This is a genomic window from Brenneria goodwinii (assembly GCF_002291445.1).
In the GTDB taxonomy this organism is placed as follows: domain Bacteria; phylum Pseudomonadota; class Gammaproteobacteria; order Enterobacterales; family Enterobacteriaceae; genus Brenneria; species Brenneria goodwinii.
Map to the genome: position 1 here is coordinate 4,606,307 of NZ_CP014137.1, position 461,373 is coordinate 5,067,679.

The following is a 461,373-nucleotide window of genomic DNA, read 5'->3' on the forward strand; positions in this document are numbered from 1 at the left end:
GAACTGGGTGAAAAAGCAGGGTATGACATGGCGCTTTCCTCAGCGTTCTTTGATGGCGACAAAGCGGTTAAAGACATTCATCAGCAGCGACGTTGTGCAACTGATAATCAGGTAAACCACCATCATAATGGCGATCACCTCCAGCGCCTGACCGCTCTGATTCATCAGGGTATTGCTGATATTCGCCAATTCGGGGTAGCCAACCACCACCGCAATCGAGCTGTTTTTGGACAGACTGATAAACTGGCTGGTCAGCGGCGGAACGATCACCCGCATCGCCTGGGGAATAATGATGTGGCGCATCATCTGCCTGGGAGACAACGACAGTGAGCGGGCGGCTTCCAACTGCCCCTTGGGGATTGACTGGATGCCGGCCCGGACAATTTCAGCAATAAAGGCGGAAGAGTAGAGCGCAATTCCCAGCAGCAGGGAGGTGAATTCCGGGCTGATGGTAAATCCGCCGCGGAAGTTGAATCCGCTCAGTTCCGGCCGGTTAAGATGGTGAGGCGCGCCGGACAGCCACCAGGTCAGCAGCGGCAGGCCGGTAATCAGGGCCAGCGTGATGCGCCCGACCGGAAGGATACGGCCATGATGCTCACGCAGACGGCGGCTGGCCAGTTTGAGCCCTGCGCTGATAATCAGCGCGGCTAACAGCGCGACGGCGCACCACTGCCAGCCGGGATGGGACGTCGGCAGCGCAAAAGAGAGACCGCGATTGGTCAGAAATCCCAAACCGCCGAGTTCGATCGCCGCGCGCGGGCTGGGCAGGTTACGGATCACCACCGACCAGAAAATCACTTGCAAAATCACCGGAATATTACGCATCAGCTCCACGTAGACGCCGGCGACGCGCGCCAGCAGCCAGTTTTTCGACACCCTGGCGATGCCGACGGAAAACCCCAGTACGGTAGCTAAAATAATTCCCCAGAACGAGACATACAGCGTGTTGAGCAGCCCGACCGCCAAGGCGCGGGCATAGCTGTCGCGCGCTGTGTAACCGATAAGTTTTTCGCCGATTTCAAACCCGGCGGCATGGTGCAGGAAGCCGAAGCCGGTCGCGATGTTCTGCGAACGCAGATTCTCCACCACGTTGGTATATAGCCAGTGGCTGAATAAAATAAGCAATACGCCAAATAAAACCTGATAAAACCATGCCCGAAATGATTTACTGCCAATGACGGCGAATATCTTTTTATACACAAAAAACTTTTCCACAGAGAAAGGAAAAGTTGGCGGCGCGGTTATTTTTTGTTGATGCTTCATCATCGAGTTTTCTTTTATTTCAGGCAACAACCTGTCCTCTTAATAACGTTTTTTTCAGGCGCCATGGCCGCTTGATGCTATTTTTATCCAGAAGACGTTGGATATAGCGTCAGGGCGCAATACGAATAGCCGATATTCGTTTACGCCCTGATAAACGGGATTATTGAATAGGCAAACCGTACAGCAGGCCGCCTTTCGTCCACAGGTTGTTCAAATCGCGCTCCAGCGGCGCTGAGGTATCCGGGCCGAAGTGGCGGTTATAGATGTCGGCATAATTACCCACCTGTTTAACAATGTTATATGCCCACTTATTATCCAGCCCCAGCTTTTGACCGTAATCGCCGGTCACGCCCAGCAGCGCCTGTACTTCGGGATCGTTGTCGCTTAGCTTGCCGTCCACATTTTTCTGATTGATATCCATCTCTTCGGCATTGAATGTGGCGTATACCACCCATTTAACAATGTCGTACCACTGATCGTCACCTTGACGCACGGCCATCGCCAGCGGCTCTTTCGAGTAGATGCCCGGTAAAATAGTGTGGTCGTCGGCATTTTCCGCATCATGAATACGCACCCCCGGCAGCGCCACTTTATCGCGGGCGATCACATCGCAGCGGCCGGACAGATAGGCGGCGACGTATTCTTTATTGTTTTCGATCACCACCGGCGTGTAATGCAGCTTCCGCGCCGCGAAAATTTGCGCCACGTTGTGTTCGGTACTGCTGCCGGGCGTGATGCATATCGTTGCGCCGTCCAGATCCTCGATTTTTTTCACGCCGGAATCCGTACGCACCATAAAGCCGGTGCCGGTATAGAAGGTTGGCGGCGCGAAGTTAAGCCCCAGCGAGGTATCGCGGGATAATGACGCGGTGATATTACGCGACAGGACGTCCACTTCGCCGGACTGAATCGCCGGGAAGCGTTGCGCGGTGGACAGCGCGGAAAAACGGACTTTGCCGGCATCGCCAAAGATGGCGGCCGCCAGCGCGCGGCAGTAGTCGACATCCAGGCCGGACCACTGTCCTTTACTGTCTATGGCGGAAAAACCATGACGGGCAGGGTGCACGCCGCAGATCAGCTCCCCTCTGGCCTTGATTTTTTTCAGCGTGTCACCATTGCCGGAAACCGCGGCGTCCGCGTGGGCCGGCAACAGAGTATTCCCCAGAGTTAGCAGCATAACAGTTGCAAAAACGAAAGTTTTCTTCAGCATCGAAAATCCTTATAACGAGAGTGTTTTCACTTAACTTGCTGTAATTATTAGTAATATTGTTTACTGTGTTCTTTTGTATACCAATACTCTCAACACCCCGGTTAAATGGCAAATAGCAAATTTCACTATAGAAAGAAAAATAATGGATATAGAAATAAACGGGAGTGCATTTTTCGGTTAAATACCCTTAATTAAATAAGGGCTTTGTTTTTTGCTATTGTTTTTTACCGGTCGCCATAGTTATCTCCTCCGTTAATTTCAGCTAATCGGAGCAGAGCGTCGATGAATATTAAAAGACAATATTTTTGGTTAACCGGCGGGTTTAACCCTCTTTTCCTTTTCGCTATAGATTTTTGCCTGATTACAGATATCCCTGGATGCCCTGCCAGATTAACTGTGAACAGAGAATCATCATCGTCAGGCGAAACGCCGTACGGAATAGTTTTTCCGGCAGATTATCCAACAGTCGGGCGCCGAGCCAGGTACCCAGTACGCCGCTGGCGATCATGGCGCCCAGCATCGGCAGCCAACTGGCGTAAGCAAAACCCATCAGGCCGAAGGCGAGAATTTTCAGGCCGTGTTGCAGCACCATACAGGTGGCATGGGTGGCGATCAGCGGCTGTTTGCTCAGCCCTTGCGAACTGATCAGGCCGGCTACCAGCGGCCCGGTCGCGCCGACGATCATCGTGCCGATGCTGGCCACCGCCCCGCCGAGAATAAACAACAGGCGGTTCACCTTTTTGGCCGGCGGGCGTGTATGAAATACCGACCACAGGATAAACAGCGCCAGGGCGATTTTGGCAATGCCGTCCGGTATCCAGACCGCAACCGGCGCGCCGAGCGCAATGCCCGCCACACTGCCGATGAAAAACCACAGGACCAACGGCCAGGCGATATACAGTCGCTGGATCAGCGTCCGGCTCAGGTTTGAACCGAATTGTACGATGCCGTGTACCGGCAACAGGCTGCTAACCGGCATGCCCAATCCCATAATGGCGAGCAGCGTCACGCCGCCGCCCAGCCCCAAGGCGGCGGTCAGGGCGGAGGTGAGAAAACTGCAAAATACCAGCACACCGGCAAACAGCGGCGAGATTTCCGGCGGGATAAGGTTGGGCATATGTACCATCTCATGATAACGCGATAAACGACACCATCGTCTTCTTGCCGGCTCGGCGAAGACGATGCCGTAATGACCGGTCAGGCCGGTATGCTGGTGTTAGCGGAAATCATCCTGAAGCAAGCGCTGATACAACGCCTGGGCCGCCTCACGCGTCATTGTCTGACCGGCGCAATCGAGGAATTTCTGTTCAATCAGATTGTCCGGCAACGGAATGGCCGCGCTTGAGCCCATCGCCCCCGCAACGTGACGGCTAAAGCGCTGTCCGTCCTGAGCGATCAGCGTGACCTGTGCGCTGTGGGTCGTTTCTTCATCATGACAGCTCAGTTCTACTTTCTCCATCAGGGCATTGGTGAGCGGATCGCTGAACGCCGCGTCATCAATAAAGTCATCCAGCGTTAGCTGACCGTTTACCCAGGCGCGGGCAATACAGTAATGCAGGCTGAATTTCCCGGCCAGCGGGGTTTCCGGCTGCGGTATGTTGATGTGCGGGAAACGGATCGGGTGAACGGCGATCTGAATACGCGCGATCTGTTCGGCGGGCAGCGCGGTCTGTTCACGCAGAGCCAGCAGCCCGTCCAACGGCGATAAGATCGCATAGCAGCAGGGGAAATACTTAAAGCTGTTGCCTTTGACCTTATCAAGAATATGCGATGGCGCATCCCAGCTTTCCGTCAGCGGGGTGGCGTCGTAGTTTTCCGGCCCGCGGTTATAAACGTTGAAATAACCGTGGTTATGCTCAAAGGCGGTAGACCCGGCGCTGTATCCCTGTCGGGCCAACAGAACCGCCATCACCGCGCTACGATTGGCGTGTCCGACCGCCAGGGATTTGGTCTGGCTGCCAAAGTTGGATTTGATGCCGGAGGCCAACGATGCGCTAATCGACAGCGCGGTGGCCGTTTGTTCTTCGCTAAGACCGAGCAGCACGGCGCTGGCGGCGACGGCCGCAAAAATGCCGACGGACGTGGTCGGATGCCAGCCGTGGCGGTATTGAAACGGGCTGACCGTTTTTCCCATTCGTACCGCGGTTTCATAACCGGCCAGATAGGCGCGTAATATCTCCGATCCGCTGGATTGCTGCTCATCCGCCAGCGCCAGCAGCGCCGGCAGCACCACGACCGAGATATGCCCGTGCAGCCAGGAGTTGGAATCGTCAAAATCCAGCAAATGCGCGGAGGCGCCATTCAGTAAGGCGGCATCCAGCGCATTGAGATGCAAATCCGTGCCGAACACCCGGCTTTTCCCTGGCGCCGCCGAGGGAAGGATAACCGCCCGCAGTTTTTCCGCGCCGTCCTGAACTCCGCCCGCCAGCGTCACGCCCAGCGTATCGATAATGGCGGTTCTGGCGTGCGCCAGGGCATCGGCGGGAAAGGTCTGGCGGGAAAACGCCAACAGATTATGAGCAAACTGGCGGGCAATGGTCATGAAATGGGGATCCTGTACAAATATCGCAATAAAGTCCGGTTGTTAGCGTTCGGCCGGGACTCGAGGGTTAAGTTCGTTGGCGTTATACGCGCCCGGCTAGCATTTCGCTGATGACGGACAACGATCCCGGCCGTTCAAAATTGATCGCGGCCTGATACAGCCTGTCGCTGTTGGCGGCGCCCAATACCGGTACGGTCAGCGTATCGAACTTGGCGCGCAGTTCCTCATCAGTGAGCGGGTTTTGCGCATGACCGCGATAGACCCGCGTTTCGCCGTGCAATTGTTCACCGTCTTCCAGCCAGATGTCGATAAAGGCGGAGCTGGCCGACTGGCCGTCAACCGCTTCCACTTCCAACCGCGGCAGCAACTGGCGGGGGCGCGGATCGTCGACGGTTTGCTGGGTGAAGTCGGTATCGGCCAGTTGGTAGCCGCTCAGCGCAAGGGTAATGCAGTGGGGAATGCTGAACTTGCTTTCCAGCGGCGTCTTCGGGTTGGCGATACCGGCGTTGACCATGCCCATCGGATGCACTTTGGCGTGAATCCGTTTGATTTTGCGGCCGTTAAGCTGCGGATAGAGGCCGCGAGCCGTTTCTATCGAGGCGTGTGTCCCGCGACAGCTGGCGTAGAGCTTGTAGCCGTTGGTCAGCAGTTCCCAACTCTGGCCGAAATCCAACGGCGGAATTTCCGCACTGCCGTCCTGAATGAATATTTTCACCCAGCCATCCGTTTCATAGAAATGATGCGCGGCGACAAAGCCTTCGGCGGCGAGTTCGGCGGCCATAATGCCGTCCATCGCCGCTTTACCGGCATGAAATGGTTTTCCATGCGTGCCGGAGGATTTCTGTAGCCCGCCCATCATGGTGGCCGCCGCGCCAAGCGCATTGGCGATTTGTTGCGGATTCAATTGCAGGATTGATGCGGCGACCGCGGCGGCGCCCGCCCGTCCGACGACCGAAGTGGGGTGGAATCCCCGCCGTTGCAGATTGCGCCCGACGCCGGGAACCCAACCGCCGCCCAGTTTCGCCATGACTTCAAAGCCGGTGATAAACGCGATCAGCGTAGTCCGTTCGCTGGCGCTATACGCCTGCGCCATGGCCAGCGCGGCAGACCAGCAAGGGCCGCTCGGGTGTCCGGCGCCGGCCGGATGGGTATCGTCGTAATCGGCGGCATGCGACATGGTGGCGTTGACCAGCGCGGCCAGTGCCGGCGTGGTTTTGCCCCCGAGAAAAATTTGCGCATCGCCCTGCGAATTCCAACGTTTGACGACCTGCCGTACCGCCTGTACGGCATCATCATTGACGGCGCCCAACGCCACGCCCAGATAATCAATCAACGCGCGTTTTGCTTCATGCAGAACGACGTCGGGAATAGCGATTCGGGGAGCCTGGCTGATAAACTGGCTAAGTTGTTCTCCGCGTGAGAGCACGGGGGTCGTGGTCATCGAAATGACTCCTTAAGCAAAAACGCTGTGGCGCTAATGATGAAAAGGGCGCTGAGGGCAGAGCGAAAGCGCGTTCTTCAATGTCTGCATTCAATTGTATACCGTGATATAAAAAGAGAATAACAACAGAGCCAGCCGCCGCAAAGATGCTTTTTAGCTAAGCAAAGAACAAAATAAGCAATGCGAGATATTGCCAATGGTGTAGCGTCGGGCAAACTTGAAATGTTTTCAACTCGTTGCTACTTGCCCATCCGGTGAACGGATCGAGCGGGCTTATAATGAGGTTTTTCGGCCCACGCGTTGTGCGCCCATTTTAATGACTAAATCACAAAATGACGGATTATGAATCTAAAACTGACCGACCGAGAAACGGCCTTATCGCCTTTTGAGACCCTGATAGCCGCAATTGAAAACGGCGAGCTACTGCCGGGGGAACGTTTGCAGGAAGCCCGGCTGGCGAAGCAGTTCGGTCTGAGCCGTACGCCGATTCGTGAAGCATTGCATCGTTTGGAAACGCTGGGATTGGTTGAACCCGGCCCGCAGCGTGGTTTGATGATTGCCCAGCTTAGCTATGAGCGGCTGCGTCAGTTATTTGCGGTACGTGAAGGGTTGGAACGGCTGGCTATCGATCTTGCCGTGACCTCGGCGTCTGAGGAAGAGATTGGTTTATTGCAGGACATGGTTAACGCCGAACGGCAAATCAGCGACAGTAAACGGCTGCACGACCATAATCGATTGTTCCATCGTCAGATTTATCGTTCAACTCACAATCCCTACCTGAATGAAATGCTGGATAACCTGCGCATTCACCTGTCGCTGTTGCGCGGCACCACCTATGAACTGCCGGAACGGGTCGAGGAAGCGAAAAAAGAACACCAGTTGATCGTTGAGGCATTGGCGCGGCGCGATCGTGAAGCGGCGCAGGAAGTCGCCTGCCAGCATATCAGAAATGGTTACCGTGCTCGTCTCAGCATTTTGAGCCAGCGGGATTTTTAAATTGTCGGTATCCGGCGACAGGAGCGATGCCGCATGTCTCTATGCGGAGACACTTAACTGATTGATTGATAATGAGTAAGGTCGGCGAGGGGTAATCTGTCTCTGAATGACGACGCTTTTTATGCGCGACCAGGGGATTTGCGTTCCCGGGCGGTCGATGCATATGGGTGCTTATATAATAAAAATTATTTTTACTATCATTGGGTTATGAGCTAAATGCGGAACGCGTAAAATTTTAGTGGGCATCTTGGCATAATTTGTGCTTAAATCTACGCGTAGATGCTCATTCCACCTTCTATGCTCGCTTCGGCTTCATAATCCTGGGAATGACGCAGAGCCAATTTGCGGTGCCTATAGTCCAATTCCAGATGAAGGCGTTACCTCCATCGGACTTTCCGGACATAACGTTGAGTGAGGCACCATGCCGTTGTCTTACAGACCTGATTTTTTTCAACGCTTACCGTTATCGGTAAGCGTTTTTTTTTGGCTTGAGATCGCCGATCAGGCGTCTTGTTTCGGTGATTCTGCCGGGGATTGCAGCGTGAGCATCAGCCCTTCCTGGCGCATTTTTGCCGCTTCATCGGGTAGACGAAGGCGGTCAAGGGCATCAGCGCGCCAGGCGTAGTCATAAGCGTCCGGGCGCTGATCCAGCGCGGCGCGGAAAGCATCGCTGGCTTGCTGCCATTCGCCATGCTTCATCAATAGCTGGCCCAGCGTGCTGTTCAGCAACGGCGTCGCGCCCTGTTGTTTGATCAACTGGTGCAACACTTTTTCCAACTGATCGGGGTTGCCGGACTTAAGGCGCGGCATTAGCAGAATCAGGCGTTCGTCATATTGCCGCTTGAGCCCGTCCAGAATGATTTTCTGGGCGGTGTCGTGGTCGTCGCACTCAACAAGATGCTCCACCATGGCTACCTGCAGGGGAACTTCGTGGCGGACTTTACGGCTCTGGCTATTCCACCACTGCTTCAACCCTTCACTGCCGCCGTCCGCCATCGCCTGATTCATCAGGCCGATATAAGCCTGCTGCTGTAGCGCCTGCAACTGTGCGTCATCGTGCACATTCGTTTTGCGCATCGCGGGGAGAATATCCAGCAACGCGCTGTAGGCATTGGTGCGCAGAAAAGCCTGCTCCGCAAGACGCAAGACTTCCGGATGGCGCGGAGCGACTTCCAACAGGCGCTCAACGCCATGACGGGCGGCATGATCTTCATGGCGGGCCAATTGAATGCGTACCCGGGTGATATCGACCGGTAGTTGATCGGTATCGGCGATTTCCGCGGCGCGTTCCAGATATTGTTTGGTGCGGAAATCATCGCCGCGCTGCTGCGCCGCTTCCGCCGCCAGCAGATAGTTAACCACCGGCTGCTCGGCATGATCGGCATTGCGGGTCATCAATTTCTCCACTTGCCGATAATCGCCTTCCGCCAGTTTGAGCAGCGCCGCCTTGGTCTGTTTTCTCGCCCGGCTGCGTTTGCGGCCCAGGAACCAGCCGCGGGTGCGGGCGCCGGTACGGAAAATCCGGCGAATGATCCATTCAATGACCAACAGCGCCAGGAACAGCAACACCAGAATGATGACCAAACCGGTTACGCTGGTTTCAATATTGTAGTTGTCCGTTTGAATCAGAACGTATCCCTGATGACCGGCTACCATCGGACCGAACACCACACCCGCGATCAGGATGAGAAACAGCAGCAGAATTCTCAGCATGTTCAGTCCTCCTGTTGAATCGCTGGCGTCTGCGCCAGTAGGTTGCGTACTCGCGTCTGCATCAGTTTTTCCAGTAACGGCTGGCTTTGCAGTTTAGCCGGCACATCCATTGATATGGACTGCTGGCTCAGCTCATCCAGCCGGTCCAGAAAGGCTTGGGTGTTTGGATCGCTGGTATCAAAGTAAGCCCTGACCCAGGTGGAGACCGTTTCCAGAGACTGTTTATACGTTTCGTTCTGATGACGCGGGATGGCCTGAGCCGCCACCAACAGACGCGAACGGATATTTTCACGCAGATAGATATCCTGATTCGGCGCCAGCAGCGGTTCCGCGGCGCTATCGCGACGGCGAATGGTGATGAATTCAGCCATAAAGTTATGCCAGCTCTTGCTGAGATTCTGCCGCCATTCGCTGAGAGACGCCGAAAGTTCGCTGCTGTTCTCATCCATTGGGGCTTCATCGGTGTTGTTGTCGGCAAGGCGCAGGTTATCCACCTGATCGGTCAACTGGTTAACTTTAAGGATGATGCCATCGAAGTCGATCTGGCTGACGCCGGCCAGCGCGCTGATATCGCCGGTGAGCGCCCGACGGACCTCAATCACGCTGGGATCGTTCATTTCCGCCAGGCTGGCGTCCGCGCTTTTCAGCAATGCGCCCGCCGTGGTGACGTCTTTATCGCTCCATAACTTCCGTCCGGCCATTTTCACCAGAAAATCCGCCTGTGATAACAGCCAGGTGTTGGTATCGTGCTCAGTCAGAGAAGCCAGTTTTTTCTGCATGTCATCAGATCGGAGGGTCAAGGCGTCAAGGCGCTGCTCCGCGGCATCCAGCGCTTTGTCGTGCTGCTGCTGCGCATCCCGCCACTGCTGCTGTTCCTGTTGGTATTGTTGTTGCAGCGTGCTTAGCTGAGACCCCAGGCGCTGAATGGCGGCGGCATCCTGTTGATCTTGTAGGTGCGTGTAATAATAAAGTCCGCCGCTAAGCGCCAGCGCAATAACGATAGCGATCGCCCCCAGTAATACGCCACTTTGTTTGCTCGGTTGCGATTTGGGCTCCTGCTGCTGATGCGCGGGCTCAACCCGTTCTGCAACCTCTTCAGATGGGGTCGTGGGGGTATTGTGTTCCGTCATAATGGTACATCCCATGATCAGGTTTATTGTAGTGCGCGCATGAGCGCATCGTTGTCGGCATTATCGGCTACCCGAATATTACGCCAGCCGAGTTGGCGAGCCTGGATAGCCAGTCGTTCGCTCACCACAATCAACTGACATCCCAGTAACCAGGAAGCCCGATAGTAATCGGGCACTAAAGTATAGATCCGTTGTAACATTTCTCCGCTGGTGATCACCAGCTTGTCTATGCCGGCCTGCTGCCAGTGGCGGCTTTGTTCCAATCCGTCATAATGAACGGGGCTGCGTTGGTAACATTCACAGTAACTCACTTTCGCTCCGCGTTCTGTGAGCGTGTTACCCAGTAATTCTCTGCCGCCGTTACCCCGTAATAATAGTGCGTGTTTACCATTAACATACTGTAATTCTGGTAATTGCAGTAAATTTTCGCTGGTTTCCCGCTCGGAAGGGTAGGCAACAGGCCGTGCGCTGACTTTATGCAGCGCCAGGGCGGTTGTGCGGCCGATGGCATAATAGCTTAGGGTTTGCGGCCAACCGGCGCCGCGCCGGGTTAACCGCGGATCCGCATAGTCAATCGCATGCTGCGAGAGCGCAAAAAGCAGATCGCCGGGGCGCAAGGCCGCCAGCATCGAGGGCAATTGCGCCAGTTCGCCGCCCGGCGAAAACTCAATCAGCGGGCTGTGGTAAGCGCTGTAGCCCAGCTTGCGTAAGCGGGCCACCAGTTGCTCTCCCGCCGGGGACGGACGGGTAACCAGAATTGTCATGATGAGGGAATGTCCTGATAGACCGCCTGAAGAATTTCTCTGGCGCCTTTTGCCAATAGTTCTTCCGCCAGCGTAATACCAATTTGTTCCGCATCCGAGGCGAAGCCTCTACGTTCTCCGGTGATGATTTTACTGCCGTCGGGCGAACCCACCAGCGCACGCAGCCACAGCGTCTCGCCTTCCAGCTCGGCGTAGCTGCCGATGGGAACCTGGCATCCGCCTTCAAGGCGCAGGTTCATCGCCCGTTCGGCCAGTACGCGCGCCGTGGTATCGGCATGGTTCAGCGGTGCGAGAAGCTGGCGGGTGCGTTTATCGTCTAGCCGGCATTCAATGCCAATCGCGCCTTGTCCTACCGCGGGTAACGAGGTCTCCGGGCTGAGCGGACTGCGGATCCGCGCTTCCAGCTTCAGCCGTTTCAACCCTGCCGCCGCCAGAATAATCGCGTCATATTCGCCGCTGTCGAGCTTCGCCAACCGGGTTCCCACATTACCGCGTAAATCGCGGATGATGAGGTCGGGGCGCCGGGCTCGCAGCTGGCATTGACGGCGCAGGCTGGACGTGCCGACGCAAGCGCCCGCCGGCAGTTGCTCAAGATTGGCATAGTGATTGGAGACAAAGGCGTCACGCGGATCGTCTCGTTCGCAAATGGTTGCGAGGCCGAGGCCGTCAGGAAATTCGGCGGGAACATCTTTCATTGAATGCACGGCGATATCCGCACGGTTTTCAAGCAGCGCTAATTCTAATTCTTTGACAAACAGTCCCTTGCCGCCGACTTTGGCTAACGGGGTATCCAGGATAATATCGCCACGGGTCACCATCGGCACCAGTTCTACCTGAAGCCCCGGATGGTAGGCGCTCAACCGCTGCTGAACATATTGTGCTTGCCACAAAGCAAGGGGGCTCTGTCGAGTGGCAATTCTAATAATATTGTCTAACATGCTTGATACCGTTTTTATCATTTTCTTACGCCATCGTATCATTGATGGTGCGCCAGTGTCAGGTTACGGGCATCGGCGTCTGTCTTTCAATGCAAGAAGAAAATGAGGGTGAAAAAAGGCATGTGACAGGCTGAGCATATCAGGCGATAATTAAAGCTGTAATGAAAGCAAGGAGGTGAAGTCCGACTTTCTTTACTTTCTTTACGCCTAATCAGCAAGGTGTTAAATTGATCACGTTTCCAGCAATATCTTGCCCAATTATCTTCTAAATATTACATCTGGCAAGTTGGAGATAGGGTTTCTTTTCTAAACACTGGGATAATCAGGCGAAACGTCTTGTACTTCTATATCGAGACTTTGAAGCAAAGACTGGATGCGATCAACCAACTGCGTGTCGATCGCGCTCTGGCAGCAATGAAGCCTGCTTTTCAGCAGGTCTACAGTCTTGTGCCGATCTTATTACATTACCATCACCCACTAATGCCGGGCTATGTCGAGGGTAAGGTTCCTCACGGCATTTGCTTCTACGCGCCTGATGAAAAGCAACAGCAGTATCTGGACAAAATCGAACTGAGGTGGGGACCGTTTACCGATTCGCACGATCAAGGCGAATTGCCGATTACCGGCGTCTACTCCATGGGCAGCACGTCGTCCATCGGGCAAAGTTGTACTTCCGATCTGGATATCTGGGTTTGCCATCAATCCTGGCTGGATAATGAAGAGCGCCAGCGGTTGCAGAAAAAATGCACCCTGCTGGAGGAGTGGGCGGCCGCGCAGGGCGTGGATATCAGTTTCTTCCTGATGGATGAAAACCGCTTCCGCCACAATGAAAGCGGCAGTCTGGGCGGCGAAGACTGCGGATCGACCCAACATATTCTTTTACTGGATGAATTCTACCGTACGGCTGTGCGCATGGCGGGCAAACGTATTCTGTGGAACATGGTGCCGGTGGAAGAAGAACCGAATTACGATGAGTATGTCCTGTCGCTGTATGCGCAAGGCGCGTTGGCGCCGAATGAGTGGCTGGATCTGGGCGGGCTGAGTACGCTTTCCGCGGAAGAGTATTTCGGCGCCAGCCTGTGGCAGCTTTATAAAAGCATCGACTCCCCTTACAAAGCCGTATTGAAAACGCTGCTGCTGGAGGCGTATTCCTGGGAGTATCCCAATACGCATCTGTTGTCCATGGATATCAAAACGCGGCTGCATAAAGGCGAGATCGTCTCTTTCGGTCTGGATCCTTACTGCATGATGCTGGAGCGGGTGACGGATTATCTGACGCAGATAAACGATCCGACCCGCCTGGATCTGGTGCGCCGATGTTTCTATTTAAAAGTCTGTGAAAAACTCTCAAGGGAGCATGCCTGTGTCGGCTGGCGGCGTCAGATTCTGCAACAGTTGGTGCAGGAGTGGGGCTGGAGCGACGATCATCTGGCGATGCTGGATAACCGGGCAAACTGGAAAATAGAACGGGTGCGCGAAGCGCATAACGAACTGCTGGATGCGATGATGCAAACTTATCGTAACCTGATTCGTTTCGCCCGCCGTAATAACCTGAGCGTAAGCGCCAGTCCGCAGGATATCGGCGTATTGACCCGTAAACTGTATGCCGCATTTGAAGCGCTGCCGGGTAAAGTGACGCTGCTCAATCCGCAGATTTCGCCCGACTTGTCGGAGCCGAATTTAACCTTTATTTATGTCCCGCCGGGACGCGCCAACCGTTCCGGCTGGTATCTGTACAATCAGGCGCCGTCGATGGACGCCATCATCAGCCATCAGCCGCTGGAATATAACCGCTATCTGAACAAGCTGGTGGCCTGGGCCTACTTTAATGGCCTGCTGACGCCGAAAACGCGGCTGCACATTAAAGGCAGCGAGTTGTGTGACATTACCCGCCTGCAGGCGCTGGTGTCCGATGTTTCAAGTCATTTCCCGCTGCGCCTGCCTGCGCCGACGCCGAAGGCGTTGTATAGCCCGTGTGAAATCCGCCATTTAGCCATTATCGTCAACCTGGAACACGATCCAACCGCGGTCTTCCGTAATCAGGTGGTGCACTTTGATTTCCGGCAGATGGATGTTTTCAGCTTTGGCCAACAGCAGCAGTGCCTGGTCGGCAGCATTGACCTGCTGTACCGCAATTCGTGGAATGAAGTGCGTACGCTGCATTTCAGCGGCGAGCAGGCGGTGTTGGAAGCGCTGAAAACGATACTGGGTAAGATGCATCAGGATGCGGCGTTGCCGGAATCGCTGGAAGTGTTCTGCTACAGCCAGCATTTACGCGGGCTGATTCGTACCCGTGTGCAGCAACTGGTCTCTGAATGCATTGAGTTGCGCTTAACCAGCACGCGTCAGGAGCCGGGGCGCTTCAAAGCGGTGAAAGTCGCGGGGCAAACCTGGGGACTGTTCTTCGAACGGCTCAGCGTCTCGGTGCAGAAATTGGAAAATGCCGTTGAATTCTATGGCGCGATTTCCAACAATAAACTGCAAGGGGTGCCGGTGCAGATTGAGTCCAGCCATGTGCATTTGCCCGCAGTGGTCGATGGCGTCGCCAGCGAGGGCATCATTCAGTTCTTCTTTGAAGATTTAGCTGAAAATCAAGGGTTTAATATTTACATCCTGGATGAGTCCAATCGGGTTGAGGTTTACCACCACTGCGAGGGCAGCAAAGAGGAACTGGTGCGTGACGTGAGCCGTTTCTACTCATCATCCCACGATCGCTTTACCTATGGCTCTAGCTTTATCAACTTCAATCTGCCGCAATTTTATCAGATTGTGCAACTGGATGGCCGAACCCAGGTGATTTCGTTCCGCAGCACCGCGCTTTCCCATCTTTGTATTACCCCCGTCATCGACGATAAAGCCAAGGGCATGCAACAGCGGTTGCAAATACTCTGATGGTTTGATGTTAGGGAAGCAGAGGAATGCGTTCCGGATCCTTCGATCCTTGAACGAGCGACTGAGTTTCAGATAACCTGCTTTTTCAATGCCCACATAAAGGGACTTACTCTTGGATATTCAGCAACGCGGCAACCTGATACTACTGGCTTTGGGGCAAGGATTGACCGGCAGTATCATTTCGCTGATGACGTTATCCTCCACGCTGGTCGGCATTCAGATGGCGCCGATTCCGCTGTTGACTACCCTGCCGATTACCGCCACCGTCTGCGGCGCAACGCTGATGAGCTATTCCGTCTCTTCGCTGATGGCTAAATACGGCAGAAAAAAAGCCTTTATCATCGGCACAATGCAGGGCGTTGCCGGCGCGCTGCTGGCGGCGTTGGCAATTGCGCTGGGTCATTTCCCCCTGTTTGTCTTTTCGACATTCGTGCTGGGCATGTCCTGCGCCTTCAACCAATATTACCGTTTTGCCGCGGCTGAAGTTTTCAGCGATAACCAGCAGAAGAACAGTGCGATTTCCTGGGTGATCAGCGGCGGGATCCTGGGCGGGTTTCTCGGTCCCTTTGCGGGCAGCCAATCTTCCAATCTCTGGCCGTCGTATCCGTTCCTCGGCAGTTTTCTGGTGGCGGCGCTGATCTGTATCGTGACGGCGTTACTGTTGCTGGGGTTAAAGCTGCCGGAAACCATCGCGGCGGCCAGGAGCGAAAAAGGCGATGAGCCGCTGTCCGCTATTTTGAAAAGCCGGGCGTTTATCCTCGGCACGACCAGTTGTACCGTCGGTTTTGTCGTGATGACGCTGTTGATGAATTCCGCGCCGCTGGCCATGCATCAGCATCATTTTTCCGTCAGCCATAGCGCGACGGTGTTGCAATGGCACTTTGTCGCCATGTATGCGCCTGCGCTGTTACTGGTGTTTCTGGCAAAAAGATTGAGCGCCGGCGCGGTGGTGACGACGGGGATTATCTGTAACCTGATCGGCATCGCGCTGGCGATGAGCGGCCTGACGTTTTGGCACTTCCTCTCCTCGCTCACCCTGTTCGGCATTGGCTGGGCCTTCATGTTCAACGGCGGGACATTTATGCTGAATGCGTTTTCCCATTCGGCGCATAAGGCCAGACTGCAGGGGATTAACTCGCTGGTTATCAGCCTGCCCAACGCGCTGGCGTCGCTTTCGGCGGGAAGCATGATGGCATTCGCCAGCGGCTGGCCGCTGGTGAACACGCTGAGCGTCGTGATTTTACTGGCGGCGATGTCGATGCTGATACTCGCCAAGCGCCGATAAGGTCCGGCGTTACGGCGGCGCCTAGCTGAAGCGGACCGCTTCCCCTGCCTGCGTTGAGCAGGCTTCGGACAGTAATGCCATGAAATCTTTTCCGCTGCGATCGCACACCCAGCGCGCATCCTGAAAATTAAAATGATAACCGCCGGCTTTGGTCGCCAGCCAGATCTGGTGCAGCGGCTCCTGGCGGTTAATGACGATTTTACTCGCGTTTTCAAAGGTCAGCGTCATAACGCCGCCGTTGGTTTCATAATCGATATCGGCATCGCCTGCAAATTTATCCAGGGTTTCTTCCAGTTGGAGCATCAATTCGTCGGCTAATTGATGGAACTCGCTATCGTTCATTTTCGATTCCTATTGATTTTCATGATCCACCTGCGATTATAGAGAGCATGCATGCATGAATTACAGGTCTTAATGTTATGAAAAAGATATTGCGCCGGTTTTTTCTGGCGTTATCGGTGTTGACGCTGTTCGGCTGCGGCCTCAAAGGGCCGCTTTATTTTCCGCCAGAGGGTAAGTCGGTTGCGCCAACCGCTCAGCAGCAGGATGCGGATCCCGCCCGGCAACAGCCGTCCGCGCAGCAGTAACTGGCGATGGTGTATCTATCTATCATAATTTTATAACAGGTCACGATAGTGTTTTACCGCGTCCGGTTAAGCCAGCGGAGTCAGGATAATGCAGTTCGCTAAAATGCACGGATTAGGCAACGATTTCATGGTTGTTGATGCCGTCACGCAGAATGTTTACTTTTCACCCGAACTGATCCGCCGCTTGTCGGATCGGCACTGTGGCGTCGGATTTGATCAACTTCTGGTCGTTGAGCCGCCGTACGATCCCGAGCTGGATTTTCATTACCGCATTTTCAATGCCGACGGCAGCGAAGTGGCTCAGTGCGGAAACGGCGCGCGTTGTTTTGCCCGTTTTGTCCGCCTGAAAGGGTTAACCAGCAAACGCGATATTGCGGTCAGCACGCAGACGGGAAGGATGATTCTCAGCGTCACCGACGATGATTTGGTGCGGGTGAATATGGGAGAGCCCAATTTTGATCCGCAGCAGGTTCCTTTTCGTGCCATAAAGGCGGAAAAAACCTACATCATGCGGGTGGAAGAACACACCGTATTGTGCGGCGTGGTATCGATGGGCAATCCTCACTGTGTTATACAGGTGGAGGATGTAACCACCGCCAATGTCGAAATATTAGGGCCGTTGTTGGAAAGCCATGAGCGTTTCCCTGAACGCGCCAATATCGGTTTTATGCAAATCATCGACCGCAATAGCATTAATCTGCGGGTGTATGAACGTGGCGCCGGCGAAACCCAGGCCTGCGGCAGCGGGGCTTGTGCGGCGGTGGCTATAGGAATTCAACAGGATCTGCTGTCTTCACCGGTCAAGGTATCGTTGCCGGGCGGGGATTTGGCGATCCAGTGGGATGGGCCGGGACATCCGTTATTTATGACGGGGCCCGCAACGCATGTTTACGATGGATTTATTCATTTATGAAGAATGTCGAGGAGCAGGCAGAGCGCCAGATCGCACTCAGTGACGACATGGTTTTGCAGTTCCTGCAACAGAATCCTGATTTTTTTATCCGCAATGCCCGGCAAATCGAGCAGATGCGTATACCGCACCCCGTTAGGGGAACGGTATCGCTGGTGGAATGGCAATTGGCGCGTCAGCGGAACCATATCACCCAGCTTGAGGAAGAGATCACGCTGTTGATGGAACAGGCGGGCGTTAACGAGTCGCTGTTTAATCGCCTGTTGAGCCTGCAGGCCGAGCTGGCCGGTGCGGATAGCCTGATGGATATGCTGGACCGGCTGCAACGCTGGGCGCGTAAGCTGGGGCTGTCGGGGGCATCGGTTCGTCTGTTCAGTGATAAATGGCGTATTGGCGCGCCTTCCGGCTTTACGCATTTATCTCTGAATCGATCGGCGTTTGAGTCGTTTCGTATTCAGCGCCTTGGTCAAGCCAGCCACTATCTGGGCAGCCTGAATGGCCCCGAGCTATTGCTGCTGTTGCCGCAGGCTAAACAGGTGGGGTCGGTCGCCTTATCCATGATTGGCGAAGATCACGATCTGGGGCTGCTTATCTTCACCAGCCGCGACAGTCACCACTATCAGGATGGTATGGGAACCTTGCTGTTGCAACAACTGGCGACGGCCATGCTTCCTGCCATGCTGGAGCGCTGGGTTGAGCGGGTATGAGCCAATCCGCTTCGCCGCTACAGCCGCAGGTCGATGCGTTCCTGCGCTATCTGAAGGTTGAGCGCCAACTGAGTCCGTTGACGCAAACCAGCTATGCCCGTCAGCTTACGGCGGTGATCGCCATTGTTTCGTCAGCGGGCGTGGATGGCTGGCGCAGCCTGGATGCGGCTGGCGTACGCGCCGTGGTGTCCCGCAGCAAACGGGATGGTCTGCACGCTTCCAGCCTGGCGCTGCGGTTGTCCGCCTTGCGGAGTTTCCTCGATTGGATGGTCTCGCGCGGCGAACTGGGCGCAAATCCCGCCAAGGGGGTATCGACGCCGCGAGTGGGCCGTCATCTGCCGAAAAATATGGATGTGGATGAGATAGACCGTCTTTTGGATATCGATCTCGACGATCCGCTGGCGGTGCGCGATCGCGCCATGCTGGAAGTCATGTATGGCGCGGGTTTGCGTTTGGCGGAACTGGTGGGCATGGACTGCCGGCATGTCGATCTGGCCAGCGGTGAAGTCTGGGTGATGGGGAAAGGCAGCAAAGAGCGCAGACTGCCGATGGGGAAAACCGCGGTTGCCTGGCTTGAGCGCTGGCTGGCGTTGCGTGAACTGTTCGGTCCGCAGGATGACGCCATTTTTATTTCCAATCAGGGCCGGCGGATTTCCATGCGCAATGTGCAGAAACGTTTTGCGCAGTGGGGCGTGAAGCAAGGGATCAACAGCCATGTTCACCCGCATAAGCTGCGCCACTCTTTCGCCACGCATATGCTGGAATCCAGCGGGGATTTACGCGCGGTGCAAGAGTTACTCGGCCATGCCAACCTGTCCACGACGCAGATATATACTCACCTGGATTTTCAACATTTAGCTTCCGTGTATGACGCCGCGCATCCACGTGCAAAACGGGGAAAAAACTGATGCATTTTTACCGGCCGCTAGGCCATATCGGCGCTATCACTTTCGATTTGGACGACACGCTATACGATAACTCCGATGTGATCCGGCGAACCAAACGGGAGTCGATTCGCTTTTTGCAGCAGTATCACTCTGGCCTGAAGGATTTTCAGGAAGAGGATCTACAACGCCTGCGTGATGAACTGCGGGTGCGGGAACCTGAAATCTATCATGATGTGACCGAATGGCGGCGCCGTGCGGTTGAACAAGCGATGCTTGACATTGGTCTGAATGCCGATGAGGCGATGCGGGGATCAATGGCGGCGATGGAAAACGTAGCCTATTGGCGCAGTCAGATCACCATATCGGAAGAGACGCATCATACCCTGGCGGCGTTGGCCGAACAGGTGCCGCTGGCGGCGATCACCAATGGCAATGCCGATCCGAGTCAATTCGGTCTGGATCGCTACTTTGCCTTCGTTTTACGCGCCGGCCCGGACGGCCGCTCAAAGCCCTTTGACGATATGTATCACCTGGCGGCGGAAAAATTCAATCTGCCCTTGAACCAGATTCTGCACGTGGGGGACGATCTCACGACCGACGTGGCCGGCGCGATTCGCTGCGGGATGCCGGCCTGCTGGATCAACCTGCGGGAAGGCGACCTCATGCATATCAATGACGCCCGGTTGCTGCCTCATATCGAAATTTCCCGATTGGCATCGCTGACAACGTTGTTATAATCACCTGTATATATACCCAATATACCCTTCATCTTTCAAGTTGCAGGTGCGTTGGCTACGTTTGTTCACCCGAATCAGTTACCTGAGTAAGCTCATCGGGATTCATGCACTTGCCGCCTTCCTGCAACCCGAAATCTATTGGGTATAGATTTCCCGGAAGCCGGCGCTCCCGGCGTTTTTTCAGGATGCGGGCGACCCAGAGCCGCCGACGTACCCGCAAGCTGAAAGATAATGGGTTTTGTCTGTGTCAATAATCAGTGGTGACCGTTCTTCTTCGCGACGATACGGTTTCCCGCCAACGGATACCGTACTATGGACGTTTCTGCTCTACTTGATGGCCTCAACGACAAACAACGTGATGCGGTAGCCGCGCCGCGGGGCAATTTATTGGTGCTGGCGGGCGCGGGCAGCGGCAAGACGCGGGTGCTGGTGCATCGTATCGCCTGGCTGTTGTCCGTCGAAAATTGTTCCCCCTATTCCATTATGGCGGTGACGTTTACCAACAAGGCCGCGGCGGAAATGCGTCACCGTATCGAACACCTGATCGGCACCAGCCAGGGCGGCATGTGGATTGGCACCTTTCATGGTTTGGCGCATCGTCTGTTGCGGGCTCATCATCTGGATGCCGGTTTGCCGCAGGATTTCCAGATCTTGGACAGCGAAGATCAGCTGCGTTTGCTTAAGCGCTTGATTCGAGCGCTGAATCTGGACGAGAAACAGTGGCCGCCGCGTCAGGCCATGTGGTATATCAACGGTAAGAAAGATGAGGGGTTACGCCCTCAGCATATTGAAAGTTATGGTAATCCGATAGAACAAACCTGGCAGCGGGTTTATCAGGCCTATCAGGAAGCCTGCGATCGCGCCGGGCTGGTGGATTTTGCCGAGTTACTGCTGCGGGCCCACGAACTGTGGCTGAATAAGCCGCATATCCTGAATCATTACCGTGAGCGTTTTACCAATATTCTGGTGGATGAATTTCAGGATACCAACCGTATTCAATACGCCTGGATCCGCATGCTGGCGGGCGATAGCGCCAATGTGATGATCGTGGGTGATGACGACCAGTCCATTTACGGCTGGCGCGGCGCGCAGGTGGAAAACATTCAGCTGTTTCTCCAGGATTTCGCCGGCGCACAGACCATTCGGCTGGAGCAAAATTACCGTTCAACCAGCAATATCCTGAATGCGGCTAACGCCCTGATTGCGCATAACGGCGGGCGTTTAGGCAAGAATTTATGGACGGACGGCGTAGAGGGCGAGCCGATTTCGCTCTATTGCGCGTTTAACGAACTGGATGAAGCGCGCTTTGTGGTCAACCGGATTAAAGTCTGGCAGGAAAACGGCGGCGCGCTGAGCGATAACGCGATTTTGTACCGCAGCAACGCCCAGTCGCGCGTGCTGGAAGAAGCTTTGTTGCAGCAGAGTATGCCGTACCGTATTTATGGCGGAATGCGCTTCTTCGAGCGGCAGGAAATCAAAGACGCGTTGGCTTACCTGCGTTTGATTGCCAACCGCAATGATGATGCGGCGTTTGAGCGCGTGGTGAATACGCCGACGCGCGGCATCGGCGACAGAACGCTGGATGTGGTGCGTCAGACCTCGCGCGATCGGCAGTTAACGCTCTGGCAGTCGACGCGTGCGCTGTTGCAGGAGAAAGTGCTGGCGGGCAGGGCGGCATCCGCGCTGCAGCGTTTCGTTGAACTGGTCGACGCGCTGGCTGATGAAACCGCCGAGCTGCCGCTGCATGTGCAAACCGACCGGGTGATCAAAGATTCCGGCCTGTGGGGGATGTACGAACAGGAGAAAGGCGAAAAAGGGCAGGCGCGGGTGGAAAACCTTGAGGAACTGGTTACCGCCACGCGGCAGTATAGCTATCAGGATGAAGATCAGGATCTGATGCCGTTGCAGGCATTTTTATCGCATGCGGCGCTGGAAGCGGGAGAAGGGCAGGCGGATGCCCATCAGGATTCAGTGCAGTTGATGACGCTGCACTCGGCGAAGGGACTGGAGTTCCCGCAGGTATTTATCGTCGGGATGGAGGAGGGCATGTTCCCCAGCCAGATGTCGCTTGACGAAGGCGGCCGGCTGGAGGAGGAGCGGCGTCTGGCCTATGTGGGCGTGACGCGAGCCATGCAGAAACTGATCCTGACGTACGCGGAGTCCCGGCGTTTATACGGCAAAGAAGCGTATCACCGTCCGTCCCGTTTTGTCGGCGAACTGCCGGCGGAATGCGTCGAGGAAGTGCGGCTGCGGGCCAGCGTGTCCCGCCCGGTCAACCATCAGCGCCTCGGCACGCCGGTAAGTGAAAACGACAGCGGCTACCGTCTGGGGCAGCGGGTGCGGCATGACAAATTCGGCGAAGGCACCATCGTCAACCTGGAAGGCAGCGGCGATCACTGCCGGATTCAGGTGGCATTTCAGGGGCAGGGCATTAAGTGGCTGGTGGCGGCTTATGCCCGGCTGGAGACGGTATGATGTTCGATCGTACGGTAAATAACCGGTAAACGGTCTGGGTGTGGCAGCCGGTCTGTATAGTGTCGGGATGAAATAGAAAAAGTAAAAGGGAGTAACGCCATGACATTGAAGCAGATTGTGGATGCATTGCGGGAAAAGAAATGGGTGGATTTAACGCACTCGATAGCGGGAGAGATCCCGGTTTTCAGCGCATTTGAAGGCGTAAAGCGCAAGACGTTGTTCAGCGTCGAACAGCATGGGTTTTATGCCGAGGAAGTGACCTTTACGACGCCTACCGGAACGCACATCGATTCTCCAGGGCACTTTGTTGCCGGCAAACGCTATCTGGATCGCATCGACAATAAAGAACTGTTGTTGCCGCTGCTGGTGATCCATAAGCAGGATGCGGTAGCGCGCGATCCCGATTACCGCCTGACGGTGGATGATATTTTGCAGTTTGAAGCGCAATGGGGAACGATCCCGGCGGGCTGTTTTGTCGCCTTTGCCAGCGGCTGGAGCCAAAGATGGCCGGACGCCGCCGCTTTTGCCAATCTGGATGAACAGGGCGACAGTCATACGCCGGGATGGTCCATCGAGGCGTTAAAATTTCTGTTTGAAACGCGCGGCGTCAGCGCAATCGGGCATGAAACGTTGGATACCGATGCCGCCGTGGACTTTCGCCGTCACAACGCGCTGATCGGAGAATACTATGTTCTGGATCAGAACGCGTATCAGGTCGAAGTGCTGAATAATCTCGACCGGGTTCCGCCCACCGGCGCCTATATTCACGTCATGTACCCGAACTTTGCCGGTACGGCGAGTTTCCCGGTGCGCGCCATCGCCTATCTGCCGGACGACGCCTGACGGCAGGGCGGGCGTCTGGCAAAAGAGGCGCTTTTGCAAAGACAGCTTGTCACTTATGCCATGTCCGACTGGAAGTTGTTTGAATAGTAAGATAAATTATGCGGGCTGATTATAATCAATGGACTGTAATATAATGGGATTTCCGGTGTTAAACGTTTTATCTCTTACTGCGGGGATTATTATTGGTTTTGCATTGGCTGAACTCGTAAGTCGATGCAAGGGCATAACGTACCGTTTTGGCGTGATATATTCCTTTGTGTTTTTTGTTATATCGATTATATTTTCATTTTTTATATTTTTATTTCTTGACTCGGCTTTATCATCGCCCTATAGATATATGCCATTAAATTATATACCATTAGCCAGTGCATTGTTTTATGGTTTAGTTGTTCTGATGATCGCTGTTTTTTATTCACTAATAAAAAGAAGCACAGCGAAAAAAACCTTTATCCGCTGTGCGCTTTGTTTATATATTCCGGCTTTTTTTATTGTCTTGGCAATCTAATCCCAATCGAGCCGGTATCTGCCGGATTGTTTGAGCCACAAGACATCGGATAGAATAACAAAATCGCCGCCTTTGTTATTTTTATCCCGATAGTGTTGAAAATCAGAGTTGTGAATTTGCGCGATTTTATTTCCTGTTAGTTTGTAATAATATATTTTTACCGAGTCGTTAAATGTAGATATATATGCTAACGCGGTTTTGGCCCGAGTGAGAATACCATCCTGTGTCCAGGTTCCCAAGTATTGGTCCTGTCCCGTTTCGTTTATGAAGTCAAACGTATCCTTTGCATAAACCCCTGCGTACTTGACATCTAAATATACCTTATTATCAATGTCCCGGAATGCTGTTCCGAATATACCCATTTTGAGATTAAAACCTCCAAGAGACCCAAAGATATCATCTAATGTATCGAACAACCGGGTGGAGGATGCTCCTACAGGAATAAAATTATTCTGATAATACTGCTCCATCTCTCGAGCGGAAACCACCGGTCTGCCGATAATATTATAACGGCCGAAAGTATATGCTCCACGGCCATCCCACCCCAGCGCTTTCAGGCGTTTCACTACCTGTCTTAAGCCAGCCGGAGAATAAGCCCGCGTGGTTATCAGCTCATCGAATTTTTCTTTCACCCGAGGATAGTTTAATACCCATGACATTTTTATCGTTTCTTCATCGCAATGTTCGCTGGGAATATACAGCGCTTTCGGCATATCACGCCCGGATTTCCAACTTTCCGGCATTGCCCAGGCTGGGGAGCTAAACCAGCGATCCAACAGTTTTGCCGAGCGCTTCCATCCCATCTTACGCATGGCGGCTGGAATTTCCGTTACCTGCAACGGAGTCACTTCAACGCTGGAGGATGCATTACGTTCTTTCAGTTTGGTTTTTGCTTCGCTAACAATAAATTGAGCATTTTTATCCAGGATCCCTAACGACGCATTCCTGTTTGCTGATGACAGTCCCATAATAAAGCCTTAAATTTTCGGTTTAGGTGCGGATATAGCAATTTGAACTTTTTTAGCGGAAACGGTAACGGCCTTTTGTGAAGCGTAGTTAGCGGTCGTTGTTACATCACAAGCAATCTCAACCCCCTCTTCCAGCAGTGTGTAAGCGATGTTTTCTTGGGCGTTGTTCTTTATAAAGAATGAATGAGTATAATGACCGTCCTCTCTGTTGCCGGCTATTGGGTCTGTTATCTGTTGCTGTGATTGTCTTACCTTTCCGGCTGATTCATCCTCATCAACCACGCTCCATTCATGATTATTCTGCGTATGAATTGCGATGGCGCCGCAAGAGGTTTTATGTCCCTGAAGCACTCTGGCTCTGCCATCGATTAGAAAACTCCTGTCCCCTTCAATGAATATTGACCAGCACTTACACTGCGGGCACCAGAACTTATGACCTATCGTGACGGCATATTTCCCCATGACGACAAAGCTGGGTTCACCTTCCATTAGCGTGCCGCCGTGGGTTGTCGTATCGCCTGTGGTTATGCAAGCTCGTAACATAACTTTCTCCATTTTTAATTATGTTATTGATTTAAATTGTGATTTTTTAATGACTATCCCTGTAGACAAAACCACTTGATTACAAGGGGATTGTGGCTGGGGCGCAGTTATTTTGTTCAATTTCGCGCTTTTGTCTATAGCTGAGCGTCTAACATGAATTAACGGAATCATTGGCTTAAATGGCGTGGACATCTCACGCCGGAAGCAACCGATTTATATCGTTATCTAACGTCCGGAGAAGGCACATCAGCCGCGGTTTTAAAGTTGACAGCCTTTTTCATCTCGGCGTAACATGCGCGCATCATTATTCCCGGAGGACTTACGCCTTGGACATACCCAGTCGATGTTGGCTCAATAACCTGACCATTAGGTACAACTTCTAAGGCTATCTTCTTCGTTGCTGATAGCCTTAGTGGTTGTCAGCGATCTCTTCATCATGTCGCTGAGAGTCAGATCCGTCGAACGGACTGAAACCTGCCGGTGACGTTTTCACCCTTGTTTCTGTGCTTCAATCGCGTTGTCCATCTTCTCTAATTACGACTAAAAAGGAAGCATGGCCTATGCTGAGCGCATTTAAACTGGACAACTGCCGTTTATCTCGTCTAGAGCTGGAAGATTCCGATGATCTCACTTCATCTGTCTGGGTCGATTTAATCGAGCCGGAAGACGACGAGCGTGAGAAAGTACAGACGGAATTGGGACAAAGCCTGGCGACCCGGCCGGAACTGGAAGATATTGAGGCGTCCGCGCGTTTCTTTGAGGATGAAGACGGGCTACATATTCACTCCTTCTTCTTTTTTGAAGATGCCGAAGATCATGCCGGCAATGCCACCGTGGCTTTTACTATTCGTGACGGCCGTCTATACACGCTGCGTGAACGCGAGCTGCCGGCGTTTCGTCTCTACCGGATGCGTGCGCGCAATCAGACGTTGATTGATGGCAATGCTTATGAACTGCTGCTCGATTTATTTGAAACCAAAATAGAGCAGTTGGCGGATGAAATTGAAAACATTTACAGCGATCTGGAATCGCTGAGCCGCATTATCATGGAAGGACGTCAGGGAGACGAGTACGATGACGCGCTTTCCACGCTGGCTGAATTAGAGGATATCGGCTGGAAAGTGCGCCTGTGTCTGATGGATACCCAGCGGGCATTGAATTTTCTGGTGCGTAGGGCGCGCTTGCCGTCCGGTCAGTTGGAGCAGGCTCGCGAGATCCTGCGCGATATCGAATCACTGCTGCCGCACAACGAATCGTTGTTTCAGAAGGTGAACTTCCTGATGCAGGCGGCGATGGGCTTTATCAATATCGAACAGAGCCGCATCATCAAGATCTTCTCGGTGGTCTCCGTGGTGTTCCTGCCGCCGACGCTGGTGGCGTCCAGTTACGGGATGAACTTTTCGTTTATGCCGGAGCTGAAGTGGTCATTCGGGTATCCGGCGGCGATTGTGCTGATGATACTGGCTGGTCTGGCCCCCTACCTCTATTTCAAACGCAAAAACTGGCTCTGAAACGCATCGCGCTGCCGGGTTTGCGGCGCGCGATGAATGTTTTCTCTTCGGTGATTAATTTCCATGTTAATTATTTGAATAATCTGTTTAGAATGACGGCAGTCGTCATATTGCTGAAACAGGTTGTGTGCATGCGAAAGATTTCACCCTCGATGCAGTGGGGGATTCTGTTATCGGTCTCGCTGGTGTTGGGGGTTTTGCTGCAGGTTTATCACGTTCCTGCCGCGTTGTTGCTTGGCCCCATGCTGGTTGGCGTTGCGATGGGACTGAACGGCGCAACCATTCGTCTTCCCCGCGTCTGTTTTCTTGGCAGCACCTCGGTGCTGGGCTGCCTGGTGGCGCAAAGCCTTTCCCTCTCGATTCTGAGTCCGTTACTGAATAACTGGCTACTGGTTCTGTTTATCCTGCTGATGCCCCTCGCCGCCAGCGGCGTGTCCGGCTGGCTTCTGGTGAAGTTCAGCGAACTGCCCGGTCCGACAGGCACCTGGGGCGCTTCTCCCGGCGGTGCGGCGGCGATGGTGGCCATGTCGGGGGAGTTCGGCGCGGATGTTCGGCTGGTGGCGTTTATGCAGTATTTGCGCGTGCTGATGGTCACGGCGGCGGCCGCTTTTGTGGCGCGTATCAGTCTGGGAGATGCCGCCGCGGAAAACAACGCCATGCTGGTGTGGTTTCCTTCGCTGGACTGGCGCTTCCCCGCCACGCTGTGCGTCGCGTTTGGCTGCGCATGGGTGGGGAGACGGCTGCGCATTCCTTCCGGCGCCATGCTGGGGCCGATGATTGTCGGCGCGGTGCTGCATTCGACCGGAACGTTGACGCTACAGACTCCGGAATGGCTGTTGGCGCTGGCGTATGCGTTTATTGGCTGGAGCGTCGGTTTGTCTTTTACCCGGCCGATCTTTCTGCTGGCGATACGCACCCTGCCGCAGATGATGGCGTCGATTATCGGGCTGATGCTGTTGTGCGGCGCGATGGCGCTGATGGTTACCCGGCTTCTGCCGGTCGATCTGCTGACGGCCTATTTGGCAACCAGCCCCGGCGGGCTGGATTCCATCGCCATTATTGCCGCAGGCAGCAACGTCGACATCGCGTTCGTTATCGCGTTACAGACGATGAGGTTGTTCGCGACCCTGATTGTGAGCCCGGTGCTGTCGCGTTTTATCTCCCGGCATGCTAGTAATCCTGAGGCGCCATCGTCACTTTGATTCGCCGCTGTTTACGCTGGTGATAAAGCGCATCCAGAATAAACAGCGCCAGCGCGCTCCAGATAAAGCCAAAGGTAATCAGTTTGTCGTCACTAAAGGTTTCGCCGTAGAAGATAACGGCCAGCAGGAACATCATGGTTGGGCCGAGGTACTGGAAAAAACCTAACGTGGACAGCCGCAGACGCATGGCGGCGGCGGTGAAAAACAGCAGTGGCACGGTGGTGATAATCCCCGCGGACATCAACAGCAAATTCAATGACCAGCGGTTTTCAGTCAAATGGCTCGTTGGCGTATCGGTAATGAAAAACAGATACGCAATCGCTACCGGCAGCAGCCACAGCGTTTCAACCAACATACCGATCTGGCCGTCAATGCCGATTTTCTTTCGCAGCAGGCCGTATAAGGCGAAGCTGAATGCCAGCCCCAGTGCGATGACGGGCAGTGAGCCGAAGGTCCAGAGTTGAACCAGAACGCCGGCAACGGCCAGTAGCACCGCCAGCCACTGCAGGCGGCGGAAACGTTCACCCAAAAACAACATGCCCAGCATCACGTTCACCAAGGGGTTAATGAAGTAGCCCAGGCTGGCTTCCAGCATATGATGGTTATTGACCGCCCAGATATACAGCAACCAATTGCCGCCGATTAATACGCCGGTGAACGCGAGCAGCAGCAGGCGTTTGACATTTTTGCAGGCACAGCGGACCTCACGCCATTTCCGGCTGACCGTCAGCAGGATCAGCATGAAGAAAAACGACCAGATAATCCGGTGCGTCAATATTTCATCGGCGGGAACATGTTCAAGTAGCTTAAAGTAAACCGGTGCGATACCCCAGATGAAGTAAGCACCCAGAGCGAAAAATATCCCCTTGCGGGTTTGCTGCGCATCCATTGGTGACTCGATAAAAACGGTGGGGAAATAGGGAAATCTACCACAAACGGGGGGCATTTTCATTCTTACCATTAGCAGACAATATAAGTCGCCGTGGCGCTGATACAGAAAAGACCGAGAAACGGCGGAACGTTGATTCAAATACCGCCGAACTGTGTAAAATGACCCCTTTGGGTTTCATGTGAGTCACTTAATAAATCTGATTTACCCGCCGATGGTGGATTTGAGGCGCTCGGGTTTTAACTGATGAGCATGACGGGAGCTACTTGGCCGGATAATTATCACGCTCGCTCAGGAGAGAAAGTGAATGCGTAAAATAGTAGGCATGTCGGTTATGCTGCTGGCGATACATGCTCAAGCGGAAGAGGCGAAGATAGAGCCGGTGCATGATAAACCCGCGGTGCGGGGGAGTATTATCGCCAGCCTGTTGCAAAAGCACGATAGTCCGTTTGTTCTCTATCCCTATGAAAGCAACTATCTGCTGTACACCTATACCAGCAATATCAACAAAACAGCGATACAGAGTTATAACTGGGCGAACGATGCGCGCAAGGATGAGGTGAATTTCCAGCTTAGCCTGGGCTTCCCGCTCTGGCGCGGTATTTTCGGCGACAGTTCTCTGCTGGGGGCGTCCTACACTCAGCGCTCCTGGTGGCAGATGTCCAATAAGAGCCAGTCTTCACCGTTTCGTGAAACGGACTATGAGCCGCAGATTTTCCTCGGCTGGGCAACGGATTATTCGCTGGCCGGCTGGACGCTGCGGGATGTTGAAGTCGGCTTAAACCATCAGTCAAACGGGCGCTCCGAACCGACATCGCGCAGTTGGAACCGCGCCTATGCCCGCCTGATGGCGCAGAACGGCAACTGGCAGGTGGATCTGAAACCATGGATTCGCTTCTCCGACAGCCGGGACGATAACCCGGATATCACCAAATATATGGGACATTACCGCCTGCGCGTCGGCTATGTCTGGGGAGACAGCGTATTCAGCGCGGAAGGGCGCTACAACTGGAACAGCGGTTACGGCGGCGGCGAACTTGGCTGGAGCTATCCGCTGACGGACCATGTGCGTTTTTATACCAAGGTATTCAGCGGTTACGGCGAGTCGCTGATTGACTACAATCACCGCCAGACCCGCTTCGGCGTGGGGGTGACGTTGAATGATATGTTCTGATTATCCGCCTGCGGCCAGCGACAACTCGTTGCGGATATGGGGAATATTCACAGGTAAACTTGCAGTTTTATCGGGCGGCGCTGAAAATAGCGTCTGTTTGAGTTCATCAGATTGGGGAAGGCGTGTCTACGGCGGAAGTTTTAAATAAGGAAGCGCTGGCGGTTCAGATCCTGCGGGAGACGTTCGGCTATCAGCAATTCCGTCCGGGTCAGCAGGAAATCATCAATGCGACCCTCAGCGGGCAGGATTGTCTGGTGGTTATGCCGACCGGCGGCGGCAAATCGTTGTGCTACCAAATCCCCGCGCTGGTGATGGATGGCCTGACGCTGGTGGTTTCCCCGCTTATTTCACTGATGAAAGATCAGGTCGACCAGCTACAGGCGTATGGCGTGTCGGCGGCCTGTCTCAATTCGACCCAAACCCGCGAACAGCAGTTTGAGGTGATGGCCGGTTGCCGCTCCGGGCAGATCAAACTGCTGTATATCGCCCCGGAACGCCTGACTACCGATAGCTTCCTCGATCACCTGATGCACTGGCGGCCTTCGCTGATCGCCGTGGATGAAGCGCACTGTATTTCTCAGTGGGGGCACGATTTCCGTCCCGAATACCGGGCGTTGGGGCAGGTGAAACGCCATTTCCCCGGCCTGCCTGTCATCGCATTGACCGCCACCGCGGATGAAACCACGCGGCGGGATATCGTTCGTCTGCTCGATCTTCCCTCTCCGCTGATACAGGTCAGCAGTTTTGACCGCCCGAATATCCGCTATACGCTGGTGGAAAAATTCAAACCGCTCGATCAGCTGTGGATGTTCGTGCAGGGGCAGCGCGGCAAAAGCGGCATTATTTACTGCAACAGCCGGGCCAAGGTGGAGGATATCAGCGCCCGCCTGCAAAGCCGCGGACTGAGCGTGGCGGCATACCATGCCGGGCTGGACAATGAGCGCCGGGCGCAGGTTCAGGAAGCCTTCCAGCGCGATGATCTGCAAGTGGTGGTGGCGACCGTGGCATTCGGCATGGGCATTAACAAACCCAACGTCCGCTTTGTGGTGCATTTTGATATTCCGCGCAATATTGAATCCTACTATCAGGAAACCGGGCGCGCCGGACGCGATGGCCTGGCGGCGGAAGCGGCGCTGTTTTACGACCCGGCCGATATGGCCTGGCTGCGGCGTTGTCTGGAAGAAAAACCGGCCGGACAGCAGTTGGAAATTGAACGCCATAAGCTGAATGCGATGGGCGCTTTTGCCGAGGCGCAAACCTGCCGGCGTCTGGTATTGCTCAACTATTTTGGCGAAGGTCGTCAGCAGCCGTGCGGCAACTGCGATATCTGCCTCGATCCCCCCAAACGCTATGACGGGCTGGTGGACGCGCAAAAGGCGCTCTCTTGCGTTTATCGGGTAGGGCAGCGCTTTGGCATGAGTTACATCGTCGAGGTGCTGCGCGGAGCCAATAACCAGCGTATCCGTGAGTACGGTCACGACAAGCTGCCGGTTTACGGCATCGGTCGGGATAAGTCCCAGGAGCATTGGGTCAGCGTGTTGCGCCAGCTGATTCATCTGGGATTGCTGAGTCAGAATATCGCCCAGCATTCCGCGTTGCAGCTTACCGAATCGGCCCGCCCGGTGCTGCGTGGCGAAGTCCCGTTGCAGCTTGCGGTACCGCGGGTGATAAACCTGAAGCCGCGCGCCAGCCAAAAAACCTACGGTGGAAACTACGATCGCAAGCTATTCGCTAAGCTGCGCAAGTTGCGCAAATCCATCGCCGATGAAGCCAATATCCCGCCCTATGTGGTGTTCAGCGACGCGACGTTGCTGGAGATGGCCGAACTGATGCCGATTACCGCCGCCGAACTGTTGAATATCAACGGCGTCGGACAGCGCAAACTTGAGCGTTTCGGCTCGCCTTTTATGACCATGATCCGCGATCATGTCGATAATGACGACGACTGATGTTCGTTAGCTAGGCTTTTCTCGCGGTCGCCAACAGCGCGCCGATCAGTATAAACAGCGAACCAAAAATCCGATTGAGAATTCGCACCTGCCGCGCGCCCTTCAGCCAGCCGGAAATCCGTTTGGCCAACGTGGCGTAACCAATCATCACAATAATATCGACGACGATGGTGGTCGCCCCCAAAACCAGATACTGCGCGGCCTGTGGTTGATGGGGAATGATGAACTGCGGAAACAGCGCGGCCAGAAACACAATGCTTTTCGGGTTGGTCAGATTAACCAGAACGGCGCGTTTCAGGAGCTTACGCCGCGGCATGGTGCTGGCCAGCGCATTCATATCCAACGAGCCTGCCGAACGCCACTGCTGGATCCCCAGCCAAATCAGGTACGCCGCACCCAACCATTTCAATATGTCGAAAAACATAATGGATTGCGACAGCAGTGCGCCAAGCCCGATACCCACCAGGACGATGTGTGCGGCCAGACCGATCTGTAAACCGGTGATTGAGGCAATGGTGCCGCGATAGTCGTGGCTGATACCGGTGCTCATGGTATTGATAGCGCCTGAACCTGGAGAAAGACTGAGAATAAATGTTGTCAGTAAATAGGTTAACCACCAGTCGAAGGTCACTGCCGAATGCTCCTAGATTGCTTTTTTATAACCGGCGTCCTGGCCGCTATTTTTCGCGCCGTTGCCAGCGTTGTTGAAAATCGCTCCTGGCGATTTTTTATGACACAATACTCTGATAGCTTTATTTGTGCTATAGCTCACAAAGCCATTCCGATAACTTTACTGGCCTGCACCGGAGTTGTGTGATGATTCAGTATCCCGATAGTCTGCTAACGCGAGAAGTGCAGTTCGCTGCCTTTGCGACCGGGAAACTACTGGATTTTTGGCGCCAGCGTGAGGAAGCGGAGTTTATCGGCGTCGATGACGTGCCGATCCGTTTTGTCCGTTTCACCTCTCCCCGGCACGATAAACTGGTTGTCGTGTTTCCCGGCCGTATTGAAAGTTACGTAAAGTACGGCGAAGTCGCCTACGATCTCTTTCATAATGGCTATGACGTGCTGATGATGGATCATCGTGGGCAGGGACGTTCCGGACGGCTGCTTGAAGACCGGCATCGTGGTCATGTATTGCGCTTTAGCGACTACGTGGACGATGTCGAATTGTTATGGCGGCAGCAAATCAGCCACTTAGCCTATACTCGGCGATTTGCCCTGGCGCACTCTATGGGGGGCGCCATTCTGGCTCATTTTCTGGCTCGTCAGCCGGCGGCGTTTGACGCCGCCGCGCTGTGCGCGCCAATGTGCGGTATTCATTTACCCATGCCATATTGGCTGGCCCGGCGGATTGTCGATTGGGCGGAACGCCGTCCCTCGGTGCGTGACTATTATGCGATCGGCACCGGGCAATGGCGGGCGCTGCCTTATCTGGTCAACGTGCTGACCCACAGCCGCGAACGCTATCGGCGTAGCGTCAGAGCCTATGCCGATGAGCCGGAAATACGCGTTGGCGGGCCAACCTACCATTGGGTTCGCGAAGCCATGCTGGTGGGAAAACAACTGCTGACGCTGGCTGCCGATATCACGACGCCGATATTGCTGTTGCAGGCGGAAGAGGATCGTGTGGTGGACAACCGCAGCCAGGATGCGTTTTGTCAGGCTCTGGCGCAGAGCGGCCACCCATGCGTGGGCGGGACGCCGCGGATTATTAAAGGCGCCCGGCATGAAATTCTGTTTGAGAAAGATACGATTCGCGCCGAGGCGTTCGGACTGATTCTGGCTCATTTTGCCAACCATACCCAATAGCTTTTGAGATGCGGAAGGCGGCAGCTTGAAAGATGAAGGGGATTTAAATTCTGCGGCGAGTGCCGCTACAACATCACCAGAGGTTAGAACTCACCGTTATGTACCATGTTGTCGCTTCAGATTTAGATGGCACGTTATTGTCGCCCGACCATACCTTGTCCCCATACGCGAAAGAGACGCTTCGGTTATTGACAGAAAAAGGCATCCATTTTGTGTTTGCCACCGGGCGGCACTACATGGATGTGGCGCAAATCCGTGATGGCCTTGGCATCAGCGCATTTATGATCACCTCCAACGGCGCCCGGGTGCATAACACGCAGGGCGAGCTGATTTTCAGTCATAATCTGGATCCGGACATCGCCCGCGATCTTTACGGCGTGGTACACCACAATCCGGATATGTTGACGCATGTTTACCGCGATGATGATTGGTTTATGAACCGTCAGCGGCCGGAAGAAGAGCGTTTTTTTAAAGAGTCGATATTTAAGTACAAGCTGTTCGAACCGGCCCTGCTGGAAACCGACGGCGTCAGCAAAATCTTCTTTACCTGCGATTCCCACGAACAGCTATTGCCGTTGGAAGAGGCGATCAACGCGCGCTGGGGCGATCGCGTCAACGTGAGCTTCTCGACGCTGAACTGCCTGGAAGTGATGGCCGGCGGGGTATCCAAAGGGCATGCGTTGGAGCAGGTGGCGAAAATTATCGGCTTCTCGCTGAAAGAGTGTATCGCCTTCGGCGACGGGATGAACGACTACGAAATGCTGTCGATGGCCGGCAAAGGCTGCATCATGCAAAACGCGCATCAGCGTTTAAAAGATTTACTGCCGGAACTGGAAGTGATCGGTTCCAACGCGGAAAGCGCGGTGCCGAACTATCTGCGGGATTTGTTTCTGAGATAACGTTTTTCTCTGTTGGGAGAAAGGCGGCGTCGACAGGACGCCGCCGGAGGGATGCCCACAAGGTGGGATTAAGCCTGTCTGGCTAACGCTTCCTTATGCTTTTTCTCACTGATCATGACGATAATTAGCAGAATCACCGACAGGATGCTGCCGCCGATCATCACCATAAAGCCACCGTCCCAGCCGAAGAAGTCCACGGTGTAACCAACGATGGCGCTAGCGGCGACGGAACCGCCGAGATAACCGAACAGACCGGTGAACCCGGCCGCCGTGCCTGCGGCTTTCTTCGGCGCCAGCTCCAGCGCATGCAGGCCGATCAGCATCACCGGTCCGTAGATCAGAAAGCCGATGGTGATCATGCACGCCATATCCACATGCGGATTGCCCACCGGGTTCAGCCAGTACACGACGGTGGCGATGGTGACCAGGGTCATAAAGAATACCCCGGTGGCGCCGCGGTTGCCTTTGAACACCTTGTCGGACATCCAGCCGCACAGCAGCGTGCCGGGGATGCCGGCATATTCGTAGAGGAAATAGGCCCAGGAGGATTTGTCCAGCGCGAAATGTTTTACCTCTTTCAGATAGGTCGGAGACCAGTCAAGAATGCCGTAGCGCAGCAGGTAAACAAATACGTTGGCGATGGCGATGTACCACAGCAGCCGGTTGGGGAAAACGTACTGCATAAAGATTTGCTTCGCGGTCAGCTCCTCTTCGGCTTTCTCATCATAATCAACCGGATAGTCGTTTTTATACTCTTCAATCGGGGGTAAGCCGCAGGACTGCGGCGTATCCCGCATTAGGGCAAAGGCGATCAGCGCGACCAGGATGGCGGCAAACGCCGGCATGTACAGAGCGGCTTTCCAGTCGTTAAACCAGGCCATCCCCAGCAGGAACAGTAGCGGTGGAATACCGCCGCCGACGTTATGCGCGCAGTTCCAGATGGAAACGATGCCGCCGCGTTCCTTTTTCGACCACCAGTGCACCATGGTGCGTCCGCACGGCGGCCAACCCATGCCCTGAAACCAGCCGCACAGGAACAGCAGCACGAACATAATCGCAATGCTGGAGGTGGCCCAGGGCACGAACCCCATAAACAGCATGACCGCAGATGCCAGTATCAGGCCCGCGGGTAGGAACACGCGCGGATTGGAACGGTCGGAGACCGAACCCATGATAAATTTGGAAAAGCCGTAGGCGATCGAAATGCCGGATAGCGCGAAACCGAGATCGCCGCGCGAGAATCCTTGTTCGATCAAGAATGGCATCGCTAGGGCGAAATTTTTGCGCACCAGATAGTAAGCGGCATAGCCAAAGAAGATGCCCATGAAAATTTGCCAACGCAGGCGACGATACAGTGGATCGACTTGATCCGTCGGGATGCGGGACTGGTGTGTGGCGGGTTTAAAAATACTCAGCATTTTTGCCTCCGGTACGTCCGAAAACGATAATTTTTTGTTCTATAACGAACATGAAATTAGCCAATAACGCACTTTTTATCTGTGAGTTACTGCTCAAATGTTACATTTTTATGAAAATGTAACATTTGAGTGTTTTTTATGCGCGGGGTAAGTAACGGAGTTGATGCCGTTGTACCAGTGAATCGAGTGATGACCATCACACTTATTGCTTTTAATCGCCATTTTATTTTCGTTTTATGTTCGATTTTGTTCCTTATCAAACATTGTCCTTGTATTTTGTGTACCAATAGCAATATGTAACGAAGCGCGTGAAGCGAGGACATGATGCAAAAGACGGGGGCATACCGGGAAACCGATGTCATTGTGATTGGCGGGGGCGCGACAGGGGCCGGAACGGTGCGGGATTGCGCCCTACGGGGGCTGCGCTGTCTGTTGCTCGAACGCTATGATATCGCGACCGGGGCTACCGGACGTAATCATGGCCTGCTGCACAGCGGATCGCGTTATGCGGTGACCGATGGCGAATCCGCGCGCGAATGTATTGAGGAAAACCAGATTCTGCGGCGTATCGCCCGTCACTGCGTCGAACCTACCGATGGTCTGTTTATTACCCTGCCGGAAGACGATCTCGCCTACCAGACCCGGTTTATTGCGGCCTGCCAGCAGGCGGGGATCAATGCCCAGGCGATTGATCCGCAAGAAGCCCTGCGGCTTGAACCGGCCGCTAATCCAACGCTTATCGGCGCGGTTCGGGTGCCTGACGGTACGGTCGATCCTTTTCGTCTGACCGCCGCCAATATGATCGATGCCGAAGAGCATGGCGCCGAAGTGCTGACCTACCATGAAACCATCGGTCTGATCCGTCAGGGCGATCGTATTACCGGCGTGCGCGTTTTCGACCATAAAAACGGCGTCGAAAGCGAAATCTATGCGCAGGTGGTGGTTAATGCCGCCGGGATCTGGGGGCAGCATATCGCCGAATATGCCGATCTGCGCGTGCGGATGTTTCCGGCGAAAGGCGCGCTACTGATTTTGGGGCACCGCATCAATAACATGGTGATTAACCGCTGCCGCAAACCGGCGGATGCCGACATTCTGGTGCCGGGCGATACCATCTCGTTGATTGGCACCACCTCAACCCATATCGATTACGACCAGATCGATAATATGGTGGTCACGCCCGCCGAAGTGGAAACGCTGATGCGGGAAGGCGCCAAACTGGCGCCGCAGCTTGCGACCACACGCATTCTTCGCGCCTATGCCGGCGTCCGGCCGCTGGTGGCCAGCGACAGCGACCCCAGCGGGCGCAGCGTCAGCCGCGGTATCGTGTTGCTTGACCACGCCAGCCGCGACGGTCTGGAGGGATTTATCACCATCACCGGCGGTAAATTGATGACGTACCGGCTGATGGCCGAATGGACAACGGATAAAATTTGCGAAAAGTTGGGGCATCACGTCGCGTGCTCCACAGCCGAGCGGCCATTGCCCGGCTCGGAGCCAGGTAACGCGCGCTCGGCGTCCAATCCGTCCGCTCTCGCCGGGAACTCGGCTAAACCACAACCCTCGTCCTCTTCTTCTTTATCCGCGCCGCTGCGCGGATCGGCCATTTATCGTCACGGCGAACGCGCCGGGCGCTTGCTGTCCGGCGAGCGCCTGAGCGGCAGCCTGGTCTGTGAATGCGAGGCGGTCACCGCGGGCGAAGTGCGTTACGCGGTGGAATCGCTGCAGGTTAATAACCTGATTGATTTACGCCGGCGTACCCGCGTTGGGATGGGAACCTGTCAGGGCGAGCTATGCGCCTGCCGGGCCTCGGGGTTGCTGTGCCGCTTTGGGCAGTCGACGCCGCGGCAGTCCATTACCCAGTTGAGCCAGTTTCTGAACGAACGCTGGAAAGGTATTCGTCCTGTCGCCTGGGGGAATACCCTGCGCGAAAGCGAGTTTACCAGTTGGGTCTATCAGGGGTTGTGTGGTTTGACCGCCAGCGACAGTGAGGAGGAAAACCATGCGCTATGACGTAGTCATTATCGGCGGCGGATTGGCAGGATTAACCTGCGCTATCCGGCTATCCGAACAGGGGAAACGTTGCGCCATCGTCAGTTCCGGGCAAAGCGCTTTGCATTTCTCCTCGGGAGCATTGGATTTGCTGGCCGCGTTGCCGGATGGTCAGCCGGTCAATCAGCCGCTAAACGCGCTGGATGAGCTCGCCCGTCAGGCGCCCCATCATCCCTATTCGCGGATGGGGGCTGAACGCGCCGCCGCGCTGTTGCCGGAGGTCCAGGCGTTGCTGGTTCGCTGTTCGATAATGATGCTGGGCGATTATCGGCAAAACCATCTGCGGATGACGCCGCTGGGTAAGTTTCGTCCTTGCTGGCTTAGCCCGTCGGATAGCGTGACTCAGGGATTACCCGATACCCAACGCTGGGAGAATCCGCTGGTCGCCGGTATTGAAGGCTTTCTTGATTTTCAATCCCGTATTGTGGCCGGAATGCTTCAGGCTCAGGGAATCGCCGCCCGCAGCGATGATTTAAAGCTGCCGGTGCTGGATCGGCTGCGCGGCAATCCCAGCGAGTTCCGGGCGGTGAATATTTCCCGGGTGCTCGATCGGCCGGAAAACCGGGCGGCGCTGGCCGAAGAGCTGACGGTATTGGCCAGCGGCAACGATGCGGTGATCATGCCCGCCTGTTTGGGCGTGGATGAGCCTTCCGCATTGGCTGAACTGAGCGAACTGGCGGGTAAACCGGTACAACTGCTGCCAACGTTACCGCCTTCCGTTCCGGGGCTGCGTTTACATCAGGCATTATTACGCCGCTTTCGCCAATTGGGGGGGATTGTCATGCCGGGGGATCGGGTGGAACGCGCGATGCTGGAAGCGCGGGAGACCGCCCTCTATACCCGTAATCATCATGATATTCCGCTGCGGGCCGGACACGTGGTGCTGGCCAGCGGCAGTTTCTTTAGTAATGGTCTGTCGGCGCAGTTCGACAGAGTCATTGAACCCGTCTTCGGACTGGACGTTCGCTTTGAAGCGCACCGGGAGGCATGGAGTCGGCAGGATGTGTTCGCCGCGCAACCTTATATGCAATTCGGGGTGATAACCGATGAAAATCTGCATCCCGCCATCGATGGCAAAACGGTGGATAACCTGTATGCCATCGGCGCGGTACTGGAAGGGTTCGATCCCATTACACAAGGGTGTGGCGCCGGAGTATCCATGCTTAGCGCACTGTATGCCGCCGATCTGATACTGAAGGAGAGCAACAAATGAGCTTGCTTACCGATAACAGTTTCGAAAATTGTATCAAATGTACGGTGTGCACCACTTATTGCCCGGTATCCCGGGTTAATCCGCTCTATCCGGGGCCGAAACAAGCCGGGCCGGACGGCGAGCGTCTGCGGCGTAAAGATCCCGCGTTATATGATGAAGCGCTCAAGTACTGCACCAACTGTAAACGTTGCGAAGTGGCCTGCCCGTCGGACGTCAAAATCGGCGATATCATCCAACGCGCGAAAGCCAGCTACAGCACTCACAAGCCCTCGCTGCGCGATGCCATTCTGAGTCATACCGATCTGATGGGATCCGTTTCCACGCCGTTTGCTCCGCTGGTGAATGCGGCTACCGGTTTGAAACCGGTGCGCCAGCTATTGGATAAAGCCTTAAACATCGACCATCGGCGTCAATTGCCGAAATATTCTTTCGGCACGTTTCGCCGCTGGTATCGCCAGCAGGCGGAGACGCAGCAACGTTATGCCGAGCAGATCGCCTACTTCCATGGTTGCTATGTTAACTACAACCATCCTCAACTGGGGAAAGACCTGATCCGGGTATTTAACGCGCTGAACGTGGGCGTTCAGCTGTTAACCAGGGAGAAGTGCTGTGGCGTGCCGTTGATTGCCAATGGCTTTCACGATCAGGCAAGGAAGCAAGCACGGATAAATATTACATCGCTGGATGAAGCGATCAACAGCAAGGCCATACCGGTAGTGGCGACATCGTCCAGCTGCGCTTTCACGTTGCGCGATGAATATCCGCACTTGCTGGGGATTGATACGCGCCATGTCCGCGATGGCATTGAACTGGCGACCCGCCAGCTATACCGCCTGCTGGAAGAAGAGGGGCGTGAGTTGCCATTGCGCTCGCTGCCGCTGCGGGTGGCATATCATACGCCTTGTCACCTGGAAAAAATGGGGTGGACCGCTTACACGCTGGCGCTGTTGCAGCGCATTCCCGGTATTGAACTCATTGTGCTGGATTCCCAATGTTGCGGGATCGCCGGCACCTATGGCTTCAAAAAAGAAAATTACGCGACCTCCCAGGGCATTGGCGCACCGTTGTTTCGCCAGATTGAGGAGAGCGGCGCGGATGTGGTGATCACCGATTGTGAAACCTGCAAGTGGCAAATTGAAATGTCCACCAGCAAGCCGTGTGAACACCCGATCACGCTACTGGCCAGGGCATTGGTTCAACGCGAGCACACGAACAGCGATGGTTAACGCCGCCTGCGACGGCCCGAAGGGAGAAGGGCAGGGAAGCCATCATAAAAAAACGCTTTACAAACGAGAATGATAATGATTATTATTGCATTGCTTTCCGGGAGGACCGGCACTATCGGTTTTATCGTGAAGGCACGACATTGCTCACATTGCTTCCAGTATTTATTTTAGCCAGCTCGGGTGCTGGCTTTTTTTTTATGACGAGTTACCCCTGTCCGACGCAATCTGCGTTAAAAAACGCGCCCGGCGATTTTTATACCGCGTACCGTTGCCAAAACGCAGAGCCTGCATATGCCCTACGTGCATTTTTTGTTAGACTTCCGCTCAATATTTTCTGGCGTTCTCCGTGGATGATGAAGAAAAAAAGACCGGTTCTCCAAGATGTTGCCGATCGGGTTGGCATTACCAAAATGACGGTGAGCCGTTATTTGCGTAATCCGACTCAGGTTTCGGCTGCATTGCAGGAAAAGATAGCCATCGCGCTTGATGAATTAGGCTACATCCCCAATCAGGCTCCCAACATGCTTGCCAGCGCCACCAGCCGGGCGATCGGCGTTTTGCTGCCATCGTTAACCAACCAGGTATTTGCGGAAGTGCTGCGCGGGATTGAACGGGTTACCGATGCTCAGGGTTATCAAACCATGCTGGCCCACTATGGGTATCATCCCGAGAAAGAGGAGCAACGGCTGACGTCGCTGCTGGCCTATAACATTGACGGTCTGATTCTGGCCGATCGTTTGCATACGGATCGCACCCGGCAGATGATTGATGTCGCGGGCATTCCGGTGGTGGAACTGATGGACTCGGTTTCTCCCTGTCTGGATATGGCGGTCGGGTTCGATAACGTTGAGGCGGCGCGGCAGATGACCCGGCATATGATTGCGCTGGGGTATCGTCATGTTGTGTATCTGGGCGCGCGCCAGGACGAACGCACCATCATGAAATGCCGCGGTTATGAACAGGCCATGCGGGATCACGGGTTGGAGAGCCATAGCGTGATGAGCAATCACGCCTCTTCCTATTCACTGGGGGGAGAATTATTGCGCCAGGCGCAGGCGGAGTACCCGTGTGTCGACAGCATTTTCTGCACCAATGACGATCTGGCCGTCGGCGCTATGTTCGAGTGTCAGCGTCAGGAGCTGCGCGTGCCGCAGGATATGGGCGTCGTCGGCTTTCATGGTCACGACATCGGTCAGGCGATGGTGCCGAAACTGGCCAGCGTACTTACCCCCCGCGAACGCATGGGACAGATTGGCGCGGAACGCCTGCTGCAGCGATTACGAGGCGAACGCGTCGCGCCAGCGATGGTCGATGTGGGCTTCACCCTGCTGGACGGCGGCAGCATCTAGCTGAACCGCCAGGCCTCGGCTGCGGCGGTAACTTCATGCGGATGTGCCGCCATGCCGCTCTGGCCGGTGGCTGCGCAACGCCGCAACGCAGCGGTTAACCACGTCCTCCATGCTGCCGTCGATGTCGATCGTCAGCACATCAGGCTCATGGCTGTCCGGTTCTTCCAGCGCATCAAACTGGCTTTTTAACAGCTCGGTCGGCATAAAATGTCCCGCCCGGGCTTTATGCCGCGCCAGAATGAGATCAAAGCTACCTTTCAGGTAGAGAAAGGTCATCCCTTCATTGTCGCGGCGTAAATCGTCGCGATAGCGTTTCTTTAGTGCCGAACAGACGATGATGCCGGTTTCATTTTTGTGGTACAGGCTGTAGGCGGCATCGTTCAGACGCTCCAGCCAGGGGGCGCGGTCTTCATCGTTCAGCGGCGTGCCGCTAGCCATTTTCCGGATATTGGCGCGGGGATGCAGATCGTCGCCGTCAATGAATTTTGCCTCAATCGTCCGGGCAAGCTCGGCGCCGACCGATGATTTTCCACTACCTGACACGCCCATAAGAATAATGCTCTGACCCGGCATAAGTTGATCCCCATCCCAAAATGTAAATTAAGTGCTGCCTACTGGTTTCCTATCCTAGCATGTTACCGGTATCATGATACCGGTAACATCAAGAGATGTGACAAAAATCACAAAGGATTTCATGCAATAACCAACGTTCTTGTCTTTGTCGTTGCCAGCCTGAATGACTGGGATGGCATAAAGAAAGAATAAAAATCCCTACACTCCAGCCTGAATCGGCACGGGGTTGAATAATTAGACGATTGGAGAAACAGATTATGCCATTAGTGATTGTCGCTGTTGGCGTCGCAATACTGCTATTATTGATGATTCGTTTTAAGTTGAATGGTTTCATCTCATTGATTTTAGTGGCGTTAGCCGTCGGAATTATGCAGGGAATGCCGGTAGACAAAGTGATTGCCTCCATCAAAAACGGGGTGGGCGGCACGCTGGGAAGTCTGGCATTGATCATGGGGTTTGGCGCGATGTTGGGCAAGCTGCTGGCCGATTGCGGCGGCGCGCAACGCATAGCCACAACTCTGATCGATAAATTTGGCAAAAAACATATTCAATGGGCGATTGTGCTGACCGGTTTTACCGTGGGGTTTGCACTGTTCTATGAGGTCGGTTTCGTATTGCTGCTGCCGCTGGTGTTCAGCATTGTCGCCTCTGCGCGGATTCCGCTGTTGTACGCCGGCGTGCCGATGGCGGCGGCGCTGTCCGTCACGCACGGTTTTTTGCCGCCGCATCCGGGGCCGACGGCGATCGCCGCCATTTTCCAGGCGGACATGGGGCTAACGCTGCTGTACGGAACGTTGCTGGCGATCCCTACGGTAATTCTGGCCGGCCCGGTTTATGCGCGTTTCCTGAAAGGCATCGATAAGCCGGTTCCCGAAGGGCTTTATAATCCGAAACAGTTTTCCGATGAAGAGATGCCGAGCTTTGGCGTCAGCGTTGCTACAGCGCTGGTTCCCGTCATTTTAATGGCGCTGCGCGCGGTGGCCGAAATGGTGTTGCCAAAGGGGCACGCCTTATTGCCTTACGCCGAATTCTTCGGCGATCCGGTGATGGCGACGTTGATCTCCGTGCTGATTGCGATTTTTACGTTTGGTCTGAATCGCGGTCGTTCGATGGATGAAGTCATGGCGACCATCACGGACTCGATTAAAATCATTGCCATGATGCTGTTGATTTTGGGCGGCGGCGGCGCGTTTAAACAGGTATTGGTGGACAGCGGCGTAGACAAATACATCGCCGCCATGATGGAAGGCAGTTCCATTTCCCCCATTTTACTGGCCTGGCTGATTGCCGCCACGCTGCGCATCGCGCTGGGATCGGCGACGGTCGCCGCGATCACCGCCGGCGGGATCGCCGCGCCGCTGATCGCATCCACCGGCGCCAGCCCCGAACTGATGGTGATTGCCGTTGGGTCCGGCAGCGTGATTTTCTCTCACGTGAACGACCCCGGCTTCTGGCTGTTCAAAGAGTATTTCAATCTGACGATTATGGAAACCATCAAGTCCTGGTCGGCGCTGGAGACGATTATCTCCGTCTGCGGACTGGTCGGGTGCCTGCTGTTGGCGATGGTTGTGTGACGAAGCGTTATCAGGCGGAGTTTTCCTCCGCCTGCGTTTGCAGACAAACCTGTCTGTGAAGTCGAAATATCCGCGGCGATCACGGGGGTGAGGACTCCCCCCGTGTTTCCCCTACCAAAACGCGTGCGTTTTTGAACGCCGCTGGCGGGGCGAATGGTAAATCGCCTGAGACGGCGTTTATTTACCGTGTTACAGCTTCATATACGCCCGTATGCCATCCAGGAACATCTGCGTTGATAGCATCACCAGAATTAATCCCATCAGCTTTTCCAGCGCACTAACGCCTTTCTCACCCAGCAAACGTAAAAACAGGTTCGACATTAGCAGGATCACGAAAGAGATCGACCAGGCGATAAATAGCGCTAACGTCAGGTGGGGCAGTTGGTCGGGATATTGATGGGAAAGCAGCATCAGCGCCGCCAGAATCGACGGACCGGCAACCAGTGGGATCGCCATCGGCACCAGAAAGGGTTCTTCTCCAGCCGGTAAACCGCTTTTGTGGCCTTCCTGCGAGGGGAAGATCATGCGGATGGCGATCAGGAACAATATGATTCCGCCGGAAATCGATACCGTTTCGGTGCGCAGGTTCAGAAAGGCCAGGATCCGCTCGCCGGCGAAGAGGAAAATCAGCATCAAACCCAGCGCGATAAGCATTTCACGGATGAGTACGACGCGTCGGCGTTTAGGATCCAGATGTTTCAGCACCGACATGAAAATAGGCAGATTGCCGAGTGGATCCATAATTAACAGCAACAGCACGGTTGCTGAGATCATTTCTGTCATTTTAGTATTTTGCTCCTGAACGCCAATGTGGTACGTCATCCTGCATAAAAACAGATGATATTAGAATGACTGCTGAAAAACGTCGCGCTATCGAATAAATTCACTTGCGACTTTGCGTACATTTTGTATGGTTAAAGTCGTTATACCCTTCATATTTCAGGTTGCAGGCGTGTTGGCTGCGTTCATTTACTCGAATTGTCTGGTTGTAGCCAGTTTATCGGAGTTCGTTCGCCTGCCGCTGTATTGGGTATACTCTTAATATGTTTACTATCAATTACTACACTAAGAGCCTATCCCAGTAGGCGTTATTGGCGCAGGCAGTTTGGACACGGACAGCGCGCAGAAACCGGAGCGTACACGTAGTACGTGAGGATTTCGAGCACTGCCCAGGGCCAAAATGGCAAGTGAAATAGCCCTAATGGGATAGTCTCTAAGACTGCATCCAGGATTCTTTTTGTTACCCCCAAGGTAGGACAGTTACCATGAAAAATGTTGGTTTTATTGGCTGGCGCGGTATGGTCGGTTCGGTTCTCATGCAACGCATGGTCGAAGAACGCGACTTCGACGCGATCCGCCCGGTATTCTTTTCCACTTCTCAGCACGGTGAACCGGCGCCAACGTTGGGAGGTCAGCAAGGCGTGTTGCAGGACGCTTACGATCTGGATGCGTTGCGTGCGCTGGATATCATTATCACCTGTCAGGGCGGCGATTATACCAATGAAATTTATCCAAAGCTGCGCGAAAGCGGCTGGCAGGGGTATTGGATTGACGCCGCCTCCTCTCTGCGCATGAAGGATGACGCCATTATTATTCTTGATCCGGTTAACCATGAAGTGATCAGGAAGGGGCTGGATAACGGCATTAAAACCTTTGTCGGCGGCAACTGCACCGTCAGCCTGATGCTGATGTCGCTGGGCGGCCTGTTCGCCAACGATCTGGTGGATTGGGTTTCGGTCTCCACTTATCAGGCGGCTTCCGGCGGCGGCGCACGTCATATGCGCGAGCTTCTGGTGCAAATGGGTATGTTGAATGGTGAAGTTGCGAAAGAGCTTCAGGATCCCGCTTCAGCCATTCTGGATATCGAACGTAAAGTTACCGCGCTGACCCGCAGCGGCACGCTGCCGACCGATAACTTCGGCGTGCCTTTGGCGGGCAGCCTGATCCCGTGGATCGACAAGCAGTTGGATAACGGCCAAAGCCGCGAAGAGTGGAAAGGTCAGGCGGAAACCAACAAGATCCTCAACACCGGCAGCGTGATCCCGGTTGACGGTCTGTGCGTTCGCGTCGGCGCGCTGCGTTGTCATAGCCAGGCTTTCACCATCAAACTGAAAAAAGATGTGGCGCTGCCGGAAATTGAACAGATGCTGGCGACCCATAACGACTGGGTGAAAGTGGTGCCGAACGATCGCGACGTGACGATGCGTGAGCTGACGCCGGCAGCGGTGACCGGTACGCTGTCTACCCCGGTTGGCCGTTTGCGTAAACTGAATATGGGGCCGGAATATCTGTCCGCGTTTACGGTTGGCGATCAGCTGCTGTGGGGCGCTGCTGAACCGTTGCGCCGTATGCTGCGTATTCTGCTGTAATCCTTCTCCCGATCTGACGTAGCGCCTCAGGCGTTGCGTCAGGTTATTCTTCCGCGTGATTGCGCCGGCCGAATGTCTTCGATTTCCGCTAAATTGATATTGTACGTATGCATCACGCCGTCTGCCTTTTATAATGCCGGCAAACTTCCCCTCCATTCTCTTTCCCTACGAGGCTGACGGTGCAAAGACTGACGATTTCAATGGACGATCAACTGGCGCAGAACTTTGATGAACTGATGCGGCGTAAAGGCTATGCCAATCGTTCAGAAGCGTTCCGCGATATGCTGCGTCGCGAACTGGGCGAAATGACGCTGGAGACGGATAAAAATGGCGTCTGCGTGGCGGTGTTGAGCTACGTCTACGATCATCATGAGCGTCAGCTTTCCAGTCGGCTTGCCGATATGCAGCACGAACATCACGATTTAACGGTTTCCACCATGCATACGCATCTGAGCCATGAGGAGTGCGTGGAAACGATTATTTTGCGCGGCGCCACGTCGCAGGTTGAGCGTTTTGCCGAGTCGGTGATGGCGCAGACCGGCGTGCGCCACGGGCGATTGAATCTTATTCCGCTGTAATGTCTTCAAGGCCGGCATCGGCGGGTACTTTCCGCCTCCCGGTCTGTGGGTAAAACCCAAGGTTGCTTGCAGGCGTAAGTTACGTTAGATCAAAAAAGTATGATTTTTTTTGTAAAGTTCATACTCCACGGTTAAATCATTCCCTCCTATCTGATATAAATCGGGCATAGAAAAAACGCCGCCCTGCGACGGCGACAAAGGTGGTGGGCGGAAAGCCCGTCAGCGAAAAGAATTGTTTTCCTGTTCAGTACCGGTGCGTTGGTGAGGTACACGCCCGGTCTGAGCGCTTTTACAGGATCAACCCGCGTGAGCCAACTCCTTGTCGAAAATGAAAGCCGTGAGCTATTGGATGATGTGCAGTGCTACTGGACGTCCCGCGCCGCCAGCTACAGTAAACTGAACGCCGCCGAACTGGCCAACGCCAAACGCGACGCCTGGCTGCAAAAAATCAACGAATACGCGCCGCGCAAACCGGTATTAAAGGTACTGGATATTGGCAGCGGGCCGGGATTTTTTGCCGTTATGATGGCGCTGGCCGGGCATCAGGTGACGGCGGTCGATATTACGCAGGCGATGCTGGATCAGGCGCGCGCTAATGCGGCGCGCTACGGCGCTGAGGTGAACTTCGTGTCATCAGACGTTCATACGCTGCCGTTTGCCGACGCGCGTTTTGATCTGATTGTGACGCGTAATGTGACCTGGAATCTGGACGATCCGCAGCGCGCCTATGAAGAGTGGCATCGGGTGCTGGCGCCGGGGGGCCGGTTGATTAATTTCGACGCCAACTGGTATCTGCAACTGTTCGATGAGCAAAGCCGTCTTGGCTATCTGGCGGATCGGGCCAACGCCCGCTATCTGGGACTGGACGATCACTACGTCAATACCGATACCGTCGCGATGGAAAACATCGCCCGCCAGCTGCCGCTCAGCCGTGAGCGCCGTCCGCAGTGGGATACGCAGGCGTTGCTGCGATGCGGCTATCGCAAAATCATGCTGGATACGCGCGTTGGCGATGAACTGTGGGATGAGACGGAAAAGGTGAATTACGCCTCGACGCCGATGTTTTTGATCTGTGCGGAAAAGTAGCCGCGGGGGCGCAATGAGGCCGATGCGAGCCATGCTGCTGCGAATTGCCGCGCTGGCATTACTGATGGTGGGGAGCCTGCCCACAGGCGCGGCGGAAAACACGCTTGACTATGCCAGCGTCAATGATATCCAGGACATTAACCCGCATCTTTATCGCGGTGAGATGGCCGCGCAGAATATGGTGTTTGAGCCGCTGGTGATGAATAGCGAACAGGGCATGCGGCCGTGGCTGGCGCAAAGCTGGGAGATCTCGCCGGACGGTAAGCGCTATACCTTTCACCTGCGTCACGGCGTGACCTTCAGCGACGGCGAAAGGTTTGATGCCCAGGCGGTAAAACAGAACATCGAGGCGGTGTTGGCGAATTATCAGCGCCATGCCTGGCTTGAACTGGTTCGGCAGATCGATAGCGTCAAGGTCGTGGATGATTATACCGTCGCGCTGTATCTGAAAAATCCCTATTACCCTACGCTGGTGGAGCTTGGATTAACCCGGCCTTTCCGTTTTATCTCCCCGAAAGATTTTATTAACGGTGAAACCAAGAACGGCGTCAGCGCTTATGCCGGAACCGGGCCGTGGCTGCTGGCGGAGTATGTACAAAATCAGTATGCCGTATTTAACGCCAATCCCCGCTACTGGGGAACGCCGCCAAGGCTTCATCGGGTGGTGTGGAGAGTCATTCCCGATCGTCAAAGCATGCTGCTGGCGTTGGAGAAAGGCGACATTCAGCTGATTTTCGGCGCGGATGGCGACATGCTGGACGGCGACAGTTTTATGGCGTTGCAGGCGGGCGGCAAGTTTCATACCGCCATCAGCGAGCCGGTGGCGTCACGGGCGTTGGTGTTGAACAGCGCCCGACCGATTACCGCCGATCGTCAGGTACGGCTCGCCTTACAGTATGCGGTGGATAAGCAGGCGATTGCCCAAGGCGTGATGGCGGGCAGCGAAAGCGTGGCGGATACGCTGCTGGCGCGTAACGTTCCCTATGCCGATATCGCTGATTTGCCGATTTATCGCTATGACATGGCCACAGCCAATGCCTTGTTAGACGAGGCCGGATGGCGGCTCCCCGCAGGCCGCGCAATCCGTGAGAAGCAGGGCAGGCCGCTGCGGTTGGTGTTCTCTTACAACGCCAATAACGCGGGAGAAAAGCAAATCGCCGAAGTGATACAAAGCAATTTCCGACAGGTGGGGGTGGACGTCACGCTGATTGGCGAAGAAAAACAGGCTTACCTGGACAGGCAGAAATCCGGTGATTTTGACCTGCAATACTCTTTGTCCTGGGGCAAACCTTACGATCCGCAGTCGTATGTTTCTTCGTTTCGTATTCCCGCGCATGCTGATTACCAGGGGCAAAAGGGGTTACCGGGCAAAGCCGAACTGGATGCGCTGATTGGCCGGGTGTTGATTACCCCGGATGACGAGCAGCGCCGGCAACTGTACCGCCAGATATTTATGACGCTGGCGCAGGAAGCGGTTTATATCCCGTTGACCTATTCCCGCACCAAAGCCGTGTTCAGCGCTCATCTGCAAGGCGTGACGTTTAATCCTTCCCAGTATGAGATCCCGTTTGAAAAGATGTACTGGCGTTAATGAACGGATGAAGCGCTATCTCTTCCGCCGCTTGCTGCTGATGATCCCGCTGATCCTGGCGATATCCTGGATCGCCTTTGCGTTGATCCAGCTTTCTCCTTCCGATCCCGCCGAAGTTGCGCTGCGCGTTAACATGATTGTGCCGACGGATGAGGCCATAGCGGCAATGCGCCATGAGTTGGGGCTGGACCGGTCGTTCTGGCAGCAATACCTTTCCTGGTTGCTGCGCTGCCTGCATCTGGATTTCGGCACCTCGTTCGTTACCCGAACCAGCGTGCGGCAGGCGCTCATGATCGCCTTGCCCGCCACGCTATGGCTGGCCGCCGGCGCTCTGGGCATCATCCTGCTGTTTTCGCTGTCGTTGGCCATGCTGTGCGTAGCAACCCAGGGGCGCTGGCAGGATAAACTTGTGCGTACGTTGCTGTTCCTGCTTACCGCGATGCCCAATTACTGGTTGGGCCTGCTGCTGATCTGGCTGCTGTCGGTCAAACTGAATTGGTTGCCTATCGGGGGGATTCAGGAGCCGGGCGCGGCGATCCTGCCCGCATTGACGCTGGCGCTGGGCTATATCGGCACCTATGTTCGTCTGCTGCGCAACAACATGCTGGGGCAGCTTAACCAGCCTTACGTCGAATATGCCCAGGCGCGTGGATTGAGCGCCCGGCGCATCCTCTGGCGGCATGTGTTGATTAACGCCCTCTATTCGCCTCTGGTGGCGCTAGGCATGAGTATTCCCAGGCTGATTGCCGGTACGCTGGTTATCGAAAACGTTTTTTCCTGGCCCGGTTTGGGGCGGCTATGCGTGACGGCGATTTTTAACCGCGATTACCCGGTCATTCAGGCTTATGTCCTGTTGATGGCGCTGCTGTTCGTCGTGATGAATTTCATCATTGATTTACTGCAAATGTGGCTGGATCCCCGTTTGCGGCGCGGTATCGCCGGATGATGCGGCGTCTCTGGCCGCGGCTGAAACAGGACAAGCTGGCGCTGGCGTGTCTGTGTTTTCTGGCGTTGCTGCTGCTGGCCGGTTTACTGGCGCCCTGGATTGCGCCGCACGATCCGCTGCTGGTGTCGTGGCGCGATAAATATCATGACATCAGCCTGGATTATCCGCTGGGCGCCGACCATCTGGGGCGATGTGTTCTGTCCCGCCTGTTGTTCGGCATTCGCACCACGGTGTGGGTATCGCTACTGGCGATGGCGGTCACGCTGACGTTCGGGATGCTGATCGGTATGCTGGCGGGTTACTTTCGCGGGCGTGTTGATGCCGTATTGATGCGCTTGTCTGACGTGATGCTGTCTTTCCCCGGCGAAGTGATGATTTTTGCGCTGGTGGGGATCCTGGGGCCGGGGCTGGGCAATATCATACTGGCGGTGCTGTTGGTGAAATGGGCCTGGTATGCCCGGATGATCCGCGGCATCGTACTGCAATATAGCGACCAGCACTACATTCATTACGCCAGACTGATCGGCGGAAGGCCGCGTTACATCATCCTGCGGCACCTGCTGCCGGTAACGGCGGCTGAAATGACGGTGCTGGCGACCACCGACAGCGGCGCGGTGATCCTGCTGCTATCGGCATTGTCTTTTATCGGACTCGGCGTTCAGCCGCCCACCCCGGAATGGGGCGCGATGCTGGGTGAGGCGAAGAACGTGATGATGATACATCCGGAGCAGATGTTGCCCGCCGGAGCGGCCATCGTGCTGACGGTAGCGGCGTTTAACTATCTGGGCGATTTTCTGCGCGATGTGTTGGATATGCAAGGAGCCACTGGAGATTGAGTCGTCGTTAGGCTCTCTGCTGTTATTCTTATATTGCTTTTAGTTCGTTGATGAAATCAGGCTTGTTTTTCAGAATATTCAACACTTTTAGCGCCGTGCCGGTCGGCTGGCGCCGGTGTTGCTCCCATGCCTGAACAAGGGAAGGCGAAACTCCTAGCGCTGAAGCAAAATCATCTTGTTTCAATCCTGATAATGCTCGAATCGCTTTCACATCAGGCATTTCATAGCGAGTGATACGCGCCGCCGTTGCTTTACCCTCGCTGATTGCTACGGCTTCGTTTACCGACGTCATTAGGTCATTGAAAAAATCACTCATAAAGAACCCCTTTTTAAATGTTCTATTGCTGACCTGAGCATGTTTTTTTCTGCTCCGGTTAATGTGTCTTTCTGCCCTTTTTGATACACAGTGAAGAGCCATATACGGCCCTTGGGCGATTGATAATAGTAGATGACGCGAACCCCACCGCGTTTACCACAATTGCTGCTTTCAGGTGAGAAACGGATCTTTCTGCATCCGCCAGTTCCAACAATGACTCCTCCCAACTCTGGGTCGGTAACTAACAATTTTTGTAGCTCTGTATACTCATCTTCACTAAGAAGTCTTTCACGTTGCTTGCTGAAAAAGTCAGTTTCAATGAACTCAGCATATTTCATTACGGCATCCTTTCCATGTTTGTGTGGAAAATTTACTCTTACATGGTAAGGGTGTCAATGCATGTAAACCGTTAGCGGTAAATCCATCAGGCCGCTTTTTCAATATCCGATAGCGTTTTACGTGGTGAAATAAACGGTACGCGGACTTCCACCCGGGTGAATTCGTCGGCTTGGCAGACCACGGTGACGCCGAAGCTCTTACCGTAACGGGCCTTGATGCGCCGGTCCACCAGATTCATGCCCAGACCATCTCCGCCGGTGGGGGGCTGATACATTCCGGCGTTGTCTTCTACCGTCAGCTCCAGCGTATTGGCATGCAAACGTCCGCTGATATGAATATGGCCGATCTCAAGCATCTGCGAAATTCCGTGCTTGATGGCATTCTCCACGATCGGCTGCAGGGAAAACGCCGGTAGCCGCGCTTCCAGCAGTTCGTCCGGCAGCGTGATATCCACCGTCAGGTGATCGGCGAAACGCGCCTTTTCAATCTCCAGATAGGCGTTAACGTGTTCCAACTCATCGCTGAGCGTCACCTCATCATTGCTGCGCTTCAGGTTTTTACGGAAAAAGGTCGATAGCGATAGCACCAACTGGCGGGCGTGATTGGGATCGCGGCGTATTACGGCGGATAACGTATTCAGCGCATTGAATAGGAAATGCGGGTTAACCTGGGCATGCAATAGTTTGATTTCCGACTGCACCAGTAGCTGTTTCTGCCGTTCGAAGCGTCCGGCCAGAATCTGGGCCGACAGCAGGTGGGCTATCCCTTCTCCCAGCGTACGGTTGATGCTGGAAAACAGTTTGTTCTTGGGTTCGTACAGTTTGATGGTGCCGATGACGCGCTGTTCTTCGCCGCGTAGCGGGATCACCAGCGTCGAACCCAGTTTACAGTTGGACGAGATGGAGCAAGTGTAGGGCACTTCATTGCCATCGGCGTAAACCACCTGGTTGTTATCAATCGCCCGATGGGTATGGCAGGAAGTGATGGGGGAATCTACGGTATGGTGGTCGTCGCCCAGGCCGATAAACGCCAGCAATTTTTCCCGGTCGGTAATCGCCACGGCGCCAACCCCCAGTTCTTCGTACAGGATACGGGCGACACGCATGCTGTTCTGCTGGTTGAAACCCTGCCGCAACGTACCTTCGGCGCGGGCGGCGATCTTCAGCGCCTTGGCGGAAAACGCCGAGGTGTACTTTTCAAAAATGGCTCGCCTGTCGAGCAGAATACGCATAAACATGGCCGCCCCCACGCTGTTGGTGATCATCATCGGCAGGGCAATGTCGCGCACCAGCGCCACCGCGTTATCAAACGGTCGGGCAACCAGCAGGATAATGGCCATTTGCAGAATTTCCGCCGCCAGCGCGGTTAAACCGACCACCAGCGGTTGAAACAGCAGATCGATACGGTTACGCCGGGTCAGATAGCGGTGCAGCAATCCGCCCAGCAGGCCTTCGGTGATGGTGGAAAGCATACAGGCCAGCGCCGTCATCCCACCCATCGAATAACGATGCAGTCCGCCGGTCAGCCCGACCAGAAAACCGACGGAAGGCCCGCCCAGCATACCGCCCAATACGGCGCCGGTGGCGCGGGTGTTGGCGATGGAATCATCAATATGCAGGCCGAAATAGGTGCCCATGATGCAGAACATGGAAAAAACCAGATAACACACCAGCTTATGGGGCAAGCGGATCGTAACCTGCATCAACGGAATGAATAACGGCGTTTTACTTAACAGATAAGCGATCACCAGATAAACGCACATCTGTTGCAGTAAAGAAAGAATCAAATCGACCTGGTTGATCATAAGAAAATATGCCTTGCTGCCCGAACGGGATAGTGTAGCGCGTTATCTGGCGGAGGAACATCGCCCGAGTCCGGGAAAGAAGCCGGCGCGGCGTAGCGGCGTCCATTGTTTTACCATCAGGCGTTACAGTTTTACCGTCAGGCGTCACGGGTGATTATTTATTTCCGCGGCGTGTCATGTTCCGCCATTGCCGCCCTTCGGCTACTAAGATTATTTAAAGTAGAGAACAAGATTATTCTTCATTGCGCATTATCTATTATCGTAACATTCCTCCGCTATTTATTAAGAGGCCATATTCTGGTGCAGTGGTGTGCTTTTTTAGTGCATTTGAATAAATGGCTTTATAAATAAAAAAATAATTCTATTGTTTTTATTTTTATATGATAAAAAATTTTTATGGTTAGTTGTTTTTGATTTTTTAATTTTATATAAATAGATTTAAAAACAGTATATTACGTTATTTTTTTGAGTTTTATTAAGTGCTGGCACAGTATTTGCTCACCTATTTATGTCTCGGTTAATACAGCGTGTTTTCGGCTATTTAATTATTTAGGGTGAGTTATGAAAATAATATTCAATCGTAGGTTGTCTATTTCGCTATTTACTATTTTCATTATGGCTGTATCGCCATTTTTACGGGCCGAATCTTCCGATACATTGCGTTTCGGCACCGCGCTGGGATATGCCCCGTTTGAATATCGCGGCAGCGACGGCGAAATGACCGGTTTTGAAATCGATTTAGGCAACGCTATTTGCGACTACCTGAAAAAACGCTGTCAGTGGGTGGAAACCGAAATATCCACCATGATCCCGGCATTAAAAGCGCGCAAGTTTGACGCCATTCTGGCCTCTATCGGCGTAACGGAAGCCAGAAAAAAACAGTTGCTGTTTACCGACAAGGTGCATGGCGGCAGAACGCGCATGATCACCAGGGAAAACAGCGGGCTGCTGCCTGACGGACAGTCGCTGGCCGGGAAGCGCATCGGCGTGGAGCAGGGGGCTAGCGTCGAAAACTTCGCCAAAAAGCGTTGGGCGCCGCTCGGCGTGACGGTGGTTTCCTATGGCAATCAGGATCTGGCTTATAACGACCTGATCGCAGGCCGCCTGGACGGCATGCTGACCGGCGAAGTGCAAGGCCAGCTCGGTTTTCTCAGTTCGGAAAAGGGCAGAGGCTTTGCCTTCGCCGGCGAACAGATTCAGGATCCGCTGCTTGGCACCGGCGTCAGCGCCATCGGCGTGGATAAGGATAACGCCGCGCTCGCCGCCGAGATCAATCGCGCATTGGCGGCGCTGCGCGCGGATGGGACTTACCAGAAGATCGCCGCCGAATATTTCCCGCCGTCCATTGATATCTACCAATAAGACGCAAAGGGGAACCGCTCATGTTTATTCCGCAGGGATACGCCCACATGCTGCTTGACGGCATTATGGTGACGGTGCGGCTCTCGCTGGGGGCGCTGGTGTTGGCGATGTTGCTCGGGCTGATTATGGCGCTGGCCAAACTTTCCGGCAGCCGGCCGCTGAACGCGGTCGCCGCACTGTACACCACCGTCATTCGCGGTATTCCCGATCTGGCGTTGATGCTGCTGGTGTTTTACAGCCTGCAAATGTGGCTCAACCAGATAACCGATTTCCTGGGATGGCGGCAGATCGATATTGAACCGTTCAGCGCCGGTATCGTGACGCTGGGTTTCATTTACGGCGCCTATTTTACCGAGACATTCCGCGGTGCCTTTATGGCGGTGCCGGCCGGGCAGATGGAGGCGGGGCGCGCATTCGGCCTGAGCGGCTGGCAATGCTTCCGCCAGATTCTCTTTCCGCAAATGATGCGCTTCGCTTTGCCGGGTCTCAGCAACAACTGGTTGATCATGGTGAAGGCCACCGCGTTGGTGTCGATCATCGGGCTTTCCGATGTGACAAAAGCCGCGCAGAACGCCGGTAAAGGATCGGGACAGCTGTTTTTCTATCTGGTTCTGGCGGCACTGTTTTATCTGCTGGTGACGACCGTATCCAGCGTTGTGCTGTATTGGCTGGGCAAACGCTACAACATCGGCGTACGTGAGGCGGAACTGTGATTGAAATACTGAAAGAATATGGCATGGCCTATCTCTGGCATGACGGCTACCACTATTCCGGTCTGCTGGTTACCTGTTGGCTGCTGTTGCTGTCCCTGCTGATGGGATTTGTTCTGTCGCTGCCGCTGGCCGTGGCGCGCGCGTCGCAGGTGCGCTGGCTGTCGCGCGCGGTATGGTGCTTCACCTATGTTTTTCGCGGCACGCCGCTCTATATCCAACTGCTGATTATCTACACCGGTATCTACAGTCTGGAGTTCGTACGGGCGCAGCCGATGCTGGACGCGTTTTTCCGCAACGGCTTTTATTGCGCCGTGCTGGCGCTTGGACTGAACACCACCGCGTTCACCACCGAGGTGTTCGCCGGCGCGATTAAAGGCATCGCTCACGGCGAGGTTGAAGCGGCGCGCGCCTATGGCCTGCATCGTTTTACCCTTTACCGCAAGATCATCCTTCCCGCCGCGCTGCGGCGAGCGCTGCCTTATTACAGCAATGAAGTGATCCTGATGCTGCACGCCACGTCCATTGCGTTTACCGCCACCGTGGCGGATTTACTCAAGGTCGCCGGCGATGTCAACGCGGAAACCTATATGTCTTTTCAGGCTTACGGCATCGCCGCGGCGATCTATCTGGTCACCACCTGCGTGCTTATCGCCCTGTTCCGTCAGGGAGAGAAACGCTGGCTGGCTTTTATTCGCCCCCGCGGTCAGTGAGGAGGATGCAATGGAAAAACTGGTTATTGATAATTTCACCAAAAGCTATGGCGACAATCAGGTGCTGCGTGGCGTATCGCTACGTGCGCGCGCCGGTGACGTGGTCAGCCTGATCGGCGCCAGCGGTTCGGGCAAGAGCACGTTTCTGCGCTGCATCAACTTTCTGGAACATCCCGACGACGGGGCGTTTTTCTTCGATGGCCGGCTGGTGCCGATGGTCAGGGACAACAAAGGCGGCATGCGTATCGCCGATGACCGCATGTTGCAACGTATCCGTACCCGGCTGTGCATGGTGTTCCAGCACTTTAATTTGTGGAGCCATCTTACCGCGCTGGAAAACATCATGCTGGCGCCCACCAGCGTACTGGGGTTGAGCAAGAGCGAGGCGCGCGAACGGGCGCAGCACTATCTCGATAAGGTCGGCCTGCCGCCGCAGGTGGCGCAACAGTATCCGGCCCATATCTCCGGCGGACAACAACAGCGCGTAGCCATTGCCCGGGCGCTGGCGATGGATCCCGATGTGATGCTGTTTGACGAGCCGACGTCGGCGCTGGATCCGGAACTGGTGGGCGAGGTGCTGAAGGTGATGCAGGTGCTGGCGGATGAGGGCCGCACCATGATCGTGGTCACGCATGAAATGGGATTCGCGCGTCATGTCTCCAGCCAGGTGCTGTTCCTCCATCAAGGGGTGATAGAGGAGCAGGGGGGGCCCGATGAGGTGTTGGGCAATCCGCAAAGCGGTCGGCTGCGCGGTTTTCTTAGCGGCAACCTGAAATGACGATCTCCGCGCTTTAGCGCCGTTCCACCTTCTGTGAAAAAACGTTTATGGAGACGGTTTATCCGCCTCCACGGGCCGCGCTGTGCGGTGTTTACCCTGTCCGACCATGCGGGCCGGACGTTGGTTGATGAGGATATTATGAATAGCGAAAAACTGGCATACCTGCGCGAAAGATTCGGCGACCATATCGAAGACGGCAAAATTTACCATCCGGATTTCGCCAAAGCGGCCAAAGTGCCCGCCGCCAGCCGGGCCGAAGGCCACAGTAAGTGGCCCATCGCCGAACCGGCAACCTTGCTCAATCTCGCCTATGACGCCGGCGCTTACGGCAATCGCTTCGCCGGGCTAGACGTGGCGCTGATCGGCGTGCCGATGGATCTCGGCGCCGGCGACCGTCCCGGCTGCCGCTTCGGGCCTCAGGCGGTACGATCCGTCAGCCGCGTCGGCCCTTACGATCGGGTGCTCAACGTTTCTCCCGCCGGCGATCTGCGGGTGAAAGACGTGGGCGACGTGGCGTTTACCAATAGCCGCAGCCTGGAACAGTGCCATGCGGATATCGAAGCCTACTATTCGCGCGTCATGGACTCGGGCGTGATACCGCTGACGGTGGGCGGCGATCATTCCATCACCTATTCCATTCTGCGCGCGCTTGGCAAGGATCGTCCGCTGGCCTGCGTGCATTTCGACGCCCACTGCGATACCTCCGGCGCTTACGGCACCAAATACCACCACGGCGCGCCGTTCCGTCAGGCGGTGCTGGACGGCGTGCTGGATGCGGAGAAATGCGTGCAAATCGGTATCCGCGGCGGCGGCACCTATCACGGCGAGTTCTCTCACGAATCCGGTATGACGGTGATTTACGCCGAAGACATTGTGGAGCGCGGCGTGGAGTATGCGATTGGCAAAATTCGCGAGGTGGTGGGCGATAGCGAGGTGTATATCTCGTTCGACATCGATTCGGTGGATCCGGGGTTTGCGCCCGGCACCGGCACGCCGGAGGTGGGCGGACTGACGCCGCGCGAAGTGCTGAGCATGTTGCGGTCTATGGCTGGAATGAAGGTGGTCGGCGGCGACGTGGTGGAAGTCGCGCCGCAGTATGACGCCTCCTCCAATACGGCGCAAATCACCGCGCAGGTGCTGTTTATGCAACTGTGTCTGGTGGCGTTGGCGCGCCAGCAATAATAAACCGTTGCGCGTCCGGCGGTGCGCCGGGCGCGTTCCTCACTGAGCTACCGTTAATGACAGGCTAACTATGCTACCCGTGACCGCCCGGGCCAGACGCGCCGGGAAACGTTTCCTTTTGTTGGATAATATGTTGCTGGAACTCGGTTTCTCCGCCGTGTTTCCGCTGTTGTCGGTTCATTTCGTCGAGCAGTTGGGCTGGCCGGCGATTATCGTGGGCGTGGCGCTGGCTATCTGGCAGTTCATTCAGTCCGGCACCGGCATTCTCGGCGGCGCCATCGCCGACCGTTTGGGGGCCAAGCCGATGATGGTGACCGGCATGCTGCTGCGCGCTGCGGGATTCGGCGTGATGGCTTTCGCCGATGCCGGATGGATATTGATGCTGGCCTGCGCGCTGGCGGCGTTCGGCGGCATGCTGTTTTCCCCCTGCCGCTCCGCGCTGGTGATCAAACTGGTTCGCCCGGCTGAGCGGGGCCGCTTCTATTCCATTCTGATGGTGGAGGACAGCGCGTTCCGGGTGATCGGCGCGCTGCTCGGCAGTTGGCTGCTGATGCATTACGACTTTCGCCATGTTTGTCTGGCCGGCATGCTGTTCTTTGTTCTGGCCGCTGGCTGGAACCTGTGGAAACTGCCCGCTTACAAGCTGTCCAGCGTGCGTGCCCCGGTGCTGTCCGGGATGGCGCGGGCGTTCAGGGATCGGAATTTCCGCCGCTACGTGCTGACGCTAACCGGTTACTATACCCTCAACGTGCAGGTGATGTTGATGCTGCCCGTCGCGATACTGTCCGTCGCCCACACGCCGGCGGCCGTCGGCTGGATGTATTCCGTGGACGCCGTAATGGCGGTGCTGTTGCTCTATCCGCTGGCGCGCTGGAGCGAACGCCACTTCCGGCTGGAACAGCGGCTGATCATCGGGCTGGCTATTATGACCCTCAGCCTGCTGTTCGTCGGCTTTACCCATACGCTGCTGCCGCTGTTTATGCTGGTGATCACCTTCTATTTTGGATCGCTGATCGCCGAACCGGCGCGGGAAACCCTCAGCGCCGAACTGTCCGACTACCGCGCCCGCGGTAGTTATATGGGGTTCAGCCGCATGGGCGCGGCGGTGGGCGGCGCTATCGGCTACAGCGGCGGCGGTTGGCTGTATGATTTAGGCGCGGCGCAAGACACGCCTGCGCTGCCGTGGCTGATCCTCGGCGTTATCGGTTTCGTCACCCTATTGGCGCTCTACGTTCAGTTTCGCCGCCGCCCAACGCGGCGTATCGCCAGGGTACAAAGTTTGTAACCGGGAATCGCTTACGGGAGTTAGGCGGCGGACTAAACTTGCGGCTCTTCGCCGAACAGGTCGATAAAATGCGCCAGCCGCGGTGAAAAGACGGCGCTGTGGCGGTAAAGCAGCCAGGTGCGATTATCCAGCGGCTGGCCGCTCGCGTCGTGCAATAGCTGCGAGTGTAGTTCAGGGGGAAAATCCAGGTAGTCCGCCAGCAGGGCGAACCCCAGTCCGTGCTTGACCAGCTCCAGGCAAATCTCGATTTTGTCCACCGTCATCACAATGTGCGGCGGCTGGCTGAAGAGCGAGTTCCACCAGTGGTCGATCGTATCGCCGACATAGGGATAGGGCATGCTGGAGATGCGGATCTGCGGCAGGGTCGGTAAATCGGCCAGCGCCAGCGGCTGGCGGTTGATCGCATAATAGTGGTGGCGGTCGACCACGCGCTTACTCTCTTTCCAGTGAGTTTCTTCCCGCACCAGCGCCAGATGGATTTCGCCGCTCTGTAACTGTGCGAAGATATCCTGCGACAGGCCCGTCACCAGCCGTAGCTCAACATCGGGATAACGGTCGTGGTAGCGCCGCATCAGCGCGGGCAGGCGATAGGCTGCGTAGTTGCTGTAAGCGCCGATGCGGATCTCGCCGCGTAGGCGTTCGTCCGCCAGCAGCAGCGCTTCTTTCATTTGCTGGTAGTCATTCAGTATCCGATCGGCGTAATAGACGATCTGCTCTCCCTGCGGCGTAAACGTCAGCACTTTGCCCGACATGTCGAACAACTGTACGTTGAGCTTGCGTTCAATTTGCCGCAGACGGTAGCTTAGCGCCGGCTGCGAGGTGTGCAACTGTTGGGCGGCGCGGGTAATGTTTTTCAACTCGTACACCGTGCGGATAATCAGCCAGTCTTTATCATCCATAGGCCGCCGCGCCGGGGATCAATGCCATGCGAAACGGGTGCGCCGTCATACCGTCAACATGCCTTCTGTTTCGAGGAAACGGATGATGGCTTGCAGCCCATCGCCGGTCTTCAGGTTGGTAAACGTCCAGGGGCGTTGCGGACGCATTCGGTTGGTGTCGCGCTCCATCACCTCCAGCGACGCGCCGACGTAAGGCGCCAGATCGGTTTTGTTGATCACCAGAAAATCCGATCGGGTAATGCCCGGTCCGCCTTTGCGGGGGATTTTCTCGCCTTCGGCCACGTCGATCACGTAAATGGTCAAATCGGCCAGTTCCGGGCTGAAGGTGGCGCTCAGGTTATCGCCGCCGCTCTCAACGAAAACAATGTCCAGATTGCCGAAGCGGCGCGCCAGATCCTCGACCGCCGCCAGATTCATTGAGGCGTCCTCACGGATGGCGGTATGCGGGCAGCCGCCGGTTTCCACGCCGATGATGCGTTCCGGCGCCAGCGCGCCGGCTTCGGTTAAAATACGCTGGTCTTCTTTGGTGTAGATATCGTTGGTCACCACCGCCAGCTGCCAGGTGTCGCGCATGGCTTTGCATAAGGCTTCCAACAGCGCGGTTTTCCCCGAACCTACCGGGCCGCCGACGCCGACGCGCAGCGGTTGTTTGTAATCTGACATAGCGCCTCTCAGGAACGAAAAAGTCTGGTGTATTGTGTTTCATGGCAGGCGGAGGCGATCGCCGCCAGCGGCAGCCCCGCGCCTATCTCGTCATCGTTAAGCGTCAGCGCGGCCGGCAGCAGCTGCGTCAACTGCGCGCCCAGCTCCAGCAACAGGTTCTGCGCGGACTGTTGGCCGAACGGCACCAGCTTCACGCCGGCCATGACCGCGCCTTCCAGCCAACTGTAGCCGTAGGCCAGCGCCAGTTCCGGCAGCGGAATCGCCCAGCGCGGCCCCAGCCACGCCATGCCGCACAGTTGGCTGTCCGCCAACGCATCGCGCCAGTCGGCGTCGAGTTCTGCGGTGAATCCCCAGCCGGCGAGAATGCGTATAAACGCCTGGCCGCGCTGACGTTCTTCCGCCCGCAGCTCGCTGGTTTCGCGCCCGGCCAGCAGCAGGTCGCGCCACTGGCGCAGCGCGGACGCGTCATGCCGTTCGCAGGCATGATACAGGCGCTGTAATAGCGGCCAGTCAAAGTGCGCCAGCGTATGCGTCATTTGCTGGCGCTGCCAGCGGCGAAAGCCGTCTTCGTCACGCACCCAGCCGGCTTCCACCGCCCACTCCAGCCCTTGCGAATAGGTGAATCCCCCGACCGGCAGCGTGGCGCTCGCCAGTTGCAGCAGGCGCGGCAGGCGTAAGGCTGAGGGAGTCAAATCTTCCGCGCCGCAACGGATGTCGTCGTCGCGAATAAGTCGTGCTCCTTCATGCGCCATACTTTTAATGATGCGTATGGTGATGATGGCCGTGCGCGTGCGGCGCGGCGTGATAAGCCCCGCTTTCCGGTTCGAACGGCGCCATGACGACGCGAACCTGAAGCCCCAACTGGCGCACCATGTCGTCAAGCACATGGTCGTGATGATAGCGCACCAGTCCCTTTGCTATCTGCAACGGAACGTGCCGGTTGCCGAGGTGATAACACGCCTTGGCGAGCAGCAGCGGATCGGCGCATTCCGCCTGCGAGACCTGCTCTTGGGCGGCGATGATGCGCACAATTTCTTGCCCCGCGTCGTCGCCGAGCAGGTCGCCGCCGCGAATCAACTGACCGCGATCCAGCATCAGCCCCGCTTCCCGGCCGTCGTCCAGTGTGATTCTGGCGCGGCTTTTCAGCCGGGTCGCCAGATCCAGCGTGGCGGTGGCGGTCACCGACTCGGCCTGGTTCAGACGTTGTGTGAGTAGTTTCATCAACCTTCCTTAAAACAGAAAATAGCGCTGCGCCAGCGGCAGCTCGGTCGCAGGTTCGCAGGTCAGCCGTTCGCCATTGGCGCTGACCTCATAGGTTTGCGAATCGACCTGAATATCCGGCAGCGCGTCGTTGTGCACCATGTCGCTTTTCCGCACCGTGCGGCACTGGCGCGCCACGCCGATCAGGCTTTGCAGTCCTAATGCGCCGGCGACGTCGCGTTCGGCCGCCGCCTGGGAAAGAAACGTCATGCGTGTCTGATGACGCGCCGCGCCCAGCGCGCCGAACATCGGACGATAGTGCACCGGCTGCGGCGTGGGAATGGAGGCGTTGATGTCCCCCATCGGCGCGCTGGCGATCAGGCCGCCTTTGACGATCAACGCCGGCTTCACGCCGAAGAACGCCGGCGACCACAACACCAGATCCGCCAGTTTCCCTGCTTCGACCGAACCGACCTCGTGCGCGATGCCGTGGGTGATGGCCGGATTGATGGTGTACTTGGCGATGTAGCGCTTGACGCGAAAGTTGTCGTGGCGTTCACTGTCTTCCGGCAGCGTGCCGCGCTGCATCTTCATCTTGTGCGCCACCTGCCAGGTGCGCAGCACCACTTCGCCCACCCGGCCCATGGCCTGGGAATCGGACGAGGTCATGGAGAACGCGCCGATATCATGCAGGATGTCTTCGGCGGCGATGGTTTCCCGGCGAATACGCGACTCGGCGAACGCGATATCTTCCGGAATATTGGGATCGAGATGGTGGCAGACCATCAGCATGTCGAGGTGCTCATCCACGGTGTTGACGGTGTACGGCAGCGTGGGGTTGGTGGAGGACGGCAGTACGTTCGGGCGGGCGCAGGCGGTGATGATGTCCGGCGCATGGCCGCCGCCGGCGCCTTCGGTATGGAAGGTGTGGATCGCGCGGTCGCCGATGGCGCGCAGCGTATCTTCAACAAAACCGGCTTCGTTCAGCGTATCGGTGTGAATGGCGACCTGCACGTCCATCTCCTCCGCCACGCTCAGGCAGCAGTCGATCGCCGCCGGCGTCGATCCCCAGTCCTCATGCAGTTTTAAGCCGATAACGCCCGCCGCCACCTGTTCGCGCAGCGCGCCGGGGCTTGAGGTGTTGCCCTTGCCCAACAGGCCGATGTTGACGGGCAGCGCGTCGGCCGCCTGCAACATGCGCGCAATGTGCCAGGGACCGGGGGTGCAGGTGGTGGCGTTGGTGCCGGTCGCCGGACCGGTGCCGCCGCCGATCATGGTGGTCACTCCGGAAGTCAGCGCTTCCTCCGCCTGCTGCGGGCAGATGAAATGAATATGCGAATCAATGCCGCCCGCGGTAACGATCTTGCCTTCCGCCGCAATGATTTCCGTCGCCGCGCCGATGGGGATATCCACGCCGGGCTGAATGTCCGGGTTGCCCGCTTTGCCGATGGCCCGTATGCGGCCGTCTTTGACGCCGATATCCGCTTTTACGATGCCCCAATGGTCGATAATCAGCGCGTTGGTCAGCACCAGATCCATCGCTTCGTCCGCCAGCATCTGGCCTTGTCCCATGCCGTCGCGGATCACCTTGCCGCCGCCGAACTTCACCTCTTCGCCGTAGACGGTGAGATCCTGTTCCACTTCCACCCACAGCGCCGTATCGGCGAGCCGTACCCGATCGCCGGTTGTGGGACCGAATATATCGGCGTATGCCTGACGAGAAATGCTAGTCATCGTTTTGTCCATCCAGTTTGCCCATCACCTCTCCGCGCAGGCCAAATACCCGGCGCCGGCCGGCCAGTGCCACCAGCGCGACCTCCCGCGCCTGACCCGGTTCGAAACGCACGGCGGTGCCGGCCGCGATATCCAGCCGATAGCCGCGCGTGAGGGGGCGATCGAATACCAACGCGGGATTGACCTCATAAAAATGGTAGTGCGAGCCGATCTGGATCGGCCGGTCGCCGTGATTTTCCACCACGACGCTGATGCGCTCGCGCTCCGTATTCAACGCAATGCGGCCGTCGGCGACCTGTATTTCACCTGGGATCATGCGCGGCCTCACTCAATCGGATTGTGTACGGTGACGAGCTTGGTGCCGTCCGGAAAGGTGGCCTCCACCTGCACGTCGGTAATCAGATCGGCGATACCGTCCATCACCTGATCGCGCCTGAGGATATGCCTACCGAACTCCATCAGTTCGGCCACGCTTTTTCCATCGCGAGCGCCTTCCATAATGGCCGCGCCGATCAGCGCCACCGCTTCGGGATAATTGAGGCGCAGGCCGCGCGCCAGGCGGCGTTCGGCCACCAAGCCCGCGGTAAAAAGCAACATCTTGTCTTTTTCTCTGGGGGTGAGTTCCAAAATCGTCTCCTTTTCACGTAGACCATATTCTCGGCGGCAGCGGCGGCAACCCGACGACGGCGCTGCGCAGGCCGAACCAGAGCGCTTGCTGGAGTGATTGCATCTGCCGGTTGTCGCCGGCCAATATTCTGACGATCAGCAATCCGTCCAGCAGCGTGGCGCCGGCGGGCGCGGCGCTGGAAGCCAGCAGCTCACGCGCTTTTTCCAGCGTTTCCGGCCCGGCGGGCGTTATCAGCATGGTGCCGGTCAGCGCGTAACCGGCGATACAGTCGAGATCGCCGTCGAGGATCCACAACGTTTCATGCAGCGTCGGCACGCCGTTGCGCAGCACGCGCAGCCGTGTCTTCAACTCGCCGCTGGAAAAGCGTTCCCGCATCACCGGGCGGCCGAGACAGAAGGTTTCCCAGGCGATGAGCCGGGCATTTTCTTCAAGGTAAAAGCAGGTATCCACCCGCGCTCTGGCATCGGGAAAGACAATCGTGTCCTGCGGCAACCATTCAAGGCAACTGCCGGACGCCAGATGAAACCTTTGTTGCAGGTGCGAGGTTTCGCCCGCGCTGCGATAAAACTTGGTGGCGCCCGGCGTCGTGATCAGCGCCCGCGCATCCTGCTCCAGACGGATTTCCGTACTGAGCCGGTCGCCGCCCACCACGCCGCCCGGAGGGTGCAGCAGGTACACATGGCAGGTTTCCCCCTCGGGATAGAACGGCCGCTGAATCAGCAGCGGCCCGGTATGGCGGCGCTCGGCGACGACGGTGCGTCCCGGCTGGCGGCGTAATCCGAGGTAAAGCGACGCGCGCCAACCCGCCGAGGTTTCATCCGCCGTAACCGTATCGCCGTTGTCGCTGCTAACCATATAAATGCGCCTAACTTATTGTGAATACGTCATATCGACGTCTTCTCTTCTTCACCTTGCCGCCGTCTTTCTTTGTGACATGGCAAGAGAAACGATAAATAATATTTTTTTGTTATGTCAGCGGCGGAACATTGCGGCGTCCGTTCAATGTGTCGCGCCATGTATCCCCATAAACTGCCGGATGCGCTGTAGCGCCGGGTCTTGCCCGCCGGCGCGGATCGCAGCCGGAGACGCGTCCGCCTGAATGTCGCCGTCTTCCATCAGCACCACCCGATTGGAAATCGCCAGCGCGAAATCCATCTCATGGGTGACGATCAGCATGGTCATCCCCTCCCGTGCCAGAGAGCCAATCACCTTCAGCACGTCGCCCACCAGTTCCGGGTCGAGCGCCGATGTGGGCTCATCGAACAGCATGATGTCCGGCGACAACGCCAGGGCGCGGGCGATCGCCACACGCTGCTGCTGCCCGCCCGATAGCTGATGCGGGTATTTTTCCGCATGGGCCAGCAGCCCGACTTTATCCAGCAGGTAAAGCGCCTGCGCGCGCCGCGTGGTGGCGGCGTCTGGCTGACCGTGGTAACGCGGCGCCAGCATCACGTTTTGCAGAATGCTGTAGTGGGGAAACAGGTTGAAGTTCTGAAATACCATGCCGATGCGTCGGATGCCTTGCCGCGCGGCGTCGTTCTCCCTTGGGCCGCCCGCGACGATAAACGTTTCGCCGAACAGGATGATTTCGCCCCGATCGAGACTTTCCAGTCCGTTGACGGTGCGGATCAGCGAGGTTTTGCCTGACCCCGATGGGCCGATGATGCTGATCGCTTCACCGGGCGCGACCGTCAGATTGATGCCTTTAAGCACCTGATGCCGGCCGTAAGCCTTATGAATATTTCTCATCAGCAGCGCGTTAGGTTCGCCGGGACGCGCCGTCGGCTGACGGAATACCGGCGCGCTAGCCTGCCGCCGTAGTTCGGCCAATTCGCTTTCCTCCAGCGTGCCCGGCGTGCGGGTCTGAATGTTCACCCGCCGCTCCAGCCGCTGAAACAGCAGAGTGAACAGGGAGACAATCAGGATGTAGTACACCGCCACTGCGGCCAGCGTCTCCATCACCAGAAAATTTTCCGCGTACAGGCGTTGGCCGGTCATCAGCAGTTCCGGCAGGGAGATGACCGATACCAGCGAGGTTTGTTTGACGATGGTGACGAACTCGTTGACCAGCGCCGGAAGTGAAATTCGCAGCGCCTGCGGGATCACCACCAGCCGTTGTACGCCCAGGAAGCGGATGCCGAGCGCATGTCCGGCCTCATGTTGTCCTTTCGCCACGGAGATCAAACCGCCGCGGTGAATTTCGGACATGTAGGCGGTTTCCACCAGCACGGTGGCGACCAGCCCGGCGAAAAACGCGTTGCCGAGCACCACGCCGGTCGCCGGCAACATCTGCGGCAGGTTGTAGACGAATACTACCAGCACCAGCAGCGGCACGCTGCGAAACAGCCAGATATAAGCCTGACATGCGCCGCGCAGCCAAAAGGGACCGGACTGGCGGGCGCTGGCGACGATAAAGCCCAATATCAGGCTGATAAGCCAGGACAGAATGCTCAGCTCTACCACGGTGACGCTGGCTTGCCAGAACGCCCGCATGGAAAACAGAGAAAAAAAGTAGGTCCAGTCGAAAATCATGGCGGTAGTACAACTCCCTGAGAGTATGAAATCTGATGTCGTGCGTTAACGCGCGGCGGTGTCGGTGATGCCGTAAGGCCGGTATTTTTCCAGCAGGGCGGCATATTCGCCGTTGTCGCGGATCGTTTGCAGCGCGGTTTTCAACGCGTTCAATAACGCCTGATTGCCTTTTTTCACATAGATGCCAAGCGTCTGCGGATAGATGATCTGAGGCGAGGCTATCGTCGCCCGTCCGCGGCTGCGCTCGGCGAACATACGCGCGGCGCCCGCCATCTCAACCTGCGCCTGAATATGACCCGCCAGCAGCGCCTGTAATGTCTCCGGCGCGGTGGGGTATTCTTTGACGATAATGGGCTGTTTGCCGTAGGGCAGGCAGTAATCGGCGGAGAGTTGCCGTAGCTGTTTCACCCAAACGGAGCCCTGCTGCAAGCCGACGGTCAGGCCGCACAACGCTTTTTCATGTTCCGGCATTACCTTGGCGTCCTTGCGCGCCAGAATGTAGGCGCCGGTATCGGCGTAGGGAATGGCGTCCGCCTGCGCGGTGCGATCGGCGGTGACATACAGGGCGGATATCACCGCGTCGTGTTTGGCGGCGTTAAGCCCGAGGATCAGGCCGGAAAATTGCGTATCGGCGAGCGTCAACCGGGCGTTGAGGTGTTTACTGAGCAAGGCAGCAAGCTCGGCGTCAAAACCGACGACCTGCCCGTTCTGCCAGGATTCGAACGGCGGGTAGGCGACTTCGATGCCGACCTTGAACACGCCCGGCGCCAGGGTGGGAGCGACGGATGCGGCATGGGATGATGACAGTGCGCTTGCGCCCATCGTCAGTGAAAGCAGAACGGCTAAGCGCAGGCGGCGCGGAATAATGGATGACTTCATGGCGGTGCTCCCGTAAGTGTAAAATGTATGTCGATGTTTGACGCCGCCCCTATTCACAGCTCACGCCGGTCGGCCAGCGTAAAGCGTAAGGGCCGTGAACGGCCGGAGGCTCTGGAAATGCGCGCAGTAATGCCAGGTAGAGCAGTGTCGCCAGGCCGAGCGTAACCGGCAGGCTGACGTCGATACCGCCGGCTAGGTCGCCAAATGGGCCGACGAACTGCCCCGGAATGTTGACCAGGCTCAGCCCCGCTCCCGCGCTGGGGATCCAGGCGCCGAGTCCGCGCCAGTTCCAGCCATGGTGAAACCAGTAGCGGCCGCCGCGCTGGCCGCGTGTGAAAACTTGCAGGTCATCCGCATGGTAGAAACCCCGGCGCACAATCAGCCCGATGATCATGATCACTATCCATGGTGAGGTACAGGTGACGATCAGCACCGCGAAAGTGGAAACACTTTGCACCAGATTAAAGGCAAAGCGGCCGATGAAGATGAAAGTGATTGCGGCTACGCCGATGAGGAGCGTCGCCTGGGCGCGGCTGAGCAGGCGCGGGAATATGCTCGACATGTCGAGACCGGTGCCGTAGAGGGCGGTGGTGCCGGTGGACATGCCGCCAATGATGGCGATCAGGCATACCGGCAGGAAGAACCAGATCGGAGAGACGGCCAACAGTCCGCCGACGTAGTTGTTATCCGCCACGTACTGCGGCGCATGGGTCGCCACCACCGATGCCGTGCACAACCCAAATACGAACGGGATCAGCGTGGCCAACTGCGCGGCGAACACCGCCGTCATGATGCGGATCTTGGCGGTATGCCGCGGGATGTAGCGCGACCAGTCTCCCAGAAAGGCGCCGAATGAGATTGGGTTGCTCATGGTCAGCAGTATCGCGCCGATAAATGCGGCCCAGAATCCCGGTTCGCCCAACGCCAGGCTGCCGCTAAACCCGGGATCGAACGTGCCGCTAAAGGCGAATACGCCAAGCAGGAACATTAGGCTGGAGGCGAAGACGGCGATTTTGTTGACCCACAGCATGAAGCGAAAACCGTAGATGCACACGATCAGGACGAGCATGGCGAACATCCCGTAGGCCAGGCCCAGCGTGACGTCATTTTCCGCAACGCCCAGCAGGCGGTGGGCACCGCCGATAAGGGCGTCGCCCGAGCTCCAGACAGATAGGGAGAAAAACGCCACGGCGGTCAGCAGTGACAGGAAGGAACCTACAATACGGCCGTGGACGCCAAAATGTGCGCCGGAGGACACCGCGTTGTTGGTGCCGTTGAGCGCGCCGAAGATGCCCATCGGCGCCAGGATCAGCGCGCCAGTGACGACGCCGATGATTATAGCCAGGAAGCCTGCCTGGAAAGAGAGGCCGAAGAGAATAGGGAAACTGCCCAGCACCGAAGTGGCGAAAGTATTGGCGCCGCCAAACGTGAGACGGAAAAGATCCAGCGGCGAGGCATCGCGCCGATCGTCAGGTATCTGTTCGATGCCGAAGGTTTCGATGGTCATAGGAGAATGTGACATAATCGCCTCTGATAGCGTCAAGGTCCGCGCCGTATCGCGTGACGGACGGCTGATTTCAGGTACGGTCCGGCAAGTGCTCGTGGCAGGCTAGCCGGCCACGAGCACCTCTGCCTCCGCGCTCATCGTTGCGCCACTCCCGGCAGCACACACAGCATTTCATACAGCAGGTTGGCGCCCATTTGGGCGGTCATGCCGCTAATATCGTAGGGCGGCGAAACCTCCACCAGATCGCAGCCCACCAGATTAAGTCCCCGGCAGCCGCGCACAATCTCCAGCCCCTGCACCGAGGTCAGCCCGCCCACTTCAGGCGTGCCGGTGCCGGGCGCCCAGGCCGGATCGAGGCTATCGATATCGTAAGAAAGGTATACCGGGCCGTCGCCCATCCGGGCGCGTACTTCCTCCATCAACGGCGTCAGGCTGCGGTGCCAACACTGTTCGGCCGGGATCAGGCGAAATCCCTGATCGACGCCCCACTGGAAATCTTCGCTGGTGTAACCCTGGGCCCGCTGACCGATTTGCACCACGCGCCGGCAGTCCAGCAGTCCTTCTTCCACCGCCCGGCGGAACGTGGTGCCGTGGGCGATCTTTTCGCCGAACATCTCATCGTTGGTATCCGTATGCGCATCCACGTGGATCAGGCCGACCGGGCCGTGCTTCTTCGTTAACGCGCGCAGGATCGGCAGCGTGATGGTATGATCGCCGCCCAGCGTCAGCGGGATCAGCGGCCAGTCGTTGAGCGCGGTGTAGTAGTCTTCGATGATGTCCACCGATTTCAGCAGGCTGTAGGTGTTGATCGGCACATCGCCCAGATCGCCCACTTGCAGGGAGTCGAACGGCGCGGCGCCGGTCGCCATGTTGTAGGGGCGGATCATCACTGACTCACTGCGGATATGGCGCGGTCCGTAGCGGGTTCCGGCGCGCTGGGAGGCGCCTATATCCAGCGGAATGCCGATAAAGGCGGCATCCAGACCCTGCGGGCCGTCGCTGTAAGGCAGACGCATCATCGTGGCGCGTCCGGCGAAACGCGGCATTTCGTTGCCGCCCTGAGGTTGCGGATACTGTTTTTCCATTATCACTGTTTCCCACGTCGACTACGGCCGGATATGTGCCGGCCACGGATTAGTGGGAAAATAGTGCGGTAGACGATGGGCGGGAAAAAATAGCAGAATACAAAAAATCAGTTCAGTAATTTGAAAACTAACCGTCTCTCTTCCTTGCGGAAACAGTGTGATGTCCATTGGAAAACTGCCTAATCTGCGCTTGCTGCATATTTTCGCCACCGTGGCGAAACACCAGGGCTATGCCCGCGCCCAGCAGGAACTTAACTTGACGATTTCCGCCATCAGCAACTACATGAGCGAATTGGAAGAGAAGCTGGGATTCGTACTCTGCCGGCGCGGTCGGGGTGGTTTCGCGCTGACCCCAAAAGGGGAGGCGTTTTTGCAGCAGACGCTGTATCTAATGAACAATCTGGAAAATTTTGATCGCTATACCGCGACGCTACAGGGAGAACAGGGCGGGGTTTTGCGCCTTGGCGTGCTTGACGCCACGGTCACCGATCCGGTGCTCTCCATCGCCGACGCCATCGGCCGTTTCAGCGACCGGTTTCCTTTGGTGCACATCAACCTGCAAATCAAAAGCCCGCACGCGCTGCTGCAAGGCATTCTGGATAACGAACTGGATGTGGCGGTGGGCAATTTCCCGCTACAGGGCAACAGCGTGATCGCTCATCCGCTGTACCGAGAACAGCATTGGCTGTATTGCAGCGATCAACACGAGCTGTTCGACGTGGCGCATCCAAAAGCGGCGCATGTCGCCCAGATGCGAATGGTAACGCGCAGCTACTGGAGCTCGTCGGATTTGGGCAAGCGGGGCTTCAAGCAGAGCACCGCCACCGTGGAAAGTATGGAGGCGCAGCTGCTGTTGATCCTGTCGGGAAAATATATCGGCTATTTGCCCGAGCATTACGCGCTGCCCTGGGTGCAGAGGCGGCGGCTGCGCGCGCTGCTGCCCACCGACTATGGCTATCAGGCGCCGTTTTCGCTGATCTTCCGCCGCGGGCGCAGCAAAGAAGTATTGATTCGTGCGATACGCGACCTGCTGCGTTCGTCCTCCAAGGCGCAGCGCACCCGGCTATGATGATGAAAAGGAGGCTGGCGGCCGGTGTGTTTGATCGACAAAACCAAAGGTTTTTCAGACTGCTGACAAAGCCCCTAAATATACCTCTGTCATCCTTCACGGCCCCAGCGCGGTCATTCCCGCAGTAGTAGGCGGGAATCTCCTGCTGAAACCGTAAACAGCCATTGGCTGATTCCCGCCTACGCGGGAATGACGGGTTTGGGAAGGTTTGTCATCAACCTCCAAAACCAAAGGTTTTTCTGTCATGCTTATGCCGTTCGCGGCATGGCGTGCGTCAAAGCTGAATCGTTATTTTCGCGTTTCCGGCGACGCGGTGATGGTGAGTCGAACACTCTCCTTAATATGGTTTTTCAGGCCGATAATGTTCGTAATGCCTTAATTAATCGGTGATATTTAAATTTATTCTTAAATAGAATTTTCTCTCTCCGTATCATGCGTATTTTAATCAATGTGTGCTAAAACCTCCCTTGTATAACTTATTTGTATAATAGAAATACAAAATTTCGGTGCCGCCTCAGATATTTTCCGCTTAATTGTCTACGCTAAATAGGTGAATGCTGTTAAATGAATTATTTTGCACTGTAAATTATTTTTTTATGTAGTTATTTATTAGCGAGCATTTACAATTAATTGTTTTTATTGGTTTTGTTATGGGTTTCGATAAGCGGAAAATATAAGCGCATCACTATAGGTTGTTTATATAACATATTTATTTAATTCAAATGGTTAATCAGAGGATGAATACCATGCTGGAGTTTTCTGATGCGATTAATTCACTTATTTCCGGGCATTATGCTGACCCATTTTCTCTATTGGGCATGCACAAAACCTCACATGGAATCGAGGTGCGGGCATTATTACCTGATGCTCAGGCGGCGTGGGTGATAGAGGCCCATAACGGCCGTAAAGTGGCGCAATTGTCGCGTTATGATGAGCGCGGTTTTTTTTGCGCCGTGTTGCCGCGAAGAAAAAATTTGTTTCATTATCAGTTGGCTGTGACCTGGCAACAGGAAACCTATCTGATTGAGGATCCTTATCGGTTCGGCCCGCTGTTACAGGATCTGGATATCTGGCTATTGGCGGAAGGGACGCATTTACGCCCTTATGAGCGCCTGGGCGCGCATTTGGAAACGCTGGACGGCGTGGCCGGCACCCGCTTTTCCGTCTGGGCGCCGAATGCGCAGCGGGTTTCCGTCGTCGGCCAGTTCAATTTCTGGGACGGACGCCGCCACCCTATGCGTTTACGCAAAGAAAACGGTATCTGGGAGCTGTTTCTGCCCGCCGTAACGCAGGGCGAGTTATATAAATATGAGATGATCGACAGCCACGGCAACGTCCGCCTGAAAGCCGATCCTTACGCTTTCGAAGCGCAGATGCGTCCGGATACCGCTTCGCTGATTACCCCCCTGCCGGAGAAAGTGCCGCTTAATGAAGCGCGTCGTCAGGCTAACGCATTACAGGCGCCGATTTCCATTTATGAAGTTCATCTCGGCTCCTGGCGTAGACATACGGATAACAATTTCTGGCTCAGCTATCAGGAACTGGCGGAACAGCTTATCGCCTATATCAAGGAGATGGGGTTCACGCATATTGAGCTGATGCCCATCAATGAACACCCGTTTGACGGCAGTTGGGGCTATCAGCCGCTCGGTCTGTATGCGCCGACGCGCCGTTTCGGCACGCCGCAGGATTTCAGAAAATTTATCGACGCCTTTCATGAGGCGGGCATCAACGTCCTGCTGGACTGGGTGCCGGGGCATTTCCCCGGCGATGAGTATGGCCTGGCGCAGTTTGACGGCACGGCGCTGTATGAATATGCCGACCCGCGCGAAGGTTATCATCAGGACTGGAATACCCTGATCTACAACTATGGCCGTCATGAAGTCCGCAACTATTTGGCGGGAAATGCCCTGTTCTGGATGGAGCACTACGGTATCGACGGGCTGCGGGTGGATGCCGTCGCCTCGATGATTTACCGCGACTACAGCCGCAGGGAAGGCCAGTGGGTGCCGAATCACTATGGCGGCAGAGAGAATCTCGAAGCGATCGCTTTCCTGCGCTACACCAACCAGATGCTCGGCCATGCCGCCCCGGCCGCCATTACCGTGGCGGAAGAGTCGACCGACTATCCCGGCGTGACCCTTCCCCCGGACTGCAATGGGCTGGGATTCCATTACAAATGGAACATGGGCTGGATGCACGACACCCTGACCTATATGCAGCACGATCCGGTGCACCGCAAATACCACCATGATTTGCTGACGTTCGGCATGCTGTACGCCTACAGCGAAAACTTCGTCCTGCCGCTTTCTCACGATGAAGTGGTGCACGGCAAGCGCTCTCTGCTGGATCGGATGCCCGGCGACGCCTGGCAGAAATTCGCCAATCTGCGGGCTTACTACGGTTTTATGTGGGCCTATCCCGGTAAGAAATTGCTGTTTATGGGATGCGAATTCGCCCAGGGGCGCGAATGGAATTACGACGCCAGTCTGGATTGGCACCTGCTGGACGAGCCGGAAGGCTGGCATCGCGGCGTGCAACATCTGGTGCGCGATCTCAACCACTGCTATCGCCGGCAGCCGCCGCTCTACCAATTGGATTTCCAGCCGCAGGGATTCGAATGGCTGGTGGTGGATGACCGGGAAAACTCGGTGTTTGCTTTTGTGCGGCGCGATGAGCAGGGCAATGAAGTGCTGGTGGTCAGTAACTTTACCCCGGTTCCGCGTTATGGCTATCGCATCGGCATTAATCAGCCCGGCCGCTGGCGGGAAATCATCAACACCGACTCCCATTACTACCACGGCGGCAATTTGGGCAATGAAGGCCCGGTTCACAGCGAAGATATCGGTAGTCATCAGCGGCCGCAGTCGCTGGTGCTGACCATTCCTCCATTGGCGACGTTGTATTTGGCGAGGGAGGCATGAATGACGGTATTGCAGGCGGGCGGCCCGGCGCCGCTGGGGGCGAGCTTTGATGGCGAAGGCGTTAATTTCGCGCTGTTTTCGGCACAGGCGCAGCGGGTGGAACTCTGTCTGTTCGATGAGCGCCAGCAGGAGCAGCGGCTGGAATTAACCGCGCGCAGCGGCGATATCTGGCACGGCTATCTGCCCGGCGCCAGGCCGGGATTACGCTATGGCTTCCGCGTGGACGGCCCTTTTGAACCCGCGCAAGGCTTGCGCTTTAACCCGAATAAGCTGCTGCTGGATCCCTGCGCCCGCCAGTTGGACGGCTGGATCGTGGATGACGCCAGTCTGCAAGGCGGCGTCGAACAACGTGATGAGCGCGACAGCGCGGCGGTGATGGCCAAATGCGTCGTCACCGCCGAGGATTACGATTGGCAAGACGATCGCTATCCGCAAATTCCCTGGCATCAGACCGTGATTTATGAGGCCCACGTGCGCGGGTTGACCCAGCTTCACCCCGATATCCCGGCTGCGATGCGCGGCAGCTACGCGGCGCTGGGGCATCCGGTGATGATCGATTATTTGCAGCGCCTGGGGATTACCGCGCTGGAGCTGCTGCCCGTGCAGCAACACGCCGACGAACCCCGGCTTCAGCAGATGGGGCTGCGCAACTACTGGGGCTATAACGTGCTGCTGCCGTTTGCGGTGGATAACGGTCTGGCCTCCGGCGAGGATGCGCTGAACGAATTCCGGGATGCGGTAAAAGCGCTGCATCAGGCCGGTATTGAAGTCATTCTGGACGTGGTGTTTAACCACAGCGCCGAGCTGGATGTAGAAGGGCCGACGCTCTCTCTGCGCGGTATCGATAACCGCAGCTATTACTGGCTGGGCGAACAGGGCGAATACCACAACTGGACGGGCTGCGGCAACACGCTGCGCCTTGATCATCCGACGACGATCGATTGGGTGATCGGCTGCCTGCGCTTTTGGCGCGAAGTCTGCCACGTCGACGGTTTCCGTTTTGATCTGGCGACGGTGCTGGGGCGCACGCCGGATTTTAACCCGTCGGCGCCATTACTGATGGCGATGAAAAACGATCGGCTGCTTCAGGGATGCAAATTGATTGCCGAACCTTGGGATCTGGGCGCCGGCGGCTATCGACTGGGACAATTCCCGGCGCCGTTCGCCGAGTGGAGCGACCGCTATCGCGACGATATGCGCCGCTTCTGGCTGCACGGCGATATCCCGCTTGGCGTTTTCGCCCGCCGTTTCGCCGCCTCCAGCGACATCTTCCAGCATCACGATCGCCTGCCTTACGCCTCCGTCAACAAACTGACCGCCCATGACGGCTTCACCCTGCGCGATCTGGTGAGCTTTAACCATAAGCACAATCAGGCCAACGGTGAAAACAACCGCGACGGCGCCGACAACAATTACAGCCATAACCACGGCACGGAAGGGCTGGATGCCGATGAGGAGACGCAACGGCGCCGCCGCGCCAGCCAGCGGGCGCTGCTGACGACGCTGCTGCTCTCGCAGGGTACGCCCATGCTGCTGGCGGGAGACGAACACGGGCACAGTCAGCAGGGCAATAACAATGCCTATTGCCAGGATAACGAATTGACCTGGCTGCACTGGGATGAGGCCGATCGCGAGTTGGCGGCGTTTACCGCCGGGTTAATTCACCTGCGCCGCAGGATACCGGCGTTGCAGCAGGAAGGATGGTGGCGGGAGGACGACAGCGCCGTGCAATGGTTGGATAGAACCGGGCAGCCTTTGACGCCGCAGCAATGGGAACAGGGAGAACATCAGTTACAAGTTTTGTTTTCCGAGGGTTGGCTATTGTTGATTAACGCCAGCCCGCAGGCCGGGGATTTTAACCTGCCGTCAGGACAGTGGAAGGTTTCGCCGCCCTTCAATGAAGAAGATGACCGGATCGGCGATGGGGTATGGCAAGGGAATGCACAGGCTGTCTGTATCCTTACAAAATAAATAAGAAGGAGTGAGTCATGGTGAGTAATGACAAAAACGATCCCCTGATGTTGGCAAGACAATTGCCGTTGAAATCTGTGGCGTTAATTCTGGCGGGGGGCCGGGGAACCCGACTGAAAGATTTGACGGCGTTGCGGGCCAAGCCCGCCGTTCATTTCGGCGGTAAATTCCGCATTATCGATTTCGCCCTGTCCAACTGTCTCAATTCCGGTATCCGGCGCATCGGGGTGATTACCCAGTATCAGTCGCATACGCTGGTGCAGCATATTCAGCGCGGCTGGTCTTTCCTGAATGTGGAAATGAACGAGTTTATCGATCTGCTGCCCGCGCAGCAGCGAAATTCGACCGAACACTGGTATCGCGGCACCGCCGATGCGGTCTGTCAGAACCTGGATATCATTCGCCGCTACCGGGCTGAATACGTGGTGATACTGGCCGGCGATCATATCTACAAGATGGATTACTCGCGCATGCTGATCGACCACGTCGAGAAAGGGGCGGAGTGCACCGTGGCCTGCCTGCCGGTACCGCTAAAAGAGGCCAGCGCTTTTGGCGTGATGAGCGTCGATAAGCAGCACCGGGTCCTCGACTTCGCGGAAAAACCGGCGCAGCCGATAGCGATGCCGGATAACCCGGATATGGCGCTGGCGAGCATGGGAATCTACGTTTTTAACGCGGACTACCTGTACCGCTTGTTGGAAGAAGATGTCTGCTTGACGGAGTCCAACCATGATTTCGGCCAGGATTTGATCCCCAAAATCGTCGCGCAGCGTTCCGCCTGGGCGCATCCCTTTACGCTGTCCTGCGTCACGTCGGGCGATAGCGACCGCCCTTACTGGCGGGATGTCGGCACGCTGGAAGCCTATTGGCAGGCGAATCTTGATCTGGCGTCCGTGACGCCGGAACTGGATATGTATGACCGTACCTGGCCGATTCGCTCAGCGATTGAGTCACTGCCGCCGGCCAAATTCGTGCAGGACCATTCCGGCAGCCACGGCATGACCATGAACTCGCTGGTTTCCGGCGGCAGCATTATTTCCGGTTCGGTGGTGACCAACTCGGTGTTGTTTCCCCGCGTGCGGGTTAATTCGTTTTGCAATATCGATTCAACGGTGCTGTTGCCGGACGTCACCGTCGGGCGATCCTGCCGTTTACGCCGCTGCGTCATCGACCGCGCCTGCCAACTCCCGGACGGCACGATCATCGGCGAGAACGCGGAAGAGGACAGCCGCCGGTTTTATCGATCGGAAGAAGGGATCGTGTTGGTGACGAGGGCCATGCTGGAAACGAGGTAATCGGAAAATCAGACTGGCGACACCCGGTTGTCATCCTCGCCGTGGTCTTGGGAATACGACCACCGCCATCCTCGCGGGAATGGCGGGTAACAAGAGGTAATGACGTTGGAACAATACAGGAGTGAGAATGCAGGTATTACATGTTTGTTCAGAGTTGTTTCCGTTATTGAAAACCGGGGGGTTGGCGGATGTTACCGGGGCGTTGCCCGCAGCGCAGATTCAGGCCGGAATGGATGTTCGGGTCATGTTGCCTGCGTTTCCCGATCTGAAAAAAGGCATTACCACGCAGGTCGTGCGTGAGCTGGACACTTTCGCCGGGCATGTCACCCTGTTGTACGGCCATTTTAACGGCGTCGGTATTTATCTGATTGACGCGCCGACGCTGTACCAGCGCGCGGGCAGTCCTTATCACAACCCCGGACTGTACGCCTATGCGGACAACTATCTGCGCTTTGCGCTGCTGGGCTGGATGGGCTGTGAATTGGCCTGCGGACTAGACCCTTTCTGGCGGCCGGATATCGTGCATGCCCATGACTGGCATGCCGGATTGACGTGCGCCTATCTGGCCGCACGCGGCCGACCGGCAAAATCCGTATTTACCGTCCATAATTTAGCCTATCAGGGGTTGTTCGACGCCCGGCATATGGCCGAGCTGCAACTGCCGCCCGATTTCTTCCAGATCTATGGGGTGGAGTTTCACGGACAGATTTCCTACCTCAAAGCGGGGCTGTATTACGCCGATCATGCCACGACGGTCAGTCCGACCTATGCGCATGAGATCACGCTGCCGGCATACGGTTATGGTATGGAGGGGCTATTAAAAAGCCTTGAAGAGGAAGGGCGTTTATCCGGCATTCTCAACGGCGTTGATGACGCCATCTGGAATCCGGCGCACGATCCCTTACTCACCAGCCACTACAACCGGGATGTGCTGGCGAACAAGGCGGAGAACAAGCGGCATCTGCAAACGGCGATGGGGCTCAAGGTGAATGACAAGGTGCCGGTGTTCGCCATCGTCAGCCGTCTTACCAGCCAGAAGGGACTGGATGTCGCGCTGAGCGCGGTGCCTGATTTGCTGGATCAGGGCGGGCAACTGGTGGTGCTGGGCGCGGGAGACGCGCAATTGCAGGAAGGATTTCTGGCCGCCGCGGCAAAGTATCACGGTCAGGTCGGGGTGCAGATTGGCTATCACGAGGCATTCTCCCACCGCATTATCGGCGGTGCGGATATCATTATGGTGCCCAGTCGGTTTGAACCCTGTGGGTTAACGCAGCTCTACGGGCTGAAATATGGAACCTTACCGCTGGTGCGCCGCACCGGCGGACTGGCGGACACGGTCGCAGATTGCTCGCTGGAAAATCTGGCGGACGGTCTGGCGAGTGGTTTTGTGTTTAACGATTGCAACGTTGGATCGCTATCCCGGGCCATTCGCCGTGTCTTTGTCCTGTGGGCCCGCCCGACGCTCTGGCGTTATGTGCAGCGTCAGGCGATGGCTATGGATTTCAGTTGGCAGGTCGCCGCACAGGCTTATCGTGCGCTGTATCAACGCTTGTCGTAACACTCACTGGGGAATGAATGCTATGAACACGCCGTTTACCTATATGTCGCCTACGCTCAGTGTGGAAGCGCTGAAACACTCCATTGCCTACAAGCTGATGTTCGCCGTGGGTAAAGACCCGGCGATCGCCACTCAGCATGACTGGCTGAACGCCACGCTGCTGGCGGTGCGTGATCGCATGGTCGAACGCTGGCTGCGCTCTAACCGGGCGCAGCTATCGCAGGATGTGCGTCAAGTTTATTACCTGTCCATGGAGTTCCTGTTGGGGCGTACGCTGTCGAATGCGTTGCTGGCGATGGGGCTGTATGACGATTTGAACGCGGCGCTGGACGGCATGGGGCTGGAGCTTGACGATCTCCTCCAGGAGGAGAACGACCCTGGTCTGGGCAACGGCGGCCTGGGGCGGCTGGCGGCCTGTTTCCTGGATTCGTTGGCCACCATGGCGCTGCCGGGGCGCGGCTATGGCATCCGCTATGAATACGGTATGTTTAAGCAAAATATCGTCAACGGGCAGCAGGCCGAATCGCCGGATTACTGGCTGGAGTACGGCAACGCGTGGGAGTTCCCTCGCCACAGCACGCGTTATAAAGTGCGCTTTGGCGGGCGTATCCAGCAGGAAGGCGCCAAAGTCCGCTGGCTGGAAACCGAAGAGGTTATCGCCTGCGCCTATGATCAGATCATTCCCGGCTTTGATACGGACGCGACGAACACCCTGCGGCTGTGGAGCGCGCAGGCCAGTAATGAAATCAATCTGGGCAAGTTTAATCAGGGCGACTATTTCGCCGCGGTTGAAGATAAAAACCATTCGGAAAACGTATCCAGGGTACTTTATCCGGATGATTCAACCTATTCGGGGCGCGAGCTGCGCCTGCGGCAAGAGTATTTTCTGGTCTCCGCCACGGTGCAGGACATCCTTAACCGCCACTGGCTGATGCATAAAACCTATGACAATCTGGCGGAAAAGTTTGCCATCCACCTGAATGATACCCACCCGGTACTGGCGATCCCCGAACTGATGCGCCTGCTGATTGATGAGCATAAGTTCAAGTGGCAGGCTGCCTGGGATATCGTCACGAAAGTGTTTTCCTACACCAACCACACGCTGATGCAGGAGGCGCTGGAAACCTGGCCGGTGGATATGCTGGGTAAGATCCTGCCGCGTCACTTGCAGCTGATCTTCGAGATTAACGAACACTTTCTGGCGTTTGTACAGAAGCAGTTCCCCGGCGACAACGATCTGCTGGCGCGGGTTTCCATTATTGAGGAGACCAACGGACGCCGGGTTCGTATGGCCTGGCTGGCGGTGGTGGCCAGCCATAAGGTAAACGGGGTGTCGGAGCTGCATTCAGACCTGATGGTGCAGTCGCTGTTTGCCGACTTCGCCAGCCTGTTCCCCAACCGCTTCTGCAATAAGACCAATGGCGTCACGCCCAGACGCTGGCTGGCGCTGGCGAATCGCCCGCTTGCCGGCGTGCTGGACGATGCCATCGGGCAGACCTGGCGTACCGATCTGAGCCAGCTTGGCGAACTGAAGCCGCATATTGACTATCCGGCGTTCGTGCAGCGGATCCGTCAGGCCAAACTGAAAAACAAAGAGTGTCTGGCCGACTATATCGCGGAGAATCTGAATATCGTCGTCAATCCCAACGCGCTGTTTGACGTGCAAATCAAACGTATTCACGAATACAAACGCCAGTTGTTGAATGTATTGCACATCATCACGCGCTATAACCGTATCAAAGACGATCCCTCGCTTGAATGCGTGCCGCGGGTGGCGATCTTCGCGGGGAAAGCCGCATCGGCCTACTACATGGCCAAACATATTATCAACCTGATCAATGACGTGGCGAAGGTGATCAACAACGATCCCGCCGTCAACGATCGGTTGAAAGTGGTATTTATTCCGAACTATGGCGTCAGCCTGGCGCAGCTTATTATTCCGGCGGCGGACCTTTCCGAACAGATCTCGCTGGCGGGAACGGAAGCCTCAGGCACCAGCAACATGAAATTTGCGCTGAACGGCGCGTTGACCATCGGGACGTTGGACGGCGCGAATGTTGAAATGCTGGAGTATATCGGCGACGAAAACATGTTTATCTTCGGCAACACCGCCGATCAGGTGGAAGCGCTGCGTAAAAACGGTTACAACCCGCGTGAATATTACGATAAGGATGACGAATTGCACCGGGTGCTCACGCAAATCGCGACCGGCGTTTTCAGCCCGGATGACAGCAGACGCTACAGCGATTTGTTTGATTCGCTGGTGAATTTTGGCGATTACTACCAATTGCTGGCTGACTACCGCAGCTATGTCGACACGCAGGACCGGGTGGATGACTTGTTCCGCAACGAGGACGAATGGACGCGCTGCGCCGCGCATAACATCGCCAGTATGGGTTACTTCTCTTCCGACCGGACCATCAGCGAGTATGCGCAGGAAATCTGGAATATAAAACCAATAAGACTTTGATATTTATTGTTTTAACAACAGCGCCGCAGCAAGGCAATCTGGCTGCGGCGCTTTTCGCTAGCGGCGGGAAAGTGGAATAATAATGGCTTTCAGGCTGCCCCTGCCGGCCGCCGCTTAATCACACGCTTCCAATTCACATACGGCGTTAAGCCGGTATTTCACCCCCGCAGTGATGCCATTTTCGCCCTCGTAAACCACCAGAAAGCGTGTGCGGACGCCGTCGTGATAGCTCAATGCGGCGCAGCCGCCTTTACCCAGCACCAGCATGTTAACGCGGCCTGACGAGGTCACCACGGAATTTTCACCCGTTACCGTGATTGACACGTTGTCGCCTGTATTGGCGATACGGCCCCCCTGCGCGCAAAGGCCGATCTTGCACATATCCCCTGCGTTGGCGATTTTCATTGATTCGCCCACGCCGCTGATATAGCTGCGCATACCGCTGTTGGCGATATGAGCGCCGCGGCCCGCCGCGCTGATTTTGGCGGAGTTTCCGCTGTTGCTGATGCGCGCCCGGCCGCCCAAGCTGCCGATGCGGCAGTGCTGGCCGGCATTGCTGATCTTGGCGGCAAAGCCGGAACTGACCAGTTGGCAGGCGTAGCCGATGCTGGCGATGCCGCTGTTTTCGCCGCTATTGCCGATAAAGTTATAGGTGCCGGACAGGGCGATTTTACTTTGCAGGCCGACGCAGCCGATATCCAGCGCATGGTCGCCGGTGGCCAACTGCGCCTCATAAGGTTCCGGCGTATGTTTTACCGCGCGATCGCGGGGCGTGACCTGGATGACCCCGGCGTTACCGGCGGTCAGGTGGTCGATCATCGCCTGCGTGGCGCGGGTTTCCTGCTGGATGAATTGTGATGAAGCGAAGCCCAGCGAGTAGCCGTACTCCGCCAGGCTTTCCAGCCATTCGGCATACCCGTCGCGCATCAGGGCATGATGAATCTCTTGATACTCGCCGCCCTGCGGGAAACGGCGCAGGAACCAGCGATAAATCTGCGGGCTGACCTGTAATGCATGTAACTGCTGCCTGGTAATTTTGTTCATTCTCGCCTGCTGCCCCGCGTTGCTTAATTTTGCGCCTTAGTGGCGATGGTAACCATCAATCATGCAGCGGAATGTCTGGGCCGGAGTCCGCCCGGTGGTACACAGATAGATATGTCCGCAGAGGAAGAACAGGCTCATTACGGCCAATATCAGATGCAGCGGCAATAGCCAGGCTTTGATCAGCACGAAATCGGCCGGGATCCACAGCGGATTACATAAGAGCACCCCTGTCGCCAGCAGCGCGGGCAGCAGCGCATACATCACGCCGAAATAGGCCGCCTGTTGTAATGGATTAAATTTAGCGCGCGGCGTGGCCGGGAACGGGTGATCTTCCCCTTTGATAATGCCGTATAGGTAAAAACGAACCTGCAGAAAGGCCCGCTGTCCCCAGCTTTTACGGTCAATGAGGTAATGATGGCCGTTGCCGCCGAACGCATTGATCAGGACAAAGGCGGCCCAACTGATTAACAACAGGTATCCGCACAGCTTATGCAGCGCCACCAGCATCACGGTATCGTCGACCGAGCCAATGGCAAAATGATTCAGCAACCCGCTGACCAGCAGCAGAATAAACAGCGTCGCGTTGCTCCAGTGCCATAAGCGGATAGCCCGTGAATACAGATACACTTTTTCTTCATGCGCCTGGGCGCGCGGCGGCGCGAGTTTATAACGCAATAGCCCATGCAGCGTTAATACGCCCAGCATGCCGGCAAACAACACTCCTGCCAGAATAAGCCATACCGGCCAAAAGTCTGGCGTATAGATATAAACATATTGATAAAGCTGCGCCTGGAACAGCTCGGCATTCGGCATAATATTCATATAGTCACCTTTTCGATATCGTGCGGACCGGGGCGGCGATAAATCCGCGGCTTACCGACATCGGGCAGTTGGTATTGGTAATATTCATGCGTTTTCAGCCAGGTCTGAACCGGTTCGCTCTCCTCGGGCCCGAAAATAAGCGCATCCTGCGGACAGGCGCTGACGCAGATGGGCGGAAAACCTTTTTGCAGCCGCGATTCCAGACAAAAATCGCATTTATCGGCCACGCGGGTGGTCGGATTGAGGTAGCGCACCTGGTAGGGGCAGGCCGATATACAGTAGCTGCAGCCGATGCATTTCGCCTTATCCACCCGGACAATGCCGTTGCTGTCGTCCCGGTAAGATGAACCGGTCGGGCATACGTCGATGCAGGGCGCATCTTCACACTGTTGGCAGGAATGGCGGAAAAAGTGATAGGTGTTGCCCTCTTCGGGGGGCGTCATCGCAATATGCGCGATGCTCATTCTCGCCGCCCCGACCGGGACTTTGTTCACTTTGTGGCAGGCCACGGTGCAAATATTGCAACCGTTGCAGCGTACTTCATCATGGATCATGGCGTAGCGCACGGGTTTGTTTTTATCCGTTGCGCCGAAAACGGAGAAGAGTGGTGCGCTAAAAAACATCACCGACCCCATGCCGAGGACAAATTTGCGGCGTGAGCATGTCATCTGCCTTGCCTCCCAGAAAATGAGTCGTTCAAAGTCGGTTTCATCCACGGCGTCAACGCGCGCTTTTCCATCCGCGCTTTCGTGGGGCGGGTCGCCGCGGCGCGATGCGGGTTTTCTTGTCGTCGTTTGTCGAGGGGCGAAAGGTTAAGGATTTTCATACTGTTCAACCTCTATCCACTCACAGAGCCCCTTCGCCTTGCCGTAGCTCATGAAATGCTCGCTGAACAAATAGGGCTCGCCGTTAGAGGCCGCGATGATGCGGATATCCTGAAATTCATCGGACTGTTCGAAAAAGCGCAGCGCGCCGTCAATCTTCTCCTGATCGAAAGAGTAGGGCGGAAAACTCAGCATTTGCACCTTGTAGGGCCGTGGATAGGTTTGGCACTCGAAACGCACGGTGTCTGCAATGGTTTTACAGACGTTCTGCTCATGCGTGAAAACCAGAATCCGGGCATAGTTATGGCTCATGCTGCGGTCGGAGTAGTAATACCGCTCTTCGCCGTTGTTGATGGAGAGAATATCCGCGCAGGCCTCGCTGGCGTTGATCTGCTCAAACAGCTGGCCGACGCTCTGGGCGTCCAGAGAATAGGGCGCTTCCTGAAAACACCTTATGTCGACCAGTTCACCCGCCGCCGAACGCTGGCGGATATCGTCCGCCACGGCTAAAAACGGCGCTTTCTGTTCGGCGGCATTGTCTGCTTCGCCGCCGTCATCCACGACCCGATCCGGGTGGGACAACGGCAGCAGCAGCCGTCTTTTGCTTAGGTCCGGCGGGGAATCATGGCGCTCTTCCCGCTCGTCCGGTTCTGATGTCATTGGGGGTGTCGTATTCATCATCAATTTCGCTATGCCGGGAGCAAATTCCGTGAAGCCAGATCGTCGGCAACGTCCTCCATATCCAGCCGGATTAACGTCTCCCTGGTGGGACAGCCCAGATCGGGATCCCAACCCATCGCCGTATAGAACATGGTCAGGGATTTTTGCATGTCCTCACGATCCATCTTGTCCGTCCCTTCGTTAAACACTTCGATATCCGGATCCTTATCGAATACCCACGAACAGATTTCGTCGTGTTCGTGACGCATATCTTTGGTATTCATCAATTTCACGGTGTAGGCCCGGTGCAGCGTGAAGATGCGTTCGGCGGCCAGATCCAGGCTCTCCTCGGTGGTGGCTTCGCCGGTCACCGCCGCGAAGAATTTGGCTTCCAGCGCCAGATCGCCGCGATAGTTACGGCTCTTCAGCGGGGAAACGGTCATCGGCCAGACCCAGTTGCATAGCGTCACGGCGTCGTGCAGACAGCATTTGAGGATCGTCCATTTGGTGTATTTGATTTTGTACGGATTAATGGGGGTATAGTTTTTGGTTTCGTCATAGGCGTCCGGCGAGCCGAACAGTTCGGCGGCGACCTCTTTTTGCAGTTTTAACGGCAGTCCGCTGCCGATGTAGTTAATGTGGGTGTGGGTCATGGCGTCGCGGTTGAACATGCAGTTAACGAGCGAGCCGACCTGGGCCGACGCCTCGTTGGCATGGTGAACCGGAAAGCCCATCGGCGACCACAGTTTGTTTTTGACGTCGGCCCAGTACGCCTCGCCCAGATCCCATCTTTGCGCCAACAGAAAAGAGCCGTCCGCCAGATGGCTGATTTCGCCTTGCCGGTGCGCCAGACGCAGGTAGAGATCCTTAATAAACGCCGGGTCGCCCGCTTCCAGCAGATGCCAGGGGATATCGGCGTATTCATCCGCAGGCAGTACGCGTTTGAAGACGTCATGCGAATAGCAGTAAACAAAATCGCGCTGTAGCTGGGCGTAGTTGCACCACAGCCCCATATCGTCAAACACGTTTAATGCGACGAAATTGGCAATGACCCTGCCATCTCCTTTTTCCTCAAAGTCTTTGGGGCCGTGCGGAAACATCGAGCTATGCGCGGTCTGGGCGACGCAGGTGTTGCCGCCGGTGGTCGGCACGCCGTACTCGCTGGCCTGCGGCACTTTCAACTGCGCCGAACAGCGGATCGGACACGAGTGGCAGCCGCCCATTTTTACGGTGTACTTTTCCGCGGCCGGCCCCAGATCGAAGACCGACTTCATGGTACGGAACCCGACGGTATTCTGGTCGCCGGGCGGGATGTCGCCGGTTTCAATCGGACCGCCCTCCGCGGCTTTCCAGTACAACCCTTTGCGGGCCGTCCAGCGCGATCGCGGGGCTGAATATTCGGCCCAGGCCTGCGGAGTGCTCGGTACCACGTGGTTATTGTTCGCGCCGATAAGCTGGGTCATCATGTAATCGTTCAGGGTTTTAAGCGTTTCCCGATTCGCGACGTTGACGCCCCTGGTGCCGATGACGGAAATGGCCTTCAGGTTTTTGGCGCCGAGTACGGCGCCGGTGCCCGCGCCGCCGCTATGATTACGGCTATTCAGAATGCCGGACAGCGGCACCAGATTCTCGCCTGCCGGACCGATGGCGGCGACGCAGGCTTCCACATTGGTGGTGCGGCAGATTTCTTCGGTGGTGGCGCGGGTGCCTTTTCCCCACAGGAAGGCGGCGTTTTCAATACTGACTTGGTCATCCTGAATGTTAATCCACACCGGCGCCGGCGCTTTCCCTTCAATAATAATGGCGTCGTAACCGGCGTATTTCATATAGGCGGCGAAAAATCCGCCCATGTGCGCGTCGACAACTAAATTGCCGCGGGTAAACGTCGATAACGTGGTGATATTAACGCGGGAACTACAGGGCGCGCCGGAGCCGGTTAACGGCCCGACGGCAAAGATGACTTTATTGGCCTCGTCAAAAGGTTTGGTTCCTGGCGCGACTTCGTCGTACATGATTTTATAACCAAATCCCATTCCACCAATAAATTTTTTATATTTGCTGGAATCTTCTTTGGTAATGGCGCCAGAGCTCAAGTTGATGCGTAATATATTACCTGTCCAACCGTTGATCATAATTTATTTTCCTGAGTGTGAAGCACCGCCATGGATAGAAATAAATCTGGAGATTCAGACCGTAATCTCCTTCCAGTCGATGATACTCAATGCACCTGTCGGGCAAGCGGTGACGCATTCGCCACATAAATTGCACTTGCCGGATTTTTTAATCTGCGGATTTACCGTCGCCATCATCCACGGGCAGGCGGTGGTACAGGCGGAACAGCCAATACAGCGCTTGTCGTCCACCGTAATACAGCCTTGTTCTTCGTTATAGGCGATGACTTTTATCGGGCAGACTTTCATACATTCGGGATCTTTACATTGCCGACAGGTATCGGTGGTAAAATTAAGATCGCCATACAGCCCGCCCCCGGAGCCAATGCCGCTATCGCCGTAATAAAAGTGACGATGGATTTTCACCCGTGAGAAGAAGGATCCGACGCTGCCGTCGTTATAGGTGGTACAGGCGATTTCGCAGCGGTGGCAGCCGGTGCATCGGGCTCTTTTGGTCACCAGTACGCCCTTCGGCGTGGTGGTCAGCCCGACATTGCCGTTGTTAATATCTTCCTGTCTGCATCCCAATAGGGAGAGCAGTGCCGGTGCGATAGTGATTCCCGCCAGACCTTTGCCTGAAATACGCAGGAATTCGAGCCTTGTTAACCCCAGATCCAGTAAAGGATGTTCAACCTGATTAGGCATTTAATTTTTGTCCCCCGCATATCTCAATATCCCTTTTATCTTTCAAGCCGCAGGCGTACCGCTTTTCAGCCTATTGAAAGCGATTGGGAGTAAATGAGCGTGAAATAAATCCATTGCAAATTTCAAAGAAAAATTTGGCGGAAAGTAAAATAATAATCTTAATAAATTCGTTATATAATAAAGTAAATAACGGGTGATGTTTCTCTGTTAATTCCGCCACAACGCTTTATCAATTTGCGACTGATTTAATGTTTCTCGGCGCATATAATGGCCTGAAATACTTCAGAAATGGCGACTTTATTTCATAACAGGTCACGGTTTTTATTGTAGGCCATTTTTACGCACGCCATTTAGCCATAATCATAATGTGGTTATTATATTTTTTATTCTGTGATTAATGTCTTATAAACCGGCTGTTCTGCATATTTTTATAGTTATTGATTCTTATTCTTATTTGATAATTCAGAATCTATTAATGATTAGCTTTTATTAAGAGTAAATAAGATGATTTCTCGTTAAGAGCGAAATAAACAGTGAATAGTTTAATGGCGATTATTCGTTTATTATTTTGTGAATAATTAATATATCAGTAACAAATGTATCATTCCGGCGCTATTGCGTGTGCAATTATTTGATTCGCATCATAATAGGGAAAATAAGAGAATGAATTAAAAATGATGTGGCTACGCTTGTGGCTGTGAAAGGGGATTTAACGCGCGATTTTTTAACCTTACGAGTGGCGGCTGGCGTGATGTAATGCTTACAACGGTGCGGAGCGTTTGGCAAAGTGCAAACGCTCCGCGAGGGAAATTAACTGACTTCGGCTACCTGATGGTGGTATGTATCCAGCCACGCGCTGATGCGCTGCCGCTGCGCCTCAGTTAACCACATCCCCAATTTCGTGCGCCGCCAAATGACGTCGTCCAATGTGACGGCCCACTCTTTCTCGACCAGATAGCGAAGTTCGGCTTCATACAGATCGTGACCGAAATGTTCGCCCAGATCGCTGAGTCCTTGGACATTCGCCAGAATCAGCTCGCTGTGTGATCCGTATGTCCGGCTATAGCGCCGCGCCAGCGCTTCCGGCAGATTGAAACGGCGGCGCAGGGCGGCGGCATAGTCATCGCGCGTGCCGGAGATATCCCCGCCGGGCAGCACGGCGTCTTTGGTCCAGGCCTTGCCTGCCTGAGGGTAGTATTTTTCCAGCTTATCCAGCGCATGTTCCGCCAGTTTGCGATAGGTGGTCAGTTTGCCCCCGAACACGGATAACAGCGGAGCCTGACCCTGTTCATCGTCCACCGACAGCGTGTAATCGCGGGTAATGGCCTGCGGCGAATCGGATTCATCGTCGCACAGCGGCCGCACCCCGGAATAGGTCCAGACGATGTCATCTCGGGTGAGCGGTTGTTTAAAGTGATCGTTATAAACGTCCAACAGGTAGTCAATCTCGCCATCGTCGATTTTCACGCTATGCGGATCGCCGTGATATTCCACATCGGTGGTGCCGATGATCGAAAACTCATCCTGCCAGGGGATCACAAACACAATGCGATGATCTTTATTTTGCAGAATATATGCCTGAGGCTGATCGTGCACCTTGGGCACCACAATATGGCTGCCTTTGATCAGGCGGATCCCATAAGGCGATTTCAGTTTTAAGCCATCATCAAAGAACTGTCTTACCCACGGACCGGTTGCGTTCACCAGGCCTTTGGCGCGCCAGGTGAGCGTTTCGCCGCTGCGTTCGTCGACGGCCTCAACCACCCACAGACCTTGTTCGCGCCGGGCGCTGACAACCTTGGTGCGGGTGCGCACTTCCCCACCGCGCTTGATGACTTCCTGTGCATTCAACACCACCAAACGCGCATCGTCTACCCAGCAGTCCGAATACTCAAAACCTTGAGTCAGCTCTGGTTTTAATACCGATCCGGCACCGAATTTCACGCTTTTACTGGCGGGCAGGCTGACGCGTTTCCCAATGTGGTCATACATGAACAAGCCGATACGAATCATCCATGCCGGACGCAGGTGCGGCTGATGCGGTAAACGAAAACGCATGGGGAAAATGATATGGGGCGCCATTTTCAGCAGCGTTTCACGTTCGGATAGCGCTTCGCTGACCAGGCGGAACTCGTAATGTTCCAGATAGCGTAAGCCGCCATGGATCAATTTAGAACTGGCGGAGGAGGTGGCGCAGGCCAGATCCTGCGCTTCCAGCAGCAGAACGGATAATCCTCGACCGGCTGCATCCGCGGCGATACCTGCACCGTTAATGCCGCCACCGATCACAATCAGATCTTTGGTTTCCACGTTTTCCCTCCACCGTTAAATAAAATAGAAAAATGTTCGTTTTCGCGCATTATAATAATCGCAAACAAACAAGTTAGCCAACGATTAACCAAATAAAAACATTTATGCGTGATGAAAGTAACATTTTGCTGATAGTTGTCACATTAAATGGAGGGGTATTGCTGCGGCGCCAGAGGGGATGTTAAGCACTCAGAGGGGGATTGCGTGCGCGGTAGACTCCGCTCGAAATATCAGAATGTTCGACACACCCGACACAGAGGACGTTCGTCTATGCCGGGCGTGGCGCTATACTTGGCTACGCGTTACCGCTGCCCGTAATACGCATTGGGACCATGCTTGCGGCTGAAGTGCTTGTTCATCAGATAACCGTCGATCGAATGCAGGCGCGGATTAATCGAACGGGCAATCCATGCCATTTTGGCCACCTCTTCCATCACTACCGCGTTGTGGACCGCTTCGTCGGCATCTTTTCCCCAGCAGAACGGCCCGTGCTGATAGACGATGATCCCCGGGGTGTGCAGCGGATTGCCGTCGCCGAGCGTTTCAGCAATCACGACGCCGGTATTTTTTTCATATTCCGTGTCCACTTCCTGCGCAGTTAGCGGCCGGGTACAGGGAATATCGCCATAAAAGTAGTCGGCGTGGGTAGTGCCCAGCGCCGGGATCGCCAGTCCGGCCTGCGCCCAGGCGGTCGCATGGGTGGAATGGGTATGAACGATCCCGCCTATTTGCGGATAGCGGCGATACAGCTCCAGATGGGTGGCGGTATCGGAAGAGGGGCGGTAGCCGCCTTCCACCACCGCTCCCCGCATATCCACCACCACCATATCGTCCGGCTGCATGATTTCGTAAGCCACTCCGCTGGGCTTGATAACGATGACCTGGCGCTGCCGGTCGATGGCGCTGACGTTGCCCCAGGTATAAGTCACCAGACCGTGGCGCGGCAATGCCATATTCGCATCAAAGACCTGTTGTTTTAGCTGCTGTATCATACGGCTTCCTCCACCAGCAAACCGGCCTGGGCCATCTGTTGCTTAACCCAGTCGCGCGCGGCGGCGATCTCTTTGAGCGGATCGGGCGACGTTTCACTCCACATTTCGATCAGGTAAGGGCCGCAGTAGCCGCTTTCCCTAAGGGTGGTAAAACAGCGCGCGAAATCGACTACGCCGGTGCCGAACGGCACATTCTTGAAGACGCCGGGGCGCGTATCTTTAACATGCACCGCCACGATATGGCCTTTCCCGGCTTTCAACTCCATTTGCACGTCGTTATCCCAGGCGGAAAGATTGCCGATATCCGGGTAAAGCTGGAACCACGGATTATTGAGGTAGTTGGCATAGCCCAATGCTTTACTGATGGAGTTCATTAACGGGTAGTCCATGATTTCCATCGCCAGCGTGACCTGCGCTCGGCTGGCCATTTCCACGGCCAGTTGCAGACCGTGGCGAAAACGTTCCCGGGTCAGATCGTTCGCTTTCTGGTAGTAGACGTCGTAGCCGGCGAGTTGAATAACGCGGATGCCGACATCCTGAGCAAGACGGATCGCCTTGAACATGATTTCCAGTCCCTGATTGCGCGTTTCGTCATTTTCCGAGCCTAATGGGAAGCGCCGGTGGGCGCTCAGGCACATAGACGGAACCCGGACGCCGCTGACGGAAATCGCGTTCACCAGCTCCAGGCGTTGCTCACGGCTCCAGTCAAGACGCGCCAGTCGGCCATCGCTTTCGTCTACTGACATTTCCACAAAGTCAAAACCCAGCTCTTTCGCCAGTTGCAAACGCGCCAGCCAGCTTTCGCCCGGCGGCAGCGCTTTTTCATAAATACCGAGCGGAACGGTTTTCGTGAGCATGAGATCACCTTATCCCCAGAGCTGGGCGATGCTGTGTTTGAATTGGCGCGCCGCCGCTACCGGATCCGCGGCATCGCGAATACTGCGGCCGGCGATAAACACATGAATAGGAATGCCTTTGAATAAAGGCAAATCCGCCAACGCCAATCCACCCGTTACGGTCACTTTGAAACCCATATCCGCCAGACGTTTAATGGCGATAATGTCGGCCTCGCTCCAGGCGATTCCGGCGGCCTGCGCATCCCGGCTACGGTGATAGACCACCTGCTGGATGCCGATATCACGCCAGGCCTGTGCTTGCTCCCAGGTCCAGAAGCCAGTCAATTCAATTTGAACATCGCCGTTGAATTCGCGCGCGACCGCCAGTGCGCCGGCGGCGGTGTTGATATCCGCGCAGCAAATGACGGTGACCCAGTCCGCATTGGCTTCAAAGCACATGCGCGACAGAATTTTTCCGGCGTCGGCGATTTTTGCATCCGCCAGCACAATCTTGTGCGGATAAAGGGATTTCAGATCGCGCACGGCGCGAACCCCTTCGCCGACACACAGAATGGTGCCGACTTCAATAATATCCACCTCTTCGGCAATCAATCGGGTGGTCTGATAGGCATCGGCCAGCGTCTGGTTATCCAGCGCAACCTGCAACATCGGTAAATGAGACATCGATAAACTCCTCAATCAGCATGCCGCCGCAGCGGTCTGGTCAATCAGATTCAATACATCCTGCTCGGTGCGGCAGGCGCGCAGGCGGTCAAAATTGGCTTCATCCTCAAACAGATTGACGATTTGCATGATGCCCACTTCCTGATGGGTGTTGGCATCAACGGCCGCCATGGTGATCAGTATGTCCACCGGGTCGTTGTCTTCATGATTGAAGATCAGCGGCGTTTTCAACGTCACCAGAGCAAAGCCGGTTTTTTTGACCCCTTCCTCCGGGCGGCCATGCGGCATGGCGAGTCCGGGCGCGATAACGAAATAAGGGCCGAATTGTTTTACGCCGTCCAGAATGGCCTGGTAGTAGCGTGGCTCGACGACATCGGCCGCGACCAGCAGATCCACGCCGATTTTCACCGCGTCCTGCCAGGTACTGGCTTCGGCCTGTAACCGGATGGACCGATTTTCCGCCAGTGAATCACGTAGTTTCATCATCGCTCCCTATTGCTTTAAGTCCGCCGGAAAATGCGCTTTGATGACGTCCAGCAGTTTTGGGCCGAAGTCGGCCGCGGAAAGCATATTGCGTACGCCGACGACATATTTATTGCCGCTGACGGTGATCTCATCGGCAACGTGAGTAGAGGCAATGATGATGTCCGCGCCGCTCAGCTCAGCCTTGTATTCACCGACCGCACAGCTATTCAGGCTATGATTGATTCCCTGCTCGGTCAGAAATTGGCCGACTTTCATTTTCATGATCATGGAGCTGCCTTGTCCGCAGCCGCATACCGCCAGAATTCGTACTGTCATGATGGTTTCTCCAGAATCAGTTCACATGAGTTTCAGTGAGTTTCTTTTCCGCATCTTCTTCAGCGCGCAATGTGCGGCTGGCAAAGACCATGTAAATCAATGCAACGACGATGACGACGCTCATAAACCACAGACCGAATGTCAGTCCCTGCATTAACGGCGGCGCCAGAATCGACCAGTCCGCCATCCCCATCCAGGCGCTCAGCCCGGTCAGTTTCACCGCCCAGACGCAGCCGAAGATTTCGATCATGCCCATGACCAGACAAATCTTCGTCGCCGCGCGCCAGCCGCCAAAGTGGTTGGCGAATACGCCGATGGTGGCGTTAGAGAAGAACATGGGAATGAAGCCGGGAATGATCATGATGGGAGAGCCGATACCGATCAGGATGCCGATGGCGATCAGCTGACCGATGGTGCCCCACATGAATCCCCAGACCACGGCATTGGGGGCAAAGCTATAGATAGCCGCGCAATCGATAGCCAATACCGCTCCGGGGATCAATCGCTGGGATATGCCGTTAAAGGCTTCGGAAAGTTCGGCAACGAACATCCGCACGCCCTGTACGATGATGAAAATGGCGACGGCAAACTGAAAACCGGTTTGCAGGATATAAATACTCCAGTGGGTTTTCCCCGCCATCTGTTGCAAGGTGTCGAGCCCGAAAGAGAGCAGAATCGTGCCGAAGAATACCGTCATGACTATCGCGGTGGAGACAATGTTGTCATGGAAGATATTCAACCAGCCCGGAAGTTTCAGGTTTTCCACGCTCTCTTCTTTTTTCCCTAGATAAGGCGCGAGTTTATAGGCAATCCAGGAGGCAAACTGCTGCTGGTGTCCGATGGAGAAACCGCAGCCGTCCGTTACCGCCTGCGTCGGTTTGTACATCATGTTCGCGGTGATGCCCCAGTACAGGGAAACCAGCACGGCGCTACAGATGATGGTGGTCCACATCGGGTAGCCGAGAATATAGAAGAACACGGCGAGCAGCCCGGCCTGCTGGAACATGATGTGGCCGGTAAGCATGATGGTGCGGATGCCGGTGATCCGGCGCAGCAGGACATAAACAATATTCAGCGCCAGCGCCAGCAGTACCGCATAGCCGACCCAGCTATAGGCATCGCCCATCCGTTCGATGGTCGCCATCATCGAGGCGTAGGTATCTGAGATGGCGCCGTCGATGCCGTAAACTTCAGACATTTTAGCGACGACGGGTTTGAAGGTGCTGGTCAGAATTCCGGAACCGGCCTGCAATAACATAAAACCGATGATCGTTTTGATGGTGCCTTTAATGATAACGGTGGCGCTTTTACGCAGCAGTAAATAACCGAGAAGCGTCACAATCCCCAGCAGCAGCGGGGCGTTGGTCATTACCTGATTAAAGAAGATCGTAAAAATACTATAGAGGGTTTCCATAAGCACTCCGTTCGGCCTTTGCTCATCCTGCTGCGCGCCGCTTTCGAACCAGGCTGGCGCGGTCAGGTATTTTTTGTAGGGCTGACTCACTGTATCAATCAACAATAATCATGAAAAGACATTTTTTGATTATTTTTGAGAGAGCTCGCAATTCTCTTTTTCTGCTCGCCAATACTTTTTTATTATAAATTTTAAATTTATTTTTATTGTTAATATTTATATAGTTATTGTTTTTGTTGGCATGATTTCAACTATGGCGGATAAGATGTTATTGCCTGACTCGTGAGTCGGTTTGTGCGTTTTGACGATTGTCAGCATGGTGAAATGGTGATATTTTCTCGCAATAAAATCATAAGTTGTCATTTAATGATTTTTTATTTGAGTATTTGATAACGCACCAACATGCCGATAACGAGGTTCACACTATGAGTAAAATCGAAAGCATTACCCGCGAATCATGGATTCTGAATACCTTCCCGGAGTGGGGGACCTGGCTGAATGAAGAAATAGAACAGGAACAGGTCGCACCGGGTTCATTCGCCATGTGGTGGCTGGGCTGTACCGGTATCTGGTTAAAATCGGAGGAAGGGGCGAATATCTGCGTGGATTTCTGGTGCGGGACTGGCAAGCAGAGTCACGCCAATCCGCTGATGAAATCCGGCCATCAGATGCAACGCATGGCGGGCGTGAAAAAATTGCAGCCTAATCTGCGCACCACGCCGTTTGTCCTCGATCCCTTCGCCATTCGTCAAATTGACGCCGTGCTGGCGACGCACGACCATAATGACCATATTGATGTGAATGTGGCTGCGGCCGTGCTGAAAAACTGCGACGGCAATGTGCCTTTCATCGGCCCGGAAAGCTGCGTGAATCTATGGATCGGCTGGGGCGTGCCGCGTGAACGCTGCATTGTGGTGAAGCCCGGAGACGTTATTACCATCAAGGATGTTGAAATCCATGCGCTGGATGCGTTTGATCGTACCGCATTGATTACGCTGCCCGTGGAGGAAAAGGCCGCGGGCGTCTTGCCGGACGGTATGGATAAACGGGCGGTGAACTATTTGTTCAAAACGCCGGGCGGCAACCTCTATCACAGCGGTGATTCGCATTACTCCAACTATTACGCCAAGCATGGCAATGAACACCAGATTGATGTGGCGTTGGGCTCCTATGGCGAGAATCCGCGCGGCATCACCGATAAAATGACCAGCGCCGATATATTGCGCATGGCCGAGGCATTGAACGCCAAAGTGGTCATCCCTTTCCACCATGATATCTGGTCGAATTTTCAAGCCGATCCGCAGGAAATTCGCGTGCTGTGGGAGATGAAAAAAGATCGGCTGCAATATGGCTTTAAGCCGTTTATCTGGCAGGTCGGCGGCAAGTTCACCTGGCCGCAGGATAAAGACAGACTGGAATATCACTATCCGCGCGGGTTTGAAGACTGTTTCACCACGGAGCCGGATTTACCGTTCAAATCTTTCCTGTAAACCCCTCGGGCGGGACGCTATTCCGCCGTTCAGCGATGAGCGGCCCGCCCCTGTTCTTCGAGCCTGAACGGGCCGCGAATCTTACCGGTTGTTTCCGCCTTTCCTCATATGTTGACGATATTCCGTGCGTACTTTTGATAAGTTATGATTCAAATTATCGGAAGTGCTCATTATAATCGGTACTCATCAACCATTTAGCGGGGTAAGCATGACTGAATCTCAGCGCCATAATGCCATCATCGATTTTCTGCAACGACAAGGGCAGCTCACGGTTGCCGATCTGATCAAGCACTTTGATGTCTCTCCAGCCACAGCAAGACGCGATATCAACAAGCTTGATGAATCAGGTAAGTTGCGGAAAGTTCGCAATGGCGCTGAAGCGGTGAATGTGCCGCGGCCTGCCTGGACGCCGCTCAATATTTATCAGGCGCAGAATCTGGATGAGAAAATGCGTATCGCCAAAGCGGCGGCGCAACTGTGTCGCCCAGGAGAGAGCGTGGTGATCAACTGTGGGTCGACGGCCTTTTTACTGGGGCAGGAGATTTGCGGTAAGGACGTGCAGGTGATAACCAACTACCTGCCATTGGCGAATTACCTGATTGAACAGGAACACGACAGCGTCGTCATCATGGGGGGGCAGTACAATAAAAGTCAGTCCATCACGCTGGCCCCGCAGGAAGGGGATGCCAGCCTTTATGCCGGGCACTGGATGTTTACCAGCGGCAAGGGGCTGACGGTGGAAGGGCTGTATAAAACCGATATGCTGACCGCGATGGCGGAGCAAAAGATGCTTAACTACGTCGGTAAGCTGGCCGTGGTGGTGGACAGCAGCAAAATCGGCGAACGTGCCGGGATGCTGTTCAGCCGGGTGGAGCAGATTGACGTCGTTATTACCGGCAAACAGGCGAACGCACAGATTATCGCGCAACTGCGCGCGCAGGGCGTGGAAGTGATATTGGTGTGATAGCGGTTTTTCGCGATAGCCCTGTAATTTGTCCTGTTTATTCTGCGGCCTGCCAGGTTACAATAATGCCCCTTATTATTAACGTGGATTTAACTTTCTAATGGAACAATTTGCAGCGATTGACATTGAAAAGGCGTATTCCCGCTGGCAGCAGGGAGAGGTTATCGTCGATATCCGCGATCCGCAGAGCTTCGCCAGCGCTCATGTCCCCGGCGCGCGACACCTGACCAACGAAACCCTGGCTGATTTTGTTCGTGAGGCCGACCTTGCGTCGCCGGTGATGGTCATTTGCTATCACGGCATCAGCAGCCGCAGCGCGGCGCAGTATCTGATCAGTCTGGGGTTTGAGGTGGTTTTCAGCATTGACGGCGGTTTTGAAGCCTGGCAAAACCGCTATCCGCAGGATGTCAGCCGTAGCAACGGAACGTGATGCGCGCCTCGTTATTCACTGCTGTCGATCGCCTTTCCTGAGCGTTTCATTTTTCACGACGCATTCTTTGTATTTAACCCGGCGCTTCATGGGTTATTATCTACCGTTTCAATCATATTACCGTCGGGGGCGCCCCGCATTCGACACTATCCGGTATACCGCCATGATTCGAGTTATCGCTCTATCCAACCTGCGTCTTGCCCAGGCGTTTGTTGATTACATGCATACGCAGCACGTCAGTCTGGAATTGCGCGTGACGGGCCAGGACGCTGAACTGTGGCTGGCTGATGAAGCGCAATTGGCGCAAGTACAGCAGGCGTTGGAGATATTTCTGCAAGATCCGCTCAATCCTCGCTATCAGGCGGCGAGCTGGTCAGCGGGATCGACCAATGCCGGCATCCAATACAAATCTTTTTCTTATCTGCAAACGTTGCAGCAGCGCGCCGGGCCGTTGACGCTATTGGTGATCGCGGCCGCCGTCGTGGTTTTTCTGCTGATGCAGATTTGGGGTTATGAGCCGGTGATGGTGTGGTTGTCTTATCCTGATGCCGGACAGCAACTACAGCTATGGCGCTGGTTTAGTCATGCTTTGTTGCATTTCTCCATCTTACATATCCTGTTTAATCTGATGTGGTGGTGGTATCTGGGAGGGGCGGTCGAGAAAGTGCTGGGCACCCGCAAGTTGTTAACGATCACCCTGATCTCCTCGTTGGCGAGCGGCTGGGCGCAATCCTGGTTTAGCGGTATCTACTTCGGCGGGCTGTCCGGCGTGGTGTATGCGCTGATGGGATATGTCTGGCTGCGGGGGGAAAGAGAGCCTGACGGCCGTTTATTTATGCCGCGCGGTATGATGGTTTTTGCGTTGCTGTGGCTGATAGTCGGATATTTCGATATTTTAGGCATGTCGATAGCCAACGCCGCACATGTGGCAGGATTGGTCATCGGGTTATTGATGGCCTTTTGGGATACCTATAATAAAACCGTCCGCCGGTAGATGCGGAATGCTTAGGGGATGAACGTGAAGCAAATACAACGCCATGAGGCCATCATTGAACTGGTGCGCAGTCAGGGGTACGTCAGTACCGAAGAGCTGGTCGAGCACTTTGCGGTGAGTCCGCAAACGATCCGCCGCGATCTGAATGACTTGGCCGTACAGAATAAGATCCACCGTCACCATGGCGGCGCGGCGTTGCCTTCAAGTTCGGTTAATACCGCCTATACTGACCGTAAGATGATGTTGTCTGAAGAGAAGGCGCGGATCGCCCGTCAGGTCGCCAGTCAGATCCCGGATGGCGCGACGCTGTTTATTGATATCGGCACCACGCCGGAAGCGGTGGCCCATGCGCTGATGCAGCACAAAAATCTGCGGGTGGTGACCAATAACCTGAATGTGGCGACGTTGCTGACGGCCAAGGAGGATTTTCGCTTAATCCTTGCCGGCGGCGAAGTGCGTAGTCGGGACGGCGGCATTATGGGAGAGGCCACTCTGGACTTTATCTCTCAGTTTCGTCTGGATTTCGGTATTTTGGGCATCAGCGGCATTGACATGGATGGCTCATTGCTGGAGTTTGACTACCATGAAGTACGCACCAAACGGGCAATCATTGAAAACTCCCGTTGCGTCATGTTAGTGACGGATCACTCTAAATTCGGTCGCAACGCCATGGTGAATCTGGGCAACATGGATTTGATCGACTATCTTTTCACCGATCAACTACCGCCACCCAGCGTACTGAAAATCATTGAACAATATAAGGTGCAGTTGGAGTTGTGCTGATCCAGATGTGCCTTTTCCGTGGCGGACTATAGGGGAGAGGCACCATGTCGCAGTTTGCGTTTAACCCATCACAGTTTGCGGCCGCATTACTTCGCCAACAGCAGTATCAGCGTGTTTCCTCCTTGAATCAGATGACGCCGGCACAACGCTGGCGTGCCGTCAGCGTCGCGCTGGCCGAACAACTGGCCGCCCAATCCGCTTTTCCCGCGCCGCCGGATGACAGGCGCGATCGGCCGGCGCTGCGTCATGTCAATTATCTGTCGATGGAGTTTCTGCCTGGTCGTCTGACGGGCAATAATCTGTTGAATCTAGGGTGGTATGACGCCGTCGCCGAGGTGCTGGCGCAGCAGCAGATTAACCTGAGCGATGTGCTGGAGCAGGAAACCGATCCCGGTTTAGGCAATGGCGGCCTGGGGCGGCTGGCCGCTTGTTTTCTGGATTCGATGGCGACGGTCGGGCAACCGGCAATCGGCTATGGTCTTAACTATCAGTACGGCCTATTTCGCCAGCACTTTGCCCAGGGGCGGCAGCAGGAAACGCCTGATGACTGGAACCGCGATAGCTATCCGTGGTTTTTCCCGCGTCCGGAACTGGCGGTGGATGTCGGTTTCGGCGGCAGCCTGCAGCGGCAGGATGATGGCGGCGAGCGCTGGCAGCCGGATTTTTACTTGCGCGGCGAAGCCTGCGATTTACCGGTTATGGGGTATCGCAACGGCCTCACCCAGCCGCTGCGCCTTTGGCAGGCCACCCACCGCCATCCGTTTGATCTGACGCTATTCAATGCGGGGCGCTATCTTCAGGCCGAACAGGCCGGCATTGCGGCCGCCAGCCTGACCAAAGTGCTGTATCCGAACGATAATCACGCGGCGGGCAGGCGGCTGCGGCTGATGCAGCAATATTTCCAGTGCGCCTGTTCGGTGGCCGACATTCTGCGCCGGCATCAACAGGCGGGGCGGAAGCTGACCGATTTGCCCGATTATGAAGTCATTCAACTGAATGACACCCACCCGACGCTGGCGATCCCGGAGCTGATGCGGCTGCTGCTGGACGAGCACCATATGAACTGGGACGACGCCTGGTCGATAACCGGGCGCACTTTCGCCTATACCAACCATACGCTGATGCCGGAAGCGCTGGAGCGCTGGGACGAACGACTGTTCGGCCGCTTGTTGCCGCGCCATCTTGCCATCATTAAGCAAATTGATGCGCGATTTCGCGTTCAGGTGGAACAGCGATGGCCCGGCGATCGCCGGATATGGGCGAAACTGGCGGTTCGTCATCGGCGGCAAATTCGCATGGCCAACCTGTGCGTGGTGAGCTGTTTTGCGGTAAACGGCGTGGCGGCGCTGCATTCCGAACTGGTGGTGAAAGATCTGTTCCCCGAATATCAACAGCTGTGGCCGGACAAATTTCATAACGTGACGAACGGTATTACGCCGCGCCGCTGGTTGAAACAGTGTAACCCGGCGCTGTCCGCATTGATCGATGAGACATTAGGGACGGCGTGGGTAAACGACTTACCCGTCCTAAAAGGGTTGGAGCCTTATGCGGATGACGTCGGCTTCCGTGAACGTTACCGGCGGATAAAGCATGATAATAAGATGCGGCTGGCGGCTCGCCTGCAACAACATTATGGGCTGACTCTCGATCCGCTGGCGCTGTTTGATGTGCAGATTAAACGGCTGCACGAATATAAGCGCCAGCATCTGAATCTGCTGCATATCCTTTCGCTTTACCGGCAATTGCGCGATAACCCGCATCTGGATATAGTGCCGCGCGTCTTTCTGTTTGGGGCGAAGGCGGCGCCAGGCTATGTGCTGGCGAAAAACATCATTTATGCCATTAACCAGGTAGCGGAAAAGATTAACCGGGATCGCCGTTGCAGCGAACGCCTTAAGGTGGTGTTTCTACCCGATTACCGTGTGTCGCTGGCCGAACTGATGATCCCGGCCGCGGATGTCTCCGAGCAAATCTCCACGGCAGGCAAAGAGGCTTCCGGTACTGGAAATATGAAGCTGGCTCTGAATGGGGCGCTGACGGTGGGAACGCTGGACGGCGCCAATGTCGAGATGGCTCAACAGGTCGGCGCGGAGAATCTGTTCATTTTCGGTCATACGGTTGAACAGATCAACGTGCTGCAGGCGCAGGGCTATGACCCGTTTGACTATATCGCCGAGAGCCCGTTGCTCGGTGATATTTTGGCTGAGCTGGGCAGTGGCGCCTTCAGTCAGGGAGATAAACAGGCATTTGCTCCCTTGCTGAACAGTTTGCTGGAAGAGAAAGATCCCTATCTACTCATGGCTGATTTTGCCCCTTATTGTCAGGTGCAGCAGCGTGTGGATGCGAAATATCGTGAACAGGAGGAATGGACTCGCCGTTGTGTACTCAATACCGCCAGAATGGGAATGTTCAGCTCGGATCGGGCGATTAATGATTACCAGAAACGTATTTGGCAAGCGCGCTGTTAAGGAAAAGCAAGATGGCATTCAAGGCGGATAACCCGGCAATTCAATCAATGGGTATTGCGGAAACATATACGGATGCTTATGGCAATGAACATATTGTTGATGCATCGATCCGGGACAGGCTGCTGGCGATGATGGATATCTCCGGGAGTGGCGATACGCCATTGCCTCCGGTAAAAGTTTTTCTTCAGGGACGGGATGCCGTCATCAAGTTGGCCGGCAGCGGAGAATTCCACTGGACGTTGACGTATGAAAATGGCGGACAGGTTCAAGGGAAGGCGACCGGTGGCGCGAATCTGACGCTCCCTGCCGAGCTCCCTTTGGGATATCACCACATTACCTTGGAGCAAGGCGATCTAAGCTGGAATTGCCGAGTCGCGATAGCCCCTCATCGCTGTTACGAACCTGAAGCCCTGACCCAGGGCAAACGCTGGTGGGGCGTTAACGTGCAGCTTTACACCCTGCGTTCGCAGAACAACTGGGGCGTGGGCGATTTTGGCGACCTGCGCCAACTGGTGGAGCAGATTGCCCGGCGCGGAGGGGCATTTGTCGGTCTGAATCCGCTTCACTCCCTGTACCCGGCGGTGCCTGGCGCGGCAAGCCCATACAGCCCGTCTTCCCGCCACTGGCTGAACATTATCTATATCGACGTCAATCGGGTGGATGATTTTCAGCAAAGCCCGGAGGCGCAGCTCTGGTGGCGGCGGGAGGACACGCAACGCACCGTATCGGAACTGCGTGCGGAACGTTGGGTGGATTACGAGCAGGTGACCGCGCTCAAGCTAAGCGCACTACGATTGGCTTTCCGCTATTTTAATACCCGTAGCTCGCTGGATCCGCGGGTCAACGCTTTTCGCCAGTTTGTGGCGAACGGCGGACAGAGTTTGCAACTGCAGGCAACGTTCGACGCGTTACAGGCTTATCTGAAGCATCAGGGCGAAAAGTATGCGAACTGGCTACAGTGGCCGCTCCGCTATCGTGATATTCACGGCAAGAGCGTTAAATCGTTCAGTCATGAACGTGCCGATGAGATCCGGTTTTATTGCTGGCTGCAATGGCTGGCGTATGAACAACTGGCGGAATGTTTTGCCCACGCTAAGCAGCTTGGCCTGCCTATCGGCCTGTATCGCGATCTGGCGGTGGGCGTAGCCCAGGGCGGCGCGGAAACCTGGGATGAACAGCAGCTTTATTGTCTGGATGCCTCCATCGGCGCGCCGCCCGACCCGCTGGGGCCGCAGGGACAGAACTGGCAGTTATCCCCCATGAATCCCAGAGTGATGCAGCTGCGCGGCTATCAGCCATTTATTGATGTGCTGCGCAACAACATGGCGAGCTGTGGCGCGCTGCGTATCGATCATGTCATGGCATTAATGCGTTTATGGTGGATACCCAAAGCGGAACCCGCGGGTAACGGAGCCTATGTGCATTATCCGCTGGACGACCTGTTAGCGATATTGGCGCTCGAAAGCCAGCGGCATCGCTGTCTGGTGATCGGCGAAGATTTGGGGACGGTGCCGCCGCAGATCGTCAGCAAGCTGCATGATTTCGGCATTTATTCTTATAAGGTGTTGTTCTTTGAACAAGACGAGCAACATTGCTTTCGCCCGCCGGACAAATACCTGCGCCAGGCGATGGCGACCATTACGACGCACGATCTCCCCACGCTGCGTGGTTACTGGCAGGCGGTGGATTTATCGCTGGGCCGGGATTTGGGGTTGTATCCGGATGCCGGGTTATTACAACAACAAATGCAATTACGCGAAAAATCGAAGCAAGGTTTGCTGAACGCATTGCATCAGCAAGGACTTTTGCCGCAAAGGGTAGGGCGCAATTCATCGTTGACGACGATGGGCATGCCGCTTAATCGTGGCGTTCATCGTTATATGGCGGATAGCGCCAGCGCATTGGTGGGGTTTCAATTGGAAGACTGGCTGGATATGTTCGCTCCGGTGAATGTCCCAGGCACCGACCGGGAATACCCGAATTGGCGGCGAAAACTCAGCCGTACGCTGGAGTCGCTATTTACCGATCGTTATCTTGAGCGTTTGATTCGCGACATTGATTTACGGCGTGGCGCACCCGGCAAGTGACGGGGATGAGCCTGATGATTTTGCCGCAATCAGTCAGGCGAAGCTCCGCTATCACGCCGCATGAACCTTGGTGAACATGTTGCCCCGCATCTTATATTATTGAACGCCACGCGTTGCGCCCGTGGCGTATGACGAAATAGGCGCCGGGTTGCTATTGCTCATGCGGAATAAAGATTATTCGAACCGATAGCCGGTGTGAAAATGAAATGAAAATTTACGTTTGATTACATGCGTTAAATGGCACTTCATTTTCATAAAGCCTATGTTTTACCTGACAAAGAATAGTGGGGTAATAATCATGACATATCATTGCTGTCCGAAATGCAGCCGACTGGTTGCGCTTACGCAATCAACCTGCCCACACTGCTCAGCCGATCTGAGGTATAAAAGAACCAATTTTACCAACGAGTGTATAAAGTTTACCGCTTATATTCTACTGGCGTTATCTTTGGTGATGATAAAGGATGATCATCGTTTTTTCTCGTCTGATTCATTATTTATTGCGATTGTTTCACTTGCTTCTTTGCTTGTTATTACTATTTTAAATGTAAAAGAAAAACGTCATGAAAATAGAAGGTAAAATAAAAAATATACAATATCGATATTATCGGGTTTCACATGCGATGCGTCTGACTATGGCATTTCTCTGTTGTCTGCTTATTTTTTCAAAAATCAAGACGATAGAAGATGTGTCATGGATTTTTATCACCCTGGTGGTGATAATGGGGCCGATGTCTTATAAAGGCAGCGTTTATCCCAGAGCCGTTCAGCGCTTTATGGGAACGCTGATAGGAATTTTTTTTAGTATCGTATCTTTTTATCTCGGGAAGTATAGCCCGGCTTTAGCCATTTTACCTATTGCCATGGGAATATTCACTTGCGGTTACCTGGTGCTGAGTAAAATACCTTATGCCGCGATCCTTATCGGGATTTCGCTTTCGGTGGTGGTTACCGCTTCGGAAGGTAATATGGATATCGCCATATGGCGAATATCCGATATATTTATCGGTTGTCTTATCGCGGTTCTGTTTTCTAGTATTTTACCGCATAAAGCCAACATCCACTGGGATATCGAGCTCTTCAAACTCATATCCAATTTACATCTTCTATATGCAGCCAATCTGTCACGGAATATTTTTACCAAACTTGACCTGCGTCAGTTAAATACGAAAAATAAGAAAATCATTGCGGAGATTATTAAATTATCAGGCCCTGCTCAGAAGGAGACGAAACATCCTAGAACGACCTATCTTAGTATTCAGGAATGCATTCAGGATTTAACCTCCTATCTGGCATTAATCGAAATGGCGTATTGGGAATGTGAAATCAGCCATAAGATAATTAATGAATCTTCGCTATCTGCGCAAATAAACAATGCCATACAGTACCGGTTTGTCATGCTGGAGTCTTTCATTCGTGACAATATCCGAGACGTGGATGGAATAAAAAAATTTCATTATCGTGAATTTAAAAAAGATGTCATGTGTGAGCTGAAAAAAATCGTGGATAGCCAATCAAATAATGAGGGGCAACAGGATCTGGCGGTGGAAAATCAGATATATGGCTACTTTTATTTAGGCATGAAGATTATCGATCGGCTGGATACGCTGATTGAACTGCTGTATGCCATGAAAGAAGTGCGTGAACATAAACATTTTCATTTGATACCGCATAAGAGTTAATCCCGGCAAGGGAAGATATTTCTTATCTACGCGGCATCCAAGCGGGTTCTGCCGGAACAGCCTCTTACCCCAGTCACTTACTTGAGTAAGCGTCTGGGGTGACGACGGTCTTCCCGCAGCGTAAAACCTATCGGGACAACGTACGCATCAGTAGTAGGAGTGTTCGCCGCGCTGGTGCTCGGTAAGATCTCTTACGCCTTTCAGCTCAGGGAATTTTTCCATTAATTCTTTCTCAATCCCTTCCTTCAGCGTGTAGTCGACCATTGAACAGCCGTTACAGCCGCCGCCGAATTGCAGAATCGCCAGACCGTCATCGGTAATTTCCATCAGCGTGACGCGGCCGCCGTGACCCGCCAACTGCGGGTTGATTTGCGATTGCAACACGTATTCCACGCGTTCGATTAACGGCGCGTCGTCAGCGACCTTACGCATCTTGGCGTTGGGCGCTTTCAGCGTCAGTTGGGAACCCAACTGATCGGTAACGAAATCGATTTCCGCGTCTTCCAGATACGGCGCGCTGAGTTCGTCTACATAAGCCGAAATTTTTTCAAATTTCAGTTCCGTGTCGCTGGCTTCCACAGCATCCGGAGGACAATAGGACACGCCGCATTCCGCGTTGGGTGTGCCGGGATTGATGACAAAAACACGGATTTGCGTACCTTCTTCCTGTTTTGCCAGCAATTTCACAAAGTGTTCCTGAGCAGCGTCGGTAATACGGATCATAATGTTAAGCTCAATGTTGATCATACTTATCGATTATAATACGCCCATCCTCCCGCCAACTACAAGGTTCGGCATACACACCATACCTGAACGCCCGCCGCTCCCCGATCCAGTAATATCCGGCTGACCTCAGCCGCCGTGCTGCCGGTGGTTACCACATCGTCCAGCAACGCCACCTGTTTTCCTGTCAATATCGCCTCACAGGCGAACGCGCCCTGTAGATTTTTACGCCGGGCATTGGCGCTGAGCCGTTGTTGAATCCGGGTTTGGCGCAGGCGGCTAAGCGCCCGCGGATCATATTCGCAGGATAGCCAATGCGCCAAAGGCCTGGCTAACAATTCAGTCTGATTAAAGCCGCGCGACCAGTGGCGCCGCTTGTGTAAAGGCACGGTCACCAGTTGATCCGGCCGCGGCAGCGGGCACGGCGTCAGTAATGCGCGTTCACGATAGCTCGTCAGCCAGCGAATCAGGATCTGCCGGGCCAGGACGGGCGCCAGCTCCGTTTTACCGTGAAATTTAAACAGCTTCACCAGGGTATTAAGCGGCGGAACATAGTCACTGACGAACGTCATTGAATGCCATGGCGGCGGATTTTGCAGACAGCGGCCGCATTGCCTGGATGGATCGCTCGTTGGTAAGCCGCAGCGCGGACAACATAAAGGAAGCGGCGGTAAATGGCGCTGACAGAAGGCGCAAATCCCGTGCCGGCTGTGATAAAGCGGCTGGCGGCATAGCCAGCAGTGGGCGCTGATGGTTAACATAGGTTCTTCCCTGAAATAATTTTCCCTAAGGCAGGATGATAATTGATGAAATCGCTGTATTGGCAGACTGAAGGTACGGGAACGACGGAACTTGTGTTGCTGCATGGCTGGGGACTGAATGCGCAGGTATGGCATTGCATTTCGCCGCGGCTCGCCGCGCATTTTCGTCTGCATCTGGTGGATTTGCCCGGCTATGGCAGAAGTCAGGGATTCGGCGCGATGTCGCTGGAAGAGATGGCGGCGACGGTGCTGGCTCAGGCGCCCGAACGCGCCATCTGGTTAGGCTGGTCGCTGGGCGGGCTGGTCGCCGGTCAGGCCGCGTTAAGCGCGCCGCAGCGGGTAAGCGGACTGATTACCGTCGCCTCTTCACCCTGTTTTAGCGCCCGCGAGGGGTGGCCCGGCATCAAGCCGGAGGTGTTACACGGATTCCAGCAGCAGCTCAGCGAGGATTTTCAGCGCACCGTCGAACGTTTTCTGGCGCTGCAAACATTAGGCACGGAAAGCGCGCGGCAGGATGCCCGGCTGCTGAAGCGCGTCGTGTTGGAGCAGGCGATGCCCCCGGTCGAGGTGCTGAATGGCGGGCTGGAGATCTTGCGTCGGGCGGATTTGCGTCAACCGTCGACCTCATTGACGTTGCCTTTGCTGCGGATGTACGGCGCGCTGGATGGACTGGTGCCGCGTAAAGTGGCCGGGATATTGGATCGGCTGTGGCCCGACTCATCTTCGGTTATTATCCCGAAAGCCGCGCATGCGCCCTTTATTTCCCATCCTGATGTGGTCGTTGAGCAGATTCTGGCGTTTAGCCAGCGGCCGGCGGTGGCGGGTTGAGTTGTGTGCAAACGGCTTAAACAATATCAGCATTCATCAAACTGTAAAAAAAGGTAACTACGTTATGTTCTGCTAATTCTGCAACCCAAGGACATAACGATGAAAGCTCGTTGGTTACTGCCTTTACTGTTTGCTTCCGCTTTACCGGGAATGCTTCAGGCACAAGCCATTTACCCAATTGACCGCGCGACAATGCTGGCGGGTGGGAAATTCGATTTTAAGGTTGAGTTTGACGAAGTATTAAAACCGCAAGATGTGCGTATCCTGATCAACGGAAAGGATTATCAACAGGTATTCGGCAAATCGGCCACCTTTGTGGAACGTGAAGACGGCGAAAACGTCTCCGCCGTTTGGGTACGGGATGTAAACCTGCCGGAAGCAGGGAAATATGTTGTCGCGGCGCAGGCTAAGGGAAAATCCTCAGAGGTCACGTGGGACGTTTATCAGACATCTGATACGCGTAAAGCCAAGAACGTGATCCTGTTTATTGGCGACGGCCTGTCGGTTGCGCACCGTACCGGCGCCCGTATCCTGTCCAAAGGGATTACCGAAGGGAAAGCCGACGGCCGCCTGGCGATTGACGACCTGCAATACATGGCGTTTGGCGGCACCTCCAGTACCGATTCCATCGCGGCTGACAGCGCCAATACCATGAGCGCTTACATGACCGGCCATAAATCCGGGGTCAACGCGCTGGGCGTTTACGTCAGCCGCACTAAAAACTCGCTGGAACATCCGAAACAGGAAACGCTGGGCGAATTGATTACCCGCTCGACCAACATGTCCGTCGGCGTGGTCAGCGATGCCGAGCTTGAAGACGCCACGCCGGCCGCCGTGGTGTCCCACACTCGGCGCCGCGCTGATAAAGCGGAAATCGTCGATATGTTTTACAACGTAAAACCCAGCGTAATTCTGGGTGGCGGTTCGGCATATTTTCTGCCGAAAAGTACGCCTGGATCCAAACGTAAAGACGAAAATAACTATGTTGAAAAATTCCAGCAGGATGGCTATACGCTGGTGACCGACGCGGATGCGTTGAAGAAGAACGCCTCCCAGGCCACGAAACTGCTGGGGCTGTTCCATACCGGCAACATGGATGGCGTGCTGGATCGCCGTTTCCTGAAGAACGACGTGACCAAAAAATTCCCCAACCAGCCGGATCTGACCGAAATGACCCAGGCGGCGTTGGATGTGCTGTCTAAAAACAAGGACGGTTTTTTCCTGATGGTGGAATCCGCGCTGATCGATAAAGCCTCGCATCCGCTGGACTGGGAACGTGCGTTCTATAACACCATCATGCTGGATCAGTCGGTGGCGATCGCGCAGAAGTTTGTTGAGAAAAATCCGGATACGTTGATCATCGTGACGGGTGACCATACGCATGGCATTTCCATTATCGGTACGGTGGACGACAATAAACCCGGTACTGAAATGCGCGAGAAAGTGGGCGTTTATGAAGATGCCGGCTATCCGAACTATCAAGATGCCAACAAGGACGGTTACCCGGATGACGTGAATGTCTCCAAACGTCTGGCGGTCTTCTTCAATAACTATCCTGACTATTACGAAACTTTCCGTCCGAAACTGGATGGCACCTTTGTGCCGGCAATCAAGAACGAGAAAGATGAGTATGTTGCCAATAAAGCCTACGAAAAAGTACCGGGCGCCGTGTTCCGTGAAGGTATTTTGCCGCGTTCTGTCGATACCGGGGTTCATGCGGTAGACGATATGGTCATTCAGGCCAGCGGTCCGGGAGCCGAACGTATTCGTGGTTATATGGAAAATACCGAACTGTTCCAGGTTATTGTGGATGCTCTGGCGATAAAACCGCAGGGTAATAACTAATTGAGCAGTAGCAGTATGATTGAGTTCAATGGCAATCTGGCGGGGGAAACCCCGCCAGCGTTTGATGCTACGCATGACTCCCTCCCAGCCTCTCCCTGCGCAGGGGGAGAGGCCGCTTCGCTCCCTAGGGGATGGCTGGGGTGGGGTAAGAGCCAGACGGTTTGTTATCAAACGGAAGTGGGCAAAATCCCGCTATTTATCTGGCTGAAAGTCATATCGCTGATCGTGTTGCTGGCGCTGTCGGCGCGAGCAACAGCGGCGGCGCCCGAACTCTCTTTCGACAATCTCTATTCGTCCTATGGCGTATTGGGGCTGGAATTCTCCGATGAGGTTAAAACGTTATCCGGGCAGCGGGTAAGGATGCGCGGTTTTATGGCGCCGCCGCTGAAAGCCGAGTCGCAATTCTTCGTGTTAACCAAAATGCCGATGGCATTATGTCCTTTCTGTTCTTCCGACGCCGACTGGCCGGAAGACATCGTCGTAATCTATCTGGCCAAACGGCAAACCTTCGTCCAGAACAACACCATGATTGAGGTGGAAGGTGTGCTGGAGTATGGCTCATGGACCGATCCGGAAACCGGTTTTGTCAGCCTGCTGCGGATGCGTGAAGCGACATTCGACACCTTGTAGGAGAAACCATGGCTGAGTTACTGATTCAGGGACTCAATGTCACTTTCCCTGATACCTCGGATGCCGTGCTGGATATTCCGGCGCTGCATATTGCCGCCGGCTCGCTGGTCGCGGTAATGGGGCCCTCCGGTTCCGGGAAAACCACGCTGGTGAATGCCATTACCGGCATGGATAACAGCGGTACGGGCAGCGTGTTCTGGGCGCAACAGGACATCCGGCAACTCAATGAAGCCGAACGCGATCGTTGGCGGGCCAGACATGTGGGGCTGGTAATGCAGGATTTCCATCTATTTCCCGGTATGAACGCGTTGGAAAATGTCTTGTTGCCCACGCATTTTCATTACTGGCGAATCCCAAGCGAACTAAAGAAGCGCGCCGCAGATTTGCTGTCGCAGGTTGGATTATCAACCGGTAGTCGTCCGGTTGAAGTGCTATCGCGCGGTGAGAAACAACGGGTGGCCGTTGCCAGGGCGTTATTGAGTTCGCCGGAAATTATTGTAGCGGATGAGCCGACGGCCAGCCTGGATGCGCACAGCGGCGAGCAAATCGCCGACCTGCTGGCAACGCTGGCGCGCGCGAATAACGCCACGCTGGTCGCCATCACCCACGATAAACGTCTGGCATCGCAGATGACGCGTTGTCTGCAATTGGAAAAGGGGCGGCTAGTGGCGGATAGCGATCGACAGGAGACGGAATCATGATCCCATGGCGTTTGATTTGGGTGGACTGGCGCCGTTTATGGCCCGGCGTGCTAGTCGTGGTGTTGCTGATTGCAATGGCCACGGCGTTGAGTATCTCCGTTAGCTTACAAGAGAGGGCGCTGCGTATGGGCAGCGCCAAGGCGGCGGAGCGTTTTGATCTGGTTATTGGCGCGCCGGGAAGCGAAACGCAACTGGTGTTATCGTCGGTTTTTCTGCAACCTTCGGCCTTGACGCTGATCCCCGCGCAGGTACTTGACGATCTGGCGAAAAATCCGCTGGTTGCCTGGGCGGCGCCGGTAGCGTTTGGTGATTTTTATCAGGGGATGCCGATTGTTGGCACCACGGAGCCGCTGGTGACGGATAACGGAAAACGCCAACTGGCGGCCGGGCGGGTATTCAAGCAGAATTTTGACGCGGTGGTGGGGGCGAATACCGGCCTGTCGCTGGGTGATACCTTTAGTCCCGTGCATGGGCAAATCGGCACGGAGGGCGCGCATGCGCATGAAGGGGTAAGTTATACCGTGGTGGGAATTTTGCCCGCGGATGGCAGCGCATGGGATAAGGCGATTCTGGTGCCGGTGAATGCGGTCTGGCTGGTTCATGGCATTCATCCGCATGAGAGCGAAGACGAGCATGATGGCCATGCCGACGAGCATCATGAGGACGGAGACGGGCACCATGACCATGCCGACGAGCATCATGAGGCCGAAGACGAACACCATGACGACGATGGCGACGACGCGCATCATGAAGACGGCGCGGAACACGCGGATGAGCACGGGCATCCGGCGGGCGTGCCGGCCATTGTGGTGAAGCCCAAGACCATTGCCGGAGCTTATCAACTGCGTTCATTATACCGCAGCAACACGACGCTGGCGGTGTTCCCCGGCGAAGTCTTGGTGAAACTCTACTCCATTCTGGGGGATATCCGGGAACTGCTGGTTTACATCTCGCTGGGCACTCAGGCTTTGGTTGGCGTCGCGGTGGCGATGGTGGCGGTTATCCATCTGAAACAGCGGCAGCGGCAGATTGGCGCCCTGCGCGCATTCGGCGCGCCGCGTTATGGTATTTTCGCGCTTATCTGGTGCGGGCTGATGTCGCTGGTCAGCGTCGGCGTACTATTGGGGGTAGGCGTCGGTTACGCCGCCGCGCGCGCTATTGCCGTGGTGATGAGCGAGAAAAGCGGTTTTGTGCTGCCTATTACGCTGGAGCGGGAGGACGTGACGTTTGTCCTGATTCTGTTATTGGTTGCCGCCGCGGTACTGACGCTTCCTGCCATGCTGGCCTACCGTCAGTCGCCGGCGACGGCGCTGCGGGGGGAATGACGGCGGTCGTACGCGGTTGGCGGGAGACTTTTTCTTCGTACGGTATTAACGGGCTGATATCACATCAATACTTTCAGCCCGTGTTTCTGTACCACCGACAGCAGTTTCAGCGATAGCCCGCTAGGGCGTTTTACCCCAGTTTCCCATTTCTGGACCGTCGAAACACTGGTATTCAGATAGCGAGCGAAAACCGGTTGACTCACATTTAGTTTTTCACGTAATGCTTTGATCTCCAGCGGCTTTAGATCATTAACACTACAGATGCAGGCTTCATCAAAATTACGCATGGTTTCCTGTGGGATCGCGCCAACGCTGAATAATCCGGAAGCCGCACTATGGATTGCTTCAAATGCAGGACTTTTGAATTTACTTTTTGTGGTCATAGCCAATCTCCACTAGTTCTTTACGCATGATCAGCTCTGTAATCTTTTCATCTGAAAGGCTGGAATAATGTTTTGCCAATTCTCGGAAGCTCGCTAATTCGCGATCGGCAATGTTTGCCATGTCCTGTTTGGCGTAGAGGAAAGTATAGAACCAATGTTCCCTGCCTTTAGCCAATATGATGGCGCGATCGCGATTCCGGTTAAGGCGTTTTTTATAGACTCCGCCGCCAAGGTCGCTTGCTTTTCCTTGCACGATGGCTTCAATAGCCTGGCATAGCTCGCTATCTTTGATTGAATGAGATTTAGCTGCTTTAGTAAACCATTTGGTTTTGAATACGCGCATTAGGCAGACATCCTGTTACCCTTAACTATAGCACTTGGTGCTACATTACCTTTTTTCTACTCCAGATCCAATCTGTTTGAATATCTGCCAAAGGTTTTGCCATCGCAATAATCACCGCAATGAGTTTGATGACAAACCTTCCCAAACCCGTCATTCCCGCCTACTACTGCGGGAATGACAGCGCTGGGGCCGTGAAGGATGGCAGGGGTATATTAGGGGCTTTGTCATCAGTCTGAATCTTTTATCAAAGATTGATCTATGCCTGAACTCCTGAAATAGTCAGCCCGAGACTAGGCTAATGCCGCAGCGTGCACGGCGTAAATCCTGACCGCCATGCACGCTGCGATACAGATTCAGCGCTTTTTGAACGCCGCGGCCAGCGCGTCGCTCATGGCGCTGTTGCCCGCCGCCGGGGAACTGGCCGGACGGGGGCGGGACTTGCCTGCCGGACGATTGGCCGGCGCGTTGCCCTCGCGAGCGCCGCCGCGGCGCGTGGCGGTGTCGCCCGGTTGTTCGTCCAGCCGCATGGTCAGCGCAATGCGCTTACGTTGCAGGTCGACCTCCATCACTTTCACCTTCACGATATCCCCGGCTTTCACCACCTTGTGCGGATCGTCGACAAAGCGATCGGCCAGCGAAGAGATATGCACCAGTCCGTCCTGATGGACGCCGATATCGACAAAGGCGCCGAAGTTGGTGACGTTGGTTACCGCGCCTTCCAGGATCATGCCCGGCACCAGATCGTTCAGCGTTTCCACGCCGTCGGCGAAGCTGGCGGTTTTGAACTCCGGCCGCGGATCGCGTCCTGGTTTCTCCAGCTCTTTGATAATGTCGGTCACCGTCGGAACGCCAAAGCGCTCATCGGTAAAGTCCGCGGCTTTCAGGTTACGCAGTGCGCCGGGGTTGCCCATCAATTCCTGTAGCGCCTGCTCCGTGGCGGCCAAAATACGTTCTACCACCGGATAGGCTTCCGGGTGAACGGTAGAGGCATCCAGCGGGTTATCCCCGTGGTTGATGCGCAGAAAACCGGCGCACTGTTCAAAGGCTTTCGGCCCTAGCCGGCTGACTTTCAGCAACTGTTCCCGGCTGCGGAAACGGCCGTTTTCGTCGCGCCAGGACACAATATTCTGTGCCATCATCCGCGTTAAGCCCGCCACGCGGGTCAGCAGCGCAACCGATGCCGTATTCAGATCGACGCCGACGGCGTTCACGCAGTCTTCCACCACCGCGTCCAGTTTTTTCGCCAGCAGGCTCTGGCTGACGTCATGCTGATACTGACCGACGCCGATGGATTTCGGGTCGATTTTCACTAGCTCGGCCAACGGATCCTGCAGGCGGCGGGCGATGGAAACCGCGCCACGCAGGGAAACGTCCAGATCGGGAAATTCCTGCGCAGCCAGTTCCGACGCCGAATACACCGACGCGCCGGCTTCGCTGACGATCACCTTCTGCGCTTTAACGTCGGGGAACTGTTTTTGCGTGTCCAGGAAGAAACGTTCGGTTTCGCGCGACGCGGTGCCGTTGCCGATCGCCACCAGTTCAACCTGATGTTTGATGCACAAGGCGGCCACGATGGCCGCCGCTTTGGCCGCCTGGCCGGTATGGGGATAAATCGTGTCGGTGGCGACCAGCTTTCCGGTGGCGTCTACCACCGCCACTTTCACCCCGGTGCGTAAGCCCGGATCCAGCCCCATGGTGGCGCGCATGCCGGCCGGGGCCGCCATCAGCAGATCGTGCATATTACGGGCGAACACGTTGATCGCCTCGTCTTCCGCTTTTTCACGCACGCTGCCCATCAGCTCGGTTTCAAGGTGCAGCAGGATTTTAATGCGCCAGGTCCAGTTGATGACCGCCCGCCGCCAACCGTCCGCCGCCGCATTACCCAGGCGCAGATTCAGGTGGTCGATAATAATTTGCTCGCAGTGGCTTTCACGCGGCGCTTCTTCAAATTGCGGATCGGCATTCAGCGACAGTTGCAATACCCCTTCGTTGCGGCCGCGAAACATGGCCAGCGCACGGTGGGAGGGCACCTGGGAAATGGGTTCATGGTGGTCGAAATAGTCGCGGAATTTGGCGCCTTCATCCTCTTTGCCTTCCACCACGCGGGCAACCAGGTGCGCATTTTTCCACAGATATTGACGAACTTTTGCCAGCAGCGTGGCGTCTTCGGCAAAACGCTCCATCAGAATATAACGCGCGCCATCCAGCGCGGCCTTCACATCCGCCACGCCGTTGTCGGCATTGACGTAAGTCTGCGCCGCCTGTTCCGGCTCCTGGCCGGGATCCTGCCATAGACTGTCCGCCAGCGGTTCCAGTCCCGCTTCAATCGCAATTTGCCCGCGGGTACGGCGTTTGGGCTTGTAAGGCAGGTAGAGATCTTCCAACTCGGTTTTGCTCAGCGTGCCGTTAATGGCCTTGGCGAGCGGCTCGGTCAGTTTTCCCTGTTCGTCGATAGATTTCAGAATTGTCTGGCGCCGATCTTCCAGTTCACGCAGGTAACTCAGGCGGGTTTCCAACTGACGCAGTTGGGTGTCGTCCAGCCCGCCGGTTACTTCTTTACGGTAACGTGCGATAAAAGGGACGGTGTTTCCTTCGTCCAGCAAGCGGATAGCGGCGTCCACCTGCTCCGTTCTGGCCTGCAATTCGCTGGCGATAATCTGGCTTAATGAATCATTCATAGGTCTGATATCGATGGTCATCAATTAATGGATTAAACAACTGGATGACAGTTATACGGATTGACGGCGGAAAATACCAGCCGTACCCGCTTGAGAAAAAGGGGGATAGCGTTCCCACAAGGAGGCCCTCTTGTGGTAGCTTCAAAGACTCGGCGCTTCAAATTGGCGGCGGGTAGGGTAAATTTTATACCCAATAGATTTCGAGTTGCGGGAAGGCGGCAACCGAGTGAATCCCCAGGAGCTTACTGAAGTAAGTGACTGGGGTGAATGAGGGCAGCCAACGCACCTGCAACTTGAAAGATGACGGGTATATCTGAATCAATATTACGTAAGATTATTATAACCACGCATCCTTTTTAGCGTATTAAATAAACAGTAGAGTTGTTCAACGACAGGGTATGACGGTTGCCGCCCCTGGCGAAAGATAACAACCACGATGACTTATTCGGTCAGGAGAGATAGCAATGACAGTAAGAAAGTCCACCCTGATAATAGACGGGCAGGAAGATGTCACGCTGGATATTCGTTCGGGGGTGATGGGGAAAAATGGCGTGGATATCCGTCCGTTAGGCGAACAAGGGTTATGCAGCTACGATCCCGGATTTGCCAATACGGCCGGGTGTGAATCGGCCATTACCTACATTGACGCGGCCAACAGCGTGTTGCTGCACCGAGGCTTTCCTGTCGAACAACTGGCGGATAAATGTGATTTCACCGAAGTCTGTTTTATCCTTCTGTATGGCAACGCGCCTTCGCAGGAAGAGTACGCCAAATTCGCCAATACCATTACCCGCCATACCCTGGTCCACGAGCAGATTAGCCGGATGTTCAGCGGTTTTCGCCGCGATGCCCATCCGATGGCGCTGATGTGCGGGGTCGTTGGGGCTTTGGCCTCGTTCTACCATGATGTGCTGGATATTGATAACGCGGAACACCGTGAGCTGGCGGCGGTCCGGCTGCTGTCGAAAATGCCGACGCTGGCGGCGATGAGCTACAAATACTCTGTCGAACAGCCTGCCGTTTATCCGCGCAATTCGCTTTCCTATACCGGCAATTTCCTGCATATGCTGTTTTCCATTCCGGCGGAAAAATATGAAGTGAATCCGGTGCTGGAAAGCGCGATGAACCAAATCCTGATTTTGCATGCCGACCACGGCCAGTGTCCGTCCACCATGGCGGTCCGCGCTTCCGGCTCATCCGGCGCCAATCCGTTCGCCTGCATCGCCGCGGGGCTGGCCTCAATGTGGGGGCCGTTGCATGGCGGCGCGAACGAAGCCTGTATGCGCATGCTGGAAGAGATCAAAACGGTGGATCGTATTCCCGAATTTGTGCGCCAGGCAAAAGATCGGCGCAATTCGCTGCGGCTGATGGGATTCGGCAACTCTGTCTATCACCATTTTGATCCGCGCGCCGCCATTCTGCGTAAAACCTGTTATGACGTACTCAGTGAACTGGGGATGGAAGACAGCCTGCTGCAGGTTGCTATCGAACTGGAACATATCGCCATCACCGATCCTTACTTCCTGGAAAATAAACTGTATCCCAGCGCCGATTTTTACACCGCGGTCATTCTCAAAGCGATGGGGCTGCCGTCATCCATGTTTACCGTGATTTCCGCCGTTGGCCGTACGGTGGGATGGATCGCCCACTGGAATGAAATGCATGATCAAGAGCTAAAAATTTATCGCCCGACTCAGATTTATACCGGCCAGCCGCGCCGCGATTATGTTTCCCGGTTGGATAAATAACGCAGGCGCGTAATTGATGTCCTGACTCGTTGAGTTATGCGCTGTACCGGGCGCCGCCGAGCGGCGCCGCTACGGCGTTAACGCAGCCAGTTGGTTTTTGCCAACTCAATCACTTCATCGCCGCGTCCGTTGATAATGGCGCGCAGCATGTAAAGACTAAAGCCTTTTGCCTGATCCAGTTTGATTTGCGGCGGCATCGCCAGCTCCGAGGTGGCGGTGATGACGTCGAGCAAAACCGGGCCGTCGTAGGCAAACGCCTCTTCCAGCGCGGCGTTTAGCTCAGAGGCTTTCTCCACGCGAATGCCCTTGACGCCGCAGGCGCTGGCAATAGCGGCAAAGTTGGGATTTTCCAATTCGGTGCCGTCCGTCAGGTAACCGCCGGCTTTCATTTCCATGGCGACGAATCCCAGCACGCTATTATTAAAGACGACGATTTTTACCGGCAGCTTGAGCTGGGCGATAGACAGAAAATCGCCCATCAGCATACTGAACCCGCCGTCGCCGCTCATCGAAATGACCTGGCGTTGACGATCGATCGCTTGCGCGCCCAGCGCCTGCGGCATCGCATTGGCCATCGAGCCGTGGCTGAATGAGCCGATCAGGCGGCGTTGGCCGTTCATTTTCAGATAGCGTGCGGCCCATACGGTCGGCGTACCCACGTCACAGGTGAAGATGGCGTCCTCACTGGCATAGTGGCTGATCTGCTGCGCCAGATACTGCGGGTGGATTGCCTGCTTATCATTGGCCGTTGCCAGAGCGTCGAGCTCTTTACGCGCATCGGTGTAGTGTTCCAACGCTTTGTCGAGAAAATCGCGCTTGGTTTTCACCGTTAAGCGCGGCAGCAGCGCGGTCAGCGTGGATTTAATATCGCCAATCAGCGCCATGTCGACATGGCAGTGCGAACCGAGGCTGCCGGGATTGATATCGATTTGAATGATGGTGGCGTCGGCGGGGTAGAACGCGCGGTAAGGGAATTGCGTGCCCAGCAGCACCAGCGTATCGGCGCTCATCATCGCATGGTAGCCGGATGAGAAGCCGATCAGACCGGTCATGCCGACGCTGTACGGGTTGTCATATTCGATATGTTCTTTGCCGCGCAGCGCGTGTACCACCGGCGCCTTCAGCGCGGCGGCCAATTGCACTACTTCATCATGCGCGCCGGCACAGCCGCTACCGCACATCAGCGTGATATTTTTGGCCTCGTTCAACAGGTCGGCCAGTTTGCCCATTTCGCTTTCGTTTGGCTGGACGATGGGGAGCTGCGGCGGATACCAGTCTGATGTCGCCTCTTCCGGCGCGGGTTTTAGCGCCACATCGCCCGGCAATACCACGACGGAAACGCCGCGATTGAGGATCGCTTTGCGCATCGCGATGCCCAACACCTGCGGCAGCTGCTCAGGATTGGAAACCAGCTCGCAGTAGTGGCTGCATTCACGAAATAGCTCCTGCGGGTGGGTTTCCTGGAAATAGTTGCTGCCGATTTCACTGGAAGGAATATGCGCCGCGATAGCAAGGACCGGCACGTGGTTGCGGTGACAATCAAACAGACCGTTAATCAAATGCAGGTTGCCGGGGCCGCATGAACCGGCGCAAACCGCCAATTCGCCGCTAATCTGCGCTTCGGCGCCGGCGGCGAATGCGGCCACCTCTTCATGACGTGTCGGCATCCATTCGATGGTGCCCATACGATTCAGACTATCGCTCAACCCATTCAGTGAATCCCCGGTTACGCCCCAAATGCGTTTTACGCCGGCGCTTTCCAACGTTTTGGCTACTAAAGCGGCAACGGATTGTTTCATACTCTTTCGCTCCTTTCAGATGAATGACCATTTTCCCGATTGCGAATCACTACACTGAAAAAAGCATACACGCATTACGCTAAATGAGACGGGTAAACGCGCGGTAAAATTTGTGAACCGATGTTGTTATGGCGTCTTATTATCCGCCGTGATGGCGTTTCCAGACTGGAGAAATAATTCAGATAAGGGGAATACGACGGGATACCGCGCGGTCAGTGCATGGTCATGCCGCCGGTGACGTTCAGCGCCTGTCCGGTCATATATGAGGAGAGCGGGCTGGCGAGAAAGGCCACCACATTCGCCACATCCTGTGGCTGCGCCGTGCGGCCGAGGGGAATTTGCGCGCAATCTTCCGCCAGAATATCTTCGGCCGTTAGCCCTCTTAATGTTGCGCCTTCAATGCGTTCGCGCCATTTCAAGGCGGTTCGATCCCTGGCGCTGCTGGCCGGGCGCACAGCCGATATCACCGATAACGACGCGCGCGCCGGCCCGCAGGAACGTATCGCTAATCGCCAGGCCGATACCCTGCAGACCGCCGGTGACAATGGCGGTTTTACCGCTGAAATCCAGCTGCAACATGGCGGTCAGGTCCGGAACGGATCGTCGCTGATGCCGGCTTCAAGCACCACTCTGGCGTACTCTTTGGCGGAAAACAGCGAGTGGTCGCGGTAGTTACCGCATTCCAGCGGCGAAACGGCGGGAACGCTATCGGCGGTCAGCACCTTTTCCAGCACGCGGGTCAGCGCGGCGGCGACGTCGCTAGGATGGCGCTCGTTCCATAGAATCAGGTAAAAACCGGTGCGGCACCCCATCGGAGAGACATCGATAATTCCCGGCAGCTCATCGCGCAGCCAGGTTGCCAGCAGATGTTCCAGCGTATGCAGCGCCGCGGTCGGTAAGGCGTTCTGGTTCGGTTGCAGCAGGCGCAGATCATATTTTTGCACGATGCTGCCGCGATCGTTGGTTTCCGTGCCGGCCAGGCGCACATAGGGCGCTTTGACTTTGGTGTGGTCCAACTTAAAACTTTCTACTTCAGCCATGATGATAGTCCCAGTTAATGGAAATAGGCGGCATCGGGCTTTTCGTGAAGGAAACCGATGCCGGTTAACGTTCGGTCCGTCGGCTATTCACGGCGAATCCGGCGGGCAATATGGTTTCCCAATGATTGCAGCAGTTGCACCAGCGCGATCAGCACCAGCGCGGTGGTGACGGTGGCAAAGGTATCGAAGCGCTGATAGCCGTAGGTGATCGCCAGATCGCCAATTCCGCCGCCGCCCACGGTGCCGGCCATCGCCGTCGCGCCAATCAGGCCGATGGTCGCGGTGGTCAGCGCTAAAATCAGCGACGACAGCGCCTCCGGCAGCATGAAGTGCCAAATGGTCTGTAATGGCGTGGCGCCCATCGCTTTGGCCGCTTCGATGATGCCTTCATCGACCTCCAGCAGCGAGTTTTCCACCAGGCGGGAGATATACGGGGCGATAAAGATAATCAGCGGCACGATGGCCCCCGGCGTGCCTATCGTGGTGTTCACAATCAGCCGGGTTAACGGCAGGATGGTGATCAACAGGATAATGAACGGCAGCGAACGAATGATGTTCACCAACGGGTTCAATACGCTGTACAGCAGCGGGCTTTGCAGCAGACCGCCGGGACGGGTGACCACCAGCAGAATGCCGAGCGGGACGCCGAACAGCGAGCCGAGCGCCAGAGAGACGCTAACCATGATCAGCGTATCGTGTAGGGCCAGGAGGAATTGATCGGCGGTTATCGCGGTTTCAAACATGACTCTGCTCCTGAATAATCACGCCGGCGGCGGCCAGATAAGCCATGGCCTGCGCGATCTGCGCGTCGTCGCCGTTTAACAGCACCATCATGAAGCCGAGGGTGGTGTCCTGAACTTCGGACATGCTGGCAAACAGGATGGTGATCTCCACCGCGTACTTTTTGATCGCGTTACAGATCACCGGCTGGCCGGCCGATAGCCCGACAAACTCAAGACGCAGCAGTCTGCCGCTTTCTTCATGCAGGGTTTGCGCCAGGCTGTCGGGCAGGCGATCCTGAATGACCGTGCGCACAAAATTGACCGTGGCGGGGTGGGCGGGGCGGCCGAATACGTCAATCACCGCGCCTTGCTCAATCACCCGGCCTTTTTCCATGACCGCCACTTTATTGCAGATCTTTTGGATGACCGACATTTCATGGGTGATCAGCACCACCGTAATGTTGTATTCGCGGTTAATGCGTTTTAATAGCAGCAGTATCTGGGCGGTCGTCTGCGGATCGAGCGCGGAAGTCGCTTCATCACATAACAGGATGGACGGGTTCATCGCCAGCGCGCGGGCAATGCCGACGCGCTGTTTCTGACCGCCGGATAGCTCATTCGGATAGCTGCGGGCGCGATCGCCCAGACCGACATAATCCAGCAGTTCGGCAACCCGCTGGCGGATATATGCCTTACTCTTACCTGCCAGCACCAGCGGCATCGCCACGTTCTGATATACGGTTTTTGATCTCAGTAAACTAAAATGCTGAAAGATCATGCCGATATCCCTTTTCAGGGCGCTTAATTGACGCTGGCGCAGGGTGTTCAATGACACGCCGTTGATGCTAACCTCGCCCGTCGTCGGCGTTTCCAACGCATTGATCATGCGCAGCAAGGTGCTTTTCCCCGCGCCGCTATAGCCGATAATGCCAAATATATCGCCTTTCTCTATGCGTAAATGAATATCCTGTAACGCGTCAACGGCGATACCTTTACGCTGAAAGATTTTACTCACATTTTTCAGCTCAATCATTATTTTTACTCATAGACTTCTGCTACGGATGTTATTTCAAATAGTCAGGCAATAAGTAACCTTCATACTGTTGATGCGTTTGAATATATTGTTTGAATTCCGCGGAGTGATAACCGGCAATAATATCTTTGGCGAACGGCGCGTCTTTATTTTTTTCTGCGACAGTCACCACATTAATAAAACCCTGCTGTGGATTTTCGAGCTTCAGCGCGGAGTTAAGTTTGATTCCGCTTGATACCGCGAAGTTTCCTTGAATCGCGCCATAATCAACATCGGGCAATGCCCGCACCTGTTGGGCGTTATCCATTTCTTTCAAGACGATTTTATAGGGGTTTTCAGTGATATTTTTCTGTGAAAAAGTGGCCGGTTCGGCATTATCCGCAATTTTTATCCAGCCTAAATCCTGTAGCAACAGCGCCGCCCGATATTCATTGGACGGCTGGTTGGGAACCGAAATAACGGTGCCGGACGCCGGTTTACCCGCCTGCTGATGTTTCTGGGAATAGAGCCCCATCGGCGGCGTAGGCACCTGGACGATGCCGACATTATTAATCCCCAGCCGCTCGTTGACCGATGCCAGATAGACCGGGTGCTGCATGATATTGGCGTCGATATCGCCCGTATTGACCGCATGATTGACCTGGATGCCATCGCTGAAATCCAGGTATTCGATTTTATATCCTTTCTGTTGCAAATAAGGCGCCACCCCCTCGGCAAACTGCTCTTTATAAGGGCCGGGGTTGAAGCCCAGCTTCAGCGTTTTTCCGTCGTCCTCCGCCCCTTGGGCGGCAAATGTACTGATTAACGCTACGGCAGAAAAAAATAATGTGGGAATGCGCCATCTCATTTTTAATGTCCTTGTCTATCCGTCATACATCAAGCTGCAAGTGCGTTGGTTTTATTACTCGGCCATCCCTGAGTCTTGCCTCTTTGGCGCTGTCGCAAGCGGCGTTCGAAACGACAACGTGTTGTCTCGCAACTCGAATTATTTAGGTTGTAAAACAATAAGAAATTATTTTATCGGCGGTGATGATTAGCCTGATAATGACTGTTTCGGTGATTCAAACATGCTGGAATTTAATTGCAAACAATGAATTTGATGTTTGCTTATCTGCTTTTTTGCTAATGTGAACGACGAATGGCGCATTAATAATTATGCTGTGATAGTCATTTGTGTTAATAAAATCTTGCTCGCGTAGAGATGAATATAATCATTTATCATGTTATATGGTTTTTATTTATAATTGAGGCGATTCTTTTTCGACATTATCAGTTGCATAGTACCGATATTCATTATGAATCTGCGAAGGATAATTCATGCCTCGGTTCGTACCCGCCCGACGTGTCAGTCAACTGACGGAAAATTTATTCAGCCAGTTAGAGAATCAGGCTCGTGCGATGGCGAGTGAGGCGCGGCCGTTGATCGATCTGTCCAAAGGCAGCCCGGATGGATTGCCGCCCGCGGAAGTGAGCGAACGGCTGCACGCGGCCATCGGCGAACCGGTCAATCATGCCTACCCGCCTTTTCTCGGCAAACGCAGCACCCGTTTGGCGGTAGCGAATTTTTACCTGCGTGAATACGGCGTCGAACTGGATCCCGATACGGAGGTGTGCCTGTTTCAGGGATCGCATATCGGCATCACCGGGATCCCGCAGGCGATAGTGAACCCCGGTGAAACCATTATAACCACCGACCCTTGTTATCCGATGTACCGCTCGGCCGCAACTCTGGCGCAGGCCCGGCTTTATACTATCGCGGTCGATGAGCGGCGCGGGTTCCTGCCGGATTATCGTCAGGTTCCAGAGGATATTGCCCGTCAGGCGGCGTTATTGCTGCTTAACTACCCGAATAACCCGACGGGCGCCGTGGCTTCACGGCCGTTTTTCGAGCAGACGCTGACATTCGCCCGCCGTCATCAGCTTGCCGTTCTGCATGATTTTGCCTATGCCGAGCTTGGCCGAGAGCCAGGCGAGCGGCCGTTAAGCCTGTTGCAGATACCGGGCGCGAAAGAGTATGCGGTGGAGACATACACGTTATCAAAAACCTTTAACATGGCGGGTTGGCGTTTGGGTTTCGCGGTGGGGAATGCGTCGATTATTCAGGCGTTTAATAAGCTGCACACCAATAGTTACAGTACGATTTTCGGCGCGATCCAGGATGCGGCGGAAACGGCATTGGCGCTGCCAAGAGAACAAATTGACGAGATAAGCGCGGTTTACCATCAGCGCCGTCGGGTACTGACCGGGCATTTACAACGAATTGGCTGGCCGACGCCTGCGGCGCAGGGCACGTTCTTTGTCTGGCTGCCGGTGCCTGACGGCTATGATTCGCTGACGTTTGCTAATCTGCTGCTGGAGCGGGCGCAGGTGCTGGTGGCGCCTGGCGAAGGGTTTGGCCCCGCCGGTCGGGGATTTATCCGGCTGAGCCTCACCAGTCATCAGGAACGGTTAACCGAAGCCGTGGCGAGGTTCGGTCAGCTTGCTCTGTTTTAATCTTTCTCCGCGGTATCGGCCTCGTCATTGGCTTGAATAAACGGCGCGATGTAACGCTGATAGCGGGAGGGTTTCAACTGCTGAAGGTCGACTAATACCAGCCCGTCGATGCAATTGTTGAAGTCCGGATCGATGCCGAAATCAACGAACTGTACGCCGCCATGTTCACCGTTGTGTTCACAGAGTTCCGAATATTGCTTGTAAAGCGTGGGGATGCCGCATCCCATATTGCTGAGCATACTTTTCAGGCGGGTTAAATCCTGCTGGTAATCGGTGCCTTCAAACTGTTGCAGTACATCGGGCAGCGAAGCGGGATACGGGCGTCGGGAGTGAGCCAACGGCTGGCTGGGGGCGAAATGCAGCCGGTAAAACGCAATCAGTAAATCCCGCGCGGTCGGCGGCAATGTGCCGGACAGGGACACCGGCCCAAACAGATAGCGGTACTGTGGATAACGGGCCAGATACGCGCCGATACCCAGCCAGAGATAATCCAGCCCGCGCTTACCCCAATATTTGGGTTGGATGAAACTGCGCCCAAGTTCGATGCCAGACGCCAGTATCGGGTTCATCTCTTCGCCGTAATGGAACAGGCTGTGGCTGTACAGGCCATTCTTCCCTTTTTCGGCGATTTGCCGGGCCGTAGGAATAAAACGATAGGCGCCGACGATTTCCAGTTCGCTCTCATCCCACAGAATAAGATGCAGGTAGTCGTCATCGTAGCTATCCAGATCGCGCCGTTGGCCCGATCCTTCGCCTACGGCGCGAAAGGCGATTTCCCGCAGCCGCCCCAGCTCGCGCAGCAGCGGCGAATAATCTTCCGTTCCGCGGCGGTACAGATACACATTTTTACCGTCGGGAGTGGTTCCCAGAGTTTCGCAATCGGCCAGCGCGCGCTTTAACAGAACGCGATCTTCAGCCAGCGCGATCGGTTTCTCACTGACGAAACAGCCGGATTTCCCCTGTCCCAACCGGTAAACATGGCGACGGAAGCGGGCCGCCAGATCGTTGGTCTGCTGATTGCCCTGGCTCCAACTGGCATAGGGAATACGCGCGCCGATGCGGATTTTGAGTTTATGTCCTTGCTGATGAAACATTTCCCTGACCAACAGCAGCGTCGATAGCGGACGGTAAATAAGGGAGGAAAGATAAAACAAGGCGCTGTTGCGTCCGCTGATATGTATGGGAACTATCGGCGCGCGGGCTTTCCCGGCCATACGGATAAAACCGCTGTGCCAGTGGCCGTCGCGGATCCCTTGCAGGCTGATTCGGGAAACCTCGCCGGCCGGGAAGACGATAATGGCGCCGTCGCTATCCAGATGCTGTTGTATCGCGGTAATCTGCTGGCGTTTGGTGCGGTTATTGAAGTTATCAACGGCAAAGAACAGGTTCTTTAGCGGTTCGACGTAGGAAAGCAGCTGGCTGGCGACGATACGCACATCGGGCCTGACGCTGGCGACCGCTCTGACTAGCGCCAGGCCGTCGAGCGAGCCGATCGGGTGATTCGCCACCAGCACCACGGGGCCCTGACTGGGAATATTTTCTAAATCACCCTCGACCATCTCACAGTTGAAGTGAAAGTGATCGAGGATCTGCTCAACCAGATCCAACCCTTTCAGATAAGGGTAGCGTTGCGAAAATTGCTGGATTTGGTTCTCGAATAACAGAGCCCGTAATAAGGTCCGTTGCCAGGAAGGCGTGTGGCGATCAGGTGCAATGTCTTGAAGAATGGCATCTAAGCTAAACATAAAGAGTTCTCCGTTGCCCACCGTTGCCAAAAGTAAGGGATGGAGGTGACACATTTATGTCAGTGTAGAAATAATATCCAAATTGTTCCACTCGGTATCAAAAGGTAAATTTTGGCGAGTGGAATGATAAAATGGGCGACGTCAGCGCAGCGCCATGTCTAAACCGGCTGCTTATTCCCCTTCGTATCGGGTATAGACGATAGAATTGACCAACCACCGCCTGGCGCCGTCCGGCGTGTTGACGGTGAACTCCTCATCGACCTCTTTTTTCAGCAACGCGCGCGCCATCGGCGAATCAATAGAGATGTAGTCTTTTGATTCGCCATAGATCTCATCCGGGCCGACGATGCGAAAGCGTTTTACCTGACCTTCCTCATTTTCAATTTCGACCCAGGCGCCAAAGAAGACTTTTCCCTCCTGCTGAGGGGCGTAATCGACGATCTGCAACTCGGTCAGGCACTTTCTCAAGTAGCGCACTCGCCGGTCAATCTGGCGCAGTAAACGTTTGTTGTAAGTGTAATCGGCGTTTTCCGAGCGATCCCCCAGACTGGCCGCCCACGACACAATTTTGGTTATCTCCGGACGTTTCACGTTCCAGAGATGGTCATGTTCCGCTTTGAGCTTGTTGTATCCCTCCCGGGTGATCAGGTTCGTTTTCACTCGTTTTCAATCTCATGCTATCGGGGAAATTGACTAGCATTATATCAAGTCTTGCTGATGCGGTGCGCCTGGTTTCAGGTCGAGGACGCCGGTAACGGTGAAACAGCCTTTTCGGCCCGAGATCCGATGACAACGCCGCCGTCCGGCGAGCGCTCGTATAACGATTATCGCCGCGCCTGCCCTTGCCGGAACAGGAACGGCAGCAGGTGGAAACGATCATGCGGCAGGCGCTGGCGCGGCGTCCCGCCCTGCCGGAAGTGGGGCTGTAACGCGGAAGAAGAGGAAACGTCCGGCGCTTCGCAATTTATTGGGTATCTCATAGGGAGACATTGTCATGACGGCTAATAGAGAAGAAACACCCGTAAATGAACACATTTCACCATCATCCTATCGGCCTTTTCACGGGCTGATGCCGGAAACGGGGGAATGGAGTGAGAAGAGAATGGCGATCGCCCATGCCTGGGCGTTACCCGAGCCGGAGCTGGTTCCCAAGCTGTTGGCGAGGGCCAGGGTGCCGGACGAGGTGAATAAGGGCGTGCACGATCTGGCCTATTCGCTGTCATCCGCGTTGCGGGGAAATAAGGGATCCGCAGATCGCGCCTCGCTGGTGCAGAATCTGTTGCAGGAATATTCGCTATCGTCACAGGAAGGCATCGCGCTGATGTGCCTGGCCGAAGCGCTATTGCGCATACCGGATGCCGATACGCGCGACCTGTTGATCCGCGATAAGCTCGTCGGGCGCGACTGGAAACGGCACCTTGGCGGCAGCCGATCGCTGCTGGTCAACGCGGCGACCTGGGGGTTGTTGATTACCGGGTCGCTGGTGCGGCCCGGCGATCGGGGTAAGGTCGCATATGGCATGAAAAAAATCATAAAAACCGGTTCGGCGCCGTTGATCAGAAAGGCGATGACCGTCGCGATGCATATTATGAGCGAACATTTCGTCACCGGCGAAAAGATCACGCAGGCGCTGGAGCAGGCGGAAAAAATAGAAGCGCAGGGATTCACCTATACCTACGATATGCTGGGCGAGGCGGCGTTGACCGGCGGCGATGCGGAAAATTACATCGCAAGATGCCAGAGCGCCCTGCACGCCATCGGGCGTCATGCCAAGGGAAAGGGCATCTATGCGGGGGCGGAGTTTTCGCTCAAGCTGTCGGCGCTGCACCCGCGCTATAGCCTTCATCAATATGATCGGGTGCTGAATGAGGTCTATCCGGCGCTGAAATCTCTGGTGCTGCTGGCGCATTCCTATGATGTCGCCATCACGATCGACGCCGAAGAAACGGAGCGCCTGGATATTTCGCTGGATTTGCTGGCCAGACTGTGCGGCGAGCCCGAACTGGCGTCGTGGAACGGCATCGGTTTCGTGGTGCAGGCGTATCAGAAACGCTGTTCCTATGTCATCGACTATCTGACGGATCTCGCCAAGAAGCATCAACGCCGGCTGCGCGTGCGCCTGGTGAAGGGCGCGTATTGGGACAGCGAAATAAAACGCGCCCAGATAGCCGGTCATAGCGACTATCCCGTTTTCACCCGCAAGGTCTACACCGATATCTCCTACCTGGCCTGCGCCAGAGCGCTACTCGCCGAACCCGAATATATTTATCCGCAGTTCGCCACGCACAACGCCCGCACGCTGGCCGCCGTATATCACCTGGCCGGCTCCCGCTACGTCGCGGATCAGTATGAATTCCAGTGTCTGCATGGCATGGGGGTTCCTCTTTATCAGCACGTTGTCGGGAAAGATAAACTGGATCGCCCCTGCCGCATCTATGCTCCGGTGGGAACGCACGAAACGCTGCTGCCCTACCTGGTGCGGCGCTTGCTCGAAAACGGTTCCAACAGCTCTTTCGTCAACCAAATCGCCGATCCGGCGATCTCCATCGAGAGCCTGATCGCGGATCCGGTGGCGGAGGTGGAGGCGCTGGGCGTAACAGAGCACGGCATCGGTTCGTCCCATCCCGGGATCCCGTTGCCCGGCAACATCTATGGCGATGGCAGAAAAAATTCAGCCGGGCTGAACCTGTACAACGAAGATTGTCTGCGCGAACTGTCCGCCGTTTTGCCGGACAGCTCGCGTGAGCCGGTCGCCGCCGCGCCCATCATCGCCGGCGAGGCCGATCCCGCCGCGCCCAGAGCGGTCGTCAATCCGGCGGAACCTAGGGATATCGTCGGTTACGTGCATGAAGCCGCGGACGGCGATATCGCGCTGTCGCTCGCGGCGGCCGAAAAGGCCGCCGGCCGCTGGGCGGCGGAGTCGCCTTCCCGGCGCGCGGACATACTCCTGCGCGCGGCGGCGCTGCTGGAACAGAACATGGCGCCGCTTATCGGCGTGCTTGTCCGCGAGGCGGGCAAGACGTTCAATAACGCCGTCGCGGAAGTGCGCGAAGCGGTCGATTTCCTGAATTATTACGCGGTGCAGGTGAAAACGACCTTCGACAACGCCACCCATGTCCCTCTTGGTACGGTGGTGTGCATCAGTCCCTGGAATTTTCCGCTGGCTATTTTCACCGGGCAGATCGCGGCCGCGCTGGCCGCGGGCAACACGGTCATCGCCAAACCGGCGGAACAGACGCCGTTAGTCGCCGGCCTGGCGGTGAAGCTGCTGCTTGAGGCCGGGATCCCGCATGATGTGTTGCAGATGCTGCCCGGTCTGGGGGAAACCGTCGGGCAAACGCTGGTTGCCGACGCGCGCGTGAAAGGCGTCATGTTTACGGGCTCCACCGCGGTTGCGTCGATCATCCAGCGAAAGATTGCCGACAGGCTCGACGCCGCCGGCCGTCCGGTGCCGCTGATCGCCGAAACGGGCGGGATCAACGCCATGATTGTCGATTCTTCCGCCCTGCCGGAACAGGTCATCATTGATTGCATCAATTCGGCCTTCGACAGCGCGGGCCAGCGCTGTTCCGCCTTGCGGCTGCTTTGCGTGCAGCAGGATATCGCCGATACGCTGCTGGAAGCCCTGCGCGGAGCGATGATCGAATACCGGCTGGGCAACCCGGAACATCTGTCCACCGATATCGGACCGGTGATCGACGCCGAGGCGAAAGACGGCATCGATGCGCATATCAGGCGCATGACGGATAAAGGACTCAAGGTCTACCAGGCCGCTTACGGCGAGCCGCAAGCCCGCGACGGCTATTTTGTCACGCCCGCCCTGATCGAACTGAATGATATCAGGGAACTCGACCGGGAAGTGTTCGGACCGGTGCTCCATGTCCTGCGCTATGAGAGCGGTGAGCTCCCCGCGCTGATTGAGCGGATCAACGACCTTGGCTATGGGCTGACTTTCGGCATTCATTCGCGCATCGACCACACCGTCCGCCAGGTCACGGAGAGCGTTGAAGCGGGCAATTTGTATGTCAACCGGAACATGGTGGGCGCGGTGGTCGGCGTACAGCCTTTCGGCGGCGAGGGATTGTCCGGCACCGGGCCCAAGGCGGGCGGGCCGCTTTATCTTTACCGCCTGCTGGCGGAACGGCCCGCCGATGCGCCGTGGCGGGGGCTGCGCTACACGGCCGCGGCCGAGCCGGAAGCGCTGCCGGATCGCGCCGGTTTGCTGGCCGCGCACGAAGCCCTGTCGGCGTGGGCGGCGCAACGTCATCCCGATATTCACACGCTTTGCCTGCGTTTTCGGGCCGACAGCGCAAGCGCCACGCTCTGTTATCTGCCGGGGCCGACCGGGGAAGAGAATACCTACCGGCTGCTGCCCCGCGAAAGGGTGCTGGCCCTGGCGGAGGATCCACAGGATCTTTTGGTGCAGTTGGCGGCGATCGCCAGCGTCGGTTGCCGGGTTCTGTGGCCGGATGCGCCGCAATATCTTGAGGCATACCAGCAGTTGCCCGAAACCGTCCGACGGTGTGTGGACATCGCCCCGCGGGATTCGCTGATGACGCAACGCCTGGATGCGGTCATCCATCATGGCGATACGGATGCGCTGCGCGCCCTTTGCCAGCAAGTTGCCGAGCGGCAAGGGGCCATCGTCTCCGTACAGGGCTTCGCCCGCGGAGAAACCGATATCCGGCTGGAGCGTTTGCTGCTCGAACGTTCCCTGAGCGTTAATACGGCGGCGGCGGGAGGAAATACCCATTTAATGACCATCTAACGCGGCGTCAAACGGCGAGGTCGGTAGATGCGACAAGGTCTTCCGACCGAAAAAATCATCGTATCGATGATAATTCCATTCACCCCACCGGCATTGATTTCCCTGTGCGGCAATGCCATTTTCCCCTTGTTTTTCCAATCTATGCGGCTGCTCACGCTCTTTATATTTGCAAGTTGCAAATATGTTGTGTATTGGCTTTCCTGAATTATTGGATTTATGGCAAGGTCGCTATAATTAAACCAAGGAAATAGTTGATTACACGTGTTTTAATATGCTTTGTAACAATTTTGCCTAGAATGTATACCAGAAACGGCTGTCAGTAATTCGTATGTTTCTGAACAATAGCGGCATCGGCGGCTATTACGCCTTTGGAGAAAGAGAATGCAAGAAAACTATAAAATTCTGGTTGTAGATGACGATATGCGTTTGCGCGCGCTGTTGGAGCGTTATCTGACCGAGCAGGGTTTTCAGGTACGTAGCGTTGCCAATGCTGAACAGATGGATCGTTTATTGACCCGCGAGTCATTTCACCTGATGGTGTTGGATCTGATGCTGCCGGGTGAAGACGGTCTGTCTATTTGCCGTCGTTTGCGCAGCCAAAGCAATCCCATGCCCATCATCATGGTGACGGCGAAAGGGGAGGAGGTTGATCGTATCGTCGGCCTGGAAATCGGCGCTGATGATTACATTCCCAAACCGTTTAACCCACGCGAGCTGCTGGCCCGCATTCGCGCGGTGCTGCGCCGTCAGGCCAATGAGTTGCCGGGCGCGCCTTCGCAGGAAGAGGCGATTATTGCGTTTGGCAAATTCAAACTGAATCTGGGAACGCGTGAAATGTTCCGTGATGACGAACCGATGCCGTTAACCAGCGGCGAGTTCGCCGTTCTTAAAGCGCTGGTCAGCCATCCGCGTGAACCGCTGTCGCGCGACAAACTGATGAATCTGGCGCGCGGCCGCGAATACAGCGCAATGGAGCGCTCCATTGACGTGCAGATTTCTCGTTTGCGCCGCATGGTGGAAGAAGATCCGGCGCATCCGCGCTATATCCAAACGGTTTGGGGCCTGGGTTACGTCTTTGTGCCGGACGGCAGTAAAGCATGAGGCGATGGCGCTTTTCTCCGCGCAGCTCATTTGCCCGGACGCTGTTACTGATTGTCACGCTGTTGTTTGTCAGCCTGGTTACCACCTATCTGGTGGTGCTTAATTTCGCCATCCTACCGAGTTTGCAGCAGTTTAATAAGGTGCTGGCTTACGAAGTAAGAATGCTGATGACCGACAGTCTGCAATTGGAGGACGGCTCCACGCTTGAGGTGCCGCCGGCGTTTCGGCGTGAGATTTACCGTGAGTTGGGTATTTCGTTATATACCAATGCCGCGGCGGAGGAGAGTGGCCTGCGCTGGGCCCAGCATTATAAGTTTTTGAGCCAGCAGATGGCGCAACAATTGGGAGGACCGACCGACGTCCGGGTTGAAGTCAGTAAAAATACCCCGGTCGTGTGGTTGAAAACCTGGCTGTCGCCGGATATCTGGGTGCGGGTGCCGTTAACCGAAATTCATCAGGGTGATTTCTCACCGCTTTTCCGTTACACGTTGGCGATTATGCTATTGGTGATTGGCGGCGCGTGGCTGTTTATCCGGGTACAGAACCGTCCGCTGGTTGAGCTGGAACATGCCGCCTTGCAGGTCGGGAAGGGCATTATTCCGCCGCCGTTGCGAGAGTACGGCGCCTCGGAGGTGCGCTCGGTTACCCGGGCCTTTAATCAGATGGCGTCCGGCGTGAAGCTGCTGGCTGACGATCGCACCCTGCTGATGGCGGGGGTCAGTCATGATCTGCGTACCCCGTTGACGCGTATTCGTCTGGCGACGGAAATGATGAACAAGAAAGACGACTATCTGGCGGAATCGATCAATAAAGACATTGAAGAGTGCAATGCCATTATTGAGCAGTTCATCGACTATTTGCGTACCGGCCAGGAGATGCAGACGGAAGTGGCCGACCTCAATGCCATTATGGGCGAGGTGGTGGCCGACGAAAGCGGTTATGAGCGCCAGATAGACAGTGAGTTTTGCGATGGTGAACTGCCGGTCCGCGTCAGTCCGTTATCGATTAAACGCGCTGCGCTGAATCTGGTGGTGAACGCGACCCGTTACGGTAACGGATGGATAAAGGTCAGCACCGGACGGGAAGAGCAGCGCGCCTGGTTTCAGGTCGAGGATGATGGCCCGGGGATTGACCCCGCGCAGCTCAAACATCTTTTCCAGCCTTTTGTACGGGGCGACAGCGCGCGCAGCACCAGCGGCACCGGCTTAGGGCTGGCGATTGTGCAGCGAATCGTCGATGCCCATAACGGCGTGCTTGATGTCGGCACCAGCGATAGCGGCGGGCTGTGCGTGCGGGCCTATTTGCCTTTGCTGCCCGAACTTGCTGATCCACACGGTAGTTCAGCGAAAGCATAGAATAAAAAAAGGCGCGGGAGCCGCGCCTTTATTGTGACTAACGTGAAATTACAGTTTCGGTCCCGCCTTAACTAAGGCTGCTCCTGCGGGCGCATCGGTGTATTTATCAAAGTTAGTGATAAACCGCCGGGCCAAATCCTCCGCTTTCTCCTGCCATTGCGCTTGATCGGCGTAAGTATCGCGCGGATCGAGGATTTCGGGATCAACGCCTGGCAATGACCTGGGGATCGCCAGATCGAAGATCGGCAACGTCTGCATTTCCGCATCATCGATGCTGCCATTCAGAATGGCATCGATAATCCCGCGCGTATCCTTGATCGAGATACGTTTCCCGGTTCCGTTCCAGCCGGTATTGACCAGGTAAGCCTGGGCGCCGGCCGCTTTCATCCGTTTCACCAGCACTTCCGCGTATTGCGTCGGATGCAGCGTCAGGAAGGCGGCGCCGAAGCAAGCGGAAAACGTTGGCGTAGGCTCGGTCACGCCGCGTTCCGTTCCCGCCAGTTTGGCGGTGAAGCCAGACAGGAAATGGTACTGCGTTTGATCGGATGTCAAACGCGAAACCGGAGGTAATACGCCAAAAGCATCCGCCGTCAGGAAAATGACTTTTGTCGCATGTCCGGCCTTGGAGACGGGTTTGACAATGTTCTGGATGTGATAGATCGGATAGGAAACGCGGGTATTCTCGGTTTTTGAACCGTCATTGAAGTCAACGCTGCCGTCAGCCAGCACCATGACGTTTTCCAGCAGCGCATCGCGCTTGATCGCGCCGTAGATGTCCGGTTCCGCTTCTTTGGACAGCTTAATGGTTTTAGCGTAGCAGCCGCCTTCAAAGTTGAAAACGCCGTCGTCATCCCAACCGTGCTCATCATCACCAATCAACTGGCGTTTGGGGTCGGTGGACAGGGTGGTTTTGCCCGTACCGGACAGGCCGAAGAATACGGCAACATCGCCTTGTTCGCCCACGTTGGCCGAACAGTGCATGGAGGCGATGCCTTTCAGCGGCAGCAGGTAGTTCATGATGGAGAACATCCCTTTTTTCATTTCGCCGCCGTACCAGGTGCCGCCAATCAGTTGAATACGCTCCGTCAGATTGAAGGCGACGAAGTTTTCAGAATTCAACCCCTGTTCCCGCCATTGCGGATTGGTGCACTTGGCGCCGTTCATGACGATGAAATCAGGTTCGAACCCCTGTAGTTCCTCATCGCTTGGACGAATAAACATGTTTTTCACAAAGTGCGCCTGCCAGGCGACTTCAGTAATAAATCGGACTTTCAGCCGGCTGTCCGGGTTGGCGCCACAGAACGCGTCAACGATAAACAGGCGTTTACTGGACAGTTGACGGGTGACGAGCTGCTTGAGATGCGTCCAGATTTCCTGACTCAAGGGATGGTTGTCATTCGTCCCTTTCCCCTGATCCGACCACCATACGCTATCGCGGGTGACGTCATCGCGAACGATGTATTTATCTTTTGGGGAACGTCCGGTAAAAATGCCGGTATCGACGGCTACCGCACCCAGCTGGGTTTCTGTGCCGCGTTCATAACCTTGTAGAGTTGGGTCGATTTCTTCTTTAAAAAGTAAATCGTAGCTGGGATTGTAGGCAATATCGCGGACATCTTGGATTCCATAAGCCGCAAGAGCCTTTGGTGTTATACCTTTGATCTGCATGTTGCTACTCCTCAATTGTTAGTCCCTTTATCTTTCGAGTTGCAACAATGCTGGTTTCCCTTGGTCCCCTCAGCTACTTCGGTGGTTAAGCATTTGAGGATTCTTTCAGTTGCCGTCTGACTGCAGCTTGAAATCTATCGGGCTTATAGTTGTGCTGATTATATTGTAGAACGGCGAGTTTATTTTAATCGCGATGGCAATCATAAAATTAAATAAATTAATTAAGAACTTTGCTTATTCAATATGTTGGGCGGCTTAACAGAATAAAATTCTATGATATTAATAAGGAAATAAGCGGGTACGCGACCGTACCCGCGGCAGGATTAATGCAGTAAATGCTTTGGTGACTGCTGTTTGAACGCCTGAACATCTTCGGCGTTGAACACATAGTGATTTCCGCAATAATCACAATGCATATCGATTTCGCCATCTTCTTCCAGCATTTCGGTCACTTCACTTTCGGAAAGCGTCATTAATGCTTCCGCGCAACGGGCGCGCGAGCAATGGCACTGGAAGACGACCGCCTGCGGTTCGTATACCGTTACCTCTTCCTGATGATAAAGCCGATAGAGGACGTCGTTAGCCGCAAGCGTAAACAGCTCATCGGTTTTGACCGTAGCCGTGAGCTGCGCCAGGTGATCGAAATCATCGTGTCCGGCATTTTGCGCCGGCAACACCTGTAACAACATGCCCGCGGCGGCCATCCGCCCTTCATGCCGACCGGTACGGATAAATAGTCGGGTCGGGAGCTGTTCGGATTGCAGGAAATAGTTTTCCAGGCAATCGGCAAGGGTATCGCCTTCTAATCCGACGACGCCCTGATACCGTTCGCCTTCCGTCGGCGTAATGGTAATGACCAGATAACCGTTGCCGACCATATCCTTGAGCGAACTATCCTGCGCGATTTCACCCTGCAGGCGGGCTACGCCGCGCATCTGTTGCTGATGGTTGCCGTTGATGACGGCCAGCTTCAACGGTCCGTCGCCCTGAAGCTGAACGGTTATATCGCCGCTGAATTTTAACGTGGCCGTTAACAGGCTGGTGGCAACCAGCATTTCTCCCAGCAGATTTTGTACCGGCTCCGGATAGTCATGATTCGCCAGAATATGCTGGAAGGTATCGCTGACTGTCACCAACTCGCCACGGACGGCATAATTTTCGAACAGATAACGATGTAGTTGGTCATGAGTGGACATAATATTCTCTCGCTGTGGTGACAGTTATTGATTCCCCGCATTTTCCAGTCGCCGGCTATCGGTTTCCCGCAACTTAAATCTATGGGGTTTATTCCCGATCGCTGTATTTAAATTTCATCAGATCCCGTCGTTCTTTCTTATCAGGACGGCGATCCGGGTGCGGCATGGTCAGCGCATTCATTTTTCGCGCCAGCGCCAGCTTTTCCCGTTTTCCGATACTCTCGGCTGTTTCCTGATACAGCGCCTGTGCTTCCGTCGCCGTTCTACGTTGCCCGCTGATGGCGCGGACGATGACGGTACGTTCGTCGTTCCCCTGACGCAGCTTGATTTCGGCGTTCAGTTCAACCAGTTTGCTGGGCTTACTGCGTTGGCCGTTATAGTGAACCTTGCCGCCATCAACCATTTCGCGGGCAATGGCCCGGGTTTTATAGAAGCGGGCGGCCCAAAGCCACTTGTCCAGACGGACGGTATCGTCAGAATTCTCGCTTGCCTTCATCATGACCTCTTCTGATTAACTGAGATTTACCGAGCGATGCAATGACGGTAACAGCCCAAGATAATCATTCATTGACGGATGCTGCTGGAATGATTTTTCCTGCTGGCTGGAGTCAGGGTTACTGACGCCCAGACAGTAACGGATACCAAAGGTCTTGGCGGCGTCCAGAATCGGCTCGCTGTCATCGACAAACAGCGTCCTGGCCGGATCGAAATCGGTTTGCCGTTGCACGGCCCGCCATAACCGCTGATTTTCTTTCGGATATCCATAAGTATGGGTGGAAAGTAATAAATCAAGGTGTTTGTCTAAGCCGGTATGTTCAATTTTAACCGCCAGGCTGTGCGGATGCGCATTAGTCAGCAGAATCGTGCGCTTACCGCTGTCGCGCAGGGCATGCAGAAATGGCTCGGTATCTTCCCGCAGGCGGGCGCGAGGGCCGATATCCGTGGTCATCTGATAGATGTCCAACCCCAGCTTTTCACTCCAGTAATCGAAGCAGTACCAGTTCATCGTATGCTGCACCGCCTGATACTCTGCGGCAATGAGCCGTTGAGCCTGCCCGAGGCTGATACCGCGTTTGTCGCTGAGTGACTGCGGCACAAGCTGTAACCAGAAGTAGCTATCAAAAGCCAAATCGAGCAGCGTGCCATCCATATCCAATATAACGGTATCAATGTCGTGCCAGTTAATTTGGGGGCTCATAAATACTCCAGATACAGAATGATGCCAGATACCGAGGCTTGTTTGATAAGGGGAAACATACCCATCCGCACTTCGGGTTGCCGGGGAGATCGCCCCGAGACTAAAGTCTGATGAGTATAAATACGGCAGTTTCGTCAGAATAGCATAACAGCGCGTGCTGCACGATGGTCAGGACAGTTGCGTACGGCCGTCTACCAGCGATGGCGTGGCGCCAAAGCGAGAAGCGTAATACTGCTGAATATTGGCCATCCGCTGTTTGCTCTTGACTATCCTCATGCCCAACAGCGCGGCATTGACCAGCAATATTATGGAAAAGAGCAACAGCAGCAGGCAACTGCCGAGGTAACGCCACAGCGTGATAACATCCGGTTCGCTATGCAGGCTGATATGCTGAGTACCGTTGGCATCGATGCTGAGGTCTGTGATGACGCCCGACGCGCTGAACGGCGTGTGCAATAACATAGCCGATAACCGCTGAAGTTCTTTCCACTGATCGGCGGCGTGGTACTCATTCAGCGGTACAAGCGGTAACGGATGGCTGACAAACTGGCGTCCTTCATCGCTGCGGATTAAAAAACCGCCCGGGGGAGGGCTATTGAGTGAATCGGCCGCGTGGTTGACTTCCTGTTGAAAGAAAAAGTCGGTGGCGCTGTTGACGAGTGACTCCAGCGTCTCTGCGCTTACCGGACGCAGCAACACATTCATTTCTTTAAATGAACCCGAACGCGCCTGCTTTACCAGCGTATCCCAGTTCTTTGCATTGCCCAGATTGACCAATGCATTTTTCAGGCGGAAGCAATCTCTCTCTTGTTCGCACAGATCCTGTGTTTTCAGCACGATGTCGGAAAAGTCATTCAACAGAATCATGCCTGATTTCTGAATAGCCGAGGCAAGCTGGGTGTTAACCCGGCCTTCGACATCGGGTTGCGGGTGTAACTGCGTGTTTACGGTTTTCAGCAATGCCGACGTTTTTTCAATGATCTCGGATTCCGGCAACGGTAACGATGCGGCTTTATTCCAGTAAATCGCCGAGCAGTCAAAAGGCGTAAAGGCATAAGGGGGGGAATTGGTCGACGAAATGTGAATATCCGTCGGAACATAGCACATGCCCGCTCCCCGGACTTTCAGCGCATCGCCGATTTTGAGCGGTATTTTTTCCAACTCATCAACCTGGTTGACCTGAATATTTTGCGCGCCATGCAACCAGGCCATGCTGAGTTTTAATGGCAGCTCAAGGGGAACATAGGTCAATAAGAGTATGAGGCTGAGGAGTGCGCCGACGGACAACACCAGATTTTTGCCCCATCGTTGCAACGGGAAATTTTTTACTTCGTCATGCAGCGACAAATATCTCCCCTGCCGAACAACCTGATGATCAAGGTAAATATCAACATTCGTTTTTTTCCCTAAATCAAATGTGATGTAAGGATGCCAGTAAGGGGGGTAAATCAGATCGATATTACCGAGCGAGACGCTGCCGAACTGCCCTTGATTTGATTCGCCGAAAAGGCCAAGCGCTTGCGGCGTGCCGATAAGCGAGTGAACGTCCTGTAGTTCCTGTTTTGAAGGGGCGCGGAAAAGCCGCCACAGGCTCCAGGCGGCAAGAAGCACGGCTGAGCCGGTGAGCCAGGGCAGCAGCGCTATCGGGCTGTTAAGGCTGACGAATAGCAGCAAAAATGACAGGCACAGCACGCTGGCTTCTTTAATCCCCTTCGCGTGATGTATGGCATGCTCTTCCTTCGTTTCCTTACGAATGTTGGCCAGCTCGGCGTGTTCATTCTCTTCATGACGAATGGACGCGTTTGGCATTGGATAGTCGGGAACCATCACCATCTGACGGCTATCGCCGTCGTCGTTGAGGCATTCGACTAACGAGTGGCCGTTCAGGGAAATCACCAACGGGATAGAACGGGTTTTAATCAATTCAACGGTGTTGTTCTCAGTAATATACTGTTCCCAGCAGGGCGGCAGGTGAATTTCCTGCGTATCGATATAGTATCGCCACTTATTCTGCGCGTCAGTGCTTAGGCCATAACGCGTGATGGTATGGGTGATCGGATATACCCGATCGCTTTGCAATGTGCGGGGAAGTTTGGGCTGGGTATTGGGTATGTCAAGCGGCGTTGGCTGCTGACTATGCTCATGTTCCTGAGCAAGATAATGTTCAACAGCCACGCGTTCTTCAGGGGTCAGTTGACGAAGTAAGGCAGGTTCCACCGGTAAAGGAGCGACGAATGACAAGCGCTGACGTTTTCGGTAGACAATGAAACCTCCGATAACGAGCAGACAGGCAAGCAATATAGCCAATAGGGTAAATATTGTGCTCATGTCATTTCCATCCCAAAGTGACGTACTCCCTGTTTGCATCGGATTTTAACAAATATGTCCAATCGATGATAACCTGCATAGTTTTGCTTTATTAAATTAATAACTAAAAAATAACAGAAATTATCTACGTAAGGGGATGATGGTAACAATCAGACAGGGCGTCTAAAATGAGGAAAATCCGATTTTGGGGGCGAGTTATTGACTTTTAATTTTTCATTTTAATAGTTCATACTATTAATGTGTATTTAATGTTATAAGCAAGTAAATTAATAATTGTGATGGTTGCAGCAAAGGTTGCTGTTAACGCACAATGTGAGCAACAGCAAAAATCTAGCAAGATCAAAAAAGAGTATTAACGATCGCTTTTCATTCAGCGGCACCCCGCTATCTATGGTGACGGTAGAGACAATCATCATTCAGGTTGGGCTGAGTTGTCGTTCTGGTCGTAATTTCTCTATGAGGCCACCATGAGTCATAACCTGCAAAAACCCAAAATTCTCAAGGTAGAAACCGTCGCGCGTTCGCGTTTGTTCAATGTTGAATCCATCGATCTGGAATTTAGTAACGGCGCTCGCCGGGTATATGAACGAATGCGCCCAAGCGGACGGGAAGCGGTGATGATTGTGCCGATTATTGATGATGAACTGGTGCTGATCCGTGAGTACGCTGTCGGTATTGAGCAATATGAGCTTGGATTTCCCAAAGGATTAATCGATCCCGGCGAAACGGTATTTGAGGCGGCTAACCGGGAACTGATGGAAGAGGCGGGATTTGGCGCGGAACAGATGGATTTGTTAGCGACGTTGACGATGGCGCCGTCCTATTTCTCCAGCCAGATGAATATCGTCGTCGCGCGCGGGCTGTATCCGCAGAGTCGTGAAGGCGATGAGCCGGAACCGCTGCCGAAAGTGCGCTGGCCGCTAAAAGATATGATGTCGCTGCTGCAGGAACCCGATTTTCGGGAGGCGCGCAATGTCAGCGCGTTGTTTTTAACCCAAGACTGGTTGCGCCGTGAGTGAAAGGTATTTGCCGCCGATGTCGGCGTTTAAAAATAGCAAAGGCGCAGAATCTGCGCCTTTGACGTATGGAAGCCCCCGATCAGAATAACTCTTCGCTTTGTCCGTTATCCATCAATGTCGTGCCGACTTCATGCACTTCATATTCCGTCGGCTGTGTTCCTTCAATGAAATATTCGGAACGGCTGTTGCCCCCGCCGTTAGACAGCTTGCCGCTGCTGCGATCGATGGTCACGCTGACAATACCGGGCGGCGGCGTCAGCGGTTGTTCAGGGACGCCTTCCAGCGCGGCCTTCATAAACTCATCCCAGGCCGGCTGAGCGCTTTTGGCGCCGCCTTCGTAGCCTGAGATCTGATCTTTGATCACGCCGGACGCGCTGCTGGTGCCCAGGTCGCGGCGATGGTCGTCGAAGCCGATCCACACAGAGGTCACCAGATTCGGGCCATAGCCCGAGAACCAGGCATCCTTGGAACTGTTGGTGGTGCCGGTTTTGCCGCCGATATCATGGCGCTTCAGATCTTTACCTGCGCGCCAGCCCGTGCCCATCCAGCCGGGTTCGCCAAATATATTGCTATTCAGCGCATCCTTAATCAGGAAGGCCAGCGGAGTGTTAATAACGTGCGGCGCATAAGGCTGAGCCGTGTTTTGCTGGGCGAGCGGCGGCGTAACCGGCTCCAGCTCAGGCTGGGGCAATGTCCCCTGCACCGGATTTTCTCGTGATGTCGCGACATTTTCCAAGCTGTCCGCGGACAGCACGGTGTCACGCCGTGTTTCGCCATACACCAGCGGTAAATTGCAGGTGTCGCACACCACTTTAGGCATGGCGGTAAAGACGGCGTCGCCCGATTCTTTCTCTATTTTGGTAATGAGATAGGGATCGACCAGATAACCCCCATTGGCCATTACCGCATAGCCGCGCACCACCTGCAACGGGGTGAAAGACGCCGCTCCCAGCGCCAGTGACTCCGTCGGAACAATATTTTGTTTCGGGAAGCCGAAACGCTGCAGGTACTCTGCGGCGTAATCCACGCCCATCGCCCGCATGGCGCGGACCATCACCACGTTTTTAGATTGACCCAATCCTTGACGCAAACGGATCGGGCCGTCGTAAGTCGCGGGGGAGTTTTTGGGACGCCAGTCTGAGCCGGCGCCTGGATCCCAGCGGGTAATCGGCACATCATTGAGAATAGTGGCGAGCGTCAGACCTTTATCCATCGCGGCAGTATAGAGGAACGGCTTGATGTTGGAACCAAGCTGACGCAACGCTTGGGTTGCGCGATTAAACTTGCTTTGGTTGAAATCGAATCCACCGACCAGCGCTTCAATTGCGCCATTGGTTGGATTGAGAGAGACCAGCGCCGAATTGACGTCCGGCACCTGGGCAAGCCACCAGTCGTTGTCCACTTTCCGCACCCACACCTGCTGGCCGGTCTGAACCACGTCAATCACCCGCTTGGGCGTTGGGCCTTGTTGCGTATCGGAACGATAAGGGCGCGCCCAGCGCATGCCGGCCATCGGCAATGCAATGTTGCTGCCGTCGGCCATCATCGCAATGGCTTTATCGCTATCGGTATCGGTAATCACCGCCGGGAACAGCGGACCGTAAACCGGCAGTTTTTTCAGTTCGGCGACGATCCTGGTGCGATCCCAGGCACTTTCGCCGACTTTCCACCACACCGCGGTTGGGCCGCGGTAGCCGTGACGCATGTCATAAGCGAGAACGTTGTTACGCAAGGCATCCTGCGCGGCTAACTGTAATTTTCTGGTGATGGTGGTGTAGACCTTGTAACCATCGTTATAAGCGTCATCGCCATAACGCTTGATCATTTCCTGACGCACCATCTCCGCCACATAAGGGGCGGAAAATGCTATCTGAGGTGCGTGATAGTCGGCTTCCAGCTTCTCACTGCGCGCCTGATCGTATTGAGCCTGAGAAATGTAGTTCTCATCCCTCATTCGTGCCAGAACCACATTACGCCGGGCGATCGCACGATCGTATGAGTAGAGCGGGTTGAAGGTGGAGGGCGCTTTCGGTAAACCGGCGATCATGGCCATTTCGCCCAGCGTCAGCTGGTCGACCGGACGGCCGAAATAGACATGCGCAGCCGCGCCGACGCCATAAGCCCGGTAACCGAGATAAATTTTATTCAGATACAGCTCAAGAATTTCATCTTTGGTCAACAACTGCTCAATACGGATAGCCAGGAAAACTTCCTTGATTTTACGAATCAGGGTGCGTTCCGGGCTAAGGAAAAAGTTTCTGGCAAGCTGTTGCGTAATGGTGCTGGCCCCCTGGGAAGCATGACCGGAGGTTAACGCAATCGACGCGGCGCGGATAATCCCGATCGGATCGACGCCGTGGTGCTCATAGAAACGGCTGTCTTCAGTCGCAATGAACGCCTGCACCATCACAGGAGGAATTTGATCCAGTTTCAACGGGATACGCCGATGTTCGCCGAATTGGGCGATCAGCTCGCCATCGGCGCTGAATACCTGCATAGGCGTCTGCAGCCGGATGTCTTTCAGCGTGGCGACATCGGGTAACTGAGGTTCGATATAGCGGTATAAACCATATATCGAAGCGGCTCCCAGCAGGATGCAAGTCACTGCAAGGATGAATAGATACTTTACGAACTTCACCTGGGATTTTCCATTCAGTAGCGTTTGGACGGTTTATAAACAATCGGCGCTAGTATAAAGGTAAGCCAGCACTGTGGATACGTTCTTTTAATTGATATGGAATCGGGTTGAACATGGCTTATCACATCTGGCGGGTTGGGTTAGATATACAAAACGGGTTTATGCGCGCACTGGCGGTTCAACGCCGTCGCTATGGCTGGCAGCTTCGCAACTGGTGGCAGTTCCCGCTACCAGACGACACGTTACGCGCGGGTAGTCTACACCATACTGAGGCGCTTTGTGAGGCCTTACTGAAATGGCGCAGATTATTACCCCACAATATTTCGCTGCGGGTGGGGTTTCCCGCGCAGTTGGTATGGCAACAGCGGTTACCGATGCCGGACAGCCGACTGCAAGGGCCGGAGCGCAATGATTATATCGAGGCGATGGCCGCCCGTAAGCTGCCGATAAGCAGTCATTCATTGGCGATGGACTACCGAGAGGCTCCCTATGAACCAGGCACGTTATTGGTTACGGCGGCCCGGCGGCATGAGCTGGATAGTTGGCTTGACTGTCTGCGTCGTGCGGATTTACACCCTGATGCGGTTGAGGTTTCAACCAGCGCAATCCGTTGTATGGCGAAATCAGCGGGGCTTAAACATGATTATCCCTTCCTGCATCGGCTGGCGGACGGCTGGTTATGGATATCCCCGCTGAACCATGCTTTTCAGTGCGGTGTGATCCATTCTGACGAACTGACCGCCGAAGAGGCGCTTTTATCGTTGGTAAATGCTCGCTGTCAGAAAACTTCTTATGATACGGCCTATTACAGCAGCACCTTACCCACGTTAGCCAATCAGATACCCGGCGCATTCATCCCGTGGTCGCCGCTTGCGGCGTTCGACCAGATGCAGCCTCCGTTACCCGATTTTCCCCCGGCATTTGTGATCGCCGGCGGTCTGGCTTTGCGCCCTGGAGATGCCGAACATGCTGTTGGTTAATCTTTTACCCTGGCGTAAACGGCGATTACGCCGCCGGGCGCGTCGCTGGCTGACGCTATTGCTGCTGCAACTGGCGCTGGCCGCTCTGGTGCTCGCGGGTTATTACATCATCCTGCATCAGCAGCGCCTGGTGTTGCAACGTGAACTGGGCGATATATCTGAGCGGCAGCGGCAATGGACGCAGCAATATCAGCAAACTCGCCGGATGTGGAACCAACTGCGGGATTATCAGGCGCAGCATGACGCCGATGCCGCCGCGCTTCGCCATAATCAGCGCTATCTGAATCTGCTGGATCGGATGGCGGCAATGCTGCCCCGGCGTCTCTGGCTGACGGAGATCGCCGATCGTGGGCAGCACCTGTTAATTTCCGGCTTGAGTGAAAACTATGCCGATATCGTGGCCTTTAATCGCTCGCTGGTGCGCCACCCTGAACTGGCGCGGGTACAGGTGCTTGAGGCTCTGAGGCAGCAGAAAGATCGCGCGCTGTTGAGTTTTTCGCTTCAGGCGGACTGGATATTCACGGATTCGGCCGGGGGCGAACAGGCTGGTGATTAACGCGATACTGAACTGGTCCGGATGGGCAAGTAAACCATTGTGGGCGCTGGCGGCGGCGCAAGCCATGTTGGTTGGCGGTTTTTCACTATTCGGCATAGCGATGGTTTTGCAAACGGAACAGCAGCAAATGGTTCAGATTAAGCAGCGGATAGATCAGCAACTCGCCGCGATACAACACCTTCAGCAACAGCTAAAAGCGCTGCCATCCTTTGCCACGCTAAAGACGCAATTGTCTGAACGGAAAGCGGACAATCCGCCATTCCATGCGGACATGCCGTCGCTGTTGGTCACCGCGCCGTTATCGCAATCCGGCGCATCGCTGCTTTCCTGGCAACCCGAGCGTCATCACAACGGCAGCGATGCCTGGTTACTGACCTTTAGCGCCGACTATCAGGCAACGTTGCATGTCCTGCGTAAATTTATCGCGCTGCCGCATGTGTTGCGGATTGAGCAACTGGCTATGAAATCGGTGGATGGTGTTTTGCACATTAATTTGCGGTTGGTGAAACCGGCGGCGAAACGGAGAAGCGACGTTGAATAGCCCAGTTGCAGCGTCTCTCATCCTGTTTTTCAGCCTGTTGTCCGGCATCACGCCGGCAGAAGCGGCAATGATGAGCCGGGATCCTTTTCAGCCCGTATCTGCGGCCCACTGTTCCCGGAACCGCATTATGCAGCACGGGCGATTAAAAGGCGTCATCGGTTCCGGTAAGGCATGGATAGGGTGGCTGGCGCAATCGGAGACACGATGGCAACGGTTAACGCCGGGCGCGCTGATCCAGCCGGAAAATTGGCGGGTTAGTCGGCTGGATAAGTCCGGCGCGACATTAGCGGCGGTTGATGAGACCGAGCGCTGTGACGGCGTACCCGCGGAGGTTGCCTTGCCATCGCCTTTCATTAATAACGGCGTCGCGCAATAGAACATTTTTCTCAGAACAAGGGATGTTATGACGATGAGATCGGTTAAGAAGATGCTGCTCTTGATGGTGTTGTTCGCTGGCGGCGTATCGGCGCAGGCGGGGAGCGAGGCGCCGGTATCAATGGCATTTGAGGATTCCCCCATACAGCGAATATTGCAGGCTCTGGCGGATCATCAGCAGTTAAATATGGTGGTGGCGCCGGGAGTTGAAGGAACGATCAGCCTGCGCTTGACGGAAGTGCCCTGGCGGCAGGCTTTGGATATCGTTTTGCATATGGGACAGCTTGCGGTAGAGCGCAACGGCAATGTTCTGCTGGTTTACCCCGCTTCCCACCTTGAAGAACGACAGCGTCAGAAAGAAGAACGCCTTGCTCTGCAGTCGCAGAAGCAGCCGTTGCAGAATCTTTCGGTTTCGCTGCAATACGCCGATGCTGCCGAGGTAGCCGCCAGCGTGCAGGCCCAGCGCGGCGCGCTGCTTACCGAACGGGGGAGCGTCACCGTGGATAAAAGAACCAATACGTTACTGATCCGCGATACGGCGGCAGCGCTGGAGCCGTTGAAATCGTGGGTGAGCGAGTTCGATTTGCCGCTATCGCAAATACAGCTTGCGGCGCATATTGTGACTATCAGCAGTGGAAATTTACAGGCGCTGGGTGTCAATTGGGGGTTGGGTTCCGGCGCAGAGGCGAATAAAGCCCTGCGATTGAATAATTTTAATATCAGCCTGCCGGTAGAATCGCCGGCGATCAACGCAGGTTTTCATCTGGCGCGGCTTAATGGACGTCTGCTTGAGCTGGAGCTGTTGGCGTTAGAGCAGGAAAACCAGGTGGAAATCATCGCCAGTCCGCGTTTGCTTACGGCTCATCAGCAAACCGCCAGTATCAAACAGGGTACGGAAATCCCCTATCAGGTTTCCAGCGGGGCCAGTGGGTCGACGTCCATTGAGTTCAAGGAAGCGGTATTGGGGATGGAGGTGACGCCGAGCATTCTGCGGGCCGGGCGGATTACGCTAAGCCTGAAAATCAGTCAAAACATGCCGGGGCAGACGATAAAGCAGAGCGATAACGGCGAGGCGCTGGCAATCGATAAGCAGGAGATACAAACCCAAGTCACGGTTGCGGACGGCGAAACCATCGTTCTGGGCGGCATATTTCAGCAACAGAAACAACGTAGCGACGGTCAGGTTCCGGCGTTAGGCAATATTCCCGTACTCGGTCATTTGTTTAAAAACAGTACACGACAGGATTCCCGGCGAGAATTGGTTATTTTTATTACGCCGACCCTGATTCCATTCGGGTAAACGGTAAAAAGTAGCAGAATTTTCATGAAGTCGGCACAATATTTTAATTGATTCGTGCCTTCTAAGTTTGACGCTGCGACAGATTTAGCTTACAAGGGTTAGCGAATTGAGCACAGAAGTGTTGTTCCACCGAAAATGTCGATAAAATATACGTTATATCCAACGTAATTGATGTTGCAATCAGGCGGCAAACAAAGCAATCCCCGGCGATACGTCTGGCGTGAGAGCGTGAAGCCAATATGGATGCAACTTGAATGATGACGGTATATTCCTCACCTGTGGGGCATGTGACATTTTATTCGGTTGCCAAACTACCCTGAGTATTGAGATAATTTTTTGTCTGATTCTCGCACTATCGCTCATGAGGTTTCAGTTTAGGTCCCGTCGCTGGGTTGATTGGCGGGGCGGGTTATCATTAACGAATTGTCTTAGTAATACCAAAAAACATGGCAGAGAAACGCAATATCTTTCTGGTTGGGCCTATGGGTGCCGGCAAAAGCACTATTGGCCGTCAGTTAGCTCAGCAACTCAATATGGAGTTTTTCGACTCCGATCAAGAAATTGAGCGACGCACCGGGGCTGATGTGGGCTGGGTATTCGATTTGGAAGGCGAAGAAGGCTTCCGCGATCGTGAAGAGAAAATCATCAATGAATTGACGGAAAAGCAAGGCATCGTACTGGCGACAGGCGGTGGTTCGGTCAAATCACGTGAAACACGCAATCGTCTTTCGGCGCGTGGGGTAGTCGTTTATCTGGAAACGACGATTGAGAAACAACTTGCCCGCACGCAGCGCGATAAGAAACGTCCTCTACTTCAGGTTGAAACACCGCCGCGTGAAGTTCTGGAGGAGCTGGCGAGAGAGCGGAATCCGCTATACGAGGAGATCGCCGACGTCACCATCCGCACCGACGAACAAAGCGCCAAGGTAGTTGCTAACCAGATTATCAATATGCTGGAAAGTAACTGAAAGTAATACATCATCTGCATCACGCAGGTTTTGAATAGGTTATGAAACGAGCATGGAAAGAATTACCGTAACATTAGCCGAACGAAGTTATCCTATTACGATAGCCGCCGGATTGTTTAATGATTCGGCTTCTTTTATGCCGTTAAAAGCCGGGGATCAGGCCATGCTGGTGACTAACCAGACCTTGGCCCCCCTCTATCTTGAACATGTTCGCCGCGTGCTTGAACAAAGCGGCGTGCATGTCGATCAGGTCGTTTTGCCGGATGGCGAAAAATATAAATCCCTGACCGTATTGGATCAGGTCTTTACCGCATTGCTGACCAAGCCACATGGCCGCGATACGACGATTGTCGCTTTAGGCGGCGGCGTGATTGGCGATTTAGCCGGTTTTGCCGCCGCAAGTTATCAACGTGGCGTGCGTTTTATCCAGGTGCCGACGACGCTGCTGGCGCAGGTCGATTCTTCCGTTGGCGGTAAAACCGCCGTGAATCATCCGCTGGGTAAAAACATGATCGGCGCTTTCTATCAACCGGCATCGGTTGTGATTGACCTGGATTGTCTGAAAACATTGCCTGCGCGGGAGCTATCGTCCGGGCTGGCGGAAGTGATTAAGTACGGCATCATTCTGGATCGCGATTTCTTCCACTGGTTGGAAGCGCATATCGAAGCGGTACGCGCATTGGATCATGACGCACTGGCCTACTGTATTCGCCGTTGCTGTGAATTAAAAGCCGCGGTGGTTGCCGCCGATGAACGCGAAAGCGGCATGCGCGCGTTGCTTAACCTCGGACATACCTATGGCCATGCCATCGAGGCGGAAATGGGATACGGCAATTGGTTGCACGGCGAAGCGGTTGCCGCAGGCATGGTGATGGCCGCGCACGCCGCCCGGCGTCTTGGATTATTCCCCGCCGAGGACATTACTCGCGTCACGTCCCTATTAGTTCGCGCAGGACTGCCCGTTAACGGACCGGCGCAAATGTCGCCGGAATCGTATCTTCCCCACATGATGCGTGATAAGAAAGTGTTGGCCGGCGAATTACGCCTTGTGTTGCCAACGGGCATTGGTCATTCTGAAATTCGTGGCGGCATAGCGCACGATCTTGTTCTGGCGTCAATAACCGATTGTCTTGCTTAAGCGCTTTTCTTATTCGTTAACAACAAATGTGTTAACGACAGATAAGTGCTTATGGTTTATGGTTAATAAAATATAATGCATGATGACTTGATAATTCGCTCCGGGGATGAGGTTGCGGATTTTAGCCTTTCAGTTGGGGGGTTTTAAATGGATGAGTTTAAGCCGGAAGATGAGCTGAAGCCTGATACTAGCGATCGTCGACCAACACGTCAGCAAAAAAGAAGCAGCAGTTTTTCCGTACCGAAAATCACACTTTCCAGACAGCACCTGATGATAGGTATCGGGGTGCTGGTATTGGTGTTGCTGATTATTGGTATTGGTTCCGCTTTGCAGGCGCCTTCTCATCCGCAGACTTCCCAGCCTCAGAGTCAAACCGGTGGCGAAAAGAGTATCGATCTCTCTGCATCATCTGCCCCCACGACGCAGGGAGCAGAAACGTCGGCCCCTGTTGAGTCTTCCCCAACCGCGCCCGGACAGCAGCCGCAAACGCTGAGCGCGCCGCCTATCGCCGGTACGCCGACGGAGGCGCCGGTTCAACCGCCGGTAAGCGGTCAGCAACGTATTGAGTTGCCTGGTAATATCACCGATGCGCTTTCGCAGCAGCAGGGGCGTGTTAACGAATTTTCTCAAGGCGCGATGGGAAGCGGCGCGTCAACCCTGCCGACGGCTCCGGCCACGGTGGCGCCAACGACTAAAACACCCGCGCATGCGCCGGCGGCAAAACCTTCTCACAGCAACGGCAGTAATTCGGCGCGTACGTCGAATACATCGTCGTCGGTGTCGAGTACGCAGCCCGCCGCGGCGAGTAAATCCGCCGCCGCGTCTTCCGGTTCGGGTAGCTCCATTCAAAATGCGCCAGCGAGTCACTTTACCCTGCAGCTAAGCAGCGCTTCCCGTCCGGATACGCTGAGGGCTTATGCAAAACAACATAATCTGGCCCATTCATGGGTTTATGAAACTAAACGTGACGGAAAATCCTGGTATGTCTTAGTGAATGGAGTCTATGCTTCTTCTGCAGAAGCAAGGCAGGCGATAACAACGCTACCTGCTGATGTGCAAGCGAAAAAACCTTGGGTTAAGCCGATCCGTCAGGTGAAGCAGGACTTGAATAAGTAACACCAATTTTAGCCCTGATGTGCTGTCTGACACAGAGTACAATCCGCGGCTCTGAAAAGTATGAGTAACTAACGACGGCATGAAAAAAAACCGCGCTTTTTTAAAATGGGCTGGTGGTAAATATCCGCTGGTGGAAGAAATTCGTCGCTATTTACCCGCAGGGGATTGCCTGATAGAGCCATTTGTTGGCGCGGGTTCTGTATTTCTGAACACAGAGTACGACAACTATATATTGGCCGATATTAATAGCGATCTCATTAATCTCTATAACATCGTCAAGTCAAACGCCGACGATTTTATTCGCGACTCCCGCAAGCTTTTTACTGATGAAGTGAATACGTCAGAGACGTTTTATTTGCTGCGTGAAGAGTTTAATCTTTGTACTGACGCCTACCGGCGTGCGGTTCTATTTCTTTATCTAAACCGGCATTGTTATAACGGTCTGTGCCGCTACAACATGCGCGGCGAATTTAATGTGCCGTTCGGGCGTTATAAAAAGCCTTATTTCCCGGAAGAAGAAATTCGCTGGTTTGCCTTTAAGGCCAGGAGCGCGACTTTTGTTTGCGAGCATTACCACCAGACGCTGATTAAGGCTGAACCCGGTTCGGTTGTTTATTGCGATCCTCCCTATGCGCCATTGTCAGCGACCGCCAACTTTACGGCGTACCATACTAATAATTTTAATACCGTTGACCAGCAGAATCTGGCGCGATTGGCTCATCGTTTGTCGGTTGAAAATCAGATCCCCGTACTGATTTCCAACCACGACACGGTGCTGACCCGTGAGTGGTATCAGGATGCATCGCTTTATGTCGTCAAAGCGCGCCGGACGATTAGCCGTAATATTCTGGGACGCAGTAAGGTAAATGAGCTTTTAGCGTTGTATTGTTGATCGTGGTTATATGAATCAGCTCGCAACCGGTTGTAAGCTGAAACAGTATGGCAACAAGATAAACATGACTGACTGGAAGTTGGCGTGGCTTGGCGACTTTCAGTTTAAAAACCATCGCTGAACGGGATGATGAATTAACGGCCATCCCAAGCAGCAGGATTCAGACTTGATCGTTTGGAGAAGCGAATGAAACCGTTTTTAATCGCCCCGTCTATTCTGTCGGCTGACTTTGCCCGGCTTGGTGAAGATACCGCTAACGCACTGTCGGCGGGCGCCGACGTGGTTCATTTTGATGTAATGGATAACCACTATGTGCCAAATCTGACCATTGGCCCGCTGGTGCTGAAATCTTTGCGGGATTACGGCATCACGGCGCCGATTGATGTTCATCTGATGGTTAAGCCCGTTGACCGCATCATTCCTGACTTTGCGCAGGCGGGCGCCAGTTTCATTACGTTTCATCCCGAAGCCTCGGAGCATGTCGATCGCTCCCTGCAACTGATTAAAGATCACGGCTGCAAGGCCGGCCTGGTTTTCAATCCCGCCACCCCGCTTAGCTATCTTGATTACGTCATGGATAAGCTGGATATTATTTTGCTGATGTCGGTCAACCCCGGCTTTGGCGGGCAGTCGTTTCTTCCGTCGACGCTGGATAAACTGCGGCAGGTGCGCAAGCTGATTGACGACAGCGGCTATGATATCCGTCTTGAAGTGGATGGCGGCGTTAAGGTTGATAATATCGGCGCTATCGCTGCGGCGGGCGCCGATATGTTTGTGGCGGGCTCTGCGATTTTCAGCCAGCCGGACTATCGGGCGGTTATCGATAGGATGCGCGGAGAATTGGCGAAGGCGACGAATGAATAACAGCGCGCTTATAAAAACCATGCCCATCCGGGGAGTGGCGTTTGACCTGGATGGCACCTTGATTAACAGCGCGCCTGGTTTGGCCGCCGCGATAGATTTAGCGTTACGGGCGCAGTCTCTTCCCGCCGCGGGCGAAGAGCGGGTCGCCACCTGGATTGGCAACGGCGCCGATGTACTGGTTGAACGCGCGCTGCGCTGGGCCGGCGTGGAACCGACGCCGCAGCGCATCCGGGATACACGCGAGACGTTCGATCGCTATTATGAGCAAACCGTGGATAACGGCAGTACGCTGTATCCACAGGTTAAAGAGACGCTGGCGCATCTGGCCGGGCAGGGATTGCCGATGGCGATCGTGACCAATAAGCCGACGCCGTTTGTCGCGCCTTTGCTGGCGTCGCTGGGAATTGACGCGTACTTTTCCCTTATTATCGGCGGTGATGACGTCATCGCCAAAAAGCCGCATCCGGCGCCCCTGTATCTGGTATTGGGGAAATTAGGATTGCGCGCGGGTGAATTACTTTTCGTCGGTGATTCCCGTAATGATATTCAAGCATCCCAGGCCGCCGGTTGTCCTTGCGTCGGTATGACCTACGGATATAACTATGGTGAAGCGATCGAGTTGAGTCATCCGGATATTACGCTGGATCGTTTTGCCGATTTGTTGCCCATCGTTGGGCCGTCATCTTCAAAAAATCAGGAAGCGTTAGTATGAGCAAGCCCATTGTATTTAGCGGTGCACAACCGTCTGGTGAACTGACTATTGGTAACTACATGGGTGCGTTACGCCAGTGGGTCAATATGCAGGATGACTATGATTGCATCTACTGTATCGTTGATCTGCACGCCATTACGGTGCGCCAGGATGCCCAACAACTGAGAAAAGCGACGCTGGATACGTTGGCGCTCTATCTGGCCTGCGGTATCGATCCGCAGAAAAGCACCATCTTCGTTCAGTCGCATGTTCCTGAACATACCCAGTTGAGCTGGGTTCTGAACTGCTACACCTATTTCGGCGAACTGAGCCGCATGACGCAGTTTAAAGATAAGTCTTCGCGTTATGCCGAAAATATCAATGCCGGCCTGTTTGATTATCCGGTGCTGATGGCGGCCGATATTCTGCTATATCAGACGACTCAGGTTCCGGTGGGAGAAGATCAGAAACAGCATCTGGAACTCAGCCGTGATATCGCTCAGCGCTTTAATACGCTTTACGGTGATGTTTTCAAAGTGCCCGAACCGTTTATTCCAAAGTCCGGCGCCCGGGTGATGTCTTTGCTGGAGCCGACCAAAAAGATGTCCAAATCGGACGATAACCGCAATAACGTGATTGGTCTGCTGGAAGATCCCAAATCGGTGGTGAAGAAGATCAAACGCGCGGTGACGGATTCGGACGAGCCGCCGGTCGTTCGTTATGATGTGGTGAATAAAGCCGGGGTTTCCAATCTGCTGGATATTCTGTCCGCCGTTACGGGCAAAACCATTGCCGAACTGGAACAGGAATTCAGCGGCCAGATGTATGGCCATCTGAAAGGCGCGGTGGCCGATGCGGTTTCCGGCATGCTCACCGATTTGCAGGCGCGTTATCACCATTTCCGCAATGATGAGGCTCTTTTGCAGCAGATCATGCGTGAAGGGGCGGAAAAAGCCAGCGCGCGCGCGCAGCAAACGTTAAAGAAAGTCTATGAAGCGGTTGGATTTGTCGGCCGTCCTTAACCGGTAAAGCCTAAGACTAAAAAGGGCTGGAGATATTCTCCGGCCCTTTTGCTTTTATCCCATCACTGCGGCAGCGGTGGGGAGACATCGTCCGGAATCGGGTTTTCAAACGGCGTTTGCGCTAATTGAGCCTGGAGATCCGCTTTTGCCTGCTTGATCAGGTCCGGCGTCATAAACAGATCTATCGCCAGCGAGGCCATCGCTTTGGCGGCATATTCCATTCCCTTATGCGCCGCCGGCGCTTTACCCTGCGCGACCAACTGCCATGAGTGCGCCGGCGTACCAATCGCGTAAGTCGCGCAGCGGACCTGTACGGTCGGAACCACCCAGCTTACGGTCCCTACATCTGTTGAGCCGATAAAGGCGGGATCGGGACTGTAGAGCGGATAAACCTCCTCATGCAGCGCTTGACCCGGCTGAGGTTTCAGCCCAAACCGCGCGTAAGAGCTGGTAATGTCCTCCGCGGTCATCGCCGCCTGGAATTTTGCCGCGAACTGGCGATCCTGTTCATCAAACTCAATCGGCCCCAGCGTCAGCAAGTGTTCGTGCATCCGATGTTCCAAAGGAGAATTGCCGAGCAGGTTGGCGTCTCCGCTGAGCACTTCATAGCGGACTTCGGTTTCCGTCATCAGCGCGGCGCCTTCAGCGATCTTCTTCACCCGGCTCACTAAATTGTGTAGTTCCGGCAACTGCCGGGCACGTACAAGGTAGCGAACGGTTGCATTGGCCTGCACCACATTGGGCGCGTGACCGCCGCTATCGGTAACGGCGTAGTGCACGCGGGCGGAGGAGGGCATATGCTCGCGCATATAGTTAACGCCGACGTTCATTAATTCCACCGCGTCCAGCGCGCTGCGGCCCAGATGCGGGCTGCTGGCCGCATGGGAAGCGCGGCCCTTGAAGTAGAAATTCAGTTCGTTGCAGGCCAGGGATACCGGACTATTCACTCCGGTAAACGCAGCCGGATGCCAGCAGATGGCGATGTCCACATCGTCAAACACGCCGGCTTTGACCATGAAGCCTTTGGATGAGCCGCCTTCTTCCGCGGGACAGCCGTAGAAACGAACGGTACCGGACAGCGCATGCTTTTGCAGGTAATCTTTAACGGCGGTGGCCGCCTGTAATGACGCGCTGCCGAGCAGGTTGTGTCCGCAGCCGTGTCCGTTGCCGCCATTTTCCAACGGTCGGGGTTCGGCGACATTCGCCTCCTGGCTCAAGCCCGGCAGGGCGTCATACTCGCCAAGAAAAGCGATAACCGGCGAACCTGAACCGAATTCGCCCAGTAGGGCGGTAGGCATGCCGGCAATGCCGGTTGTCAAACGAAACCCTTCCGCTTTCAGCACGGCTTCATGCTGGGCGGAAGATCGATATTCCTCATAGTTCAGCTCCGGCGTATCCCAGATGGCGTCGCTGAGCGTGCAGAACTGTTGCCGTTTCGCCGCGATCAATCCGCAGATTTCCTCAACGGCGCTACGGTCGATCGACGGCAATGTCTCTTCATTTTGTGTCAAATTCATTTAATTGGACTCTTTTATCGCATGGTAAGAAAACGGATACGCATCGTCTGAGAAACTCAGAGCGGCGCGGTATCCATACCAAACCATTTCTCGCTCAGGGTTTTCAGCGTGCCGTCGTTTTTGGCTTTCTCGATAGCGGCATTAAACATGGCTTTTAATTCCGGGTCGGATTTCCGCAGGCCAACCGAGGAACCGCTGCCCAGGATGCCGCCAACAAACTGCGGCCCCGGCAATACGAGGTTTTCGTTGCCCGGTTTTTTGGTTACGCCGGTCAGGTAGGCCGGGGATGCGATAACCAGATCCACGCGCCCGGCTTTTAGATCGAGGTCGTGTTCTTGCGTGGTTTTATACTCGCGTACGGTCATCACGCCTTTGAGATATTTATCCAGGAAGGTGCTGGCGATCGAAGCGGACTGAACGCCGATGGTTTTGCCTTTCAGCAGCGGCTTCAGTTTTTCGATTTCCGCGATGGTTTCCGCTTCATTTTCTGGTTTAAGCGAAAAACGTTTGCCCATATCAGGCATTTCTTTCGCCAGTGGGCTGGATTTCAACATCGCGAAGGTCTGTCCGCTCTGGCTATACGGCTGGCTGAAGTCGATGACCTCACGGCGTTTGTCGGTGGCGGACATCCCGGAGATGATGGCGTCGAACTTTCCGGCGTTCAGCGCTGGAATCGAACTGGTAAATGGCTGCACCATCATTTCGCACTTCACCTGCATGTTGTCGCACAGGACTTTGTACAGATCGATTTCGAAACCATCCAGCGTGCCATCCGGCTTGGTAAAGTTGTACGGATAAAAAGCGCCTTCGGTGGCGAGCCGCACCGTCGTCCATTTTTTCTCTTCCGCAGAAGCGTTGAACGACGCGACCAGCGTGCTTGCCAGGCACAGTGAACAGGCGATCATTTTTAATTTTGATTTCATCATAAAGGTCTTCTCCCGGTGTAAATATCTTTAATAATTAGTGTGATACGTTACCAACTGGCGATGAACTGCCGAAAGCGGGCCGACTGGCTGGCGGTGAACACCTGCTCCGGCGTGCCTTGTTCTTCAATCTCGCCTTGATGTAGAAAGACCACGCGGTTAGAGACTTCGCGGGCGAAATCCATCTCGTGGGTGACGACCAGCATGGTCATGCCTTCATCCGCAAGGGTACGCATAACGCGTAAAACTTCCCCGACCAGTTCCGGATCGAGCGCGGATGTCGGTTCGTCAAACAGCATGACTTTCGGCGTCATGGCCAATGCGCGGGCAATCGCCGCCCGCTGTTGCTGACCGCCGGAAAGGTGGGCGGGGTAGTAATGTTGCTTATCGGCCAGTCCCACCTTTTCCAGCAGGTGTCCGGCCTGTTCCAGGCATTCCGCATGGGGGCGTTTCAATACATGAACCGGTGCTTCAATCACGTTTTCCAGCACGGTTTTATGCGACCACAGATTAAAGTTCTGGAATACCATGCCGAGCTGCGAGCGTATGCGCTCGATCTGCTTGGGGTTGGACGGGCGGCTTTGTCCCTTGCGGTTGGTTTGCAACTCAATCGTTTCCCCGGCAACGACGATTTCGCCCTGGTCGGGAAGTTCCAACATATTGATACAACGCAGCAGGGTGGATTTTCCCGAGCCGGATGAGCCAAGAATGGAAACCACTTCCCCCTGGCTGGCATCAAAAGAGATCCCCTTCAATACTTCCAGAGAGCCGAAGCTTTTGTGAATGTTACGCAGGCTGATCGCTGGTGTGGTCATTGGAGGTCTCCCAGTTTCTTGATTTTTTTTGCCGTCGATTGTGCGGCGGGCGCACGCTGATAAGGCGTGACGGCGTATTCCGCCCACATCAGCAGACGTGTCAGAATCAGGTTGATAAATAAATAGATTGCGCCGGCAATCAGGAACACTTCGAGCGCCCGGTAAGTTTCGGAGATGATGCGCGCGGCGATACCGGTAATTTCCATTAGCGTAATAATGGAGGCCAATGAAGTGGATTTGATCATGGAGATCATCTCATTACCGTAAGCGGGCAGCGCCTGCCGAATGGCGAGCGGAAAAATGATACGCCTGAAAATCATTATCGAAGGCATGCCGCAGGCGCGGGCGGCTTCTGCCTGCCCGGCAGGAACCGACTGCAATCCGCCGCGAATGATTTCACTGGCGTAGGCGCCGGTACACAGGCTGAGCGACAGCAAGGCGCACCAATAGGGTTCGCGCAATAGCGGCCAGAACACGCTTTCCCGGATCCACGCGAACTGGCCCAGCCCGTAATAGATAAGGAACAACTGCACCAGCAGCGGCGTACCGCGGAAAAACAGGACATAGACGCGAGCAACGCCGCGTAACACGGGATTGCCGCCAATCTGCATTAACGCCAGACCGAGCGCCAGAAAGAACCCAATAAATACGGAGCCGATCGACAATTGCAGAGTTAAAGGAATACCGGGAATAATTTCCAGAAACGTTTCATAAATAAAAGGAAAATCCATCAGCGTTTCACACCCCGGGAATAATGAGCTTCTGTCCGGCGCATGATCCAGCCGGAACAGATGGAGATAAGCAGATACAGCATTGCCGCCGCCATAAAGAAGTCAAACGGTTTGCCCGTCGACCCCGCGCCGGTCTGCGACTGGGTCAGTAATTCGGCGACGCCGGTGACCGACACCAGAGCCGACGCCTTCAGCACCAGTTGCCAGACATTGCCCAGCGCCGGGATCGCATGACGCAACAGCAGCGGCATGATGATGCGCTTCAGACGCAGCATGGTTGACATCCCGCAGGCTTTGGCGGCTTCAATTTCACCTTTGGATACGGCATAAAACGCGCCGCGATACACTTCTGTCTGCTGTGCGCCGGAGGAAACGCCGACGGCGATGACCCCGGCGACAAAACCGGGAAGCCCCAGAAATTCATTACTGCCGAATAATCTGGCAAGCATGGTTAATGCCGAGCTGCCGCCGAAATAAAGTAAGTAGATGATTAGCAGATCAGGCACGCCACGGATGATGGTGGTATAGCCGTCGGCAAGATAACGTACCGGACGATTACCGCAAATTTTTGCCCAGGCGCCGAGCGTACCGATTAGTGCGCCAATCAGGAATCCACCGCATGACAGTGCGAGCGTCATTCCCGTACCCATTAATAATAATTTCCCCCAGCCATTTTCACCAAAACTGATGAGTTGCCAGAAAGTCACTTCTTCCACAGATAGCTCCCAACTATTTTATTGTTCCGTGATCAATCGAGGTTGTGATCAGAACGTTTTTTGTGATCAGAGGACCGCACACCCTGTTCGGGAACGACGATGTAGACAGGTAATTTTTCAGATCCACGCAGCACGATACGCATGAACCGCGATAAGCCGGTTTTTAGCCGGGTATTACTCTGTTGTTCTGTAAAAATACTTAGGAGACAAAGCAACATTCGGGCCACTTTTCCGCTGTCCTGTTATTGCTTATCTATTCATATATTTTGCTTATTAATTAATATGAATTTAATTAAAAAGTGGCAGATACGGTGCAAAATAGGGGCAACAATGGCAGGTGTTGAGGCAGGTTTTGACTGTGATGGTGCATTGTATGCACTGTTGTGGTGCTGTGTGTTATTTTGGTGCGCTCGTATCGGCGGCCACCGTCCGGCAGCGGTGTTCAGATGGTGGCCTGATAACAAAATGTTCGGCGGTTATTCTGACCGTTGGGTAAACCAGTTCAGTTTTTCTCTCAGGCCGACAACGTTGCCGACAATGATTAAACTCGGACTGACGGCCTGTTTTGCCAACTCCCCAAGCTGTGAAAGCTGCCCGGTGAATACCCGCTGCGCCGTGGAGGTGCCGTTTTCGATCAGCGCCACCGGCACCGTCTCAGGGAGCTTCTGCTCTATCAGTTTGCGCTGAATATAATCAGCCTGCTGGAGCCCCATGTAGAACACCAGCGTTTGTTTTTCGGCCGCCAGGCTGGCCCAATCAAGTTCGGTGTCATGTTGGACATGCCCGGTGATCAGTCTTACGCCCTGAGAGTAATTACGGTGCGTTAACGGAATACCGCTATAGGCGGCGCAGCCGGAAGCGGCGGTAATTCCCGGCACCACGGAAAAAGAGATCCCGGCTTGCTGCAGATGCTCCAGCTCTTCGCCGCCGCGGCCGAATATGAAAGGATCGCCGCCTTTCAGCCGTACAACTCGTTTCCCCGCCAGTGCTTTTTCCTGCAAGAGCTGATTAATCTGTTCCTGGGGGATGCAATGATGACCGGATTGCTTACCGACAAAAATACGCTCGGCATCACGCCTGATCAGATTCAACACTTCTGCCGAAACCAGGCGATCGTAAACCACGATATCGGCCTGTTGCAGTTTCTGTAAGCCTTTCAGCGTTAATAACCCGGCATCGCCAGGACCGGCGCCTACCAGCACCACTTCCCCTCTGTCATCCAGCGGTTCGGAGAAAAGTCGCTCGGTAAGCTGCTGTGCGCTGGCGGCGTCGTTATTCGCCAGCGATTGGGCCAGACGATCGTGGATAAACAGCTTTTCCCAGAAACGCCGGCGGGTATCCGCTTTTCTGAAACGGTTTTGTACGCGTTGACGCAGTTCTCCGGCAAGGCTCGCCAGCTTGCCAAGATGCTGCGGCAGGATGCTTTCCAATTTTTCACGCAGTATACGCGCCAGCACGGGCGCGGTTCCCCCGGACGACACGGCAACCATCAGCGGGGAACGATCGATAATGGAAGGCATAATGAAACTTGCGCTCTGGACGTCGTCTACGGTGTTGCAGAAAATCTGTTGTTGACTGGCGTAGTCGTAAACCTGTTTGTTGGTTTCACGATCGTCGGTGGCGGCAATCACCAGCCATACGCCGGTCAATAGCCCGGAATCAAAGGCGCCCTGTACCAGCGTCGCCCGCTTTTCCTGTTGCCAGCGCATGAACTTTTCACTAAAGCTGATGGCATTCACCGTAAGAATGGCGCCGGCATCCAATAACAGCTTGGCCTTACGTTCGGCGACCTCTCCCCCGCCTACCAATAAACAAGGTTTATCGCGTAACTGACAGAATATTGGCAGGTAATCCATGTGGTGCCTCTTGCTGAATGTGGGTGAATAAAACCGGCTGCCGCCAGGACGGAATTCGGGGGAGCAATGCTGATGGCGACGTCTTATTTTTTAGCTGCGGCGCTGCTGTCAGCGACGGATAAGACTTGGTTGCCGTTGCCATCCGCGGCCTGAACGGCATCATCCGCAACGGATGGAATTTCATCTTTCGGGCCGCGACCATCATATAGGCGAAAATGCTGCTTTTTCAATGGGCTGGTAACGAATAATTACTTAACCTTTGCGCCTGTGCCACGAAATGACCGCCTACGCGGGAATGACGGGTTTGGGAAGGTTTGTCATCAACCTCATTTAATTCGATGAGTTATCCGTACTAAAGGTAAGTTTTTACACTTCTCTAGTGATAATGCTCACAAGGTTGTGGGCAATTGCCTAATTATCCACATCATAATTTCTTTATATGAAAGAAATTGCCTAATGACTAAACCGGCGACAGTCTTAATAATTAAAAATAAAACAGCATTTTTTTTTAATTAATACGTGATTTCTTTTTTGTGATGCCGATCTCTCTGTAAGAAGCCATAGATAGAAATATTTGCTTTTTCACTTATACAGATCTTATCGACATAAAAATGGTTCCCCTCAATACGTGCGTTTTTTCACTGAAATTATGGTCAATGAGTCGTGTTAAATATCAAGGCAGGTAACAACGTGAAAATAGAATCAATTGATGTCACCGTCTTTACGTATCCTACGCACCGGGTTTCCGACAGTGCGGGACATTCACATCCGGGAGCGGAAAACCAGGCCAAAATGGCGATGCTGACGATAAGCGCCGATGACGGCCATAAAGGCTATGCCTTTGCGCCGCCGGAAGTCATTCGTCCCCATATTATCAATGCCTTTTTCCGTAAGGTTCTGATCGGGCAAAACCCGTTCGATCGCGAGCGCCTTTGGCAGGATCTGGTGCACTGGCAACGCGGCAGCGCCAACCAGTTGACCGACCGTGCGTTGTCAATCGCCGAATCGGCTCTGTGGGATTTGCTGGGCCGCACGCTCGATCTGCCGGTGTATAAGCTGCTGGGCGGGTTCCGTGACAAAGTGCCGGCTTACGGCAGCACCATGTGCGGCGACGAACTGCCCGGCGGTTTATCCACCCCGGAAGAGTACGCGCAGTTCGCTGAAAAGCTGGTTCAGCGCGGTTATAAAGCCATCAAGCTGCATACCTGGATGCCGCCGGTTTCTTTCGCCCCCAGCCCGAAAATGGACGTAAAAGCCTGTGCCGCCGTGCGCGAAGCCGTTGGGCCGGATATTTGTCTGATGCTGGATGGCTACCACTGGTATAGCCGCAGCGACGCCCTGTACATCGGCCGCGAGCTACAGAAGCTGGGCTTCACCTGGTTTGAAGAGCCGATGGAAGAGCAGAGCATGGCTTCTTACAGCTGGCTGACCAAGAGCCTGGATATTGATGTCATCGGGCCGGAAAGTCTGTCCGGTAAGTACTTCAGCCGGGCCGACTGGGTGAAGGAAGGAGCGTGCGATATTTTACGGGCCGGCGTTCAGGGCGTCGGCGGCATTGCGCCGTGTCTGAAGGTGGCCCATCTGGCGGAGGCCTTTGGCATGGACTGTGAAGTTCATGGCAATGGCGCGCCGAATCTGGCCGTGGTGGGGGCGATAAACAACTGCCGCTGGTATGAACGCGGATTGTTGCACCCTTTCCTGGATTATGACCAACCCGCCGCTTATCTAAACGCCATTGTGGATCCGATGGATGATCAGGGATTTGTGCATCTGCCGCAGCGTCCTGGATTGGGGGAAGACATTAATTTTGATTGGATTGAGGAGCATACCTTAAGTGATGCATAACCTTTGTTTTCTGTAAGAGAACATCATTAAAAAATAAAAAGTTGTCGTCTTCCATATTTCCACACCTGGAGAAAATGATGAAAGTACGAGCAATACTTCGAACCCTACTGTTAAGTTTACTCTGTATCGCTGCAACACCCGCCTTATTGTCCGCCAAGACGCCCGACGATCAACTGATCGTCGGGATGAATATGAATAACATGCTATCGCTCGATCCGGCAGCCATGACGGGTAACGAAGTGGTCGGCATCGTGGTGAACCTCTATGATTCGCTGGTGGAGCTCGATCCTGACAATCTGAATAATGTTTTACCTGCTTTGGCAAAAAGCTGGAGCGTGAGCGATGACGGCAAAGTCATTACTTTCAACCTGCTGGATAACGCTAAATTCCATTCCGGCCACCCGGTAACGGCAGACGATTTTGTCTGGTCGATGAGCCGGTTGTTGCACCTGAACATGGCTCAGGCCACCACCTGGAAATCTTACGGTTTTACCGCAGACAACGTGGAGAAAATGATCCGCGCCAAAGATGCGCATACGGTGGAAATCGAACTCCCTAAACCGAATGACCCCAAATTGATCATTTACTCGCTGGCAACCTTGGGCAGCGGCTCGGTGCTGGATCGTCAGACGATTATGCAGCATGAGAAGAACGGCGACTGGGGCAATGGCTGGCTGACGACCAATGAAGCGGGTTCCGGCCCTTTTAAGCTGGACGTATGGCAGGCGAAAGATGTATTGCGCATAAGCCGTGTTGATGGTTATTGGCGCGGCGATGCAAAAATGAAACGCGTTATCTTCCGCCATATGACCGAATCACAGGCGCTGCGCCTGATGATTGAAAAAGGCGATATCGATGTGGCGACCGGCATGTCGGTGCCCGATATCAATGCGCTGAGACAGAATAAGGACGTCGTCGTCAAAGAAGTGACCAAAGGCACGCTGTATTACGTAGCGATGAGCCTGAAGAATACGTATTTCGCCAATCCGAAAGTACGCGAAGCGGTGCGGTATCTGATCGACTATGACGGCGTCAACAAAACCGTCATGACCGGCTACGGCTTCTATCATCAGCGTCCTATTCAGAAAGGGATGGACGCAACGTTGCCGGATCCGGGCTATAAGCTGGACGTGGCGCGGGCTAAGTCGTTACTGGCGGAAGCCGGGTATCCGAACGGGTTTGAAACCACGCTGCGCGTTCTGTCGGATCAGCCTTTCCTGAATCTTGCCACTTCGGTGCAGTCAACGTTGGCGCAGGGCGGCATCAAGGCGCGAATTATCTCCGGCACCGGCAACCAGGTGTACGGCGCGATGCGCGATCGTAACTTCGATATGCTGGTTGGCCGCGGCGGCGGCGGGGTGGATCCTCACCCGCATTCCAGCCTGCGTTCGGTGGTCTACAACCCCGATAACAGCGATGCCGCTAAATTGACGAATTTCCAAGGCTGGCGCACCTCTTTCTACGATAAGCAACTGAACGAGATGATCGATCAGGCGTTGCTGGAGAAAGATCCGCAGAAACAGAAGCAGATGTATATCGACGTGCAGAACCGCTATGAGGCGCTGTATCCGGCCATCATTCCGGTTTCTCAGATGATCGATTCCGTCGTGTTGCGTGGGGACGTAGCGGACTATGTGCCGCATCCGTCATCGACGACGCATCTGCGCGAGGTCTATAAGCAGCGTTAGTTAGCCTCAACGGATTCTTTCGATGAGTAGTTGGTGATGAACCGGTTCGGTTCGGCCGGTTCATTATCCTGACTTGCAACGCCAGAGTGACATTACCGCGTTAGTGGCGATTTTGTTTCACCATTAATCGGGATATCAGGAGAAAGAACATGGTTTTCTCTGATTGGATCAAGCCAGGCGGATTACTGCGTCGGTTGGCAAAGCGCTTATTTCAGGTCATCGTCACGCTGTTCGGATTATTGATCCTGACATTTGTGATTGGCCGCGTGATGCCTATCGACCCCGTCCTGGCGATTGTCGGACAAGATGCCGACCAAAGTACCTATCAGCAGGTTTATCAACAGTTAGGTTTGGATAAGCCGCTGTATGTGCAATTCTTTATCTATTTTAATTCACTGTTACACGGCGATCTGGGCAATGCTTTGCTGACCGGTCGTCCGGTAGTCGACGACATTATCCGTGTCTTTCCCGCCACCATAGAACTCGCCACGATGGCGATTATCGTCGGCGCCGGCCTAGGCGTGCCGCTGGGCGTGCTGGCGGCGGCAAGACGGGGAAAAGTCGCGGATTATATTGTCCGTTTCATCAGTCTGGCCGGCTATTCCACGCCGATATTCTGGGTGGGGATGATGGGGCTGCTGGTTTTCTACGCCTGGCTTAACTGGGTGGGGGGCGCCGGACGGGTGGACATGGCCTATGACGGGCTGGTGGAAAACCGTACCGGGTTGCTGTTGCTTGACGCCATGCTGGAGGGCAATTGGGAGGTATTCCGCAGCGCGCTCAATCACCTGCTGCTGCCCGCCACCATTCTTGGTTTCCATTCTTTGGCTTATATCAGCCGTATGACGCGCAGCTTCATGCTGGCGCAACTCTCGCAGGAATACATCATCACCGCCCGGGTAAAAGGACTGACGGAATTCCGTGTGGTGTGGGCGCACGCGTTTCGTAACATCCTGGTGCAGTTGCTGACGGTTGTCGCGCTGGCTTATGGCTCCCTGCTGGAAGGGGCGGTGTTGATCGAAACCGTATTTTCCTGGCCGGGGTTCGGCTCCTATCTTACCGGCAGCCTGCTGCTGGGCGATATGAATGCGGTTATGGGCTGTGTCTTGCTGGTGGGGCTGATTTTCGTCACCCTTAATCTGCTGGCGGACATGCTGTATCAAATCTTTGACCCGAGGACCAACGCATGAGTATTTCCTCTGGACCGGTACTCAGTGCGCTACCGGAAAAGCGTGACGGCCGCCTGAAGTTACGCTGCTTACGCATATTGGGATTTTTATCGCTGATGATGCGCAATCCGCTGACCGCCATCGGCAGCGCCATCGTGCTGATGTTGATGCTGGTGGCGCTATTTGCGCCGTGGATAGCGACCCACGATCCGCTGGCGCAGGATCTGTCCAACGCGCTACAGGCGCCGGGCGCGGCGCATTGGTTCGGCACCGATGAGTTCGGGCGGGATGTTTTCAGCCGTCTGGTTTATGGCTCCCGCATCACGTTGTATATCGTGGCGCTGGTGTCGGTCACCGTCGGGCCTATCGGCCTGTTATTAGGCGTTGTCGCCGGTTATTACGGCGGCATCGTTGATACGGTGCTGATGCGGATTACCGATATCTTCATCTCTTTCCCCAGTCTGGTGCTGGCGTTGGCTTTCGTCGCCGCGCTGGGGCCGGGGCTGGAGCACGTGGTGATTGCCATTACCTTGACTGCCTGGCCGCCCGTCGCCCGTCTGGCGCGGGCGGAAACGCTGTCGCTGCGCCATGCGGATTTTGTCTCCGCGGTGAAATTACAGGGCGCTTCCTCTATCCGTATCCTGCTGCATCATATCGTCCCGCTGTGCCTGCCGTCGGTGATCATCCGTATCACCATGAATATGGCGGGCATCATTCTGACCGCCGCGGGGCTGGGCTTCCTGGGACTGGGCGCGCAGCCGCCCGATCCTGAGTGGGGCACCATGATCTCCGCTGGTCGCCGCTACATGATGGAGTGCTGGTGGTTAGTGACTATTCCGGGGCTGGCGATTCTGATAAACAGCCTGGCGTTCAATTTTCTTGGAGACGGCCTACGTGACATCCTCGATCCCAGAACTGAATAACATGTCCCCTCGCGCTTCGGCGGCGGGCAACCTGCTGGATGTTGAAAATCTGCGGGTAAGTTTCGTCAACGGCGGCGTGGTGACCGATGCCGTACGCGGCGTTTCCTTTTCGCTGGGGTGTGAAAAGCTGGCGATCGTCGGCGAATCCGGCTCCGGCAAATCCACCGTTGGGCGCGCCTTGTTGCGGTTGCACCCGCGCAGTGCGCGGATTACCGCCGATCGGCTGCGCTTTGGCGATACCGACCTGCTTAACGCGGATGAAGCGCGGATGCGCCAGATTCGCGGCAAGCGGATTTCCATGATTATGCAGGATCCCAAATATTCATTGAATCCGGTGGTGTGCGTCGGCGACCAAATTGCCGAGGCCTATCTCGCGCATCACAAGGTTTCACGCAACGACGCCAAAGAAAAAGTGATGGCAATGCTGGATGTGGTGCGCATTCGCCAGCCGCAACGCGTGTACGGACTGTATCCGCATGAAATTTCGGGCGGGCAGGGGCAGCGCATTATGATCGCCATGATGTTGATTACCGAACCTGAAGTGGTGATTGCCGATGAACCGACCTCCGCGCTGGACGTTTCCGTGCGTTTGCAGGTGCTGGCGATGCTTGACGATCTGGTTGGAGAACGCGGTCTTGGGCTGATTTTTATCAGCCATGACATCAATCTGGTGCGCAGTTTCTGCGATCGGGTACTGGTGATGTATGCCGGTCGGGTGGTGGAGTCGATTGCCGCGGCCGATCTTGATAACGCGCAGCATCCCTATACCCGCGGGTTACTGAATTCATTGCCGGATATCGACCATCCGCGTCCGCGCCTGCCGGTAATGAACCGCGATCCTGCCTGGATTAACGAGTAAGGAGTTTTTATGGCGACCGAAACCATTCATCTGAGCCAGCCCTCGAACTTGAGCAGGCCCATGATTGAAGTGAATGACCTTAATCTGTCTTTTGGGCAGGGAAGTGCGCAGAATCAGGTGCTGTATGACGTTAATCTTACCGTCGGCGATGGCGAGATTTTCGGTCTGGTTGGGGAGTCCGGCTCCGGGAAGACCACCGTACTGAAATGTCTGGCCGGGTTATTTAATCACTGGCAGGGCAGCTTGCTGATTGATGGGCAGCAACTGGCGCACCGCATCGATCAAGCTCGTTGCCGCCGGGTGCAAATGGTCTTTCAGGATCCCTACGGTTCGCTGCACCCGCGTCATACGGTGGAAACCATCCTTGAAGAGCCGTTACTGATTCACCGTTTCACCCATCGGGATGACCGTATTGACGCGTTGCTGGAGAAAGTGGGGTTAGGGGCATCGTTCCGCCGCCGCTATCCCCATCAGTTGTCCGGAGGGCAGCGCCAGCGTGTTGCCATTGCCCGCGCATTGATTCTGGAGCCGCGGGTGCTGCTGCTGGATGAGCCGACTTCGGCGCTGGATGTCTCGGTGCAGGCGGAAATCCTCAATCTGTTGGTTGAGCTGCAGCAGCAGGAGAAATTAACCTATCTGCTGGTAACCCACGATCTGGGCGTGATTTCTCATCTGTGTCATAAAGTGGCGGTGATGCAGTATGGCCGGATATTGGAAACGCTGGATATCAGTGATTTAACCCGCGATACGCCGAAGAATGCCTATACTGCCATGTTGGTGGATGCCAGCCGCCAGTATAGCCGCGATCTGGCGGTGCGCTCGGAACGCATGGGATAACGTGATAACGTTTCGTGCGTAAATCGGCGACAAAACGAAGAGGACTGGCTGTAACGTCAGTCCTTTTCGCATCATAAGATAAGGTAAGAACCTGGCTTGCATTTAACAATTGGTTAAAATAAGTAATCTGTACGTAAAAAAAGGTAAATGGGTAGCGTTAAGGAGTGTGGATATTTACAATCACTACGCTTTCTGTAAGCGGTTTCTTCAAAAAGGAATTCTCATGCTCAAACGTACTCTGGTTGCTGCGGCGGCCTTTATTTCACTTACGGCTTTTTCTCCGGCGTTCGCCGCCAACGGCGTAACGCATGTTTTGCTGACGACGTCGGCAGGAAACATTGAACTGGCATTAGATAATCAAAAAGCGCCGGTATCGGTGAGGAATTTTGTCGAGTACGTTAATAACGGTTTTTATAACGGGACGACGTTTCATCGAGTGATCCCCGGCTTTATGATCCAGGGCGGCGGTTTTACCGCTGATATGAAACAGAAAGCGACTAACCCGGCGATCGCCAACGAGGCGGATAACGGGTTGCGCAATCTGCGCGGCACCATTTCGATGGCGCGTACGGCGGAAAAAGACAGCGCGACCAGCCAGTTTTTCATTAACGTCGCCGACAATGCGTTTCTCGATCATGGTCAGCGCGATTTTGGCTACGCGGTGTTTGGTAAAGTGGTCAAAGGGATGGAAGTGGCGGACAAAATCGCCCAGGTTCAGACTGAAAACGTCGGCCCTTATCAGAATGTGCCAACCAAACCGATCGTGATCCAGTCAGCGAAAGTCCTGCCCTGAGGCGTATTTTCGGGCGGTGGTTTATTTCCAGCCAATAAATCTGAGCGGGTTCGAAGAATTCGCTCAGGCTAATGGCAATGCGTTATTTGTTTTATTAATTATCCGTTTTTAAACCATTATATTATTGCCGACAAATATATCGGATAAAAAAAAGCGTGAGATAAGTCTCACGCTTTTTTGTTGTAGGGTCATGCTAATACGCCGGTTTAACGGGTACCGTAGACGACTATTGTTTTACCATGTGCGGAAATCAGGTTCTGATCTTCTAACATTTTAAGTATCCGCCCCACGGTTTCACGTGAACAGCCAACAATTTGGCCAATTTCCTGACGTGTGATTTTTATTTGCATGCCGTCAGGGTGGGTCATGGCATCTGGTTGTTTCGCCAGGTTTAGCAATGTCTGAGCGATACGCCCCGTGACATCAAGGAAAGCCAGATTACCGACTTTCTCTGACGTTACCTGCAGTCTGCTGGCCATCTGAGCAGACAGGCGCATCAGAATATCAGGGTTCACCTGGATCAGTTGTCTGAATTTTTTATAAGAAATTTCAGCAACTTCACAAGCCGTTTTCGCCCGAACCCAGGCGCTGCGTTCCTGACCTTCCTCAAACAAGCCGAGTTCGCCGATAAAATCCCCTTGATTCAGATAAGAGAGAATCATTTCCTTGCCTTCTTCATCTTTGATCAGCACTGCGACAGAGCCTTTCACGATGTAGTAAAGCGTTTCTGCTTTTTCACCTTGGTGAATAAGCGTACTCTTCGATGGATACTTGTGGATGTGGCAATGAGAAAGGAACCATTCGAGAGTCGGGTCTGTTTGCGGTTTGCCGAGAACCATTCGATATCATCCTCTGTTGTCAGTCACTGCGCAAATCACAGGGCTCAGAGTTCCCTGTACGGCGTATTTACTGTTAAAAGTTCAAATTCAGTGTAGGCAGAACGACGTCAGGGAATATACTGAAAACCTTTATCTGGCGACGTCATCATCTCCCCGGCATCTGAGTTTGTCCAGAATAAGGCAGATTCTGTTCTTGTTTTTAACACACCTTGAGGGACGTGTCTTGTATTGTCTCATTTCAGCATGATAAAGCTCTGGTTATAAGATAATTTTGTACAGTAACGATATAAATATTCAAAAATTTTTTAGCGGAGGCAGCATGCAGGCTCGAGTGAAGTGGGTTGAAGGCTTAACATTCCTTTGCGAATCAGCTTCAGGACATCAGGTTTTAATGGATGGAAATTCAGGGGATAAATCCCCCAGTCCGATGGAAATGGTTTTGATGTCGGTTGGCGGATGCAGCGCGATCGATGTGGTATCCATACTGCAGAAAGGGCGTAATGACGTTGCCGACTGTGAGGTTAAGCTGACGTCGGAGCGGAGAACGGAGTCGCCTCGTCTGTTTACCCATATCAACCTGCATTTTATCGTAACGGGCAAAGGGTTGACTGATAAAGCCGTAGAGCGTGCGGTCGCGTTATCTGCGGAGCGGTATTGTTCAGTGGCGTTGATGCTGGGTAAAGCGATCGAAGTGACTCACAGTCACGAAGTGATTGATATCTCGTAAATAGGGTACGCGCTTTTTTAAACATGACAGGTCACAAGAACGTGACCTGTCATGTTTGTAAACTCCCCCCGCGAATATCGGCATCCGCGACTGACGCCGGTGCGCGATCATGAGGCGTTTTCTATGGCTTTTCGTATTTTGCGCATGCGGGATGCTTCAATTGACATGCTGTAGCTCAAATCTTCGCGGTGAACGCGAAAAGCCTGTACGCGTTCCGACAGCGTTTCATGCGGGCTTTCTCGATTAGTGCTGACGTTTCTATCGCTGAGATCGGGCTGCGCATCAAGCACCTCGTTGATAATGGCGCGCGAATGCGAATGTTTGAAGAAAATAGCGGGAAGTATCTCTTTCCCTTCAATGTATTCCAGGCCGGTCATGCTGTGATAGCTTGTCGCCGACGTGCCCAGCCTCGGTTCGTTATTTTTTAGATTATCGTGCAGGTCATCAAAGAAGCTGTCTTTCTGGTAGGCATTCAACGCGAAGTTCAAACTGAATATGACGCAATCCTGCGTGGATTTTTGCGCTTCGGTTTGGATCACCGCGAATTTAACGTCGTCATCGGATTGCCTCTGTATACCCCGGTGAAGAGAATAATAACCCGGCATGGAGTGAAAACGCTCATCATCGATGGGACGAAACGCAACGCTGGGCTCCAGCGCGATTAAGGTTTTCTGACCGTCGTCGTGCGTTCTGATATCAATGGCGAAATGGTGACGAGAATTAGGCGCCGCTTTTAATATGGCCCGCCATGCAGAGGTATCGGTGTCCCTAAGTTCGTCTAAAAAGTCCTCCTGTGAGGAAAAATATTTCAAATTGAGGCTGGAAAAGCGATCGTTGTAGGTATTTACCAACGTTCTGATATTTCCAATATCAAGATTGGTGATTTCAACCGTTGTTTGGCCTGAACTGGCCTGCTCCAATGTTTTCCTGGCGTAATGCGCCAGTTCGGGGTTGGAATATGAGAGGGACGCCATATTCAACGCATTGGATAACGCTCTGGCCTTTTCTGCCGCCCGTTCAGGGAGAGAATCAAAATCCGGCGGGTTGCTTGCCGCATAAGAGGACGACCGTTCGGGCGAAGGCGGTCTGTAATAATCGTCTTGATTATAGGGATTAAAACCATAATTGTAGGGCGGTAAACCGCCGCTTGGTTTAGATGCGTTAACACCCATGAGAAACTCCTTTTAAAAGCGATAGGTAAATTAAAAGGATGGGTGGTCATATCATCGAATGAGTTCCCTGCGCAATGGATAAAATTAGGCGGAGCGGTTCGAACGGTTAACTGCGTCTGAGTCGGTGCCGATTTGACGGTGTCGGTTTCAGCTGTTGATTTCCCGCCCTTCCAACAGTCGTTGCACCAGCGGCGCCATAATTAACTCCATCGCCAGTCCCATTTTTCCGCCGGGCACAACTAATGTGTTGATATGGGAAATAAACGATCCTTGCAGCATCGCCAGCAGATAAGGGTAATCAATATTATCCAGCCCCTGAAAATGGATCACCACGAAACTCTCATCCAACGATGGGATAGCCTTGGCCGCAAACGGGTTGGAGGTATCAACCGTCGGCACGCGCTGAAAGTTAATATGGGTCCGGGAGAACTGCGGCGTAATGTAAGAGATGTAATCCTCCATGGAGCGCACCACCGAGTCCATTACCGCTTCACGCGAGTGGCCGCGTTCGTTCACGTCACGAATCAGTTTTTGAATCCATTCCAGATTGACGATCGGCACCACGCCCACCAGCAAGTCGACATGCTGCGCCACATTATGACCATCGGTGACGACGCCGCCGTGCAGCCCCTCATAAAACAGTACGTCAGTCGGTTCCGGCATCGGCTCCCACGGCGTAAACGTACCGGGAACCTGATCGTAGGGAATGGCTTCATCATAGGTATGAAGATATTTACGGGTCTTACCGCGCCCGTGCCGGCCATATTCGAGGAAGGATTGCTCCAGCAGGCTAAAGTCATTGGCTTCCGGACCGAAGTAGCTGATGTGGCGGCCAAGATCCCGCGCCTTACGAATTTCCATATCCATTTCCGGCCGGGTATAACGGTGGAAACTGTCACCTTCAAGCTGGGCGGCCTGCATTTTTAACTGCTGAAAAATCTTGCGAAACGCCAGGCTGGTTGTTGTGGTTCCCGCCCCGCTGGAGCCGGTAACTGCAATAATCGGATGCTTATGCGACATAAGACGATTTACTCCGTAATAATGGCGTTTGCTCTTCTGCCTGCCTGCCTGGCGCTTAGCGCTGGTGATATTCGCCGGCGTTAAACTGGCTGCGCGGCATCATGTTGATCGTTTCATGCAATTCAGACCATACCAGAACGACGTCGCCTGATTCCAGTTGCCGGCGCACATCGGCAACCTTCTGTGGCAGCGTGCGTTCTTGCTCGCCATAATCCGTTCCTTCCCGCAGTACGAAAGATTCAATGAGATTTTCCAGTGTTTCAGGTTCGAGTTGTTGCCAGGGAATGATCACAATGTTTGTCCAGAAATTGAGTGAGCCAGGCCGGAATACGCTTTTCAAGCCACATTTCCGGTTTTAATAACGACCCGACGACAAAGCCGACATGCCCGCCATAGTCGGTCAGTTGATATTCAATATTAGCGGGTAACCGGGATACGTCCGGGATGACGTCTTTAGTCATAAACGGATCGTCTCTGGATTGTATAATCAGCAACGGCTTGCGGATGCCGGGCAGCAACGGCAAGGCGCTACAGCGACGGTAATAATCCGCCGCATCGGTAAAGCCGTGGAGACGGGCGGTGATGACGTCATCAAACTCGCGCAGCCGCCTGATCTTTTTGAGCGCGGTAAGCGCAATGGGCAGGCTTCCCGGATAAGCGGCGAGTTTACGGGCGGCGCTTTGTTTGAGCGAATGCAGCAAATAGTACTGGTACAGGCGGGAGAACCCGTGCTCTATTCGCCGGCAGCAGGGATCGAGCATCAACGGCGCGGAGACAATGACCGCCGCCGACAGCGGACAGGCGTCGCCCTGCCGTCCTAACAGGCACGCCAGCATATTGCCGCCCAGCGAGATGCCGATCGCCGCCGTGGGAACGTCTCCGAACGTCTCTTTCAGCCAGTGCAGCAGATAACCGGCGTCTTCGGTTTCACCCGAGTGGTAAATGCGCTTCATCCTGTTGGGTTTGCCGCTGCATCCGCGAAAATGCATCAATACCGCCAGCCAGCCGTGTTGCCGGCAGGCATATAACAGGCCATGCGCATAGGGGCTGTGAAAGTTGCCTTCCAGGCCGTGGAACAGTACGACGCGCGGTTTGTTCCGCGCCGGTTCCGGGTTTTCGCTCCAGGCTAAATCAACAAAATCGCCGTCCGGCAATTCGAGCCGCTGCCAGAACGGTTCGAATTGCGCACGTCGCCGCACCAGCCGGGGGAGCAGCGTTTGCAGGTGAGGATTACGGGCGCCGACGAGCGGGCGAAAAACGTCGTACATAGTGTGAATAAAAATATTGTTGTCCGGTCTTGTGCGATCAATATCACACTGTTAGCTTCGGTACTGTCGTTTAACAATCAACTTATTACCAACTATACCGCAAAAATGTTTTAGGGTGAGGGGCGCCCGTTACATGGAATTGAGTTTGTTTCTATCGATGTTGGGTTTTCTCTGGGTGGCCGCGATTACGCCGGGTCCGAACAATATGTTACTGACGACATCCGGGGCCAACTTTGGTTTTTCCCGTTCTCTGTGGCTGATGTTGGGCATCATATTTGGCATGCAGAGTATTTTACTGCTGGTGGCGTTCGGCGTCGGCGGGCTAATCCTGATCTACCCATCGTTGCATTTCGCACTCAAGGTGCTTGGCAGTTTGTATCTGCTTTGGCTGGCGTGGAAAATCGCTACCGCCGCCTATGAAAAACTGGAAATACTGGACGCGCCGCCGCAGCCTATCCGGTTTTATCAGGGATGGCTGCTGCAATTCCTTAATCCCAAGGCCTGGTTGATGGGCTTGGGGGCGGTGGCCAGCTTCAGTCTGCCGGGCAGGGAATATCACCATTCGGTGGTGGCGATAAGTATCGGCATCGTACTGGTGAATCTGGTCGCCGGCGTGGTATGGCTGGGGTTCGGTACGTTGATCGGCCGTCTGTTGCGCAGCAAAAAAGCCTGGATTATTTTCAATGTCTCGATGGGGATACTGACGGCGGCCTGTGTATTGCTGATTTGGCACTAAAACTCAGGCACAGGCCGATAATCCGCATATCGGCCTGTCGCTAAAGAAACGTCAGGATGAGAGTTGCTGGTTCATTTGCTCCAACTGTTCCTGCGCATCAAGCCATGCCATTTCGGTTTCTTCCAAATCCGTCTTCACCTTTATCTGCTGTTGCAGACAGTCGGTAAGTTCGGCCTTGCGGCTGACGTCATAAAGCCCGGTGTCCGCCAGTTTGGCCTCAATGGCTTCCAGCTCCGCGCCCAATTTTTCCATCTGCTGTTCAAGCCGGGCGATTTGCTTACGCAGGGGCTGCGTCTGGGCTCTCAATTCGGCCTCTCGCCGCTTCTGCTCTTTTCTGGCCTGGGCGCTATTGGCGGCGTTCTCTTTGGGGGCGTCGTCGTCGCCGCCGTCCTGACGCTGCCTCTCCATCAGCCATTGCTGGTAATCTTCCAGATCGCCATCAAAAGGCTCCACCTTTCGGTCATGGACCAGATAGAGATCGTCGGTGGTGGAGCGGATCAGATGCCGGTCGTGCGATACCACTACCAGTGCGCCTTCAAAATCGATCAGCGCTTCCGTCAGCGCCTGCCGCATATCCAGATCCAGGTGGTTGGTGGGCTCATCCAGCAGCAGCAGGTTTGGCCGCTGCCAGACAATAAGCGCCAGCACCAGCCGGGCTTTTTCCCCTCCGGAGAAGCGTTCGGTGATTTCCGTCACCTTGTCGCCTTGAAAACCGAAGCCGCCGAGATAATCGCGCAACTGCTGTTCGGTTTCCCGCTCCGCCAAACGCACCATATGTTGCAATGGCGATTCATCGGCGCGCAGAAACTCCAACTGGTGCTGGGCGAAATAACCCAGTTTCACGCCCTTGGACAGACCGATTTCGCCGTGAATGGGCGCCAGCGTGCCCGCCAGAAGTTTGATCAGCGTCGATTTCCCTGCGCCATTGTGGCCCAGCAGCCCGATGCGTGAACCGGGGACCAGATTCAGCTTGATCGACTCCAGGATCAGTTTGTCGCCGTAACCGGCGCTGACTTTCTCCATTCTCAGCAGGGGATTAGGCAGCGACTCCGGGGCGCGGAAACTGAAGCGAAACGGGTTGTCCACATGGGCGGGAGCAATCATTTCCATGCGCTCCAGCATTTTTATCCGGCTTTGCGCCTGCTTGGCTTTGGTCGCCTTGGCGCGGAAACGGTCGATATAGTGCTGCAGATGCGCGACGCGCTCCTGCTGATGCTCGTATAGCGACTGCTGCTGCGCCAGCCGCGTGGCTCGCTGCTGTTCGAAAGAGGTGTAGTTGCCGGTGTATTCGTTAAGCGTCTGTTGCTCTATGTGCAATATTTTGTTAACGATGGGATCGAGGAAGTCACGGTCGTGCGAAATCAACACCAGCGTGCCCGGATAACTTTTCAGCCACTTTTCCAGCCAGATAACCGCATCCAAATCAAGGTGGTTGGTGGGTTCATCCAGCAATAGCAGATCGGAACGGCAGATTAGCGCCTGCGCCAGGTTGAGACGCATGCGCCAACCGCCGGAGAAGGCGCTGACAGGCTGTTGCAACTGCGATTGAGAAAAACCGAGTCCGTTAAGTAAACTGGCGGCTCTGGCCTGAATCGTCCAGGCTTGAATGGCATCCAGCTTGTCGTGAAGCGTGGCAATGGCGTGGCCGTCGTTATTTTCGTTGGCGCGTTGCAGCTCGGCCTCAAGCTGGCGGAATTCCCGATCGCCGTCGATAACATAGTCAATGGCCGGCACATCCAGAGCCGGCGTTTCCTGGTTGACCCAGGCCAGCGCCCAGCCCTGAGGAAAAGTGGCGCTACCGCCGTCGGCGCTGATTTCACCTTTTAGTAATGCTAACAGGGTAGATTTACCACAGCCGTTCTTACCCACTAAACCGACCTTCTGGCCCGGATTAATGGTCGCCGTTGCATTGTCCAGCAGAACGCGTACACCACGTCGAATTTGCAGCGAGGAGAAAACAATCATAAAGCGCCGTATGTTCAGAGTATGTTAAATTATTGACTTGATATCAGGACCATCGTGTCCTGTTTTTTAGTCGTTGCGCTGCATGGTAGCGGAAAATGACCACCATGACGACGCTTTGGAGGGGAATGATGTCGCAGCCACCCAAGATTCTGCTGCTGTATGCCCATCCGGAATCACAAGACTCGGTGGCGAACCGGGTTTTACTGCAACCGGCGCAACAGCTGGATAATGTCACGGTGCATGATCTGTATGCGCATTATCCTGATTTTTTTATCGATATTTATCATGAACAACAGCTGTTGCGCGAGCATCAGGTAATCGTGTTCCAGCATCCGCTTTATACCTACAGTTGCCCCGCTTTATTAAAGGAGTGGCTTGACCGAGTCTTATCTCGCGGTTTCGCCAACGGCGTCGGCGGTAACGCGCTGGCGGGAAAACATTGGCGCTCGGTGATTACTACCGGTGAACCGGAGGAAGCCTATCGGATTGGCGGTAAGCGCCACTATCCGATGGACGATTTTCTGCGTCCGTTTGAGATGACCGCCTCACTGTGCCGTATGCGCTGGATCAAACCCATGATTGTTTACTGGGCGCGCCGTCTGCCGCCCGATGTGTTGTCCAGTCATGCGCTGGCCTATGCCCAATGGCTGGCGTCTCCTTTTTCCCCCGAGGAGCGCTGATATGGAAAGTTCTACGCTGCTTACCGCCGGCGTTCTGTTTTTGTTTGTGGCGGTCGTCGCCGTACCGATTGCGGCGCGCCTGGGTATCGGCGCGGTATTGGGTTATCTGATCGCCGGGATCGCCATCGGCCCCTGGGGATTAGGGTTTATCCGCGACGTTGACGCGATTCTGCATTTTTCCGAGCTCGGCGTGGTTTTTCTGATGTTTATCATCGGGTTGGAGCTGAATCCGAAAAAACTGTGGACGCTACGGCGCTCTATTTTTGGCGTCGGCGCCGCGCAGGTCGGGGTGAGCACGCTGGTACTGGGCGGCGTGCTTTATCTGACGGATTTCTCCTGGCAGTCCGCGCTGATAGGCGGGCTGGGGCTGGCGATGTCGTCGACGGCGATGGCGTTGCAGCTGATGCGTGAAAAAGGGATGAATCGCAACGAGTCCGGGCAACTGGGATTTTCCGTCCTGTTGTTTCAGGATTTGGCGGTGATACCGGCGCTGGCCCTGATCCCGATTCTGGCGGGCGTCCAGGGCGAGATTGATGACTGGAACCAAGTGGCGCTCAAGGTCGCGGCATTCGCCGGTATGTTGATCGGCGGTCGTTATCTGGTGCGTCCGCTGTTTCGTTTTATCGCCGCCTCCGGCGTGCGTGAAGTGTTTACCGCGGCGGCGCTGTTGTTGGTGCTGGGTTCGGCGCTGTTTATGGAAGCGTTAGGTTTTTCGATGGCGCTGGGCACCTTTATTGCCGGTGTGCTGTTAGCTGAAAGCGAATATCGCCATGAGCTGGAGATCGCCATTGAGCCGTTTAAGGGGCTGCTGCTGGGATTGTTCTTTATTTCCGTCGGCATGGCGCTCAACCTCGGCATTCTCTATGTTCATATCGTGAAAGTGCTGATCGCCGTACTGATACTGGTGGCGGTAAAAGGTACGGTGCTTTATGTCCTGGCCCGCATTAACCGCATGCGCCGATCGGAACGCTTACAGTTTGCCGGCGTATTGAGCCAGGGCGGTGAGTTTGCGTTTGTGCTGTTTTCAGCCGCCTCGACGTACAACGTCCTGCAAGGCGACCAACTGCCGCTGCTGTTGGTGACGGTGACGCTCTCGATGATGACGACCCCGCTATTAATGCAGCTCATCGATCGTATTCTGACTCGCCGCTATAACACGGTGGACGTGCCCGACGAGAAACCTTACGTTGCCGATGATGAACCGCAGGTGATTGTGGTGGGATTCGGACGTTTCGGGCAGGTGATCGGCCGCTTGCTGATGGCCAATGAAATGCGTATTACGGTGCTGGAGCGCGATATCAGCGTCGTTAGTTTGATGCGCAGTTATGGTTATAAAGTATACTATGGTGATGCGACCGAGTTGGAGCTATTGCGTTCGGCGGGAGCGGAAAAGGCGCAGTCGATCGTCATCACCTGCAATACGCCGGAAGATACGATGGCGATAGTACATTTGTGCCAGCAGCATTTCCCTCATCTGGAACTCCTGGCCCGGGCGCGTGGCCGTGTTGAAGCGCATGAGCTCTTGCAGGCGGGGGTTAAACATTTTTCCCGTGAAACGTTTTCCAGTTCGTTGGAGTTGGGCCGCAAAGCGCTGATGTCGTTGGGGATGCATCCTCATCAGGCCTATCGCGCCCAGCAGCATTTTCGCCGTTTGGATATGCGGATGTTGCGAGAACTGATGCCGCAGTTACAAAACGATGTGGCGCAAATATCCCGGGTGAAGGAAGCGCGCCGCGAACTGGAAGACATCTTTCAGCAGGAAATGCAGCATGAGCGCCGCCGCTTGGATGACTGGGAAGAGTTTGAATAATGCCTAAACTGAAATGTAAGTCGGGACAATATGCGTAAACGCTTTATTGCCGGGGCGATCTGCCCTCAATGTCAGACGCAGGATACGCTGGCCGTCGGGCGTGAAAATCAGACGGAAACGGTCGTCTGCGTAAAGTGCGGCTATCAACAAAGCCGTTCGGATGAACCCGACATGATTGCCGGGCGTCCTGCGGATGAAATTATCGGCATTTTTCACCCGGAGTAGACTGGTGACTTCTTCATGCCCGCTGAACGCGGCATTAAAAAACGTTCCGGACGTTTTTTTATTCCGGGCGGTACATGGGGATTTTTTTCAGCTACAATTTGCGCCAGTTTGATTTCCAACGGTAGGAGATATCATGAAAGTAGCAAAAGATCTGGTGGTCAGTCTGGCCTATCAGGTACGAACAGAAGACGGTGTATTGGTTGATGAGTCTCCGGTGAGTGCGCCGTTGGACTATCTGCATGGCCATGGCTCGCTGATTTCCGGCCTGGAAAACGCATTGGAAGGCCGTACCGTGGGCGACCATTTTGACGTTAATATCGCGTCTAACGATGCTTATGGCAATTATGACGAAAACCTGGTTCAGCGCGTGCCCAAAGATGTATTCATGGGCGTAGACGAACTTCAGGTCGGCATGCGTTTCCTGGCGGAAACCGATCAGGGACAGGTGCCGGTTGAAATTACCGAAGTTGAAGACGATCACGTTGTGGTTGATGGCAACCATATGCTGGCTGGCCAGAACCTGAGCTTCAATGTTGAGGTTGTTGCGATCCGTGAAGCGACGGAAGAAGAGCTGGCTCATGGTCATGTTCACGGTGAACACGGCCATGAACATGGCGACGGCTGTTGCGGCGGTCATGACCACGACCATGAACATGGTCAAGGCGGTTGTGGCGGTAACGGCGGATGCGGGTGCCACTAATCCGTCCGGCCTGAGGGCCGACCGACATCGTTTTGGGGTAAATGGTTCGTTGGTTTACCCGGCATATCACATCAGGGCAGAGCGACGCTGTGCCCTGATGTTTTTTATGGCGGGCGTCCTTGCCCGCCCGTCGCAAGCGATGTTGAAAAACGCTCCCGCCATTTTTTTATGCCTGCATACCTTTCGGTCAGTCGACATTAATAGTGCGGCGGCGGCGTTTCTTCGGACTGCGGGGCGACTAATGAGGTTTGCTGGGTACGCAATCTTTCCGTCAACAGACGCATTTGCTCGCGCAGCCGGCCGATTTCCCGCTCGTGTTGGATAATCGTCTGATTCAGCTCTTCAATCGTCAATTCCTGAAAGGCCTGTCGGCTTTCCAGCAGTTCGAGCCGTTCTTCAAATAAAGACGGTGACATAGGTTTTCCTCTTACTTCCCATTTCCCCGAGAGTTTGTCAGAAAGAGGAAACTTCTGGTAGTAAAAACGGTCGGAATAGGGCGCAATAGGCAATCTGAAGATCCTTGCCCGCTCTTGGGCGATTCAAGAGTGATGTTAAAAACGTTCCAGACGTTTTTTATCAAAGGATTGTCGCGTGTGTCGTTGTGTTGTCTTCGTGCGCGCAGTTATAGTAGTTGCGAATTTATTTTTAATGATGGCTGGAGCGTGTTGCTCCAGATGCTGGAGAAATGGATGAAATCACTGTTTAAGGTAACGCTGTTAGCAACGTCAATGGCTCTGACGCTGAATGCCGGCCAGGCGCTGGCAGCGGAAACGGCGCAGGCGTCTGATACGGCGACGACAGCCAAATTCAAGAATGATGAGCAGGCTGCGGCTTATGCGTTAGGCGCATCTTTGGGGCGTTACATGGATAACTCCCTTAAAGAGCAGGAAAAACTGGGTATCAAGTTGGATAAAGATCAACTGATTGCCGGTGTTCAGGATGCGTTTGCCGATAAGAGCAAGCTGAGCGACGAAGAAATTGAAAAAACATTGCAAGGTTTCGAAGGTCGCGTAAAAGCGGCGGCTGAAGCCAAAATGAAGCAGGATGCGCAAGAGAATGCGGATAAAGGCACCAAGTATCGTGATGCGTTCGCTAAAGAAAAAGGCGTGAAGAAAACCGAATCCGGTCTGCTGTATCAGGTTGAGAAAGAAGGCAACGGCAGTGCGCCGAAAGACAGCGATACGGTTGTCGTTAACTACAAAGGCACGCTGGTTGACGGTAACGAGTTTGATAACTCCTACAAACGCGGCGAGCCGCTGTCTTTCCGTCTTGACGGTGTGATCCCTGGCTGGACGGAAGGGTTAAAACACGTTAAGAAGGGCGGCAAAATTAAACTGGTCATTCCACCGACCCTGGCATACGGCGAAACCGGTGTCCCCGGTATCCCGGCCAACTCTACGCTGGTGTTTGACGTTGAGCTGCTGGATATCAAATCCGAAGCCGATGTGAAAGCGGCCGATGATGCGAAGGCTGAAAAACCTGCCGCAGAAGAGAAAAGCGCGCAGTAATCCGTTACTCGGTTCGAAAATTGATAAACCGCAGGCTATGTCTGCGGTTTTTTTATCTGTTCAATAAAGGTGAGTAAGTTCAACGTATGGAAACGAAACTGTTAATTTCAAGGACGCGCGAGTGGACATTTGCTAGACTGTGTTCCCTGTCAAGACAACAAATAGATGACGTAGAGGATGGTGTTTACCATGTCTAATTCGCTTGTGTCTGGCGAATCTTACGACCTTGATTTGCTGGATGAACGCCCGTTTAGCCAAACGGATTATGAGATCCTGAAATCGTATGAAGCGGTGGTTGACGGCCTGGCCATGTTGATTGGCGAGCACTGTGAAATCGTGCTGCATTCTCTTGACGATCTGAAATGTTCCGCCGTACGGATTGCCAATGGAGAACATACGGGCAGGAAAATCGGCTCGCCGATTACCGACCTCGCATTGCGCATGTTGCATGACATGGCCGGAGAAGACAGTAGCGTGTCGAAGGCTTATTTCACCCGCGCTAAAAGCGGCATGTTGATGAAGTCGGTCACGATAGCCATTCGCAACCGCGAACAGCGAGTAATTGGCTTACTCTGCATCAATATGAATCTGGATGTGCCTTTTTCTCAGATTGTACAAACGTTTCTTCCTCCTGAGACGCATGAAGTCGCGCCTTCTGTGAACTTTGCTTCGTCGGTTGACGATCTCGTCGCGCAAACGCTGGAATTTTCCATTGAGGAAGTCAATGCGGACCGGAATGTCTCTAACAATGCGAAAAACCGGCAAATTGTTCTGAGTCTGTATGAGAAGGGTATTTTTGATATTAAAGATGCGATTAATCAGGTCGCCGAGCGTTTGAATATCTCCAAACATACGGTGTATCTCTATATTCGCCAGTTTAAAAGCGGCGATTTCAGCGGGCACGAACGCTGATGTTGCATTATTGTCTGCTGGTTACCGGCCCGGCTTATGGTACACAGCAAGCGAGCAGCGCTTTGCAATTTGCTCAAGCCGTACTGGATGAAGGGCATCGGTTGGAAAGCGTTTTCTTCTACCGTGAAGGCGTGCTGAATGCCAATCAGCTCACCGCGCCGGCGAATGATGAATTTGATCTGGTACGGGCTTGGCAGAGTTTGGGACAGGAACATCATGTGATGTTGAATGTCTGCGTCGCCGCCGCGTTGCGCCGCGGCGTTACCGATCGGCAACAGGCTGAGCAGTTGAATCTGGGGGCGGCGAATTTGCAGGATGGCTTTACCTTAAGCGGTCTTGGCGAACTGGCGCAATCCGTTCTGACCTGCGATCGGGTTATCCAGTTTTAATACGATTTCAAGGCAGAGTCATGAAGCATGTCGCTTTTGTTTTTACCCACTCGCCTCACGGCAGCGCGTCCGGCCGGGAAGGATTGGATGCACTCCTTGCGATGTCCGCGCTGACGGAAGATATCGGCGTCTTCTTTATCGGCGATGGCGTATTACAGCTACTGCCGGGGCAGCAGCCGGAAAAGATTTTGATGCGTAATTACATTGCGACATTTGGCGTGCTGCCGCTGTATGACATCAAGCATTGCTATGTGTGCGAGGCGTCTCTTCAGCAACGGGGGATTGCTTTGGATACCGATTGGGTTCTGGACGTTGAGCTCCTTTCCCCTGAAGTATTAAGGCATCGGCTGGCGGATTACCGCTCGGTTCTCTCATTTTAGCGTTAGCGCGAGTGTTTCTATCTATGTTGCATACTCTTTCCCGTTCCCCTTATCACAGCGACATTGATGCGCTGTTGCGGTGTTTGGGGCCAGACGACGCCGTGGTGCTATTGCAGGACGGCGTTATCGCCGCGCTGGCCGATACCGATATGGCGAACCGCCTGCTCAACGCCGCGGTCCTTCTGTATGTTTTGAAAAATGATGCGGACGCCAGAGGGCTGACTGCACAAATTTCAGACAATATTCCATTGATTGACTATAATCAGTTTGTTCAATTGACGGTTCAATACCCTAAACAGCTGGCTTGGTAACGCTGAATTTTTGTATATTTCTTGACTCCTTTCTCAGCCAGCCCTAAAATTCTGCGTCCTCATACTTTGCCCTGCGCAAGTACGAGACGATTTATTACGTGTTTACGAAGCAAAAACCAGGAGCTTTTTTAATGGCAACAATTAACCAGCTGGTACGCAAACCACGCGCCCTGAAGGTTGCTAAAAGCAACGTTCCGGCGCTGGAAGCATGCCCGCAGAAACGTGGTGTATGTACTCGTGTATATACCACCACTCCGAAAAAACCGAACTCCGCACTGCGTAAAGTCTGCCGTGTTCGTTTAACCAACGGTTTTGAAGTTACCTCCTACATCGGTGGTGAAGGTCATAACCTGCAGGAACACTCAGTGATCCTGATCCGTGGCGGTCGTGTTAAAGACCTGCCGGGTGTTCGTTACCACACCGTTCGTGGTGCGCTGGACTGCTCCGGTGTTAAAGACCGTAAGCAATCCCGTTCCAAGTACGGCGTGAAGAAGCCAAAGGCTTAATGGTTCTCCGTTAAGTAAGGCCAAACGTTTTAACTTAAATGTCAAACTAAACTCGTAGAGTTTTGGACAATCCTGAATTAACAACGGAGTATTTCCATGCCACGTCGTCGCGTCATTGGTCAACGTAAAATCCTGCCGGATCCTAAGTTCGGATCAGAGCTGTTGGCCAAATTTGTAAATATCCTGATGGTAGATGGTAAAAAATCTACCGCCGAAGCAATCGTCTATACCGCGCTGGAGACCCTGGCTCAGCGTTCTGGTAAAGACCACCTGGAAGCTTTTGAAGTAGCTCTGGACAACGTTCGCCCGACTGTCGAAGTTAAGTCGCGTCGCGTTGGTGGGTCTACTTACCAGGTGCCAGTAGAAGTCCGTCCGGTTCGCCGCAATGCCCTGGCAATGCGTTGGATCGTTGAAGCTGCTCGTAAACGCGGTGATAAATCCATGGCTCTGCGCCTGGCGAACGAACTTTCTGATGCAGCAGAAAACAAAGGTACTGCTGTTAAGAAACGTGAAGACGTTCACCGTATGGCTGAAGCCAACAAGGCGTTCGCTCACTACCGTTGGTAATCCCTTCGCTGTAGTTATGCTAAACCAGGCGGGCGCTTCAAAAGCCAACCCGCTTGGGTTACTGATTGAACGCCCTAGGATATAGAGGAAACAAATGGCTCGTACAACACCAATTGCACGCTACCGCAATATCGGTATCAGTGCACACATCGACGCCGGTAAAACCACCACGACTGAACGTATTCTGTTCTACACGGGTGTGAACCATAAAATCGGTGAAGTTCATGATGGCGCAGCTACCATGGACTGGATGGCGCAGGAGCAGGAACGTGGGATCACCATTACTTCTGCTGCGACGACTGCTTTCTGGTCAGGTATGGCCAAGCAGTATGAACCCCATCGTATCAACATCATCGACACCCCGGGACACGTTGACTTCACGATTGAAGTAGAACGTTCCATGCGTGTACTCGACGGTGCAGTAATGGTTTACTGTGCGGTCGGTGGTGTTCAGCCGCAGTCTGAGACCGTATGGCGTCAGGCGAATAAATATAAAGTGCCGCGCATTGCGTTCGTTAACAAAATGGACCGTATGGGCGCGAACTTCCTGAAAGTGGTCGGTCAGATTAAAACCCGTTTGGGTGCGAATCCGGTACCGCTTCAGCTGGCTATTGGCGCTGAAGAACATTTCACCGGCGTTGTCGACCTGGTGAAAATGAAAGCGATCAACTGGAATGAAGCCGATCAGGGCATCACCTTCACCTATGAAGAGATTCCGGCTGATATGCAGGATCTGGCCCAGGAATGGCACCAGAATCTGGTTGAGTCCGCAGCTGAAGCGTCTGAAGAGCTGATGGATAAATACCTGGGCGGTGAAGAACTGACCGAAGAAGAAATCAAAAAAGCATTGCGTCATCGTGTTCTGAACAACGAAATCATCCTGGTTACCTGTGGTTCCGCGTTCAAGAACAAAGGCGTGCAGGCAATGCTGGATGCGGTTATCGAGTATTTGCCGGCTCCGACCGATGTACCTGCTATCAAGGGCATCCTGGACGACGGTAAAGATACGCCGGCCGAGCGTCATTCTGACGATAAAGAACCGTTTTCTGCGTTGGCATTCAAAATCGCTACCGACCCGTTTGTGGGTAACCTGACGTTCTTCCGCGTGTACTCTGGGGTGGTTAACTCCGGTGATACCGTACTGAACTCGGTGAAAACTCAACGTGAACGTTTCGGCCGTATCGTTCAGATGCACGCTAACAAACGTGAAGAGATCAAAGAAGTTCGCGCGGGCGATATTGCTGCGGCAATCGGCCTGAAAGATGTGACCACTGGCGATACGCTGTGTGATCCGGATCATGCGATTATTCTGGAACGTATGGAATTCCCTGAACCGGTTATTTCCATCGCGGTAGAACCGAAAACCAAAGCTGACCAGGAAAAAATGGGTCTGGCTCTGGGCCGTCTGGCGAAAGAAGACCCGTCTTTCCGCGTATGGACTGACGAAGAATCTAACCAGACCATCATCGCCGGTATGGGCGAACTGCACCTGGAAATCATCGTTGACCGTATGCGTCGTGAGTTCAACGTAGAAGCCAACATCGGTAAACCGCAGGTTGCTTACCGTGAAACCATCCGCGATACCGTTAAGGATGTGGAAGGGAAACACGCGAAACAGTCTGGTGGTCGCGGTCAGTACGGTCATGTCGTTATCGATATGTACCCGCTGGAGCCGGGCGGTGTGGGTTACGAATTCGTCAACGAAATCAAGGGTGGTGTGATTCCTGGCGAATACATTCCAGCCGTTGACAAAGGTATTCAGGAACAGCTGAAATCAGGTCCGATGGCTGGTTATCCGGTTGTAGACTTGGGCGTCCGCTTACATTTTGGTTCTTACCACGATGTCGACTCCTCTGAATTGGCGTTTAAATTGGCAGCGTCTATCGCGTTTAAAGAAGCATTTAAACGCGCTAAGCCGGTTCTGCTGGAACCCGTCATGAAAGTTGAAGTTGAAACGCCTGAAGACTATATGGGTGACGTAATCGGTGACTTGAACCGTCGCCGCGGTATCATTGAAGGTATGGAAGATACCGCTACCGGCAAGACTATTCGTGCCCAGGTACCGTTATCCGAAATGTTTGGGTATGCTACCGATCTGCGTTCGCAGACTCAGGGTCGTGCTTCTTACTCCATGGAGTTCCTGAAGTACTCTGAAGCGCCGAACAACGTGGCTCAGGCCGTTATTGAGGCCCGTGGTAAATAATCCGGGTTTTAAAACATTGAACCGTGCTCTCTCCATAGGGAGAGAGCATTAGAGTAAGGAATATCGCCGTGTCTAAAGAAAAATTTGAACGTACAAAACCCCACCTCAACGTCGGTACTATCGGCCACGTTGACCATGGTAAAACAACGCTGACTGCAGCGATCACTACCGTTCTGGCTAAAACCTACGGCGGTGCTGCCCGTGCATTCGATCAGATCGATAACGCACCGGAAGAAAAAGCGCGTGGTATCACCATCAACACCTCTCACGTTGAATACGATACCCCGACCCGTCACTACGCACACGTTGACTGCCCGGGACACGCCGACTATGTGAAAAACATGATCACCGGTGCTGCGCAGATGGACGGCGCGATCCTGGTTGTTGCCGCGACTGACGGCCCGATGCCGCAGACTCGTGAGCACATCCTGCTGGGTCGTCAGGTTGGCGTTCCTTACATCATCGTGTTCCTGAACAAATGCGACATGGTTGATGATGAAGAACTGCTGGAACTGGTTGAGATGGAAGTGCGTGAACTGCTGTCTCAGTACGAATTCCCGGGTGATGATACTCCTATCATTCGTGGTTCCGCGCTGAAAGCGCTGGAAGGCGAACCCGAGTGGGAAGCAAAAATCATCGAACTGGCTGAAGCCCTGGATACTTACATCCCGGAACCAGAACGTGCCATCGACAAGCCGTTCCTGCTGCCGATCGAAGACGTATTCTCCATCTCTGGTCGTGGTACGGTTGTTACCGGTCGTGTAGAGCGCGGTATCATCAAGGTTGGTGAAGAAGTTGAAATCGTTGGTATCAAAGCCACCACGAAAACAACTTGTACCGGCGTTGAAATGTTCCGCAAACTGCTGGACGAAGGCCGTGCGGGCGAGAACGTGGGCGTACTGCTGCGCGGTACCAAACGTGATGACGTTGAACGTGGTCAGGTACTGGCTAAACCAGGCTCCATCAAGCCGCATACTCAGTTTGAATCTGAAGTGTATATCCTGAGCAAAGATGAAGGCGGCCGTCATACTCCGTTCTTCAAAGGCTACCGTCCGCAGTTCTACTTCCGTACGACTGACGTAACCGGAACCATCGAACTGCCGGAAGGCGTGGAAATGGTAATGCCGGGCGACAACGTGAAGATGGTTGTTACTCTGATTGCGCCAATCGCAATGGATGACGGCCTGCGTTTCGCTATCCGTGAAGGCGGCCGTACCGTTGGCGCGGGCGTTGTTGCTAAAGTTATCGCTTAATCGCTGATTGACGAAAGCATGAAAAAGGCACTGCGGTGCCTTTTTTTACGCCTGTAGTTATTAATGTGAATTGAAATAAAAATAATTCCTATTTACAATGAGGCATTGATTGAAAAATCGCTGGGAGCGGTTTTAAACATCGCCCGCGGCGGCCCTGAGAGTTATTGGCCAGCTAGCCGGCACAAAAATGAGTTGCTTTGGTATGTATGTTTGTTTGTGTAATGCCGTTTCTGATAAAGCGATCCGCAAGGTAGTTCGTCAGTATCAGCCTCAGTCTATGCAGCAACTGCGTAAGTTAGTTCCGATTGGAACGGATTGCGGCAAATGCATTCGACATGCGAGGGATATATTTGAAGAAGAACGAGCACAACTTATTGATATGTATGAAGTAGCATAAAATGTAAGGTCTTTTTTTTGACTCCCTGTTTACCGGTTCTACACTTTAAGAACTGGAGCGGAGGAGCGTGTCATGAAAGGCGATAAAAAAGTCATTACGTATTTGAATAAGCTATTGGGTAATGAGTTAGTAGCAATCAATCAGTATTTCCTACATGCCCGGATGTTTAAAAACTGGGGATTAACCCGTCTCAACGACCACGAGTATCATGAGTCTATTGACGAAATGAAGCACGCGGATCGTTACATTGAACGCATTTTATTTCTCGAAGGTATTCCAAATCTGCAAGATTTGGGGAAACTTAACATCGGCGAAGATGTTGAAGAGATCTTTCGTTCCGACCTTCAACTCGAGCTGGATGGCGCCAAAGACTTACGTGAAGCCATTGCTTACTCGGATTCTGTACATGATTACGTCAGTAGAGACCTGATGATAGAAATCCTGACAGATGAAGAAGGCCATATCGATTGGCTGGAAACCGAGCTGGATCTGATATCCCGTCTTGGCATACAAAACTATCTGCAGAGTCAGCTTAAAGAACAATAAATTGCGCTTTAAATCATGACTTATATCTATTACGGCCGGGCATATTGTCGCCCGGCCGCCACATTAATCATTTCATCCTTCTTGTTGCTTCTTGCGTCAATTTGCGTATAATGCGCGGGCTTACCAAAACTAAGGTGAGTCTGATTGCTTATTGAATCAGAGGGCTAAGTTCATTAATTAGCCAAAACAATACTCCCGATATGGGGGTTATGTACTAACGATTACACTCCCCCATCAATCGAAATGGGTGTGAGGAGTAATCATTTACGTTTATAAAATAATTGGAGCTCTGGTCTCATGCAGAACCAAAGAATCCGTATCCGCCTGAAAGCGTTTGATCATCGTCTGATCGATCAATCAACCGCGGAAATCGTCGAGACTGCTAAGCGCACTGGTGCGCAAGTCCGTGGTCCGATCCCGCTGCCGACCCGCAAAGAGCGCTTTACCGTTCTGATTTCTCCGCACGTCAATAAAGATGCGCGCGATCAGTACGAGATTCGCACTCACAAGCGTCTGGTTGACATCGTTGAGCCAACCGAGAAAACCGTTGATGCTCTGATGCGTCTGGATCTGGCTGCCGGTGTAGACGTGCAGATCAGCCTGGGTTAATCAGGTCATTGAGCGATTGAGAGGTTGAAACAATGATTGGTTTAGTCGGTAAAAAAGTGGGCATGACCCGTATCTTCACTGAAGATGGCGTATCTATCCCTGTAACCGTTATCGAAATTGAAGCAAACCGCGTCACTCAGGTTAAAGACCTGGCTAACGACGGTTACCGCGCTGTACAGGTAACAACCGGTGCTAAAAAAGCAAGCCGCGTTACCAAACCAGAAGCGGGCCACTTTGCTAAAGCCGGCGTAGAAGCTGGCCGTACTTTGCGTGAATTCCGTCTTTCTGAAAGCGAAGAGTTCACTGTAGGTCAGAGCATTAGTGTTGAAATTTTCGCAGACGTTAAAAAAGTAGACGTTACTGGTACATCTAAAGGTAAAGGGTTTGCCGGCACGGTTAAGCGCTGGAACTTCCGTACCCAGGATGCTACCCACGGTAACTCCTTGTCTCACCGCGTTCCGGGTTCTATCGGTCAGAACCAGACTCCGGGCAAAGTGTTCAAAGGCAAGAAAATGGCAGGCCAACTGGGCAACGAGCGTGTAACCGTTCAAAGCCTGGACGTAGTGCGTGTTGACGCTGAGCGCAACCTGCTGCTGGTTAAGGGTGCTGTTCCGGGTGCAACCGGCGGCGACCTGATCGTTAAACCAGCTGTGAAGGCGTGAGGAGATAGCAATGGAATTAGTATTGAAAGACGCGCAAAGCGCGCTGACTGTTTCCGAAACTACCTTCGGTCGTGATTTCAACGAAGCGCTGGTACACCAGGTTGTTGTTGCTTATGCAGCAGGTGCCCGTCAAGGTACTCGCGCTCAGAAGACCCGTGCTGAAGTAACTGGTTCCGGTAAAAAACCATGGCGTCAGAAAGGTACCGGCCGTGCGCGTTCAGGTTCTATCAAGAGCCCGATCTGGCGTTCCGGTGGCGTAACCTTCGCTGCCAAGCCTCAGGATCACAGTCAGAAAGTTAACAAAAAGATGTACCGCGGCGCGCTGAAAAGCATTTTGTCCGAACTGGTACGTCAAGATCGTCTGATCGTTGTCGAGAAGTTCTCTGTAGAAGCGCCGAAAACCAAGCTGCTGGCACAGAAACTGAAAGACATGGCGCTGGAAGACGTACTGATCATCACCGGTGAACTGGATGAAAATCTGTTCCTGGCGGCGCGTAACCTGTACAAGGTTGATGTGCGTGATGTAGCCGGTATCGATCCAGTTAGCTTGATCGCCTTCGACAAAGTCGTCATGACTGCTGAAGCTGTTAAGCAAGTTGAGGAGATGCTCGCATGATCCGTGAAGAACGTCTGCTGAAAGTTTTGCGCGCGCCGCACGTTTCTGAAAAAGCGTCTACAGCGATGGAAAAGAACAACACCATCGTACTCAAAGTTGCTAAAGACGCGACAAAAGCAGAAATCAAAGCCGCCGTGCAGAAACTGTTTGAAGTCGAAGTTAATGATGTTCGCACCCTGGTAGTTAAAGGAAAAGTGAAACGTCATGGACAGCGTATCGGTCGTCGTAGCGACTGGAAAAAAGCTTACGTCACCCTGAAAGAAGGCCAGAATCTGGACTTCATCGGCGGCGCAGAGTAAGTCGGAGGAGTAAAGAACAATGGCAATTGTTAAATGTAAACCGACATCTCCGGGTCGTCGCCACGTTGTTAAAGTGGTTAACCCTGAGCTGCACAAGGGCAAACCTTATGCCCCGTTGCTGGAAAAAAACAGCAAATCCGGTGGCCGTAACAACAATGGCCGCATCACTACCCGTCACATCGGTGGTGGTCATAAACAGCAATATCGTCTGGTTGACTTTAAACGCAACAAAGATGGTATTCCTGCTGTTGTTGAGCGTCTGGAGTATGATCCGAACCGTTCCGCGAATATCGCGCTGGTTCTGTACAAAGACGGCGAACGCCGTTATATCCTGGCGCCGAAGGGCCTTAAAGCAGGTGACCAGATTCAATCTGGCGTTGATGCTGCAATCAAAGCAGGTAACACCTTGCCGATGCGTAACATCCCGGTCGGTTCAACGGTTCACAACGTAGAACTGAAACCAGGCAAAGGCGGCCAGCTGGCTCGCTCTGCCGGTGCTTACGTTCAGATCGTTGCACGTGATGGCGCTTACGTTACCCTGCGTCTGCGTTCTGGCGAAATGCGTAAAGTCGAATCTGACTGCCGCGCTACGCTGGGCGAAGTCGGTAATGCGGAGCACATGCTGCGCGTTCTGGGTAAAGCAGGTGCTGCTCGCTGGCGTGGTGTTCGTCCTACCGTTCGCGGTACGGCGATGAACCCGGTAGACCACCCGCACGGTGGTGGTGAAGGTCGTAACTTTGGTAAGCACCCGGTTTCTCCGTGGGGCGTACAGACCAAAGGTAAGAAGACCCGCAGCAACAAGCGTACTGATAAGTTTATCGTACGTCGCCGTACTAAATAATTTTAGAGGATAAACCATGCCACGTTCTCTCAAGAAAGGTCCATTTATTGACCTGCACTTGCTGAAGAAGGTAGAGAAAGCGGTGGAAAGCGGAGACAAGAAGCCTTTGCGCACTTGGTCCCGTCGTTCAACGATCTTTCCAAACATGATCGGTTTGACCATCGCTGTCCATAATGGTCGTCAGCACGTTCCGGTGTTTGTTTCCGATGAAATGGTCGGTCACAAACTGGGTGAATTCGCGCCGACTCGTACTTATCGCGGCCACGCGGCTGATAAAAAAGCCAAGAAGAAATAAGGTAGGAGGAAGAGATGGAAACTATCGCTAAACATCGCCATGCTCGTTCTTCTGCCCAGAAGGTTCGCCTGGTGGCTGACCTGATTCGCGGTAAGAAAGTGTCGCAAGCTCTGGATATTCTGACCTACACCAACAAGAAAGCTGCTGGTCTGGTTAAAAAAGTACTGGAGTCTGCCATTGCTAACGCAGAGCACAACGATGGCGCTGACATTGATGATCTGAAAGTTGCGAAAATCTTCGTCGACGAAGGCCCGAGCATGAAGCGCATTATGCCGCGTGCTAAAGGTCGTGCGGATCGCATCCTGAAGCGTACCAGCCACATTACTGTGGTTGTGTCCGATCGCTGAGACTCTGGAGACTAGCAATGGGTCAGAAAGTACATCCTAATGGTATTCGACTGGGTATTGTCAAACCTTGGAACTCTACCTGGTATGCGAATACCAAAGAATTCGCTGACAACCTGGACAGCGACTTTAAAGTTCGTAAATACCTGACGAAGGAACTGGAAAAAGCTTCCGTTTCTCGTATCGTTATCGAACGTCCGGCAAAAAGCATCCGTGTGACCATTCACACCGCTCGCCCGGGTATCGTTATCGGTAAAAAAGGTGAAGATGTTGAAAAACTGCGTAAAGCCGTAGCGGAAATCGCTGGCGTGCCGGCGCAGATCAACATCGCCGAAGTCCGTAAACCTGAGTTAGACGCTAAACTGGTTGCTGACAGCATCACTTCTCAGCTGGAACGTCGTGTTATGTTCCGTCGTGCGATGAAGCGTGCCGTACAGAACGCCATGCGTCTGGGCGCTAAAGGGATCAAAGTTGAAGTAAGCGGCCGTCTTGGCGGCGCTGAAATCGCGCGTACCGAATGGTACCGTGAAGGTCGCGTTCCGTTGCACACGCTGCGTGCGGATATCGACTACAACACCTCCGAAGCGCACACTACTTATGGTGTTATCGGTGTGAAAGTGTGGATCTTCAAAGGTGAGATCCTGGGTGGTATGGCTGCCGTTGAACAACCGGAAAAACCGGCTGCTCAACCTAAAAAGCAGCAGCGTAAAGGCCGCAAGTAAGGAGAGTCGCTGATGTTACAACCAAAGCGTACAAAATTCCGTAAGATGCACAAGGGCCGCAACCGTGGTCTGGCTGCAGGTACGGATGTTAGCTTCGGCACTTTCGGTCTGAAAGCTGTTGGCCGTGGTCGCCTGACCGCTCGTCAAATCGAAGCTGCACGTCGTGCCATGACTCGTGCCGTTAAGCGTCAAGGTAAGATCTGGATCCGTGTATTCCCGGACAAACCGATCACTGAAAAGCCGCTTGAAGTACGTATGGGTAAAGGTAAAGGTAACGTAGAGTATTGGGTTGCCTTGATTCAGCCAGGTAAAGTCCTGTACGAAATGGACGGTGTGCCGGAAGAGTTAGCCCGTGAGGCATTCCAACTGGCAGCAGCGAAACTGCCGATCAAAACCACCTTTGTAACTAAGACGGTGATGTAATGAAAGCACAAGAGCTGCGTGAAAAGAGTGTTGAAGAGCTGAATACCGAGCTGCTCGAACTGCTGCGCGAACAATTCAATCTGCGCATGCAGGCGGCAAGTGGCCAGCTGCAACAAACTCACCTGTTGAAACAAGTGCGTCGTAATGTTGCACGTGTTAAGACTTTACTGACTGAGAAGGCGGGTGCGTAATGACCGATAAAATCCGTACTCTGCAAGGCCGCGTCGTAAGCGACAAAATGGAGAAATCCATGGTTGTTGCCATCGAACGTTTCGTGAAACACCCTCTTTACGGTAAGTTCATCAAACGTACGACTAAGCTGCACGTACATGACGAGAACAACGAATGCGGTATCGGTGACGTGGTTGAAATCCGCGAATGCCGTCCGCTGTCCAAAACTAAGTCTTGGACGCTTGTTCGCGTTGTAGAGAAAGCGATTCTGTAATACAGTAGCGCTCTTCTCGTTATGATAAACGGCTCAGTAATTGGGCCGTTTATTTTTTCTACCCATATTCAGGAAGCGGTGTTATAATGCTGCGCCCTTAATTATGGGGCATTTAAATGGCCTATCATGGGTCCTAAAGTAGTAGTTGACATTAGCGGAGCACTAACATGATCCAAGAACAGACTATGCTGAATGTGGCCGACAACTCCGGTGCACGTCGCGTAATGTGTATCAAGGTTCTAGGTGGCTCGCACCGTCGCTACGCAGGCGTCGGCGATATCATCAAAATTACCATCAAGGAAGCAATTCCTCGCGGTAAGGTGAAGAAAGGCGATGTGCTGAAGGCGGTTGTGGTGCGCACCAAGAAGGGTGTTCGTCGCCCAGACGGTTCTGTCATTCGCTTCGATGGAAATGCTTGCGTTATTTTAAACAATAACAGCGAACAGCCTATCGGTACGCGTATTTTTGGGCCGGTAACTCGTGAACTGCGTAATGAGAAGTTCATGAAAATTATCTCTCTGGCACCAGAAGTACTCTAAGGAGCGAATCATGGCAGCGAAAATCCGTCGTGATGACGAAGTTATCGTGCTGACCGGCAAAGATAAAGGTAAGCGCGGTAAAGTGAAAAATGTCCTGTCTGCTAGTAAGGTCATTGTTGAAGGTATCAACCTGGTTAAAAAACATCAGAAGCCGGTTCCGGCCCTGAACCAACCGGGTGGCATCGTTGAAAAAGAAGCTGCAATTCAAGTTTCCAACGTTGCAATCTTCAATGCGGCAACTGGTAAGGCTGACCGTGTAGGCTTTAGATTCGAAGACGGCAAAAAAGTCCGTTTCTTTAAATCTAATAGCGAAACTATCAAGTAATTTGGAGTAGTACGATGGCGAAACTGCATGATTACTACAAAGACGAAGTAGTTAAAAAACTCATGACCGAGTTTAACTACAATTCTGTCATGCAAGTCCCTCGGGTCGAGAAGATCACCCTGAATATGGGTGTTGGTGAAGCGATCGCTGACAAGAAACTGCTGGATAACGCAGCAGCTGACTTGGCGGCAATCTCAGGTCAAAAACCTTTGATCACCAAAGCACGCAAATCTGTTGCAGGCTTCAAAATCCGTCAGGGCTATCCGATCGGCTGTAAAGTGACTCTGCGTGGCGAACGCATGTGGGAGTTCCTTGAGCGACTGATTTCCATTGCTGTACCGCGTATCCGTGACTTCCGTGGCCTGTCCGCCAAGTCATTTGACGGCCGTGGTAACTACAGCATGGGTGTGCGTGAGCAGATCATCTTCCCGGAAATCGACTATGACAAGGTCGATCGCGTTCGTGGTTTGGATATTACCATTACCACCACTGCGAAATCCGATGATGAAGGCCGTGCGCTGTTGGCCGCCTTTAACTTCCCATTCCGCAAGTAAGGTAGGGTTACTAATGGCTAAGCAATCCATGAAAGCACGCGAAGCTGTTCGCGTGAAACTGGCTGATAAATACCGCGCTAAACGCGAGGAATTGAAAGCTATTATCTCTGGTGTGAACTCTTCCGACGAAGAACGTTGGGATGCAGTTCTTAAGCTGCAGACTCTGCCGCGTGATTCCAGCCCGTCTCGTCAGCGTAACCGCTGCCGTCAAACTGGTCGTCCGCATGCTTTCCTGCGGAAGTTCGGGTTGAGCCGTATCAAGGTCCGTGAAGCCGCTATGCGCGGTGAAATTCCGGGTCTGAAAAAGGCTAGCTGGTAATTGTCACCAATTGAATCACGGGAGTAAAGACAGATGAGCATGCAAGATCCGATCGCGGATATGCTGACCCGTATCCGTAACGGTCAATCCGCGAACAAAGTTGCGGTCACCATGCCTTCTTCCAAGCTGAAAGTGGCAATCGCCAAAGTGCTGAAGGAAGAGGGTTACATTGAAGATTTTAAAATCGAAGGCGACGCCAAGCCTGTTCTGGAGTTAGAACTTAAATATTTCCAGGGCAAGGCAGTGGTAGAAAGCATTCAGCGAGTAAGCCGTCCAGGTCTGCGCATCTATAAAAGAAAAGATGAGCTGCCAAAAGTTATGGCCGGTTTGGGTATCGCGGTTGTTTCTACCTCTAAAGGTGTTATGACTGATCGTGCAGCTCGCCAGGCAGGTCTTGGTGGCGAGATTATCTGCTACGTAGCTTAATCGGGAGGAAAGAATGTCTCGTGTTGCAAAAGCACCCGTCGTCATTCCTGCCGGCGTAGAGGTAAAACTCAACGGTCAGGTTATTTCGATTAAGGGTAAAAACGGCGAGCTGAGTCGTAAGATCCATGATGCTGTTGAAGTTAAACAAGCTGACAACGCTCTGACTTTCGCCCCGCGCGAAGGTTCTGTTGGCGGTTGGGCCCAAGCGGGTACCACTCGTGCTCTGTTAAACTCAATGGTTATCGGTGTTACCGAAGGCTTCACTAAGAAGCTGCAACTGGTCGGTGTTGGTTATCGTGCTGCCGTAAAAGGCAATGTACTGAACCTGTCTCTTGGGTTCTCTCATCCGATTGACCACGCACTGCCGGCAGGTATTACTGCAGAGTGTCCTAGCCAAACTGAAATCGTGCTGAAAGGCGCTGATAAACAGGTTATTGGTCAGGTTGCTGCGGAATTACGCGCCTACCGTCGTCCTGAGCCTTACAAAGGCAAGGGTGTCCGTTACGCCGACGAAGTCGTGCGTACCAAAGAGGCTAAGAAGAAGTAAGGTAACACTATGGATAAGAAAGCAGCTCGTATCCGTCGTGCGACCCGCGCACGCCGCAAACTCCAGGAACTGGGTGCGACGCGTCTGGTGGTACATCGTACCCCGCGCCATATTTATGCGCAGGTCATCGCACCGAACGGTTCTGAAGTCCTGGTAGCCGCTTCTACTGTAGAAAAAGCTATCGCTGAACAACTGAAGTATACCGGTAACAAAGATGCAGCTACCGCAGTAGGTAAAGCTATTGCTGAACGCGCATTGGAAAAAGGCATCAAAGACGTTGCTTTTGACCGTTCCGGTTTCCAATATCATGGTCGAGTCCAGGCACTGGCAGATGCTGCCCGTGAAGCTGGCCTTCAGTTCTAAGGTAGAGGTGTAAGATGGCTCACATCGAGAAACAAGCTGGCGAACTGCAGGAAAAGCTGATCGCGGTAAATCGCGTATCTAAAACCGTTAAAGGTGGCCGTATTTTCAGCTTCACCGCACTGACTGTAGTGGGTGATGGCAACGGTCGCGTTGGTTTTGGTTACGGTAAAGCACGCGAAGTTCCGGCAGCGATCCAGAAAGCGATGGAAAAAGCCCGTCGCAATATGATGAATGTCGCGCTGAACAACGGCACCCTGCAGCACCCGGTTAAAGGTGCTCACACGGGTTCTCGTGTGTTCATGCAGCCGGCTTCCGAAGGTACCGGTATTATTGCCGGCGGTGCAATGCGCGCCGTTTTGGAAGTCGCAGGGGTACACAACGTATTGGCTAAAGCCTATGGTTCCACTAACCCGATTAACGTGGTTCGTGCAACGATTGATGGCCTGGCCAACATGAAGTCCCCGGAAATGGTCGCTGCCAAGCGTGGTAAATCCGTTGAAGAAATTCTGGGGTAATTAACCATGGCAAAGACTATTAAAATAACTCAAACCCGTAGTGCAATCGGTCGTCTGCCGAAACATAAGGCAACGCTGCTTGGCCTGGGTCTGCGTCGTATTGGTCATACTGTTGAACGTGAGGATACTCCTGCGGTTCGCGGTATGGTCAACGCGGTTTCCTATATGGTTAAAGTGGAGGAGTAACAGATGCGTTTGAATACTCTGTCTCCGGCCGAAGGCGCCAAACATGCTCCGAAGCGTGTAGGTCGTGGTATCGGTTCCGGCCTGGGTAAAACCGGCGGACGCGGCGTCAAGGGCCAGAACTCTCGTTCTGGCGGTGGCGTGCGTCGCGGTTTTGAAGGCGGTCAGATGCCTTTATACCGTCGCCTGCCGAAATTCGGTTTTACTTCTCGCAAAGCAATGGTTACGGCAGAGATTCGTCTGTCTGACCTGGCTAAAGTGGAAGGCGACATCGTTGACCTGAATACACTGAAAGCAGCTAATGTTATTGGCGTTCAGATCGAATTTGCGAAAGTGATTCTGTCTGGTGAGGTTGCTCGTCCGGTAACGATTCGTGGTCTGCGTGTCACTAAAGGTGCTCGTGCTGCTATCGAAGCTGCTGGCGGTAAAATTGAGGAATAAGTAGCAGATGGCCAAACAACCAGGATTAGATTTTCAAAGTGCTAAAGGCGGAGTTGGTGAACTGAAGCGCAGACTATTGTTTGTTATCGGTGCGCTGATTGTTTTCCGTATTGGCTCTTTTATTCCGATTCCTGGTATTGATGCCACTGTGCTTGCCAAATTGCTTGAGCAACAGCGAGGCACCATCATTGAAATGTTCAACATGTTCTCTGGTGGTGCACTCAGCCGTGCTTCTATCTTTGCTCTGGGTATTATGCCGTATATTTCGGCATCAATTATTATCCAGCTGTTAACGGTGGTTCATCCAGCGTTGGCAGAAATAAAGAAAGAAGGGGAGGCTGGCCGTCGCAAGATTAGCCAGTACACCCGTTACGGTACTCTGGTATTGGCCATATTCCAGTCGATCGGTATTGCTACCGGTTTGCCGAATATGCCTGGGATGCAAGGCTTGGTGTTAAATCCAGGCTTTGCTTTCTACTTTACCGCTGTTGTGAGTCTGGTTACCGGGACGATGTTCCTGATGTGGCTGGGCGAACAGATTACAGAACGGGGTATCGGCAACGGTATCTCAATCATAATCTTTGCTGGTATTGTTGCGGGATTGCCGCCGGCCATTGGCCATACCATCGAGCAAGCGCGGCAAGGCGACCTGCACTTCCTCCTGTTGCTGTTGGTTGCAGTTTTAGTGTTTGCAGTAACCTTCTTCGTTGTTTTCATTGAGCGTGGTCAGCGTCGTATCGTCGTCAACTATGCCAAGCGTCAACAAGGTCGTCGTGTTTATGCAGCACAGAGTACGCATTTGCCGTTGAAAGTGAATATGGCGGGGGTTATCCCGGCTATTTTTGCTTCCAGCATTATTCTGTTCCCGGCTACGATTGCATCCTGGTTCGGGGGCGGTACCGGTTGGAACTGGCTGACTACAATTTCGATGTATTTGCAGCCTGGACAGCCGCTTTATGTGTTACTCTATGCGACTGCAATCATCTTCTTCTGTTTCTTCTACACTGCGTTGGTTTTCAACCCTCGTGAAACAGCAGATAACCTGAAGAAGTCCGGTGCATTCGTGCCAGGAATTCGTCCGGGAGAGCAAACGGCAAAATATATCGATAAAGTAATGACCCGCCTTACCTTGGTAGGTGCGATGTATATTACTTTCATCTGCCTGATCCCGGAGTTCATGCGTGATGCAATGAAAGTGCCCTTCTATTTCGGCGGCACGTCATTATTGATCGTTGTTGTGGTCATCATGGACTTTATGGCTCAAGTGCAAACTCTGATGATGTCGAGTCAATACGAGTCTGCATTGAAGAAAGCAAACCTGAAAGGCTATAACCGTTAATCGGGTGAGCTTGAGAAGTTACGGAGAGTAAAAATGAAAGTTCGTGCTTCCGTCAAGAAATTATGTCGTAACTGTAAGATTGTTAAGCGTAACGGTGTCGTTCGTGTGATCTGCAGTGCCGAACCGAAGCATAAACAGCGTCAAGGCTGATTATCTCGCATATTTTTCTTGCAAAGTTGGGTTGAGCTGGCTAGATTAGCCAGCCAATCTTTTGTCTGTAACTGCAATACTATTTGAGTATCCTGAAAACGGGCTTTTCAGAATGGTATTGCTGTATAAAATTGTAGGAGTGCATAGTGGCCCGTATAGCAGGCATTAACATTCCTGATCATAAACATACCGTTATCGCGTTAACGTCGATCTATGGTATCGGTAAAACTCGTTCGCAGTCTATTTGCGCTGCTACGGGCATTGCCGAAAATGTTAAGATCAGTGAGCTGTCTGAAGAGCAAATCGATAAGCTGCGTGACGAAGTTGCCAAGTTTGTTGTCGAAGGCGATCTGCGTCGTGAAGTTACCCTGAGCATCAAACGTCTTATGGACCTTGGTACTTATCGTGGTTTGCGTCATCGTCGTGGTCTGCCGGTTCGCGGTCAGCGTACCAAGACTAACGCCCGTACCCGTAAGGGTCCGCGCAAACCGATCAAGAAATAATCGGGGTGATTGAATAATGGCAAAGGCACCTATTCGTGCACGTAAGCGTGTAAGAAAGCAAGTCTCTGACGGTGTGGCTCATATCCATGCTTCTTTCAACAACACCATCGTAACTATTACCGATCGTCAGGGTAATGCGCTGGGTTGGGCAACTGCCGGTGGTTCCGGTTTCCGTGGTTCTCGTAAATCCACTCCGTTCGCCGCTCAAGTAGCAGCAGAGCGCTGTGCTGAAGCAGTGAAAGAGTACGGTATCAAGAACCTGGAAGTTATGGTTAAAGGACCTGGTCCGGGCCGTGAGTCTACTATCCGCGCGTTGAACGCGGCTGGTTTCCGCATCACTAATATTACTGATGTGACTCCGATCCCTCATAACGGTTGTCGTCCGCCGAAAAAGCGTCGCGTTTAACGCCGCTTTTAGGATTGTTGGAGAAAGAAAATGGCAAGATATTTGGGTCCTAAGCTCAAGCTGAGCCGTCGTGAAGGCACCGACCTGTTTCTGAAGTCTGGTGTTCGTGCGATCGATTCCAAGTGTAAGATTGAACAAGCTCCTGGTCAGCATGGTGCGCGTAAACCGCGTCTGTCTGACTATGGTGTACAGTTGCGTGAAAAGCAAAAAGTTCGCCGTATGTACGGTGTGCTGGAACGCCAGTTCCGTAACTATTATAAAGAAGCAGCCCGTCTGAAAGGCAACACAGGTGCGAACCTGCTGCAATTGCTGGAAGGCCGTCTGGATAACGTTGTTTATCGTATGGGATTTGGCGCCACTCGTGCAGAAGCACGTCAGCTGGTTAGCCATAAAGCCATCATGGTAAACGGTCGCGTTGTTAACATCGCTTCTTATCAGGTATCCCCGAATGACGTAGTCAGCATCCGTGAGAAAGCGAAAAAGCAATCTCGTGTTAAGGCCGCTCTGGAGCTGGCTGAACAGCGTGAAAAGCCAACTTGGCTGGAAGTTGATGCTGCCAAGATGGAAGGTGTGTTCAAACGTATTCCTGAACGGACCGATCTGTCTGCGGACATTAATGAACACCTGATCGTCGAGCTTTACTCCAAGTAAAGCTTAGTACCAAAGAGAGGACACAATGCAGGGTTCTGTGACAGAGTTTCTAAAACCGCGCCTGGTTGATATCGAGCAAGTGAGTTCGACGCACGCCAAGGTGACCCTTGAGCCGTTAGAGCGGGGCTTCGGCCATACTCTTGGCAACGCACTGCGCCGTATTCTGCTTTCATCCATGCCAGGTTGCGCGGTGACCGAGGTTGAGATTGATGGTGTACTGCATGAGTACAGCACCAAAGAAGGCGTACAGGAAGATATCCTGGAAATCCTGCTCAACCTGAAAGGGCTGGCGGTGAGAGTTCAAGGCAAAGATGAAGTTATTCTTACCCTGAATAAATCTGGCATTGGCCCTGTGACTGCAGCCGACATCGTCCATGACGGTGATGTCGAAATCGTCAAGCCACAGCACTTGATCTGCCATCTGACCGATGAAAACGCGGCTATCAGCATGCGTATTAAAGTTCAGCGTGGCCGTGGTTATGTGCCGGCATCTGCCCGTATTCATACGGAAGAAGATGAGCGCCCGATTGGTCGCCTGTTAGTCGATGCTTGCTACAGCCCTGTAGAGCGTATTGCCTACAATGTTGAAGCAGCTCGCGTAGAACAGCGTACTGATTTGGACAAGCTGGTCATCGAAATGGAAACCAATGGCACAATCGATCCTGAAGAGGCGATTCGTCGTGCGGCAACCATTCTGGCTGAACAACTTGAAGCTTTTGTTGACCTGCGTGATGTACGTCAACCAGAAGTTAAAGAAGAAAAACCAGAGTTCGATCCGATCTTGCTGCGCCCTGTTGACGATCTGGAATTGACTGTCCGCTCTGCTAACTGCCTCAAGGCAGAAGCTATCCACTACATCGGTGATCTGGTACAGCGTACCGAGGTTGAGCTGTTGAAAACGCCTAACCTTGGTAAAAAATCTCTTACTGAGATTAAAGATGTGCTGGCTTCACGTGGTTTGTCTCTGGGCATGCGTCTGGAAAACTGGCCACCGGCAAGCATCGCTGATGAGTAACCAGATCACAGGTTAAGGTTTTACTGAGAAGGATAAGGTCATGCGCCATCGTAAGAGTGGTCGTCAACTGAACCGTAACAGCAGCCATCGTCAGGCTATGTTCCGTAACATGGCTGGTTCTTTGGTTCGTCATGAGATTATCAAGACGACCTTGCCAAAAGCAAAAGAGCTGCGTCGTGTTGTTGAACCGCTGATTACTCTTGCCAAGACCGACAGCGTTGCTAATCGTCGTCTGGCATTCGCCCGTACTCGTGATAACGAGATCGTGGCAAAACTGTTTAATGAACTTGGCCCGCGTTTCGCGAGCCGTGCCGGTGGTTACACTCGTATTCTGAAGTGTGGCTTCCGTGCTGGCGACAATGCGCCGATGGCATACATCGAGCTCGTTGATCGCTCAGCTTCTCAGACAGAAGAAGTTGCAACTGCAGAGTAATCTGCAAGCGCATAAAAAAACCGGGGAAACCCGGTTTTTTTATGTCTGAAATACGGCTAACCTTGATGAGAGTGACACTACTTCAGAGGTTATTATGTGGTTAATTGATGAATTAGTTGAACGCCATATTGCGCAAGCTCGGGAAGAGGGGGCTTTTGATAACCTCCCCGGGACTGGTCGGCCATTAGTGTTGGACGATGATAGCGCTGTACCACCGGAATTGAGAACCGCTTATCGATTATTAAAGAATGCTGGTTGTCTCCCGATGGAGTTGGAAGAGCGTAAAGAGGCATTAAAATTAGCCGATCTTCTGGAAAATATCTCCCGGCAGTCTCCTGAGTATGAATCTGTTTCCCGCCGGTTTCGTATGATCGAGTTAAGCTTGCAACAACGCGGTATCAATACTGATTTTTTGCACAGTGAATATGCTGGTTGTTTAAAAAAAACGTTTGGAGCGCAAGATTAACGTCACATATCGCCTATATTATCGGGGCGTTATCCCCTATACTCTCCCCGCTTTATTTTACTATTCTGATAATGAGAGGTAAGTATGACTGTATATCGTCATAAACGAGGCAAAATTCAGGACAATGCCATCGAAGCGTTGTTATCTGACCCGCTATTTCGCCAACGAGTGGAAGTAAACAGTAAGGGAAAAGGAAGCTATCGTAGAAAAGACAAACATGTAAAGAAGGGAAACTGGGAGGCCAGTGGCAAGCAATCAATTGATTTTTTACCACTGGCCTTTTGATTTTCTGGGGTTCTCTGATTTCGAGATGTATTACGATGGTTTCAAAAACACTGTTGATGAATCTATCGTAATTATAATGCGAATTGTTGCTTATTTTTTCAACAGGTCACGTATTTCAGTTAATAATTTCTCTTCTGCGCTGGGTTTTGGCGGCGCTGCTGGCGCATCTTCCTGTTTACGGCGTAATTTATTCATCAATTTGATTGCCATGAAAATAGCGAACGCGACAATGATGAAATCAAAAATATTCTGAATGAAAACCCCGTAATGCATTACGACCGCAGGCACATCCCCCTGAGCAGCACGTAATACCAGGCTGAATTGTTTAAAGTCTACCCCGCCAATTAGCAGCCCTAACGGGGGCATGATGATATCCGATACCAATGAAGAAACGATTTTCCCGAAAGCCGCGCCAATAATAACCCCGACCGCCAGATCGACTACGTTTCCGCGCATGGCAAATTCACGGAATTCTTTGATAATACTCATAACCACTCCCCTTGATAAAAAGATAGATTAATTTTAACAAATAGTTCTATATTTGCCATATTCTCATATGAGGTTTAATAAATTACCTATCTTGATTACAGGAAAAATGGACTTGGCTGGAATAACCGTTCTACATCAGGTACGAATTTCTTGTCTGTTAAGAACATTATTATGTGGTCGCCTTGTTCAATACGAGTATTATCATTGGCAATAATGACGTCATCCCCACGGACAATCGCGCCGATGGTTGTTCCTGGCGGCAGTTTTATATCTTCAATCATACGTCCGACGACTTTTGATGTCCCTTCATCGCCATGAGCGATGGCCTCAATCGCTTCAGCGACCCCTCTGCGTAGCGACGATACGCTGACAATATCCGCTTTACGCACGTGGCTTAGCAATGCGGAAATGGTTGCTTGCTGCGGTGAGATAGCAACGTCAATTACGCTTCCTTGTACTAAATCTACATAGGCCCGGCGTTGGATAAGCACCATGACTTTTTTGGCCCCCATCCGTTTAGCCAGCATGGCGGACATAATGTTGGCTTCATCGTCGTTGGTGATGGCGATAAACACATCCATTTGCTCAATATGCTCTTCTGCCAGCAGCTCCTGATCCGAAGCATCACCATGAAAAACGATGGTATCCTGCAATAATTCCGCCAGTTCGGCGGCTCTTTCCGCATTATGTTCTATCAGTTTAATGCTGTAGCCTTTTTCTAACCGCTGGGCCAGTCCGGCGCCTACGTTTCCGCCGCCAACGATCATGATCCGCTTATAAGGGTTCTCCAGACGTTGCAGTTCACTCATTACGGCGCGGATATTCTGTGAGGCAGCCACAAAAAACACTTCATCGCCGGCTTCAATGACTGTCGAGCCTTGGGGACGAATAGGGCGATCCTGGCGGAAAATAGCGGCGACGCGGGTTTCTATATGTGGCATATGTTCGCGAATAGATGACAACGCATTTCCGACCAATGGGCCGCCATAATAAGCATTGACGGCGGCAATACTCACTTTGCCCTGAGCAAAATTAACAACCTGAAGCGCGCCAGGGTATTCAATCAGCTTGTAAATATTATCGATCACCAGTTGTTCCGGAGAGATCAAATAGTCAATGGGAACGGCTTCCGGTAGAAATAACTGATCGGCTTCGCGCATATATGCAGACGATCTGATACGCGCAATACGGTTGGGTGTATTGAAAAGCGAATAGGCTATTTGGCATGCGACCATGTTAGTTTCATCGGAGTTGGTTACCGCCACTAACATGTCCGCGTCTTCTGCTCCAGCCTCATGTAGGACTCGTGGATGGGAGGCGTAACCCGTGACCACACGGAGATCAAATTTATCCTGAAGCTGACGCAAACGAGCCGTATCGGTATCAACGACGGTGATGTCGTTATTTTCACCCGCCAGATTTTCCGCCAGCGTACCGCCAACCTGACCAGCACCGAGAATAATAATCTTCATAGTTAATTTGCCGTATGTGTTATTGCCTTATGGCCCTAGACAATACTGGGTTTAATGTTCGGTTTTTACCAGCCTTGCATAGAAGAAACCATCACCGTCTTCCGGGCTGGGAAATTTTTGTATCCCAGGTCTTTCCTGGCTACCGGTACCAGTTAATCGGGCATCGGAATGACGCATTAAAAAGTGGTGTATTTGCTGGTGATTTTCTTCCGGCAAGATCGAACAGGTTGCATAAACCAACGTACCGCCAGTTTTCAGGTGCGGCCAGATCGCATCAAGAATATCTTTTTGCAGTAAAGCGAGTTCGTCGATATCGCTATCGCGGCGCAGCCATTTAATGTCTGGATGGCGCCGTACGACGCCTGTGGCGGAACACGGTGCGTCCAACAGAATACGATCAAACATTTTATCGCCACACCAGTTTTCCGGTTGACGGCCGTCCCCTTGCTTTAGCTCGGCATCCAACTGTAGACGCTGTAAATTTTCCCTGACTCTACCCAGTCTTTCATCATCAATATCGACGGCCAGTACCTGAGCTTTGGGGGCGGCTTCAAGGATATGGGTTGTTTTACCGCCAGGCGCCGCGCATAGATCGAGAATTTGCTCGCCGTTCTGGGGAGATAACCAATGGATGCAGCCTTGGGCTGAGGCGTCCTGTACCGTTACCCACCCTTGCGAGAAGCCGGGCAGTAGATTAACCGCGCAGGGAACAGATAACCGGATGGCGTCTGGGTAGTCGGGATGCGATACGGCTTCGATATCTTCTTGTTTTAGCAGGGATAGATATTCATCACGGCTGTGGTGCAACCGGTTAACCCGCAGCCACATCGGCGGCCGCTGGTTATTGGCTTCAATAATATTTTCCCAGTTTTCAGGGTAGGCATTTTTAATGCGTGCCAGTAACCAGCTTGGGTGCAGATAGCGTGCCGGCGTGTTCGCCGCACGTTGCAACAGTTCATCCTGCTGGCGTTGAAACTGGCGTAAAACGCCGTTAATCAACCCCTTAAGCTGAGGGCGTTTCAAGGCGACGGCCCCTTCTACTGTTTCCGCTAATGCAGCATGTGGCGGGATACGGGTATACAGCAACTGGTATATGCCAACCATAATGAGGTAGTGCAAAGTGCGCTGTTTACCCGTTAATGGTTTTGCCATTAATTGCTGAATGCACCACTCTAACTGCGGTAATACACGTAGTACGCCAAAGCACAACTCCTGTAATAGCGCGCGATCCTTGTCAGTGATATCTCGCTGATAAGTAGGTAATAAAGTGCTGAGCGACTGTCCGTGATCCAATACTTGCCCTACCACTTTAGCGGTAATACTGCGAAGGTTATATGAGCTTTTCATTAGTTAGCGACTACGTGATAGATAGGGTATACCGGCGAAAATCGCCGGCATGAAAACATCGTTTAGGCCAGAACATTACCAGAAATAAACCACTCACGCCGGGAGTTAAGTAAATCCTGCGCCGTCATGACTTTTTTACCGGCTGGTTGTAGTTCAAGAATAGTTAATACGCCGTCAGAGGTGGCGACCTGAATACCATTTTTGTCGGCATGTATGATGGTGCCGGGCAGCGCGTGATGAACCGTTGCGCTAACCTCGCATTTCCATACTTTAATCGGTTGTTCATCAATGACAAAGTAGCTGACCGGCCACGGATTGAAAGCACGCACGCAGCGCTCAAGCTGCGCGGCTGGAAGCTGCCAGTTGAGACGGGCTTCTTCTTTGCTGAGCTTTTCTGCGTAGGTGGCCTGGGCCTCATCCTGAGGTTCTGCCGTTATTTGACCATCGGTAAGCCGTTCTAGCGTTTCCAATAACCCTTGGGGGCCCAATTCAGCCAGTTTGGCGTATAACGTTGCACTGGTATCCTGTAGCAGGATCGGACACTCGAGCTTATGCAACATCGCACCGGTATCAAGGCCGGCGTCCATCTGCATGATGGTCACGCCGGTACTCCGATCGCCTGCCCACAGGGCGCGTTGGATAGGTGCGGCTCCCCGCCAGCGAGGCAGCAGCGAGCCATGCACATTAAGACAGCCGAGACGCGGCATATCCAGGACGGCCTGCGGTAAAATCAGCCCATAGGCGACAACCACCATCACGTCGGCATGGAGTGCTTTAACCATCTCTTGGCCTTCAGCTTGGCGCAGCGACTTGGGTTGATACACCGGAATTCCATGCTGTTCCGCCAGCACTTTTACCGGACTGGCGGTTAACTTTTTTCCACGCCCTGCCGGACGATCCGGCTGGGTGAATACGCCGACAATCTGATGTTGGGATGATAGCAACGCGTCAAGATGACGCGCCGCAAAATCAGGCGTTCCAGCAAAGATGATACGTAAAGAATCAGACACGTTGTTTCCTGTCGGGAAGAGAAATGATTAACCTCGGCTGTTCTGTTTCGCCAGTTTTTCCAGCTTCTGACGGATCCTCTGGCGCTTAAGCGGGGAGAGATAATCGATAAACAGTTTCCCAACCAGGTGATCCATTTCATGCTGAATACAAATGGCCAACAGGCCATCCGTTTCCAGTTCAAAGGTATTTCCTTCCCGATCCAGCGCCCGCACTTTTACACGCTCGGCACGTGGAACTAGCGCTCTTGTTTCTGGGATCGATAGACAACCTTCTTCTATGCCAGTATCGCCATCCTTCTCAAGCAGTTCGGGATTGATCAATACCAGTCTCTCATCCCGAGATTCTGAAACATCAATAACGATAATACGTTGATGTATATCCACCTGTGTGGCGGCCAGGCCAATGCCTTCCTCTTCATACATGGTATCGAACATATCATCGACGATACGCTGAATGTCTGCATTGACTTCTTTTACGGGCCGCGCCGTTATGCGAAGCCGCTCGTCTGGAAAATGTAATACCTGCAAAACTGACATATATATTTAGATCTGTATCCGAGTGATGAGAGAGTAATAGTGCTTATTCTAGACATTTCCCGCACTGATTGACAGCATCTGCAATCATATTGACGGTAGATCAGAACGCGACGGAATAAGGGATGCTCAATGTTATCAACGGAAGTTTGGCTGCGCTTAATGGGGGTAAAGCAGTTGGGGGCCAGGCGGGCCGGGAAAATAGCCAAGGAACTTATTGCCGCGCGCGGCTATGACAAGGATCTCTTGATTTCTAGCGGTATGACTGAGGCTCAGGCGGAACAGTTCCAGCGGTGTGACGGGAAGATGTTGGAAGAAACCCAGCGTTGGCTGTCGCAGCCTGGTCATCATATGGTGAGCTGTATAGATGAGCGATACCCACTTTTACTCAGTAATATCAGCGCGTTTCCACTTTTGTTGTTTGTCGCGGGCGAGCTTTCCCTGCTTGCACAGCCGCAAATCGCTATTGTCGGCAGCCGCAATAATAGTCCGTATGGTGAGCAATGGGGGCAATTCTTTGCACAGGAGCTGGCGGTCAGCGATCTTGTCGTCACGAGCGGGCTGGCTGTCGGAATTGACGGCATCGCGCATCGCGCCGCACTGAATGCCGGGGGAAAGACGATTGCGGTATTGGGCAGCGGATTGGCGCATATCTATCCCCGACGTCATCAACACCTCGCTGCGCGCATCCTTGAACAGGGGGGAGCATTGGTTTCCGAATTTCCTATAGCGACGTTGCCGTTACCTACGCATTTCCCAAGACGAAACCGTATTATTAGCGGGCTGAGTCTAGGGGTTCTAGTCATCGAGGCATCTATTCGCAGCGGATCGCTGGTGACGGCGCGCTACGCATTGGAACAAGGTCGGGAGGTGTTCGCCTTACCGGGGCCGATTGGCAACCCGATGACGGAAGGAACACATTGGTTAATTCAGCAGGGAGCTTATCTTGTCGCCCATCCCAAAGATGTTGTCGAACAGTTAATAAGTGAGCTTCAATGGCTATCAACTGGGACAGATAGAATTATTTCTGCTGTAGAAGATGATGTTGAATTGCCATTTGCCGATGTGTTGGCTAACGTAGGAGATGAGGTTACACCTGTTGACGTTGTCGCTGAACGTGCCGGCCAACCTGTGCCAGAGATAGTGAGTAAACTATTGGAGCTGGAGTTAGCAGGATGGATCGCAGCAGTACCCGGCGGCTATGTCCGATTAAGGAGGGCAGGCCATGTTCGACGTACTCATGTACTTGTTTGAAACTTATATCCACAATGAAACGGAAATGCGTGTCGATCAGGATACGTTGACTGATGACCTCACCCGTGCTGGATTTCATCGTAATGATATCTACAGCGCGTTGAGTTGGCTGGAAAAATTGGCTGACATACAGGAGGGGCAAAATACACCGCTCAACCTGGCCCATGATCCATTAGCAATCCGTATTTACACGCAGGATGAAGAACAGCGTCTGGATGCCGACTGCCGTGGTTTTTTATTATTTCTCGAACAGATCCAGGTATTGAATCTGGAAACGCGTGAAATGGTGATTGATCGGGTAATGGCGCTTGAAACGCAAGAGTTTGATCTGGAAGATCTTAAATGGGTCATTCTCATGGTGCTTTTTAATGTTCCCGGGTGTGAAAACGCGTATCAGCAAATGGAGGAACTCCTGTTTGAGGAAAATGACGGTTATGTGCAATAGCCCGGAATGTAGTAGGTAAGGGATGGCTAAGACCGTACTTTTTGCTGACAAGAAACAAGAGGTTTGCCCTGAATGTGGGTCTGTGCTGGTTATCCGATCCGGACGGCACGGGCCTTTTCTTGGTTGTTCCCGTTATCCGGAATGTGAGTTCATTCGCCCGCTGAAGGCTCAGGCTGACGGGCATGTGGTTAAGGTGCTTGATGGACAGCTGTGTCCGCGTTGCCAATCAACGTTAGTGCTAAGGCAAGGGCGCTATGGCATGTTCATTGGGTGTGGAAACTATCCTGAATGTAATCATACGGAGGTGATTGATCGGCCGGATGAAACGGCGCTGCGTTGTCCGCAATGCCATAAAGGAACGCTGTTGCAGCGTAAATCACGCTACGGAAAAGTATTTCATGCCTGCGATCGTTATCCCGAATGTCAGTTTACGCTTAATAATAAACCGGTCGCCGGGGAGTGTCCTCACTGCCACTATCCCTTACTTATCGAGAAGAAAACGGCAAAAGGCCTTAAGCTCTTTTGTGCCAGTAAATTATGTGGAAAGCCAGTGATGGCTGAAGTTGATAATAATGAATGATATTGCAGGTGATTTACCGACTTCTATCATGCAGGCATTGCTAAACGAAGAGGTCATTGCCTACCCCACCGAGGCTGTTTTTGGTTTGGGATGCGACCCAGACAGCGAACTCGCGGTTAAACGTCTGTTAGTTCTGAAGCAACGCCCATGGCAAAAAGGATTGATTCTGATTGCGGCTGATTATCAGCAATTGAAGCCTTATATTGATGATAGCCTGCTGTCTGACGAGCAAAAGGAAGTGATGTTTTCTCGTTGGCCCGGACCTGTTACCTGGGTGATCCCAGCCAGGAACACAACACCAAAGTGGCTGACGGGAAAATTTAATTCGCTGGCGGTGCGGGTCAGTGCGCATCCATTGGTGAAAAAGTTGTGCATCGGCTATGGCAAGCCTCTGGTTTCAACCAGCGCTAATTTGAGCGGACAGCCGCCTTGTCGTTCTGAGCAGGAAATCTATCAGCAGTTTGGTGATGATTTTCCCGTTTTGCGAGGGAAAGTGGGGGGAAGGGTTAATCCTTCCGAAATTAGAGATGTTTTAACCGGTGAGCTATTGCGTCAGGGTTGATGTAAAGATTGGAGAGTAGGGTGTCTGAGATAAAGTCGTTTGCTGTTTTTGGTAACCCAATCGCGCATAGCAAGTCACCGCGTATACATGAGTTATTTGCCGCTCAGACAGGTATTGAACTGACCTATAGACGTCTTTTAGCGCCGTTGGATCGCTTTGAAGAAATGCTACAAGGCTACTTTCAGGAGGGCGCCCATGGAGCGAATATCACCGTTCCATTTAAAGAACGAGCCTTCGCAAAGGCCGATGAACTGAGTGAAGGGGCATCGCTTGCCGGGGCGGTTAACACGTTAAAGAAACTGCATGACGGACGTTTGTTTGGTGATAACACCGATGGTGTTGGTTTACTCAGTGATTTGCAGCGCCTGAATTTTATCAAACCACAAGATCGCATTTTATTGGTCGGTGCGGGGGGCGCGGCACGAGGTGTAATTCAACCGCTGCTGTCTTATGGTTGCTCGATTGTTGTGACCAACAGAACGTTTGCTAAAGCAGAAGGCTTAGCCAAACTATTCAGCGTTGTTGGCAATATTCATGCCGTTGCGTTGGATGATCTGCGTGAACAACATTTCGATCTGATTATTAATGCGACATCATCGAGTCTTCATGGCGATATTCCTCAACTACCGGCTTCATTGATTTCTTCGCAAACATGCTGTTATGACATGTTTTATTTGTCCGAATTGACGCCGTTTCTGGCCTGGTGCGTACAGCATGGCGCAATTCGTTATGCTGATGGTCTGGGGATGCTGGTGGGGCAAGCCGCGCATTCTTTCCAGCTCTGGAATGGCGTCATGCCGGATGTCGTTCCGGTTATCGAGCAGCTTAAACGGGAGTTGGCTCAATGAATCAGGCGATTCAGTTTCCGGATCGTGAAAGTTGGAATGACGATCTTAAAGCCATCTGTTTTCCTGTCCTGGTCAATGGATTGCAACAGATGTGCTGTATCAGCGCGGAGCAGGTAATGCGACGCTATGGCGGCGGCGACCCGGAACAATGGCTATCGTTGTTCCGGCTGCATCGGTGGGATCTGGAGGACGAGTTTGAGAAGATGGTGCGGGATGAGGAATATGATAGCCAAGGCTACTTCTCGTTATCCTAAAGGATATAGTCGTTTTTCCAGCGAACGTAGTTAGCTGCCGAATACTCTAGCCCTTCAATCTCTTCCTGACTTAATGGGCGGATCTTTTTAGCCGGACTGCCAAGATACAGATAACCGCTTTCCAGGTGTTTCCTTGGCGGAACGAGACTACCGGCGCCGATCATTACGTCATCCTCAATGACCGCGCCATCAAGAATGATAGAACCCATCCCGACCAGCACGCGATTACCTATCGTGCAACCATGTAACATCGCTTTATGCCCAACCGTAACATCTTCCCCGATGATTAACGGATTACCCTCAGGATTCTTTTCTGAACCGTGTGTAATATGCAGAACGGAACCATCCTGAATGTTGCTCCTTGCGCCGATGTGAATATCGTTCACATCACCGCGGATCGCCACAAGAGGCCAAATGCTGACGTCGTTGCCGAGGGTTACCTTGCCGATGACTACGCTCGACGCATCAATCATGACGTTCTCGCCAATGATTGGGAACATACCTCTATAGCCGCGAACGTTTCCTGAATCCATCACCAACCCCTTATTGACCGCATCATGTGTGAATGAATAGATAAAGTATCGATAGATATGGGGTTACGGCAACCTGAAAATAGGCTCGATCGACTAAGATCTCAACGAAAGGGTTGAAAATTACGCGAACGGAAAAAAAGATCGAAAAAGTGGTTGTGCAAAGTGACGGGATCCCTATAATGCGCCTCCATCGACACGGCGCTGTGAATTCACAACCGGGTCGGTAAAAAAGAGAACAACCTGTTTGAAATAAACATTGACTCTTAAAGAGGAAAGCGTAATATACGCCACCTCGCGCGGCGGCTCAGGCCACAGTGCACTGCTCTTTAACAATTTAATCAGACAATCTGTGTGGGCACTCACAAGACCGTATCGGCAACGATATAAAAAAGTCTTGAAGAGTGACTAGCAGTAAATTCATTACGAATAAACAGTTACTAATTCTTTGAGCACAGCTATTAACTTAGCGAATCAAACAAATCTTAAATTGAAGAGTTTGATCATGGCTCAGATTGAACGCTGGCGGCAGGCCTAACACATGCAAGTCGAGCGGCAGCGGGAAGAAGCTTGCTTCTTTGCCGGCGAGCGGCGGACGGGTGAGTAAAGTCTGGGGATCTGCCCGATGGAGGGGGATAACTACTGGAAACGGTAGCTAATACCGCATAACGTCGCAAGACCAAAGTGGGGGACCTTAGGGCCTCACACCATCGGATGAACCCAGATGGGATTAGCTAGTAGGCGGGGTAAGGGCCCACCTAGGCGACGATCCCTAGCTGGTCTGAGAGGATGACCAGCCACACTGGAACTGAGACACGGTCCAGACTCCTACGGGAGGCAGCAGTGGGGAATATTGCACAATGGGGGAAACCCTGATGCAGCCATGCCGCGTGTATGAAGAAGGCCTTCGGGTTGTAAAGTACTTTCAGCGGGGAGGAAGGGGATAGGGTTAATAACCTTGTTCATTGACGTTACCCGCAGAAGAAGCACCGGCTAACTCCGTGCCAGCAGCCGCGGTAATACGGAGGGTGCAAGCGTTAATCGGAATGACTGGGCGTAAAGCGCACGCAGGCGGTCTGTTAAGTTGGATGTGAAATCCCCGGGCTTAACCTGGGAACTGCATTCAAGACTGGCAGGCTAGAGTCTCGTAGAGGGGGGTAGAATTCCAGGTGTAGCGGTGAAATGCGTAGAGATCTGGAGGAATACCGGTGGCGAAGGCGGCCCCCTGGACGAAGACTGACGCTCAGGTGCGAAAGCGTGGGGAGCAAACAGGATTAGATACCCTGGTAGTCCACGCCGTAAACGATGTCGACTTGGAGGCTGTGGTCTTGAACCGTGGCTTCCGGAGCTAACGCGTTAAGTCGACCGCCTGGGGAGTACGGCCGCAAGGTTAAAACTCAAATGAATTGACGGGGGCCCGCACAAGCGGTGGAGCATGTGGTTTAATTCGATGCAACGCGAAGAACCTTACCTACTCTTGACATCCAGAGAAGTTTGCAGAGATGCGAATGTGCCTTCGGGAGCTCTGAGACAGGTGCTGCATGGCTGTCGTCAGCTCGTGTTGTGAAATGTTGGGTTAAGTCCCGCAACGAGCGCAACCCTTATCCTTTGTTGCCAGCGATTCGGTCGGGAACTCAAAGGAGACTGCCGGTGATAAACCGGAGGAAGGTGGGGATGACGTCAAGTCATCATGGCCCTTACGAGTAGGGCTACACACGTGCTACAATGGCGCATACAAAGAGAAGCGACCTCGCGAGAGTAAGCGGACCTCATAAAGTGCGTCGTAGTCCGGATTGGAGTCTGCAACTCGACTCCATGAAGTCGGAATCGCTAGTAATCGTAGATCAGAATGCTACGGTGAATACGTTCCCGGGCCTTGTACACACCGCCCGTCACACCATGGGAGTGGGTTGCAAAAGAAGTAGGTAGCTTAACCTTCGGGGGGGCGCTTACCACTTTGTGATTCATGACTGGGGTGAAGTCGTAACAAGGTAACCGTAGGGGAACCTGCGGTTGGATCACCTCCTTACCAAAAGCCTGATGTAGGTAATGTGCAGTGTCCACAACAGATTGTCTGATGAAAATAACGAGCAGAAATACCTTAATAGGCTTGTAGCTCAGGTGGTTAGAGCGCACCCCTGATAAGGGTGAGGTCGGTGGTTCAAGTCCACTCAGGCCTACCAAATTCTTTCCCATGCTGCGTTGTGAAATGACTCGCATACTAGAGTATGCTTCGCCATTCCACGCCTTGCCTGGAAACGAATTAACTCTTCTATGAGTGGTACTAAAGGTAGCTGTAAGTGTCAGTAATGGGGCTATAGCTCAGCTGGGAGAGCGCCTGCTTTGCACGCAGGAGGTCTGCGGTTCGATCCCGCATAGCTCCACCATACAAAGACTTCAGAGCGTATTGGTAACAGTATGCTGTGAAGTATTATGCTCTTTAACAATCTGGAACAAGCTGAAATTTGAAACGATGCGGCTAAACATATCTCTCCGTGTAGTACTGAGATGTGATTTGGCTGTATCAGAGTCTCTCAAATAATCGCAGCGCAAGATGTCAAAAGACACCTTCGGGTTGTGAGGTTAAGCGACTAAGCGTACACGGTGGATGCCTAGGCAGTCAGAGGCGATGAAGGGCGTGCTAATCTGCGAAAAGCGTCGGTAAGGTGATATGAACCGTTACAACCGACGATACCCGAATGGGGAAACCCAGTGTGTTTCGACACATTATCATCACATGAATACATAGTGTGATGAGGCGAACCGGGGGAACTGAAACATCTCAGTACCCCGAGGAAAAGAAATCAACCGAGATTCCCCCAGTAGCGGCGAGCGAACGGGGAGGAGCCCAGAGTCTGCATCAGCTTGTGTGTCAGTGGAAGCGTCTGGAAAGTCGCACGACAGAGGGTGATAGTCCCGTACACGAAGACGCACAGGTTGTGAGCTCGATGAGTAGGGCGGGACACGTGTTATCCTGTCTGAATATGGGGGGACCATCCTCCAAGGCTAAATACTCCTGACTGACCGATAGTGAACCAGTACCGTGAGGGAAAGGCGAAAAGAACCCCGGCGAGGGGAGTGAAACAGAACCTGAAACCGTGTACGTACAAGCAGTGGGAGCCCCACCACCAAAGCGTTTCGCTTTGCGTGGTGTACAAAATGCGTAACGACATCACTGATGGCGGTTAACGTTGCGAAGCAACGTTCAACACACCAATCAAGCAGTGGAGCGTTTTGGGGTGGGGTGACTGCGTACCTTTTGTATAATGGGTCAGCGACTTATATTCTGTAGCAAGGTTAACCGCATAGGGGAGCCGCAGGGAAACCGAGTCTTAACTGGGCGTTGAGTTGCAGGGTATAGACCCGAAACCCGGTGATCTAGCCATGGGCAGGTTGAAGGTTGGGTAACACTAACTGGAGGACCGAACCGACTAATGTTGAAAAATTAGCGGATGACCTGTGGCTGGGGGTGAAAGGCCAATCAAACCGGGAGATAGCTGGTTCTCCCCGAAAGCTATTTAGGTAGCGCCTCGTGAATTCATCTCCGGGGGTAGAGCACTGTTTCGACTAGGGGGTCATCCCGACTTACCAACTCGATGCAAACTGCGAATACCGGAGAATGTTATCACGGGAGACACACGGCGGGTGCTAACGTCCGTCGTGAAGAGGGAAACAACCCAGACCGCCAGCTAAGGTCCCAAAGTCATGGTTAAGTGGGAAACGAGGTGGGAAGGCCCAGACAGCCAGGATGTTGGCTTAGAAGCAGCCATCATTTAAAGAAAGCGTAATAGCTCACTGGTCGAGTCGGCCCGCGCGGAAGATGTAACGGGGCTAAACCATGCACCGAAGCTGCGGCAGCGAACGTATCACCCAAGCCAATTTGGCGATGTCGAATGACGATTGATGGCGCGAAGCGACATCAATGCGTTTTACAAAGTCGAGTTGACTTAGGGATACGTTCGTTGGGTAGGGGAGCGTTCTGTAAGCCGTCGAAGGTGACCTGTGAGGGTTGCTGGAGGTATCAGAAGTGCGAATGCTGACATAAGTAACGATAATGCGGGTGAAAAACCCGCACGCCGGAAGACCAAGGGTTCCTGTCCAACGTTAATCGGGGCAGGGTGAGTCGACCCCTAAGGCGAGGCCGAAAGGCGTAGTCGATGGGAAACGGGTTAATATTCCCGTACTGGTTGTTACTGCGAAGGGGGGACGGAGAAAGCTAGGTTGGCCGGGCGACGGTAGTCCCGGTTTAAGCGTGCAGGTGGGTGTTTTTGGTAAATCCGGAACACCGTCAACACTGAGGCGTGATGACGAGTCACTACGGTGATGAAGTAACCGATGCTACGCTTCCAGGAAAAGCCTCTAAGCACCAGGTAACAATCAATCGTACCCCAAACCGACACAGGTGGTCAGGTAGAGAATACTCAGGCGCTTGAGAGAACTCGGGTGAAGGAACTAGGCAAAATGGTGCCGTAACTTCGGGAGAAGGCACGCTGGATTTGGTGAAGTCCCTTGCGGACGGAGCTGAGACCAGTCGCAGATACCAGCTGGCTGCAACTGTTTAATAAAAACACAGCACTGTGCAAACACGAAAGTGGACGTATACGGTGTGACGCCTGCCCGGTGCCGGAAGGTTAATTGATGGGGTAAGCAGCAATGCGAAGCTCTTGATCGAAGCCCCGGTAAACGGCGGCCGTAACTATAACGGTCCTAAGGTAGCGAAATTCCTTGTCGGGTAAGTTCCGACCTGCACGAATGGCGTAATGATGGCCAGGCTGTCTCCACCCGAGACTCAGTGAAATTGAACTCGCTGTGAAGATGCAGTGTACCCGCGGCAAGACGGAAAGACCCCGTGAACCTTTACTATAGCTTGACACTGAACCTTGAGCCTTGATGTGTAGGATAGGTGGGAGGCTTCGAAGCGTGGACGCCAGTCTGCGTGGAGCCGACCTTGAAATACCACCCTTTAATGTTTGATGTTCTAACGTGGGCCCCTGAGCGGGGTTGCGGACAGTGTCTGGTGGGTAGTTTGACTGGGGCGGTCTCCTCCCAAAGAGTAACGGAGGAGCACGAAGGTTAGCTAATCCTGGTCGGACATCAGGAGGTTAGTGCAAAGGCATAAGCTAGCTTGACTGCGAGAGTGACGGCTCGAGCAGGTGCGAAAGCAGGTCTTAGTGATCCGGTGGTTCTGAATGGAAGGGCCATCGCTCAACGGATAAAAGGTACTCCGGGGATAACAGGCTGATACCGCCCAAGAGTTCATATCGACGGCGGTGTTTGGCACCTCGATGTCGGCTCATCACATCCTGGGGCTGAAGTAGGTCCCAAGGGTATGGCTGTTCGCCATTTAAAGTGGTACGCGAGCTGGGTTTAGAACGTCGTGAGACAGTTCGGTCCCTATCTGCCGTGGGCGTTGGAAGATTGAGAGGGGTTGCTCCTAGTACGAGAGGACCGGAGTGAACGCACCACTGGTGTACGGGTTGTGATGCCAATTGCATTGCCCGGTAGCTACGTGCGGAAGAGATAACCGCTGAAAGCATCTAAGCGGGAAACTTGCCTCGAGATGAGTCTTCCCTGGGCACTTGATGCCCCTGAAGGGCCGTTGAAGACGACGACGTGGATAGGCTGGGTGTGTAAGTGCAGCGATGCATTGAGCTAACCAGTACTAATGACCCGAGAGGCTTAACCTTACAACACCGAAGGTGTTTTAGAGACGACGAAGATATTTTAGCTTGTTCAAAGATTGGTTCTGATGGTTGCAGAGAAAACTGCGACGGTTGGGATAAAACAGAATTTGCCTGGCGGCGATAGCGCGGTGGTCCCACCTGACCCCATGCCGAACTCAGAAGTGAAACGCCGAAGCGCCGATGGTAGTGTGGGGTCTCCCCATGTGAGAGTAGGGAACTGCCAGGCATCAAACACGTAAAGAAGCCTCATGCGCAAGCATGGGGCTTTTTTGCGTTTCGGGAATTTATCAATTTATTGATATTGGGTGCGAATACGGGCGCGCATATTTCATCTTTTTTATAAAAAATTATTTAAATCAGTCGATTAGGGAAGTAAATGACGATCCTGTATATTCAGATCCGCAAAAATAAAATGGTTGTTCGTAATCCTGAAATGCATCAGGAGGTAAGCGATGCCAGCCAAGTTTTCAGTAATTCTCGTCTACTGGTTGCCGATTTCTTTCGCGCGCAAAAGGTTCTTTATGATTTAACCCGAAAGTTTGTCAAACGGAGCTGGTTCAAATTTGGTCGGGATATTCTGATTATTCATGCACTCGAAATGAATGAAGGCGGGCTATCTCCGGTAGAAGAGCGAGTCCTGCAGGAAATCACGGTTGCCAGTTCACCGAAAGCTCATTTGATAGTGATCGATGGTCCACGAGTATTGACCGATTCGGAAGTTATTGAGCAAGCAAAGGAAAAAGGATAATCCATGTGAGCATTATTGTTGTTCACCGTGAAACATTTTCACCTTCGGCCGTGAACGCTCGACATTTATGTTAAAAATCGCTATCTTCAGGCATCTAGAAGTCTAAACGTATAAACGTATGCATTGAGGATATAAGGTTATGCCAATCCGGGTTCCTGATGAGTTACCGGCCGTAAGTTTTCTGCGTAATGAGAACGTTTTTGTGATGACGTCCTCTCGTGCTAAAACGCAGGAAATTCGCCCTTTGAAAGTGCTGGTACTGAACCTGATGCCGAAGAAGATCGAAACTGAAAACCAGTTTCTGAGATTGCTATCAAACTCTCCGTTACAGATCGATATTCAGTTACTGCGTATTGATAGCCGTGAGTCGAAAAATACCCCGGCCGAACATCTGAATAATTTCTACTGTAACTTTGATGACGTTCAGGATGAGAATTTCGATGGATTGATCGTCACCGGCGCGCCGCTGGGTCTGGTTGATTTTTGCGACGTGGCCTACTGGCCGCAGATCGCCAGAGTGATTGAATGGGCAAAAGAGCATGTGACCTCCACGCTCTTTGTGTGTTGGGCCGTACAAGCGGCGCTCAACATTCTGTATGGCATTCCGAAGATGACTCGTACGGAGAAGTTATCCGGGGTCTATGCACACCATACGTTACAACCGCACGCGTTACTGACCCGGGGATTTGATGAGACATTTTTAGCGCCGCATTCCCGCTATGCGGATTTCCCTGCCGATGTCATTCGCAACCATACCGACTTAGATATTCTTGCCGAGTCAGAGCAGGCTGGGGCCTATCTGTTTGCCAGCCGGGATAAGCGTTTGGCTTTTGTTACCGGTCATCCTGAATACGATGCATTAACGCTGGCGAATGAATATTTCCGCGATCGTGAGAGTGGGCTTAACCCGACGCTTCCGGTGAACTATTTTCCTGATAACAACCCGGAAATCGCGCCTAAAGCAACCTGGCGCAGCCACGGGCATTTATTGTTTGTTAACTGGCTTAATTACTATGTTTATCAGATTACACCTTATGATTTGCGTCGTATGAACCCTACATTGGACTAAACCACACTTTCTTTCACCATCGCGGCACGGCTCAACCCGCCAGAAAAAGTCTCATGCGACGCCACGTCAGCGGGTGAGTAACTTATGTTAGGATAGGTTCTTGCATTGGTGAGAAATTCATCGCTGGTATGAGGTATTTGTGATTAATCGGGTAGACGAGTTGCGCCGTCAGTTAGCGCAACGCATTATGGTATTGGATGGTGGGATGGGAACCATGATCCAGAGCTATCACTTGCAGGAAGCAGACTATCGTGGCGCGCGTTTTGCTGACTGGCCAAGCGATGTGAAAGGCAATAACGACCTTCTTGTGCTGACCAAACCCCAGGTCATTACCGCTATCCATGATGCTTATTTGGAAGCCGGGGCCGATATCCTCGAAACCAACACCTTCAACTCCACCGTGATCGCGATGGCTGATTATGGGATGGAATCGTTGTCGGCGGAGATTAATACCGCCGCGGCGAGACTGGCTCGCACCAGCGCGGATAAATGGACGGCGATGACGCCGGATAAGCCGCGTTTTGTTGCCGGCGTACTCGGCCCGACCAACCGGACCGCCTCTATTTCTCCGGATGTTAACGATCCCGCATTTCGCAATATCACCTTCGACCAACTGGTTGCCGCTTACCGGGAGTCCACCCGCGCGTTAATCGAGGGTGGTGTCGATCTAATCATGATCGAAACCATCTTTGATACCTTAAACGCCAAAGCCGCCGTCTTTGCGGTTGAAAGCGAATTTGAAGCGTTGGGCGTTGAATTACCGGTGATGATTTCCGGTACGATCACCGATGCGTCCGGCCGTACGCTGTCGGGGCAGACCACGGAAGCGTTCTACAACTCATTACGCCATGCCCGTCCATTATCGTTTGGCCTGAACTGTGCGCTGGGTCCGGACGATCTGCGGCAGTACGTGGCCGAGCTTTCCCGTATCGCCGAGTGTTACATATCGGCACATCCGAACGCGGGGCTGCCGAACGCCTTTGGCGAGTACGATCTGGATGCCGATGACATGGCGCTCCACATTGGCGAATGGGCGCGCGCCGGCTTTCTGAATATCGTGGGGGGATGCTGCGGCTCGACGCCGGCGCATATCGCCGCCGTTGCCGAAGTGGTTAAAGGCGTGGCGCCGCGGAAATTGCCGGCGATCCCGGTGGCCTGCCGTCTGTCCGGTCTGGAGCCGCTGAATATTGATGCCGACACGCTGTTTGTTAACGTCGGGGAGCGCACCAACGTTACCGGATCGGCCCGTTTCAAGCGTCTGATAAAAGAAGAAAAATTTAATGAAGCGCTGGATGTGGCCCGCCAGCAGGTAGAAAGCGGCGCGCAGATCATCGATATCAACATGGATGAAGGGATGCTGGATGCGCAGGCGGTAATGGCGCGTTTTCTGAATCTGATTGCCGGTGAGCCTGATATTGCCCGTGTCCCGATCATGATCGACTCTTCGAAATGGGAGGTGATCGAGCAAGGGCTGAAATGTATTCAGGGCAAGGGGATCGTTAACTCCATTTCCATGAAGGAAGGAGTTGAGGCCTTTATACATCATGCCAAGCTGGTTCGACGTTATGGCGCCGCGATGGTGGTGATGGCGTTTGATGAAGTCGGGCAGGCGGATACCCGCGCCCGTAAGATTGATATCTGCCGCCGTGCTTATCACATCCTGACGGAAGAAGTCGGATTCCCGCCCGAAGATATTATTTTTGACCCGAATATTTTTGCCGTTGCGACCGGGATTGAAGAACACAACAACTATGCGGTCGATTTTATTGAAGCCTGTGCGGACATTAAACAGCAGCTTCCCCATGCGATGATCTCCGGCGGCGTCTCTAACGTTTCATTCTCTTTTCGCGGCAACGATATGGTGCGTGAAGCGATCCATGCCGTCTTCCTTTACCATGCTATTCGTAACGGGATGGATATGGGGATCGTTAACGCCGGCCAGTTGGCGATCTACGACGATCTTCCCGCCGAACTGCGCGACGCGGTTGAAGATGTGATCCTCAACCGTCGCGATGACGCCACCGAACGCATGCTGGATCTGGCGGAAAAATACCGCGGCAGCAAGTCAGATGATGAGAGTCATAAGCCGCAGGCCGAATGGCGTTCCTGGCCGGTGAAGAAGCGGCTGGAATATTCGCTGGTGAAAGGCATCACCGAGTTTATCGAACAGGATACCGAGGAAGCGCGTCAGGAGTCGGAGCGGCCGATCGAAGTCATTGAAGGGCCGCTGATGGACGGCATGAATGTGGTCGGCGACCTATTTGGGGCGGGGAAAATGTTTCTGCCGCAGGTGGTGAAATCGGCCCGCGTGATGAAGCAGGCCGTTGCCTATCTTGAACCCTATATTGAAGCCAGCAAGGCCAAAGGCGAAACCGCCGGCAAGATCCTGCTGGCGACGGTGAAGGGGGATGTTCACGATATCGGTAAAAATATCGTCGGCGTGGTGTTGCAGTGTAATAACTACGAAATCATCGATCTGGGGGTAATGGTGCCGATGGATCGGATCCTGAAAACCGCCCGCGAAGAGAAAGTGGATATTATCGGTTTGTCTGGCCTGATCACGCCCTCCCTTGATGAAATGGTCAATGTGGCCAAAGAGATGGAGCGCCAGGGATTCACTCTGCCGTTAATGATTGGCGGCGCGACGACGTCGAAAGCGCATACCGCCGTGAAGATTGAGCAGAACTACAGCGGCCCAACCGTCTATGTACAGAATGCCTCCCGTACGGTGGGCGTGGTTTCTTCGTTGTTGTCCGCGAGCCAGCGCGATGGTTTTGTGGCTCGCATCCGCAAAGAGTATGAAACGGTGCGTATCCAGCATGGCCGCAAGAAGCCCAGAACGGCGCCTATTGCGTTGCAAGCCGCCCGTGATAACGGCGTCCCGTTGGATTGGGAAAACTATACGCCGCCGGTGGCGCATCGCTTAGGCGTACAGGAGGTCACTGCCGGCATTGATACCCTGCGTAACTACATCGATTGGACGCCATTTTTTATGACCTGGTCGCTGGCGGGCAAATATCCGCGCATTCTGGAAGACGACGTAGTGGGGGAAGAGGCGAAACGACTGTTTGCCGATGCCAACGCTATGCTGGATGATTTGTCGGCGCGCGGCGCGCTTCATCCCCGAGGCGTGGTCGGGTTATTCCCTGCCAACCGGGTTGGGGATGATGTGGAAGTTTATACCGATGAACGGCGGGATGAGGTGCGGTTGGTTAGCCATCATCTGCGTCAGCAAACCGAAAAAGCGGATTTCCCGAACTATTGCCTGGCCGATTTCGTCGCGCCCAAGTCCAGCGGCAAGCCAGACTACATTGGCGCGTTCGCCGTCACCGGCGGGCTGGAGGAAGACGCGCTGGCCGAACAGTGGGACGCGCGGCATGATGATTACAATAAAATCATGGTGAAAGCCTTGTCGGACCGGTTAGCTGAAGCCTTTGCCGAGTATCTGCACGAACGGGTGCGTAAAGTTTACTGGGGCTATGCGGCACATGAGAATCTCAGCAACGACGAGTTGATTCGTGAAAACTATCAGGGGATTCGCCCGGCGCCGGGATACCCGGCATGCCCGGATCACACTGAGAAGGCGGAAATTTGGCAGTTGCTGGATGTGGAAACGCATGTCGGTATGAAACTGACGGACTCTTATGCCATGTGGCCGGGGGCGTCGGTATCCGGCTGGTATTTCAGCCATCCGGACAGTAAGTATTTCGCCGTCGCGCAGATCCAGCGCGATCAGATAGAGGATTATGCCAAGCGTAAAGGCTTACCCGTCACCGAGGTTGAGCGCTGGCTGGCGCCGAATCTGGGTTATGATGCGGAAGATGTCTGATAATCCGCTTTCAAAGTCCCTTGTCGCTCATGTATTTATCAGTACTGGGGATGTTTCGCGCGTGGCGCGCGATAAGCATTGATCTTTCTCTGTGATATTGCGCCACGCCCGATACAGGGTGAAGTTTTCAGCCCGTTCAAACACGGCTGAGACCATACGCAGTGCCATGCTGAGAATAGTTATCAATATTATTGATGCTTGCCGGATCGGGTGATATGGTGAGCCTGGTAATAATTATTTCGATTCTCTTTCCCCAGCGATGGCTGGCCTGATCCCGGATCCTGAGCATGGTCAACTGCGTATCTTCCACGATGGTAAAGCGCCATTTTTCGATAGAGGATTTTTTTGATTTTGGCGAGCGCTATGGCATCCGCTACCACTTCCCCGCGCTGCCCTCAGGCGGTCTACGTCATCAAGAAAAGCGTATCGTTATACAGGGCAACGTCGAAGAGCTGGTGCTGCCTTGCGGTATCTGCCTGACGAACTCCAACGTGCAGGTTTTGCAGCCCTATGAGTCGACCTCGCTGCAATGTTCGCCGATGTATACGCTGGTGGTGTTGGAGGGCTGCGTGGCGATCCGCCTTGACGGCCGGGAGTTTGTCATACGTTCGGGGATGGCTTTCAGCACCAGGCTGGGCGAGCATCTGGTGATGAAAGCCAGTCATCCGGCCGATCGTCATCTCAAGACCTTAACGCTGGGGGTTAATCCCGCCAGTTTTCAGCCGCAGCCAATGATGGCCTCTTTACTGCATGAATGGGAAAACGCGCAGACTCCCGCTTTTGTGTGGCAGGTTCCCGGCTATTTGTTATCTGGTTTGCAACACGCGCTGGACCACACCGTTGCCGACGTACCGCGTCAGTTCATGTTGGAAGGGGTGATGCTGCAACTGCTGGGTTACGGTCTGTTGACCGAAGCGCGATCGCAGGGAAAAAGTTATCTACCCGCGCCGGGCGAACGCTGTCGTCTGGAGAACATCCGTCAACTGCTGCAACAGCAGCCGGAAAATGAGTACACCTTGCATGCGTTGGCGCAATTGGCGGCGATGAGTCCCAGCAGCCTGAGAAGCAAATTCCGGCAAGCCTACGGGCACTCGGTGTTCGATTATCTGCGCGACTGCCGCCTGGCGCTGGCCCGCCGCTATCTTGAACGGGGATATAGCGTGCAGCAGTCAGCCTGGATGTCCGGTTATCAACATGCCTCCAACTTTGCTACCGCCTTCCGGCGGCGCTACGGCATTGCGCCAAGCGACGTGCGTATTCTCCCCTGAACGGATTGCTTGCATCTCCCCATCGTCGCCGTGAGGGGATTCACCTTCATCATTTCCCAATAGTTCCTGCCTGCGCGCGCTTTTGTCATTGCGCATACATAAGTTGTCACTGTGCATAGCTATTGCTTCGCTCAAAACGGTAATAATTCTTATTTACAGATAATATTGGGCGGAGAGTATCATGTTCAGAAAAACGCGGCTGGCGGTGTTGGTGGGGTGTATTGCGGGAGGCGTGAGCGTATCGGCGTTGGCCGAGGGCGAAACCGCCTCTTCCTCCACGCAGGAAGATACGCTGGTTATTACCTCGCAAACGCAAAGCGGCGCCACCAAGCTGGAGACGCCGGATATAGAAACGCCGCAGGCCGTTTCCATCATCACGCGCGATCAGATTCAGCAGCAGGGAGCCACCAGCGTGCGTCAGGCCGTCAGCTATACGCCCGGCGTGTTCAGCAACCAGATCGGCGCCTCCAACCGTTTTGATTATATGGTGCTGCGCGGTTTTTCCGACGGCAGCCTGGATAACGTCTATCTGGACGGTTTGAAAATGATGGGGGATACCAACTCCCATAGCTCTTTAGTGATCGATCCCTGGTTTCTCGATCGCATTGAAGTGGTGCGAGGCCCGGCATCCGTGCTGTATGGCCGCGCTTCGCCCGGCGGTATTGTGGCGCTGAGCTCACGTCAGCCCTCTTTCGAACGCAGCGGTCAGATTAAACTGTTCGCCGGAAATAATGCGCAGCGCGGCGCGGCGTTTGACGTGACCGGTCCGCTGGATGACGATGACCGTTTTGCTTTCCGTCTTGGCGGTATCGTGCGCAAAGCGGATACCCAGTTCGGCCCGCTGAAAGAGGAGCGTTATGCTATAGCGCCCAGCCTGACATGGCGTATTTCCGATCGGACCCGGCTGGAATTGATGGCCTATCTGCACCGCGATCCGGAAGGCGGCAGCCATTCTGGTTTGCCCTATGAGGGCACCGTGGTGCCGCACAACGGCCGTAAAATCTCCAATAATTTCTATGAAGGCGAAGAGAATTACGAGAAGTACGATCGTAAACAAAACATGGTCGGGTATAACTTCGAACATGCTTTTGACAATGGCTGGTCGGTACGCCAGAAACTGCGTTATCTGAAGAGTAAAGTCCGGCTGGATCAGGTCTATGCCTATGGCTGGAGCAGCGGCGATTCGCTTTATCGTTACTATTCCGGCTCGCGGGAAGCGCTTTCGGCGCTGACGTTGGATAACCAGCTCGACGGCAGCTTTGATACCGGCCCGGTCAACCACCGTCTGCTGGCGGGGATCGATTACCAGCAACGCCATAATGATGTGGACTGGCCGTCGGGCGCATTCCCGGATATTGACGCCTTTAACCCGGTTTATGGCGCGTTGCCGACCATCATGTATCCCTCAACGCTTGAGAAGCACAAGCTGCAACAAACCGGCATCTACGTTCAGGATCAAATGAGCTGGGAACGTTGGCGTTTCACGCTGGGCGGTCGCCACGATCGGGTGAAGGTGACCAATATCGATAAGAGCACGAGTAACCGTAGCGAGTTGGATAAGGATAATTTTAGCTCCCGAGCGGCATTGCTCTATCTGTTTGACTCCGGCTTTGCGCCTTACGTGAGTTATTCCACCGCATTCACGCCAACCAGTTTTGTCGGCGAAGACGGCAACGTGCTGGAGCCAATGAAGGGCAGACAGTGGGAGGCCGGGCTGAAATATCAGCCGGAAGATTCGCAAAACCAGTACAGCATGTCGGTATTCCGCATTAATCAGAAGAATGTCGCCACGAAAGTACAGCCGACCGATCCCTACCGCTCAGTGGGGGAAATCGAGTCCGAAGGCGTGGAACTGGAAGCCGTCACACATCTAACGGAAAATTTGCGCTTGCAGGCGGCCTACACCTATACGGATATCCGCTATAAGAAGAGTAGCCCGGAAGAACAGGGAAAACGCGCCGTTTACGCGCCGCGTAATCAGGCCAGCGCCTGGGCCAGCTATGATGTGAGTCGCGGCCCGCTGGATGGTTTGACGCTGGGAGCCGGCGTACGCTATGTGAACGGCGTGACCAGCGATCGCGCCAATACGCATACGCTGCCATCCTATACGCTGGTGGATATGGCGATCGGCTACGATTTGTCGAAGATCGGCTTGAAGGGACTGAGTGCGCAACTGAACGTGAACAACCTGACCGACAAACGCTATGTCGCCGCCTGTAACTCGCTGGAGTTCTGCTATTTCGGCGCTGAACGCAGCGTGGTAGGCAGCGTGTCCTACTCTTTCTAATCTATACTTTTGCCGCACTAAAACGAAACAGGCCGGGATATGCCCCGGCCTGATCGGATTTTCTTTTCAGCTAACAATCAGTACAGGCCAATCACTTTCCACCACATCAAACCCGCCGTCATAAAGATGGCCTGATTCAACAGGCTGACGATAAAGCCGGTTCGCCACCATACGGCGGTCGGCACATATCCAGCGCCGAATAGAATCGGTCCGCGGGCATGCGTGTATTGCGTCAGCGAGCAGTACAGACTGCTGGTGAAGGCCAGCATAAAGGCCATCGGCACGGCCGGAATATTCAGGTTGATCCCTACGCCAAGGAATACGGCGAACAGGGCCGCGATTTGCGCATTGCCGCTGGCGAAGAAGTAGTGGGTGTAGAAATAGGCGGCATTAAGCAACAGCAGCACCAGAACCCAACTGGTGCCCTGCATCATGTGGCCGACGCTGTTGCCGATCACATCGCCGAACCAGGTGGTAAAGCCCAGTGTTTTCAACTGATTCGCCATCATCAACAAGGCGGCGAACCAGATCAGCGTATCCCATGCGCCTTTTTCGCTTTTGATATCGTCCCAGCGTAATACGCCGCTCAACAGCAGGAATGACAGGCCGACAAAGGATGCGGTAGTGGCGTCAACGCCCAGGCTATCGCCAAAGATCCACAGTACCAACAACAGCACCACGGTAAAGGCCATCATCCATTCGCCGCGGGCCATCGGCCCCATTTTCTTTAACTCTTCGACGGCCAGTTTAGGCGCGTCCGGCGTACGGCGAATTTCTGGTTTGGTCAGCCAGTAAACAAGTAACGGAACAAGAATCAAGGAGATGAGGCAAGGAACCACCGCCGCCAGGAACCAGCTTCCCCAGGTGATGTTGACGCCGGCGTTGGCCGCCAGTTTTATCGCCAGCAGGTTGCCGGTATAAGCGGTCATAAACATGGACGCGGTAATGTCGTTGACGTTACCGATACAGGTAATGAGAAACGTACCGATTTTACTGCGTGATGCATCATCCGGTCTTGAGTCGAAACTGCGTGAAAGCGAGTCGGCGATCGGGTAAATGATGCCGCCGCAGCGTGCGGTATTGCTTGGCATGGCGGGGGAGAGCACCAAATCGGCGAATGCCAGGCCGTAAGCCAGCCCAAGCGTGCGCTTCCCCAACAGACGGATCATCTGTAATGCGATGCGGCGGCCGAGCCCGGTCTTGATAAAGCCGCGGGCAATCATAAACGCAACGACGATCAGCCAGATCAGCGAACTGTTAAGCTCGCTGAGCGCGGTTTGTATTGCGCCGCTGGCGGTTTTGTCGCCGGCGGCATAGGTCAGGGCGAAGATGGTGATGCTGATGATACCAATCGCCCCGATGGGCAGTACGTTGGCCACAATACAAATAATGGTGGCGACGAAAATAACAGCCGAATGCCAGGCTGCGAGACTAAGACCTTCTGGTGGCGAGAGTTGCCAGAAAATGCTGGCGATAATCAGAATAATTATTAACGGGAGCCAGTTCAGGCCGTATGACGTTTTGGTCTTCATTCCCCTTTCCTTACTACATATCTGAAGAATTATTTAGCCTATGGTTCACAGCATATATAGGACTCTAAGAGGATATTCCTATACCGAATAGGAGTGAGAGAAAACAGTGCGATTATTGATTTAGATACGTTTTTAGAAATATTATTAGTTAAGTAACTATTCGTTGCGCTGAATCATTTCAGCTCCCTTTGCTATGCCTGAAACCCTTATATTTTAGACGGGAAATAGAGGGAAGTATGGATGCGTAATGAATAATTGGTCTTATCTTTTTTAAAGTAAAACCAACTTTATTGTCACATTTCTTTGCTTGGGGGGATGGAAATTTTTGCCGGTCGGATGTTAACCGGCGCATAGTTTCACTGGCGTGTTTACAGCGCGCGCAGAGGAAATACGGCGACAAATATTTGTCGCCGTATTGGGATGATAAGACGAAAAGGAAGCGTTATTTCAGGTAAAAGACCTCTTTCAGCGTCTGGCTTATCGGGCTGTTATCCGGATTACTCGGCATAAGATCGCGCATTGATTTCCACCAGCGCTGGCAAACCTCGGTTTGGGAGACGGCTTCCCAGCGCGCTTCCGACTCGATATCGACGGTGGCAAAAAGCAGATGGCGTTCAGCGTCGAGATAAATGGCATAGTGATGAGCGCCGTGCTGTTTAAGAACGGCTTCCAGCTCCGGCCAAATCGGCGAATGACGACGTTGGTATTCCTCGTGGGCGTCGGGATTCACCTGCATGACAAAGGCTTTGCGGATCATAATGCCTCCAGGTACAGCGCGCGCACCTCTTCACGCGAGGCGACGCGCGGGTTACATGGGGCGCACGGATCGGCCAGCGCTTTGTCCAGCCAGCCTTCAATATCGCTGGTTTTGATGCCCAATTGGCTGAAGCCGGAGGGGATCCCCACGCGGGCCGAGAGCGCGCGGATCGCCTCAATGGCCTGCTCTTCGCTCATTCCCTGCGTATTCGCCCCCAGCGCCTTGCCCCATTTGTTCCCTGTAATCTGTTTCACCATATCGCCAATGGCGCCCGCGCCGTGAAAACTTATTTTGGGTAGTGTCAACATAAAACTCATCAATATCTCCTTAAACGTATTAATGCAGAGCCTGCGATGCGCAACACCGCCGGCGTATTCCGCGTTTGCGCCGCATCAGCCGGTACGTGAAGATGGACAAAGAAATTACGGCGAGCGGCATCAGACCTTCGTTCCCCAGGCGCGGTGGTAATCCGTCGTCTGGGGGACATTCCGCTACCGCCTGGTGAACGGCGAATGATGTTGGAGAGTCAACGGCGCGGCTGATTAAAGCTCCAAGGCGCTGGCGAGCGGCGTAACGCCGAAACGCTTACCAAGCGCAATCAGTTCATCCCGGCTGATAGTCTGTTTCATGCCGCCCATGGAAATCACTTTCACCAGTACCTCGGCGGATTTCTCGGCGGTATCGATCAGGCCGAATGTCTCATCAAGCGTCGGTCCGCTGCCGAATACGCCATGGAATGGCCACAGTACCAGTGAATGCCTGGACATCTGGTTAGCGGTCGCCGTGCCGATTTCGTCGGTGCCCGGCACCATCCACGGCAGAATGCCCACGCCGTCCGGGAACACCACCAGGCACTCGGTGCTGCCTTCCCATAGCTTGCGGGTGATAATGTCGGAGTCGTTTTCCAGTACGTAGGTCAGGGCGATCAGGTTGGTCGCGTGGCAATGCATGATCACGTGATCTTTACCGCCGGTCGCTTTCATGCGCACGCTGTGCGACTGGAAGTGTGACGCCAGTTCAGACGTCGGCACCGCATCGTTCTCCAGTCCCCATAAAATGTGGTAGCCGGTTCCATTGCCGTCTACCCGCACCACGCCAAGATTACCGGCGGGATCAAGCTGTACGTTGCGGAAGAATTTGCCGGAGCCGGTAACGATAAACGGCGTGTCGGCCAAATCCGGCATCGGCTGGCTTAACGCGATGTAACGCGGCTGTTGATGAAAATCCGCCTGATAGGGGGCGATATCGTCCGCGCTTAGACGCAGGGTAATGTTGCCGCCGTTGCGCTCATCCCAGCCTTTCAGCCAGGCGTCCGATGTTGCTTTAATCATGCCTTCTACAAACCAGGCGTTGAGGATGTTCTGCATAGTCTCAGTTTCCTTGTGGCATTAACCGCGTTGACTCAGGATGTCTTTTTCATAGCGACGTACGTCGTTCAGCCATTGGGCGTCGGCCGGCGCATCATGCTGGTGGCAATACATTTCCCACACCGCCTGCCACGGCAGCGATTTTTGTTCTTCGAGCAGCGCCAAACGGGCGGTGTAATCGCCCTCCAGCTCCAGTTGACGGAGTTGCGCCGTCGGCTCCAACAGCGCGCGCAGCAGGGCTTTCTTCATATTCCGGGTGCCGATGACCCAGGCGGCGATACGGTTGATGGAGGCATCAAAAAAGTCGAGGCCGATATGCACGCGATCGAAAAGATCGTGACGAATAATCTCGCTGGCGATGGCCTGGGTTTCATCATCCAGCAGTACCACATGGTCGCTGTCCCAGCGAACGGGGCGGCTGACGTGCAGCAGCAGACGCGGTACGTACAATATGGCGCTGGAAATTTTGTCGGAGATCACTTCCGTCGGGTGGAAATGGCCGGCATCCAGGCACAGTGCGGTCTGGCGGCTGGCGGCATAACCAAGGTAAAACTCGTTGGAGCCGACGGTGTAGCTTTCGGCGCCGATGCCGAACAGTTTGCTCTCTACCGCGTCGATGTGGTGCGCCGGGTTAAGTTTCTCGGCAATAATGTCGTCCAGTGAGGCAAGCAGACGCTGGCGCGGGGCAAGGCGATCTATGGTGATATCTTTCATGCCGTCCGGGATCCAGATGTTCATCACCGACGGCGTGCCGAGCTGCTCGCCGAAATAGGCGGAGACTTTGCGGCTGGCCTGGCAGTGCTCAATCCAGAACCGGCGGATTTCATCATTGGCGTGCGACAGCGTAAAGCCGTCGGCGCTCAGCGGGTGGGAGAAACATGTCGGATTAAAATCCAGCCCCATTTTGTTGTCTTTGGCCCATTCCACCCAGTTTTTAAAGTGTTCGGGTTTGATTTCGTTGCGCGCGACGGGCCTATCGGATTCCAGATAGATCGCATGCAGGTTCAACCGTTTTGGGCCGGGGATTAGGCTTAGCGCCCGGTCGAGATCGGCGCGGAGCTCGGTCGCGTTGCGCGCTTTGCCTGGGTAGTTGCCGGTGGCTTGGATGCCGCCGCTCAGGTCACCTTCCGGATTTTCAAATCCGGCGACGTCATCGCCCTGCCAGCAGTGCATCGACACCGGCAGACGATCGAGCTGGCGCATCGCCTCCTCGGCATCGACGCCGACGGCGGCAAAACGTATTTTCGCCAGTTCCCAGGCTTGATTGATATGAGTGATCATGCACAACGCTCCTTACTTGTTTGACGGTTTTGCTGAAACTGCGCGACAACACGGGCAATTTCACTCTCGGTATGGGGGGAAAAGTGGTGGAGTTCGCTATTTTTGGTTATCAGCGCGCGCAACGCGTCGACATTGGCGACTTCACCCAACGCCATCAACTGACAGCCGATGTTGCCCAGCGTGGAGGCTTCAATCGGTCCGCTAATCACCGGAATACCGCAGGCATCGGCACACAGTTGATTGAGAAAATGGTTCTGGCTGCCGCCGCCGACAATGTGCAGCGCGGTAAACGGTTTATGGCGAAGTTCAGCCAGTTCATTGAGCACGCTGGCATACGACAGCGCCAGGCTGTCAAAAATACAGCGAGCCAGTTCGCAGTCGGTTTCGGGGATTGGCTGGCGGCTTTCGCGGCACGCGGCCTGGATCTCCCGGCTCATGTTTTCCGGGTTGATAAAACGATCGTCATTGGGGTTGATCGCCGAACGGCAAACGGGGATCAGCCGGGCGCGCTGGATCAGATCGTCAAGATCGGATACCGCCATCTCTTTGGCGATCCGTTGCAGCAGCCACATCCCCATAATGTTCTTCAACACCCGATAGCGGCCTTCCGCACCGCCTTCGTTGGTTATGTTGGCGGCCAGCGCCTTGGCGCTGGTGTACGGGGTCCGGCTTTCAAAGCCGATCAGCGACCAGGTGCCGGATGAGAGATAGGCCGCATCATCGCCCGCCAGCGGGGCGGCAATCACCGCGCTGGCGGTATCGTGCGAGGCGACGGAGATCACCGGGATCTTATCGCCCGCGCGATTTACCCAATGGCCGATAACGTTGCCGGGCGGCGTAGGGGCGCCAAACCAGCGTGATGGAATCCCCGCCCAGCCGAGCAGGCGCTCGTCCCAAGCGTCGGTGTGGATATTCACCATTTGAGTGGTGGTGGCGTTGGTGTACTCCCAATTCAGCGCGCCAGTGAGGCGGAAAGCGAAATAATCCGGGATGAGCAGCGCATGGGCCGCCTGTTCACGCCATCCCGGTTGTTGCTCTGCCAGGGCGCGGAATTGATAAAGCGTATTGAACGGCAGAAACTGAATACCGCTACGGCGATAAATCTCATCGCGGCCAATTTCCTGCTGCGCGCGATCCATCACGCCATCGGTACGGTTGTCGCGGTAGGAGATCGGCAAACCGACGCGGTTTCCGTCGCGATCGATCAGCACATAATCGACACCCCAGGTGTCGATGCCGATGCTGTCAATGGAGGGATATTCGTCGCAGGCTTTCTGCAATCCGCAGCGGATTTCATTTTCCAGCTCGTCCACCTGCCAGGCGACATGACCGTCAACCGATTCCAGACAGTTGGCGAAGCGGTGGATTTCCCGCAATACCAGATTGTTACGTTTGCTGTCGTAACAGGCGAGCATGACGCGTCCGCTGGACGCGCCCAGGTCAACGGCGACACAATGTCGCGAGGATATATTGGGTCGTGGGGCCTCATTGGGGCGGAAGGGCATAATGGGTATCCTGATATCAATCACTGCCCATCAGTCTAAAAATATCCTTCTGCGCCGGCCTTCATGTTACTGACATTTCCTCTGCGTGGTTGGCAAAGGGACAAAGGTGAACGTGAGTAACCTCACAAAAAGTGACTTCATGTGGCGCATCTCCACCTGTGACGGCTACCGCATTTCCGAGTAATTTCCGGCCATTCTTGAAAATCGAACCGAGTTTGCGTGTTTTGACGTCGAAAATTTAAGGTACGGATGAGAATCGTTATCTACTATCTCACCATACGTTACGGTGGTGTTGGAGGTGATAATGACCGTTTTACGCAGCGTTGATTTTTTCCCTTCCGGCAACGCATCGGTGGCGATTGAGCCGCGGTTGCCGCAGCCGGAATTTCCTGAGCACCATCATGACTTCTACGAAATCGTGATTGTCGAACATGGTACGGGAACTCATGTCTTTAACGGCCAGCCTTATACGCTGAGCGGCGGCTCGATCTGCTTCGTGCGCGATTATGACCGGCATCTGTTTGAGCACACTGAAAATCTTTGTCTGACCAATGTGCTGTACCGCGCGCCGGACGCGTTCTGTTTCCTGGCCGGCCTGGATAAATTGCTGCCGCAGGAACAGGATGGCAATTATCCGTCCCACTGGCGGGTTAACCAGAACACGTTGCAGCAGATAAAACGGTTTATCGATCGGCTGGAAGCGCTGGGGGATGATGCCGGCACCCATGCTATCGCCGAGCGCGAAATTCTGTTTATGCAGTTGCTGGTGCTGTTGAGTAAAAGCAGCTTTGGCGACGCCGTCCATGACGACAATGGGCGTCTGAATCACCTGATCGCCTGGCTGGACGATCACTTTACCGAGACGGTTTGCTGGGAACAGCTCGCCAGCCAGTTCAACCTATCGCTGCGCACGTTACACCGGCAGCTCAAACAGCAGACCGGCCTTACGCCTCAACGTTATCTCAATCGGCTGAGGTTGATGAAAGCGCGCCATTTGCTGCGGCATAGCGATGAGAATGTTACCGATATCGCGTTCCAGTGTGGTTTTGGCGACAGTAATCATTTTTCCACTTTGTTCAAGCGTGAGTTTTCCCACTCACCACAGGCGATGCGTCTGGGCATGACGGCCAACTGACGGTAAGAATGCGAAAGGGGTCACCGTTTTTTACGGCAAAAAAGCGGATAATGATTGATGGCCTTTTGTGGGGTAATTGCCGTGACCGCTCAATTGATCCTGAAAAAAGATGACTTCTTTGCATCCGCCTCCCAGCCGGTGGCGGTGGCGGATCGCTATCCGCAAAACGTCTTTGCTGAACATACGCACGAATTTTGCGAATTGGTGTTGGTGTGGCACGGCAACGGTCTGCATGTGCTCAATGACCGGCCTTATCGGATCACCTGTGGAGATCTGTTTTATATCCGGGCGGAAGATCGTCACAGCTACGAATCGGTTAACAATTTGACCCTGCATAACATCATCTATTGCCCTGAGCGGCTGCAGTTGAATGTCGACTGGCGGGAGTTACTGCAACCTAAACTGCCGCAGGGCAGCGATCCCCGCTGGCGGCTGAGTAGTCATGGCATGGCGCAGGCACGCCAGGTGATTGGTCAGATTGAGCATGAAAGCCTAAAGCACGATCGGTTGTCCCGCTACTTTTTGGAAAGCCTGTTCCTGAATCTCACCATTACGTTGTGTCGTCACCGTTACCAACCCGTGAATGCCGACCGCCTGGCGGAAGGGGAAAAGATCGACCTGTTGATGGCGGAGCTGGGGAATAGTTTCGATAGTCCATTTAACTTTCAAGCCTTCTGCCATCAGCATCAGGTGGCAGAACGCCCGTTACGCCAGCTATTCCGCGAGCAAACCGGGATGACGATCGGCCAGTATTTGCGTCAGTTGCGAATTTGTCAGGCTAAATACCTGTTGCGTCATAATGACATGTTAATCAGCGAGATAGCCGTACATTGCGGCTTCGAGGACAGTAACTATTTCTCGGTGGTATTTACCAAGGAGACGGGGATGACGCCGCGGCTGTGGCGCCAGCAATGTGGCGTTCGATCCGCTGAGAAGGAAAAAGCGTTCTCGCGTACCGAATAGTTTTCCGCAGGGGAAATGTTGTTGCCGATATCAGACGCGGCGCCTGATATCGGCATGAGGAAACGTTATTCAAACAAGCTGCGGTGCAGCGTTTGTACTACACGTTCGGCGTCGCCGCCGGGAACCAGGAAGCACAGGTTGTTGCTGCTGGCGCCATAGCAAATCAAGCGGATACTAAACGGCTCCAGTACGCCGAAGACCTCTTTGCCCACCCCGCAGGCCTGAGAAAGTTTGTTGCCGATTAACGCCACCAGCGACAGATTCTCTTCCACTTCGACCCGGCACAGCGAAGACAGTTCGGTCAACAGCGCGCTGGACAGCAGGCTGCCGCCGGTTGAGGTTGAGCCTGTGGTATCCAGCGTCAATGCCACATTCACTTCTGAGGTGGTGATCAAATCCACCGAGATGTTATGACGGGCCAGAATGCTGAACACCTCGGCCAGGAAACCGCGCGCATGCAACATATTGAGGCTGTGCAGCGTGAGCAGCGTCTGTTTGCGGCGCAGCGCCAGCGCGCGGAATAACGGCGGGTTTTCCGTTTTGTTGCACACCAGCGTACCGCCCGCGGCGGGATCTTTACTGGAGCCGACAAACACAGGAATAGCGCTGCGCACCGCAGGCAGCAGCGTCGCCGGATGCAGCACTTTCGCGCCGAAGGTCGCCATTTCGGCCGCTTCTTCAAACATAATCTGATCGATGCGCTTGGCCGCCGGCACCACGCGCGGATCGGTGGTATAGATACCAGGAACATCGGTCCAGATATCAATACGGGCGGCATTCAGGGCTTCACCCAGCAATGCGGCGGTATAATCGCTGCCGCCGCGTCCCAGGGTGGTGGTCCGGCCTTTGGCTTCACTGCCGATAAACCCTTGTGTAATGATTAATCCTTTATCCAAACGCGGCTGCAACTGACTGCGAGTCAGTTCCCCCAATGCCGCGCAATCGGGTTCCGCGCGCCCGAAATGGTCGTTGGTGCGCATGACTTTACGGACGTCAAACCATTCGGCAATCACGTCACGCTGGCGCAGGACTTCAACAAACAGCAGCGTCGACATCAGTTCGCCATGACTGACCAATTCATCCGTCAACGCGTTTGAGGTCGCCAGGGCAGCCGCTTCAGACAACGTCGTAACATTCTCAAGCATGCGGTCGATTTCATCGCGGATCACCGCAGGTTCCGCCAGCCGATCGATGATGGCATATTGGATTTTACGAATCTGATCCAGAAGATGAAGACGTTGTTCCTGACTCTGGCCTTCTGCCAGAGCAACCAACAAATTGGTGACGCCGGCAGAGGCGGACAGCACCACAACCCGGACATCGGGGTTGGACAACACAACATCCGCGCTGTGGTTCATGGCGTCAAAATCAGCAACACTGGTGCCGCCGAATTTGGCGATAATAGTAGGGTTGGCTTGTTCGGACATTTAAAAAAACCTCGTGCAGGGGGCTATTGTTTTCATTTTAACAACAGCGGTTATTAATCAGCCTTGGCACAAGGAAAGAGCGGTAAACAGGGAGCAGGCGTAGAAAGCAAAACTACGATACACCCAGAAGCGCTCCACCTTGCTGAACGCCCTTCTGGGCGAACCGGGTGACAACCCAGGGGATTCAGCCCCTGCGGTCGATGAAGTGAACGCCGTATTTTCATTTCATCTCGGCATCGCTCCCCCTCGGATATCATCTGCGGACTACGGATCCTCCGATATCTTACCTGGGCGACGCGCCTCTTCTGGCTTGCGCGCTGGAAGCGCAAGTACGTCGTTACAAATAGCGGGTTCTCCCGCGGCTGTCAATAAACAAACGCCGCAGATGTGCATTTATCAAGAAAAGGGATCTCAATTGGCGATTTACGGGATACAATCGAATAAGCGATTTTTGATTTTATTCTCGGAGAGAAGATCATTGTTATGAAAAATATCAATCCAAGCCAAACCGCCGCATGGCAAGCATTACAACAGCATTTTGACGTGATGAAAGATGTGCAGATCAAAGACTTATTTGCTCAGGATAGTCAGCGTTTTGAGCATTTTTCCGCCACTTTCGGCGATCAGATGCTGCTGGATTACTCTAAAAACCGCATTACGGCGGAAACCTTGGAGAAACTTCAGGCGTTGGCGCGGGAAACCGATCTGGCCGGCGCGATTAAATCTATGTTTGCCGGCGAAAAAATTAACCGGACCGAAGGCCGTGCGGTACTGCACGTCGCACTGCGTAACCGCAGCAACACGCCGATTCTGGTTGATGGCAAAGACGTGATGCCAGAGGTGAACGCCGTTCTGGAAAAAATGAAGAAATTCAGCGAACGCGTCATCGGCGGCGAATGGAAAGGCTATACCGGCAAGGCGATTACCGACGTGGTTAACATCGGTATCGGCGGCTCCGATCTGGGCCCGTATATGGTGACTGAAGCGCTGAAACCGTATAAAAATCATCTGAATATGCATTTCGTCTCCAACGTTGACGGCACGCATATCGCTGAAACGCTGAAGCCGCTTAATCCTGAAACCACGCTGTTCCTGGTGGCGTCCAAAACCTTTACCACGCAGGAAACCATGACCAATGCGCACAGCGCGCGTGACTGGTTCTTGAAAACCGCGCAAGACGAAAAACATGTGGCGAAACACTTTGCCGCACTGTCTACCAATGCCAAAGCCGTCGGCGATTTTGGCATTGATACCGACAACATGTTTGAGTTCTGGGACTGGGTCGGCGGACGTTATTCCCTGTGGTCGGCGATTGGTTTGTCCATCATCCTTTCCCTGGGATTTGAGAATTTTGAACAGCTGCTCAGCGGCGCTCATGCCATGGACAAACACTTCGCCTCCACCCCTGCGGAGCAAAACCTGCCGGTGCTGCTGGCATTAATCGGTATCTGGTACAACAATTTTTTCGGCGCCGAAACGGAAGCCATTCTGCCGTACGACCAATATATGCATCGTTTCGCCGCCTATTTCCAACAGGGGAATATGGAGTCCAACGGTAAATATGTCGATCGCAACGGCAATCCGGTTGATTATCAAACCGGCCCGATTATCTGGGGCGAGCCGGGAACGAACGGCCAGCATGCGTTTTATCAACTGATCCATCAGGGCACCAAACTGGTTCCCTGCGATTTCATCGCGCCGGCGATAAGCCACAATCCGTTAAGCGATCATCACAGCAAACTGCTGTCTAACTTCTTCGCGCAGACGGAAGCGCTGGCGTTCGGCAAGAGCCGCGACGTGGTGGAAGCCGAGTTTGCCGCCGCCGGTAAAACGGCGAAAGAGGTTGAACACGTTGCGCCGTTCAAAGTCTTTGAAGGCAACCGTCCGACCAACTCTATTCTGCTGCGTGAGATCACGCCGTACAGCCTGGGCTTGTTGATCGCGCTATACGAACACAAAATCTTTACCCAGGGCGCCATCCTGAACATCTTCACGTTTGACCAGTGGGGGGTGGAATTGGGTAAACAGTTGGCGAACCGTATTTTGCCAGAGCTGCAAGATGCAAAAGAAGTCAGCAGCCATGACAGTTCGACCAACGGCCTGATTAACCGTTTCAAACAATGGCGCGCTTAAGTCGTCAATAGCGAAAAAGGCGGGAATTACCCGCCTTTTTCATGTTGCGCCGTCGTACGACAATCAAAGATTAATCGGTATTTCCACACTCAGCCCGGCGCCAAGATCGTCGCTGCTGCTGTTATTGCTATCGGTGTACCACACGCTGGTATCAAACTTCACCTTTGACTGGAAGTCATAACCCCAGCCCAACTCGACGCCCTTCAGCGTATCGGACTGCGGGAAGGCTTTATTGATACTCTGATCGTTCGGATTCACCCTGGCGTAAGTGACGCGGGTGCTCCAGCGTTGTCCGTCATCCAGCGCCAGTTCCACCTTCCCGGAGAGTATCCGGCCATCGCCTCCCATGGCGTGCCCTAATGGATAACCCTGCTGGTAGTAACCGTCTTTATAGATATGGTGAGCGTAGATATAGTTTAAGCGGGAATCATTTGCACGAGTGGTTGCGCCTTCAACGTACCAGTTGATGGTGGAGGTTCCCCATTCAGGATGGCCTTCCAGACCGAGAAGATACGTGTTTTGAGACGGCAGCATGCCTGCTTCATCCTCACCGACCAATTGGCCGTACACGCTGACGGGCAGGCCGGTTAACCGCTGTAGTTTCAGCTTAAAGTCAAAGCCCGCCAACTGGTTGCCTGGTTCGTTTTCGCTACCGGTATTATCTTTCCCAGCGACGCCGTCCCAGAACGATCCCCATGACTGAGGCCGGCCCTCTCCGCCCCACATCATAATGCGCGAGGCGCCGAGTTCAATGAAATCGGTCGGCATGAGCGTCAGTCGTCCACCGATCAGCTTGGTTTCAGGCACGGCGTAGTATTGTTCAAGCTGACCGGCGGAAAGCTGATACTGCCAGCGGCCTATCCAGGAAAGCCACGGTGTTTCAAAGGGCGATTGATCGGCTCGCTGTAGTATAAAACCGGTGACCGGACGCGCGGCATCCGAACGGATTAAACTGCCATCATAGCCCGGCCCCCACCATTGGGCGACTTTGCCGAATGACAGCCATTGATTGAAAATTTTAACCGCGCCGTAGGAGCCGTCCATATTCCAGCGGGATTGATCCTTAATGCGTTGGTCGCCTTCGACGGTGCCTTTAAGGTTGACATCCCAGAACTCATCACTGGCTCCAGCGGCGACGGAAAGGGCATGATCTCTGGCGTGGGTGCCGCCAAAGCCCTGCGGTAGCCCCGGTTTGTCGGTCGAGGTATAGCCAGTAATGCGAACATTGGCTTTCAGGTTGTTGATACGCTGCTCAACCCGGCTAATCACATTCTTTTCCGTATTGGTAACGGGTTTCGCCTTTGCAAGAACGGTGGTTATTTCTTCCTGGCTGAGCGGCCAGGTGGAGAGGCTAACGTTAATTACGCCGCGATCTGAAAGCCATGCCAGATCGTTACGAAGGGTATTATCTGTGGTAATTAAGCCAGAGGCCTGGCTGACCGATACGCATAGAAACATGCAGCCGGCCGTCAGTAATATTTTTTTTGTGCACATATTATCGATGTCCTTAAATGGCAAGACGTTGGCCTGCTATTTCTCGTTTTATTAAAGAATTAAACGAAATCGTGTGTTCCGTTGTTTAATTCGACAGATTGGCCATGGAGAGTGTGTATAACAGGCAGGAACAGCTATAGCTTATGTAAAACTGCGCTTTTAATCCGGTTATTAATATGCGCCTTACTTGATTTATAGCCTTTTCAGACAAGACCTAACCTTGCGCCTGGGTGGGAACCTAAGACTCGGCAATATTTTTTCATTTACTATCAGTTCATTGAACGATGAATCATCTTCGTTGGCTTTTAAGGTATAAAATGTGATAGTGGCATTTATAACAATGGGTGTAGTCAGAAATCTTGCATCGCAGGACGATGAATCCCGGCGTATTTTGTATTTTAATATCATGGAGGGGAAAATGAGGACCCGCATATTACTCGGTCTTTCTGCTGCCGTGTTACTGGCAGGATGCAGTACAGCCAATCAGCTAAGCTCCGCAGGGCAAGCGGTGACGTTTACGGATACGAAGCCGGGCAACGAATGCCAATTGATCGGCCAGGTCAGCGGCAGCCAGCAAAACTGGTTATCCGGCAATAATAATGACGGCAGTTCGATGCGTGGCGCAGCGAATGATTTACGCAATAAAGCGGCGGCCATGGGTGGGAATACCATCTATGGCGCGACCAGCCCGAGCTCAACCTTATTGTCGAATTTTGTTCCATTGGACAGCAAGATGGTCGGCACCGTTTATAAATGCCCGTAGGACAATATAGCCGCGGCACGACGGCCCGGTGAATGTTCGCCGGGTTTGGTTTTATCTGCCTACTGGCTTTGCTTCAGCCCTAAATCCAACGGTGTTTTACTGGCTTCACCGCCAATTTCCCGCGCCAGACGGGGAACCAGATAGCCAGATACTTTCGTCAGTAGCGTTTTGACCAGCGTGCGCGCTTCCTCATCACCGACCAGAAAATGCGCGGCGCCCTGAACTTTATCCAGTACGTGGAGATAGTAGGGGAGAATGCCGGCATCAAACAGGGCGTTACTTAACTCTGCCAGCGTATCCGCGTTGTCATTAACGCCGCGCAACAGGACGCTTTGGTTCAGCAGTGTGACGCCCGCATGGCGTAAACGAACCATACTTTGTGTTAAATCAGGATCGATTTCCTGCGCATGGTTAATATGTGTGACCAGCAACACCTGAAGCGATGTTTGTGACAGGCGTTGGCACAACGCTTCAGTGATGCGTGCCGGAATGACCACCGGTAAACGGCTGTGGATGCGCAGGCGTTTCAGGTGAGGAATTTTTTCCAGTTCGGTTATCAGCCAGTCAAGCTCATGGTCTTTTGCCATCAACGGATCGCCGCCGGAAAAAATGATTTCATCCAGTTCGGCATGTTGCCGTATGTACTCCAGCGCCTGACGCCAGTTTGATTTATTTCCCTGATTTTCCTGATAGGGAAAATGTCTGCGGAAACAATAGCGGCAGTTAACCGCACAGGCGCCTTTGATCAGCAGCAGCGCTCGATTGTGGTACTTGTGGAGCAATCCCGGCACCACGCTATGCTGTTCATCCAATGGGTCGTGAGTGAATCCCGGCGCGGCAATGAACTCTTCGCGTGCGGTTAAAACCTGTAATAGAAGCGGATCCCGCGCATTTCCCTTTTGCATGCGGGCAGCAAACGCGCGTGGTACGCGCAGGGGGAAAAGTCTACGGGCATCAGACCCTTGCCGAAGCTCGGCATGGTGATTCAGCGCCAGAAGTTGCAGTAATTCGTCAGGATCGGTAATTACGTCCGCAAGTTGCTGCAACCAATCTTCTCTGGAAGGTATATTTAGGGTTACAATGTGTGCCATTTTTTGGCTTAGTACCAGTATCAATTTATAGAGGGCCTTTATGGCGACTTATTTTAGCAACGATTTCCGTTCCGGTCTTAAAATCATGTTAGACGGCGAGCCTTACGCTATCGAATCGAGCGAGTTCGTTAAACCGGGTAAAGGCCAGGCTTTCGCTCGTGTGAAAATGCGTCGTTTACTGACCGGTAAACTGATTGAAAAAACCTTCAAATCCACCGATTCCGCCGAAGGCGCTGATGTTGTGGATATGAACCTGACATATTTGTACAACGACGGCGAGTTCTGGCATTTCATGAACAATGAAACGTTCGAACAATTAGCCGCGGATGAAAAAGCGGTTGGCGACAATGCTAAATGGCTGCTCGATCAGGCCGAGTGCATTGTAACGCTGTGGAACGGTCAGCCTATCGCCGTAACGCCACCGAACTTTGTGGAACTGGAAATTGTCGATACCGATCCGGGCCTGAAAGGCGACACTGCCGGTACGGGCGGTAAACCTGCGACGCTGACCACCGGCGCAGTGGTTAAAGTGCCGTTGTTCGTGCAGATCGGCGAAGTGATTAAAGTCGATACCCGTTCAGGTGAATACGTATCTCGCGTTAAATAATCCGCTTTTTGAAAAAAGCCGCCGCCATTTCTGGCGGTTTTTTTTCGCCTGAATCCGCCGAAACGCCATTAATCTAAAAAATCCGCTAACGCCGCTAATTTTGACTATGCTTAAAGGGATCGCTTTGCCGATCGCTAAAACGTTTATTCTTCATTAAGAAGGAATTGATGATGTTAAAGAAAAGCCTGGTTGCTATTTTCTCTGTATTAATCTTATCCGCCGTCGTTGGATGTAACACAACGCGCGGCATTGGGCAGGATGTTGAATCCGGTGGGAAGGCGATACAGCGTAGCGCACAGTAAGCTCAACTCATCATTAACATATGTCTCTGACGTTAAATGGGAAAAGCCGTAATATGAAAACAGTCGTTCTCTTTCCGTTTTCCTATTACGAGAATAATGCTGGTTGAAAAAGGCTTTTCCCATCCATTTGCGCCATTATATTCCGGTAAATCTAATTAAGGCTTGAGAGAAAGAGAGAACAGGCATGAGATAATAAATCCTCATATAGCCCCCGGCAGGTATGGACTTTCTCCACCGGCTAAGTAAATACAACAACGCGCCATAGGCGATGCCAAATAAAGGCATGTATAGCGTGAATGTTTTAAATTGGAATAGATATCCATACAGTATCCAGCAAAAAAATAGCGCTATAATTGCTCTTTTCGATGAGGCGGGGAAATTTTCCCTGCCATGGCGCTATATATTGCCGCCACGATAATAAAGCTCATCCATGAGAATGACTCGTTCACGTAACAAAACCCATATTGCGTATAAGATACGTCTCTGAATTATTTCTGTGAGACTGCAGGTGACACAATTAAAAACGGCCTGCACAGGGCAGACCGTTAATTGCAGAGCAATCAGTTTACAGCGTGACCACGCCAATAATGGTGACGACGCTCAAGATAGCCGCCAGACCATAGAAAACCCATTTCCCGGCGGGAATGTGAATTTTCACATCGTGCATAGAGTGGTGAATACGGTGTAAGCCGCACCAGATGGGCAGAATAATCATCAGCAGCAGGAATACACGGCCGATAAAACTCTGGCTGAACGCGATGATGCGTTCATAGCTCAGCGCTTCCGGGAACAGGCCGAGTGGCAGCAGAATACCGACCAACAAGATGATAACCGGAGAGAAAATGGCGCTCCACATACCACCTGCGCCGAATAATCCCCAGAAAGGCGGTTCATCGGAACGTTTTGGCATTTGATTAATCACGTTATTCCTCCTGATCAGAATAGTAAGGCGATAGCCAGAATGACCAGCGTTACTACAATGGTGACTACCCAAAGCCCTTTAACAATCGGCTCTGGCCCCATTTTTTCGTCTTTCACCACGATGTTGGAGGCTTTCGGCGCCAGGTCAAACCAGGTTTTGGTTTGCAGCACCGCGGCCAGCAAGGCGATGATATTGATGAGCAGCACCAGTGGATTCTGTAGGAAGCCAACAAAGTGCGCCCAGCTTTCCGGACCATTCTTCAGAGAGAATACACCGCACATCAGTACGATGCTGAACCAGACAGCAGGCACGGCCGTACCTTCACGCAGCATATAAAAGCGGTAAAAACCCAGCTTTTTCCACCAGGATGGCGACATGTCGCGGACATACGCTTTACGTTTGGATGTCATTATTGTCCCTCCCTTATTGTGGTTTCAGCATAGCGATCATGAAGTCCTTCGCACTTTCAACCTTGCCTTGCTGAATAGCGGCGGCAGGATCGACATGCTTCGGACAAACCTCTGAGCAGTAACCTACAAACGTACAGCTCCACACCCCGTTGCTGCCGTTAAGCTGCGGCATACGCTCTTTCTTACCGTGATCGCGGTTATCCAGATTGTAACGGTGCGCCAGCGTGATCGCGGCCGGACCGATGAACTCAGGGTTCAGGCCGAACTGCGGACAAGCGGCATAGCAAAGACCGCAGTTGATGCAGCCGGAGAACTGGTGGTATTTCGCCATTTGAGCCGGCGTTTGTTTGTTCGTGCCATCCGCAGGTTTACGATCGTTACCGATGATATAAGGTTTGATGGCTTCCAGGCTCTCAATGAAGTGGGTCATGTCAACGACAAGATCGCGTTCGATTGGGAAATTACCCAGTGCTTCAATCTTCAATCCGTTCGGATAATCGCGCAGGAACGTTTTGCAGGCTAGCTTGGGGACGTTGTTCACCATCATGCCGCATGAGCCGCAAATTGCCATACGGCAGGACCAGCGGTAAGAGAGATCGGCAGCCAGGTTATCTTTGATATAACCCAACGCATCCAGTAAGGAAGTCTGCTTATTGTATGGAACGTCAAACGTCTCAAAATGCGGCGCGCTGTCCTGTTCAGGGTTATAGCGCATGACTTCCATTTTTAGGGTTTGCATTTCATCAGCCATTCGCCTGCTCCTTCTTGCTTTTATCCTGATCGTCCCCTTCGGCGCCATAGACACGTTTAGCTGGGGGCAGTTTGGTGATTTTCACATCGCTGTAATCCAGACGTGGGCCACCTTCAGGGTTATAAAAAGCCAGCGTATGCTTCAGGTAATTAACGTCGTCACGCTCGGTGCATCCTTCATCCAGACGTTGGTGAGCACCGCGGGATTCTTTACGGTTGATGGCCGAATGCGCCATACATTCCGCAACATCCAGGCTGTGGCCCAATTCGATGGTGTAGAGCAGATCGGTATTGAACACGCTGGAATGGTCGGTGATTTTTACCCGTTTGAAGCGCTCTTTCAGCTCGGTGATTTTATCAACGGTTTTTTGCATCAGGTCCGTGGTACGGTAAATACCGCAGCCTTCTTCCATTGATAAGCCCAGCTCATCGCGGATTTTCGACCAGTTTTCAGTCCCTTCTTGTTTCATCAGACCATGCAGGCTCTGTTCGATATCCCGGGTTTGCGCATCCAGCGCGCTGCCGTTGGCCGGCGCCGCTTCCTGGGAACGTTGAACGGCATGTTCACCCGCGATACGACCAAATACCACCAACTCAGCCAGAGAGTTGGAACCCAGACGGTTAGCGCCATGCAGACCGACGGACGAACATTCGCCGACCGCAAACAGACCTTTGATGCGGGTTTCGCAGGTTTGGTTGGTTTCGATACCGCCCATGGTGTAGTGCGCAGTAGGGCGAATCGGGATCGGCTCTTTAACCGGGTCGACGCCAACATAGGCTTTTGCCAGTTCGCAGATGAACGGCAGACGTTCTTTAAGCTTTTTCTCGCCGAGGTGGCGCAGATCGAGGTAGACCACATCGCCCAGCGGGGTGGAAATGGTGCGGCCGGCACGCCATTCATGCCAGAAAGCCTGCGAGACTTTGTCGCGCGGACCCAGCTCCATATATTTATTCTTGGGCTGACCCAGCGGGGTTTCCGGTCCCATACCGTAGTCCTGCAGATAACGGTAGCCATCCTTGTTGACCATGATGCCGCCTTCGCCACGGCAACCTTCGGTCATCAGGATACCGGAACCCGGCAGGCCGGTTGGGTGATACTGTACGAATTCCATATCGCGCAACGGCACGCCGTGGCGGAACGCCATGGCCATACCGTCGCCGGTAACAATGCCGCCGTTGGTGTTATAACGGTAGACGCGACCGGCGCCGCCAGTGGCGATAATCACCGCATTCGCCCGGATCTGCACCAGTTCGCCTTCCATCATATTGATGGCGACGACACCGCGGGCATGACCGTCATCGACCAGAACATCCAGAACAAAATGTTCGTCAAAACGTTGGATTTGTGGGTATTTGAGGGAAGTCTGGAACAGAGTGTGCAGCATATGGAAGCCGGTTTTATCAGCAGCAAACCAGGTCCGTTCTATTTTCATTCCGCCGAAACGGCGAACGTTAACAGAACCATCTGGCTTACGGCTCCACGGGCAGCCCCATTGTTCCAACTGGATCATTTCTTCAGGACAGTGATGAACGAAGTTATCAACAACATCTTGTTCACACAGCCAGTCGCCACCGGAAACGGTGTCGTTGAAATGGTAATCAAAGCTATCGTGGTCCTGAGTTACCGCTGCTGATCCGCCTTCTGCCGCCACGGTGTGGCTACGCATTGGGTAGACTTTCGAGATCAGCGCAATTTTCAGTTGGGGATTTGCTTCAGCAGCAGCAATTGCCGCTCGTAAGCCAGCGCCCCCGGCCCCGATAATGGCCAAATCGGCATTAAAGGTTTGCACTGCATTCCTCCAGTTACTTAAGTTAATTAAGTTAAAATAATAAAATAACGCCTATTTATCTCAGCCTTTATATATCTGCTTAATTATTAGCGTATTAAGCCACATAAAAAATGATTTATGGACATATTAAGAAATAGATAAACCTCTATTTTTTGTGTGGAAATGATTATACCGAATTAGATTCATATGAAATTTGATGTGATCCAGCATTTTGCAGTTTTTTCATGGTGTACTGGAATAACTTATAAAAACGTGATCGAAAGGCTTATTTTCATGGAAATAATGATTTTATTTCTTTAATAACTCTTTTACACGCGATATAAGAAAATCTTTCACTGAATATAAATTATGCTAATCCTCTAAACAAGCCAACATTCCGCCCTGTTGACAATTGATCACGGGACTATCCTGGCCGCTGCCCACTGAGCCGCCGCGCGCGGCGTCAAAAAACGTTCCAGCCGTTTTTTTATCCTGTAAATTTTTTTTGATGCGGGTAGACTGCACCACTCGTTTGATTTTGGAGTCGTAACCATGAGCGAAACGGCAAGCTGGGAACCCAGCGCCTCTGTCGCTACTTTGTTAAAGCGCGCGTCGATAGTCTCCGCTATCCGGCGTTTTTTCACCGATCGCGGGGTACTGGAGGTTGAAACGCCCGCGATGAGCCGGGCTACGGTAACGGACGTCTATATGTGCCCGTTTCAGACCCGCTTTGTCGGGCCGGGGGCTTCGGATGGGATGACGCTGTATCTGATGACCAGCCCGGAATACCACATGAAACGCCTGCTGGCCGCGGGCAGCGGTCCTATTTTTCAGCTATGCCGCAGCTTCCGCAATGAAGAATCCGGCCGATACCATAACCCGGAATTTACCATGCTGGAATGGTATCGCCCGCACTATGATATGTATCGCCTGATGAATGAAGTCGATGATTTATTGCAGCAGGTGCTGGAGTGTGAAAGCGCGGAAATGCTCTCGTATCAGCAGGCTTTCTTACGTCATCTGGACACCGATCCTCTCACGGCGGATAGAGCCCAACTGCGTGAAGTTGCCGAGAAGCTAGGCCTGGGCGACATCGCCCACCGTGAAGAAGACCGCGATGCATTAGTACAGATGCTGTTTACTTTTGGCGTCGAGCCGAATATCGGCGGCGATAAGCCGGCGTTTGTTTACCATTTCCCGGCGACGCAGGCTTCACTGGCTGAAATCAGTACCGAGGACCATCGGGTCGCCGAGCGCTTTGAAGTCTATTTCAAAGGCATCGAACTGGCGAATGGCTTCCGTGAATTAACCGATAGCGATGAGCAGCGTCAGCGTTTTGAACAGGACAACCGCAAGCGCGCCGCCCTGGGACTGACTCAGCAACCTATCGATGAGAATCTGCTGGCCGCGTTAACGCATGGATTGCCAGAGTGTTCAGGGGTGGCATTGGGCGTCGATCGCCTGATTATGCTGGCGCTGGGCGCGGAAAAACTGAGCGACGTGATCGCTTTCTCCGTTGAACGTTCCTGACGTGACGTCTCCCCGCATTAAGTAGGGTGCGATGGCGACGCACCCTTCTCATATCTATACGCCGCCGGAGGTTCGGTTGCTGGCCGACGACAGCGTTCTTCCCTTACGCGATAGGCTTTCCATCCGCACCTGGAACGGGGGATACGGCATAATCAAATTGTGTTTACGGTAATTTTCCAGAATCAATTGATGAAGCTCGTGGCGTAACGGCATGCGGTGTCCCATTTCCGCCGCGAAGATACGCAGTTCAAAAATTTGCACGCCCTGCTGCAAATCGACCAGAAAGGCTTCTGGCGCGGGGTTATCCAGGATCAGCGAACAGCGGCTGACCGCATCCATGAGCAAATCCGTGACCTCTTTGCTGTCGGCATCCGCGGGGGCCGGTATGGTTAACACCACGCGCGTTACCGAGTCGGATAGCGACCAGTTGATAAACTGCTCGGTAATAAAGGCTTTATTCGGCACGATGATCTCTTTGCGGTCCCAGTCGGATATGGTGGTCGCCCGGGTATTAATGCGCATGATGCTGCCGGTGAGATCGCGGATAGTCACGGTATCGCCGATACGAATCGGTTTTTCGAACAGAATTATCAGCCCGGAAATAAAGTTGGCAAAAATTTCCTGTAAGCCGAAGCCCAGCCCGACACCCAACGCGGCAACCAGCCACTGCAGTTTGGACCACTCAATGCCGATGAGCGAGAATCCCATCATGCAGCCAATCAACATCAAAATATATTTGCTGATGGTGGTGATGGCGTAACCGCTGCCAGGGGAGAGATCCAAATGCTGCAACAGCGCCAGTTCAAGCAACGCGGGCAGGTTGCGCACCAGTTGCGCGGTAATGACGAAAATAAGCACGGCAATCAGGACGGAGCCCAGCGTAATGGATTGAACGCTCTCCACGCCTCTTACCGTATTGGTCACATCCCACAGGCTGATGTTTTCCATGAAAGCAAACGCGGAATGAATTTCGGACCACAGCACAATCACCGAAACCAACGCGATCAGCGTCAGTATTGAACGGACCAACTGCAATGATTTGGCGCTGATGGCGTCCAGATCCACGACCGGTTCTTCAACCGCTTCCAAGCTGCTTTCATAAGATGTGGCGGATGGCGAGTCATCCTCTCCACGGGCGCGTTGCGCCAGAATTTCAGAACGACGATGTTTGGCGCGATCGAAAGCGATGCGCCTGCGCTGAATGAGCATCCAGCGGCGAATAATATAATAAATCACCAACAGGAAGAACCAGATGGCAACCGAGGTTTCCAGACGCACCAGCAAGGCCTTGGCCGTCGCCAGATAGCCAATACAGGACGCCAGCGCGGCGATCATCGGGACGCAAATCAAGATATTCCACATCGCCCGGTTAACCGGGTTTTCCCCCGAACCTTCTTTATCCAGATAAAGCGGAATACCCGACCGTTTCAACCCGGTGGTGACCAGACTCAGCGCCATGCAAAGTAAGATGAAACACAGGCGTCCCAGCGAACTGGAGAACTCACGATCGTTCAGTTTATCAAAGGTGATCAGGGCCATAATTAACGGCACGATAAAGGCGATCGACAGGCGATAATAGCGCATGGCGCGGGCCACCCGTTCAGGCGACCAACGGAAGTGGGCGATAAACAGCCCCTGCGGATGAGAGAATGATGCGCTGATCATCACCACCCACATTAATGGCACGGTGGCGGTTACGCTGTCGCCGATAGCCACGGCCATCGGATAAGGCCAGGCATTTTGCAACCCATAACCCCAGGCGGCCCAGAGCACCGGTAGCGGCAGGGCGGCCAGAATTGACCAGAATACGGTGCGCAACGTCAGCATAAAATGGTCGAGCGTCACTTTACCCACCCGGCTGCTGGCGCGCTCCAGAAACGCATGGTAATGACGACGGGAACTGATACTGAACCCTACCAGCAGCAGCGCGCCCAGCAGCGGGATCACGGTTTCGCGGCTGGTGACCATCATCACCATGGCGCTGCCGAGTTGGGTCAGGGTATCCAGCGACAGCAAGCGGGTGAGATCCTGCACCAGCTTCAGCGGGTAGGAAAACGTAATCGGGTCAACATCGGCAACCCAGAAAAGATAACGGTGCGCCGCTTCCCGGGTGTCGTTTAACGCATCTTCCAACTGACTGTTGGCGACCTTGAGTTTGGTTAATTCGAGAATTTGCGTATCACAGCCGGAAATCAACGACGTCAGCAGATTACGCTGGGTGCGCAACTGATCGTTCAGGATGCGTTGCTGGGTGCCGGTTAGCGGCGTGCCGTCGTCCTGTTTTGCCTGGTCAACGTCGTGGGGCTTGTTAATCAAATCCTCAAAATGCAGACGTTGTACGCGCAGTTGCGCCATGTCGCTGTCCAGCTTTTGCGGTTTGGGCATTTCCGGCAGACGGGCGATCTGGGCGCGTAACGTTTCCCCCAACACTGGCGACACGCCGAGCCACTGAGCCTGTTCGCGGATAGTGCTCAGCGCCTGGCGCACCTGGAGAGTCTGCGTCGTAGCCTGACGCTGCTGAGACGCGATCAGATCCATACGCTGGGCCTGCTGGTTCAGGGAAACAGACAATTCACGGTTGATTTTCAATTGCTCGCTGATGACGGAAGGCAACTCACCGCTTTGCTCTACCAGCAGTTCCGTTTTCTCAAGCGCCTGCTCGGCTTCTCTTTGGCGCAGATTATTGATTTTGCTTCGAAAATTCTGTAGCTGGATGTCCAGGTTATCGTGACGCTTTTTATACAGCTCGGCGCGTAAACGGGATAACTCCTGACGGCTGCTGGCGGATAATTGCGCCAGTTCCAGCTCATCAACCCGGCTCTTACGCAGCGCCGCTTCCGCCTGCAAGGCAGTGAGTTGGGCCTGGCCCAGCGGAGAGGAGGGCGTACCCATCAGCTGAATGCGGCGTTCTATATCGCTGAGCGAGCGGCTGGCTTCGGTTTGCTGTTGAGGCAACTGCCCCAGCGAATCGCCGACCTCCCGCAATCGATCCTGTTCTTGCTGGAGTTGGCGGGCCTGCTCCAGAAGCTGGCTGCTGATCTGCAAGGTTTGCTGCTCAAGATCGTTAACGGACTGGTTTTCCGCAATGGTTGACGGTTTCTCGTCTTCCGCCGTTATCTGCCGGCGCAGTTCCTGTATGAGCTTGGGAAAATCATCAATGACGCGCTGGTATTGCGCCGCACGCTCAAGGGATTCATTACGCTCCTGCAGAGCATTCAGCGCGAGCTGAAGTTCTTCGACAATCGAAGCCTGATCGGCGGCGCCTTTGTTCGCTTCTGCTAGCTGCAATTGCTGGCGTAACTGTGCCTCATTGGGCAGCGGAGCGGCCAATGAGGCGGTTGATAACAGACATCCCAGCAGAAAAATCGCAATCAGACGCACGCTTGTCCTACCTTTAACTTAACTTGCAATAATAATCAGGATGAGTGACGGCGCGGAGGGTTTTCAACCCGGATTGTCCGTCGCGCCGACATCGACCGCTTTGATCTCTGCCGGTTGAGGCTGTCCGGAAGTATCGTTAGCCGCGCTCTGCTGTGGCGCCTCGTCCGCTTGCTCTTCATCCAGCGACTCGGCGAAAGGTTCACCCATACGAGTAACGCCAAGGCAATTAAGGTTGTCGGTAAATCTAACCTGATCCGCGGAGAACAGGTTGATCACGGTGGATCCCAGCTTAAAGCGTCCCATCTCCTGGCCTTTCGTCAGCGCAATCGCGCCTTCCTCTTCGGCGTGAGGGTAGGTCCAGCGTTTAATAATGCCTTCCCGCGGCGGCGTGACGATCCCCGCCCAGACGGTCTCGATACTCCCGACAATGGTCGCGCCAACCAAAATCTGCGCCAGCGGGCCGAATGCGGTATCGAACAGGCAAATCACGCGCTCGTTGCGGGCGAAAAGATTCGGTACGTTTGCCGCCGTCAGCAGGTTCACGGAGAATAAATCCCCCGGAACATAAATCATTTCCCGTAGCACGCCGTCGCACGGCATATGGACGCGGTGATAATCGCGCGGCGATAAATAGGTGGTGGCGAACATGCCGCCGCGGAACAGCTCCGCCATGACATAGTTTCCCGCCAGCAGCGCCTCCAGGGAGTAATGATGGTTTTTAGCCTGAAGCAGTTTGCCGTCGGTGATGGCGCCAAACTGCGATAATACGCCGTCGGCAGGCAGCGCCAGACGATTTGCGTGAGAGTCGATAGGGCGGGCGTCGGATCGCAGCGGTCGAACAAAAAATTCGTTGAAGGTGCGGTAAGCGGCGGTATCAGGCTGCTGCGCTTCCTGCATATTGACCTTGTAATAACGAACAAACAGATCGATGACCAGCTTGGTGAGTTTACCTGCCGGTTTATCGGCTCCCCAGCCAGCCAAGCGGGTCAGCCAGATTTTGGGAAGCCAATACTGTAGTTTGATTTTGATATTATCCAACACAGTGAGCCTCTTGGGTTAATGGTGCGCCATTGAATAAAAAATTCCCGGGAGAAAAATCGTCAGGAGCGATGTTAAACGCCGCCTGCGACGATTCGTAAAGGCGTCGGATAGGGCCGCCCGCCATACAAGGGTGCGCATTGTAGCGATGGATAAGATAAATGTCAGTTATCCGTATCGGAAAAGGTTTTACGCGTTTTTACCTGAGCCATGCTTTCCAGTATCCGGTGATAGTTATCAAAACGCGCTTCGGCAATCTCGCCACGCTCAACCGCCGCGCGGATGGCGCAGCCCGGATCGTTGTCATGACTACAGTCCCGGAATTTACAACTGCCCATATATTCACGGAATTCAACAAAGCCGCGGGTAACCTGTTCCGGCTCCAGATGCCAGAGCCCGAATTCGCGAACTCCCGGCGAATCAATCACATCGCCGCCATGAGGGAAATGATAAAGCCGGGCGGCCGTGGTGGTATGTTGCCCCAGCCCTGAATTGTCCGAGACCTCATTGACCAGGATGCCTTCGTCCCCCAGCGCCAACAGCGCATTGAGCAGGCTGGATTTACCCACCCCTGATTGCCCGGCAAAGATACTGATGCGTCCGGTCAGCGCCTGTTCCAGTTCGGCGATACCCTGCTGCGTATGGCTTGAGACCATAATCACCGGATAGTTGAGCGCGCGGTAGATATTCATCAGGCCATCAACAAACTGACGGGCTTCTTCATCCAGTAGATCGATTTTGTTAAGGACGATCAGCGGTTCAACCTCCAGTGTTTCGCAGGCAACCAAATAGCGATCGATAATATTAAGTGATAGTTCAGGGAGGATGGCCGAAACAATGACGATCTGATCGATATTGGCGGCGATCGTTTTCACTCCGTCATAAAAGTCAGGACGAGTCAGCACCGAATGGCGCGGGTGGACCGCTTCAACGATGCCGCTGATACCCGCCAGGGCTTCGTTGCCGGCCCGCCAGACAACGCGGTCGCCGGTAACCAGAGACTTAATGGTGCGGCGAATGTTACAGCGATGCAGGGCGCCATCGGCGGATTCCACATCTGCGTGCATGCCAAACCTGCTGATAATAATGCCCTCTTGGGCGTCGCCCAGTTGGCTATCCTCCCATTCGACTTTACTTTTTTTATCCGCATGCTTGAGACGACGCTGATGATTGGCGCTAACCCGACGTTGTTGACCTTTTGACAGTTTCTTTTTGCTCACTGAACCTCACTTGACCGCATGATGATCGCTCATGGCGACTGGAGCGACTATAATACACCCTATTTGATTTTAATTAACTGATGCCCACCAGTCGGGTATTCGGGTTGACGCGTGATTGGCGTTAACAGTCAGGTAATCGCACAATGCTAAACAGGGATACCCACGATGGTAGACGAAAATAACCTAATCTGGATCGATCTTGAAATGACGGGATTGGATCCTGAACGGGACCGTATTATTGAAATTGCCACACTTGTAACCGATGCCAATTTAAATGTATTGGCCGAAGGGCCGGTTTTGGCGGTCCATCAACCGGATAGCCAACTGGCATTGATGGATGAATGGAATGTTCGTACCCACGGCGCCAGCGGATTGATTGACCGGGTGAAAGCCAGCAAGATTGATGAACGCGCGGCGGAGCTGGAAACTTTAGCGTTCCTGAAAGAGTGGGTGCCTGCCGGCAAGTCGCCTATTTGCGGCAACAGCATCGGCCAGGATCGCCGTTTTCTGTTCCGCTATATGCCGGAACTGGAAGCCTACTTCCATTACCGTTATCTGGATGTTAGTACGCTGAAAGAATTGGCGCGTCGCTGGAAGCCGGAGATTCTGGCTGGTTTTAAAAAACAGGGCACGCACCAGGCCATGGATGATATCCGTGAATCGCTGGCGGAGCTGGCTTATTACCGCGAGCACTTTATCCAGCTTTAGACCTAACGGGCTGAAGGCGATGTGTTAACGGAAAGGGAAAACCGCACAGCATTCTTCAGGCCGTGATTGCGCGTTTTACCGCCGTATTGCTCTTTTTATCGGCAGTCGAACATTTTTTCATTTTGAGGGGCTTGCGGTCGAAAGGATTTCTCGTATAATGCGCACCCCGTACCGATGCAGAATTTTGTATTTGCGCGGTCATCAATCCCGAGCGGGAATAGCTCAGTTGGTAGAGCACGACCTTGCCAAGGTCGGGGTCGCGAGTTCGAGTCTCGTTTCCCGCTCCAATTCTTGTTCTATAGACAGCCACCAACGTCTGTAGCTCTCTGATTCAACAGGGTAATCGCTCTGTTGAGCATCCAGCGAAATCCACTGAAATCCACCGTCAACCACGCCGAAGTAGTACACAAATTAGTACACGAAAATTGGGTGCGTTATCGATGCGGATTGTTTGCTGAGTCGCTTCCCTGTGCGCGGTACACCTCTCTTCAGCACTGAAGGAGGCATACCCTATGGCGTTAACCGATGCCGTCGCCCGGCAGGCCCGCACCACCGGCAAAGCCTATACCCTGAACGATAGCGATGGGCTGTCACTGTTCGTGACCGGTAAAGGCGCGAAGAAATGGCACTTCCGCTTTTCGTTGCAGGGTAAACAGCAGCGAATCTCGCTTGGTTCTTATCCCGCCTTCTCCCTGAAACAGGCGCGCCAGCAGCGCGACGAATTGCGTGCGCAGTTGGCTGCGGGTAACGATCCGCGCAGCTATCGCCAGCAATCCAAAGCCGCGGCGCAGAATACCTTTGACGCGGTATTCCGCCAGTGGCGCGACTTCAAGGCGCTGAGTCTGGAGAGCGGACGACAAAGCACGCTGTCGCAGATCGATCGCATCTTCGCTAAAGACGTGCTGCCGTCGCTGGGTGGTCTGCCGATTTTCGATGTAGAGCCGTCGCATATTCTGGAAGTGCTGCGCCGGATTGAGCGGCGGAGGGCATTTACCACCGCTGAGAAAGTAAGAACGTGGCTGAATCAGCTATTCCGCTATGCCAAAGTGGAAAAAGGCGTGCGCTACAATCCGGCCAGCGATCTGGATATTGTGGCCGCGCCCCGACCGCCGGTGACGCATAATCCCTTCTTGCGCATGGATGAGTTACCGTCTTTTTTGCGCAAGCTGCGCGACTACCACGGGCAGGAGACAACCCAACAGGGCTTACGCCTGCTGTTGTTGACCGGCGTGCGTACCGGCGAGTTGCGCCTTGCCGAACCTGACCAGTTCGATCTCAAACGCGGGCTGTGGATTATTCCGCCCGCATCGGTCAAACAGTTGCAGGTCAGGATGCGCCGGGAAGGTAACAGCGTTCCGGCTTATGTGGTGCCGCTGCCGCGACAGGCCATCGACATAGTGAAAGCGCTTTTAACGTTGCAGAAGCGACGACCTGCGCAAGGCTACCTGCTTCCCAACTGCAACAACCTGCAAAAGCGCATCAGCGAAAATACGCTTAACAGCGCGCTGAAACGTATGGGTTATGCAGACCGACTAACCGGTCACGGCATCCGGGCGACGATCTCGACGGCGCTTAACGAACCCGGCTACCCGAAAGAGTGGATCGAGGTGCAGCTATCCCATGCCGATCCTAATAAGATCCGGGCGGCCTATAACCATGCGGTTTACGTTGAGCAGCGGCGGATGATGATGCAGGAATGGGCCGACAGGTTGGATCGGTGGGAGGGTGGGGAAGCAGTGATGAAAACCGCTGTGCCGCGAGGTATCGGTGCGCTCGGTATCGCGGCAAGCAGCTGGATGCAGCTTGTGGAAGGCTCGCCGTTGTTACGTGAAATTATTTTGCGCTAAGCGGCTTATGTTTCGCCGGGATCTTGCCAATGATGCTGATGGGATCGATCGAGAGCAAACGGGCAAGGTGGACAAATTCGACGATGTCTAACCGGCGCTCTCCGTTTTCGACCTTGGCGATAAACGACTGAGGGCGATCCAGCGCCTGAGCCAGACTTTCCTGCGTGACCCCTTTCGCTATGCGCGCCTCGCGTAGCGCCTTGATAACGCGTTGATATTCATCGGAGTAAATGGAAGCCATCTGATCAATTCCGCTAGAAAGACCGGATTGACTATCAATGACGGATTGATTTATCCCAAAATAGGATTAACAGCATCGGCGGTTGGTCAGGGCTTATGTCTACTTAACTGTTTTTTATTCATTATTTTCTCTAAAACTGTGGCGGTATCGATGGATAGCAGGTGTGCGATACAGGCAAATTCCACAACATCCAGCCGGCGCTCACCACTTTCGACTTTGGCGATAAACGACTGCGGTCGGCCTAACGATTCGGCCAGACTTTGCTGGCTGATGCCTTTCCTGATTCTGGCTTCCCGAAGCGTTTTTATAACGCTTTGATATTCTTCTGAATAAATTGACGCCATTTCGTTAACCTTGACTGATATCCCAAAATCGAATATCAGTCATTTCACTAATTATCCCAAAACAGGATAATTAATGAAATTCGTTATGGAGAGGAGTTAGAGAGATGAATAAAAATGACTGGCATCCTGCTGATATCATTGCATCTTTGAGAAAGCAGGGAACAACTCTGGCTGCGGTTTCCAGAGAGGCGGGACTGGCCTCGTCCACGCTGGCGAATGCGTTGACGCGACACTGGCCGAAGGGTGAGCGCTTAATTGCTGATGCACTGAAAAAACAGCCGGAAGAGATCTGGCCTTCACGCTATCAGGATATCGGGCGCGGGCAGGGCGGAGAAGGGGAGAGGGATTGAAAACCCACCCGGTGAAAATTTACAAAATTTTTTTCATCCTGTTAGTGGATTTAGACGCTCCTTACTGGATTTCTATGGAATAGAAATCCAGTAAGGAGCCAACAAGCGTAGCGCGTTAGCCGCTTGATATACGGATTTTGGCGAGTAGATTGTCAGTGTCACATCGCTGCTGCACGCAGCACGCCACGTTGCCACGACCTTCAAGGCAACGCGCAGGCCCAGCCTGTGTGGTCGACGCCCAACCCGCCTCGCTACCGGTTTACGGGTGATCGCTGCGGCGATGGTAGCTACCTTATCCCAACGCCTTAGGGCTGCATCCTGTTTGTTCTGCCTTTCGCATACACATTGATGCGTACAACAACCTTTATAGCTGGCGCAACCGTCTGCGGCCTTTTACTGCCTCAGCGAATGCATCCATGAGGCAGCGGCGTCACTTCATACGGCGGAAAGCCGTTGCAAGTGACGCCGCGAACAATCTCTGCGCCAGCCCTCGCGCCATAGCGCTTTCCGGCGCGACCTGTCATCTGACGCACATTTTCTGCGTCAATTTTCATCGACCCACTTATCAGAGGAGGACTGAACCGATATCTGAGGCAGGCTTTCAGCCTGAGGGGATTACCCTGCTGATGCAGGCGGCTGCACCGAGTGCATAACCGATATCCCCGCCATACCTCAACCGCTGCCGCTCCGGCGCGCAGGTATTGTTCAGTGCGGCACGGTAACGGTAAATCCGTGTCGTAAATCGCCGTGCGCCGGAGAACAGAGGTTATCGATGATGGGGGGGATAGCATATGTCACGACTAAGCCGGGAAATGCAGACTCTGGCCCGACAGGCTGGCGGCAGCCATAAGACGGTACATGACCGACTAAAAATTGCAGAGCGGCTTGCCAGTCATCTGCTGTCTTTGAATATTTAGATCCGTGCGGTGCAGCATCTGAAAGCGAAACACATCGAATGTTATGTCGCTGAGCGACTAGAACAGGGAATTACTCTGCGAACGCTGCATAACGAGATGGCCGCAGTGCGAGTGATGCTGCGGACTGCCGAGCGGAACAAGCTGGCGGATGGGGAACGGCTGAGCAACAAGGCTCTAGGTCTGGGCGGCGCCAGTAGGGACGGCACGCGGAAAGCTATCACGCCGGAACGCTATCAGGCGGTGCTGGCAATCCTGCAACAGAAAGACGCTGGGCTGGCACTAACGCTACAACTGGCGAGAATGATGGGCCTACGTTCGCAGGAAGCGGTGCAGTGTTCGCAGTCGCTCAAGACATGGGCCACGGCGCTGGAGCGAGGCAACGAACACCTGACGGTGATATTCGGTACCAAAGGCGGACGACCCCGGCAAACGCGAGTTCTGGATCGGGAAGCGTTAACGCAGACAGTGAATCGGGCGCTGGTAGTTGCCGCTATTCATAACGGTCAGCTGATTGATAAACCGGATCTGAAAAGCGCCATCAATCGCTGGCGCTCACAAACGGCTCTGGCCGGACTAAAGGGGCAATATTCCCCGCACAGCTTGCGTTACGCATGGGCGCAGGATGCGATGCATTATTACCGGCAGCAGGGTTTCAGCAATCGGGAAGCCAGTGCGCTGGTATCGATGGATTTAGGGCATGGGGATGGGCGAGGGCGGTATGTGGGGCGAGTTTATGGTAAAGAGGTATAAGATTCTATCTCAATTTAGGTTGGCATATACGTTTGTGTTGTTGCCAGTTGGGGCTATAAATAGCTGCGAGTAATAATGCTACGCTACACCTGTCATTTTATGGCATATGACAGTTGCGTTAGAGCAACATTTGATAAGTTTGATGCCGCGCCATTTTACAGTGATAATCTCCTAATTTATTGTTTTTTAAGTATTAGATAAAAGTTGAATACTATTTGGTACAACTATTTATATAATGGATATGTGTAGGTGAGATGCTTAGATTAAATATTTTATCTTTAATTTTTATACTATCGATTTTCAATCGATTAATATATATTATTATAATCTGTTTTTGGCCGTAAATAAAATTCTTAAATATAAGTGAAGATAAATTATCATTTGTATTTTTCTAGGAGTGGACAGTGACTGAGGAAGAACTACTAAAAATCGTTATTGGAGTGGTATCTGCTTTCGCTGGTTGGATACTAGCACAGCTTACTAATAGTTTTAAATCCTTATCTCAAAGGAGGAAGGTACGGAGGCTTCTACTTGAGGAGCTTTCCGATATAGATAAGGAACTTGATAGACTTATTTTATTTTATACCCGCAATTTACAAATGTACGGTGCTCAATGTATTGGTAATAAATCGGCAGCAGGTTTATCGAATCCAATTTTTAAGTGCTACTATAAAGATGCTTTATTATCTCTTAATCAGAATCAGCGTATTTCTTATCAGATGATTCACTCTCTTGTTGATATGATAAATGTTGGAATATATGAATTGTGTGAATTATCATCAAATGCATACACTCAATATATTAATGGAGCCAATGAAAAAGAGATAAATAAGTTAAGTGATACTTGGGGAAAGAAAGTTAAAGCAGAATTTCTTAATTGTGCCGCCCTTAAATGGCAAGTTCGGTTTCATTTAATTCGTAAGGATAATCCCGCTTTGTCACTGTATACAGAGGATCATAGAGATTACCTACGCTATTTGAAAAGTGCTCAAGATAAAGCCAAGGAATATATCACCAATGGCAAAACTATAGATCCTTGTAAATTTGATGAGATTTATGACCCCATGTCCTTCTCGAATAATGCTGATCATAAATGATAATACTCTATTTGTAACGTAGTTCATTATATTAAACATTAATAATTTAATTGATGCGCAATGAGTTATATTACCTTCAAATCGCGTGCAACGACGAAGAGCTTATCAGGCGGCTATTTGATAGTGAAAAGCTCTAACGACTTGCCCCACACGCTTTCTAAGGGTATCGCGGTATTATGCGAAGTTATTTAAGTAATTTAATGAAAAATACTCGCCTTGCCAACTTCCCCAACCTAGTACACAATATAGCCAGTCAACCAACAAGGTGTACCAAAAACCTTCGTTGAATCAGCCGATTGAGCGAGAAATGACTATCTCGTTTCCCGCTCCAATTTCTTTTCTATAGATGTCCAATGATGTCTGTAGGTCTATGAAAAAAGAGCGAAAAGCTCTTTTTTTGTTTCCAAAGCAATCCATTGAAAACCACCCACGGCCAGCCTTTTTAAGGCCAGAATTGAGGCCAAAAAAACAGGGTGGCAACGCGTTGCGGATTGTTGCTGGGATCAAATAAAGGCAATGACAAGTATAGAGCCTGAGTCTCAACCTGGAGTTCTTGTCATGGCACTTTCCGATTTGATTATCCGGCAGTCTAAAGCCAACGGTAAAACCTTTCATCTTCCTGATTGCGATGGCCTCGGTCTGGTTGTTTCGCCGGTGGGCGGTAAGTCATGGCATTTCCGCTATTACTGGCTGGGTAAACAGAAGCGCCTCTCTCTGGGACGTTATCCTGCAATCGGCTTACGCAAAGCGCGCGCATTACGTGATGACGCTCGCGAGCTGTTGGCTAAAGGCATCAACCCCTGCACTGTTCGCAAACAAAAGCGGCAGGCCGCGCGTCTGGCCGCCGGACACAGCTTCAAAGCCGTCTATTCCCTTTGGCTTGACCACCGCAGACTCGAACTCAGAGAAGGGCGGCAAAGTACCCTGTCGCAAATCCAGCGTATTTTTTCTAAAGATGTGCTGCCCATTCTGGGCGAGCGTTCGATCTTTGAGATCCGTCGCTCTGACCTGCTGGAGATGATTGCCCGTATTGAACGGCGCAAGGCGCTGACCATCGCGGAAAAAGTGCGTACGTGGTTTAACCAGCTGTTTCGCTTTGCGCTGGTGAAAATCGAAGGGCTGGAAACTAACCCGGCGTCGGATCTGGACGTGGTGGCGGCCCCTAAGCCACCCGTCAGGCATAATCCCTATCTCGCTATCCACGAGCTGCCGTCATTACTCCGGAAGCTGAGCAACTACGCAGGCGATATGCAAACGCAGCTTGGCATCCGGTTGTTGCTATTGACCGGGGTTCGCACCGGAGAACTGCGGCTGGCAACGCCGGATCAGTTCGATCTGACGCGTGAGCTATGGATCATTCCGCCGGAGAATATAAAGCAGTTGCAGAATGCTATGCGCAGGCACGGCAAGCGTGCTCAGGCTATTCCGCCATACGTTGTGCTGTTACCCGCTCAGGCGCTCGACATTGTGCATCATCTGCTGGCGCAGATGAAACCGGCTCAAAAATATTTGCTGACCCATCGTAGCGATTTAAATAAACGCATCAGCGAAAATACGCTTAATGGCGCGCTGCGCCGTATGGGGTATGCGGAACAACTAACCGGCCACGGTATTCGCGCCACCATCTCGACGGCGCTCAACGAAATCGGCTATCCCAAAATGTGGATTGAGGCGCAGCTTTCCCACGCCGACCCCAACAAAGTCAGCGCGGCCTACAATCATGCGCAGTATGCGGAACAGCGGCGGCGCATGATGCAGGAGTGGGCGGATAGGCTTGATCGCTGGGCGGCGAATGGAGCCGGTGAGGTTAATTATGGCGTTGCAAAAATCAGCGTACTTGAAAACACGCTGAAAGCGATGGCTGACGGTCGAATGCTGCCCGACGAGGGCATACTGTTTTTACGTGAGTTTATTTTGCAATGAGCGGGTTATCCCTTTGTCCACTGAACGACTTCACCGTCATATAGTTTCAGGATGATGTCTGCAAAGTCGTCGTCAAGGGTATAAAAATAGCTTTCGGGGACGTTAAGAACGCGGGCAAAGGCGCACATCGTCTCAAATGTCGGGCGATGTGTGCCGCTTTCATACTGGGAGACACGCGACCGCGCGGTGGCTTCTTCAATCCCAGCGAGTACCCCCAATTTTTCCTGCGTCATTTGGGCACGCAGGCGGGCAGCTTTAAGGCGAGCAGGTAACATAGTGACACCATCAATAATCAATATTGACGTCATGTTTAGCATTGCTTTACAGGCGAGTTGCTTAGAGTCCCTGAACAGAGTCGGCTTGAGATAAGAGAAAGATCAGAGGGAATGCGCTTTATATTGGCGATAAAGGTCGAGCAGCATGGCCGCAAATTTATCATCAAGGGTGTAGAAATAACCCTCCGGCACATGTAGCACCTTCGCAAAGGCGCACATCATTTCGAATGTCGGGCGATGTATCCCATTTTCATACTGCGAGACGCGTGACCGCGCGGTTTCCTCTTCAATACCTGCCAGCGTACCCAGTTTTTCCTGAGTAAGATGCGCGTTTAACCGTGCGGATTTAAGACGTCCGGGAAGCATGATCAACACCCTAGATAAGCTATTGACTTAGTGTTTAGCATTACTTAACATTGTAGTTGTTTAGAGATACTGAACATGGCGGATAAAATCATGGGGGAGAGGGTAATGGATGGTAATGACTGGCATCCGGCGGATATTATCGCTGGTTTGAGAAAACGTGGCACAACGCTGGCGGCGATCTCCAGAGAGGCGGGATTAGCGTCATCTACATTGGCAAATGCGCTGACGCGACACTGGCCGAAGGGCGAGCGCTTAATTGCCGAAGCGTTGAACAAACGGCCGGAAGAGATCTGGCCTTCCCGCTATCAGGGCATCAGCCGTGGTCAGGATTGGGAAGGGGAGCAGGATTGAAAACTTGAAGGGGCTTGAAGGCTGTTTATGACGTCGTCTGCTGGCAGCCGCGACTGGGATACCGTGAAATAGGGCAGAGTGCCTTTTCCCTTTTTCTGGCAGGTCCGTTGCCCCTTAATATCTATTCCCTTCGGCCATTTCCTGCCTTTTTGATCCAGAAGACCCTTTTTATCGTCCAAGATAGAGCGACACGATCTGTAATCTTTCATGCCCCAGTTCCCGACTAATGATTTGCCGCGCTTCACGGTCGATGGTTTGTTGTTCCTGCGTCAGGTGGTTATAGCCGGGGCCACTGGCGGCGGGTGCCAGCCAGCCGGTCAGGATTTCATAGCGCATCTGGGCGTAACGATGGCGTAAACCGTGCATGCCGCTGAGTCCGGCGTTTTTGCACTGACCGTCATACAGATGCCGCTGCTGGATATAGGTTTTCTGCGCCGGGATTAGCGAACCGGCTCCCGCCAGCGCGTGGGCTTCATCCAGCACGGCCCGTTGTTCTGGTGTGGTGATGGGGACGGTACGTGCTTTACCGCCTTTGGTCCATGTGCCTTTCAATGCGATATGGTCGCCCCGGTCGGCATAGCGGGGCTGGAACAGCAGGCACTCTTTTCGGCGTAGCCCAAAGGCAGCCTGCAAACGCAAGCTCATTTTTACCTGCGGATCGCGGATACGGTCGAGCCGATCGTTCAGCGTTTGGGCTTTATTCTGATTGGTGACATGGCGCCGTTTGGGAATGCCCAACTGGTCGTTGTCGGCGGGCAGCAGGCCCGGTTTGCCAATCTTCTCCGCCCACCAGCGCAGATGCGCCAGCCGGTTCTTTAGTGTGCCGGCGGACAAATCCTCTGATTGCCAGCGCGTCAGCAGGGTGTTGATATGCTTACCTTTAAGCGAAGTAGCGCGCATCTGGCGGAAACCGGATTCGCGCAACTGGCGGGCAATCAGCGTCAGAGACCGTTTCTGTCTGCCTGCGTGGTATGGCTACCGTCCCGGTTGCGTCGGCAAAGCTGGTTCAGCGTCCATGTCAGGTCATCCAAATCAGCCTCCTCTTTGTCGGTCTTTTTGCTACAGTTAATTCGCTTGTTCTGAGAGGAAATCGGGTTAGTGTAATTGCCAACTCGCCGCATTCACTGCGACAAGATCCCCGAAGGGCTGGGGCCAGACGCTCAGAACGTCTGTTGCCTCAGATTGAGGCATCCGACTTGTTTCCTGCTGGAAAGCCGGGCGGAGGGTATTGCCTGAAAAACGTGATAAAACCTCCTTTGTTGCAGATGGATGAAAAGAAAATGCGGGCCTGCGGCCGCTACGGATAAGAGACATTGATTAAATTGGGCCAGTAATACCCTGAGAGAAAAAAGGCTCAACCCGATTAAGGGGCGACGCTGGGAATGAGCCGGAAGCGTCTGGATGGCTCCATCCTGATCGGACAGACACTCGCAGGAGCCAATGCCTTTGGGATGGCCGGATGGGTACGGCCAGCGCAGCATATACGCTGTGCCATGTTTCCGGTGTTCAGACCCGCCGGAAGGTTGTTGCTGGGGCAGTATGCCGGAGCATCGTCACGCAGGCAGCAATGAATAGGGCGTTGATTGTTACTGAGTTGCATCAAGCCGTCACTGCGGTGGCAGTGACGGCTTGATGTTGGCGCAGATCGAATAAATGCTAAATGCAGGGGGGGACCGAGTTATCTGCTAACGTCGAGGGTGACGAAAGAACCGTAAGCATTGGATGTGAATCGGGCTTTGAGCATGATGTTCTTCTCAGATAGGCATAATTAGCATGTCAGAGATCGCTAAAAGTGAATGGTCCTGATTATTGGGATACTTACATACTGGCTCCCCCTGTCAGAATGCACTATGACTCCCCGTGGCATTTTCCGACGCCACAACGCCGCATACCAGTTTCGCTTTCATCCTTTCCGACATCGACCAACTCACCACCCGGATAGTTGTCGCCCTGAATTGAAAAAAGGTCTAGTTGTGTATGCTCTTCAGAAATGGACTACCCCAGAGACCGAGAATATTCTACTAAGAGGGAATAGGTGTACAGATATATGGGGTCAACACCACAGGATCACAGACGGCAGCCCCGTTCTGACGATACCACCTATTGTCCCGAATAAACATGGCGGTGGCTGACCTGCCGACGTATGGTTATCGCCGTGTGTGGGCGCTGCTGCGACAGGGAGATCATTGACTGGGCAGCGAGCACCGGAGGCTATGACAAAGAAACGGTGCAGGATGTCATGTTAGGTGCGGTGGAAAAACGCTTCGGAAGGCAGTTGCCAACAGAGTCGCTGGAATGGCTGACGGATAACGGTTCAGCCTACAGGGCTCATGAAACGCGGGTGTTCGCCCGGTTGCTGGGACTGGAGCCTTGCACGACAGCAGTGAGAAGCCCGGAAAGCAACGGCATAGCAGAAAGCTTCGTGAAGACGATAAAACGGGACTACATCAGCATCATGCCGAAACCGGACAGCGGTGATGAATCTGGCGGTGGCGTTCAGTCATTACAACGAACATCATCCGCATAGTGCACTGGGCTATCGCTCACCACGGGAATATATACGCAGGAAGTTATCGCAACCGTAAGAGAGCAAAAACGTCTGGATATATAGGGTCAAATCCACTGATGATTTTGGCGTAACACCTGTCAATCTACTAATATTAAAACCAGCTGTAACTTTAAGGAATTGCGCACGCACGCTTACTTATATTTCGATAAAACGATGTTTTTTATTGTAGCGATCTTACACTTTTATTTTGGTGATACATATAACTATATGAATAAATCGTCCGTCTTACTTCTTCTTTTGATTTTGCGCCTTGTTTCCTTCATCTGTTTGTTTCTCAATAAGTTTCGGCAATACAACACCATCTATCTCAATAAAAGCTAACGGAGACGGTCTAAACAATACCTTGCGTACACGTCGAAATAAGCTGTAAGTGATTTTGTTAATTTTCATGTAGTCCTCCATTAATTTGGTTTAATCATTAACAAATTCGCTGCGTGATGGTGAACTGACGACAGGCAACCAACTAAAAATCTTTATTTTCTAACTTGTATAAATATTAATAAAAATAAAAAAATTTCAAGCACAATAAATGCGTGTTGATATAACTATCTGTATTTAAAGGTAATGTTTTACTTATGTTACGACTATTTGATGATTTGCATTACAAAATACAATGGATGATGTAGCTAATATTGTTATTTTAAATTTACTCACATTCATTGTGACTAAATATCGATTGATATATTTAGTCTTATCCTTACTATACTATAGGAGATGGTCGATGTAGGTTTTCTTGCAATTACTTAATTTAATAGTGAGATTTTTATAAACTTTTGATTTTATCAAATTATTTATTGAGAGAGAATAAGCATGAATGTGGCCATCCAAATAATTGAGAGAGGCATTAATTTTGCTGCAAAAGCGGGATGGCCTTCTGAAATATTAAATTTTGGCACAAAAAGCTGTCATTTGAAGGTGTCAGATCGTCATATAGTACTCCAATTAGACAAGCCGGCTGATGAAGTGCCTCAAACTGAAGATGTACATATTTTATACTTGCCGCCTTCATGGAGGATTGCTTTTGAGTTTTTTCAATCAACATTGGCGTGTGTATCCGGCCATGCAACAATTCTGGCCCCCGTCGGCGGGTATAAGTCGCTACTGGAAATCGGTGCAATAGATGCAGTCGTTTTATCTCCGAGTAAAACATTTGATAGCAGTAACTGGACATTTTCTTTCGCATCGATTGGGCACACGCGATGCTGGATCATCAATCTTATTGCTCAATGCCCGACCATCCTTGATGAGAGAACTATGCTCAATACATTGGCCTCATCTGATCGACTAGTAATCCCCGCTAAGTGGTTAGGAATCCGAGATACAGCGACACTTTGTGAATTTGCACGCGATATGGGATGGGCAGATGCGTCCTATCCCTATGTCGTGGTACTAAATGAAACATTTTGCAGAAATAACAGTAATTCACAAGTCAATGTATGGTTGGCTGTTACTGATGCCGTAGTTTCTATGCAACTCGCGGAGCAGATCGGAGCCATAGTTTCTCCCACACTGCCACAGTCTCAGCGGTTTATACAACTCAACCAGGCTCTAAATTCAGGCTTACGAGGTCGATTATGAGAACAGACTTAATCAGCTCGTCTCCCTCATTGAGGATTGCTTTGGTAGGATTAGGAACAATCGGAAAAAGGTTAGTGGATGTTGTATCTCATATACCCGAATTTTCAGTGTCTGGTATCGCTGTTAGAAGTATATCGCCAGCGCTATCCCCGATGGTAGAGTCCGGAATCCCTATCTATTCGAGTACAAATGATTGTATATTTCCGGCTCAAATCCCCTGCGCTGGCAAATTAAGCGATCTACTTGAGAAAAGTGATTTTGTTCTTGACTGTACCTCAAGAGGAAATGGTGCCAAGCTCCAACAATGGTATGAACACGCAAATGTTAGAGTTATTTATCAAGGAGGAGAGTCCTCATCTTTAGCATCAGTTAACTACTGTTCAGGTATTGGCTTTAAAGAAGCTATATCCGCTCCATCTGTACGAGTCATGAGTTGCAATTCAACCGGTTTAATCCGAATAGCTCAAGCTCTAGATCGCTTAGGTACTGTAGAAACAATTAGAGCTGTATTAACTAGATCTGCTACTGACCCTGATAAGTATATGAAAGGGCAACCTAACGCCATAATATCCACATTTGGTGAATCACACCATGGCCAAGATATCAGAGTTATTTGGCCGAATTTAAATATCATTACACTCGCTTCCTATGCTCCTGTAAACTGTGGACACCTTGTCACTCTTTTCGCTAAATTTAGTGAGCCGATATCTTTAGATATAGCCATATCTACGCTTGAAAAAATGCCAAGAGTACGAGTCATTGATGGTTCTGGTTCACTCTTGGAATTACGTCGCATCAATAAATCCTCAACACGCTGTGATTGCAGCGATGTTGTGATCTGGCGCAAAGGCATCCATATTATTGGAAACGAAGTTCTTTTATCTGCTGGCATTCATATGGAGTCGATAGTTATCCCTGAAACTCTTGATGTTCTCTTTGCGATGAGCGGTCTCGAAAAAAAAATTGACCAAGCTAGGCATCGAACCGATCTGGCAATTTCTAACTATCTGTGATTATAGGAGTAACTATGCTTATTGCGTTAAGCGGACAATATAACTCCAGTTTGCAAACTAGACTTTCCGAAAAATTTTCGACAATAGATATTTCTACTGCTTTGGACACAAAATATGCCTCAGAAGTATCATTACTTGTAACACGTGGTGCATTGCATGTTGATCGAAATCTTTTGCAGAAACTGCCTAATCTAAAAAAAATAATTAAAGCAGGAGCTGGACTTGATACTATCGATCTTTCCGCGGCAAAAAAACGTGGCATCGAGGTAGTGGCAACTGGTGGTTCTACAGAAAGTGTTGCAGAGCTGGCTTTGGCGTTACTCTTTTCATGCCTACGCAATATCCCCATACTTAATGACGCTGTGCGCAGGGGAGATTGGGGACTGAAAAATGATTACATTGCGAGTTCTTTAGACTCGCGACGCATTGGAATTATTGGATTTGGGCGAATCGGTCAGGCCTTTTCAATAATGGTTCGTTCTCTTAACGCACCTGTTTTTGCCTGGGATCACTCCATTCAAAAAGAATCAAAAATTAATATTATGAGTAAGTTCAATATATCACCATGCACATCTTTAATTGAGCTTCTTCAGAAGTGCAATGTAATCTCTGTCCATTTACCATTGGGGAAAACAACCCGTTCACTAATTGGACTTAAGGAATTTTCTTCAATGCAACATGGAACCATTCTAATAAACACAGCGCGGGCTGCCATTGTAGAAAAGGATGCCCTGATTAATGCGCTTAGTAATGGTACATTGGATTCGGCAGGGTTGGATGTTCATTACAATGAGGGTGGAGAAGCCGAAAATGAATCCCTATTTTCTTTAAAAAATGTGGTGCTCACCCCACATGTTGGGGCTCAAAGCTATCAGTCACAGCAGGCTATCGCAGAAAGGATTTTGTCAGAAGTTACTAAATTCGCATCAATATATCCATATCCTTGTAACAAAAAATCATAGAAATAAAATCGAAAACATTCATTATTGAACAGATTTTTTTACTATTAAGGAGATTATCGTTATGACCCAATCCATTCGTCCACTTATTGCCGGAAACTGGAAAATGAATGGACTGAAATCTTCGTTAGAAGAATTACAAAATATTGTTGAAGCCTTTCCTGAAGTAGATAATATCGAATCATTAATTTGTTTACCGGCCACCCTGATTTCGCTCGCATCAGAGATTACAAGAGACACCCCAATACAAATAGGAGCACAGGATTGCGCGATCGAAAAATTTGGTGCTCATACCGGCGATATCTCTGCCGAAATGCTTAAAGATGCAGGAGCCAGCTACGTTATAGTGGGCCATTCAGAACGAAGAATAGACCACGGTGAGGCTAATAGCTTGATACATGCTAAAGCCAAAGCTGCCTGGCGAGGAGGATTAATCCCTATTATCTGCATTGGGGAAACACTCGCGGAGAGCAAAAAAGGAAGCACATTTGAAGTTCTTGCAAACCAAATTGAACAATCATTACCATCTGAAGCATCACCACTAAATACCGTAATTGCTTATGAACCGATTTGGGCTATTGGTACCGGAACAATACCAAAAGAGCAGGATGTTGCTATCATCCATTCATATATCCGTAGCTGCTTATCAGAAAAACTTGGTACAAAAGCGAACCAATTACGTATCATCTATGGTGGTTCAGTAACTCCGCTTAATGTTGTGAAATTTCTTAACACGACGAATGTTAATGGGGGGCTTGTAGGCCGAGCAGCCATGAAATCCGAAGATTATTTAGCTCTTTTAAATAATGCATTAAGCTAAGTTTAACTCCTTGTGAGAGATAATTATGAGGATGTTTGAAATATGAGTCTGCAAATAACAATGATTGTTCTGCTTGCAGCAATACTTAATGCTAGTTGGAATGCATTAGTCAAAGTTAGTGGTGATAAAATTGCCGTTATGGCAGTAATAACTCTATTGGGAAGTCTTTTTTCTACTTTTGTTTTACCATTTGTCCAGCTTCCAGCCCCTGACAGTTGGCCTCTCCTTACTCTTGCTATATTACTCCATACAACTTACCATTTTTGTTTACCGATAGCTTATAATTATGGTGATTTTGGGCAGGTTTATCCTATAGCACGCGGAGTCGCTCCGCTACTAGTGACTATCGGTTCCGTATTATTTGCTGGAGAAATACTTAATGGAGCACATCTTATAGGGGTTGTCGCATTAGCTTTCGGTATTATCATTCTTACATGGGCAAAAAAAAACGGTCAGGCCCAAAACCCTCGCTCCTTATTGTTCGCAATCGGAACTGGTATTTTCATTGCTTCCTACACGCTTGTCGATGGTATAGGTGCACGGCAATCAGGTTCAGCGCTAGGTTTCGCGGTCTGTTTGACAATAGGTAATGGTTTGCTTACCTTCCTTATTGCATTAATTGTAAAATACAAAGAAATTGTATTGGTGCTTCGTTCAAATTTTAAGTCTTCTTCAGTTGCGGGGGTGATGCAGGTCGGCGCTTATTGGATTGTTATTTGGGCAATGACACAAGCACCTCTAAGCATTGTATCCGCTTTACGTGAAACAAGCGTACTTTTTGCCGTTATTATTTCAACGTTTATTTTAAAAGAAGGCTTTGGTTTACTGCGTTTTATTTCTGCGGCATTAATCGTTTTTGGTATTTTTCTTAACATACGCTAGCCGTAGTGATTAACATTTAATCTTTTGTACAGTTTGTTTGCTTTTGATTTCATTATTATATTAACGCTGTCATAAGTAGATAGAGAGGTTTACATGAATCTTTTCGATCTCACTGGTCGTGTTGCGGTAGTAACTGGTGGAAACGGTGGCATCGGTCTTGGTATTGCCTTGGGTCTAGCCCAATCGGGAGCCACTGTTGTCATCGCTGGGCGCCAAAAGGATAAAAATAATAAAGCAGTCGCGATTCTTGCAAAAAACGGTGGAAATGCAATAGCAATTCAACTGGATATTAGCAATGAAAGAGCGTGTGAAATTATGTTCGAAACAATTGCTAATAAACTTGGTCATATTGATATTGTTGTTAACAATGCTGGTATTACCATACGTAAACCCCCCGAGACGTATACCCTTGAAGAATGGTACCAGGTTATAGATATTAATCTTACCGGTGCATTTCTATGTTCCAAACTCGCCTATCCGCACATGCTAAAATCTGGAGGGGGTAAAATTATTAATATTGGCTCAATGCTATCGATTTTCGGCATGCCACTTAGTGTTCCATATGGCGCTAGCAAAGGTGGAATTGTACAAATGGGCCGCTCGCTTGCAACGGCTTGGGCAAAAGACAACATACAAGTAAATTCAATTCTCCCTGGCTGGATAGAAACCGATATGGCAAAATCGTCGCGCGTTCAGGTAAAGGGATTGCATGAACACGTGCTTGATAGAACACCTGCTCATCGTTGGGGCATGCCGAGTGATTTGGCTGGTGCAGCAGTTTTTTTGGCAAGCAAGGCATCCGATTTTATTACAGGCACAGTTATTCCTGTCGATGGTGGGTACTCAATCAGTGGCTAAACAGTCAATCTCAAATAGCTGTTCCGAATAGAATATTACTGGAAACCAATCCCTTCCATATTCTGTATTCTGATAAATAGACAAACAAATAATAATTACTAATTTAAATAATCAGAGCCTGTTCATTGAGGAATGCAAATATTAATTGGGTAGGTGTTTATCGATGAAATATCCCAATTCTTTGTATGACATTTATTTTCTAAATAAAATACTTGATGATAGTTTCGTATCCGGGGATGCAACTTTAACTGAGTACTCTATAAATAGCACTATCCCGAAATAAAGTCATATATAGCGGATTTTAATTTTTTTTAAATTTTATCAATTATTGAATATTCTCGACAGGTAACATTGACATTCCAATAAACACGGTCACTTTAATTTATAAGAGTTACTAATGCCAATGCTATTTATATTATTTTGAATGGTTAACCTGTAAACTATAAATTTCCCCTGCATCTACAAATAATTACGTTTTTATTTTTTAATCCACTTTGGCCTGTAGAGTTTTAAGAACATACAACGTTCTAATTAATCGTTTGATCTATATATCTTTAATAAAGATATTTAAATTTAATATGTTTTCATTACAGTTTGGTTAAATGTTTATGACAAGACTACACATAGAAGAGGAATAAACATCATGATCAGAAAAGATATTATCCTGGAAGATACGACATTGCGTGATGGTGAACAAGCACCAGGTGTCGCCTTTTCAAAAGAAACTAAGCTGAAGATATTCAATAAGCTCCTGGACACAGGTGTGAAATGGATCGAACCTGGAATCGCTGCTATGGGGGGTGAAGAACTTGATACGCTTTGCGCCATACTTGAACGAAAGGATGAGGCCATTTTAGTAGGTTGGAATCGTGGAATACGTGGGGATATTGCAACGTCAATCGATCTTGGCTTTGAGGCTGTTCACATTGGATTACCTACTTCTGACATTCACCTGAAAAAAAGCGTAGGCAAGGATCGTAAATGGCTTATTCAAAAAGCTTCTGACCTTGTGAAATACGCTAAAGATCGAGGGGTATATGTCTCAATCAGCGCTGAAGATATTGGTCGTACCGATATCCCTTTCCTCCAGGAATATGCATCTGCTATTACCGAGGCAGGAGCAGATCGTTTAAGGCTGTCAGATACGATTGGCATCCTCTCTCCTGAAGAATATAGCCGACGTGTTGAAGCTGTGGGGAGGGTCTCCCAGATTGATCTTCAATGTCATTGCCATAATGATTTCGGATTAGCCGTTGCGAATACTATTGCTGGGTTGAAAGCGGGAGCTAAATATTTCCATGTCTGCGTGAATGCCATGGGCGAACGCGCTGGCATGCCTGATCTTGCACAGACATCGTTAGCTCTCAAACATCTGTATGGCCGGGATTTGAAACTCAAAACTGATAACTTGAAAGAACTTGCCGAGATCGTGGCTGAAGCGAGCCATCAACCTCTCCCCGCATGGCAGCCTATTGTGGGGGACAACGTTTTTGCCCATGAGTCTGGCATTCATGTTAACGGGATGCTGAAAGATACAGTCACCTTCGAGCCATTTGCTCCTGAAGAAGTTGGTAATATCCGTAAGTACGTAATTGGTAAACACTCCGGACGAGCGACATTGCGGAGCGTATTGGAGAACTTTGGCTACGCAATCGATGAAGACATGCTAGTTAAATGTCTCTCAGAGGTGAGAGCGAAAGCAATTTCTCAAGGAAAAGCGCTCACTCCTGGGCAGCTATGCGAGCTCTATAACACCCTGGCGCCGGCATCGGAGGTCACAAAATGACCCAGCCAACCCTTGCAGAACAGATAATAGCGGCACATGCTGGTTGTGATCGCGTCAATGAAGGCGAGTTAGTGACGGCCCAGGTGGATAGAGTCTACCTCCAGGACGGCAACTCGCCGACAATCCGAACTCTTTTCACAAAGTATGGTTTTGACGATGTCTTTGATCCGAGTCGCGTAGGGATCTTTTTTGACCATTCCGTGATCGCACCTGACAAACATATCGCAGCCAGACTACGGGAAGCTGAAAAGCTGGCTACACGACTGGGAGTAAGAGTTTTTCGTCCTGGCGAAGGAATCAGTCATGTGGTTGCTTTAGAAATAGGTTGGTATGAACCAGGTTCTATCGTTATTGGCTCAGACTCACACACTTGTACCGGCGGAGCCGCCCAATGCTTATCTCTCGGAATGGGGGCTTCCGATTGTGCTGCAGCTATGGTGACAGGGCAAACTTGGTTACGCGTTCCCGGAACAATTTGGGTTAACGTCAAAGGTCGTCCAGCGTCAGTGACCCGAGCCAGGGATGTTGTTCTTTATGTACTGGCAATAAATGGACAACATCCATTTTTATACAAGTCGGTAGAGTGGATAGGTTCATGGCTGGATGATTTAACGCTGGATTCTTGCGCATCCATCGCCAATCTGGCTGTCGAAATGGGCGCTAAATGCGCGTTTCTTCCACCGGGAAAAGGTCGGCCTGAGGGGATGAAACCAATATGTATGCCAGATGCAGAAGACCCTCGCGTCATTAGCATCGACATCAATGGTTTGCCGCCAATGATATCAAAACCCAACTCGCCCATGAATACGGTTCCGTTAGACCAATGTAAAGGCCTAAAGATCAACTATGTCTTTATTGGAACCTGCACAAATGGGCGTTTGGAAGATATTGCTGAAGCTGCTGCAGTTTTGAATGGAGCCAAAGTCCATCCAAACGTACAGTGTCTCGTAACTCCCGGCTCTCGCAAGGTTTACATAGAAGCAATGGAACGCGGCTATATCGAAAAACTTATGCGTGCTGGAGCGATCATCTCTCCTCCGGGTTGTAGCGCTTGTCTAGGCACACAAGGGAGTATTCCTGCCTTGTATCCTGAGATTTAGTTACCATGGTGACGAATAAATTTGGCGCAGTGTATGCGGCCTGACCCTGCCCGGGGTTTAAAGCCCGTACCTGAGCAACCGGCGCTACACTGAGCCGCTCATCTGAAACCCGAACAGTTGTCCGTATGTCATAACGTATTTGCAAGGATGGGTAATTATGAGTTTGCCGAATCCAATTTGTGTGGGAATCGATGTTTCCAAAGCCTCTCTCGATGTCGCTGCCAACAAAGAAGACATTGAACAATTCACCACCAGTAATGATGTTGATGGCTTTGACGCAATCTTTGCCAGATTGAAAGAGCACTCTGTTGCTTTAGTCCTGATGGAAGCCACCGGAGGACTGGAAGCAGCCATTGCCTGTTCTCTTCAAGACAAAGGTCTTGATGTGGTTGTCATCAATCCCAGACAGGCTCGCGACTTTGCCCGTGCAATGGGCTATCTGGCCAAGACTGACCGTATTGATGCCAAGGCGCTAGCCCAAATGGCTGAAGTGATTCACCGTCATCCGGAACGGAAGCGTTTTATTCGCGCCATCCCAGATGCAAAGCGTCAGGAGCTTATCGCTATGGTAGTGCGCAGACGCCAGTTGATTACGATGCTTGTCGCTGAGCGTAACCGCCTGCCTCTGTCGCACCCGCAGAGCAGAGAGAGTATCAATATCATCGTCAGAGCACTGAAAGATGAGTTAGCGCGCATTGACAAAGATATGGACAGACACATCCGGGAACACTTTAAAGAACTCGCCGACAAACTCTGCACTATTCAAGGGGTAGGCCTGATGACTGTCGCAGCCCTGCTGGCGGAGGTTCCCGAACTTGGGAAACTTTCACGGCGTAAAATCAGCGCGCTTGTCGGCGTGGCACCAGTTAACCGTGACTCTGGAACTCTACGAGGCCGACGAACCATCTTTGGTGGACGGGCCGGGGTTCGCACAGCTTTGTATATGGCTGCACTTGTAGCGACCTGCTTCAACCCGGTGATAAAGGCCTTTTACATGCGTCTGCTTGCAGCAGGAAAAGCTAAAAAAGTGGCACTGGTTGCCTGTATGCGCAAGCTGCTGACTATCCTGAACGCGATGCTCAGAAAGAACGAAGAATGGGATGAGTCGTATCATCACGTTGCTCCATAATTTTTACGTTCAAGACAGTTGCTCAGGTGACCGGGTACTTTCTACCATGAATCGTAATTTCCTTGGTCGCATGGGAAACGCAGAAGCCGAGATTTATTTGGCTTCCCCTTTGGTGGCCGCTCATACAGCCATCCGGGGGGAATTGCCCTTGTCGGAGGAGCTATCGATATGAATGAATATCACAAGCTGTGTGTACGGACCATGTCTCGCATTATTTCAACCGATGACATTATTCCGGGGCGTTATAAACATATGTATACGGACACAGATGAACTAGCAAAGCACGTTTTCGAGAATATATTCCCTGGACTTGCAGATACATTTGCGCCTGGTGATGTCATTTGCAGCACCGATACCTTCGGGATAGGAAGTTCTAGGGAACAGGCTGTCAGTTCTCTTATTTCAGCGGGTATTCATACGGTGATTGCTCCTAGATTCGGCAGAATATTCTTCCGAAATGCATGGAATTTGGGGCTGGTAGCTATTGAAATTGCGCGTCTTCCCATTACAGAAGGCGATCAAATCAGCATTGACCTTGACTCTGGTGAATTGCGCGGCGACTTCGGATTAACACGCTTTGCACCTCCCCCGAACAGGATGCTCGAAATGGTGAAGCAAGGCGGGCTGCTAGCCATGATTTCGAGGCAACTTGCGTCGCAAAGTTCCCTTAATGAAGGAGGAACCCCCCAATGAGTATAACTAATCGAATTCTTCCCGAAACGCGGCGTGGACGGCTGTATGACCTGTTAGCATCAGGCAAATTAGTCCGCGCTATTGAAGCTCATAGTGGTCTCTCCGCTCTCGTATGCAGCGAAACGATATCTGGCCGAGAATCAGAGGGATCACAATTCGACGCTCTCTGGCTATCAAGCCTAACAAGTTCAGCAGTGAGGGGATTGCCAGACATGGAGCTGTATGCATTAGAACGCCGGATCGAGCTCATCGACGAAATTCTACACGTAACCTCAAATCCACTGATCGTCGACGGTGACACCGGCGGAGAGGCAACCGCATTCGAGTATATGTGTACACGCCTTGAAGACATGGGAGTAAGTGCAGTAGTCATTGAAGACAAACAACATCCTAAGCGAAATAGTTTGTCATTGGAATCCGCACATGCCCTTGAAGACCCTACGATCTTCGGACGGAAAATCAGACGCGGCAGGGATGTTCTGCTGTCGGGCAATTTTATGATCTTTGCTCGCTTGGAAAGTTTGATAGCAGGAGAAAGTGTGAGTGATGCTCTAACCAGAGCTGAAATATATCTGGAGAACGGTGCCCATGGCGTGATGATTCACTCCAAAGATCCCTCTCCAGAGACCATCTTTGAATTTCTTGCCCGATTCAGATCCGCTGGTCACATGCAACCAGTCATTTGTGTACCCACTACCTACAATGGCGTTCATGCTCATGAACTGCAGAGCCGCGGAGCAAACATTGTTATACATGCCAATCATATGCTTCGTGCTGCACATTTCGCCATGCAGCGGGTGTGCCAGGCGATTCTCGATAACGACCGGTCTATGGAGGTTGATAGCCTCATAACACCGGTCAAGGATATCTTCCACAGCGTGGGATATGATGCAGCCCTTAAGCGTGACTTGAAACCAGAGCCGGATGAATAATCAGGGGGAATAACTATGGATATTCTTTTTCTCAGAGGGGATGGGATAGGACCAGAAATTTCTTCTGCGGCGCTATCAATATTAGAACGTGTTAACACTGAAGAAAATCTTCGACTTAATATCGAATCTCGCGATGCAGGCCTGTCAACTTTGCAACGACTAGGAAAAACGCTCCCGCTGGAAGTTTCTGAAGCTGCGGGAAAAGCTGATGGAATAGTTCTTGCTCCACTCTCTACGTTCCAATATCCCCCAAGGGAAAAAGGGGGTATCAATATTTCAGCAGAGTTTCGAACTGTTCTCAATCTCTATGCGAATATTCGCCCCTGTCGATTGCGTAGATCTTATGAAAATAAATCTGCAATCGACCTGATAATTGTACGCGAGAACACGGAAGGTTTTTATGCTTGCAGAACCATGTATGCAGGAACTGGCGAATTCATGCCTGATCCGTCGACCGCGTTTGCGCTACGGAAAGTCAGTGCTCAAGCTTCTCGCAAAATCGCAGTTGAAGCGTTCCAGTTAGCATCCGCACGCAACAGGGAACTCACGGTCGTACACAAAGCCAACGTTCTTAAGCTATCTGATGGCTTATTCCTGGATATTGTCCGTGAAACGGCAAAGGATTTCCCGAAGGTAAAAGTTACGGAACTATTAGTAGATGCTGTTGCTGCGCTTTTAGTCCGAGATCCATCGAAATTTGACGTATTACTGATGACCAACATGTTTGGCGATATATTGTCTAATGAGGCGGCAGAATTAGCTGGGGGCTTAGGCATGGCTCCATCGCTAAATATAGGAGTAGAGAGAGCAATGGCACAAGCGGCCCACGGTTCCGCACCAGATTTAGCTGGGCGTAATATAGCAAATCCATCAGGACTAATCCTTTCAGTTGCCATGTTGCTTGAATGGCTGTCAGTTCGTTCTAAGCGTGATGATCTTCATCGAGCGGCAACTGGTATGGTACATGCTGTTGATAAAACATTGGGTAATCCAGCAAATTGTACAGCAGACCAGGGAGGTCAATTAAATACATTTGAGTTTGCCGGAGCTGTGATTCAAAACTATCTGGCCGAATAATGCAAACAATGCCCTTTTGCCGAGTGTATTGAATTTTCTGAACTTTTTCTGTTTGCATAAGGAGTAGAGATATAGTTTGGAACAGTTTGTTACCTTTGAAAGGTATGTTTTTTTCTTAGTCAGGATTGCTGCAAAAATCTTTCCCAAAGTATGACATTACGATACAAACTCACCCGCTGCTTGCTGAAGCCAATTGCAAAATAAAGATGCATTGCGATTTTTTCGTTGACGACGTAGGGCAACGTATGTCTGGTCGCTTTCAATAAAACCGAATGGTGCGACGAGTCTACCCATTGCAATATCGTCAGAAACCAGTGGCCAGGGCGCAATGCATACTCCCAGTCCTGCAACAGCAGCCTCCAACATAAAATAGAAATGCTCGTATTCCATGGTACCTTGAGCATCCAGGCTCACCCCTGAACGCTCGCTCCAGTCTGCCCACGCGCTCAGTCTGGTGAAGGTATGTAACAGGACAGGGTTCGGTGTTTCTCCAATGCCTAAATTTATTGAGGGTGCATGAACCGGACCAAATTTTTCAGGAAATAACGGAATCACGTCCGCATCTTCAGGCCAGGGTTCCTTCCCAACGCGTATAGCAACATCGAAATTATCGCGTAAAAAATCCACTGGCGAATCAGAAGTACTTAAGCGGACATCAACCGTAGGATGATCAGTCCTGAAGCGATGAAGGCGCGGTATCAGCCATCGCATCGTCAACGTACCAAGGCAAGAAATATCCAAAGCCCCTTCTGCATTATCTGCATTTTTGGCGACTGAGCGCACCGCCCTGTCCATCTGGTCGAAAGCCGTTGTTAGTTCAGGCAAAAGCCTGCGCCCGGATTCAGTTAATTTTGGTGCGTTTTTACTCCCTTCAAAAAGACGAACGCCTAAAACCGATTCCAGATGTTGAATATGGCGACTTATCGCACTATGTGTTACATGCAGTTCTTCTGCAGCAAGTTTCATAAGGCCAAGACGGCCGGCCGCCTCAAAAGCACGGAGAGCATTTAACGAATGAAGACGTCGATACATTGTGATTTCCCTCACCGATGTGTTTCGAATGTCTTATTTCTAATATTCAAAGGCCGCGGCCACAAAACAACCCATTAATTTTAATTAAGTAAATTTCAAAACCACTGCAATCTATATTGCTATTGGACTATGAAAGCTTAATTTAACCCTGACAAAGCTGCTCGATAACATATATCCAGTAACAGCCACAGGTTAATGCGACCTTAACCTGAGTGAATTAATTTTACTATTTTGTTAAATATATAAATTTTTAACTATGCGACACTTATCACAAAACCATTCAAATTGATGTATAATTTTTCTTAATGAAACTGTCGCACTGAAGGCTTCTGCCGGCGTTTCAGTCACCTATACCAGCCGCTGCGCAAGACGCACAGTACCCGGGCCAGGCTTTTCACTGGGAGCTCCTCCTGATGCTGTTGCATAAAACCGTACTTCACCTCAGGCGTTTCGCGAAGTACGTGGCCGCCTTTTGGAGGATAGCCAGCTCCTCATCCCGCCCGGCGAGCTGACGTTTAAAACGGACATTTTCCGCGGCCAGTTGCTGCTCACGCTCAGAAGCGGAGCCCTGCTGACGTTGTTTACTGCGCCAGGCGTAGAGTTGAGAGTCATCCAGGCTGAGCTCACGGGGGGCTTTAGCCACGCCGATACGCTCAGCCAGCGGCAGCGCCTGCTGGCGAAACTCCAGGATATATTGATTACGGGATGTCTTCTTCACAGATTTTGCTTGCGTCATGGTTCACCCTGTTAACGATTTCACTCGCTTAACAGCGTGTCCACTATTCGTGGGTAGGATCACTTGATACCTGGCTGAAAGCGTTGCACAAAAAAAGTGAAAGGCAAGATCGCAGTCGCCATTGAACTTAAAAAAAGCCCAGTGGTTTTCGCGCTACAAAAATACCCGTTTATCACTGTTTTTCCTGTTCATGCGTTATCGCTTGCCCGCTACAGGCAGACCTTCTGGCCTAGTGGGACAAAAGACGACCCGCAGGATGCAGAACTGGCGCTGGAACTGATGTTACGTTATCCCAAAAAGATCAAAGTCATTGAACCCGACAATGCGGATATTAGATTACTTCAACAGCTAGTTGAACAGCGTCGACAACTGATTGAAGACAAAAGTCGTTTTGTGAACAGGCTAATCAACACTCTCAAACAATATTATCCTCAACTTCTGGAGTGGTTCTCACACCGGGGTAGCTTACTGTTGTGTGAACTGATTATAAGATGGCCCAGTCTGCAACAACTGAAACGCGCCAGGCGCGACACTATTCGCAACTTTCTTAATGCCAAGGTGGCCGCGCAACAGTCCTTACCGAGCAACGTGTTGCGAGTATCGATAATGCGATCCCGTTGACCACAGACCCGAGTGTTATAGGGGCTAATGCTTTGATGGCAACAGCACTGGCGACACAAATTAAAGTCGTGAGTGAAATCATCAAAACCTATGACGAACGAATCGAAACGCTGTTTGATACATTGCCAGATGCAGGGCTGTTTAAATCACTTCCGGGCATGGGGCCGTGTATGGGCCCACGTATGCTTGCTGCACTTGGCGATAACCGTGACCGTTTTAATAGCGCAGAAGAAATTCAAAACTACGCAGGTATAGCACAGGTAACAGAACGAAGTGGCCAGAAATCCTGGGTTCACTGGCGATGGCAATGCGCTAAGTTCGTCAGGCAGACCTTTGTTGAATGGGCTTCCAAGACGGTTAACTCATCATACTGTGCCAAACTGTATTATCAGAGCCTCAGAGAGAAGGGTAAATCTCACCAGTCTGCGATCCGGGCACTGGCGTTCAAATGGATCCGGATAATTTATAGCTGCTGGAAGAACAGAACCTGTTACGACGAAGCAAAATATTTACTGGCTCTCAAAGAACGAAGTTCACCCTTACTGAAGCCATAAAAAGCTTGTTGAATGACTCAGGGCGTGAAGCGGACATAAAATGCCAGTAAGTAAACTAAAACATTGTGGAGGTTATATTTATTTAGGTCGGAAGTTCCTTTTATTCTCAATTTTATGTTCTTTTACATTTTTATTCTCAAGTTTATGTTTGATATAATAATCTATCGGTATTATTGCAGTTTTTTTGTTTATATCTACTGCTAATACAAATGAATGGTTCAGTCCACCACTACCGGCGCTATCACTGTTATCCGCATCATCGCCACTTTTTTTACATTTTGTAAACAGTTCTGTGTATTCATTTAATTCATCAGCTGACATGCCATCCGAAAAAATCTCGCACGGATTTAATTTGATTTCGTTATGAATATCGAAATACTTCCTGATATTTATTGTTAATTTTTTCGCAATCTTGTCATACTCACCTCCAATAGCATAATGATATTTAAAACCTTCTTTGTCGACTAATGAAGATTTAGCCGCCTCGTATCCCTCCTTTCCATTTTTGTATTTAACGTATTCAGAAGAGAATTTTGACAGAGTCCTTTTAAATTCAATTATAAAAAAATGACTGTTATTACCAACTATCGCATCGCCAACTGACTCAGCGTTTCCATCGAAAGGTGCCAACAAATCCAACCCAAAATCGTCTTTTGCAGCTAAAACAAAATTATATTCAACTGTTTTTTCCCACCATTCTACTTCCGATGATTTATTTACTATGTAATAACCTCTATTAAGAAAAAATTGACATTATGTACACTACTTAATTAATGACTTGTTTGAAAGCTATATTCTTTCATCCCATTGTCTTTATGTGCACGAGTGGAAACTCATGCAACACCCACTCTTGGCACTAAACTGACGGTCAGATATAATTAGCCTCAGAATAACAATATGTAAGATTAAGTATGAGCCAGCACACCACTTAATGTTAACACCAAGCGATTTTGTCGTACTTTAATTACCACGCCTAAGCCGCCATCAAATGCCAAAATCTTCTCGAAACCGATCAATCTGATGCATCCGCTCATGCAGGATCGTCACGATACCGATGTCACCGTTTGATAGTCTGCGCCAGTAGACAACATGTCGCTCGTAGCGAAAGAAGAAACCTTCTACCCCAAATTCGGCGGGCACTGGCCGTGAAACGACCTCGTGGGTTTCTATCCTGGTAAATGCCTGAAACATGCCGGTAATGTAGCTATCCGCTTGCTCTGTACCCCATCGCTCGCGCGTGTAGCGGTAGATCTCGTCAAGGCGATAAGAGGCGGCCTCCTGTATGCGGACATTAGCCATAGGGTCAGGCCTTGTTGCGTGCGATGATATCTGCGGCGGTCAGGGAGACGTATGAAGATTCTGGTGCAGCAAAGGCATTAGTCAGTTCGGCCTTGAGTCGTGCGAATGCTTCCGCCTCTACCCGCTCTTTGTCCCGGCGGATCAGATCCCGGATGTACTCGCTGACGTTGTCGTAAGCGCCGTTTTCGCCTACGTTGGCGGCCACGAAGTCGCTCAGCGGCCCTTTGAGGCGAACGGTCATTGTCGTGGTTCGGGACATGGTGTGTACCTCATTGATGAATCACGTATTGAATATAAGCAAAAAATAATACAAAAACAACGTAGGACCATAAGTTATGAGGTGTAAATTATATGAATAAAAACTCATATTTTCATATGGTTATGAAACATTGGTGTATTGTGTTTGGCGAGGAGATAATATTAATCGGGAAGGGCGATTGAGCTTTGATGGCTGCCTAAAGGCGCTGTTAACTCGTTAACTTGACCAGTCCCCAAAACAAGGCTAATTTCAAGGCCTAACTGATACTGACTGTATCGAATTAGCGTTAATCAACTAAGACTTGGCGACTCAGCGCTTATCTCGTTTCCCGCTCCAATTTCTTCTCTATAGATGTCCACTGATGTCTGTAGGTCTATGATTCAACAAGGTAATCGCTCTGTTGCGCATCCGGCGAAATCCACTGAAAACCACCGTCAACCACGCCGAAGTAGTACACAAATTAGTACACGAAAATCGGGTGCGTTACGGATGCGGATTGTTTGCTGAGTCGCTTCCCTGTGCGCGGTACACCTCTCTTCAACCTTGAAGGAGGCATACCCTATGGCGTTAACCGATGCCGTCGCCCGGCAGGCCCGCACCACCGGCAAAGCCTATACCCTGAAACCGGCTTCGCGCAGCTGGTGGGCCATCAGCGTCAGCGACCGTTTTCTGTCTGCCTGCGTGGTATGGCTGCCGTCCCGGTTGCATCGGCAAAACTGGTTCAGCGTTCATGTCAGGTCATCCATAATCAGCCTTCTCTTTGTCGCTTTTTGGCTACAGTAAATTCACTTGTTCTGAGAGGAAATCGGGTTAGTGTCGTTGCCAGCTCGCCGCGTGGCTTGACCCCCAGAAGGCCACCTGTTTGTTTTCCGAACCAACGGCGTAGGCCGGGGCAAGGCAATAAGGGGCCTTCTGATATGTCGATAAAAATGTATTTCATCGACATCTCGGGAGTTGACGCATTGCCCGGCTATGGGCGAGGGGCTGCCTCCCCGGCACTGGCGGACGATGCCGGCGGATCGTCTCCGGTTCCGTTTGGCGTCGCTTTGTCGTCCGTTATAGCCGCGGCGATTCGACGTACGCCTTCTGTCACCCCGCGATCCAACAGACTCATCATCTCGGTGGTGGCCTGGGGCGCGACCTGTAACACCCCCCGCAGCGTGTGATAGGTATTCTCTAACGGGCGCAGGTAGCTGTCCACGCCGGTCGCACGCGGAAGCTGAGTCCGGTGCTGGGCCGCGATGTTGAACGCCGCGTTGGCAAGGCGATCCCCCGGTTCGATTTTCCCTTTGCGCGCCTTAATTTCCGTAGAAACGGCTTGATTGCTGTAAATGGAGGAAAGATAGGTAATTGGCGAGCTCATTCCGAGCAAAGCGTTTGTGGCACGTTGCCCGCTGCTGAGTGATGTCGAACTATTGGTTTTAGGCGTCAGGTCACCTAGGAGCGACCCCTGCACCGCCGACGCCATTTTGCTGTAGAAATTGCTGCGCACTCTATCTTGCCTGATGTCCAGGTTCTGCTTGATCTTGTCGCCGATGCTCGTCTGGGGTGTTTTCTGCGGCTCGAAGATGGCGAATTTACGTCCCTGAGGATCGGTGTAAGACGTATGAAGTTGCACTACTGATTTGATCGCGCCTGCCGCACCGGAACCCAGAGCGCCGAATCCTGAGAGAATATGCGGCGTCTTAAGATCCGCGACGCCGGCATCGTTAAGGCTTTGACGCAGCACCTGAACAGCGCTACGCGGGATAAAGGCCATCGAATCCCCTAATGCCAAAACGGTATCGCTGCGTAATTGTTTGTTGCTTACCCGTAAACGTTCCCGATCCGCCTGGGTCGCTTCCTCCGTCAGAGTGCGTGCCGATTTTTTCACCACCTCGCCGTACTTGCCTACCGCTGAGCGCAGGGGTTTGGGGACGATGGTATCGGCCTTGACGGGTTTAAGTCCAGGAACCCCCAACGCCTGTAGACCGTTTTCCAGAATCGGTTTCATCAGTCCGCCGATGGCTTCGTGGGCGAACCCGGTGACGCTGCCGGCCATCGCTGCTCTCCCCAGATAACCTAGCGCGTCGTTTCGGGTAATCTGGGTGCTAGCGGCGACGTTCATCCAGGATCGCGCTTCCCCCAGATGCAGGAATGTCTGAACGCCCTGAACGATAGCCGACCCCATAATGACCTTACCTTTTTCAGTCGCTTCCAGCGGTTTGGACAAGCGCTCCTGAACATCTTCCAGATTGAGGTGAGCTTGTATAGTCGCGAGGTGCTTAACCTTGGAATGCCCCTGATAGTCAATCTTTACGCCTTGCAGGAACGCCAGAGTCTGCTCATGAGCTTTCATTTCCGTTTGAATGGTCTTAATACGGTCATCCGAAGGCGCCGTCTCGGTAAGCTCATGTTCAAGCAGCGCCAGATTGGCCTTAACCTTGTTCTGGCTTGTTTCAAGTGCGTCGGGAACGCTCTTGAGCGCTTCTCGCGCCGCTGACGCCAGAGCCGTCTGGCTGCGGCGGACATCGGCGCGATCCATCTGGCTAAGGTTCTGTTCGCGCAACGCGGTATCGTGCAGTAGATGAGCATGTTCCAGGTAGTCGCCCAACTTTCCTGCATATTCAGCGAAAATCTGGGCGGTTTCCCGCACATCCGGGGGAGAATGCGGTTCACTGCGTGCCGCAATTTCGTTAAGCCGGTCGGCAACGCTGGGATCGGTCAGCCGCGGCGGCGGCGATATTCCCGGCAGATAAGCAGCCACATCATCGAAGCGTGCACCGGGGTTGGCTTCCAGCATCCCCCCTAGTAGGCGGGGAAGCGCGCCGTCAATCCGGGGCATGTCTGCGCTGCCGCGCTCCATCAGATCCAGCCGGTAATTATCAAAGAGTTCCTGATGGCGCTCCGGCAATTTCAATGGCTGATGTTGCGGCGCGTTGAAGGACGCAGCGCGTTCAAGCTGCTTGCTCAGCAGCGGAGGATTACTGGATAGTCGGATACTGACCGTTGATGTCGACGCAATGTCGGACGCTTTTGGCCGAGCGGGGAAGTCACCCAGGGTGAGCGGATGAGGCTGTATATCATTAATACGCATGTCATTGCTCCTCTCGTTAGGATTGACCATGCGTGGTGGCGATGGGCGCAAGGGCGGAACCTGTGGCGATGGACTCGCGCCATTGGTGAGCGAAGGCGGCGCAGGCGGAAAGCACGGACAACAGCGTGGCTGCGGAGGCTTGCCCAAGGCTGGCGGCGCCCATGAGCAGAATGTTTTCGGTCTTGGGATTGCGGGCCAACACCGCGCCGTAAGGCGCGTTGAAAAGGTGAAAATTCATGTCTAGCAGCGCGATGGACTGCTGTGCCGAATACTCATCGTGCAGTGGACCCAGATCGGCGTGGATCGCTATGTGGCCTGGCTCTGGCTGCGCGACATAAGGTAAGGAAAAATCGATACCATCGATCTCGAAATGGGGTCGTTCGTACAACACGCCGCAGCGGGGAATCTCTGCAAGGTCGCAGAAATCATCTATCAAGGCCCGATAGGCTTCCAGACTCATCTTTATATCTTCCTGTAATGCATGCTAAGGAAACCGTCATACTGCAAGTTGCAGCAAGGCGGCGGTGCGAATTGTTTAGGGCGTAGATACTGAAACCCTTGGTTCACGATCAAAAGAGAAGACCTGAAAGGGCCAAGCGTTTATCTTTCGCCGATCATTGTGTCGTTGTGAAACAAAAGTGAGTTCCATTAATAATAAAAATTATTTGTGACAACGCCTTCTTCGCGGCAGCATATCGGTAAAGGGATAAAGTGAGTTCGCGCACGCCAGCGTCCGGTTGGTGAAGCCACCCAGTTCGGCAAGTTAGTTATGGTTTTTTTATTTTGTTGTTATTGGTTGATGAATGTCGCTAATGGCTTGTCGATCAAATAGAAAATAATAGCGAGGACCATTAAATGGTTTAATGCGGTATTATTTGTGTCGGTATTATATTTGGTAAAATAATTTAGAATTATTGTTACATTGCCAATTGCAGTGTGTTGACTTCCCTCGCTTATCGCCTTCTTGCCGTTTGAAATATATTGGATGAGGTACATTGACTAGCAAAATATCTTTAAGGAAATTACTAATCACAACAATAATTTTGGCTGAAATTATATTTCATAAAATGAACTCCGCTCTATTTCGGCTTCAGTGAGCCATGCTCTAAATAAAGGCAAACCGTGAAATAAGGACCGTCGTCAGAATCCCACTTCAACGCTGACCGCTTTCACGGCCAATGGCATCAGAGATAAAAAAGGGAAAATAAGGTAACGACATATCATAAGTCATCCGTTGACTAACCAGATCAGGCGCCAAGACATGCTTCACAGCGATGCAGCAATGCCGCCGTTGTCTATGTTCGCTGATGGATTGGGTGCTTAAAAAATGTGGCGCGCCAGTGGCAGCATTGTCAGCGCTTGAAGCTCTTCTGCGGTGACGGTCGGCGAGTGGGTAAGAAAAGCTTGAATAAAGGCTGACTCATACAGACCGCGCTAATCTGCTGTGGGCTCCACTTCCAGTCCAGCCCCATCTCAACGTAAAACACGGTGTCCGGGTAGAGGAACCGCTTCGCCGCCGCCAGTCGTCGGGCATCACTCATCTGCTGCTTCCTTTAGAACTTTTTTCGATAATATTTTTGAAACCCCGGTTTTACAAACTTAGATTAGCAACCTAATGATTTTGGATTTTTACTAGGATCTTTTAACCCATTTCTTACTGATATCAAACTAAATTTATTAGTGGCGATGTTTTTCCTGCTTTCCTTAAGTAAAAATTTTTTTTGCTTCGCCTTGCATCTCGCCTTGTTTGTGCTAAAAAAAATAGATAGACAACATAAATACTTACCAATACTCCACAGCTATGAATTATTGGTAAAGTAAAAAATTAAAAGTAAAAAATAATAAGAATTCCCTATAAATATATATAGGGAGTGATTTAACAGTCCACTGTTGAATCTTATTCAATACTTATTTGGCCCCTCTAAAGAAAGACACTTGTCATTCGCCAGGAAGATGTTTTTCGAGAATGATTTCTGCTGATGTATTTTCATGATGGATTAATTGTGGTTCACAGTTAATCCATTGTGTGGGCTGTTTTTTGCCAAAAATATATCATATCCGCATTAAATCATCCTCTTCCATCGTTCAAGTATTTATCAATACTCAACTGGGAGTGAAAGTTAAATGAATAATCTCTCTATTACCGCGAAGGAAAGCGGTGTTACCTCTGTGGTTAATGCTTCTTCTGGGGAACTTTATTTATCTTCTCCTTCCATTGTGAAATTGCAGGCTAGTCGGCAAGACATTGCTTCAATGACTCGCTCTGGCAATGATTTGATCGTGTCATTGCACTCTGGTGAAAAAGTCGTTTTAAAAAACTTTTATAACGCCGGAGAGCAAGGAATCAGCGAATTAGTGTTGGAAGAAAGTGATGGTACTCTCTGGTGGATAAAAAACCCCGCAAATCAACCGCAGTTTGAATCTATTTTCAGTATCGATGAGATTATGGGCGGAGCCGAAAGCGTGGAATCTGCTGCCGGCGGCTGGCCGTACGGGCTGGTCGGACTGGCAGGTGCTGCCGGAGTGGGAGGTATTATCGCTATAGCGTCTGACGACGGCAAGAACGATGACAACAGACTAGCAATCCGTACACCCGACGCACCGACGACCAGAATTAGTGAAGACGGCACCACTATTAGTGGTGAAGCGCAGCCGGGTCACGCCATTAAAGTGACGCTGCCGGATGGTTCCACTCTTGAAACCGTAGCCGATACGGACGGTTCTTGGGAAATCAAGCTTGATGAACCGCTGGCCAACGGCGAAGCCGTAACGGTGACTGTTACGGATGCAGCGGGAAATGTGTCTGCGCCGGTGACGGCGACCGCCCCGGATCTCACTTCCCCGGTAGCGCCAGCCGATTTGCAGGTAGCGGAAGATGGGACTTTTGTCAGCGGCAGCGCGGAAGCGGGCAGTACCGTCACCATCACTGATACCGCTGGCAACGTATTAGGCAGCGTAACTGTGGGTGAAGATGGCAGTTTTAACGTGCCGCTGTCGCCCGCGTTAACCAACGGCGAAGCCGTAACGGTGACTGTTACGGATGCGGCGGGGAATGTGTCTGCACCGGTGACGGCGACCGCCCCGGATCTATCGATACCGGATACCACCGCGCCGGACGCGCCGGTGGCGGCTATCAGTGAGGACGGGCTGACGGTGAGCGGCACCGCCGAGCCGGGCAGTACGGTCACCGTCACCCTGCCGGATAGTACTACCCTGACAACCACCGCGGATGCGTTTGGCGTGTACAGCACCGAGCTATCGTCTGCATTGACCAACGGAGAAGCCGTGACGGTGACCGCCACGGATGCGGCGGGGAATGTGTCGGCGCCGACCACGGCGACGGCACCGGATCTGACCGCACCATCAGCCCCAGCCGATTTGCAGGTAGCCGCAGATGGGACTTCTGTCAGCGGCAGCGCGGAGGCGGGGAGTACCGTCACCATTACCGATGCTGACGGCAATGTACTAGGCAGCGTGACTGTGGGTGAGGATGGCAGTTTTAGCGTACCGCTGTCGCCCGCATTGACCAACGGCGAAGCTGTGACGATCAGCGCGACGGATGCAGCGGGAAATGTGTCTGCGCCGGTGACGGTCACCGCGCCGGATACGTCGATACCGGATACCACCGCGCCGGATGCGCCGGTTGCGACTGTTAGTGAGGATGGGCTGACGGTGAGCGGCACCGCCGAGCCGGGCAGCACGGTCACCGTCACCCTGCCGGATAGTACTACCCTGACAACCACCGCGGATGCGTTTGGCGTGTACAGCATCGAGCTATCGTCTGCATTGACCAACGGCGAGGCTGTGACGGTGACTGCCACGGATGCGGCGGGGAATGTGTCGGCGCCGACCATGGCGACGGCCCCGGATCTGACCGCGCCGTCAGCCCCAGCCGATTTGCAGGTAGCGGAAGATGGCACATCGGTAAGCGGAACCGCGGAAGCGGGCAGTACTGTCACCATTACCGATCCTGCTGGCAACGTATTAGGCAGCGTGACCGTTGGTGACGATGGCAGCTTTAGCGTGCCGCTGTCGCCCGCGTTAACCAACGGTGAAGAAATTAGCGCGGTAGCCAGCGACGCCGCGGGTAATAACTCCGCGCCGGTCTCTGTCGCGGCCCCGGATCTGACCGCGCCAGCAGCGCCAGCCGATCTGTTGGTGGCGGAAGACGGCGCATCGGTAAGCGGCAGTGCGGAAGCGGGGAGTACCGTCACCCTTACCGATGCTGACGGCAATGTATTAGGCAGTGTGACTGCCGGTGAAGACGGCAGCTTTAGCATACCGTTGTCGCCTGCGCTGACCAACGGCGAAGCTGTGACGATCAGCGCGACGGATGCAGCGGGAAATGTGTCTGCGCCGGTGACGGTCACGGCACCGGATACGTCGATACCGGATACCACCGCGCCGGACGCGCCGGTGGCAGCTATCAGTGAGGACGGGCTGACAGTCAGCGGCACCGCTGAGCCAGGCAGCATGGTCACCATTACCCTGCCGGACGGCACCATCCTGACAGCTACGACGGATGCCTTTGGCGTGTACAGCACCGAGCTATCGCCCGCATTGACCAACGGTGAAGCCGTAACGGTCACCGCCACAGACGCGGCGGGGAATGTATCGGCGCCGACCACGGCGACCGCACCGGATCTGACCGCCCCGACAGCCCCAGCCGACCTGCTGATAGCCGCAGATGGGACTTCTGTCAGCGGTAGCGCAGAAGCGGGCAGTACCGTCACCCTTACTGATGCTGACGGCAACGTATTAGGCAGCGTCACTGCCGGTGAGGACGGCAGCTTTAGCGTGCCGCTGTCGCCCGCGTTGACCAACGGCGAGGAAATTAACGTAGTAGCCAGCGACGCGGCGGGTAATGCCTCCGCGCCGGTCTCTGTCGCGGCCCCGGATCTGACCGCCCCACCAGCGCCAGCCGATCTGCTAATAGCCGCAGATGGGATTTCTGTCAGCGGCACGACTGAGCCGAGCAGCACGGTCACTATTACCGATGCTGACGGCAACGTATTAGGCAGCGTGACCGTGGGTGAGGACGGCAGCTTTAGCATACCGTTGTCGCCTGTGCTGACCAATGGTGAAGAAATTAGCGCGGTAGCCAGCGACGCGGCGGGTAATGCCTCCGCGCCGGTCTCTGTGGTGGCACCGGATAGCACGGCGCCGGACGCCCCGGTTGCGGCTATCAGTGACGATGGCACGACAGTGAACGGAACTGCGGAAGCGGGCAGCATCGTCACCCTTACCGATGCTGACGGCAACGTATTAGGCAGCGTCACTGTCGGTGAGGACGGCAGTTTTAGCGTGCCGCTGTCGCCTGCACTGATCAACGGTGAAACCCTCACCGCCATTGCTACTGATGCCGCCGATAATGCCTCCACGCCGGTCTCTGTGGCGGCACCGGATAGCACGGCGCCGGACGCCCCGGTTGCGGCTATCAGTGACGGTGGCACGACAGTGAACGGGACGGCGGAAGCGGGCAGCCTCGTGACGGTAACACTGCCGGATAATAGTACGCAGACCACGACAGCCGCGGCCAATGGCACCTGGAGTATTACGCTTCCGGAGGCGTTAACCGCTGGAGAACAGCTGACGGCGACCGCTACGGACGAAGCGGGGAATGTGTCTGCACCGGTGACGGTCACGGCGCCGGATACGTCGATACCGGATACCACCGCGCCGGACGCGCCGGTGGCAGCTATCAGTGAGGACGGGCTGACAGTCAGCGGCACCGCTGAGCCAGGCAGCATGGTCACCATTACCCTGCCGGACGGCACCATCCTGACAGCTACGACGGATGCCTTTGGCGTGTACAGCACCGAGCTATCGCCCGCATTGACCAACGGTGAAGCCGTAACGGTCACCGCCACAGACGCGGCGGGGAATGTATCGGCGCCGACCACGGCGACCGCACCGGATCTGACCGCCCCGACAGCCCCAGCCGACCTGCTGATAGCCGCAGATGGGACTTCTGTCAGCGGTAGCGCAGAAGCGGGCAGTACCGTCACCCTTACTGATGCTGACGGCAACGTATTAGGCAGCGTCACTGCCGGTGAGGACGGCAGCTTTAGCGTGCCGCTGTCGCCCGCGTTGACCAACGGCGAGGAAATTAACGTAGTAGCCAGCGACGCGGCGGGTAATGCCTCCGCGCCGGTCTCTGTCGCGGCCCCGGATCTCACTGCCCCGGCGGCTCCAGCCGATCTGCTAATAGCCGCAGATGGGATTTCTGTCAGCGGCACGACTGAGCCGAGCAGCACGGTCACTATTACCGATGCTGACGGCAACGTATTAGGCAGCGTGACCGTGGGTGAGGACGGCAGCTTTAGCATACCGTTGTCGCCTGTGCTGACCAATGGTGAAGAAATTAGCGCGGTAGCCAGCGACGCGGCGGGTAATGCCTCCGCGCCGGTCTCTGTGGTGGCACCGGATAGCACGGCGCCGGACGCCCCGGTTGCGGCTATCAGTGACGATGGCACGACAGTGAACGGAACTGCGGAAGCGGGCAGCATCGTCACCCTTACCGATGCTGACGGCAACGTATTAGGCAGCGTCACTGTCGGTGAGGACGGCAGTTTTAGCGTGCCGCTGTCGCCTGCACTGATCAACGGTGAAACCCTCACCGCCATTGCTACTGATGCCGCCGATAATGCCTCCACGCCGGTCTCTGTGGCGGCACCGGATAGCACGGCGCCGGACGCCCCGGTTGCGGCTATCAGTGACGGTGGCACGACAGTGAACGGGACGGCGGAAGCGGGCAGCCTCGTGACGGTAACACTGCCGGATAATAGTACGCAGACCACGACAGCCGCGGCCAATGGCACCTGGAGTATTACGCTTCCGGAGGCGTTAACCGCTGGAGAACAGCTGACGGCGACCGCTACGGACGAAGCGGGGAATGTGTCTGCACCGGTGACGGTCACGGCGCCGGATACGTCGATACCGGATACCACCGCGCCGGACGCGCCGGTGGCAGCTATCAGTGAGGATGGGCTGACGGTGAGCGGCACCGCCGAGCCGGGCAGCACGGTCACCGTCACCCTGCCGGATAGTACTACCCTGACAACCACCGCGGATGCGTTTGGCGTGTACAGCATCGAGCTATCGTCTGCATTGACCAACGGCGAGGCTGTGACGGTGACTGCCACGGATGCGGCGGGGAATGTATCGGCGCCGACCACGGCGACGGCACCGGATCTGACCGCGCCGTCAGCCCCAGCCGATTTGCAGGTAGCGGAAGATGGCACATCGGTAAGCGGAACCGCGGAAGCGGGGAGTACCGTCACCCTTACCGATGCTGACGGCAACGTATTAGGCAGCGTGACTGCCGGTGAAGACGGCAGCTTCAACGTGCCGCTGTCGCCTGCGTTGACCAACGGTGAGGAAATTAGCGCGGTAGCCAGCGATGCAGCGGGTAATAACTCTGCGCCGGTCTCTGTGGCGGCCCCGGATCTCACTGCCCCGGCGGCTCCAGCCGACCTGCAGATAGCCGCAGACGGGACTTCTGTCAGCGGCAGCGCAGAAGCAGGCAGTACCGTCACTATTACCGATGCTGACGGCAATGTATTAGGCAGTGTCACTGCCGGTGAAGACGGTAGCTTCAACGTGCAGCTGTCGCCCGCATTGACCAATGGTGAGGAAATTAGCGCGGTAACCAGCGACGCCGCGGGTAATAACTCCGCGCCGGTCTCTGTCGCAGCACCGGATCTGACCGCCCCGACTGCCCCAGCTGATCTGTTAGTAGCCGAAGACGGCACATCGGTAAGCGGCAGTGCGGAAGCGGGGAGTACCGTCACTATTACCGATGCTGACGGCAATGTATTAGGCAGTGTCACTGCCGGTGAGGACGGCAGCTTTAGCGTACCGCTGTCACCCTCGTTGACCAACGGTGAGGAAGTTAGCGCGGTAGCCAGCGACGTCGCCGGTAATGCCTCCGCGCCGGTCTCTGTCGCGGCACCGGATCTGACCGCCCCGACAGCCCCAGCCGATCTGTTGGTAGCCGAAGACGGCACATCGGTAAGCGGCAGCGCGGAAGCAGGGAGTACCGTCACCATTACCGATGCTGACGGCAATGTACTAGGCAGCGTGACTGTGGGTGAGGACGGCAGCTTTAGCGTGCCGCTGTCGCCCGCGTTAACCAACGGTGAGGAAATTAGCGCGGTAGCCAGCGACACCGCAGGCAATAACTCCGCGCCGGTCTCTGTCGCGGCCCCGGATAGCACTCCCCCGGACGCCCCGGTTGCGGCTATCAGTGACGATGGCACGACAGTGAACGGGACGGCGGAAGCGGGGAGCCTCATCACGGTGACGTTGCCGGATAACAGTACGCAGACCACAACGGCCGCGGCCAATGGCGCCTGGAGTATCACACTGCCGGAGGCGTTAACCGCCGGAGAACAGTTGACGGCGACCGCCACGGACGAAGCGGGGAATGTGTCTGCGCCGGTGACGGTCACGGCACCGGATACGTCGATACCGGATACCACCGCGCCGGACGCGCCGGTGGCGGTTATCAGTGAGGACGGACTAACGATGAGCGGCACCGCTGAACCGGGCAGTACGGTTACCGTCACGCTGCCGGGCAGCTTTACCCTGACAGATATCGCGGATGACGTTGGCGGTTATAGCGTTGGACTGCCGGTGGCGCTGACCAACGGAGAAGCCGTAACGGTGACTGCCACGGATGCTGCGGGGAATGTGTCTGCGCCGACCACCGCGATCGCACTTGATACCACTGCGCCATCCGCGCCCGCCCAGTTGCTGGTGGCGGAAGATGGTTCGTCCGTCAGCGGTACTGCGGAAGCGGGCGGCACGGTCACCATTACCGATGCCGCAGGCAATGTGCTGGGCAGTGTAACGGCGGATAACGATGGTCACTTCACCGTACCGTTGTCACCGGCTCTGACTAACGGTGAACAAATTAGCGCGGTAGCCAGCGACGCCGCGGGTAATAACTCCGCGCCGGTCTCTGTGGCGGCACCGGATCTGACCGCCCCGGCGGCTCCGGCCGACCTGCTGATAGCCGCAGATGGGACTTCTGTCAGCGGCAGCGCAGAAGCGGGCAGTACCGTCACCCTTACCGATGCTGACGGCAACGTATTAGGCAGCGTAACCGTGGGTGACGATGGCAACTTTAGCGTGCCGCTCACGCCTGCGCTGACCAACGGCGAGGAAATTAGCGCGGTAGCCAGCGACACCGCCGGTAATGCCTCCGCGCCGGTCTCTGTCGCAGCCCCGGATCTGACCGCGCCGTCAGCCCCAGCCGACCTGCTGGTAGCCGAAGATGGCGCATCGGTAAGCGGCAGTGCAGAAGCGGGCAGTACCGTCACCCTTACTGATGCTGACGGCAACGTATTAGGCAGCGTCACTGCCGGTGAAGACGGCAGCTTTAGCGTGCCGCTGTCGCCTGCACTGATCAACGGTGAAACCCTCACCGCCATTGCTACTGATACCGCCGATAATGCCTCTACGCCAGTCACCGTCGCGGCGCCAGATAACACGCCCCCGGACGCCCCGGTTGCGGCTATCAGTGACGATGGCACGACAGTGAACGGGACGGCGGAAGCGGGCAGCCTCGTGACGGTAACGCTGCCGGATAACAGTACGCAGACCACGACAGCCGCGGCCAATGGCACCTGGAGTATTACGCTGCCGGAGGCGTTAACCGCCGGAGAGCAGTTGACGGCGACCGCTACGGATGGAGCGGGGAATGTGTCTGCACCGGTGACGGTCACGGCGCCGGATACGTCGATACCGGATACCACCGCGCCGGACGCGCCGGTGGCAGCTATCAGTGAGGATGGGCTGACGGTGAGCGGCACCGCCGAGCCGGGCAGCACGGTCACCGTCACCCTGCCGGATAGTACTACCCTGACAACCACCGCGGATGCGTTTGGCGTGTACAGCATCGAGCTATCGTCTGCATTGACCAACGGCGAGGCTGTGACGGTGACTGCCACGGATGCGGCGGGGAATGTATCGGCGCCGACCACGGCGACCGCCCCGGATCTGACCGCGCCGTCAGCCCCAGCCGATTTGCAGGTAGCGGAAGATGGCACATCGGTAAGCGGAACCGCGGAAGCGGGGAGTACCGTCACCCTTACCGATGCTGACGGCAACGTATTAGGCAGCGTGACTGCCGGTGAAGATGGCAGCTTCAACGTGCCACTCACGCCTGCGCTGACCAACGGCGAGGAAATTAGCGCGGTAGCCAGCGACGCGGCGGGTAATGCCTCCGCGCCGGTCTCTGTCGCGGCACCGGATCTCACCGCCCCGGATGCGCCGGTGGCGGCTATCAGTGACGATGGCATGACAGTGAGCGGCACCGCGGAGGCGGGCAGTCTCGTCACGGTAACGTTGCCGGATAACAGTACGCAGACCACAACAGCCGCGGCCAATGGCACCTGGAGTATTACGCTGCCGGAGGCGTTAACCGCCGGAGAACAGTTGACGGCGACCGCCACGGACGAAGCGGGGAATGTGTCTGCGCCGGTGACGGTCACGGCACCGGATACGTCGATACCGGATACCACCGCGCCGGACGCGCCGGTGGCGGCTATCAGTGAGGACGGACTGACTGTCAGCGGCACGGCTGAGCCAGGCAGTGCGGTTACCGTCACTTTGCCGAACAATGCCACCCTGACAATCACTGCGGATGCGTTTGGCGTATATAGCATTGGGCTGCCGGTGGCGTTGACCAACGGTGAAGCCGTAACGGTGACTGCCGCGGATGCGGCGGGGAATGTGTCGGCGCCGACCATGGCGACCGCCCCGGATCTGACCGCCCCGACAGCTCCAGCCGACCTGCAGATAGCCGCAGACGGGACTTCTGTCAGCGGCAGCGCGGAAGCAGGCAGTACCGTCACCATTACCGATGCTGACGGCAATGTATTAGGCAGTGTCACTGCCGGTGAAGACGGTAGCTTCAACGTGCCGCTGTCGCCCGCATTGACCAATGGTGAGGAAATTAGCGCGGTAACCAGCGACGCCGCGGGTAATAACTCCGCGCCGGTCTCTGTGGCGGCACCGGATCTGACCGCCCCGGCGGCTCCGGCCGACCTGCTGATAGCCGCAGATGGGACTTCTGTCAGCGGCAGCGCAGAAGCGGGGAGTACCGTCACCATCACTGATGCTGACGGCAATGTATTGGGCAGCGTGACCGTGGGTGAGGACGGCAACTTTAGCGTGCCGCTGTCGCCCGCGTTAACCAACGGTGAGGAAGTTAGCGCGGTAGCCAGCGACGTCGCCGGTAATGCCTCCGCGCCGGTCTCTGTGGCGGCACCGGATAGCACGGCGCCGGACGCCCCGGTTGCGGCTATCAGTGACGATGGCACGACAGTGAACGGAACTGCGGAAGCGGGCAGCATCGTCACCCTTACCGATGCTGACGGCAACGTATTAGGCAGCGTCACTGTCGGTGAGGACGGCAGTTTTAGCGTGCCGCTGTCGCCTGCACTGATCAACGGTGAAACCCTCACCGCCATTGCTACTGATGCCGCCGATAATGCCTCCGCGCCAGTCTCTGTCGCAGCACCGGATCTGACCGCCCCGACTGCCCCAGCTGATCTGTTAGTAGCCGAAGACGGCACATCGGTAAGCGGCAGTGCGGAAGCGGGGAGTACCGTCACTATTACCGATGCTGACGGCAATGTATTAGGCAGTGTCACTGCCGGTGAGGACGGCAGCTTTAGCGTACCGCTGTCACCCTCGTTGACCAACGGTGAGGAAGTTAGCGCGGTAGCCAGCGACGTCGCCGGTAATGCCTCCGCGCCGGTCTCTGTCGCGGCACCGGATCTGACCGCCCCGACAGCCCCAGCCGATCTGTTGGTAGCCGAAGACGGCACATCGGTAAGCGGCAGCGCGGAAGCAGGGAGTACCGTCACCATTACCGATGCTGACGGCAATGTATTAGGCAGCGTGACCGTGGGTGAGGACGGCAGCTTTAGCGTGCCGCTGTTGCCCGCATTGACTAACGGTGAGGAAGTTAGCGCGGTAGCCAGCGACGCGGCGGGTAATGCCTCCGCGCCGGTCTCTGTCGCGGCCCCGGATAGCACGCCCCCGGACGCCCCGGTTGCGGCTATCAGTGAGGATGGGCTGACAGTGAGCGGCACCGCGGAGGCGGGCAGTCTCGTGACGGTAACGCTACCGGATAACAGTACGCAGACCACAACGGCCGCGGCCAATGGCACCTGGAGTATTACGCTGCCGGAGGCGTTAACCGCCGGAGAACAGTTGACGGCGACCGCCACGGACGAAGCGGGGAATGTGTCGGCGCCGGTGACGGTAACGGCACCGGATACGTCGATACCGGATACCACCGCGCCGGACGCGCCGGTTGCGGCTATCAGTGAGGACGGACTAACGGTGAGCGGCACCGCTGAGCCGGGCAGTACGGTTACCGTCACGCTGCCGGATAGTACTACCCTGACAACCACCGCGGATGCGTTTGGCGTGTACAGCATCGAGCTATCGTCTGCATTGACCAACGGTGAGGAAATTAGCGCGGTAGCCAGCGACGCGACGGGTAATACCTCCGCGCCGGTCTCTGTCGCAGCACCGGATAGCACGGCGCCGGACGCACCGGTTGCGACTATCAGTGACGATGGCACGACAGTGAACGGGACGGCGGAAGCGGGCAGCCTCGTGACGGTAACGCTGCCGGATAATAGTACGCAGACCACGACAGCCGCGGCCAATGGCACCTGGAGTATCACACTGCCGGAGGCGTTAACCGCCGGAGAACAGTTGACGGCGACCGCTACGGACGAAGCGGGGAATGTGTCTGCACCGGTGACGGTCACGGCGCCGGATACGTCGATACCGGATACCTCCGCGCCGGACGCGCCGGTGGCGGTTATCAGTGAGGACGGACTAACGGTGAGCGGCACCGCTGAACCGGGCAGTACGGTTACCGTCACGCTGCCGGACAGCACGGCTCTGACAGCCACCGCGGATGCGTTTGGCGTGTACAGCATCGAGCTATCGTCTGCATTGACCAACGGCGAGGCTGTGACGGTGACGGCCACGGATGCGGCGGGGAATGTATCGGCGCCGACCACGGCGACGGCACCGGATCTGACCGCGCCGTCAGCCCCAGCCGATTTGCAGGTAGCCGAAGACGGCACATCGGTAAGCGGCAGTGCGGAAGCGGGCAGCATCGTCACCATCACTGATGCTGATGGCAATGTATTAGGCAGCATCACTGTCGGTGAAGACGGCAGCTTCAACGTGCCGCTGTCGCCTGCGTTGACCAACGGTGAGGAAATTAGCGCGGTAGTCAGCGACGCCGCGGGTAATGCCTCCGCGCCAGTCTCTGTCGCAGCACCGGATCTGACCGCCCCGACTGCCCCAGCCGATCTGTTAGTAGCCGAAGACGGCACATCGGTAAGCGGCAGTGCGGAAGCGGGGAGTACCGTCACTATTACCGATGCTGACGGCAATGTATTAGGCAGCGTGACCGTGGGTGAGGACGGCAGCTTTAGCGTGCCGCTGTTGCCCGCGTTGACTAACGGTGAGGAAGTTAGCGCGGTAGCCAGCGACGCGGCGGGTAATGCCTCCGCGCCGGTCTCTGTCGCGGCCCCGGATACCACGGCGCCGGATGCCCCGGTTGCGGCTATCAGTGACGATGGCACGACAGTGAACGGGACGGCGGAAGCGGGGAGCCTCATCACGGTGACGTTGCCGGATAACAGTACGCAGACCACAACAGCCGCGGCCAATGGCACCTGGAGTGTCACGTTGCCGGTGGCGCTGACCAACGGTGAAGCCGTAACGGTGACCGCCGCGGATGCGGCGGAGAATGTGTCGGCGCCGACCATGGCGACCGCCCCAGATCTGACGGCTCCAGCGGCTCCGGCCGATTTGCAGGTAGCCGCAGATGGGACTTCTGTCAGCGGAACCGCGGAAGCGGACAGTACCGTCACTATCACCGATGCTGACGGCAATGTATTAGGCAGCGTCACTGTCGGTGAAGACGGCAGCTTCAACGTGCCGCTCACGCCTGCGCTGACCAACGGCGAGGAAGTTAGCGCGGTAGCCAGCGACGCGGCGGGTAATGCCTCCGCGCCGGTCTCTGTCGCGGCACCGGATAGCACGGCGCCGGACGCCCCGGTTGCGGCTATCAGTGACGATGGCACGACAGTGAACGGGACGGCGGAAGCGGGGAGCCTCGTCACGGTAACGCTACCGGACAACAGTACGCAGACCACAATAGCCGCGGCCAATGGCACCTGGAGTATTACGCTGCCGGAGGCGTTAACCGCTGGAGAACAGCTGACGGCGACCGCTACGGACGAAGCGGGGAATGTGTCGGCGCCGGTGACGGTAACGGCACCGGATACGTCGATACCCGATACCACGGCCCCGGACGCGCCGGTGGCGGCTATCAGTGAGGACGGACTGACTGTCAGCGGCACGGCCGAACCGGGCAGTGCGGTTACCGTCACTTTGCCGAACAATGCCACCCTGACAATCACTGCGGATGCGTTTGGCGTATATAGCATTGGGCTGCCGGTGGCGTTGACCAACGGTGAAGCCGTAACGGTGACTGCCGCGGATGCGGCGGGGAATGTGTCGGCGCCGACCATGGCGACCGCCCCGGATCTGACCGCCCCGACAGCTCCAGCCGACCTGCAGATAGCCGCAGACGGGACTTCTGTCAGCGGCAGCGCGGAAGCAGGCAGTACCGTCACCATTACCGATGCTGACGGCAATGTATTAGGCAGTGTCACTGCCGGTGAAGACGGTAGCTTCAACGTGCCGCTGTCGCCCGCATTGACCAATGGTGAGGAAATTAGCGCGGTAACCAGCGACGCCGCGGGTAATAACTCCGCGCCGGTCTCTGTGGCGGCACCGGATCTGACCGCCCCGGCGGCTCCGGCCGACCTGCTGATAGCCGCAGATGGGACTTCTGTCAGCGGCAGCGCAGAAGCGGGGAGTACCGTCACCATCACTGATGCTGACGGCAATGTATTGGGCAGCGTGACCGTGGGTGAGGACGGCAACTTTAGCGTGCCGCTGTCGCCCGCGTTAACCAACGGTGAGGAAGTTAGCGCGGTAGCCAGCGACGTCGCCGGTAATGCCTCCGCGCCGGTCTCTGTGGCGGCACCGGATAGCACGGCGCCGGACGCCCCGGTTGCGGCTATCAGTGACGATGGCACGACAGTGAACGGAACTGCGGAAGCGGGCAGCATCGTCACCCTTACCGATGCTGACGGCAACGTATTAGGCAGCGTCACTGTCGGTGAGGACGGCAGTTTTAGCGTGCCGCTGTCGCCTGCACTGATCAACGGTGAAACCCTCACCGCCATTGCTACTGATGCCGCCGATAATGCCTCCGCGCCAGTCTCTGTCGCAGCACCGGATCTGACCGCCCCGACTGCCCCAGCTGATCTGTTAGTAGCCGAAGACGGCACATCGGTAAGCGGCAGTGCGGAAGCGGGGAGTACCGTCACTATTACCGATGCTGACGGCAATGTATTAGGCAGCGTCACTGCCGGTGAGGACGGCAGCTTTAGCGTACCGCTGTCACCCTCGTTGACCAACGGTGAGGAAGTTAGCGCGGTAGCCAGCGACGTCGCCGGTAATGCCTCCGCGCCGGTCTCTGTCGCGGCACCGGATCTGACCGCCCCGACAGCCCCAGCCGATCTGTTGGTAGCCGAAGACGGCACATCGGTAAGCGGCAGCGCGGAAGCAGGGAGTACCGTCACCATTACCGATGCTGACGGCAATGTATTAGGCAGCGTGACCGTGGGTGAGGACGGCAGCTTTAGCGTGCCGCTGTTGCCCGCATTGACTAACGGTGAGGAAGTTAGCGCGGTAGCCAGCGACGCGGCGGGTAATGCCTCCGCGCCGGTCTCTGTCGCGGCCCCGGATAGCACGCCCCCGGACGCCCCGGTTGCGGCTATCAGTGAGGATGGGCTGACAGTGAGCGGCACCGCGGAGGCGGGCAGTCTCGTGACGGTAACGCTACCGGATAACAGTACGCAGACCACAACGGCCGCGGCCAATGGCACCTGGAGTATTACGCTGCCGGAGGCGTTAACCGCCGGAGAACAGTTGACGGCGACCGCCACGGACGAAGCGGGGAATGTGTCGGCGCCGGTGACGGTAACGGCACCGGATACGTCGATACCGGATACCACCGCGCCGGACGCGCCGGTGGCGGTTATCAGTGAGGACGGACTAACGGTGAGCGGCACCGCTGAACCGGGCAGTACGGTTACCGTCACGCTGCCGGGCAGCTTTACCCTGACAGATATCGCGGATGACGTTGGCGGTTATAGCGTTGGACTGCCGGTGGCGCTGACCAACGGAGAAGCCGTAACGGTGACTGCCACGGATGCGGCGGGGAATGTGTCTGCGCCGACCACCGCGATCGCACTTGATACCACTGCGCCATCCGCGCCCGCCCAGTTGCTGGTGGCGGAAGATGGTTCGTCCGTCAGCGGTACTGCGGAAGCGGGCGGCACGGTCACCATTACCGATGCCGCAGGCAATGTGCTGGGCAGTGTAACGGCGGATAACGATGGTCACTTCACCGTACCGTTGTCACCGGCTCTGACTAACGGTGAACAAATTAGCGCGGTAGCCAGCGATGCGGCGGGTAATGCCTCTGCAGCAGGCACTGTCAGCGCGCCTGACACCACTGCACCGGACGCGCCGACCGCTACTATCAGCGACGATGGCGGCAGTATTAGCGGTGTGGCTGAAGGCGGTAGTACCGTTACCATCACCCTGACGGATGGCACGGTTCTGACGACCACGGCGGATGCGGAAGGCAACTACAGCTACACTTTCCCGCATGCGCATGCCAACGGGGAAACGGTGACGGTGACGGCCACGGATGCGGCGGGGAATGTCTCGGCGGTGACGAATGCCACCGCGCCGTTGCTGGAATTGGCGGCGAACGACAATGAAGTGTTACTGAATTTGACCACCGATGCGGCAGTCACCACCGAGTCGTACAGTGACTGGGGCTTGTTGGTGGTAGGCGCGCTAGGCAATATCGCTTCGTTGCTGGGAGATGATAGCGCGCAGGTCACCTTCACGATTGATGACGGCGCCACGGCGGATGTCGTGCTGGAAGCCAATGCCACCGGCGGCGTGCTGTCGCTGCTTAGCAGCATGGGTGTGATGGTACAGCAATATAGCGCTGACACCGATTCCTGGAATACGGTGATCGATACCGCGAACTCTCAGTGGGCCAGCCTGCTGACGATCGGCAATAACGGCGTCACGCTGAACCTTGAGGACATGGGTGAAGGCACATACCGCGCGCTGGCTTATAACACCACTTTGCTGGCGGTTGGCTCTTTCATCAGCGTGGCGGCAGAAGTTACTCAGACCGCCGCAGGCGTGGTAAGCGGTGAAATCAGCTATACCGGCAACCTCATCACTGATGACGATCCGATCCATGGTACGGATATTACGCCAACTGGTACGGTAGTGACGCAGGTAGCCAACAGCGCGGGGAACGTGGCCTCGGTAACGGAGGATGGCACCACCATTCAGGGAGAATATGGCACGCTGACCATTAATCTGGACGGTAGCTATACCTACACGCTCACTGACACTTCCACGGCAGCACTGGGCCGCATTGATAGCTTCACTTACACGATAACCGCGAATGGTGCAACGGCCACCGCCGACCTGTTGGTGTCGCTGGGGACGGAAATCAGTGCTCCCGGTAATGTGATTGCCGTGGATGATTCGGCTTCCATTACCTTTGACACCACGGTAACGGCAATAGATAACGGAGCTTCGTCGCAAAGTGGGTTTACCGTGCTGAATCTGGGTCTGGGCAGCGTGCTGAATGTGGGGATATTGGACGATCTCACTAACCCGATTATTTTTGATGTGGAGGAGGGCGCAACCCGCACAATGACGCTTCAGGCATCCGTCGGCGGTGTTTCCGTCGTGTCTGGTTTCGATCTTTATATCTACAAATTTAATGATGCCACCCAACAGTACGATCAGTACCGCGTGGTGGAAAGTTGGCTGACTGTCCTGTTGGTGGGGGGCTCTTCCGACGCACTGACGCTGACGCTGCCAAGTGGGCAGTACCTGTTCCTGCTGGATACCGCTTACGGTATTTCTGCGTTGACGGGGTACACCCTGAATATTCAGCAAGACCATGTTTATACAGTGGAAACGGTCAGTGCCGGCACGTCCGGCAACGTGATGGAAGATGACACCGCGCCTGAGGGATCGGTGATCAGCTCGGTGAACGGGACAGCGATAGCCGCCGATGGCACCACCAGTATCGTTGGTGAATATGGCGTGTTGACCATTGATGTTCAGGGTAATTACACCTACACGCTGAACGCTGGCGTCGGTGCGGACGGCATTACCGCACCGGACAGTTTCGTCTATACGGTGACGGCGCCAGATGGCGAGTCCGACAGCGGCACCCTGAACATCAATCTGGCGTCCAGCGCACTGGCGGCCCTGGACGATAGCGTCACGCTGTCAGCGACGGCGGCGCAGGAAGAGACGGGCTACAGCGACAGCGATGCGGGTTCCGTCACCTGGAGTTCGGCATTATTTAGCACTACCACGGGGAGCGCCAGCGGTACAGTCACGGTCGCGGATAATATCGTGCTGAAAGACGCTAGCATCACCTTTAACGTGAATTCCTCACTGAGCCTGAGTAGCCTCAGCATTAGCTGGGCGTTGCTGAATAGCGACGGGACAGAGCTGACGTCTGGCACGCTGAGCGGCGGCAGCGCGACAGTTTCGCTGGGCGGCCTGGAGTTGAATACCGGTGATTATACCCTGAACTTTACTGGTTCTATCGGGCCACTGTCTATCGGGAATATCTCGGTGAACGCGTCGGTGACGGGGACCAGCGTGCTGCTGGATAACTTCCAGACTGATACCGCCACCGTGGAAGGCAATATCTTCGACGGCAGTGGCTCGGAAGAGAGCGCTTCCGACCAACTTGTTTCCGTGGCGACCACGCTCTCGATTACCGATGTGAACGGCGCGGTCACCACGCTGAATCCCTACGTCACTAGCGACTCTGTGGCGACGGTGCAGGGTAAGTATGGCGTGCTGACGCTCCATATCGACGGCGAGTACAGCTATACCCTGAACAGCGATGTGGCGCTCACCGCAATCACCGAGAAGGAAACCTTCAATTATACCCTGACCGCGCCGCACGGAGAAACCGCCAGCGCCGTGTTGACCATTGATCTGGCGCTGCAACTGAACGGCACCAGCCATAGCGATATCGCTACCAGTTCGGTCTACGACGACACCCTCTCGCTCGGCAGCGGTGCCGATACGCTGATTTTCAACCTGCTGGACAGTACGGACGCGGCGGGAGGCAACGGCAGCGATACCTGGACGGACTTCTCGCTGACGGATAGCGACCGGATCGATATCAGTCAACTTCTGCAAGGCTGGGATGGCTCCGCCAGTAGCGCCAGCGACTGGATTTCTGTGGAAACCGTCAACGGTAACACGGTGATCTCTATCGACCGCGACGGTCAAGACGCGGCGTTCACCTCCACGGAACTGGTCACGTTGCAGTCGGTTCAGGTCACGCTGGATGAACTGCTGGAAAACAACGCCATTAATGTCTGAGTCATAACGAAAACCCACGGCGCAGCAGGAGACTGCTGTGCTAGTGGTGTTTTTATTTAATCTATTGATTTTATTATGGAATAATATGAAATCTTGTCGGGGATTCACGATTGGACTGGCACCTTTGTTGGCCTCTGTCGGGGGAATTTACAGCGGCATTAGCGTGGCGCAGATAGAACCCCAGCCAGGTATTATCAGCACCGGGCAGATTGTCGTTCGGGAGCAACTGCCCGCGCTCTCCGGGCCGGTTGCGCCGCCAGTCACCGCCAGAGTACCTGAAAGTCTGGATATTAACGTCGCGGTCGCCCGCGCCGTCTCCTGGCATCCGGATATTCGCGAAGCCATCGGGCGGCTATTCGAACAGTCGGAAGCGGTCAATGTGGCGCGTTCGCAATATTATCCGCAAGTGAGCGGCGGCATTAATAATGGCATTACAAACAGTTATAGCAACAGCGGCTATAGCCCGTCGCTGGTGTTGTCGGTTTCTCAGATGCTGTATGACTTCGGTAAGGTGGACAGCCAGGTGCGCGCCGCCAACGCCGGCGTGGCGCGGGAGCAGGCCAACGTGCTGGTGAGTATTGACACCGTGGCGCATGGCACCGCGTCGGCGGTGGTTCAGGTGCAGGGCTACCAAAAGTTGGTGGCGGTAGCCAGGGAGCAATTGGCCGCTCTTGACGGCATTAGCCAACTGGCGCGCCAGCGCAACGATGAGGGCGCCAGTTCCTTGTCGGATGTGGTGCAGACCAACGTGCGCATTGAAGGCGCTCGTTCGACGCTGCTACAGTATCAGGCCAATCTCGACCGCTGGCGGGCGACGCTCGCCTCCCGGCTGGGCTGGGCGCGCATTCAGCGGGTCAGCGACGCGTTTCCGCAAAACCTGCAACGCGCATGCGACGTCAGCGATCCGGATGATCGATTGGTTCCGTCGGTATTGGCGGCTTACGCCCAGGCCAATCAGGCGCAGGCGCAGTTGGATGAAGCTAACGCCCGGATTCGTCCGACAATCTCATTGCAACCGGAAGTCAGCCACTATCTCAACGACCGTTACGCCAACAGTGAAACGCTGGATCGCACACAATACTCCGCTTGGGTAAGAGTCGAGGTACCCATTTATCAGGGTGGCAGGCTGACCGCCGGCCGTAATGCGGCGGCACACTCGCTGGAAGCCGCCAACGCCTCGGTACAGACCGCACGGTTGGAAGCACGTCAGCAACTGATGGAATCGCAAAATGAAGCCCAAAGCCTGGCGCACTCACTGAAAATTCAAGTGCGGCAACAGGAGCTTGGGAAGCAAACCCGTGCGCTTTATCAACAGCAATATCTAGAACTCGGCTCCCGGCCGCTGTTGGATGTGCTGAACGCCGAACAGGAAGTGTTTCAGGCGCGTTTTGCCGAACATCAAACCCTGATGCAACTACACCAGCTACAACTCGATTGCCTGTATAGCACCGGTAAGATGCGCAGCGCGTTCACACTGGATAATCGTACTATCCAGGCGGTGGAGATCCAGCCATGAGCCAGTTAACGGAGATAAAAGACAACGCGGCGGCGGAAAGCGAAACACGGTCATTGTCCCACTGGGCTGCCGCCATTAGTTATGTCGCGGGTCATTATCGGCTGACTTTTTCGCCGGGGGCGCTTCAGGCCAGCGCCCGGTGGCTGGAAAAACGCCCGCTTCCCCAGGTGCTGCAACATCTGGCGCGTCAGGCCGGGTTGACGGCTCGCGTTCAGGATAATCAGGATATTTCCGCCTGGCATCTGCCGCTGGTGGTGCAGCTGGCGGACGGTAAAGTGGGGGTCATCGAACACTTTGATGGTCAGGACACCGTGAGCCTGTGTTTTATGGCGGACGGCAACCAGCTCAGCCAGCTTTCCCTGAGCCAGCTTCTGCCGGCGATCCACCATGTGGTGGCGCTACGGCCCGCGGCGGCGGTGAAAGACAGCCGCGCCGAGCACTACCTACAGACTTACCGCCCGGATTGGCTGTGGAAGCTTGTGCTATGCGATCTTCAGCCCTACGGCTATGTGATGCTGGCCTCGCTGATCGTTAATATCCTGTCACTGGCGGGGATTATCTTTTCCATGCAGGTATACGACCGCGTGATCCCGGCGCAATCGTACCCGACGCTGTATGTCCTGTCGATTGGCGTGCTGATCGCCATGGTATTCGCTTTTCTGCTGCGGCTGGCGCGTGCGCACATTACGGATATTCTCGGCAAGCGCGCGGATATCCGCGTTTCCGATCGGGTGTTCGCCCACGCCCTGCGGTTACGCAACAGCGCCATTCCTCGCTCTACCGGCAGCTTCATTTCCCAGCTCCGCGAACTGGAGCAGATCCGCGAAATGGTGACTTCCACCACGGTTTCGGCAGTGGTGGATTTGCCGTTCTTCTTGTTGTTTTTGCTGGTGTTGGCGATTATTGCGCCGCCGCTGGCGTGGATCGCGCCCGTGGCGGCGGTGCTGATGATTCTGCCTGGCCTGTTTATGCAACAGAAACTGGCGCGGCTGGCGCGTGAGGCTACGCAGGAAAACACGTTGCGTAACGCGGTGTTGGTGGAAAGCGTGCAGGGTCTGGAAGACATCAAGCTGATGCAGGCGGAAAACCGTTTTTTGCAGCAGTGGAACCACTACATCAGCATCAGCGCCGAATCCGGCGTACGTATTCGCAAACTTACCCAGTTGCTGCTGAGTTGGGGCGTGAGCGTTCAGGGTATGGTGTATGCGCTGGTGGTGATGGTGGGCGCGCCGCGGGTGATTGACGGCGAGATGACCACCGGGGCGATCGTCGCCGCGTCTTTGCTGGCGTCGCGCATGATCGCGCCGATGACCACGCTGTGCGGCGTGCTGGCGCGCTGGCAGCAGGTCAAAGCCGCGAAAGAGGGACTGGACAGCATCATGCAGCTACCGGTGGAGAACAACCAGGATGAAAGCAAAGTGCATTGTGATGTGCTGTACGGACACTACCTGTTCCACGGCGCGGCGTTCCGCTATCACAGTGAAGATAGCGCCATCGCGCTGAAAATCGCGAAACTGGAAATCCGTGCCGGCGAGCGGGTCGCCATTCTGGGCCGTAATGGCGCCGGGAAATCCACCCTGCTCCAGGCGCTGGCGGGCGGCATGGAGTTAGTGGAAGGCGAACTACGGCTCGATAACTTGAATCTGGCGCATCTCGACATGGCGGATGTGCGGCGCAACGTTGGTTTGATAAGTCAAAACGCCCGGCTGTTTTTTGGCACGCTGCGCGAGAACCTGACGCTGGGCGCGCCCCGCGCCAGCGATGCGGAGATATTTACCGCGCTGGCGGTGTGCGGTGCCGAATCTTTTATTAAAAAGCTGCCGCTGGGGCTGGATCACCCGGTGATGGAAGGAGGGATCGGGCTTTCCGGCGGGCAGCGGCAGTCGATTCTGTTGGCGCGCATGTTGTTGCGCGATCCGAATATCGTGCTGCTGGATGAACCTACCTCCTCTCTGGATGAGCATACCGAGCGGGAATTTATTCAGCGCTTAGGCAGTTGGCTGGCGGGGCGTACGCTGGTCGTGGCGACGCATCGTGTCGCCGTGCTGGAGTTGGTCGAACGGGTCATTGTGTTGCAAGAAAGACAACTAGTGATGGATACGTCGAAAGAGCAGGCGCTGAGTGCCCATCGTCATCGCAATGAACGTCAGGGGGGGAATCATGAAAACCAATTCGCCTGAGCTCGCTGTTGACGATCTGGAAAATCAATATGGCGGCGAAAGCCAGTACGCTGGCGCGAGGCGCGTGATTGTGATTACCGGGCTGTTGCTGCTGATAGCCGGGGTATGGGCGTGGTTTGGCACGCTTGACGAAGTTTCTACCGGTGGTGGAAAAGTGATCCCCAGTTCGCGCGAACAGATCTTGCAGACGCTCGACGGCGGGATCCTGGCGGAACTTAGCGTCCGCGAGGGCGCTCTGGTTGAAGCCGGGCAGGTGGTGGCGAAACTGGATCCGACCCGCTCGGAGTCCAATGTGGGCGAGAGCGCCGCCCGTTACCGTGCCGCGCTGGCCGCCAGCACCCGCCTGAGCGCGGAGGTTAATGATGAACCGCTGGCATTTCCTGCTTCGTTAGATGACAGGCCGGAACTGATCGCGGCGGAAACCCGGTTATATAACAGCCGCCGTGCGCAGCTTGCCGACGCTGAATCGCAGTTGAAACAAGCGCAGGCGCTGGTGGAGAGCGAACTGAAGATAACCGAACGGTTGGTGAAAACCGGGGCGGCGAGCCACGTCGAGGCGCTGCGCCTGCGGCGTCAGAAAGCGGATCTCGATCTGAAGCTGATCGATCTGCGTTCGCAATATTACGTACAGGCGCGTGAGGAACTGGCTAAAGCCAATGCGGAAGTAAATATGCTGTCGGAGGTGATCCGCGGCCGCACGGATTCGGTTACGCGGCTGACCGTGCGTTCGCCGGTGCGCGGCATTGTGAAAAATATCCAGGTGACCACTATCGGCGGGGTAATCGCGCCCAATGGCCAGCTTATGGAAATTGTACCGGTGGACGATCGTCTGCTGATTGAAGCGCGTCTATCGCCGCGGGATATCGCGTTTATTCATCCAGACCAAAAAGCGCTGGTGAAGATCACCGCTTATGATTATGCCATCTACGGTGGGCTGGACGGCGTGGTGGAAACCATTTCGCCGGATACGATTCAGGATGAGGTCAAACCGGAGATCTTCTATTACCGGGTATTTATTCGTACCGATCAGGATTATCTACAAAATAAAGCGGGCCGCCGTTTTTCCATTGTGCCGGGGATGATTGCCACCGTAGATATCAAAACGGGTGAGAAAACGGTGATGGATTATTTAATCAAACCCTTTAATCGTGCGAAAGAGGCTTTGCGTGAACGTTAAATAACGCTCTGGCGCCGCGACAGCGGGAAATAAGGTCATTAATGTTTTTAACAGGCGCTCTATACCCAATTTGGTAAGTGCCAGAAACATGCCGGTAATGTAGTTATTCGTTTGTGAATGTGTCTGTCTCTACCCGCTCTTTGTCCCGGCGGATCAGGTCTCTGACGAACTCGCTTTATGCATGGGGGATTTGTGCCAATCAGTCCACTGGAAACCATCCAGCGGGCTGATTTCGGCTGCTTACAAAGGAAGCCAATATTTAGGCGTACTGACGTACGGGGTTATACACGGTTTTAACCAGCCAATACATCATGCTGGCAACGATCAATGAATTGATGGACGGCACCCCCCATTCAAAGGCGAAGCCGACGATGGAACCGACAATACTGGCCGCAATCGCCGCCCATCCGATAAACGGGGTATCTTTAATTTCCGGCAACTTACCCTCTTTGCGGCTGTCCGTGAGCTGTTTTCTGTGGGTGCGTAAAATATAATAATCAACCAGCATGATACCGATGATAGGCGGGAACAGCACGCCAAGTAGCGTCAGAAAATCAACAAATCTGTCCAGAATGCCAATGACGGAAAGAAAGGTGCCAATAAAGCCGATCGCCAGCGTTATCGACATATAGCTGAGTTTTCTCCCGGTGATGCCTTCAACGGCATTGGCGATGCCCAGCGAAGAAGAATACAGATTGATGTCATTGATCCTCAACGTGGAGAAAATGACCACGATCAGGCCGATGCCGCCAGCCGTTTGCGACATGATGGTCACCACGTCAGCCGTATTCAACGCCCGCGCAATCAATATGGCCAGGCCGTTGACGATAAATTCACCGATAATGATCGACATGATGGTGATCCAGAAAACATGGTCGCCCTTTTTGGAATAGCGGGTCATATCCGGCGTGATCAGGCTGGCCACAATACAACCGCCCACAACCATAGTGGCTCCGGCGCTGATTGAAACCGCTTCACCGGTTGGTGATGAGCTAAGTAATTCGGCGATATTATGTCCGGTCAGGGTCATGACCGAGATATATCCGACAATCAGAACAAACAACGGCACCGCGATTTTGGCGGTAAATTTCAGTGCCCTGAAACCGAAAGCGACGAGAATGGTTAGCGCCGCGCCTGAGATGGCGGCTGACCAGCCAAAACCTAATTTATCGCCCATCGCGAAATTAAGCGCTTTGGCGAAAACGGCGTTTTGCACCCCAAACCAACCTAACAAGCTGATGGCGATCACCAGGCCGATCATGACGGATCCAAAACGTCCAAATCCACACCATCTCGCCAGCAGGCTGCCGGACAATCCCTCTTTCATCCCGGCATAACCGAGACCCAACGTCACAATGCCAAAAATCGCGCTGCCGATGAAAATGGATAAAAACGCATCGGTTAATGTCATCGAATTGCCCAATACGGCGCCGAGCATGAACTGGTCCAATGCGGTCAACATGCCGATGTGGACTAATGCCACATTAAAGAAGGGCAACCGCATATTCATCGGAACGCGGCTGACTGGATAATCATCTATTCTTTCCATCTTGAATCTGTCTCCTGATTATTAAATAAATTGGATGCCTTTTGTAATGAGGGAATTTGGAACGTAATTATCCAAGCCTAAATGATGGCAAAACTCTTCAAACTGATTTAGCGAATGTACTTCTGCTTTTTGATACATGTTATATATTCTGTTCTCAATGGTTTTATGTGAGACATTCATTTTTCTCGCGATCTCCTTGCTGGAAAAACGCTGCAAGATCAGAAAAATAATATCAAGCTCAGACTGCGTAAAAACGTCGTTTGTCAGTTCTGTATTTAATGTGGTGGGTTTTTTCTGGCTGATGTATATCAAAGGCGACAAAGTATTGAGCTGTCTCGCATTCCACATTGTACCAATGCAAATCTTATCTTTATTAAAAATGGGTATTTTTTCGCTGACGAAAGGTGTGAGATTTTTTTTTCCGTACCAATAGTGTGTTTCTATAACCGTTACTCGCTGTTCACTATTCTCGGTTCGCCTGTCATGCTCTTTAAAATCCTCGGAAAGTTCTGCCCAGCTGGCAGGAAACTCATCATCAAATCTACCTTCGATATCAAAACTTGAAGGGGTATTAGTATAAAGACATGCCTCTTTATTCATGTAGACATGTCTGGATTCTAAATCTTTAATTCCCCATGGCTCATTTAAGCATTCCATCATGGTGATAAGATTGTGAATATAATCATTCATACTTTTGGATGATGATGACATCCTGCCCTCCTTGTGTCGTTGTTGTTAACTCAGCGAATTAGTTTTGATAAGTAGTGCCGGGTGTGCCTGTGGGCGTATCCCGGCAGGTTCCCATACTCGCGATATCCCAGCTTTTCATAGAAGCCGCGGGCCTGAAAACTGAACGTATCGACATAGGCAAAATGGCAATCGCGTTTCAGCGCTTCTTCTTCCGCTTTCTTCATTAACTGACTGCCCAACCCGATTTTTCTGTGCGCTTCACTGACCCACAGATATTGTATTTCCAGTCCTCCCCACCATGTCCTTGCTATAAGTCCGGCAATGATATGATTGGTTTCATCCTTGAAATTTAAAAAAAGTGGATGAATATCAACCGCGTCGTATTGTTCGTTATGTTTCCATAGACTTTGAATAACGAGCTCTTCTTCATTTTTATTCGGTGTATCGGTAATATTTAAATTCATTTATTTTTCGTTTCCTTATTATTAGTTAGCTATATTTTTTACATTTGCAAACAATAGCTGATAACATAAAAACCTCTCCTAAACAAGAGGGTTTTTTACCTCTTCTCATATGCTCTCGTTGCGCTATTGTAAATTAGTTAGTTGGATCTACGTCGTAAGATGTTTATTTTCATTCTCAATTTACAGGATTAAGTGAATAGTGCCCTTCACCAGGGAAAATTATTTCAGAGTTTGTAAAATAGACATGATGTTGAACCAGAATAGGACGTTAGTCGACAAGATAATATAATAATTTTTATGGCATTTTATACAGTTGGAACTGATATTTCGCTTTGCCTATCATACCGAACGACATATTGGCGTGGGAGCACATTTTGAGGCAAATGAAGAATGTCATTGAGATCGAAAGGCTATCGGGATGCTCAGGGCGGGCTCCCTCTTAATATTGAAATAGATGATTTATTTCGATTTCATTGATCATACCCGGCCCAGTGAAAACCAATGACTCTCTTTAATGATATCAACGAAATACCCGCCCCACGCTGCGATACGAGTAAAACGCATGAATTGATGGACGTCATCTTCCTCACCTTTACCGCCGCGCCCCGCGCCGCTATCTGGATGGGAAACCATACAGCCAGCTCCCGTGGCTAAGACCGCATTCTCCTTTATTCCTGTTGGTGCGTTTCTACTACTCCTCGTTACGCTTTGTTACGCTGCATGGGCGGCCTTTGCCTCCCTTCGACGGCAAAACGCCGACGCTGCTGTTGGCTAGCCATCGCAATGGCGCGGCGGATGGCTGGATCTTCAACCAACTGCTGCCGACCGCGCAGTTTCTGACCTCCGTTCAACTGCTTCGCTCACGCTTTCTGCGCCTGATGTTCGCCGGTATCCCGGTGGTGCGCGACAAGGATCGCGTGCGCTATTTTATTGAGGAGGTGATCCGTCTGGCGCGGATTTATACCTATCTGGACGACCTTGAACATTACCAAACGACGCGCCTGACGCTGCCCTTCCGCAAAGGGATTAAAGAGATCGGCGAGCGTCTGGTGGCGCTTGGAGTATTGCGCGAGGCCAGCGATATCTATTTCGCCCCGTTCAGCGTACTGGATGACGCTATCCGCGAGGAGCGCTTCGACACGCTGGAGCAGGTAGTGTACGCCAACCAGGCGGGCTGGCGGCAGGCTAAACAGCGCAGCCCGGCCTGGAACTACGACGAGCAGAGCAGCGCGGAAGACACGCCGACCGGTAATGAGCTGACGGGGTTGGCGGGCAGCCCGGGCACCGTCGAGGGCGAGGTGTTTTTAATCCACAGCCCGGACGATTTCGCGCTGTTTCCCAAAGGGGCGATTCTGGTGGCAAGAACCACCAATCCCGCGTGGACCTCGCTGTTTTATCGCGCCAGCGGCGTGATTACCGAAAGCGGCGGCCCGCTTTCACATGGGGCGGTGACGGCCAGAGAGCTGCAATTGCCGGCGGTGATGAGCGTGCGCGGCGTTATGACGCGTTTGCAGAACGGCATGCGCGTACGGCTGGACGGCAAACGGCACGGTCAGCGTGTTGTAACCGGGGCGGCGAGGCGCTACGCCAAACCGTTTGCCACGCATCGGAGCCTGATTCGCCAGCGCGTAAAGATGGTAGCGGCTGGCGGCGCATTACCCGCAGCGCGGCGAAGGCCGTGAAGGCGGCGGTAAGCGAGCCGATTAGGCTTAACCGCTGGCGATGTTTTGAGCCGTTGGCTGCTTATCTGCGCAATCGCCGCACAGCGGTCAGAATTTATGGCTAAAAGGGCTTGTCAGCGATAAATGATTGGTACATAATGCTGCCCACCGATAAGGATGCTAGTAAATAGTTATATAATTCATTGTATTACAATGATTATCATCGGCAGTCGCGCAGGTCCATTGCGCCGACGCAAAAAATCTCTCTGCGGGAATAGCTCAGTTGGTAGAGCACGACCTTGCCAAGGTCGGGGTCGCGAGTTCGAGTCTCGTTTCCCGCTCCAATTCTTGTTCTATAGATGTCCAATGATGTCTGTAGGTCTATGAAAAAAGAGCGAAAAGTTCTTTTTTTGTTTCCAAAGCAATCCATTGAATACCACCCACGGCCAGCCTTTTTAAGGCCAGAATTGAGGCCAAAAAAACAGGGTGGCAACGCGTTCCTGATTGTTGCTGGGATCAAATAAAGGCAATGACAAGCATAGAGCCTGAGTCTCAACCTGGAGCTCTTGTCATGGTACTTTCCGATTTGATTATCCGGCAGGCTAAAGCCAACGGTAAAACCTTTCATCTTCCTGATTGCGGTGGACTCGGTCTGGTTGTTTCGCCGGTGGGCGGTAAGTCATGGCATTTCCGCTATTACTGGCTGGGTAAACAGAAGCGCCTCTCTCTAGGCCGTTATCCTGAAATCGGCTTACGCAAAGCGCGCGCATTGCGCGATGAAGCTCGCGAGCTGTTGGCTAAAGGCATCAACCCCTGCACTGTTCGCAAACAAAAGCGGCAGGCCGAGCGTGCCGGCTACAGCTTCAAAGCCGTGGCAGCGAGAGTTTATTAATGTGCTTATATGGTGTTCATCCTAATTTTCAGTACTCATCCTCTATCCCTCACCTCGGGCCATTCAATGTCTATCGACAGTCTCGGGCTTATGGGCCTTGTTGCGGTAGTTAATCTGGAAAGTACGATGGCAATGTTGACAGTAATATAGAGGAAATCCTGCTTTTCCCGTTACATGTTTATGGAACGGTTCTATTTGTTGCCATTATGAGCAAGCAACTTAGATAGTGACAGTAATGAAACGCATTACTTACAAGTTCATGCTTTATCAAAGTAACGTTTTTAAGTGATGATCGTTATTTGTAATTACATTTAAATGTGGATATTACTCATTACCTTGCCTGCTATTAATATTTATCATGGTAATTTGCTTGCTATTTTTTGAACTAGGTCAAAAAATACGCTATTTTTCTAAAATGTAAGGAATGTTAACGTTTATAGTATTGATAATCGTTATCATATGTAATAGTGTGTGTATTGTTGTTCAGTAAGCCAAACTAAAATAATAGAAAAAGTTTTGTCTGTTTCTTGATGGAAATATGCATTACGTTGCATGCGATTTTGTATGCGCATAATGAAGGATTTTGTTTATATGCATGTGACCATTGAAGGTGTTTGATTTTATGCAGATATGGAGATCATGCTCACTCTATGAAAATATTTATTACCGATGGACAGAAAGCTGAATTTGAACATCTTCATGACGCTAGGCATGATAAGCGGGTTTACAATCGAATCAAAGCCATTCTTCTGGCTTTGGTGGGATGGAATCCAGCAATAATCGTTCAGGCTCTGCACCTGTATGAAATCATTATCAGTCTTCGTATCAGTGATCATCTTAATGAGCGCAAGCTCAAACCTGAAAACGGTAGTTCTGATGGGGTGCTTAATGTCGAGCAAACAGAAAGTTCAATCGGTCATTTATCACAGCATTTATGTCACCATCCTCATGAAATAGGGGCTTATGCCGCTCAGCGCTGGAATATTTGGTTCAGCATTCCTTGTATAAACAAGTGGCTGCATTATTATAGTTTCAATTTTTTCAATGAAATATGCAAGCATTCACCCGATTACAGGGAAAAAATTTATCTGATAGTGGATGATTCGGATTATAACCGAATCCCATGGATTAAAGATTACTCCTATCTGCCAAACATAGAACTTCATTATTATTTTTCGCTTTACAGTACGAATTTGAACGCAATAGAGCGCTTGTGTAAAGTGATGAAGGATCATGTGTGGAATAATCGATATATAGAAAGTACACGCGAATATCGGGATGCAATATTCGGTTTTATCTCCACGACGCTATCAGAAATAGCAGCATCGCTCATGACAAAAATTCACGATCGCTTTCAGGTATTCAACCCTGCATCTTGAGGATTATTATATATTCTGTGAATAATAAAAAATTAAGAGTTAGATCGTTATCTAGCAGTGCGATAGCTGCGATTTCTTTATAACACAAGGATAGTCAATATGGATATGGAGAAGGATTTACAGACTCTCACGGCTAAAAGGCTAAAAGGCTAAAAGCATTACTTCTGAGAAAAATCAATGTTTCGGAAAGTGAGTTTGATGAAGATGAAAACTTGTTTGACTATGGTTTGGATTCTATAGATGTCATGGTTTTAGTCGGAGAATTAAAAGCATATGGGATACAGGCTAACTTTATTGATATGGTGAGAGCTCCCACCTTCAGGGCATGGAAAAATTTGCCATGAGTCTTTGAACAAGAAAACTCTAAAATATAAAAAATGAACGATGCTAGAGTAGCGGTTGTGTGAAAGTAATACTCTGAATAGCCATGTTATATAGTCAGAGGAATGGTATCTTGTGGTGCAAAATATTGACTATAACATATCCGGAGCGTTGGTTATTAGTGTGATGGGAATCATAATGCATTTCTCTATCTTTAGTAATTATTATGGAGATAATAGATAAAAGGGTTGAGACGGCTTTCTGTTATAAATTGATAGTTTGGTATGATATCACAGTATATATCAATTTATTATATTGATGTGATGTTGGTGTTTTTTATTTGATTGTTATTAATGCTAGGGTGTTTTTTGACGGATATTTTTTCTTTCATAAGTTTGATTCATATATATGTATTAGCTTGTGGCTTTATGGCGTAAAAGCAAGGGCGGTAGCATGTATGAAAATCTACTTATTTTTTTTGTGTGGGTATTTGAAGACGTATGTTAAATTATTAATGGTGAAATTATTTCAGTGTTCCGTTAGTATGAATGTTACTGTCTCTATAGGAATAAGCATGTCTCCAATCCATATAGGAACTAGATTACGCTGTGAAGTATAAGATAATGGATTTTTGATAATATAGATAAGCAGTATTTTCATCCTAAATTAATTAAAGTCTTCACGATGCGGCTTTTGGCTAATAAATGAAACTTATTTTTATGATCTAATTTAATTTGTTGAATAATTCTATGTGTAATATTTTTTCTGATTAACTAAAAGTATAGGGATTATATGGCATGCAATGACTTTTTTATTAATGAAAACTTTGTTTCTTTCGATGCATGTAAGTTAAAAAAAACAAAGTTAATATGGGTGAATCCATCTTATGCTGGACTTCAGCAAGACATTTTGAATGAATGCAGTTACATGGTTAAACGAGATGCTATAATAGAGAATGTTATTACTGCGCAATGTAAAGTATTCTTTGTCGAGTGTTATAGCGGTTCTGACGTTGAATATCATGGGGGAGGAACCTGCGTTGGATTTAATGGTAAATGGCTGATAAAAGGGATTGGTACAACCCCACTTTTGCATCAGGATAATGAATCAGTACATGCTACTGGTGAATTACCATTATATTATGCATTATATGAGATGATATGGAGTCGTGTCTTAAGCGATATATTGCCTTATGGTTCACTTCCTTGTATTGGAGTTATATCAACCGAAAATAAAGTTATTGATATTAAAAGCCAAAAACCACATGTTTTAGGGCTATTAGTGAGAGAGTATAGATTGAGACCTGCTCATTTTGGGTGGGCGGTATTTTCTAAGCCCATCCCTGGGCTTAAGGATAAACAACATTTTGAAGTTGAGCATGTATCAAAAGTTATCTCATCATTACCTTCTTTACTTCCGCAACATAGGGAGTATACAAAAGAAGATTGGCTCATGCTAAGTGATGAAGAAAAATTTGATTATGGATTGACTGAGCTTGCTATTCGTCTTGGTGCACAATTCGGTTATTGCCATAGCAAATTCCTTAAAATTGGAACATCACCATCTAATGTAACGTTAAATGGTGAATTAGTGGATTTTACTTCAGTGGATTCTATTCATCCATTTGGTAGTAAGGCTCCAGAGAGATATAGACAAATATTAACCAAGTTTTTCGAGGAAGATCATAAGTGTTTGTTGAGGGAGTTTTATAACTTATTTTTTTGTTTTGGAAAACAAGTATTATGTAGTAATGATAAATTTCAGAAAATATATGATAATGCAAAGGATAATTTTCTAAATAGCTATATCTTAACAAAAATAAAAGATAGGTTATTGCTAACTGGATTGCCAAAAGTTTTATCTGATAAAATAGAAATAACTCAGAATGAGGTTAGACTATCGTCGATGATCGATAGTTTGATATATCGAAATGAAAATTTTTCTGTGGATGATATATATACTCCTTCATGTAGTTTTGGGTTTATTATGTTCGAGCTTGCCATGTGCTATAACAAAAAAGATAAATTTATGTCAATAATTCCTGCCAGCATGATTAATCCTTTGGAAAAGGAGATTCTTTATGATTTATACTTAAAATATAGAGGGAAGGCGGAGGAGGTGGCAAGGAATTTAAGTAAGGTGATTACCAGTGAAAACATAACGAAATCATGTTTTTTAAATATCACACGATTAACAAGCTCACGGGAATGTATTGAACGTGAAACTATAATAAATTTGTTACAAAACACGTGTGATAACATCGCCCCCCAAAAACTAAAATACGTAGTTGGCTCAATTATTGGTAAGATTAATACTTTAATTTATGATAGTCCTACTGCTCGGATAGTTTGTTGGCAAGACGAATATAAAAAGATAGGATTCGATATTAGAGATGGTGGTTTTTATGTCAATTTTTTTATAAATAATTCTATTGAGAAGTATGATTCATTGTCATCTTTGCCTGAGATTGACTTATTAAATATAGTAGGGTTCTATGGAGGAAGGATTTGGAGTGTTTTTGATGCTACACATTAAAGATGTATCTAAGAGTAAAAAAGATGTTATTTAGGGACAGCAAGAAGATCGTGCTCACCTACTCAAACTAACATTTTACTTCATGTGGATGCTCTGACGCTTTCATAAAAAGATGGGTGAGAGTCATTCTCTTGTACTGATGTGAAGGATAGAACTTGTTACGGACAAAGTAGACGGAAATGATAAACTTCGATCTCTAATATAATAAGGTGTAAAATATAGATAAAGTGGCAGGTATAATAATTTTGTTGTTGACGGTTTTGCCCATTTTGTTTTCCTCTTTGAGGAATGTTGGAGAAGATGATTAGTTTGTATATGTCCACCTGTCGCTTGTTAATTATATCGAATCTATTGGTTTATTTGAGATGGTAAAAATAATAATTATTTAGTCTGGTTGGAATGCGAAGCTTAAACAACAGGAGCTTTATGAGAGAACTGACATCATTAAAATTAAACCATTTTTCTGCCTCGGACGGGATCCCTGCAACAATCGAAAATACCATGGATGCTGCTACCAGTGGGGCAGTTAATCAACTCTATAATGATAGAAAATATAACCATCCAGACCTGATAATTATAAATTTAGTCAAAAAAAAAGATTCCAGGCTTAAAACGGAAAATATTTAAACTGAGAATTTTTTTAACTTTTGGTGCTCACACAAAATGAATTCTTTTCCTCATGAAAATATCCCCCTAACTGATGCACAGCAAGGGGTTTGGTATGCTTCTCAAGCCAGCCATTCTTCCAGACTCTACGCGACGGGGCAGGCTTTGTACCTTCGCGGTGAGATAGAACAATCCAAATTAATTCACGCTATTGAGCGCGCTTTAGTGGAATTTGATGTGCTCAACCACAGCTTCATCGATGTGTACGGTACGCCATCTTTCGGTCCGCTAATGTCCAATGCATGCGTCACTCTGTGCGATCTTAGTTTTCAGGATGAGCCAGAGGTTCTTGCGCAGCAATCGATGGAGCAGATAATCCGTGAGGAGTTGGGACCGAATTGCCTGCATCAACATGAACATCGTCTGTATATATTAGGTAAGCATGAGGCGATATGGTTTTCTCGTATCCATCATATCGCCTTCGATGCCTATGCCTACCATTTACTGCATCAACGCGCAGGCGCGCACTACAGAGCGTTGCAGAAAGGGGAAAGCGTGGTTCCTTGTCGATTCGTAGGACTGCGTACATTGTGTGCAGAAGATTTGGCTTACAGGGAGAGTTCGCAATATACAAGCGATCACGACTATTGGACACATCGCTGCGCACAAATGCCAACGCCAACTTTCCTTGGCACGGCTGCGCAAGAGATGGCAGTTGATACCATACAGGCCGAAGAATTCATTGATGCTGAGCTGTCTTTGGTTTTGGATACTTTTTATCAACATAGCAGGATAGCGTTGTCCGATATGTTGCTCGGTGTGTTTGCCAGTTATTTTTCATCATGTCTGGGAGGCGAGCGAAAGCTGCTTTTCGGATTGCCTTGTATGGGGCGCCTGGATTCCTTTGGCGCACAGGCGGCGATAACCCGCAGCAATATTCTGCCTTTGCTTTTGGAATTGCCTCAGGATGTCTGTTTTCAGGACGTTTGTGCCATTGTCGCAAGAAGCAGGCGCGAGTTACTTGCTCATCAACGTTATCGCGGCGAATGGATTGGCAGGGCTATCGGCAGAATCGGCGATAACTTACCTCTTTACGGCATTGAACTGAATATTTTGCCCTACTCTCCCACTCTTGATTTTGAAGGATTAAACACGGCAGCCAAACATGTCGCTACTGGCCCTGTACGGGATCTCAATGTTCATTTGGAACTTGGATCAGATCTGCGCCCACGCGGCCTCAGGTTGATTGCTAATGCTTCGCGGCATAATCGATCGGAATTGCAAATGCATGTGCGCCGACTGCTGTACTGGATGGAGCAATTAATCAAGGCGCCTGAATTACCGCTGCGGGAGCTGTCGTTGGCGATGCCAGCCGAGTTGTCGGCGATCGCTCAGTGGAACAACACAGTTCATACTTTGCCTGCGCATAATATTCTCCAGTTATTTGAAGAACAGGTTCAAGCTGTACCTCAACAGCTCGCCGTACTTGACGAAACCGGTGGGTTAACCTATTCAGAACTGGAACTGCGTTCTCGGCAGCTTGCGCATGCTCTCGACTACCATCTGCAAGGTGCTCGCGGCAAGGTGATCGGTGTGGCTCTGGAACGCTGCGTTGAGCTGGAAGTGGTTCTGCTGGCTATTCTTCGCTCCGGTGCTGTGATTTTGCCGCTCTCGCTGGAACTTCCCGAACTACGACTGCAGAAGATGCTCAAGCAAGCCGGCGCTTCTTTGACGATATCCACCTTCACGAGCCGGAACAGACTGCCGACCGGACACTCGCAGATGGATATTGAGTCACTCAGTTGCATCGCGGAACGGTTGGGCAACGCGGCACTGGCGCTGCCCACAGAGCAGTGTGGAACTGCGCCGGCCTACATTCTCTTCACTTCAGGCTCCAGCGGCGAACCGAAAGGTGTAATGGTTGGTCATCTGGCGTTAGCTAATCGCCTTCAGTGGATGCAGGCTGAGTACAGTCTGCAGCCAACGGATCGTGTTCTGCAGAAAACGCCTGCGACCTTCGACGTATCAATGTGGGAGTTCTTCTGGCCGCTGATCAGCGGCGCGACATTGGTTATGGCGCGTCCCGGCGGACACACGGACCCAGCTTATCTTCTGAGCAGTATTGAGCAATATAACATCACTACCTTACATTTTGTCCCATCAATGCTGGCGCTATTTCTTGATGCTTTTGAACGTCGTCCAGGACAACTACCGTTACTCCGGGTATTCGCAAGTGGTGAAGCATTGTCCCCAGAGCTGGTAAAGCGCTATCACTGTCTACTGACCGCACCATTGCATAATCTCTACGGTCCAACCGAAGCCGCTATTGACGTGACTTACCATGTGTTAGGTCAAAATGTTGAAGGACGCAGCGTACCGATTGGCCGCCCAATCTGGAATACGCGGATCCACATTCTCAATGAATACGGTAGAACCACACCGATCGGTATTGAAGGAGAGCTGTATATAGAAGGAATTTGTCTTGCTGATGGTTATGTCGGCCAACCAACCCTGACTGCTGAACGTTTCGTCATCGGTGCTGACGGCGAGCGTCTTTACCGGACAGGCGATCTGGCACGTTGGCGCGAGGATGGTGAGATTGATTACCTTGGGCGCCTGGATCAGCAAATAAAAATACATGGTCAGCGGATTGAACTGGAGGAGATTGACGCGGTTATCGGCAAGCACCCACAAGTCCATCAGGCCTGTGCCAATATGTATGAAGGACGTATTATCGCCTATATCGTAACCAATGGCGTTGAGCCGGATGAAGATGAACTGCTGGCGTTTTGTCGCAAACATCTTCCCGTTTACATGCTACCGCAGCGTGTGATGTTTCTTGCGGAGCTCCCCTTAAGCCGTAATGGGAAACTGGATCGGAAAATTTTGCCCGCACCGCCAAATATCCATCGGGAAGATGGCAGTGTGCCATCCAGCCTGATCGAGCAACGGCTATGCGAGTATTTCGCCGATGCTCTGCAATTACCGGCAGTAGCACCCGAATCGAACTTTTTTGATCTGGGCGGTAATTCCCTGAGCGCCGTCAGTGTCGCCGCCAGGATAAACGCAGGTCTCGGCTGGCGAATTACGATAGCCAACATTTTTGCCCATCCCACCCCCAGAACACTGGCCGGGCACGGTCAGCATGATGACCTGAACATGCTTGATACAACTCTGTTGCTGCGTCCCAGCCCGTACAATTCCCGGATTGGACTGCCGACGCTGTTCTGCATCCATCCGGCTGGCGGCATCGCCTGGTGCTACAGCGGTCTGGCTCGTTTTCTCAAGACGCCGTGTGAGATTGTCGGTTTGCAGGCGCAAGGGTTGACACCGGAGGGTCATATCGCTCAATCGATGGATGACATGGCTGAAGAGTATGCCAACCGTATACGAACCCATCAACCCAGAGGCCCATATTGGCTGATAGGTTGGTCCGTTGGTGGAATGATCGCTCACAGCGTGGCCGTACGTCTTGAACAACAGGGCCAGAAGGTTGAACTGCTGGCGATGATGGATGCCTATCCCAGTGATTTGTGGCGGCGCTTCGCGTTTGAAGATTTGAACTCGAGAGAAGAAGAAAGTATGGCTATGGCGGCGTTGCTCTTCATCGCAGGTATCGCGTTGCCTTTTGACAACGGGTTACCTTCCTTGATTGTGCCGAAAGGTGAGGTGCTCGAACGTTCACAAACGATCAGATTGCTCAGGGAAAATGGTAATGCGCTGGCTAGTCTTGACGATCAAACGCTTGATCGGCTTATCAATGTCGTTATCAATAGCCGCCGCTTGGTTGGCGGTTCGAACCATGACATTTATCACGGCGACTTGTTGTTCTTCACGGCGGCAGCGCCACGAGCCGAGGATTGGCTGGATCTGGAGGCGTGGCACCCTTATGTTCACGGACGGATTCATAACATCGACATCAATTGTAATCATCCCGCAATGGCCCGGGCCGAGGCTCTGCGTGAAATCGCCATGCATCTGGACGTCACGTTTGCGTGCTTTCTGAAACGTTTATCCGGGAACCAACAGGACTCAAGCAGGAAAAAAATAGTGGAGAACGCTGCCAAATGAGCCATAACCCTATGCTCGCTGACCTCACCGAAAACTTAGTACCATTCGAGGCCCATCAGGTAACGTCTTCTTTGATCTGGTGTGGCCCTGATGTCAACGACGGCGAAGCATTGCACAATGCTTGCAGTTATTTGATTGGTCCCATAGGCTCCGGTACTTCCAAAATATTCCAGGCGGAGCGCTATGGCGGCAGCGGTATTCAGCGCAATGGCGGAGGTGCCCGCTGCGGTTTTGACGGCCGTTATCAAGTCAAGGGGATCGGAGCCAATCCGTTGGTTGGTCAGGGTTCAGACTGGCACCATTCCAATGGTGCGCTCGGTGCCAGCCAGGCAATTTATGAAGCATTATGGGGAGAAGTACTGGCACAGGTATTGCCTTATGGCGCGGTGCGCGCGCAAGCCGTTTTACTCACCGACAACTACACCGATATTAAATTCGAACGCTCCCGGGGGGTATCTCGACGGGCTCTGCTGGTACGTGAGCCGACAGTTCGCCCGGCGCATTTCGAACGGGCGCCTTACTTCCGACCGCAATCCCAATACTCCGGGCAACTGATGCACGATGCTCGACGTGTCAGGTCAGCGATCCGGAAGTTGCCGGCCAGTTTGCCGACACCATCTGAAGGTTTCAGCGAGGAGGCTTATCACGATCCCCAGCATCATTGCATTGAAGGGCTATGTGAACTGGCGCGACGTCAGGCACAGCAGATGGCTTTTTGCCGAACGCGTTTCCTAATGCTGACGACGTCACCGTCCAACATCGCGATGGACGGAAGGCTGTTGGATTTTAACGGGCTCAACTGCTTGTTCCCCAGCGATCATCGTTACGATTTCGAATACAAACTCAAACTTACGCAGTTGATGAAAGAGCCTGCGATCCTTCAACAGGGACTATCCGATCTTTGCCTGTATCTCGGCAAATACCTTTTCGATCCGGAATTCACATTGTATTCGCGGCAACAGGTGGGGGCTTGCTTCCAACAAACCTTTCAGGAAGCCTGCTACCGTGGATATCTGACGTTGTTAGGAATATCCGCCGATATGCTATCGCCGAAAGAAACGCCCGAACCGTTAGAGCGACTGGTGGACAGCTTTATAAAATTGTTCGGCAGCCGCAGCGGAACGCTGTACTGTCCGCCCAATGATGATCGAACTGAGTCGCCACTGGAACAACTGGTCGTGACGTTGATACGCCGCAGTCAGGGGTTGGCGGTCCCTGGCTGCGGCGATTTGGAGAATGACGTCCGCTTCGCGGAAACACTACGTTTCTTCACCGAAGCCAGTCATTGGCTGGTCAAAACCTGCCGTGCCCGGGGTAGCGATACCTCTTCGATCCTGAAAAAGATGGAACAACAAGCGCGACGGAGACTGCAACCCAGAAGTTTTTTGAGCAAGGTTCGGATGCTTGAGGAGATCGCCGGCTTGCTGGAGGCCCATAGCGGCGACGACCTCCATCTGCGACAGGCGTTATCCGTAATGGAAGAGAAAATGCAGATCTTTGCCAGGGAGGCGTTTGGCCGTCAGCAATCAGTCAATCATATTCCGGAAAGGTGTGAAAAAACATGACGTTGTATATAAGGGAAACAGTCAATGACCGGAAAGACTGGTCTGCCCATGAACAGATCGGTTTTGCCGTAAGCTGCATGCTCCATAATCGCAATTACAGCCTTTATCCGGTTTTGAGCATTCAGTATTGGACGGAATTCGCGATACAGCACGATCAGATAAAATTCCTCTTCGATACACGCGACCAGCCATTGGCTTATGTCACCTGGGCGTATCTGGAGGCGGATACTGAAGCTCGACTGCTCAACGATCCGGAATTTCGGTTGCATCCTTCCGAATGGAATGAAGGCGACAGGATCTGGCTCCTCGACTTCTGTTGCAAACCTGGTTTTGGCCGTAAGGCCATCGAGCGCTTCATCCGACTCAAACCATGGGGAGTGGGACAGGTGAGTTGGTTAAGTCGGAGAAAGAAGATCATGAGCCTGTAGCGATAGCTCAGGCGGAAAGGTTCCCTACAGCCTGGAACAAACGTGGTATAGCAGGTCGTCCGATTGGCACCCGAGGCCTTGGGCATATTTGCCAATTATGGCAACAGCGCTGACTAACAGGGTTAACGATAAGTTATTAGATAATTAATATGATATCTGTAGCTTAATTACTCATGATATTGGAAGAAGCGAATTAATTAAGGACTTTTATTTTGTTTCGTAAGGACGCTATAGAAAACAGAAAAATGAAATGGCGGGGGTGTGCGATTTTGCTACCGGGTATTCCTCTCTGGTTAACCGTTTTGGGTTGCATTTTTTTCATTACGACATTTCTGGCATTCATTATAGCAGGCACCTATACCCGCCGCGTTAACGTCAGCGGAGAGATCACAACCTGGCCACGTGCCGTTAATATTTATTCCGGGGTGCAGGGATTTGTGGTGAAACAGTTTGTTTACGAAGGCCAAACAATTAAAAAAGGAGACCCGATTTATCAGCTTGACGTCAGTAAAAGTACACGAAGCGGTGTTGTCAGTGATAACCAGCGGAGGGATATTGAAAACCAATTGGTTCGTGTGGATAACATCATTTCGCGACTGGGGGCAAGCAAGAGAATCACGCTGGATACATTGGAAAAGCAACGTTCGCAGTATAGCAACGCCTTCAAACGCTCATCAGATATTATAAGACGAGCAGAAGAAGGAATAAAAATAATGAAAGATAATATGGATAATTACAGAAATTACCAGGCAAAGGGACTCATCAATAAGGATCAACTGACCAATCAGGTGGCGTTATATTATCAACAACAAAACAATTTACTCAACCTGAGTGGGCAAAACGAACAGAATGCATTGCAAATAACCAGCCTGGAAAGTCAGATTCAGACTCAAGCCGCTGAGTTCGATAACCGAATCTACCAAATGGAGCTGCAGCGATACGAACTGCAAAAAGAACTGGTTGATGCGGATGTGGATGGAGAAATTATTATCCGTGCGCTGTCAGATGGGAAAATAGACTCTATGAGCGTCACGGTGGGACAAATGGTAAATGCTGGCGACAGTTTGCTGCAGGTTATCCCGAAAAATATAGAGAACTATTATCTGATTCTCTGGGTACCCAATGACGCGGTCCCCTATATCGCTGTGGGTGATAAGGTCAACGTCCGTTATGAAGCCTTTCCTGCCGAAAAGTTCGGCCAGTTTTCCGCCATGGTGACGACAATATCCAGAACGCCAGCTTCACCGCAGGAAATGCTGACTTATCGAGGAGCCCCCAAAAATACGCTGGATGCGTCTATTCCTTGGTACAAGGTGATCGTTAAGCCTGAAAAGCAAACTATTGCCTACGACAAGAAATCGTTACCTCTGGAAAATGGCATGAAAGCACAAAGCACGTTATTTCTGGAAAAAAGAAAAATTTATCAATGGATGCTTTCGCCATTCTACGACATGAAGCACAGCGCTACAGGGCCGGTTAATGAATAACGGTAGTTTCAAGTCCCTCATCAACCAGTTAGATATGCGATTACGCAGACAGGTTCCCGTCATTCATCAGACAGAGTCCTCTGAGTGTGGACTGGCTTGTCTGGCGATGGTATGCGGGCATTATGGCAAAAACATTGATTTGATATCTATGCGTCGACAGTTCAATCTGTCGGCGCGTGGAGCCACCCTTGCAGGCATCAACGGAATAGCAGAGCAGCTAGGCATGGTAACTCGGGCACTATCGCTGGATCTGAACGAACTCGGCGCGCTGAAAACTCCTTGCATTCTCCACTGGGACTTCAACCACTTCGTTGTGTTGGTCTGCGTGAAGCGCAACCGCTTTGTGTTGCATGATCCGGCTCGGGGGCGAAGAACAGTGGGATTGGCTGAAATGTCACAGTATTTTACCGGGGTGGCGCTTGAAGTCTGGCCCGGCAGCGAATTTACTGCGGAGACGGTTAAAAACCGCGTGAGTCTGAAAACGCTTATTCACGGCATATACGGCATCAAAAGCACACTTACAAAAATTTTCTGCTTTTCTGTGATCATCGAAGCCATCAACCTGGTAATGCCTGTAGGCACACAGTTGATAATGGACCATGCAATCCCGGCTGGCGATCGGGGCCTGTTAACCCTTATTTGTATTGGCCTGATGTTTTTTATTCTGCTTCGGGCAACCGTAAGTATAGTCCGCGCCTGGTCGTCACTGGTAATGGGAACGCTCATCAATGTGCAGTGGCAGTCAGGTCTGTTTAACCACCTGCTGAGACTGCCGTTGGGATATTTTGAACGGCGCAAACTGGGTGATATCCAGTCCCGTTTCGGCTCGCTGGATACACTGCGAGCCACATTTACGACCAGCGTAGTCGGAGCCATCATGGACAGCATCATGGTCGTCGGCGTACTGGTGATGATGGTGCTGTATGGAGGGTATCTTAGCTGGGTAGTTTTGGGTTTTACTGCCGTGTACGTCCTTATCCGCTTGTTGACCTACGGTTATTACCGACAACTCTCGGAAGAGACTTTGGTCAGGGGCGCTCGGGCCAGTTCATATTTTATGGAAACTCTGTACGGTATAGCCACGGTGAAAATACAGGGTATGGCCGAGCGGCGGGGAACACACTGGCTTAATCTGAAAATCGATGCCATCAATTCGGGCATCAAATTAACCAAAATGGATCTGTTTTTTAGCGGCATCAGTACGTTCGTTGCGGCCTGCGATCAGGTGGCGATTTTATGGCTGGGGACCAGCCTGGTGATCGACAATCAAATGACCATTGGGATGTTCGTGGCATTTGGGGCTTTCCGGGGACAATTTTCCGATCGTGTCGCCTCACTGACGAATTTTCTGCTGCAATTGCGGATGATGAGCCTGCACAATGAACGTATCGCCGATATAGCGTTACATGAACGCGAAGCCAAAAAACCTGATCTAAATACTATTGCTGCAATGCACCCCGCGGCGCTGGAAACTATTGATCTCAGCTATCGCTACGACAGTCAGTCTGCGCCAGTGTTCAGTGACCTGACAATTTCAATTGCTGCCGGGGAAAGTGTTGCGATAACCGGCGCCTCCGGTGCCGGAAAAACAACGCTGATGAAAGTATTATGCGGACTATTTGAACCTGATTCCGGCAAGGTAATCGTAAACGGTACCGATATTCGTCAACTTGGTATGAACAATTATCATAAGTTGATAGCCTGCGTAATGCAGGATGATCGATTATTCTCCGGTTCAATACGAGAGAATATTTGCGGTTTTACAGAGGGGATAGATGAAAACTGGATGATTGAATGTGCCAGAGCCAGTTATATTCACGATGTGATAATGAAAATGCCTATGGGCTATGAAACACTGATAGGTGAACTGGGCGAAGGACTCTCTGGCGGACAAAAACAGCGTATTTTTATTGCGCGTGCGCTGTACCGGAAACCAGGGATTTTATTTATGGATGAGGCAACGAGCTCTCTCGACAACGAGAGTGAACGTTTTGTAAATGTGGCAATAAAAAGATTGAATATCACCAGGATAATTATCGCGCACAGAGAGACAACGCTTAGAACCGTTGATAGAATCATCTCAATATAATAAGAAAAAAATACATAGCAAGAGTAAAAGGCGTAAATGGACACCTTACGATGTTTCTTCTGTTTTTTGTTATTTCTCTTTATCTTCCCCTGCTACTCATATAAATCATAAATTTTATGGTTGCAAAGGGCTGTTACATCATTTTTATAATTGTGATGCCCGTTTTCTTTGGTGCATGTCGTTATATTTTTGTATGTTAATAGATATGATTGATGTTTAGAGAAGGAGGTGTAATGAGTAATATTTTATTATCTATATTATGTGTTTTTATTGGTGGGGGGATGGGTTTTATCGCAAGATACTTTAACGCATCCCTATTAGTTCAATCGTTGTGTATTTCAATTAGTATCGCAATAGTGATGTTTGTTTTTTTCCAAATAAAAGGAGGTATTAAATGAGAGAGTTAAATTATAATGATATTAATTTTGTGCCTGGTGCAGGAGATGTTGACTGGGTTCAGGTAGGTAGGGATTTTTCTGTTGGAGGTGCCACTGTAGCCGGGACAGCATTTGGGACTGGTTTAGCAGGCCCGCTAGGTCCTGCAATCGGAGTGTTATGTGGAGTCGGTGTTGGTGCGCTATATGATTGGGGTAGTAATAGTGGAGTACATCTAGTACATCCAGTGCTTCTACAGCGGCAAGTAGTGGTAGCTAATATTTAAATGGTGACCGTAAACATAGCTACTTCACAGGGTGAATATAATTTAAGTTTAAAGGGAATTTATAGATTCATGAAGTTAACAAATATATGAATAAACTGACAAGAGTAAATTTTACTGATATTTTAACCATCTGTAAGCTAGCTAATTAAGAATTGCCGTTAAGGTCGCATTTCCTTATGACTTCTAATTATCCGATCAGGGTTTATTCATAAGAAAATACTGTGTTTCTGAATCTGCGCTATTACCTTGACTTGTTATTCATGGAGTTTCGGAGATCTGGCTTAAATTATTTGCTATTCGCTTTTTAATAGTGATGTTTTATTTTGATGTTTATACGTTCGATATTTTTATCTGATTGATGTGGAGGTTGATGTTATGTTGTCCATTCCTTGTGTTTTTAATGATGTCTGCTGAGGGGGTTATGAGAATATTTATACTTGCTAGGTATTGGGTTTTGTTTTTTATTGTGTTTTATTTTTTTATATATATTGGAGTATGGTTGTTTGATGGTGTATTTAATTATGGGCGAACAGCGATGCTGTCATTTGTATTTTCTAGTTTCTTTGCTTTATTTATGGCGAAGCTTCGTAGTTCGCCTAAAAAGTAGTCTCATTTAATTGAATGAAACCATAGGAGAATAATTATGCGAGAAATAAGTCATGTCGAGTTATCTGCAATATCAGGTGCCGGTGAATTTAGTTATGGAGAGCTTGCCGGAGTTGTTGCTGGAGGAGCGGTTGCTGGAGCGATGACAGGGGCTGCTGCTGCTGGATTAGGTGCCGGACCTGGAGCTGTTCTCGGTGGAACTGCTGCCGGGGCTGCTTATGTAACTGGCCACTTGGTTCAATCATTTTTTGGTGGAAGTAACACGAGCAGTAGTTCAAGTAGCACCAGTTCTGCTGCCAGTAGTGCCAGTTCTGCTGCCAGTAATGGTAGTTAACTTCCTGACCGTGACTGTAATATTATGGCCTCCCTGTTAAGGGGGCCATAAACTCGGGCTATTAAACACAGATAGGATAACTGAGGGAGAGGCTTTCAGGTAGGCAAAAAAGCGTATTTTTATTGAGTGAGCATGATTTTGGGAATCGGGTCTTTTATTTATGAATGAAACAGACTGATAACCTCTTCAGGTTACATTGCTTATTTTGGTATATATCCTTCATCTTTCAAGCTGCGCCCGTGTTGGCTGCATTACTTGGCCGATCCCTGGGCCTCGCCCTTTGCAGTAACGCTGCGAACTACGTTCAAATCTGCTTCCGGGGATTCAGGCTCAAACCAATAAAAAGCCTCCTATTGAGATAGGCTCATTATATATGGGAAGAACAAAATTCACGATCCTTTATTAATGGAGGAGTATCGGATGATTACGATTATTAATTTTTATTTTCTACCTGCGATTTTTAGTGTAATGGCCTTTTTGTCATTAAGTTCTTTTTTAAAAAAAAGAAATGCTTTGTTGAAAATTATAATTTCTTTTGCAGTGGCTTGCCTTGCTGTGTTTGTATACTTCTTTACTCATTCAGTTTTTGATGGAGTTTCAATTACACAGGCGTTGTTTTCATTTGGCTTTAACGATTTTATTGCTTCTTTTTTAATTTGTATTTTAAACACGGTTATTTTGTGGGTTTTAATTAATTTGAAATAAGGAGTGAATATAAGATGAGAGCGTTAAATGTTTATGAAATAAAAATGGCTTCAGCTGCAGGAACTCCTGGTATCGCCCCTGGCAATGCTCAGATAATTAAAGATGTGGCCATCGATGCTGGGATTGGTGCAGCGTTTACTCCAGGAGCTCCATTGATTGGCGCTGGACTGGGGGCTGCAGGCAGTGTAATCCATGGTGCTATCAACCATGGGCCTGTATGCGTCCCTATTCCCGTCATGATCGGACCGACTTGGAATGGCAGTGGCGGCGGTAACTCTGTTAGCGTTAGCGCTGCTGCTGCCAACGCTCTGGCTGCTGCCAGGGATGGTAGTTAACTGTACTTTTGAGCGTTTGGAACAGCAAGCCTGATTATGGACTTGCCAAACGTAAAGAATCAATCCCTAAATGTGTTTATTCAATATCTTGATATTGATAACAGTATCAATTGGTTACTGAAAAAATTAAGATCTCATTTCCCGCTCCAATTCTTGTTCTATAGATATCCACTAAAGTCTGTAGCTCTCTGATTCATCAGGGTAATCGCTCTATTGAGCCTCCAGCGAAATCCACTGAAAACCACCGTCAACCACGCCGAAGTCGTACACAAATTGGTACACGAAAATCGGGTGCGTTATCGATGCGGATTGTTTGCTGAGTCGCTTCCCTGTGCGCGTGTATTCCCGCAGGAGCGTTAATCGTCAAAATCATCGGATAATGCTTTATCAGTTTCCGCAACAGGCTCAAATAAAGAATCAGGCAAACACCTAAACGTTATATTTATACCCCATTCATGCGCTCTGTCTGGTGTATTCGGCAAGGAAAGTCATGCCATCGCAGCAAACAGGCCGTCGCGGTTGATGTCGCTCCAAACCCCATGGTTATCACCAGTTGTCCGTCGCGCAAACAAAAATGCTTTGCCATATCAATAAGAGCGACCGTGTTTAGTGTGGCTCCCAGGCTTCCGTAGCGTGAAAAAGTGGAAAAAATTTTTTTGCTGTCTATTTGCAATGCCTTCGCCGCTACTTCATGTATCCAGTGGACCGGTTCGTAAACATAGAATGCGTCAATGTCCGACAGTTGAAAATCAGCAGAACGGCAGACGCCGGTGCAACAGTCAATAATCGTTTCTGGCAAATGGTCAAAAATATAACCTCCTGAACCAGGGGGGATCCTGATATGAGATACGTTATTGTCTGACGTACCATCTACATATTCCAGTGGCTGATAATGAGCAGTGGATACCGAATAAGACGCGATGATTTCCGGCCCGTTTCCCTGACCGATGATCATACTGGCGGCGCCATCGCTGAGTAATTGCTTTGCCGGTTCGTTCTCTTGAAAGAAATGGCGATAATTACAACCGGTCACTATAGCAATTCGCTGATAACGTTCTGACAAAATCAGTGAACCGGCAATTTCCATTGCCGTACATCCACCACCAGTACCAACATTGATGCCAATCGAAGGGCACTTCAGTCCTATTCTTTTCGCCAGCAGGCCGGATTCCTGCCCCAAAATATTATCCGGCCATGATTGGCTCAATATCAGAAAGTCAATGTCGTCAACAGACAATTGGGCATATTCCATCGCGGCTAGAAAGCTGTCATCGAGCAAAATATCAATATCCCGTTTATCGTCAAGGGGCCAGATATGTCGCGTATCCGCCTCAAACTGATCAACATTCGTGCTGAACTCAGTCGTTAATTCGTCATGGTGCTTGATATCAATGCGTTTATCAGGCAATACGCCTGAGGCAGATAATATTCTGGGAAAATTCAGCATAATATTTAATTCCTAGAGTGACTTAATTGTATTGATCCGATCAAGCAACGGCGGCTGCGCATCTTTATCGATCAGAACATCAATAACAGTAGGAACGCCTTTCAAGATGGCTGCACGTAGTGAGGTTTCCAACTCGTCCGTCTGTGTGACCCTGACGCCATCCGCGCCCAATGCCTTGGCAAACAACGAAAAATCAACCTGGGGAATAACACAGTCCAGCGGTGGGTGACCTAATAGCCTCAATCCTTGCCGACACATGTTGTATACGCCATCGTTCATTATTAGCCAAATAGCCGGTAACTGATAACGAACAGCGGTGCTGACTTCATTATTCATCAACATGGAACCATCACCGATGATACCAAGGGTAGTTTTTCCTGACACGCTCAGGCCCACGATCCCGCAAGCATAATGGGCCATGGCGCCCAGCGCGGTACAAACCCGGTAGCGGTTTGGTTTTTGAAAATGTAAATATCTGTTGGTCCAAACAAACGTGTTTCCTGCGTCTGCGGCGATCAAACAGTCATGTTCTTCAATTGCTACCTTTTGAACAATCGCCATTACCTGCTGTGGATGAACGACGCCATCCTTAACCGGTATCAGATCCTGTTGTTCAGGTTCCTGTTCTCTGCGGAGTCTCTGCGGGTTATGACAAACGGCGGTTTTTTTTACTTTATCGTATACCCCATGCAGGAAATGAGAAATTTCCGCATTAATAATAACCGCGCTGGCGGGAAGGTTTCTTTGGATATCCTCATTTCCCAGACCAATATAATAAACATCAACATTGGTCAACTGATTTTGAATATATGAAGAGCTAAATTCTCCCAGTTTCGAACCCAATATAATAATAGTCTTCAATGATGGGTTACTTAGCGTATTTCTGATTTTTTTGCCATCGGAACCTAATCCAGTTGTGCCAAGGTAAAGCGCATGGTTTTCGGGGAAAATTCCTTTTCCCCTCGGGGTAGACATTACCAGTGTATTCGTTTCAACAGCGAGGCGGGTTAATATCTCTGCGGCATGGAGGCAACCAAATCCATTCCAAAGAATAGCATCTCCCGCCGCAAGCGCATCTGCAATTTTTTGTTGTTGACTTTCAGCGTTATTGTTCTTTTCGTAAGAATTCGATGCGGGTGTGATGCGTTCTATATTTACTCGATTATTTTCTTTTAAAACTTCTTTTTGGATATTTGTTGGTATAAAAATGCCCAACACATGGCCATAAGATGTTGTCATATTATTTATGGCGGTGATTGCTTCCATTAATTTTTCTTGTCTGTCAATAAAGACAATACTATCAAAAAAACCGCTGACGCCATCGCCTGCGAGGTCGTTGATATCTTGACGAGTTGTTTGCTGTAATCCCCATTTACCGTTGTGTTCCTCAATAGTAGTCGCTGAAATGAATACCACTCTTGCGCCATCCAGCTTTGCTGCACGTAATCCCGTTAAGGCATTGGTAATCCCTGGCCCAGAAGTGGAAAAAACAATGGTGGGGACATTGTTATATAAACTGTACTCTGAGGCTGAAAAAGCGGCACCGCTTTCATGTCTGCAATGGATAACCTTGAGTGGTGACTCTGACAGTGCTTCCCACAAAGGAACAATAAATCCACCTGAGACACCAAAAGCAGCTTCAACACCCACTTTTTTTAAATTATTGACTAATGCTTTTATAACCGTCTGCTGTTCGTCTTTGCTCATACAACCTTCCTCATAAAGTGTAAATACTTAAAAACACTTGATATAGAGAAATGAGTCTTACTCTTTAATGATTTTTTGAGTATGAATGTTATTTTCTCAACAATATAATTGTAGCGTGATTTATTAAAACCGCTAGAGTATTGGTTTTTATTCAACTTGATGTTTTTGTTGAGGTTTATTTTAATTTATTTTTAATTAAACGGGTTGCATTAATAAAGAGTGGTAATTATTTGTGTGATTATTATTGATTTTATCATGGATTGTTGATGATTTATGTCATAATATTTGGCTGTGTTTTTAAAATTTAGTTTCAATTGCACCAGTTCGCAGTGAGAGCGTTTTTAAGTTAATGCATTATTTCTCATAACCACTAATATAAATTGTTTTTATTTTATATTGTCTTATTCTTGATTGTTTTTATATAAAGATATACGTCAAAGCGGATTTTCATTGTACGCATAAAGTGACTCACATTTAGATTGTTTCGATGTGTTCAAATAGCCTGTATATCTTGTGCATGCCATGTTAATGGGAACCGGATGTCTGGAGATTCGGGAAGGCCACTCTGTATTCATTACCCTATACAATTTATACGTGTCTAACAGAAAGCTTGAACGCATCATAAGCAAATAACCACCAGCGCCTATGGCGGTGGTCGGCAACGTCGCTTCCCTTTACGCGGCACGCCACGCCTCTCTTCAGCCCTGATACGTTTATCCTTGTGCGATATGCCGGTCATCATCGCTTCTGATGACGGCCGGCGGCAATCTCAGGCGTGCGGTCCATGCGTTAGCGAGTCGCGTGGTATAAGTTCGCCAACAAAGGTCTGCTGATATTTAAATTCGCCGCCGTCGAGCATAAAAATTAAACGGCCAATGGTTTCTTTAATCATTTCCGTCACCGGAAATCTGACGCTTGCAAGGGGCGGAATAATGTAAGGCGCCACCGCGATATCATCAAAACCAATAACCGATACCGGGTGCGGAACGGCTATTCCGCTGTCGTGTAACTGTTTAATGGCGCCGATCGCCATATCGTCGTTGCTGGCAACCAGCGCGGTAAAGTGCGCATTACGGGATAATAACTCGGCGACGCCGGCAGAACCGCAGGCAGGCGTCCATTTCCCCTTAACAATCAATTCATCACGAACCGCAATTTTTTGCTGCGCCAGCGCATCTTTATAGCCGGAAAGGCGCTCGACGCCGGTAGGCGAATCCATTGAACCGGTAATAAACGCGATATCGCGATGTCCCATTGCGATTAATTTCGCCACGGCGGTAAAACTTGATAATTTATGATCGGAGTAGACGCAGTGGCTGCTATTTTTCCGCAACCGGCGATTAAGCACCATAATCGGCTGAGAATGGTTTTGAATAATCTCATCCATTTCATCAACGCTGAGAAAGCGCGGATAAATAATAATCGCGTCGCAGCGTAAATCGAGCAGATGCTGAATGGCCTGACGCTCTTCTTCCGCGCTATGTTTACCATCCGCCAGGATCAACTGGCGGCCTTGGTCTTCCGTCATGCGGGCGGCGTGAAACAGCAGTTCACTGAAATAGACCCCATGATACAGGGTGTTGGTGACCACCAGCCCCAGCGTCTGCGTCTTTTTAGCCGCCAGGCTCCGGGCCAGCAAATTGGGCCGATAGCCGCTCTCTTCAATGGCCTGAAACACGCGGTCTTTGGTTTCCTGACTAACGTAGCCGTTGCCCGAAAGCACGCGTGAAACCGTCGCCTTCGATACGCCCGCCCGCTTCGCAACCTCCAGCATCGTGGTCATGCAGATAATCCATTTGATGTCGATGTACCGCAGTTTACTTCACAGTAGCGCGATTGTTGTAGCGGGATTCCGTGGCTGAAAACATCGTTAAGTGATCGTCGTCACGAATATAAAAAAATGAATTTTATGATCTTGTATATATAAGTGAAACTTCCAATAATTTTGTGAAACCGGTTTCCTATGCAGTGTTTCATCGCCGCCCGTTTCTACGCTCAACGCCGAGCGATGAATATGTACCTTATTGATAAAAAGGATAAAAATCCGATGGCAAAGAACTATGCGGCTCTGGCTCGCTCTGTTGTTACCGCGCTGGGCGGCGTTGATAACATCTCTGCGGTGACCCACTGTATGACGCGTCTGCGCTTCGTGCTGAAAGACGATGCGCAAATCGACGGCGCCGCGCTGAAAAGCATCAGCGGCGTGCTCGGCGTGGTGCGCAATGAAAATCAGTGTCAGGTTATCATCGGCAATACGGTCTCCTACGCGTTTCGCGAAGTGGTCAGCCTGCTGCCTGGCGATATGCGGCCGGCCGAGCCAGCCGGCAAACAGAAGATAACGCTGAAGCGCATCGGCTCCGGGATCCTTGACGCGCTGATCGGCACCATGTCGCCGCTGATCCCGGCGATTATCGGCGGATCGATGCTCAAGCTGCTGGCGATGATCCTTGAGATGACCGGTCTGCTGGATAAAAGCTCCTCGACGCTGGCTATTCTCACCATCATCGGCGATGGCGCGTTCTTCTTCCTGCCGCTGATGGTGGCGGCATCGGCGGCGGTAAAATTCAAAACCAATATGTCGCTGGCTATCGCCATTGCGGGCGTGCTGGTTCACCCGAGCTTTATCGACCTAATGGCCAAAGCCGCGCAGGGCGAACACGTTGAGTTCGCGCTGATCCCGGTCACCGCGGTGAAATACACCTACACCGTTATCCCGGCGTTGGTTATGACCTGGTGTCTGTCATATATCGAGCGCTGGGTCGATCGCATCACCCCGGCGGTGACGAAAAACTTCCTTAAACCGATGTTGATCGTGCTGATCGCGGCCCCGCTCGCCATCCTGCTGATTGGCCCGATCGGCATCTGGATCGGCAGCGCCATCTCCGCTCTGGTGTACACCATTCATGGCTATCTCGGTTGGTTGTCCGTCGCCATCATGGGGGCGCTGTGGCCGCTGCTGGTGATGACCGGCATGCACCGCGTATTTACGCCGACCATCATCCAGACCATCGCCGAAACCGGCAAAGAAGGGATGGTGATGCCGTCAGAAATCGGCGCCAATCTGTCGCTCGGCGGTTCTTCACTGGCGGTGGCGTGGAAGACGAAAAACCCGGAACTGCGCCAGACGGCGCTGGCGGCCGCGGCGTCCGCCATTATGGCCGGGATCTCCGAACCTGCGCTCTACGGTGTGGCGGTGCGGCTGAAACGCCCGCTTATCGCCAGCCTGATCAGCGGGTTTGTCTGCGGCGCCGTTGCGGGTATCGCCGGTCTTGCCAGCCATTCGATGGCGGCGCCAGGCCTGTTTACCAGCGTGCAGTTCTTTGATCCGGCCAATCCTATGACCATTGTGTGGGTCTTTGGGGTAATGGCGCTGGCGGTGGTGCTGTCGTTTATCCTGACCCTGCTGCTCGGTTTTGACGATCTTCCCGTGGAGGAAGATAACGCGAAAAGCAGCGCGCCCCACACCGCGCAACCGAATACCATTAAACAAGCAAGCGCCTGATTTGACATACAACGAGGTATCGCATGTCTGCATTTCCGCAAGGATTTTTATGGGGTGGAGCCCTGGCCGCCAACCAGTCCGAAGGGGCTTGGCGCGAGGGAGGGAAAGGTCCGGCAACGGTGGATATGATCCCGCACGGCGCAAACCGTCTGCCGGTAAAACTGGGGCTGGAGAAGCGCTTTACGCTGCGCGACGATGAATTTTATCCAAGCCATCAGGCGATCGATTTTTATCATCGCTACAAAGAGGATATCGCGCTGATGGCGGAAATGGGCTTCACGGTATTCCGTACCTCCATCGCCTGGAGCCGGATCTACCCGAACGGCGATGAACCGACGCCCAACGAACAGGGTATCGCCTTTTATCGCGCAGTGTTCGAAGAGTGCCGGAAACACCGTATCGAACCGCTGGTGACGCTGTGCCATTTTGACGTGCCGATGCATCTGGTCACTGAGTATGGCTCCTGGCGTAATCGCCAAATGGTGGATTTTTTCACCCGCTACGCGCGTACCTGTTTTGAAGCGTTTGACGGGCTGGTGAAATACTGGCTTACCTTCAATGAGATCAACATCATGCTGCACAGTCCGTTCTCCGGGGCGGGGCTGGTGTTTGACGAAGGGGAAAATCAGGAGCAGGTGAAATACCAGGCCGCGCATCATGAGCTGATCGCCAGCGCGTTGGCCACCCAAATCGCCCATCAGGTGAACCCGCACAACCAGGTCGGTTGCATGCTGGCCGGCGGCAACTTCTATCCATACTCCTGCAAGCCGGAAGATGTGTGGACGGCGCTGGAAAAGGACCGCGAAAACCTGTTCTTTATTGATGTGCAGGCGCGCGGCGCTTATCCGGCCTATTCCGCCCGCGTGTTCCGCGAAAAAGGCATCAGCATTGAGAAGATGCCGGGGGATGATGAGATCCTGAGAAACACCGTCGATTTCGTCTCGTTCAGCTATTATGCCTCACGCTGCGCATCGGCTGAGATGAACGCTCACAATACCAGCGCGGCGAATATCGTTAAGTCGCTGCGTAATCCGCACATTGCGGTGAGCGAATGGGGGTGGGGCATCGACCCTCTGGGGCTGCGCATCACCATGAACATGATGTATGACCGCTACCAGAAGCCGCTGTTTTTAGTCGAAAACGGCCTTGGCGCGAATGATGAAATCAACGCTGACGGCGAGATTATCGATGATTACCGTATCAGCTATCTGCGTGAACATATTCGCGCAATGGGCGAGGCCATAGAAGATGGTATTCCGCTGCTGGGTTATACCTCCTGGGGTTGCATCGATCTGGTTTCCGCGTCCACCGGCGAAATGAGCAAACGCTACGGCTTTGTCTATGTTGACCGTGATGATGCCGGCAACGGCACGCTGGCGCGTAAACGTAAGAAGTCGTTCTGGTGGTATAAGAAGGTGATTGCCAGCAACGGGGCGGACCTGGATTAAATTCGTCGCCGGGGTTTCCTCTTTCTCTCCCCGGCCTTTCCCCTATCGACGGCGAATTCAATCGCCGATCCCGGCGGTTTGCCGCGTGGCCCAGAGGCCTCCGGCCAGGGCGATAACGGCCAATACTATCGCGAACAGCGTTGCGCCCGATGCCAACCCCACGGCATCGATCAGATAGCCGGTCGCTACCGGCAGCAGCGCCGCCGGAAGATAGCCGCCGATGCTGAGTACGGCATTTGACTGTGCCCGATGGCTATCCGGTACGTGTAAGCCAATCAGCGTCAGTCCGCCCAGTTGGCCGAGCCCCTGTCCCGCGCCGGCGAACAACGCGGAAGCGATAAGCGCCGAAACCAGCGAAAAGTGAATGGTCAGCGCCAGAGTGGCCATTGAGAGAATCGTCACTATCGCGCTGGCCGCGAAAATACGTGTGACCGGCCATTGTCGCAGCGCAAACTGTGCGCCGACCGCGGTGAAAAACATGGCGCAGGCCATGCCGCCGATGAGTAAAGGGCTGCGTACGTCAAGCAGGCGTATCAGCAGCGAGGGGCCTAACGACAGCACGAATGACGTCGCGGTGATCCCTGGCCCGAAGGTGGCGATACCGCATAGCACATGACGCCTGTTGGCGGCCGGCACGTGCGGCAGCCGCAGGCGCAGGGGACGCGCCGCCGGCGTATGGCGTACCGGAAGGCGCAAGACGACGACCAATGCGCTTAGCAGAATCAATGCCTCGACGGCGAAAATCGGCTGTACAGGCTGCGCTAGGATCTGGCCTAACCCGCCCGCCAATAGCGGGCCCAGCCCCGCGCCCAGCACCATCGCGATGGAGGCGATCAACGCCGCCCGGCGCCTGTGCTCGACGGCGCTGGCATCAACGACCGCCGCCATGCCGGCCGAGACGATCACACCCACCGCGACGCCCGTCAGCAGCCTGCCCACGGCGAGCATGCCGATAGACGTGGCGTAGGCGAACAGACCGCATGAGAGCAGTGCGGCGATCAGGCCTGGCAGGAGTATTGGCTTACGTCCATAATGGTCCGACAGTTGTCCCGCCACCAATAGCGTACCTAGCAGTCCGGCGATGTAGAGCGCGAAGATGACGGTCAGCATGCCGGAAGAAAAGCCCAGTTGCTCCTGCCAATGGACGTAGAGCGGGGTGGGCGAGTTCGACAGCATGAACACCGCCGTGACCATCCAGGCGGCCGCCCACATGCGTGCCGTAGACGGAGAAGCGATGCCGGATGCGCAGGTATTTCTGGTTGCGGAAGAGTTTGCCATGATGTTATTCCTGTACGAGATTTCTCGTACTGTATAGCAGTTCGAAAAAATTCGTACAAGTGTTTACGATGAGTTTATTATGAAAACGAAACCCGATTACACCTTGCTTGAGAAGAATTCCGTTACGCCCGCCGGCCTTCCTCCGCCGTTGGAGGAGCCGTCGGTAGAGAACCTTCGGCTGGAAACCATTATGGGGGCGCTGGCCGATCCGCTGCGGATGACCATTGTGTATAAACTGATGCGGGATTCAGATGCCTATGACCACCCTTGCGGCTGGTTCGGTTTTGATCGGCCCAAGTCGTCGCTGACGCATCATTTTAAGGCGCTGAGAGAAGCGGGCGTGATTCGCCAACGGCAATATGGTCTTGAGCGACGCAGCCGTCTGCGCCGTGAAGATCTGGATGCGCGTTTCCCTGGGTTATTGGCGCTGGTGGAAAACTGGCAGCCGCCTACGGATTAAAAAACGATCTTTGGTATTTTTCTCCTTGCTTGGCGGGCGTGGAGCCGCGCGGTCGCGCCTGCGACTTGCCGTACCCCGCGGTGGTGGCGTTTGAACCACCCTGCGTCGGGCGCGCGCAACGACGTGGCATGAAAAAGCCTTTCTTTTCGCGCACGAAATATTCTTCGATATGACATATTCCGATTTATGGGGAGCCTTCAGGGTTTTGGCGGGATTAATCTATAACGATAGAGGGAATGGCAGACCACCGCATTCGGAAATTTATCTCATTCACATTGGGAAATGATTATTAATCTATTTTCTGCTGTGCCGGCATGTCATTATTATCCGGCTTTATATTATTAGGGTAACGGTATTTCTCTGACGGTGAAATTGAATATATATATGTAACCGCGTTGTTATAATAATATATAAATAAAGACGTGTCCGTGATTGTCAATACCATTTATTTAGCGAGTAACTTACGGGAGATCATTGATTCAGTGGTTTTCGTCTATATACGTTCGATATAAGAAGAGTGGGTTACTATAATGGCGGCGAGGACGGCATACCTGGATGCGCCCATTAATAATACTGTTCGAATGATATATTTCGTATTCGTTATCAGGACACATGAAAAATATGTTTAAAAAATTGTTTCAACCCGAAAAGATTAACCAATGTATTATTCCAAATCGACTCGTTGTTCCGGCAATGGTCACTGACCTTTGCAACGTAGACGGCACCGCGACCGATCGTTACATCGCCTATCATGAAGAGAAAGCAAAAGGCGGATGGGGACTGATTATCACAGAGAATTATGCGGTGAATGAACACGGCATGGGATGTGAGCACATCGGCGGTCTTTGGCGAGATGAACAAATCCCCGGCCATAAGAAATTAACCGATACCATTCATCAATACGATAGCAAGATTTTCGCACAGATTTATCACGCTGGCCGTCAGACTTCCCATTTAGTTAATGGTGGTGTGCAGCCCGTTGCGCCTTCGGCCATTCCCTGCCCGGCATTGCAGGAAATGCCCAAAGAGTTAACGGAAGTTGAAATTCAGCAGTTGGTAAAAGATTTTGGCGATTGCGCCCTGCGGGTAAAAAAGGCCGGTTTTGACGGCGTGGAAATTCATGCCGGTCACGGTTATTTAATTGCGGAATTCTTATCGCCTTATGCGAATAAAAGAACGGATAAATATGGCGGTAGCCTGGATGGCCGAATTCAGTTTTTAAAAGAAATCTATCAGACGGTGCGTCTGGCGGTTGGCGATGATTATCCCGTCACGATTCGTATTTCCGCCGACGAAGGTTTTGTCGGCGGTCGCGATATTTCTGAAACCCGCGTACTGGCGCAAATCTTCGAAGATTGGGGCGTTGATGCCCTGCACATCACCATGGGCGTGTACGGCGAGCACAGTAAATCCTGTACCGTACCGCCGATGTATGTCGGCCACGCCTGGGCGGTCTCTTTCTGCGAAGAGCTGAAAAAGATGGTCAATATTCCGATTATCGCCGTTAACCGAATCAACGATCCGCGCATGGCGGATAACGTTCTGGCCATGGGTAAAGCCGACTTTATCGCCATGGGCCGCGGCTCGCTGGCCGATCCGTACCTGCCTAAAAAAGCCCAAGAAGGGGATACGGCATCCATCCGTTATTGCCTGGGTTGTATGCAGGGCTGTCTTGCCAGCCTGCCGCTTGGCGTGCCGTTCACCTGCCTGGTGAACCCTTCCCTTGGCCGCGAAGCCGAAGTGGACTACAGCAAGGTTAACGATCCTAAACGCGTTTACATCGCAGGCGGCGGCCCGGCCGGGCTGGAAGCCGCGCGCATAGCGGCGGTGCGCGGTCACCAGGTTACGCTGTTTGAAAAAAACGGCCATCTGGGCGGGCAGTTCCGTTCCGCCGCATTTCCGCCGGGTAAAGGCGAACTGGCGACCTATACCGCCTGGCTAGTGCGCGAGTTAGACAAACTGAAAGTCGATATTCGTTTAAATACCGAACTGACGAAAGCGCTGGTTGAAAAAGACCATCCGGATACCGTCATTATCGCGACCGGCGGGACGCCGTCCGTTCCGCCGATCAAGGGGATCAAACAGTCTCATGTGGTGTTGGCAGAGGATGTTTTGCTGGGCAACGTGACAACCGGCAAGCGCGTGGTGATTGCCGGCGGCGGCGAAGTGGGCGGCGAAACCGCGGCGCACCTGGCTATGCAGCAAAAAGAGGTCACCATCGTTGAAATGCGCGATCGGGTGCTGCAAGAGCTGGATGGCGTCAGCAAACGCTATCTGATGGCCATACTGGACGAGTATGACGTTAAACAGTATCTCAACACCAAGCTGTGCGAAATCCGCGAGAATCAGGTCGATCTGGAAAATGCGGAAGGTCATTTCTCCGTGGATGCCGATACCGTGGTGATTGCGCTGGGCTACCGCCCGGTAAATAACCTGGTCGGTCAGTTGGATGGTATCGTGGATAACACCATCGTCATCGGCGGCGCGGTGAAAACCAGCAACGCGCTGGTTGCCGCCAGAGAAGGCTTCGATGCCGGTATGAGCATCGCTTAACGCTGTAAACATGAGTGGTTGAACTAAAACCCCCGCGCTTTTTTCGGCGGGGGTTTTTTGCGCGATGTGGGGAAGGGCGGAGGGCGTGGTTGCGTATGATGAAACTCTTTTTACCACCCCCGGCGACAGAAACGATCTATTTCATCTGATAACAGATACATTGAATCTATGACGACATTTGCACCGGCATTTTCGAGTTTTTCTTTATGATTTATGTAGGTATGTGACCCCCCGGTAAAGCCGATGACATACATGCCGGCCTTTTTCGCCGCTATCACGCCATGTATGGAATCTTCAATTACCATGGTTTTATGCGGCGTGGATTGCAATGTTCCCGCAGCACTCAGGAAGATATCCGGCTGGGGTTTCGAACGGCCCGGGCCGAGGTCTACGGCTGAAAATATATTAGGGGAAAATAGAGGCTTTAATCCCACTAGCGATAACATAAAATTGAGTTGTTCTTTGCTTGAATTTGAACAGATACATTTCTTTGTGGATATCTTGCTGATCACCTCATACGCTCCTGGAATGGGGGACAGCTTTTCTGCGAACTGTTTTAACAGGGCGCTATGGAAATTTTGATTAATGCTAGCGGGGAGATCAACACGTTTATTGATTTTGACTTTATTAATAAGTTCATCCCATAAAAGCCCGCTATATTCGGCGGTGAATTCTTCAAATCCGATATCTACGCCATGCTTTTTTAAAAGGGATCTTGTCAGGTTTATACCAATGATTTCTGAATCCACCAGTACGCCATCACAGTCAAATATCAACAAATCCAGTTTATCACTCATGAGTTTTACCTTAACCGGCTTCTGGCCGCGGACTATACAATCCACCGACGGCCAGATTACCAAATTTTCAATCAGTTATTTCGCTTTGTATTTTGCCAGCAATGCCTGGATATCCCGCAAACGAGACACTGCAATTGATGATAGTTTTTCTTTGGAAACATTGCGATCGAGGGAAATACAATCTTTCCACAGTGAACGCCCGGCGATAACGCCGGAAGCGCCATTTCTTAGTGAACTATCAACCTGCTTTAGGAATGTACTGTGATCGACGCCGGCGGATAAAACGGCCCAGGGAATATCACCGCATATTTCAGTGACTTTAGCGCAGGCCTCTTCTGTGCCGGGATAAGGGATTTTCAGTACCTTGGAACCGCATTCGATACATGCTTTGCAACCCTCTTGGATCAGCTGCGGAATCTTGCGCTCGTACTCTTCCTTGCTTTCATTTTCCAATTTGTAAGTAAGGAACTCAACGACCAGGAAAAGGTCTTCACGCGAGAAATCGGCAATAACATCGCGCAGCGTCGCCAGGTTGGCGGTATTGGCTTCGGGCGTATCCATACGTAAATAGATCATGATCTTTCCACCGGTAGCGCCCAGTTCACGGACTTTGCGAGCGTCGACGCCTGCAACCATTTTTGAAATGCGATAACCCTCAGGCGTTGTTTCCCAGCCAGAGGCATCCAGACCGACAAGAAGCCCCGTATTGCGCGGCAAAACGCCTTCATCAATAATGCCAGGCACGGCGCAAATCGGATCAACCAACACACATCCCGCTTCTGACGCCAGATACCTGGTGATGTCGTATTTTGTTTTTCCTAACGTCTCATTGCTGATTTGAACCTGTTCTTCCGGGGTGGCCGCTAACAGGGTTCTCATGCCGCCACGTTGATCGCAGGCTACAACCATCATTGAACCCGTGGGGTCACAAATCATTTGGTAACCACGACGTTCTGCAGTTGACATTCTGTTCATTGGTTAACTCCTCATGCAATAGATATTTATTGAAGACGACGTTTAAATTAAGCGGCTTTTAACCCATGAAATGAGTTCTTCATTATTCATTCCTTTATCTTGGTCAACGGTATATATCCCGCCGACTCCCATCGGTTGCGCGTGCTCTGCTAAAAGCATTAATTCAGGAATATATTCTTCACCCGGATGTCCTTTGACACGAGTCGCGCAACGGAGCTTATAGCGTTTCGCAACGAGTTCAGGTGATATTTTATTCCAAACTTCTATAGCGATTTTTACCCCGCACCGGTCAAGATAATCCGATAAAACAGCTTTATCGCGGAATCCAAACCATGCGTCCATAACAAAAACGCTGTCCTGTGGAGATATTTTTACAATATTGAACATAGCCTCATAGGCGGCATATCCAAGTTTTCTATTTAATGGCCTGTCGATTATTTCAGAGAACTGAACCATAAAGGGTTCTTTGATCTCATCGATACTCAATATGGGGAAATCAAAATATTCAGAAATAATTCTGGATATTGAGCTTTTCCCAGATGCCGGTATGCCATTAACTAAAATCAGTTTTTTCATAATAACCCAATGATTTCATCAATAGTTGTGGCTTGCCTGATTCGAGATAGCGTATCGTCCTTATCCAGTAGATTTACGATCGATGCAATGCCATCAGTGATGTGTGAATCACTGTTTATTCCGCCAAACATGATGATAATATCCACTGGTTCACTGCCATTAATTGATATGGGATGACGGAGCGTTACCATGCTAAAGCAATTTTCCAGCACTCCGCATTCCGGTCTGGCATGAGGAATTGCGATACCTTCGTCAAAAACGTAGTATGCTCCATATTCCAGAGTGTTATTAATGATGGCCTTCGGATATTCTGGCGTAACAAACCCACCATTTATTAATGGTTTTGCCGCTTTCTCAATAACATTTTTCCATGAGCCAATATCTACGTCGACCTGAATATATTGGTTTTCTGATAGAAAATTTTTAATGCTCATAAAACCTCATATATTTTTGCGAATGGTATTTCTTAGTTCATCGATTTTTACGAAAACATCATCAACCTTATTTCGATGCCGAGTACTGTTTGAGAAAAGCTGAATAGCCTGATTGTATTTAATCATCAGCTGTTTCTGCGTTGCATTATCAGCAGGGTTTTGTGATAAACGTAATTCCAGATCCGATAATTCTTTTTCGATTCTTTCTACAGACTCATCATTTTCATTCTCTCCCTTTGATTCGCCAGGATTAAAGAGTTCTTTCAATTTTGAGAACATAATGCCTCCTCACCTCTTTTAGAGGTGACGTGATTTCTATCCAGTTATATCAGGAAGTAATGATCAGACTTCTTTAGTCAGTTTTCTGTTTGCTAAATATGCAATGATGGCGACAAAGGCGATAAACCCAATTACGAATGGCCAATCATTCTGGAATGCATAACCTAATATGAGACCTGTACTTATCACATCTGAATCACTGAATGTTACGCCGATGAAGCCGAATGTTTCGAGTAAAGGGACTAAGATTGCCGGTAGGAAAGTAATAAATAGCCCGTGAACGACGCCGCCGATAATCGCGCCTTTTCTTCCTCCCAATGCGTTGCCGAAAACCCCGGCGGCGCCACCGGCAAAGAAATTAGTCAACATGCCAGGAAGGATCATCGCCAAACCAAACATGGGGAAAATGATCATCCCAAGAATGGACCCCACGGTCGTTGCCAGAAAGCCGACGATGACGGCATTAGGCGCATAGGGGAACAATACCGGGCAATCGAGCGCGGGTTTCGCATTGGGCACTAATCGCATGGCAATACCCCGAAAAGCAGGAACTAATTCATTAAGGAGTAAGCGCACGCCGCTATACAATACGAAAACACCGGCGACAAATTGCATGGATTGCATGAATGAATACATCAGGTAATTCGTTCCATTAGCAAACTGGGCAATATATGTCGGACCTGCGAAAATGGCTGGAATGAGATACATCGGTATCATTATTACCGCCATAGACAGGTAAGTGTCCTGGAGAAACTTAAAGTTATCAGGTAATGCCAAATCTTCTGTTGATTTTGAGTTTTTACCGATTGCCCGTGCAACCGCGGCCTGAACAAGGTATCCGATAGTACAGAAGTGACCTAATGCGACGTCATCGGAATCCGTGATTTTCCGTACGATAGGCTGAGCCAGTGCCGGCATTAATACCGCCATTATTCCGCCAAATATCCCTCCGGTAAGAATCAATGTCGCACCTGTAAGCCCTGCTTTATACCCAATAACAGTACCAATGGTCGCCATCCACAGTAGTGCCTGACCGGTCAGGAAGATATATTTAAAGGGGGTAATTCTCGCAATGATAATGTTAACGACGAAAATTACCAGTAGCGTAAGAGCCACTTGCGAACCTAGCTCACGGTTTGCCAGTCCGGCTATTGCCGCCACATCCGTAATATATCCCTTCATACCGAAACCGCTGGTGAAAATATTATTAAGGAATGTCAATGTTTCAACAATGATATTGATGCCTGCCATCATTATCAGAAAGCCAAGCAGCGTTTTGAATGTTCCCTCCAGGGTTTTTCCGACAGATTTTTTTTGTAGGATTAGGCCAATCATTGCTATTAAAGCAATCAATATGGAAGCCTGACCCAATAAATCCTTCACCAGGAAATTTATAATAGCATCCACTTCATCACCTCATCTTTCAGATTGAGTTAATATAGGCTAGAATTTTTTCTTCTATTTCACGCTTGTCTGTCAGTTTATTTAATATGATTACCTTTTTTTTATCCTCCTCACTGGCGTCTGAATTTAAAATATCGGCGAACACTTTTTGTGTGAGAATAATGTCATATTTGAAAGATGAGGCTTCTGAAACGGTTGTATGACTGATATCAGCTTCAATATCTAATTTTTGCAATACGGATTTTGCGCTCATTTCAATGGCAAAACTCGAACCGAGGCCGCAGCCACATACGCAGAGTACTTTAAGCATGTCATTACCTCATATAAGGTTATTTACTTTGGCAAGTTTGTAGATGTTGCTATCTTTATCAACGAGTCTTTTATCCGAGTTTTCAAGATCGATCGGTATAGCTTTATTATTGTGATTGATAACAATTATCTTATTTGTCAGGTTGGTGTTTATACATCTGACGACTTCTTCGGCCAGAATGGCGCCTTGTATAATTTCCTCGCCGGTTGGAAGGCCGTTTCGTAAGCCATATCCCAATATAGTTTTTCTTATTCTGATGCCAATTTTGTGCTCTATTTTGCCAATCATGGTATCAATGGCTCCCTGAAAGCCAGGCGTGTACTCTTTGGTATATCCCTCCGAACATAATATAATTACGCTATTCTGTGTCTTTATCTTGCTCTTGATCTTTTCCGCGAGAACATCAATATCCCATGGATCTTCAGGAATAAGAGCAATATCAGCATTGCTTTTCAATGCCGCCTGCAAGGTAAGTTCACCACAATACCCACCAAGCAGTTCTATCATAAACACTCGACCGGGTAATCCGCGGCCAGTATTTCTTAATTTTCCAACCTCACTGATTACCTGCTCACACGCTGTGGAAAATCCTATGGTGTAACTATTGCCGGTAATATCATTATCAATGGTCATCCCTATGCCGTAACAATTAATGCCATACCCGCTAAGCGTTTTTAAAAACTGAAATGAGCCATCTCCCCCCGCCATGATAAGAGCATCAATCTTTCTTCTATGGATATTCTTCGTGATCTGTTCATAGTCTGATTTTTTACATTTATCCTCTTTTCTGCCCGAAGTAATCAAAGGTACCGGCGATATTGAAAAATCGACCAAATCTCTCCAGGTAATCTCTTTAAATCTGTTTTCTATTAACCCGTTAATACCCCCGTCAAAAATCACTATTTCAGATTCGGTCATCCGGCAAACCTGAAATAAAAAGTTATTGATACCGCTGACATCACCACCGCTAATGACTAATCCTATTTTCATGTAGCGACCTCATGAGAGAAAGTAAACGTGAATGTAGATTTAATGTTAATGATGGAATAATTATTTTTTTCGATGGATATCACATTTATGCAATGTCGTAGACCCTTGTTGTGTATTGACATCACTTTTTTTGGCTAAAATATGTGATGCGTATCACTCTATTTTGCTCGTGGCTTTTTAAAGAAGAGGGGTAATTTATTGTTTTTTATTGTCTTGTTTTTCTACAATCCAGTTTCTGCGGATGGGTTATTTTCCTGGGAATATCACTTTTTATTTTTGTGATTTATTTCAAAGTTATTTCTATTCCGCCCCTTAAACGAACCGCATTTCGCTGATTCGGCGGGAGGACAGGTTCGTGAAATGGAGGGAAGGGCGGACGATGACTTTTCCCTCGAAAATGACGCATAGCATCACATCCTTGTTTTTCCGCCGCTTCCCCGGCCGGTTATCGGTGACTACAGCGTAATGCTGACGGTTAACGGCTTCCCGGCGGATAATTGACCGGTACGGGCTTTTATCCAGAGATTGCCGTTATCATCAACACAGGCCGCTTCACCCTGATACGAAAACAGCTTATCCGTCGACGCCGCCATGTTGTCCACCCTGGATGCGCCGATAGCGATGCGGCGCGCGGAACGCTGGGGCGACCGGATGCGGAAATAGATAAATTCGTGCAACGGATAGTCGTATTTGCGCGGGGTAACACTGATAACCTGGGTTTCTCCCTCAGCCGCCGCATGCTGGCGCGCCTGATGAATATCGATAACGGAAAAAACGCCGTCCCGCTCCGCCGAACGCGTCACGCCGCCATCGTCCCAGTATAGCTGGTGATCGCCCGCGGCCTGTTTCCCCACCGGGTAAACCGACAGAACGAGCGGCTGTTTAAACTTATCCATTACCTGAATATTTTTAAACGCGGCTTTCAGATCCGACTGGCTATGGCGTTCAGGAATAATAGCGCCTTCGCGAACAAACAACGGCAGCTCGGTAATATCGGCGCTCACCTTGATGCGTTTCCCGCCCTCAAAAGGATGTTCAATATCCACCGTATCTTCCAGCACGTTATATCTGTACCAGTTGATGGCCTGTCCCTGTGCGTCTTTGGGGAAATAGATCTCTTTTTCAACCGTATATGACGCCGCGCCGTCCTTGGGACTGCGCGTCAGAATCGGCGCGACCAATACCGAGCGATCGATAAAGAACTGGGTGGCGAGAATGTCGCGGTTGCTTTCGCTGAACACCTCTTCATCCCCTTCCCACAGGCTCATGGCTTGAATCACCGGGACGCCGATTTGGGTACTCTGGTACATCGCATCATATAACAGGTGATGCCAGCGGACCCGGAAGCGGATAAAGGCGGCCATGATATCGCAGAAGGTGCGGCCTCCTTCAGCCGTTACCGCTGACGTATAGTGATAAATTTCCTGATACGGTTTCATCGCATCGTAGTGGTTACGCATCCACGGCAGTAAACAGGCGGCCTGTATCCAGCGCGTCATCAGCTCCTGTTCGCAAATGGCGCCGATATCAACGTCCTCGGCGCCCAGAACCAGCCGGTCGTAAACCATCGGGTTGTGATTGCGGTTGCGTTTATCATTGAATAATGTGCTGCCGGGATCCTCCGGCGCTTCGCCGGGCGCAAAACCGCCGACGTCGGTGCCGGCAATCGGTAATCCCGACATGCCCAGGTTAAGCAGCATCGGGATCGTGGCCTGAAGGTGGTGCCAGGTTGAGGCATTGTCGCCGACCCAATGCCCCGCGTAATGCTGTAACCCCGGATATCCGCTGCGGCAGATAACGTAGCTGCGCTTATAGCCTTTCAGCAACTCTTCGTGAGCGGCCAGTCCATACTCATAGGTGGATTTTGCCAGCATATAGGCATGAAAATTGCGCAATTCCACGAACGGCGTTTTGCGGCCGTCGCCGAAACGGGGATCGGTCAGATGCAGTTGGCCGTGAAAGCTGCGCCAGTTGAAGGTATTGGTGCGCCTTCTGTCATCGTCCGGCGCTTCGCCGGTCAGCGACCAGCCGAACTGGTTGCGGGGCGACTCCGTATCGGCGAAGTTTTTCCCATCTTCGACGTGAGGCATGGCATCGGGAACCGTCATATCCTGCCAGACGAATCCAAGGCCATTCTTCAGCAGATAGGCGTACTGATCGCCCCAGAAACGGGCGGCGTCCGGATTGCCGTAATCAGTGACCACCGCGCCGATCATATCCCGCTCTGCGGTTTGCGCGTTGATGCCGTAGTCGAGAACCAGCACGTGTTGATCGGGGTAGTTAACCTCGCCGATGCGCGTGTAGGTCAGGCCCGGATAATCGCTTTCATTTTGCGGGCCGCGGAATTTGGTAATATTGGCTTCGCCTTCATTCTGCACGCAGTAGCCGTTGCGGATAAGACCTTGCGCGGTTTCATACTGTTTCTTCGCCTTGTCGCCGGGCTGATAGGCAGCCTTATCGGCCCGGATAAACGGCGTAATATTGGTTTGGCATTGCAGGTTGAACTGCGCCGCCCAGTCGAAAACCGATAGCCCTTCACCCGCTTTCCCGCTAGACCAAAAGCTATCCTTGATGGTGAAGACTTTTTTGTCTTCCTGAATGTCGATATCGATCCCTAATCCTTCTATCGGGATATTCTCCTGACGATAGCCTTCGACGATATCCTCAACATAGACTTTCAGCGGATCCTGTTCTCCCTGTGGCCGCAGCAGACCGGGAAAACCGTATTTAGCCTGAAAATAACCAAAGATATATTTGGGCGGCATGGTGGCCCGATCGTTAAGCGTCGGGCCGATTTTCGCCTCGGCGCCGAGGTTGCCCCGTCCCATTAGATAGGTAAAGGCGTCCAGCACGCCGGCCGCTTGTTCTGCGAACATATAATGGCAGTCGAATTCTCCCTGCTGCACCCCGGCGTCAACCGCCGTTTTGTCGCGGGAGGCGTTTTTGAAGGAAAAATAACTCTGCCCGGTGTTATCCAGGAACACCCCCAGAAACTGCTGGCGTTCGTTAATGCTGGCGCGTTCGATATAAAACGGCGCATTAAGGTACAGCGGGACATTGGCCGTGGCTTTGAACGCCTCCTTATACGGAACGCTGCGCGGGAAGACTTCGGGCTGGTTGTACCAAAGGTTGTCGTAGTTGTAGCAGGTGACCTGCGCGCCGTTGTGATCGAGTTGGGAGAAACCTTGGTAACCGTAGCACTCATCTTTGGCGGTGCCGGTCTCCGGGTTGTGTTTGCCGGTCAGGTTGTAGTGCAGAATTTCTCCCAGACCGAAATAGTGCGTTGCGGACTCCGCCTTGCGCTTCATATTCGCGACCGTGCCAACGCCGGGTTTGGCATGAAACAGCGGGCCGGATGAAATATCGGTGACGGCGCCGTCGGCCAGACGCTTGACCTGTATCGCCAGCGAGTCGTCTTCGGCTCTGACAAACTGGATTTGTATGGCGCGCAGTTGGATAGCGGCGCCGTTACGATTCCAGCGCAGGATCGGTTTGTAGCCCGCCGCCTGTTCGTGTTGACGAATATGGCTAAGACGTTCGGCCACTACCGGCCCATAAACCTTGTCCGGATAATCCGCTATTGATGCGGCGGAAGGGGAGAAACGCACTCTAAAGGCGTCTTTTTCGCAGGATGTGACCTGTAGAATAAGGCAGACGTCGCGTTCGTTATTTTCCGCCCCTGATTTGGTTTTGGCCTTGGCGTTAATGTAGATGGTCCAGTCTGTATCGAATCCTTTGGGCGAGTGGGGTTTACCATCCCAATTTACCGAATACAGTTCAATATCGTCGCCAACGGACCATTCCTCAACCGGCACATAATCGTAGGTGTTATAAGCCCGCCATTCGTTCGGAAGTTCTCTGTTATTCATTATTACGCAATCCTTGGTTGTCGATTAGCTCTTGTCTACGGAACGATGGAATTCAAAGGCAATCCAGACGCTATCGGTGTCGGCGTAATATTGATGCGGCGGGTAATGGAAACAGGGATTGTCCATGCTGGCGTTTTTACAGATATCAGACTCGCCTTTCCAGGCGTCGTAATCTTTAACTAAAGGCATGGGTAGATGAGTATTGCCGGGCGCCAGCCTGAACTCTTCATACATTTCCGGGAAGGCTTTTCCCGTATCGAACGGCGAGAACATGCCGCCTTCCGGCTGGATAACGCGTTTACCGGCAATGGCTGCGCGGGCCTTGGCCATATCGGCGTATTTCTGCATGCGGCCAAAACCGATCAACTGCGTATGCACTTCGAGGAAATTGCTGCCGTGCGCCGCGTGGATCCCGGCGTCCGAACCGGCCGGCAGCCACCAAAGGTTGGCGTATAGCTCATAGGGCAAGGTCTTGCTGCCGGCGGGAGCGGGCAGACCAACCAAATGCCACGGGTTGACCTGAATCTGGTGGGCCAGGTGGAGCTGGCTGGATATCCAAAGCGGCAGCGCGGGCGACCCTGCCGGAAAACCGTATTTGGCCCATTTGGTCTCTTGCGAGAACACATCCGTCTCAAGGTTACGGGTGCTGCGTACCTGAACCAGCGAGACCAGACCGTTTGCGGAGGCGTCCGCGGTGGTAATTACGGTTCCGGCTCTGATAATCACGCTCTGGAGGGAGGGAATGGCACGGCGCAACGGGGAGTCATTGTGGAGGTCGTTGTTTACATCGGCGCTGGCGGAGACAAAAACAGGCTGCGGGCCCAGGTTGGTTAATATGACATCGGCATTATCCTGCTGAGCAAACAGACTGCCGGTATCAAATTCGTGCAGGTTACTGACCATCACCCCTTGCAACATGCTGCCGTTGAACGGGTATTCCGATACGATGTTTTCTCCTTTGCCCGGCTTGATGGTTACCGTCTGCGGCGCGGCGGGGTTCGCTTCCGGCGCCAGTTGTTTATTAGGGTTTTCACAAGAGGCGGCAATCACGCCGGGAGGACAGGCGGTTGGCGCAGGTTTGCTTGCGCTGCCGCCTGCCATGGCCTTGTTCGCCCCGACAAGGGCCATGGAACCGGCGACGCATCCGCCATACATAATGAATTTTCGCCGGGATAGCGAATGTCGCGGGTCTCCTTTTTCAGCTAACGGGAGAAGGTTCGCCTTTGGTTTTTTCAAACGAATTTTCATATTGGCCTCTAATTATTTCTTAGTTAACAATTCTTTTTATTTGCGCGTAGCGTCGCCTGTATCGAATTTTGCCGTCATTTTTTGATTCTTTTTATGGCTCAGCGGCCAGGCAACGCATGCAATCAGTCCGTCGGATAGGTTTCGCCAGGCGCAACTTATTCCGTAAAGGATAATTACGTTATAAATATGGAAATAATTTTATAGGAAGTTATTCACTGGCTAATTATTTCATTTTGTTGTTGATGCGTCACGGCGGATTAATTCGCCAGGCGCGATAGCTACAGAGGTGAATATTGATTGGTGTACGAATTTTATTCATAGACGGCAAGTAAACAACTTATTGATTATGGCCTGCTGGAGCGACTATTTTCCGCACAGAAACATCGCTGCTTTTTTATGATTGGATTATTCTTTTTCCACTCGGCATTTTAGCTTCAGGGAAATGTAATTCCCTGTCCTTAATCAAAAACTCACGGTATATCATCAGAAATGACATGTTTACTCGCTTAAATATCATTTCTTGGGTTTGAGAATTAAACACTATCCATTTTTCTGTAAAGTCATTTTTAATGAATGATAGGTATTTGATTTTTTAAATCATCAATAATGGTAACCGAATGTAATAAATAAAATTACTGTGATTTATTATGATCATCCTTATGAAATAAAGGTAAGCGCATCTTGTTAGATGTTAACCCGCTCACAGTTCTGATCGAATAGCCTCTGTAAAAAAGGGCTGTAACGTTTCAGCTTAAGCGTAATTTGTTGAGTGGAACATCTTCACAGATGAGGAATTAACATGACCAAGATGCATATCCGTGAGCTGGCTGCGATCGTATCATTAGCCAGCGTTGCGCTGTCCGCCCAGGCAATCCCTACGGAACATGACGCAAAATGGTGGAAAGAAGCGGTTGTTTATCAAATATACCCGCGCTCTTTTAACGACAGTAACGGTGATGGTATTGGCGATCTCAACGGTATTACCGAGAAGCTGGATTATCTAAAGAACCTTGGGGTTGACGTTATTTGGCTGAGCCCGCACTTTGATTCGCCCAATGCCGATAACGGCTATGATATCCGCGACTATCGCAAGGTTATGGATGAATTCGGCACGATGGAAGATTTCGATCGTATGCTGAGTGAAATTAAACGTCGTGACATGCGCTTAATTATCGATCTGGTGGTGAATCATACCAGCGACGAACACCAATGGTTTAAAGAAAGCAGGAAGTCGAAAGATAATCCGTATCGTGATTACTATATCTGGCGGGATGCGCGTGATGGCGGAGCGCCTAATAATTACCCCTCTTTCTTTGGCGGTTCGGCCTGGAAAAAAGACGACGTGACCGGGCAATATTACCTGCACTATTTTGCGGAAAAACAGCCGGACTTGAATTGGGAAAATAAGAAAGTACGGCATGAAGTGTACGATATTATGCGTTTCTGGCTGGATAAAGGCGTTTCAGGTTTTCGTATGGATGTGATCCCCTTTATCTCCAAGCAGGATGGCCTGCCGGATTTGCAGCCAAGCGAATTATCGCACCCGGAATTAGTCTTTGCGCATGGGCCGCGTATTCATGAGTATTTGCAGGAGATGAACCGGGAAGTGTTGTCTCGCTACGATACCATGACGGTGGGGGAAGCCTTTGGCGTGACATTTGCGGACACGCCGAAGTTTATCAACGCTGATCGCAATGAGCTCAATATGCTGTTTCACTTCGATGTCGTCCGTCTCGATCGCGACAACTGGCGCAAGACCGCATGGACGTTGCCGGCACTGAAAGAGGCGTATCAAAAAATCGATCGGTCAGGGCGTTTGGGATGGAATACCAGTTTCCTGAGCAACCACGATAATCCGCGCGCCGTATCGCATTTTGGCGACGACAGCGATCAATGGCGCGTGGTATCCGCCAAGGCTCTAGCTACGATGATGCTGACCCAGCGGGCAACGCCTTTCCTGTATCAGGGCGATGAACTGGGCATGACCAATTATCCTTTCAAGACGGTGAAGGATTTCGAGGATGTTGAAGTGCGCGGGCTGTGGAAGGTGCTGGTTGAAAGCGGAAAAGTGCCGGCCGACGAGTTTCTTGAGCACATCCGCCAGACCAGCCGCGACAATGCCAGAACCCCGATGCAATGGAATACGGCAATCAACGGCGGCTTTAGCAAAGGAACCCCGTGGCTGGCCGTTAATCCCAACTATAGCCAAATCAATGCCGCCTCTCAGATTAACGCCCAGGATTCGGTCTATAGCTATCATCGGGAATTGATTGCATTAAGGCGTCAGACCCCGGCATTGATCTATGGCGAATATAACGATCTGGACCCGCAGCATAGTAAAATATTCGCTTATACCCGCACGCTAGGCGATCAACAATATCTGGTCGTGATTAATTTCACCCACGATAATGTCGAATGGGACATACCTAATGGTAAAAAGGTTGTCAAAACGCTAATCAGCAACCGTAGCGAACAGGCGGCCGCGCCGGGCGAAAGTCATCTAACGATGAAGCCCTGGCAGGCGGCGATTTTCCAACTGTAGCCGATTGCTGCCTTTATACAATGCCTCCGCTTCCGTGGAGGCATTGCCCAACTTTCGTGATTGCCATGGCATCATCGCCGATTCCCGCCCGCCGTACCCGCCGTATAGAGTGTGAGCGAAACACCCGGTTTAACCATCTGTTTAAACCGCCGACGCTCAGGATGGCAACGCCTTTTCAGACACGTCATCGCTTGTGATTTTCTTCTTGCGGACGACGCTGCTATTCTCCCTTTATGCTTTGAATTTTGCCTAAGGAATAACGTTATGACCACGGTTCTCCTGCTGGATTCTCGTGCTGAGGAAATTCGCTCGGCGTTGCATGATGACGGCTCATCGATTGAGCTGGTGTTAGCGGATGGAACAACGGAACAGGCGGACAGTTGTTCCATCTGGCTCGGTGAGCCGGATGCCGCCGCGGATCTATTGGCGCGGGGGGCCAGACCGGACTGGCTGCAATCCACCTGGGCGGGATTTAAGCCGCTCCTGGCCGAGGGGCTGCCGCGTGATTATCGGCTAAGCCGGGCGGTAGGCGTATTTGGTCAGCCGATCGCCGAGTATGTGATCGCCTCTCTGCTCAGGCATGCATTACAACTTGGCGAACGGCAACACAGCCAGGCCAGACGGGAATGGAATCACCGTTTACCGGGGTCGCTGGCCGGCAAAAAGATACTTATCGTGGGGGCTGGCGAAATCGGCTGTGAAGTGGCGGGGTTCCTGCGGCCTTTCGGCGTTGAACTGCATGGCGTCGTGAACACGCCCCGGCCGTTGCCTTATTTTAAGCACGTTACGGGGATGAACGGATTGCAAACGGCGGTACAGGATGCCGACTATGTGATTAATCTTCTGCCCGATACCGCGGCAACGGCGGATATCTACAATTCCGCGCTGTTTGCCGCCATGAAAACATCGGCCCTGTTTATTAACGTCGGCCGGGGAACCGCAGTGGTTGATGCCGATTTGCTGGCGGCGTTACGTAATCAGCAACTCGCCGGTGCGGTTCTGGATGTTTTCAGACAGGAGCCTTTGCCCGAGGCTCATCCATTTTGGCGGGAACCGACTATTACGATCACCGGGCATATTGCCGGCCCGATGGTTCCAACGCTGCTAGTTCGCCTGTTTCTGGATAATTTGGCGCGTTTTCGGCAGGGAGAAACGCTGCGAGGGGAGGTCGATTTTTCTAAAGGGTATTGAATCCGCTCAGGTTATAGGACGGTACTGATGAATCGTATTTTCGTGGAAAAGCGCTTGTCAGCATCTGTCGATTGAGACATAATGCCGTCCGCCGAATGAATGTATCGTCATAGTATTCATAGGGTTATGTCGATTTTATGGTCAATGTATCACTCTTGGTCCGCCAGTTTGCTTTTCTGTGTGACTGAGAGATAATACGTCCGGTAATACGTCCGGTAATACGTCCGGTAATACGTCCGGTAATACGCGGGAATAGCTCAGTTGGTAGAGCACGACCTTGCCAAGGTCGGGGTCGCGAGTTCGAGTCTCGTTTCCCGCTCCAATTCTTGTTCTATAGATGTCCACAGATGTCTGTAGGTCTATGATTCAACAGGGTAATATCTCTGTTGAGCATCCAGCGAAATCCACTGAAAACCACCGTCAACCACGCCGAAGTAGTACACAAATTAGTACACGAAAATCGGGTGCGTTATCGATGCGGATTGTTTGCTGAGTCGTTTCCCTGTGCGCGGTACACCTCTCTTCAGCACTGAAGGAGGCATACCCGATGGCGTTAACCGATGCCGTTGCCCGGCAGGCCCGCACCACCGGCAAAGCCTATACCCTGAACGCCCATTGATTTCCAGCGCCCACTCGCCATGCCGCTCATAGAGCATATAGCTACTTGCCTGATGGCGAATGCGCTCGACCAGTTTTACGGCAAGGTCAACGGGGCATGTGTGCCTACAATTTCCTGCTGATAATGCGGCTAGCGGGATGCGGGCTCTTCCGAGGCCTGCTGCGTTGCGATGGCAATCAACCGCCGCTTGTCGATTTTTCGGGCGGCGGTCAGCGGCCATTCTGCGATCGTCTCGATCTGATCCGGTATCTTGTAGTCACTTATGCCGCACTCTCGCAACGCCGTTTTGATCAGCGCCGGATCAATTGACTGGCCTTTGGGCTTGATGAAGGCGCAGATCCTTTCGCCCAGCAGTTCGTCCGGAACCCCCACGGCAACTGCGGCATGGACGCCATGCAATGCGCTCAATGCTTCTTCCACCTCAGCGGCAGAGATTTTCTCACCGCAGCGATTGATCTGTTCCTTGATACGTCCCTCCACGATCAGGTTGCCGCGCTCGTCACGACGAACCAGATCGCCGGAGCGGTAGAAACCGTCCTCGGTGAAGCTCGATGCGTTCTGCTCCGGCGCGCGGAAATAGCCTCGGATCGTGTAAGGGCCGCGCGTCAGGAGTTGGCCGATTTGCCCCCCGACCACATCGCGGCCATCTTCATCGACGATTCGGACTTCGTCATCCGGCGACAGTGGCTGCCCTTGCGTGTGAACGATGGTTTCCAACGAGTCGTCCAAGCGTGTGTAGCAGAGCAATCCCTCGGCCATGCCGAAGACCTGCTGCAATTGGCACCCCAGTACGCCGATCAACTGCTTTGCCAGCCCGGCCTCCAGACGAGCCCCGCCGACCTGAATCACCTTCAGGCTCGACAGGTCGCTGTCCTCCCATTCGCGGCCTTCCACCCACAGCTTGGCCAGCGGCGGAACCAGCGCCACGTGCGTCACGTGCTCTTTCTCAATGAGCGGCATGGCCTCGTCGCAACTGGCAGAGGTTGATGTTATCACCTTCCCGCCGCACTGGAATGTGCCCAGCGCGCCCGGTGATGCCAGAGTGAAATTATGCGCGGCCGGCAGGACGGCCAGAAAGACCGTATCGCCAGAGAATTCGCACTGTCTGGCCGACGCGCTGAAGTTGTAAAAATAGTCCCAATGGGTGCGGGGAATCAGCTTCGGCGTCCCCGTCGTTCCCCCGGAGAGCAACAGCAATGCCGTATCCCGTGCATTTTGCGTCGGCCAGGGACATTCCGGCCCCAGCAGGTCGTTCAGCATGAATACTTCCCGTTCGCTGGGCCTGGAATTGCCATCCCTGACGACAAACCGCAACGACTCATACCTGTCCTGCATCTTTTTCGCAATCGCGAGAAGATCATGCTCTCCAACGTCGCCGGGAATGAAATAGGCAACCGGGCGGGCGAGCGCCATCAGCGCATCAATGTCCCGTTCCCGCTGGTTGGGCATCGCCATCATCGGGATGGCGCCCAGCCGCAGCAAGGCGAAAAACACAATGAAGAAGCCAAACGTGTTGGGCATCTGCACCATTGCATACTCGCCAGGCCGCAACCCGGCGGCGTACAGACCGCCGGCAAGACGTTCGACACGCTCTTGCAACGCCAAATAGGACAGACTCTCGCCGGCCTCATTGGTCAGAGCGGTACGGGCGCCATATTCACGAACCCATTGGGTAAGGCAGTAGCTCAGAGGAAATGATTCGCTATCGTGGTTCATCGTACGCGATGTGGACTGATCGGGTTTCATCACCGTGTTCCTTACTTGAATGTACACGCCTGAGCGTGCGCGAAATGAGGTTCAAAACGGCGTCTGATATGTTCCAGAAAAGCCCTAGGACGCCGGGTGACATAGAAATGGTCGCCCGCAATGGAGACGGGGCCATGCGTATCGCTTAGCCAGGTTTTCCAGGCATCGACCTCTGAACGCCAGGCCTCGCTGTCTGCGCCGCCATAGACCAGCAGGGCCGGTGTCTGCAACCGCTGTGCCGGGGGCGGCGGCTGAGGTTGCCAATACCCTTCCGTGGCCTGAAAATCCGCACGCAGCATGGGCATGAACACCGGCCACATGGCCGGTTCGGCCAGCAGTTCCTGCGTGCAGCCGCCGATGGCGACCAACTGCTCCAGGAATGCGCGGTCCTCAAGATGGCTGATGGGACGGCGGCCTCGCAGATGCGGGGCATGGCAGCCGGACAGCACCAGGCCGCGTGGCGCCGAGCCCTTGCGTTCCAGGCGCACGCACACCTCATAAGCGATCTGAGCGCCCATGCTGTGCCCCGCCAGGATGAGCTGTTGCCGATCAATGCCTTGGGCCTCGATTTCTGCCAGCACCTGGTTGGCAAGGTCGGCGATGCTTGCCGCGCAGGGCTCGTTCATTCGATGGTCCCGTCCCGGATAGACGGCCAGCGACGCCTGTATGCCCGCGGGTTGGAGCTCCCGCCAGCTTCGGAATGCGCTCGCACTTCCGCCAGCAAAGGGGCACAGCACAAGATGCAGACCAACGGACCCTCGCCCGATAGGCTGGCCGCACAGTGACAAGAAGCTATCCATGTACGCCCCCCGGATCCTCCTGACCTGGCGCAGTAGCGATCAGGTCATCCCTGGTGATCGTTCTCGGCGGCGGAAGATGTCGCTCCACGACGGGTGGCGCGATGCGCAGGATGTCGAGCCACAAGCGGGCCAGCGCCAACTGGTATGTCGGACCGAACCCCACGGGCGCGTTTGCCCCATCCAATACCCGGCACAGCGTGCGCAGGACATGCGTGATGCCATCCGCTCCGTCGATTTCAAAGGCATCCCGCCACGTTCCGGGGGCCTCATGCAGGATCATGGACGTCGGTTGCGCATAGGCGCCGACCTCGTTGGCATAGCGGTACATCGTGCGCTCCCGGCTACCGTGTTCCGGGTCATGGAAGGTCCCCGTCCATAGCACCGGGCCATAGCTGGCCTCCAGCGTTAGGTATCCCGAAGGCCAAATCAGACTGGCCTGATGCATTACCAGGCTGAACATGTCGGGGTCGGACGGGTTCAGGTAGGACTGCAAACGCAATAAGGCCTGACATTCGCCCGGCAGCGTTAGCCTCAGGGGCACGAAACTATCATCCGAACCGTCCAGCGCCTCGGCTCGCACCTCGCTGCCGTTGGCCGCTCCGCAGGCCTGCAGCAGCAGATCCAGCGTTGAGTACAGCAACTGGCGGCTGGTCGTCAACTGTGCCGAACCAAGCATCTGGCCGCCCAGCAGACTGCGGATGCGTGATGCCTGCTTTACCCAGCAGCGACCGGCGGGGACATGGGGATAGAAGCTGTTGATCCAATACGTCAGGCCGCGCTCCCTGGCGAGCGCCTGTAGCCTGACCACATCGTCCGGATGCAGGGGATGCTCCTGCAGAACATGAATATCCCGGCTCAGTAGATCGGCCGCAAGCTGACTGCCTTCACCCTGGGCCACGGTCGAGCGGACCACCACGCAGGCAATGTCGATGTCATCGGGTATCTGCTCCAGACTGGTGTAGAGGGGAATGCCGAAGTCGTGCGCCAGTTGCTGCGCCCGGCGGCTGCCGCGTGCCAGCAAGCCCGCCAACACAAGGCCCGGCTGGGGCCGCAGAAAGGCATTGAGGTACATCTCGCCGAACTTCGCACCGGCGATTAGCACGCGCCGGTTCTTCTTAATGGATGTCCGGGTCATAGGTTTTGCTCCTGGCTGGAAGTCTGCGCCAGCCATTGTCCTGCCAGGGACGCGATGTGGGCGGCGATCCCTGCGTCTTCCATGAGTTGCCAGTGCGTGGCAGATACCACATGGCTTTGCGCCTGTGCTTCCCATTCCGCCCATTCGCATGCTGCGGGCGTCCAGTGCTCAGGATGCCGATCCGCTTCGATCCACAGAATCGGGGCTGGAATGCATGGGCCGATCCGATGCCTCGATAGCAGATCCAGCAATTGGTAAATGCGCATCAGCCATTGGCGGGCCTCATCGGTTGGCAGCGACTGTTCGATGACGCCGGCGGCCACGGCACTGGCCGCGAAAGTCTCGATACGGGCCGCTTCGTCCCGTTCATCCCAATCGACCGGCAGAACAATCTTGTGCTCCGTGGCTAACAGCCGCATGAGGGCTGAAAGATCCTCAACGGCGAAATCGGCGCCATAGACCGGGTCGATCAGCACCAGGCGCACGGCCTTCCCGCGATCCTGCAGTATGCGCGCTACCTCGGCGGCGACCGTGGCGCCGTAAGACCAGCCGATCAGCGTGTATGGCTCGTCCCCGAGTTGCGGTTTCATCGCCCGCAGATAATTTTGCGCAAGCTCCAACAGGCTGTTCACCGCGATCTGCTCCGGCGCCTGCAAGCCCCATACCTGTCCAGCCAGCGTCTGGGCAAACGTCAGATACGACGCCACGCCGCCATCCGAGGCATGGAACACGAACAGGCGCTCGCCCGATGTTCCCTGAGTCAACGGCACGAGTACATTCTTCATTATTTCCTTGCTCCTGGTTTCTTTGAGGGTCGCGCAGAAGCCCGCCAGCGTCGGATAGGCGAACAACGCCTGCAGGCTGGCTCCGGCGATGCCGATGCGATTGATTTGCGCGATGATGCGGGTGGCGATCAGGCTGTCGCCGCCGCTCTGGAAGAAGTCGCTGCCCGGCTGTACCGGCTTGCCGAGGAAGGATTGCCACACTTGCGCCACACTGTTCAGTAAGGCATCGGACGGGGGCTCGGCGCTATCGGCGCCCATCGTGGTTGCCGCGTCTTCGGATGCTTGCGCCGCGGCTGCGGCTGGTTCGTCCGGTACGCGTCCAGCGCCAGCCTCATCGGCCATGAACAGGTCTAGCGGCTCGCTCTGCTGTACCGCTACGGCCAGGGGCATCTCGCCAAAATGGCGGGCCAGCGCGTTTTCCAATGCCGCGCGGTCGAGATGCGCGGCCCGCGCCAGTCGGGCCACGATCACATGCTGATGGATGGGAGAAACCTCTGGCTCCGGCCAGGCCAGTTCGAGAGAGAAACCCGCCTCCAGCAAGGCCTCGCGCCACCGGGGGAGATCCAGCATTGCCCGGTCGTCGATGACGCGCTGATCCTGATAGTTGCCCAGGCCTTCGATGAAGCCCACGCTGGCCATCTGCAGCAGGCTGTCGCGGTGCGTGGTCTCGATCAGCAACAGCCGTGCGCCGGGCTTCATCAGACTGCCGATACGGCGCAGCGATCGCACGATATGGCTGGCATCGTGCATAACCTGGGCGGCGACCACCAGGTCATAGCCTTCGGCCGGATGCATCGGGTAGTCCACTGTCCGGTTGATGTCGAACAACCCGTAAGCCATGTCATCGCGTGCGGCGAAGCGCTTGCGTGCTTCGTCCAGAAAGAAGGTTGACACATCGGTGAAATGATACGATCGCAGTTGTTCGCCAAGCGCCTCCAGTACGGCTCCGGTGGTGGCGCCCGTTCCCGCGCCGACCTCCATGACGCGCAAATTGCCATCGGTCCCCGCATGCCGCGCCAGTGTGCGTACGACCCGTTCCACATTACGCGCCACGCATTGCGCGGCCGGGTTCTCCGCATACAAGGCGCGGGTGATCGCGTAGTCATCCACAAAGAACAGTTCCAGGGCAGAACATGTGCCCTGTAGTAGTTCCGCATGCCGTTCGATGCTGCGGTCAAGATAGGCGGTCAACACGTCGCCCCAAGGGGGCGAGGGCACGGCAGGGGCCGCGGGCATCTGTTCCAGCGAGCGCTGGCATACGAAGATCTGACCGTCTTGTGTCAGCCATCCGGCGTTTGACAGGGCTCGCAGCCATTGGCGCACGATTCGCTCGAATTGAGGCATCACCTTCAGCCGCTGGTAAATTTCGTCCAGCCCGGCAGTCTGGCCCGGCCGGGCAAACAGGCCATGTCCAAGCAGGGTCATGGCGATACCATGCAGCGCACGGGTTTCCAGTGCGTTCCATACCGCATCGAAGCGGGCCTGTTCGGCGGTATCCAGCCCTACCAGTGCGGCTGGCTCATCCGGAAACAGGGAGGGGAGGCCGGCGGGATCATAGGCGTGCTCCGCCGCCACAACCTTCACCTGCAGGCCTCCCGTCCGGGCATCACCACGCGCATCGGCCAGCAGCACGCCGCCCTGTTGGCGAACGGCATCCTCTAGCTCGCGAAGGTCGATCGTCATGCCGGCGATGGCGGCAGGCCACCCTCGACGTTTGAAACGCTGAGGGTCGCGCTGCGCTTCAGGCTGCTTCCACAGCCCTGGCTGTTCCATCAGCGACGGGTGCATCGCCATGGTCTTCAGAACGTCGCCGAAGTCTTCGAACATAGTCTGCGCCGCGCCATCGGCCAGCACCTCGTCCATGCAGTACCAACTGAATACCAGCTCACCGTCGATCTCCATGACCTGGTGGTCCAACCAAACCTGCGGCGTCTGCGTGAACACATGTACCGGATCGCCCAGCAGGCTGGTCATCGCCTGGTCGATCGCCAGGCCATCCAAGGTCATGCCCAACATACTGGTGAACACTACCGGCATCAGCGGTTGGCGTGACTGGCCACGGATACGGCCGACCTCGCGCAGCAACTCCACCCCGTTGACCTGGCTGTGCGCCAGATGCTGACGCAGGCGCTGCTGCGTCTGTTCGATCGACTGGCGCAGGCTGACCGATGAATCACCCAGGTTGAAATCGACCAGCAACACCGAAGTGAAGTCGCCGATCAACCGAGGCATCTGTGGATGTACCGGACGCCGGTTGAAGAACGTCAGATTCAGCGTAAAAGCCGGCCAGCGCGCCCAACGCTCCAGCGTCCAGGCAAACAGCGTCATCAGCGCGGCCGAGGGCGTCACGCCCCATGACTGCCATTCCCGCTTTAATCTTTCCCAGTTCTGGCGATCCAGCACCGCCTGATAGGTCGTGAAGTGTGGTTGGCCGCCGGCCTGCTGTCGGCCGGACAACGGTAGTCTGGGCGCGGGCGGCAGGTCCGTCAGCAGTGCCTGCCAATAGCACCAGGATTTCAGCCATGCCGGCTCCTGACGGCGGGCCTGTTCGTCGAGAACATAATCGCGGAACGTGATCTGCAACGGCTCCAGGCTTTCGCCCCGATAGACGACGGCAAGGTCATCCATCATGACCTTGAAGCTCTGCACATCGAACAGCAGCAGATCCAGGTTCATGTGCAGCCGGTAGCGCTCGCCATCGAGTTCGCTGGCGATCAGTTCGAACAACGGCCAGCGCTCTGCCGGCAACACGCGATAGGACAGCTCGCTTCGGGTTTCGTCCAGAACCTGCTCGCGCTCGGCGGATGACAAGCGCGACAAATCGCGCCGCTCGATCCGGTAATCCGGCACCTTCGCCAGAATGCGTTGCCGGCCGTCCTCATCAATAACCATGCGCAGCATGTCGTGCCGACGCACCAGGGTATTCCAGGCCTGTTCGAGGCGTATCAGATCGAACCGGTCATGTCGCAAATCCCATTCGAATAGCACATGGCAAGCCACGCCGCCAAAGTCGATCAGGCTCGTACGGCCCATCCAGTAGGCGTGTTGGATCGGGGTCAGCGGAAATGGCTGGAAGCGTCCCTGCGCATCGTGCTGCAACACGACTGATGGCGGCGCTGCCTCCGGGGTCTGGAGCGCCTGCCCGGCGATGAGGCGGCTCAGCCCATCGATGGTTAGGTCGCGATAGGCCTGTTCCGCGTCGATGCGAACGCCGAGGCGACGCTGGATCGTGCTGCTCAATTCCAGGAACAACAGCGAATCCAGGCCCAGTTGCACCAGATCACGTCTGGGGGACAGGCGGCCCGGCTCATCCAGCCTCAGTTGTGTGGCGATCTGACCGGCCAGCCACTGCGCCACGATGCCGGCATCGGCCAGTTTGGCAGGCGGTAAGTCCGCCGCTGGCGTGTGTTGCGGCGCCGCGGCCGCCGGAGTATCGCCTGGCGTCATGGCGGCGGCGGACTGCGGGAATTCCAACTGCCTCAACCCCAGCAACTGGCTGCGGGCATCGTCCAGGCGCTCGGGCCGCACCCGCATCGCCAGGCGATAGGGCGCCGCGCGCGACAGAGCCTGTTCCAGATGCCATAATCCTTCGGCATCACTCAGCAGGCCCATGCCGTCCTCGGCAAGTCGCTCCTGCAGGCCGGCATCCGCCGCCCGACCCGTTTCACCCCAAGCCCCCCAGGCCAGGGATACCACCATCACGCGATTTTCATCGCCTTTGGCCGCTTCAGCATAAGCCAGACCGTCCAGGTAGGCGCTCGCCAGCGCATGGGCGGCCTGGCCTGCGCTACCAAGGGCGGCGGCCGCGGAGGAATAGAGCAGCAGGAAGGACTGCCGGCCTGCTTCGACCAGCCTCTCGTGGATCTGTCGGGCAGCGTGCGCCTTGGCGGCCAGTACCGGCGCCAGGCGCTGGTTGTCCAGTGCTGCGATCGGGCTGTCGTCCAGCACGCCTGCGGCGTGGATGACCCCGACAATGCCGACGTCGCCCTGCAATTCGTCCAACACCGCGCCGAGTGCCGTCGGATCAGCAACGTCGCAGACGATAGACCTCACCGTGCAGCCATAGCGCCGCTGTAGTCCGGCCGCGAATTCGGCGGCATCCGGATGCTCATGGCGTACCAGCAGCGCAATCCGGCGTGCGCCGCGGCTGGCCAGCCATCGCGCACTCAATCTGCCAAGACCGCCGAGGCCGCCCGTCACGACATACCAGCCGTCGCCCGGCAGGCTGTGCGCGGTCAGGGCCGGGGTCGCATATTGCTGCGGCGCCAAGCGGGGAGCCCAGACTTGTCCGCTTCGGACGGCGACCCAGTGAGGTTCTTCGCTCACCGCCTGTAGCCCGGCGGCCAAATCCCGCCAATCCGCGTCGGCGGCAAGATCCACCACAGCGATGGCGCGGCCTGTGCGTTGCGCGGCAAACTCGGCCGCCGTTGCGCGCGCCAGGCCCCAGAGCGCGTGGTGAACGCTGTTGACGGCATCCTTTTGCGTCACCGCCCAGGCCGCGCGGGTCACCACCACGATGCGGCCGCGATCGGCTTTTACAACCGCATCCAGCAAGATCCCCGCCACGGTTTCCAGGGATGCGGCGGGATCCAGGATTACCAGCGCATCCCTGGCATCCGGATCCAGATGCATGTCCGCGCTCGCCAGTGCCGTTGTCAGTTCTTCCGTCGCGTCTCCATACAGACAGAACCGGCCGCTGGCCGTTTTGGACTGCGCCGGCGCGGTGCCGATGCGTTCCCATGACCAGTCGTAGTGTGTTTCGGGAACCGCCGCAAGCTCGGGCAAATCGCTATCCAGAGCCGATGGCGAGGTACTGAGGCGACGCCATACGCCCTCAGGGTCGCAGGCATGCAATTCGACCCATACCGGGCCGAGGGGCTTGGATTTCCATTGCAGGCGCACCAGATTCAGCCAGTCCGGTGCATGTGCGGGCACGTCCGGCAGCGATATCGAGCGGCGGCCGCCATGGCGGCGCGCCATTTCCGCGCACGCTTCTTCGACGCGAGCCTGCCATTCGGCGTCCAGTCCGGCGCAGTCAGACCAGTCCGCCAGATAGCCCCCTTCGTTGGTCAACGTCTGTCCCAGCGGGCCGTGACCCAGCCGCACGGTTGCAGTGTCTGTTATCCCCGCACCCGGGGCCGTCGCCAGCACGATATGCTCGCTCATATCCGAGGTGGCCGTACCCTCTTCCGGCAGCCATTCGGTCTGCGCGAATCCAGCGGCCAGACACTGCCGGCGCCAGTGCGACGTCGTTAGAAACAATTCGCCGCCCCGCGCCTCTTCGTCGTGCAGAGGCAGCACCAGCGGCCCGAACACGAAATCGAACAGGCGCATGGGCCGGGTGATCTCGCGCATCAGCAGCTTGCCGCCTGGCTTGAGCAAAGGCCGCAGGTTTGCCAGCGTCTCGCCCACATGCTGCGTGGCATGGATGACATTGGCCGCGACTATCAAGTCGTAGCCGCCCGCGGCAAAGCCTTGGAGTCCGGCGCTTTTCTGTAGGTCGAACTCACGATACTCAATGAAATCGTAGTTGGCGAACTTCTGCTCGGCTCGCCGCGTGAAAATCGGCGAAATGTCGGTGAACACGTAGCGCACATTCGGCTGACTGGACAGCACCGGTAGCACCCAGGCGGTGGTGCCGCCGGTGCCGCCTCCCACCTCAAGTACCCTGAATACCGGTTGCGGCGCCCCACGATTGTTTCTGTCGCGCACCAGGTCGGTCACGACTCCCGCGGCGATCTGGTTGAAGTAGCGTCCGAAGCTGAAGTCCTGGTACAGCACCTCCACCCCACTGGACGCGCCTTCCGGGAAAATCACCGCTACCGGTTCGAGCTCGCCGCTCATCATCGCGTACAAACTGTCGCCCGCGCGCTGCACCGTCTCTGCGATTACGTCCAGACCTTCGCAGTATCCTTGCAATTCGGCGAGCAAATCGTCCTGCTCATCATGGGGCGCGGGATTGCGGGTCGCATAGCCGCCGTCCGTCACCTGCAGATAGCCATCCTCGACGCAGGCCTTGAGCAGCCGTACCAGCAACTGCCGGTGGCGCGGCAGCAACCGGCCATCGCGCAGGATGTCCAATGCCGTCGCCCCGTGGTCGATGCGATCGCCCACGCAACGCCGCACCAGGCGATCTACGTAGATGGCATGCAGTTTGGTGACGCAGGTATAGAGGGCTTGCAAACGCGGCAGGTCCAGTTCACGCGCCTCCCGAACCACCACACTGCGCGCTGTCGGCAGGTTCGCCGCCATTGGCGCCAGCCTGTCCACTACCGCCGCCGGCGTCTCGCGCCAGTACCGCTGCCGCTCGAAGGGGTACAGCGGCGCATGACATTTACGGCCCGATCCGGACAGCAGAGACGACCACGGTAGATCGGTGCCTGCGGCAAAGAGCTGCATCAGCGCATGCCGCAGTTGGCTATCGGCAAGCTGGTGGCGCTTGGCGCTGGCGATCCAGCGTGCCGCGTCTCCCAACTCCCGCTGCCCGATGCCTGCCAATGGCGCATCCGGCCCCACCTCCAGGAATAGGCTCGCGCCGTTGTCGATGGCCTTGCGCAGGCACTGAATAAAGCGCACCGGGCTGCGCATATGGCGTCGCCAGAAATCCTGGGTATTCAACTGTTCGGCATCCACCCTCTCGCCAGTCAGCCCGGAAATGAACGGCAACGCGCCGTCCCGCGCGCGCAGCCTGGCCGTTGCCTGCTGGAACTCGTCGAGGATAGGGTCCAGCATCCGCGAATGAGCCGCCCCCGTCACGGCCAGCGGGTTGCTGCGTATGCCCATCGTCTCCAGTTCAGTCGCCATGCGCGCCACCGTGCCGCGCTCACCGGAAAAGACCAGATGCCGCTCGCCGTTGTATGCGGCCAGGTCGAGCCCTAGCCGCAAAGCCACTGGCATCGCCTCGGTTTCGCCGGTGAAAACCGACAGCATGGCGCCGCCGATGCAGCGATCCATCAGAGCACCGCGCAGCCGCACCAGCGGCATGACCTGTTCATGGGGGTAATGCCCGGCCACCACGGCCGCCGCAAATTCGCCCACCGAATGCCCCAGAACCATATCCGGCGTCAGGCCCAGCGATTGCCAATACGCGGCCATCGCCAGCTCAAAGGCAACGATGGCGGGCTGCGCATACTCCATGCGCTGGAATAGGACGTGCTCGGGTTCCATCAGGGCCTTGTGCAAGGCCGCGCGGAAGCCTCGGTCGCCGGCCGTATCGAACACGGCCAGGCAACGCTCCAGACACTGGGCGAAGGCGGGGGAGTGGGCGCACCCTGTTTGGGCCATGCCCGGCCATTGCGAACCCTGGCCGGTAAACAGCCAGACCCGTTTGCCTGACGCGTCATGACCCGACTGGATCAGGATGTCGCCCTCGCCATCGGCAAAGGCGGCCAGGGCATCCACCGTTTCATCGCACACCGGTACCGCCAAGCGCCGCGGCAGATCGAGCAAGCGTCCATGCAGCGCCGTATAAGCCACATCGGCAGCAGGCAGAACTTGCAAAGCCTGCGCATAGGCGCCCGCCAGGCGCCGTAGCGCACCTTCGCTGTTGGCGCTGAGCAGAAGCACATTCTCGGTCGGAGCGGTGTTTGCTTCTTCGGCTCCGGCCTGCCGCTGTAGCGCCTGCGGCAGCGAAGCCACCACCATGTGGCAGTTGGTGCCGCCGATACCAAAAGACGACACGCCCGCTACGCGCATTGGCGTTTCCCATTGCTGCGCGTCGGTCGGCACATGGAAAGGGCCATCCTCCAGACGCAGCGCCGGGTTGGCCTGGCTGAAATTCACATTGGGCGGGATCGTGCCGCGCTCCACCGCCAGTACCGCCTTGAGGAAGCTGGCAATGCCGGCGGCGGTATCCAGGTGGCCCATATTGCTCTTGACCGATCCCAGCGCGCAGGCCGGTCCCTGATCGGGCGAGTGGAATAGCGTATGCAACGCTTGCAACTCGATCGAATCGCCCAGCGGCGTGGCCGTGCCGTGCGCCTCGATCATGCCGATCTGCCGGCTTTGCACCCCGGCCAGGCTCCAGGCATCGGCGATCACCTCGCGCTGCCCGGCCACCGAGGGAGCGGTGTAGCCCACTTTCTGACTGCCGTCGTTGTTGGTCGCGCTGCCCAGCACGACCGCCGCCACCGGATCGCCATCGCGCAAGGCGTCCGCCAGGCGTCGCAGCACAACCGCAGCCACGCCATTGCCGCTATACGTGCCCTGCGCCTGAGCATCGAACGGTCGGCAATGCCCGTCCGGTGAGAAGATCATGCCTTGCTGGTACAGATAGCCGCTCGCCTGTGGGAAGGACACGGCCACCCCACCGGCTATCGCCATGTCGCACTCTCCGGAGCGCAGGCTTTCGCAGGCCATGTGGGTGGCCACCAGCGAACTTGAACATGCTGTCTGCACGGTCATGGCCGGGCCACGCAGATCCAGCTTGTAGGCCACCCGCGTCGCCACATAGTCCTTGTCGTTGCCCATCAGCGACTGCAAGCGGCGCACATGCGCCACTTCGGCAAGGTTGATCGCCTCGCGGCCTGGATAGGTACTGATCCGCCCCGCACTGAACACCCCGGTCTTGTGCGGCACGGCCCTGGGCGCATAGCCCGCATGCTCCAGCGCATGCCAGGCGATTTGCAGGAACAGGCGCTGCTGCGGATCGATCAGCTCAGCCTCCTGACGCGAATAGCCGAACAGCTCCGCATCGAAGGCATCGGCATCGGCCACCACCGTTCCCCTGTGGACGTAGGCTGGATCGTCGATGACGGTGGCGGGAATGCCGGCATCCAGCAACTCCTGGCGGGAAAATGGCCGGCAGCACTCCCGCCCGGCCACCAGGTTGGCCCAGTAGGCTTCGCTGTCCTCGGCTTCGGGAAAGCGGCTGGCATGGCCGATCACCGCGATCGGCTCGCAGTCCGGGTAGTAACGACTCAATAATTCTTCAATATTCACAATGTGCTCCCACGTCGGCGTTGCGCCCGTGTCTTGCGTTGCGCCAGCAGTTCGCGGCGCTCCTCGTTGATGCTGGCGGCGTTATCCGCCTCGCCCGACGCGTCGTGCAGGTGCGTCGCCAGGGCCAGCGGCGTGGCATGGGCGAACAGGTCCGTCACCAGTAGGCCGCTATGGCCGGTCTGCGTCAGGTGTACATGCAACTGAACCAACTTCAGGGATGTGGCTCCTGCATCGAAGAAGGATTGGCGCGGCTGGATCGGCCGTCCGACCACCCGTTCGAAATGGCGGCACAACGCCTGCACCAGCACGTCATCGGTACGCAGTGCCGCCGCTTTCGGTTGAACGGTTGTGGGCGGCATGGCGGTCGTCGCATCGTCGGCTTGCGGCGGCGATCGGCGCACGCCCTCCAGCCGCGGCACCAATGCATCCAGCGGCATGCTCCAGGCTGCGTCATCGGCCGCCAGCCGCCGAAGCAGGGCCACATAGCGGTCGAACATGGTCTGAATCTGCTGCCGTTCGAACAACGCCTGCACGTAGTCCCAGTTGAAACGCAACTCGCCCTCCGACTCATACACCTGGTGGTCGAGCCAGATTTGCGGCGTCTGCGACAGCCCCCAGAGCGGCTTCATGCAAGAAGAATGGGCCAGAAAACGCTCCTGCTCTAAGCCCAGCGCGCTGGTGAAAACCACCGGCATGACCGCCGACGCCTGCCCGGCGCGCCGGGCTAGTTGCCGCATCACCTGGATGGCCGACACGTCTCGATGCAGCAGATCCTGGCGCAGGCGTTGCTGCAATTGTCTGGCACTGCGGCGCCAGTCGCCAGCCGGTTGCCAAGCCAGCAACAGCAAGGTTGTAAAGTCCCCCAATACCTGTTCGATTTGGGGATGCAGGGGTTGGCGATCGAATAGCGTCAGGTTCAGGCACAGATCGTCGCGCTCCGCCCAAGCCGACAACGTGGCGGCGTAGGCGGACAGCAGCAACGCCGAAGGCGTTAGTCCCTCCGAGCGGGCGCGCGCCTTGAGCGCCCCCCACAGCGGTGCGGAAAGCTGAGCCGACAGCCGAGCGAAATGCGGCACGCCGACTTCGGCCGGATAGCAGCGCAGCGGCAGGCGAGGCGCCGGCGGCAGGTTGTCCAGGCGCCGTGCCCAATACGCCTGCGACACTGCGTTGACCTCGCGCAGATGCAGATGCTCCAGGTAGTCGCGAAAGCCAATTTCCAGTTCGGGTAAGTCCTGCTCCGGGTTACTGTAGAGCTGTTCCAGCTCCGCCAGCAGGATCTGCATGCTGAGCCCATCAAGCATCAGGTTGTCCAGGCACACGAACAGACGCGCCTCGGCGCCTTTGGTCACGTGCGCTTCCTGAATGTCGAACACTGGCCAGCTCGACGGATCCAGTACCTGCCGGGCCAGCCGTTCGCGCAGGGCCACGGCCTGCTCGCCGTTCAGATCGGGAACCTGATGGCGCCTCAGCGTGAATTGCGGCGCCTCCGGCAGCACCTGCTGCATGCCGTTGCGCACCACCGTCCGCAACGTGTCGTGTCGCTGGACCAGTCGGTTCATCGCCCGCTCGAAGCGTGGCACATCCAGATCGGCGACCTCGAACTCAACAAAGAAATGCGAGCCGACCCCGCACAGCGCGAAGCCCGGCTGGCGGCCGACTAGGTAGGCCTGCTGGACGTCGGTGAGTGGAAAAGGCGCATATCGGGCGGCCGGATCGCGGCGCAGGCGGAATCCGCCTTGGGCATCGCTGCGGCGCACGGTTGCGGCAAACGCCGCCAGCACCGGAAAATCGAACAGATCACCCAGTCCGGCGCAATAGCCGCGTCGGCTCAATTCGCCGATCAGACGCGTTGCCAGCAGGCTGTCGCCGCCCATCCGGAAGAAATGGCTGTCCCGGTAAACGGTGTCCGTCTTCAGCAGATCGCGCCACAGCGCCGCCACGGTCCGTTCCGTATCGCTCTGTGGCAACTGGCGCTCAGCCTTCACGTCCGGCTGGCATCGGCTACAGCGCTGCGCCAGAGCGCGATGGTCCACCTTGCCATTAGCGGTCAGCGGTAAGGCATCCAGGAAGAACAGCCGTTGCGGCACCATGTAGCCCGGCAGTAGATTGCGCAAAGCAGCGGACAGCTTGCCTCTGTCGGGCCGCAGTACCTCGCGCGGCGCGCGCAGAACCAGCCATTGCACATTGCCTGTCAGACCACTGGCCTTGCCGTGTATGCCTTGCCGGCCCAGTAGCGTCTGCCACCCGTGCGTATCGTGCAGTCGCCGGGCCAGGCCGCCAGCGTTCCCATCGGCCAGCAGTTCGGCGGAGATCAGCGCCAGGCTGGAAGCCTCGCGCAGCTCATGAACGCATACCAGAGCCGAAGGCGCGGCCAACGCCAGCGCCGCCTGTACGCCGGCATCGCCCAACCGGTGTAAAGCATTGTTAACCCAGACCAGATCGGCCTGATGCCGCTCCTCATGCGATACCTCGGCATGCCAGCGCCGTGCGTCGGCATGTGCATGGCGCTGCAGGTTTTCCGAGGCGCGCAGCACCATCTCCGGCGATTCGTCCCACGCGGTGTATTCCACGTCCTCAGTATGCAGATGCTGGAGGAGTTGCGCCGCCGCCAGACCGCTGCGCGTGCCCACTTCATGCAGCCGTACCGGGCGCCCCAGTATTTTTGCCAGCGCCCGTACCGTACCGGCCAGCGCCTCGATGGCCGTCTGCATACCCGGTGTGCGCAGCAACAACTGTTCCGGCGCCCAGAACGGGTGATTGAGCAGCGTTTGCACGGGCCGCTCGCCACGCAGGATCTGGGCGAGGGGCGCATGCTGCGCCGACAGCGCATTGGCTACCTCCCAGAGCGCGTGCCCGCCTGCCGGTTGCCAGGGCTGAGGCATTTCACCTGCCGGCGCATAGCGATTTTCGGTCCGGCATTGCAAAAAGCCTTCCGCGCACAGATGCTCCAGCCAGCGCGTCAGCAGCCCGGCCCATTGAGGCTGAGCGCCGTACTGGTCAAGCACGTCTTGAACCGTGAGCGACGTGCGCAAGTCCACGCCTTGCCGGGTCAGGTTTTCGTACAGAAACCCCGCCACCAGGCGCGCCATGCCGGCTTCATACTCCGGTTCGGTTTGTCCGGCTGACACGGCATCACGCGGCGCCAGCCGCGCATAATCGACCGGCAACATCGGGTCTTCGGGTAGCGCGCGGAACAGCGCCGACCCTTGCGGCACGATGAAAGCCGCCAGCGATTTCTCCCGTTCCCCCACAGCCAGCGCCACCGCGTTCTTGACGCCCTCGACCTTCAGCAGCGCCGCTTCGATCTCGCCCAGCTCGATGCGATAACCGCCGACCTTGACCTGCTTGTCGCGCCGCCCGAGGAATTCCAGCCGACCATCCGGCCAGTAGCAGCCCATGTCGCCGGTGCGGTACCAGCGCTCGCCACCCCACGTCACGAACTGCTGCGCGGTGCGATCCGGATCGTTGAAATAGCCCAGCGCCACGCCTTCGCCGCCGATCCACAGTTCCCCCGGCACCCAGTCCGGGCAGTCGCGGCCCCGCGCATCGGCTACCCGGTACTTCTGCCGGGCCAGCGGGTAGCCATAGGGAATGGAACGCCAGTCAGCTGGCACGTCATCCACCTCATAGACGTTGGACCAGATGGACGCCTCGGTTGCGCCGCCCATCGCCGCGAAGCGGCCATCCGGGCGGAAGGTACGGTAGCGCGCAGGCAGGTCCAGGCTGATCCAGTCGCCCGAAAGCATCGCCACCCGTAACCATGCCGGCGCCTTCAGCCCGAAGCCCTCGCTGTAGGTCAACAACATGTCCAGCAGCGCCGGAACCGTGTTCCAGATCGTCACGCCGTGGCGCTCAATGGCTTCGCACCAGGCAGCCGGATCGCGCCTCTGACCTTCATCCAGCAGAACTAGCGCGCCGCCCGCCGATAACAGGCCAAAAATGTCATAAACCGACAGGTCGAAATGCAGCGCCGACAATGCCAGTACCCGATCGTTCGCCGTGACGGCATAGCGGCGGTTCAGCTCCAGGCAGGTATTCAGCGCCCCCCGGTGGGAAATGATCACCCCCTTGGGCGTTCCGGTGGAACCGGAGGTGTAGATGATGTAGGCCGGTTTCCGGGCATCCACCGCGCGAGGGGCGGGCAAAGGCGCGTGACCAAGAACATCCTGCCAGCATAGGAATGTCATACCGTCCGCCGAGCCTTCCGCCATATCGTCGCGGGCGCCTTTGCATACCAGCACCAGAACCGTGGCCGCTCCCTGGTAAATTGTCCCCCGACGCTCCCGTGGCTGATCCGGCGAAACTGGCACATATACCGCGCCTGCATACAAGGCGCCCAGTACCGCGATGATCTGGCCGATTCCTTTCGGCATGCTGATTGCCACGGTATCGCCGGGTTTTACGCCGTGGGCCGCCAGCGCACCCGCGCAACGCCGGGCCTGTTCGGCCAGTTCTCCATAGGTCAGACGGCGCTCGCCGTGCAGCAGCGCGACGGCCTCTGGACATTCTTGCGCCTTGCGAAAGAAGCCCTCGTGCAGCAAACCCTCCGGCGCCGGATCGCGGCCCGGCTCCTTAGGTTCGTTGATGTGCGCCCGCATTATCCGTTGATCTTCCGGCATCAGCTCCGGTACGTCTTCATGCCAGGTCTGCGGCTGCTCAAGCAGACGCCGCACCAGGCCCACATAGGTCTGGAACATGGCATTGAGCAACCCCGGCGGGAACAGCGCTTCGTTGCTGTCCCATTGCAGAAACACCGAACCGGCATGCTCATAGGCCAGATGGTCGATCCAGACTTGCGGCGTCTGGGAAATGCCCCAGCCCGGCGCGCCCAGCGTGCGTTCCACATCCTGGCCGAACAGCGGACGCCCCAGGTTGCTGGTGAACACCACCGGTGCGCCATGCGGATAGGCTCCCGGCGTCTTGCGCAACTCGCGCAGCAGCTCCACGCCAGACCAGTGCCGGTGCTCGTAGGCATCGGTGAAGGTCTGCTGGTTGGCCTGCGCCAGTGCATCGAAGTACGCGCCTTCACCGGCGATGTCCAACAACAGGATATTGGTGAAGTCGGCAATCATGCCGTCCACTGCGGAGTGCAGCGGCTGGCGATCAAACAGCGTCAGGTTCATCAACAGCCGCGGCTGGCTGCACCAGCGCGCCAGTACCGCGCCAAAGCAGGTGACCAGCGCCATTGTCGGCGTTACGCCATATTCACCGGCGCAGGCTTTGAAACGCCTCCAATCTTCGGCCTGGATTTCCACCTGCCGGCGTGAGATACGCACCTGTTTGATCTGTTTCGGTTCGCAGGCCAGCGGCAGTTGCGGCGCTTCGGGCAGGCTGTCCAGCCGCGCTATCCAGAAGCGTTGCGCCTGCTGGCGGGCCGCTTCGTTTGCCTGGGCCGCCTGGGCCAGGTAGCTGCGGAAATCGTAGTCCACGCTCACCGGCGGTAGCCGCTCGCCGCGCACCAGCGCCGCCAATTCATCAAACACCAGGCTGAAGCTCGCGGCGTCCAGTACCAGCAGATCGATATCCGCATGCAGCCGGTGGCGGTCATTGGGTAGCAGGGTGAGCTGGAAATCGACGTTTTCGCCTTGTTCCACGGCCAATACCCGGTGGCCGTGGCGTTTGCGCATGGCCTGCAGGTGCGCCTCGCACTCGGCGGAGGAGGACGCCCGCAGATCATGCAGAGTCAGCCCGCGCCAGCGAGTGCCGGGCCGGCGCTGCTGGCGGCCATCGTTGAGGAAAGTCACCGTCAGCATCGGATGGCGTTCTATCAACGCGCCGATGGCCTGCTCTAAAGTATCGGCATCCAAACCCGCGCCGTCGAATTCCTGGTACAAGTGGCAACCCACGCCGCCCAACGTCTGATGCGGCGCACGACCCACTAGGTAGGCATGCTGTACGGGCGTCAGGGCGAACGGTTCGCCATCGGCCATGGTCGGCCACGCGGGGGAGGCGGCTTGCACCAACGTCGGCGTATTCGCCGGTGCGCTATGCGCACCGGCTGGGTGATCCCGCAACAGTTTGCTCCACCCTCTCAGGGTCGGCTGCTGGTACAAATCCCTCAATTTGATCTTGTGGCCGCGTTTGCGCAGGCGATGCATCCAGGCCATCAGCCGCATAGAGTCCATGCCCAGCTTCAGAAAGCTGGCATCGTCATCCAACTGCTGCGCCGGTATCCCGAGATCGGCAGCGACGCTTTCGCGCAGCGAGCTATCAACCCCATTCATTTCTTCTTCTCTGGTTCGAACTAAGTCCTTCATCAGAACCGGCTCCTTCGATCTATCTATTGGCAAAAAAGCGGTGTCGCCGCGCATCTATCCCGAAAAAGAGGTAATGACGCGCCGGAACACCTCTAAAAAGGTGCCTGTGCAACCAACTGCCGATTCAACAACAGCACGTCGTCTTCAGAAAACCGGCCGGCGTAGAATTGCAGCTTCGCGTAGGCCTGAAACCACTCCACATAGGTTTGCAACAGCGCCTGCCGCGCCTGGTAAACCTGGCGCTCGGCGTGCAGCGCATCGGTGTTGGTGCGTTCGCCGCCGGCCACGCTTTTGCGCATGGCATCGACCAGGGCGTCGCCGTCAGCTACGTTTTGGCGCAGCGTTCGCACGCGGCCGGCGCTGGTGGCGAACACGCGGTAATGTTGTTCCAGCGTGGCGGCGGTGGAGGCGTTGATTCGTTCCAATTCGTAGCGCACCTGATCACGCCGGTTGATGGCTTGGCGCGTGGCGTAATAGCTGGATCCGCCGCTGAACAGCGGAATCGACACCTGCACGCCGATGGTGTTGGTTTTGTAGTCGCGGCCCCGGTTGTTGACGGTGTCCGACACGATCCGCTCATGGGCGGCGTAGAGCGAGACACGAGGCATGAACTGGCCTTTCTCTCGCTCGATGGTCTGATCGTTGTAGCGCACCGCCAGACGTGCCGCCTGTACCTCCGGGTTCTCCAGCAGGGCGTCCTGCTGCAAGGCGGTCAGAGCATTCTCCGGAATTGACGGCAGAACGGATTCCAGGTCGATGGCCAACAGCTCGTGCGCCAGCACCGGCCCGCCAAGAAGCGCCGATAGCTCGCCTAGCCTGTCGGCCTGGGCATTCTCGTACCCCACCAGCTCCGACTGGGTGGCGCCCATCTGCGCGCGCGCCTCCAGGATGTCGATTCGGGTGCCTTCGCCCTGAGCCATCATTCGTTCGTTGTCGCGCAGCATGTCCTGGTACACACGCAACTGGCGGCGGGCTAGAACCACGGCGTCGCGTGCCAGTAGCGCGTTCAGGTAGGCGTCGATCAGGGCCACCGCTTCTTGCTGGAATTGCAGCCGATACTGGACCTCGGCATATTCCGCCTGGGTTTTTCCCATGCGGTAGGTGCTGATGGCCGAATAGTCGAACAGCGTCTGCTCGATAGTCAGACCGGCGCGGCGGCCGTAGAAATTGTCTTTGACGCTCTGCGGCCCGGATGCCGTAGTGTCGTAATACTCGGTCTGGCTGGTGCGGTTGCGCAGGTAGTTGATCGAGGCCTGCGGCAGCAGCGCGGCGCGGGCGATGTTGCCTGCATCCCGGCCGGCATCGCGGGCGGCGCGCGCGGCATGCATTTGCGGGTCGTTGAGCAGCATGCGTTCGTAGGCCCGAACTAGGTCGAGCGCCTGCGTCTGCCGCCGCGTATTCAGTTTGTGCGATGGCGGTGCCTGCAAATCCGGCAGCGGCTGCGCCCAGACCGTCGGCGTACCCTGCGTCAACCACAGTATCGCCGCCACGGAGATCGAAACAGGAGGCGGTGTTTTGCCAAGTCTGCGTAACCCCGGCCACAAACGCAGTTGCAGGAACGCGCTGTCCGGCTCAAACTTTCCCACTGCTTTGTTGCGCTGTCTCATTCACTCCTCCGTCAGCGCTAGGCGGGTGCGGTCGCGCAGCGGCTTGAGCAGGTAATTCATCAGCGTGCGCTCGCCCGTCTTGACGAAGGCAGTCACCGGCATGCCAGGCTGTAGCTGCAGCCCAGGCAGCACCTCACGGTTCTGCAGGTCGTCTACGCTGATTTCGACGTGGTAGTAGGGCGCGCCTTGCGGATCTTCCAGGCGATCGGCGGAGACGGTCTTGACGGTGCCTGCCAGCTTGGGTGTGGAAGCGCGGTTGAAGGCGGCGAACGCCAATTCCACCGGCTGGCCGGTATGCACTTTGTCCACTTCCTGAACCGGCAGCTTGCCTTCCACCATCAGCGGCTGGTCCAGCGGCACGATGTCCATCAGTTTGTCGCCGGCGCTAACCACGCCGCCCTGGGTGAACACCGCCAGGCCAGCGACGATGCCCTCGGTCGGCGCCAGTATCTGCATGTTCGCCACGTCGTACTGCGCACTGTCCAGGCGCGATCCCAGGTCCGCCGTTCGGGTTCGGGTCTCGGCCAGCATGGTGCGCAGTTCCTTCTGATAGTCCTCGAGCTGCTGGATCAGGCGCAACTGGTATTCCCGCACCTGACCTTGCAACTGCGCCAGTCGGCCCTGGTCGTCGGCGACGGAACCAGCCAGTTGCAGGAACTGGCGTTCCGACTCTAGCAGGCGATTGCGCGCCAGCAGACCGTCATCGGCCAGCGTGCGCTGCCCGGCTAACTGCCGCTCGAAGGTCTCGCGCTGGTCATGGCGTGATTGCAGGATGCGCTGCAGGCTGTCACGCTGCTCGCGCAGGCCGAGCAAAGTCGCCTCCAGACCGTCCAGCGTGGCCTGTTGGGCGCTGCGTCGGCTGTCGAACAACTGTTGCTGCGCCTGGATGATCTCCTCGGCCAGCAGATTGCCCTCGCGTTCGGCCTGCAACAGTCGTTTATCGAAGCGGATGTTCGCTAGCCCGTCGCGCTCGGCCACCAGTCGGTTTTCCGTCGCCAGATTGCTCAGAAACTGGAAGCGCAGCGAATCGAACTGGTTGGCCGCCACGTTCGGCTCCAGCATCACCAGCACCTGGCCCTGCCGTACCGTATCGCCCTCGGCCACCAGGATGCGCTGCACTCTGCCGCCGACGATCGGCTGTACCGTCTTGCGGTTGCCGCTGACCACCACCTTGGCCTCCACCGGCACACCAGCATCCAGCGGCGCCAGCAACGCCCAACTGAGAAAACCGGCCACGCCCACCAACACGATCAGCCAGCCCAGGCGCACGAAGTGACTGTCGTCTACCGACAGCAAGTCGTCCTTGGGGTCGATCGGATCCGTATCCGGCGCCGCCGAGTGCATGCCCGGTTGCGCGCTCATGCTCCCTCCTTGCGCTGTGCGAAATTCATGGCTGTCCCGTAGGCGGGAAGAGGCATCACCCGGTTTGGCGGCTGGGGCAAGGGAGAGGGGGGCTGGGCACTGCGTTGCATGTGCTGCATCACCTCGGTCAGCGGGCCGAAGTCGGCCTGCGCGCCGGCATGCAGCACCAGCAGCTTGTCGGCTCGCTTGAGGATGTTGGGCTTGTGGGTGATCAGCACCAGCGTGATGCCGGCCTGCTTGATACGGTTAATGGCCTGGGCCAGCATGGCGTCGCCGGCTTCGTCCAGGTTGGCGTTGGGTTCGTCCAACACCACCAGGCACGGTTCGCCGTGCAGGGCGCGGGCCAGTCCCACGCGTTGGCGCTGGCCACCGGAAAGCCCCAGACCGTTCTCGCCCAGGCGGGTCTGGTAGCCCTCGGGCAATTGCAGGACCAGCTCATGCACCCCAGCCATCTGCGCGGCGGCGATGACCTTCCGCTCGTCCATATCGCTGAAGCGGGCGATATTTTCGGCCACGGTGCCGGCGAACAGTTGCACATCCTGAGGCAGGTAGCCGATCAGCGCGCCCAGGGACTCCGGCCGCCACTGATCCAGCGGCGCGCCGTCCAGCCGCACCTTGCCGCGCAGCGGCGGCCAGGCATTGACCAGACAGCGCGCCAGCGTGGTTTTGCCCGCGCCCGAAGGGCCGATCACCACCAGCGTCTCGCCCGGTTCCAGCCTGAAGTGGATGCCGTGCAGCACCGGCTGGGTCTGATTGGGCGGGGCGGCCAGCAATTGCTCCACCGCCAACGCGCCGGCGGGGCGGGGAAAGTCCATGCCCTTGACCAGCGGCGGGAAGTCGTTCAGCAATTGACTCAGTCGCCGCTCGGCTTCTTTCACCTGGGTCCACTGGCGCGAGGCGCCGATGATCTGGTCGATGGGGGACAGCGCACGGCCCAGCAGGATGGAACCGGCGATCATCATGCCTGCCGTCATCTCGTGCCGCAGCACCAGCCAGGCTCCAAGGCCCAAGGCCAGCGATTGCACCGCCATGCGTAGCGCCTTGTTCCAACCTTGGATCTTCGCCATGCGGGCGCGGGCCAGGTTCTGCTCGCGCACATAGCCCAGATGCTGCCCGGCCCAGCGGCGGCGCAGGTTGGCCAGCATGCCCATGCCGGCAATCGCCTCGGCGTTGCGCAGGTTGGCTCCGGCATCGCGGCGAGAAGCAATCGCCAGCTCGCCGGCCTTCTGCAGGTGGGGGCGGCTGACCCGTTCGTTGAGCCAACCCACTGCCATCAGCGCCAGCGTGCCGCTCAGCGCGAACCAGCCCAGCAGCGGGTGAAAATAGAACATCACCAGCACGTACACCGGAAACCACGGCGCGTCGAAGAGCGCGAACAGCGAGTGTCCGGTGGCGAACTGGCGCAACTGCTGCAGGTCGTCCAACGGCTGAGCGGCATTGAGCTGGCCGGTTTTGAGGTTGGCGCTGAAGGCGGCGTCGAAGATGCGCGGCGCCAGCTTACGGTCGAAGCCCGTGCTCAGACGCAGAACCACCAGGGAACGCACCCACTCCAGCGCGCCCATAAAGGCGTACATGCCCAGCAGGATGACGGTCAGCATCAGCAACGTCATCTCGTTGCCGGAGGCGAGAACCCGGTCATAGACTTGCAGCATGTACAGGGCAGGCGCCAGCATCAGGATATTGATGACGCCCGAGAACACGCCGATATGCATGAAACTGCGTTTGTAGGTCAGCAGAGCACGAGCCAGTTCGCCATGCACACCCTCTGCCGACCGGGATTTGCCCGCCGTCATCGCGTCTCCTGCTTTTTGCGGAAAAAACATCCCCCTCCCCGCAATCGCAGGGAAAGCCGAAACCTGCGCGCAATTTGCTTTGCAGGTATTTCCGCAAACCGCTAAAATCGACGGCTTCCGGAAAACGGAGCCTGACCTAACAACCCCAGACCCCGGTGAAAGCGGCGATCCCTTCCGTCAAAAAAGTGCCGTCGCGCCGGTTACCAAACCTCTTACATTTCTGGAATGGCTGCTTACGCGGCCAGCAGGAGGTCGCTTTCGACTGCCGCCGCCGAAGCCAGCGCCTCGGTGATCACGCCGCCGGAGGCGTAGTCGCCAGCTTCGTCGTAGTAGGCGATCGAGACGCCGGTGTCAGCCAGAGCGGTGTCGATTTGCGCCCAGGTCGCCGTGTCGATGTCTACCCCCAGAGATCCCAGATAATTGTCCAGTACGAACTCGAAGGCCGAAATGTCGGTGTTGTCGAACGCCAGACTATAGATCACGGCGGAATTCAACGTGGCCGAGTCGTACAGCGACGCATTCGCCAGGATGCCGCTGAATGTGGAGTTGCTCACGCTGATGGCGCTGTTGCCGTCGGCCACGCCAAAGACGCTGGACGCCACCGCATCCACCGCGATATCGAAGCCGCTGACCACCAACAAAGGCTCATAGGCATCGAACGTCGTCAGGGTGGATGCAGCCGGAGCTACGCCGGTATCGCTGGTCGGGTTGTAGCCCAGATACAGGTTGTCCAGGCTGCCGTTGGTCACGAACGAGTACGACCCGATGGCCGAGTTATAGGTTGTGTCCCATGAGAAGCCGGATTCGGAATACAATAGGTATTTACCGCCAAACGAAGTGTTGGAATCGATACCCTGGCCCGCGTACCAGTTGAAATCGTAGATTTCATAGGTCGGCGCGGCTGCCGATGGGTCGTAGATTCCGTTGCCGGTGTAGTAGTTGCCGTTTACTGCCAGAATGGAGCCGATATAGGCCGGGTTATGGGTGCCGATTCCGGTTTCGTCGTAGGCGTCCCGCCACGTGGTGATTTCAGATTGCAAAGACATAATGCCTTCTCCTGTTTCCTGTGGCCGGTCGCCGCTCCGGCCAGAATTGCTTCAGCCCCGATGACTGAAGCGGCGCATGCTTAAAAGCGGTATTCCAGATTGGCCGTCAGAGTGCGGCCGGGATAGAAGTTGTAGCCCAGCGTAGTCGGCGTCGCCTCCATCTGGTCGGTTAGGTTGGTCAGATAGAGGCCGACCTTGAGCTGGTCGTTAAAACGGTAGTTGGCGAACAAATCCAGCTTGATCACCCTGGGCCAGAGATAGGCCTCTATCCAGCCATTTTCATTCGGCAGCGTGGCCGAAGAACTATTGCTGGGATGGCCGCTGCCAGAGCTTTGAACGCTATCGACGTAATAGTAGGCGGCGCGCTGTTTGCCGCGGAAATGCGCGGTGGCGCCCAGTTCCAGTTTGCCCTCATAGGGCGTCAGCGCGGCGGTCAGGCTGCTGCGGATCGGCTCGATCAGGCTGGTTTCCATCCAGTTCCAGCCGGAATAGCACAGGCGTTTGCCCTTGCCCATCGGGGTATAGACGGTGTTGCCATCAGTATCCGTGCTCCTGTAATAAGCTTGCCCGCTAGGCGACTGCCAACTGCACATCTTGTTGTCGTGGCGTAGCGGAATGGTCAAATTACCGCGCAGATAGAACAGCGGCTGGCGATAGGCCAGATTTAGCTCGAACCCCTGGCGAATCACAGTCTCCAGATTATTGACATTGGCGACGTAACTGTTGGCTACCTGCGTACCGCCCTGTTCGTTAAGCGGCTCACCACTTCTTACGATAGGGCCGTAGCCAATATAATTACGGATATGGTTGCGGTAGAAGCCGACGCCCACATCGATCTTATCTTCGCGCGCCAGCCAACCGGCACGCTGGTAATTCGCGCCCAGTTGCAGGGATATATTTTTTTCCGGTTCTAGGTCGGGGTTGGCGGTAAAGCCCTGTCTCATCCACACGCCGTTGATATACATTTCATTGCTGGTGGGCGCGCGCTCGCCGTAGCCGATGCTGGCGTAGGTGGTCAGACCGGAACCCGGCCGGGTATATTGCAGCCCTAAATTGGCCGACTTCAGGTTGTAGTTATGCTTCTGGTTGTCAGAAATATAGCGAGTGTCACCGCTATCATCATCGATATGAAAATCTTTGATATATTCCGATGCTGCAGCCAAAGCCATTTGCCGGGCCTCGCTGGACGAATACCCCTGGCTGCGATAAAGATTTCTAAGAGATCCGTAAGTTGGCAGTGTACCCGCCTTGGTGATATTCCCGGACTCGAACATCGGCGAATAGACGTCCATTGATACGCGCTGCCAGCCAACCCCAACGCTGGCCTGCCATGGGCCGCTGTCCTCGGTGCTTAATGCCAGCGCCAGCGCCAGGGTATCGTTGCGGGAATCCGGATCCCATACCAGCTCCTTATAATCGTACCCCTGGCTTTGCTGATGCTTTTGATACCACTGATCCTCGGTCAGACTGTCGACTTCTTTATCCGTGCGCCGTAATTCCAGCCCGGTATCCAGCCGCAGAGGACCTATCTTCGGTGCATCGAAATGACTGGCGTTGCTGATCTTCAATCCGTTCGATGCATTTTCGACGAAATAATGCATGGGTTCTCCCATGCCGTATGAACCTGGGACACCTGTCCAGCGCTGTTCTCGTTCCTGCTTTTCGTGATAAAACTGCATTTCCGGGTTGACCCAATCGGAAAAGGCCCCCTTGTATTTCAGACTGATCACCTGGTTGTCCAATTCCGCGCCGACAGACCAGATCTTCTTCCCCCAATAGGCATTTCCGCCATCCGTCGTCACCCATACCTCCGGCTCCTGATCGGTCTGGTATTTTGCATGGCCGGCGGTAGCGAACAGTTCCAGACTTTGGTTATAGGCGTCGTTGAAGTAGTGACGTATTCTCAGCATTTGGGAATCGCTTTTTTTCTCGGTACCGGTCAACGCGCCTGATTTGGCAGCCTGTTTCAGCCATTGCACTTGCTGCTTGTTAAACTGGCAATTGTGGAAGCCGTCCTGAAATCCTCCCGACATTCCCAGCACTCCCGAATAGCGGCAGTTGTTCGGTGATTGCTGTTGTGCTCCGTCGTTAAGCCAAAACCCAAAATTCTTGGCATGGGTATAGCGCAGCATATCCCCTTCATTGAAATGACTGCCGACGCTGTAGGCGTCGTTCTCACTGTCGGATGCGCCCAGCATAAAATCCCAGCGCTCGGTGCGGCTGGCCAGAAAAGCCGAACCCGAGGGTTTTTGTCCGTTAGCGTATTTGCTGAACCCGGTGGAGCCGCGAACCATTCCGCCAAAACTTCTGCCGGGGCTCAGGATGTCATCCACGTCCAGATAGCGGAAATCAACCGTTCCTCCCAGGCTCCCCAGCGCGCCGGTGCTGGTATTGACCCCCCGGGTTACGTCAATGGATTTCAAAAATTGGGGGTCAACGAAAATAGAGCCGGTTTGTCCGATATCTTTGGTAAAAGCGTGGAAATTCTGATTAATCCCTTCGAGCGACTGAGAAACGCGCCCATGCCCGGCAATGCCTTGCACGCCGACGGAGACGTCCGGCCGGGCATAAAGGCTGTTCACCGAGGTGCCCGATATCTGGTCGATCAGGTCGCTCATATGGCTGGCTTTGCGCCGCTCGACATCGTCCTTGCTGGCCCCGGCGGTATTACCGATCGTCTTCTTTTCTTCTTCGGCAATACCGATCACTTCTATTTCATCAAGAGCGTGTGCGGCGTCATCGGTCTGAGTAGCGGCGGAGGCGGCAGGGGTTTTTTTTTCTTCTTGTTCAGGAGAGAACGGGGATTGGGCTTGCTGGGCCAGCGTTTGCTGCCCGGTCAACGCCAATATGATGGCCAGCCATATCTGGCTGGGTCGCAAGCGTTCCCTGCCTAATCCGGCCGAGGTGTTTCCCGGTCGTTCTCGTCGGCTGGCAAGTGGCATGTCCTCATTCGCCCCAGCTCTGTTTTTTTTGAACGCCATCTAATTTTTCCCTGAATACGAATTAGAAATATAATGAGAGGCATTTACATTAATGAGCGAAATCTACCTCTCGCCTGTGACTGTGTAGGTCTGACCCGCAAGACTTGATCTGCGTCCCTGCGGTGATGCAACTGCCTCATGACGAAGAGAATGTGTGCGTTTTTATGGAGCATTTGCGGCTCGGCAGTCCACTACCAGCCAAATTCAATCTTTACGAAAAACTGTCAAGCCCGCTAACAGTTTTCGGGAAAAATTTAACTTTTCGAGGATTTTTGTTTTTGTGCGGCAAAGCGAGAGAGGAGGCGGAACATGGCGCGGCCACACCGTGGCTTGGCCTCAGACGCAGGATTAGCGCTGGTGCGGTTGGCCGGAGGGGGCCGCGAGTGGTTGCTGCGGCCTGGTGGTGATGCCCAGGGCGCATTGCTTGGGCGAGATGCCGGTGTGGCTGCGGAATATGCGGCTGAAGTGGCTAAGGTGGGCAAAGCCAACCGTTGCGGCCGTTTCCGTCACGGAGACGCCGCGCCGCAATAGGGCGATAGCCGCGTCGATGCGTATGCGTGTCAGGCACACATGAACGGAGCAGCCGTACAGGGCGTGGAAGCCCGATTGCAGGCGTTTTTCGTTGAGGCCGACGGTCCGTGCGAGGGATTGCACGCTCCAGTCCTGTTCGTAATGCTTCTCCAGCAGGACTCGCGCTTTGACCAGGCGCTGGCGGTCGGCGGGCACGGGCAAGTTGAGCTGCTGTTGTGAGAGGTTTTCGCGCAGGAAGCAGGCGATGGCCTCGAAGGCCTTGGCGCGCAGGTATAGGTCGCGGGAGATGCAGGGGCCGGGATAGGTGCAGTCGAAGCCGAGTAGATCGCAGGCCACGCGTTGCAGGCAACTGGAGGCGGGCATCACGCCCAGGAAAGCGTCAATGTGCGGTTGGTCGCCTGCGACGGTGCAGATGCGTTTGCGCAGGTCGTCCATTTGTAATCCGGTCAGGCCGGCCATGGCGGTTTGCGGCATGTGGATGCTGAGCATGCGGAAGGCGCCATCGGATTTGCCGTCGAGTACATCCCAGCCAGTGGCATGTTGGCCGGTGGCCATCAGTATGGCGGAACCGGCCCGGGCATCGAGCACGGCGCCATCATCGAAAGCTGCCTGCATGCGGCCTTCGAGAAGAATGTTCACGCTGAAGGCGGGAGGCCCTTCGGCCTGGAACGCCCATTTGCCGCCAGGGTGCCCGTTGATGCAACTGATGCATAGCCCTTCGCAAGGCTGGTATATGTGCACGGCGTGCCGCCAGTCTTCATGAACGCCTTCCAGCCCTTCTTCCTGAAGCTTGCTTGGGTCAAGGGCTGGCTGGTCGGATGTGGTGTCCAAACTCCCCGCCATAATTTTTTTCCCTAAACATCAAATTTTTTCCGTAAACCGTTAGCGCCGCTTTTCAGTTGGCGTAATGATAATCAATATCACTATATACCCAGATTGTGGCCAATTGAACAAAATAAGCGCCGGCAATGGTGATTTACCCGCAAATAGCACATGACAAAGGCCCGTATCAGGCCGTGGACTCTGATTACTATGTCGATATCTTCCTTGGCTTCGTCGCGCCTGAGTGCGCGGCAGGTGCTGCCCGCAATTGCAGGCATTTATATCAGCCAGACCGTCATCACGTCATTGACCACCCAGGCGCTGCCGTCGTTGCTGCGCGATGCGGGTGCTTCGTTGCAGGTGGCGGGGTTGACCGCGTTGCTGTGGGTGCCCTGGGGGCTTCGCTTTCTGTGGGCGCCGGCCGTGGAGAGATGGCGCCTGCCCGCCGGCCGGCTGGAACGGCGTTCGCGCACCCTGGTGCTGGCGGGGCAATGGCTGATCGCGGCGATCCTGTTGGGTTTGGGCCTGGCGGCGTTGCTCGGGCATCTTTCCCTGGCCGATCATGCCGGCTGGATCCTGAGTGGGTTGCTGCTCGCGGCGCTGGTGGCGGCGACGACCGATGTGGCCAGCGATGGCTTCGCCGTGGAGCAGTTGGCGAGCCCACAGCGCGGCTGGGGCAATGTGGCGCAGGTGGGCGGCAACTATGTCGGTGCGATGCTGGGCGCGGGCGGCTTCCTGCTGGTGGCCGGGCTGGCGGGCTGGCCGTGGGCGCTGCTGTCGGCCAGCCTGGCGATGCTGCTGTTGAGCGTGCCGATGCTGCTGCTGCGCGAGCCACTGCGCGACCGGGCGCAGGCGGCCGTCAGCCACCGCCCCGGGCTGCTGCACGCGCTGCGCCGCCCTGAGGTGCGCAGCGGCTTGCTGCTGATGTTGTTATCGAGTATCGGCGTGCGCCTGACGCTGGGTATGTTCGGACCGTTTCTGCTCGATCGCGGTATGAGTCTTGAGCAGTTGGGCTGGTTGTTCGGCTCGCTGCATATCGGAGCGGGGCTGACGGGGGCGGTCTTGGGTGGTGTGCTGGCGCGCTGCGCGCCGGGTTGGCGAGCGGTCTGGGTTGCCGTGAGCCTTAAGGCGTGCGTGCTGGTTGCGTTGACGCTGGCCGTGCCGTCGGCGCCGCTGCCGGTGTTGATGATGCTGATCGGGCTGATGTTAGCAACGCTGGGCCTGGTCTGGGTCGCGTTGTATTCGGCATTGATGGGGCTTGCTTCGCCGCTACAGGCCGGGTTGGACTTCACGCTGTTCCAGAGCGCTGATGCCTTGCTGGCCATCGCTGGCGGCGTTGCCGGAGGCTGGCTGTCGCAGCATTTGGGCTATGGCGTCTGTTTCGGGCTCGCGGCGGCTTCGGCCATCGCGGCGGCGCTGGTGGTCAAACGCAAAGCGCCTTCCCTGGATAGCAACGCACAGGGGGCGGCACAGCATGCGTGAGCATGATTCTCAGGCCACGAGCGGCGTCTGGTCCATTATGCGGCCCGTGCAGGGCCAGATTCGGTTCGCCATGCTGTTGGCCGGGCTGGCGGCGGCAGCCGCGCTGGGAGCCTTATGCGCGCTGGCCTGGGCGGTGCATGGGTTGATGGCGTCGCCAGGGCAATGGCCGTGGCCGGCCCTGCTGTCGGCCGTGGCGCTGACGGTGCTGGCCTATGTGCTGCGGCTGACCGGATTCAACCAGTCGCACTATGCCGCCTTCCGGCTGGAGACGCGGTTGCGCACCGATCTGGCCGAGCACCTGGCTCGGGTGCCTTTGGGCTATGTGCAGCAGACCGGTTCCGGCGCGCTGACCAAGGTGATGATGGAGGACGTGAAGGCGCTGCACGTGTTCGTGGCCGACAGCACGCCGCTGTACGCCCGCGCCTATGTCTCGCCGGTGTTGACCTTTGTGCTGCTATGGCTGCTGGATTGGCGGCTGGCGCTGGCCGCCACGGCGGTGCTGGCGGTGGGCATGGCCGTGGTGTCACTGGCGATGCGCGGCAGCGGTGAAATGATGCGGCGCTATCATGTCGCCGGCGAAAACGTCAGCAAGGCGGTGGTGGAGTATGTGCAGGCGATGCCGGTGGTGCGCACCTTCGACACCGGCACGACCACGTTCCAGCGTTATCAGCGCGCACTTGATGCATTTGTGGAAGTGGTGCTGCAGTGGTATCGGATGGCGGGGGTATCGTCCCGCCTGTCGATGGCCATCCTCAATCCGCTGCCCACTCTGGCGGCGTTGGTGTGGCTGGGCGGTTGGCTGATCAGCCGTGACGCGCTGGCCGCTTCCACCTGGCTGGCGGTGCTGCTGGTCGGCACCGGCATGGCCGAATCGCTGCTGCCGCTGATGTCGCTCAAGCACCTGGTGGCGAAAACGCAGATGAGCATTCACCGGATTCATGAGGTGATGGCCGAACCGGAACTGCCGGTGGTGGATGCCGCTGGCGCAAAGGCGCCACAGGACGCGAGTGTGCGCTTCGAGCATGTCGATTTCCGTTACTCCCCTGATGGCGCGCTGGTGTTGCGGGACGTGAGTTTCGATGCGCCCCAGGGCAGCGTGACGGCGCTGGTTGGCCCCTCGGGCGCGGGCAAGACCACGGTGGCGCGTTTGATTCCGCGTTTCTGGGATGTCTGTGCGGGCTGTATCCGGGTGGGCGGCGTGGACGTGCGCGAGATGCTGCCAGAGACGTTGATGCGGCAGGTGGCCTTCGTGTTCCAGGACACCTTTCTGTTTGCCGACTCCATTGCCAACAACATCCGCCTGGGAATGCCCGAGTCGACGATGGATGAGGTGATCGATGCCGCCCGGGCGGCGCAGGCGCACGACTTCATCATGGCGCTGCCGCAGGGTTACGACACGCCCGCGGGCGAGCGGGGCGTTTTCCTGTCCGGCGGGCAACGCCAGCGCATCACCATCGCCCGAGCCATCCTGCAGAACCGACCGATCCTGGTGCTGGACGAGGCTACCGCCTTCGCCGATCCCGAAAACGAGGCGGCGCTGGTGGCGGCGCTCTCCAACCTGATGCGCGGCAAGACGGTGCTGATGGTGGCGCACCGGCTTTCGACCATCCGCGATGCCGACCAGATCCTGGTCTTCGACCAGGGAAGTCTGGCCGAGAGCGGCCGCCATGACGCGTTGATGGCGCAAAGCGGTGTCTATGCCCGACTGCGGCGCAGCTACGAGCGAGCGCAGCACTGGACGCTGGCGGGAGAACAGGCATGAGTACATCGCAATCCGCCTCACCGATCACCCCGCTTCGAGAGACTTGGCGTCAACTGATGATCAGCGCGCGCAGCCGTGCGCCGCGATTGCGAGCCAGTCTGATTGGCCTGGCGGTTGCCGCCATCGTGCAGGGCCTGGCGCTGGCGTGCCTGATGCCGCTGTTCCGGGCGTTGATCCCGGCGGCGAATTGGCCGGCTGCATTGCCCTGGCTGCTGGCGATGACGGCGCTGATGCTGGCGAGCACCGCCATCCGCTGGTGGGCGCAGGGTTTCGACTACCGTGGCGACATGGTGCGCAACACGCACGAGCTGCGCACCGAACTGGGCGAGCAGTTGCGGCGGATCCCGCTGGCGGTGCTGCAAGACAAGCGCGCCGGTGGCGTGAACGCCACGCTGCTGGGCAATGTGGATGAGACGCTGAGCTACATCCTGACCGTCGCCAACATGATGGCCGTCGCCCTGATAACGCCGGTGGCGGTGGCCCTGGCGGCACTGTGGTTCGATTGGCGCATGGGGCTGATCCTGCTGTTGGTGTTCCCGCTGCTGATTCCGTTGTACCGCTGGCGCCGCCCGGCCTATGGACGCGGCATGCGCATGCTGGCCGATGCCAACGAACGCGCCAGCAGCGACATTCTGGAATATACCCAGGGGTTGCCGGTGCTGCGCGCCGCCTGCTGCGTAGGCGAACGGGCGGCGACGTTGCAGTCGAGCTTCACGCATCTGGAAGCCATCCAGACCATCGGCCAGAAGAAAGGCGCCAAGCCGAACCTGATCCTGGCCACGGTGATGGAGTTGGCGATCCTGCTGGTGGTATTCGCGGGCGCGCTGTTCGTGGTGCAAGGCACGCTGGATATCGCCATCCTGGCGGCGCTGATGGCGATCGTGGCTCGCTTTGGCGAGCCGCTGGCGACCTTCGTGCTGTACGCCAAGCTCATCGACCTGGTTGAAGCGGCGCTGGGCAAGATCGACGCGCTGCTGGCGATCAAGCCGTTGCCGCAGCAAGCGTCGGCAATTGAGCCGGTGGATTTCAACGTGAACTTCACCGGGGTGAGTTTCGCCTATTCGGGAGGCGGGCAGCTCACGCTACGTGATTTTTCGGCGGCGCTGCCGGCCCGCAGTCTGACCGCGCTGGTGGGTCCGTCGGGAGCGGGCAAGACGACGGTGACGCGGTTGCTGATGCGTCACGCCGACCCCCAGACGGGGCGGATCACTATTGGCGGCGTGGATGTGCGCGCCATCGCGCCGGAGCAACTAAACGCGCTGATCTCGGTGGTGTTCCAGGACGTATACCTGTTCGACGACAGCATCCTGGCCAATATCCGCATGGCTCGGCCAGAGGCCAGCGACGAGGAGGTCGAGGCCGCCGCCCGCGCCGCGTACTGCCATGAGTTCATCACCCGCCTGCCCGAGGGATATGCCACCCGCGTGGGCGACATTGGCGGGCGGCTATCGGGCGGCGAACGCCAGCGCATCAGCATCGCCCGCGCCATATTGAAGAATGCGCCGATCGTGATCCTGGATGAACCCACCGCCGCGCTGGACGCCGAAAGCGAGGTGGCGGTGCAGGCGGCCATCGACGCGCTGGTGCGCGAACGTACGGTGATCGTCATCGCGCATCGGCTTTCCACCATCGCCGCGGCCGACCAGATCCTGGTCATCGATGGCGGACGGATGCTCGAAGAAGGCCGGCATGCCGAGCTGTTGGCCCGTGCAGGGCGCTATGCCCGCATGTGGCAGGCTCAGCAAGCCGCCAAGAACTGGCACGCGGGCCACTGACAAAAAAACAATTGGAGAAAATTTGACAATGAGTGTTTTCAGACCACATTTCACGACTTCCGCGTTGGCGGTTATCGCCGCCACCGCCGGGGGGGCGGCCGCTCAGGGCCAGGAGCGGCAGCCGGACAGTCAGGAGACGCTCCAGACCATCGTGGTGACGGGCAGCAAGCGCAATGAAACGCTGGAACGGTTCAATGGCGCCGCCAGCGTGGCGGACCGGCTGGATCTGGACGATGCCCAGGTGGCCTCCACCCTGGAGCTGGACCGCGTGTTCCCCGAACTGTACATGTCGCACAGCGCCACCTTTCTGTTTCCGATCATTACGCTACGCGGGGTGACCTCCGCGCAGGACTTCTATAACCCGGCCCTGACGATCTATGTGGACGGCGTGCCCCAGTTGCCGACTTTCGCCGCCCAGTCGCTGTTGGGCGTGGAGCAAGTGGAACTGCTCAAGGGGCCGCAGGGTACACTGTACGGCAAGAGCGCACAGGGCGGCGTGCTCAACATCGTCACGCAGAAGCCGGATGATATTCCCCGATTCACTGCGCGCGGCGGTGTTTCCAGTCGAGACGGCTACCTGTTGCAGGCCGAGGCGGCTGGCCCGCTGGTGCCGGATCTGTTGTACGGCTCGGTGTCGCTGCTGGGACATGACGTCAATGGCGATGTGCGCAGCGACGTCATCGGCAGCGACCGTCTGGGCGGCGTGCGCTCACGCGCCGGCAACGCCAGGCTGAGACTGGCGCCGAGCGACAGCCCCTGGGAACTGGGACTGTCGGCCGGACGCGACTGCGCGACGGGGGATCAGGAAGCCTACACTTTGTTCGACGACTACCAGTCCCGCAGAGCCTATGTCCTGCCGAATCTGCCGCAAGCCTACCGCGATTATTACCAGCGGCGCTGTGCCAACAGCGTCGCCGCCAATGGGCAGTACGACTTCGACATCTGGCGCCTGAATGTCGTTGCCAGCAGCCAGCGCGTCCACACTACGCGCCGTTGGCCGTTGGATGCTTACTTCCCGCAGTTCTCGGAGCACTGGAAACAGAATACCCAGGAGGTGCGCCTATCGACGCTCGGAACCGAAGAGGGCGGGCAACCGTCCCGCGCCTGGGATGCCGTGCTTGGCCTGTACCGGCAAGAAGTGGATATGTCCAGGGGCTACCAGTTTGATATGGTGCTGCCCAGCTTCTACCGGGTCGTCGATTCCCGTTCGAGCAGCCGCAGCGAATCCCTGGCGGCCTACGGCGATTCGACTTGGCACCTAACGCCCAAGCTTGATATCACCACCGGCCTGCGTTTCTCACGGGATGAGGCTCGCACCCGTTTCCAGGGTGAACAGATGGGCACGCCTTTCCAGGGCAAGGCTTCGGCCGGCCAGAACACCTGGCTGGGCCACGCGGCGGCCGGCTACCAGTTCGCGCCGCAATGGCGCGGCTATGTCAACATAGCCCAGGGCTATAAGCCGCTGGGCTACAACCTCGCGCCGTCGAGCGTGGACGACGCAAACGGCTATGACCGCGAGCGTTCGATCAGCTACGAGACCGGCGTGCGCTATACCGGCGGCGATGTGCGCGCCAGCCTGGCCGTCTATCAGGTGGACAGCAAGGACGTCCAGCTCTACGGCGATGGCGACATGGGCAACCAGACGCTGCGAAATATCGGCGACACGCGTTCCGTGGGCGTGGAGTTCAACACCGAGTGGGACATGACGCGGCAATGGACGCTGAGCGCCGGCGGCTTCGTCAATGACGCCACGTTCCGCCGTTTCGAGGATTCCAGTGCCTGCACCGGCTGTAAGGGCAACGACGTGCCGATGGTTCCCAGATATGGCCTGACTCTGGCGGCCAAGGGCAACGTCAGGGTGGGCGACGCTATCCTGCGGCCGCAACTGACCGTGCGCCGTACCGGTGCGCACTACTTTGACAGTGCCAATAGCCTGCGCCAAAGCGCCTATACTTTGGTCGATGCCGCGCTGGCCTGGAATCCGACGAGTAATCTGGAGTTGATGCTCTACGTCCAGAACCTGACCGACAAGGATTACCGGACTTATGGGTTTTCCTACGGTGCGACCGGGAACTTCGCGCAGGTCGCACCTGGGCGAACCGTCGGGCTGACGGCGACCTATGCATATTGATGCTGTAGAGAGGCCTTCCTCCGCTTACTGGATGAGGTAGTGCATCCCCGCCATAGTCCGTCACTTTAATTATGATTCCATCGAATGTGGCGGCTATGGTGTCAAAACAACTTGGTTCGCGATTCAGAGCCCTTCATCATTACCCCGTATTTTGAGCATTTTCCTCTGCCCATTGGGGGATTCTTTGCTTTGGCTAACGAGGGATAATGGAACGCTTGTTTGTCTACGGTACGCTACGTCCGGGCCACGCTAATGCCCATATTCTGGAAAACATCGGTGGAGAATGGCTGCCGGGTTATGTGACTGGCACGTTTTATGAGCGTGGCTGGGGAGCGGCTGCGGATTTTCCGGGGATCGTCCTGGATAAGAATGGACCACTCGTCCACGGTTACGTGTTTTTATCCGATAAACTTGAGGCTTACTGGCCAATGTTGGATGAATTTGAAGATGGCTATGATCGCGTTGCAGTTGAAGTGACCACGGCTGATGGTCAGCATGTTACTGCATGGATTTATCAGTTACAGCCGCAGACTAACCCGTAAGATAATCTTGCTCAGAGAACCCGGATTTAACGCCTCGTATGTCGTAAAACATGCGAGGCGTTTTCCGTTGCAAACTTATTCGTCGCGCCAGCCCATTGCCGGAGCAACATGTTTCAGAATGGACTCGATTACATGCACGTTGTAATCCACGCCCAACTGATTCGGCACGGTCAGCAATAAAGTATCCGCTTCGGCAATCGCTTCATCCTGTTTCAGCTGTTCGATCAGCTTGTCCGGTTCTGCGGCATAACTGCGCCCGAAAATCGCGCGGGTTTTCTCATCAAGGAAACCGACCTTATCGCTGTCTTCACGGCTTGCACCGAAATACATCCGGTCGCGATCATCCATCAGGGCAAAAATGCTGCGGCTGACCGAGACACGTGGCGTACGTGTATGTCCTGCTTGCGCCCAGGCCTCGCGGTACGCACGGATCTGTTTTGCCTGCTGAATGTGGAAAGGTTCGCCTGTTTCATCGTCTTTCAGCGTGGAACTTTGCAGATTCATCCCCAGTTTCGCGGCCCACACCGCTGTCGCATTCGAACCGGCACCCCACCAGATACGGTCGCGTAAACCTTCGGAATGAGGTTCAAGGCGCAACAGGCCCGGCGGGTTCGGGAACATCGGCTGTGGATTGGGTTTCGCAAAGCCTTCGCCACGTAACACGTCCAACAGCACTTCGGTGTGATGGCGCGCCATATCAGCGTCGTTTTCCCCTTCGGAAGGGACGTAACCAAAATAGCGCCAGCCATCAATCACCTGCTCCGGGGAGCCACGGCTGATACCAAGTTGTAAACGCCCGCCGGAGATCAAATCCGCCGCACCCGCATCCTCCACCATATACATCGGGTTTTCATAACGCATGTCGATAACACCCGTGCCGATTTCAATACTCCGGGTTTTCGCTCCTATCGCTGCCAGCAGGGGAAACGGCGAGCTGAGCTGGCGGGCAAAGTGATGCACTCTGAAATAGGCTCCGTCCGCACCCAGTTCTTCGGCGGCGACAGCCAGATCGATGGATTGCAGCAGCGCGTCAGCGGCCGAACGGGTTCCGGACTGCGGCGACGGCGTCCAGTGACCAAATGACAAAAATCCAATCTTTTTCATGACGTGTTTATCCTGGTTTTCAGGGAAATTATCAGCAGGCGGGACATTGTTCATGATGAAGCAAGCCTGTTCCAGCCTTGAGTTATCTCTACTTTACGCATTACCAGATGAGAATAAATATCGTTTGTTTAACATAATGCATCAAATAAATTGACTGAGTAGCGCGGGATGCGGACGTTAGACTAGCCGTGTCCTGAACTATGCAAATAATCCCTCTTGGGGACATTCAGGTTATTTTGTGCGTCCAGAATAGACAATTTTCTGTCATATTAAGGATAAGTTGTCATTGCTTTCCTGTCAGCATAAACCGGTTAAATCTCCATCAATATCATTACGAATTACGTGGGGATTAAGCCAGGAAAAGTGAAGGATGTGGTACTGGTACGGAAATGAGTATTTCCGGCTGTGTGACAGAAACTGGCTGAACATAAAATCTTAATGAAAAGCCCTGAGGGACTTTTCATATATAAGCATCTGTAAAACGTTAATTACCACATCAAATCATCGGGTACTTTAAAATCGGCATACGGATCTTCTTCATCTTGTTCTTCCTGACTAAGCGCGCTATTTAATACAATACTGTTCGCATCTCGCTGCGCAATTTTATCGGCTACGCTCGCGGGGATAATAGCGTATTCACTCTCGCCACTGTTATTAACAACCAAGCGAGCAATGGCGAGACGACCACTGATCAGCTGAGCTTGAGTCGTTTTATCCACAACTATTTGTTTAATTAAATTATTATCTGTGAAGTTAAAACCAATATCGCCTTTTGAAATGTCGATTCTGTTCATTTCAATGAGCTGCCTCACCTGAGCTTTATACTCTTTAGATAAAGCCGCTTGTTTTTGTTGTTCGCTTAGCTGTTTATCACGCTCAAGTTGTGCTTTTTTACTTTCTTCCACAGCCGCTCTTGCCTCACGCGCCTGAACGCGTGATTTTTTAGCCGTTCTTTGGACTTTGGCCATTTTTTTGCTGGTCACTAATCCAGCTTTTAGCATCTGCTCTTGTAAGGTGAGTTTTGTCATCTTCGTTTCTAAACCCGTTGAATAATTTGTGGGATTATACCTGTAATTTTTGAGGCTGTACCAGGTTGCAGAACCTGATCACCGTGTGGCGCCAACGAAGAACAGCGTAGATTGCGTCCGAATGAGCCCCTAGGTTAGTCATTTTTGAATACCTTTTCTCGGTGGTACTTCATGTAGCCCATTAGCTTAGCAGGGAGTTTGCTTAACTTGTGATCACCAGATAGCCCTAACGTCTTGATATCGTCTTGGGATAGTTTTAATGAAAATACTACGGCCCCATTTTCGCTGAATGTCATTAGGCCCAAATCAAAAAGGTGATCTAGCAGTTTTTTGACCAACTTTGAATACAAATTGACTTGGCTCTGTTGTACGCAGTTTATGTTCTGTGAGAAAAATCTCGCCGTAGTATATGAATGGAGAATGATGGATGTCTCGATAAAACAGGTGTATTTCATCATCTGCGGATTCAGCATTTGTAATTCGGCTATCTGAATAATAGCACCGAGCTGTCTGTCAGATCTGATTAGATCCAGAGTCGCTCGCCTACGTTGGCAGCGACGAAGTCGCTTGAGGTTGATGACAAACCTTCCCAAACCCGTCATTCCCGCGTAGGCGGGAATCAGCCAATGGCTGTTTACGGTTTCAGCAGGAGATTCCCGCCTACTACTGCGGGAATGACCGCGCTGGGGCCGTGAAGGATGACAGAGGTATATTAGGGACTTTGTCAACAGTCTGCAGCGACGAAGTCGCTTCGCGGCCCTTTGAGGCGAACGATCGGTGTCGTGGTTCGAGACATGGTTTGTTCCTCATTTATGAATCACGTATTGACATGCGCCGCGATCGCCTGGCTCTGATGGTAAGCCGTAATAAATTTCAGTGGTTATCCTGCATAATCAGTTCAGCTTATTTTAAATATTACAGAATTAATTTTTCAATATGCCGCGCCTTTGAGACTATTTAATTGGTATCTCGGATCTCGGGGCTTTTGCTCAATATAAGGGCATTCTTGCGGGAGAAGCGATGGTTAGCCGTTAATTAAAAAATAATCAAATTAATGGGGTAATAAAGCTAATGAAAAACAGTAATAGGCGGCAGTGCTTTCCAACGTCATTAGCCAATTAATGATGGATGTCGCCGAAAATATCCGTCATCCGGATGAAGATGATTTTAAACCGTTTCAGTTAACGCCACGATATTCTTTAAGGTAATAAATGACTAATTCTACAAGTCTGTCTTTGGATAATCATCGCTCTCGTATTCAGGCCGTGTTATTGACGGTTCTATCGAGCCTTTTATACGTTGTTGGATACTCCCTTTCTAAGAAGCTGGTTATCTCGTATGGGCTTTCAGCCATGCAAGTCACTTTTTTGCGGTGCGGATTCGTTCTGGCTAGCAGCATCGTTCTGACGCTCATGCCGTCTACTGGCATCACCTGGCGGCGTATCTGGCTTCCCGTCCGTCCGTTGGAACAGCGAGCGGCGGCGGCCGCGCTGGTCGCATCGAATATCTTATTGATCGTCTCTTATAGTCTGATTCAGGTAACCGATGCGTCGGCTATTGGATTTACGACCCCCATAATGATTACGATTATGGGGGTGATGTTTTTAGGTGAGCGTGTTCCGCTATGGGGTTGGTTTGGCGTTGTTATTGGGTTTGCCGGCATGTTGCTGATGGTAAAACCAGGGGGCGCGCATACTCTTTCGCTTGCTGGCGTCGTTGCCGGGGTGAGCGCCGCGTTCATGTACGCGCTTTATCAAATTCTGATCCGCCGACTTCGGAATGACGCGACCAGTGTCGACACGACGTTACAGGTTTCGGTCGTCGGATTTTTCATCCTTCTTCTTTGCAGCCCCTGGATGTGGCACGCCTTGTCTACTGAAGGTTTGCTGGTCGCCGCTATTTTCACGATCGTACAGACTGCGGCGATGATGTGTATCGCCGCTGCTCTCCGGCGGGGAGAAGCATCCCGCCTTGCGCCGTGGCAGTTCTTCGGGTTGGTCTGGGCCATGCTTCTGGACACATTAATGTTCAATGCCATGCCCGCGATGACGTCGATAATCGGGGGGATTCTGATTCTGGTGGGCGGATTACTGGGGCAACGTCGCCGGAGTATACGTTAGAACATCGCCGTATCTGATATTTATCGAGAAAGGTTATTAATGGTGAATATTAATTAACAATAAAAGTTAGTTTATTTCACAAACAATAAAACTATTTAATCATACCATTAGACGGGTAAATAAAAATTTATCTCAAAAAACGGTGTGGCTCACATTGTAAAAAAAATCGCTTGACTCTCTATAGCATGGAGACTCCACGTTATTTTCATCAATCCAATGTGTTTACTTTGAAATTGAGGAATACATGATGAAAATAGAAAATATTTTTACGCCTTATTATATTGGGAAATGTCGAATTCCTAACCGACTCGTCGTACCGGCCATGGTCGCCAACATGTGCCCCGACGGCAACGCATCCGAGCAATACATCCGATACCATGAAGAAAAGGCGAAAGGCGGCTGGGGCCTGATTATCACGGAAGATTACCGGATCAATGAACATGCCGCCGGCTATCCGGCGGTGGCCGCCCTGTATGACGAATCGCAGATTCCCAGCCATAAAAGATTTACGGATATCATCCATCAGTATGACACCAAAGTGTTTTGTCAAATATACCATGCCGGGCGGCAAGCGAACCACCGGGTCAACGGCGGCGTGAGGCCGGTGTCCTGTTCTCCGGTTCCGTGCCCCTGGAATAAGGAAATTCCCCGTGAGTTGACGGTTGAAGAAATAAGACAGTTGGTAAAAGATTTCGGCGCAACCGCCCTGAATGCGCAAAAGGCCGGTTTTGACGGCATTGAAATTCATGCGGCGCATGGTTATCTCATTCATGAGTTTCTGTCGCCCAACTGTAATCACCGAATAGATGAGTACGGCGGAACCTATATTAATAGGATGCGTTTTCTGAAAGAGATCATGGAAGAAGTCAGGAAACAGGTTGGCGATGATTTCCCCATCTCCGTGCGTTTCTCGGCGCAGGAAAATACCGAAGGCGGGCGGCGAATGTTTGAAAGCCGCCAGATGCTGATGGATATCGAGGAAATGGGGGCGGATGTGATTCACTTGTCGAACGGCATGTATGGGATCCGCTCCTCTATCGGGATAGTGGCTTCATTTTTCCAGCAGCATGGGTGGAATATGGACCTTGCGGCGGAAGCGAAATCGTTCTTGAAAATTCCGGTGATTACCGTGGGCAGGATCTCGGAGCCTGCGATGGCGGAAGATATCATCGCATCAGGAAAAGCGGATTTTGTGGCCATGGGCAGGGCGTCTCTTGCCGATCCTTACTGGCCGAATAAGGCGAAGGCCGCGGCTGATAATGATATCCGCCATTGCATCGGCTGCCTGCAGGGCTGCACGGCGTCCACCTATCAGGGGGTGCCGATCTATTGCCTCGTCAACCCAGAGTTGGGTCATGAGTTCGAGTATGACTACAGCAAGGCGAAGGAGAGCAAAACCATTTATGTGGCGGGAGCCGGTATCGCCGGCATGGAAGCCGCGCGCGCCGCGGCGATCAAGGGGCACCGCGTCGAGATTTTTGAAAAGAAGAATACGGTGGGCGGGCAGTTTATTTCTGCGGCCTATCCCCCCTTCAAAGGTGAATTTACCACCTATACGGCATGGCTGTTCCGCGAGATCAAGAAGTATGGAAACATCACGCTCCATCTCAATACCGAACTGACGGTCGACATGGTGAAAGATGGGAAACCGGATAAAGTTATTCTCGCCAGCGGCGCGCAGCCCGTTATTCCCAACGTGCCGGGAATACATAATAACAATGTCGTGCTGGCCGAAGATGTTCTCCTTGGACAATCGGACACCGGTATGAATGTTCTGGTCGTCGGCGGCGGAATGGTCGGTTCTGAAACGGCGGCTTATCTGGGGGCGCAGTGCAAATCCAAAGTCACCCTCGTGGAGCTGCGGGATGCGATCGCCATGGATCTGGAGGCGGGTATTCGCGATGATTTGAAAGACTGTCTGCGCCGCTGCTATGTTGAAATTATGACCAACACCAGTATTGCCGGGGTAACCGACGAAGGCGCCTTGCTTAAACGGGGCGATGATATCACGCTGTTTCCTTGCGACACCGTGGTATTGGCGATCGGCACAAAAGCCTGGTGCCCGCTGGCGGAAGCGCTGAAAGGTATTTGCGAGGTTACCCTAGTCGGCGATGCGGTCAAAGCGCGCCAGGCTATTCAGGCATCGGCTGAGGGCTTTGCGGCGGGTCTGGCTGCCTGATAGGGGGGAACACCATGTTTGATAAAGCGCATTTCGGCCGGGTGGTGAACTTCTCAATCAATATCTTTCTTGGCATCGCTTTGGTATTGGTTGGTTTAACGCTTGCCGATAACTTACAGCCAATGATCTTTTGGCAAAGTTTTGTGGTGAGCGTGGGAATCGGCTATACCGTTTGCGATCTGATTCCCTCCCCGGCCTGGGGCGAGCAACTTGCCCGTAAGGCTGGGATCAGAAGCAAATTGCTTTTTCATCTGCTATCAACCGCCATTGCCGGCGTCGTGCTAATCGTCTGCATCAGCCTTGGTTGCCAGTTCGTCGCCTTTGGCGGCGCGGTATTCCAGGTGTGGCCTTATGCACTGCCTTACCTGTTGATTGCAGGATATATAACATTGGTGGTTTTTCTGCCGGTGTGCAAAGAAATCGCGGGGGTTCTGACAAGATGATAAATATATAAACAGAGGCGTGTGTTATCTCAATTCGCTTTCCGTACCCGACGAATAGGGCCATCCGATGTCATTGGCTGGCCCTGTTCGCTCGCCTATATTATGGCTGCGAAGTCTGGTGAACCGGCACCCAGATTTCAAAATAACGGGTATATTCAGCATCTTCATGCGCCCTGACGATGAGTCTGCCTACTGGGGCGTCGCTGATCTCGTATCCAGCGTCCCACAGCGGCTGAAAAACCTGCTGGTACAAAGAGAGGGCGAACGTATTCTGGTTGTGCGCCGAGAAAACGGTATAGATACATTTTTGTGAGGAGATATACTCTGCATTCTGAGTGGAGATATTCATCTCTTTGGCTTTTTTGATTGAAACAGAGAATCCCCAGCAATAAACCAACGCCTGCGGGTTTTCCTTACTGATGCTGTTCTGCACTATTTTAAATGTTGCTTTAATGAACGGCATGTGTGAAATCCAGTTATCAATATGCGTGATTTCGTTGCGTCCTTTTAACGTTTGATAGCTATTGTTATTCCGGTATGGGCTAAAATAAAGTTGAGGATTGTTCATTTCAGTGAATGTGCCAATGTAATCCTGAAATGCGGCAAGCCTCTTCTGTTCCGCATTTAACTCATCCAGAACCAACTGGTAATGATAAATAATATCAAGCAATTTTTTTTCTTGCTGTGCGTATTTTTCCTGAATATTTGCAACACAGTCTTTATTGATTAGCTGCTCGATTTCCGTATTTGAAAATTTAAAAGATCGTAGATGTTTACTATCAAGCAGATAATTCACATCCCAAGCATCATAGTAGCGGTAATTGGAGGTTTTATCCTTTCTCGGGGTAACGAAACCGCACTCCTCGTAATAACGCAGCGTTTGAACCGGAATACCAAGAAGTTTGGATATCGCGCCGATTTTATATTTGTCGCTCATAAGAAGCTCCCAATATATAAATGCTGTATAGTTTTTTTTATTAATGCCAGGCGATCGAAGATTAGGGTGATTGGGTCGACAGATTTATCGCGAGAACAATGCCATCAGTTAGAGTTATGTGTGCCGCCTTGGCTTTCCCGATAGTGGCACCGCTCTCAAGGAGTGTCAAGACGGTTGTCGTTTTCCTGTACGGATACGGGATCGGCATCCCGCTATCCCTTATGGCGCTGCAAAAATACCTGATGCATTGCGCGGCACGCGTTGTTTTCGTGCGCCGCAACAAAGCAGAAAATTCATTCGTTAAATAAATAACGTTTTTATATTCGTCACATTTCAGGTTGCGGGTGCGAAGGCCGCGTCTTAATATCGCCGGCTGGCGATGAACCGCCGTCATATTTGTCATCAGCGCTTGAATAGCGTATTCGCTATTGTTGCCATCGTACGCTTTTTATCCCAATTGACTATTCCTGCCGGCGCGCATCTGCATTATTCGCAGGGCGTTTCAGCGCGATCCGCCATGCCCGGAAGGCGGGAAATCTATGGCGCGGAGTTTGGCCGCGCAGGGAAGAATGAATGGCGTTAAGTCAGAAGATCAGAGGCGGGATGGCTCCCGCTCTCATCGTTGATTAACGGACGATTATGGATTTCTCCAGGATTGCCCGCGTTAATCTAGCGCGTCGGCAGTGCCGAGATCGTCGGCGGCATGTGACGGATTGACCGCGGCAAACGGCAAATTCGTCAGCGCGGGAGAACCCGGATTCACTCGCCCGGCGTTCATTTCATCAACAAAGGCGATCGGCGATTGCCGATGGCGATTCACCTTCAGATCAAAGACATCAAACCGATTATAGTAGCCAACCACATCATGTAATTGTTTCACTTCAACAATATCGGCCAGATTAAAAACGGCATAGGCAATCCCTTCGTCATGCTGCAACATCTCCCCGATGGGCGATCCCGTCGGATCAATAAACATGCTGGCCGCCTGCGGGGTCTGCTCAAGGATATCCGCGACGCTGCTGTCCCAATCTATCAGCATGTTTTTCATCTGGTCGTCCATCAGTGAGGCGCTGATGATGCCAAAACATTTTGCTTCGAAGGAGTGGGCGCTGGCCCGAATGCGATTTGCGGCAAGATTATCGAAGTTTCCGCCCGCCGCTGGTTTTTTTGTCGGCCAGATTGAAGGCCATTTGGAAATGTGGATCTGCTCGCCCTGCGCGATAAGCGAATAACGCGCCAGCGGATTGGTGTTTTCGCCGCAAATCAAACTGCCGATGCGTCCGAGCCGGGTGTCCGAAACCGTTAAGCCGGCGCCATCGCCCGGCGCCCATACCATTTTTTCATAAAACGTCGGCACCAGCTTGCGATGATGATTAAGCACTTGCCCTTTATCATCGATAAGAATGCTGGAGTTCCACAAGCAGCCCACGCTGACATGGCTTCTTTCACTGAACCCAAGAGACACAAAGATCCCCAAGTTGGCCGCTTTGGCGCGCAGCGCGCTGATTTCCTTGCCGTCTATCAACAGGCTGTTTTCCGCCATGCGGATAAACCATTGATGGTTGTGAATCGGCCCCCATAGCGCCGCCCATACCGGAAACCCAGGAATGAACGACTCGGGGAAGACCACCAGTTCGGCGCCATTTTTATGCGCTTCGTCGATCAATGACAACGCTTTGCTCAGGGTGGCGGCGGCGTCCATATAAACGGGGGCGGCGTGTACCGCGGCAACTTTAACTTGAGGTAAGTACATGTTATATCCTTAGTGAATGAGCATTTCCGCACCGATTCGGTACGGAAAATAAATTCATCTATTATTTCAATTGATTACCAAATTCACGGCGTACCGCCAGTTCATTCCATAACCGCAGCGACCTTTCATCTTTAAAAAGCAGCGAGAAAATGATCACCAGCAAAAATCCCGCGGGGATGGAGACGATGCCAGGATTGTTCAGGGTGATGAGCGGCGCGCGCAGGCCGACAATACTGGTGGCGTCAGTTGGGATCGCCTCCGCTTTTTCCTGTAACTCGGCGCGCTGAAGGGTCAGCTTGTGAATCAAGGCGTCGGTTTCGCGACTCGACGGTGAACGCTGAGCAACTTGCAGTTGTTCAGCAATCGCCTGCGCCTGTAATTGTGATGCGGCTTTTTGCTGCAATGGATAGGTCATGCTGGGCGAAACCAACACCAGCGCGATAGAAAGCAGGGTGCCGCCAATGATGCCGGCGAGAACGCCGGATGTGTTGCACCGGCGCCAGTAAAGGGACATCACCAGCGCCGGCAGATTTGCTGACGCGGCTACGGCATAACCCAGCCCGACCAGGTGAGCGACGTTTTGCCCTTTGGCCGCGATGCCGGCCACCACGGCGACGATCGCCATAAGAAGTGTGGCGATGCGGGCCGCGATGACCTGCTGCCTCTCGCTGGCGATCCCTTTACGAATCGCTCCCACGTAAACATCGTGCGCCATGGCTGAGGCCGCCGCCAGGGTCAGGCCGGCGACCACGGCAACGATGGTGGCGAAGGAGATCGCGGCGACCAGCGCCAGCAGAAAGTTCCCGCCCAGGCTGGCCGCGCCGCCGCCAAGGTATTGCGCCAGGAGCGGGGCGGCCAGATTGCCGCCTTTGTCGGCCGCTTTGATGGCGTCGGCGCCGATATAGTGCGCGCAAGCAAAACCGATGACGATAATGAAGAGATGGCATAAGCCAATGCCGAGCATTCCCCACAATACCGAGTGGCGCGCGGTTTTCGCATCGCGGACGGCAAAGAAGCGCATCAGAACATGAGGCATCGCGGCGGTGCCCAGCAACAGCGCCAACCCCAGGGAGATCTGCTCAACCGGTTTCTTAAGATAAAGCCCTGGTTCGAGGAAGCGTTGTCCTGACTCTTCCAGCGTCAACGATGATGAGTAAAAGGTCTTAAACACATAGTGTTGCAAGCGAGAGTCATTGGCGAGATGGTTGAAAAAACTGAAGGGATTGAACCCATAGGGCAACCATGAAAGGACAACCAGAATAAAACAGCAAGAGATCAGGAGCACCGCTTTGGTCACCTGAACGGTTGTGGTTGCACGCATCCCGCCAAAGGTGACGTAGATAAGCATCAACGCGCCTACGGCGATAACTGAAATTTCATAGGGCACGCCGATAAGGGCGCGGATAATAACCGCACCGCCGACAATTTGCGGCACCATATAAAATAGCGCCACGATCACGCTGGATATGGCCGCCACTATTTTGGTGGAGCGAAAAGCATTGCGCCACGCCAGCACATCCCCAAGGGTATATTTCCCCAGGTTCCGGCACGGCTCCGCAACCAACAGCAGCACAGGAATAAAGGCGACGAAAAAGCCGATAAGATAATTAACGCCGTCAAAACCATAGAGCGCAATCAAGCCGGAAACGCCGAGAAAGGCCGCCGCTGATAAATAATCACCGGCGATTGCCAATCCGTTCTGTTTGGCGCCAATACCGCCGCCGGCGGTATAAAAATCGCCCGCCGAGTTATTTTTACGTGAAGCAATCCAGGTGATCGCCAGCGAAGCTAAAAATAATAAAGCGAAAATATAGAAGGTAATATGCCGGTGTTCATTATCAACCACCGTTGTTTCCGCCGCGAATACGTTATTTACGCTGAGCATTATCAGGGTAAAGCAACTAAGCAATGTGTTTATTCGTTTCTTCATTTTTATATCCGTCCAGAAATTGTGATAACTTTTTACTTTCTCGATCGAAATGACGCATTTTGACGGCATAGCGGCAGGCAATAAGGCCGCCCAGCGGATATTGTAGAATGGCCCATACCAGTCCGATATTGACCGCGCCGGCAATTTTTACCTTCATCAGGTCGGGAAAAAAGCTATTCATAAATGGGATGGAAAAGAAAAAGATCAGGCTGATGATTAACAGTTTTATTATTGCCGACTGTTTTTTTATGACCATCTCTTTATAGTTTTTATGTTGGTAAATTTCGTCCCATGAATAGGACTGTGTGGAATCTTTATTACTCATATAGATTTCCCCCGGTGTGTGTGTTTAAAAGCTAGCAAACAGTTTCCCCAACGAAAAGTTGAGAATTTGCAGCTGGCTTTGCAAAAATGCAAAGCCGGGTTTGCATTATAATTGTGCAAATGAAGGAGAATGCGAACTCACAAAGAGCAATAAACGCGGCTTAATAAAAATTGAACCGGAGTTTATAGCGGTAGCTGGTTGATAACTTTCATATCCAGACGGGAATGACATGATCTGGATAAGAATATAAGTATGGATAGTCATGTGTCGCCGCACCATCAGGGAGCATTGATGGGGGCTACCTGCCTATTTTATTCTCATTCGAGATTTTTATTCCGGCGGGCGTGGGATAATCTCGGTTCAAGATTTCCACGAGGAAGCTAATTACCGCTTTCATTTTCGGTAAATATCTCAGTTCCCGATGGACAGAGAGCCAAACCGTGCGTTCGGTATTGACCTCTTTTTCCAGTAATCGCTTTAGCCCAAACCGTTCTGCGTGCATGAATTCGGGCAACATAACAATGCCCGCCCCGGCGGCGGCGGAAAACATTTGCGCGACCATGCTGCTGGAGCTGAATACAACATTCGGCGTATCAATACATTCGTTTAACCAACGAACCGTATCCAACTGAACTAAGTCATCAATATAGCTGATAAATTTGTGTTGCCTGAGCTCATCTACCGACACGGGTTTAACCTGATTTTCCCAATATTTATCCGAGGCATAAAGATACAGCGAAAATTTTCCGACGGGCAAAATATCCAATCCCTGACTTTCATAAGGATAAAAGCTGAGAAACAGGTCTGCTTCGCGGCGGTTAACATGAACCTGGTATGATGAGGTCAGCAGCTCTACCCTGATCCCCGGGTAACGGCGTTTGAAATCAACCAACTGCTCGGCCAGATAGAATGAGGCGATGCCTTCCATCGTGCCAATGCGCACCTCGCCAGCCAGTTCATCAACCTTTTGCGCGGATGTTTTGCCTATCATGGCCAGCGTCTGGGCCTCCATCGCCTCAATGTGGGCAATCAATTTATTGCCGCCGGGGGTGATTTTAAGCCCGGAAGGGTGGCGTTCGAACATCGGCGTGCCGATGGCTTTTTCAAGGCTGGTGATATGACGGCTGATGGTTGATACGTCCACCCGCAGCGCTTTGCCTGCGCCAGATAAACTACCGGAGCGAACCACTTGCAAAAAGATCCGTAGATCATTCCAATTAGGCATTGATGCTGGCATGTATTTCTCTCTACCACCGGTTATTTTGGCTTATGCGCATCATGACGCTGCGATAATAAAAAATGATGACGCTGTGCGTGATTAATGTATTTCTTTCGCCCGAGATATCACTTTCAGATTTGCATATCTCAAATTATTGTCAAGTGGATGGCTCCGGCTTGATTCGATACCCATTTGATGCGATGGCGTTATTCACCAGGAGAAATTTTTCTTTTAATGCGGCTGCAATGTGAATGTCGCCGATTTTTTGATGAAGTCGCCGAATCTTTTGTATATTTCGCCCTTGGCTTTAATGGCCATCGTCAGATGAACTTTTGGCAGTTCGGGGAACCCTTCAGCACTGGATAATATTTCATGATTTTTATCAATAGCGCTTTGTGGAAGGATGCTAATTCCCAGCCCGGAAGAGAGCGCCAGTTTAATATTTTGGTAAGACGCACTTTCATAAGCCGTGTAGTAGTCTTTTCCTTCCTTTGCTAAAACCTCTTTTCCCGCCTGGCGATAGGCACAGCCTTCCGGGAAGAATATACATGGAACGGCATCCAGTTCAGTGAAAGTTAATTTACTTTTACTCACCCAATGCAACGGCTCTGACCATAAGAGCCGGGTGTTTTTTATGCCTATTCCACTGAGATCTTTTTCTGCGTTCGTATGTTTGAATATGGCGATATCCAAATCGCCCTGATTAATTAAATCGACGAGCTGCGCGGATAGCGTGGATGTGATTTGCAGACGCAACGTGGGATTCAGCGTCAGACAATACGATATCGCGGAAAGAATATCGCCAATTTTAAAATCATCCGGAACACCGAGACGAATATAGCCGGTTAGCTCCGTCTCCCTTATTGAACCGATGGTATCGCTTAAGCGATAAAGGATCTCGCGCACGGCGGGAAGCAGGCGTTCGCCGTCAGGGGTTAGCCCGGTGATGTGGCCTTGGCTCCGTATGACAAGACGACGCCCCAGGATCTCTTCGAATTTTTGCAGGCTCTGCGTCAGCGCCGACTGGGTACGATGGAGCCTGAGGCTCGCCAGTTGAAAACTTCTCTCTTCCGCGATACAGGTAAACATACGCAGGTGTTCAAGCGTTATGCGCCGGTCGCCCAGGCGGTCTATGCCGTTCATCTTCATTTGACGTCCTTGATTGATGATTAATTAAATTTATTATGAAGAGCTAGATATTAATCGCCAAGAAAATTGATTGCCAGATTTTCGCTGGCGCGGCGGCGATAACGGCGGGATCTTTGCTGAATTTAAGGCCGGAAAGGGTTGATGAACATGTCAGCGTTGCCGGCGTTGTTGTGACGAACGCATGTAACGCTATCTCTGATGCGGTTGCTCAAGGAGTTATGTAAAGTAAATGTTGCACCTATCGCTAAGTAAGGTATTACTTATCGATTCGATAACAACAACGGATTGGTGATGTTCGTCACGTTTCTGTACTTTACTCCCATACCAACACACATGAGGATATAGTGATGTCAGTAATTAACACCCAGGTTAAACCGTTCAAAAACATGGCGTTCAAAGACGGTAAGTTCATCGAAGTCACTGAGAAAGATATCGAAGGCAAATGGAGCGTATTCTTCTTCTATCCGGCCGACTTTACTTTCGTTTGCCCGACTGAACTGGGCGATGTTGCCGACTACTACGATGAATTCCAACAGCGCGGTGTGGAAATTTACTCTGTTTCTACCGACACGCATTTCACACACAAAGCGTGGCACAGCAGCTCTGAAACCATCGCTAAAATCAAATACACCATGATCGGCGACCCGACTGGTCAGCTGTCGCGCAACTTTGAAAACCTGCGTGAAGCCGAAGGCCTGGCTGACCGCGGTACGTTCATTGTCGACCCTCAGGGTATCATCCAGGCAGTGGAAATCACCGCTGAAGGTATCGGCCGTGATGCGTCGGACCTGCTGCGTAAAGTGAAAGCCGCTCAGTATGTTGCTTCTCACCCAGGTGAAGTTTGCCCCGCCAAGTGGAAAGAAGGTGAAGCGACTCTGGCTCCGTCTCTGGATCTGGTCGGCAAGATCTAAGTCAGACCCCGCTGAGATTATGTTTTTTATCGGGTGCCTGGCACCCGATTTTTTGCACGGAGGATAACCAATGCTCGACAATACAATGAAAGTCCAGTTGAAAGCCTATCTGGAAAAATTAACTAAACCTGTTGAGTTAATTGCGACTCTGGATGACTCGGCGAAATCTTCTGAAGTAAGAGAATTACTGACTGAAATTGCTGGATTATCCGATCAGGTCAGCTTCTCTGAGAATAATGATCTGGCTGTACGTAAACCCTCTTTTCTGATTACCAACCCAGGATCTCAGAGCGGCCCGCGTTTTGCCGGCGCCCCGATGGGACATGAATTTACCTCTCTGATTCTGGCGTTGTTGCAGGTTGGTGGACATCCGTCAAAAGAAGCGAAAGAATTACTCGACCAAATCCGCAATCTTGATGGCAAGTTCCATTTCGAAACCTATTACTCGCTGTCGTGCCACAACTGTCCTGATGTGGTGCAGGCGCTGAATTTAATGGCTGTCCTGAATCCGAATATTACCCATACCGCTATTGACGGCGGCGTATTTCAGGATGAGATCCAAAGTCGTAACGTCATGGGCGTGCCGACCGTGTTCCTTAACGGCGAACACTTTAGCCAAGGCCGCATGAGCCTTAACGAAATCGTGACCAAAATTGATACCGGCGCGGGCGCCAAGCAGGTTGAAAAACTGAACCAGCGCGACGTTTACGACGTGCTGATTATCGGCAGCGGCCCGGCAGGGGCGGCGGCGGCGGTCTATTCCGCCCGTAAAGGTATTCGCACCGGTCTGGTGGGCGAGCGTTTCGGCGGCCAGATTCTGGATACCGTGGATATTGAAAACTACATCTCCGTGCCGAAAACGGAAGGGGCGAAACTGGCTACCGCGCTGAAGAGCCACGTGGATGACTATGACGTTGACGTGATCGACGCGCAGAGCGCCGAAGCGTTGATCCCCGGCGGTAAACCGGGCATGCCGCATCAGGTGATAACCGTTTCCGGCGCGACACTGAAAGCGCGCAGCGTGATTATTGCGACCGGCGCTCGCTGGAGAAATATGAATGTGCCCGGCGAAGATCAGTATCGTACCCGCGGCGTGACCTACTGCCCGCACTGCGACGGCCCGCTGTTTAAAGGCAAGCACGTCGCGGTGATCGGCGGCGGTAACTCCGGCGTGGAAGCGGCGATCGATCTGGCTGGCGTGGTGAAGCACGTTACGCTGCTGGAGTTTGCGCCGGAGCTGAAAGCTGACTCCGTATTACAGGACAAGGTGCGCAGTCTGCCGAATGTCGACATTATCCTTAATGCGCAGACCACGGAAGTGAAGGGCGACGGTCAGAAAGTAACCGGGCTGACCTATAAGGATCGCGTTAGCGATACGCAGCATGAATTGCCGCTGGAAGGGATCTTCGTTCAGATCGGTCTGCTGCCCAATACCAACTGGCTGGAAGGCACCATCGCCCGTAACCGGATTGGCGAAATTGAAATTGATGCCAAGTGCGAAACCAGCGTTAAAGGCATTTTTGCCGCCGGCGATTGCACTACGGTGCCGTACAAGCAGATCATCATCGCTACCGGCGAAGGGGCCAAAGCTTCTCTGAGCGCGTTTGACTACCTCATCAGAACCGAGTCAGCCGTTTGATATTAACCGCACCGACGGGTGCGGTTGGTTTATGAACTCATCATTGCCATATTGGGGAATACCCGTCATCGCAACGCCGATTGGGTAACGACGGGCCGTCGTCGAGTAATCGACTGCTCGTTTCTTCCCTATGGGATTTCTGTCAATAGATTGACTTTCTTGTGTCTGCCCATTGAGCCATGCTTGATGGGCTTTTTTTTTTTGCGTTTATGGGGAAATAATGTGGAGACAGGGGTTGCCAAGGCACGATAACAACTCCATAATGCCAGCCCTCCTTACCAGGAGGTGTTGATTGCGGCGTGATATTTAATCCGTCACCGTTTATCTTATCCCCGCCCTCGTGTTGCCGAGGGGCGTTTTTCATCCTGTTATTACTCTGTTTTTTGATTTACCCATACAAAAAATAATAACTTTTTGAACAGACTTATCCACAGGTTGCCTGTGAATGTTTTTCCCGCCGCCGTATCTTGCTGACAAGACTGTAATTTTTATTTTATTGATATCTATAGATAATAAATTACTTATAAAACGTTATCGCAATCACTTGTACTTTTTGTGACAGTTGATTGTCAAAGACTTTTTATATTTATGCACAGGCGATACGACAAACGTGTGACACCGAATCTCAGGATTCACGCATCACGCGGCAATCCTTTCTCTACCGCGCGAATCAATCTTTTTTTGCGCGCCGGCTGAACCTCTACTTCCCGCGACGAGCGGCGCATAAGCTGTTGATGAATGGCCCAATGGATATGTTCGTCCAGTAGCTCGCTTTCACCCAGCCGGGTTCGCAAGGCCAGTACAATCTGATCCTGATAAGGGGCGTTTCCCAGCGCCACCGCGATATTGCGCAGCCAGCGTAGATGACCGATACGGCGAATGGCGGAACCTTCCGTAATCCTCAGGAATTTATCTTCGCTCCAATTGAACAAATCCAGTAACTCAGGGGTATGGAGCGCCGCTCGTGGGCTAAAATCGGTTTCGTCCGTTAATTGAGAAAAGCGATTCCACGGGCAGATTAACTGGCAGTCATCACATCCGTAGATACGGTTTCCCATCAAAGGGCGGAACTCCTCGGGGATTGGGCCTTCAAGTTCGATTGTCAGGTAAGAAATACAACGCCGGGCGTCAACGGTATAGGGTTCGACAATGGCGCCGGTAGGGCAGGTCGTCATGCAGGCCACACAGCGGCCGCACTGCTCTTCCTGGGGTTGATCGATAGGCAGCGGCAGGTCAATCAGCAACTCACCGAGAAAGAACCAGGAGCCCGACTCTCGGTTTAATAGAAGTGAGTGCTTACCAATCCAACCAAGACCGGCTTTGGCGGCCAGAGGGCGTTCCATAATCGGCGCGGAGTCGACGAACGGACGAAAATTCAGTTCACCGCAGTAGTTCTGGATTTGGTCGCCGAGCTTCTTCAGGCGCTGGCGTAATAGCTTGTGATAATCGCGCCCCAGCGCATAGCGGCTGACGTAGCCCTTAAGCGGGTTTTTCAACGTGCAGGCAAATGCCGCTTTGGCGGGCAGATAATTCATCCGCACGCTGATCACCCGCAGCGTACCAGGCAGCAGCTCATGCGGGCGCGCCCGCAACATACCGTGACGCGCCATCCATGCCATTTCGCCGTGATATTGCTTGTCCAGCCAGGCTTGCAGCTTAGGTTCTTCAGCGGATAAATCCGTGTCGCAGATACCGACCTGCTGGAAGCCCAGCGATAGCCCCCATTGCTTGATAAGTTGTGCTAATTCACTGAGATCGTAGGGGTATATCATGACAAGCCGTAAAAGGAGTAAAGAGCGGTTTATTTTACCACATTACGCTTTACGGGCCGATAGCGCGGGAAATTGCGTGAATTCTGGCAGTTGCCCGCATTGCTTGCTAAGTTGGAATGATCGACTGAACCATAAGGGGGCGTGATGACTGACGACATAACCTGTGGATCCGACTTTTCTCTTCCACATACGGTATTCAAGGCGGAGTGGGTGCGTCATGAAGAGATCAACGCGGCCCGCGAAACGGGAGTCTCACTGCACGAGCTGATGCGGCGGGCAGGGGAGGCGGCCTTTCAAATTGCCCGCCGTGGTTATCCCGCCGCCCGGCGCTGGCTGATACTGGCCGGGCACGGTAACAACGGTGGCGATGGTTACGTGGTTGCTCGTCTGGCGTTGGCTGCAGGCCTCGTCCCTTATGTCATTGCCTGCGAGGGAAGCCACCCTTTACCCGAGGAAGCGCATGCCGCTCGCCAGGACTGGCTGGAGCAGGGGGGAACGATCCATGACGCCGATGCGCCGTGGCCTGATGATATCGATCTGATTATTGACGGCTTGCTGGGAACCGGCCTGTCCAATGCGCCGCGCGCGCCCTATGACGCGCTCATCGCTCAGGCAAATACGCACCCTGCTCCGGTGATTTCTATCGATATCCCTTCCGGATTAAATGCCGAAACCGGGCAGTGTGCGGGCAATGTCATTAATGCGGCGCACACGGTGACGTTTATTGCTCTGAAACCGGGGCTGTTAACGGGCCAAGCCCGCGATTGCGTCGGCCAACTGCACTATGACGCATTGGGGTTATCTGAATGGCTGGACGGGCAAGTCGCACCGATACGGCGGCTATCGGCGAAATTGCTTAGCGAATGGCTGAAGCCACGGCGTCCGGGCGTACATAAAGGCGATAACGGGCGCTTGCTGATCGTCGGCGGCGATTACGGCATGGGGGGCGCGGTGTTTATGGCAGGGGAAGCGGCGCTGCGCAGCGGTTCCGGGCTAGTGCGAGTGCTTACTCACAAACAATATTTAGCGGCCTTGCTGACCGTTCGTCCTGAATTGATGGTGCAGGAACTGACGGCCGAAAACCTGAGAAAAGGGTTGGAATGGGCCGATGTTATCGTGATTGGTCCCGGCCTGGGGCGGGACGAATGGGGTAAAAGTGCGCTGCGGCTGGCGGAAAATTGTAACAAACCCATGTTATGGGATGCCGATGCGCTTAACCTGCTGGCAATCGACCCGCATAAGCGGCAGAATCGCCTGCTGACACCGCATCCGGGCGAAGCGGCCCGTTTATTGAATTGCCGTGTGTCTGATATTGAAAGTGATCGCTTACTTGCAGCGCAAAAACTGGTAAAACGCTATGGTGGTGTTGTTGTATTAAAAGGTGCAGGTACAGTGATTGCCAGTGAGCAGAACCGATTAGCCATTGCCGATGTGGGGAACCCGGGCATGGCGACGGGCGGCATGGGAGATGTGCTGTCTGGGATTATCGGTGGTTTGCTGGCACAAAAGCTATCGCTGTATGATGCCGCCTGCGCGGGGTGTGTTGTTCACGGCGCGGCGGCTGACTGGCTGGCCGTACAACGAGGAACCCGAGGTATGTTGGCAACCGATCTGATGCCTGTGTTGTCCCGATATGTCAATCCCGAATAGATACCCTTAGAAAAGACAGAATGAAAAAAATCGTGTTACCTCTGCCGGATGAGGCAGCAACCATCGCGTTAGGCGCAGCGCTGGCTAAAGCCTGTGACAGTGCCTGTGTTGTGCATTTATACGGCGATCTCGGCGCGGGGAAAACCACCTTCAGCCGAGGTTTTCTACAAGCGTTGGGGCATCAGGGAAATGTGAAAAGTCCGACTTATACCCTGGTGGAGCCTTATGCCTTATCCCCTCTGGCGGTATACCATTTCGATCTTTACCGCCTTGCCGATCCTGAGGAGCTGGAGTTCATGGGGATCCGGGATTATCTGGATCAGGATGCGATCTGCCTGATCGAATGGCCGCAACAGGGCGCCGGCATATTACCGGCGGCCGATCTGGAATTGCATTTGCATTATCAGGATCAGGGCCGTCAAGCCGAGTTGTCGGCCGTTTCTTCTCAGGGAGAGGCAATCCTGATGCGGGCGGCCAGTCAGTTGGGGATAACAGCGCAATGATGAGCCGTATGATCAAACTGTTCGTCTGGACATGGCTGATGATGTTGGCCGGCGCGGTCTGGGCCGCCAATTTGTCTGACATTAAAGTCGATAACGCCGCCGCTCAGGCAACCGTGAGCCTGAGTTTTAGCGGTCAGCCAATTTATGCGTTCTTTCCTCTGAACAATCCTGCCCGGGTGGTGATCGATATCCGTCAGTCGGTGCTGGTTCAGGGGCTGCCGCTGGAGTTCAGCGGACAAAATCTGATTAAGCGCATCCGTACCAGCAATGCTCAGGATGCGCAAAGCGTACGCCTGGTGTTGGATTTAACACAAGCGGCCAAGACACGGGCGGTGACGAAGAAAACGGCCAATGGCCACACGGTGGTTTTTACCCTGGTCGGCGACAAGCCCAAGGCGGTGCAAAGCGCGCCCGTCGCATCGCGGGAGTCGCGGCCGGTGAAGTCTGTACCGGCTAAAAATCCGTTTAATAACAAGCCTACGCTGGTGGTGAACAGCAATGCGTCATCAAGAACGACGGCGCGCACCAGCGGCAACAGCAACGATCAGGTGGTGGTGGCTATCGATGCCGGACATGGCGGTCAGGATCCCGGCGCCATCGGCCTGAATGGGCTGCGTGAAAAAGATGTCACGATTGCCATTGCCCGTAAGCTGCAGGGCTTGCTGAACAACGATCCCGCCTTCAAACCGGTACTGACGCGTAACGGGGATTACTTTATTTCGGTGATGGGGCGTTCCGACGTCGCACGTAAACAGGGCGCCAATATTCTGGTGTCCATCCATGCGGACGCCGCGCCCAATCGCAGCGCAACCGGGGCTTCGGTATGGGTTTTATCCAATCGCCGGGCAAACAGCGAAATGGCCGGTTGGCTGGAACAACATGAGAAGCAGTCCGAGTTGTTGGGCGGCGCCGGCGATTTGCTGGCGAATAGCAACGCCGATCCTTACTTAAGTCAGGCCGTACTGGATCTGCAGTTTGGTCACTCGCAGCGCGTCGGCTATGATGTCGCGACCAAAGTGCTGTCTGAACTCCAGCGCGTCGGCGGATTACACAAATCCCGTCCCGAACATGCCAGTTTGGGGGTGTTGCGTTCGCCGGATATTCCTTCACTATTGGTCGAAACCGGGTTTATCAGCAATGCGGCGGAAGAACGTCTGTTGGGAAGCAACGCTTACCAGGAAAAAATTGCCAATGCAATTTATCGGGGGGTGAAAAGTTATTTTCAGACGCACCCTTTGCAATCCGTCCCAAAGCAGGAAAAACACGTGGTTCCGCCAGCGGCAAGTAACGCCTCCGCCAGCGCTCCGGCAGCGAAGGCCGGCGGCAACAGCGGTAGCAATATTCGCCATACCGTGGTGCGCGGTGAAACGTTGTCGGCGATTGCGGCGCGTTATGGCGTGAGCATGTCGGCGATCCGGAGTGTGAACAAGCTGAATAAAGATATCGTGTGGGTGGGGCAGCGGTTGAACATTCCGGCTGGCGGGGCAAACCAAACGGCAGCGGCGGCCGCCAGCAAACAAGCGGCGCCTGCCGTCAAACATAAAGTGGTGCGTGGCGATACCCTGAGCGCGATTGCTGACCGCTATGGGGTCAGTATGAAAGAGATTCAGCGGGCAAATGATATGAACTCAGGAACCGTTCAACTCGGTCAGACGTTGGTTATTCCTTCGGTCTGAATGCGTTTTTATCCTGAGTTTTCATTTTGTTAATGTAAGAGGGCATGCCATGTCTATTCAGGTTCTACCGCCGCAATTGGCTAATCAGATCGCCGCCGGAGAGGTGGTTGAGCGGCCGGCGTCGGTTGTGAAAGAGCTGGTGGAAAATAGTCTGGATGCCGGCGCAACCCGTATCGATATTGAAATAGAGCGCGGCGGCGCCAAATTGATTCGTATCCGCGACAACGGCGCAGGCATCAGCAAAGATGAACTGACGTTGGCGCTGGCGCGCCATGCGACCAGTAAAATTTCAACGCTCGACGATCTGGAAGCCATCGTCAGTCTGGGGTTTCGCGGGGAAGCGCTGGCCAGTATCAGCTCCGTTTCCCGCCTGACGCTGACGTCGCGCACCGCCCAGCAATCTGAAGCATGGCAGGCTTATGCCGAAGGGCGTGATATGTCGGTTACGGTTAAGCCTGCCGCGCACCCTGTCGGCACCACGCTGGAAGTTCTCGATCTGTTTTACAATACGCCCGCCCGGCGTAAGTTCATGCGTACGGAAAAGACCGAGTTCACGCATATTGATGAAGTGGTGCGGCGGATCGCCCTGGCGCGTTTCGACATCGCCATTACGCTGCACCATAACGGTAAGCTGATCCGGCAATACCGGCCCGCGGCCGATGCCTCCCAGCATGAACGCCGGTTGGGCAGCATCTGCGGCAGCGCTTTTTTACAGCATGCGCTGGCGGTGTCATGGCAGCATGACGATTTGACTATCCACGGCTGGGTAGCCGATCCCTCCGGGGCGAAACAACTGCCCGACATGCAATATTGCTATGTTAACCAGCGTATGATGCGCGATCGATTGATCAATCATGCGATTCGCCAGGCTTATCAGGATCAGCTTAAAGACGATCAGCAACCCGCTTATGTTCTCTATCTGGAGGTCGATCCGCATCAGGTCGATGTCAATGTGCATCCCGCCAAACATGAAGTCCGTTTTCATCAGGCGCGTCTGGTGCATGATTTTATTTATCAGGCGGTGATGACGGTATTGCAGCAGGTATCCGCGCCAAGACTGGCGATGTCGGAGCCGGGAAGCGAACAGCCTCTGCAGTGGCAGCAGGAAAACCGCACCGCGGCCGGTGAAAACCATTTCGCCCAGCCGTCCTCGTCGCCGGCGACGAAAAACGGTGGTCAGCGTAGCGGCAATGCGCGTGAGACGCCGCATCCGGGATATCCCGCCGGTGCTGGGTATCAGAAAAAACAGGGAGAACTGTATCGCAAGCTGCTGCAACCGGCAGAATTAACACCGGACGTATCCCGGCGTGCGGCGACGGAAACGGTCGTTACCCCGCCGTTGTCTGAACCTTCCGCTATCCCGCGGAGCAATACCCAGGCCGATGTCGATGCGCCGGTGGTAAAATCCGCCGCTATCCCGGAATCGCCGCTGGAGAGCAATGCCAGCGGATTTGGCCGGGTTTTAACCGTCTACCCGCCGTGCTATGCCTTGCTGGAGTATCGTAACGGTTTGGCGTTGCTGTCGCTATCCGTCGCGGAGCGTTATCTAAAACAGGTGCAGCTCACGCCTTCTGAAAATGGGCTACGCCCGCAGCCGCTGTTGATTCCTCAGCGGCTGACGCTGGATAAATCAGAACGGGCGGTACTGGCGAGATTTCAGCCGCTGTTGGCGATATTTGGCATCGATATTCATGTCGAGTCACAGCGAGCAACGTTACGCGCGGTACCTTTACCATTGCGCCAACAAAATTTACAAAACTTGATCTCTGAACTGTTAGGCTATCTGGCCGATTACCAAACGGTAGAGCCAAACGTTGTGGCCGCCTGGATGGCGACCCGGTTGAGCAGCGAGCAGGAAAGCTGGAATCATTCTCAGGCCATACAATTATTAACGGATGTAGAGCGGCTTTGCCCGCAGTGGGTAAAGGCTCCGCCGAGTGAACTTTTATATAAGATGGATATCAATACAGCCATCAAGGCTCTGAAGCATGAGTGATTTTGCAACGACGCCGCATCCGCCCGCGATTTTTATCATGGGGCCGACGGCGTCAGGGAAAACGGCGCTGGCAATGGCGTTACGTCAATATTTGCCGGTGGAGTTGATTAGCGTTGATTCCGCCCTCATCTATAAAGGAATGGATATCGGCACGGCCAAGCCCAGCGCGGACGAACTGGCTCAGGCGCCGCATCGGTTGATCGATATTATTGACCCGGCGGAATCCTATTCGGCGGCCGATTTCCGGCGGGACGCCTTGAAAGAAATGGCGCAAATCAGCGCCGCCGGGCGGATCCCGCTGCTGGTGGGCGGCACGATGCTTTACTTCAAGGCCCTGCTTGAAGGACTATCGCCCCTGCCTTCCGCTGATGCGGCGGTTCGGCAACGTATAGAAGCGCAGGCGAAAGAAGTCGGCTGGGAAGCCATGCATCGGCAATTATGCGAGATAGATCCGGTCGCCGCGATTCGGATTCATCCAAATGATCCGCAGAGACTCTCGCGGGCACTGGAAGTTTTTTTCGTTTCAGGTAACACTTTAACTGAACTGACAAAAACGGCTGGAGAGACGTTGCCTTATAACGTTCATCAGTTTGCTATTGCTCCGGCAACGCGCGAATTGCTGCATCAACGTATTGAGCTGCGTTTTCATCAGATGTTAGCGGCAGGTTTTGAGGCGGAGGCCCGGGTTCTTTTTACCCGAAATGACTTGCATAGGGACTTGCCTTCCATTCGTTGTGTCGGTTATCGCCAGATGTGGTCATATTTATCGGGTGAAATTGATTACGATGAGATGGTTTATCGGGGAATTTGTGCGACACGTCAGCTGGCCAAACGACAAATGACCTGGTTGCGTGGTTGGGACGACGTCTGTTGGCTGGACAGTGATAAGCCACTGGACGCGTTAGACAAGGTAATACAGGTTGTTAGTGCATAGGTTGGGTGATTGTGTACAATTGGTGAGTCTCAGCGCATAAATTTTTTACATCGTTATTTTAGGGCCCTATGGGTTCTTTGTTACAAACAACAAACAAATAAGGAAAATATAGAATGGCTAAGGGGCAATCTTTACAAGATCCGTTCCTGAACGCATTGCGTCGCGAACGTGTTCCGGTTTCGATTTATTTGGTGAATGGTATTAAGTTGCAGGGTCAGATTGAATCTTTCGATCAGTTTGTCATTTTGTTAAAAAATACGGTTAGCCAGATGGTGTATAAACACGCCATTTCTACAGTAGTTCCATCTCGTCCGGTGTCTCATCACAGTAATAATCCAGGCACCAGCAATTATCATGGTAGCAATCCGGCTGGACAGCAACAGCCGCAGGAAAGTGATGACGCTGAATAAGGCGTATAGTCAATTCACCATGGCGGGGGAGAAGAACTCATCATATCAATCCCCCGTTGTGGTGTTTTTTGAGCATTTGAGAGGTTACCCGCTTGTTTGACCGTTATGAAGCCGGTGAACGGGCCATACTTGTTCATATTTACTTCTCGCAAGATAAAGATACGGAAGATCTGCTGGAGTTTGAGTCTCTGGTCTCTTCTGCCGGGATTGAATCACTGCAGGTCATTACCGGCAGCCGTAAGGCTCCCCATCCCAAATATTTTGTTGGCGAAGGCAAAGCCGAAGAAATTGCTCAGGCAGTAAAAGATACTGATGCTTTTGTGGTGCTGTTTGATCACGCATTGACGCCTGCCCAGGAACGTAATCTGGAGCGCCTGTGCGAGTGCCGGGTGATTGACCGTACCGGGTTGATTCTGGATATTTTTGCCCAGCGCGCGCGTACCCACGAAGGTAAATTACAGGTAGAGCTGGCGCAGTTGCGTCATCTCGCCACGCGATTAGTTCGTGGCTGGACGCACCTTGAGCGGCAAAAAGGGGGGATCGGTTTGCGTGGCCCGGGGGAAACCCAGCTTGAAACCGACCGTCGTTTGTTGCGTAATCGTATCAGCCAGATTTTGTCCCGTCTTGAACGGGTGGAAAAACAGCGGGAACAGGGGCGCAGATCGCGAGTTCGCGCTGATGTGCCGACGGTTTCACTGGTGGGATATACCAATGCCGGGAAATCCACGCTGTTTAATAAGATAACGTCGGCGGACGTGTATGCCGCCGACCAGCTATTTGCCACGCTGGATCCAACATTGCGCCGAATTGAGGTTGATGATGTCGGTGATACGGTGTTGGCGGATACCGTAGGTTTTATCCGGCAGTTACCGCATGACCTGGTGGCTGCGTTTAAGGCTACATTACAGGAAACGCGTCAGGCTTCTCTGTTATTGCACGTTGTGGACGCCGCCGATCCTCGTCTTGATGAGAATATCGATGCGGTAGATACCGTGCTGGAAGAGATTGAAGCTGACGAAGTTCCCGTGCTGTTAGTAATGAACAAGATCGATATGCTGGAAGGTTTTGTTCCGCGTATCGATCGCAACGAAGAAAATTTACCGGTCAGAGTCTGGCTTTCAGCACAAACCGGTGAAGGTATTCCGTTGCTATTTCAAGCGCTGACTGAGCGGTTGTCTGGGGAAATCGCCCAATATTCATTGAGTCTTCCCCCTCAGGCCGGACGTTTGCGCAGCCGCTTTTACCAGCTTCAGGCAATAGAAAAAGAATGGATTGAAGATGACGGGCATATCGGTTTGGTGGTTCGTATGCCGATTGTTGATTGGCGTCGTCTCTGTAAACAAGAGCAGGAACTGACGGATTATGTTGTCTGACTGGCAAGAACGGTCTAAACGGCGAAATAGTCCGACGGACTCTGGGATATTGAACCTGAAGAACATCTATCATAAAGAATGGAGCTAAAACATGGCGTGGAATCAGCCCGGTAATAACGGACAGGACCGCGACCCGTGGGGGAGCAGCAATAACAATAGCGGCAACTCTGGCGGAAATAACAATAAAGGCGGCCGGGATCAAGGGCCACCCGATTTAGACGATATCTTCCGAAAACTGAGTAAAAAACTCGGCGATCTGGGAGGAGGAAAAGGCTCTGGTTCCAGCAGCGGCGGAACGACCGGCGGTTCTGGTCTGGGCGGCCGGCTTGTTGGCATTGTCGCGGTGGCGGCCGTCGTCATCTGGGCCGCTAGCGGCTTCTATACCATTAAGGAAGCGGAACGTGGCGTGGTGACGCGTTTTGGTAAATTCAGTCATCAGGTTGATCCCGGCCTGAACTGGAAACCAACGTTTATTGACTCCGTCAGAGCGGTTAACGTGGAGTCCGTCCGCGAGCTGGCGACGTCTGGCGTGATGCTGACTTCGGATGAGAACGTGGTCCGGGTTGAAATGAACGTCCAGTATCGTGTGACGGAGCCGGAACGTTATCTGTTCAGCGTGACCAATGCGGATGACAGCCTACGTCAGGCGACGGACAGCGCTCTGCGTGGCGTTATCGGCAAATACACCATGGATAAGATCCTGACCGAAGGCCGAACCATCGTGCGTACCGACACCCAGCGCGTGCTGGAGGAAACGGTGCGTCCGTACAACATGGGCATCACCCTGCTGGACGTGAACTTCCAGGCGGCGCGTCCGCCGGAAGAGGTGAAGGCGGCGTTTGACGACGCGATTGCCGCCCGTGAAAACGAGCAGCAATACATTCGTGAAGCGGAAGCCTACGCCAACGAGGTTCAGCCGCGCGCCAACGGTCAGGCGCAGCGTATTCTGGAAGAGGCACGCGCTTATAAAACCCGCACCGTGCTGGAAGCGCAGGGTGAAGTGGCCCGTTTCGCCAGAGTATTGCCGGAATATAAAGCCGCGCCTGAGATTACTCGTGAACGTCTATACATTGAGACGATGGAGCGAGTGTTGAGTCATACCCGTAAAGTGCTGGTTAATGACAAGGGCGGTAACCTGATGGTGCTGCCGCTGGATCAGATGCTGCGCGGGCAAGGCGCTGAGAGCGCGCCAGGCAGCAGCGGCGCCAATACGCTGCGTTTGCCGACAACGCCAAGCAGCGGCGCGGCGAGCACCAGTCAGACGCGAAGCACTAGTAATAACGGCAATATCATGGATCAGCGCAGAGCGAATGCGCAGCGTGATGACATCACTCGAGTAGGGAGAGAATAATCAATGCGTAAGCCCTTACTAATTATCCTGATCCTGGTACTGATGGCGGTCTATGCGTCACTGTTTGTGGTGCAGGAAGGCCAACGTGGCATCGTGATGCGTTTTGGCAAAGTATTACGCGATGATGAAAACAAACCGCTGATTTATTCACCGGGATTACAGGTCAAGATTCCATTCATTGATTCTGTGAAAATGTTGGATGCGCGTATCCAGACCATGGAAAATCAGGCCGATCGCTTTATTACCAAAGAGCAGAAAGACCTGATTATCGATTCCTATATCAAATGGCGCATCAGCGACTTCAGCCGTTACTATCTGGCGACCGGCGGTGGCGATGTTTCTCAGGCGGAAGTGCTGTTGAAACGTAAATTCAGCGACCGTTTGCGTTCAGAAATCGGCCGTCTGGATTTAAAAGGCATCGTTACCGATTCGCGTGGTCAGTTGATGACCGACGTGCGTGATGCGTTGAACACCGGCACCGGCGAGACAACCGAAGCGGATAACGCCATTGCTTCAGCCGCGGCGCGTGTTGAGCAGGAAACAACCGGTACTCAACCACACATCAACCCGAACAGTATGGCGGCGTTGGGGATTGAAGTGATTGACGTGCGGATTAAGCAGATTAACCTGCCGACCGAAGTGTCTGATGCCATCTACCAACGTATGCGCGCAGAGCGTGAAGCGGTAGCGCGTCGTCACCGTTCGCAAGGTCAGGAAGAAGCTGAGAAGTTAAAAGCGACGGCGGACTACGAGGTGACTCGTACGCTGGCGGAAGCCGAGCGTCAGGGCCGTATTTCTCGTGGTGAAGGCGATGCGGAAGCGGCGAAACTGTTTGCCCAGGCCTTCAGCGAAGATCCTGACTTCTACTCCTTCATTCGTAGCCTTCGTGCGTATGAAAGCAGTTTCAGCTCTAATCAGGACGTGATGGTACTGAGTCCGGACAGTGATTTCTTCCGCTACATGAAATCACCAGACACCACGCTCCGTCATTAATGGTTGCCATGCTGACTTGCTTAAAGCCCGTGAAAACGGGCTTTTTTATGACGGGCTGTCCTGCCCGTCCCCCTTCGGGCCGTCGCGGACGACGTTTAAAATCGCTCCCGGCGATTTTTTATGACGGGCTGTTATGGATAACTTAAAAAACGCGTTTGATGACAAACGCCTGATCTACAAATTCGTCATTCCCGCGCAGGCGGGAATCTTCATTTAATCAACTGGTTAGCCATCAAAAAGATCCCGCATTCGCGAGGGTGACAGCCATAAGGCTACGTTGTCGACGATCTGAAACACATCGGCGTTTTTTCTATTTGGAGTTTTGTATGAATGCAACCGTTTGGATGGCCCTGGGGCTGGTATTGGTCATCGAAGGGCTGGGGCCCTTGCTGTTTCCCCGCATCTGGCGGCGTATGATTCTGGCAATGGCGCAGTTGCCGGATAACACATTACGGCGTTTTGGCGGTGGAATAGTGGTTGCCGGATGTGTTATCTACTATATGTTGCGTAGCCGCATGGGCAGCTAATTTTCATTCAAAAAATGTGGGCAAACGTGTGCTAAAAGTACTGAAAGCGAGCAAATGAGATGTTAGAATCTTTTTTTAAGCAACCTGGTGATTCTTGAGATGGGTAAGAACGTCGTCGTACTGGGCACCCAATGGGGTGACGAAGGTAAAGGCAAGGTCGTTGACCTGCTGACTGAACGGGCTAAATATGTTGTGCGCTACCAAGGTGGCCACAATGCTGGCCATACTCTGGTTATCAACGGTGAAAAAACCGTTCTTCATTTAATTCCCTCGGGTATTTTGCATGAGAATGTCATCAGCATCATCGGTAACGGTGTGGTGTTGGCGCCTGATGCCTTTATGAAGGAAATGACGGATCTTGAAGCGCGCGGCGTCCCGGTACGCGAACGTCTGCTGCTGTCTGAAGCCTGTCCGTTGATTCTTCCTTATCATGTCGCATTGGACAACGCGCGCGAAAAAGCACGCGGCGCCAAGGCAATCGGCACGACGGGGCGCGGCATCGGTCCGGCCTACGAAGATAAAGTTGCTCGTCGCGGCCTGCGTGTTGGCGATCTGTTCGATAAACAGGCTTTTGCCGTTAAGTTGAAAGAGATCGTTGAATACCACAATTTCCAACTGGTTAACTATTACAAAGTCGAAGCGGTTGACTACCAGAAAGTGCTGGATGAAGTCCTGGCGATAGCCGATATCCTGACCGGCATGGTGGTTGACGTATCCGACCTGCTATATAAAGCCCATCAGCGTGGCGAGTTCGTCATGTTTGAAGGCGCTCAGGGTACGCTGCTGGATATCGACCACGGCACCTATCCGTATGTGACTTCTTCGAATACGACCGCGGGCGGTGTGGCGACGGGTTCCGGCCTGGGTCCTCGTTACGTTGATTACGTTCTGGGTATTGTAAAAGCCTATTCCACTCGTGTCGGCGCCGGTCCATTCCCGACAGAGCTGTTTGATGACGTTGGCGATTACCTTACTGAGAAAGGGAATGAATTCGGCGCGACTACCGGTCGTCGTCGTCGTACCGGCTGGCTTGATGCCGTTGCGGTTCGCCGTGCGGTTCAGATCAATTCCCTGTCTGGTTTCTGTATGACCAAATTGGACGTGCTGGATGGACTGAAAGAGGTCAAACTCTGCGTTGGATACCGGATGCCTGATGGCCGTGAAGTGGATACCACTCCGCTGGCCGCAGATGGCTGGGAAGGGATCGAAGCGATTTATGAAACCCTGCCGGGTTGGTCCGAAAGCACGTTTGGCGTGAAAGAACGTAGTAAGTTGCCTCAAGCCGCACTGAACTATATTAAACGTGTGGAAGAAGTGACCGGCGTTCCGGTGGATATTATTTCTACCGGCCCCGATCGTGACGAAACCATTATTCTGCGCGATCCGTTTGATGCCTGAACGGTTTTAGCCAGAGCCAATAAGCCGCTGAGCGATATTGACCGGCTGGAAAGCGAAGTATAAAAAAGGACGGGAATCCCGTCCTTTTTGCTGCCAAAGTTTTGTCACCGCCGTCATTCCTGCCGGTGCAGGAATGACGCGTTTTGCAATGAGAGCAAGAATTTATACGTTGTCCTCAGTGGCTACAAAGTTAGGGACTTTGCTGCTATTTATCCGCCGCGGTGTCTGCCAGCGCTTTATCCTTCAACGCATCCAGCAGTTTGTTGTGGATATTGCTGAATCCGCCGTTACTCATTACCAGTATGTGATCGCCCGGCTGGGCTGCTTTTACAATCATGTCGACCAGCGTGTCGATATCGGCGCTCCAGTGTGCGGGTTGCACACATGATTCAGCAACTTCGGAAACCTGCCAGGGAATATGCTGCGGCTGGAATAAGAAGACTTCATCGGCGCGCCCCAGCGACGGCGCAAGTTCGTTTTTACATACGCCCATCTTCATCGTGTTGGAGCGTGGCTCAAGCACCGCCAGAATGCGGGCGGTTCCCCCCACTTTGCCGCGCAGCGCCGCCAATGTCGCCAGGATCGCCGTAGGGTGGTGGGCGAAATCATCATAAACATTTACGCCATGCGCCGTACCGCGTAATTCAAGACGACGGCGGGCATTAACAAAGCCGCCCAACGCGCGGCAGGCTTCGGCGGGAAGAATGCCGACGTGATGCGCGGCGGCAATGGCCATTAACCCGTTATGCATGTTGTGTTCGCCGACCAGGTTCCAGTGCACCTCGCCGACCGGTTCGCCATGCAGATAAACCTGATATTCGCTGGCATCCGTCGAGATTTTTTTCGCATTCCAGACGCCGTCTTCGCCTACCAGTTCCTGTTCGCTCCAACATCCCATCGCCATCGTCTGCTTGAGATGAATATCGTTGTCGGGCAGGATGATTTTCCCGCTGCCGGGAACCAGACGCACCAGATGATGGAACTGTTTCTGGATGGCTTTCAGGTCGTCAAAGATATCGGCATGATCGAATTCGAGGTTATTGAGAATCAGCGTGCGCGGGCAATAGTGAACGAATTTGGAACGCTTATCAAAAAAGGCGCAGTCATACTCATCCGCTTCAATCACCATGAACGGGCTATCGCCTAAACGCGCCGAGACGGTAAAGTTCCCCGGTACGCCGCCAATGACGAAACCGGGCTTGTAACCGCAATCTTCCAGAATCCAGGTAACCATTCCCGCCGTCGTGGTTTTACCGTGCGTACCGGCAACGGCAATCACCCAGCGATCGCGCAAGACATAATCATGCAGCCACTGCGGACCGGAGATATAGGGAAGCCCTTGTTCCAGCATGGCTTCGACGCAAGGGTTTCCGCGTGTCATCGCATTGCCGACAATAACCAGATCGGGAGGGGGTTCTAACTGGGCGGGATCGTATCCTTGAATCAGCGTAATTCCCTGTTCTTCCAGTAAGGTACTCATGGGGGGATAAACGTTTGCATCTGAACCGGTGACCTGATGCCCTAATGAACGAGCCAACAACGCCAGCCCCCCCATAAAGGTACCGCAGATACCTAAAATGTGAATACGCATACAGTTTCCATCTATACAGTGAGTCTGCGCACATTCTAACCCTATGAAACCATCATAAGAAACGGATTTGACTAGGTACTCACTTTCTCTTTGGGCTACACTGCATTCGCAAACGTTGGCGGTGAATAAATGAAACCGCTTTTCATCCGTAGACTCTGGAATAGTGTTATGAAAACGTTAGGCGAATTTATCGTCGAAAAACAGCACGATTTCTCTCATGCCACCGGTGAGCTTACCGCGCTGCTATCAGCGATTAAACTGGGCGCCAAAATTATCCATCGCGATATCAACAAGGCGGGCCTGGTCGATATTTTAGGCACCAGCGGTATTTCCAATATTCAGGGCGAAGTACAGATGAAGCTTGATCTGTACGCCAATGAAAAATTGAAAGCCGCTTTAAAAGCGCGTGGTGAAGTTGCAGGTATTGCCTCTGAAGAAGAGGATGAAATAGTTATCTTTGACGGCGAACGGGCTGAAAACGCTAAATATGTCGTTTTGATGGATCCGCTGGACGGCTCCTCCAACATTGATGTTAACGTATCCGTCGGCACGATATTCTCTATTTACCGACGCATCACCCCGCTGGGGGTCCCGGTAACGGAAGAAGACTTCCTGCAACCGGGTAACAAGCAGGTTGCCGCTGGTTATATCGTTTATGGCTCCTCCACCATGCTGGTGTATACCACGGGTCACGGCGTGCATGCCTTTACCTACGATCCGTCCCTCGGTGTATTCTGCCTGTCTCATGAAAAGGTTCGTTTCCCGGAAAAAGGGAATATGTATTCCATCAACGAAGGAAACTACATCAAGTTTCCCATGGGGGTGAAGAAATACATTAAATACTGTCAGGAACAGGACGAAACGACGCTGCGTCCTTATACCTCGCGTTATATCGGTTCACTGGTTGCCGATTTCCATCGTAACCTGCTGAAAGGCGGCATTTATCTCTACCCAAGCACGGCCAGTTATCCGAAAGGCAAACTGCGTCTGCTATACGAATGCAATCCGATGGCGTTTCTGGCGGAGCAGGCCGGGGGGAAAGCCAGCGACGGTAAAAACCGCATTCTGGACATTGCCCCAGAGAAGCTGCACCAGCGTTCGCCTTTCTTTGTGGGAACCGAAGCGATGGTCAATGACGTTGAGCGTTTTATCCGCGAATACCCGGATGAGTAACTTGATGTTGGCTACCTGAGTAATACGGCAGTGTGCCTCGCAGCCGGAGGCGCACCGCTGATAAGTCCCTTCTACTGGCTGTGCTCAAACCAGCTTTCCAGAATAATGACGGCTGATGCCGCATCGACGCTGCCTTTATCCAGCGCCCGAAAGCCGCCGCGTTCAAATAGGTCGGCGCGGGCTTCTACCGTGCTCAGGCGCTCGTCATGCAACGCGATCTGCACGCCAAAGCGGCCATGCAGTCGATTGGCGAATTTACGCGCTCTGGCGGTAAGCGGCTGTTCTGTGCCATCCATATTAAGCGGCAGTCCTACCACGACCAGCGCCGGCTGCCATTCAGACAGTATCTTTCCCACTTGTTGCCAGTCAGGGATACCGTCCTGGGCTTTAAACGACGTTAACGGGCGAGCCGTACGCGTTATCTCCTGACCGATGGCGACCCCGATGCTTTTGGTGCCGAAATCAAAAGCCAGAATGGTACGGTTTGCCATCAAGCGTGTCCTGCTTCCGTCGCGATATTATGGATATCTACGCCCAGTTTTTTGGCCGCCGCCCGCCAGCGTTCGGCAATCGGCGTATTGAACAGAATATCTTTATCCGCCGGCGTAGTGAGCCAGGTATTGTCCAACAATTCGTCTTCGAGCTGGCCCTCTTCCCAGGCGGAATAGCCCAGCGCCACCAGCATGTTTTCCGGTTGGTCCGCGGTTCCCAATGTTTCCAGCACGTCTTTCGACGTGGTGATCATGGTGTCCTCGGAAATGCTGATGCTGGAGCCGAAACCAGAGCGCGGCGTATGCAGAATGAATCCGCGATCGTCAGCCAGCGGTCCGCCAGAAAAAACCGGCTTGTCCAGGTTGATTGACGGATCCCGCGGGGTTGGATTGATCTTTAGCTTTTTCAGCACATTTTCCACAGTAAACTGCTCCATGGGCTTGTTGATGATCAACCCCATAGCGCCGTCTTCGTTATGTTCGCAGATGTAGACCACCGAACGCTTAAATACCGGATCCTGGAGTGCTGGCATAGCAATGAGAAAGTGATGCTGTAAATTCATCGTATTTTTATCGATCTCTGTCGGCGTTGGATGATCGGCTTGTCAAAAAGCACGAGCCGGGCGTTCATGCGTCACGGTTGAAAAAATATCCTCCGCGAACGCATTAGCTGTTACGCGCAGCCAGACGTCTCTTAATCGCATCCATCAACATGCCGGTGATGGAGATATCCGGATAGGCGGCTTCAATCTCACGTACGCAGGTTGGGCTAGTGACGTTGATTTCAGTTAAACGATCGCCAATGATATCCAGGCCGACGAAAATCAGCCCCTTCTGCTTCAGCGTGGGAGCAATCTCGTTGGCAATCTGCCAGTCGCTATCGCTTAGCGGGCGGGCTTCCCCTCGTCCGCCGGCCGCTAGGTTGCCGCGCGTTTCTCCACTTTTGGGAATACGGGCCAGGCAGTAGGGAACGGGTTCGCCGTCAATCACCAGCACGCGTTTATCGCCTTCTTTAATCGCGGGCAGATAGTTTTGCGCCATGCAATAACGGCTGGCATTTTCGGTCAGCGTTTCAATAATAACAGAGACGTTGGCGTCATCCTGTTTCAATCGAAAAATAGAGGTGCCCCCCATGCCATCCAGCGGTTTCAGAATGACATCGCCATGTTTCTGATGGAATTGGCGTAGTTTATCCGCGCTGCGGGTAACCAGGGTGTCCGGCGTCAGGTGCGGGAACCAGGCGGTAAACAGTTTTTCGTTGCAGTCGCGCAGGCTCTGCGGCTTATTGACGATCAGCGTTCCTTTCTCTTCCGCACGCTCCAGAATATAGGTGGCGTAAATGAACTCCGTATCGAACGGCGGATCCTTACGCATCAAAATAACATCCAGCTCTTCCAGCGCGATGTCCTGCTCCCCGGAGAAATCATACCAGCCATCATAGTCGTACTGTACGTTCAGGCGGCGGGTGGTGGCGCGGGCGGCGCCGGAGTGAAGATAGAGATCGTTCATCTCCATGTAATGCAATTCCCAACCACGACGCTGTGCTTCCAGCAACATGGCGAAGCTGGTGTCTTTCTTGATATTGATGGCGTCGATAGGATCCATCACGATACCGAGTTTGATCATTATTTTCTCCTTTACCCCAGATCGCCGAAACGTACCTGTAAGGCAGTAATTGCGGTGAGCGCTGTGGTTTCTGTACGCAATACGCGTGGCCCCAAAAGGATATCGGTAAATCCGTATTCTGAGGTCATCGAAATTTCATTGGAGGAAAGGCCTCCCTCTGGGCCAATCAACAACCGAACCTGATTTACCGGCAACGGCAAGGTATTAATGCTCTGCGTGGCGCGTGGATGCAGGTTGAGTTTTAACGCCGAATCCTGTTCGGCGCACCAGCTTTCCAACGTCATGGCCGGCCGCACTTCCGGCAGGCGGTTGCGGCCGCACTGTTCACAGGCGGCTATGGCGATTTTCCGCCATTGACCAATCTTCTTCTCCAGACGGTCCGCGTCTAATTTTACACCGCAGCGTTCAGAAAGCAGAGGCGTAATAATATTCACGCCCAGTTCAATGGACTTCTGAATGGTGAATTCCATTTTTTCGCCGCGGGACATGACTTGCCCAAGATGCAGATGCAACGGCGACTCTCTGTCTTCCAACTTACCTTCTGTGAAGCGGACGCGCACACTTTTTTTGTCTGCCTGAACAATTTCGGCGTCAAAGATGTAATTACTGCCGTCAAATAGTTGTAGCGGCTGGCCGCTATTCATCCGCAGAACACGCCCAACATGGTTGGCCGCCTCTTCACTCAGTTCAACTTCACCACCGGCGGGCGGCAGCGTTTCGGGATGAAAAATGCGCGGTATTCGCATACTGATGTTCTGACCTTATGAATAATGATTCGAGTTGGGCAGGGTATCGTCCGTGATAGGGAAACGGTAACGCCGCCACACTGTTCTGATTCGTCATTCCTGCGCTGGCAGGGAGCTTTTGATATCCCTATGACCGCTTCCCAGCTACCCGCTCCAGCCATAAGCCTATGTAAAAACACCAAGCGTATTTTTGTGCGCAAGAATGGCGTAGCGATAGACAGTCATTACCTTGTCACCGCCTTCCTGGCGGTGATTTTACGGGTAAATCGTTATAGTAGGTGGAGCGATTATTGCTGGCAAGCCCGTTGAACATAAGGGTTGTGATTCCCTTGTTTCGCGGCGATGCGCTGGTCGCGGGTACATTCCCATTGCGTGACGGGGAATTGTTTATCCCAGACTTCAAACAGTTGCGTTTGCTGTCTGGACAGGCGCAACTGATAGCGATCCCGCATATAAAAGTAGGTACGGGCGATGGCTCCGCGGGCGCGGGCTGGCGGTTCGGCCAGCTTGTTTTTGAAATCGATCTTCATTTCACACTGGCCGTACGCGGATTGTCCGCCGTTCCATTGGCCGTACATGAAATTACCACGATCGGCATTGACCTCGCCGATGGCGGGTTGCAGATTATGCAAGTCGGTTTCCATCTCACGGTATACCGGATCTCTACTGCAATTCTTTCTGCCGCCCTGTTGCCAGCACTGGCGCTGATGGCCGAACTGCCAGGCGGGGACGACGTGTTCCCATTCAATACGGTTGGCGCGCAGTTCGCTTTTTCTTACCTGATAGCCGCAGGATGCGAGGTCAGGGATGCCTTTTTTCCCCTGCCATGTGATTTCACAACCGCAATAAAACGTTCCCGGCGCGCCCTGATTGACTTCGACAGCGGCGGCTTTTGCCTGAGTGAAGTTATTAATCTTTTGGCTAAAGGCGGTGGCGGAAACCAGACCAAGCGCAATCGATGCGATAGCGAGTGTTTTGCGTAGCATATTCCAAAATACTCCACGGGCAATAAATCAGGCAGACTACCGGATGTTACTTCGGCAGGCAAATGCAAAAGTTGGTTTTTTTAACTGAGAATTTTCTTTTAAATAGAATTTGTTACGACTAAACGTAATGTTTTTCCGCAGTGCCGGCAGCGATATTCTGTTTCGCCGCGAACCACCCGGTTATGACGCCGTACGGTCAACTGATGCTGCTGACAATCGCATTGGTAAGGGAAAGTTTTGCCCTGGACGGATTTCACCGCAAAACGGTGGGTTCGTCGGGCGGGAGTCTGCAACACGTTTTCCATCATCCAGCGCCACTCTTTGCCATGCGGCGCGACTTTGCCAAAGCGAGCGAATACCAACAGGTGGGCCAGCTCATGCGGAACCACTTCATCAATAAAGGCCTGCTGATTTTCCTGCAATAGAACCGGGTTTAGCCGGATTTCCCAGTGCTGTAGCCATGCGGTGCCCGCTATGGATCCGCGCTGCTGATAGTTAACGGCAGGTTCGGGATAATCGGTGTTCAGGGTAAGGTTAGCCTGACGGAGTTTTTCACGCAGGCAACGCATGACGGCCTGATGGTGAGCGATGGGAATTCTTGGTGTGTTCATGCGAAGCAGCATAAAACGGGGCGCAGCCCGGCGCAATAGGGGATGTCTGGCGCAGAAGACGGGCGAATAAAAATACGGCGGATAACAAACGGCGAACGTGAGTTCGCCGTTCGAACTTAATGATTATAACCCGGCGGCTTCACGCAACTGCGCGGCCTTGTCGGTTTTTTCCCACGGGAAATGTTCACGGCCGAAGTGACCGTAAGCCGCGGTATCCTGGTAGATCGGATGCAGCAGATCCAGCATCTGGATTAAACCGTACGGACGCAGATCGAAGAACTCGCGCACCAGCAGCGTCAGTTTTTCGGTAGGGATTGTTTCCGTGCCGAATGTCTCGATCATGATGGAGGTCGGTTCGGCAACGCCGATAGCGTACGATACCTGAATCTCGCAGCGATCCGCCAAGCCGGCGGCAACGATGTTTTTCGCCACATAGCGGGCGGCATAAGCGGCGGAACGGTCCACTTTGGATGGATCCTTGCCGGAGAAGGCCCCGCCACCGTGACGAGCCGCGCCACCGTAGGTATCTACAATAATTTTACGACCGGTCAGACCGCAGTCGCCCATCGGGCCGCCGATAACGAAACGGCCGGTTGGGTTAATGAAGAATTTGGTGCTGGCGGTAAGCCATTCGGCAGGAAGAACCGGCTTGATGATTTCTTCCATTACCGCTTCATGCAGATCGTGCTGCGAGATCTCTTCAGAATGCTGAGTGGATAGCACTACGGCATCAATACCGGCGATTTTGCCGTCGTCATACAGGAACGTAACCTGACTTTTCGCATCCGGACGCAGCCATGGCAGCGTGCCGTTTTTGCGCACTTCAGACTGACGCTGCACCAGGCGATGCGCATAGGTGATCGGCGCTGGCATCAGGACATCCGTTTCATTGGTTGCATAACCAAACATCAGCCCCTGGTCGCCCGCGCCCTGTTCCAACGGATCGCTACGATCCACACCCTGATTGATATCGGGTGATTGTTTACCAATGGCGCTCAGCACCGCACAGGAGTTGGCATCAAAACCCATTTCGGAATTAACGTAACCAATATCGCGCACAGTACGGCGGGTAATTTCTTCGATATCTACCCAGGCGCTGGTCGTGATTTCACCACCGACTAACACCATACCGGTTTTTACGTAAGTCTCACAGGCGACACGCGCCTTAGGATCCTGCTCCAGGATGGCGTCAAGGACGGCATCGGAGATCTGATCCGCAATCTTATCCGGGTGTCCCTCAGAGACAGACTCGGACGTAAAAAGGTGTTTAGCCATGAGTTTTTTTACCTTCAAATCAAAGCCGTTAAGCAGTTTACCCGTTAATCAGTATAGATGGATTAACATCTGGACGTCCATTTTAGGTCACATTTTGGACTCATTACCAGCAGTTTTTGGTTTTAACTGCCCATCGTTTTTCATCATGAGCTATTTTTTACTGTTATGGGCCACGACAATATTTTCATTTTGCTTTTACCGCGTCATGTCGGTATAAACGCGCAAGCGGTGTATGTTCTCCCCCGTGGTAGGGTATGTTTACTGTGACATTGATAGCGAACCGTACATCCAGCGGAGCGCGTGGAGGTGATAGGATTAATGATCCGTTGTTTACTGAGTGTGTTGCGTGTGCAACGCGTTTCTTCTGACGCCGTCGCGTCATTTGCTCATCCCTTCTTTTCGTTTGCCCGAAGTTGCCTGTCTTTAAATTCGGCTCAGGACGCCAGGGCCGGTTAATCCGTCTCTATTGCCTGGGGCTGGGGGCCGGCAAGGGTTTCCCTGTTATTTCCACCATGAGTTTTCACTGACCCGTACCACGGAGTCTGCCAACGTGTTTTACACTAATAAGAGTAATAAAACGGCGGCATACTGTATTCAGCCCGGTTTTTCACGGCCGATGCAGAGTGCGGCAAGCATGTTTATGCAAGCTGTTTATTTAGGCGCTGATGCGATCAGCAGTACAAAAAAAGAAGAGGTTCGTTATGTCTGACGACATGATTCATCGAGGCTCGTCAGCGACGGGTAAACATGAAAACTTGCGCTCTATGCAGGAGGTTGCCATGAATGACCAGAATGCCAGCGAAATGCTTCGTACCTATAATATTGCCTGGTGGGGCAATAATTATTACGACGTCAATGAGTTAGGGCATATCAGCGTCTGTCCGGATCCCGATGTGCCGGAAGCGCGTGTCGATCTGGCCAAATTGGTCAAAGAGCTGCAGGAAGAAAATCATCAACGCCTGCCGGCGCTATTCTGTTTCCCTCAAATTCTCCAGCACCGGTTGCGCTCGATTAACGCGGCGTTTAAACGGGCGCGTGAATCGTTTGGCTATGAGGGCGGCTACTTTCTGGTGTACCCGATAAAAGTCAACCAGCATCGCCGTGTGATTGAATCGCTGGTCAACTCCGGCGAACCGATGGGGCTGGAGGCCGGATCAAAAGCGGAACTGATGGCGGTGCTGGGCCACGCCGGAATGACGCGCACGGTGATTGTCTGTAACGGCTATAAGGATCGCGAGTACATTCGCCTGGCGTTGGTGGGCGAAAAACTGGGACACAAAGTTTATCTGGTCATTGAAAAAATGTCCGAGATTAAGCTGGTGCTGGAGGAAGCGGAGCGTCTGAACGTGGTGCCCCGTCTTGGCGTTCGCGCCCGGTTGGCTTCCCAGGGCTCCGGTAAATGGCAGTCCAGCGGCGGCGAAAAATCCAAATTCGGTCTGGCCGCGGCGCAGGTGCTGCAACTCGTTGAAATGCTGCGCGCGGCCGGGCGGCTGGATAGCCTGCAACTGCTGCATTTCCATCTTGGTTCCCAACTGGCGAATATTCGCGATATCGCCACCGGGGTGCGTGAATCCGCCCGTTTCTACGTTGAATTGCACAAGCTGGGCGTCAACATTCAGTGTTTCGACGTTGGCGGCGGTTTAGGGGTGGATTATGAAGGAACCCGCTCTCAGTCCGACTGTTCGGTAAACTACGGCCTGAATGAATACGCCAACAATGTGATTTGGGGCATTGGCGATGCCTGCAACGAATATGGGCTGCCGCACCCGACGGTGATCACCGAATCGGGCCGGGCGGTCACGGCGCACCACACCGTGTTGGTTTCCAACATTATCGGGGTGGAGCGTAATGAATTCAGCGAACCTTCCGCGCCAGAGGATGATGCGCCGCGGGCGTTGGAAAGTCTGTGGTCAACCTGGCAGGAAATCAAACAGCCGGGGAATCGGCGTTCTCTGCGTGAATGGCTGCATGACAGCCAGATGGACCTGCATGATGTGCATACCCAATACACGCACGGTATGTTGGATTTAACCCAGCGGGCGAAAGCGGAACAGCTTTATCTGAGTATCTGTCAGAAAATTCAGCAGCAGCTGGATCCCAGCAATCGTGCCCATCGGCCGATTATTGATGAGCTGCAGGAGCGCATGGCCGATAAGCTGTACGTCAATTTCTCGCTGTTCCAGTCGATGCCGGATGCATGGGGAATCGATCAGTTGTTCCCGGTTATGCCGCTGGAAGGGTTGAACAAGCAACCCGATCGCCGCGCGGTGCTGTTGGATATTACCTGTGATTCGGATGGTTCCATCGATCATTACATTGATGGCGATGGTATTGCGACAACGATGCCGATGCCGCCGTATGATCCTGATAATCCGCCTTTATTAGGCTTTTTTATGGTTGGCGCGTATCAGGAAATACTGGGGAATATGCATAACCTGTTTGGCGACACCGCTACCGTCGATGTATTCGTTTTCCAGGATGGTTCCGTTGAGATTGATGAGTCGGACGAAGGGAACACGGTTGCCGATATGTTGGAATACGTTCAGCTCGATCCCGAGGTATTGATGGCTCGTTTCCGCGATCAGGTAAAAGCGACTAACCTGGATGTGGCGCTTCAGGCGCAGTTCCTGGAAGAGTTTGAAACCGGTCTTTATGGGTATACCTATTTAGAGGACGAATAACGTCTTATACCCCGGAATATATTGATGAAGGATGTGCCGGCGCACATCCTTTTTTTTGCATTACGCTAGAGAATCCATCGCATCGGTGTCTTTTGTCGGCTCTGTTGCGTGAGTTGACTCTTCTCCAATCAGGCTCTCCCTAAAGAGAATTCTCGCAATGAGTATTAATGAGCTTTTGTCCTGAACGCCATATTTATTCAATAATCTTGATTTACTGTTCAATACGGACTTTTTATTCAGGCCAATGATTTCTGATATTAATTCAACGGGGTGGCCTGAAATCCAATATTGAAAAATGGCATATTCTGACTTGGATAATCTGACGGGAGTGAATAAATTTTGATTATGAGTAAGTATGGAATCCAGAAAACGATAAAAAACTTCTATCGGTGATGACTTGGAAATAAGAATAGTTTTGTCTTTGATGCACACGGGCGCATGATGGGGGGAACTATTGATGATAACGAACGCTAACGTCATATTGTAAAAAAGCGTTCTTACTGATTCGTAATACTCCTCAAAACCTTCACTACCGCCATCAATGATAAAGAGACAGGTTGTCTTTCTCTGGGAAAGGGTAAACCTGGTAGAGGATCTCACATCGAGTGCAGGAATGCTGGAAAGGACTTCTTGCAAGCCTACGGTTGTGAAATGACATTTGCTGAAGATTCTGACATCCATGAGTTTTAACACATAAACGATTATTTAAAAGAACATAAACCCAATAGGGGCTAACGCCGTCAATGCCGCTCAACCGTTATTGAAATGTTAAAGATAAAAACTTATAAGATAGTTATAACCGGGTTATCTTGAAAAGCATAAAAATGGAAAAATAATTTATCTTTATGATTATGTTGGGTAAAACTTCAAGGTTATGTAAGTACGATAGTATGCTTGATTTGTAAAGCTATTACTATCTTTAAAACGGATGAATCTAGCCTATTCGCCCGCCTCATTCAACTTTACTGAAAAGACAACGTTGGCTTTTAAACTGGCGGAGATCGGTGGATTATCGTTTAACGGCGTCGCGTTTTATATGATGTCGCGGCCTGACATGACGGCGGCAGGGCATCATTGGTATAGCGGCACCTGACCATATCAGATGCCGGATAGATAAATCACCTGCCGTGTTTACGCTATGAAATGGCTAAATAATTACTTTTCAGCCGCAATCCGTTCACGAATATGTTTGGCCCGTTCTTCCGATGCGGGATGGGAATCAAACATGCTGCTTTCACGCCCGGCATCCAGCTTGGCCAGTTTCTCAAAGCTGGTGGCCAATCCTTCCCGTTTGAGCCCGCGTTTTTTCAACAGATCGAACGAATAATCATCAGCCTGTTGCTCTTGTACCTGAGAGAACTGCGCATTAACCAGTTTTTCTCCCAAATCGGCAAGTTGAGACTGTGATAACGATGCCGCAACGCCGCCGGCGGAAGAGGCTGCGGAACGAGCCGCCGTCGCGGCGTAAGCCACCTGCATGGCTTTCCGGGTGTGGCCTAGCGCAACGTGGCCCATTTCATGGCCCAGAACGCCTTCGACCTCGTTATCCGTCATCATATCCATGAGGCCGCTGTACACACGGATGCATCCGTTTGCCATCGCCCAGGCGTTTACATCTTTTGTCAGGTAAACCTTATAGTTGGCCGGCGTGCCGTTAATATCGTGACCTAACGCATCCGCAATTTTATTCAGACGCTGTGTGTACGCGCTATTAGCGGGGGCAATCTGGGCCTCTTTATCCATTTGCTCGCAGGATTGGTTGCTCAGCGTTTTTACCTGTTCGTCAGTCAGCGTGGCGGCCTGAAACGCCTGAGCGCCGGACTGTAGTAATGCGCTGGAGTCAAGATTCTGGCAACCGCCGAGTAAAGCGCTAATACTTAGCGCCAGCAAAGGCAAAGAAATACGAGGTGTCATAACATCATCTCCCTACGATAGTGGTATATAAAAAATAAAAGCGCAGCAAACATAACTGAAAATATTGTCGGGTAACAGGTCATAATTCTGATTTATATCCGATAGTTATTTCCCGATGAGGCATCAGCCTGCGGCATTACGGCTGATAGTCTGCGATCCGGAAAAAGCGAGACGGATAAGTCAGCGGCCAAATCCCCCGTTTTTGCTCACGGTTCCGTGTGCATTCGCCTTGATTTTCATGTACATTTATAGTCATATTTCCTGCGCCTTTCTTGGCTAACATGTTGATTAATAATCGTATGTCTAATAAGACATCTGTTCAATCCGATCTGGAGTAAAGCATGTCCTCTCGTAAAGAACTCGCCAATGCTATCCGTGCGCTGAGTATGGATGGTGTGCAAAAAGCTAAATCCGGTCACCCGGGCGCCCCGATGGGGATGGCGGATATCGCCGAAGTTCTGTGGCGTGATTACCTCAACCATAATCCTGCCGACCCGCATTGGGCCAATCGCGACCGCTTTGTGCTGTCCAACGGCCACGCTTCAATGCTGATATATAGCCTGCTTCACCTCACTGGTTATGATCTGCCGATTGAAGAGTTGAAAAACTTTCGTCAATTGCATTCCAAAACCCCCGGTCACCCTGAATATGGTTACACCCCAGGCGTAGAAACCACGACCGGTCCGTTGGGGCAGGGCATTGCCAACGCGGTAGGCATGGCGATTGCCGAACGAACGCTGGCCGCGCAGTTTAACCGTCCGGGTCATGAAATTATTGATCATCACACCTATGTCTTCATGGGCGACGGCTGCATGATGGAAGGGATCTCTCACGAGGTTTGTTCGCTGGCCGGCACCATGAAGCTTGGCAAACTGACTGCATTTTACGATGACAACGGCATCTCCATTGACGGTCACGTAGAAGGCTGGTTTACCGATGATACCGCCGCCCGTTTTGAGGCTTACGGTTGGCACGTCGTCCGTGGCATAGACGGTCACGATGCCGATGCGATTAAACGCGCCATTAACGAAGCCCGACTGGTTACCGATAAACCATCGCTGCTGATGTGTAAAACGGTAATTGGTTTCGGTTCGCCGAACAAAGCCGGTACGCACGACGTCCACGGCGCGCCGCTGGGCGATAGCGAAGTCGCGGCGGCCCGCGAACAGCTGGGCTGGAAGTACCCGCCGTTTGAGATCCCCGCAGAAATTTACGCCGAGTGGGACGCGAAAGCGGCCGGCAAGCGTAAAGAAGCAACCTGGGATGAAGCCTTTGCTGCCTACGCCAGCGCTTATCCTGAGCTGGCTGCCGAGTTTAAACGCCGTACCAATGGTGATTTACCGGATAACTGGCAGGCTGATGCGCAGAAATTCATCGAGCAGTTGCAAGCTAACCCGGCGAAAATCGCCAGCCGCAAAGCCTCGCAGAATGCGCTGGAAGCCTACGGTAAACTGCTGCCGGAATTCCTGGGCGGTTCCGCCGACCTGGCGCCAAGCAACCTGACGATATGGTCCGGTTCGAAGTCGCTGGATAAGGACGCCGGCGGCAATTACATCCACTACGGCGTGCGTGAGTTCGGCATGACGGCGATTGCCAGCGGTATTTCGCTGCACGGCGGCTTTATCCCTTATACCGCCACCTTCCTGATGTTTGTGGAATATGCCCGTAATGCGGTTCGCATGGCGGCGCTGATGAAAATTCGCAGCATTTACGTCTATACCCATGACTCTATTGGCCTGGGCGAGGATGGCCCGACCCACCAGCCGGTTGAGCAGTTAGCCAGCCTGCGCGTTACGCCGAATATGAGTACCTGGCGTCCGGCCGATCAGGTTGAAACGGCGGTGGCATGGAAATATGCCATTGAACGTAAGGATGGCCCGACCGCATTGATCCTGTCGCGTCAGAATCTGGCTCAACAGGAACGCAGCGCGCAGCAATTGACTGATGTGGCGAAAGGCGCCTATGTGCTGAAAGACAGCGACGGTCAACCGGATGTCATCCTGATCGCCACCGGTTCCGAAGTCGAACTGGCTGTCGGCGCTTATGCCAAGCTGACCGCCGAAGGGCATAAGGTTCGCGTGGTGTCCATGCCGTCAACCGACGCATTTGACAAACAGGATGAAGCCTATCGTGAAGCCGTATTGCCGAAAGCGGTATCGGCGCGTGTGGCGATCGAGGCGGGCATTGCCGACTACTGGTACAAGTACGTCGGTCTGAACGGCGCAATTGTCGGGATGGAAAGCTTTGGTGAATCCGCGCCGGCTGAGCAACTGTTTGAAGAGTTCGGCTTCACGGTTGATAACGTGGTGGCAAAAGCCAAAGCGTTATTGAAGTAAGATGCGTCATCGCATGATCGGTACGGGCGGCAGTTGATGTATGCCGACTGTGCCGTTGTATTATGGTCTGGCGCAGTCGTCAGACCATACGAGCGTTTCCTCTTCCAAAGGGAAACGCGTTGCCGATTACGCGGGTATTTAAAGATCACGCGCTATTTGTGACGCGCATTGCGAAATGCCGCCCTCCAGACGGAATTCCTCCCCAAAAGCCAACCGGGCTTAACTGACAACATAATTGCATTGCAAATTTTGCTGTCTAAAAAACGCCCAGTCTCACAAAACCGAAAGATAAAAAACCAACCTCATTGCTAAAAAATAATTGTCAACTATATGTTAATTTTGTTCTAAAAATGTAATCAGAGGTTGGTATGTTGATAAAAATCGGCACGGTGATAATTGCGATCGCCATATTGGGTTCGGTCCCCGCCTATGCTGAATTTCCGGCAGGATATCCGTCTGAATATCAGGCTATCGTTGATGGCGCCAGGAAAGAGGGCAAGGTTGTCGTGTACTCAACTACCGACACCAAAGCGGCCGGCCCATTGATTCAGGGATTTGAAACTCTGTATCCGGGCGTTAAGGTCGAATACAACGACATGAACAGCACGGAATTGTATAACCGTTTTATCAGTGAACAGGCGTCAGGCGGCACCAGCGGCGATGTGCTGTGGAGTTCGTCGATGGATACAGCACTGAAACTGGCGACCGATTATGCGCTGGAATACGCGTCTCCAGAGCAGGGCCAGTTGCCTAAATGGGCTGTTTGGAAAGAGAAAGCCTATGGCACCACCTACGAACCGGTGGTGTTTATCTATAACAAACGCCTGATCCCGCAGGAAGACGTACCCGGTTCGCACGCCGATCTGGCAAAACTCATCGCCAGCCAGACCGACAAATTCAACAGAAAGGTCACCACCTATGATATTGAAAAGTCAGGACTGGGGTTTATGTTGTCGGTGCAGGACGCCAAGGAGGATCCGAATTATTTCACTACGCTGGCTGATGTCGCCAAGGGCGGTTTGGCGGTACAGTCTTCCACCGGCACGATGATGGAAAGGGTGTCATCAGGCGAAAATCTGATTGGTTTCAACATACTGGGCTCCTATGCCGAAGCGCGAGCCAAAACGGATCCTTCGTTGGGTATCGTGTATCCGAAGGATTACACCCTGGTGCTGTCGCGCGTGTCCTTTATCAGCAGAGAGGCTTCTCATCCTAACGCGGCGAAACTGTGGTTTAACTATGTGCTGTCCGAAAAGGGGCAGAATATTCTTGCCAATCAGGCTGATATTCCTTCCATCCGTAACGATATCGAAGGCAAGAATGATATTGAAGGCATGACGCAAATGTTGGGCGATGCCTTAAAGCCAATCCCGGTCGATGAAAGCCTGCTTGAGTACCTGCAACCGGTGAAACGCCTGGATTACATCAAACAGTGGCGTACAGCGGCGGCAAAATAAGCATCGGGCCGGGCGGCGCCTGCATGGCTATGCCGGCGCACATCCCTGGGTAATCGCGATTCATCACCATTAGGGCTTTCTATGAAAGCATGGCGCAGAAAGTGGCAGAGCCTGCCGCGTGGCGTAGTGGTATTGATAACCGCACTGGTTATCTACATACCGCTGTCGTTTATCATCATTCAAAGTTTTCTTTCCGCCCCGTTTTTCGCCCCCTCCAAGGTGTTCAGCCTGGAGGCGTTTCAGTTTATTTTTACCGATCCGGATTTTTATAAGGCGTTGAAAAGCGGTTTTATTTTGGCCTTCGGATTGATCGTCATCGCCATACCGCTGGGGGGAATTCTGGCTTTTCTGATGGTCAGGACCGATTTACCCGGCCGCAGATTGATTGAGCCGCTGATTCTGGTGCCTATTTTTGTTTCACCGATGGTGCTGGGTTTCGGTTACGTGGTGGCGGCCGGGCCGGTGGGGTTCTTTTCCTTATGGGCGGAGGCGCTGTTGGGTTTTGTGCCGTGGAATATCTACTCGATGGCGAGCATTGTGGCGATCGCCGGGCTGACCCATGTTCCCCATGCTTATCTTTATATTTCATCAGCGTTGCGCAGCGTGGGTTCCGATGTGGAAGAAGCGGCGCGCACGGCGGGCGCCTCGCCGCTGCAGGTGATGACCGCCGTCAGCCTGCCGATGGTTCGTCCGTCGATTTTGTACGCCTGCGTGTTGCTGTTTTTTCTCGGGCTGGAAGTGTTCGGCCTGATGCTGGTGCTGGGCGATCCCGAAGGCAATTTGGTGCTGGCGACCTACCTTTATCAACTCACCAATAAGCTGGGCACCCCGTCCTATCATTTGATGGCGGCGGTGGCGGTAGTACTTATCTGCATCACCATCCCGCTGGTTATGCTGCAGCGCCGTCTGATGCGCACTGCCAACCGCTTTGTCACCGTAAAGGGCAAAGCTGCGCAGGCCCATGCGTTGCCGTTGGGAAAATGGCGTTGGGTTGCCGGTTCCGTTGTGGTGCTCTGGTTGACGGTGACGATAGGCGTGCCGCTGCTGGGGGTGATGTTGCGCGCTTTTATTTCCAATTGGGGCGTTGGCGTCTCCCTCTGGGATGAACTATCGCTCAACACCTTCCGTACGATTTGGCAGCAGCCCAATCTGCTGCGGGCCATCGTCAACTCAATGGCGATAGGGGTGATCGGCGGAGCGTTGGCCGTGGTCTGCTATCTGTTTATCGGTATAGCCATGCACCGCAAGCCCGATGGCGTGACCCGTTTTCTTGACTACAGCGTTCTGGTTCCGCGCGCCGTGCCGGGGCTGTTGGCGGGGCTGGCGTTCCTGTGGGTGTTTCTGTTTTTACCTATGTGGCTGGATAAATCGCTGAAAGAGGGCTGGCTGTCGGCGCTGCCGATGGCGGAGTGGCTACGGGCGAACGGGATCGTCTGGCTGCGCTCATTGCGCAGTACCATTTTCAGCGTCTGGTTGGCGTATACCGTGGTATGGATGGCATACGGCCTGCGGTTGATTTCTTCAACGCTGCTGCAGGTCGGTCCTGAGTTGGAAGAAGCGGCGCGCAGCACCGGCGCAAGCCGCGGTCAAATAACCCGTCACATCACCATTCCGCTGTCGCGTTACGGCCTGATAGGTTCGTGGCTGCTGATGTTCCTGATTTTCGAGCGTGAATATTCCACTGGGGTTTATTTGCTTTCTCCGGGGACCGAAACCATCGGTTCAATGCTGGTTTCCCTGTGGGCGGCCGGCGCGATTGATATTGTCGCCGCGCTCTCCTTTATCAACATTATGTTGGTCGTGCTGGGGTTGGGTATTTCCCTACGTTTTGGAGTGAGTTTACATGATTGAGCTTTCAGTAGAGAACCTGCATTTGACCTATGGCGATAACCCGGTACTCAAAGGGGTGTCCATGCAGTTGATGCGGGGAGAGGTGGTTTCGCTGCTGGGGCCGTCGGGCAGCGGTAAAACCACCTTGTTGCGCGCCGTGGCCGGTTTGGAAAAACCCACGCAGGGCCGCATTATTATCGGCCGCAATACGGTTTACGATGGCGGCGAGCGCAGTGAAATTCCCGCCGAAGAGCGCAACCTGGGATTGGTGTTCCAGTCTTATGCCCTGTGGCCGCATAAAACCGTGTTTGAAAACGTTGCCTATCCACTGAAGTTGCGCAAGATAGCGGCGGCAGAAATTACCCAACGTGTGCAGGGGGTGCTTGAGCAGCTTGGGTTAGGTCATTTGAGCAAACGCCACCCGCACCAACTTTCCGGCGGCCAGCAGCAGCGCGTGGCGATCGGCCGAGCGCTGGTATACAACCCGCCGGTGATCCTGCTGGATGAACCGTTGTCGAATCTTGATGCGAAGCTACGTGAAGAGGCGCGGGTATTTCTGCGTGAACTGATCATCAAACTTGGTCTGTCGGCGTTGCTAGTCACTCACGATCAGAATGAGGCGATGGCGATCTCCGATCGTATCCTGCTGCTTAATAATGGGAAAATTGAACAGCAGGGCACGCCTCAGGACATGTATGGTTCACCGACGACCCTATTTACCGCTGAATTTATGGGTAGCAACAACCGCCTGTATGGCAAGATTAGCGAAATTCGCGACGGCAAGGCGATGATAGAAGGCAAGGATTGGGCGCTCTGGGGGCTGGCGGGAGAAGGCGTACAAACCGGCCAGCAGGCGACGGCGGTGATTCGTGTTGAGCGTGTCTGCCTGGACGACGCGCCCGGAGAGAATCAGCTTGAATTGCCGTTGCTGACCAGTATGTATCTTGGCGATCGTTGGGAGTATTTATTCCGCACGGTAGCCGAAGATTTCGTGGTGCGGGCTTACGGCACCGAGGTGCGGGAATCCGCGTTGTACCGCCTCTCCCTGCCGGCGGAACACCTGTGGATTTTCCCCTCGGCCCAGCCATAAAAAAGGGCGGTATTGTTTGAGATGTTCGCTTTCACAGCGGATAACGTGGAAAGCATTGTCAACGTCAGTTCCGAACCGGTAAGGTTTTCCGTTAGCGCGTTGCTAGATTTTTGGGGAAATACAGGGAGGAGCAGGAATGCCTCGCCCCTCTGTGGTCTCGCCCCGCGTATCTCGATATCACTACAATAATGGGGTTGTCATAAAAAACGTTTCCGGCGTTTTTTTATGACGTGCGTCACTCTTCTGGATAGTGTCGAGTGAGAATATTTCTTTTGCAGCTTAATTCGTTTATTATAGCTGAAACGTTTCAGTTGGTTGGGTGTTCGACAATCAAGCCAACAATTGCAGTTTCTGAAGTGCGAGGATTCCCCTGAGGTGGTTGCTGGATTACTCTGTCTGCCATCGTGTAAAGGATTCTGGCAGGAGAGATATGACCGTACGCATCGCTATAAATGGTTTTGGCCGCATTGGTCGTAATGTCTTACGTGCGTTATATGAGTCGGGCCGACGGGCTGAAATCTCGGTGGTGGCGATCAATGAGCTGGCGAGCGCCGAGGGCATGGCCCATCTGCTCAAATATGATTCCAGTCATGGCCGTTTCTCCTGGGATGTTCGTCAGGAGTGTGACCAATTGTACGTCGGGGATGATTGCATCCGGTTGTTGCATCAGGCTGAGATTCCGCAGCTGCCCTGGCGCGAACTGGGCGTCGACGTGGTGTTGGATTGTAGCGGTGTCTATGGCAGCCGTGGGGATGGCGAGGCTCACCTGGCGGCCGGAGCCAAGAAAGTGCTTTTTTCCCACCCCGGAACGCCCGATCTGGATGCCACGGTGGTATTTGGCGTTAACCATCAAAATTTAAAATCCGAACACCGCATCGTTTCGAATGCCTCCTGCACAACCAACTGCATTATTCCTATAATTAAGCTGCTGGACGACGCATTCAGTATTGAAAATGGAACGGTAACGACAATCCATTCATCAATGAACGATCAGCCGGTGATTGATGCGTATCACCGCGATCTGAGGCGTACTCGTGCCGCCGGTCAGTCGATTATCCCGGTGGATACCAAACTGGCCGTGGGCATCACCCGAATTTTTCCGAAATTTCTCGATCGTTTCGAAGCAATATCCGTTCGGGTTCCCACAATTAACGTGACGGCGATCGATCTGAGCGTTAGCGTGGAGAAGGCCGTAAACGTAAGTGAAATTAATGCGCTTTTTCAAAAATCAGCGCATGAGGCATTTCGTGGTATAGTTGACTACACCGAATTGCCGTTGGTTTCGGCCGATTTTAACCATGATCCGCATAGTGCCATTGTCGATGGCACGCAGACTCGGGTTAGTGGTCAGCATCTGATTAAAACGCTGGTCTGGTGCGATAATGAATGGGGGTTCGCCAACCGAATGTTGGATACAACACGGGCGATGGCGGCCTGCGGTTTCTAGTACGACGGTATTGATCGACGGTCAATATCTCGCTCAAGCAACTTTAAAAGAGAATCAACAAGAGGATTCACCATGTCTGTAATTAAGATGACCGATCTGGATCTAGCCGGCAAACGCGTACTGATCCGTTCGGATCTGAACGTGCCGGTAAAAGAAGGTAAAGTGACGTCTGATGCGCGTATCCGCGCTTCTCTGCCGACCATCGAAGCCGCCCTGAAACAGGGTGCCCGCGTGATGGTGACTTCCCACCTGGGGCGTCCGACCGAAGGAGAATACAACGAAGAGTTTTCTCTGCTGCCTGTTGTCAATTACCTGAAAGACAAACTCTCTTCCCCGGTGCGTCTGGCAAAAGATTATCTGGACGGCGTAGACGTTGCTGAAGGCGAACTGGTTGTTCTGGAAAACGTACGTTTCAACAAAGGCGAGAAGAAAGACGACGAAGTGCTGTCCAAGAAATATGCCGCGCTGTGTGATGTCTTTGTTATGGACGCATTCGGTACCGCTCACCGTGCCCAGGCTTCAACGCACGGCGTAGGTAAATTCGCGCCTATCGCCTGTGCCGGTCCGCTGCTGTCCGCCGAACTGGAAGCATTGGGCAAAGCGCTGGGCAATCCGGCTCGTCCGATGGTCGCCATCGTCGGCGGTTCTAAAGTTTCGACTAAGCTAACCGTGCTTGATTCCCTGTCTAAAATTGCCGACCAACTGATTGTGGGCGGCGGCATCGCGAATACGTTCGTTGCGGCTCAAGGTCACAATGTCGGTAAATCACTGTACGAAGCGGACCTGATCCCTGAAGCGAAAAAACTGTTGGAAACCTGCGATATCCCGGTTCCGACCGATGTTCGCGTGGCAACCGAGTTTTCTGAAACGGCTGCCGCAACCACGAAATCCGTCACTGAAATTAAAGACGATGAGCAGATTCTGGATCTGGGCGATGTTTCCGCAGAGCGCCTGGCAGACATTCTGAAAAACGCTAAAACCATTCTGTGGAATGGTCCGGTCGGCGTGTTTGAGTTCCCGAATTTCCGTAGAGGCACTGAAATTGTCGCCAAAGCGATTGCAGACAGCGCGGCATTCTCCATCGCCGGCGGTGGTGATACGCTGGCGGCGATTGACCTGTTTGGTATCGCTGACAAAATTTCCTATATTTCTACCGGCGGCGGCGCTTTCCTTGAATTCGTTGAAGGGAAGAAACTGCCTGCGGTAGTTATGCTGGAAGAACGCGCTAAACAGTAATGTTTCAGGCTGAGCGCAGTTTACTGCTTCAGCCTTGGCTGTTCCGTCAATCATGTCGGGACAGCTATCGATTTAACGATCGATTTTTCTAACCCCACGGCCAACGAAACAGGACACGTAACATGTCTAAAATTTTTGATTTCGTAAAACCTGGTGTCATCACTGGTGATGATGTTCAGAAAGTTTTTGCAGTAGCAAAAGAAAACAAATTCGCTCTGCCAGCAGTCAACTGCGTCGGTACCGACTCAATCAATGCCGTGCTTGAAGCCGCAGCTAAAGTGCGCTCGCCGGTGATTGTTCAGTTCTCTAACGGCGGTGCTGCATTTATCGCCGGTAAGGGGCTGAAATCCGACGTTCCGCAGCAGGCTGCTATCCAGGGCGCGATCTCCGGGGCGCATCATGTTCATCAGATGGCCGAATACTACGGCGTGCCGGTTATCCTGCATACCGACCACTGCGCCAAGAAACTGCTGCCGTGGCTCGACGGACTGCTGGACGCCGGTGAAAAACACTTCGCTGCACATGGCAAACCGCTGTTCTCTTCTCACATGATCGACCTGTCTGAAGAATCTCTGGAAGAAAACATCGAAATCTGTAGCAAATATCTGACTCGCATGGCGAAACTGGATATGACGCTGGAAATCGAATTGGGTTGCACCGGCGGTGAAGAAGACGGCGTGGACAACAGCCATCTGGATAACTCCGCGCTGTACACTCAGCCGGAAGACGTGGCTTACGCTTATGAAAAACTGAATGCTATCAGCCCGCGTTTCACTATTGCCGCTTCTTTCGGTAACGTCCACGGTGTTTACAAGCCAGGTAACGTGCAGCTGACGCCGAAAATCCTGCGTAACTCTCAGGACTATGTCTCTAAAAAATACAACCTGCCGCACAATAGCCTGAACTTCGTATTCCACGGCGGTTCCGGTTCTACCGCTGCTGAAATTGAAGAAGCAGTAGGCTACGGCGTTATTAAAATGAACATCGATACCGATACCCAGTGGGCAACCTGGGAAGGTATTCTGCAGTACTACAAGAAAAACGAAGGGTATCTGCAAGCCCAACTGGGCAACCCGGAAGGCGCCGACAAACCGAACAAGAAATACTACGATCCGCGTGCATGGCTGCGTGCCGCACAAGGCACCATGGTAGCTCGTTTGGAAAAAGCCTTTAAAGAACTGAACGCAATCGATGTTCTTTAACTAAGATTCTTAAAGGTCTATCGCTAAGGCTCCTACGGGGGCCTTAATTTTATACAGGTTTTGCCGCAGATTGCGGTTTTTGGTGTGAAAACGAGGCTCTGTCAGGGAGCGTAAGAATCAGGAGTTATTGTATGGAAGAACTGAACGAAGGCGTGCAGCAAGCGACCGGTTGGCTGGTTACTCATCAGGATATCTTGTTGCAGTATGCGGTTAATATCGTTGCCGCATTAGTGATCTTGGTGGTCGGGCTGATTGTCGCCCGCATAGTGTCGGGAACGATTAATAGAGTGATGGTGAGCCGCTCCATTGATAAAACGGTAGCGGATTTTTTGTGCGCTCTGGTGCGCTATGGCATTATCGCGTTTACGCTGATCGCGGTGCTGAGCCGGGTCGGCGTTCAGACGGCATCGGTGATTGCGGTACTGGGTGCGGCAGGTTTAGCTGTTGGTTTAGCCCTGCAAGGATCGCTGGCAAACTTTGCAGCGGGCGTGCTGTTGGTCATTTTTCGCCCCTTCCGTACGGGAGAGTATGTTGATTTGGGCGGTGTCGCCGGAACGGTCATCCAGGTTCAGATTTTTTCTACCACGTTGCGCACAACGGATGGCAAGATCATCGTGGTGCCGAATGGTAAAATCATCGCGGGAAATATCATCAACAGTTCGCGTGAGCCCGATCGCCGCACGGAGATTATTGTCGGCGTGGCCTATGATGCCGATATCGATGTGGTTAAAAAATTGTTGGGCGACATTGTGGCGGCCGACAAACGCATCCAGCACGATAAAGGCGTGACCATTCGTTTGAATGAGATGGCGGCGTCATCCCTCAATTTTGTGGTATGGGTATGGAGCACCAATGGCGATGCCCAGGCGGTTTACTGGGATCTGTTGGAAAGTTTCAAACGGGTGTTGGACGAAAATCGTATCGGTATCCCGTATCCGCAGATGGATGTGCATCTGTATAATGCCGACAGGCAGGAAGCTAACTAATTTCTGCTTCGGTTGATCCGGGAAGATAATTCCCGGATCGCTGTCACATTAATTGAATGAATATCCCCTTTACGGCGTGTGATGGCTTTAAAGGTGAAAATAAATCTTCTGCTCCCCTCTTTCTCATCATATTTATAAGGAACGCAGGTTTTTTTGTTCGTGTTATTCCTGATGGCGCGCTTGTCAATTTCCTGCGTTGCATATGACGCATCATCATTAGCGCTTCTAATATATAATTAGAAAGTTAAATTTCCATTAATGATAAACCCTCCATAAACTGCCGTTCATCTTAACAATCACTCTTTTAGGCAGGCAGTTATGTTGGCGGTGTATCTGCAGGGATTTATTTTCGGCGCGGCGATGATTTTGCCCTTGGGGCCACAGAACGCTTTTGTGATGAATCAAGGCATTAGGCGGCAGTACCACTTGATGATTGCATTTTTGTGTTCGTTGAGCGACGTGGTGTTGATTTGCGCAGGCGTCTTCGGCGGCAGCGCGTTGCTCAGCCAGTCTTCATTGCTGATGGGCATGATTACCTGGGGCGGCGTCGCCTTCCTGCTGTGGTATGGCTGGGGCGCATTCAAGACGGTATTCAGTAAGGATTTGGCGGTGGTTAAGGCTGAAATGATGAAGCAGAGCCGCTGGCGCATTCTTGCCACGATGCTGGCCGTCACCTGGCTTAATCCGCATGTCTATCTGGATACGTTTGTCGTGCTGGGGAGTCTGGGGAGTCAATTCGCCGGCCCGGAGCGCAGTTGGTTCGCGCTGGGGTCGGTTACGGCGTCGTTCTTATGGTTTTTTGCTTTGGCGCTGCTGGCGGCCTGGTTGTCTCCGTGGTTGAACACGCCGCGCGTGCAGCGTGCGATTAACCTGTTTGTCGGCGTGGTGATGTGGGGGATTGCATTACAGCTGGCCCGGCATGGCTGGCAATAAATTACATTGCTTTACACGGGTTTCGGAAATTCACCTATATTTTGTTGTGTCAGCAATACGTTATGTTACCCGGCATACAGAACTTACCGTCGGTACGGGAAACACAGCGACGGTAAAGCGGTCTGATGACCGTTTCAGAAAAAATATAGATAAAGGAGTCATTGTGAAGCTAAGAGCCCTGACATTAGCTGCTATGGTCGGTTTAAGCACTTTGCCGATGTTCGGTCAGGCCGCAGAATTACCGGATGGTCCGCATGTTGTGACTTCGGGAACGGCCAGCGTTGATGCGACGCCGGATATTGCGCGTTTGGCGATTGAAGTCAGCGTGTCATCCAAAGATGCCGCCGATGCGAAAAAACAGGTTGATGCCCGAGTCGCCCAGTATTTTGATTTCCTGGGTAAAAACGGCATTGAGAAAAAGGATATCAATGCGGCCAACTTACGCACTCAGCCGGAATATGATTACCTGAAAACCGGCGGGTCCGTGCTGAAAGGGTATCGTGCCGTGCGTCAGGTCGAGGTTACGCTGCGCCAGTTGGATAAGCTGAATGAGCTGCTTGATGGCGCATTGAAGTCGGGGCTGAATGAAATCCGCACCGTCGATCTGGGCGTTGCCAATCCCGATGTCTACCGTGATAAGGTGCGTCAGAAAGCCATTGAGCAGGCAACCAGTCAGGCTCAATCGCTAGCCAAGGGATTTAATACCACCCTTGGACCCATTTACAGCATTCGCTATCACGTTACCAACTATCAACCCGTACCGATGGCTCGGATGTTTAAAGCGGCTGATGTGGCGGTACAGAGCGAAGCTGCTCAGACTTACGAGCAGCAAACCATTCACTTTGACGATCAGGTCGATGTGGTATTTGAACTTCAGCGCAATCCCTGAATGAACGGCATTTAAGATTGCCGCAAAACCTGATGCCCATGCGCCAGCAGGGCATCAGTCACCTTTCTCATCATCCTGCTTTCCGGGGCGAAGCGGTGCCAGTAGAGCATCCGGCGCTGAAGCAGTCCCGGCGTCAGATCGATCAGCTCATTGCTGGCTAACTCTCGCTCAATCTGCAGATGCGGGATCATGCAGCAGGTTGTGCCTTGACGGGCCAGTTGCACGAAGGCTTCCGAAGAGTTCACGATATGGCACGGCACGCTGCCGGGCGATAAATCGAAGTTTTGCTGTAAGAATGCCTGATGCATGTCATCAAGGTGATCGAACGCGACCGCCGGCGCGCGCAGCAGCGCGGAGCGCGTCACGCCATTGGGGAAATAGCGGGCCGCAAAAGCCGGTGAGGCAACAAACAGATAGTCCAGGGCGCCCAGCTTGTCGACCAGGCAGCTTGGCAGCGGTTGCGGCTGAATACTCACGGCCCCCACCACTTCACCGCGGCGCAGTCTTTCCTGCGTCCGGGTTTCGTCTTCCACCTGCAGGTTCAGACGAATAGGCGAATCCGCCAACACCGGCTGCAACGCCGGTAGCAGCCAGGTCGCCAGACTGTCGGCGTTAACCGCCAACGACAGCAGCAGCGGAATATCACTGCTGGTTTCATTCCCTAACCATTCCTCTTCCAACAGTTCAACCTGATGCAATAACGCCAGGAGTTTCTGTCCCTGTTCGGTGGGGCGGGGCGGAATCGTTCTGACTAACAATGGCTGACCGAACAGATTTTCCAGTTGTTTAATGCGCTGGGATACGGCCGATTGCGTTATGCATAATTTCTGCGCTGCGCGTTCAAAGCCCCGCTCGCGGATTACGGCATCCAGAGCCTGCAGCGTTCGATAGTCCGGGCGTTTCATGAAAGTAAAAATCCCCTGAGTGACGTCAGTTTTTTTCACTATGCCACATTTTGCAGTTTTACCATGCAGAAATCTTATTCCCGGATTTTGGTTTATGAAACGCGCGGGCTATTTCGCGGACGTAGCCTTGCTAAGGGACTTACCCGCTGTAGCGCGCCAAGAAAAATGAGAATTGGAACCACAAAAAAAGAAAAACCGCATATATTCGCATAATAAACGGTTTTTCTTGTCATATCATTAAGCGCATGCGCGGCAGGCGCGTTGTTAGGATGCTTTTTTATCAACGCTATCTTCCAGTGTCTCCCTCAGATACACATCAATAGCCTGTGCGAGAATTCCTTTCATAGCATTGAACTGAGCCCCATTTATCATACCGTGAGATGACAACCCTTCCCACAACTTCCACGCCGCTGAATTTAATGCATTAGATAGCGGGGTTAATTGAGGGACTGTAACGACTGGCCCAAAACATTTATTGCTCATTCTCATTACCCTCATACCAGTTTTTTTTAGTTAACTCCGCTTTTGCAAGAGCATCATTTTTGGCTGCTTCAACTTGCACCACTCCAAAGCCAGAAATGTCCATATCCCCCTGAAACATAAGTCCATTATCTTCCGTAATAAAACAGAAAAGCGTACTACCCTCAATCTCATATTTAATAGTCATCCCCAGATTCTCCAAGAGTTACCATCCCAATCCAATTTATATTCGGCCCCAGCAACAGGGTAAAACGTTACGGTTGCTGTGCCATTCCCAACGGGTGGGTTTGCAACATTACCGTCTGGAACATTTAAAACAGTCGCAGAACCGTATGTTTTAAAAGTGATCGGCGCATTTCCGTAGCACTTGAGATACTGTTCGTGTCCTGCGATGATTCCTGCAGTATCTGGCAATGTAATAATTTTGGGCGTTGATGACGTTTCACTCCCTGTGTTCAATCGATACGATTTTATTGATGGAGACATTGATGCATCAGTTGTAATAACGCTGTTTAATACACCTTGTCGCATTACAGTCCCTTGAGGGTTAAATGCTGTCACGGTGTTTTCCGCATAGATTCCATCACCACCAAGCCGCCACCGCATCGAAAAGACCGTGTTTTTTGCTTGAAATTCAATACCACTAACGGCGTCACCGTTACACATAATATCCGCTAACGCTAGACCGATACCGCTATTATAAAATGCGATACCATAGTTGGTGTAATGTCGGCAGGAGATAGATTGTAACCAGCGCTCACCGGTTTTATTTGCTCCACGCAAAACCAATGCGGTGTCACCACCAGACGTCGAACCAGGCAATATTACTATATCAATGCCAACTACGCCTTGCTGCTGGCCATTTTGATTTATAATGCCAAGCTCCGCGACCACGCCTGTTTTAGCTCTTCCACCATTTCTCAAAATGAGGTTGTAATTTAGTGTCCAAAGTTTGCCCTCTGGGTCAACTTGAACTTTTTCACCTGAAGACGGCATGACGTACGCTGTTGCCGTAGCCCAATTATCCCAGCCTGTAATCAGGCCGGTTTCCTTATTTATATCTTTAATAATATTCCATTTTTTTGGTGTGGAATCCGTTACAACAATCATCCCAACTTTAGCTTTTTCTAATACATCTGGGTTGTCAGTAATAAACCCGTCATTGGTAAAGCTAACAACATTTGATAATGCCTGATATGTTTCTTCAATAGACCCGGCTATATCTCCATATGCGCCAACTTTATCAGGAGAACCATAGGACGCGAGTTGTAAATTATTTGCCACACCAGTGACCTGGCTATTCCAACGCCCTTGCTCTTCCGGGCCACCTCGAAAAGAGGTTACACAGGCATTACGACGTATACCGAAAAGTTTTTTCCCGGCATATAATCCACCACGTAGCAAGATTTCTTCATCGTCCTTCTTGAGGGCAAACATTATTTGCTCACCATCATTTTCATAACCAGCGGCGACAGGGAAAGGCAAGCCTAAATCCTTTCTGGTAGCAATGTATTTCAATACATTATATGCATTCGTTTTTTCAAACCCCGCTAGTTCCGTACCAGAACCGTCGGCAAGGTCTCCTCTAAGAGCTGCATCACCGAGCTTGTGTATGGCGTCACTTAATTGGGAAAGCGTTGTTTTATCCGGATCAATATTCGCTTTTCGTAAAACATTCAACAACTCAGCCTGAATAATATTAAACCAGTCCGCACCTGGCCAACTGATACCACCTTCCATCTCACTTTCACCGAACCAGCGCGGGCTATTGCTTTGACGAGGTTTCGGCTCTGGCATTTCGGGAACGGCGCTTTGATTGTCTAAATGCCACATAATAGCGACTCCTTAAGGTTTTTCTGGCCAAGTGATATTAGGGGC

General features: G+C 53.5%; 384 protein-coding genes, 5 tRNA genes, 3 rRNA genes, 9 pseudogenes and 1 riboswitch (2 of these 402 only partly in view). Of the genes and pseudogenes, 232 read left to right on the forward strand and 169 right to left on the reverse strand.

Going from position 1 to position 461,373, the window contains the following annotated elements; all coding sequences use genetic code 11:
* The 6 genes from ACN28R_RS20440 to ACN28R_RS20465 form a co-directional block, all read right to left on the reverse strand.
* Positions 1-29, reverse strand: partial view of an amino acid ABC transporter permease gene (locus ACN28R_RS20440; RefSeq protein WP_048637099.1) — the 5' portion only. It extends 1,093 nt beyond the left edge of the window; the window shows 29 of its 1,122 coding nt (coding positions 1-29); it begins with the start codon at positions 27-29; its stop codon lies off the left edge, out of view.
* Positions 30-39: 10 nt separating this feature from the next.
* A complete protein-coding gene (locus ACN28R_RS20445; protein ID WP_231604099.1) occupies positions 40-1,200 on the reverse strand; it encodes an amino acid ABC transporter permease in 1,161 nt (386 codons plus the stop codon).
* Between the two features lie 223 nt (positions 1,201-1,423).
* Positions 1,424-2,473 carry an amino acid ABC transporter substrate-binding protein gene (locus ACN28R_RS20450; RefSeq protein WP_095835339.1) on the reverse strand — a complete coding sequence of 350 codons (1,050 nt, stop codon included), beginning with the start codon at positions 2,471-2,473 and terminating at the stop codon, positions 1,424-1,426.
* A gap of 361 nt (positions 2,474-2,834) precedes the next feature.
* Complete coding sequence (locus ACN28R_RS20455) at positions 2,835-3,590, reverse strand: sulfite exporter TauE/SafE family protein (protein ID WP_095835340.1); 756 nt, start codon at positions 3,588-3,590, stop codon at positions 2,835-2,837.
* A 99-nt stretch (positions 3,591-3,689) separates the two neighbouring features.
* Positions 3,690-5,015: an MmgE/PrpD family protein gene (locus ACN28R_RS20460; protein ID WP_095835341.1), complete on the reverse strand. Its 1,326-nt coding sequence runs from the start codon at positions 5,013-5,015 to the stop codon at positions 3,690-3,692.
* Positions 5,016-5,097: 82 nt separating this feature from the next.
* The gene (locus ACN28R_RS20465) at positions 5,098-6,456 is read right to left on the reverse strand and encodes an MmgE/PrpD family protein (RefSeq protein WP_095835342.1); all 1,359 of its coding nucleotides are present in this window, start codon (positions 6,454-6,456) and stop codon (positions 5,098-5,100) included.
* Positions 6,457-6,798: 342 nt separating this feature from the next.
* On the opposite strand from ACN28R_RS20465, the gene ACN28R_RS20470 reads away from it, so the two are divergent.
* Positions 6,799-7,452 (forward strand): GntR family transcriptional regulator, encoded by a 654-nt coding sequence (locus ACN28R_RS20470; RefSeq protein ID WP_048637103.1) that lies wholly within the window; start codon positions 6,799-6,801, stop codon positions 7,450-7,452.
* A 501-nt stretch (positions 7,453-7,953) separates the two neighbouring features.
* Here ACN28R_RS20470 and hemY read toward each other — a convergent pair.
* From hemY to hemC, 4 genes are read right to left on the reverse strand one after another with little or no spacing between them, the layout of a single operon-like run.
* Positions 7,954-9,165, reverse strand: a complete 1,212-nt coding sequence (gene hemY, locus ACN28R_RS20475; protein WP_048637104.1) for a protoheme IX biogenesis protein HemY — start codon at positions 9,163-9,165, stop codon at positions 7,954-7,956.
* Between the two features lie 2 nt (positions 9,166-9,167).
* Positions 9,168-10,295, reverse strand: a complete 1,128-nt coding sequence (hemX, locus tag ACN28R_RS20480) for a uroporphyrinogen-III C-methyltransferase (protein ID WP_048637105.1) — start codon at positions 10,293-10,295, stop codon at positions 9,168-9,170.
* A 23-nt stretch (positions 10,296-10,318) separates the two neighbouring features.
* On the reverse strand, positions 10,319-11,059 hold the full coding sequence (hemD, locus tag ACN28R_RS20485) for a uroporphyrinogen-III synthase (RefSeq protein WP_048637106.1): 741 nt from the start codon (positions 11,057-11,059) through the stop codon (positions 10,319-10,321).
* Complete coding sequence (hemC, locus tag ACN28R_RS20490; protein WP_095835860.1) at positions 11,056-11,997, reverse strand: hydroxymethylbilane synthase; 942 nt, start codon at positions 11,995-11,997, stop codon at positions 11,056-11,058. The genes hemD and hemC overlap by 4 nt, the downstream gene beginning before the upstream one ends.
* Positions 11,998-12,333: 336 nt before the next feature.
* On the opposite strand from hemC, the gene ACN28R_RS20495 reads away from it, so the two are divergent.
* Both ACN28R_RS20495 and ACN28R_RS20500 read left to right on the forward strand, forming a co-directional pair.
* Positions 12,334-14,889, forward strand: a complete 2,556-nt coding sequence (locus tag ACN28R_RS20495) for a class I adenylate cyclase (protein WP_095835343.1) — start codon at positions 12,334-12,336, stop codon at positions 14,887-14,889.
* 112 nt (positions 14,890-15,001) lie between these two features.
* Positions 15,002-16,174: an MFS transporter gene (locus ACN28R_RS20500; protein ID WP_095835344.1), complete on the forward strand. Its 1,173-nt coding sequence runs from the start codon at positions 15,002-15,004 to the stop codon at positions 16,172-16,174.
* 21 nt (positions 16,175-16,195) lie between these two features.
* Here the strand turns inward: ACN28R_RS20500 and cyaY are convergent, their stop codons facing one another.
* Positions 16,196-16,516 (reverse strand): iron donor protein CyaY, encoded by a 321-nt coding sequence (gene cyaY, locus ACN28R_RS20505; RefSeq protein WP_048637109.1) that lies wholly within the window; start codon positions 16,514-16,516, stop codon positions 16,196-16,198.
* 77 nt (positions 16,517-16,593) lie between these two features.
* On the opposite strand from cyaY, the gene lptM reads away from it, so the two are divergent.
* The 7 genes from lptM (at position 16,594) to ACN28R_RS20540 (ending at position 23,320) form a co-directional block, all read left to right on the forward strand.
* The gene (lptM, locus tag ACN28R_RS20510; protein ID WP_231604100.1) at positions 16,594-16,761 is read left to right on the forward strand and encodes an LPS translocon maturation chaperone LptM; all 168 of its coding nucleotides are present in this window, start codon (positions 16,594-16,596) and stop codon (positions 16,759-16,761) included.
* An 88-nt stretch (positions 16,762-16,849) separates the two neighbouring features.
* Positions 16,850-17,674, forward strand: coding sequence for a diaminopimelate epimerase (dapF, locus tag ACN28R_RS20515; protein WP_095835345.1), 825 nt, complete (start codon positions 16,850-16,852; stop codon positions 17,672-17,674).
* On the forward strand, positions 17,671-18,378 hold the full coding sequence (locus ACN28R_RS20520) for a DUF484 domain-containing protein (protein ID WP_048637112.1): 708 nt from the start codon (positions 17,671-17,673) through the stop codon (positions 18,376-18,378). The genes dapF and ACN28R_RS20520 overlap by 4 nt, the downstream gene beginning before the upstream one ends.
* Complete coding sequence (gene xerC, locus ACN28R_RS20525) at positions 18,375-19,286, forward strand: tyrosine recombinase XerC (protein WP_095835346.1); 912 nt, start codon at positions 18,375-18,377, stop codon at positions 19,284-19,286. The genes ACN28R_RS20520 and xerC overlap by 4 nt, the downstream gene beginning before the upstream one ends.
* On the forward strand, positions 19,286-20,002 hold the full coding sequence (yigB, locus tag ACN28R_RS20530; RefSeq protein ID WP_048637114.1) for a 5-amino-6-(5-phospho-D-ribitylamino)uracil phosphatase YigB: 717 nt from the start codon (positions 19,286-19,288) through the stop codon (positions 20,000-20,002). The genes xerC and yigB overlap by 1 nt, the downstream gene beginning before the upstream one ends.
* A 312-nt stretch (positions 20,003-20,314) precedes the next feature.
* Positions 20,315-22,477: a DNA helicase II gene (gene uvrD / locus ACN28R_RS20535; RefSeq protein WP_048637115.1), complete on the forward strand. Its 2,163-nt coding sequence runs from the start codon at positions 20,315-20,317 to the stop codon at positions 22,475-22,477.
* A gap of 99 nt (positions 22,478-22,576) precedes the next feature.
* Positions 22,577-23,320: a cyclase family protein gene (locus tag ACN28R_RS20540; protein WP_095835347.1), complete on the forward strand. Its 744-nt coding sequence runs from the start codon at positions 22,577-22,579 to the stop codon at positions 23,318-23,320.
* A gap of 501 nt (positions 23,321-23,821) precedes the next feature.
* Here the strand turns inward: ACN28R_RS20540 and ACN28R_RS20545 are convergent.
* Both ACN28R_RS20545 and ACN28R_RS20550 read right to left on the reverse strand, forming a co-directional pair.
* Complete coding sequence (locus ACN28R_RS20545) at positions 23,822-24,793, reverse strand: DUF6402 family protein (protein WP_095835348.1); 972 nt, start codon at positions 24,791-24,793, stop codon at positions 23,822-23,824.
* Positions 24,794-24,802: 9 nt separating this feature from the next.
* The gene (locus tag ACN28R_RS20550; protein ID WP_186364037.1) at positions 24,803-25,336 is read right to left on the reverse strand and encodes a PAAR domain-containing protein; all 534 of its coding nucleotides are present in this window, start codon (positions 25,334-25,336) and stop codon (positions 24,803-24,805) included.
* A 560-nt stretch (positions 25,337-25,896) separates the two neighbouring features.
* On the opposite strand from ACN28R_RS20550, the gene corA reads away from it, so the two are divergent.
* Positions 25,897-26,847: a magnesium/cobalt transporter CorA gene (corA, locus tag ACN28R_RS20555; protein WP_048637119.1), complete on the forward strand. Its 951-nt coding sequence runs from the start codon at positions 25,897-25,899 to the stop codon at positions 26,845-26,847.
* Between the two features lie 131 nt (positions 26,848-26,978).
* Entirely contained in the window at positions 26,979-28,049 is a 1,071-nt protein-coding gene (locus ACN28R_RS20560) for an AbrB family transcriptional regulator (protein WP_048639752.1), read from the forward strand.
* Here ACN28R_RS20560 and rarD read toward each other — a convergent pair.
* The gene (rarD, locus tag ACN28R_RS20565; protein WP_095835350.1) at positions 28,018-28,938 is read right to left on the reverse strand and encodes an EamA family transporter RarD; all 921 of its coding nucleotides are present in this window, start codon (positions 28,936-28,938) and stop codon (positions 28,018-28,020) included. The two genes, ACN28R_RS20560 and rarD, sit on opposite strands and share 32 nt — an antisense overlap.
* A gap of 307 nt (positions 28,939-29,245) precedes the next feature.
* Here rarD and pldA point away from each other — a divergent pair, with 307 nt between their 5' ends.
* Positions 29,246-30,112 (forward strand): phospholipase A, encoded by an 867-nt coding sequence (pldA, locus tag ACN28R_RS20570; protein ID WP_048637121.1) that lies wholly within the window; start codon positions 29,246-29,248, stop codon positions 30,110-30,112.
* A 122-nt stretch (positions 30,113-30,234) separates the two neighbouring features.
* Entirely contained in the window at positions 30,235-32,061 is a 1,827-nt protein-coding gene (recQ, locus tag ACN28R_RS20575; RefSeq protein WP_048637122.1) for an ATP-dependent DNA helicase RecQ, read from the forward strand.
* 10 nt (positions 32,062-32,071) lie between these two features.
* Here the strand turns inward: recQ and rhtB are convergent, their stop codons facing one another.
* Entirely contained in the window at positions 32,072-32,692 is a 621-nt protein-coding gene (gene rhtB, locus ACN28R_RS20580; RefSeq protein ID WP_095835351.1) for a homoserine/homoserine lactone efflux protein, read from the reverse strand.
* A 185-nt stretch (positions 32,693-32,877) separates the two neighbouring features.
* Between rhtB and pldB the strand changes: the two genes are divergently transcribed.
* Both pldB and yigL read left to right on the forward strand, forming a co-directional pair.
* On the forward strand, positions 32,878-33,873 hold the full coding sequence (gene pldB, locus ACN28R_RS20585) for a lysophospholipase L2 (protein WP_095835352.1): 996 nt from the start codon (positions 32,878-32,880) through the stop codon (positions 33,871-33,873).
* A gap of 98 nt (positions 33,874-33,971) precedes the next feature.
* Positions 33,972-34,772 (forward strand): sugar/pyridoxal phosphate phosphatase YigL, encoded by an 801-nt coding sequence (gene yigL, locus ACN28R_RS20590; RefSeq protein WP_095835353.1) that lies wholly within the window; start codon positions 33,972-33,974, stop codon positions 34,770-34,772.
* Between the two features lie 68 nt (positions 34,773-34,840).
* On the opposite strand, the gene glpT is transcribed toward yigL, so the two are convergent.
* Complete coding sequence (gene glpT / locus ACN28R_RS20595) at positions 34,841-36,190, reverse strand: glycerol-3-phosphate transporter (RefSeq protein WP_048637126.1); 1,350 nt, start codon at positions 36,188-36,190, stop codon at positions 34,841-34,843.
* A 321-nt stretch (positions 36,191-36,511) separates the two neighbouring features.
* On the opposite strand from glpT, the gene glpA reads away from it, so the two are divergent.
* The 4 genes from glpA (at position 36,512) to gntR (ending at position 42,030) form a co-directional block, all read left to right on the forward strand.
* Entirely contained in the window at positions 36,512-38,203 is a 1,692-nt protein-coding gene (gene glpA / locus ACN28R_RS20600; protein WP_375153859.1) for an anaerobic glycerol-3-phosphate dehydrogenase subunit A, read from the forward strand.
* A complete protein-coding gene (gene glpB, locus ACN28R_RS20605; protein ID WP_095835355.1) occupies positions 38,193-39,455 on the forward strand; it encodes a glycerol-3-phosphate dehydrogenase subunit GlpB in 1,263 nt (420 codons plus the stop codon). Before glpA ends, glpB begins: the two co-directional genes overlap by 11 nt.
* The gene (gene glpC / locus ACN28R_RS20610) at positions 39,452-40,681 is read left to right on the forward strand and encodes an anaerobic glycerol-3-phosphate dehydrogenase subunit GlpC (RefSeq protein WP_095835356.1); all 1,230 of its coding nucleotides are present in this window, start codon (positions 39,452-39,454) and stop codon (positions 40,679-40,681) included. The genes glpB and glpC overlap by 4 nt, the downstream gene beginning before the upstream one ends.
* Before the next feature lie 353 nt (positions 40,682-41,034).
* Positions 41,035-42,030 (forward strand): gluconate operon transcriptional repressor GntR, encoded by a 996-nt coding sequence (gntR, locus tag ACN28R_RS20615; RefSeq protein ID WP_048639754.1) that lies wholly within the window; start codon positions 41,035-41,037, stop codon positions 42,028-42,030.
* A gap of 33 nt (positions 42,031-42,063) precedes the next feature.
* Here gntR and ACN28R_RS20620 read toward each other — a convergent pair whose 3' ends face one another.
* On the reverse strand, positions 42,064-42,603 hold the full coding sequence (locus ACN28R_RS20620; protein ID WP_095835357.1) for a gluconokinase: 540 nt from the start codon (positions 42,601-42,603) through the stop codon (positions 42,064-42,066).
* 257 nt (positions 42,604-42,860) lie between these two features.
* On the opposite strand from ACN28R_RS20620, the gene gntT reads away from it, so the two are divergent.
* Positions 42,861-44,177 (forward strand): gluconate transporter, encoded by a 1,317-nt coding sequence (gene gntT / locus ACN28R_RS20625; RefSeq protein ID WP_048637130.1) that lies wholly within the window; start codon positions 42,861-42,863, stop codon positions 44,175-44,177.
* Between the two features lie 189 nt (positions 44,178-44,366).
* Here the strand turns inward: gntT and ACN28R_RS20630 are convergent, their stop codons facing one another.
* Complete coding sequence (locus ACN28R_RS20630; protein WP_048637131.1) at positions 44,367-44,960, reverse strand: YhgN family NAAT transporter; 594 nt, start codon at positions 44,958-44,960, stop codon at positions 44,367-44,369.
* A gap of 482 nt (positions 44,961-45,442) precedes the next feature.
* Here ACN28R_RS20630 and asd (ACN28R_RS20635) point away from each other — a divergent pair, with 482 nt between their 5' ends.
* From asd (ACN28R_RS20635) to opp1C, 6 genes are all read left to right on the forward strand, one after another.
* Positions 45,443-46,546 carry an aspartate-semialdehyde dehydrogenase gene (asd, locus tag ACN28R_RS20635; RefSeq protein ID WP_048637132.1) on the forward strand — a complete coding sequence of 368 codons (1,104 nt, stop codon included), beginning with the start codon at positions 45,443-45,445 and terminating at the stop codon, positions 46,544-46,546.
* 179 nt (positions 46,547-46,725) lie between these two features.
* Complete coding sequence (gene nikR / locus ACN28R_RS20640; protein ID WP_048637133.1) at positions 46,726-47,124, forward strand: nickel-responsive transcriptional regulator NikR; 399 nt, start codon at positions 46,726-46,728, stop codon at positions 47,122-47,124.
* Between the two features lie 306 nt (positions 47,125-47,430).
* Positions 47,431-48,210: a class I SAM-dependent methyltransferase gene (locus ACN28R_RS20645; protein ID WP_095835359.1), complete on the forward strand. Its 780-nt coding sequence runs from the start codon at positions 47,431-47,433 to the stop codon at positions 48,208-48,210.
* Between the two features lie 22 nt (positions 48,211-48,232).
* On the forward strand, positions 48,233-49,801 hold the full coding sequence (gene nikA / locus ACN28R_RS20650) for a nickel ABC transporter substrate-binding protein (RefSeq protein ID WP_095835360.1): 1,569 nt from the start codon (positions 48,233-48,235) through the stop codon (positions 49,799-49,801).
* 7 nt (positions 49,802-49,808) lie between these two features.
* Positions 49,809-50,747: a nickel/cobalt ABC transporter permease gene (gene opp1B, locus ACN28R_RS20655; protein ID WP_095835361.1), complete on the forward strand. Its 939-nt coding sequence runs from the start codon at positions 49,809-49,811 to the stop codon at positions 50,745-50,747.
* Positions 50,744-51,583 (forward strand): nickel/cobalt ABC transporter permease, encoded by an 840-nt coding sequence (gene opp1C, locus ACN28R_RS20660; RefSeq protein ID WP_048637137.1) that lies wholly within the window; start codon positions 50,744-50,746, stop codon positions 51,581-51,583. Before opp1B ends, opp1C begins: the two co-directional genes overlap by 4 nt.
* Positions 51,584-51,611: 28 nt before the next feature.
* Here opp1C and nadS read toward each other — a convergent pair whose 3' ends face one another.
* The 3 genes from nadS to ACN28R_RS20675 form a co-directional block, all read right to left on the reverse strand.
* Positions 51,612-51,899 carry a NadS family protein gene (gene nadS, locus ACN28R_RS20665; protein WP_048637138.1) on the reverse strand — a complete coding sequence of 96 codons (288 nt, stop codon included), beginning with the start codon at positions 51,897-51,899 and terminating at the stop codon, positions 51,612-51,614.
* On the reverse strand, positions 51,896-52,237 hold the full coding sequence (locus ACN28R_RS20670) for a hypothetical protein (protein WP_048637139.1): 342 nt from the start codon (positions 52,235-52,237) through the stop codon (positions 51,896-51,898). The genes nadS and ACN28R_RS20670 overlap by 4 nt, the downstream gene beginning before the upstream one ends.
* A gap of 86 nt (positions 52,238-52,323) precedes the next feature.
* The gene (locus tag ACN28R_RS20675) at positions 52,324-54,042 is read right to left on the reverse strand and encodes a sensor histidine kinase (RefSeq protein WP_048637140.1); all 1,719 of its coding nucleotides are present in this window, start codon (positions 54,040-54,042) and stop codon (positions 52,324-52,326) included.
* Between the two features lie 561 nt (positions 54,043-54,603).
* Between ACN28R_RS20675 and ACN28R_RS20680 the strand changes: the two genes are divergently transcribed.
* From ACN28R_RS20680 to mdtH, 6 genes are all read left to right on the forward strand, one after another.
* The gene (locus ACN28R_RS20680; RefSeq protein ID WP_095835362.1) at positions 54,604-55,404 is read left to right on the forward strand and encodes a transporter substrate-binding domain-containing protein; all 801 of its coding nucleotides are present in this window, start codon (positions 54,604-54,606) and stop codon (positions 55,402-55,404) included.
* A gap of 26 nt (positions 55,405-55,430) precedes the next feature.
* Complete coding sequence (locus tag ACN28R_RS20685; protein ID WP_197089017.1) at positions 55,431-56,117, forward strand: ABC transporter permease; 687 nt, start codon at positions 55,431-55,433, stop codon at positions 56,115-56,117.
* Positions 56,114-56,827 (forward strand): histidine ABC transporter permease HisM, encoded by a 714-nt coding sequence (gene hisM, locus ACN28R_RS20690; RefSeq protein WP_095835363.1) that lies wholly within the window; start codon positions 56,114-56,116, stop codon positions 56,825-56,827. The genes ACN28R_RS20685 and hisM overlap by 4 nt, the downstream gene beginning before the upstream one ends.
* A gap of 10 nt (positions 56,828-56,837) precedes the next feature.
* Positions 56,838-57,605 carry an ABC transporter ATP-binding protein gene (locus ACN28R_RS20695; RefSeq protein WP_048637143.1) on the forward strand — a complete coding sequence of 256 codons (768 nt, stop codon included), beginning with the start codon at positions 56,838-56,840 and terminating at the stop codon, positions 57,603-57,605.
* Between the two features lie 138 nt (positions 57,606-57,743).
* The gene (speB, locus tag ACN28R_RS20700) at positions 57,744-58,787 is read left to right on the forward strand and encodes an agmatinase (protein WP_197088970.1); all 1,044 of its coding nucleotides are present in this window, start codon (positions 57,744-57,746) and stop codon (positions 58,785-58,787) included.
* Positions 58,788-58,857: 70 nt separating this feature from the next.
* The gene (gene mdtH / locus ACN28R_RS20705; RefSeq protein WP_048637144.1) at positions 58,858-60,072 is read left to right on the forward strand and encodes a multidrug efflux MFS transporter MdtH; all 1,215 of its coding nucleotides are present in this window, start codon (positions 58,858-58,860) and stop codon (positions 60,070-60,072) included.
* A 32-nt stretch (positions 60,073-60,104) separates the two neighbouring features.
* Here mdtH and ACN28R_RS20710 read toward each other — a convergent pair whose 3' ends face one another.
* The 12 genes from ACN28R_RS20710 to speB (ACN28R_RS20765) all read right to left on the reverse strand — a co-directional run bounded on the left by ACN28R_RS20710 (position 60,105) and on the right by speB (ACN28R_RS20765) (position 71,199).
* Positions 60,105-60,971, reverse strand: coding sequence for a LysR family transcriptional regulator (locus ACN28R_RS20710; RefSeq protein ID WP_048637145.1), 867 nt, complete (start codon positions 60,969-60,971; stop codon positions 60,105-60,107).
* Between the two features lie 45 nt (positions 60,972-61,016).
* A complete protein-coding gene (gene ureG, locus ACN28R_RS20715; protein WP_048637146.1) occupies positions 61,017-61,634 on the reverse strand; it encodes an urease accessory protein UreG in 618 nt (205 codons plus the stop codon).
* 8 nt (positions 61,635-61,642) lie between these two features.
* Entirely contained in the window at positions 61,643-62,386 is a 744-nt protein-coding gene (locus ACN28R_RS20720; protein ID WP_095835364.1) for an urease accessory protein UreF, read from the reverse strand.
* A 4-nt stretch (positions 62,387-62,390) separates the two neighbouring features.
* Positions 62,391-62,855 carry an urease accessory protein UreE gene (gene ureE / locus ACN28R_RS20725; RefSeq protein WP_095835365.1) on the reverse strand — a complete coding sequence of 155 codons (465 nt, stop codon included), beginning with the start codon at positions 62,853-62,855 and terminating at the stop codon, positions 62,391-62,393.
* A 9-nt stretch (positions 62,856-62,864) separates the two neighbouring features.
* On the reverse strand, positions 62,865-64,568 hold the full coding sequence (gene ureC, locus ACN28R_RS20730) for an urease subunit alpha (RefSeq protein WP_095835861.1): 1,704 nt from the start codon (positions 64,566-64,568) through the stop codon (positions 62,865-62,867).
* Positions 64,561-64,884, reverse strand: coding sequence for an urease subunit beta (locus ACN28R_RS20735; protein WP_048637149.1), 324 nt, complete (start codon positions 64,882-64,884; stop codon positions 64,561-64,563). The genes ureC and ACN28R_RS20735 overlap by 8 nt, the downstream gene beginning before the upstream one ends.
* Before the next feature lie 8 nt (positions 64,885-64,892).
* Entirely contained in the window at positions 64,893-65,195 is a 303-nt protein-coding gene (gene ureA, locus ACN28R_RS20740) for an urease subunit gamma (protein ID WP_048637150.1), read from the reverse strand.
* A gap of 13 nt (positions 65,196-65,208) precedes the next feature.
* The gene (locus ACN28R_RS20745) at positions 65,209-66,051 is read right to left on the reverse strand and encodes an urease accessory protein UreD (protein ID WP_095835366.1); all 843 of its coding nucleotides are present in this window, start codon (positions 66,049-66,051) and stop codon (positions 65,209-65,211) included.
* 144 nt (positions 66,052-66,195) lie between these two features.
* Positions 66,196-67,728 carry an amino acid ABC transporter permease/ATP-binding protein gene (locus ACN28R_RS20750; RefSeq protein WP_048637152.1) on the reverse strand — a complete coding sequence of 511 codons (1,533 nt, stop codon included), beginning with the start codon at positions 67,726-67,728 and terminating at the stop codon, positions 66,196-66,198.
* Positions 67,729-67,773: 45 nt separating this feature from the next.
* Positions 67,774-68,607: an ABC transporter substrate-binding protein gene (locus ACN28R_RS20755; RefSeq protein ID WP_095835367.1), complete on the reverse strand. Its 834-nt coding sequence runs from the start codon at positions 68,605-68,607 to the stop codon at positions 67,774-67,776.
* Between the two features lie 49 nt (positions 68,608-68,656).
* Positions 68,657-70,129, reverse strand: a complete 1,473-nt coding sequence (locus ACN28R_RS20760; protein ID WP_095835368.1) for a purine-cytosine permease family protein — start codon at positions 70,127-70,129, stop codon at positions 68,657-68,659.
* A 119-nt stretch (positions 70,130-70,248) separates the two neighbouring features.
* Positions 70,249-71,199: an agmatinase gene (speB, locus tag ACN28R_RS20765; protein ID WP_048637154.1), complete on the reverse strand. Its 951-nt coding sequence runs from the start codon at positions 71,197-71,199 to the stop codon at positions 70,249-70,251.
* A gap of 160 nt (positions 71,200-71,359) precedes the next feature.
* On the opposite strand from speB (ACN28R_RS20765), the gene ACN28R_RS20770 reads away from it, so the two are divergent.
* From ACN28R_RS20770 to glgP, 6 genes are all read left to right on the forward strand, one after another.
* Positions 71,360-72,268: a LysR family transcriptional regulator gene (locus ACN28R_RS20770; protein ID WP_048637155.1), complete on the forward strand. Its 909-nt coding sequence runs from the start codon at positions 71,360-71,362 to the stop codon at positions 72,266-72,268.
* A gap of 746 nt (positions 72,269-73,014) precedes the next feature.
* Positions 73,015-75,192, forward strand: a complete 2,178-nt coding sequence (gene glgB, locus ACN28R_RS20775) for a 1,4-alpha-glucan branching enzyme (RefSeq protein ID WP_095835369.1) — start codon at positions 73,015-73,017, stop codon at positions 75,190-75,192.
* Positions 75,193-77,163, forward strand: a complete 1,971-nt coding sequence (glgX, locus tag ACN28R_RS20780) for a glycogen debranching protein GlgX (protein WP_095835370.1) — start codon at positions 75,193-75,195, stop codon at positions 77,161-77,163. It abuts the gene before it with no gap.
* A gap of 17 nt (positions 77,164-77,180) precedes the next feature.
* On the forward strand, positions 77,181-78,458 hold the full coding sequence (gene glgC, locus ACN28R_RS20785; RefSeq protein ID WP_048637158.1) for a glucose-1-phosphate adenylyltransferase: 1,278 nt from the start codon (positions 77,181-77,183) through the stop codon (positions 78,456-78,458).
* 127 nt (positions 78,459-78,585) lie between these two features.
* Positions 78,586-80,016 (forward strand): glycogen synthase GlgA, encoded by a 1,431-nt coding sequence (gene glgA, locus ACN28R_RS20790; RefSeq protein WP_095835371.1) that lies wholly within the window; start codon positions 78,586-78,588, stop codon positions 80,014-80,016.
* Positions 80,017-80,038: 22 nt separating this feature from the next.
* Positions 80,039-82,486, forward strand: coding sequence for a glycogen phosphorylase (gene glgP, locus ACN28R_RS20795; RefSeq protein WP_095835372.1), 2,448 nt, complete (start codon positions 80,039-80,041; stop codon positions 82,484-82,486).
* 114 nt (positions 82,487-82,600) lie between these two features.
* Here glgP and ydhT read toward each other — a convergent pair whose 3' ends face one another.
* The 13 genes from ydhT to ulaA form a co-directional block, all read right to left on the reverse strand.
* The gene (ydhT, locus tag ACN28R_RS20800) at positions 82,601-83,530 is read right to left on the reverse strand and encodes a protein YdhT (protein ID WP_095835373.1); all 930 of its coding nucleotides are present in this window, start codon (positions 83,528-83,530) and stop codon (positions 82,601-82,603) included.
* Positions 83,531-83,566: 36 nt separating this feature from the next.
* Positions 83,567-84,352, reverse strand: a complete 786-nt coding sequence (gene phsC / locus ACN28R_RS20805; protein ID WP_048637162.1) for a thiosulfate reductase cytochrome B subunit — start codon at positions 84,350-84,352, stop codon at positions 83,567-83,569.
* Positions 84,349-85,020, reverse strand: a complete 672-nt coding sequence (locus ACN28R_RS20810; RefSeq protein WP_095835374.1) for a 4Fe-4S dicluster domain-containing protein — start codon at positions 85,018-85,020, stop codon at positions 84,349-84,351. The genes phsC and ACN28R_RS20810 overlap by 4 nt, the downstream gene beginning before the upstream one ends.
* 144 nt (positions 85,021-85,164) lie before the next feature.
* Positions 85,165-85,836: a YdhW family putative oxidoreductase system protein gene (locus ACN28R_RS20815; protein ID WP_183096758.1), complete on the reverse strand. Its 672-nt coding sequence runs from the start codon at positions 85,834-85,836 to the stop codon at positions 85,165-85,167.
* A gap of 29 nt (positions 85,837-85,865) precedes the next feature.
* The gene (locus tag ACN28R_RS20820; RefSeq protein ID WP_095835376.1) at positions 85,866-87,968 is read right to left on the reverse strand and encodes an aldehyde ferredoxin oxidoreductase; all 2,103 of its coding nucleotides are present in this window, start codon (positions 87,966-87,968) and stop codon (positions 85,866-85,868) included.
* Positions 87,969-88,022: 54 nt separating this feature from the next.
* Positions 88,023-88,652, reverse strand: coding sequence for a ferredoxin-like protein (locus tag ACN28R_RS20825; protein WP_048637165.1), 630 nt, complete (start codon positions 88,650-88,652; stop codon positions 88,023-88,025).
* A gap of 810 nt (positions 88,653-89,462) precedes the next feature.
* Positions 89,463-90,962 carry a glycerol-3-phosphate dehydrogenase gene (glpD, locus tag ACN28R_RS20830; protein ID WP_095835377.1) on the reverse strand — a complete coding sequence of 500 codons (1,500 nt, stop codon included), beginning with the start codon at positions 90,960-90,962 and terminating at the stop codon, positions 89,463-89,465.
* Between the two features lie 302 nt (positions 90,963-91,264).
* Positions 91,265-91,951 (reverse strand): L-ribulose-5-phosphate 4-epimerase, encoded by a 687-nt coding sequence (locus ACN28R_RS20835; protein ID WP_095835862.1) that lies wholly within the window; start codon positions 91,949-91,951, stop codon positions 91,265-91,267.
* On the reverse strand, positions 91,951-92,811 hold the full coding sequence (locus ACN28R_RS20840; protein WP_048637166.1) for an L-ribulose-5-phosphate 3-epimerase: 861 nt from the start codon (positions 92,809-92,811) through the stop codon (positions 91,951-91,953). The genes ACN28R_RS20835 and ACN28R_RS20840 overlap by 1 nt, the downstream gene beginning before the upstream one ends.
* Before the next feature lie 9 nt (positions 92,812-92,820).
* The gene (locus ACN28R_RS20845) at positions 92,821-93,474 is read right to left on the reverse strand and encodes a 3-keto-L-gulonate-6-phosphate decarboxylase UlaD (RefSeq protein WP_095835378.1); all 654 of its coding nucleotides are present in this window, start codon (positions 93,472-93,474) and stop codon (positions 92,821-92,823) included.
* Positions 93,475-93,489: 15 nt separating this feature from the next.
* The gene (ulaC, locus tag ACN28R_RS20850) at positions 93,490-93,957 is read right to left on the reverse strand and encodes a PTS ascorbate transporter subunit IIA (RefSeq protein ID WP_095835379.1); all 468 of its coding nucleotides are present in this window, start codon (positions 93,955-93,957) and stop codon (positions 93,490-93,492) included.
* A 9-nt stretch (positions 93,958-93,966) separates the two neighbouring features.
* Complete coding sequence (gene ulaB, locus ACN28R_RS20855) at positions 93,967-94,275, reverse strand: PTS ascorbate transporter subunit IIB (RefSeq protein ID WP_095835380.1); 309 nt, start codon at positions 94,273-94,275, stop codon at positions 93,967-93,969.
* Positions 94,276-94,291: 16 nt separating this feature from the next.
* Positions 94,292-95,689: a PTS ascorbate transporter subunit IIC gene (ulaA, locus tag ACN28R_RS20860; protein WP_095835863.1), complete on the reverse strand. Its 1,398-nt coding sequence runs from the start codon at positions 95,687-95,689 to the stop codon at positions 94,292-94,294.
* Between the two features lie 425 nt (positions 95,690-96,114).
* Here ulaA and ulaG point away from each other — a divergent pair, with 425 nt between their 5' ends.
* The 8 genes from ulaG to ACN28R_RS20900 all read left to right on the forward strand — a co-directional run bounded on the left by ulaG (position 96,115) and on the right by ACN28R_RS20900 (position 106,587).
* Positions 96,115-97,179 carry an L-ascorbate 6-phosphate lactonase gene (gene ulaG / locus ACN28R_RS20865; RefSeq protein ID WP_048637169.1) on the forward strand — a complete coding sequence of 355 codons (1,065 nt, stop codon included), beginning with the start codon at positions 96,115-96,117 and terminating at the stop codon, positions 97,177-97,179.
* Between the two features lie 208 nt (positions 97,180-97,387).
* A complete protein-coding gene (ulaR, locus tag ACN28R_RS20870; RefSeq protein WP_048637170.1) occupies positions 97,388-98,143 on the forward strand; it encodes an HTH-type transcriptional regulator UlaR in 756 nt (251 codons plus the stop codon).
* Between the two features lie 100 nt (positions 98,144-98,243).
* Positions 98,244-98,573 (forward strand): thiosulfate sulfurtransferase GlpE, encoded by a 330-nt coding sequence (gene glpE / locus ACN28R_RS20875; RefSeq protein ID WP_048637171.1) that lies wholly within the window; start codon positions 98,244-98,246, stop codon positions 98,571-98,573.
* A 163-nt stretch (positions 98,574-98,736) separates the two neighbouring features.
* On the forward strand, positions 98,737-99,567 hold the full coding sequence (gene glpG / locus ACN28R_RS20880; protein ID WP_095835381.1) for a rhomboid family intramembrane serine protease GlpG: 831 nt from the start codon (positions 98,737-98,739) through the stop codon (positions 99,565-99,567).
* Positions 99,568-99,591: 24 nt separating this feature from the next.
* Positions 99,592-100,350, forward strand: a complete 759-nt coding sequence (locus tag ACN28R_RS20885; RefSeq protein WP_048639764.1) for a DeoR/GlpR family transcriptional regulator — start codon at positions 99,592-99,594, stop codon at positions 100,348-100,350.
* Positions 100,351-100,394: 44 nt separating this feature from the next.
* Positions 100,395-102,818 (forward strand): maltodextrin phosphorylase, encoded by a 2,424-nt coding sequence (gene malP / locus ACN28R_RS20890; RefSeq protein ID WP_095835382.1) that lies wholly within the window; start codon positions 100,395-100,397, stop codon positions 102,816-102,818.
* Positions 102,819-102,829: 11 nt separating this feature from the next.
* Entirely contained in the window at positions 102,830-104,905 is a 2,076-nt protein-coding gene (gene malQ / locus ACN28R_RS20895) for a 4-alpha-glucanotransferase (protein WP_095835383.1), read from the forward strand.
* 563 nt (positions 104,906-105,468) lie between these two features.
* Positions 105,469-106,587: an FUSC family protein gene (locus ACN28R_RS20900; protein WP_048637175.1), complete on the forward strand. Its 1,119-nt coding sequence runs from the start codon at positions 105,469-105,471 to the stop codon at positions 106,585-106,587.
* Between the two features lie 147 nt (positions 106,588-106,734).
* Here the strand turns inward: ACN28R_RS20900 and nfuA are convergent, their stop codons facing one another.
* Positions 106,735-107,310: a Fe-S biogenesis protein NfuA gene (gene nfuA / locus ACN28R_RS20905; RefSeq protein WP_048639765.1), complete on the reverse strand. Its 576-nt coding sequence runs from the start codon at positions 107,308-107,310 to the stop codon at positions 106,735-106,737.
* Positions 107,311-107,369: 59 nt separating this feature from the next.
* Positions 107,370-108,071, reverse strand: a complete 702-nt coding sequence (gene gntX / locus ACN28R_RS20910; RefSeq protein ID WP_095835384.1) for a DNA utilization protein GntX — start codon at positions 108,069-108,071, stop codon at positions 107,370-107,372.
* A 45-nt stretch (positions 108,072-108,116) separates the two neighbouring features.
* On the opposite strand from gntX, the gene bioH reads away from it, so the two are divergent.
* From bioH to ACN28R_RS20935, 5 genes are all read left to right on the forward strand, one after another.
* Positions 108,117-108,899: a pimeloyl-ACP methyl ester esterase BioH gene (gene bioH, locus ACN28R_RS20915; RefSeq protein WP_095835385.1), complete on the forward strand. Its 783-nt coding sequence runs from the start codon at positions 108,117-108,119 to the stop codon at positions 108,897-108,899.
* Between the two features lie 99 nt (positions 108,900-108,998).
* Positions 108,999-110,744, forward strand: a complete 1,746-nt coding sequence (locus tag ACN28R_RS20920) for an alkaline phosphatase (RefSeq protein WP_095835386.1) — start codon at positions 108,999-109,001, stop codon at positions 110,742-110,744.
* 15 nt (positions 110,745-110,759) lie between these two features.
* The gene (locus ACN28R_RS20925) at positions 110,760-111,374 is read left to right on the forward strand and encodes a hypothetical protein (protein WP_236840161.1); all 615 of its coding nucleotides are present in this window, start codon (positions 110,760-110,762) and stop codon (positions 111,372-111,374) included.
* Between the two features lie 8 nt (positions 111,375-111,382).
* A complete protein-coding gene (locus ACN28R_RS20930; protein WP_048637180.1) occupies positions 111,383-112,075 on the forward strand; it encodes an ABC transporter ATP-binding protein in 693 nt (230 codons plus the stop codon).
* Positions 112,072-113,400, forward strand: a complete 1,329-nt coding sequence (locus ACN28R_RS20935; RefSeq protein ID WP_048637181.1) for an FtsX-like permease family protein — start codon at positions 112,072-112,074, stop codon at positions 113,398-113,400. Before ACN28R_RS20930 ends, ACN28R_RS20935 begins: the two co-directional genes overlap by 4 nt.
* Positions 113,401-113,459: 59 nt before the next feature.
* Here ACN28R_RS20935 and ACN28R_RS20940 read toward each other — a convergent pair whose 3' ends face one another.
* The 3 genes from ACN28R_RS20940 to ACN28R_RS20950 form a co-directional block, all read right to left on the reverse strand.
* Entirely contained in the window at positions 113,460-113,783 is a 324-nt protein-coding gene (locus ACN28R_RS20940) for a helix-turn-helix domain-containing protein (RefSeq protein ID WP_095835387.1), read from the reverse strand.
* The gene (locus tag ACN28R_RS20945; RefSeq protein ID WP_095835388.1) at positions 113,767-114,126 is read right to left on the reverse strand and encodes a type II toxin-antitoxin system RelE/ParE family toxin; all 360 of its coding nucleotides are present in this window, start codon (positions 114,124-114,126) and stop codon (positions 113,767-113,769) included. Before ACN28R_RS20945 ends, ACN28R_RS20940 begins: the two co-directional genes overlap by 17 nt.
* 353 nt (positions 114,127-114,479) lie before the next feature.
* Positions 114,480-116,804, reverse strand: coding sequence for a Tex family protein (locus ACN28R_RS20950; protein WP_095835865.1), 2,325 nt, complete (start codon positions 116,802-116,804; stop codon positions 114,480-114,482).
* Between the two features lie 464 nt (positions 116,805-117,268).
* On the opposite strand from ACN28R_RS20950, the gene ACN28R_RS20955 reads away from it, so the two are divergent.
* On the forward strand, positions 117,269-118,552 hold the full coding sequence (locus ACN28R_RS20955) for a citrate synthase (RefSeq protein WP_095835389.1): 1,284 nt from the start codon (positions 117,269-117,271) through the stop codon (positions 118,550-118,552).
* Positions 118,553-118,629: 77 nt separating this feature from the next.
* On the opposite strand, the gene poxB is transcribed toward ACN28R_RS20955, so the two are convergent.
* From poxB to ACN28R_RS20990, 7 genes are all read right to left on the reverse strand, one after another.
* Complete coding sequence (poxB, locus tag ACN28R_RS20960; protein ID WP_095835390.1) at positions 118,630-120,351, reverse strand: ubiquinone-dependent pyruvate dehydrogenase; 1,722 nt, start codon at positions 120,349-120,351, stop codon at positions 118,630-118,632.
* 212 nt (positions 120,352-120,563) lie between these two features.
* Positions 120,564-120,770, reverse strand: a complete 207-nt coding sequence (locus ACN28R_RS20965; protein ID WP_048637185.1) for an SDR family oxidoreductase — start codon at positions 120,768-120,770, stop codon at positions 120,564-120,566.
* Positions 120,748-120,930, reverse strand: a complete 183-nt coding sequence (locus ACN28R_RS20970; RefSeq protein ID WP_236840162.1) for an SDR family NAD(P)-dependent oxidoreductase — start codon at positions 120,928-120,930, stop codon at positions 120,748-120,750. The genes ACN28R_RS20965 and ACN28R_RS20970 overlap by 23 nt, the downstream gene beginning before the upstream one ends.
* A 5-nt stretch (positions 120,931-120,935) precedes the next feature.
* Entirely contained in the window at positions 120,936-121,391 is a 456-nt protein-coding gene (locus tag ACN28R_RS20975) for an S-ribosylhomocysteine lyase (protein WP_048637187.1), read from the reverse strand.
* 83 nt (positions 121,392-121,474) lie between these two features.
* Positions 121,475-122,134, reverse strand: coding sequence for a methionine ABC transporter permease (locus tag ACN28R_RS20980; protein ID WP_048637188.1), 660 nt, complete (start codon positions 122,132-122,134; stop codon positions 121,475-121,477).
* A complete protein-coding gene (locus ACN28R_RS20985; protein WP_095835392.1) occupies positions 122,127-123,146 on the reverse strand; it encodes a methionine ABC transporter ATP-binding protein in 1,020 nt (339 codons plus the stop codon). Before ACN28R_RS20985 ends, ACN28R_RS20980 begins: the two co-directional genes overlap by 8 nt.
* A 31-nt stretch (positions 123,147-123,177) precedes the next feature.
* Positions 123,178-123,993, reverse strand: coding sequence for a MetQ/NlpA family ABC transporter substrate-binding protein (locus tag ACN28R_RS20990; RefSeq protein ID WP_095835393.1), 816 nt, complete (start codon positions 123,991-123,993; stop codon positions 123,178-123,180).
* 470 nt (positions 123,994-124,463) lie between these two features.
* Here ACN28R_RS20990 and ACN28R_RS20995 point away from each other — a divergent pair, with 470 nt between their 5' ends.
* The gene (locus ACN28R_RS20995; protein WP_095835394.1) at positions 124,464-125,639 is read left to right on the forward strand and encodes an aminotransferase class I/II-fold pyridoxal phosphate-dependent enzyme; all 1,176 of its coding nucleotides are present in this window, start codon (positions 124,464-124,466) and stop codon (positions 125,637-125,639) included.
* Here ACN28R_RS20995 and olsF read toward each other — a convergent pair.
* From olsF to ACN28R_RS21010, 3 genes are all read right to left on the reverse strand, one after another.
* On the reverse strand, positions 125,636-127,384 hold the full coding sequence (gene olsF, locus ACN28R_RS21000) for a bifunctional ornithine lipid synthase OlsF (protein WP_095835395.1): 1,749 nt from the start codon (positions 127,382-127,384) through the stop codon (positions 125,636-125,638). The genes ACN28R_RS20995 and olsF overlap by 4 nt on opposite strands.
* A gap of 171 nt (positions 127,385-127,555) precedes the next feature.
* The gene (greB, locus tag ACN28R_RS21005) at positions 127,556-128,044 is read right to left on the reverse strand and encodes a transcription elongation factor GreB (RefSeq protein ID WP_095835396.1); all 489 of its coding nucleotides are present in this window, start codon (positions 128,042-128,044) and stop codon (positions 127,556-127,558) included.
* A 164-nt stretch (positions 128,045-128,208) separates the two neighbouring features.
* Positions 128,209-128,364 (reverse strand): hypothetical protein, encoded by a 156-nt coding sequence (locus ACN28R_RS21010; protein ID WP_156186733.1) that lies wholly within the window; start codon positions 128,362-128,364, stop codon positions 128,209-128,211.
* 14 nt (positions 128,365-128,378) lie between these two features.
* Between ACN28R_RS21010 and putA the strand changes: the two genes are divergently transcribed.
* The 3 genes from putA to envZ all read left to right on the forward strand — a co-directional run bounded on the left by putA (position 128,379) and on the right by envZ (position 134,608).
* Complete coding sequence (gene putA / locus ACN28R_RS21015; protein ID WP_095835397.1) at positions 128,379-132,152, forward strand: trifunctional transcriptional regulator/proline dehydrogenase/L-glutamate gamma-semialdehyde dehydrogenase; 3,774 nt, start codon at positions 128,379-128,381, stop codon at positions 132,150-132,152.
* Between the two features lie 381 nt (positions 132,153-132,533).
* On the forward strand, positions 132,534-133,253 hold the full coding sequence (ompR, locus tag ACN28R_RS21020; RefSeq protein ID WP_005969424.1) for an osmolarity response regulator transcription factor OmpR: 720 nt from the start codon (positions 132,534-132,536) through the stop codon (positions 133,251-133,253).
* A complete protein-coding gene (gene envZ / locus ACN28R_RS21025) occupies positions 133,250-134,608 on the forward strand; it encodes a two-component system sensor histidine kinase EnvZ (protein WP_048637194.1) in 1,359 nt (452 codons plus the stop codon). Before ompR ends, envZ begins: the two co-directional genes overlap by 4 nt.
* A gap of 48 nt (positions 134,609-134,656) precedes the next feature.
* Here the strand turns inward: envZ and pckA are convergent, their stop codons facing one another.
* From pckA to ACN28R_RS21050, 5 genes are all read right to left on the reverse strand, one after another.
* Positions 134,657-136,276: a phosphoenolpyruvate carboxykinase (ATP) gene (gene pckA, locus ACN28R_RS21030; RefSeq protein ID WP_095835398.1), complete on the reverse strand. Its 1,620-nt coding sequence runs from the start codon at positions 136,274-136,276 to the stop codon at positions 134,657-134,659.
* A 323-nt stretch (positions 136,277-136,599) separates the two neighbouring features.
* Positions 136,600-137,472 (reverse strand): Hsp33 family molecular chaperone HslO, encoded by an 873-nt coding sequence (gene hslO, locus ACN28R_RS21035; RefSeq protein WP_095835399.1) that lies wholly within the window; start codon positions 137,470-137,472, stop codon positions 136,600-136,602.
* Between the two features lie 88 nt (positions 137,473-137,560).
* Complete coding sequence (gene hslR / locus ACN28R_RS21040) at positions 137,561-137,971, reverse strand: ribosome-associated heat shock protein Hsp15 (protein ID WP_048637197.1); 411 nt, start codon at positions 137,969-137,971, stop codon at positions 137,561-137,563.
* Positions 137,972-137,983: 12 nt separating this feature from the next.
* A complete protein-coding gene (gene yrfG, locus ACN28R_RS21045) occupies positions 137,984-138,670 on the reverse strand; it encodes a GMP/IMP nucleotidase (RefSeq protein ID WP_048637198.1) in 687 nt (228 codons plus the stop codon).
* Between the two features lie 168 nt (positions 138,671-138,838).
* Positions 138,839-140,998 (reverse strand): IgaA/UmoB family intracellular growth attenuator, encoded by a 2,160-nt coding sequence (locus tag ACN28R_RS21050; protein WP_095835400.1) that lies wholly within the window; start codon positions 140,996-140,998, stop codon positions 138,839-138,841.
* Between the two features lie 467 nt (positions 140,999-141,465).
* Here ACN28R_RS21050 and nudE point away from each other — a divergent pair, with 467 nt between their 5' ends.
* Positions 141,466-142,017 (forward strand): ADP compounds hydrolase NudE, encoded by a 552-nt coding sequence (gene nudE / locus ACN28R_RS21055; RefSeq protein WP_048637200.1) that lies wholly within the window; start codon positions 141,466-141,468, stop codon positions 142,015-142,017.
* A gap of 79 nt (positions 142,018-142,096) precedes the next feature.
* Here nudE and mrcA read toward each other — a convergent pair whose 3' ends face one another.
* Positions 142,097-144,655, reverse strand: a complete 2,559-nt coding sequence (mrcA, locus tag ACN28R_RS21060) for a peptidoglycan glycosyltransferase/peptidoglycan DD-transpeptidase MrcA (protein WP_095835401.1) — start codon at positions 144,653-144,655, stop codon at positions 142,097-142,099.
* Positions 144,656-144,768: 113 nt separating this feature from the next.
* Between mrcA and pilM the strand changes: the two genes are divergently transcribed.
* The 12 genes from pilM (at position 144,769) to trpS (ending at position 155,098) form a co-directional block, all read left to right on the forward strand.
* Positions 144,769-145,635 (forward strand): pilus assembly protein PilM, encoded by an 867-nt coding sequence (gene pilM, locus ACN28R_RS21065; RefSeq protein WP_095835402.1) that lies wholly within the window; start codon positions 144,769-144,771, stop codon positions 145,633-145,635.
* Complete coding sequence (locus ACN28R_RS21070; protein ID WP_183096759.1) at positions 145,622-146,191, forward strand: PilN domain-containing protein; 570 nt, start codon at positions 145,622-145,624, stop codon at positions 146,189-146,191. Before pilM ends, ACN28R_RS21070 begins: the two co-directional genes overlap by 14 nt.
* Positions 146,184-146,732, forward strand: coding sequence for a hypothetical protein (locus ACN28R_RS21075; RefSeq protein ID WP_095835404.1), 549 nt, complete (start codon positions 146,184-146,186; stop codon positions 146,730-146,732). Before ACN28R_RS21070 ends, ACN28R_RS21075 begins: the two co-directional genes overlap by 8 nt.
* Positions 146,725-147,108, forward strand: coding sequence for a HofP DNA utilization family protein (locus ACN28R_RS21080; RefSeq protein ID WP_095835405.1), 384 nt, complete (start codon positions 146,725-146,727; stop codon positions 147,106-147,108). Before ACN28R_RS21075 ends, ACN28R_RS21080 begins: the two co-directional genes overlap by 8 nt.
* A gap of 51 nt (positions 147,109-147,159) precedes the next feature.
* Complete coding sequence (gene hofQ / locus ACN28R_RS21085) at positions 147,160-148,407, forward strand: DNA uptake porin HofQ (protein WP_236840254.1); 1,248 nt, start codon at positions 147,160-147,162, stop codon at positions 148,405-148,407.
* 446 nt (positions 148,408-148,853) lie between these two features.
* The gene (gene aroK / locus ACN28R_RS21090; protein ID WP_048637206.1) at positions 148,854-149,375 is read left to right on the forward strand and encodes a shikimate kinase AroK; all 522 of its coding nucleotides are present in this window, start codon (positions 148,854-148,856) and stop codon (positions 149,373-149,375) included.
* A gap of 52 nt (positions 149,376-149,427) precedes the next feature.
* The gene (gene aroB, locus ACN28R_RS21095; RefSeq protein WP_048637207.1) at positions 149,428-150,513 is read left to right on the forward strand and encodes a 3-dehydroquinate synthase; all 1,086 of its coding nucleotides are present in this window, start codon (positions 149,428-149,430) and stop codon (positions 150,511-150,513) included.
* Between the two features lie 147 nt (positions 150,514-150,660).
* The gene (locus ACN28R_RS21100) at positions 150,661-151,629 is read left to right on the forward strand and encodes an SPOR domain-containing protein (RefSeq protein ID WP_048637208.1); all 969 of its coding nucleotides are present in this window, start codon (positions 150,661-150,663) and stop codon (positions 151,627-151,629) included.
* A gap of 79 nt (positions 151,630-151,708) precedes the next feature.
* Complete coding sequence (gene dam, locus ACN28R_RS21105) at positions 151,709-152,521, forward strand: adenine-specific DNA-methyltransferase (RefSeq protein WP_048637209.1); 813 nt, start codon at positions 151,709-151,711, stop codon at positions 152,519-152,521.
* A gap of 186 nt (positions 152,522-152,707) precedes the next feature.
* Positions 152,708-153,385 carry a ribulose-phosphate 3-epimerase gene (gene rpe, locus ACN28R_RS21110; RefSeq protein WP_048637210.1) on the forward strand — a complete coding sequence of 226 codons (678 nt, stop codon included), beginning with the start codon at positions 152,708-152,710 and terminating at the stop codon, positions 153,383-153,385.
* A 19-nt stretch (positions 153,386-153,404) separates the two neighbouring features.
* Positions 153,405-154,097 carry a phosphoglycolate phosphatase gene (locus ACN28R_RS21115; protein WP_048639769.1) on the forward strand — a complete coding sequence of 231 codons (693 nt, stop codon included), beginning with the start codon at positions 153,405-153,407 and terminating at the stop codon, positions 154,095-154,097.
* Positions 154,094-155,098, forward strand: a complete 1,005-nt coding sequence (gene trpS / locus ACN28R_RS21120) for a tryptophan--tRNA ligase (RefSeq protein ID WP_095835407.1) — start codon at positions 154,094-154,096, stop codon at positions 155,096-155,098. The genes ACN28R_RS21115 and trpS overlap by 4 nt, the downstream gene beginning before the upstream one ends.
* A 62-nt stretch (positions 155,099-155,160) precedes the next feature.
* Here trpS and ACN28R_RS21125 read toward each other — a convergent pair whose 3' ends face one another.
* From ACN28R_RS21125 to cysG, 6 genes are all read right to left on the reverse strand, one after another.
* Positions 155,161-156,615: a M20 family metallopeptidase gene (locus ACN28R_RS21125; protein ID WP_048637212.1), complete on the reverse strand. Its 1,455-nt coding sequence runs from the start codon at positions 156,613-156,615 to the stop codon at positions 155,161-155,163.
* Positions 156,616-156,671: 56 nt separating this feature from the next.
* Positions 156,672-157,541 carry a transporter substrate-binding domain-containing protein gene (locus ACN28R_RS21130; protein WP_048637213.1) on the reverse strand — a complete coding sequence of 290 codons (870 nt, stop codon included), beginning with the start codon at positions 157,539-157,541 and terminating at the stop codon, positions 156,672-156,674.
* A gap of 47 nt (positions 157,542-157,588) precedes the next feature.
* Positions 157,589-158,353 (reverse strand): ABC transporter ATP-binding protein, encoded by a 765-nt coding sequence (locus ACN28R_RS21135; protein ID WP_095835408.1) that lies wholly within the window; start codon positions 158,351-158,353, stop codon positions 157,589-157,591.
* Positions 158,350-159,084 carry an ABC transporter permease gene (locus ACN28R_RS21140; protein ID WP_048637215.1) on the reverse strand — a complete coding sequence of 245 codons (735 nt, stop codon included), beginning with the start codon at positions 159,082-159,084 and terminating at the stop codon, positions 158,350-158,352. Before ACN28R_RS21140 ends, ACN28R_RS21135 begins: the two co-directional genes overlap by 4 nt.
* The gene (locus tag ACN28R_RS21145; protein WP_048637216.1) at positions 159,084-159,800 is read right to left on the reverse strand and encodes an ABC transporter permease; all 717 of its coding nucleotides are present in this window, start codon (positions 159,798-159,800) and stop codon (positions 159,084-159,086) included. The genes ACN28R_RS21140 and ACN28R_RS21145 overlap by 1 nt, the downstream gene beginning before the upstream one ends.
* A gap of 476 nt (positions 159,801-160,276) precedes the next feature.
* Positions 160,277-161,656: a siroheme synthase CysG gene (gene cysG, locus ACN28R_RS21150; protein WP_048637217.1), complete on the reverse strand. Its 1,380-nt coding sequence runs from the start codon at positions 161,654-161,656 to the stop codon at positions 160,277-160,279.
* A 690-nt stretch (positions 161,657-162,346) separates the two neighbouring features.
* Between cysG and ACN28R_RS21155 the strand changes: the two genes are divergently transcribed.
* The 7 genes from ACN28R_RS21155 (at position 162,347) to ppiA (ending at position 169,770) form a co-directional block, all read left to right on the forward strand.
* On the forward strand, positions 162,347-163,501 hold the full coding sequence (locus tag ACN28R_RS21155; protein WP_095835866.1) for a mandelate racemase family protein: 1,155 nt from the start codon (positions 162,347-162,349) through the stop codon (positions 163,499-163,501).
* Between the two features lie 185 nt (positions 163,502-163,686).
* The gene (locus tag ACN28R_RS21160; RefSeq protein ID WP_372490511.1) at positions 163,687-165,189 is read left to right on the forward strand and encodes an ABC transporter substrate-binding protein; all 1,503 of its coding nucleotides are present in this window, start codon (positions 163,687-163,689) and stop codon (positions 165,187-165,189) included.
* 149 nt (positions 165,190-165,338) lie between these two features.
* On the forward strand, positions 165,339-166,379 hold the full coding sequence (locus ACN28R_RS21165; protein WP_048637220.1) for an ABC transporter permease: 1,041 nt from the start codon (positions 165,339-165,341) through the stop codon (positions 166,377-166,379).
* 95 nt (positions 166,380-166,474) lie between these two features.
* On the forward strand, positions 166,475-167,281 hold the full coding sequence (locus tag ACN28R_RS21170; protein WP_375153856.1) for an ABC transporter permease: 807 nt from the start codon (positions 166,475-166,477) through the stop codon (positions 167,279-167,281).
* On the forward strand, positions 167,253-168,140 hold the full coding sequence (locus ACN28R_RS21175) for an ABC transporter ATP-binding protein (RefSeq protein WP_082153011.1): 888 nt from the start codon (positions 167,253-167,255) through the stop codon (positions 168,138-168,140). Before ACN28R_RS21170 ends, ACN28R_RS21175 begins: the two co-directional genes overlap by 29 nt.
* Before the next feature lie 60 nt (positions 168,141-168,200).
* A complete protein-coding gene (locus ACN28R_RS21180) occupies positions 168,201-168,977 on the forward strand; it encodes an ABC transporter ATP-binding protein (RefSeq protein WP_183092088.1) in 777 nt (258 codons plus the stop codon).
* A gap of 223 nt (positions 168,978-169,200) precedes the next feature.
* A complete protein-coding gene (gene ppiA / locus ACN28R_RS21185) occupies positions 169,201-169,770 on the forward strand; it encodes a peptidylprolyl isomerase A (protein ID WP_048637223.1) in 570 nt (189 codons plus the stop codon).
* 206 nt (positions 169,771-169,976) lie between these two features.
* Here the strand turns inward: ppiA and crp are convergent, their stop codons facing one another.
* Positions 169,977-170,609 (reverse strand): cAMP-activated global transcriptional regulator CRP, encoded by a 633-nt coding sequence (gene crp / locus ACN28R_RS21190; RefSeq protein ID WP_004090925.1) that lies wholly within the window; start codon positions 170,607-170,609, stop codon positions 169,977-169,979.
* Between the two features lie 319 nt (positions 170,610-170,928).
* Here crp and ACN28R_RS21195 point away from each other — a divergent pair, with 319 nt between their 5' ends.
* Entirely contained in the window at positions 170,929-171,336 is a 408-nt protein-coding gene (locus ACN28R_RS21195) for an OsmC family protein (RefSeq protein ID WP_095835412.1), read from the forward strand.
* A 107-nt stretch (positions 171,337-171,443) separates the two neighbouring features.
* Here the strand turns inward: ACN28R_RS21195 and xopJ are convergent, their stop codons facing one another.
* The 4 genes from xopJ to ACN28R_RS21215 form a co-directional block, all read right to left on the reverse strand.
* A complete protein-coding gene (gene xopJ / locus ACN28R_RS21200; protein WP_072065830.1) occupies positions 171,444-172,508 on the reverse strand; it encodes a YopJ family type III secretion system effector XopJ in 1,065 nt (354 codons plus the stop codon).
* 147 nt (positions 172,509-172,655) lie between these two features.
* A complete protein-coding gene (locus ACN28R_RS21205; RefSeq protein WP_048637225.1) occupies positions 172,656-173,528 on the reverse strand; it encodes a phosphoribulokinase in 873 nt (290 codons plus the stop codon).
* A 55-nt stretch (positions 173,529-173,583) separates the two neighbouring features.
* Positions 173,584-173,820, reverse strand: a complete 237-nt coding sequence (locus tag ACN28R_RS21210) for a YheU family protein (protein WP_048637226.1) — start codon at positions 173,818-173,820, stop codon at positions 173,584-173,586.
* Positions 173,789-174,796, reverse strand: coding sequence for a hydrolase (locus ACN28R_RS21215; RefSeq protein ID WP_048637227.1), 1,008 nt, complete (start codon positions 174,794-174,796; stop codon positions 173,789-173,791). Before ACN28R_RS21215 ends, ACN28R_RS21210 begins: the two co-directional genes overlap by 32 nt.
* 133 nt (positions 174,797-174,929) lie before the next feature.
* Here ACN28R_RS21215 and ACN28R_RS21220 point away from each other — a divergent pair, with 133 nt between their 5' ends.
* A complete protein-coding gene (locus ACN28R_RS21220) occupies positions 174,930-175,532 on the forward strand; it encodes a LysE family translocator (protein WP_095835413.1) in 603 nt (200 codons plus the stop codon).
* Between the two features lie 51 nt (positions 175,533-175,583).
* Here the strand turns inward: ACN28R_RS21220 and ACN28R_RS21225 are convergent, their stop codons facing one another.
* On the reverse strand, positions 175,584-177,497 hold the full coding sequence (locus ACN28R_RS21225; protein ID WP_095835414.1) for an ABC transporter ATP-binding protein: 1,914 nt from the start codon (positions 177,495-177,497) through the stop codon (positions 175,584-175,586).
* A gap of 128 nt (positions 177,498-177,625) precedes the next feature.
* Between ACN28R_RS21225 and kefG the strand changes: the two genes are divergently transcribed.
* From kefG to slyD, 4 genes are all read left to right on the forward strand, one after another.
* The gene (kefG, locus tag ACN28R_RS21230) at positions 177,626-178,177 is read left to right on the forward strand and encodes a glutathione-regulated potassium-efflux system ancillary protein KefG (protein WP_048637231.1); all 552 of its coding nucleotides are present in this window, start codon (positions 177,626-177,628) and stop codon (positions 178,175-178,177) included.
* A 1-nt stretch (position 178,178) separates the two neighbouring features.
* The gene (kefB, locus tag ACN28R_RS21235) at positions 178,179-179,987 is read left to right on the forward strand and encodes a glutathione-regulated potassium-efflux system protein KefB (protein WP_095835416.1); all 1,809 of its coding nucleotides are present in this window, start codon (positions 178,179-178,181) and stop codon (positions 179,985-179,987) included.
* A 30-nt stretch (positions 179,988-180,017) separates the two neighbouring features.
* Entirely contained in the window at positions 180,018-180,212 is a 195-nt protein-coding gene (locus ACN28R_RS21240; RefSeq protein WP_048637233.1) for a YheV family putative zinc ribbon protein, read from the forward strand.
* Between the two features lie 133 nt (positions 180,213-180,345).
* Positions 180,346-180,912, forward strand: coding sequence for a peptidylprolyl isomerase (slyD, locus tag ACN28R_RS21245; RefSeq protein WP_095835417.1), 567 nt, complete (start codon positions 180,346-180,348; stop codon positions 180,910-180,912).
* 197 nt (positions 180,913-181,109) lie between these two features.
* Here slyD and ACN28R_RS21250 read toward each other — a convergent pair whose 3' ends face one another.
* Positions 181,110-181,328, reverse strand: coding sequence for a SlyX family protein (locus ACN28R_RS21250; protein WP_048637235.1), 219 nt, complete (start codon positions 181,326-181,328; stop codon positions 181,110-181,112).
* Positions 181,329-181,601: 273 nt separating this feature from the next.
* Between ACN28R_RS21250 and fkpA the strand changes: the two genes are divergently transcribed.
* The 41 genes from fkpA (at position 181,602) to ACN28R_RS21455 (ending at position 204,600) form a co-directional block, all read left to right on the forward strand.
* A complete protein-coding gene (gene fkpA / locus ACN28R_RS21255) occupies positions 181,602-182,420 on the forward strand; it encodes an FKBP-type peptidyl-prolyl cis-trans isomerase (protein ID WP_095835867.1) in 819 nt (272 codons plus the stop codon).
* 189 nt (positions 182,421-182,609) lie between these two features.
* The gene (locus ACN28R_RS21260; RefSeq protein WP_048637236.1) at positions 182,610-183,332 is read left to right on the forward strand and encodes a helix-turn-helix transcriptional regulator; all 723 of its coding nucleotides are present in this window, start codon (positions 182,610-182,612) and stop codon (positions 183,330-183,332) included.
* Complete coding sequence (gene tusD, locus ACN28R_RS21265) at positions 183,332-183,721, forward strand: sulfurtransferase complex subunit TusD (RefSeq protein ID WP_048637237.1); 390 nt, start codon at positions 183,332-183,334, stop codon at positions 183,719-183,721. Before ACN28R_RS21260 ends, tusD begins: the two co-directional genes overlap by 1 nt.
* A 20-nt stretch (positions 183,722-183,741) precedes the next feature.
* Positions 183,742-184,101: a sulfurtransferase complex subunit TusC gene (gene tusC / locus ACN28R_RS21270; RefSeq protein WP_048637238.1), complete on the forward strand. Its 360-nt coding sequence runs from the start codon at positions 183,742-183,744 to the stop codon at positions 184,099-184,101.
* Between the two features lie 23 nt (positions 184,102-184,124).
* The gene (tusB, locus tag ACN28R_RS21275; protein ID WP_095835419.1) at positions 184,125-184,412 is read left to right on the forward strand and encodes a sulfurtransferase complex subunit TusB; all 288 of its coding nucleotides are present in this window, start codon (positions 184,125-184,127) and stop codon (positions 184,410-184,412) included.
* Positions 184,413-184,543: 131 nt separating this feature from the next.
* Complete coding sequence (gene rpsL, locus ACN28R_RS21280; protein ID WP_021013355.1) at positions 184,544-184,918, forward strand: 30S ribosomal protein S12; 375 nt, start codon at positions 184,544-184,546, stop codon at positions 184,916-184,918.
* Positions 184,919-185,014: 96 nt separating this feature from the next.
* Positions 185,015-185,485: a 30S ribosomal protein S7 gene (gene rpsG, locus ACN28R_RS21285; RefSeq protein ID WP_009111198.1), complete on the forward strand. Its 471-nt coding sequence runs from the start codon at positions 185,015-185,017 to the stop codon at positions 185,483-185,485.
* 94 nt (positions 185,486-185,579) lie between these two features.
* A complete protein-coding gene (gene fusA / locus ACN28R_RS21290) occupies positions 185,580-187,688 on the forward strand; it encodes an elongation factor G (protein WP_048637240.1) in 2,109 nt (702 codons plus the stop codon).
* 68 nt (positions 187,689-187,756) lie between these two features.
* Positions 187,757-188,941, forward strand: coding sequence for an elongation factor Tu (gene tuf / locus ACN28R_RS21295; protein WP_048637241.1), 1,185 nt, complete (start codon positions 187,757-187,759; stop codon positions 188,939-188,941).
* Between the two features lie 202 nt (positions 188,942-189,143).
* A complete protein-coding gene (bfd, locus tag ACN28R_RS21300; RefSeq protein ID WP_072065831.1) occupies positions 189,144-189,338 on the forward strand; it encodes a bacterioferritin-associated ferredoxin in 195 nt (64 codons plus the stop codon).
* A 72-nt stretch (positions 189,339-189,410) separates the two neighbouring features.
* A complete protein-coding gene (bfr, locus tag ACN28R_RS21305; RefSeq protein ID WP_048637242.1) occupies positions 189,411-189,884 on the forward strand; it encodes a bacterioferritin in 474 nt (157 codons plus the stop codon).
* A 297-nt stretch (positions 189,885-190,181) separates the two neighbouring features.
* The gene (gene rpsJ / locus ACN28R_RS21310) at positions 190,182-190,493 is read left to right on the forward strand and encodes a 30S ribosomal protein S10 (RefSeq protein WP_001181005.1); all 312 of its coding nucleotides are present in this window, start codon (positions 190,182-190,184) and stop codon (positions 190,491-190,493) included.
* 32 nt (positions 190,494-190,525) lie between these two features.
* On the forward strand, positions 190,526-191,155 hold the full coding sequence (rplC, locus tag ACN28R_RS21315) for a 50S ribosomal protein L3 (RefSeq protein WP_048637243.1): 630 nt from the start codon (positions 190,526-190,528) through the stop codon (positions 191,153-191,155).
* 10 nt (positions 191,156-191,165) lie between these two features.
* Positions 191,166-191,771, forward strand: a complete 606-nt coding sequence (gene rplD, locus ACN28R_RS21320) for a 50S ribosomal protein L4 (RefSeq protein ID WP_048637244.1) — start codon at positions 191,166-191,168, stop codon at positions 191,769-191,771.
* Entirely contained in the window at positions 191,768-192,070 is a 303-nt protein-coding gene (gene rplW / locus ACN28R_RS21325) for a 50S ribosomal protein L23 (protein ID WP_009111205.1), read from the forward strand. The genes rplD and rplW overlap by 4 nt, the downstream gene beginning before the upstream one ends.
* A 19-nt stretch (positions 192,071-192,089) precedes the next feature.
* Complete coding sequence (gene rplB / locus ACN28R_RS21330; protein WP_048637245.1) at positions 192,090-192,911, forward strand: 50S ribosomal protein L2; 822 nt, start codon at positions 192,090-192,092, stop codon at positions 192,909-192,911.
* Between the two features lie 16 nt (positions 192,912-192,927).
* The gene (gene rpsS / locus ACN28R_RS21335) at positions 192,928-193,206 is read left to right on the forward strand and encodes a 30S ribosomal protein S19 (protein ID WP_001138115.1); all 279 of its coding nucleotides are present in this window, start codon (positions 192,928-192,930) and stop codon (positions 193,204-193,206) included.
* A gap of 14 nt (positions 193,207-193,220) precedes the next feature.
* Complete coding sequence (rplV, locus tag ACN28R_RS21340) at positions 193,221-193,553, forward strand: 50S ribosomal protein L22 (protein ID WP_012764045.1); 333 nt, start codon at positions 193,221-193,223, stop codon at positions 193,551-193,553.
* A 17-nt stretch (positions 193,554-193,570) separates the two neighbouring features.
* Complete coding sequence (rpsC, locus tag ACN28R_RS21345; RefSeq protein WP_048637247.1) at positions 193,571-194,272, forward strand: 30S ribosomal protein S3; 702 nt, start codon at positions 193,571-193,573, stop codon at positions 194,270-194,272.
* 12 nt (positions 194,273-194,284) lie between these two features.
* Entirely contained in the window at positions 194,285-194,695 is a 411-nt protein-coding gene (gene rplP, locus ACN28R_RS21350) for a 50S ribosomal protein L16 (protein ID WP_009111208.1), read from the forward strand.
* Positions 194,695-194,886, forward strand: a complete 192-nt coding sequence (gene rpmC / locus ACN28R_RS21355) for a 50S ribosomal protein L29 (RefSeq protein ID WP_048637248.1) — start codon at positions 194,695-194,697, stop codon at positions 194,884-194,886. The genes rplP and rpmC overlap by 1 nt, the downstream gene beginning before the upstream one ends.
* Positions 194,886-195,140, forward strand: a complete 255-nt coding sequence (gene rpsQ, locus ACN28R_RS21360; RefSeq protein ID WP_011095505.1) for a 30S ribosomal protein S17 — start codon at positions 194,886-194,888, stop codon at positions 195,138-195,140. Before rpmC ends, rpsQ begins: the two co-directional genes overlap by 1 nt.
* A 167-nt stretch (positions 195,141-195,307) precedes the next feature.
* Positions 195,308-195,679: a 50S ribosomal protein L14 gene (rplN, locus tag ACN28R_RS21365; protein ID WP_000613954.1), complete on the forward strand. Its 372-nt coding sequence runs from the start codon at positions 195,308-195,310 to the stop codon at positions 195,677-195,679.
* A gap of 10 nt (positions 195,680-195,689) precedes the next feature.
* The gene (gene rplX / locus ACN28R_RS21370; protein WP_015841924.1) at positions 195,690-196,004 is read left to right on the forward strand and encodes a 50S ribosomal protein L24; all 315 of its coding nucleotides are present in this window, start codon (positions 195,690-195,692) and stop codon (positions 196,002-196,004) included.
* A 14-nt stretch (positions 196,005-196,018) separates the two neighbouring features.
* Positions 196,019-196,558, forward strand: a complete 540-nt coding sequence (gene rplE / locus ACN28R_RS21375) for a 50S ribosomal protein L5 (RefSeq protein ID WP_005970265.1) — start codon at positions 196,019-196,021, stop codon at positions 196,556-196,558.
* 13 nt (positions 196,559-196,571) lie between these two features.
* Positions 196,572-196,877 carry a 30S ribosomal protein S14 gene (gene rpsN / locus ACN28R_RS21380; protein WP_048637249.1) on the forward strand — a complete coding sequence of 102 codons (306 nt, stop codon included), beginning with the start codon at positions 196,572-196,574 and terminating at the stop codon, positions 196,875-196,877.
* Between the two features lie 33 nt (positions 196,878-196,910).
* Complete coding sequence (gene rpsH / locus ACN28R_RS21385) at positions 196,911-197,303, forward strand: 30S ribosomal protein S8 (protein ID WP_048637250.1); 393 nt, start codon at positions 196,911-196,913, stop codon at positions 197,301-197,303.
* Positions 197,304-197,316: 13 nt separating this feature from the next.
* Positions 197,317-197,850 (forward strand): 50S ribosomal protein L6, encoded by a 534-nt coding sequence (gene rplF / locus ACN28R_RS21390; protein ID WP_048637251.1) that lies wholly within the window; start codon positions 197,317-197,319, stop codon positions 197,848-197,850.
* Between the two features lie 9 nt (positions 197,851-197,859).
* Positions 197,860-198,213: a 50S ribosomal protein L18 gene (gene rplR / locus ACN28R_RS21395; RefSeq protein ID WP_048637252.1), complete on the forward strand. Its 354-nt coding sequence runs from the start codon at positions 197,860-197,862 to the stop codon at positions 198,211-198,213.
* A 14-nt stretch (positions 198,214-198,227) separates the two neighbouring features.
* Complete coding sequence (gene rpsE, locus ACN28R_RS21400; protein ID WP_005970257.1) at positions 198,228-198,728, forward strand: 30S ribosomal protein S5; 501 nt, start codon at positions 198,228-198,230, stop codon at positions 198,726-198,728.
* 6 nt (positions 198,729-198,734) lie between these two features.
* The gene (rpmD, locus tag ACN28R_RS21405) at positions 198,735-198,914 is read left to right on the forward strand and encodes a 50S ribosomal protein L30 (protein WP_004846568.1); all 180 of its coding nucleotides are present in this window, start codon (positions 198,735-198,737) and stop codon (positions 198,912-198,914) included.
* A gap of 3 nt (positions 198,915-198,917) precedes the next feature.
* Positions 198,918-199,352, forward strand: coding sequence for a 50S ribosomal protein L15 (gene rplO, locus ACN28R_RS21410; RefSeq protein WP_095835420.1), 435 nt, complete (start codon positions 198,918-198,920; stop codon positions 199,350-199,352).
* A 7-nt stretch (positions 199,353-199,359) separates the two neighbouring features.
* A complete protein-coding gene (gene secY, locus ACN28R_RS21415) occupies positions 199,360-200,691 on the forward strand; it encodes a preprotein translocase subunit SecY (protein WP_048637254.1) in 1,332 nt (443 codons plus the stop codon).
* A gap of 33 nt (positions 200,692-200,724) precedes the next feature.
* The gene (gene rpmJ / locus ACN28R_RS21420; protein WP_002227352.1) at positions 200,725-200,841 is read left to right on the forward strand and encodes a 50S ribosomal protein L36; all 117 of its coding nucleotides are present in this window, start codon (positions 200,725-200,727) and stop codon (positions 200,839-200,841) included.
* Positions 200,842-200,987: 146 nt separating this feature from the next.
* Entirely contained in the window at positions 200,988-201,344 is a 357-nt protein-coding gene (gene rpsM, locus ACN28R_RS21425; RefSeq protein ID WP_048637255.1) for a 30S ribosomal protein S13, read from the forward strand.
* Between the two features lie 16 nt (positions 201,345-201,360).
* On the forward strand, positions 201,361-201,750 hold the full coding sequence (rpsK, locus tag ACN28R_RS21430; protein WP_002919257.1) for a 30S ribosomal protein S11: 390 nt from the start codon (positions 201,361-201,363) through the stop codon (positions 201,748-201,750).
* 30 nt (positions 201,751-201,780) lie between these two features.
* Entirely contained in the window at positions 201,781-202,401 is a 621-nt protein-coding gene (rpsD, locus tag ACN28R_RS21435; RefSeq protein WP_048637256.1) for a 30S ribosomal protein S4, read from the forward strand.
* A gap of 25 nt (positions 202,402-202,426) precedes the next feature.
* Positions 202,427-203,416, forward strand: a complete 990-nt coding sequence (locus ACN28R_RS21440; protein WP_048637257.1) for a DNA-directed RNA polymerase subunit alpha — start codon at positions 202,427-202,429, stop codon at positions 203,414-203,416.
* A 40-nt stretch (positions 203,417-203,456) separates the two neighbouring features.
* Positions 203,457-203,849: a 50S ribosomal protein L17 gene (gene rplQ, locus ACN28R_RS21445; protein WP_048637258.1), complete on the forward strand. Its 393-nt coding sequence runs from the start codon at positions 203,457-203,459 to the stop codon at positions 203,847-203,849.
* Between the two features lie 94 nt (positions 203,850-203,943).
* Complete coding sequence (locus ACN28R_RS21450; RefSeq protein ID WP_095835421.1) at positions 203,944-204,315, forward strand: DnaJ family domain-containing protein; 372 nt, start codon at positions 203,944-203,946, stop codon at positions 204,313-204,315.
* 84 nt (positions 204,316-204,399) lie between these two features.
* Positions 204,400-204,600 carry an alternative ribosome-rescue factor A gene (locus ACN28R_RS21455; RefSeq protein WP_048637260.1) on the forward strand — a complete coding sequence of 67 codons (201 nt, stop codon included), beginning with the start codon at positions 204,400-204,402 and terminating at the stop codon, positions 204,598-204,600.
* Positions 204,601-204,690: 90 nt separating this feature from the next.
* On the opposite strand, the gene mscL is transcribed toward ACN28R_RS21455, so the two are convergent.
* The 5 genes from mscL to def all read right to left on the reverse strand — a co-directional run bounded on the left by mscL (position 204,691) and on the right by def (position 209,455).
* Complete coding sequence (gene mscL, locus ACN28R_RS21460) at positions 204,691-205,089, reverse strand: large-conductance mechanosensitive channel protein MscL (protein WP_048637261.1); 399 nt, start codon at positions 205,087-205,089, stop codon at positions 204,691-204,693.
* Positions 205,090-205,184: 95 nt separating this feature from the next.
* Positions 205,185-206,561 (reverse strand): Trk system potassium transporter TrkA, encoded by a 1,377-nt coding sequence (gene trkA / locus ACN28R_RS21465; RefSeq protein ID WP_095835422.1) that lies wholly within the window; start codon positions 206,559-206,561, stop codon positions 205,185-205,187.
* Positions 206,562-206,612: 51 nt separating this feature from the next.
* Positions 206,613-207,908, reverse strand: coding sequence for a 16S rRNA (cytosine(967)-C(5))-methyltransferase RsmB (rsmB, locus tag ACN28R_RS21470; protein ID WP_095835423.1), 1,296 nt, complete (start codon positions 207,906-207,908; stop codon positions 206,613-206,615).
* A gap of 62 nt (positions 207,909-207,970) precedes the next feature.
* Positions 207,971-208,918, reverse strand: coding sequence for a methionyl-tRNA formyltransferase (gene fmt / locus ACN28R_RS21475; protein ID WP_095835424.1), 948 nt, complete (start codon positions 208,916-208,918; stop codon positions 207,971-207,973).
* A gap of 27 nt (positions 208,919-208,945) precedes the next feature.
* Positions 208,946-209,455, reverse strand: a complete 510-nt coding sequence (gene def / locus ACN28R_RS21480) for a peptide deformylase (RefSeq protein WP_048637265.1) — start codon at positions 209,453-209,455, stop codon at positions 208,946-208,948.
* 129 nt (positions 209,456-209,584) lie between these two features.
* Between def and dprA the strand changes: the two genes are divergently transcribed.
* Genes dprA through ACN28R_RS21510 form a run of 6 tightly spaced genes read left to right on the forward strand, consistent with a single transcriptional unit; the run spans position 209,585 to position 213,395 of the window.
* Entirely contained in the window at positions 209,585-210,706 is a 1,122-nt protein-coding gene (gene dprA / locus ACN28R_RS21485; RefSeq protein ID WP_095835425.1) for a DNA-protecting protein DprA, read from the forward strand.
* Entirely contained in the window at positions 210,678-211,151 is a 474-nt protein-coding gene (locus ACN28R_RS21490; RefSeq protein ID WP_048637267.1) for a DUF494 family protein, read from the forward strand. Before dprA ends, ACN28R_RS21490 begins: the two co-directional genes overlap by 29 nt.
* Before the next feature lie 22 nt (positions 211,152-211,173).
* On the forward strand, positions 211,174-211,731 hold the full coding sequence (locus ACN28R_RS21495) for a DNA topoisomerase family protein (RefSeq protein ID WP_048637268.1): 558 nt from the start codon (positions 211,174-211,176) through the stop codon (positions 211,729-211,731).
* The gene (gene tsaC / locus ACN28R_RS21500; protein ID WP_048637269.1) at positions 211,724-212,293 is read left to right on the forward strand and encodes an L-threonylcarbamoyladenylate synthase type 1 TsaC; all 570 of its coding nucleotides are present in this window, start codon (positions 211,724-211,726) and stop codon (positions 212,291-212,293) included. Before ACN28R_RS21495 ends, tsaC begins: the two co-directional genes overlap by 8 nt.
* A gap of 20 nt (positions 212,294-212,313) precedes the next feature.
* Entirely contained in the window at positions 212,314-213,141 is an 828-nt protein-coding gene (gene aroE / locus ACN28R_RS21505; RefSeq protein ID WP_048637270.1) for a shikimate dehydrogenase, read from the forward strand.
* Positions 213,138-213,395 carry a DUF1488 family protein gene (locus tag ACN28R_RS21510; protein ID WP_048637271.1) on the forward strand — a complete coding sequence of 86 codons (258 nt, stop codon included), beginning with the start codon at positions 213,138-213,140 and terminating at the stop codon, positions 213,393-213,395. Before aroE ends, ACN28R_RS21510 begins: the two co-directional genes overlap by 4 nt.
* Here the strand turns inward: ACN28R_RS21510 and ACN28R_RS21515 are convergent.
* Positions 213,392-213,928 (reverse strand): gamma carbonic anhydrase family protein, encoded by a 537-nt coding sequence (locus ACN28R_RS21515; RefSeq protein WP_048637272.1) that lies wholly within the window; start codon positions 213,926-213,928, stop codon positions 213,392-213,394. The two genes, ACN28R_RS21510 and ACN28R_RS21515, sit on opposite strands and share 4 nt — an antisense overlap.
* A gap of 484 nt (positions 213,929-214,412) precedes the next feature.
* Here ACN28R_RS21515 and ACN28R_RS21520 point away from each other — a divergent pair.
* The 10 genes from ACN28R_RS21520 (at position 214,413) to foxA (ending at position 228,810) form a co-directional block, all read left to right on the forward strand.
* A 16S ribosomal RNA gene (locus ACN28R_RS21520) occupies positions 214,413-215,954 on the forward strand.
* 77 nt (positions 215,955-216,031) lie between these two features.
* Positions 216,032-216,108 (forward strand) — tRNA-Ile (locus tag ACN28R_RS21525).
* A 128-nt stretch (positions 216,109-216,236) separates the two neighbouring features.
* Positions 216,237-216,312, forward strand: a tRNA-Ala gene (locus ACN28R_RS21530).
* Positions 216,313-216,506: 194 nt separating this feature from the next.
* A 23S ribosomal RNA gene (locus tag ACN28R_RS21535) occupies positions 216,507-219,612 on the forward strand.
* Positions 219,613-219,719: 107 nt separating this feature from the next.
* Positions 219,720-219,835: ribosomal RNA gene (gene rrf, locus ACN28R_RS21540) — 5S ribosomal RNA — on the forward strand.
* The 16S, 23S and 5S rRNA genes sit together here with 2 tRNA genes alongside, the layout of an rRNA operon.
* A gap of 150 nt (positions 219,836-219,985) precedes the next feature.
* Positions 219,986-220,357 carry a YjaA family stress response protein gene (locus ACN28R_RS21545; protein WP_095835426.1) on the forward strand — a complete coding sequence of 124 codons (372 nt, stop codon included), beginning with the start codon at positions 219,986-219,988 and terminating at the stop codon, positions 220,355-220,357.
* A 139-nt stretch (positions 220,358-220,496) separates the two neighbouring features.
* On the forward strand, positions 220,497-221,426 hold the full coding sequence (gene metA, locus ACN28R_RS21550) for a homoserine O-acetyltransferase MetA (protein ID WP_048637274.1): 930 nt from the start codon (positions 220,497-220,499) through the stop codon (positions 221,424-221,426).
* 139 nt (positions 221,427-221,565) lie between these two features.
* Positions 221,566-225,255, forward strand: a complete 3,690-nt coding sequence (gene metH / locus ACN28R_RS21555; RefSeq protein ID WP_095835427.1) for a methionine synthase — start codon at positions 221,566-221,568, stop codon at positions 225,253-225,255.
* 311 nt (positions 225,256-225,566) lie between these two features.
* Positions 225,567-226,523 (forward strand): helix-turn-helix transcriptional regulator, encoded by a 957-nt coding sequence (locus ACN28R_RS21560; RefSeq protein ID WP_095835868.1) that lies wholly within the window; start codon positions 225,567-225,569, stop codon positions 226,521-226,523.
* Between the two features lie 181 nt (positions 226,524-226,704).
* Positions 226,705-228,810 (forward strand): ferrioxamine B receptor FoxA, encoded by a 2,106-nt coding sequence (foxA, locus tag ACN28R_RS21565; protein WP_095835428.1) that lies wholly within the window; start codon positions 226,705-226,707, stop codon positions 228,808-228,810.
* A gap of 77 nt (positions 228,811-228,887) precedes the next feature.
* Here the strand turns inward: foxA and ACN28R_RS21570 are convergent, their stop codons facing one another.
* From ACN28R_RS21570 to rhaB, 6 genes and pseudogenes are all read right to left on the reverse strand, one after another.
* A complete protein-coding gene (locus ACN28R_RS21570) occupies positions 228,888-230,342 on the reverse strand; it encodes a DASS family sodium-coupled anion symporter (protein ID WP_095835429.1) in 1,455 nt (484 codons plus the stop codon).
* 442 nt (positions 230,343-230,784) lie between these two features.
* On the reverse strand, positions 230,785-231,099 hold the full coding sequence (gene rhaM / locus ACN28R_RS21575; RefSeq protein WP_048637278.1) for an L-rhamnose mutarotase: 315 nt from the start codon (positions 231,097-231,099) through the stop codon (positions 230,785-230,787).
* A pseudogene (locus tag ACN28R_RS21580) lies at positions 231,096-231,323 on the reverse strand (L-threonine dehydrogenase); the annotation flags it as partial. The gene rhaM and the pseudogene ACN28R_RS21580, both read right to left, overlap by 4 nt.
* Positions 231,324-231,641: 318 nt before the next feature.
* Positions 231,642-232,466, reverse strand: a complete 825-nt coding sequence (gene rhaD / locus ACN28R_RS21585) for a rhamnulose-1-phosphate aldolase (protein WP_048637280.1) — start codon at positions 232,464-232,466, stop codon at positions 231,642-231,644.
* Positions 232,467-232,487: 21 nt separating this feature from the next.
* Positions 232,488-233,747, reverse strand: a complete 1,260-nt coding sequence (gene rhaA, locus ACN28R_RS21590) for an L-rhamnose isomerase (protein ID WP_095835430.1) — start codon at positions 233,745-233,747, stop codon at positions 232,488-232,490.
* Complete coding sequence (gene rhaB / locus ACN28R_RS21595) at positions 233,744-235,216, reverse strand: rhamnulokinase (protein WP_095835870.1); 1,473 nt, start codon at positions 235,214-235,216, stop codon at positions 233,744-233,746. The genes rhaA and rhaB overlap by 4 nt, the downstream gene beginning before the upstream one ends.
* A 340-nt stretch (positions 235,217-235,556) precedes the next feature.
* On the opposite strand from rhaB, the gene rhaS reads away from it, so the two are divergent.
* Together rhaS and rhaR are read left to right on the forward strand one after the other, a co-directional pair.
* Positions 235,557-236,387, forward strand: a complete 831-nt coding sequence (gene rhaS / locus ACN28R_RS21600; protein ID WP_048637282.1) for an HTH-type transcriptional activator RhaS — start codon at positions 235,557-235,559, stop codon at positions 236,385-236,387.
* An 81-nt stretch (positions 236,388-236,468) separates the two neighbouring features.
* Positions 236,469-237,350 carry an HTH-type transcriptional activator RhaR gene (gene rhaR, locus ACN28R_RS21605; protein WP_048639776.1) on the forward strand — a complete coding sequence of 294 codons (882 nt, stop codon included), beginning with the start codon at positions 236,469-236,471 and terminating at the stop codon, positions 237,348-237,350.
* Positions 237,351-237,415: 65 nt separating this feature from the next.
* On the opposite strand, the gene lysC is transcribed toward rhaR, so the two are convergent.
* Positions 237,416-238,777 (reverse strand): lysine-sensitive aspartokinase 3, encoded by a 1,362-nt coding sequence (lysC, locus tag ACN28R_RS21610; protein ID WP_048637283.1) that lies wholly within the window; start codon positions 238,775-238,777, stop codon positions 237,416-237,418.
* A gap of 119 nt (positions 238,778-238,896) precedes the next feature.
* Positions 238,897-239,090: riboswitch (Lysine riboswitch) on the reverse strand.
* A 170-nt stretch (positions 239,091-239,260) separates the two neighbouring features.
* Here lysC and pgi point away from each other — a divergent pair.
* Positions 239,261-240,910, forward strand: coding sequence for a glucose-6-phosphate isomerase (gene pgi / locus ACN28R_RS21615; protein WP_048637284.1), 1,650 nt, complete (start codon positions 239,261-239,263; stop codon positions 240,908-240,910).
* 63 nt (positions 240,911-240,973) lie between these two features.
* Here pgi and ACN28R_RS21620 read toward each other — a convergent pair whose 3' ends face one another.
* Positions 240,974-242,368, reverse strand: a complete 1,395-nt coding sequence (locus ACN28R_RS21620) for a capsule assembly Wzi family protein (protein WP_236840256.1) — start codon at positions 242,366-242,368, stop codon at positions 240,974-240,976.
* Positions 242,369-242,822: 454 nt separating this feature from the next.
* Here ACN28R_RS21620 and ACN28R_RS21625 point away from each other — a divergent pair, with 454 nt between their 5' ends.
* Entirely contained in the window at positions 242,823-243,167 is a 345-nt protein-coding gene (locus ACN28R_RS21625; RefSeq protein ID WP_048637286.1) for a DUF4156 domain-containing protein, read from the forward strand.
* Between the two features lie 59 nt (positions 243,168-243,226).
* On the opposite strand, the gene epmB is transcribed toward ACN28R_RS21625, so the two are convergent.
* Complete coding sequence (gene epmB, locus ACN28R_RS21630; protein ID WP_095835432.1) at positions 243,227-244,258, reverse strand: EF-P beta-lysylation protein EpmB; 1,032 nt, start codon at positions 244,256-244,258, stop codon at positions 243,227-243,229.
* A gap of 40 nt (positions 244,259-244,298) precedes the next feature.
* Here epmB and efp point away from each other — a divergent pair, with 40 nt between their 5' ends.
* Together efp and ACN28R_RS21640 are read left to right on the forward strand one after the other, a co-directional pair.
* A complete protein-coding gene (efp, locus tag ACN28R_RS21635) occupies positions 244,299-244,865 on the forward strand; it encodes an elongation factor P (RefSeq protein WP_048637288.1) in 567 nt (188 codons plus the stop codon).
* A gap of 170 nt (positions 244,866-245,035) precedes the next feature.
* A complete protein-coding gene (locus ACN28R_RS21640) occupies positions 245,036-245,167 on the forward strand; it encodes an entericidin A/B family lipoprotein (RefSeq protein ID WP_048637289.1) in 132 nt (43 codons plus the stop codon).
* Between the two features lie 565 nt (positions 245,168-245,732).
* Here the strand turns inward: ACN28R_RS21640 and frdD are convergent.
* The 4 genes from frdD to frdA are packed head-to-tail and all read right to left on the reverse strand — an operon-like array spanning position 245,733 to position 249,039.
* Positions 245,733-246,089 carry a fumarate reductase subunit FrdD gene (frdD, locus tag ACN28R_RS21645; RefSeq protein ID WP_048637290.1) on the reverse strand — a complete coding sequence of 119 codons (357 nt, stop codon included), beginning with the start codon at positions 246,087-246,089 and terminating at the stop codon, positions 245,733-245,735.
* 14 nt (positions 246,090-246,103) lie between these two features.
* A complete protein-coding gene (frdC, locus tag ACN28R_RS21650) occupies positions 246,104-246,499 on the reverse strand; it encodes a fumarate reductase subunit FrdC (protein WP_048637291.1) in 396 nt (131 codons plus the stop codon).
* A gap of 13 nt (positions 246,500-246,512) precedes the next feature.
* Positions 246,513-247,250 (reverse strand): succinate dehydrogenase/fumarate reductase iron-sulfur subunit, encoded by a 738-nt coding sequence (locus ACN28R_RS21655; protein WP_048637292.1) that lies wholly within the window; start codon positions 247,248-247,250, stop codon positions 246,513-246,515.
* Positions 247,243-249,039: a fumarate reductase (quinol) flavoprotein subunit gene (gene frdA / locus ACN28R_RS21660; RefSeq protein WP_048637293.1), complete on the reverse strand. Its 1,797-nt coding sequence runs from the start codon at positions 249,037-249,039 to the stop codon at positions 247,243-247,245. The genes ACN28R_RS21655 and frdA overlap by 8 nt, the downstream gene beginning before the upstream one ends.
* 531 nt (positions 249,040-249,570) lie before the next feature.
* On the opposite strand from frdA, the gene epmA reads away from it, so the two are divergent.
* Positions 249,571-250,548, forward strand: coding sequence for an elongation factor P--(R)-beta-lysine ligase (gene epmA, locus ACN28R_RS21665; protein ID WP_048637294.1), 978 nt, complete (start codon positions 249,571-249,573; stop codon positions 250,546-250,548).
* A 54-nt stretch (positions 250,549-250,602) separates the two neighbouring features.
* Here the strand turns inward: epmA and mscM are convergent, their stop codons facing one another.
* The 3 genes from mscM to rsgA form a co-directional block, all read right to left on the reverse strand.
* On the reverse strand, positions 250,603-253,929 hold the full coding sequence (gene mscM, locus ACN28R_RS21670; protein WP_048637295.1) for a miniconductance mechanosensitive channel MscM: 3,327 nt from the start codon (positions 253,927-253,929) through the stop codon (positions 250,603-250,605).
* Positions 253,930-253,992: 63 nt separating this feature from the next.
* Positions 253,993-254,970 (reverse strand): archaetidylserine decarboxylase, encoded by a 978-nt coding sequence (gene asd / locus ACN28R_RS21675; protein ID WP_048637296.1) that lies wholly within the window; start codon positions 254,968-254,970, stop codon positions 253,993-253,995.
* 161 nt (positions 254,971-255,131) lie between these two features.
* Positions 255,132-256,187: a small ribosomal subunit biogenesis GTPase RsgA gene (gene rsgA, locus ACN28R_RS21680; RefSeq protein ID WP_095835433.1), complete on the reverse strand. Its 1,056-nt coding sequence runs from the start codon at positions 256,185-256,187 to the stop codon at positions 255,132-255,134.
* A gap of 165 nt (positions 256,188-256,352) precedes the next feature.
* Here rsgA and orn point away from each other — a divergent pair, with 165 nt between their 5' ends.
* From orn to ACN28R_RS21695, 3 genes are all read left to right on the forward strand, one after another.
* Entirely contained in the window at positions 256,353-256,895 is a 543-nt protein-coding gene (gene orn / locus ACN28R_RS21685) for an oligoribonuclease (protein WP_048637298.1), read from the forward strand.
* Positions 256,896-257,106: 211 nt separating this feature from the next.
* Positions 257,107-257,182, forward strand: a tRNA-Gly gene (locus ACN28R_RS21690).
* 225 nt (positions 257,183-257,407) lie between these two features.
* Positions 257,408-258,742, forward strand: coding sequence for a tyrosine-type recombinase/integrase (locus ACN28R_RS21695; RefSeq protein ID WP_095835434.1), 1,335 nt, complete (start codon positions 257,408-257,410; stop codon positions 258,740-258,742).
* Here ACN28R_RS21695 and ACN28R_RS21700 read toward each other — a convergent pair.
* Complete coding sequence (locus ACN28R_RS21700) at positions 258,729-258,983, reverse strand: helix-turn-helix domain-containing protein (RefSeq protein WP_048637329.1); 255 nt, start codon at positions 258,981-258,983, stop codon at positions 258,729-258,731. The two genes, ACN28R_RS21695 and ACN28R_RS21700, sit on opposite strands and share 14 nt — an antisense overlap.
* An 86-nt stretch (positions 258,984-259,069) precedes the next feature.
* On the reverse strand, positions 259,070-259,327 hold the full coding sequence (locus tag ACN28R_RS21705; RefSeq protein ID WP_095835435.1) for a helix-turn-helix domain-containing protein: 258 nt from the start codon (positions 259,325-259,327) through the stop codon (positions 259,070-259,072).
* 104 nt (positions 259,328-259,431) lie between these two features.
* Here ACN28R_RS21705 and ACN28R_RS21710 point away from each other — a divergent pair, with 104 nt between their 5' ends.
* The 4 genes and pseudogenes from ACN28R_RS21710 (at position 259,432) to ACN28R_RS21725 (ending at position 264,364) form a co-directional block, all read left to right on the forward strand.
* Positions 259,432-259,677: a helix-turn-helix domain-containing protein gene (locus tag ACN28R_RS21710; protein WP_095835436.1), complete on the forward strand. Its 246-nt coding sequence runs from the start codon at positions 259,432-259,434 to the stop codon at positions 259,675-259,677.
* A gap of 791 nt (positions 259,678-260,468) precedes the next feature.
* A pseudogene (locus tag ACN28R_RS21715) lies at positions 260,469-261,344 on the forward strand (integrase domain-containing protein).
* 404 nt (positions 261,345-261,748) lie between these two features.
* The gene (locus ACN28R_RS21720; protein WP_095835437.1) at positions 261,749-262,441 is read left to right on the forward strand and encodes a hypothetical protein; all 693 of its coding nucleotides are present in this window, start codon (positions 261,749-261,751) and stop codon (positions 262,439-262,441) included.
* A gap of 558 nt (positions 262,442-262,999) precedes the next feature.
* Positions 263,000-264,364 carry a tyrosine-type recombinase/integrase gene (locus tag ACN28R_RS21725; protein ID WP_095835438.1) on the forward strand — a complete coding sequence of 455 codons (1,365 nt, stop codon included), beginning with the start codon at positions 263,000-263,002 and terminating at the stop codon, positions 264,362-264,364.
* Between the two features lie 5 nt (positions 264,365-264,369).
* Here ACN28R_RS21725 and ACN28R_RS21730 read toward each other — a convergent pair whose 3' ends face one another.
* Complete coding sequence (locus ACN28R_RS21730; RefSeq protein WP_048639778.1) at positions 264,370-264,639, reverse strand: helix-turn-helix domain-containing protein; 270 nt, start codon at positions 264,637-264,639, stop codon at positions 264,370-264,372.
* Between the two features lie 102 nt (positions 264,640-264,741).
* On the reverse strand, positions 264,742-265,005 hold the full coding sequence (locus ACN28R_RS21735) for a helix-turn-helix domain-containing protein (RefSeq protein ID WP_048637299.1): 264 nt from the start codon (positions 265,003-265,005) through the stop codon (positions 264,742-264,744).
* Between the two features lie 105 nt (positions 265,006-265,110).
* On the opposite strand from ACN28R_RS21735, the gene ACN28R_RS21740 reads away from it, so the two are divergent.
* Positions 265,111-265,356 carry a helix-turn-helix domain-containing protein gene (locus ACN28R_RS21740; RefSeq protein ID WP_095835439.1) on the forward strand — a complete coding sequence of 82 codons (246 nt, stop codon included), beginning with the start codon at positions 265,111-265,113 and terminating at the stop codon, positions 265,354-265,356.
* A gap of 168 nt (positions 265,357-265,524) precedes the next feature.
* On the opposite strand, the gene ACN28R_RS21745 is transcribed toward ACN28R_RS21740, so the two are convergent.
* Both ACN28R_RS21745 and ACN28R_RS21750 read right to left on the reverse strand, forming a co-directional pair.
* The gene (locus tag ACN28R_RS21745; protein WP_236840163.1) at positions 265,525-266,256 is read right to left on the reverse strand and encodes an integrase domain-containing protein; all 732 of its coding nucleotides are present in this window, start codon (positions 266,254-266,256) and stop codon (positions 265,525-265,527) included.
* Positions 266,257-267,172: 916 nt separating this feature from the next.
* Positions 267,173-267,290, reverse strand: a pseudogene (locus ACN28R_RS21750) (IS3 family transposase); the annotation flags it as partial.
* A gap of 233 nt (positions 267,291-267,523) precedes the next feature.
* Here ACN28R_RS21750 and ACN28R_RS21755 point away from each other — a divergent pair.
* Positions 267,524-267,941: pseudogene (locus ACN28R_RS21755) on the forward strand (integrase core domain-containing protein); the annotation flags it as partial.
* A 209-nt stretch (positions 267,942-268,150) separates the two neighbouring features.
* Here the strand turns inward: ACN28R_RS21755 and ACN28R_RS21760 are convergent.
* Entirely contained in the window at positions 268,151-268,315 is a 165-nt protein-coding gene (locus ACN28R_RS21760) for a hypothetical protein (RefSeq protein WP_156186734.1), read from the reverse strand.
* Positions 268,316-268,735: 420 nt separating this feature from the next.
* On the opposite strand from ACN28R_RS21760, the gene ACN28R_RS21765 reads away from it, so the two are divergent.
* The 13 genes from ACN28R_RS21765 (at position 268,736) to ACN28R_RS21825 (ending at position 280,752) form a co-directional block, all read left to right on the forward strand.
* Positions 268,736-269,503: a hypothetical protein gene (locus ACN28R_RS21765; protein WP_145957985.1), complete on the forward strand. Its 768-nt coding sequence runs from the start codon at positions 268,736-268,738 to the stop codon at positions 269,501-269,503.
* A complete protein-coding gene (locus ACN28R_RS21770) occupies positions 269,500-270,516 on the forward strand; it encodes a type II glyceraldehyde-3-phosphate dehydrogenase (protein ID WP_095835441.1) in 1,017 nt (338 codons plus the stop codon). Before ACN28R_RS21765 ends, ACN28R_RS21770 begins: the two co-directional genes overlap by 4 nt.
* 14 nt (positions 270,517-270,530) lie before the next feature.
* Positions 270,531-271,478 (forward strand): NAD(P)-dependent oxidoreductase, encoded by a 948-nt coding sequence (locus tag ACN28R_RS21775; RefSeq protein WP_095835442.1) that lies wholly within the window; start codon positions 270,531-270,533, stop codon positions 271,476-271,478.
* A gap of 61 nt (positions 271,479-271,539) precedes the next feature.
* On the forward strand, positions 271,540-272,295 hold the full coding sequence (tpiA, locus tag ACN28R_RS21780) for a triose-phosphate isomerase (RefSeq protein WP_095835443.1): 756 nt from the start codon (positions 271,540-271,542) through the stop codon (positions 272,293-272,295).
* Between the two features lie 42 nt (positions 272,296-272,337).
* Positions 272,338-273,177, forward strand: coding sequence for an EamA family transporter (locus ACN28R_RS21785; protein ID WP_095835444.1), 840 nt, complete (start codon positions 272,338-272,340; stop codon positions 273,175-273,177).
* A gap of 93 nt (positions 273,178-273,270) precedes the next feature.
* Complete coding sequence (locus ACN28R_RS21790; protein ID WP_048637306.1) at positions 273,271-274,035, forward strand: SDR family NAD(P)-dependent oxidoreductase; 765 nt, start codon at positions 273,271-273,273, stop codon at positions 274,033-274,035.
* Positions 274,036-274,678: 643 nt separating this feature from the next.
* Entirely contained in the window at positions 274,679-275,821 is a 1,143-nt protein-coding gene (locus ACN28R_RS21795) for a homocitrate synthase/isopropylmalate synthase family protein (RefSeq protein WP_048637307.1), read from the forward strand.
* Entirely contained in the window at positions 275,818-276,921 is a 1,104-nt protein-coding gene (locus tag ACN28R_RS21800; RefSeq protein WP_095835445.1) for a 3-isopropylmalate dehydratase large subunit, read from the forward strand. Before ACN28R_RS21795 ends, ACN28R_RS21800 begins: the two co-directional genes overlap by 4 nt.
* A gap of 157 nt (positions 276,922-277,078) precedes the next feature.
* Positions 277,079-278,050: an IS110 family RNA-guided transposase gene (locus ACN28R_RS21805; protein ID WP_095835446.1), complete on the forward strand. Its 972-nt coding sequence runs from the start codon at positions 277,079-277,081 to the stop codon at positions 278,048-278,050.
* Complete coding sequence (locus ACN28R_RS21810) at positions 278,022-278,222, forward strand: aconitase family protein (protein WP_121514255.1); 201 nt, start codon at positions 278,022-278,024, stop codon at positions 278,220-278,222. Before ACN28R_RS21805 ends, ACN28R_RS21810 begins: the two co-directional genes overlap by 29 nt.
* On the forward strand, positions 278,219-278,743 hold the full coding sequence (locus ACN28R_RS21815; protein WP_095835447.1) for a LeuD/DmdB family oxidoreductase small subunit: 525 nt from the start codon (positions 278,219-278,221) through the stop codon (positions 278,741-278,743). The genes ACN28R_RS21810 and ACN28R_RS21815 overlap by 4 nt, the downstream gene beginning before the upstream one ends.
* Entirely contained in the window at positions 278,740-279,675 is a 936-nt protein-coding gene (locus ACN28R_RS21820) for an isocitrate lyase/phosphoenolpyruvate mutase family protein (RefSeq protein WP_048639779.1), read from the forward strand. Before ACN28R_RS21815 ends, ACN28R_RS21820 begins: the two co-directional genes overlap by 4 nt.
* Positions 279,676-279,690: 15 nt before the next feature.
* The gene (locus ACN28R_RS21825) at positions 279,691-280,752 is read left to right on the forward strand and encodes an isocitrate/isopropylmalate dehydrogenase family protein (RefSeq protein ID WP_048637310.1); all 1,062 of its coding nucleotides are present in this window, start codon (positions 279,691-279,693) and stop codon (positions 280,750-280,752) included.
* Between the two features lie 156 nt (positions 280,753-280,908).
* On the opposite strand, the gene ACN28R_RS21830 is transcribed toward ACN28R_RS21825, so the two are convergent.
* Entirely contained in the window at positions 280,909-281,784 is an 876-nt protein-coding gene (locus ACN28R_RS21830) for a LysR substrate-binding domain-containing protein (protein WP_095835448.1), read from the reverse strand.
* A gap of 347 nt (positions 281,785-282,131) precedes the next feature.
* Positions 282,132-282,520 (reverse strand): annotated as a pseudogene (locus ACN28R_RS21835) (transposase); the annotation flags it as partial.
* 59 nt (positions 282,521-282,579) lie between these two features.
* Between ACN28R_RS21835 and ACN28R_RS21840 the strand changes: the two are divergent.
* Positions 282,580-283,695 (forward strand): annotated as a pseudogene (locus ACN28R_RS21840) (IS110 family RNA-guided transposase); the annotation flags it as partial.
* Between the two features lie 78 nt (positions 283,696-283,773).
* Here ACN28R_RS21840 and ACN28R_RS21845 read toward each other — a convergent pair.
* From ACN28R_RS21845 to ACN28R_RS21855, 3 genes are all read right to left on the reverse strand, one after another.
* The gene (locus ACN28R_RS21845) at positions 283,774-284,325 is read right to left on the reverse strand and encodes a hypothetical protein (protein WP_145957986.1); all 552 of its coding nucleotides are present in this window, start codon (positions 284,323-284,325) and stop codon (positions 283,774-283,776) included.
* A 354-nt stretch (positions 284,326-284,679) separates the two neighbouring features.
* Positions 284,680-284,994, reverse strand: coding sequence for a type II toxin-antitoxin system RelE/ParE family toxin (locus ACN28R_RS21850; RefSeq protein WP_048637313.1), 315 nt, complete (start codon positions 284,992-284,994; stop codon positions 284,680-284,682).
* Positions 284,995-284,998: 4 nt separating this feature from the next.
* A complete protein-coding gene (locus ACN28R_RS21855) occupies positions 284,999-285,253 on the reverse strand; it encodes a ribbon-helix-helix domain-containing protein (RefSeq protein WP_048637314.1) in 255 nt (84 codons plus the stop codon).
* Positions 285,254-285,814: 561 nt separating this feature from the next.
* On the opposite strand from ACN28R_RS21855, the gene ACN28R_RS21860 reads away from it, so the two are divergent.
* Positions 285,815-286,036, forward strand: coding sequence for a hypothetical protein (locus ACN28R_RS21860; protein ID WP_048637315.1), 222 nt, complete (start codon positions 285,815-285,817; stop codon positions 286,034-286,036).
* A 187-nt stretch (positions 286,037-286,223) separates the two neighbouring features.
* Here ACN28R_RS21860 and ACN28R_RS21865 read toward each other — a convergent pair whose 3' ends face one another.
* Together ACN28R_RS21865 and ACN28R_RS21870 are read right to left on the reverse strand one after the other, a co-directional pair.
* Positions 286,224-288,329, reverse strand: a complete 2,106-nt coding sequence (locus tag ACN28R_RS21865; protein ID WP_095835450.1) for a hypothetical protein — start codon at positions 288,327-288,329, stop codon at positions 286,224-286,226.
* Between the two features lie 16 nt (positions 288,330-288,345).
* Positions 288,346-288,789, reverse strand: coding sequence for a CesT family type III secretion system chaperone (locus tag ACN28R_RS21870; RefSeq protein WP_095835451.1), 444 nt, complete (start codon positions 288,787-288,789; stop codon positions 288,346-288,348).
* 1,664 nt (positions 288,790-290,453) lie between these two features.
* Here ACN28R_RS21870 and ACN28R_RS21875 point away from each other — a divergent pair.
* From ACN28R_RS21875 to ACN28R_RS21890, 4 genes are all read left to right on the forward strand, one after another.
* Complete coding sequence (locus tag ACN28R_RS21875) at positions 290,454-307,913, forward strand: BapA/Bap/LapF family large adhesin (RefSeq protein WP_145957987.1); 17,460 nt, start codon at positions 290,454-290,456, stop codon at positions 307,911-307,913.
* An 85-nt stretch (positions 307,914-307,998) separates the two neighbouring features.
* Positions 307,999-309,429 carry a TolC family outer membrane protein gene (locus tag ACN28R_RS21880; RefSeq protein ID WP_095835871.1) on the forward strand — a complete coding sequence of 477 codons (1,431 nt, stop codon included), beginning with the start codon at positions 307,999-308,001 and terminating at the stop codon, positions 309,427-309,429.
* On the forward strand, positions 309,426-311,609 hold the full coding sequence (locus ACN28R_RS21885; protein WP_095835454.1) for a type I secretion system permease/ATPase: 2,184 nt from the start codon (positions 309,426-309,428) through the stop codon (positions 311,607-311,609). The genes ACN28R_RS21880 and ACN28R_RS21885 overlap by 4 nt, the downstream gene beginning before the upstream one ends.
* The gene (locus tag ACN28R_RS21890) at positions 311,590-312,786 is read left to right on the forward strand and encodes an HlyD family type I secretion periplasmic adaptor subunit (RefSeq protein WP_048637322.1); all 1,197 of its coding nucleotides are present in this window, start codon (positions 311,590-311,592) and stop codon (positions 312,784-312,786) included. Before ACN28R_RS21885 ends, ACN28R_RS21890 begins: the two co-directional genes overlap by 20 nt.
* A gap of 259 nt (positions 312,787-313,045) precedes the next feature.
* On the opposite strand, the gene ACN28R_RS21895 is transcribed toward ACN28R_RS21890, so the two are convergent.
* From ACN28R_RS21895 to ACN28R_RS21910, 4 genes are all read right to left on the reverse strand, one after another.
* Positions 313,046-314,335: a purine-cytosine permease family protein gene (locus ACN28R_RS21895; RefSeq protein WP_048637323.1), complete on the reverse strand. Its 1,290-nt coding sequence runs from the start codon at positions 314,333-314,335 to the stop codon at positions 313,046-313,048.
* A 21-nt stretch (positions 314,336-314,356) separates the two neighbouring features.
* Entirely contained in the window at positions 314,357-315,046 is a 690-nt protein-coding gene (locus ACN28R_RS21900) for a helix-turn-helix transcriptional regulator (RefSeq protein WP_048637324.1), read from the reverse strand.
* Positions 315,047-315,075: 29 nt separating this feature from the next.
* Positions 315,076-315,489 (reverse strand): GNAT family N-acetyltransferase, encoded by a 414-nt coding sequence (locus ACN28R_RS21905; protein ID WP_095835455.1) that lies wholly within the window; start codon positions 315,487-315,489, stop codon positions 315,076-315,078.
* A gap of 477 nt (positions 315,490-315,966) precedes the next feature.
* A complete protein-coding gene (locus ACN28R_RS21910; protein ID WP_156186738.1) occupies positions 315,967-316,122 on the reverse strand; it encodes a hypothetical protein in 156 nt (51 codons plus the stop codon).
* A gap of 98 nt (positions 316,123-316,220) precedes the next feature.
* On the opposite strand from ACN28R_RS21910, the gene ACN28R_RS21915 reads away from it, so the two are divergent.
* From ACN28R_RS21915 to ACN28R_RS23875, 16 genes and pseudogenes are all read left to right on the forward strand, one after another.
* Positions 316,221-317,171, forward strand: coding sequence for a PEP-utilizing enzyme (locus ACN28R_RS21915; protein ID WP_236840164.1), 951 nt, complete (start codon positions 316,221-316,223; stop codon positions 317,169-317,171).
* Between the two features lie 247 nt (positions 317,172-317,418).
* A tRNA-Gly gene (locus ACN28R_RS21920) sits at positions 317,419-317,494 on the forward strand.
* 227 nt (positions 317,495-317,721) lie between these two features.
* On the forward strand, positions 317,722-318,042 hold the full coding sequence (locus ACN28R_RS21925; RefSeq protein WP_095835456.1) for an Arm DNA-binding domain-containing protein: 321 nt from the start codon (positions 317,722-317,724) through the stop codon (positions 318,040-318,042).
* A gap of 650 nt (positions 318,043-318,692) precedes the next feature.
* Entirely contained in the window at positions 318,693-319,421 is a 729-nt protein-coding gene (locus ACN28R_RS21930; RefSeq protein WP_095835457.1) for a hypothetical protein, read from the forward strand.
* A gap of 158 nt (positions 319,422-319,579) precedes the next feature.
* A pseudogene (locus ACN28R_RS21935) lies at positions 319,580-319,765 on the forward strand (phosphopantetheine-binding protein); the annotation flags it as partial.
* A 769-nt stretch (positions 319,766-320,534) separates the two neighbouring features.
* Positions 320,535-322,277, forward strand: coding sequence for a hypothetical protein (locus ACN28R_RS21940; protein ID WP_095835459.1), 1,743 nt, complete (start codon positions 320,535-320,537; stop codon positions 322,275-322,277).
* 426 nt (positions 322,278-322,703) lie between these two features.
* A complete protein-coding gene (locus ACN28R_RS21945) occupies positions 322,704-322,904 on the forward strand; it encodes a hypothetical protein (protein ID WP_095835460.1) in 201 nt (66 codons plus the stop codon).
* Positions 322,905-322,940: 36 nt separating this feature from the next.
* Positions 322,941-326,954, forward strand: coding sequence for a non-ribosomal peptide synthetase (locus ACN28R_RS21950; RefSeq protein WP_095835461.1), 4,014 nt, complete (start codon positions 322,941-322,943; stop codon positions 326,952-326,954).
* Positions 326,951-328,519 carry an MchC protein gene (locus ACN28R_RS21955; protein ID WP_095835462.1) on the forward strand — a complete coding sequence of 523 codons (1,569 nt, stop codon included), beginning with the start codon at positions 326,951-326,953 and terminating at the stop codon, positions 328,517-328,519. Before ACN28R_RS21950 ends, ACN28R_RS21955 begins: the two co-directional genes overlap by 4 nt.
* Positions 328,516-328,947, forward strand: a complete 432-nt coding sequence (locus tag ACN28R_RS21960; RefSeq protein WP_095835463.1) for a toxin-activating lysine-acyltransferase — start codon at positions 328,516-328,518, stop codon at positions 328,945-328,947. Before ACN28R_RS21955 ends, ACN28R_RS21960 begins: the two co-directional genes overlap by 4 nt.
* A gap of 212 nt (positions 328,948-329,159) precedes the next feature.
* Complete coding sequence (locus tag ACN28R_RS21965; RefSeq protein WP_095835464.1) at positions 329,160-330,434, forward strand: HlyD family secretion protein; 1,275 nt, start codon at positions 329,160-329,162, stop codon at positions 330,432-330,434.
* On the forward strand, positions 330,427-332,523 hold the full coding sequence (locus ACN28R_RS21970; protein ID WP_095835465.1) for a peptidase domain-containing ABC transporter: 2,097 nt from the start codon (positions 330,427-330,429) through the stop codon (positions 332,521-332,523). The genes ACN28R_RS21965 and ACN28R_RS21970 overlap by 8 nt, the downstream gene beginning before the upstream one ends.
* A gap of 233 nt (positions 332,524-332,756) precedes the next feature.
* On the forward strand, positions 332,757-332,921 hold the full coding sequence (locus ACN28R_RS21975) for a hypothetical protein (protein ID WP_183096839.1): 165 nt from the start codon (positions 332,757-332,759) through the stop codon (positions 332,919-332,921).
* Positions 332,918-333,184, forward strand: coding sequence for a colicin V family bacteriocin (locus ACN28R_RS21980; protein ID WP_095835466.1), 267 nt, complete (start codon positions 332,918-332,920; stop codon positions 333,182-333,184). Before ACN28R_RS21975 ends, ACN28R_RS21980 begins: the two co-directional genes overlap by 4 nt.
* 1,360 nt (positions 333,185-334,544) lie before the next feature.
* Complete coding sequence (locus ACN28R_RS21985; protein ID WP_095835468.1) at positions 334,545-334,829, forward strand: hypothetical protein; 285 nt, start codon at positions 334,545-334,547, stop codon at positions 334,827-334,829.
* Between the two features lie 44 nt (positions 334,830-334,873).
* A pseudogene (locus tag ACN28R_RS23875) lies at positions 334,874-335,038 on the forward strand (hypothetical protein); the annotation flags it as partial.
* A gap of 568 nt (positions 335,039-335,606) precedes the next feature.
* Here the strand turns inward: ACN28R_RS23875 and ACN28R_RS21990 are convergent.
* From ACN28R_RS21990 to ACN28R_RS22000, 3 genes are all read right to left on the reverse strand, one after another.
* Positions 335,607-336,611: a 3-oxoacyl-ACP synthase III family protein gene (locus ACN28R_RS21990; protein ID WP_095835470.1), complete on the reverse strand. Its 1,005-nt coding sequence runs from the start codon at positions 336,609-336,611 to the stop codon at positions 335,607-335,609.
* A 12-nt stretch (positions 336,612-336,623) separates the two neighbouring features.
* Positions 336,624-338,318 carry a thiamine pyrophosphate-binding protein gene (locus ACN28R_RS21995; protein ID WP_095835471.1) on the reverse strand — a complete coding sequence of 565 codons (1,695 nt, stop codon included), beginning with the start codon at positions 338,316-338,318 and terminating at the stop codon, positions 336,624-336,626.
* Positions 338,319-339,087: 769 nt separating this feature from the next.
* Positions 339,088-340,101: a LacI family DNA-binding transcriptional regulator gene (locus ACN28R_RS22000; protein WP_048637336.1), complete on the reverse strand. Its 1,014-nt coding sequence runs from the start codon at positions 340,099-340,101 to the stop codon at positions 339,088-339,090.
* 264 nt (positions 340,102-340,365) lie between these two features.
* Here ACN28R_RS22000 and ascF point away from each other — a divergent pair, with 264 nt between their 5' ends.
* Both ascF and ACN28R_RS22010 read left to right on the forward strand, forming a co-directional pair.
* The gene (ascF, locus tag ACN28R_RS22005) at positions 340,366-341,820 is read left to right on the forward strand and encodes a PTS cellobiose/arbutin/salicin transporter subunit IIBC (protein WP_095835873.1); all 1,455 of its coding nucleotides are present in this window, start codon (positions 340,366-340,368) and stop codon (positions 341,818-341,820) included.
* 23 nt (positions 341,821-341,843) lie between these two features.
* Positions 341,844-343,268: a 6-phospho-beta-glucosidase gene (locus ACN28R_RS22010; RefSeq protein ID WP_095835472.1), complete on the forward strand. Its 1,425-nt coding sequence runs from the start codon at positions 341,844-341,846 to the stop codon at positions 343,266-343,268.
* A 57-nt stretch (positions 343,269-343,325) separates the two neighbouring features.
* Here ACN28R_RS22010 and ACN28R_RS22015 read toward each other — a convergent pair whose 3' ends face one another.
* Positions 343,326-344,546, reverse strand: a complete 1,221-nt coding sequence (locus ACN28R_RS22015; RefSeq protein WP_220701792.1) for an MFS transporter — start codon at positions 344,544-344,546, stop codon at positions 343,326-343,328.
* Positions 344,547-344,625: 79 nt separating this feature from the next.
* Here ACN28R_RS22015 and ACN28R_RS22020 point away from each other — a divergent pair, with 79 nt between their 5' ends.
* A complete protein-coding gene (locus ACN28R_RS22020) occupies positions 344,626-345,006 on the forward strand; it encodes an ArsR/SmtB family transcription factor (RefSeq protein ID WP_095835474.1) in 381 nt (126 codons plus the stop codon).
* 621 nt (positions 345,007-345,627) lie between these two features.
* Positions 345,628-347,559: an oxidoreductase gene (locus ACN28R_RS22025; protein WP_048639784.1), complete on the forward strand. Its 1,932-nt coding sequence runs from the start codon at positions 345,628-345,630 to the stop codon at positions 347,557-347,559.
* A gap of 110 nt (positions 347,560-347,669) precedes the next feature.
* On the opposite strand, the gene ACN28R_RS22030 is transcribed toward ACN28R_RS22025, so the two are convergent.
* From ACN28R_RS22030 to ACN28R_RS22075, 10 genes are all read right to left on the reverse strand, one after another.
* Positions 347,670-348,356 (reverse strand): HAD family hydrolase, encoded by a 687-nt coding sequence (locus tag ACN28R_RS22030; protein ID WP_095835475.1) that lies wholly within the window; start codon positions 348,354-348,356, stop codon positions 347,670-347,672.
* A gap of 75 nt (positions 348,357-348,431) precedes the next feature.
* Positions 348,432-349,331 carry a tagatose-bisphosphate aldolase gene (locus tag ACN28R_RS22035; RefSeq protein WP_095835476.1) on the reverse strand — a complete coding sequence of 300 codons (900 nt, stop codon included), beginning with the start codon at positions 349,329-349,331 and terminating at the stop codon, positions 348,432-348,434.
* 42 nt (positions 349,332-349,373) lie between these two features.
* Positions 349,374-349,907, reverse strand: coding sequence for a P-loop nucleotide/nucleoside kinase family protein (locus ACN28R_RS22040; protein WP_048637346.1), 534 nt, complete (start codon positions 349,905-349,907; stop codon positions 349,374-349,376).
* Positions 349,904-350,341: a PTS sugar transporter subunit IIA gene (locus ACN28R_RS22045; protein WP_048637347.1), complete on the reverse strand. Its 438-nt coding sequence runs from the start codon at positions 350,339-350,341 to the stop codon at positions 349,904-349,906. Before ACN28R_RS22045 ends, ACN28R_RS22040 begins: the two co-directional genes overlap by 4 nt.
* Before the next feature lie 6 nt (positions 350,342-350,347).
* Positions 350,348-350,620: a hypothetical protein gene (locus tag ACN28R_RS22050; protein WP_048637348.1), complete on the reverse strand. Its 273-nt coding sequence runs from the start codon at positions 350,618-350,620 to the stop codon at positions 350,348-350,350.
* Between the two features lie 63 nt (positions 350,621-350,683).
* A complete protein-coding gene (locus ACN28R_RS22055) occupies positions 350,684-352,027 on the reverse strand; it encodes a PTS sugar transporter subunit IIC (protein WP_095835477.1) in 1,344 nt (447 codons plus the stop codon).
* 16 nt (positions 352,028-352,043) lie between these two features.
* A complete protein-coding gene (locus ACN28R_RS22060) occupies positions 352,044-352,334 on the reverse strand; it encodes a PTS sugar transporter subunit IIB (protein ID WP_095835478.1) in 291 nt (96 codons plus the stop codon).
* A gap of 9 nt (positions 352,335-352,343) precedes the next feature.
* On the reverse strand, positions 352,344-353,324 hold the full coding sequence (locus ACN28R_RS22065) for a 6-phosphofructokinase (RefSeq protein WP_048637351.1): 981 nt from the start codon (positions 353,322-353,324) through the stop codon (positions 352,344-352,346).
* A gap of 455 nt (positions 353,325-353,779) precedes the next feature.
* On the reverse strand, positions 353,780-357,193 hold the full coding sequence (locus ACN28R_RS22070) for a TIM-barrel domain-containing protein (RefSeq protein WP_095835479.1): 3,414 nt from the start codon (positions 357,191-357,193) through the stop codon (positions 353,780-353,782).
* 24 nt (positions 357,194-357,217) lie between these two features.
* Positions 357,218-358,441, reverse strand: coding sequence for a hypothetical protein (locus ACN28R_RS22075; RefSeq protein ID WP_222103760.1), 1,224 nt, complete (start codon positions 358,439-358,441; stop codon positions 357,218-357,220).
* Between the two features lie 799 nt (positions 358,442-359,240).
* Here ACN28R_RS22075 and ACN28R_RS22080 point away from each other — a divergent pair.
* From ACN28R_RS22080 to ACN28R_RS22090, 3 genes are all read left to right on the forward strand, one after another.
* Positions 359,241-360,983, forward strand: a complete 1,743-nt coding sequence (locus ACN28R_RS22080; RefSeq protein ID WP_095835480.1) for a glycoside hydrolase family 13 protein — start codon at positions 359,241-359,243, stop codon at positions 360,981-360,983.
* Positions 360,984-361,247: 264 nt separating this feature from the next.
* The gene (locus ACN28R_RS22085) at positions 361,248-362,174 is read left to right on the forward strand and encodes a D-2-hydroxyacid dehydrogenase (protein ID WP_095835481.1); all 927 of its coding nucleotides are present in this window, start codon (positions 361,248-361,250) and stop codon (positions 362,172-362,174) included.
* 246 nt (positions 362,175-362,420) lie between these two features.
* A tRNA-Gly gene (locus tag ACN28R_RS22090) sits at positions 362,421-362,496 on the forward strand.
* Between the two features lie 426 nt (positions 362,497-362,922).
* On the opposite strand, the gene ACN28R_RS22095 is transcribed toward ACN28R_RS22090, so the two are convergent.
* The 11 genes and pseudogenes from ACN28R_RS22095 to ACN28R_RS22145 form a co-directional block, all read right to left on the reverse strand.
* The gene (locus ACN28R_RS22095) at positions 362,923-364,509 is read right to left on the reverse strand and encodes a (2,3-dihydroxybenzoyl)adenylate synthase (RefSeq protein ID WP_095835874.1); all 1,587 of its coding nucleotides are present in this window, start codon (positions 364,507-364,509) and stop codon (positions 362,923-362,925) included.
* Between the two features lie 41 nt (positions 364,510-364,550).
* On the reverse strand, positions 364,551-365,339 hold the full coding sequence (locus tag ACN28R_RS22100) for a thioesterase II family protein (RefSeq protein WP_095835482.1): 789 nt from the start codon (positions 365,337-365,339) through the stop codon (positions 364,551-364,553).
* The gene (locus tag ACN28R_RS22105; protein ID WP_095835483.1) at positions 365,332-366,474 is read right to left on the reverse strand and encodes a Gfo/Idh/MocA family oxidoreductase; all 1,143 of its coding nucleotides are present in this window, start codon (positions 366,472-366,474) and stop codon (positions 365,332-365,334) included. The genes ACN28R_RS22100 and ACN28R_RS22105 overlap by 8 nt, the downstream gene beginning before the upstream one ends.
* Positions 366,471-376,199, reverse strand: coding sequence for a polyketide synthase (locus tag ACN28R_RS22110; RefSeq protein ID WP_220701755.1), 9,729 nt, complete (start codon positions 376,197-376,199; stop codon positions 366,471-366,473). Before ACN28R_RS22110 ends, ACN28R_RS22105 begins: the two co-directional genes overlap by 4 nt.
* A 119-nt stretch (positions 376,200-376,318) precedes the next feature.
* A pseudogene (locus tag ACN28R_RS22115) lies at positions 376,319-382,456 on the reverse strand (amino acid adenylation domain-containing protein); the annotation flags it as partial.
* 92 nt (positions 382,457-382,548) lie between these two features.
* Positions 382,549-384,063, reverse strand: a complete 1,515-nt coding sequence (locus tag ACN28R_RS22120; RefSeq protein WP_095835486.1) for a TolC family outer membrane protein — start codon at positions 384,061-384,063, stop codon at positions 382,549-382,551.
* A complete protein-coding gene (locus tag ACN28R_RS22125) occupies positions 384,064-385,425 on the reverse strand; it encodes an HlyD family type I secretion periplasmic adaptor subunit (RefSeq protein WP_220701756.1) in 1,362 nt (453 codons plus the stop codon). It lies immediately after the preceding gene.
* A complete protein-coding gene (locus tag ACN28R_RS22130) occupies positions 385,422-387,248 on the reverse strand; it encodes a type I secretion system permease/ATPase (RefSeq protein ID WP_236840166.1) in 1,827 nt (608 codons plus the stop codon). The genes ACN28R_RS22125 and ACN28R_RS22130 overlap by 4 nt, the downstream gene beginning before the upstream one ends.
* A gap of 203 nt (positions 387,249-387,451) precedes the next feature.
* On the reverse strand, positions 387,452-388,264 hold the full coding sequence (locus tag ACN28R_RS22135) for a hypothetical protein (protein WP_095835488.1): 813 nt from the start codon (positions 388,262-388,264) through the stop codon (positions 387,452-387,454).
* An 80-nt stretch (positions 388,265-388,344) separates the two neighbouring features.
* Positions 388,345-391,206: a TonB-dependent receptor domain-containing protein gene (locus tag ACN28R_RS22140; protein ID WP_145957988.1), complete on the reverse strand. Its 2,862-nt coding sequence runs from the start codon at positions 391,204-391,206 to the stop codon at positions 388,345-388,347.
* 387 nt (positions 391,207-391,593) lie between these two features.
* The gene (locus ACN28R_RS22145) at positions 391,594-392,619 is read right to left on the reverse strand and encodes a helix-turn-helix transcriptional regulator (RefSeq protein ID WP_095835490.1); all 1,026 of its coding nucleotides are present in this window, start codon (positions 392,617-392,619) and stop codon (positions 391,594-391,596) included.
* 189 nt (positions 392,620-392,808) lie between these two features.
* Between ACN28R_RS22145 and ACN28R_RS22150 the strand changes: the two genes are divergently transcribed.
* The 5 genes from ACN28R_RS22150 to ACN28R_RS22170 all read left to right on the forward strand — a co-directional run bounded on the left by ACN28R_RS22150 (position 392,809) and on the right by ACN28R_RS22170 (position 400,290).
* Positions 392,809-394,080 (forward strand): MFS transporter, encoded by a 1,272-nt coding sequence (locus ACN28R_RS22150; protein ID WP_095835491.1) that lies wholly within the window; start codon positions 392,809-392,811, stop codon positions 394,078-394,080.
* Positions 394,073-395,842 carry an ABC transporter ATP-binding protein gene (locus ACN28R_RS22155; protein WP_183096776.1) on the forward strand — a complete coding sequence of 590 codons (1,770 nt, stop codon included), beginning with the start codon at positions 394,073-394,075 and terminating at the stop codon, positions 395,840-395,842. The genes ACN28R_RS22150 and ACN28R_RS22155 overlap by 8 nt, the downstream gene beginning before the upstream one ends.
* Complete coding sequence (locus tag ACN28R_RS22160) at positions 395,839-397,617, forward strand: ABC transporter ATP-binding protein (RefSeq protein ID WP_095835492.1); 1,779 nt, start codon at positions 395,839-395,841, stop codon at positions 397,615-397,617. Before ACN28R_RS22155 ends, ACN28R_RS22160 begins: the two co-directional genes overlap by 4 nt.
* A gap of 28 nt (positions 397,618-397,645) precedes the next feature.
* Positions 397,646-399,748, forward strand: a complete 2,103-nt coding sequence (locus ACN28R_RS22165) for a TonB-dependent receptor (protein ID WP_095835493.1) — start codon at positions 397,646-397,648, stop codon at positions 399,746-399,748.
* Between the two features lie 206 nt (positions 399,749-399,954).
* Complete coding sequence (locus tag ACN28R_RS22170; protein WP_095835494.1) at positions 399,955-400,290, forward strand: gamma-glutamylcyclotransferase family protein; 336 nt, start codon at positions 399,955-399,957, stop codon at positions 400,288-400,290.
* A gap of 75 nt (positions 400,291-400,365) precedes the next feature.
* Here ACN28R_RS22170 and ACN28R_RS22175 read toward each other — a convergent pair whose 3' ends face one another.
* Positions 400,366-401,394, reverse strand: a complete 1,029-nt coding sequence (locus ACN28R_RS22175) for an LLM class flavin-dependent oxidoreductase (protein WP_048639785.1) — start codon at positions 401,392-401,394, stop codon at positions 400,366-400,368.
* Positions 401,395-401,882: 488 nt separating this feature from the next.
* The gene (locus ACN28R_RS22180) at positions 401,883-402,422 is read right to left on the reverse strand and encodes a DUF2058 domain-containing protein (RefSeq protein WP_048637360.1); all 540 of its coding nucleotides are present in this window, start codon (positions 402,420-402,422) and stop codon (positions 401,883-401,885) included.
* Between the two features lie 1,211 nt (positions 402,423-403,633).
* Between ACN28R_RS22180 and ACN28R_RS22185 the strand changes: the two genes are divergently transcribed.
* The 3 genes from ACN28R_RS22185 to ACN28R_RS23880 all read left to right on the forward strand — a co-directional run bounded on the left by ACN28R_RS22185 (position 403,634) and on the right by ACN28R_RS23880 (position 407,164).
* The gene (locus ACN28R_RS22185; RefSeq protein WP_095835496.1) at positions 403,634-404,542 is read left to right on the forward strand and encodes a DMT family transporter; all 909 of its coding nucleotides are present in this window, start codon (positions 403,634-403,636) and stop codon (positions 404,540-404,542) included.
* 247 nt (positions 404,543-404,789) lie between these two features.
* Positions 404,790-406,721 (forward strand): oxidoreductase, encoded by a 1,932-nt coding sequence (locus ACN28R_RS22190; protein ID WP_095835497.1) that lies wholly within the window; start codon positions 404,790-404,792, stop codon positions 406,719-406,721.
* 14 nt (positions 406,722-406,735) lie between these two features.
* A complete protein-coding gene (locus ACN28R_RS23880; RefSeq protein WP_095835498.1) occupies positions 406,736-407,164 on the forward strand; it encodes a hypothetical protein in 429 nt (142 codons plus the stop codon).
* Positions 407,165-407,264: 100 nt separating this feature from the next.
* Here ACN28R_RS23880 and ACN28R_RS22200 read toward each other — a convergent pair whose 3' ends face one another.
* The 6 genes from ACN28R_RS22200 to ACN28R_RS22225 all read right to left on the reverse strand — a co-directional run bounded on the left by ACN28R_RS22200 (position 407,265) and on the right by ACN28R_RS22225 (position 414,477).
* Positions 407,265-408,101 carry a MerR family transcriptional regulator gene (locus tag ACN28R_RS22200; RefSeq protein WP_095835499.1) on the reverse strand — a complete coding sequence of 279 codons (837 nt, stop codon included), beginning with the start codon at positions 408,099-408,101 and terminating at the stop codon, positions 407,265-407,267.
* Positions 408,102-408,765: 664 nt separating this feature from the next.
* On the reverse strand, positions 408,766-409,854 hold the full coding sequence (locus tag ACN28R_RS22205) for a carbon-nitrogen hydrolase family protein (protein WP_082153019.1): 1,089 nt from the start codon (positions 409,852-409,854) through the stop codon (positions 408,766-408,768).
* Between the two features lie 61 nt (positions 409,855-409,915).
* Positions 409,916-411,784, reverse strand: coding sequence for a solute symporter family protein (locus ACN28R_RS22210; protein WP_095835500.1), 1,869 nt, complete (start codon positions 411,782-411,784; stop codon positions 409,916-409,918).
* Entirely contained in the window at positions 411,756-412,109 is a 354-nt protein-coding gene (locus ACN28R_RS22215; RefSeq protein ID WP_048637368.1) for a DUF485 domain-containing protein, read from the reverse strand. The genes ACN28R_RS22210 and ACN28R_RS22215 overlap by 29 nt, the downstream gene beginning before the upstream one ends.
* A 298-nt stretch (positions 412,110-412,407) precedes the next feature.
* Positions 412,408-413,334, reverse strand: coding sequence for a LysR family transcriptional regulator (locus ACN28R_RS22220; protein ID WP_222103761.1), 927 nt, complete (start codon positions 413,332-413,334; stop codon positions 412,408-412,410).
* 225 nt (positions 413,335-413,559) lie between these two features.
* On the reverse strand, positions 413,560-414,477 hold the full coding sequence (locus ACN28R_RS22225; protein ID WP_048637370.1) for a LysR family transcriptional regulator: 918 nt from the start codon (positions 414,475-414,477) through the stop codon (positions 413,560-413,562).
* 347 nt (positions 414,478-414,824) lie between these two features.
* Between ACN28R_RS22225 and ahpC the strand changes: the two genes are divergently transcribed.
* Complete coding sequence (gene ahpC, locus ACN28R_RS22230) at positions 414,825-415,388, forward strand: alkyl hydroperoxide reductase subunit C (protein WP_048637371.1); 564 nt, start codon at positions 414,825-414,827, stop codon at positions 415,386-415,388.
* Positions 415,389-415,458: 70 nt separating this feature from the next.
* The gene (gene ahpF, locus ACN28R_RS22235; RefSeq protein WP_048637372.1) at positions 415,459-417,027 is read left to right on the forward strand and encodes an alkyl hydroperoxide reductase subunit F; all 1,569 of its coding nucleotides are present in this window, start codon (positions 415,459-415,461) and stop codon (positions 417,025-417,027) included.
* Between the two features lie 632 nt (positions 417,028-417,659).
* Here the strand turns inward: ahpF and queG are convergent.
* Positions 417,660-418,799 carry a tRNA epoxyqueuosine(34) reductase QueG gene (gene queG / locus ACN28R_RS22240; RefSeq protein ID WP_095835501.1) on the reverse strand — a complete coding sequence of 380 codons (1,140 nt, stop codon included), beginning with the start codon at positions 418,797-418,799 and terminating at the stop codon, positions 417,660-417,662.
* A 144-nt stretch (positions 418,800-418,943) separates the two neighbouring features.
* Here queG and nnr point away from each other — a divergent pair, with 144 nt between their 5' ends.
* The 11 genes from nnr to ACN28R_RS22295 all read left to right on the forward strand — a co-directional run bounded on the left by nnr (position 418,944) and on the right by ACN28R_RS22295 (position 431,610).
* Entirely contained in the window at positions 418,944-420,449 is a 1,506-nt protein-coding gene (nnr, locus tag ACN28R_RS22245; protein ID WP_095835502.1) for a bifunctional ADP-dependent NAD(P)H-hydrate dehydratase/NAD(P)H-hydrate epimerase, read from the forward strand.
* A gap of 20 nt (positions 420,450-420,469) precedes the next feature.
* Entirely contained in the window at positions 420,470-420,952 is a 483-nt protein-coding gene (gene tsaE, locus ACN28R_RS22250; protein ID WP_048637376.1) for a tRNA (adenosine(37)-N6)-threonylcarbamoyltransferase complex ATPase subunit type 1 TsaE, read from the forward strand.
* The gene (gene amiB, locus ACN28R_RS22255; protein ID WP_095835503.1) at positions 420,949-422,628 is read left to right on the forward strand and encodes an N-acetylmuramoyl-L-alanine amidase AmiB; all 1,680 of its coding nucleotides are present in this window, start codon (positions 420,949-420,951) and stop codon (positions 422,626-422,628) included. The genes tsaE and amiB overlap by 4 nt, the downstream gene beginning before the upstream one ends.
* 49 nt (positions 422,629-422,677) lie before the next feature.
* The gene (mutL, locus tag ACN28R_RS22260) at positions 422,678-424,624 is read left to right on the forward strand and encodes a DNA mismatch repair endonuclease MutL (protein ID WP_095835504.1); all 1,947 of its coding nucleotides are present in this window, start codon (positions 422,678-422,680) and stop codon (positions 424,622-424,624) included.
* The gene (gene miaA, locus ACN28R_RS22265) at positions 424,617-425,558 is read left to right on the forward strand and encodes a tRNA (adenosine(37)-N6)-dimethylallyltransferase MiaA (RefSeq protein WP_048637379.1); all 942 of its coding nucleotides are present in this window, start codon (positions 424,617-424,619) and stop codon (positions 425,556-425,558) included. Before mutL ends, miaA begins: the two co-directional genes overlap by 8 nt.
* Positions 425,559-425,671: 113 nt before the next feature.
* Positions 425,672-425,968, forward strand: coding sequence for an RNA chaperone Hfq (hfq, locus tag ACN28R_RS22270; RefSeq protein WP_048637380.1), 297 nt, complete (start codon positions 425,672-425,674; stop codon positions 425,966-425,968).
* A gap of 92 nt (positions 425,969-426,060) precedes the next feature.
* Positions 426,061-427,341 carry a ribosome rescue GTPase HflX gene (hflX, locus tag ACN28R_RS22275; protein ID WP_095835505.1) on the forward strand — a complete coding sequence of 427 codons (1,281 nt, stop codon included), beginning with the start codon at positions 426,061-426,063 and terminating at the stop codon, positions 427,339-427,341.
* 91 nt (positions 427,342-427,432) lie between these two features.
* Complete coding sequence (gene hflK / locus ACN28R_RS22280; protein WP_095835506.1) at positions 427,433-428,692, forward strand: FtsH protease activity modulator HflK; 1,260 nt, start codon at positions 427,433-427,435, stop codon at positions 428,690-428,692.
* A gap of 3 nt (positions 428,693-428,695) precedes the next feature.
* Positions 428,696-429,685 carry a protease modulator HflC gene (hflC, locus tag ACN28R_RS22285; RefSeq protein WP_048637383.1) on the forward strand — a complete coding sequence of 330 codons (990 nt, stop codon included), beginning with the start codon at positions 428,696-428,698 and terminating at the stop codon, positions 429,683-429,685.
* Positions 429,686-430,011: 326 nt separating this feature from the next.
* Complete coding sequence (locus tag ACN28R_RS22290; RefSeq protein WP_048637384.1) at positions 430,012-430,212, forward strand: DUF2065 domain-containing protein; 201 nt, start codon at positions 430,012-430,014, stop codon at positions 430,210-430,212.
* 99 nt (positions 430,213-430,311) lie between these two features.
* On the forward strand, positions 430,312-431,610 hold the full coding sequence (locus ACN28R_RS22295) for an adenylosuccinate synthase (RefSeq protein ID WP_048637385.1): 1,299 nt from the start codon (positions 430,312-430,314) through the stop codon (positions 431,608-431,610).
* Positions 431,611-431,815: 205 nt separating this feature from the next.
* Here ACN28R_RS22295 and mpl read toward each other — a convergent pair whose 3' ends face one another.
* Positions 431,816-433,201, reverse strand: a complete 1,386-nt coding sequence (gene mpl, locus ACN28R_RS22300; protein WP_095835507.1) for a UDP-N-acetylmuramate:L-alanyl-gamma-D-glutamyl-meso-diaminopimelate ligase — start codon at positions 433,199-433,201, stop codon at positions 431,816-431,818.
* Between the two features lie 168 nt (positions 433,202-433,369).
* Here mpl and fbp point away from each other — a divergent pair, with 168 nt between their 5' ends.
* Complete coding sequence (gene fbp, locus ACN28R_RS22305) at positions 433,370-434,374, forward strand: class 1 fructose-bisphosphatase (RefSeq protein WP_095835508.1); 1,005 nt, start codon at positions 433,370-433,372, stop codon at positions 434,372-434,374.
* Between the two features lie 71 nt (positions 434,375-434,445).
* On the opposite strand, the gene ruvX is transcribed toward fbp, so the two are convergent.
* The 7 genes from ruvX to metK all read right to left on the reverse strand — a co-directional run bounded on the left by ruvX (position 434,446) and on the right by metK (position 440,109).
* The gene (gene ruvX / locus ACN28R_RS22310) at positions 434,446-434,865 is read right to left on the reverse strand and encodes a Holliday junction resolvase RuvX (RefSeq protein ID WP_048637388.1); all 420 of its coding nucleotides are present in this window, start codon (positions 434,863-434,865) and stop codon (positions 434,446-434,448) included.
* Positions 434,865-435,428 (reverse strand): YqgE/AlgH family protein, encoded by a 564-nt coding sequence (locus ACN28R_RS22315; RefSeq protein WP_048637389.1) that lies wholly within the window; start codon positions 435,426-435,428, stop codon positions 434,865-434,867. The genes ruvX and ACN28R_RS22315 overlap by 1 nt, the downstream gene beginning before the upstream one ends.
* 103 nt (positions 435,429-435,531) lie before the next feature.
* Positions 435,532-436,491: a glutathione synthase gene (gene gshB, locus ACN28R_RS22320; RefSeq protein ID WP_048637390.1), complete on the reverse strand. Its 960-nt coding sequence runs from the start codon at positions 436,489-436,491 to the stop codon at positions 435,532-435,534.
* An 11-nt stretch (positions 436,492-436,502) separates the two neighbouring features.
* A complete protein-coding gene (gene rsmE, locus ACN28R_RS22325; protein ID WP_048637391.1) occupies positions 436,503-437,237 on the reverse strand; it encodes a 16S rRNA (uracil(1498)-N(3))-methyltransferase in 735 nt (244 codons plus the stop codon).
* A gap of 287 nt (positions 437,238-437,524) precedes the next feature.
* Positions 437,525-438,223 carry a deoxyribonuclease I gene (gene endA / locus ACN28R_RS22330; protein ID WP_095835509.1) on the reverse strand — a complete coding sequence of 233 codons (699 nt, stop codon included), beginning with the start codon at positions 438,221-438,223 and terminating at the stop codon, positions 437,525-437,527.
* 98 nt (positions 438,224-438,321) lie between these two features.
* Positions 438,322-438,834, reverse strand: a complete 513-nt coding sequence (locus tag ACN28R_RS22335; protein WP_048639787.1) for a SprT family zinc-dependent metalloprotease — start codon at positions 438,832-438,834, stop codon at positions 438,322-438,324.
* A 123-nt stretch (positions 438,835-438,957) separates the two neighbouring features.
* Positions 438,958-440,109 carry a methionine adenosyltransferase gene (gene metK, locus ACN28R_RS22340; RefSeq protein WP_048637393.1) on the reverse strand — a complete coding sequence of 384 codons (1,152 nt, stop codon included), beginning with the start codon at positions 440,107-440,109 and terminating at the stop codon, positions 438,958-438,960.
* 550 nt (positions 440,110-440,659) lie between these two features.
* On the opposite strand from metK, the gene ACN28R_RS22345 reads away from it, so the two are divergent.
* Together ACN28R_RS22345 and speA are read left to right on the forward strand one after the other, a co-directional pair.
* On the forward strand, positions 440,660-440,818 hold the full coding sequence (locus tag ACN28R_RS22345; protein ID WP_183092072.1) for a hypothetical protein: 159 nt from the start codon (positions 440,660-440,662) through the stop codon (positions 440,816-440,818).
* Positions 440,811-442,790, forward strand: a complete 1,980-nt coding sequence (speA, locus tag ACN28R_RS22350; protein ID WP_048637394.1) for a biosynthetic arginine decarboxylase — start codon at positions 440,811-440,813, stop codon at positions 442,788-442,790. Before ACN28R_RS22345 ends, speA begins: the two co-directional genes overlap by 8 nt.
* Before the next feature lie 60 nt (positions 442,791-442,850).
* Here the strand turns inward: speA and ACN28R_RS22355 are convergent, their stop codons facing one another.
* Both ACN28R_RS22355 and loiP read right to left on the reverse strand, forming a co-directional pair.
* Positions 442,851-443,471: a LuxR C-terminal-related transcriptional regulator gene (locus tag ACN28R_RS22355; RefSeq protein ID WP_082153020.1), complete on the reverse strand. Its 621-nt coding sequence runs from the start codon at positions 443,469-443,471 to the stop codon at positions 442,851-442,853.
* A gap of 474 nt (positions 443,472-443,945) precedes the next feature.
* Positions 443,946-444,704 (reverse strand): metalloprotease LoiP, encoded by a 759-nt coding sequence (gene loiP, locus ACN28R_RS22360; RefSeq protein WP_048637395.1) that lies wholly within the window; start codon positions 444,702-444,704, stop codon positions 443,946-443,948.
* Positions 444,705-445,045: 341 nt separating this feature from the next.
* On the opposite strand from loiP, the gene tkt reads away from it, so the two are divergent.
* From tkt to ACN28R_RS22410, 10 genes are all read left to right on the forward strand, one after another.
* Positions 445,046-447,040: a transketolase gene (gene tkt, locus ACN28R_RS22365; RefSeq protein ID WP_048637396.1), complete on the forward strand. Its 1,995-nt coding sequence runs from the start codon at positions 445,046-445,048 to the stop codon at positions 447,038-447,040.
* 368 nt (positions 447,041-447,408) lie between these two features.
* On the forward strand, positions 447,409-448,497 hold the full coding sequence (locus tag ACN28R_RS22370; protein ID WP_048637397.1) for an ABC transporter substrate-binding protein: 1,089 nt from the start codon (positions 447,409-447,411) through the stop codon (positions 448,495-448,497).
* 81 nt (positions 448,498-448,578) lie between these two features.
* Positions 448,579-450,348 carry an ABC transporter permease gene (locus ACN28R_RS22375; RefSeq protein WP_048637398.1) on the forward strand — a complete coding sequence of 590 codons (1,770 nt, stop codon included), beginning with the start codon at positions 448,579-448,581 and terminating at the stop codon, positions 450,346-450,348.
* Positions 450,341-451,417 carry an ABC transporter ATP-binding protein gene (locus tag ACN28R_RS22380; RefSeq protein ID WP_048637399.1) on the forward strand — a complete coding sequence of 359 codons (1,077 nt, stop codon included), beginning with the start codon at positions 450,341-450,343 and terminating at the stop codon, positions 451,415-451,417. The genes ACN28R_RS22375 and ACN28R_RS22380 overlap by 8 nt, the downstream gene beginning before the upstream one ends.
* A gap of 430 nt (positions 451,418-451,847) precedes the next feature.
* A complete protein-coding gene (gene epd, locus ACN28R_RS22385) occupies positions 451,848-452,864 on the forward strand; it encodes an erythrose-4-phosphate dehydrogenase (protein WP_048637400.1) in 1,017 nt (338 codons plus the stop codon).
* Positions 452,865-452,936: 72 nt separating this feature from the next.
* Positions 452,937-454,100 carry a phosphoglycerate kinase gene (pgk, locus tag ACN28R_RS22390; RefSeq protein WP_048637401.1) on the forward strand — a complete coding sequence of 388 codons (1,164 nt, stop codon included), beginning with the start codon at positions 452,937-452,939 and terminating at the stop codon, positions 454,098-454,100.
* 122 nt (positions 454,101-454,222) lie between these two features.
* Positions 454,223-455,302: a class II fructose-bisphosphate aldolase gene (gene fbaA / locus ACN28R_RS22395; protein WP_048637402.1), complete on the forward strand. Its 1,080-nt coding sequence runs from the start codon at positions 454,223-454,225 to the stop codon at positions 455,300-455,302.
* Positions 455,303-455,433: 131 nt separating this feature from the next.
* Positions 455,434-456,288, forward strand: coding sequence for a small-conductance mechanosensitive channel MscS (gene mscS / locus ACN28R_RS22400; protein ID WP_095835510.1), 855 nt, complete (start codon positions 455,434-455,436; stop codon positions 456,286-456,288).
* A 318-nt stretch (positions 456,289-456,606) separates the two neighbouring features.
* Positions 456,607-457,221 carry an arginine exporter ArgO gene (gene argO, locus ACN28R_RS22405; protein ID WP_048637404.1) on the forward strand — a complete coding sequence of 205 codons (615 nt, stop codon included), beginning with the start codon at positions 456,607-456,609 and terminating at the stop codon, positions 457,219-457,221.
* 163 nt (positions 457,222-457,384) lie between these two features.
* On the forward strand, positions 457,385-458,110 hold the full coding sequence (locus ACN28R_RS22410; RefSeq protein WP_072065835.1) for an oxidative stress defense protein: 726 nt from the start codon (positions 457,385-457,387) through the stop codon (positions 458,108-458,110).
* Between the two features lie 11 nt (positions 458,111-458,121).
* Here ACN28R_RS22410 and ACN28R_RS22415 read toward each other — a convergent pair whose 3' ends face one another.
* The 5 genes from ACN28R_RS22415 to ACN28R_RS22435 all read right to left on the reverse strand — a co-directional run.
* Positions 458,122-459,015, reverse strand: a complete 894-nt coding sequence (locus ACN28R_RS22415) for a LysR family transcriptional regulator ArgP (protein WP_048637406.1) — start codon at positions 459,013-459,015, stop codon at positions 458,122-458,124.
* A gap of 264 nt (positions 459,016-459,279) precedes the next feature.
* Complete coding sequence (locus tag ACN28R_RS22420) at positions 459,280-459,498, reverse strand: hypothetical protein (protein WP_121514205.1); 219 nt, start codon at positions 459,496-459,498, stop codon at positions 459,280-459,282.
* Positions 459,488-459,682, reverse strand: a complete 195-nt coding sequence (locus ACN28R_RS22425) for a hypothetical protein (protein ID WP_095835511.1) — start codon at positions 459,680-459,682, stop codon at positions 459,488-459,490. Before ACN28R_RS22425 ends, ACN28R_RS22420 begins: the two co-directional genes overlap by 11 nt.
* The gene (locus ACN28R_RS22430; protein WP_183096787.1) at positions 459,679-461,328 is read right to left on the reverse strand and encodes a hypothetical protein; all 1,650 of its coding nucleotides are present in this window, start codon (positions 461,326-461,328) and stop codon (positions 459,679-459,681) included. Before ACN28R_RS22430 ends, ACN28R_RS22425 begins: the two co-directional genes overlap by 4 nt.
* Before the next feature lie 12 nt (positions 461,329-461,340).
* Positions 461,341-461,373, reverse strand: partial view of a tail fiber assembly protein gene (locus tag ACN28R_RS22435; RefSeq protein WP_095835512.1) — the final stretch only. It continues 849 nt past the right edge of the window; 33 of the gene's 882 nt are visible here — the last part of the coding sequence; its start codon lies beyond the right edge, outside the window; it ends in the stop codon at positions 461,341-461,343.

Bases quoted from the DNA above. Each gene is read 5' to 3' on its own strand.
- rpsD (WP_048637256.1), top strand. From the start codon at position 201,781: ATGGCAAGATATTTGGGTCCTAAGCTCAAGCTGAGCCGTCGTGAAGGC.
- ACN28R_RS21070 (WP_183096759.1), top strand. From the start codon at position 145,622: ATGCTGTTGGTTAATCTTTTACCCTGGCGTAAACGGCGATTACGCCGC.
- ACN28R_RS21180 (WP_183092088.1), top strand. From the start codon at position 168,201: ATGATTGAAGTGAATGACCTTAATCTGTCTTTTGGGCAGGGAAGTGCG.
- ACN28R_RS20670 (WP_048637139.1), bottom strand. From the start codon at position 52,237: ATGAAATATGCTGAGTTCATTGAAACTGACTTTTTCAGCAAGCAACGT.
- ACN28R_RS22075 (WP_222103760.1), bottom strand. From the start codon at position 358,441: ATGAAAATTCGTTTGAAAAAACCAAAGGCGAACCTTCTCCCGTTAGCT.
- ACN28R_RS21260 (WP_048637236.1), top strand. From the start codon at position 182,610: ATGTCTAATTCGCTTGTGTCTGGCGAATCTTACGACCTTGATTTGCTG.
- glpC (WP_095835356.1), top strand. From the start codon at position 39,452: ATGAGCTTGCTTACCGATAACAGTTTCGAAAATTGTATCAAATGTACG.
- ACN28R_RS21740 (WP_095835439.1), top strand. From the start codon at position 265,111: ATGGATGGTAATGACTGGCATCCGGCGGATATTATCGCTGGTTTGAGA.
- glgC (WP_048637158.1), top strand. From the start codon at position 77,181: ATGGTGAGTAATGACAAAAACGATCCCCTGATGTTGGCAAGACAATTG.
- trkA (WP_095835422.1), bottom strand. From the start codon at position 206,561: ATGAAGATTATTATTCTCGGTGCTGGTCAGGTTGGCGGTACGCTGGCG.
- epd (WP_048637400.1), top strand. From the start codon at position 451,848: ATGACCGTACGCATCGCTATAAATGGTTTTGGCCGCATTGGTCGTAAT.
- rplX (WP_015841924.1), top strand. From the start codon at position 195,690: ATGGCAGCGAAAATCCGTCGTGATGACGAAGTTATCGTGCTGACCGGC.
- ACN28R_RS21940 (WP_095835459.1), top strand. From the start codon at position 320,535: ATGGCATGCAATGACTTTTTTATTAATGAAAACTTTGTTTCTTTCGAT.
- asd (WP_048637132.1), top strand. From the start codon at position 45,443: ATGAAAAATGTTGGTTTTATTGGCTGGCGCGGTATGGTCGGTTCGGTT.
- ACN28R_RS22130 (WP_236840166.1), bottom strand. From the start codon at position 387,248: ATGTTTTTTCCGCAAAAAGCAGGAGACGCGATGACGGCGGGCAAATCC.
- yrfG (WP_048637198.1), bottom strand. From the start codon at position 138,670: ATGAGCCCCCAAATTAACTGGCACGACATTGATACCGTTATATTGGAT.
- ACN28R_RS21625 (WP_048637286.1), top strand. From the start codon at position 242,823: ATGAGGACCCGCATATTACTCGGTCTTTCTGCTGCCGTGTTACTGGCA.
- miaA (WP_048637379.1), top strand. From the start codon at position 424,617: ATGAGTGATTTTGCAACGACGCCGCATCCGCCCGCGATTTTTATCATG.
- xopJ (WP_072065830.1), bottom strand. From the start codon at position 172,508: ATGGGTGTTAACGCATCTAAACCAAGCGGCGGTTTACCGCCCTACAAT.
- rsmB (WP_095835423.1), bottom strand. From the start codon at position 207,908: ATGAAAAGCTCATATAACCTTCGCAGTATTACCGCTAAAGTGGTAGGG.
- rhaD (WP_048637280.1), bottom strand. From the start codon at position 232,466: ATGCAGAACATCCTCAACGCCTGGTTTGTAGAAGGCATGATTAAAGCA.
- rpmD (WP_004846568.1), top strand. From the start codon at position 198,735: ATGGCAAAGACTATTAAAATAACTCAAACCCGTAGTGCAATCGGTCGT.
- ACN28R_RS21990 (WP_095835470.1), bottom strand. From the start codon at position 336,611: ATGCTGAATTTTCCCAGAATATTATCTGCCTCAGGCGTATTGCCTGAT.
- ACN28R_RS21495 (WP_048637268.1), top strand. From the start codon at position 211,174: ATGGCTAAGACCGTACTTTTTGCTGACAAGAAACAAGAGGTTTGCCCT.
- ahpC (WP_048637371.1), top strand. From the start codon at position 414,825: ATGTCAGTAATTAACACCCAGGTTAAACCGTTCAAAAACATGGCGTTC.
- ACN28R_RS20825 (WP_048637165.1), bottom strand. From the start codon at position 88,652: ATGCCTAATCAGGTTGAACATCCTTTACTGGATCTGGGGTTAACAAGG.
- pilM (WP_095835402.1), top strand. From the start codon at position 144,769: ATGGCTTATCACATCTGGCGGGTTGGGTTAGATATACAAAACGGGTTT.
- glpE (WP_048637171.1), top strand. From the start codon at position 98,244: ATGGAACAATTTGCAGCGATTGACATTGAAAAGGCGTATTCCCGCTGG.
- bfd (WP_072065831.1), top strand. From the start codon at position 189,144: ATGTATGTTTGTTTGTGTAATGCCGTTTCTGATAAAGCGATCCGCAAG.
- lptM (WP_231604100.1), top strand. From the start codon at position 16,594: ATGAAAAAGATATTGCGCCGGTTTTTTCTGGCGTTATCGGTGTTGACG.
- olsF (WP_095835395.1), bottom strand. From the start codon at position 127,384: ATGTTTAGCTTAGATGCCATTCTTCAAGACATTGCACCTGATCGCCAC.
- frdC (WP_048637291.1), bottom strand. From the start codon at position 246,499: ATGACATCCAAACGTAAAGCGTATGTCCGCGACATGTCGCCATCCTGG.
- ACN28R_RS22160 (WP_095835492.1), top strand. From the start codon at position 395,839: ATGAGTACATCGCAATCCGCCTCACCGATCACCCCGCTTCGAGAGACT.
- ACN28R_RS21795 (WP_048637307.1), top strand. From the start codon at position 274,679: ATGATCAGAAAAGATATTATCCTGGAAGATACGACATTGCGTGATGGT.
- ACN28R_RS21760 (WP_156186734.1), bottom strand. From the start codon at position 268,315: ATGAAAATTAACAAAATCACTTACAGCTTATTTCGACGTGTACGCAAG.
- tkt (WP_048637396.1), top strand. From the start codon at position 445,046: ATGTCCTCTCGTAAAGAACTCGCCAATGCTATCCGTGCGCTGAGTATG.
- ACN28R_RS20900 (WP_048637175.1), top strand. From the start codon at position 105,469: ATGAAAATAGAAGGTAAAATAAAAAATATACAATATCGATATTATCGG.
- ACN28R_RS20820 (WP_095835376.1), bottom strand. From the start codon at position 87,968: ATGATCAACGGTTGGACAGGTAATATATTACGCATCAACTTGAGCTCT.
- ACN28R_RS22210 (WP_095835500.1), bottom strand. From the start codon at position 411,784: ATGAAGAAACGAATAAACACATTGCTTAGTTGCTTTACCCTGATAATG.
- ACN28R_RS21820 (WP_048639779.1), top strand. From the start codon at position 278,740: ATGAGTATAACTAATCGAATTCTTCCCGAAACGCGGCGTGGACGGCTG.
- ACN28R_RS20945 (WP_095835388.1), bottom strand. From the start codon at position 114,126: ATGCGCGTATTCAAAACCAAATGGTTTACTAAAGCAGCTAAATCTCAT.
- ACN28R_RS20760 (WP_095835368.1), bottom strand. From the start codon at position 70,129: ATGTCACATTCTCCTATGACCATCGAAACCTTCGGCATCGAACAGATA.
- ACN28R_RS21860 (WP_048637315.1), top strand. From the start codon at position 285,815: ATGGCGTTAACCGATGCCGTCGCCCGGCAGGCCCGCACCACCGGCAAA.
- gntX (WP_095835384.1), bottom strand. From the start codon at position 108,071: ATGTTAACCATCAGCGCCCACTGCTGGCTATGCCGCCAGCCGCTTTAT.
- aroB (WP_048637207.1), top strand. From the start codon at position 149,428: ATGGAAAGAATTACCGTAACATTAGCCGAACGAAGTTATCCTATTACG.
- ACN28R_RS20955 (WP_095835389.1), top strand. From the start codon at position 117,269: ATGACAGTAAGAAAGTCCACCCTGATAATAGACGGGCAGGAAGATGTC.
- hslR (WP_048637197.1), bottom strand. From the start codon at position 137,971: ATGATGAAGGCAAGCGAGAATTCTGACGATACCGTCCGTCTGGACAAG.
- ACN28R_RS22040 (WP_048637346.1), bottom strand. From the start codon at position 349,907: ATGAAAAAACTGATTTTAGTTAATGGCATACCGGCATCTGGGAAAAGC.
- ACN28R_RS21450 (WP_095835421.1), top strand. From the start codon at position 203,944: ATGTGGTTAATTGATGAATTAGTTGAACGCCATATTGCGCAAGCTCGG.
- ACN28R_RS21830 (WP_095835448.1), bottom strand. From the start codon at position 281,784: ATGTATCGACGTCTTCATTCGTTAAATGCTCTCCGTGCTTTTGAGGCG.
- ACN28R_RS22315 (WP_048637389.1), bottom strand. From the start codon at position 435,428: ATGAATTTACAGCATCACTTTCTCATTGCTATGCCAGCACTCCAGGAT.
- ACN28R_RS21515 (WP_048637272.1), bottom strand. From the start codon at position 213,928: ATGGATTCAGGAAACGTTCGCGGCTATAGAGGTATGTTCCCAATCATT.
- nnr (WP_095835502.1), top strand. From the start codon at position 418,944: ATGACTGACGACATAACCTGTGGATCCGACTTTTCTCTTCCACATACG.
- ACN28R_RS21705 (WP_095835435.1), bottom strand. From the start codon at position 259,327: ATGGCGTCAATTTATTCAGAAGAATATCAAAGCGTTATAAAAACGCTT.
- ACN28R_RS21800 (WP_095835445.1), top strand. From the start codon at position 275,818: ATGACCCAGCCAACCCTTGCAGAACAGATAATAGCGGCACATGCTGGT.
- ACN28R_RS21815 (WP_095835447.1), top strand. From the start codon at position 278,219: ATGAATGAATATCACAAGCTGTGTGTACGGACCATGTCTCGCATTATT.
- ACN28R_RS21850 (WP_048637313.1), bottom strand. From the start codon at position 284,994: ATGGCTAATGTCCGCATACAGGAGGCCGCCTCTTATCGCCTTGACGAG.
- ACN28R_RS21170 (WP_375153856.1), top strand. From the start codon at position 166,475: ATGATGCGCAATCCGCTGACCGCCATCGGCAGCGCCATCGTGCTGATG.
- rpsQ (WP_011095505.1), top strand. From the start codon at position 194,886: ATGACCGATAAAATCCGTACTCTGCAAGGCCGCGTCGTAAGCGACAAA.
- ACN28R_RS20735 (WP_048637149.1), bottom strand. From the start codon at position 64,884: ATGATCCCAGGTGAAATACAGGTCGCCGACGGCCGCATTGCGTTGAAT.
- glpA (WP_375153859.1), top strand. From the start codon at position 36,512: ATGATGCAAAAGACGGGGGCATACCGGGAAACCGATGTCATTGTGATT.
- rpsC (WP_048637247.1), top strand. From the start codon at position 193,571: ATGGGTCAGAAAGTACATCCTAATGGTATTCGACTGGGTATTGTCAAA.
- gntR (WP_048639754.1), top strand. From the start codon at position 41,035: ATGAAGAAAAAAAGACCGGTTCTCCAAGATGTTGCCGATCGGGTTGGC.
- ACN28R_RS20810 (WP_095835374.1), bottom strand. From the start codon at position 85,020: ATGACATGCTCACGCCGCAAATTTGTCCTCGGCATGGGGTCGGTGATG.
- ACN28R_RS22105 (WP_095835483.1), bottom strand. From the start codon at position 366,474: ATGACCCGGACATCCATTAAGAAGAACCGGCGCGTGCTAATCGCCGGT.
- pckA (WP_095835398.1), bottom strand. From the start codon at position 136,276: ATGCAGATCAAAGGTATAACACCAAAGGCTCTTGCGGCTTATGGAATC.
- ACN28R_RS21215 (WP_048637227.1), bottom strand. From the start codon at position 174,796: ATGTACGACGTTTTTCGCCCGCTCGTCGGCGCCCGTAATCCTCACCTG.
- xerC (WP_095835346.1), top strand. From the start codon at position 18,375: ATGAGCCAATCCGCTTCGCCGCTACAGCCGCAGGTCGATGCGTTCCTG.
- rplV (WP_012764045.1), top strand. From the start codon at position 193,221: ATGGAAACTATCGCTAAACATCGCCATGCTCGTTCTTCTGCCCAGAAG.
- rplN (WP_000613954.1), top strand. From the start codon at position 195,308: ATGATCCAAGAACAGACTATGCTGAATGTGGCCGACAACTCCGGTGCA.
- rpsJ (WP_001181005.1), top strand. From the start codon at position 190,182: ATGCAGAACCAAAGAATCCGTATCCGCCTGAAAGCGTTTGATCATCGT.
- yigB (WP_048637114.1), top strand. From the start codon at position 19,286: ATGCATTTTTACCGGCCGCTAGGCCATATCGGCGCTATCACTTTCGAT.
- ACN28R_RS22010 (WP_095835472.1), top strand. From the start codon at position 341,844: ATGTCTGCATTTCCGCAAGGATTTTTATGGGGTGGAGCCCTGGCCGCC.
- hflK (WP_095835506.1), top strand. From the start codon at position 427,433: ATGGCGTGGAATCAGCCCGGTAATAACGGACAGGACCGCGACCCGTGG.
- ACN28R_RS21510 (WP_048637271.1), top strand. From the start codon at position 213,138: ATGAATCAGGCGATTCAGTTTCCGGATCGTGAAAGTTGGAATGACGAT.
- ACN28R_RS21825 (WP_048637310.1), top strand. From the start codon at position 279,691: ATGGATATTCTTTTTCTCAGAGGGGATGGGATAGGACCAGAAATTTCT.
- aroK (WP_048637206.1), top strand. From the start codon at position 148,854: ATGGCAGAGAAACGCAATATCTTTCTGGTTGGGCCTATGGGTGCCGGC.
- ulaB (WP_095835380.1), bottom strand. From the start codon at position 94,275: ATGACAGTACGAATTCTGGCGGTATGCGGCTGCGGACAAGGCAGCTCC.
- ACN28R_RS22060 (WP_095835478.1), bottom strand. From the start codon at position 352,334: ATGCTTAAAGTACTCTGCGTATGTGGCTGCGGCCTCGGTTCGAGTTTT.
- ACN28R_RS21100 (WP_048637208.1), top strand. From the start codon at position 150,661: ATGGATGAGTTTAAGCCGGAAGATGAGCTGAAGCCTGATACTAGCGAT.
- efp (WP_048637288.1), top strand. From the start codon at position 244,299: ATGGCGACTTATTTTAGCAACGATTTCCGTTCCGGTCTTAAAATCATG.
- amiB (WP_095835503.1), top strand. From the start codon at position 420,949: ATGATGAGCCGTATGATCAAACTGTTCGTCTGGACATGGCTGATGATG.
- ACN28R_RS20995 (WP_095835394.1), top strand. From the start codon at position 124,464: ATGCCTCGGTTCGTACCCGCCCGACGTGTCAGTCAACTGACGGAAAAT.
- ACN28R_RS22420 (WP_121514205.1), bottom strand. From the start codon at position 459,498: ATGAGCAATAAATGTTTTGGGCCAGTCGTTACAGTCCCTCAATTAACC.
- ACN28R_RS22125 (WP_220701756.1), bottom strand. From the start codon at position 385,425: ATGAGCGCGCAACCGGGCATGCACTCGGCGGCGCCGGATACGGATCCG.
- opp1B (WP_095835361.1), top strand. From the start codon at position 49,809: ATGAAGCGCTATCTCTTCCGCCGCTTGCTGCTGATGATCCCGCTGATC.
- ACN28R_RS21885 (WP_095835454.1), top strand. From the start codon at position 309,426: ATGAGCCAGTTAACGGAGATAAAAGACAACGCGGCGGCGGAAAGCGAA.
- rpsH (WP_048637250.1), top strand. From the start codon at position 196,911: ATGAGCATGCAAGATCCGATCGCGGATATGCTGACCCGTATCCGTAAC.
- pldA (WP_048637121.1), top strand. From the start codon at position 29,246: ATGCGTAAAATAGTAGGCATGTCGGTTATGCTGCTGGCGATACATGCT.
- ACN28R_RS20720 (WP_095835364.1), bottom strand. From the start codon at position 62,386: ATGGCGCATGAAGGAGCACGACTTATTCGCGACGACGACATCCGTTGC.
- ACN28R_RS22085 (WP_095835481.1), top strand. From the start codon at position 361,248: ATGACCACGGTTCTCCTGCTGGATTCTCGTGCTGAGGAAATTCGCTCG.
- bioH (WP_095835385.1), top strand. From the start codon at position 108,117: ATGAAATCGCTGTATTGGCAGACTGAAGGTACGGGAACGACGGAACTT.
- ACN28R_RS20695 (WP_048637143.1), top strand. From the start codon at position 56,838: ATGGAAAAACTGGTTATTGATAATTTCACCAAAAGCTATGGCGACAAT.
- epmB (WP_095835432.1), bottom strand. From the start codon at position 244,258: ATGGCACACATTGTAACCCTAAATATACCTTCCAGAGAAGATTGGTTG.
- ACN28R_RS21725 (WP_095835438.1), top strand. From the start codon at position 263,000: ATGGCACTTTCCGATTTGATTATCCGGCAGTCTAAAGCCAACGGTAAA.
- ACN28R_RS21745 (WP_236840163.1), bottom strand. From the start codon at position 266,256: ATGCGCGCTACTTCGCTTAAAGGTAAGCATATCAACACCCTGCTGACG.
- ACN28R_RS21570 (WP_095835429.1), bottom strand. From the start codon at position 230,342: ATGAAGACCAAAACGTCATACGGCCTGAACTGGCTCCCGTTAATAATT.
- rpsE (WP_005970257.1), top strand. From the start codon at position 198,228: ATGGCTCACATCGAGAAACAAGCTGGCGAACTGCAGGAAAAGCTGATC.
- glgB (WP_095835369.1), top strand. From the start codon at position 73,015: ATGCTGGAGTTTTCTGATGCGATTAATTCACTTATTTCCGGGCATTAT.
- ACN28R_RS21545 (WP_095835426.1), top strand. From the start codon at position 219,986: ATGACGATCCTGTATATTCAGATCCGCAAAAATAAAATGGTTGTTCGT.
- ulaR (WP_048637170.1), top strand. From the start codon at position 97,388: ATGACTGAATCTCAGCGCCATAATGCCATCATCGATTTTCTGCAACGA.
- ACN28R_RS22140 (WP_145957988.1), bottom strand. From the start codon at position 391,206: ATGCCACTTGCCAGCCGACGAGAACGACCGGGAAACACCTCGGCCGGA.
- ACN28R_RS22185 (WP_095835496.1), top strand. From the start codon at position 403,634: ATGACTAATTCTACAAGTCTGTCTTTGGATAATCATCGCTCTCGTATT.
- ACN28R_RS21865 (WP_095835450.1), bottom strand. From the start codon at position 288,329: ATGCGTATTAATGATATACAGCCTCATCCGCTCACCCTGGGTGACTTC.
- ACN28R_RS20450 (WP_095835339.1), bottom strand. From the start codon at position 2,473: ATGCTGAAGAAAACTTTCGTTTTTGCAACTGTTATGCTGCTAACTCTG.
- ACN28R_RS21770 (WP_095835441.1), top strand. From the start codon at position 269,500: ATGAGAACAGACTTAATCAGCTCGTCTCCCTCATTGAGGATTGCTTTG.
- mpl (WP_095835507.1), bottom strand. From the start codon at position 433,201: ATGCGTATTCACATTTTAGGTATCTGCGGTACCTTTATGGGGGGGCTG.
- rpsL (WP_021013355.1), top strand. From the start codon at position 184,544: ATGGCAACAATTAACCAGCTGGTACGCAAACCACGCGCCCTGAAGGTT.
- ACN28R_RS22025 (WP_048639784.1), top strand. From the start codon at position 345,628: ATGTTTAAAAAATTGTTTCAACCCGAAAAGATTAACCAATGTATTATT.
- rarD (WP_095835350.1), bottom strand. From the start codon at position 28,938: ATGGATGCGCAGCAAACCCGCAAGGGGATATTTTTCGCTCTGGGTGCT.
- ACN28R_RS21220 (WP_095835413.1), top strand. From the start codon at position 174,930: ATGGAATTGAGTTTGTTTCTATCGATGTTGGGTTTTCTCTGGGTGGCC.
- tsaE (WP_048637376.1), top strand. From the start codon at position 420,470: ATGAAAAAAATCGTGTTACCTCTGCCGGATGAGGCAGCAACCATCGCG.
- ACN28R_RS21905 (WP_095835455.1), bottom strand. From the start codon at position 315,489: ATGAATTTAAATATTACCGATACACCGAATAAAAATGAAGAAGAGCTC.
- ACN28R_RS22295 (WP_048637385.1), top strand. From the start codon at position 430,312: ATGGGTAAGAACGTCGTCGTACTGGGCACCCAATGGGGTGACGAAGGT.
- fbaA (WP_048637402.1), top strand. From the start codon at position 454,223: ATGTCTAAAATTTTTGATTTCGTAAAACCTGGTGTCATCACTGGTGAT.
- speA (WP_048637394.1), top strand. From the start codon at position 440,811: ATGTCTGACGACATGATTCATCGAGGCTCGTCAGCGACGGGTAAACAT.
- ACN28R_RS21730 (WP_048639778.1), bottom strand. From the start codon at position 264,639: ATGTTACCTGCTCGCCTTAAAGCTGCCCGCCTGCGTGCCCAAATGACG.
- ACN28R_RS21900 (WP_048637324.1), bottom strand. From the start codon at position 315,046: ATGTCATCATCATCCAAAAGTATGAATGATTATATTCACAATCTTATC.
- glgX (WP_095835370.1), top strand. From the start codon at position 75,193: ATGACGGTATTGCAGGCGGGCGGCCCGGCGCCGCTGGGGGCGAGCTTT.
- ACN28R_RS21125 (WP_048637212.1), bottom strand. From the start codon at position 156,615: ATGAATTTGACACAAAATGAAGAGACATTGCCGTCGATCGACCGTAGC.
- ACN28R_RS20930 (WP_048637180.1), top strand. From the start codon at position 111,383: ATGGCTGAGTTACTGATTCAGGGACTCAATGTCACTTTCCCTGATACC.
- ACN28R_RS20925 (WP_236840161.1), top strand. From the start codon at position 110,760: ATGATTGAGTTCAATGGCAATCTGGCGGGGGAAACCCCGCCAGCGTTT.
- ACN28R_RS20745 (WP_095835366.1), bottom strand. From the start codon at position 66,051: ATGGTTAGCAGCGACAACGGCGATACGGTTACGGCGGATGAAACCTCG.
- ACN28R_RS20935 (WP_048637181.1), top strand. From the start codon at position 112,072: ATGATCCCATGGCGTTTGATTTGGGTGGACTGGCGCCGTTTATGGCCC.
- gshB (WP_048637390.1), bottom strand. From the start codon at position 436,491: ATGATCAAACTCGGTATCGTGATGGATCCTATCGACGCCATCAATATC.
- ACN28R_RS20985 (WP_095835392.1), bottom strand. From the start codon at position 123,146: ATGATTGAGCTGAAAAATGTGAGTAAAATCTTTCAGCGTAAAGGTATC.
- rhaM (WP_048637278.1), bottom strand. From the start codon at position 231,099: ATGATCCGCAAAGCCTTTGTCATGCAGGTGAATCCCGACGCCCACGAG.
- ACN28R_RS21775 (WP_095835442.1), top strand. From the start codon at position 270,531: ATGCTTATTGCGTTAAGCGGACAATATAACTCCAGTTTGCAAACTAGA.
- tusD (WP_048637237.1), top strand. From the start codon at position 183,332: ATGTTGCATTATTGTCTGCTGGTTACCGGCCCGGCTTATGGTACACAG.
- rpsK (WP_002919257.1), top strand. From the start codon at position 201,361: ATGGCAAAGGCACCTATTCGTGCACGTAAGCGTGTAAGAAAGCAAGTC.
- fbp (WP_095835508.1), top strand. From the start codon at position 433,370: ATGAAAACGTTAGGCGAATTTATCGTCGAAAAACAGCACGATTTCTCT.
- malP (WP_095835382.1), top strand. From the start codon at position 100,395: ATGTCGCAGTTTGCGTTTAACCCATCACAGTTTGCGGCCGCATTACTT.
- ACN28R_RS21620 (WP_236840256.1), bottom strand. From the start codon at position 242,368: ATGTTTCTATGCGTATCGGTCAGCCAGGCCTCTGGCTTAATTACCACA.
- rplC (WP_048637243.1), top strand. From the start codon at position 190,526: ATGATTGGTTTAGTCGGTAAAAAAGTGGGCATGACCCGTATCTTCACT.
- ACN28R_RS22015 (WP_220701792.1), bottom strand. From the start codon at position 344,546: ATGGCAAACTCTTCCGCAACCAGAAATACCTGCGCATCCGGCATCGCT.
- ulaA (WP_095835863.1), bottom strand. From the start codon at position 95,689: ATGGAAACCCTCTATAGTATTTTTACGATCTTCTTTAATCAGGTAATG.
- ACN28R_RS21195 (WP_095835412.1), top strand. From the start codon at position 170,929: ATGCAGGCTCGAGTGAAGTGGGTTGAAGGCTTAACATTCCTTTGCGAA.
- secY (WP_048637254.1), top strand. From the start codon at position 199,360: ATGGCCAAACAACCAGGATTAGATTTTCAAAGTGCTAAAGGCGGAGTT.
- rsmE (WP_048637391.1), bottom strand. From the start codon at position 437,237: ATGCGAATACCGCGCATTTTTCATCCCGAAACGCTGCCGCCCGCCGGT.
- ACN28R_RS21910 (WP_156186738.1), bottom strand. From the start codon at position 316,122: ATGGTTTCCCATCCAGATAGCGGCGCGGGGCGCGGCGGTAAAGGTGAG.
- ACN28R_RS22080 (WP_095835480.1), top strand. From the start codon at position 359,241: ATGACCAAGATGCATATCCGTGAGCTGGCTGCGATCGTATCATTAGCC.
- ACN28R_RS21165 (WP_048637220.1), top strand. From the start codon at position 165,339: ATGGTTTTCTCTGATTGGATCAAGCCAGGCGGATTACTGCGTCGGTTG.
- metA (WP_048637274.1), top strand. From the start codon at position 220,497: ATGCCAATCCGGGTTCCTGATGAGTTACCGGCCGTAAGTTTTCTGCGT.
- endA (WP_095835509.1), bottom strand. From the start codon at position 438,223: ATGCTACGCAAAACACTCGCTATCGCATCGATTGCGCTTGGTCTGGTT.
- ACN28R_RS21790 (WP_048637306.1), top strand. From the start codon at position 273,271: ATGAATCTTTTCGATCTCACTGGTCGTGTTGCGGTAGTAACTGGTGGA.
- ACN28R_RS20815 (WP_183096758.1), bottom strand. From the start codon at position 85,836: ATGACATCAGAACCGGACGAGCGGGAAGAGCGCCATGATTCCCCGCCG.
- ureG (WP_048637146.1), bottom strand. From the start codon at position 61,634: ATGTCAGATTACAAACAACCGCTGCGCGTCGGCGTCGGCGGCCCGGTA.
- hfq (WP_048637380.1), top strand. From the start codon at position 425,672: ATGGCTAAGGGGCAATCTTTACAAGATCCGTTCCTGAACGCATTGCGT.
- ACN28R_RS21135 (WP_095835408.1), bottom strand. From the start codon at position 158,353: ATGACCACACCAGCGATCAGCCTGCGTAACATTCACAAAAGCTTCGGC.
- ACN28R_RS22135 (WP_095835488.1), bottom strand. From the start codon at position 388,264: ATGTCTTTGCAATCTGAAATCACCACGTGGCGGGACGCCTACGACGAA.
- ACN28R_RS21440 (WP_048637257.1), top strand. From the start codon at position 202,427: ATGCAGGGTTCTGTGACAGAGTTTCTAAAACCGCGCCTGGTTGATATC.
- poxB (WP_095835390.1), bottom strand. From the start codon at position 120,351: ATGAAACAATCCGTTGCCGCTTTAGTAGCCAAAACGTTGGAAAGCGCC.
- ulaG (WP_048637169.1), top strand. From the start codon at position 96,115: ATGAGTAAAATCGAAAGCATTACCCGCGAATCATGGATTCTGAATACC.
- ACN28R_RS21890 (WP_048637322.1), top strand. From the start codon at position 311,590: ATGAAAACCAATTCGCCTGAGCTCGCTGTTGACGATCTGGAAAATCAA.
- ACN28R_RS21980 (WP_095835466.1), top strand. From the start codon at position 332,918: ATGAGAGAGTTAAATTATAATGATATTAATTTTGTGCCTGGTGCAGGA.
- ACN28R_RS21985 (WP_095835468.1), top strand. From the start codon at position 334,545: ATGATTACGATTATTAATTTTTATTTTCTACCTGCGATTTTTAGTGTA.
- ACN28R_RS21010 (WP_156186733.1), bottom strand. From the start codon at position 128,364: ATGAGATACCCAATAAATTGCGAAGCGCCGGACGTTTCCTCTTCTTCC.
- rplE (WP_005970265.1), top strand. From the start codon at position 196,019: ATGGCGAAACTGCATGATTACTACAAAGACGAAGTAGTTAAAAAACTC.
- ACN28R_RS22155 (WP_183096776.1), top strand. From the start codon at position 394,073: ATGCGTGAGCATGATTCTCAGGCCACGAGCGGCGTCTGGTCCATTATG.
- rplD (WP_048637244.1), top strand. From the start codon at position 191,166: ATGGAATTAGTATTGAAAGACGCGCAAAGCGCGCTGACTGTTTCCGAA.
- uvrD (WP_048637115.1), top strand. From the start codon at position 20,315: ATGGACGTTTCTGCTCTACTTGATGGCCTCAACGACAAACAACGTGAT.
- pldB (WP_095835352.1), top strand. From the start codon at position 32,878: ATGATTCAGTATCCCGATAGTCTGCTAACGCGAGAAGTGCAGTTCGCT.
- ydhT (WP_095835373.1), bottom strand. From the start codon at position 83,530: ATGAACAAAATTACCAGGCAGCAGTTACATGCATTACAGGTCAGCCCG.
- ACN28R_RS20550 (WP_186364037.1), bottom strand. From the start codon at position 25,336: ATGTTACGAGCTTGCATAACCACAGGCGATACGACAACCCACGGCGGC.
- speB (WP_197088970.1), top strand. From the start codon at position 57,744: ATGAATAGCGAAAAACTGGCATACCTGCGCGAAAGATTCGGCGACCAT.
- ACN28R_RS20710 (WP_048637145.1), bottom strand. From the start codon at position 60,971: ATGGATGATAAAGACTGGCTGATTATCCGCACGGTGTACGAGTTGAAA.
- ACN28R_RS22290 (WP_048637384.1), top strand. From the start codon at position 430,012: ATGAATGCAACCGTTTGGATGGCCCTGGGGCTGGTATTGGTCATCGAA.
- ACN28R_RS23880 (WP_095835498.1), top strand. From the start codon at position 406,736: ATGTTTGATAAAGCGCATTTCGGCCGGGTGGTGAACTTCTCAATCAAT.
- malQ (WP_095835383.1), top strand. From the start codon at position 102,830: ATGGCATTCAAGGCGGATAACCCGGCAATTCAATCAATGGGTATTGCG.
- corA (WP_048637119.1), top strand. From the start codon at position 25,897: ATGCTGAGCGCATTTAAACTGGACAACTGCCGTTTATCTCGTCTAGAG.
- ACN28R_RS21880 (WP_095835871.1), top strand. From the start codon at position 307,999: ATGAAATCTTGTCGGGGATTCACGATTGGACTGGCACCTTTGTTGGCC.
- ACN28R_RS22190 (WP_095835497.1), top strand. From the start codon at position 404,790: ATGAAAATAGAAAATATTTTTACGCCTTATTATATTGGGAAATGTCGA.
- ACN28R_RS21160 (WP_372490511.1), top strand. From the start codon at position 163,687: ATGAATATGAATAACATGCTATCGCTCGATCCGGCAGCCATGACGGGT.
- rpe (WP_048637210.1), top strand. From the start codon at position 152,708: ATGAAACCGTTTTTAATCGCCCCGTCTATTCTGTCGGCTGACTTTGCC.
- trpS (WP_095835407.1), top strand. From the start codon at position 154,094: ATGAGCAAGCCCATTGTATTTAGCGGTGCACAACCGTCTGGTGAACTG.
- ACN28R_RS20950 (WP_095835865.1), bottom strand. From the start codon at position 116,804: ATGAATGATTCATTAAGCCAGATTATCGCCAGCGAATTGCAGGCCAGA.
- ACN28R_RS21785 (WP_095835444.1), top strand. From the start codon at position 272,338: ATGAGTCTGCAAATAACAATGATTGTTCTGCTTGCAGCAATACTTAAT.
- ACN28R_RS22095 (WP_095835874.1), bottom strand. From the start codon at position 364,509: ATGAACCACGATAGCGAATCATTTCCTCTGAGCTACTGCCTTACCCAA.
- tusB (WP_095835419.1), top strand. From the start codon at position 184,125: ATGTTGCATACTCTTTCCCGTTCCCCTTATCACAGCGACATTGATGCG.
- def (WP_048637265.1), bottom strand. From the start codon at position 209,455: ATGTCAGTTTTGCAGGTATTACATTTTCCAGACGAGCGGCTTCGCATA.
- ppiA (WP_048637223.1), top strand. From the start codon at position 169,201: ATGCTCAAACGTACTCTGGTTGCTGCGGCGGCCTTTATTTCACTTACG.
- ulaC (WP_095835379.1), bottom strand. From the start codon at position 93,957: ATGAAACTACGTGATTCACTGGCGGAAAATCGGTCCATCCGGTTACAG.
- tsaC (WP_048637269.1), top strand. From the start codon at position 211,724: ATGAATGATATTGCAGGTGATTTACCGACTTCTATCATGCAGGCATTG.
- ACN28R_RS22205 (WP_082153019.1), bottom strand. From the start codon at position 409,854: ATGTACTTACCTCAAGTTAAAGTTGCCGCGGTACACGCCGCCCCCGTT.
- ACN28R_RS22225 (WP_048637370.1), bottom strand. From the start codon at position 414,477: ATGAAGATGAACGGCATAGACCGCCTGGGCGACCGGCGCATAACGCTT.
- hemD (WP_048637106.1), bottom strand. From the start codon at position 11,059: ATGACAATTCTGGTTACCCGTCCGTCCCCGGCGGGAGAGCAACTGGTG.
- ACN28R_RS22030 (WP_095835475.1), bottom strand. From the start codon at position 348,356: ATGAGTGATAAACTGGATTTGTTGATATTTGACTGTGATGGCGTACTG.
- glpG (WP_095835381.1), top strand. From the start codon at position 98,737: ATGATTCGAGTTATCGCTCTATCCAACCTGCGTCTTGCCCAGGCGTTT.
- ACN28R_RS20755 (WP_095835367.1), bottom strand. From the start codon at position 68,607: ATGAAGTCATCCATTATTCCGCGCCGCCTGCGCTTAGCCGTTCTGCTT.
- rplR (WP_048637252.1), top strand. From the start codon at position 197,860: ATGGATAAGAAAGCAGCTCGTATCCGTCGTGCGACCCGCGCACGCCGC.
- rpmC (WP_048637248.1), top strand. From the start codon at position 194,695: ATGAAAGCACAAGAGCTGCGTGAAAAGAGTGTTGAAGAGCTGAATACC.
- fusA (WP_048637240.1), top strand. From the start codon at position 185,580: ATGGCTCGTACAACACCAATTGCACGCTACCGCAATATCGGTATCAGT.
- ACN28R_RS20680 (WP_095835362.1), top strand. From the start codon at position 54,604: ATGAAAATAATATTCAATCGTAGGTTGTCTATTTCGCTATTTACTATT.
- ACN28R_RS21930 (WP_095835457.1), top strand. From the start codon at position 318,693: ATGAAAATATTTATTACCGATGGACAGAAAGCTGAATTTGAACATCTT.
- ACN28R_RS20465 (WP_095835342.1), bottom strand. From the start codon at position 6,456: ATGACCACGACCCCCGTGCTCTCACGCGGAGAACAACTTAGCCAGTTT.
- ACN28R_RS22170 (WP_095835494.1), top strand. From the start codon at position 399,955: ATGGAACGCTTGTTTGTCTACGGTACGCTACGTCCGGGCCACGCTAAT.
- ACN28R_RS22045 (WP_048637347.1), bottom strand. From the start codon at position 350,341: ATGAGCATTAAAAATTTTCTATCAGAAAACCAATATATTCAGGTCGAC.
- rpsS (WP_001138115.1), top strand. From the start codon at position 192,928: ATGCCACGTTCTCTCAAGAAAGGTCCATTTATTGACCTGCACTTGCTG.
- yigL (WP_095835353.1), top strand. From the start codon at position 33,972: ATGTACCATGTTGTCGCTTCAGATTTAGATGGCACGTTATTGTCGCCC.
- hemY (WP_048637104.1), bottom strand. From the start codon at position 9,165: ATGCTGAGAATTCTGCTGCTGTTTCTCATCCTGATCGCGGGTGTGGTG.
- loiP (WP_048637395.1), bottom strand. From the start codon at position 444,704: ATGACACCTCGTATTTCTTTGCCTTTGCTGGCGCTAAGTATTAGCGCT.
- ACN28R_RS20940 (WP_095835387.1), bottom strand. From the start codon at position 113,783: ATGACCACAAAAAGTAAATTCAAAAGTCCTGCATTTGAAGCAATCCAT.
- fkpA (WP_095835867.1), top strand. From the start codon at position 181,602: ATGAAATCACTGTTTAAGGTAACGCTGTTAGCAACGTCAATGGCTCTG.
- ACN28R_RS22215 (WP_048637368.1), bottom strand. From the start codon at position 412,109: ATGAGTAATAAAGATTCCACACAGTCCTATTCATGGGACGAAATTTAC.
- speB (WP_048637154.1), bottom strand. From the start codon at position 71,199: ATGGAAAAACAGTATCCGCAACCTCAGGGCGGCAACGAAATGCCGCGT.
- ahpF (WP_048637372.1), top strand. From the start codon at position 415,459: ATGCTCGACAATACAATGAAAGTCCAGTTGAAAGCCTATCTGGAAAAA.
- ACN28R_RS20840 (WP_048637166.1), bottom strand. From the start codon at position 92,811: ATGCTCACGAAAACCGTTCCGCTCGGTATTTATGAAAAAGCGCTGCCG.
- metK (WP_048637393.1), bottom strand. From the start codon at position 440,109: ATGGCTAAACACCTTTTTACGTCCGAGTCTGTCTCTGAGGGACACCCG.
- ACN28R_RS22200 (WP_095835499.1), bottom strand. From the start codon at position 408,101: ATGAGCGACAAATATAAAATCGGCGCGATATCCAAACTTCTTGGTATT.
- slyD (WP_095835417.1), top strand. From the start codon at position 180,346: ATGAAAGTAGCAAAAGATCTGGTGGTCAGTCTGGCCTATCAGGTACGA.
- envZ (WP_048637194.1), top strand. From the start codon at position 133,250: ATGAGGCGATGGCGCTTTTCTCCGCGCAGCTCATTTGCCCGGACGCTG.
- rplF (WP_048637251.1), top strand. From the start codon at position 197,317: ATGTCTCGTGTTGCAAAAGCACCCGTCGTCATTCCTGCCGGCGTAGAG.
- ACN28R_RS21960 (WP_095835463.1), top strand. From the start codon at position 328,516: ATGACGTTGTATATAAGGGAAACAGTCAATGACCGGAAAGACTGGTCT.
- gntT (WP_048637130.1), top strand. From the start codon at position 42,861: ATGCCATTAGTGATTGTCGCTGTTGGCGTCGCAATACTGCTATTATTG.
- tusC (WP_048637238.1), top strand. From the start codon at position 183,742: ATGAAGCATGTCGCTTTTGTTTTTACCCACTCGCCTCACGGCAGCGCG.
- ACN28R_RS20455 (WP_095835340.1), bottom strand. From the start codon at position 3,590: ATGCCCAACCTTATCCCGCCGGAAATCTCGCCGCTGTTTGCCGGTGTG.
- ACN28R_RS20975 (WP_048637187.1), bottom strand. From the start codon at position 121,391: ATGGCTGAAGTAGAAAGTTTTAAGTTGGACCACACCAAAGTCAAAGCG.
- tpiA (WP_095835443.1), top strand. From the start codon at position 271,540: ATGACCCAATCCATTCGTCCACTTATTGCCGGAAACTGGAAAATGAAT.
- ACN28R_RS21765 (WP_145957985.1), top strand. From the start codon at position 268,736: ATGAATGTGGCCATCCAAATAATTGAGAGAGGCATTAATTTTGCTGCA.
- ACN28R_RS22120 (WP_095835486.1), bottom strand. From the start codon at position 384,063: ATGAGACAGCGCAACAAAGCAGTGGGAAAGTTTGAGCCGGACAGCGCG.
- ACN28R_RS21455 (WP_048637260.1), top strand. From the start codon at position 204,400: ATGACTGTATATCGTCATAAACGAGGCAAAATTCAGGACAATGCCATC.
- ACN28R_RS21870 (WP_095835451.1), bottom strand. From the start codon at position 288,789: ATGAGTCTGGAAGCCTATCGGGCCTTGATAGATGATTTCTGCGACCTT.
- ACN28R_RS22165 (WP_095835493.1), top strand. From the start codon at position 397,646: ATGAGTGTTTTCAGACCACATTTCACGACTTCCGCGTTGGCGGTTATC.
- ACN28R_RS20770 (WP_048637155.1), top strand. From the start codon at position 71,360: ATGTCCATTGGAAAACTGCCTAATCTGCGCTTGCTGCATATTTTCGCC.
- ACN28R_RS21130 (WP_048637213.1), bottom strand. From the start codon at position 157,541: ATGATGAAATCAAAATTAAAAATGATCGCCTGTTCACTGTGCCTGGCA.
- ACN28R_RS22430 (WP_183096787.1), bottom strand. From the start codon at position 461,328: ATGTGGCATTTAGACAATCAAAGCGCCGTTCCCGAAATGCCAGAGCCG.
- ACN28R_RS21945 (WP_095835460.1), top strand. From the start codon at position 322,704: ATGAGAGAACTGACATCATTAAAATTAAACCATTTTTCTGCCTCGGAC.
- ACN28R_RS21805 (WP_095835446.1), top strand. From the start codon at position 277,079: ATGAGTTTGCCGAATCCAATTTGTGTGGGAATCGATGTTTCCAAAGCC.
- ruvX (WP_048637388.1), bottom strand. From the start codon at position 434,865: ATGGCAAACCGTACCATTCTGGCTTTTGATTTCGGCACCAAAAGCATC.
- ACN28R_RS20970 (WP_236840162.1), bottom strand. From the start codon at position 120,930: ATGTTGCAGCTGGATTTCAGCGGTAAAACCGCCATTGTCACCGGCGGT.
- glgA (WP_095835371.1), top strand. From the start codon at position 78,586: ATGCAGGTATTACATGTTTGTTCAGAGTTGTTTCCGTTATTGAAAACC.
- opp1C (WP_048637137.1), top strand. From the start codon at position 50,744: ATGATGCGGCGTCTCTGGCCGCGGCTGAAACAGGACAAGCTGGCGCTG.
- rhaS (WP_048637282.1), top strand. From the start codon at position 235,557: ATGACCGTTTTACGCAGCGTTGATTTTTTCCCTTCCGGCAACGCATCG.
- ACN28R_RS20460 (WP_095835341.1), bottom strand. From the start codon at position 5,015: ATGACCATTGCCCGCCAGTTTGCTCATAATCTGTTGGCGTTTTCCCGC.
- ACN28R_RS21970 (WP_095835465.1), top strand. From the start codon at position 330,427: ATGAATAACGGTAGTTTCAAGTCCCTCATCAACCAGTTAGATATGCGA.
- ACN28R_RS22000 (WP_048637336.1), bottom strand. From the start codon at position 340,101: ATGACCACGATGCTGGAGGTTGCGAAGCGGGCGGGCGTATCGAAGGCG.
- ACN28R_RS22175 (WP_048639785.1), bottom strand. From the start codon at position 401,394: ATGAAAAAGATTGGATTTTTGTCATTTGGTCACTGGACGCCGTCGCCG.
- ACN28R_RS21855 (WP_048637314.1), bottom strand. From the start codon at position 285,253: ATGTCCCGAACCACGACAATGACCGTTCGCCTCAAAGGGCCGCTGAGC.
- glpT (WP_048637126.1), bottom strand. From the start codon at position 36,190: ATGCTGAGTATTTTTAAACCCGCCACACACCAGTCCCGCATCCCGACG.
- ACN28R_RS22180 (WP_048637360.1), bottom strand. From the start codon at position 402,422: ATGACAAAACTCACCTTACAAGAGCAGATGCTAAAAGCTGGATTAGTG.
- ACN28R_RS22220 (WP_222103761.1), bottom strand. From the start codon at position 413,334: ATGCCTAATTGGAATGATCTACGGATCTTTTTGCAAGTGGTTCGCTCC.
- ACN28R_RS20620 (WP_095835357.1), bottom strand. From the start codon at position 42,603: ATGCCGGGTCAGAGCATTATTCTTATGGGCGTGTCAGGTAGTGGAAAA.
- kefG (WP_048637231.1), top strand. From the start codon at position 177,626: ATGTCGCAGCCACCCAAGATTCTGCTGCTGTATGCCCATCCGGAATCA.
- bfr (WP_048637242.1), top strand. From the start codon at position 189,411: ATGAAAGGCGATAAAAAAGTCATTACGTATTTGAATAAGCTATTGGGT.
- ascF (WP_095835873.1), top strand. From the start codon at position 340,366: ATGGCAAAGAACTATGCGGCTCTGGCTCGCTCTGTTGTTACCGCGCTG.
- hemC (WP_095835860.1), bottom strand. From the start codon at position 11,997: ATGTTAGACAATATTATTAGAATTGCCACTCGACAGAGCCCCCTTGCT.
- ACN28R_RS21640 (WP_048637289.1), top strand. From the start codon at position 245,036: ATGTTAAAGAAAAGCCTGGTTGCTATTTTCTCTGTATTAATCTTATCC.
- mscS (WP_095835510.1), top strand. From the start codon at position 455,434: ATGGAAGAACTGAACGAAGGCGTGCAGCAAGCGACCGGTTGGCTGGTT.
- mscL (WP_048637261.1), bottom strand. From the start codon at position 205,089: ATGAGTATTATCAAAGAATTCCGTGAATTTGCCATGCGCGGAAACGTA.
- ACN28R_RS21735 (WP_048637299.1), bottom strand. From the start codon at position 265,005: ATGCTTCCCGGACGTCTTAAATCCGCACGGTTAAACGCGCATCTTACT.
- ACN28R_RS21710 (WP_095835436.1), top strand. From the start codon at position 259,432: ATGAATAAAAATGACTGGCATCCTGCTGATATCATTGCATCTTTGAGA.
- dapF (WP_095835345.1), top strand. From the start codon at position 16,850: ATGCAGTTCGCTAAAATGCACGGATTAGGCAACGATTTCATGGTTGTT.
- orn (WP_048637298.1), top strand. From the start codon at position 256,353: ATGGTAGACGAAAATAACCTAATCTGGATCGATCTTGAAATGACGGGA.
- ACN28R_RS20560 (WP_048639752.1), top strand. From the start codon at position 26,979: ATGCGAAAGATTTCACCCTCGATGCAGTGGGGGATTCTGTTATCGGTC.
- phsC (WP_048637162.1), bottom strand. From the start codon at position 84,352: ATGAATATTATGCCGAATGCCGAGCTGTTCCAGGCGCAGCTTTATCAA.
- ACN28R_RS21205 (WP_048637225.1), bottom strand. From the start codon at position 173,528: ATGTCGCATAAGCATCCGATTATTGCAGTTACCGGCTCCAGCGGGGCG.
- ACN28R_RS22065 (WP_048637351.1), bottom strand. From the start codon at position 353,324: ATGAAAATAGGATTAGTCATTAGCGGTGGTGATGTCAGCGGTATCAAT.
- dprA (WP_095835425.1), top strand. From the start codon at position 209,585: ATGTTATCAACGGAAGTTTGGCTGCGCTTAATGGGGGTAAAGCAGTTG.
- ACN28R_RS21955 (WP_095835462.1), top strand. From the start codon at position 326,951: ATGAGCCATAACCCTATGCTCGCTGACCTCACCGAAAACTTAGTACCA.
- crp (WP_004090925.1), bottom strand. From the start codon at position 170,609: ATGGTTCTCGGCAAACCGCAAACAGACCCGACTCTCGAATGGTTCCTT.
- mdtH (WP_048637144.1), top strand. From the start codon at position 58,858: ATGCTACCCGTGACCGCCCGGGCCAGACGCGCCGGGAAACGTTTCCTT.
- ACN28R_RS22425 (WP_095835511.1), bottom strand. From the start codon at position 459,682: ATGACTATTAAATATGAGATTGAGGGTAGTACGCTTTTCTGTTTTATT.
- ACN28R_RS21700 (WP_048637329.1), bottom strand. From the start codon at position 258,983: ATGGCTTCCATTTACTCCGATGAATATCAACGCGTTATCAAGGCGCTA.
- ACN28R_RS22035 (WP_095835476.1), bottom strand. From the start codon at position 349,331: ATGAACAGAATGTCAACTGCAGAACGTCGTGGTTACCAAATGATTTGT.
- ACN28R_RS20845 (WP_095835378.1), bottom strand. From the start codon at position 93,474: ATGTCTCATTTACCGATGTTGCAGGTTGCGCTGGATAACCAGACGCTG.
- rpsG (WP_009111198.1), top strand. From the start codon at position 185,015: ATGCCACGTCGTCGCGTCATTGGTCAACGTAAAATCCTGCCGGATCCT.
- ACN28R_RS22100 (WP_095835482.1), bottom strand. From the start codon at position 365,339: ATGGATAGCTTCTTGTCACTGTGCGGCCAGCCTATCGGGCGAGGGTCC.
- ACN28R_RS22150 (WP_095835491.1), top strand. From the start codon at position 392,809: ATGTCGATATCTTCCTTGGCTTCGTCGCGCCTGAGTGCGCGGCAGGTG.
- nfuA (WP_048639765.1), bottom strand. From the start codon at position 107,310: ATGATCCGTATTACCGACGCTGCTCAGGAACACTTTGTGAAATTGCTG.
- ACN28R_RS22375 (WP_048637398.1), top strand. From the start codon at position 448,579: ATGAAAGCATGGCGCAGAAAGTGGCAGAGCCTGCCGCGTGGCGTAGTG.
- ACN28R_RS21925 (WP_095835456.1), top strand. From the start codon at position 317,722: ATGGTACTTTCCGATTTGATTATCCGGCAGGCTAAAGCCAACGGTAAA.
- ACN28R_RS21140 (WP_048637215.1), bottom strand. From the start codon at position 159,084: ATGGATTTTCCTTTTATTTATGAAACGTTTCTGGAAATTATTCCCGGT.
- rplW (WP_009111205.1), top strand. From the start codon at position 191,768: ATGATCCGTGAAGAACGTCTGCTGAAAGTTTTGCGCGCGCCGCACGTT.
- ACN28R_RS20750 (WP_048637152.1), bottom strand. From the start codon at position 67,728: ATGATTTTCGACTGGACCTACTTTTTTTCTCTGTTTTCCATGCGGGCG.
- nadS (WP_048637138.1), bottom strand. From the start codon at position 51,899: ATGAGTGATTTTTTCAATGACCTAATGACGTCGGTAAACGAAGCCGTA.
- ACN28R_RS22380 (WP_048637399.1), top strand. From the start codon at position 450,341: ATGATTGAGCTTTCAGTAGAGAACCTGCATTTGACCTATGGCGATAAC.
- kefB (WP_095835416.1), top strand. From the start codon at position 178,179: ATGGAAAGTTCTACGCTGCTTACCGCCGGCGTTCTGTTTTTGTTTGTG.
- ACN28R_RS21250 (WP_048637235.1), bottom strand. From the start codon at position 181,328: ATGTCACCGTCTTTATTTGAAGAACGGCTCGAACTGCTGGAAAGCCGA.
- mutL (WP_095835504.1), top strand. From the start codon at position 422,678: ATGTCTATTCAGGTTCTACCGCCGCAATTGGCTAATCAGATCGCCGCC.
- epmA (WP_048637294.1), top strand. From the start codon at position 249,571: ATGAGCGAAACGGCAAGCTGGGAACCCAGCGCCTCTGTCGCTACTTTG.
- pgi (WP_048637284.1), top strand. From the start codon at position 239,261: ATGAAAAATATCAATCCAAGCCAAACCGCCGCATGGCAAGCATTACAA.
- ACN28R_RS20675 (WP_048637140.1), bottom strand. From the start codon at position 54,042: ATGATCAACCAGGTCGATTTGATTCTTTCTTTACTGCAACAGATGTGC.
- cysG (WP_048637217.1), bottom strand. From the start codon at position 161,656: ATGGATTACCTGCCAATATTCTGTCAGTTACGCGATAAACCTTGTTTA.
- dam (WP_048637209.1), top strand. From the start codon at position 151,709: ATGAAAAAAAACCGCGCTTTTTTAAAATGGGCTGGTGGTAAATATCCG.
- argO (WP_048637404.1), top strand. From the start codon at position 456,607: ATGTTGGCGGTGTATCTGCAGGGATTTATTTTCGGCGCGGCGATGATT.
- ACN28R_RS20630 (WP_048637131.1), bottom strand. From the start codon at position 44,960: ATGACAGAAATGATCTCAGCAACCGTGCTGTTGCTGTTAATTATGGAT.
- ACN28R_RS21225 (WP_095835414.1), bottom strand. From the start codon at position 177,497: ATGATTGTTTTCTCCTCGCTGCAAATTCGACGTGGTGTACGCGTTCTG.
- ACN28R_RS20540 (WP_095835347.1), top strand. From the start codon at position 22,577: ATGACATTGAAGCAGATTGTGGATGCATTGCGGGAAAAGAAATGGGTG.
- rplP (WP_009111208.1), top strand. From the start codon at position 194,285: ATGTTACAACCAAAGCGTACAAAATTCCGTAAGATGCACAAGGGCCGC.
- glpB (WP_095835355.1), top strand. From the start codon at position 38,193: ATGCGCTATGACGTAGTCATTATCGGCGGCGGATTGGCAGGATTAACC.
- ACN28R_RS20980 (WP_048637188.1), bottom strand. From the start codon at position 122,134: ATGTTTGAAACCGCGATAACCGCCGATCAATTCCTCCTGGCCCTACAC.
- nudE (WP_048637200.1), top strand. From the start codon at position 141,466: ATGAGTCATAACCTGCAAAAACCCAAAATTCTCAAGGTAGAAACCGTC.
- cyaY (WP_048637109.1), bottom strand. From the start codon at position 16,516: ATGAACGATAGCGAGTTCCATCAATTAGCCGACGAATTGATGCTCCAA.
- rplQ (WP_048637258.1), top strand. From the start codon at position 203,457: ATGCGCCATCGTAAGAGTGGTCGTCAACTGAACCGTAACAGCAGCCAT.
- ACN28R_RS22070 (WP_095835479.1), bottom strand. From the start codon at position 357,193: ATGAATAACAGAGAACTTCCGAACGAATGGCGGGCTTATAACACCTAC.
- rplB (WP_048637245.1), top strand. From the start codon at position 192,090: ATGGCAATTGTTAAATGTAAACCGACATCTCCGGGTCGTCGCCACGTT.
- ACN28R_RS21240 (WP_048637233.1), top strand. From the start codon at position 180,018: ATGCGTAAACGCTTTATTGCCGGGGCGATCTGCCCTCAATGTCAGACG.
- ACN28R_RS22355 (WP_082153020.1), bottom strand. From the start codon at position 443,471: ATGGATGTCAGAATCTTCAGCAAATGTCATTTCACAACCGTAGGCTTG.
- hemX (WP_048637105.1), bottom strand. From the start codon at position 10,295: ATGACGGAACACAATACCCCCACGACCCCATCTGAAGAGGTTGCAGAA.
- ACN28R_RS22335 (WP_048639787.1), bottom strand. From the start codon at position 438,834: ATGAACACACCAAGAATTCCCATCGCTCACCATCAGGCCGTCATGCGT.
- rpsN (WP_048637249.1), top strand. From the start codon at position 196,572: ATGGCTAAGCAATCCATGAAAGCACGCGAAGCTGTTCGCGTGAAACTG.
- foxA (WP_095835428.1), top strand. From the start codon at position 226,705: ATGTTCAGAAAAACGCGGCTGGCGGTGTTGGTGGGGTGTATTGCGGGA.
- glgP (WP_095835372.1), top strand. From the start codon at position 80,039: ATGAACACGCCGTTTACCTATATGTCGCCTACGCTCAGTGTGGAAGCG.
- lysC (WP_048637283.1), bottom strand. From the start codon at position 238,777: ATGTCCGAACAAGCCAACCCTACTATTATCGCCAAATTCGGCGGCACC.
- rhaA (WP_095835430.1), bottom strand. From the start codon at position 233,747: ATGATCACTCATATCAATCAAGCCTGGGAACTGGCGAAAATACGTTTT.
- ACN28R_RS22415 (WP_048637406.1), bottom strand. From the start codon at position 459,015: ATGAAACGCCCGGACTATCGAACGCTGCAGGCTCTGGATGCCGTAATC.
- ACN28R_RS21950 (WP_095835461.1), top strand. From the start codon at position 322,941: ATGAATTCTTTTCCTCATGAAAATATCCCCCTAACTGATGCACAGCAA.
- ACN28R_RS22145 (WP_095835490.1), bottom strand. From the start codon at position 392,619: ATGGCGGGGAGTTTGGACACCACATCCGACCAGCCAGCCCTTGACCCA.
- hslO (WP_095835399.1), bottom strand. From the start codon at position 137,472: ATGTCCACTCATGACCAACTACATCGTTATCTGTTCGAAAATTATGCC.
- ACN28R_RS21895 (WP_048637323.1), bottom strand. From the start codon at position 314,335: ATGGAAAGAATAGATGATTATCCAGTCAGCCGCGTTCCGATGAATATG.
- ACN28R_RS20545 (WP_095835348.1), bottom strand. From the start codon at position 24,793: ATGGGACTGTCATCAGCAAACAGGAATGCGTCGTTAGGGATCCTGGAT.
- ureE (WP_095835365.1), bottom strand. From the start codon at position 62,855: ATGAAACTACTCACACAACGTCTGAACCAGGCCGAGTCGGTGACCGCC.
- rpmJ (WP_002227352.1), top strand. From the start codon at position 200,725: ATGAAAGTTCGTGCTTCCGTCAAGAAATTATGTCGTAACTGTAAGATT.
- queG (WP_095835501.1), bottom strand. From the start codon at position 418,799: ATGATATACCCCTACGATCTCAGTGAATTAGCACAACTTATCAAGCAA.
- nikA (WP_095835360.1), top strand. From the start codon at position 48,233: ATGCGAGCCATGCTGCTGCGAATTGCCGCGCTGGCATTACTGATGGTG.
- ACN28R_RS21810 (WP_121514255.1), top strand. From the start codon at position 278,022: ATGAGTCGTATCATCACGTTGCTCCATAATTTTTACGTTCAAGACAGT.
- rplO (WP_095835420.1), top strand. From the start codon at position 198,918: ATGCGTTTGAATACTCTGTCTCCGGCCGAAGGCGCCAAACATGCTCCG.
- ACN28R_RS21490 (WP_048637267.1), top strand. From the start codon at position 210,678: ATGTTCGACGTACTCATGTACTTGTTTGAAACTTATATCCACAATGAA.
- ACN28R_RS21875 (WP_145957987.1), top strand. From the start codon at position 290,454: ATGAATAATCTCTCTATTACCGCGAAGGAAAGCGGTGTTACCTCTGTG.
- pgk (WP_048637401.1), top strand. From the start codon at position 452,937: ATGTCTGTAATTAAGATGACCGATCTGGATCTAGCCGGCAAACGCGTA.
- ACN28R_RS22020 (WP_095835474.1), top strand. From the start codon at position 344,626: ATGAAAACGAAACCCGATTACACCTTGCTTGAGAAGAATTCCGTTACG.
- ACN28R_RS20920 (WP_095835386.1), top strand. From the start codon at position 108,999: ATGAAAGCTCGTTGGTTACTGCCTTTACTGTTTGCTTCCGCTTTACCG.
- putA (WP_095835397.1), top strand. From the start codon at position 128,379: ATGACGGCTAATAGAGAAGAAACACCCGTAAATGAACACATTTCACCA.
- ACN28R_RS21995 (WP_095835471.1), bottom strand. From the start codon at position 338,318: ATGAGCAAAGACGAACAGCAGACGGTTATAAAAGCATTAGTCAATAAT.
- ACN28R_RS21695 (WP_095835434.1), top strand. From the start codon at position 257,408: ATGGCGTTAACCGATGCCGTCGCCCGGCAGGCCCGCACCACCGGCAAA.
- ureC (WP_095835861.1), bottom strand. From the start codon at position 64,568: ATGACTAGCATTTCTCGTCAGGCATACGCCGATATATTCGGTCCCACA.
- hofQ (WP_236840254.1), top strand. From the start codon at position 147,160: ATGCTGCTCTTGATGGTGTTGTTCGCTGGCGGCGTATCGGCGCAGGCG.
- hflC (WP_048637383.1), top strand. From the start codon at position 428,696: ATGCGTAAGCCCTTACTAATTATCCTGATCCTGGTACTGATGGCGGTC.
- ACN28R_RS20520 (WP_048637112.1), top strand. From the start codon at position 17,671: ATGAAGAATGTCGAGGAGCAGGCAGAGCGCCAGATCGCACTCAGTGAC.
- ACN28R_RS22370 (WP_048637397.1), top strand. From the start codon at position 447,409: ATGTTGATAAAAATCGGCACGGTGATAATTGCGATCGCCATATTGGGT.
- ACN28R_RS20470 (WP_048637103.1), top strand. From the start codon at position 6,799: ATGAATCTAAAACTGACCGACCGAGAAACGGCCTTATCGCCTTTTGAG.
- ACN28R_RS21655 (WP_048637292.1), bottom strand. From the start codon at position 247,250: ATGGCTGATGAAATGCAAACCCTAAAAATGGAAGTCATGCGCTATAAC.
- ACN28R_RS21115 (WP_048639769.1), top strand. From the start codon at position 153,405: ATGCCCATCCGGGGAGTGGCGTTTGACCTGGATGGCACCTTGATTAAC.
- ACN28R_RS21560 (WP_095835868.1), top strand. From the start codon at position 225,567: ATGGTAAAGCGCCATTTTTCGATAGAGGATTTTTTTGATTTTGGCGAG.
- ACN28R_RS21050 (WP_095835400.1), bottom strand. From the start codon at position 140,998: ATGAGCACAATATTTACCCTATTGGCTATATTGCTTGCCTGTCTGCTC.
- ACN28R_RS20990 (WP_095835393.1), bottom strand. From the start codon at position 123,993: ATGAGATGGCGCATTCCCACATTATTTTTTTCTGCCGTAGCGTTAATC.
- ompR (WP_005969424.1), top strand. From the start codon at position 132,534: ATGCAAGAAAACTATAAAATTCTGGTTGTAGATGACGATATGCGTTTG.
- ACN28R_RS22050 (WP_048637348.1), bottom strand. From the start codon at position 350,620: ATGTTCTCAAAATTGAAAGAACTCTTTAATCCTGGCGAATCAAAGGGA.
- ACN28R_RS21975 (WP_183096839.1), top strand. From the start codon at position 332,757: ATGAGTAATATTTTATTATCTATATTATGTGTTTTTATTGGTGGGGGG.